Here is a 461,373-nt window from a genome sequence, read left to right as displayed (position 1 = left end):
AAGCATAAAATTCATAAATATCATTACGCATTTCAGGATTGTCAACTTTATTAACAGCTAAGATCACTGGTTTATTACTACGATATAAAATTTTTGCTACTAACTCATCTGCATCAGTAATTCCTTCACGGCCACTAGCAACAAAGATAATCACATCTGCTTCATCAATCGCAATTTCTGCTTGGTGTTTGATTTGGTCCATAAATGGTTCGTCACCTAAATCAATCCCACCTGTATCAATAATACTAAATTCACGCCCTAACCATTCTCCAGTTGTATAAATACGGTCGCGTGTTACGCCAGGAGTATCTTCTACAATCGAGATACGCTCACCGGCAATGCGGTTAAAAATAGTCGATTTACCGACATTCGGTCTACCGACAATCGCAATAGTTGGATTTGCCATTTGATTCCCTCCTTGAGAATTTCAATCCTTACTAGTTTACCTAATCAAACCTTAAAGTGCAAGAAAAGTTTTAGTTTCTGCTGATTTTCTAACCAATTCAAGAAAAAATGAGTTTGACATAGCCGATCTGTTTACGGCTATGTCAAACTCATAAATTTCAAGAAAGTAACGTGTTATTCCTCTTCTTTCGCATCAGATAAAGCGTCACCTAAAATATCGCCCATGGTAAAGCCAGTATTTTCTTCAGGCAATTCATATTCCTGTTCTTCTTTTGGTTCTTCTTGAGACTCAGGTTTTGGTTCTAACGCTTTGATACTTAAAGCAATACGATGTTCCTCTGGATTAACTTCTAAAACTTTCACTTGTACTTGATCCCCTTCATGAAGAACTTCATGAGGCGTTGCAATATGCTTGTGAGAAATTTGAGAAATATGCACTAATCCTTCCACACCAGGGAAAACTTCCACAAACGCACCGAAGCTTGTTAGGCGTTTTACTGTGCCATCTAAAACAGTCCCAGCGGCTGCTTTTGTTTCGATATCTGTCCATGGTCCAGGCAATGTTTCTTTAATGGATAAAGAAATACGTCCTTCTTCTGGATTAATTGAAAGAATTTTTACTTGAACGTCTTCGCCAACAGTTAACGCATCACTTGGTTTGCCCACATGCTGATGAGCAATTTCAGAAACATGAACTAAACCATCCACGCCACCTAAATCAATGAATGCGCCGAAATCTGTCAAACGAGCTACTTTCCCTTCAACAACGTCTCCGTCATGTAAGGAAGAAAGTAATTCTTCTTTTTTCGATTCTTTTTCAGCTTCAACAACTGCTTTATGTGAAAGAATTAAGCGGTTTTCTGAAGGTTCGATTTCAATAATTTTAAATGCTAGTGTTTGACCTTTATATTCAGAAAAATCTGCAACAAAATGATCTTCAACCATTGAGGCAGGAACAAATCCGCGAACACCAACATCAACAACCAAACCACCTTTAACAACATTTGTAACAGGTGCTTCGATTACTTTGCCCGCTTGGAAATCTTGTTCAATTTCTTCCCAAACTTTTTTAGCATCTAAACGGCGTTTTGACAGTAAATAACTGCCGTTTTCTTTATCTTTGCCAATTGATGTGATAACAACTAAATCTAACACATCACCGACTTTCACAAGTTCGTGTACATCTTCAACTGGTAAAGTCGATAATTCCTTTGCAGGAACAACGCCTTCAACGCCCGCTCCTTCAATGCCGACAACAACTTGTTTGTCTTCAATGGCTAAAACTTCGCCTTTAACAATATCGCCAACACTGACTTCTTGAACGCTGTTCATTGCATCTTCCATTGTTTCGTTGTTTGCTACTTGTTTGTCTTCAAAATCTGTCATGCCTCTTATCCTCCTATGCCAACAAAAATTCCAAAACTTAGCTATATATACTTACATAGTACGAGATTTTTGTAAAAAAATAAAGCGATTTCTTCTATTTTTCTTAAAATTCTTTAAAAAAGTTCAAAACCTTTTTGTTTAATCACATTTTGTATGGCGGCGACGACTTCTTCAATCGTCAACCCTGTTGTATCGATTTTCACAGCATCACTTGCTTGGACAAGGGGTGATACTTCTCTGGTTGAATCTAAATAATCCCGACGTTCAATCTCCGCCTTCAAAGTTTCAAAATCCGTCTCAATCCCTTTTTCTTGATTTTCTTTAAAACGACGTTCTGCACGTTCTTCAACGCTAGCCACCAAGAATATCTTTACTTCGGCCTTTGGTAGAACTGCAGTACCAATATCTCGACCATCCATGACAACTCCGCCAGCTTGACCAATTTTCTGTTGTAACGCCACCATTTCTTCTCTAACTTTTGCATGTTTTGAAACAGCTGAAACAGCATTCGTTACATCTGGCTGGCGAATCGCTTCGGTCACTTCATGACCATCGATAAAAACACGTTGGCCATTTTCTGCTTGCTGAAAAGAAATAGTGTGGTTGACACAAAGCGCTACTAATGGCTCTTCCGCTTGAATGTCGATTTGATTTTGCAAGGCCAAATACGTAATCGCTCGGTACATGGCCCCCGTGTCACAATACACATAATTCAATTGTTTTGCTAAAATTTTTGCAACTGTACTTTTGCCTGACGAAGCTGGTCCGTCAATAGCAATACTGATTTTCCCCATGAAAAAACTCCTTAACTGATATGCATCCTTTAAAATGCGCTTCTTCTTTTATATTAAAATCAGAAGAAAAGAACTTGGATTTAAACTGATGACGAGTTTCTAACGAAAAAGCAATAAGCCGAAATCCCTCGAAAGACGCAAAACATCTTTCGGAAATTTCTGCTTATTGGCATTCTCATGTAATCATCCGTCGCGGTTTAACCCTTGAAAGTGCTGTCCAAACCTCTTTTTCTGGATTATTTAATACGTAATGGTTGTCCTGGATAAAACACAGATGTATCAATCCCAGGATTTAACGCTAAAATTTGTTCTAATGTCATTCCGTTACGTTCGGCAACTTGACGTGCCCCTTCGCCACTTTGAACGGTATCATAAACAGGTTGTTGGTTCTGCGCTTGTTGCTGTTGTTGATTTTGAGCTTCTTGTTGTTGTTGCTGCTCTTGTTGTTGCTGTTGTTGTGCTTGTTGGTCCTGTTGTTGCTGTGCAGCAGCATCAGAACTTGAAGGTGTTGTATTTTCAGCTGGTTGGCTGCTTGCTGGTTCTGAGCTTTCCACTGATTTTGACATACTTTCTTTTTTCTTCTCTTTTGATGATGATTGGACTAATGAAGAAGATGGCTGGCTATTTTTGCTAGCACTTTCGTTCGGTTTCTTGTCTTGCATCATCCATAAGAAAGTCCCAATTGGAATGGCAATAATTAATAATAGCAAAATAACTAAAACAGTTAGAAATAATGAATTTCCTCGTTGCTGTTGGCGTTTTGCTAAACGAGAACCACCACCATTTTGATCAGGTTCATAAATTGATTGTTCCCATGGCTCACGAGCTTGGTTTTTCTTTTTGTCCTTTTTACTCACTGCTAATTTCCTCCTAAACTTCTCTCGCTTGTTATTATATCATAGCTTTTGCCAACTGCCGACTAAAAAAATGAATTAATCACGTTCTTTAAATAATTTTAGAAATTTAGAACGCCAACCTTCTTCATTTTGATTGCTGGTCTTGTTCGATTTTACTATTGAATCTTGGTAAATGTCAAAGAATAACGCACAATTATCACAACAAGTTTCCAGTGATTGTTTTACAATCGGTTCTTGAAAATAAGTTTGAATCAACGTTCTTCGACAGGTTGTGGTTTCAATATACATCAGCATCCCTCTTAATTGCGCTTGACGATCTTTTTCTTTCTCCTCTAAACGATGCTCTAGCTCTTCAAAAGAATAATCCTTGGCTAAATAGCCTTGAACCCATTTTTGTTGTAACTCGGTGGCATTTTCTAACAAACCTGCTTGTTCTTCTCCTTCAATCAGCGATTTTAAGGTCGCTCGATTCGCTCTTGTCTCTTCTAAGAAAAACCGATGAATAAATTCATCCCCTTTTTTATACAATAATAGCGCCCAACTTTTTTGACCATCACGTCCAGCTCGCCCGATTTCTTGCAGGTAATTTTCTAAGCTATCAGGCAAATCAAAATGAATCACTCCACGAACATCAGGTTTGTCGATTCCCATCCCAAAAGCATTCGTTGCACAAAGAATATCGATTTGATTATCAATAAATTGTTCTTGCAAGCGACTACGTTCACTAGCCTCCAAGCCCCCATGATAATAGGCCACCTTAAAACTGGTTTTTGCCTGAATAAGTTGACTAATTTGTTCTGTTTTGTTGCGCGTGGCGCAATAGATAATGATTTTACCAGCCGTTTTAGATAAGTAATCTAGTAACACTTCTTCTTTTTCTGACGTTTCCTTCACGAACAAGCCAATATTTTTTCGATTCACTGAAGAAAGAACTTCTTGATAGCTACCATGAGAAAATAATTGTTTTATAATTGCGTGCTGTACAACGGGTGTCGCTGTGGCAGTTAACGCCAAGGTCAAAGGAAAGTCTAGCTGTTTTTGGACCAGATCTAATTTACTATATTCAGGGCGAAAATCGACGCCCCACTGATAAACACAATGGGCTTCATCCACCACAAATAATGCAATTTTTTGGCGTTGTAACACACTAAGTACTTCTTGCTGCAAAAGCATTTCTGGGCTTAAAAACAGATAATCGTATTGGAACATTTTCGCTAAAATATAACGCTTTTCTGAATACTGTAACGTACTGTTTAAGGCAACCGCACCTTTAATTCCTTGTCTTTGTAATTGACGCACCTGATCTTCCATTAACGAAAGTAAGGGAGAAACAATTACCGTTAGTCCCTCTAACTTCTGACCCACAAATTGATAACACAATGATTTGCCAGTGCCTGTTGGCAAAACAGCCAATGTATTCATACCGTCAAGTAAGTTTGTAATCACTTCTTTTTGACCAGGCTTAAACGCTGCGTAACCAAATCGAGTGAATAATTCTTGTTCTAATGTCAACAACACTCACTCCTTTTCTTGCCAAATTTGTTGGATTTGATATAACCGGAAATCTAAATAAGAAAGCGTCTCTTCTTGCGCTCGCCAATCCCGATACACCCACAACCGCGGATCTTGTTCTGTTTGAGCCAAGTTTTGGAGTATTGCCTCCTTTTCAAGATAAACAGACACCTGCAGCTGCCCTTGAATAGCCAACTCTAATAGATGGTCATGAATGGTACTCGGTTTTATTTTTCGCTGCTCAGCAATTTCTTGAAGTGTCTTACCTTCCGTTAACAATCGTTGAGTTTCTTGCATACTTTGGTTTAGATTTTTTTCTAGATACGGCCATACAAGCGTTTGTAAAGCAGGATAGTTTCCTCCGTACATTATCAACTGCAGTAAATGATGAACCGCTTGCGTATGCCATAAACGCTGTTCAAGAACTGTCTTATGGCTTGTTAATTGCTGAGGAACTTTGCCAGTTTGCTGATAACCAGAAAGTTGCGCAACCAAATAGTCGCTTTCTGCTTCAGGTAGTAACTCAAACCCTCGCAACAGTTCTTCTTTGATTGATTGAACGCGCTGCTCTTTCTTGTCTTGTTGTAACCATCGTTTCAAATATAGTTGCGGAATCGGTGTTGATAAAAGTGGAATATACTGTTTTTCCTCAAATGATAAATACGAAGTCACTTGCACGGCAAATTGAATGAGTTGCCAACTTTCTCGATCACTTCTGCCAAAACGATAAAGATCAATTGCAGGATAATCCAGCAACGAAAAATGGTGCTCCTTTAAAAATAGTTGCCCTTCTTTTGTTAGTTGAATCTCATTTGTCTCTTTGTGATACTGAATTTGTTTCGCCTTCGAAAGTTTTTCAAGAAATTGAAAATAGGCTTGTTCGGAAATCGTTGGCCACCAGCCAATGAACCGTAAACAATCATATAAAAAACCATAAATCAAAACAGAGCTAGTCCGTTTGCCTTTTAAAAGATGATACAAAGTTGATGCACGTACCTTGTATCCGTGAGATAATAACGCTAAAATAAAAGTTGCTTCCATAGTAAACCTCTTTTAGATAGGATGTGTCACTGTTTATGCAATCACGTTTAGTTCCTGAAAAATGTATTGCTTGTGGACTTTGTCAAGTTTATGCGCCCAATATATTTGATTATGATGATCATGGGATTGTCCTTTTTAAAGACGAGCCGCATGCTCGACAACAATTTATTCCAGAAAACGAACGCGAGAATGTGTTAAAAGCGTACCGCAAATGTCCCACGCGTGCAATAGAAATAAGCAAAAATGAGTGCTAAATAATTTAGCACTCATTTTTGCTTAGAGTATCTTTTCGAGCCAAGCAAGTGTTTGTTCATCTATCGAAACAAACTGTAATTGTCCTTCTTTTAACGGTTCTTTGACTAAATGAATTTGATCATTTAGGCCATTGATCCATTCATAACGAAGACCATTTTCTTTTGCTTTAGAATTTTTGGCTTCTAAATAATAATTGACATGGTAATTTTCTTTACCATCCAATTGTAGCGTATTAATGGTCACTTCAAAATCTGGTGAAACATCGGTCGATTTCTTTTCACGTAATCGTTCAAGTGCTTCTATAAAAGAAGGAAATTGAGGATTATTTTCCCCACCAACGAGATATTTTTTAGCAAATTCTGTACTATCCGTATGACTTTTCACTTGTTTGGCAAATGCTTGATAAAAGGTTTCTAGCGCTTTGCGGGCATCATAGTCGCTAGCTAACGGAAAATTCAATTGTAGCGTTGGATTATCGGAGAGCGCTTCGACAAAATCATTTTCACCAATCGTTTCTTTTGATGTTTGAATTTCTTCTCCATTAATCGTCTTTTTAAGTTGAATCGTCATCCCTTTGGACCAGAACAAAGGGCCAATCGTTTTGCTTCCATTCGTTAGCGTACCAACTTTCCGATCATTAATATAAATATCTGCGTCTGGCAGATTGCTTTCCACAACAAAATTCATTCGTTTAAAATCTAAAGGAATACTAGAAATATAATTTTCCTCTTCTAATAAACGATACTCTTCTGTGATAACAGGTTCGCCGGTGCTATCTTTCACTGTGGCTGTAAAAGTATATTGTCCTGGCGCTAAGGGTCCCAATTCCTTTTGATAAGTGGTTGAGTCGGAAGTGCCCACTTCCCGCCCGTTCATTGCCAGCGTCACACCGCGCTGATTCGTCGTTAACTGAACAGAAACAGGCGTTAAAATGAATTGATAACGGTGAAAGAAAAATGCTGTTTGACTTGTTTCACGAATAGTTAAACCATGTAGCTTTTTATCCTTTAATAGCGCTTTTTCTAATTTTTTTAGCTCAGTTGGATTTTTTTGATAATAAGTGATTAAAGGCTTAATGCTTTGCGGATTCACTTGAAATTCAGACTCGTTCGTCCTCATTTTTTTACTTAATTCTTGGGCATCACCATTCTCAATCGCTTCAATAAAATGAGAAATTTGTTGTTCCTTAGAAAAATAATGCGTCCCGAGAAAATAGCTACCCGCTCCAAGAACGATGAACACAAAAAGAAACACCCAGATCCAGCTTCTTTTTGATCTGAGAGGAGTAGATTCGTTCCCTTTATTCATTGATGGTTGTGCTTGGTTTTCCTCTTGATGCATTGATTCATTCATTAGCGGAGCGCCGCATTCTTCACAAAAGGACTCCGTATCACGATTCACGTGACGACAATTTTTACACTTTTTCACTCAGGAAAACTCCTCTTTCTTTGATGATTTCTATCATACCAAGGGAAAGTTAAAATTACAATGCAGATGGTTTAGTATTTTTTAACAGAATGATGACAGATTATGACAACCTCTTTTCTTTTAGGCGTAAATTTTAAAAACCCACTGTCAAACATTGTTCAACAGCAGGTTTTTTATCATTTATTTTGTTAACGGTGTTTTTTTCTGAATAGTATGTTGTTTTTTTGATAGCCATGGCAATAACTTCGCATGTAGTACTAGAAAAACACCACTGACTAAGAGGCCTTTAATAAGGTTGAATGGCACAATACCAATCGCCACATAGCTTGCTAAAGATGTTCCTAAAAATTGTTGTGTGGTCACACCATATAATTGTAAGTAAATTGGTGTAATGACAAAATAATTCGCAATACTCATGAAAATCGTCAAGGCTAAGATCCCACTTACTAAGCCCACTATCCGATTTGTACGGATATTTTTCTTTTTACCAAAGAAATAAAAAATTGGCAAGGTGAAGATACTACTTGCTAAAAAGCTAGCGAAATCTCCCACCATATTTTGCGGTGCTAGTCCGGTTAAGAACAGGTGTAGCAACGAACGAACAAAAGCAGTAATTACTCCTGCTAACGGTCCGTACAAGAACATTCCGAGTAGAATCGGAATATCACTAAAATCGATTTTCAAAAAACTAAACGCCGGCATAATCGGAAATGCCACAAATTGTAATACTGTACCGATTGCGGCCAACATTGCAATGCTGACCATTTTTTGTACCTTGTTGTTCATCTGAAATCCTCCAATTAAGGACCCATCTTCAACGAACTTTTTGATTCGCTTCTTTGTCATACAAAAAAACCCTATTTTTCTGCAGGGAAAAATAGAGTAGGATTATCTGATGAAAAAGCGTCTCAAATAAGCCCTATCTTCTTTATCCAGACTATACTGTCGGTATTGGAATTACACCAATTCAATCGTTAAAAACGAGTCGTGGACTATAACCACCGGTCGGGAATTACACCCTGCCCCTGAAGACGAACCTTGTATTATATTTTTTTACTTACTTAGTGTAACCGATTTGAACAATGAATGCAACTAACTAAGCTTTTTTATTAAATTTCATTGATTGTTTCATTTCTCAAAAAAAACAATCCCTTCGCCATAAGCGCGAAGAGATCGAGTCATTTTATCTTATTTAGCTTGATTTAATAATTGACTGATTTCTTTTTTAGTTAAATCACGATATTGTCCTGGTCGCAAACCTTGTAAGGTCAACTCACCATAACGTTCACGTTTTAATTTTTGAACAGGGAAACCAACAGCTTGAAACATTTTCTTCACTTGATGATTACGTCCTTCATGAATCGTTAATTCCACGACACTGCTACCTGTTTTAATATCCGCTGAAAGAATTTGAAAATTGGCTGGTGCTGTGCGTTTGCCATCAATGCGAATGCCTTTGGCTAATGGCAATAGATCTCGTTTAGTTGGTACACCTTTAATTTTTGCTACGTAGACTTTATCTACTTCATGTTTAGGATGGGTTAATTTTTGTGAAAAACTTCCATCATTCGTTAAAAGTAACAACCCAGAAGTATCATAATCCAGACGACCGACTGGATAAATTCGCTCAGTAACATCTGTAAAATAATCCGTTACTACTTTACGGCCTTTATCGTCAGACACCGCAGAAATAACCCCTCTTGGTTTATAGAATAAATAATAACCATATTCTTCTTGATAAATTGGTACACCATCAACTTCAACGGTATCTTGTTTACTTACTTGTGTTCCTAATTCTTTGACCACTTGGCCATTGACTTTTACGCGACCTTTGACAATTAATTCCTCTGCTTTGCGACGCGAAGTCACCCCAGCATGAGCAATTGCTTTTTGTAATCTTTCCATTGTTTAAGCTTCCTCGCCTTCTGTTGTTTCAGACATTGGGTTCGTTTCTTGATAACGATCAAAAAATAGATCCATTGGTAGTTCTTCTTCTAATTCATCTTCCATTTGTTGGATATCTGGTAATTCATCTAAACTTTTCAACCCAAAGTAATCCATAAAATACTTCGTTGTGCCATACAAAATTGCTCTACCAGGACCATCTACGCGGCCTTTTTCTTCTATCAACTGACGGGCAACTAACTTTTGGATAGAGCCAGAAGTCTGTACGCCACGAATTTCATCAATTTCAATACGCGAAATTGGTTGCTTATAAGCAATAATGGATAATGTTTCTAGCGCCGCTTGTGATAAGGCGTTCGACATAGGCGATTGCGCATATTTTTTTAGTAATGAGGCATATTTTTTCTTAGTTGTTAAGACAAAATGATTGCCGACTTCTAAAATATTTAACGCCGATTTATTGTCAGAAGCATAATGTTCTTTCAATTTCGTTAATTCTTCATAGGTTTTTGCTGTTGACTTCTCTAATAAGTACGCAAGCTCTTCCAAGCCAATTCCTTCTTCGCCAACCACAAATAAAATTGCTTCAATTTGACTAACTAATGTCACTGTGTTTCCTCCACCTCTGTTGTATCTTCCTGCTGGGTTTCTGTATTAAATAACAAAATTTCACTATAATTATTTTCTTGTTCAGCATAAATCACGCCTGTTTTCATTAATTCTAAAAGAGCCATGAACGTTGTCACAATTTCTTGTTTGGAATAAGAATCGAAGAAAGAATCAAACGACACTGCCTTCCCTTTCTGTACTTGACGCATACGTTCTGAAATAGCGGTGATTTTTTCTTCGATGGAAACATCGTCACTAGCAACAGTTGTTTCAACAGGCTGGCGATTTTTTTTCTTTTCTAACATGGCATGAAAGGCTAGAAATAAATCAATTGTATTAATTTGATTAGGCGGTAGTGTTGTATCTTCCTCTTTATAATCATCCATATCCATTGGTTCTTTTGTATAATAGAGTTTACGTTCTTCTTCTTTTTCATGTAAAACAGTCGCTGCATATTTAAATTTCCGATACTCCAATAACTGAGCTACTAAAGCTTCCCGTGGGTCTTCCTCTTCAAAAAAATCTTCATCATCAATGATTTCAAGCTCTTGTTTTGGAAGCAACATCTGACTTTTAATAGCCATTAAGGTGGCAGCCATGACTAGATATTCTCCAGCGACTTCTAACTCTAAGGTTTGCATCGCATGAATATAAGACATGTATTGTTCAGTTACTGCTGTAATGGGAATGTCATAGATATCGATTTCTAATTTTTGAATTAAATGTAGTAGAAGATCCAGTGGTCCTTCAAAGACATCTAGTTTTAAATTAATTTCTTGCAAAAACGACACCAACTTTCTTTTCTCGACTTCCTAGTTTACCATAAATTTATTCGTTTGTGGGCATTCTCGCAAATTAAGCCCGAGGAAAATGTTCCTTATAAACATCTGCCATTCGTTGTTTGGTAATATGTGTATAAATTTGTGTCGTGGAGATATCTGCATGTCCTAATAATTCTTGCACGATTCTAAGATCTGCGCCATTTTCCAACAAATGTGTCGCAAAGCTATGCCGTAATGTATGCGGCGTAATATTTTTCTCTATCTGGGCTTCTCGGACAATCTGTTTTAAATTTTTCCAAATGCCCTGTCTAGATAACGGTTCGCCATGATGGTTAACGAATAGGTGTGTTTCATTCGGATGATTTTTAATCAATTGAGGTCTGGCTTCGTTCATATAGCGCTCAATCCATTGAATCGCATAATCGCCTAAAGGAATAATTCGTTCTTTGTCCCCTTTTCCGATTGTTTGCAATAAACCAATGGATAAATGCAGATCCCCTAATTTTATTTCAATTAGCTCACTAACTCGCAGGCCCGTTGCATACATCACTTCTAAAATAGCACGATTCCGCATACCTAGTGGTTTACTTGTATCAGGCGTTTCAATTAATCGAGTCACTTCGTCAACAGATAATGTACTTGGCAATTTTTGAACTTTCTTGGGGGAGTCAATATGTTGCATCGGATTATGTTCGCTTAAGCGTTCTTGACGTAAAAATTGATGAAATCCTCTCAAACTAGAAATCATCCGAATCACACTTGCTGAAGCTTGCTGTTCTTCGTGAAGGGATTGCAAAAATTCTGTAATCATGTAACGGTCAACTTCGTCCCAAGAATGCAGGCCTTGTTCTTGTAAAAAGGCTACGTATTTTTTTAAATCTCGTTCGTAACTCCGTCGTGTGTTATTTGATAAGCCCCGCTCTATTTGTAAATAGTGTAAATAATCGACTAATTGTTCTTCCATTATCCTTCCCTCATTTCTAGTACTATCCTATCAGATTATGCCCTAGATTGCATGGGTAAATTCCAACTTATTAAAAAAAATCAACTGACAACAAAAGACTTGTTCACTAAGTCGTTAACTTAAGAACAAGTCTTTTGTTGTTGCTACTATTAGTAAAGAATAAATTTGTTATTTTATATATTTATCTAGAAAAGCAGCTACTGTTTCCTTATATTTTTCTGGGTTTTTATTATAAGCTTTCGCATGCTCTGCTCCAGGCACGACATATTTTTCTTTAGGTCCTTGGGTTGCATTATAAACTTCGTCTAACATACTAAACGGCACAAACGTATCATTTTCACCATGAATAAAGAGCATTGGTAAATGATTCTTTTGCAATTGTTTAACAGCGCTTGCTTCCCCAAAGAAATAGCCAGCTCTAAGTTTCGTAATCCCGCTAGTAACATTAACTAATGGGAAACTTGGTAAATTGAAAAGCTCTTTCAATTGATATTGCAACTCCTGATTGACTGTAGAATAGCCACAATCTTCCACAATGGCTTTCACGTTATCTGGTAATTTTTCCCCGCTCGTCATCATGACTGTAGCAGCACCCATACTGACACCGTATAAAGTGATTTGTTCTTGCTGACCATTTTCGGTTAAAACTTTCTCAATCCATTGGACATAATCTTTACGATCGGGCCAGCCGAACCCAATATAATCTCCTTGACTTTTCCCGTGACCACGCGCATCTGGCGCTAACACATTGTAGCCCCAATCATGATACATTTTCGCAAAGACAGACATCGTTTCTGCCGAACCCATATAACCATGCGCCATAATAACGGTACGATTACTTTTTTTGTCGGCTGGTAAATAAATGGCCTTTAGACGTAGCCCATCTTCCGAAGTAATTGACCATTCTTGTCGATTTTTGTCATCTTTAAACCACGCGCCTTCAGGTGTCTGGATCACTTTTGACCCTGGGGTATTCTCATTTATAAAGTCTTTCTTTCCTGGAACTACTGCATAATTATAAAAATATAAGCCTGCCGCAATTAAACCAATTGCAATTACTACAATAAGCGCAATCAAAATTTTTAACCATCGATTCATCTACGTACTCCTTTTATTTAAACTGTATGATTCATTATAAGTTGTCGCCCTTTTTTTGACAACTACCATTCAAAGATTCAGCCATCTTTCTTTACCACTACAATGAGACAATTTTGTTGCGACAAAAAAAGCATAGCACAAAAATGTTACCTTTTACGCTATGCTCCACTTATCTATTTATAGGAAACTAAAAATTATTTATTTTCAATAAGTTTAAAACTTGACCATGGTTTCAAAAATTCTAATAAGAAACGTTCGTCATCAGAAATACGACCAACCACATTTACACGGCCATCATTTTTCATTTCTTTTAAAGCAATTTGTGTTTCCCCTTTGTATTGTCCATAGCCAACGTTGTCAATCAAGACATCGCCTCGAACAATATCTCTCGTTGTATGAGCTGGGAAAGGACGATCTTTATAGTAAACACGTGTCATTGTTGAACGCAAAACGTAATCAGAACGATCTCCACGATAACTGTGTAAGTTATCGAACAATGCAATTCTTTCATCTTCTGTGATTTCTGGTTCTGTATCCACTTTGATCGAAGGATACGGTGCATGAAAGGCTTCTGCCATTGCTGCTAATTCTGCTTCTGAGGCATAAGCATTTCCGACAGAAATATCATCGATTAATCCTGTTAAAACTAAATGCTTAACTTGCGTTGCAATTTCTAAATCGCGGTGGTCTTCCAAAGAACATAACCCATCTTGTGTCGGCCATGGCCCAAATGTAGCATCGTGTGAGTTCACAAACGCCATCGTATTTAAATTATATTTTCTAAATTTTTCTGAACAATAAACAAAATGATCATAGCCTAAGCCTGTATAGCGATGTGGATAGAAATTATGTGAACCTAGTAAATTTTCTGTATTTGGTGAGTAGGCCATAATATTATCTACATAACTTGTCCCTGAACTCATATTAATTTCAATTTTAATGCCATAAGGGTTTCTTGTCATATTCGCCTCTTCTTGCCCAGTAAAACCAAGATCTAAACGAATACCGTAAGCGCCCATATCATGGAAAAATGATAAATCATCATAAGAGATGCCTAATTGTTCGAACAATGCAGGATTAATATCGACCATCACTTCCATACCTAATTGGTTGGCGTAATCTACGACTTTTTTAAACTCTGCTAATACCTTTTCCCGATCATCATTGATTTGCAATAAACTAGTAAAGACACGCTTAAAGCCGTATTTATGAGCCAAATCCAAATATGCTTTGTCCTTTTCAAATGTTGAACGTTCTGGATAAATTGAAATACCTAATTTTCCCATGTGATTGCCTCCTAAATTGTAAAACATAATAATGTATCTGCTTACATTGTAACAAAAAAAACAAAAGTGGTCTACACCTTTCCTATAGGAAATCTTATAAAAATTCCACTGGTTTGTTATCTTCTCTTTTGTTATGATAAAAAAGAACCTAATTGTCAGTGTGAAAGGAAGAGGAAAACAGATGAAACATAAGAAAATGCTTGCTGTTGCTTCAGTTGCAGCATTCACCTTGCTTTTAGCAGGCTGTAACACAACCAATAATAAAGGCACGACCGCAACGAGTGATTCTGTCGCTAAATCCAGTGAAAGCAAAACAAAGGATTCGGTCGACTTAAATTCACTAGATTTACCACAACTAGATGACAAAGTTGCCGAAGATCAAGACTTAGTCCAAATGGTTACTTCAATGGGAAATATTGAAATCAAACTATTTCCTAAACAGGCTCCAAAAACTGTCGAGAACTTTATGAAACATGCCAAAGATGGCTATTATGATGGCTTGACTTTCCACCGCGTCATCAATAACTTTATGATCCAAGGTGGCGATCCTAGCGGTGATGGAACTGGCGGAAACAGCATCTGGAATAAACCATTTGAAGATGAATTTTCAAACCAGTTATATAACATTCGTGGCGCGTTATCAATGGCGAATGCAGGACCTAATACTAACGGCAGTCAGTTCTTTATTGTCCAAAATACAGATGATCAATCTGATGGTCTTTTATATGATGATTATCCAAAAGCAATCATTGATGCTTACAAAAAAGGCGGCTATCCTTCTCTTGATAAAAAACATACTGTTTTCGGTCAAGTAACCAAAGGAATGGATATTGTCGATAAAATTGCCAAAGTCGAAGTTGGTGCCAACGATAAACCAAAAACTGATGTTAAAATTGAAAAAATCAATATTCTTCAAGAAGCAAAAAAATAACAAAAAGTCAGAACGTACGCTGAAGATACGTTCTGACTTTTTGTTATTTTTGAATCGCTTGTAATGCCTTTTCTGGTACTTGGTCTTGATTGACCTCTTCATACGTATTGATGTGGGCCCCTTTATTTGAGACTTTTAGATAATGATCTGTTTTTAATTCATGGTCCGCTGTGAAAGTTATTTCTCGCGTTTTGCCTTCCTCATCTGCGGCTACTTGCGTATAACTAGCAATTCCATAGCCATTAACGCTATCGGCTTTCTTTGTTTTAACATACACATTTCCTTCTTTAACCAATGGATTTAATTGATCTAACACACCAGCTAATTCGCCAGAGTTCTTCTCTGCGTAAAACTTGGCCCCAAATAAACCACCACCAATAACAATTGCTGTCACCACTAAAAATTTAATAAATTTCATCACATAAATCCTCCCGAGTAATTATTCTCTGTTACTTCTTCCAAAGTATAGCAAGTTTTAAACAATCCTTCCTCGGGCGCAACGACCAGTTTTTCCTCAGACTTATGTCGTATTTTTGTTATTTTGAATAAATAACAAAACACTACTCTTCTATCAATAATTGACTTAATAATTGAATTTCTTGATTCTTAGTTAAGTCAATTGTTTTCATTGTAACCGCTGTGGCTAAACCTAAATAGATTACCACCATTTTAGGAAATAATTCGACAAATTTTCCTTTGTCCATTTGTACATATTTTTTATCCAATAATAAACGCTCTTCAAAAAAAGTTTGAAGCATTTGCTGCAATTCTTCTTCATAACCATGTGCTTTCATAAATAACGCCGTATAGATTTTTTGATGTTTTTGGGCAAATAATATAAAGTTCAGACCCAATGCAATCACTGGGTCTGAGGTACCGACATCTGCTTTGTAAAATAATTGCATACGATGAAATAGCGATTTAATTAAGGTTCGTTTTAAATCGTCCATGTTGACAAATTCTAAATAAATTGGCTGCGTAGAAATCCCCATAGTATCTGCAATATTTCTAGCAGTTAAATTAGAAAAACCTTTATCTACTAAAATTTTTTCAGCTACGTTTAAGATTTTTTCCTTTGTATATACCTTCGTTCTAACCATTTTCATACCCCTTTTCTCTTTTAGTTAACAATAACTTTATTATGTTCACACAAAAGAAAACCATTTTCATTATATATATAATATTTTACACTTTTTTATGCGTTTCTTTTCTCAAAATTTTCTATACATTTCAAAAAAATTGAGAATTTTCATCACCTATAAACAAATAGGTCCAGAACAAAAGGTCATCACCTTTTGTTCTGGACACTAAACGGCTGCACTCTTTATTCTTCTATTTGTTTGCCTTGTTCTTTGGCAAGCTCATTTTTATCATAAGCTACAAAGAACGGATAGTAAATCAAGATGGCCACTAGAATTAAAACAATATTCAAAACAGCAGCACGCCAATCGCCGCCTGTCGCCATAAAGGCGCCAATTGGCCCTGGTAAGGTCCACGGTGCGGTAAAGACAACTTCACTTACTAAACCTAATTTAGTGGCAAACCAAGCAATCGTTGCTAAAACCATTGGTGCAAAGATAAAAGGAATCATTAAAATCGGATTTAAGACAATCGGTACACCGAAAATAACTGGCTCATTAATATTAAAAATAGACGGTGCTAAAATAGCTTTTCCTAGTTTTGAACCATATTCTGATTTTGCCCGGAAGGCTAATAATATAGCTAAACCAATTGTGGCTCCAGCACCACCAATCCAAATAAACCATTGGTAAAAAGGTTCTGCCGCAATCCGAGGTAATGCTTCGCCAGCTGCTTTAGCAGTCGTGTTTTCCTCTAATAGTTGTAGCCATAGAGGACGCGCCAACGATCCTACGATTGAAGCGCCGTGAATCCCAAAAAACCAGAAAAATGTGGTTAAAAAGACTAACAGCAAGACACTCAATAAAGAGTCCGCTGCTTGAACTAGTGGTCCCACTAAGTTCCCTACAAATGTGTGCCAATCAAAGCCTAAATAATAAGTGATTGAACCAATCAATAACATGACAATTAACGTCGGAGTCAACGATTCAAATGAACGAGCAACAGCAGGTGGAACGTTATCAGGCATTGTAATTTTGAACTTAGACTTATCTGTCACTCGATAGATTTCGACAGCAATAATTGACGTCACAATCCCGACAAACATCCCTGCACCACCCAAATTAGCCATTGGTAAAACAAACCCAGAAACACCAGCTGCTTTACTGGCTTCTTCAGGAATCGCCACAGGTACTAATGTTAATAAAAAAGCAATCGTAGCCAAAATCCCTCCTGAGACTTGATCAAGATTATAAGATTTCGCTAAACTAGCACCAATACCAAAAGTCGCATATAACGCCATAATGTACATTGTCATTCGGTAAGGCAATAAAATTGTAGCAGCATTACTTGTTAAAAATTGAGTAATGCCCCAAGATTCTGGTAACGGCGGAAATGCAATAATTAGAAAAAAAGAACCGACAATAATTAAAGGTAATGTCGCAATAATCCCATCCCGCACCGCACGTAAATGGCGCTGATTGGCAATTTTAGCCATTGGTCCAGCTAGATGATTTTCAATCCAAACAGTCAGTTTATCTAACATAAATAACACTCTCCTCTGTTTTTCTCTTAAAAAATAACTCCTTTAATCAGCCATAAATAAGAGATAAGCTCTAATAAAATAAGAGAAATTAAAAACAACCAAATAAAACGCTTACAAAAACCTGTTTTCGTTTCAATAAAATAATGACTATACGCTAACGCAAAAGCAATCCCAACAGGCAAAAAAATCATGGCACCAATATTAAACGGCAGATTGAAAGTCCATAATAAAACACTCGGCAACAGGACACCACATAAGAGCCCCATACTAAAAAGAAAACCAGCACTTTTAACTGAAAACTTAGGAACAATTGCTTGATTGTTTTCCATTTCAATTTCGCTCCTTTCGTTTGTTATTTTGTTACATTTAAAATTATAAGCTATTAAAAATATTATTTCAATCTATTCGCTGATTTAATACTAATTTTAAAATAAAAAACCAGTTCACTGAGTGAACTGGTTTTATGCTTATTCGACAAATTCAAATTCAAAATTACCAATCCGAACAATGTCGCCATCTTTCGCGCCACGTGCTCGTAATGCCTCATCGACACCCATACCACGTAATTGACGTGCAAAACGCATTACTGTTTCATCATGATCGAAATTCGTCATTTCAAATAATTTTTCTAATTTTTCACCAGATAAAACCCATGAAGCATCTGGTTCACGATCAATCGTAAATTCTGGACCTTCTGGTTGGAAGCCATAACGAACGGTTTCTTCCTCTACCACTTCATCTTCATATAATGGGAATTCAGGCGTTACTTCCAACAAGTCAGCTGTTGCATTTAATAAAGGTTCAATACCTTTACGAGTAACCCCAGAAATTGGGAAAATAGGTAGCTCATCAGCATACTCATCGGTGCGTTCCTTCGCAAGTTGCTCTTTAAATTTCGCTAAATTCTCTTCTGCTTCAGGCATGTCCATTTTATTGGCAACAATAATTTGAGGTCGCTCCATCAAACGTAAATTGTGTGAAGCCAATTCTTTATTGATTGCCAAGTAATCTTCATAAGGATCGCGTCCTTCCATGCCACTCATATCAATGACATGTAAAATAACACGCGTCCGTTCAATGTGGCGTAAGAACTGTGTTCCTAAGCCGACACCTTGAGAAGCTCCTTCAATTAAGCCTGGCAAATCTGCTGCAGCGAAGCTTCGACCGTCACTAGTAGTCACCATCCCTAAGTTTGGAACTAACGTCGTAAAATGATAGGCACCAATTTTCGGACGAGCGGACGAGATAACAGAGAGTAACGTTGATTTCCCTACAGAAGGAAACCCAACTAAGCCAACATCTGCTAAAACTTTTAATTCTAATTCAATTTTACGTTCTTGGCCCGGTTCGCCGTTTTCTGCAATTTCTGGTGCAGGGTTTCTTGGGGAAGCAAAGCGAATATTCCCGCGACCACCGCGTCCGCCTTTTGCTACTACTAAGGTCTGACCATTCTCAATTAAATCCCCAATTAAGGCTCCAGTTTCTGCATCACGAACTGTTGTACCTGGTGGAACTTTGACAAGTAAATCTTCTGAACCACGACCGTGCATTCCTTTACTCATACCATTTTCTCCAGGTGTCGCCTTAAAATGACGATTAAACCGGAAATCCATTAATGTGCGTAATCCTTCTTCAACAACTAAAACAACGTCGCCACCGCGACCGCCATCACCACCAGCGGGACCCCCGTCTGGTACATATTTTTCTCTACGGAAAGCAACCATTCCGTCGCCGCCTTTACCAGCTTTGACATCAATCGTCACTTGATCTAAAAACATGGACATATAATTTGTCCTCCTATTCTACTTCTACTATCTTTAATCACCTCAAAAAGCGTGATTCGAAAGTCTTTATTATTGTATCGGGAAAACAACCGTTTGTCTAGCAATTCTAGTTAGTTATCGTTGGAAAAAGCAAAATTTCTCATGAATCTTTCGCTTTCTTTTTGTCGCTTCGCTATCAGTCTTTTGACAAAAAAATTTTAGAGGTTCATACTATAGATAGTTGAAGAAAATCACTTTTTCAGCAAGGGTCCAAAGAAACACAAACATCTAAAGGAGGAATTTTTGTTATGACAGTCAAAGTAGGAATTAACGGTTTTGGAAGAATTGGTCGTTTAGCCTTTCGCCGAATAAAAGAAGTTTCTGATGATATTGAAGTTGTGGCTATCAATGATTTGACTAGCCCAACAATGTTGGCTCACTTATTACAATTTGACTCTACGCATGGCACCTATCCTGGCACCGTGACAGCCACTGAAAATGGCATTGTGGTTGACGGCGAAGAAACCCGTGTCTACGCAGAACCAGATGCAAGTAAAATCCCTTGGGTTAAAGAAAACGGAGTAGACATTGTGCTTGAATGTACAGGTTTTTATACCTCTGAAGAAAAAGCACAAGCTCATTTAGATGCAGGTGTGAAACGTGTGGTTATCTCTGCTCCTGCAGGCGCAATGAAAACAATCGTTTATAACGTCAATGATGATACACTTGATGCCAACGATAAAATCATTTCTGCCGGCTCATGTACGACAAACTGTCTAGCACCGATGGCTTACTTCTTAAATAATGAATTCGGTATTGAAGTTGGTACCATGACAACTGTCCATGCCTACACATCAACACAAATGCTATTAGATGGCCCTGTTCGTGGCGGAAATCTTCGTGCGGCACGCTCTGCTGCAGACAATACTATTCCCCATTCAACTGGTGCTGCTAAAGCAATTGGCTTAGTTATTCCAGAACTTAATGGAAAATTACAAGGCCATGCCCAACGTGTTCCCGTTGTGGATGGATCCTTAACAGAATTAGTTAGCATTTTAAGAACAAAAGTAACAGCTGATCAAGTAAATGAAGCAATGAAAAAACACACCATTGATAACCCTTCTTTCGGTTATGATGATCGTGAAATTGTTTCTGGAGACATAATCGGCACGACAGAAGGTTCGATTTTTGACCCAACGCAAACAGAAGTAACGACAGCTGGCGATTTCCAATTAGTGAAAACTGTGGCTTGGTATGACAATGAATATGGTTTTACTTGCCAAATGATTCGCTTATTGGAAAAATTCGCTAATTTATAATGCCAATAAATAAAAAACTGCCTTGCATAAATTAATGCAAGGCAGTTTTTTTAATGTTTACTTTGACAACTTTGACAAATACCATGAAAAGTTAAGCGATGATCTTTGACTAAAAAATGATACCGACTTTCAACAATTTGCTCTACTTCACCAAGCAAGTCTTCTTCCACTTCCTCAATTGTGCCACATTCTAAGCATAACAAATGGTGGTGAAAGTGTTTGGCGCCTTCTTTTCTTAAATCATAGCGAGCTAAACCATCGTTAAAGCTCACTTTATCAACGACTTTTAAGTCTGTTAAAATTTCTAGCGTTCGATAGACTGTTGCTAGACCAATTTCCGGACTTTTTTGTTTTACCAAGAAGTAAATTTCTTCTGCTGATAAATGATCTTTTTCATTTTCCAATAATACAAGTACGGTTGCTTCCCGTTGTGGTGTTAATTTAAAGCCTGATTCATGTAATTGTTTTTTTGTCTTTTTTAAAGCAGCAGTCGAATCCATTATTACAGCTCCTTGTTTAGAATGATTACAAATTAAGAAACTTAATTTATCAATCAAATTAAAATAATTATAAAAGAAATAACTGTAATTTGCAAGATATTCTCAATTAGCTACCTTAATTTTTTTCTTTTGATTGTTCCAACGAGCCAATTAGAATTGTTTTACCATCTTCTTGTTTAATTAATTTTTGTTTCATTAAATGGCCTAAGGCGCGTTTAAATTGAGCTTTACTAATGCCAAAGGTTTGTTTAATTTCATCAGGGCTTGATTTATCGGTGAAAGGAATTTGGTGATCGTTTGCTCTTTCTAAGAAAGTTAGAATCATTAATGCATCATCGCTGATTACTTCATGACTTCTTGGTTTTAATGAAAGATTCAATACGCCGTCCGGCCGCACGCCAATCACACGTCCCACTACTTTTTCACCTAAACGTGGTTCCTGGAATCGTTCAGAAGGATGGATAAATCCAATGTATAAATCATCAGTTAAAATATACGTTCCTGCAAGTTTCAGACGATACACATGCCCAGTTAAGTTTTGGTTTTGCATTTCAGCATTCCCGCGTTTTGCCATTGCTTTAAAGACTTTTTCATCTGCTAATTCGCCCCAAATGCGGTCTTTACTGTCCACTTTTAAAGTAACCATTACTCGGTCTTCTTTTTTAGGCCAAAGTTCCCGCATGGTTGGTAATTCATCCAACGAAATAACAACATCTTTATCTGGTAAGCCAACATCCACAAAAACACCTAAATCACGTCTCGTTCCTGTGACAGTACCAAAGCCATAGCTACCAATGCGCACAGTAGGAATTGTAGTTGTCAGTGCTGGCTCTTGTTTTTGATTTAAATAACCAAAGCCTTCTACAGCCTCCCCTATAGCATGCGTACCTTCTTCTTTTTTTAAACGGAATGTGATGCCATTTTTTTGAACAAAATAAAATTGTTCATTTTCATCGACCACAATGCCGGTAAATGTTGTTGCTAGTAATTCTCTCATTTATCATTAACTCCTCAAGGAAAATCAATCGAACAAAAGATTTCTGCTTTTGTTCGATTGTTTCTATTTTCTTTTATTGCCCTGCATTACGAGAAGCGTTCCCTTTGAACCAACCTGTTTTAGCATTGATTGTAACTAAATACATGTGAACATTTTTCTCTGTAGTGCCTTCTAATAATTTTGATTGATTGATTGTTTGTTGCATAAAGATTGTAGTAACCTTCGCCATTCACAATTTTGGCAGGTTCTAAAGAATATCCGCCAGGAACCACATAGCCACGAGCAATCACTGTGTCTAAGACTTTTTCTTTCACACCTGGTGCCCATGTCCACGCTGGATTGCTACTATCAGCGATATCAGCAGCATCTGGCGCATAAAGCGGACTAGTGTAAACCCCGTCACTGTTCGGCGCCGTGTAGCCATTCGCTTCTGTTTTTGCTGTTTCTTCCTTCTTAGCGTTCTCTTTTTTCGCGGCAGCAGCTTGTTTTGCTTGTTCTTCTGCTTGTTTTGCTTGCTCTGCGGCAGCTTGTTCTTCTGCAATTCTTTTCTGTTCTTCTTCAACCTTGGTTAACGCTTGGTCAGCTGTCGTGACTTGTTTGACCAGTTCTTTTTTCAGCTTATCACTTGTTACTTTATCTACTTCTGCCTTAGCAGCTTGATACGTGTCTCGATTCAGCTGATTGGTAGTTTTTCCATCTTTATAAATGACCTCAACCGCTTTTTTAGCTTTTTGTAATTGGTTGTATTGTTGGTTCGCTTGATCGATTGCTTGGTTCATCAATTGGTCAAATGGATCATTTCCTGTTAATTTCTTTACGGAAATTGGTTGATCAGCAGCTAGAATCGCCGGTTTCAACTCATTGCCATTGACAATCGGCGCCTCAAATAATTGGTTGATTTGTTGAATGGTTTGTTGCTTCTCTTTCAATGTTTGAATTTGTTTATTTAATTGAGAATACTCTTCTGAATCTTTAATTTCCGCGACTTGTTTTGAGAGTTTTTCTGGACTAACAGTCACCATATCGGGTTTAATAAAAACTTGCTCCTTCGTGGTATAAAAGGCTGCTAGTTCATCTTTCAGCGTATCTGTTTTCTTGGTTAGTGCCGCCGCCTCTTGTACGGCAGCTTTTTGCGTTTGATCATGATACGCCCAAGCACTACCTCCAGCTAATAAAACAACCGCAAGCGCAACGAAAACTACTTTTTTTGATGGTTTCTTCGGAGCAGGCGCTGGTTGAGCATTCCCAGTTTCATTCATCGGTGGTATCACACCTGAATCTGAAACTTTTTCCTCGGTTGTATCAGCTTCACTCGGTGCTTCTAGCGACGCTGCACTTGTTAACCCTTCTTCAGAATCTGAAATGGATTCAGTTGGTGTTTCGGCTTGGGTTAATACTGCCTCACCGCTGTTTTCTAACTCTTGGGTCTCTGCTGTTTCTTCTGATGGATTTTCAGACATTTCTGTATCTGCTCGATGCGCTTGAATATAAGCTTGCAAAGTTTCGTTTGGTGTTACATCTTGATCTTCTATCGGTGGTTGTGAAAAAATTTCTTCTTCAGAAGTAGTAGAGATAACTTCAGTTCCTGAAATCTCTGTTAAAGCTTCCTCTTCTGACTTCACTGTCTCAGATACCTCAGCTGTTTCTGCTTCAACAGTAGTTGTTTCTTCTGTTGTTTCCTCTAAATTAACTGCTTCGTCCGTTGCTAGTTTTTCTTCTGTTGAATGAGTAGGCGTCTCTTCTGTCGCTGGTGTCGACTCCTCCACCGAATCATGAGTCTCCTCACTAGCCCCTTCTTGAAGCGATGTTTCTAGACCAGAAACATCCTCTGAATCAGAGACTATTAAGTTATCTTCTATCGACTCTTCTTTTTTGTCATCATTACTTTCTTCTTCAGGTGATTCGCCAAACAGTTCCATCACATGGCCTAAGCTCATATCTTTTAACTCAGACCATTCAATATTCTCATTTAATTGATCTTCGTGTTGTTCATTTTCCTGTGTTTCAAAATCTATATTTGTTGAAGTCGTTTCCGCTTCTTCTTTATCAACTGTTGTGTCAGTTAGTGAATAGCCACATGTTGGGCAGGTCGTTAATTCTGCATCGAATTCGTTCCCGCACTTCGGACATTTTTTTGTCATTCTTCCGCCTCACATTCTGCTAATATTCCATTACTTCTAATTTACCACAACTTGCGCCTTCTTCCAATAACTAGCAATGACATTTAGAGACTTTTTAAAAATCAAAAGCGGCTCTTCTCGCATGCACGAAAAGAGCCGCTAAACGGTATGTTTATTCTAAAAAGTCTTTTAATTGTTTTGAACGAGAAGGATGTCTTAGTTTTCTTAACGCTTTTGCTTCAATTTGACGAATACGTTCACGAGTGACACCGAAAACTTTTCCGACTTCTTCTAGCGTACGTGTCCGACCATCATCTAAACCAAAACGTAAACGTAAAACATTTTCTTCACGGTCTGTTAAAGTATCCAGAACATCTTCTAGTTGTTCTTTTAACAATTCGTAAGCTGCATGTTCAGCAGGACTGGTAGCATCTTGGTCTTCAATGAAATCACCTAAATGTGAATCATCTTCTTCACCAATTGGTGTTTCTAAAGAGACTGGCTCTTGTGCGATTTTTAGGATTTCACGAACTTTTTCTGTTGGTAAATCCATTTCCGCACCAATTTCTTCTGGCGTTGGTTCTCTACCTAAATCTTGCAATAGTTGGCGTTGAATCCGAATCAATTTATTGATTGTTTCAACCATATGAACAGGAATTCGAATCGTTCTAGCTTGGTCCGCAATTGCCCGCGTAATCGCTTGACGAATCCACCAAGTAGCATACGTAGAGAATTTGAACCCTTTACGGTAGTCAAATTTTTCAACAGCTTTCATTAAGCCCATATTACCTTCTTGAATTAAATCCAAGAATTGCATACCACGACCTACATATCGTTTGGCAATTGAAACAACCAAACGTAAGTTGGCTTCTGCTAAACGTTGTTTTGCTTCTTGATCGCCTTCTTCAATTTTAAGTGCCAATTCAACTTCTTCTGCGGCAGTTAATAATTGAACGCGCCCAATTTCTTTTAGGTACATACGCACGGGATCATTAATTTTAACACCTGTTGGCGCAGATAAGTCTTCTGCTTGGGCCTTTTCCGCTTCTTTTTCATCTTTTTTCAAGCTATGTTCACTTGGGTCTCCATTTTCATCGACTACGCTGATACCAGCATCTTCAACTTTTTGGATTAATTTTTCCATAGCTTCTGTATCCAAAGTATACGGTGTGGCTAATTGATTCGCTAAATCATCATAAACCACTGTTCCTTTAGGCTTGTTTTCTTTGATAAATGCTGCCACTGCAGCTTCATATTTTTTACTTGTTTCTTTTTCCATGAAAGAAGGCCCCCTTCATTTTTCGGTTCACGCTTGAAATAACTGATAAATCACTGGGACTTATCAAAATAAAATGAACAAAACGCTTAGTTCTATTCATTTATTACTTAAGTAAATGTTCGTTGAGCTTTAAGCTGTCGAGCCAATTGGATAATCTCCATTGTTAATTCGGCTTCAAGCTGTTGATTGCCCACTCGTTTTGCTTCTTGCTGTTGAATCTTTTTCTGCTCAATTGCCTCTGCAATACTTGATAAGGCAATTACATGTAATAAATCGGCAACTTCTCGCTCAGAGCTTTCTTCCGATAAATTCTGATACGCAATTTCAATTGCTAATTGTTTGGTTTGATTATCTTGCAAGAAATTAATAAAATCGGCAATGTCGAAACTTTGATGCAGTGTCGCATAACTTTCTAGCAAGAAATATAATTCTTGGTATTCATCATGAGCGAACGAAAAATCTGGCAATTGTTGAACGGTTTGCCGTACTCCTTGTTCATTCATTAAACGAAATAATAAGGAACGTTCTGCTTTTTGAACTTGGGTTAACGGTAACTTGTTCTGGACGTGATTCTCTTCAAAAACAGGTTCTTCCATTGGTGGTGGCATCATTTCATCTTGATAAAATTGTTGCCTTTCTTGCCGTTGGACTGAACGTTGCTCTTGCTTCAATTGATTGAATTGCTCTTCCAAACTATGAACAGAAAGTTGAAATTCCTGAGCAATTTGGTTTAAATAACGATCACGTTCCAAGGGAGATTGAACATTGGTTAACTCCCGTAACAATTCGTTCACATAATCCAATTGTTCTTTTTCGTTATTCATGTTTCTAGTTAACCGATGATAGTTCATTTTAAAACTAAAAACTGTTTCTCGGCCATGATTGGCTAAATTTTGAAAAGCTTCTGCGCCATATTTCCGCACATATTCATCAGGATCCAGCTTTTCAGGGATGCTGACAATACTCAAGTCAAAATGACTGTTTTCTTGCAATAATTGAATCGCACGGTTTGTGGCTTGAACACCGGCATTATCGCCATCGTAACAAATAACTACTTCCTTAGCGACCCGTTCCAAACGCCGAATTTGTTCATTGGTCAAACTAGTCCCCATTGAAGCCACCCCACTTTTTACGCCTGATTGCCAAGCAGCGATAACATCCATGAATCCTTCAAAAAGCAAGACTGTATTTTCTTTACGAATTTCTTTTCTGGCTTTATCAAAGTTAAACAGCGTTTCTCGCTTATTAAAAAGTGTTGTTTCAGGACTATTCAAGTATTTAGGCATCTCATCCCCTGGAAAATCAGCTGTTTTTAACAAGCGACCAGAAAAGGCGATGACATTGCCTTGGGGATCATTAATTGGAAACATGATTCGTTGATAGAAACGATCCAAAAACGTACCGTTATCTCTTTGGACAAACAGCCCAGAAGGCTCAAAAAGCGTTTCATCCAGTTGTTCGTTTTTAAAAACTTGACTTAAGAAATCACGTTTTTGCGGCGCAAATCCAATTTGAAAGGTCTCAATTAGTTCTTGTGTTAACCCCCGCTCTAATAAATAGTTTAATGCGGGTTCGCCAATTTTAGTATTCACTAAAATATGATGGTAAAGTTCTGCGGCTTTACTATGCAGTTGTAACAAACTCCGTCTTTGTTGGTTTTCTGGGGTATCCGCTACTTCACGCGGCTCTGACCAATCAAAGTCCACAGATAAATGTTCCAAATCTGCAACACGTTTCACGGATTCTGGAAAACTAATGCCTTCAATTTCTTGCAAGAAATTAAAAACAGTTCCACCTTTCCCGCAGCCAAAACAGTGAAAAATTTGTTTGTCTTCTGCTACTGAAAATGAAGGGGAACGTTCTTCGTGAAACGGACATAAACCCATATAATTTTTACCGGATTTTTTTAACTGGACATACTGCCCAATAATATCTACTATATTCGTTCGGTGACGAACTTCCTCAATGACTTCCTGAGGAATGCGTTGTGCCATTGTCCTCACCTCCTAAGAATAGCATTGTGCTAACTCATGTGATTGACCGTTTAAAAAACGCACTGTCATTTCAGTGCGAATTCCAATGGACACATTTACACATGATTTATTGTATCACATAATCTCTGTTTTTCAAGTATCTTGTTTCAACTCAACAAAAAAAGAAAGTATCTAGGACAAAAGTCATCTTGACTCCTGCCCCAGACACTAACTCTTAAAATAATCAGTTAAACATCAAGCTTGCTCCGACTTCCTTCAAGATTTAAAGAAGAACTGCATTTCTGGAGACGAATGCTTTTAGCTCAACCTCTGCTTTTTATAAATCTTTAATTGTTTTTCCAGCACGTTTCATTTGTACGAAACCAATTGTTACACGCACTACAATATTAATGGCCATCATAATAAAGAAGAGACCCATTGTTTGCGAAGTTAAGAAACCAATTTCTAAAATGTTGTGGAATAACATAGCTGCTACATAAATACCAATAATGGTACTGAAAACCAAGAAAATGCGTAATGGATTTAAAGGCAGACATGCTCGAACAACAGCCATACAGCTAATTCCAACTAATAAATAATACATTAACGTCGTGGTGTCTAAAGAAGAAAATCCTTGATTTTGTCCAATCAGATAAACAGCAATGATATTCGCTACAACTAAAAGCGCATTAACAGACGCATTTTTCAAAGCCGTTGTTAAAAACTTCCCGACAACTTTTCGTTTGTCCCCTTCGAAAGATAAGAAGAAAGCAGGATATCCTTCAATTGCTAAATCAATCAAGGTCACTTGAATCGGAATGAACGGGAACGCAATGGCCGTTAAGGCACAAATGATTGAGAGAATAAACGAATAAATCGTTTTAATGAAGAAAACGCTGGAAACTCGGGTTACATTATTTACCACACGTCGTCCTTCAAACAAGACATCTGGTAACGTTGTAAAATCAGAATCTAGTAAAACTAGATTAGAAATTTGCCGAGTAGCGCCATCTCCCTCTGCCATGGCGATACTACAATCCGCTTCTCGTAACGCTAAAACATCGTTGACGCCATCGCCGGTCATCGCCACCACATGCTCTGTGTCTTTCAACTCACGTACAATGGTTCTTTTTTGCTGAGGCGATACACGTCCGAACACTGTGTATTGCTGAACTGCTTCACGCACTTCTGCTTCTGTCGTTTTGGTCGACAAATCAATATAAGACTCATAACCGGGTAGCCCAGCACGACGAGCAATATTTGAAACAGTTACCGGATTATCACCAGAAATTACTTTTAAGTCGATTCCTTCTTCTTTTAGATAAGCCAGTGTTTCTTTGGCATTTTGGCGAATTGGATCATCAATTTCTAGAATTGCTAATGGCTCTAAATAAGGCATTTTGGTTTCGTTTAACGGTTGTTGTTCCGCAATGGCTAACATCAAGACGCGATACCCATTCTCTTGTGCTGTAAAGACAGCTTCTGGCAACCGACTATCGTCTACCAAACGCTCAGGAGCCCCTAAATAAACTGTCCCAATTTCTGGAAATTCAATAGCTCCCCATTTTCGTTCAGAAGAAAAAGCCAAGACTTCTTTTGCGCCAAATCGATTGGATACTTCATAATGATCACGAATTGCTTGCATTGTAATATTATTATCCGTACTTTCAGATAGGTAGCTTCCGATAATCTGCGGGAAAAGTTCTTCATATTTGTCATGCAAGATAATCGCCTTTTGCACTTTCATTTTACCTTCTGTAATTGTTCCAGTTTTATCTAAACACAAAGTGTCCACATGGGCCAATGTTTCAATTGAGTACATATCTTGTACTAGAATACGTTTTTTGGCTAACTTAATGACACCTGTTGTCAGTGCAATACTAATTAATAGTACTAATCCTTTTGGTAACATCCCTAACAAAGCAGCTGCAGAAGCAACAACAGATGTTTTAATGCCAGCATCTCTTAACCAAAAAGCTTCAACAAATAAAATAATCCCTAGAGGAATAATCACCCAACTTGTAAATTTAGAGACTTTACGAATCGAATTGACTAACTCTGATTGAATTGGTTTATGCACTTTGGCTTCTTGGGTGATTTTCACAGCATAGTTTTCGGCTCCAACGTGGATAACACGGGCATAGGCTTGTCCGCTAACAATGAAACTTCCAGAAAGCAAGGTATCGCCGATTTCCTTTTCAATTAAATCTGATTCACCTGTTAACAACGCTTCATTCGCTTCGACTTTACCGTCAATAACTTCCATATCAGAAGGAACTTGTTCCCCTGCAGAGATAATAACAATATCTTCCATAACTAGTTCTTTTGTATCAATTTCTTGTTGTACGCCATTTCGAACAACATGAACATTTTCTTTTGCCACAATAGATAATTTTTGAACTAAATTACGGGCATGAATTTCTTGGAAAATCCCGATTGACATGTTCACAATAATAATCGCTAAGAAAGCCAGATTGGAATACGCTCCGACAAATAGTAAACAAACAGCGATTGCAAAGTTTAAAAAGTTGAATAACGTCATGACGTTATCAAAAATAATATCTTTTGTAGATTTTGCTACATTTTCCTCATAATTATTTTGAAGGCCTAACTCTTTCTGCTTGGCAACTTCTTCTGTACTTAACCCTTTTTTCAGGTCGACTTTATTCAACATCCAGCTCTTTCCCTACCTTTTCAATTAATCAGTTACATCCCTTCTAGTTTACTTGCATTTTCATGAAACTGCAAGAAAAGCCTAAAAAATTCCTGTAAGTTGAAAGAATTCTTTAGACTTTTCTCGTTTTAATTTAACTTTTCAATAAACCAACGATTCATTTTGACAATTTCCGCATAGAACATATTGCCACCATTTTGATAAAGGTAACCACCATTGTAAACTAACGCTTGCCAACGATAATAACGATATTTCGTATTTTGGTCATTTCCTAGCAACGGTGAAAGGACTTCTCTTGAATATTCTTCTGCTAACTCTGTCGTGTGTTTCCCGCCGCGTTCTTTAACAAACTGAATATAATCCAGTCCATAATTATATGCTTGTACGCCTGTCCACTCATCACAGCCAGCTTCTTTTGCTTTCGCTAACGCTTCCGCGAGAAATTTGACGCCATGTGCGATACTTTCCTCTGGTGTTTCAATCACTTCTTGTTGTCCATAAACACTTTCACTGCTCTGCATAATATCGCCAGATTTCCCTTTAGATTCTGTATAGATAATCGCTAAAGCTAATGTTTTGTATTCAGGTATTTTATTTTTTTTGACTTCTGCTTCTACTTGTTTTTCAAAGGTCATTACCGTTTCAACATTTTGATGTATTTTATAGCCAAGATAGCCAAGACCAGCAACTAAACCAACAAACAAAAGTAGCATGATTTTATAAATTATTTTTCTTACTCTACGCATCGAATCATCCAAACTTTTTCTTTTAAGATACGTTCTATGTTACTTGAAATAACTGAAAAAAGCGAAGTTTTTGTTACTTCTTTAGTTTTATTTAATAAAAGTAACTTTTTTGTGAACAAACCGTAACTTCGCAAGATTGAACGTTTTCATCTAGAATAGAATAACAAGTAATTTTGTTCTATTGGCGCTTATTTATTGCATCAAAAAAGCCCAGATAAGAATGAACAAAATTCTTTTCTAGGCTTGACTTTATACAACTTATCTATTCTTTTAACAAACAGTCAATTGTTTTATGGAATTTTTTTCCCTGTCATTTCTTCATAGTCTCTACTCATCATTTTCCAAGCTTTTTCAATATCTTCATCTAATCCAAATAATCCGCTTCTACCAACAATATAAATATCAGGTCCTGCAGCATCAATTCGCTTAAATGAATTTCTATTCGATGAGCCATCCATTTCAATTACATAACGATAACTTTTTTCTTCACGTAAATTACGAAGAGCAACAATTTTATCAAGTGTTCCTTCAATAAATCGTTGGCCAGCAAAGCCTGGATCAACGGTCATGATTGTGATTTTATCCAACAATTCAATATATGGAAAGATTGATTCAATAGGCGTTTCGGGATTAAGGACGATCCCTGCTTTAAGATTAGCATTGTGAATTTGGTCAATTAGGCGAAATGCTAGACCATCTAAAACCTCTGCATGCATACAAATCCATTCACATTTGATATCTACTAGTTGTTGTACCCAAAAGCTTGGATTCGTAACCATTAGATGAGCAGATACTGGGAGCTTCGAAATTTTTCTTAACTCCTCAATAAACCACGGAGATAATGTAATGTTTGGCACATAGTGACCATCCATAATGTCTATGTGATACGAAGCAACATGATCATTCAAAAAGGTGATTTGTTGTTTAAACTTGTCCAAATCCATCGTCATTAGTGACGGAGAAAATTCAACTTTGTTCATTCTAATTTTCAACTCTTTCTATCTGATTATTTGGTTGATGTTTTTGAAAATTTTTCTAACTCGTTATATTCAGACGTTGACACATCTCTGACAGGCAATATAAATTGCATTAATTTTGTTGCGCTTTTTCATTTTGTTTAGAAAATCTGAATATCTTCCAAGTTTATCTCCTCTTCTTCTTTTTCTACTAAAGCTTCCATATCTTTCTCAGTTACATCTTTCTTAATAATAGCTAAAACTAAACCGGTAACCACAGCGTTTACAACAATTGCAATAATGCCAGCCAGCGGTTTACTCATTGTTGGAATCATTAAAACACCGCCAAATGGAACTGTCGCATCTGCCCCTAAGATCATTGTTGTTGCGCCACCCATGAAGCCGCCAATCGCTGTAGCAATGACTCCTCGGACAATATCATTCATAACTAAAGGAATAACACCTTCAACAATGTTAATCACGCCCATTGGTACGGCAGACTTTAACGTTTCAACTTCTAGTTTTGTATAAATATTTTTTCTAAATAATTTAGCAAAGAAGAAAGCTAATCCAAAGCCTATTGGCGTTGCTGTATTTACTAATTGCAATGCTGTAATTGGTCCATTAAGTCCTTCCGCTTGCATTGTCAAAACAAAGGCAAAAACAGTTTTGTTAATGGGTCCGCCATAGTCTATACCACTTAATAAACCAATTACACCACCAAAAATTAATAATGACGAGTTACCTAAGCTATCTAAAAAGTTCGTTAATAATGAAGTAAATGCCGTTATTGGGGTCCCGATAATATATATCATGATTAATCCACCAGTAATTGAGGTTAAAAATGGAATAATTAATGTTGGCATTAACCCTTTCGCCCAGTTTGGTAATTTCACATATTTTAAAATAGCTAATACAAGATATCCTGCCAAGTAACCACCTAAGATACCACCAATAAAGCCAGCGCCAACTGCATTCGCAGTTAAACCAATAATAAAGCCCGGAGCAATTCCAGGTTTACCAGCGATTGAAAAGGAAATGCCAGTAGATATAACAACCGGCAGTAAGCCTAAGCCAGCGCCACCCATAGTAGCTAAAGCATCCCAAAGCGAAAATTCACCTGGCACCAAGGTTCCTTGACTTGAGCCACCAAACCCCATACCAATTGCAATTAAAAAGCCAGCGCCACAGACAATTGGAATTAAATATGAGATTGCTGTTAATAAATGACCTTTAAGATTTAACTCTTTTAGTTTTTTCATTTTTATCCTCCTAAACATTGTTCTTTTCATTTTATTTTCTATTTAAAAAAATTACTGTTGTGGATTCTTCTGTAGAAAATATCCACAATATGCTGTCTCAGTAATTTCATTAAGAGAATGCCTTCACTACATCCTCTGGCGATTTTGATTGAAGGAATTCTCTCACTACTTCATCATTTCCGAGTTTTCTGGCAAACAATGATAATAGTTTAAGATGGCTAGTTGTTTCTTTATGATCATTACCCACAGCAAAAAGAATGATTCCTTTTACGCCATTATCATCTAAAGATTCCCAAGGAATTTCTGTACTATTAATACCAATGGCCACGCCTATTTTTTTTACATACGCACTTTTGCCATGTGGAATGGCTAGATAGTTTCCGATGCCTGTTTGGCCTTCCGCCTCTCTATCATAGATATCTTTTATAAAACCTTTTTCCTCTGAAATATTGCCATTTTCAAGCAAAAGATTGGCTAATTCTTTTAACGCTTCCTCTTTTGTATTTACATTCATATTCGTTTTAACGGTTTTTAAGTCAATGATATCCTTTACTTCCATTACAATTCCTCCTAGAAGATTACTTTTCTTGTGTCATAACTTCTTCTGCTTTTTCAATTAGTTTAGTGGGTGATTTTACAGCAACTTCTGTAGGTACTTGAATGATTCGTTTCCCATCAAAACGCTCTCTTCCAGAAATTTTTACATCAATGGCTAATATAACAATGTCCGCTTCCTTAATTTGTTCATCCGTTAGTTTGTTTTCAATCCCAATGGTCCCTTGTGTTTCTACATGGATCTCAACTCCTGCTTTTTTTGCAGCGTTCTCCAATTTTTCTTGTGCGATATATGTGTGAGCAATTCCTACTGTGCAGGCTGCTACGCCGACTATCTTCATTATTTTTCCTCCTCAAATTTTTCTATAATTTTATAAAAATCTGTTTCTGTTTTTAAACGCAACAACTTTTCTAAGAAGTCTTCATTTGCTAATTTTCTAGTAAATCGAATGATTTCTTTTTTTACTTTTAACTGTTCATTTTCTTTTAGTAAAATGACAATAATTAATTTCACTTGCTTAATGTCTGCCGTCCATTCTTGGATTTCTGTTTTTAAGCCAATCAGATATATTTCACTTTTTTTCAAGAGTGCATTCTCTAAATGTGGCAAGACAATTTGCTCTGCAATCTGATTACTTCCCATCTTCTCACGATTTACCAAAGATTCCTCAATCTGCTTTTTTTCTTCGAGCGTTAACAAAGGTGCTGCTGTTTCTGCAATGAATTGATATACTTGCTGCTTTGAAAGAAGTTCTTGGTTTAGGAAAACTTGGTATAAAGGATTAACGTTCATGATAGATTTCCTCAACTTTTCTTTGTAATCGATACTGATCATCCATTGTAAACATGGCACTTACCAACAATGATTTAATGGGGACCTTTTCCTGTAAATGAATCGTTGTAAGAATCAATTCAATATCAGAATAATCTTTTAATGATTTCTTTATATTTCGTGTGGCAATAATTTCAACAATTTGTAATTCAGGGAATTTCTTTTCAACTTTTACTCTCAATAGTTCTGAAGTTCCAATTCCAGTGGTACACATAATCAAAGTACGAATAGGTAACTGATTGGTTTCAATCATTCGCGCAAAATACAATGTAATAAACCCATTCTCATCTTCGTTTATAGCCGGCAGTTGATAGTTTTTACTTACTTGCTTAGAAACTTGCACAATTTTTCTGAAAATTGTTTCATACGTCATTTTTATTTGATCCAATAAACTATTCTTAACATGTATGCCGTTTTCAAGACGATTTATCATTGGTTTTATATGACTAGCCAATTCAAGAAGTAGCTGATCATTATCAGTTAAAATTTTTAGTTGTGCACTCATTTCCTCTAAATAAAATTGAGTAATTTGCATTACTTTGAAAGAAAAATTAGTTACTTTACTAAACGAACCTTGCATCCTAGAAGAAACCAAATATTGATATAAGTAATAAATTTCAACGTTAGGCAGTCTCTTATTTAAATAAGTTTCAATCTGTTGAATCGTTGTTTGCGCGACCTTTTTGAGTACTAAGTCCTTTGTTAATTCTTGTTCTTCTTCGTTAGATAATTGGTATTTTTCAGAAATAGCTACTTTTCGTGAACGACTAATTAAGATATAAAGATGCGAAAAGATGTTTACGTTATATGGATGTGGAATAGTAATATCCAGTTTTTTTTCAATGTTCCTGACTTGATCTAACGTAAAAAGGACATCATAATTATTAAAATTTAATGCTTTGTTGTTTCGAAGATCCTCAATATCGATAATGTTCAACAGTTGTATTCTATCGGAAATGGCTTTCCTGATAGCTCTTTCCTCACCGATAATTGCCAACGTTCGATTTTTCCGTTTGAGTGTTAAATCATATTTCTTTAAATCTTCGGATAATTGTTGTTCATCGCTAAATATCACAGAATCGCCAACATAATATCTTGCAAATAATTCATAAACATTTTTAGCTTGTGGAGAAGCTAACAACAATTCCTCCAGAATTCGATTGCGTCTTTCCCTTGGCGAAAAATCACTTTCTTTTTCGGCTAAATGTCGATTCTGTTCCATAAATCGTTCATAGTCTAGCTTGTATCCTCGTCCTTTCTCAGATAATATGAGTGAACCTTCTGAAAATTCATCGTTAATTTTTTTTATCAAACGATAAACTGTCTTAGGAGAAGTACTTAGGCAGTTTGCCAATTCTTCTGCAGTCATATAATCTTGTTTTTTTGAGAGAAGTAACAACAATTTTTGTCCACGTTCTTTTTTCGAACTCATAGCAACCCCTCCTTGATATATTTATTATAATCCATATAAAAGAAAACGCTTCCTTGTTTTCTGTCCGTTACATTGGCCATTTTTGTGAGTGGTTAAAGTGTTCAATTATGCGAAACTTTCTAAGGCTATTTATAAATAAAAATCTGTAGAGCAAGCTATTTTGAATTACTGTCTCTACAGACACTAATACTTTCAAAGAATATAAAAAAAGGGCTGCCTTGCGGCTAGCCCTTTTTTACTTTTATTTTACGGTAACATTCCCGATTACATCATTTATTGAAGTCGTTTGACCTGCTTTTTGTAAATCGTATTGAGCAACGATATCTTGATTTGTGAAAACAACAATTAAATCTGATTTTTTGCCAGCTTGTTCTAATGCGGCTAAATCAATGGTTGCAATTTTATCGCCTTGTTTTACAACTTGGCCTTCTTCAACATGTAATGTAAATGGTCCACCTTGTAACTCAACAGTATCTAGACCCATGTGTAATAATACTTCAATGCCTGAATCTGTTTGGATACCTAACGCATGTTTTGTTGGGAAAATGCTAGTAATTTTACCAGCAACGGGTGTTGAAACTTCGCCGTCTGTTGGTACGACAGCATAACCGTCACCCATCATTTTTGCTGAGAAAACATCATCTGGTACTTCAGAAATAGGAATAACTTTCCCATTCGCTACAGAATATAATTCAGTTTCTTTTGTTGAAACTGGTGCTTTTTCTTCAACAACTGGTTGAGAAACAGGTGTTTCTTTGACTGGTGTTGCTGGCGCTTGGTGGTTATATAATCGTTGCATTTCGTCAGCAACAAATTGTACTTCCGTACCAACGATCACTTGGATATTGGTGTCATCAATGACTTTCACACCAGGAACCCCAGTTGCTTTAATTTTTGCTTGATCCACTTTGCCTGTATCTTTCACTGTTAAGCGTAAACGAGTTGTACAGTTATCAATAGAAGTTACATTAGCATCAGCGCCTAAACCATCATAAATACGACGAGCTAGAGAAGCAAATTTGTTGTCGCCTTCTGCAACATCTGGCGTTTCTTCGCCATCGCCTTCTTCACGTCCTGGTGTCATTAAGTTAAACTTAGTGATTGCAAAACGGAAACCGAAGTAGTAAATTGCTGCAAAGACAAGTCCTTGAACCACCAACATCATTGGATGATTCGCGACTGGGTTTTTCAAACTTAAGAAGAAGTCTACAAAACCTGCACTAAAGGCAAAGCCAGCTGTCCAATGCATAAACGCAGCGAATGCTAAAGAAATACCTGTAAAGACTGCATGTAAAACATATAAAGGCCAAGCAACGAACATAAATGAGAATTCTAAAGGTTCAGTTACGCCTGTAAAGAAAGCCGCAAAACCAGCAGCTAACATTAATGAAGCTGTAACTTTTTTCTTCTCAGGACGTGCACATTGATAAATTGCAAACGCGCCTGCTGGTAAACCAAACATCATTACTGGGAAGAAACCAGCTTGATACATCCCTGTTTGTCCTACAATTGCTTTACCAGTATCTAACGCTTGTTGACCAGCTAAAAAGTTCCCAATATCATTGATACCAGCAACATCAAACCAGAAAACAGAATTCAAAGCATGGTGTAAGCCTGTTGGAATTAATAGTCGGTTAAAGAAACCATACAAGCCAGCTCCTACGAAACCTAAGCTAGAGATTCCTTTACCAAAAGCAACTAATCCGTTATAAACAACTGGCCAGAAGAAGAATAAGACAGCTGAGATTGCTAACATCGAAATAGCTGACATAATAGGAACTAAACGTTTTCCACTAAAGAATGATAAAGCCATTGGCAATTTCACACCAGAGAAACGATTATACATTGCCGCGGCAACTAAACCAGCGACAATCCCGACAAAGACATTGTTGTCCATGCTGTTGAAGGCTGGGTTTACTTCAGCAATATCCTTGAAGCCTTTAATGGCTTGGATAGAAGCAGGCGCTAAAACAGTTTTTGGCACTAAATAAGCGACTAAACCAGCTAATGCTGCCGATCCATCTTTATCTTTTGACATTCCTAACGCTAAACCAACCGCAAATAATAATGCTAAGTTGTTTAAGATAGCCAAACCACCATTCATTAGAAAAGTTGTGGCTGGACTAGCGCCGATTGTTCCCACGATCCAGTTGGCAATACCGACTAATAAAGAAGCCGCCGGTAATACAGCAACTGGTAACATTAACGAACGTCCCATTCTTTGCATATACGCTTTCATTATACGTAACTCCTCACATAAACTATTTAATTTTTATTATTTGGTCATTCTTAATCGTTCAATGTGAATCGATAAATAACCAAGTTCTTCATTTGGTACTTGATAATGAAAATTTCTCATTAATAAGACTTGTACTTTTTTTGAGATTTCATAGCTTTCAGCATACTTTTTCTTTACGACTTCCAAAATTTCTTCATCTAAAACAGCATATTGATTTTGTTGGAAGCGATGAATAAACAAACGTAAATGATTCACCAAACGTGAATAACTGAGACTATTTTTATCATCATGAATATCAATAGCCAATTCCTGCTCGATTAAATGAATAATTTCAGAAACGATTGTAACTTCACGGATACTTTTACTATTATCAGTACGCCCGCTGCGAGCACTATGGATATGAATTGCAATATACCCCGCTTCATCATAACTAAATGGAATCTCTAAGGTTTGTGTTAAATATTCTACAGCCCATTGAGCAATAGCAAATTCTTCACTATATAAAATCTCAATTTCACTTAAAAGCTTGTTCCGAACAATAATATTATTTTGAATATTTTCAGCTGCAAAAGCAATGTGATCACTCAACCCAATATTAATATGTTCATTCAACTTTTCACCCAATACCGTTTCAGCATGTTGGATAATTTCTTCACTCGCTAAAAAGTATTTGTCTTCAATTTGTGATAGCAGTACTTGAAGTTTTTTCAGTCCTTCTGGCTCCATCACAAACATCCGCTCCACCAATTGTTGAGATAAGACATCATTTTTAGTCTTATTAAACCCGACGCCTTTACCGACAGCTACTTTCTCCTGTCCTTCGTCAAGAACAAGTACAGCATTTTGATTTAGCACCTTTTTAATTTTCATAAATGACCCTCTTCTGCAGAAGTAATTCTAACATTTTCAGTGAAAACAACAAAAAAAGCATAGAACAATCCCGTTAAACATGTTGCGTAACCATTGTACACCACATTGTATTACGAAATTCTTCCATGCCTAGTATTATCTAGTCACATGAAAACGCTATTCATTTGTTAACAGTGCTTATTCTAACGAGTATCATTATTTTTGTCAACCTTTTTCAATTATTTTTTTATTAATTGTTGACTATTAACAAAAAAGAAACTCTTATCGGGAAAAAAGTACCTTCAGCTAAAGGTACTTTTGTTCACTAATTTATTCTTTATAGGCATACTTATATGTGCTCGTTGCACCGAAGTTATGATACTGAATACCTTTGACACCTGGTCGTACAAGCTGACTACGGGCCTCTTGGTATAAAGGAATTAAAGCGGCATCTTCTTCCACCAATACTTTTTCAGCTTTAATTAATGTTTGCCAACGAGTTTCAGGATCATTTGCGTATTTAGTTGTTGCTTCTTCAATTAGTTGATCAAACGTTGGGCTAGAATAGTTCATACGGTTACCACTAACTGAGCTTTCTAAGAAAGTCATTGGATCCTGATAATCGGGTCCCCACATGCCAACAGACAATTCATAATCCCCTTTTCTCATTAATTCAATCGCATTATTTAAAGGAACTGTTTTGACATTAATAGTGAGACCTGGCAACGTTTCTTGTAACTGGCCTTGGATAAATTCAGCAACTTTTCGGTCACTATCACCATCTCTTGAAAGAAGTTCAATGGCTACATCTCCGTTTAGCTCTGCTTTTGCTTTGTCTAAATACTCTTTGGCTTTTTTGGCATCTGTTTTGACAAGGGCACCTGCTTCTTGACGAAAATCTTCATTCGTTTCTGGATTATATACAAATTTTTCTGGAATGTACCCATAAATTTCTTTTGAACCATCTGCTAAAATGTTGTCGACTAAGCTTTTTTTATCCAAAGCATAAGCTAAAGCTTTGCGGACATTCTCATTTGCAAAAATGGATGGTTTTTCGTTTCTTTTTTGGTTTAAACGTAAGGAATAGACTTTTGACCGTTCGATTGCTTCATAGTCTGGGTTGTCTCGATTTTGTTTAGCAAAATCTCCTGTTAAGACAGCCACATCTAATTCACCTGATTCGTACAAATTATAAACGGTATTGGTTTCTTTAAGAACTTCAAAATGAATCGTTTCTGATTTTACTTTTTCTTTATCGTAATAGTCGGGATTACGCACAAAATCCCACGACATCGCTGACTGATCCCAATTTTTCATTAAAAACGGACCATTAGATACAATCATTTCACTAGAAGTGCCATAGTCTTGTCCTTTTTCTTTCACGAATGCTTCGTTTTGTGGGAAAAATGGAGAAAATGCCAATAAGGACGTAAAATATGGTACAGGCTTTTCCAAAGTAACCTCCAAAGTATAATCATCAAGCGCTTTGACACCCAATTCCTCTGGTGCTTTTTCCTCTTTTGTAATAGCTGTTCCGTTCAGAATCGTTCCTTCTAACAAGAAAAAGTAATTGGCTTGGTTTTTGGGATTCGCTAATTTACGCCAAGCAAAAACAAAATCATTGGCTGTTACAGCATCACCATTGGACCACTTACCATCTTCTCTTAGTTTAATGGTATATCGTTTGCCATCTTCAGAAATTTCAGGCATCTCTTTAGCGGCAGCTGGTATTAGTTGATCTTTTTCATCCAATTGATATAACCCTTCAAAGACATTGGACTGTGCGTTAATACTGGCTTCATCTTGTGTAAAAATAGAATCCATTGAACCGATTTCCGAGTTCTCCATTAAATTTAAAACTTTTTTCGAGACACTGGTTTTCTCAGTTGCTTTCTCGTCTCTTTTTGTTTCTGCTGTTGTGCCACAACCTACCAAGACCGTACTAACAAATAACATAATCCCCATCATTTTTAACTTTTTCATACTATTCCCCCTATGTGTCAATCAAACGGCAACTCTTCCATGGAAAGCCGTTCTTGCGAAACTATCAAGCATGCGTAGGGCAAGCCCTCATTTTCGTACTCAAATTCTCCCCGCTGGTTGTCAATTGGGTCTGCACGCAATTGCATTTTCGCCGGCTGAAAGTCTGCCTGGATCTCACTATTTGCGACCATTCTAAAAACATCTAAATTGCCGAAATAATGATTCCACCGCTGTCTATCCCCGTCTCGGTAAGCACCTCCGCCAAAAGATAAATCCGCAAAGAGCCAGCCGTACGGTTCTATATAAAATTGTGCCCAATCATGACAGCCTGTATAATGTGTAGAAACATATAATCCCGATTGCCATTTGGCTGGTATCCCTGCAATCCGACAAAGCGTGATAAACAAAATCGCTTGCACGCCGCAGTCACCTTTTAAATTAGTTGCAGCATACTCTGAAATATTGGAAATTGTAAAATATTCACGCATGAAAGAATAATGAATCTTTGTCGTCACAAAGTCATAAATCAAGCGTGCCTTTTTTAAGGGATTACTTTCATCGCCTACAATCTCATCTGATAAATTTCTTAAATAAGGCGTGAATCGAATATGCGGTAACTGTTCCTCTAAATCAAAGCTTGGTTGCATTTTGTCTACGTTATTTTCTTCTAACTGTTGGTAAACCATCCGATTAACATAACAATATTCAACTGTAAACGTTTGATTTTCTTTTAAGATTGTTTCAAAACACAGTGTTCGTTGAGGCGCATCTTCTGCCGCTATATAGGTTGCTTCAGGTGACGTAGCTAGGATTTCAATTTCTGATTGTTGTTGACACGCTTTGGGCAGCGGCAAATGGACACGAACACGCTCACCTGGACGCTCAAATTCTTTTTTCACCTGAATGGTGGCTTTAATTGTTGTTCTCACTTTTCTACCACCGTTTTTTTGCATTTGTTCGATGTTCTCTTTTAGTTCTTTTTTGCGGAGAATTTCTAATTGATTGCTTTCTGCTTCTCGCAAACGTGCAACATATGCCGCATTTGTTTTAATTAAATTGGCCAAAAATCGAAGTTGGAAATACGGTTCACCGTCAATATAAACCCAGTCCACTAATCCCGTTTCTTTTAAACGAATTAATTCCTCTGTTTGATAATCCTGAAAAGTGTCTCTCATCATTTGATCAGCTTTTGCAAAGCTATGAGGATACTCATTCATACGCATCATTTTAATGACATCTTTTTCAATTATCAAACGTTCTTTTAATGCCTGCGGAAGTTCTTTTGTCAACCAAAAATCAATGGCAATATCCGCACTTGCAAAATCGCCAAATTCTTTCACCCTTTGAATTTCCTCAGGCAAAGGGACACTAAGATACTTTAAATCATACTTCATTTGCTTTACTCCTTTTTTAATGAGAAATGCCTAATCCAGCTGCTTCTCCTAATTCCAATAATGGTTTTGCTTCTAAGAATACGCCCCCAGTTACGGGCGCAGTTTCTAAACCGAATGTCGCATCTAAATCTGCTCGTGTGATATTCTTTTGAGCAGCAGCTAAATGGGCAGCAGCCGTGATGCCAATGGTTGTTTCTTCCGCCATGCAACCAATCATGCATTCGATGCCTGCTGTTTCACAAATCTGATTAATTTTCAGCGCTTCATGAATGCCGCCACACTTCATTAATTTTATATTGATAACATCGACTGTGCCTTTTTTAACTAATTCCAACGCATCTTGAGCATCAAAACAGCTTTCATCAGCCATAATTGTCGTATTAACTTGTGAAGTAACGTATTTTAGACCTTCTAAATCGCGTCTTTTAACTGGCTGTTCCACTAATTCAATTTGATAATCTGCTAATTCTTGAATCGCTTTAACTGCATCTTTGGGCGTCCAAGCCTGATTCGCATCTAAGCGGAGCTTGATATCAAAGCCAACTGCTTCACGAATCGCTTTTACTCTTGCGATATCAGCTTCAATTCCTGTTCCGACTTTAATTTTTAATGTATCAAAACCTAGTTTGACTTTTTCGACGGCTTTTTGTGCCATCACATTTGGTTCATCAATACCTAGTGTAATATCCGTTATTACTTGGTTATCATAGCCGCCTAACAATTGATAAAGAGGCAGTTGAGCTTTCTGACCCATCAAATCATAACAAGCAATATCGATTGCTGCTTTTGCCGCTGGAGCGAAAGCAGATATTTTATCCATCACTTCATGAATTTTCTCAATATTAAAGGGGTTTAAGCCAATGATTGCTTGGCCAAATAATTCGATCGTTTCAATCGTGCCAGCCAACGTTTCACCGGTAATAAAAATGCCTGGCCCTCCTTCTCCATATCCAACTAATCCCTCTTCTGTTTCAATTTCCACAATTGCACTATCCGCTGATTCTATCGTCCCCAAAGCGATCGTAAATGTTTCTTTCAGTTTAATTTTCGATGCCCTAACATGTACCTGCTTAATTTTCATAAAATCCTCCCTTTGATATTTCCAATTGACTGAAAATTCAGTTTTTTAAAAATATCCAAAAATTAAATTTAGATTGTTATCGATCATTCTAAACTCATTGTTTTCTAATGTCAATAAAATAATGAGATTTCAATTAAAATAAAATGAATTTCGAATTTTATGAGCTTTTTTAATAAATCAGTAAATTCCATGACATGTGAGATACTTCTCATTTACAAACATTCTTAAAAAAGGTATGATAGTAAAGAGGCAACTTGCAAAGGAGTAGAAGACGAATGAGTGAACAACCTCAACAACGTTCAACCGAAGAAGTTGAAGCAATTAAAGAAGATATTTTAACTGCATTAGAAACAGTGATTGACCCTGAATTAGGCATCGATATTGTTAATTTAGGACTAATTTATGAAGTTGAATTTGCAGAAGAAACTGGTGATACTGTCATCAAAATGACCTTAACCACAATGGGTTGTCCGTTAGCAGATGTTTTAACAGAACAAATCCATGGTGTTTTAAAAGATATTCCTGAAGTGAATAATATCGAAGTAAAATTAGTCTGGTACCCTGCTTGGACAACGGATAAAATGAGCCGTTACGCACGAATTGCTTTGGGTATTCGCTAGTTATTTCGAGACTAATGATAAAAAACATATGAAAGAACCGATTGGTCCGTTCTTTCATATGTTTTTTTGTTTGTTTAATTTACTTATTTGAAAAAACTACCTGATACCATCAATACTTGGCCTTTTCCAAATTTTTGCTACTGGATGGAAGTCTAATAAAAACTGTAACTGCGTTCCACCGAAGCTTGACGCTCCAGCAAACATGATATGAAAAGTGAGCCCTCTATCCATAATCAGATACCCTGTATCCAGCACGCCATTTCTTTCATAAAACTGATAACGTTTTTCTCTTTGGGCTTCATTCGCTGCATTTTTGCCAATTTCTTCACTCTCCAAAAGAACCCCCTTAGGATAACGTGTCTTCAATAACGCTAACACGGTTGAACCTAATCGTTGGTTTCGGTGGTGCTGATCAATTGCAAAGAAAAAGACATAGGTTGCTTCAGGTGCAATTTGACTATTTAACAAAATCCCCACGTTCTCATCCGCCTCTTGAATAACAAACAAATGAAATTTTCCTGCTTGAGAAGACGTCAATAATTGACCAAACGGCAGTCTCTCTTCTTCTGGAAAAGCTTCTATGTAGGTTGCTTCCCAATAGGCTTGATTTTCTTGATTTAATAATGTGAATTGCATAAAAGCTCCTTTCTAAAATGATTGCTTCGTACTAATAACTTTTGTTACGTACATAAGACCTAAAAATTATTTAAACATGCGACTGGTTATCCCTATACGCAATTATTTTTTGATACTAATCTAGTAGTTTAATCGTTCTCTGTTCCTGAGTCAATAAAAGAGCACACGATTCGAGACTTTCAACGTTTAGTGAAAAGTCGATTCTTATTTCATTACAACCGATTCACTATTCGCTGCCCTCTTTTTTTTATTCGTTGATTTACTTGAACTAAATATTCATTTATCTCCTCTATATTCTGAGGTAAGATAAACGAGTCTTTTTTCAAATGATTTTTCCATAGTGCTATTGGTTGATACTGTTCATTTAAAAATGGTTGCATCTCATACGTATGAACGTAGCTTTCCCATGAATGAAACGAAGCTAAAAATATCGAAAGTTGTTCTAAAGAATAATCCCAATAATCTTTAAACGATAAACTTCTTCCACTGTTAAATCCTAGTGGAACTACTGTAATGTTTCCAATTGAATGGGTAAGTTCGGCAAAACGCTTTAATTGTGGGTCCTGATGGACTCGATCAAATTTAGTAAAATTGTCGAGAAGGAATTCATTCCATGTATATTTTTTGGGTACAGGATTTGGTAAATAGTCAGGAAAAACTTGGTCAAAATAAGTTAAATATCGGTCCGAAATCACAGCCGATGTCCCGGAATCATGAGGCGGATACTTGCTATTTACTGCAAGCAAATTCTGTTCAGAAGGTTTTTCTAAATAGCTTTCTTGATTTTCCCCAATTACCTCCGCTGGTCTAAAGAAATCGGGATAAACAAGTTGTAACATAATTTTATACGTTGTCCAAAATGAGTTCATAATATCTTTGTGCACGGTCGCCTTCCCAGTTAACTTTAAAAAAACATCCTCCACAACCTCGTACTTTTCAATATGAACATTCGATGTTCTAGCTTTTAAAATATTTTTAACCGGCTGCTGGTGGTCATACTCTTGACCCAAAAGCAACTTCTTTAAATCATCTTTCGCTGAAATTGTCTTAACTGTAATCTCCGCCACTTTGAATAACTCCCATCCTACGATTTTCTCTATATTCTTTTATATTATTATACTAGAAAAACGCTCCCTCCTGCCCTTTTTTAATCAACAAATCAGCAATTAGAAAACACCAACGAAACAGAAGTGCAACACTAGCATGCGAAAAAATGCGATCGGCAACTTATTTTTTAGACACTCTGTGTGTTTCGTATAGTCGAGGCTGGTTGCGTGTATTTTTTTCAAGAAAATTGAGAACAGCTATGGTATAGTCAGAACTACAATTATTTCAAACACGGAGCGACAGTTTATGGAAATGTACCAAGTAATTAGATATTTTTTAAATGAAATGGAGAAAAAGATTTGGCATGCCTTGTTAACATTAGTACTTTTTTGTCTTTATATTTCCATTTTTGATGTTCCTTTTACAATTAAAAATACATTCATCGGCAGACTACTTTTCCCGAAAGCTTTTATGAATGCAGGAAGTGCGAATCTGATTTTTTATTTGATTAGTTTTTTTGGTTTTTTATGGTCAATTTTCATTTTTGCTTATCTATTGAATAAGACACGCCTCAAATTATTAAATAAAACCTTTCCTTATCTTTTGGAAATATTAGAAGTCTGTATTTTGCCTTTAGTGATTCTTTTTGCTTACATTTATATTTATTTGCGGGTCCATGGCGAAGGTTTCAGCTATATACGAGAATCTCTTTTACAGCAAGAGTTAACTTATTCAATGAAATGGTTCCTTTGCCTTGGTAGTTTGGCGCCGTTATTTTTCTTTTTAAGCACTTTAAATTTAGCTAAACGAGTCAGACAAAAAAAAGACATGGGATCATGAAAATCCATGTCTTTTTTAGTCGGATGTTGTTTTTACTGCAGGACAGTTTTCTTCCAAAAATTCAAAAATACTACTGTAATAATTTTCAGGTTCGTAGACACTTGAAGATAAATGTGGTGCTTTAGCAACAATGAGACCTTTTTGTATCCCCTGAGTTGCCGCTAAATTTTCTTCAAACATTGTCATTGGAACAAAGCGATCACCTGTACCGTGAATAAAGAATGTGGGCAACGTATTTTTGTGTAATTGTCTCACGGAAGAAGCGGTTTTCAATTGAAAGCCATAGTTATTTAATGCTAATTGATTAGCAATTGTTAAAATAGGAAAAGCGGGTAAATGAAAAGATTCATGTAGGACGTATTTAAATTCATCATAAACAGAAGTGTAGCCACAATCCACTATTAATCCGCGGACATTCGTTGGTAACTTTTCACCACTTGCCATCATGACAGTAGCCGCTCCCATGGAACCGCCCACTAAAATAATTTCTGCTTCCATATCAATGGCAAGAACTTCACTAATCCAACTTAATAAATCTAACCGATCCAGCCATCCCATCCCAATTTTATTCCCTGAACTTTTCCCGTGCGCACGCAAATCGGGAACTAAAACATTGTAGCCTTCTTCTGCAAAACGTAATGCAGTATATGCCATATCGCGTTTTCCGTTTGAACGATAACCATGCACACAAATCGCCCAACGATGGTTATCTGGATAAGGAATAAAGCACCGTGCATACAATGTTTCATCTTTAATTTTCAACCAACGATCTTCAGCAAAAGACTCTGTCCAAAAAGCTTCGCCTTCTTGTTTTTGTTGTTCTTCTATTTTTGTATATCTTGTTTCCCGTTCTTGAAAATTATCAGGATTTAATAACCGATGCCCTTTTTTATGATACCAAGGGTTGTCTTTAAGCAACGCAATTTTCAAAAAATAATTGGCAATGTAAAAAGAAAAAACAACGCCAATTATTGCAAAAATGATCAGTAACCCGAGGAGCCATTTCATCTGCAAATCACACCCTCTTCTAAAGTATTTCCTTCTTCATTTAATATACTATGGATTTTTCATTTCTGAAAGAAATCACCCTTACATTTTGTTATTTTTTGAAAAAAAACAGCCGTCTCAAAAAGAGGCGGCTACTTTTAATCTATCAACAATCCAACGTTGTCATATCTTCATATGTCTCACGGCGAGCAACTAATTTTGCTTGTCCATCTTCGACAAAAACCACCGCTGGTCGAGGATTTCGGTTGTAATTACTTGCCATTGAATAACCGTAAGCCCCCGTACTGCTAATGGCCAATAAATCCCCTGCTTTAACTTCTGGCAATAAAATATCTCGAAGTAAGACATCTCCTGATTCGCAATATTTACCAACCACTGTGACTTTCTTGACTGAATCATGCCCCTCACGATTCGCTAGAAATCCATCATAAACCGCTTGATACAAAGCAGGCCGTATATTATCACCCATGCCACCATCTACGGAAACAAAATGACGAACACCAGGAACCTCTTTTTGCGCGCCAACTGTATATATCGTTGTGCCCGCTTCGGCAATTAAACTGCGGCCTGGTTCAATCCAAAGCTCAGGCAGTGGATACCCTAATTGTTCACAATGACCTTTCAAGGAATAAACAATTTTTTCAACAAATGTTGCTGGTGCTAATGGCTCATCTTGCTGCGTGTACTGCACACCAAAACCACCACCCATATTTAAAACACGTGCTGTAAATTGATGGACTTGCCGCCAGTCTTCTAAAATAGTGAACATTTTTTCAACAGCAGCTAAAAAGCCTTCCACAGCAAAAATTTGCGAGCCAATATGGCAATGGACCCCTTGTACATCAAAAGAGGGGTTTGATAAAAGACGAACGAGTGCTTCTGTTGCCTGGCCACTTGCAACATCAAAACCAAATTTTGAATCTTCTTGGCCTGTCAAAATGTAATCATGTGTTTCTGCATCCACGCCAGGACTCACCCGAAAAAGAACTTTTTGTGTTTGGTTTCGTGTAGCTAATAATTCTTCCAACAAGTCAATTTCGTAAAAATTATCAATGACAATTGTACCTATTTTGTTATCCAAAGCATAACGTAATTCTTCAGGGGTTTTATTATTTCCATGGAACTCAATTTCCGCTGGCTCCATGCCCCCTTTTAAAGCTGTGAATAGTTCTCCACCAGAGACAACATCACAAGCAATATCTTCTTCCTTTAACACTTGATAAATAGCTAAACAACTAAATGCTTTACTTGCATAAACCACTTTATTTTTGATACCTAATTGATTTAACGTTTGTTTAAAACCACGTGCTTGCGCGCGAATATGAGCGACATCATAGACAAATAACGGCGTCCCGAATTTTTGCGCCAACTTTACGGTGTCATAACCACCGATTTCTAAATGATTTTCCCGATTCATTTTTGCTGTACCAAATAACATGTTTTCCCGCCCCTTCATTTCGTTTTATTAAAAATCATAGCATAAAACCCAGTAGCTTCCTATAATTTTCCACATTTTTCTCTGACTTTCTCCTGTTGCTTTTTTTCGCCAAATAGCCTACAATAATTGGCATACGAATAAAAAACCTTTATTATCAAGACTTTAATCTTTTAAATAAAAATTGGTATATACGAAAAAGAAAGAAGGCAGATGACTTGGCTACACTGAACCGCGATCAACAAATTGAAGAAATTATTAATTTGGAAGCAATTTTGAATTTACCGAAAGGAACAGAACATTTTGTCAGTGATTTACATGGTGAATTTGAAGCTTTTGACCATATTTTAAGAAATGGTTCTGGGCGAATCCGAGAAAAAGTTCAATTTTTATTTAAACAAGAATTAAATGCCCATCAGATGGACGAGCTTTGTTTTATTATCTACTATCCAGAAGAAAAATTAACACTTTTAGAAAATGAAAGCGCCCTCTCTTATGAATGGTGGCTATTAACGATTCGCCGTCTGGTTGAAATCGTCCGTTCTTCTTCGATGAAGTACACACGTTCTAAAGTTCGCAAAGCCCTTCCTGAAACCTATGGGTATATTCTCGAAGAATTGATTTATCAATATGATGAGACAACAACCAAAAACGGTTACTATCAACAAATTATTGAAAAAATTATTTTACTAGGTGAAGCCAAACGTTTCGTGACAGAATTAGCTTATCTAATCCAACGTCTGATTATCGATCACCTACATGTTATTGGGGATATCTATGACCGGGGGCCAGCACCAGATAAAATTATGGACCGATTAATGTCCTATCACTCCTTGGATATTCAACTAGGCAATCATGATATGATTTGGCTGGCTGCTTATAGTGGTTCACTGGCTTGTTTAGCCAATGTAGTACGTATTTGTGCTCGCTATGGAAATTTAGATTTGTTAGAAGAACGTTATGCTATCGATTTAACCGCCTTAAAAAAATTTAGTTTAGAAACGTATAAAGAAAATCCTGCTTTTGCACCCAAGAAAAATCCCTATCGTGCGTTAACTGAAGATGAAAAACAAGTAGCGATGCGTGTGCAACAAGCCATTGCCATTATTCAAGAAAAACTAGAAGGCCAAATTATTGGTCGACGCCCTGATTTTAACTTGGCACATCGGCTACGCCTAGATAAGATTCAAGGGGAAACTATTACTTTTGACGAATGTCGTTATACATTAATTAACAGCTGTTTCCAAACCGTTTCTGAAGAGCAGCCTTACCAATTAACACGTGAGGAAAAACAGATAATTGATGATTTATTAACGCAATTTCAGTCTTCACCGCGGTTAACAAAACACATGCGCTTTCTAATGGAAAAAGCCTCTCTTTACCTTGTGTATAATCAAAATTTATTGATCCACGGCTGTCTGCCTCTGAATGCGGACGGTACTTTTCAAGCTTATACATTTAAAGGCCACTCCTATTCAGGAAAAGCTTTAGTTGACTTCTTTCAGGAAATGTTAGAAGAAGCTTATGCTCAGCCTGCTAGCACAGATGACTATGCAACAGATTGTTTATGGTATCTTTGGTGTGGCGAAGGTTCCTCATTATTTGGTAAACGAGCTATGAAAACCTTCGAGCGTTATTTTCTCGCTGAAAAAGAAACACATTACGAAGAAAAGAATCCTTATTACTCTTTGCGTGATACGGTTGAAGTTTGTGAAAGAATCCTAGATGAATTTGAAGTGACTGGTGAAAATCGACATATCATTAATGGCCATACACCAGTTAAACGAACAAAAGGCGAATCGCCAATCAAAGCAAATGGCACGCTTCTCGTAATTGACGGCGGCTTTTCAAAATCTTATCAGACAATTACTGGGATTGCTGGTTATACATTGTTGTACAACTCGTTTGGTTTACAACTGACCGCGCATAAATCTTTTTCTAGTAAAGAAACAGCCATTTTAAATAATCAAGACATTCATTCCATCAAACAAGTCATCGATCGCCCCTTACAGCGGTTATTGGTGAAAGATACCACTATCGGCAAAGAGCTATTAAAGCAATCGCAAGCACTCCAAAAACAAATGAAACAAAACCAGTAGTGCCGTTAAAAAGACGCTTGCGCTCTTATCCGAAAAATGATTAAATGGAGGAGTTGAGAAAAATATCTATTAGAGAAACGGAAAGGGTTTTACATTGAAGAAACAGCAGCTCTCACTATACGGCATCATTTTCTTTCTTTGCTTTTTCCTAATTGTAGGCTTCTTCTTCTCAAGTCGTGGCGAAGATTATGCCAAAGAATCTGAACAAAAAGTTACAATTGATTCCGCCAAACATGAGAAGCATACGAAAGACAAGGAAGAAAATAATTCAGCAAATACAGTATTTTTTGATAAAATAAATGACCTGCTCGTCGCTTCTGTCAAAGAATTTGAAGGAACGGTCGGGATTAGTTATTTAGATTTGGAAACTGGCGAACAACGTTCTGTGAATGGCCAACATGAATTTTATACAGCTAGTACTATTAAAGTGCCACTGACGATGCTAGTCGCCGACACGGTTGCTTCTGGTCAAAAAAAATGGACAGACCTGATTCCCTATAACGCCGAAGAAGATTATGAAGAAGGAACTGGGATCATTGCCTATAATATCCAACCAGAATATCCATTAAAAACGTTACAAGAATATGCCATCACCTATTCTGATAATATCGCTAAAAATATGCTCTATGACACATTGGGTGGTGATGCAAAAGCAAAACGAGAAATGTATCAGCGTTATTTGCACAAGACACCTTCGATTGAAGAGCCACAATTTTCTTCTGAAGATGCGCTTGTTATTCTACAAAAATTATATACTGAAAAAGCAACAAAACCAGATTACCAAACGATTTATGATTCTATGAAACAAAGTGTTTTCCATGAAAGAATGGAAACTCCCACAACTCAAGGAAAAGTTGCTCATAAAATTGGTTCCTATGATGAATTTATTCATGATATGGGGATTTTAGAAACACCTCATCCCTTTGCTTTAGCAATTTTTACTAAAGGACCTGATAATGCTAAGAGTGCTGCGTTTATTGCTTCAGTGACAGATAAGCTATGGCAATTACAGGTGTCTGAATATCCTAATGATAACCATTGATAATGAAAATAAAAGCATCTTTTTTTAATGACAACGCTCAATAAAAAAGATGCTTTTATTAGTAGTTATATTAATTAAAATATTTGTATTTCCCATAACCTTTTTAGCAATTATTTCTGAGTATTTTTTAACTCCAACGAACCTAATTCTTTTCCTGCTGCATCATCTTCATAAGAATTTCTAACGATTACTTTATATAATGACTTATGATCCAAACTACTTAAGTCAAAAGAAATGTTAATTGTAGCATCTTCCCCTTTATTAAAGCCACTACCAATTTGACGTGCAATAGGTATCTCAAGACCGTTTTTATAAACTGAAATTAGAATCTCACGACTTTTTTTATTTTTTTCTGGATTTGGAATGTCCATAATCAGCGTAGTTTGAAGCGCATCACTTTGGGCCTTAATATTTTTAATTTTTTTCACGTTTTTAATGCTAGGTATCGTTTCTTTCATAATGGGTTGGTAAGGAATTTTAAACGTCCAATCGCCTTGATACTCTAATTCATTCTCAACACTAAAAGATCGGCTACTTGCTTTGATTGCTTCTTTTAATTCATTATCATGCTGTTCTTGATCTTCCCAAGCTAATCGGTAGATATGAAGCGTTAATTGATCTTGACTAACAAGTTTTTGCTTATTGAAAGTTGAAATCACTGAACCATAAAAAACATCCTTCTCGATTCTATATAACGATGTTGAACTTACACCCCCAAATAAATCTTCTTTGCTTCCTTCTCTAAATAACCCTAGTTGAATATCTTGAGAATAATTATTTCTAGCGATTTTTTTCTGTAATAACTCTTTTAATTTCTGATCTTTAATCTTAAATTGATAATCAAACGCCATTTTATTTTTTGTCGATACAAATTTTGTTAATACGATTTCTTGCTCATTTTGTACACTCCGCAATTCTAGTTTTGTTGGAACACCAGAAGATTCTACTGTTTGAACACCGGTATCTTGACTAATCCCCAATACCTCTTCTATGGCACGTCCAATGGGTGTTTTTACTATCAAAGTAAAAGTGGTAGCAATACTAATTAGCCCTATAATTAAATGTTTACGCGATATTTTTTTCTTTGGCTGTCTGTATTGTTTTATTTCTCCCATTAATATCTTAGTTCTTTGTGTGTTTAAACGTTCTATTGTTTCTAAAGGCATCTTTTTTTCATATTTTAATATATCACTTCGTTTTCTATCCATTTACCATGTCTCCTTTAAATATGTCCTTAATTTTTTTCGACCACGAGAAAGGCGAATTTTGATGGTATTTGTTGAAACATCAAGTTGCTGAGCGATTTCTTTTATACTAAGGCCAACATAATAGTACATAACTAGCGGAACGCGATAATTATCAGGTAATTTATGTAATCCTTTATCCAAATCATATAAATCATCAAAAGCAGGAACAAGAGAATAAGTATCCATCCAGTGAGTTGTTTTCTGCTTTTCTCTAAAAATATTTTGAACTTGGTTTAACATTATTTTAAAAATCCATGAATTAAACGCATATTCATTTTTTAATGTTGTTATTTTTTCCCATGCACATAGTTCAGTTTCTTGTAAACAATCAGCAACGTCGACTTCGTTTAATAGCATTTTATATGCAGCATTGTATAAAACTTTTTCATATTTTTGACAAAGGTGAACAAATGCTTGTCCATCTCCTTTTTTTGCTTTCTGAACTAATTTTTTTGTTGAAATTTTATCCATAAAACACCTCTTTTCATTTAACTAACTATTAGACGTTAAGTATCTGTAAAAGGTTTCATATTTTTATAAAAAAAATATCTGGGACAAAAGTCATTTTGACTACTGTCCCAGATACTAAAATTCACAATGAGTAGCTGGCTACTTTACAGACAACAACTTCGTAAAACGTTCTGCCAACATTTGGTGGGCATCAATTTTTTTGGTTCCTTGTGCTTTTGCTGCAAAACTAGCAAAGTTTAAGCCAGCCCCAAATAGTTGTAACGCACCGTTGCCTAAATCTCCCTTTTTAAGAGCTTCAAGCCCATCTTCGATAAATTGGTTACTTTCATCTAAATGACACTCAGGAAGATATTTCACGCCGTGATGATATCGTTTTACATTCAGAATGATTTGCTTCGCGGCTTCTTCTGAAATAGCCGCTCCCAAGTTTAACAGTAGCTCATTGATTGGTTCCACCAAGCGAGCATAGTCACTTTCATACTTTTGACAATTCAGTGCAATCGCTTTGCGGCGTTCTTCATTTTTCATTTTTTCCACTCCCTTTTTTATTAAAAACGAGCCCGAAAGCTACCAACTGGCTTCGCACTCGTTCTTTCTAACCACTAATTTTCTTTGTTCATGCTTTTAATTTTAATTAAACGTGTAATTTCGCCACGTTCATTTTCTTCTAATTTCATTTGAATGTAGTAAATTGTTTCTTCTAATTGTGGAATCGTCATATACTCTAAGGCGTTGACACGACGACGCGTTTTTTCAATTTCTTTTGATAATAATTGGCACGTCTTTTCAACATTTGCAAGTGCTAATAATTTCGGTAAAATGCTTGAAATTTTAGCAAAAGCTTGATCAAGCTCGCTGTTTGAATTCACATAGCCATAATCTAAGGGTGCTTCTTGAACCGATTCATCGTAATCAAAAATCATTTTAGGAACTGGCACACTTAAGATGTTCTGTTCAATAATTTCTAATTCAACTTTTTCGGCTGGAATTGCCACTAACTCTTCAATAAAAGCTTCGTTCAACGTTGCGTTTGCCAATACAAAATTTGATAACGCATCCGTTACTTCTTGTTCAACCTGAATACGTAACTCATTGTTTTCTTTGACTAGCGCAATAAACCGTCGCATCAATTCATCTTGTTTGTCTTTCAGCAACTTATGACCTCTCGTGGCCGTAGTTAACTGTTTTTTTAATCGGGAAAGTTCCATACGGGTTGGATTAACATTTAATCGAGCCATTTTTCTACTTCCCTTCAGTTAAATATTGATCGAGCATATCCTCTTTAATTCGTTTTAGTTCTGTTCTCGGTAGCATACTTAATAGTTCCCATCCAAGATCTAACGTTTCTTCAATCGAACGGTTTGTATCGAATCCTTGATTGACATATTCTTCTTCAAAACGTTGGGCAAAAGCTGCGTAAATTTTATCGACATCGGAAAGAGCTGATTCTCCTAAAATGACAGCTAATTCTTTGGCTTGTTTCCCTTGTGCATAGGCTGAGAACAATTGATTCATCGTTGCTGCGTGATCCCCGCGCGTTTTGCCTTCGCCAGTTCCTTTGTCTTTAAGACGGGAAAGTGATGGCAATACATCAATTGGTGGTTGGATACCGCTCTTATATAGTTCCCGGGACAAGATAATTTGCCCTTCTGTAATATAGCCAGTTAAATCGGGAATTGGATGTGTTTTATCCTCCTCTGGCATTGTTAAAATAGGAATCTGTGTTACGGAACCTTTTGAGCCACGAATTCGGCCTGCTCGTTCATACAACGTTGCTAAGTTCGTGTAAAGATAACCCGGGTAACCACGACGTCCTGGAACTTCACGGCGTGCTGCTGAAATTTCTCGCAACGCTTCGCAATAATTGGTCATATCCGTCATGATAACTAAGACATGCATGCCCTTTTCATAAGCTAAATATTCAGCGGCTGTCAAAGCCATTCTAGGTGTTGCAATCCGTTCAATGGCTGGATCATTCGCTAAGTTCATAAACAAGACTGAACGATCAATTGCGCCTGTTTGACGGAAATCTTCCATAAAATATTCCGCTTCTTCAAAGGTAATCCCAATGGCCGCAAAAACTACGGCAAATTCTTCTTCACTATTTAACACGTTGGCTTGTCTGGCAATTTGTGCCGCTAATTCTTTATGAGGTAAGCCAGATGCTGAAAAAACAGGTAATTTTTGACCACGAACTAAGGTATTTAAATGGTCAATCGCTGAAATCCCTGTTTGGATGAACTCATCGGGATAATCACGAGCAACTGGATTGATAACTTCGCCGTTAATATCTAATTTTTTCTCAGGTAATAATTCTGGTCCATTATCTTTTAAGCGACCTAAGCCGTCAAAAACGCGCCCCATCATATCTGGCGAAACCCCTAATTCTAAAGGATGTCCCAGAAAGCGAACTTTTGAATCACGAATATTGATATTACTCGTTCCTTCAAAAATTTGGACCATCGCTTTATCTCCATTGATTTCTAAAACTTGCCCTTGACGAATTTCGCCATTTTGCATGCGTACTTCAATTAATTCTTCGTACTTTACGCCTGCCACTTTTTCAACAATCATCAGAGGACCAACGACTTCATTGATTGTGCGATATTCTTTAATCATTCGTCATTCCTCCTTCAGCAATGATTTCTTTTATCGTTGTTTTAATTTCTGCTTGTAAACGATCCAATTTTTCTAATTCTTCTTCTGGTAAATACTTGCTACGAGCAATGCGATCACGGATTTCAACTGTTCCCGCCATTAACTCAGAGAAATAAGTGCCTAAACTTAAGGCTTTTTGACCTTCTTCACCAAAAGTTAGAATCAATTGCAACATTTTCGCTTGTTTGGTTCGAGAAGTGAACGTATCCACGTCATCAAAAGCATTTTGTTGCAAATAGTCTTCCCGTAATGATTTGGCTGTTTCCAACGTTAAACGGTCTTTATCCGACAAGGAATCAATCCCAACCAAGCGAACAATTTCTTCCAGTTGAGATTCTTCTTGTAAAATCCGCATCCCTTCAGCTACCATAGCGGCCCAGTTCCCTTGCAATTCCAAGTCTAAATATTGCCCTACTTCTGTGGAGTAAAGAGAATAACTTTGCAACCAGTTAATAGAAGGAAAATGACGTTTTTGTGCTAATTGAGAATCTAAGCCCCAGAATACTTTAACAACGCGTAACGTATTTTGTGTGACAGGTTCTGATATGTCCCCACCAGATGGCGAAACCGCACTAATCGCCGTAATGCTTCCTTCACGATGATCTTTTCCTAACGCGATGACTTGTCCTGCTCGTTCATAATATTCAGCTAAGCGACTACCTAAATAGGCTGGATAGCCTTCATCACCAGGCATTTCTTCTAACCGACCACTCATTTCTCGTAACGCTTCTGCCCAACGAGAAGTAGAATCCGCCATAATTGCGACTGAGTAACCCATATCACGGAAATATTCTGCAATGGTAATCCCTGTATAAATCGAGGCTTCCCGTGCCGCTACCGGCATATTTGACGTATTCGCAATTAAAATCGTCCGATTCATCAAAGACTCACCAGTTGTTGGATCAATTAATTCTGGAAATTCATTTAAAACATCTGTCATTTCATTCCCGCGTTCCCCACAACCAACGTAAACGACTAAGTCGACATCGGCCCACTTGGCAATTTGGTGCTGAACGACTGTTTTTCCAGCGCCAAATGGTCCTGGAACTGCTGCCGCTCCTCCTTTCGTAATTGGGAAAAAGGTATCAATTACGCGTTGTCCGGTCACCATCGGTACTTTGGGACTTAGTTTTTCTAAAATGGGACGTCCCCGCCGAACGGGCCATTTTTGCATCATGCTAAAACTTTCTGTTCCTTTAGCCGTCTCCACTGAGTAAACTGTTTCATCAATGGCAAAGTCACCTGCTTTAATTTCGGCAATCGTTCCTGAAACGCCGAAAGGCACCATAATTTTATGTTGAATAATCGGTGTTTCTTGAACCACACCGACGATGTCACCTGCCGACACTTCTTCACCAACTGCCACAGTCGGTTCAAACGTCCATTTTTTCTCACGATCTAACGCATCAATTTTAACGCCACGGCCTAAAAAGTTACTGTGGGTTACTTCTTGAAATGTATCCAATGGTCGTTGAATACCATCAAACATTTCGGCAATTAAACCTGGGGCTAATTCAACAGATAATGGTTCTCCTGTTGAAATAACTGGTTCTCCTGGTCCAATGCCTGTTGTTTCTTCATATACTTGAATCGAAGCGACGTCGCCTCGCATTTCAATAATCTCTCCGATAACGCCTAAATCTCCTACATGACAAATGTCTTGGATACTAGCATCTGACATGTTTTCAGCTAAAATCAAAGGGCCTGAAACTTTGACAATTTTTCCAATTTGCACGCTCATTCTCCTTTGCATTATAAAATATTTTGTCCAATTGCTTTTTCAACATTTTTTTCAATCTCACTTAAACCGATTCCGATTGTACCATTATGACTTGGGATTAAAATAATCGCTGGTGTCACTTGTTCTTTGTATCGTTCAATCGTTTCTTCTGCTAAAGTAGAGGCTTCTTCCGTTATGAAAATGACCCCAAACTTATTTTTTGCCATAGTTTCAATGGCTTCTCTAACTTGCATTTCTGAAATGGCATGATGGACCTCAAAGCCAAACAGTTTAAATGGTAAGATTGAATTTTTGTCTCCAATGACACCAATTTTATACCCCATTGACTTTTCGCATCCTTTCTCGAATTTTTTCATTTGAAAACCCACTATGTTTTCCGACCAAAATTAAACGTAGATTTTTCCATTCAACCTCTTTCGCATTCAAAAAGGCTAGTAATGGGAGCGGCCCAAAAGCAACCGTTCGCCCGTTTTCATACATTGAGGTCAGGTAATCATCTTTGAGTTTTTCAAAAGCCAATAAATTTAATTCATTGGTTTCTTTATTGATAATCTTTTCTAATAGTTGTCCGTAATTCGTTGTTCTGACAAATGCTGTAAATTCTACAAGTGACTTTTCCGCATAGGTCAACAGCTCTTTCTTTGAGAGACTGCCAGCGCTAGAAAGCACGGTTGATAAAAAGTTACTGTTTTGATGTTGAACAATCCCTCTAGCCATCGTTGATAGATTGGTTAAATCAATAAAAGCGATGACTTCCTTCGTTAACTCTTCATAGCCCAATTCATCCGCTAATTTTCGCTGTTGCTGTAAAAATGCTCGATCATAAAGGATATCAATTGCTTGCGGCAAACCGCCTTCTTCCAGATAGGCAAAAACATCACGAATCACTTCTAACAACGCTGGTTCAAGTTCGGAAGAGTTTTTTGTATGAATGGCACTTTTGACTGTGTTTAGAGAATAACGACCATCTTCTAAATAAAGATAATCAAAATCTTTACCTGTTCGCTCAGCTTTCGTCAAAATTTTCAAGTTATGGAAGGTAAAACGCATCGTATACAACGTTACTACAGCTGGTTCTGGAGCCATTTCATATAACCAGCGATAAAGACTTCCCAGCGCTTCAGAAGAATGGTAGTCAAATTTTTCTTCAAAAGTTTCGGTTAAATAAGGTTGATAAACCGTACTTTTTAACATATTTTTAACGTCTTCAACTGTTTCCGCTTCTAAAAGTTGTTGAAACTGTTGCTCAGAAAGCAGCTCCGTTTCTTTTAAACGAATCAGCGGATTAATTTGATGATACGTTGGTTTTCTCATGCTACGTCCTCCCTTCTTAACTGAAAAGTTTTTCTGCTACTTTAAAGCCTTCTGTTTTTTGAATCTCTTCAACTAATGCTGAAAAGAGAAAATTATAATCCAAACCGTCTTTTGCAACGACAAAGCCACTTTCTTTTGGAACAACTTCCTCTGAAAGCTCCCATTGAACAGTAGCATCAGAAAGGGCGGTCAGCCATTCTTGCGTCACTTTCGTTTGAGAATACTCGCCTAAAAGAATGGTGGCTTTTCCTGTTAATTCAAGTGAACCTAATTGTGCTTTCATAAATTGTTGAAATTCTTCCGCTGACCATTCACTCATCTTTAAGACCACTTCGTCAAATAATTGGTTAAGATATGCTTGTTTTTTATTTAATGCATCCTGACGAATTTCTAGTGTTTGCCGTTGTTGGCGTTGTTTAAATTCTTTTAATAATTGTTGTTGTCGTTTTTCTATTTCATGTTCTTGCTTCAGCAAAATTTCTTGTTGTGCTGCTTGGAATTCTTGATCGATGCGCGTTTGTTCACTGGTGACATAGGCTTCGACTTCTTGCTTTCCTTGCTGCTTAATTTCACTGATGATTTTTTCAATGGCATCCATCCATCTACCTCCTCAATTATTTGACGTTCAATACAAGTAAGAAGGAAATTACGAACCCTAAGATGGCATAAGTTTCAACCATGGCAGCATAGATAATTCCTTTTGTTGCATGTTCTGGTTTCTTCGCTAAAATTTGGATCCCCGCAGCGGCTACACGACCTTGGGCAATCCCAGAGAACAATCCTGCAAAAGCAATTGGTAAAGCTGCTACAAAATAGTTCAATCCTTGAACCATACTCATATCGTTTCCTAAGTTAATATAAATTAAGAAAGCAATAACGAAACCGTACAGTCCTTGTGTACCTGGTAATAACTGTAAAATTAACGCTTGACCAAATTTTTCTGGCTGCTCCGTCGTTAAAGCTGCTGCTGCTTCCCCAGTAAAGCCAACCCCTTTGGCTGATCCAATCCCAGCAAAAATTGTCGCCATCGCCATTCCTAATACTGCAAAAACAATTCCACCATTATTATTAATTAAGTAATCCATCATCTCTATTTTCCTCCAATAAATAATTTTCTATTTTTTCTCAACATTGACATACTTTTCTTTTGTTTTTAGCGGATTAAACGCCCGGCCACCGCCTGTGTAAAATTTTCCAAAGAACTCAACATATTGCAAACGTGCGCCGTGAACATAAGCACCTAATAACGATAAGAATATGTTTAACGCATGTAAAACAATTAACAGCAAGATGCCCACGCTAAAACGGGCAACTGGCGGCATGAACTCTACGAGCATATTAAACGCTGAAGCAATACTTCCCCCAGCAATTCCTAACGCCATCAAACGTGTATAACTAACTAAATCACCGACATAACCTGTCACACCGTATAGTCCATACAGTCCTTTGGCTAAGCCTTTTAATTTGGCCTTCGATTGAATCATTGGAATCACAATAATTGCAATGGCAGAAAGGCTAGCTAAAATCGCACCTGCTGTAAATAAGCCTTCATTTTTAACCACTAATTTACCAACGACTAACAATGCTAAACCAAACAAATTCCCTAACCAAGCGTAACTTTCGTTAATACTATCTAAATAGCGCTTTTGTTTTGATAACTGAATCCCATTAATCATTAAACCGACAACCAATTGGATAAACCCAAAAATAACCGATAAAATAAGAATCGTATTTACATCTTCGGTCGTTGATAAAATCGGAAATGGTGATTTGATTCCAAACATTGTTGGCGGTAATGCTGCACCGAAAAACGAACCGTAAATGAAGCCCCAAATAATTGTTGGAAATGATAAAATCAAGAAAAAGTCGGCAAAACGTTTCATGCCTCTCGGTAAAACAAATGCTTTCAGAGCAATAATAGACAAGAGTAGCATCAGTAAGCCATAGCCAATATCCGCTACCATCATGCCAAAAAAGACTAGATAAAACGGCATCATCGCAGGTGTCGGATCAACTTCTTCATATTTTGGTAAGCTATACATCTCTGTTAACATTTCAAACGGCTGCACCAATTTATTATTCGCTAGTTTAACTGGTATATCCGTCTCAATTTCCGCCTTCGTAGGATTTTCAAAAGTAAGAGCTATTTCGTCCTTAGGAACTTTTTCTTCAATCGCTGTCAAAATCTCGGCTTTTTCTTCGACCGGAATCCACGTTTGCAAGATGAAAAATGATGAAGCATTTAACAAATGTTGACGTGCTTGTTCTCTTTGGATAACCGCCAATAAGACTTCTTCAGCCAAACAAAACGTTTCATAAAAATCATGATAAGAAGCCAGTTGTTGCTTTAAGGCTTTTTCTTCTTTTTGTAAAATTTCATATCGTTCTTTGACTTGTTGATATGCCTCTTTAGGTGGAACATCATAACGGTATTGGAGTGGTTCAAAACTATATTGGTTTAATAACTCGGTTACACTCTGCTGATGTTCCTTCAGGTAAACGAGTGTAAAGTAACTATGATGCATACTTTGATAAATTTCTTCAAAATAAACCGTTGGCCATTGAGACAAAGCGCTCAAGAAACTGGCTTTATTGGCTAGATTTATCGAACCATGAACGACATAACTACTTTTTAACTGTTGTTTATGCGGTAAAATATCCAGATATTGCCAGCGGCCTAATAATTCTTCTTCGGCTTCTAACCCTTGACGATCCGTTTGAATTTGTTTCAAAGATTCTTGAATATTCTTTAATTCCGTCAAATAGCTTTGTAATGTTTTTTCATCAAAGGTTTGTTCCAACTCTTCTAAGGTATAGACTTTTCTTTTTATCTTTAAGCCTTTTCCTGAAGAGCGTGTCAAAAATAAAAGAAGCTCTTGCAATTGTTGTAGCATCGTTTCATATTTACGTAGCTGTTCAGTTGACTGTTCTGCTTGTAAAAAAGAATATTGACTCTTTAAGGCTTGTTCTTCTTCAGGCGAATGAAAAATCCGTTTTACTTCGACAATTTGCAAGCCTTGAATGGCTTGTAGAATTGCTGCTTCTTTTTCGGCAGCGGCAATTATTGTCATTTTTTCCATTTTACTAACTGCCATAAACGTCTTTCACCCTCTCAATAATTGAATCAATGACTTGTTCTTTGTTCGCTTCGTAACGTTCGTGAAGCGCTTGTTCAGTGCGCTTTGTTTCATCTAAAAGTTGTTCTTTTTCAAGTTGTAACATCTTTTCTTGCGTTGCTAGTGAATCCGTCAGCACTTTTTCAACAGCTTCTTCACTCTCTTGACGTAGTTCAGCTAAACGTTCTTGCTTCTGTTCTTCATATAAACGACAATTCATCTTAGCTTGTTGCCGATGCTCTTCCACCGCATCTTCCGCTGCCTTGATTTGCTCTAGTACTTCTTGTACCATTGTCTCCACCTCCTTAGTTTTTACACCTTTAGCATATAAGAAAAAGGACTAGCGAAATAGAGATACGCTCAGCCCTTTTGTTTTAGGTATGCAAAAAGGCGCAAACTCAAAAATTGTTCTTCTCACCCCTTGAAGAACTGAATCCTTGAAGCTTTCGCCCAACCATTCTTTATTCAATACTCTACCATCTTAGCAAAGTTTTTCGCAAAATTCAATACTTACCCAAATGAATTAAAATAACAAATTTTCACTTTTATAATAGGTAATAAAAAGGCATTATTTTTTTCGCTTTATAATTATTGATCTTGAATTTTTTTCACATAGATGTGCTATACTTACGTAAACAATTAAATTTATTTGGAGGGATCTCTGATGAATATACGATATATTTCAATCTCTGGTAATACGCGCTCATTTGTTCAACGTTTAACAACTTATGCTGAAGAGCAACATCAGCAAAACGAAAAAAATCCTACGATTACTTTCAAAGAAATTTCGGAAAATTCTCCGTTAGAAGTAGAAACAGAACCATTTTTTACCTTTGTGCCTACCTATTTAGATGGTGGCGATGGCATCAACAACGGCAATACCGAAATTTTAACAGAAGTCATGCGAGAATATCTTGCTTTTGAAAATAATTATCGTTATTGCTCTGGCGTGGTGGGCAGCGGCAATAAAAACTTTAACCACCAATACTGCCTGACAGCTAAACAGTATGCGGAACAATTTAACTTCCCCTTCTTAGCTGACTATGAATTAAGAGGTACCCAAGCGGATATTGAACGAATTTATGCTATTTTAAAGGAAAACCAATAAGCAAGTTTCATTACTAAAAAGCTCACCTATGATAGACTACATTTTGAGGTGAAGAAAAATGAGAAATACATGGTTAGCAGAACAACTTCAGTCAATCAGCGAAGAAACAAATTCTTTTATTATCGAGGAAACCATCAAATATATTGAGCAATTAGAAGATGATAATGAAAGTCTTCAAGTTGCATTGGAAGGAACCATTTGGAGTCCTAAAAAATGGAACGAACCATTGGAAAAATAATTTAAACAGAAGAAAAGAGCCAGAAACGTAAGTGTTTCTGGCTCTTTTCTTCTGTTATTTACAAATTATAGACGTGCATTTAAATCTTTTGCTAATTCTTCAAAACCTGGTTTACCTAATAAAGCGAACATGTTGCGTTTGTAAGCTTCAACACCTGGTTGATCAAATGGATTAACCCCATTTAAGTAACCTGAGATGCCCACCGCAATTTCAAAGAAGTACATAACATAACCTAATGAATAAGCATCCATTGTTGGCACTTTAACGATCATGTTTGGCACACCACCATCTGTGTGAGCAAGCAACGTACCTTCGAACGCTTTTGTATTGACGAAGTCAATTTCTTTTCCTTGTAAATAGCCTAGGCCATCTAAGTCTTCATTTTGTTCTGGAATTGAAATGCTATGGCGTGGATTTTCAATTTTAACCACTGTTTCAAATAAGTTACGCATACCCTCTTGAACATATTGACCCATAGAATGTAAGTCAGTTGAAAAGTCTGCGGCTGCTGGGAAAATACCTTTGCCATCTTTTCCTTCTGATTCACCGTATAATTGTTTCCACCATTCAGAGAAATAGTGCATGCCAGGCTCATAGTTAATTAACATTTCAGTTGTTTTGCCTTTACGATATAAAATGTTACGTAACGCAGCATATTGATAGGCTTGGTTTTCTTTTAAGTCGCTCGTTGCGCCGTATTCTTTACGTGCATCATTTGCACCTTCCATTAAACGATCAATATCCGCACCGCTAACAGCGATTGGTAAAAGACCTACTGGCGTTAAAACAGTGAAACGGCCGCCCACATCATCAGGAATCACAAATGTTTCCCAACCTTCCGCATCAGCTTCAACTTTTACTGCTCCTTTAGCACGGTCAGTTGTCGCATAAATACGTTTATTGGCTTCTTCTTTGCCATATTTATTAATTAATAACTCTTTAAAGACGCGGAAAGCAATCGCTGGTTCTGTCGTAGTTCCAGATTTTGAAATAACGTTCACAGAAAAATCACGATCACCAATCACATTGATTAAATCAGCTAAATAAGTTGAGCTGATGCTATTTCCAGCAAAGAAGATTTGTGGCGCTTTCCGTTCTTCTTTGGATAATAGATTATTAAATGAATGTGTCAAAAATTCAATTGCTGCACGGGCACCTAAATATGAACCACCGATACCAATGACTACTAATACCTCAGAGTCAGATTGAATTTTTGCTGCTGCTTTTTTAATGCGCGCGAATTCTTCTTTGTCATAGTTTTCTGGTAAATCAATCCAGCCAGTAAAATCATTACCAGCTCCTGTACCTTCACGTAATGCTTTGTCCACTGCAGTGACTTGTGTTTGCATGTATTCCAATTCATGGTCAGCAACAAATGGTGCTAATTTGGAATAATCTAATTGAATGTGTGACATTCCTTTTCCTCCTCGAAAGTAAACTTACTACATGTATACTTTACGTGTTTTTAGACATTTTTTCAAGCAAATTCTTTTGGATAGACCAATTGTTTAATTTTAACTATTTAATTAGAGATATTTATTCTCTTAATCAAACAAACCAAGAAAAAATGCTAGGAAATCCTAGCATTTTTTGTTATTAAACGAGTCCTTGACTTAGCATCGCTGCCGCTACTTTTTCAAAGCCAGCAATATTCGCACCTAAAACAAAGTTATCTCGTGCCTGATATTCGTTAGCCGTATCACGACAAGTCTCATAAATGTTTTGCATAATTTGATCTAGCATACCGTCAACTTTTTCAAAGGACCAAGCTAAACGTTCAGCATTTTGGCTCATCTCTAATGCAGAAACCGCAACACCACCTGCATTAGCGGCTTTGCCTGGACAATAAATTACAGCTGATTTAGCAAAAACGGCGACTGCTTCTAGTGTACAAGGCATATTTGCGCCTTCTGCCACGACTTTCACTCCATTTTTCACTAAAATAGCGGCTTGCTTTTCGTTGATTTCATTTTGTGTTGCACATGGTAACGCAATGTCATACGCTGTTTCGAAATCCCAAACAGATTCTTTATCATAATAAGTTGCGCCTTTACGTGTTTCAACATATTTTGAAATGCGTTCACGATTTTTTTCTTTTAGTTCTTTTACTAACGCCACATCAATTCCTTCTGGATCATAGACAAAACCAGACGAATCGGAACATGTGATTACTGTGGCGCCTAGCTCAGTTGCTTTTTCCATGGCATAAATTGCGACATTCCCGCTACCAGAAACAGCAACTTTTTTGCCTTCAAACGTATCGTTTTTATCTGCTAATAAATGTTTAACAAAATAAACCGTTCCATAACCCGTCGCTTCTGTTCTTGCTTGGCTTCCCCAGTATCCTAAAGGTTTTCCAGTCAACACTCCTGCATCATAGTTGCGCAAGCGTTTATACATGCCAAACAAATAACCAATTTCACGAGCGCCTACGCCAATATCGCCTGCTGGAACATCTGTACTTGGACCAATATGTTTTTGAAGTTCGGTCATGAAACTTTGACAAAAGCGCATCACTTCAGCATCTGACTTACCTTTTGGATCAAAATCACTACCGCCTTTGCCGCCACCGATTGGCAAACCAGTTAAACTATTTTTAAAAATTTGTTCAAAGGCCAAAAACTTCATCACACTTAAATTCACACTTGGATGAAACCGCAAACCACCTTTGTATGGTCCAATCGCTGAATTATATTGGACACGATAGCCTCTGTTCACATGCCAATTGCCCTGGTCATCTTGCCACGGCACACGAAATTGAAAAATACGTTCAGGTTCAATCAAGACACCTAAAACATTTGCTTCAATGTATTGAGGATTTTTTTCTAAAAAACCTTCTACGGTTGGTAAAAACTCATCGACTGCTTGTAAATATTCTGTTTGACCTTGGTCTAATTGGTGAATCTTTTCTTGAATATTTTTAACATATTGTTTTGCGTCCATTTAATCATCCTCTCATTGTTATAGGTTTATTTTAACTGAAAATTCAAAAATTACCATAGTCAAACGTTTATTTTTTCCTTAAATCCAGAAAAAATCCTGTAATTATGGTACACTACCTATTGAATTGGAGGAGAACTATGAAGAAATTTGATGTAATTATTGTCGGTGCTGGGACGAGTGGTATGATGGCCACGATTGCGGCCGCAGAAGCTGGTGCTCAAGTATTATTGATTGAAAAAAATCGCCGTGTTGGGAAAAAATTATTAATGACTGGTGGCGGCCGCTGTAATGTAACCAATAATCGGCCCGCAGAAGAAATCATTTCATTTATTCCTGGGAATGGAAAATTTTTATACAGCGCATTTTCACAATTTGATAACTATGATATCATGAACTTTTTTGAATCCAATGGTATTCACTTAAAAGAAGAAGATCACGGACGCATGTTCCCTGTTACAGATAAATCGAAGTCAATTGTTGATGCGCTATTTAACCGCATTAACGAATTAGGAGTCACTGTTTTTACAAAAACACAGGTCACAAAATTACTACGAAAAGACGATCAAATAATTGGCGTTGAAACCGAACTGGAAAAAATTTATGCACCGTGTGTTGTATTAACAACTGGCGGCCGCACTTATCCTTCCACAGGAGCAACTGGTGATGGCTATAAACTAGCCAAAAAAATGGGGCATACCATCAGCCCGCTCTACCCTACCGAATCGCCTATTATTTCTGAAGAACCTTTTATCCTTGATAAAACGTTGCAAGGTCTCTCTTTACAAGATATTAATTTAACTGTTTTGAACCAAAAAGGAAAACCTTTAGTTAATCATCAAATGGATATGCTGTTTACACATTTTGGCATTTCAGGACCTGCCGCGCTCCGCTGTTCTAGTTTTATTAACCAAGAGTTAACTCGCAACGGCAATCAACCTGTCACGGTAGCCTTGGATGTGTTTCCGACAAAATCTTTTGAAGAAGTGCTGAAAAATGTTGATTACATGATTGAGGAACAGCCAAATAAAGTGGCAAAAAATGCCTTTCATTCTTTAATACCAGAACGTCTGCTTACTTTTTATCTAGAGAAACTAGCAATTGAAGAAGTGCCTGCCAAACAACTAACAGAAAAGCAACGTCTTTCCTTTGTGGAACTACTGAAAGACTTTCAGTTCACTGTTACGAAAACATTGCCTTTGGAAAAATCTTTTGTCACAGGCGGTGGGATTTCCCTCAAAGAAGTGACCCCTAAAACAATGGAGAGCAAATTAGTCAATGGTTTATTTTTTGCTGGTGAACTTTTAGATATTAATGGCTATACTGGAGGCTACAATGTTACAGCTGCATTTGTCACTGGACATGTTGCTGGCTCCCATGCCGCAGAAATTGCAGAATACACCTATTTACCAATTGAAGAAGTCTAAACAAAAAGTCGCTAAAATAGCGACTTTTTGTTTACTTTTTTTATTTATCAATAATTTTCCCGTTTTCTAAATAAATAGTGCGGGTGGCTACTTTTTCCACAAACGTTTCATCATGCGAGGTGAAAATTACTGTTCCTTGATAGGCACTTATACATTCTTCAAGTGCTTGGATTGTCTCTAAATCAAGAAAATTGGTGGGTTCATCCAATAAGATAATATTATTTGGTTCTATAAACAGTTGCGCCAAAGTAATTTTTATGGCTTCGCCACCACTTAGAGAAGATATCTTTGTCTGTAAATTTTCTTGTTGAAAACCTAGCCGATATAAAAGTGAACGCACAACCTTTTCAGAATAATTTGTCCGCTTCAATAAATAAGTCAACAGTGGCTCATCATTTTTTAATCGATAATCTAATTGATGATACGTTCCTAACCGGACTTTGGGAGAAAAGTAAATGGCCGGGTGACGAGCTTCAATTTGTTGAAGGAAGGTACTCTTCCCAGCACCATTTTTTCCACAAAGTGCTATTTTTTCGTTTAAAGGAATTTGAACGTTCACTTGGTTAAGAATTGTTCGATTCTCATAAGCGAAAGTTAAATTTTCAATTCTAATTGGATATGGATTGTATAAAGAGAACTGATTATTAGTAGGAAAAATAATTTTTCGCTCTTGTTTTGCTTGCGCAACATCGGGTAATCTGTCAATTCTGGCATTAATCGCTTTCGCTTGTTTTTGGAGTGCTTTTTGTACGGTATCTTTTTGTTTAGAACCAGCTAAACGACTAGGTTTAATTTGCTTTTGTTTTTGTTTTTTTGAAACATGACTAGATTTTTGCGCTTGTGCTTGTTTCTTTGTGTAAGATTCCTGTAATTTTTTCTTTTCCTTTTGATACTGATGATAGACATTATATCGTGTTTGCTGTTCCAATTCTTTTTGACGACAATAGGCATCGTAGTTTCCTAAATATTCTTTGACATGTCCATCCGAAACTTCCCAAATTTTCTCTGCTAATTGATTCAAGAAAAAGCGATCATGACTAACAAACAAAACGGTCCCATAATAATACGTTAAATCTGCCACTAACAACTGACGATGTTCTTTATCTAAATGTGTAGTTGGTTCATCTAAAATAACCCCGGTTGGATACTCTGAAAATAATGTTGCTAAGCGTTTTTGGACTTTTTCGCCACCACTTAGTTTTTGATTTTTCTGATTTAGCAAACAGTTTTTGTCAGTTTTCTCTGGTTCATTCGTTATTTCTTCAGCTACTTGTGCCAAGTAATGAAAGTCGTTCAATCTTTGAACTTTTCCTTTGTCTGATTGAATCTTACCCATAATTAAATTGAGCAGTGTTGATTTTCCTGCGCCGTTTTTACCAATAATCCCAATTTTTTCATTTTCATATACAAATAATTCATCAATTTCTAGAATTGGTTTTCCCGAAAAGTGAATACTTACTTCTTTCAGATGAATACTTAATTTTTTCATTTTGCCTTCTTCTTTCATTTCTGAAACGAAAGAATCTTGGGTACGCAAAAAAGGACAGCCTAATCGCTATCCTTGTAGTTTCGTATAAAAGTACACACGCCACCCATGAATTTTAATTTCAGACTTTTTGATAAGATTTATTCAATTTATTTTGTCAAAAAGTCAATCCAAATTCTGATAGATGCCAACATACAATTATACCTCCTCGTTTAATTACTCCCACATTAACACCTCTGCTTTCTTTTGTCAATTCTGACCCTAAAATGAGAGAATCGGACTTTAGTAGGATACAATTTTACCGAAACTATGGCAAAATAAAGACGGAGGTGAAAACCATGAAGATTACATTGACACGAAAAACATCAGCTTGGGGCGCGTTACGCTATTTTACATTTTATAAAAATGGCGTGCATCAAGGGAAACTTTTTACTAATGTACCTATTGAAATTGAGGCTGATCCTGGGGATGTTTTAACGTTCTATGAAGGCTGGTTCCAATTTTATCGGCGCATTGAAGTTACTGAAGATACCAAAGAAATCACGATTATCAATTCTAAAAAATTGCAACATGTTTTTTATACCTGTGTCGTCTTATTTTTAATTTTAACGCTATTATTCCTTTCCGCACAGAAACTTTCGACGTTTATTATTGCTGAAATTTTAATTTACTCTGGTATTCAGTGGCTGTTCCGGCAACAAACCTATCATTTTACTGTCAAGAAAAAAACGGAATCCTTTGCTTCCTATTCTAAAAAAAGTATCGCACACTAAACGAATCTTTAGCGTGCGATATTTTTTAATTACTTTTCATTAATTCGGCCACATATGTGACTGTTTCTGGTTGTGTTTCTTCAATTTTATTAATCGCATCTGCAAAATTCGGTAAATGCGCTTTGTGGGCAATTAATAATTCGTCCAACAAGGTCTTCGCCATGACGCCGCCAGGAACTAATGGATTAATAGTGAAAGCATGCAATGCTGCGCCGTAATCACCATTGATGGCTGCTCGAATAACCGTTTCTTCCATAGCTTTCATATTTTGAATAATTCCTCGTGCTGCTGGCGGAAAGGCCCCCCAGTTGTAAGGTTCATGGCCATGAGCTGTCACAGGTCCAGATACTTCTACAACACAATCATACGGTAAATCAGTAATTGTCCCATTATTTTCAGTAGAAACAACCATATCCGTTCGTTTATCATTATAAATTGATGCAATCATTTCACAAGCTGCATCGCTATAGTGTGTGCCGCCCCGTTCTTCTAATTCTTTTGGTTTGTAATCTAGTTTGGGATCTTTATACAATTCAAACAGACGACCTTCCGTTTCTTTAACCACTTGTGCTCTTGTTTCGCCCCGTTCATACTCTTCGATGGAATGCTTCAACATCTCATCTTCAATATAATAATAGCGATGATAACCACATGGTAACATTCCTAAATCTTTTAACTGTTCATAATGGAACGGCGCATCAAAAATATTTTTCAAATGACTTTCTTGCTCTTGCTTAGGTCCGTAAATTAAATCAATGAGTTCTTGTGTTCGCTCTTGTCCTTCTTTGTCCCAAACACGGTGCCAATGGAAATGATTAATTCCAGCAAATTTAAAGAATAAGTCTTCTTCTGGAATTCCCAGCATTTCGGCCGCTTGTTTTCTATGACCAATCGGCACATTACATAAGCCAACTGTTTTTTTCCAACCGCCATGTTTAATTGCAGCTTCCGTAACCATTCCAGCTGGATTAGTAAAATTCACTAACCAAGCATCTGGGCAAAGGCGTTTCATATCGTCAATAATAGCTAAAATGACAGGAATTGTTCGAAATGCTTTAAACATTCCTCCCGCGCCATTTGTTTCTTGGCCTAATACTCCATGGGACAAAGGAATCCGTTCATCTTTAATGCGAGCATCTAATAATCCTACACGAAACTGTGTTGAAACAAAATCCGCCCCTTTTAAGGCTGCTTCACGGTCCAATGTTAAATGAACTTCCCAATCTAAACCAGCAGCTTTAATCATGCGCTTCGCCATTGCACCTACGATTTCCAATTTTTCTTTACCAGCTTCAATATCGACTAACCAAATTTCCTTAATTGGCAGTTCATCTTTTCTTTTAATGTATCCTTCAATTAATTCAGGTGTATAACTAGAACCGCCACCAATTGTTGCAATTTTTAATGCTCCTCTTGTCATCCGTCTTCTTCCTCCTTGATTAAATTGTTATCGTTTACATCTTTAGGATAAATTATGGGAATGTTCCCATGTCAAGCACTATTTTCAAAAAAATGTATGCTATACTTCTTATAAGAATACATTCCACTTTGGAGGTAAAAAATGACGTCTATCATTGATGTAGCAAAAGTTGCCGGTGTCTCGAAATCGACTGTTTCTCGCTTAATTTCTGGAAAAGGATATGTGAGTGCCGATAGTCAAGAAAAAATTCTCAAAGCAATGAAAGAATTAAATTATACCCCGAATTATGTGGCGCGGAATTTACGAGCAGGTGCCACAAAAACCATTGGCTTTTTAGCCCCTAGCTATTTAGGTTCCTTAGGTATTTTCTTGAATCGCTTTATTTCAATTGCCAAAAAATACAATTATTCCGTAACCTTATTTTTTACAGATGGCGATCAGCAGAAAGAAATTGATGCCTTGAACCAATTAAAATATAAACAATTAGATGGCTTGTTTTTATTGACACGAACAAATGAATGGTCGGTGATTGAGCCTTACAGCGCGTATGGCCCTTTAGCAACCTGGCATCGTATCGATTCACCTAATATATACTCTTCCTACATTGATCATTACTCTGGTTACTATCGTTCCTTAGAATATTTACAACAACAAGGATACCAAAAAATCGGTCATGTCCTCGGTAATCCCGAAAATTTAAACACGCACGCACGAAAACGTGCAATGAAAGATTTTTATGAAAACACTCAGGCACCTTGGCAAGCTGAGTGGCTGATTAATGATCAGTATACTAACCATTCTGGTCGCAAAATTGCCCATTACTGGCAACAATTAACCGAAAAGCCAGAAGCTTTGGCCTTTTATAATGATCACGTAGCAGCTGAGTTTATTTCAGAACTTGAAAATCTAAATTATGCCGTTCCTCGCGATGTCGCTGTCATTGGCTTTGATAATAGTTATGTCAGTGAATTGATGCATATTACGACTGTTGATTATGCCATTCAGTATCAAGCCGAAAACTCATTTATTTACCTATACAACCAATTAAATCAGACGAACATTCCTGAAAAAAAATTAACCGTTCGTCTAGTTGAACGACGAACGGTGCCTAAAAAAGACCCGGCAGATCAGTCACTTTGACTGATTTACCGGGTCCTTTTAGAGTTAAACAAAAATTATTTATGCTTTTGTTCATTTTTTAAAATAGAAATTGACTGTTTTAAGGATTGAATCATGCCGCCTTCGCTGTATACAAGAACGTTTGATTTGTATAAACGAGCAGAGAAGATTGTTAAAATAATTCCAAAAACTGCCAAAATCACTAATGAGACAATTGCTTCCATTGTTGATGCCGTTTCGGTCGCCAAGCGTACTGGCATAATGTATGACGAAATCAGCGGAATAAAGGAAGTCACTTTCACCACGATATTTTGCGGATCATTCGTCCCAAACGTAATGCCAATCATATAACCGATTAAACCAATATACATGATGGGCTGAACTGCTTTTGCTGTATCCTCTGGTTTGGAAACAAGAGAACCACAAAGTGCTGCCAAAACAGCAAAAACGAGAATACCAATAATGAAAAAGCCTAATGTAAAAATAAAGGTTGATGAAAAAATACTTTGTGGTGAAATACCACTTAATAGACTTTTCATAAAATCAAGATTTTTCAATTGAGAATAGCCGAGAACAAACGCCACTCCGTAAATGAAAATTTGTGTTAAAGCTACTAGAATAACCCCAGTTAATTTGCCATAAAAATGGGTTTGCGCTTTTGTACTAGAGAGAATAACTTCCATGATTCTAGTGCCTTTTTCAGAAGCAATCTCTTGGGCAATAATTGAAGAATAACTGCTGATGAAGACAAATAACAAAATTGTTATCCCCATTGCTAACGCCATTTGAATCCCTGTGTTATCTTCTCCTGTTTTTATTTTGCCATTTTCATCAAAACTAATTTTGGCTTTTTTAAATGTTGCTTGTTGATTCAACATGGCAACTTGCTCAGCTGTTAGGTTTAAACGATTGGCATTCGCCATTGTTTGTAATTGGTTTAACATTTGAGGAATTAGCATCTCGGTTGCATTTCCTAAAGAGCGTTCAGAGTAAAGCTGACCAGAAATCTGATTATCTGTAGTGTCCAAAAGTAAATAGGCATCAATTTTCTCGTCTTTTAATTGTTCTTGGGCCTTTTTCTCAGAAGAAACAGCTTTGAAAGAAAAGTCCTCTGTTTTATTCTTTGTCAACTCTTTAACCAGCGTTTGGTTTTCCGAAACCAGACCAATGGTAGTATCTCCTGAAAAACCGCTAGCTAGAGAGCCCGCTAAGTAAACAATTCCTACAAGAAGAAATGGCGCTAAAATCATGATTAAGAAAGACAGCGACTTCACATTTTTCTTATAGACATCAGTCGCAATAATCCAAAATTTACTCATCTTGCCCACCTACTTTCATTTTGAAAATTTCTTCCAATGTTGGTGGTTGTTGATTAAACATTGGAATGTAGCCGTTGGCTGTTGCTTTATCAAACAACACTTTGCCCACTTCAGCGTTTTCTAATGTCGCTTCTAAGACGCCATCTTGTCGCAAGTGTGCTTCTTTCACACCTGCTGTAGCAGCAACTTCCTCAACAGATAACGGTGATTCTAAGAATAATTTTGTTCGACCAAATTGTTGTCGAATTTCATGAACCTGACCATCTAAAACCATGCGTCCATTTTTTAACATGACTAAATGGTCACAGATTTTCTCCACATTGTCCATATTATGACTGGAAAAAATGACACAAGAACCTTGATTTTTCAATTCAATAATGCCGTCTTTTAATAATTCTGCATTAACTGGATCCAAGCCACTGAATGGTTCGTCTAAAATAATTAACTTCGGTTCATGAATAAGTGTCGCAATCAATTGAACTTTTTGTTGATTTCCTTTTGATAAAGATTTAACTTTATCTGTTTTTTTGCCTTTAACTTGAAATTTTTCCATCCAAAAGTCAATTTTAGGTTCAATTTCTTTTTTAGTTTTTCCCCGCAACGAAGCGAAATAAATTAGTTGGTCTTCAATCGTAATTTTAGGATATAAACCCCGTTCTTCTGGTAAATAACCAATAATATTGTACTCTTTTTCATTTAATGGTTGACCATTCCATAAAACCGACCCGCTATCTTGTGTTAAAAAATTTAAAATCAAGCGAAATGTAGTTGTTTTCCCGGCACCATTTTGGCCAATTAATCCTAAAATTTTCCCGTCCGGTATCGTAAAGGATACATGATCAACTGCTTTAAAATCCCCAAAGGTTTTGACTAACTCTTTTACCTCTAACACATAAACGCCCCCTTCACTTTTTCTAAACCGCTGTTTAGTTACTCATATCGTATCTTTCCTGTGTTGGCTTGTCAATGACAATTGTTATGGAAAGATGCCTCACTTTAATCAGACGCTTTATTTTCTGCTAAGCGAAAAAGGCCATCCGTCTCGGCAGAAATATGCACTTCATTTGCGGTCAAGCCTGTGCTTTCATAAAATGTATTTTTAAATTCCTTTGCCGATTTTGATGATTGACAGGCCCAAATTCGACCTGTACGATTCAACCACGTACCCAATTCATTCATTAAACGCTCATCAATCAGTAATTGATTTGATACTTTTTTAAATTTTATTTGATAAACGGGCGTTAGTATTTTCATGATCAGACGTCCTCTCTTTTAAGTTAGTATTAGTATATCACGAAAGAAATCGTTATCATATTTTCTTGAGAGTTCAACTTTTCATGAAAAAATTGAATAAAAAAACAGAGCCTGGGACAAAAATCACTTTGGATTTTTGTCCCAGGCTTAAAACCTTATAAACGGCGGGAACAGAACCAACACTACGCGTTGCTCCGATCTCAACAACTTCTAAGGTGTTTTCTCGACATGCGTCTCGTCACAGTACAGCCTTCAAAAGAGCTCCAGCTCTAAGAGTTGCGATGTTTCACTGTGAAGCATGAACAGATGAAATCATCGTACCTACTTGGTGAAGGTCCTTCGGAAATAAGCCGAAATTGTTGAGAATCACGAAGAACGTAGTGATTCGATGATGAACAATACCTACTTAGTCTCCAAAAATTAAAGAGCACCGGGTCCTTCAATTCTAGCATGTTCCATGCTTAGAAATTGATGCGAACGAAACGGAGTGTAGTGTATCATGCAACATCAACTCGTTCCTCGTTGTGTTTTATGACAATTTTCGGAAATTCCTTCTTATTGCTGAGAAACACTATTTGCAAAGCAAATAGATGTTGAACAGTACCTACTTGGTTCTCGGAGCTAAACGTTTCTGTCCCGACCTCTGGCTTGTTTTCATTTATTTTTCTATCTCAGAGGTTGTTTCTTGGTGCAAATGACGATACACATTCTTCGCGACAGTTTCAGGTAACCCAGCTTTTCTTAATTCTTCAACACTGGCTGCCGTAATATTTTTAAGCGATTTAAATTCTTTTAAAAGATTTTTTTTGCGTTTCGGTCCCAAGCCTTCAATGTTATCTAATTTGGAAGCAAAACTATTTTTACTACGTAATTGACGATGGAATGTGATGGCGAAACGATGGACTTCATCTTGGATTCGTTGCAACAAGAAAAATTCTTGTGAGTTTCTTTCCAATGGTACAACTTCTAAGTCTGGACCAAATAAAAGTTCACTCGTTTTGTGCTTGTCGTTCTTGGCTAATCCAGCTACAGGAATATCGACTCCTAGTTGATTGGCTAACACATCTTTGGCAACATCGACTTGACCTTTACCACCATCGATTAAAATTAAATCAGGAAAAGGCAAGCCTTCTTTTAAAACTCGTGAATATCTGCGATAAATGACTTCTCTCATAGAAGCGTAATCATCAGGACCTTGCACAGTTTTTATTTTATATTTTCGATACTCATTTTTAGCTGGCCGTCCGTCAATAAACACAACCATCGCAGAAACAGGGTTTGTTCCCATAATATTTGAATTATCAAATGCTTCAATTCGAATGGGCGCAGGTATGTTCATCGCATTGCCTAATTTTTCAACTGCGCCAATTGTTCGTTCTTGTTTCCGTACAATCAAATCGAATTTTTCATTTAGAGCAACTGCAGCATTTTTACTGGCTAATTTAACCAGTTTTTTCTTTTCTCCCCGTTGCGGCTGCAAGATTTTCGTAGCTAATAAAGCTTCAACGCTTTCTTTATCAATGTCATCAGGAATCAAGACTTCTTTTGGCACAAAATGCTCATTCTCTTGATAAAATTGTCCAATAAAAGTTAAAAATGCTTCACTGGCATCATCATAAAATGGAAAAATCGATACATCACGTTCGATTAATTTTCCTTGTCTGACAAAGAATACTTGGACACACATCCAGCCTTTATCAACAGCATAACCAAACACATCACGATCAATTAAATCCACATTCGTCATTTTTTGGCGGGTCATAACTGTTTCAATCGCTTTAATTTGATCGCGAAATTCTGCAGCTTTTTCAAATTCCATATGTGCAGCTGCATAAGCCATTTTTTCTTGTAAGCGGTCCTGAATTTCTGTATGTCCACCAGAGAGAAACCCTTTAATCTCTTCCACCATATCTTTGTAGACTTGCGGATCCACATCAAAAGCATAGGGACACAGACATTGTCCTAAATGATAATACAAACAAGGTGTTTTTTGCGACGGATTACATTTTCGCAAAGGAAAAAGCCGATCTAACAGTTTCTTTGTTTCATTCGCTGCATTTACATCTGGATATGGGCCAAAATATAACGCTTTGTCTTTTAAAACCTTTCGAGTAATCATTAAACGAGGATATTTTTCGTTTGTGATTTTGATAAAAGGATAGGTTTTATCGTCTTTTAACATGATGTTATATTTGGGATTATTTTTATGGATTAAATTAATTTCTAATAAAAGTGCTTCAATATTCGATTCTGTCACAATATATTCAAAATCATCGATTTCACTGACTAATCGTTCTGTCTTAGTATCATGGCTACCACGAAAATAAGATCGGACACGGTTTTTCAAAATTTTGGCTTTCCCAACATAGATAATCGTGCCGTTTTTATCTTTCATTAAATAACAACCAGGTTGATCAGGAAGCAGTGCTAATTTATTTTTTATTCGTTCGTTCATACGATACTTCCTTTCTAACAAAATGCTTCGTCTATTATACACCTCTTTTTGTAATTAAACAAAAAAAGCCGCTACTTTATGTACGAAAGAAACAGCCTGAAAAGACAATCGCTAATGATTTCTCTTCAGACTGAATCAGACTATTCGTAATGACTAATCAACGTTTATAAGTGTTTGGCAATCATTGCTTGCAATTGGTCTTTTGTATGAACACCGACTGCTTTTTCAACAACTTCGCCATCTTTTTTCAATAGCAATGTTGGGATGCTCATGATTCCAAAACTTGCTGGTGTTGCAGGATTTTCATCCACATCCATTTTGACGATTTTCACTTCGTCTTCATCATATTCTTCAGATAATTGTTCTAAGATGGGTGCTTGCATACGACAAGGGCCACACCAAGTTGCCCAAAAGTCGATTAAGACTAATCCTTCATCTGTTTCTGTTGCAAAATCTTTATCGGTAATTGCTTGTGTCATTTCACAAACCTCCTACTCTTTACTCTTATTACATGCTTAGTATAACACGTCATCTCTAAGATAGCGAGTGTTCTGCTTACTTATTGTAAGTCCTTGTTTATTGGAATTTTACGACAGTCGCACCATTACCACCTTGGTTTTGTGGCGCAAATTCATAGCTTTTCACACTGCGGTGATTTTTTAAAAATTCCGTTATTCCGGTTCTTAATGCACCTGTTCCTTTGCCGTGAACAATGGTTACTTGTGGATAGCCCGCTAGAATCGCAGCATCAATGTATTGGTCAACTTCTGCCAATGCTTCCTCGTAGCGTTTGCCACGTAAGTCTAGTTGTGTGCCAACATGACTGCTTTCTGCAGAACGAACCGTTGTAACTCTTGGTTTTGCTTCTTTTTGTGGAGCGACAGGCGTCATATCCTCTTCAGATACGTTCATTTTTAAAATGCCCAATTGGACTTGCCATTGTCCTTTGCCGTTGTCTTTTAATAAGGTCCCTCGTTGGCCGTAGGTATTGACAATTACTTCATCGCCAGCTTTTAATTTTTTCTGCTCTTTCGCCTTCTTCAGCACTTTGTTTTTAGTAAGCTTGGTTTCTTCATGGTGTAATTGAGAAAGTTGTGTTTTCGCATCAATTAACTGATGTTCTTTGACACCACCTTGTTGGCCACTTTCCAATTGCATTTTGCGAATATCAGAAATAATGGTTTCCGCATTTTCTTCCGCTTCTGCAATAATCTTATTCGCTTCTTTCCGCGCTTTTTGTAATTCTTTTTCTCGTTCTTCAAAAAACACTTGATAGGCTTCTTTCAGTTCCTTATGCAAAGCGGCCGATTCATCGACATAGTGGCGAGCTTCTAAATATTCAGTTTCGGCCATTTTGCGACGGTTTTCCAGGTCTTCAATCATTTCGTTTAAATCTTGACTTTCACCGTCCATTATTTGTTTTGCAGCTTCAATAATACTGTTGTCTAATCCAAGACGTTTCGAAATTTCAAAAGCGTTACTTCGGCCAGGCACGCCAATTAATAAACGATAGGTTGGACTCAAAGTGTCTACATCAAATTCCATACTGGCATTGATTGTTCCAGCTCGATTATAGCCATACACTTTTAATTCAGGATAATGGGTTGTTGCCATCACATAGGCTCCTTTAGCACCCAATGAATCTAAAATGGCAATCGCTAAAGCGGCCCCTTCTTGCGGATCTGTCCCAGCACCTAATTCATCAAATAGTACTAAACTTTGATGATCGACTTTCTTTAAGACAGACACGATATTCGTCATATGTGAAGAGAAAGTACTTAAACTTTGTTCAATCGATTGTTCATCCCCGATATCCGCAAATACTTCTGTAAAAATACCCATTTTACTCTCTTCTTCAACTGGAATAGGTAATCCAGCTTGACCCATTAATTGTAAAAGACCTAACGTTTTCAGAGTAATGGTTTTCCCGCCGGTATTAGGCCCTGTAATCACAATTGCTTGATATTCTTCTCCAATCAAAATGTCATTGGCTACAGCTTTTTCTGGATCCAATAGCGGGTGCCGGGCTTGTTTAAAAACTACATGATTTGCTTGACTAATTTCTGGAACAACTGCTTTTAGTTCTTTTCCTAGTCGCGCCTTAGCATTAATAAAATCAAGTTTACCGATGACATAAGCATTATGCGTAATTTCACGGCGATAAGGGACCAACTCGGCCGACAGTTCTGCCAAGATGCGAGTAATCTCATTTCTTTCGGCAATTTGTTGTTGTCGCAAACGATTATTCATTTCTAAAATTTGTTTAGGTTCAATAAATAAGGTTTGTCCTGAAGCACTTTGGTCGTGAACCACGCCACCAAAAACATTTTTATATTCTTGTTTGACTGGAATCACGTAGCGTTCATTTCGCATAGTAACAAGGGCATCACTAAGGTAACGTGCGTTTTTCCCACGAATAATACTATCTAGTTCTTCTCGAATGGTCTGCTCACTACGTCGAATATTTTGCCGAATTGCCTTTAAGGCTGGCGAAGCTTCATCTGTGACGTAGCCATCATCATCAATGGCTTGTTTGAGTTGGCGATTTAATTCAGGCAAAACTTCTAGTTGCTCTCGCCACATATATAAACGTTCAAAATCCACTTCATTTTCACTTAACTCATCAAAAAAACGAGTCAGTTCTGAAGTAGTCGACAAGACACGGCCTACTTGTGCTAATTCTATGCCATTTAAATCCGCACCAATTTCAATCCGTTTCATGTGTGGTTGGATATTTTCTAATTTAGGAATGGGGATTCCACCACGTAATCGTTGAACTTTTAAACCATCCTGTGTTTCATTTAGCCATGATTGAATTTTATTTTCATCAGCAATCGGTAATAATTCCGAAACTTCGTTTGTCCCCTGAGCTGTCACAATAAATTGCAACAACTGTTGTTTTACTTTATCAAACCCTAATGTTGATAGAATACGCTGATTCATTTTTCCACCTACTTTTCTAACTTTTTCATTTGTTGAAAAGACTGAGACATAACATAAGAAGTTTCGCTTTGCTCACTTACTTCTTATCTCTATCTCAGTCCCATTCAGCTTTATTTCGTAATTGGTTCAACCCATAATTCATATGCTTGTTTTGTTAGAATTGGGGTATTTTTTACAATGCCTCGTGCCAAGCCACTTGACCGAAACTGATTTTGGACAATATCTGACGGAATCATTGACGCCGTAGCTAACACTAGAAAAAGACCCACGTATAACACAAGAACACTTAATACGCCACCTAATAGTCCATTTACCTGTTTCAAAACTGGAATAAATGTTAATCCATGTAAAAAGATCGCTAAAAAACGAACGACCAACCAGCCTGCAAACAGCAATAATAAAAACGCAACCGCTGAATAAAAGGCTTTGTCCAAGTCTAAAGAAATCTCTTGATTAAAAAAGACAAGCTTTGACGTTGGCGTAACCGATGGATATGGAATATACAATTCTAAATGAGAGGCGACCTCTTTGTAATAAGTTCGAGCAACAAAATATGAAATTAAGTAACCTACCGAATAGAGCACTTGTAAAATCAAGCCTCGTTTAGCTCCTGTATAAAATCCAAAGGCTAAAAGTAATAAAATAAGTATTGTTAACATCTTGTCATCCTTTCAGGAACTACTCCGAAACACCTTTATTTTGAATCTGCTGTTTTCGATTTTCATTCAAAATTTGTTGGGCTTCCACATGATTATGAATTTCTACATCTTCTTGTCCATTCTTTTTCAAAACATCCCGTGCTTCTTCTTCGATAATTTCCATTCGGCGCACACGATTCTCTAATTCAGCCAAACGAATGGTTTTCTGTTTTAAATCTGCTACTTGTTTTTCCAATTTTAAAGCATATTCTTGTTTTTTTAGTTGATCTGAAATTGCATTAATTGCTAATAAAACAGAAGCTTGTTCCGTATCAGTTTGCGGAGAAAGATGTTTAATTTCCGCCAGTTGTTCGTTGACAATTTTTGTTACTAAATCCATATGTTGTTTTGACTCTTGGCCAATAATTGTATACGTATGGTCTGCAATGATTGCTTTATATCGTGTTTTTTCATTTGATGCCATGTTGAGGTTCCCTCCTGTAAATCAATCCATTCTTGCTTATTGTACCATGAAAAAAAAGCGAAGCGCAATTTTCGTACAAATTCTCTCTTATTATATGCCACAAAGCGAAAAATTTAAAGATTTCTTTACAAGAACTCTGGCAATTTAAGAACGAATAGAAATTGTGTAGGAGAAAAAGCGTGGAACAAAAAGTCAAAGTGATTTTTGTCCCACGCTCAAACTCTGATAATCAGCTAAAAATGTTTGTTTCAGCTGTACTTTTTAAGGCTTAGTTATTATCTTTCATCTTTTCTACACGTAAACAACGCATAGCATTTAAAACAGCGATAATAGTTACACCAACATCAGCAAAGACTGCTGCTTGCATTGAAGCCAAGCCTAATGCACCTAGTACCAAGACAATGATTTTAACAGCAATCGCAAAGATAATGTTTTGTTTAACAATTCTCAATGTTTTTCTTGATAATTTAATCGCAGAGGCGATACGACTTGGTTCATCATTCATAATCACCACATCAGCAGCTTCAATTGCCGCGTCACTTCCTAAACCACCCATGGCAATCCCAACATCAGCCCGGGCTAAAACAGGTGCATCATTCATGCCGTCACCAACAAAGGCAACTTTGTTTTTAGGTGAGGATGCTTTTAACAACTCTTCTAAACGATCCACTTTGCCATCTGGTAAAAGTTCTGCATAAACTTTGTCAACACCAACTTCTTTTGCAATAGCTTCTGCAACTTGTTGATTGTCTCCAGTCAGCATAACAGTTTGTTTGACCCCTTCAGCTTTTAATTCTTTTATTGCTGAAATAGCGTCTGGTTTCAATTGATCCGCAATCACTAAATAGCCTGCAAATTGATTATCAATAGCGACAAAAATTAAAGTTCCCGCTTCCTTCACTTCTGGTGCTTCGATACCAAATTGTTTCATTAACTTCGCATTACCGACTAAAACTGTTTTGCCTTCAATTGTGGCTTTGATACCGTGTCCGGCAACCTCTTCAATTGCTGTTGCTGGAACTGTTTCTTTGCCATAGCTTTCTTTAATAGAAATAGCAATTGGATGAGTGGATAATTGTTCTGCTGTTGCTGTTAAACGTAACAACTCTTCTTCAGGTAAAACAACACTAGTTATGTTTTGAACCACAAAATTTCCTTTTGTTAGCGTACCAGTTTTATCAAAAACAATCGTTTCCGTATTCGCTAAAATTTCTAAATAGTTACTTCCTTTAATTAAAACACCTAGTTTACTGGCTCCGCCAATTCCACCGAAGAAACTTAAAGGAACAGAAATGACTAAGGCACATGGACAAGAAATAACCAAGAACGTTAATGCCCGATAAACCCATTCATTAATAGAAGTATCAGGGAAAATAAATGGTGGAATCACTGCCAATAAGACAGCTAAAACAACGACAACTGGTGTATAGTAACGAGCAAATTTAGAAATAAAGTTTTCTGCAGGGGCTTTTTTACTGCTAGCATTTTCAACTAAATCTAAAATTTTGCTAACTGTTGAATCCCCAAATTTTTTCGTAACATTAATGGTCAAGGCCCCATTTTTATTGATAAAACCACCTAAGATTTCATCGCCGACTTTGACCGTTCTTGGAACGGATTCACCAGTCAACGCAGAGGTATCTACCATACTTGATCCATCAATAATTTGACCATCTAATGGAACTTTTTCACCTGGTTTCACTAATATTTGTTGCCCAATTTCAATTGTATCTGGAGCGACCGCTTTTATTTGTCCATTTACTAAAAGATTTGCTGAATCTGGACGAATATCCATTAATTTGGCAATTGATTTTCTGGATTGATCAACCGCAGCACTTTGGAACCATTCGCCGACTTGGTAGAACAACATTACTGCCACAGCTTCGGGATATTCCCCAATAAAGAATGCCCCGATCGTTGCCACAGACATTAAGAAATTTTCATCAAACACTTCCCCACGAAAAATATTCGTTACCGCTCGTTTGACAATGTCGCCACCAATTAAGACATAAACGACTAAATAAGATGCCAAAGCAACCCAATTATTACTTGGTTTAATGATAATAAGTGCTAAAAATAAAACAAATGCAATAATGATACGAATTAAGCGATTCTTATTTGGATTACGTCCCTCTTCTTCTTTGACATCTTTTAAAGAAATAACTTTGACATCTGGTTCTAACTTACCAATCACTGCACGCGCTTCATTTTCGACTTCTAAATCATGTCCTGATTCAACTTCCAGTGTCATCTTTTCAGCCATGAAGTCCACACGCGCTTTTTCTACTCCGTGAATTTTTTGGACAGATTTTTCAATTTTATCTGCACAACTTGCACAATCAAGTCCTTCTAGTTTATAACTCTTTTGCATTTAAACACCTTCACTCCCTATATAATAGCGATTATTCCGTTTACATGAATAACCTTTCATGAATCTATTATAAATGAAGATGCAATCATATGTCAACCGCTTCACGTAATCTTTTTCTATTTTATAGACATAATGGCATAATTGCTGTAGGTGGAATGGATAACTGAGTAATAACTTTCGGATTGAGTCTATTGCTGCCTTTCCACCAAATTTTGGTTTGTTGGTGTTGAAACCAAGCACTTTGTTCAAAAGGTGCTGACAATGTTTGTAAGTGATGCACTTCGATTTGATTGGTTGCCTGCGGTTCTGTTGTGAAATCATGGGCCCGAATACCTATAGAATGACAAGAAATAGGAACTTCTTGTGTAACCATTAGTGTTTGTTGCCAACCAATCACTTGGACTCTGTGCGTATCTATGCGTTTAACAGGCCAAATATTTTTACAACCAGTGAGTTTAGCTGCTTCAATCGTTTGAGGTTGGTTAAATAATTGATTTGTTGCACCAAAAAGTGTTTGGTTTTTTGTGATTATCACTAAACTCTGACATAACTTATACAGTTCATCTAAACTATGACTCACAATTAAGGCATGTTGATTTAAATTACTTAATCGCTGTTGAAGTTCAATTTGCAGCTCTTCCTTTAAGGGTGCATCTAATGCGGAAAATGGCTCATCCAATAACAGGTAAGCCGGCTGAGCCGCTAGCATTCGCGCAAAAGCCACTCGTTGTCTTTGTCCTCCAGAAAGTTGACTAGGATATTGTTGTTGGACTTTAGTTAAGTGAAAAGACGCAAGCAATTGAGTGACCAATTGTAAATCTTTTGTCACGCACGTGAGATTTTCTACTACCGACAAATGAGGGAACAACGCATACTGCTGAAACAAAAGACCAATTTTTCGTTGTTGCGGCGACAAATTGATCTTTTGTTCAGCATCGAATAAGACTTGATCATTTAAAACAATCTGACCTTTATCCGCAGTCTCAACACCCGCAATACATTTTAATAACATACTCTTGCCGCAACCAGAAGCACCTAAAATTCCTGTTGTTTGCGTCTTTGTTTCAAACTGAATTTGCAAAGTATGACTTTTCAATTCTTTTTGAATATCAACAATTAATCTCATTCCGATCTTCTCCAAGCGCGCTGACTAAAAAATTCCGTAAAAAATAAAATAATCAGGCAAAGTAATAACATAATCACAACATATTGATTGGCTAAGCGCCAATCCCCACTTGCTACAGCAGAGTAGATAGCTAAAGGAAGCGTTCTTGTTTTGCCAGCAATATTCCCTGCTAACATTGTCGTCGCTCCAAATTCGCCTAGCCCGCGGGCAAAGGCTAACACGCCACCGGCCAAGAGACCGTTCATCGACAAAGGTAACGCAATTTTTCTAAAATATCGACTTTCCGAAAACCCGAGTGTCTGGGCTACCGCCAACAATTCACTATCCATTTGTTCAAACGCCGTTAAGGCTGAACGATACATTAAAGGAAATGAAACAGCAACGGCAGCAATAACCGTAGCTGGCCATGAAAAAACAACTTGAATGGCAAAAAAATCAAGTAAAAACTGGCCCACTGGTTGCTGAACACCAAAAATAGTTAAGAGAAAAAAACCAAAAACAGTCGGCGGTAAAACTAATGGCAACGTAAATAAACTATTCAAAAGAATTTTTAATTTACGATTTTTCAAACGAAAAACAATATACGCAACGCCTGTTCCTAAAACAAAAGTAAATAAAATGGCGATTATTGCTGTCTGAAAAGATAAAAGAATTGGTCGAACATCCATTTTCCCACCTACTTTGTTAACTTAAAGCCAATATTTTCTGCATTGTTGACTCTGTAAAAAATTTAAAAAAGCATCTGCTGATTTTTGTTTCTTAGAGGCGGCAACTTTACCAACTGGATAGATAATTGGCTTTTTCAAAGCAGCTTCAGGCATGGCCGCAACAATCGCTACTTTTGAATTGGTTGCTGCATCTGTCGCATAAACTAAGCCAGCTTCTGCACTTGCATTCGCTACCCATTCAAGGACTTCTGTTACATTCGTGCCAAAGCTTGCGTGTTTTTCTACATAAGACCAAGCGCCTAAAGCTTTTAAGCCTTCTTTGGCATATTGACCAGCTGGAACACTCGCAGGATCACCAATTGCTATCATTTGGGCTTTTTTTAAATCAGAAAAATCATGCCACTTTGCTTGATCTTGGTTAGGCACAATAAGAACAAGCTGGTTTTCCAATAAAGGAACGACACTTTTTTTATTAATTAGTTTTTCTGCAACCAATGCATTCATTTGTTTTGTCGAAGCTGAGAAAAATACATCGGCTTTTAGGCCTTTTTCAATTTGCATCTGTAATTTTCCAGAACTATCATAGGTTCCAGTTACCTGAATATCTGGATGCTCTTTTTCAAAGGCTGGAATAATTTTCTTCTCCATGACTGATTCTAAGCTAGCTGCTGCCGCAAGGGTTATTTCTTCTTTTTTTGTTGAAACTGTTTCTTTTTGCGGCTGATTTGTACATGCAGCAATTAGGGCAACTAAACTGAATAAACTAAGCAAGAACACAGTCTTTTTTTGTTTAGACATTTGAACGCCTCTTTTCTTTTATAAATACCCGCCATAACTCAAGTCAATAATTTCAGATTTTTTAATCACTTCTTTGGCCATTAATCTTGGTAACAACAAATCAAAAACAGTTTTTTCTGAAAATAAAACACCACCTGGTAAGCCAATGATCGTTTGCTCTCCTTTATAAGCTAGCAAAAACATTGAGCCTGGTAAGACTGGTGTCCCATGGGTTACGATTTCAGCACCTGTCTGCTTAATTGCTAACGGTGTCAAATCATCAGGATCTACACTCATACCACCTGTACAAACAATCAGATCAAGCCCTTGTGCTAACATCTTTTTGATCGCAACAGTAATTTTTTGCGGCTGATCATCGACAATTTCTTGCTTGACAATCGTAACTAAAGGATACGCGGAGAACTTGGCTTTTAACACAGGGTAAAAAGCATCCTCAACCAATCCTGTGTAAACTTCACTGCCAGTAGTTACAATCCCGACCCGTATTTTTTTGAAAGGTTTCACAGAGATTAGTGGCTCAGACGTGCTGAACTGGCGTGCCTTTTCTAATTGGCTTTTAGAAATTGTTAGTGGAATCACTCGAAAGGCTGCAACTTTTTCATCTTTCTGAACTTCTATATTGGTAACTTTAGTTGACAAGGCGAGACCTTCAATTTCATTTAAAGCAATTAATTTTTCTCGATTGACTTTTAAAAGACCTCTCGTGCTAGCTTTAGCAACAATTTTTCCTTCATGGACTTCACTCGGCTGACATGAGTCATCTGTTAACAGGTTATACAAAAATGTCGCTGCCTCTTCTTCATGTATTTCTGCTGGATCCAAGGCAACAAACAGATGTTTTTTCCCTAATGATAAAAGAATTGGAATATCTTCTTGAACAACTATATGTCCTTTTTTAAAACACACTTCCTTGGTCTTCCCATAGTCAATTCGCGTAATATCATGACTCAATGGAAGGCCAACTGCCTCTTCTGTTCGAATTGTTTTCATGGTTTATTCCTCATCATGTATGATTTTTTTATTTGTGATTAAATCCAAAGCGTGGGGCAAAACAGGCAACAAAAAATGCAAATGTTCTGTTACACTTTTCGGGCTACCAGGCAAATTAACAATGAGCGTGCGTCCTCTTTGAACAGAAACGCCTCGACTTAACATAGCAAATGGTGTTTTTTCCAAGCTAAGTTGACGCAAGCCCTCACTGATCCCAGGAATGATTCGCTCTGCTACACGTAAGGTAGCTTCTGGGGTCCGATCCCGTTCACTCACCCCTGTGCCGCCTGTCGTTAAAATCAAATCACAGGTCTTAGACCACTCTTGCAATAGCTCTACTAATTGATTTTCTTCATCTGGTAAAATGGTTTGTTTGGTTACCTGGTAGAGCGCAGGTAACTGTTCACGAATCAAGGGACCCGATTGGTCGACAGCAAGCCCTTGAAAGCAACGATCACTTAATGTTACAATGCCCACTTTAAACAACGTCTAACTGGTCTCCTTTTTTAATATGACCTTCTGTCACAACAACTGCAAAGATTCCTTCTCTAGGCATGATGCAATCGCCCACTCGCGCGTATATCTGACAGTGTTTATGGCACTCTTTCCCAATTTGAGTAACCACCAATTCAGAATCGCCTATTTTCATTTTCGTTCCAACGGGTAATTGACGTAAATCAATCCCTGAGACGATAATATTTTCCCCGAAAGCACCATTGCCAACCCGAGCTCCTTTTTCATTGAAAGCCGTTATTTCTTCAAAAGATAACAAACTGACTTGTCGATGCCAATTACCGCCGTGCGCATCATTTTCTAATCCGAAACCTTTAATTAAGTTGACTTCAGGAATTTCCTTTTTCTGTGTGCCTCTTCGCGGGCTAATATTTATTGCAATAATTTCTCCTGTTTTCATACTTACCCTCCTATTTGTGACATAAATCGTTGTTCTCCTTGTTGTTCCAAGAAAAGATGTTTTTCAGGCTTACAGGCAATGCCACTCTTGATAATCCCTAACAATTCTGCTGTTTGTTCCATAGCTAAAGCTTCCTTTAACGAGTAGCCGTCTGCAGAATGCAGGCACGTTTTTAAATGACCGTCTGCAGTAATTCGAATCCGATTGCACGTCTCGCAAAAACAATGCCCTAATGCACTAATAAAACCTATTTTTCCTTTAAAATCTTTTAAGGCGTAATAACTAGCAGGGCCATTGCCCAATGGTTTTTGGTATGGTTGTAACGTTCCATAATGTTGGGTTAAAATGTCTTCTACTTCTTCTTGTTGCTTACCTGGATGCTCCTTCCCTAATCCAATTGGCATCATTTCAATGAAACGAAGATGCACAGTCTCTTTCTTAGCGATTTCAGCCAGTTCTACAATTGTTGCTTCACTTAGCTCTTTCCTAGCTACAGTATTAATTTTGATATTAGGTAATCCCACATCAATCGCTTGTTCTAAGCCCGCCAGAACATCCCTTAACTGACCAACTCTTGTTATTTCTCGAAATTCTTCTGGATCCAAAGTGTCTAAGCTAATATTAATGCCGTCCAAGCCCGCCTCTTTTAACCCTTGAGCCTCACGAGCTAACTTCATGCCATTAGTCGTTAGGGTTACTTTTTCGATGCCTGAGATTTGCTTTATCCTTTTAATTAAAGAGAGTAAATTCGGTCTAACAAGCGGTTCACCACCTGTTAATTTAACTTTTTTGATGCCTTCTTTCGCTAGTATCCTCAATAAAAAAATAATCTCATCATCTGTTAGAAGCTGCTCTTTTTTTAAAAAGCAAAGACCTGTTGCTGGCATGCAATACGTGCAACGTAAGTCACAACGATCTGTTAAAGACAAACGAACATAATCAATTTCACGGTTAAATGCATCTTTCATGCTGTTCACTCATCACTTTCCTTTGATTTAATTGAAGAACGAATGAAATGACCACTACGTCCACCATTTTTCTCTAATAAACCAATGTTTGTCATTGTCATTCCTCGATCAATTGCTTTACACATGTCATAAATTGTTAAGAGTGCTGCCTGTACACCTGTTAGCGCTTCCATTTCAACGCCAGTTGAACCCACTGTTTTTGTAAAGCAACGTACTTCTAAACAAGTTTGATTGCGCCAATCAAACTGAATTTCACACTTTGTCAAAGCAACCAAATGACACAAAGGAATCCATTCAAACGTTCGTTTTGCGGCGGTAATCCCAGCGACTCTTGCTACCTGTAATACTTCACCTTTTTTAATCATTTGGGTCTGAATCGCTTCTGCTGTCGCTTCCAACATGTGAATTTCTCCATAAGCGAGGGCTGTTCTTTGAGTATCATTTTTTTCCGAAATATCAACCATATGCACTTCTCCTTGTGTATTCAAGTGCGTAAATTCCTTACTTTGAACCATTTCTCCACCTCACATTTGACATTTGTTAACGTTTACACAATACTTCTTTTTTAAGTGTATCACTCTTGTATCAAAAAAACAATCTGGCATCCATAATTTTTTTTAGCGAGAAATCGAAGTTAAAAAAGTTAAGCGACAAAAATTACGTGCTTTGCTTAGCCTGACCAGACTTTTGTCTAAGTCTTAAAACTTGATAAGTAATAAGAGGTCGGGACAGAAGTGCTTAACTCCGAGAACCAAGTAGGTACTGTTCAACATCTATTTGCTTTGCAAATAGTGTTTCTCAGCAATAAGAAGAAATTTCCGAAAATTGTCATAAAACACAACGAGGAACGAGTTGATGTTGCATGATACACTACACTCCGTTTCGTTCGCATCAATTTCTAAGCATGGAACATGCTAGAATTGAAGGACCCGGTGTTCTTTAATTTTTGGAGACCAAGTAGGTATTGTTCATCATCGAATCACTACGTTCTTCGTGATTCTCAACAATTTCGGCTTATTTCCGAAGGACCTTCACCAAGTAGGTACGATGATTTCATCTGTTCATGCTTCACAGTGAAACATCGCAACTCTTAGAGCTGTAGCTCTTTTGAAGGCTGTACTGTGACGAGACGCATGTCGAGAAAACACCTTAGAAGTTGTTGAGATCGGAGCAACGCGTAGTGTTGCTTCTGTTCCCGCCGTTTATCAATTTTTAAGCCTGGAACAAAAATCCAAAGTGATTTTTGTTCCAGGCTTTTACTTTCATACTAATCTTAGGTCAGGTTGTCATCAAGTTTGCCAATAATAGACTTTTACAAGCGCGCCTTTTTTGAGTAGTACACCAGCTGGTTGTTCTAGTAGGCAATTTGTTTCTAAAGTATTTGATAAATTGGATGAAAGATGACTTTTTGTCACTAAATTTACTTTGCCATCTATTTCTTTCGCTCGGTAAAATCGACGTAGTCTACTGGGGGCTAATTCATGCGCTAAAATTACTGTTCGTTCCTTGAGATTTAACTCGACACAATTAAAAAAAGTAGCTAATAATGTCCAGTAAAAAAGATGTAAATTAACCATTGCCGCAAACGGATTGCCTGAAACGCTTAAAATGAGTGTTTCTTGAAATTGACTTCCCATAACTGGGGTTCCAGGTTTCATATTTACAAAATGAAACAACTCTGTTCCTCCGATACGTTTAATTGCTAAAGGTAAATTGTCCTTTTCACCTACCGAAACACCACCACAAGTAATTAATACATCAAGTTTTGGTGAAATCTCAATCAGCCTCTTCGCTAATTCTTCAGGGTCATCTGAACAATGGTCTAGGTGGATTACTTCATTACCACTCGCTTTGACAAAAGCTGCTAACATGTAGAGATTACTATTATAAATTTTCCCAACTGACAGTGGTTCTTCCAAAGAAACTAACTCACTACCGGTCGCTAAAATCCCCACCTTCATGCGCTTCAAAACAACAACTTTATCAATCCCTTGCATTGCCAACAAACCAATCATGCGACTATTAATCTGTTGATGTTTTGCTAAAATTTTTTGCTGAAAAGCAATATCTTCTCCAATTTCCGCATAGTTTTGGCCCGCAGTGACAGAGCGAAAAATTTTAACATGGTCTTGCCCAAAATCCGTCCATTCTTGTGGCACTACAGCATCAAAATCGGTTGGAATAAAAGCACCTGTTGTTATTTTAATCGCACAGTTATTCGTCTGATTACAATAAAACATGGAATCCCCTGCCACTAAAGAACCGACGACTTTTAAACAACTTGGGCTTTCAGCAGTCGCACCTCGTGTTTCTACTGCACGAACGGCATACCCATCCATTCCGGCACGAGGAAAATGAGGAATCGCTGTCTCTGCAAAAATGGTTTCTCCGCTAATCCGTCCCAAGGAATCAAGCAGCGCCACTTCTTCTGTTTCACATTGACTCTTCATATGTTGGGTCATTTTCTCTCGTGCTTCTTCCAACTCGATCATGTTTTAACCATCCTTTTTTATTTATTCACTGGTTTAATCGCAACGGCACAAACTTTATATTCAGGAATTGTGGCGATATCATCAAATACAGCATTGGTGATTTCGTTAACATTCCCATCTGGAAAGTGGAATGTCATAAAGACTTCTTGCGGAAATACTCGATTTCCGACAGCCGCATAGGTTTCGATTTTGCCACGTCGAGAATGAACTTCCACTTTGTCACCTTCTTGGATTCCCAGAGCTTGTGCATCGACTGCATTTATCTCAATATAAGAGTGATTCGCTATTTGGTTAATCCCTTCCGTTCGTCCTGTCATTGCTCGGGTATTGTAATGGTAAAGCATTCGGCCTGTCGACATTAAATACGGGTACTCTTCATCTGGTAATTCTTGTGCTTGCTTATACGGAATTGCTTTAAATAAACCTTTCCCACGAGCAAAACTGCCCACATGCATAATCGGCGTACCTGGATCTGTCAAGCTACGACAAGGCCATTGTAAGCTCTCCTTCTCTAATCGTTCATAATTAATTCCACCAAACGAAGGCGTCACAGCTGAAATTTCTTCCATAATTTCTTTTGCAGATTCATACGCACAAGGATAGCCCATTCGTGTCATGACTTCACAAAAAATTTCATAGTCTTCTCGCGCTTGTCCTCTTGGTTCAACAGCTTTACGGACTCTTTGCACGCGCCGTTCTGTATTTGTAAATGTCCCGTCTTTTTCTGCATAACTGATGCCTGGTAAAACGACATCTGCATAAGCAGCCGTTTCGGTCATAAATAATTCTTGAACAACTAAAAAGTCTAAACTTTCTAAAGCTTGACGAACATGTCCTGTGTCTGGATCCGTAACAATTGGATCTTCTCCAAAAATATAAAGGCCTTTGACATTTCCTGCCGTTGCTGCTGGCAAGACTTTAGTAGAAGTTAAACCTGTGTTTCGATTTAACGGCACATGCCAAGCTTTTTCAAATTTGTCGATTACTTCTGGATTATTGACTTTTTGATAGCCTGGGAAATCATAAGGCATACAGCCCATATCGCAAGCACCTTGAACATTATTTTGACCTCGCAAAGGATTGACACCACAGCCTGGTTTTCCAACTTTACCAACCAACATTGCCAAATTAGACATATTCATAACACCCTCAGTTCCTGTCGAATGTTCCGTTACGCCTAAACAATAAATGATTGGTGCTTTCTCTGCTTTTGCATACATGCGTGCTGCTTGAATTAAATCTTCTGGATGAATATGACAAATTTCTGCGACTTTTTCCGGCGTATAATCAGCCACCATTTTTTCTAAATCTAAAAATCCTTCTGTCCGTTCTTCAATAAAGTGGCGATCTGCTAAACCTTCTTTCAAAATCACATGCATCATGCCATTAGCAAATGCGACATTCGTTCCCGCCTGAACTTGTAAATGCAGCGCACTATCCTTCACTAAGTTAATTTTCCGCGGATCAACAACAACAACTTGCGTTCCTCTTTGGATGGCTTGGCGAATTTGCGCACCAATAACTGGATGAGCTTCTTCTGGATTGGAACCTACTAATAAAATCATGTCGACATCTTCAGTGATATCAGCAATAGGATTAGTCATCGCACCAGAGCCTAAGGTTTGGGCTAAACCATGGACCGAAGCCGAATGACAAACACGGGCACAGTTATCAACATTATTGGTACCAAAAGCAGCACGCACCATTTTTTGAAAGACATAATTATCTTCATTTGTCGCTCTAGAGCACGAAAAACCAGCAAGAGCATCCGGACCGTTTTCTGCTTTAATTTCGTTAAATTTTGACGAAACAAGCGTTAAGGCTTCTTCCCAAGAAGCAGGTTCAAAAATGCCATTCCGTTTAATTAATGGCTCCGTTAAGCGATCTCCTGACCCAACAAATTTATATGAAGCAAATTTTCCTTTCACACAAAGTAAATTTTTATTAGCTGGTCCATCTAGGGGTTCAACACCCACCAAACGATTGTTTTTAACGAGTAAATTCATCTGACAGCCTGTCCCACAATGCGGACAAGTTGTAGGAATTTTCTGGGTTTCCCATTTGCGGTACTCTTTCGTATCTTTTGCTGTTAACGCTCCTGTAGGACAGGAAGAGACACAATTGCCACATGATTCACAGATAGATTGATCAAACGCCTGCCCATAACTTGGCATCATTTTTGTTTCAAAGCCACGATTAGCAATACTAAGTACATCTCTTCCCTGCCGCAATTGACAGACACGGGCACAACGACGACACATGATACACTTTTCTGGATCATAAGAGAAAAATGGATTACTGGTATCTTCTTGATGGCAAGGCATTCTTTTTCCCTCGGTAAAGCTAGTGGCATCAATCCGATAATCTAGCGCATACTGTTGTAATTGACAATCCCCGTTTTTTCCACAAGAAAAACATTCTAATTTATGATTACTCAATAATAAATCAAGAATAAAACGTCTGGAATCAGCAACTTTTTCAGAATGTGTTGACACAACCATGTCCTCTTGACAATGTGCCGTACAAGCAGTTGTTAAGCCACCACGTCGGCCGCCTTCCACCTCAACCACGCACATCCGACAAGAACCATCAGGTGCTAATTCCTTTAAATGACAGAGCGTTGGAATTTCAACACCTAGCCCTTTCGCTGCTTCGAGAATAGTAGTCCCTTTAGGCACAGTTACTTCTTGGTTATCAATAGACAACGTAACTGTTTGCGTATGCAACTTAGTTTTCATTTTTACCAACCTCCTTTGCTGGTGGCATAGATTTCTGTTTCAGCAGTCGTTTCAAATTCTTCTGGAAACAAAGCCAATGCACTCTTCATTGGATTTGCGACGGATTGGCCCAAACCACAAGCTGATAATCGCGTGACATGCGTGAGCATCTTTTCCAATCGCGGCAAATCACTAGCTGTTGCCTCGTTCCGATTAAATTTACTCAATAATTCCAAAATCCTAGTTGTTCCCAATCGACAAGGGGTGCATTTACCACAGGACTCATGAGCAAAAAAGGCCGCCACGTGTACTAAATAGTCCACAACATTGACTGAATCATCCATTACTACAATTGCGCCAGAGCCGACAGATAAATCATGCGCCCATAAATCTTCGTAAGAATACAAACAATCCCTTAACGTTGCGACAGCACCAATTGGACCGGATTGTCCACCGAAGTGAATAAATTTTAATGGTCGACCAGTTGCAGAGCCTCCGCCGTATTGCTCGCCATAAATTATTTCTTCTAATGGTGTTCCAAGGTTGACCTCGTATAAGCCCCGATTTTTAATATGTCCAGACAAACAAATTAGCTTTGTGCCGCCACCATCGGCAGTACCCATCTCTAAAAAGGCTTGTCCACCTTCTCGTAAAATTATAGGAACACTTGCAAATGATTCAACATTATTCACTAATGTTGGTTGCAAATATAAACCAACATCTGCTAAGTGTGGTGGTTTGACACGCGGCCGCCCCGTTTTTCCTTCAATTGAATTTAAAAGTGCTGAATTTTCCCCACAAATATAGGCGCCAGCACCAGAAATAATCGTAATATCATAATTGAATCCTTCAATTCCTAAAATGTTTTCCCCTAAAAAGCCAGCTTGTCGTGCATTATCGAGTGCTTCTTGAAATGTTTTTTGAATTCTGCGATATTCTCCTCGCATATAAATATAACCTGCTTTTGCTGAAAATAAATAGCCAGCAATAATCATTCCTTCAATCACACTCAATGGATCTTCAGATAAAAGTACTTTATCCTTAAAGGTCCCTGGTTCGCCTTCATCAGCATTACAAACAATGTACTTTGTGGTTCCTTTTGCATGATAAAGATGGCGCCATTTTTTTCCTAAAGGATAGGCTGCTCCACCGCGACCTCTTAAGTGCGCAATATCCAGTTCGTTTAAAATTTCTTCATCCGATAGTGAAATTGCTCTTTTTAAACCATCAAATCCATCGTATTTACAATATTCAGAAACATCGGTCGCAGATTGCATTTTCCCCATTCTCTCTAATAACATTGGTTGGTTTCTCTTAAGCATTGACTCACCTCCTACAATCCTTCATAGCAATCATTTTGTAAATGTTGAATTAATTGATAAATTTTCTCTTCTGTTAGTTGACTAAAAACGGTGTCCTTAATTTTAATTACTGGACCTAAATCACAAGCCCCGATACAAGGAATACTGTGATACATAAATAAGCCATCTGGTGTCGGCTGATTCTCTGGCACTTCTAAAATGGTTTCTAAAACCTCTGCAACCATCGCTCCACCAGTATAATGACACGGCGTACTGTTACAAATCTTCAAGACATACTTCGCTTGCGGTTCCGTCTTTAAAATGGCATAAAAACTGACGATTTCATAGACTCGCGCTTCCGTTAAATGTAGATGCTCTGCAACTAATTGAGCTGTTTCCTGATCGATATACCCTTCCTCTGAAGCAAATTGTAATTCAATTAAAATATTTAAAATTCGTTGTGGATCAGCATCGTTTTCTAGAATAATCGCTTCTTTTTCAATTAAGCTTAATGCACACATTCCTTTTTATTCCCCCTTTTTAGTGAAACTTGAAGTTGTTCTCCTTGATAATAGATACGCAATTCTTTTGGTATTTCAGCAGATAGTAAACAAAAATCGGCTTTATCTATGACTTTTTTTGCTGATTCTTTTTGACGATTCTGGTTATTCATCATAAGAAATAGTCCTGGCTGCACAACATTACGTAATGAATTTGATTCACAAATGATTAATGCTTGGGCCGGCACAGCTTTCAGAAATTGCTGAATGGCTTCCGCCAAATTTTCTTGAAAAACTTTCAATAGAAAAACTTTTTGACAACCTGCAGCTAATAATTTCATGGTATCTTTATTGCCAATCGTCTCTTGCTCTTCTACTAATTCATAACCAGCTGTAATACTGGTACAAATTCCGCATCCTTTTGTGCCTCGTTGACACACCCCTCGTTGACCACTAATCGTAATAATCTTCAAGCCATAAATTGGATAGACTTCTTGGTACTGTTTAATAAGGGCTTCGGCTAATGTCGTTTTGCCACTATTCCGACCAGTAGAACCAATTTGAATCATGTTTGGTACCTCAATTGCCATAGAGCTCCTCCGTCTGAATCGTTTTCTCAACTCTTGGTTTGACAGTTGCTGGTTTTGTCATAAAGATCAATGGTACGGCCATAAAAAGACTGCCCCCTACTGCATTGCCTAAAAATACCCATAATGTATTCTGCAAATAATCCCACCAACTGATTGTGGTACTTTGTGAAAAAATTGCCGCTGGAATAATAAATGCATTGGCGACCACGTGTTGAAACCCACAAACAACGAAAACCATGACAGGAAACCATAAGCCAAACATTTTACCTAAATATGATTTTGCCAACGCTCCGAGATAAACCGCTAAACAAACAAAAATATTACAGCCAATCCCTGAAACAAAAGCAACTAGCGGTGGATCAGCAATTTTCGCCTGAGCAACTGCGACTGTTTTATCCAGAAACGCACCTTCAGTTAACCCAACAATATGGCCAAATAAATACGCCACAAGAAATCCGCCTAGACAATTGGTCAATAAAACAACTAGCCAGTTATAACAAAGAGCGCCCACTCGAACCTTTTTCTGTAATACGCCTAATGTCATTACCATCATATTGCCTGTTGCTAACTCACCACCAACAAAAGTAAGCGCTGTCAATCCGACTGGAAATAAAGCTCCACCCAGAAAATTGTTAAAACTTCCCCATTCTGTGGGGGCGGTTCCAGTGATACGAATAAACGCCAAGTAACCTAGTGCAATACAAAAACCAGCCATGATACCTAAAATACAGAGTCGAACAAACGATAATTTCCCTTTCATTTTTGCCTTATCACCTAAGCTTGCAACTATTTCTTCACTACTGAAAAAATCCATTACGATTCCTCCTTTTTATCGATACCACTGAGACAATTCTTCTTTTCGATTGACATTTTTAAGTTGATTCTCTTTTGATAGTTGCACCGTTTTTACAGATAGATGCTCAAATTCTTGCCGAATCTGATAGTTATTTTGCGCAAGCTGTTTTTGAAATGTTGGTAAACAAGAACATCGATAAAAGCCAAATAATGGTTCTTGACGACCTTCAAAGTCAAAGATTGTTACTTGATTTTGTCCACGCTTAGAGGCTAACTGATACACAAGTTTAGGAGAAAAAGTTGGTATATCACAGGCAATTACAAACACTTCAGCTTTCTGAGTATAGTTCATTGCTGTCACAATCCCACCTAATGGCCCCTTTCCAAGATACATATCTTGAATGATTGTGCATTTTCTAAACGCCTTAGGAAATTTTTGACTATCATTCGTTACTAAAATAACCTCTTCGAACAGTTCCATTAACTTTTCAGCTGTTTGCAAGATCACGTATTGCCCTTGAATTTTCAATAATGCTTTATCAAATCCCATCCGTGAACTTTTCCCGCCGCATAACAGCACTGCTGTACAATCAGCAATAATTTTCGCCACCCCTTTACCATAATTTTTGTTAGTTCAAAAAAATATTTTTTTAGTCATGTATTAAGTCTATTATAAGACATCCCTCGTACAAGTCAATTCCTTTTAAAAAAAAAGAACGAGAAAAAGAGCGACTCTTTTTCTCGTTCTACCTTATTCATCTGTTTGACGTTTTATTTCTTCAATCTCAATGCGTAATGATTTTCGTTTCTCAATGGCGACATAAACCAAGCCAATCAAAAAGGGTAACACAAAACTACCAAATCGATACAGTAAAACAGATGCTACAGCATCAACATTGCCGACCAATGGTTTAAACAACAATAAGTAAACAAATTCAAATGGACCAATGCCAGCAGGTGTCGGAATAACTCCTGAAAGAATAACAGCAAAACTGGTAAAGGACATCACTAATAATAAATCAATATTCGGGTGATTTTCTACTAAAACAATGTAAGGAATAATGTACCAAAATAATAATTTAAATACATTCCATGAAAAGATTCGAAGCAACGCTGAGCGATCTTGTGTAATTGTTTGGACAGCTGCCCGCAAGGAATAGATTTGTAAATTACAATTATCCACCCAATCTCTTAGTTTTGGTCGTTTAAACCAACGATTGGCAAACTTAACCAATAAAACTTGCAACTTTAAGCTACTAGATAAAATAAGTAATGCTGCAATTATTACTAATGTTAAAATAACACCTGCTAAAATGAATGGAATCATCTTAGGCGCATTTTCATAAAACAGGGAAAATTGAATAATCAAACCAATAATTGCTAAAAAAATCACGGCTGCTTTGTACATAATCATATGTAATGCCGTTATCCCCACACTTTTAGAAACAGGAATTCCCTTTTTCTTATAAAAATAAATTTCTGAAAGCAAGGTTCCCGTGCCAAATGAAATAATTCGATAAAATGCTACATAACAAGAAGTAAAAAAACCATCCACTGTTGTAAAGTCTTTGTTAAAATAACGAGCTATTTCCTTGATTGAGCGCCCTTCTGCAAATTGATAAACTACTCCAAAAAAAATAACAGCAATCAGCACCAGCCAACTCGTTTCCATCAGTTGAGCAAAAATATCACTTAATGAATTATCCATGACATAAAAGATTACGCCTAAAACGATAATCATTAACAACATATTTAAGCCAATTTTTACTTTTCCTTTCATCGCTTCTCCTTTTTTGTTCTTACTTAAACGTTAGATAGATGCAACTAATCATCGCGATTACGCCAATTGAATAACACAATGCAAAAACTGGTTTTTGGGTTTTATGATGAAATTTCTTTTGTCCCATTAGCCCACCTAGACCGCCACCGACAAGTCCTATCGTCAATAAGCGGCGTTCTGGAATACGCCAGTTCCCACGTTTTGCTTGTTTTTTATCATAACCCATCATACTAAACAATACTAAATTAATGACGAGGAAATAAATGATTACTATCCACTGAAGCATTCTTTCTGGCCTCCTAACTAGTTACTGTACTAGGATACCTTGTTCTGATTCTAATTGCAAAAAATTTTTCAATGACTCATGAAACTACAACAGGAAAGTAAGTTCTCGGTTGCCCGTTTTCTTACTTTCCTATTGAGTGTCTCATTTATTTTGCATTTAATTCAGCAATTTTAATAATCACATTGGTCGCTTTTTCCATGGCTTGTAATGAAACAAATTCAAAACGGCCATGCATATTTTCGCCACCAGCAAAGATATTTGGTGTTGGAATCCCTAAATAAGAAATTTTTGAGCCATCCGTTCCACCGCGAACAGGTTCAATAATTGGTTGAATTGACAATTCTTCCATTGCTTGTTTAGCAATTTCGACAATGGACATATCTTTTTCAATCACTTCTCGCATATTATAGTATTGATCAAATAAATCAACTTTGATTCGTTCTTCATCAAATGGTGCATTCAATGTTTGCTGAATTTCTTTAATTTTAGCTTTACGTGCTTCAAAAATCTCGCGATTGTGATCGCGAATAATATACGTCATTGTAGCTTCTTCTGGCGTTCCAGCAAACACTGCTAAATGATAAAAGCCTTCTTCACCTGCTGTTTTTTCTGGAACTTCGTCAGCAGGTAAGGCATTATGGAAATCAATTCCTAATTGTAACGCATTAATCATTGTATTTTTTGCTGTTCCTGGATGAACGTTTTTCCCTTGAATTGTAATTTCTGCTTGCGCCGCATTAAACGTTTCAAATTGTAATTCACCTACTGGTCCGCCATCCATTGTATAAGCAAAATCCACGTTAAATTGAGCGACATCAAATTTGTCGGCACCTACACCAATTTCTTCGTCGGGACCGAAAGCCACACGAATGGTGCCATGTTTAATTTCTGGGTGATTAATTAAATATTCCATGGCTGTCATTATTTCCGCAATACCTGATTTATCATCAGCTCCTAATAAAGTGGTACCATCGGTTGTAATAAGTGTTTCACCACGATAATTTTTTAAGTTAGGAAAGTCTTTCGTGTTTAAAGTGAATTTGCCTTCTTTATCTAAAGGAATCGTTGATTCTCCGTCATAGTTCTCAACAATTTGCGGAGAAACATTCACTGCATTAAAATCAGCGGTATCCATATGGGCAATAAAGCCGATTGAACGAACGTCTTTCTCCACGTTACTAGGTAACGTAGCAATCACAAAACCATTTGTTTCGTTATAAATAACATCGTTCATCCCTAATTCTTCTAATTCTTTTTTTAAGGTTTGTGCAAAGGCTACTTGTGTTTGTGTTGATGGTGTCGTTGTGCTTGTTGCATCTGAGCGTGTTTCTGTTTTCACATAGCGTAAAAAACGAGGTAATAAATTTTCATACATAAAAGAACACTCCTTTAATCTTCATTTTTTTATTTAAAACGAAATGGGTTGGTATTCGCTTCTGATTCAAAAATGGATACAGCCCACTCATTTTCTTGTTTCCATTGATTCATTAATTCCACAAGTTTTGGCTTACAAAGCGCTTCAATGTAATGACCAGGATCGATGACTGGTAAATCTTCAGCAATCATGTCATGTGCCGTATGATAATACACATCACCAGTAATATAGACATCGGCTTGTTTACGTAATGCATCATGATAGAACTTTTCACCACTTCCACCACAAATGGCTACCCGTTGAATCATTTTAGTATCATCTTTTGCAATGACCCGCAAGCCATCCAATTGGAAAGCTTCCTTGACTTGCTGTACAAAATCAGAGAATCTCACAGGCTTGTCTAATACTCCAACCCGACCTAAACCAAATTCTTTTGATTGATTTTCAATGGTATAAACATCATACGCCGGTTCTTCATAAGGATGCGCCTGTAACATAGCTGCAAGAACTTGTTCTTGCTTAGTTTCAGGGAAAATCACTTCGATTTTTGCTTCTTGGACGACACTTTCTTGACCAATTTCGCCAATCGTGGGATTTGCTCCTTGTGTTGGTGTAAAACGTCCTGTTCCAATTAAAGAGTAACTTGTTTTAGAATAATCACCTTGAGACCCGGCGCCAGCTAGACCTAAAGCTTCTCTCATTTGCGGAGCTTCATCAATTGGCACAAAAACGGCTAATTTTTTATAAGGAACAGTATGTGTTTTAGTTAAAAAGGTGGTCTGTTTAATTCCCAATAATTCACAAAACCAATCATTTAGCCCATTGTCAATAATATCCATATTAGTATGCGCTGCGTAAACAGCAATATCGTGTTTTAATAAATCAGCGTACATTTTTTCTTGAAAATTATCTGTGGTTAATCGCTTAACTGGGCGGAAAATAGGTGGGTGTTTCGCAATAATTAAATCAACCTGCTTCTCAATTGCTTCTGCAACGACCTCAGGACGAACATCTAAGGTAACCATCACATTTTCAATTGGTTTATCTAACGTACCAATGTGCAAGCCCACAGGATCTCCCGTTTCAGCTAGCCACTCGGGACAATAGTCATTGAAACGTCGAATCAATGTCTTACCGTTCACAGCCATTGGCCAGCACCTCCTCAATTAATTGTTGGTCTTGCTGTAGTTTCGCTTGTTTTTCAATATGTTCTCCACTTGCTTTTGCTAGTTGTGCAAGAACAGTTTTGCGCTGTTTTAATTCTCGTTGCCATTTTTTAGTAAAAACCGGTCCTTGTTTTTTAATTAAAACTGGCCCAAATAGTAATTCTTGGTCCGTATAAGAAACGGATTGCTCTGTTTTTTCAGCTACGATAATTTCATACAACTTACGGTTTTCTTCCACTATTGTTTCATCAATAATACTGTAGTCATTTGCCATTAACCAGCGGCGTAAAGTTGGTTCACCAATATTCGGTTGTAAAACAAGGCGTTCCTTCCCTGTTAAACGATTTTTTTTGCGTCCAGCTTCTAAAATATCTCGGATTAATGTGCCGCCCATTCCACAAATACTAATGACGTCTATTTGATCTTCAGGTTCAATTGCATCTAGCCCGTTCGCTAAACGTACGATAATTTTATCCGTCAAATTGGATTTACTGACTTGGGTTTTGGCAGATTGATAAGGGCCTTCCACCACTTCCCCAGCCACAGCAAAAGACAGTTTATTTTCTAACATTAAAGCAACTGGTAAATAAGCATGGTCTGAACCAATGTCTGCTAAGCGACTTCCTCTAGGGATTAAATCACCAACCGTTGCGAGACGTTTTGATAATTGATTTTCATTCATATTTTTGATTCCTCCGTTGCTTATTATACCATTGTCAATTGAAGATGAAAACTTACACATTCGTGCAATCTACTGTTTTCTCTCCCTAATCACTTATAAAAAAGAACCCCCTTCAAAATCAATTTCATAACTTTGAAGAGGGCTGTCATTATTGCTATAAAGAGCATTCTCCTTATATTAATAATAGGGAAAACATTTTTAATTAGGCATTTGCCAACCAGTTTTCAACTTCTGCTAAGGCATCCGCAATCCCTGCTGGATTTTTCCCACCAGCTTGAGCCATATCAGGACGACCACCGCCGCCACCGCCAACTTTTGGCGCAATTGCTTTGATTAAGTCACCGGCTTTTAAGCCTTTTCCGTTCATGTCTTTTGTCATAGCCGCTAACAAGCTTACTTTTTCATCTTGTGCAGTTGCTAGAACTAGTACATCAGACAATTCTTTTTGTTTCCATTGGTCAGCCAATTGGCGTAATTGATTCATGTCTTTAACATTGACTTGAGCGGCAATATAACGAACACCGTTGACGTCTTTGACATCTTTAAAAATGTCACCAGCTTGTTGGTTCGCTAATTTGCCAGCCAATTGTTCGTTTTCTTTTTGTAGATCACGTAATTGTTGTTGCAATTGCTCTGTTTTCGTAACCGCTTCTTTTAATTGAGGTGATTTAACTAGTGTAGCAATCTCTTTCAATTGACGTTCTTCTTCTTGTAAAAGTTGATACGCTTCTTTACTCGTCACTGCCTCAATACGGCGTACTCCTGCACCAATCCCAGATTCAGAAACAATTTTGAAAATCCCGATATCTTCTGTATTAGCAACATGTGTTCCACCACATAATTCGATAGAGTAATCCCCAATATTAACTACACGGACTTCTTTGCCATATTTTTCGCCAAATAACGCCATTGCGCCCATGTTTTTCGCTGTATCAATATCTGTTTCAATTGTGACAACAGGAATAGCTTCCCAGATTTTTTCGTTAACGATGGCTTCCATCCGCGCTAGTTCTTCTGATGTAACTTGCCCAAAATGAGTAAAGTCAAAACGTAGATGTCCTGGTGCAACTAATGAGCCTGCTTGGTTGGCATGCTCCCCTAACACATCTTTTAAAGCACGATGCAATAAATGGGTTGCCGTATGGTTTTTCAAAATACGTGTCCGCATCCGTTCGTCCACTTGCAATTGATAAATTTGACCTTCTGCTAATGGCGCCAAAACTTCTACTTTGTGTAAAAATTGACCGTTTGGTGCTTTTTTCACATCCACCACGTTGGCAACGACTTCCCCTGCGGTATTTTTTACATAGCCGCGGTCAGCAATTTGTCCACCCATTTCAGCATAAAATGGTGTTTCAGCAAAAATTAATTCGGCTGTTCCTGCAGATGCTTCATTTACTAGTGCGTCACCTTGAATAATAACAAATAATTCACTATCATGTGTTAATTCTGTATAGCCAACAAATTTACTTTCTACTTTAATATCTGTTAATAAAGCAGATTGAACACCCATTGAAGTTTCTTTACTGCGGGCAGAACGAGCACGTTCACGCTGTGCTTCCATTTCTGTTTCAAACCCAGCATGGTCGACTTTCAAGCCTTCATCTTCTGCAACTTCTTCCGTTAATTCTACGGGGAAGCCAAAAGTATCATAAAGTTTGAAGATAATTTTTCCATCTAATGTATCGCCTTTTGCATCTTTAACTTCTTTAATAACCTCATTTAACATGCTTAAACCTTCATTGATGGTTTCATGGAAACGTTCTTCCTCTGTCCGAACCACTTTTTCGATGAAGTCTTTTTGTTGTAATACTTCTGGATAGTAGCTTACCATGATTTCGCCAACAACAGGCACTAATTTGTATAAAAAGGCTTCATTAATGCCTAATTTTTTCCCGTGCATTACCGCACGACGTAATAAACGACGTAACACATAGCCACGACCTTCATTTGAAGGAAGCGCACCATCACCAATTGCAAAGGATAAAGCACGAATATGGTCAGCAATCACTTTAAAGGAAACATCCGTTTGTGGTGCATCTCCATATTTCACGTTAGTTCCTAAAGCTTCTACCGCATGAATGATTGGCATAAATAAATCAGTTTCAAAATTTGTTGGTGCATCTTGAATGATAGATACAACACGTTCCAAGCCCATGCCCGTATCAATGTTTTTATGTGGTAATGGTTCGTACGTATCTTCTGGTGTATGGTTAAATTCAGAGAACACTAAGTTCCAAATTTCTAAATAGCGTTCATTTTCGCCACCAGGATAATTTTCTGGATCATCTTCTGGAATATCTAAAAATTCTTCGCCGCGATCATAAAAGATTTCCGTATCCGGACCACTAGGACCAGCACCGATATCCCAGAAGTTATCTTCTACATCAATAATATGGTCTTCAGATAAACCAACTTCATCACGCCAAATGCGTTTTGCTTCTGTATCTTTCGGATAAACAGTCACATATAATTTTTCTGGGTCAAAAGCAAGCCATTCAGCACCAGTTAAAAATTCCCAGGCCCAGTGAATCGCTTCATTTTTAAAATAATCTCCAATTGAGAAGTTCCCTAACATTTCAAACATTGTATGATGACGAGCCGTTTTCCCAACATTCTCAATATCATTTGTACGAATAGATTTTTGAGCATTCGTAATTCTTGGATTTTCTGGCACAACAGAGCCATCAAAATATTTTTTCAAGGTTGCAACACCAGAGTTAATCCATAATAATGTCGGATCGTTTACTGGTACTAAAGAAGCACTTGGTTCTACTGAATGTCCTTTAGACTTAAAGAAGTCTAAATACATTTGACGAACTTGACTACTTGTTAATTCTTTCATTGATTTTCCTACTTTCTATTAATAATTAACTATTTATGTTTTGTACCCTCTTAAGCGGCAGACTGTGAACACAAAAAACACCATTGCAGTCAAGGACGATTGCTCGCGGTACCACCTTGATTGCAATGATGTTGGATCATTACCTCTTAAGCTCTATAACGCAGAGTCGCGTTGATATTTCTATCAAGTCCATCTAAAGGGAGCAAGTAAATTTATCTGATGCCCTTCTCTCAGCAATGAACGGCTTTCTGTGATCAAAATAAGATTCCTCATATCCTTTAGCTTATAGTCAAAAGTATAAGAAAGATCTGCTAAAAAGTCAATTGTTTTCGTAGGAATCTTTCCTTACTGAGCTGTTTCAAATAACGTTTGCTCTAAATAAGGCAAAATTTGTTCATTTATTTGATACCCTTTTCCCCAAGAGGTTGTAATAATCTCTTCGTTCATACCTGCATCACTAAATTTTTGTTTCACTCGTTTACATACGAAAGACAGCTGCGATTTTGTAGAAGCATCTGGTTCTTTCTGCCAAAGCAAGCGACAAATTTGATCACGATCCAACCCTTCGTGGGCATGCTGATACAAGATTTTTAAAAAGCGTTGCTCGTTTTTTGTAAAGCGAATCTTTTTTACTTGGTCATCAAGTAGCTCGGCTGTGACTTCGGCAAAACTTTGATCGACAGTGTCAATTTTTTCACGAATATCTTCCAATGAATCTTTGAGGCCTAACCACCGGATAATACCTCTTTCCTGCCAAATCTCCGCTTCACGTTTATTACACATCGATTGTGAACGTCGATAAATCGGCTTCTCTAACGATGAAAGACTTCCTAATAATCTCAAGCAATCGTTCTGAGATAGTGTTTCGCTTAATACAATTGCATCAAAATAATTAAAAAAAGTTAACTCATGTTCTATAGTTTCTTCACAGCAGTTCGTACAAAAGACTTCATAATTTAAATGTTGTGATTGCTGCTGAAATGTTTGCTCAACTAAAATGTTCTTTGTTAATACCAAAATCCTTCTCATTTCTTCTTTCCTCCTAGAACTCTTTCTGCTACCAATAACTAAACGCACCAATCAAAATACGTTACCAAATCGCGTGTTTTCTCCATCGATTGGTTAATAAACACCTTTTTATCTTCATCTCTCTTCGCTCCTTTATTCTTTATTTTGGTGGTTATTTATATTATATTAGAAAATGATTTTTTTTGTGTGTAAAATTTTTTTATCCTCCGTAAAAAAAAATGAATTTCCTTTAATATCAACTAATAAAGCTGATTTTTTAACAAAAAAAGTGCCGAAACTTCCTACTTTTTGCTAAAACACGCCAAAAATTCTGTAATTTTATTATTTTTTTCTCGAGAAAACATCAAAATGTTGATGTTTAACACTAACATTTTGATGTTTTCGACAAAAATCTTTACAATTAATCGGTAATTTTCTCTACTTTTAACGATAACTACTTTTAAAAAAGAGTTATTTTAAAAGTGACTTAAATATTTATCATATAAAAAGTAAGGGACTAAAATCTTTACGATTCTAGTCCCTTACTTTTTATAATCCACAACGTTTTTAGTTAGAAGAATTCTTTTTTGCTTTCCTAGCAGAACGATCTTTTTGACGACGTTCAATTTTACGTTTTTTCTTATTGCTGTCTTCAATTGCCCAATTAATTTTTTTCTTGTATCCTGGTTTAATTTTTTTCTTTTTCTTTTTCACTAAACCAATTAACGTTGGGTCTAATTCTTCTCGAGATTTTTCTCGTTTTGTTCGACGATTACGATCATACGTCTCTACAATCTCACCATTTTTAATTTCTTTTGGTTTGAAAGAAACACCTAACTGCTCAATCTGAGTAATCGCTTCATCATCTGCTGGTGAATATAATGTTATGGCAGTCCCATTCAATCCATTACGTCCTGTGCGGCCAACCCGATGGATAAAGAAGTCCAATTCATGTGGAACTTCTGCATTGATGACATGTGAAACCCCTTCAATATCAATCCCACGTGCGGCTAAATCAGTAGCTACTACATATTGGTAGTCAAGATTTTGAACTTGACGCATCACACGTTTTCTTTCGCGTGGTGTAATGTCTCCATGAATTTTGGCAACTTTTAGGCCCTGATCTTTTAAGTAATCGGTGATTTCATCAACTCTTTGTTTAGTATTTGCAAAAACAATCGCTAAATAAGGATGCCCGATAGTCAATAATTGATAAATTATTTGATTGCTGTTTTTTCCTTTGGTGGAAATCAACCAATTGTCAATTGTTTCTGAAATAACTGCTTTTGGTTTGATATGTTCAATCACTGGATTTTCTAAATATTTTTTTAAAAATGGTCGTAATTTTTCTGGAATGGTTGCAGAAAAAACGAGCATTTGTAATTTTTCTGGCAAACGACCCGCAATTTGATCGACTTCTGCTAAAAAGCCCATATCTAATGTCATGTCTGCTTCATCGACAACAAAGGCAAAAGCCGTATGCACTTTCAAGGCTTGTTCATTCATCATATCTAAAATACGCCCTGGTGTACCAATCACCACATGAGGTTGCTGATGCTTTAATTTATTTAATTGACGTTGTTTATCTGTTCCGCCAACAAAATTTGACACTCGAATTTCTGGTTGACTGAAACGAGCCAGTTGCTGCGCTTCTTGATAAATTTGATTGGCTAATTCACGACTAGGCGCAGTAATCACAATTTGTACTTCGTCGATAGTTGGCTTAACTTTATCCATTAATGGAAGTAAAAAAGTATGCGTCTTTCCACTTCCTGTTTGCGATTGTCCAATGACACTTTTCCCTTTCTTAATGATTGGGATTAATTTTTCTTGGACTTCTGTTGGTTCTTCAAACCCTTTTTCTGCGAGTGCTTCGTTGATAAAAGGTTGAAATTGAAATTGTTTAAATGAAGGCACTTGCCTCACCTCTTCTCGTTAAATTCTTTATGCACTTTGGCATTATAACACAAAAACAACTTTTACTCACCTGCTGATTCCTTTGTTTTCGCAACTTCTAATGTACTGACTGTATAAGTATGGCTGGCTTTTTCATAAAACAAACGCCGTTTTTTACGAATCAAGGTTAACAAAACGTTGATCAAAAACAGTAAATATAAAATTAAACAGAACAAATACAGAAGCAGTGACACCATTTGCAACATCCGATTAGAAGAATTCAATAAATCAGTGGCATTGGCTAGATAAATACTAATTAAACCATACACAAAATACAAATAACCGTAGCGAACAAACAAGGCTTTTAAACGAATTTTTTCATGTCCTGTTTCAACCACCCGAATGCGAACAACTTTTTTCCCTAACGTTTGACCATTTGTCAGTTTCATCATGACGATAAAGACCGCAAACACCATGATAAAGAACCACATCCGATCTGAAAAAATCGGATAATTGGTTGCCCAATTTTTATAAGCTGGAATGAAATTTAGTCCAAAAACGAGCAGGCCTTGCACAAAGCCAATCACCAACCAATCAATCCCCCATGCAAAGAAACGTCTCAACAGGCTAACTGTCTGCCCTTTTTCATAAGAGGTGGCATCAATTTCTTCTCGTGTTGGCAATAAAAAGGTAAAGAGTGGCGTCAACCAATAACCGACCATGCCTCCGACGGTATTATTAATTAAATCATTGACATCCGCCAAGCGATACGAACGTGGATAAATAAAATAAAGGCCAGATAACTGTGTTAATTCAAAAAATAATGACAATAAAAAACTCGCAAGAACTGTTTTTAAAAATGAACATTTGAAATAATACCGTAAATACACACCAAAAGGTAAAACTAATAAAACATTAAACAGTGGTTCTAAAACGGCATGTTGTTTTAATGCTGGCAAATACGTACTAGGATCTTTGATCGAAAAAACAGTTTCGTTTAAAATCCCTGAAATAAAATGAAAAGGCCGCAGTTCCATTGTTGGTCCTGTGTATTGAGCCACTTCTGCTCGAGATGGCAACGGTAAAATTACCAAGAAATAGGCACATAATAAATAAAAAACAAATGAATACAAAATCATTGCTCGTGTCCAAACAAATGAACCATATTTGCGGTATTCATAGATTAATAATGCCCCAGAAATAAAAAATGCTAGAAACGGGAAAATAATGATTGCCCATTTAATTGGTTCGCTATATACTGCCATAAAAATCCCTCCAAGATAAACAATTTCAAGTATGAATGCCTCAATAACACTATACTTGTTTCTAAAAAAATGTACCAACAATAAATTTTATTTTGCAAATCCTCTCCTTTGCAGTATCATTAAGAAAAAGGAGGACGTTCTCATGTTACAGCCATATTTTGCGTTTGGAGTACCGCTATTCTTACTTGTGCTCTACTTACTCTTTGCACTGATTCACCGTCAAACAACGATTCATTATTTACGGTTTATTTTGTTACTTATTTCAACATTTCTCATGGTTTTTAGTTTCCAAGTATTGCAAGAATCATGGACCATCAACCCTGAAACGTTAAAAGATGCCGCTTATTCTCCGCAATGGTTATGGATTCCTTTAGGTATCGGGTTAATCCTCACACTTTACAACGCTTGGCACGGCCTTCGTACAATGATAAAATACAAGACCGATAAACATTAGTAAGAGTCTAGGACGATGGTTGTGTCCTAGACTCTTACTGTCTCATCATTCAAATGAAATTTAATTTTTCTTAACAAACTCTGATTTTAACTTCATTGGACCAAAGCCATCTACCTTACAATCGATGTTATGATCACCTTCCACTAAACGAATGTTTTTCACTTTTGTGCCTTGTTTAATTGCGCCACTGGCACCTTTAACTTTCAAATCTTTGATTACAGTAACACTGTCACCATCCGCTAAAAGATTGCCATTTGAATCCTTAACTACTAAGCCTTCTTCTGCAACTTCTTCTGTTGGTGACCATTCATGACCGCATTCTGGACAAATAAATAATCCGCGATCTTCATAGGCATATGCCGACCCACATTCAGGGCAGTTTGGTAATTGCTCTGTCATTAACGTTCTCCTTTGTAAAAAATAATTCTTTTTCATTTTACCTTATTTTCTAGTGAATGAAAAGTAGTCCTAATGATTTATCAACGTCCGATAACTACTTTCTAATTACTTATTTATTTTTGCGCCCACTCTTGGCAAGCTGCTTGGATTTCTTGGTAAATCACTTCAATTTCAGCCGCATCACGTGCATTAGCGCCACTTGCCAAAGGATGGCCGCCGCCATGATGTTTTTTAGCAATTGTATTAATGATTGGCCCTTTGGAACGTAACCGAACGCGATAATAACCTTCCGGCTGTTCAACAAAGATTGCCCATGAGAGAACATCTTCAATTTTTCCTGGCATTGAAACAATGGCTGCCGTTTCAGAATCGACAATATCATAACTGTTTAAAATACTTTGTGGTAAAACGACACGAGCAGCGCCATTTGCGTCGATTTCTAAATTTTGATAAATATAACCCGCTAATTTAGCAACCTTTAAAGGCATTTGGTCTAACTCACGATTTAAGTCTGCGGCATTAAAGTTAAACGTACGCAATTGCGCAGCGACAGCGAGTGTATGCGCCGAAGTGGAAGGATAAAGAAAACGTCCTGTATCCCCCACAATCCCAGCATACAATAAACGAGCTGCATTATCTGTCATCGTTAATTCTGCTAAATGCTGTTGCCAAAAATCAACAATAATTTCACTACAACTACTTGCATTTGTATTCACCCAAACTAAATCTCCATAAGGTTCATCATTCGGATGATGATCGATTTTAATTAATTGATCGCCTAAAGAAAAACGCGCATCACTAATTCGTGGAGCATTTGCAGTATCTGTTACAATGACTAATGCACCTCGATAGACATCGTCAGTAATAACGTCCATTTCAGCTAAAAACTCTAAGCCTTCCACTGGTCCGCCTACTTGATAAATATTTTTTTCAGGAAAGCTCGCTCTTAAGAGTTCTGCTAACCCAACCTGTGAGCCAATTGCATCTGGATCCGGCCTTTGATGTCTATGAATAATAATTGTTTCATATTGTTTAATTGCTGCCATAATTTCTTTTACTACGTCCATTCTTTGTAGCCTCCTACGTTCTCTCCATCACTTGGCAAACAACAATTGCTTTTGCCACAATGACATTTTCTAAATAAACTTCAATATCTAATTTTGCAGAGCGACGACCAATTTCTAAAATCCGTGGACGAATGTCCAATTCACTTTCCAACTGGATTAGCCGCAAATAATGTAGATTCACTTGTTCAATTAGTACATTTCTTTTTTGATTCATCAACATTGTTCGTTGTGTCACGTTAGAAATAATTTCACTTAGGACACCGAACGAGATAGTACCAACACTGTTAACCATTTGGGGCGCAACCGAAAAACGAAAACGGGTTGTTTCTTTGCCATTTTCTTCAACAGGCATCACTTCCCCGGAAATTTGATCTGAAATTGTATCTGCAATTTGTGGTTGTCGTTGCACCAATTGCATAGCTTTCATCACATCTTGGCGAGAAACAATCCCAACAAGCGCTAAATCATCTTCCACCACCGGCATGACTTCTAGACCATCCCAAATCATTTGATGACTGACACTCGCTACACTCATCATCTTTTTCACAACATTGGGGTCCTTTGTCATGACTTTATCCACGGTTAAATGTTCACTTTTACCAATGACATCTTTGGCTGTGACAATCCCCACTAAACGTAATTTCTTATTTACTACTGGGAAACGAGAATGATGGGTACTTTCAGATAATGCCTGATAATCTGCAATCGTTTGAGTTGTCAACAAATAATTGGTTTTTTCAAGCGCTGTATAAATATCACTGACGAGTAAAATGTCTTTTTTAATCAGCTGATCACTTAAAGCACGGTTAATCATAGTAGCCACAGTAAATGTATCGTATGTGGTTCTCAAGACAGGCATACCCAGACGATCTGCTAACTGCGCAATCTCTTCAGATGTTTCAAATCCACCTGTAATTAAAACGGCTGCCCCATTTTCTAAAGCAAGCTTTTGCACACCTTGGCGGTTACCAACAATCATTAAAGAGCCTGGAGTAATATATCGCGTCATCGCGGTTTCTGTCATCGCACCAATTACAAATTTATTAAGGTCTTTGTCTAGACCAGAGCTACCGCCTAACACATCCCCTTCAATAATCCGGACCACTTCACCAAATGTTAATTTTTCAATATGTTTTTTTAACTTCCGCTCAATTCGTATCGTACCAACACGTTGAATGGTAGAAACAAGCCCAATATTTTCTGCATCTTTGATGGCCCGATACGCTGTTCCTTCACTAACACTTAAACTTTTGGCAATGCTTCGAACAGAGATTCGATCGCCAATTGGTAATTCTTCAATATGTTTTAAAATTTGATCATGTTTCGTCGCCATAATTTCCTCCTAAACTAGGATCGTCTCTCCTGGGTTTAATACTTTCCCGCCAACTACTTGCTCTACGAATATTGCTGGATTTTGTTGGATAACAGGAAAGGTATTGTAATGAATTGGAATTGTTATTTCGGGATTTAAGTAAGAGACTGCTTCTAGCGCATCCTCTGGTCCCATCGTGTAATTATCGCCAATTGGTAAGAACGCTACATCAATGGATTTGTCTTTTGCAAAAAGGCGCATATCTGAAAACAACGCCGTATCACCAGCGTGATAAATTTTTTTATCTTCTGCTTCTAAAATAATCCCACTTGCTTCGCCCATGTAGGTCATTACGCCGTCTATTTCATAACCGGAACTATGCAAAGCTGGCACAAATTTAACCGAACCAAAAGGAAAGACATAACGCCCACCTAGATTCATTCCATGCGCTTTTACCCCTTGCGACTGTGCATACGTAGCCACTTCAGCTATCGCAATAATCGTTGCCTTGTTGGCTTGAGCAATTGCTAGCATATCGCCAATATGATCGCTGTGTCCGTGGGTGATTAAGATGTAATCAGGGTGTAAATCTTCAAGTGAAACGTCCGCTAAAGGATTGCCATTAATAAAAGGATCAAATAAAAGGTTCGTGCCGTCGTTTAGACGAATTTCAATACATGAATGTCCATGTCCTATCAGTTCCATTTGTATTCCTCCTACGGTATTTTCTACACACTCTTATGATAATTAATCGTCAAATTCATTCTTAAAAGTAGTACAGTTTAGTACAGTTTACTTTCTTTATTGTAACAGAGAATTAGAAATATACAATCGCATTTGCTTATTTTCTTAGCTAGTAAAGAAACAGACGAGAAAAATCATGAATCTTTCTCGTCTGTTTCTTTTTACTTATTTGGTTGTTTTCCGAAAACGTAAAATCGTTAATATAAAGGCCGCCACACATAATAGAAAGGCGACAAAAAAGGTTTCACGCATTCCCACAATAAATATATCTGGGCGATTAGCCAGATACGTGGTTACTCGTTCACCATAGGCTTCGCTCATACCACGATATAAAATGGTCGTTGACAACGCAATCCCAATGACCATTCCTAAGTTTCTAGCAAAAGAATTCATACTTCCTGCTACACCTAAATCTTGCTTTTCAACACTGCTCATAACCATTGTATTGTTTGGAGACTGGAAAAGTGCATTTCCCAAGCCCATAATGGCTGTTGCAATCACATAATACCAGATAGGCGAATTCATATCTAAAAACATATACATTAACGACGTACAGCACAAGAGCAACAATCCGCCAAATGTTAAAATACCTGGGCCAATTTTATCCGTCAAATAGCCACTCAGAGGAGCCCCAACCACCATTAATAACGGAAATACCATCATTAATAGACCAGCATAACTAGCACTTAGTTTGCGTGCATCCTGCAAATAAAATGGAATGACAACATTTACAAAAAAGTTTGAGGCAAAAATTAAAACGGCGGACAATAAACTTAAAGTAAAAATTTTGTTTTTAAAAATTGCGAACTTAATAAGTGGGCTTTTTCTTTTTCGTTCAACCATTATAAATAATCCTAATGCGATTACTGCAATAATGAACAATAAATAGGATTGTAACGAGCCAAACCCGCTCTCTTGTCCGAGGAAAATCCCGCCGAAGAACGTCATAATCGCAATGGCAATACAAGCAAATCCTGAAAAATCGATTTTTTCTTTTGTTTTTGTAATATCTTTTGGTAGAAACTTTTCGCCAATTAAAATTGTAACTAGCCCCACAGGAACATTAATCCAAAAAATATACGACCAAGAAAAGTTTGATAAGATCAATCCACCAATCCCAGGACCAGCAATCGCGCCTAAAGAGACAAAGGCACCTACTGCACCGAGCGCCCGCCCTCTTTCATTTAAAGGGAATACTTCCGTAATAATTCCTGAATTGGTCGCCATGGTCATGCTAGCACCAATACTTTGAACGACTCGCGCAAATAATAGAAAGCTCAGCGATTGATTAAAGCCACAAAGTAACGAACCAATCGTAAAAATAACCGTGCCAATTCGATAAACTTTTATTTTTCCAAAACTGTCGCCAATTTTTCCAAATAATAATAAACAAGCACAGACAACCATTAAATAAATAGATACGACCCATTCCGCTTGATTCATGGGTACGGACATTTCTTTTGAAATAGTCGGTAAAGCAATATTTACAATGCTGGAATCTAATGTAGACATGAAGGTAAACATAGCCACAGAAACTAAGATCCACCAACGATTTTTCTGCACTTCAGAATCCTCTTGGTAACTTTTAATTTTCTCCATTGATTCATCCCCTCTCGCTCCAAAACAGTTTACTTACTAATAATAACTCTATTTCTTCTTTTTTTCATCGGAAATTTTCTAAAAAATCACTCATGAGATGTTCACCTTCTTATTACACGCTCGCAATTGACAACCATTCGCTTTTACGCTAATTTAAAATTAGCAAACGGAAAACACAAGGAGGACTTGAAATGACCTTAATTTCTCGCATTAAACAATTAGCTCAGTCAAGGCAACTAACCCTCGCCCAATTAGAAAGAAACGTCGGCATTTCCAATGGACAAATTCGTCGTTGGGATACCTCTTCGCCTAAAGTAGAGAATCTTTTAAAAATAGCAGACTATTTTTCTGTCTCCTTGGACTATTTAATGGGCCGCACCCAACAAACAGAGATTAATCATCAGGCACCTATGACAAGCACACAAAAAGAGTTACATATTCACATTACTACGGAAGAGTTAACAGAAGAAGAAATTACTCAGTTAGAGGAAGAAGCAAATCGTTTCTTGCGGTTCCGTAAATTTGAAATGACAAATTCTTAAAGAACGTTCACTTCTCCTAGTCATTGATAGCAAAAACTAGAACCTAAACAAAAAAACCACCACGACCGTCGTCTGTGGTGGAAATGAAGGTTGTTATTTACTCTTGGTAGGAGTAAGTATGAAAAAACCAATTCGGGATAATTGGCATAACGTAAGTATAGTGGTTTGTGCCTTTTTTATCATGAGTTTCAGCTATATTTTTTATAAAACTTTTATTAGAACACCATTAACAGTCCTTTATTTAGATTATTTAAAGCGTTTTCTTTTATTGAACATATTGTTTTAAACATTCGATTTCCTGTGCTACACTTACTTTTAGAAGGGGGATTTTATTATGGCAAATCAAAAAAAAGATAGCTTATCAACATTATTTTCTGAAGAAGTTCATGGACCGTTTGTTACTTTCTTGTTTAACACCCATGTCGCTCATCAAAACGTAGAAAAAGATTCGCTTGTTTTGAAAAATTTTGCAAAAGCGGCAAAAACACGCTTTGAAAAAAAATTTCCTGAGGAAAAATGGGCTGTTTTCCAAGAAAAAATTGACGCACTTCTAGCTGATGCTTCCTTCTGGCGCAACGGCACAGCAAGTGTTTCAATCATCTTATCTCCAGAAAACACCTTTGTTCAACGATTAGATGTGCCCGTTGACGATCAATATTACGTGGACACGATCCCTTATTTACTTGGACTAGTCAAAGACAAACAATTTAACTACCATTATTACCTACTTGCTCTAAATCGCGATTCAATGAAACTTTACAAAGTCGATCATACGACTGTGACTCCTGTTGAATTGCCTAAAGACGCGCCAACAGACGTGGTCACAGCTTTAGGTGATGAATTAACAGGTGGTAATTTAAACTTTTCAACTCAAGGTAGTTCTAACGGTTCTAAAGAAGGTGTCGCTTATCATAGCATCAATACTAAAGATAAAGAAGTTGAAATTGATTGGGTGAACTACTATCAAGCAGTCGATACTTTCTTAAAAGATCAACTGGATAATCCTGAAAAATTACCGCTTTATCTTTATGCTTTACCAGAAAACCAAACACTCTTTAAAAAGATTGCTAAAAATCCTTATTATGATTGCTCAATTTCAGTTGCTGCTTCACCTGCACAAGCAACCATTCAAGATATCCGCAGCGCTAGTGAAAAAATAGCTGCAGAGTTAACAGAAAAAGAAACAGCTTCTTATAACAAATTACTAGATCGTAAATTCTTAGATCAATTTACAGATATTTCGCCAGCGGCAGCTGACGGCAAAATTTCCCATCTTTTTATTGCAACGTCACTCTTTGTTACTGAAAACAATGAAATGTCATCTGAAGAGTACGATCGCCGCAAACTTTTAAACACCATTGCTTACCAAGTCATTCAAAACGGCGGTCAAGTTTTTGTTTTAGACCAAAAAGCTGCACCAGATGAAAAGTCTTTAGCGGCTATCCTCCGTTATTAAAAACAGGCAAAAAGCCCATTGTAAGAAAGCGCCTTACAATGGGCTTTTTTTCTGAGACTTATTGAAACAGCACTATAACAGCCTTATCTTCACTTTCTAGTTTTTAAAAAACATCCGATAAAAAAGAAAATAAGGTTATCGCTATACAAAAACCAGTTAGTATGCTATAGTAATAGATGTAGTTTTTGTTCGGTAATATGGGTAGCTGTTTCAAATAAACATCTTCCACATTTTTCACCTTTCAAGTAATTGCAAAATATGAATGTGTTATAACACACATCTAGGAGGATATTTATTATGGAAACAGGTACAGTAAAATGGTTTAACTCAGACAAAGGCTTTGGCTTCATCACTGCAGAAAACGGAAACGATGTATTCGTACATTTCTCAGCTATCCAAGGTGACGGCTTCAAAACTTTAGAAGAAGGTCAAGCAGTAACTTTCGAAATCGAAGAAGGTCAACGTGGCCCTCAAGCAACTAACGTTACTAAAGCTTAATTAAACAATACTGACTCAAAAACCTGACGTTAATCGTCAGGTTTTTTTTATAAAAAAAAGAACAAGAAAACTTTCTGAAACTAAGTGCTTCCTCTATTTTTTTTGAAGAGTTTTCGTTATACTGAAGAGGAAAAATGTTTTAAAGGAGTTTATTTATGCAATTTTATGGTGATTTAACCTTTTTAGGTGTTTATTTATTGGGTCTCTTTTTCATTCCCTCGTGGCGGAAAAAGAAAAAAGAACACGATTGGTTGCCGTGGATGTTTGGCTGGACTGTCTTTATGTTCTTCTCATATGTTTTATATTTAGAAATCATTCGTGGCACAGCCTTCTTTTTAATTCCCATTGCTTTTTTTGGCTTGTTTGCGCTCTTCTACTTCAAAGAAAAAAGGCGTTTACTGAATGGAACATTATTTAATATTTTTCTTGTGGTTCTAGCGACTTATTTAGGGATTACTGCGATTCGTACAAACAACTACTTTCTAATCACCTTAGCAATTATTGCCCTGCTGGCAATTTTTATCGCTTTGGCTTTAGGACTCTATGCCTTAATTATTTTCCTCTATTGGAATGCGGTCGTTGTTATGAGAAAAGAAGGTCGGTCTCTAGGGAACTTGTTGACGTTGTTGCTGGCAATTGGCTTAACATTACTATTAATTTATAATTTCTTTTTTCAATCGTTGTTACCAACGTGGCTCTCCTTACCATTAACTATTGCGCCATTTATTTTGACTTATTTCGCGTTTGTTTTTTATAATTTTTTAACTGTTTCTACGTTGTATCAATTTAATCAGCCAAAATATACACAGGATTATATTGTTGTGTTAGGTTCGGGGTTAATCAATGGTGAGATTGTGCCGCCGTTATTGCAAGCCCGCATCAACAAAGCCATTCAATTTTACAAGGCTCAAAATCGCGCAACGTTAAACCCACCAAAAATCGTCATGTCTGGTGGCCAAGGCCCTGATGAATTACTTCCTGAAAGTGTCGCGATGAAAATGTATGCTTTGACACAAGGTATTCCTGATGATGATATTTTAGTAGAAGCTCATTCAAAAAACACACTAGAAAATATGCGTTTTTCCAAAGAAACAATGATTGAGGATTTTGGAAATGCTAATTTCCAAGCCATTTTTACTACAAACAATTATCACCTTTTCCGAGCGGGTCTTTTCGCTCGAATGGCTGGCTTAAAAGCTGATGGCATTGGTGCAAAAACCGCTTTTTATTTTTTACCTAACGCGTTTATTCGAGAGTTCATCGCCATTGTAGTGATGTACAAACGCCGCCATATTATTGTTTGCGGCCTAGCTGCCATCGGTATGGTTATGTTATTCTTAACAGGATTGATTATTCAGTAAAGAAGGAGTTTCCCCTATGAGTTTGTATCAAAAATTTATTCAAAATGAACGTTTGCGACGTTTTTGCGTCCTTGCTTTGATTATTTTTGTGCTTTATTTATCCAGAAGTATGATTACAACAATTCTTTTAACATTTATCTTTACCTATTTAGCTGTTCGTTTGGTCCATTTTGTTCAACGCTATATGAAAATCCCGACGATTGTCATCGTTCTCTTAACCTATGCATTGGTTGTTTTTCTAATCTATTTAGCGATTACTAAATATGTTCCCGTTCTAGTTAACCAAACGACTCAAATGATTAATTCTGTAGTTGATTTTTATCAAAGTCCACATACAGATACAAATCAAGTATTGCAATTTATTGATCAATACTTGGAAAAATCTAACTTACTCTCTCAACTCCAGAATGGTGCTTCAATGATTTTACGCTACATTCAAGATATTGGCGCTGTCGGCTTATCATTTGTCATGTCCTTTATTTTAAGTTTCTTCTTTATGATTGAGAAGAAGCAAATGGCTGATTTTTCTAAGTTATTTTTAAAAAGTGATTTTGATTGGTTTTTTCAGGATATCTATTATTTTGCCAACAAGTTCGTCAACACATTTGGTGTCGTAATGGAAGCTCAGTTTTTCATTGCTGTGGTGAATACAGTCATTACTACCTTGGCCTTGGCGATAATCGGCTTTACTCAGTTACCTAGTTTAGCCATTATGATCTTCATTTTGAGCTTAGTCCCAGTTGCTGGTGTGATTATTTCCTGCATTCCGCTAAGTTTCATCGCTTATTCCCAAGGTGGCTTGAACGATGTGATTTATATCTTAGCTTTAATTACAATCGTTCATTTATTTGAATCTTACGTGCTAAATCCTAAATTCATGTCTAGTAAAACAGAGTTACCAATCTTTTATACGTTTGTCATTTTATTAGTTAGTGAGCGTCTCTTTGGTGTATGGGGACTTATTGTAGGAATCCCTGTGTTCACTTTCTTCTTAGATGTCTTAAAAGTAAAACCAATTCGTGGCCTGAAACGTCTACCTAATGTGAAAAAAAATAGTTCAGCAGAATAATTTCTGCTGAACTATTTTTTTTATTGTTTTCTTAAATCATTTAAAATAGCCATGGCTCGGTCTTGGTTCATCGTTTTTTGACGTTTTAATTGTTGAGCGACTGCCTCAACTTCTTTACCAGTAGCTCCGACCGTCATCGCTAAAGAACGTGCTTGTAGAGCCATGTGTCCTTTTTGAATTCCTTCAGAGACTAAGGCCCGTAACGCCGCTAAATTTTGTGCCAAACCAACAGCCGCTACTACTCGACTTAGTTCTTTTGCATCCGTCACTGCTAACAAATCAGCGGCTGCTTGAGATTTAGGTAAGACTTTTGTGGCACCGCCAACCGTGGCTAAAGCAAGCGGAACTGAAATTTCACCAATTAGTTGTTCGCCATCCAGCGTCCAACTAGTCAAACCTTGGTAGCGACCTTCCTTCACCGCAAAAGCATGACAAGAAGCGCTAACAGCGCGTGTATCATTTCCTGTAGCTAAAACTACAGCTTCAATGCCATTCATGATCCCTTTGTTATGCGTGACTGCCCGATAAGGATCTAATGAAGCATAGCGTGAAGCTAAAACAATTTTTTCAGCAATTTCCCGGCCATTGCTCCCCTTACTTAAACGTGAAACTGGAATAGCCGTTTTCATCGTAACAACCGACTCCGTGGCATAATTACTTAAAATACTGAATAAAATCTTTTGCTCCGCAAACCATTCACGGAACAACTCGGCCACACCTTCCAACATAGCGTTAACGATATTTGCCCCCATTGCATCCTTAACATCTACTAAAAAGTCGACAGATACAAATGATTCATCAAAAGCACGATATTGCAAATCTCTTAAGCCGCCGCCGCGTTTAACGATAGATGGATAACTTAACTCTGCTTGTTGAAAAATTTCCGTTTCTCTTACTTGTAGTTCATCAATCAATGACTCGGCGTCTGCAACATCGTAAAAAACGATTTGTCCACGCATTAAACGTTGTTGATTCACTGTTTTAAATCCTTGTGCTATTTTTGCACCATTACTCAAAGCCGCAATCACTGAGGGCTCTTCTGTCGCCATTGGTACCAAATAATCAGTTTCGTCCACTGTTAAATGTAAGCCAACGCCCATCGGCACTTCTGTTTCACTGATTTGATTTTCAATCATATGATTGGCAATCTGCGAAGATAAAGCCGTATTTTCAAATTCTTTTTTTGTATCAGCAGAAATCTGGCCTTCATTAAGAAGAGAAGCCAGGCGTTCCTCAGGACTCATTTGATAAAATCGGCTGTTTTTTTTTTGCTGAGGTCTCTCTAGTAGCATAGCGAGTCCTAAGCCACCGCCGATACATAAAGAAGCCACTCCATATTTCTTTTCTTTTTGATTTAATTGATAACTTAAACTCGTTAATAAACGAGCACCTGTGGCACCAATCGCATGACCTAATGAAATACCGCCACCATAAATGTTGACCTTTTCCTCTGGTAAAGCCAGTTCTCTTTGGACCACGATTGAAGTTGCTGCAAATGCTTCGTTGATTTCATACAGATCAATTTCTTCCGTAGTAAGTTGATTGCGCGCTAACAGTTTTTGAATGGCTTTAATCGGCGAAATTCCCATATAGGCTGGATCAATACCGACTTCCACACTGTCTCGAATAATAGCTAAATAAGGAAGACCGTGTGCTTCGGCATATTCTTGTGAAGCAATAATCAAAGCAGAAGCCCCATCATTAATGGTTGATGCATTCCCTGCTGTTACAGTACCGTCTTCTTTAAAAACTGTTTTAAGCGTTCCTAGCTTCTCAACGCTCGAATTAGGGCGAATCCCTTCATCTTTCTCCACAAGCGTTCCTGATACTTCTAATGGGGCTATTTCGTCAGCGAATATCCCTTCTGCTTGTGCTTGAGCTGCTTTTAATTGTGAATGTACAGAAAATTGATCTTGCTCTTCTCTAGTTACATGATACTTTTCGGCCACATTTTCAGCAGTTAAGCCCATTGCTTGACCACTAAAGGCATCCGTTAACCCATCGTACATCATACTAGAAAAAGGCGCATCATAGCTTTCTGTTTCGTAATTAAAACGTTGTAATTTAGGTGCTTGGGACATATTCTCAATCCCGCCAGCAATTAAAACTTCCGCTTCTCCTAATTGAATCAATTGTTTCGCCAAAATAACGGCCTTCATTCCTGATCCGCAGACCTCATTAACCGTCATTGCGGGAATTTCATGAGACAAACCGCTGTTTATTGCTATTTGTCGTGCGGGATTTTGGCCATTTCCAGCTTGTAAAACATTTCCAAAGATTACTTGATCAATTTCTTCAGAAATAGTGGAATGTCTTTTTAAAAGTTGTGTTGTAACATGTGTTCCTAAGTCTACGGCACTTACTTGACTTAAGCTGCCTTTATATTTTCCAATTGGTGTTCGTAATGCATCAATAATAACTACTGTTTTCAACTAAATGCACCTCCATCTTGAAATATATCATAAAATCCCAGAATCACAAGTGCCAATTACTGAATGTTAACAGACTTATAAGATATTTTTTAATAATCTATGAAGTTAATACAAAAATTCCCCATTTTGGTTCATTTCGTGCTATTTTATATAATGAATCTATTTATCGTAAAGGAGTTAAAGAAATGACAATTGGGATTGATAAAATTAGTTTTTTTGTGCCCCCTTATTATATTGATATGACGGCACTGGCTGAAGCCAGAAATGTAGACCCTGGAAAATTTCATATTGGTATTGGGCAAGACCAAATGGCGGTGAACCCAATCAGCCAAGATATTGTGACATTTGCAGCCAATGCCGCAGAAGCGATCTTGACCAAAGAAGATAAAGAGGCCATTGATATGGTGATTGTCGGGACTGAGTCCAGTATCGATGAGTCAAAAGCGGCCGCAGTTGTCTTACATCGTTTAATGGGGATTCAACCTTTCGCTCGCTCTTTCGAAATCAAGGAAGCTTGTTACGGAGCAACAGCAGGCTTACAGTTAGCTAAGAATCACGTAGCCTTACATCCAGATAAAAAAGTCTTGGTCGTAGCGGCAGATATTGCAAAATATGGCTTAAATTCTGGCGGTGAGCCTACACAAGGAGCTGGGGCGGTTGCGATGTTAGTTGCTAGTGAACCGCGCATTTTGGCTTTAAAAGAGGATAATGTGATGCTGACGCAAGATATCTATGACTTTTGGCGTCCAACAGGCCATCCATATCCTATGGTCGATGGTCCTTTGTCAAACGAAACCTACATCCAATCTTTTGCCCAAGTCTGGGATGAACATAAAAAACGAACCGGTCTTGATTTTGCAGATTATGATGCTTTAGCGTTCCATATTCCTTACACAAAAATGGGCAAAAAAGCCTTATTAGCAAAAATCTCCGACCAAACTGAGGCAGAACAGGAACGAATTTTAGCCCGTTATGAAGAAAGCATCATCTATAGTCGTCGCGTAGGAAACTTGTATACGGGTTCACTTTATCTGGGACTCATTTCCCTTTTAGAAAATGCAACGACTTTAACCGCAGGCAATCAAATTGGGTTATTCAGTTATGGTTCTGGTGCTGTCGCTGAATTTTTCACTGGTGAATTAGTAGCTGGTTATCAAAATCATTTACAAAAAGAAACTCATTTAGCACTGCTGGATAATCGGACAGAACTTTCTATCGCTGAATATGAAGCCATGTTTGCAGAAACTTTAGACACAGACATTGATCAAACGTTAGAAGATGAATTAAAATATAGTATTTCTGCTATTAATAATACCGTTCGTTCTTATCGAAACTAAGTATTTAAATCCCCCGATTCAATCAACAAAAGAGCTAGACATTCAAGTTTTTGCTTGAATGTCTAGCTCTTTTTATGAAAGCCAAACTTCTTTGACCCCGTCTGTCACGGCGATACCATCTGTCAAAGCTAAACGTTGTGAATAAGAAACGTAGCCATAATAAACATCAACACCGCTGCCATTGTTCCAAGTAACAGTGATTTTAACATTTGGAGTAATCGATTTTGTAGCTGGTTGGGTCGTCGGGCGATAATTAGTCGTATCATAACTTAAAATAGTGCCCGAAGCTCCACTTATTTCGGCTTTTCCTGTGTAAATTTCGCCATTCGTATTCGTCTGCGTGACCGCTCCATTCGCTTCAATGATTAACCCCGCTTGCTTTTGATCTCCTCGTGGATAATAAAAAAGATACGTGGTTGCCCATTTAGCAAACTCATCTGGAATCGGTTTAAGTGATTCTGTTTGTGCCGGACTCGACTTCGTTTGCTTTTCAACCGCAACTTCTTCTTGTCTTTTTAAGCCTTCATTATTTTGATTATTTAGTTTCTCAACCGTTTCTTTAACGATCGAATAGTGAGGTTTCCCTAAATCGCTAACAGGGATCGTAGCTAATTTTTCTTCTGATTCTTTATATTGCCCCTCTGCCGTTAACTTTTTAGCTTCTGTAATAATGGCATCATACTTGGTTTGGTCTACAGAAGAGGATGTGCTTTGTCCCGTAGCTTCGACTTGTTTTGTGACACTGGTTTTTTCCGTGGTCACGTCTGACGAACTTCCACAAGCACTTACAAACATTGAGCTAACGATTAATAAACATCCCACAATCACATGCTTTTTCATCTTTAAATCCCCCATTTGTTTATCTTTGTTATTTTTTGTTACTTAAATTATCCCATAGATGAACAAAAGAAACCATTATTTATAAAAAAGTTTAGCAAGCGCTTCAAGAGAGGCACTTGCTAAACTTTTTTCTCACTGTTATTGATTGATTACTTTGACTAGTTCTTCAAATAATAATGCACTAGATGCTGCTCCTGGATCAATATGACCAATTGCTCGTTCCCCTAAATAAGAGGCACGTCCTTTTTTCGCCACCCAATCTTTTGTTGCTTCAGCAAATTGTTCAATTTTTTCTTCATTAAATTGTTCCGTTCCAATTACTTCAGCAACAGGTGCCCAGACATCAACCATCGTTTTATCTCCTGGTTCAGCTTTGCCGCGCATCTGAATCCCAGCTAGACCTTGCTGAACAATTTCTTTTAATTGCTCTGGCGAACTGATGGTTTCCAAATCTTTTGTCGCTTTAGTCATATTCATAAACGCAGTACCATATAAAGGACCGGAAGCTCCGCCAACTTTTGAAATCAAAGCCATGGATAGGACTTTAAATGTCTCCGTGATTGTTGTTGGTACTTTTTTGTCAAACGCAATTTTGTATTCAGCCATACCACGAGCCATGTTGTTACCGTGATCCCCATCACCAATCGGCGTGTCTAATTCACTTAAATAGTCTTTTTTTTCTTCGATAACTTTTGAATAATTGTCTAACCATGTTTGAATGTCTTTTACTGTTAAGTCCATCTTTTATCACCCTTACCAAGAAATTGTTGTTACATTGCTTTCTAGCGCTGTTTGCCAGTCTTTTGTCGCCAAGTCAATCATCGTTAAAGATAATCCTTGCATGTCAATAGACGTCATATAGTTACCCACTTTATGGAAGGTCACTTGAACACCTTTATCTTCTAATAATGTTAGCACGTCGTTCATAAATACAAATTGTTCCATTAATGGCGTGCCGCCCATGCCATTGACAAGTACCCCCACTGTTTGTGGTTGTTGTTCATAGCTACTTAATATTTTTTCAACTAATTCTTTCGCTAACTCTTTCGATGGTTGGATTTTTTCACGACGATAGCCTGGTTCTCCGTGAATCCCTACGCCAAATTCAATTTCATCTTCTGGTAAAGTAAAACCTGGTTTGCCAACTTCAGGCACAGTGGCTGCTTTTAAAGCCACTCCAATTGTTTTCGTGGCTGCTACAATCTTTTCTCCTAAAGAAACGAGCTCTTCTAAAGAAGCACCTTGGCGGGCATGATGTCCTAAAATTTTATGGACAAGAACAGTCCCGGCAACGCCGCGTTTCCCAGCGGTATAGGTGCTATCTTCGACAGCAATATCGTCATCGACAACGACCATTTCTACATGGATGTCTTCCATATCAGCCATATCTTTGGCCATTTCAAAGTTCAAAATATCGCCTGTATAATTTTTTACGATTAACAGAACACCGGCCCCTTGGTCTGCCGCTTGGATCCCTGTTAAAATTTGATCTGGTGTTGGTGAAGTAAAGACATCACCTAAAACTGCGGCATTTAACATTCCATCACCAACAAACCCAGCATGTGCAGGCTCATGACCACTTCCACCACCAGATACTAACCCAACTTGTTTGTTTGAGTCGTTGCGAGCAATCACGCGAGAATCTTCGACTTGATGAACAAGGTTTCCATAGCTTTTCACAATTCCTTGGAGCATTTCTTCGACAATTTTACCAGGTTCATTAATAATTTTTTTCATTTAGTTCCACCCTTTCTTACCAGCATTTTGAGCTTCTGCTAAAATTTGCGTCAAATCATCTGAGACACCTGCAGTAATTGCTGCCGCAAAGGCACCTTCAACCAATGGTGCATCGACTAAATGATAATGTTTCTGTTGGTCTTCTTCTAGCATATCAAAAGCTAATTCTGAACTTAAAACGGCACTGCCTAAATCGGCAAAAATTAAAAATTCTCGGTCAGAGTCCGCTTCGTTAATCGTGTCAATGATTTTCATTGGATCTGAACCTAATGAACCATCTGATGTGCCACCAAGTGAATGAATCGTAATTTCTTCACTGGCATTCATCTGTTCAATCATCTCTTTAATACCATCTGTAATCATTTTGCTATGTGAAACGAGTAAAATATCTGCTTTCATGTGGACACTTCCTTAATCTAATTTATGTCTTGTTTTATATTCTTGTCCGACTTTATCTGCAACAATGATTGCATTCGCTACTTCTTCAACGACAATTGGGAATGGCATTGAATGAATTGATTCTTCTGGAATGCAAGCAATTTTGGCTACTTCCAACGCTTCTTCATAAGTGATTTCATCGACACCAATGTCTGAAAGCGTTAATGGTAAACCTACAGAAGCGCTAAAGTCTAAAACAGCTTCTAATTCGTCTTTTGCTGCATCTTCTAATACAAGTTGTGCAATCGTTGCAAAGGCTACTTTTTCACCATGTAAATAACTGTGCGCACCAGGTAAGACTGTCATACCGTTATGAATCGCATGCGCTGCAGCTAAACCACCACTTTCAAAACCTAAGCCTGAAAGTAAGATATTTGTTTCGATAATCTTATTCAATGATTCAGTAACCACGTTTGCATCACAAGCTAATTTCGCTTTTAACCCATCTTCCTGTAGGTTTTCCCAGCAAAGTTTTGCCATGGCCAAAGCTGCATATGTGCCGCTAGCAGCAGGCGTTAAGCCTTCTCTTGAACCCATTGGCAAACTAGCATTAACCCGAGAATATGAATTGTGTGTTGCGCGTGCTTCAAAATATGTGGATAAGGCATCCCCCATTCCAGCAACTAAAAATCTAGTTGGCGCTTTGGCAACCACTTTTGTATCAACCATCACGACGCTTGGACTTTGTTTAAAGTAAGCATAATCATCAAATGAGCCATCTTCATGATATAGTACAGCTGAATGCGAAGTTGGTGCATCTTGAGCCGCAATCGTTGGTACAATAATTAAGTTTTCACCTTCTGCTACGACTTTTGAAGCATCGATTGCTTTACCGCCACCTAAACCAATGATACAGTCTGCTTGTTCTTTTTGTCCAACGTTTTGCAATCGCTTTGTTTCTTCACGCGTTACTTCTCCACTAAAGCCACCCTCTACGAAGGTAATGTCAAACTTTTTCGCTGTTTCTTCCAATTGTGGACGTACACGATCAACGTCAGCAGGATTTGCAATTAGTAACGCTTTTTTTCCAAAAGTTGAAACGAAGTAACCTAAGTTTAGTAATTCATCTTCCCCTTGAACATATTTCGTTGGTAAAATCAATGCTTTTCTCATGTTGATAGCCTCCTATATTTTGTTTACATACATAGTATAAAACGCTTTCATCAAAAAAGCATTGAACTTTTGGTATCGTTTTCTTGCAAAAAATGATAGAATTATTTTGTGAAATAATAAAATATTATGATTTTTAAACTTTAGATTGAAGGATTGCCTTATGACTGTAGAATTAAAAAATATTTTAGATTTAGAAAAGTGGGAAAAATTGCAAGAATCATTGGCCTTAAGCACTCGTTTAGCCATTATTTTAGTCGATTATAAAGGTCGTCCTGTGACGAAACATAGTCAAGTTCAACCCTTTTGCCAACTGGTACGTCACTCCCCTGAGCTCTCGAAACTTTGTGAAAAATGTGATGCTCGTGGTGGCTTGGAAGCTGTTCGCACTGGTCAGCCTTTTATCTACCGTTGTCACTTTAACATCGTTGATATGGCCATCCCCATTATTGTTGATGACCAGTATGTAGGAGCCATTATGGCTGGTGAAGTTTTGCTCGAAGATCACCAAGAAGAGTTAGAACAGGTTTTAACCATGAATGATGCCTTCATTCAAGAATTTTTAGTAACACACCAAGAGCTGTATCAACAATACCCTGTTTTAGAACTAGCAGACTTAGAAAAGAGCGCGACATTAATCGCTGATCTAAGCCAATATATTATTTCTGAAGCCATCAAAAAAGATTATTTAATCAATACGTACAAACAATCCTTACAGATTAGTTCGCGAAAAGAAGAGCTGGAGCCATTGAATATGATCCAAAAAGATATTCAACAAACTTTATTAACTGCTCAATTAACTCCTTCAAGTGCCTATCAAACTAAAAATAAGCAATTACAACCGGTTTTAGATGCCCTTTGGGAAAACAAATCGCTGCGTTTAAATTTACAAGAACTGGCAGACCTTGTTCATTTGACGCCGACGTATTTAAGTCGTTTATTAAAAGAGGAGTTTGGTATTCCCTTTAGTCAATTTTATCGACAATTAAAAATCACATGGGCTAAACAGCTTCTTTTGGAGACAGATAAAACGATCGCCCAAATCAGTGAAGATTTAGGGTTTGTTGAAGATAGCTATTTTGTCCGGATCTTTAAACAAGAAACGGGTGAAACACCCCTTAAATACCGTAAAAGAAAGAACAGAGCATAAAAAAACAACGACTCCTAGAAGTCGTTGTTTTTTTACACCTTTTGCTCTTGCTGTGGCTAATGCAACAAGTGCAAAAGGCGCATTATATCTGTCGTGCGACAAAGTGATACTATTAAATATGAATTGGTAAACCTAAAGCCAATTCAGCTGTATCCATAGTAATTTCGCCCAATGATGGGTGTGGGTGGATTGTTAAAGCAATGTCTTCTGCATTCATGCCAGATTCAATAGCTAAAGCTAATTCAGAAATCATGTCACTTGCACCGACACCGGCAATTTGTGCACCGATGATGACATTGTCTTCTACAGTTGTAACTAAACGCATGAATCCTTCAGTTTTATCTAAAGAGATTGCACGGCCGTTACCAGCAAATGGGAATTTGTAGCCTTTTGCTTCGATTCCCGCTTCTTTTGCTTCTGCAACAGTCATACCAACGCTTGCCAATTCTGGATCAGTAAAGGCAACAGCTGGCATTGCTTTGTAATCAACTGCAACTTTCTTACCAGAAATTGCTTCAGCAGCAATTTTTGCTTCGTAGCTTGCTTTATGCGCTAACGCAGCACCTGGTACGATGTCGCCGATTGCGAAGATGTTTTTCACGTTAGTACGTCCTTGGTTGTCAACTGGGATTAAACCACGTTCGCCAATTTCAACGCCCGCTTGTTCTAAGCCTAAGTCGTCTGTGTTTGGACGACGTCCAACAGTGACCATTACGTAATCTGCTTCAACACTTTCTTCTTTTCCGTTAACTTCATATTTAACAGTGACGCTATCGCCATTGTCAACAGCTTCTTTAGCCATTGCAGAAGTCACGATTGTTACGTTTTTCTTCTTGAAGTCGTCTGTGACAACTTTAACCATATCTTTTTCATAAGTTGGTAAAATTGATGGGCTACCTTCTAAAATTGTTACTTCTGAACCTAAGTTAGCATAAGCGCCACCTAATTCAGCACCGATGACACCGCCACCGATAATAACGAATTTTTTAGGAACTTCTTTTAAGTTTAAACCGCCTGTAGAATCTAACACGCGTCCGCCAAATTTGAATCCTGGGATTTCAATTGGACGAGAACCTGTTGCTACAATAGCATTATTGAATGAGTAAGTTTGTGCTGAGTCTGGGTGAATAACACGCAATGTATTTTCGTCAACGAAGAATGCTTCGCCTTCAATAATTTCCACTTTGTGTTTTTTCAATAACATGCCAACGCCGCCTGTTAATGATTTTACAACTGTGTTATCTTTCCAGTCTTGTGTTTTTGCAAAGTCTAATTCGACTCCTTTAGCTGTTACACCAAAAGTTGAAGAATCTTGTGCTTCTTGGTAATGATGTCCAGCAGCAATTAAAGCTTTTGAAGGAATACATCCAACGTTTAAACAAACGCCTCCGATGTATTCACGTTCGATAATCGCAACTTTTTGACCCATTTCTGCGGCACGAATTGCAGCAACGTATCCTCCAGGACCAGCTCCGATTACGACTGTATCTAGTTCAATGGCGAAATCTCCTACTACCATTTGTTAATCATCCTTCCATTAATAGTAATTCTGGATCAGCTAATAAGCGTTTAATGTTGTTCATTGCTTTTTGAGCAGTTGCGCCATCAACGATACGGTGGTCAAAGCTTAATGATAATTTCATCATGCGTCCCACAACGATTTCGCCGTCTGCATTAACAACTGGTTCTTGTGCAATTGTACCAACGCCTAAAATAGCAACTTCAGGGTAGTTGATTACTGGTGTAAACCAGCCGCCACCGACTGAACCAATGTTACTAATTGTGATTGTACCATCACGCATATCTTGTGCAGTTAATTTGCCTTCGATAGCCAATGCTGCTTTTTCGTTGATTTCATCAGCGATAGCAAACATGCTCTTCGTATTAGCATTTTTAACATTTGGTACATATAAGCCATGATCTGTATCAGTAGCGATACCAATGTTAAAGTAATTTTTGTAAACAATTTCTTGTGCTGCGTCATCAATTGATGCATTCAAGATTGGGAATTTTTGAACAGTTGAAGTCAATGCTTTTACAACGTATGGTAAGAATGTTAATTTTGTACCATTTGCAGCAGCAACATCTTTAAATTTCTTACGGTGATCCCATAATTTAGAAACTTCTACTTCATCATGTAATGTTACGTGAGGAGCAGTGTGTTTGCTGTTAACCATTGCTTTAGCAATTGCTTTACGTGTTGGTGTCATTTTTTCACGTGTTTCCATTTCGCCTAAATCAGAAGTAAAGGCTTTTGGCGCTGCTTTAGGTGCAGCTGCTTCCGCTTTAGGTGCTGCTTCTGTTGCGGCAGCTTCAGTAGCTGGTGCTGCTTGAGAGCCACCAGAAACAAAGGCATCAATATCCGCTTTAATGACACGGCCACCTTTACCAGTTGCAGTTACTTGTGTAATATCAACGTCTTTTTCACGCGCATACTGACGAACAGATGGCATTGCTAAAACGCGTTTGTTTGGATCAGCGGCTGCAACTACGCCTGTTGAAGCGGCTGGAGCTGATGCTTCCGCTTTAGGAGCGTCAGTAGCTGGTGCTGCGGCTGCCGGTGCTGCTGAATTATGACCAGGTGCGTCAATTTCAACTAACACGTCACCCACATTGGCAACTGTTCCTTCTGGTACAACGATATTTTTTACAGTACCTGTTACTGGTGACGGAATTTCTTCTACTGATTTGTCATTTTGTACTTCTAATAATGAATCATCTTCATTAATTGTGTCGCCCGCTTTAACGAACCATTTAACGATTTCGCCTTCGGCAATTCCTTCACCGATGTCTGGTAATTTGAATTGGAAAAATCCGCCAGCTGCTTCGGTTGTTGGTACAGCAGCAGGTTGTGCTGGTGTTTGTTCTTGTGCAGGAGCTGCTGGTGCTGCATCGTTATCTTCGTGACCAGGTGCGTCGATTTCGATTAACACGTCACCAACGTTTGCAACTGTTCCTTCTGGTACAACGATATTTTTTACAGTACCTGTTACTGGTGATGGAATTTCTTCCACTGATTTGTCATTTTGTACTTCTAATAACGTATCGTCTTCGTTGATTGTATCGCCAGGTTTCACAAACCATTTAACGATTTCGCCTTCGGCAATCCCTTCACCGATATCCGGTAATTTAAACTGATAAGCCATTTTTTAAGTCTTCCCTTCTTCGTTGGATCTGTCTATTTTCTTAGGAGCAAAACGCGGGGAAACGACTATAGTAGCTGAACATTTCATGCCTATAGCCGTAATCCACCTGTTTAATTCTTCGTTTATCTACTTCGAATAACTATTAAAATTCGACGATTTCTCTAGCTTTTGCTTCGATATCTTTCGCATTTGGTAACCAGATATTTTCTGCTTGTCCGAATGGGAAGATTGTATCTGGAGCAGATACACGTCCGATTGGTGCTTCTAATGATAATACGGCACGTTCAGAAATTTCAGAAACAACCATAGCGCCAACGCCAGCTTGTTTTTGTGCTTCTTGAACGACAACCACACGGCCAGTTTTTTCAACAGAGTTAATAATTGTTTCCACATCTAAAGGAGCCACTGTACGTAAGTCAATGATTTCTGCTGAAATATTGTCTTTCGCTAAGCTATCAGCTGCTTTAATCGCTTCACGAACCATAGCGCCGTAAGTGATGATTGATACGTCTGTTCCTTCACGAGTTACAGCCGCTTTATCTAAAGGCACTTCATAAGCTTCGTCTGGCACTTCCTCACGGAATGAACGGTATAATTTCATGTGCTCTAAGTAGACAACTGGATCGTTGCTACGAATAGATGAAATTAATAGTCCTTTTGCATCGTAAGGGTTTGATGGAATAACAACACGAACACCTGGTGATTGTGCGATTAATCCTTCTAAGTTATCTGAGTGAAGTTCTGGTGTATGAACACCACCACCAAATGGGGCACGAACAGTAATTGGCATATTACGAGTTCCACCCATACGGTAACGCGTACGAGCCATTTGACCAACGATTTCGTCAAATACTTCAAAAACGAAACCAAAGAATTGGATTTCAGGAACTGGACGGTAACCTTGCAAGGCAAGACCGAAAGCCAATCCACCGATACCAGATTCAGCTAAAGGTGTATCGAAGACGCGGTCTTCACCAAATTTTTCTTGTAAACCTTCAGTTGCACGGAAAACCCCACCGTTGTTACCAACGTCTTCACCGAAGATTAAGACATTTTCGTCTTTCTCTAATTCAAGAGCTAAGGCATCTGTAATTGCTTGGATCATAGTTTTTTGTGCCATTTTTATTTCGACTCCTTCGCTTCATAAAATGCAATTTGTTCTTTAATTGTTTGAGGTTGAACTTCAAACATATTTTTCAAGAAATCAGAAACTTTTTGTTTTGGCGCTTTATCCGCTTCTGCAATCGCTACTTTGATTTCTTCTTTTGTTTTTTCAATAATTTCTTCTTCTTTTGCTTCAGACCATAAGCCTTTATCTGTTAGATATTTACGGAAACGAGTCAATGGATCTTTTTGTACCCATTCGTCATCCATTTCTTTTGAACGGTAACGTGTTGGATCGTCTCCAGATAAAGTATGTGGACCATAACGATAAGTTAATGTTTCAATTAAAACTGGACCATTTCCTGCAGCTGACCAATCACGTGCTTCTTTTGCAATTGCGTAAACTGCTAATGGATCCATACCATCAACTTGAATACCAGGAATTCCTGCTGCAACAGCTTTTTGAGCTAAAGTTTTAGCCGCTGTTTGTTTTTCACGAGGTGTAGAAATCGCAAAACCATTGTTTTGGATAATGAAGACACCGTTTGCTTGGTAAGCACCAGCAAAGTTAATTGCTTCATAGAAGTCCCCTTGTGAAGAACCGCCGTCACCAGTATAAGTGAAGACAACATTTTCTTTTCCACGTTTTTTCAATCCTAAAGCAACACCAGCTGCTTGGATGTATTGAGCACCAATGATAATTTGTGGTGGTAATGCATTTAAATCTTCCGCGTAGTAGTTCCCTGCTACGTGACCACGAGACCATAAGAAAGCTTCTCTTAATGGTAAACCATGTTGTACTAATTGAGGTACATCACGGTAACCTGGTAGTAAGTAGTCTTCTTTTTCCATTGCAAATTGACTTGCCAATTGGCTTGCTTCTTGTCCAGCTGTTGGTGCGAAGAATCCTAAGCGTCCTTGACGGTTTAATGCAGTAGAACGTTGGTCTAACACACGAGACCAAACCATGCGTGTCATTAATTCAACTAATTCCTCATCCGATAAATCAGGTACTAAATCTTCATTCACAATTTTTCCATCTTGATCCAAGATTTGGAAAGTTGGGAAATCAGCGTCGACTTTAGCCATTAGCTCTTTAAAGTCAATAGGTTTTTGTTTCTTAGCCTTTGCCATTTTGTCACACAATCCTCTCTATTACGTTTCTTTAATTTCGATAAAAGTAAAACAGAGTGCGAAACTGTATTACTTTTTATCGACTACACTTAACAAATTATCACTAAATTCGAAAAAGCGCAAGAAAAAAACTCTAATTTCTTCATTTTTTCACAAAAGAGCAAAACCGCATGTTTTTGCGGTTTAGTGATAATTTTCACAAACAAGAAAACGGTTTCTGTTCCATGCTTCTTCTGTACTATTTTTCTCCTAACTGTTATATTCTATTTTGAAAATATTATATAACAGTTCTATTAATTCGAGCCCCCTCATCCCCGAGCTGGCTAGTAATCTGATTTCCGAACTTTGCGTTTTCATGAAAATTATCTTGAAAAAACCAAAAAATAAAAACCGTCAGCCGAGTAACCTACTCAGCATGCGGTTTTTTATTTTTTAGAGAACAAAGTTTTTTTCGTTAATTTTTATTTTTTTTGGCTCGTTTTTTTGCCAAATACTTTACCTTAGGTTTTATCACGAACATTCATTGCTTAAAATCACCAAATTTTCGCAAAACGAGTAATACAGCTTAGCAAATTCTCTTCTCTTTCAGTAGATTTTACTAAATCCATTCTTTGGTAATTTTAATATATAAACGTTTAGCTACTTCAACAGTTAACATGTACGCAATGATGATTCCAAAGAACCATGGCCAGTAGTTAGCCGGAAGTTTCACAAAGTCAAAAACCTCTCTTATAGGCGTTGCTACAATCAAGAAACCGAGTAAAATTGCGCCTAAACTACTTAACATCACAGGCATTGACGCACGACTTTGAATGAATGGTATTTTCCGCGTCCGGACCATATGAACAACTAACGTTTGACTAACAAGTCCCACCATAAACCAACCTGTTTGGAATAAATGTTGAGTTGCCAAACTATTGGCGCTAAACACAAACCACATGACAAGATACGTTAGAATATCGAAAATACTACTTACCGGGCCAATACATACCGTAAATTTCGCTAGTCCGTTCGTTTCCCACCGAACAGGGCTTAATAACTCTTCTTCATCGACATTATCCCAAGGAATTGTCAACTGAGCTACATCATAAATCAAATTTTGAATCAAGAGTTGTAAGGAAAGCATTGGTAGAAATGGTAAAAAAGCACTGGCTACTAAAATTGAAAAGACATTCCCAAAATTAGAACTGATGGTAATTTTAATATATTTCATCATATTGCTAAATACTTTTCGTCCTTCAATCACACCAGATTCCAGTACATTTAAACTTTTTTCCAGTAAAATAATCGAACTAGCATCTTTAGTAATATCAGCTGCAGTATCTACTGAAATGCCCACATCAGCTTTTCGTAATGCCGGTGCATCGTTAATGCCATCCCCCATAAAACCAACCGTATGACCTTTTGCTTGTAGCAATTCAATAATTTTAGATTTTTGCATCGGATTTAATTTGGCAAATAAATTAGTTTCTTCCACTTGCGCCCGCAACTCTTCATCTGTCATTGCTTCAATTTGAGAACCTAATAACACATGGGAAACTTCAATACCTACATCTTTACAGACTTTTTTGGCGACAATGTCATTATCGCCCGTTAGCACTTTCACGTTGACACCATGTTCATGCAAGGAGCGGATAGCGCTGACAGCTGACTCTTTTGCTGGATCAAGAAAACCCATAAACCCAATCAATGTCATCTCTTTTTCATCTTCAACTGAATAAACTGCTTCTTTATGGACATCTTTTTTTACAGCTACCGCTAACACACGCATCCCTTGTTTGTTCATTTGAACATTCACTCGGCGTAGTTCTTCTCGTACAGCAGTGCTTAATGGTACAATTTCGCCATTAATTTGCGCATGCGTGCACACTTCTTCCATTTCTTCCACGGCGCCTTTCGTAATCATCAATTGATGATCATCTGCATTCACGACAACCGTTAAGCGGCGTCTGGAAAAATCAAAAGGAATTTCATCAATTTTAGTGACATTTTTAAACGGCGTTTTCCATTGATGCTCTTCATAAAAATTAATAACGGCAATATCCATTAAATTTTTCCAACCTGTTTGATAAGAAGAATTTAAGTAGGCTAAATTTAGAACCTCGTCACTCAAATCACCTAATGGATTCAAATGTTGAACCAAAACTACACGATCTTCGGTAATCGTTCCAGTCTTATCTGTACAGAGCACATCCATACCACCCAAATTTTGGATAGCCGCTAATTCTTTAACAATGACTTTATGTTTCGATAAGGATAATGCACCCTTGGCTAAGTTACTCGTAACAATCATTGGCAACATTTCTGGTGTCAAACCAACTGCAACGGCAATCGCGAAGAAAAACGCTTCGCCCCAAGCACCTTTAGTTAAACCATTAATCAAGAAAACGATTGGAAACAAAATCATTACCATTCGTAATAAAAACTTACTGACTTTTGCTAAGCCTAAGTCAAAACTAGTTTTTCCTCGTTGTGTTGTAGCATTTTTAGCAATATCACCAAAAAATGTATGTTGCCCAGTTTTTAAAATAATCGCTTTTCCTTGTCCACTCAAGACATCTGTGCCCATAAACACTAGGTCTTGCATATCTAATGCAGAAACCTCTGTTTGTTGACGATCCACACCTGCATCCACAAATTTTTCGACAGGCATGGATTCGCCTGTTAGCGACGATTGATTAACGAATAAATCTTTGGTCCAAATCAACACGGCATCTGCAGGAATCATGTCTCCTGTAGCTAAAGTTACAATGTCTCCTGGAACAATTTCGTCCATTGGAATTTCTTTCGTAATTCCTTCCCGTGTCACTGCAGCGGTGTTTTCAATTAATTCTTTTAAATCCAAACTCGCTTTTTGAGAACGATACTCTTGTATAAAAGCAATCAAGACACTGGCTAAAATCATCACGCCCATCACGATAGCGGCTTCGAAATCTTTCGTTAAAGTTGAAACGACCATCAATAAGGCTAAGACATAGACAAATGGATCTTTGAATGCACTTAAAAATAAAATAATTGCTGGGGTTGGCTTTTGTGCAGAAACTTCGTTTGGTCCAAATTCCTCTAATCTTTTTTCGGCATCTTCATTCGAGAGTCCTTTTTCAGATGTCCGTAATTCCATCATTAATTCCCGTTCAGAAAGCAACGCCAATTTACGTAATTCTTGATCTTTGGTTGCTTTTCTCATATCCATTGTTTTTTTGTTCATCATTTTCTTTTCCTCCAAGGTTGTGGTCACCTGCCGAAAAGAGCGCTAAAATCTTCTCCTTTCGTTGGTGACTGTATTTTGTTTCTCTGTTCACTTCCAGGGTCTTCCATGACAGTCATCCTTTCTTTTTCTTATTTATACTTCCAGTGAATAATTGCTTTTTTGCCAAACACACAAAAAAGGACCTACTCAACAATAGAGTACGTCCCAAAATACCATCTTTAAATAAGATTCTCTATCGTTGAGCTTTAGCACTATAGGGCGTAGATAACATGTATCAGCTACATTATGAATAACCTTCACGATTATTCCTGTTCAACCAACTAAGGGTCTCTCGATCCTTTCGCGGCAGCAGCATTTGTCCAAATAGGAGCCTCACCTAACAATTATTCAGTTTTTATCCACTTCTTATAATAGAGGAGTTTGACATTCTTGTCAAAAGATTTATGACTTTTTTGTTATAAATAAAAAATAACTACTTTAAAATTTCCTTTATTTCTGCTTTTCGCTCAGGAATAAACCACATGACTAAAACAATCGTATCAATAATCAGGACAGCGATTGGCGCTACCAGTTTGCCCACAATCAACGCAATAATATTCAACACAATCGAAAGCGTTAATTTTGGATAGTGGCCAAACAAACGTTGTACTTCGGATTTGGGCCCATTTGCCTGAATCAATGCCCGCACCACTAGATAATAAGCAACATCAGCTCCTAATACTACTAAGCCATACAAAGCTTGTGGCGGCCAAGAAAACGGATGTTCACCCACCCAACCAGTAACAAACGGGAAAAACGTCAACGTCAAAATTAATAAATTATTCATCCAAAGGACACGTCCATCAATTTTACGGACACTTTGAAATAAATGATGATGATTGTTCCAATAAATCAATAAAGTAACAAAACTAATTAAATAAATAATGATTTTGTGTCCAGATTGAGTCAGAGCAGACCAATCTGCTTTTTCAGGAATTTTTAATTCTAAAATTAATAACGTTAAAATAATCGCAATGACTGCATCTGTAAATGCTTCTACACGTGTTTTCGGCATCATTTCCCCCTACTTTCATAAAAATTAAATAACTTACCCAAAGTAAGTATAACGCATTTCTGTAAAAATTCAATTATTTATGGAGTCTCTCGGTTGTTGAAGTTCCTAAAAACGAGTGCAAGCGCCCCACTTAAAAGTAAGCCTCTTGCACTCGTTATAGAACAAATCAGTTATTGGAATACGCCTGCCTGATAAGGTGCTAACTGCATCCGTTTCTTCACCGTAAAATCTTGATTCCCTAATAATTGTTGCCACTTTCTGCCTAGTAATTTATTCGGCAAGTCAAATTGGCACTTTTCTCCACTTAAATTGACAATCACTAACGCTGTTGCCTCAGTTGTTTTTCTTAAAAAAGCAAAAACAGACGGATGATTGGGCGCTAATAGTTCAAACTGTCCATCTGTAAAGACCGGATTGTCTTTCCGCAACGCAATTAACTTTTTATAATAATTCAACACGGATTGCGCATCCGTTTCTTGGTCAGCCACATTTATTTCTTTGAAATTGGGATGAATTGCTAACCACGGATGCCCCGAGGTGAATGAACTTGCCTCTTGACTCGTCCACTGCATAGGCGTACGCGAATGGTCCCGCGTCCAATGCGCCACTTCTTTTAATGCTTGTTTCGCATCGTAGCCACTTTCTATAAGCAAACGATAATGGTTATGAGAATCTTTAGCATCTAACTCGTCAATCTGTTGAAACGGATAATTAACCATGCCGATTTCCTGTCCTTGATAAATAAACGGTGTTCCTCGCAAGAGCAAGGCGATTGTTCCAATCGCCTTAGCAGAATGAGAGGTTTCATTGCCTAAAATTGAATTGATTCTGGGATTATCATGATTTTCTACATATAATGCATTCCAGCCTTCTGTCCCTAAATGCTTTTGCCAGCGAGCCATTACTTTTTTATAGCCTAAAATATTTAACCGTTCTTCTCCTGGCTTTCCTTCTCGAACATTGTGCTCTAATTCAAAAATCATATTCAGATAGCCCGCATCATTGGTCCATTCCACCGCTTTTTTACTTGAAACGCCACTAGCTTCCCCCACTGTCATGATGTCATACTCAGCAAAAATAGCTTTCAAATCCAGCATATAGTCTTCAATGCCTTTTACATTCATAAATGGAGCCCACGGATTCGTGGTAATTTTAAAATCCCAAGGTTCTTTTTGGATATGACTAATCGCATCCAATCGGAAACCATCAATTCCCAAATCTAACCACCAGCGAATCATCGCATAAATCTCTTCACGAACTTTAGGATTTTTCCAGTTCAAATCAGGTTGCTCTTTTGCAAACACATGAAAATATGCTTGCTTTGTACCCGCGTCATACGTCCAAGTCGAGCCACCAAAAAAGCTTTGCCATTCATTCGGCATACGATCTGGTGTCGCATCGGCCCATAAATAATACTCACGATACGGATTATCTAAACTTTTTTTCGCTTCAACAAACCACGGATGTTGATCACTTGTATGATTGACCACTAAATCAAGAATAATCTTCAAACCTAATTGATGCGCTTGGTCCAAAAGTTCTTGAAAATCTTCCATCGTACCAAATTCTGGCTGAATCCCTTGATAATCCGCAATATCATAACCATTGTCAACGTTTGGCGAAGTGTAAATGGGATTTAACCATAAAAAATCGACCCCTAGTTCTTTTAAATACGGTAATTTCTCAATAATTCCCTGCAAATCACCAATGCCATCCCCGTTGCTATCTTTAAAACTCCGAGGATAAATTTGATAACCGACAGCATTTTTCCACCATTGTTCCATCTTATTGACTCACTTTCACAACAAATGCTTGCCAAGGCGCTAACGAATAATCTGCTAAAGCAGTGACATCTGTCGGCATATTTTCAATCATTACTTGTTCTACATGAACGTCTGCAGAAAATGGCTGAACTTTGTCAGAAAAGTTCGTTACAACAAGCCAGCGTTCCTCACCATAGGTACGATAAAAACTGATCACTTCGTCCACTGTTTCTAGCAATTCAAAGTTGCCCCAAACAATTAAAGGATGTTCTTTTCTCAAACGAATCATTTCTTGGTACGTATAGAATAGTGAATTTTTATCTGCCAAAGCAGCAGCGACGTTAATCGTTTGATAATTGGGATTAACATCAATCCAAGGTGTACCAGTCGTAAAGCCCGCATTTTTTTCAGCGGTCCACTGCATAGGCCGGCGTGCATTGTCGCGACCTTTAGTATTAATTTTCAGCAAAATTTCTTCTTTAGAATATCCTTTTTCTAGATACTCATGGTACATGTTAATCGTTTCGATGTCCCGCGCTTCACGAATATCTGTAATCGGCGTATTGGTCATACCAATTTCTTCCCCTTGATAAATATAAGGTGTGCCTTTCATCATGTGCAGTAAAATAGCGAATAACTTACTACTTTCCAACCAATATTCCTGATCATTTCCCCAACGTGAAATCATTCTCGGTAAATCATGGTTATTCCAAAACAAAGAATTCCAGCCATCATTTCCTAATTCTGTTTGCCATTTTGCAAAAACCTGTTTCAACTTGGCAACTTCCATTGGCTGAAGGTCCCATTTTTCTTTACCTGGTTGTTGATCCAAGCTCATATGTTCAAACTGAAAAATCATAGATAATTCATGACGCTCTGGACTAGAGTACATTTTTGCAATCTCAGGTGTGGCCCCCCATGTTTCACCTACAGTTAACAGCTCTTTGCCACCAAATGTCGCGGCGTTCATTTCTTGTAAATAACGATGTAAATGAGGCCCATTCGCGGTGATCTCTTCTCCTGGAATTTTACCCACTAAGTCAATTACATCTAAACGGAAACCGCCAATTCCTTTATCAATCCAAAAATTCATCATCTCGTAAACCGACTGACGCATTTGTTGGTTTTCCCAATTTAAATCTGGTTGTTTTTTACTAAACAAATGCAAATAGTATTGCCCACTCGCTTCATCAAACGTCCACGCCGAACCCGAAAAGGCAGATTTCAATCGGTTAGGCACACCGCCATCTGAAGCAGGATCAGCCCATACATAATAGTCTCGGTAGGGGTTCTCCTTGCTTTTTTTCGCTTCAATAAACCAACGATGTTCATCTGACGTATGGTTAACCACTAAATCCATAATAATTTCAATCTTTCGCTTTTTCGCTTCCTCAATTAGACGATCCATATCCGCCATCGTCCCAAACTCTGTCATAATCGCTTCATAATCAGAAATGTCATAACCATTGTCATCATTGGGTGATTGATAAACTGGTGATAACCAAATAGCCCCAATGCCTAACGTTTCCAAATAATCCAATTTTTCAATAATTCCTGGTAAATCTCCAATGCCATCTCCATTGCTATCCTTAAAACTGCGAGGATAAATCTGATAAACCACGACTTCTTGCCACCAATGTTTTTCCATTCTTCTTCACATTCCTTTGCTTAATTATTATGCTTGATATAAAAGAAAACCTTTTGGTAAAACCATTATCTGTTCTGAAGCAGTTTCGATAGAAGAACTTAGCAAAACTTCTCGATCAGTTCTATCAACAAATTGTGTCTCTTGGCCAGTATTAAAAATCCCATAGATCGTTTGTTCATCCAAACGACAAGCGAGTCTAATCAACCCCGTTTCAAAAGAAGTTCCTGTCCAATCGATTGTTCCACCAGAAAAAACAGCCGCATACTTTTTGCGAAGGGCAATCAATGATTTTACAAATTCCTTCAAATCCAAATCTTGCTGATTTTCCTCCCAAACCATACAACGACGACAATCAGGATCCATATCACCTGTCATACCAATTTCATCACCATAGTAAAGACAAGGGACGCCTGGTTGAATATACGTAAACGCTAATACTTGGCGCATCAACTCTTTATCCTCTTTCGTTTCATGCAATAAGCGTGGTGTATCGTGGGAATCTAAAACATTAAACTGCATTTGATTCGTTTGTTGTCGATAGAGCATTAACTGGTTGTTCATTTCAGAAAGCATCTTTTCCAAGGACAGTTCTTGCTTGACAAAGTAGCCCATAATCGCATCTGTGTATGCATAATTCATCACTGCATGAAATTCGTCTCCTTGGAGCCAGCTTTGCGACGAGTGCCAAATTTCTCCTAAAATATAAAAATCTTTTTTTGCGTCATCACATGTTTGCCGGAATTTTTTCCAGAACGCATGATCCACTTCGTTTGCCACATCTAAACGCCAGGCGTCAATATCATATTCCTCAATCCAATAACGAGCAATTTCTAAAAGATAGGCTTGCACCTCTGGATTTGCTGTATTTAATTTAGGCATATGCGGAGTGAATGCAAAAGTATCATAAGTAATGTTGCTTGCTTCTTCAAAATCAGCACTTTCTTCATAGCTAGCTGGAAACTCATTTACGTGGAACCAATCGGCATAAATTGAGTCCTGGCCATTTTTTAACACATCTTGCCATTGAGGCGAAGCGTCCCCCATATGATTAAAAACGGCGTCCAACATAATCTTAATGCCCCGTCGATGACACTCTTCGACTAAACGCTTAAAGGTAGCGCCATCACCAAAAGCTGGGTCAATTTTTAAATAATCAATCGTATCATATTTGTGATTAGAAAACGCTTCAAAAATTGGGCAAAAATATAAGCCGTTAACACCTAAATCTTCAATGTAATCAAGATGATCTAGCACCCCTTGCAAATCCCCACCAAAAAAATCTTGTCGATCTGGTCTTTTAGATCCCCACGGCAACGTCCCTTCAGGATCATTGGCGGGATCACCATTTGCAAAACGCTCTGGAAATATTTGATACCAAACCGTTTCTTTGACCCATTCAGGTGCTTTAAAACGATCGATTTCATGAAAATACGGCATCCGAAAATAATTATTCGCCATCGCTAAATACTTTTCTTCTAAAGGATAAATGCCGTGTTCGCCATAAAACGCCGTCAAGCCATCCGTCCCTACTAAAGTAAAAGCATATGAAAGGCGTTTAAATTTTGCACTTAATGCAATAAACCAGTAATCATATAACTCCGTAGATACTAACTTCTTCATAGTTAACGACTGTTGGTACCACTTTTCTTTCCCTAAAAGATAAGGATCTCCTTGCACTAATTGGACAGAGGCAATGTCGCCTTTTGCCGTACGCAAACGAATATGCATTGTTTCTTCTGTATAAAGATAAGCAAATTCACTTTCTGGACGATGGTAGATTGCAGCAGTGTTCATTTAATTCTCTCCTTTAATTGTCGCTTTTCGTGTATTTTCTAATACTCGAACACATTTTAGCGCAAACGATTGCATTTGTATACCCTTTTTTATTTTTTTATTTAAAATGCTTAATTAGTGGTATACACCACTTTAAACAAACAGTATGTTATTTATAACAAAAAACTTTTTTAACTTTCTTGATGAAAAACACTTGATTATTTCCGCAATCGGTTGCATAATAAGACTTGTAAAAAATAATTTTTGGAGGGTTCAAAAATGAAAGCGAATTGGAAAAAGATTTTAATGGGCGGTATCCTTTTAAGTGCTTCCGCGGTTTTACTTACTGCCTGTGGTGGCGCAGAAAAAACGAAAGCTGAAAATGAAAGCGGTTCAGCAAATAAAGCAGCTGGTGACGTAAAATTATGGGTTGATACTGAATATATGGGCGTCTTTAAAAAAGTTGTCGCCGATTTTGAAAAAGAAAACCCCGATATTAAAGTTAACTTAACTGCTGGAAATTCGGCAGATGCTAAAAAAGACATTGCAAAAGATCCTAAAGCTGCCGCAGATGTTTTCATGATGCCGCATGATCAAATTGGTCAAATGGCAGAAGCTGGTCTGATTTACCCTAACACAAAATATGAAAAAGAAGTCAAAGAAAATAATATTGACTCGGCAGTCGCAGGGGTCACTTGGAAAGACAAAGTCTATGCCTACCCTTATGCCGTAGAGTCACAAGTTCTTTATTATAACAAAGATACGTATTCTCCAGAGGAAATCAAAACTTGGAAGTCTTTAACTGAAAAAGGCAAAATCGGTACCAATTTTGGCGAAGATGGCGCAAATTATATCTTCGGTCCTCTATTTATGAGTAACGGCGATTACTTATATGGTGAAAATGGCGAAGATCCAAAAGGTACCAACTTTAACAACCAACAAGGTATAGAAGTATTACAATGGATTGCCGATCAAAAAAATAATCCTGGTGTGATCCAATCAAATACAGAAGCATTGTCTAATCTAGGTTCTGGCAAAACGGATGCCTTCCTTTCTGGTCCTTGGTCTAAAAACGATGTAGAAAAAGCTCTTGGCGACAAAATGGGGGCTGCTGCCTATCCAACCATTGATTTTGGCAATGGAGAAAAACAAATGAAAGCTTTCTTGGGCGTTCGTAGTTTTGCTGTCAACCAACAAACACAAGCACCATTGGCCGCAATGACATTAGCAAACTATTTAACAAGTGAAAAATCACAAATGACTTACTTCAAAGAAATCGGTTTTGTCCCTTCAAACAAAAAATTACAAACAAACGAAGAAATTACACAAGATACTGTTGCAAAAGCTATCTTAGAAATGGCGCAACCAACCCACTCTGTGGTAATGCCAAAAATCCCAGAAATCGTTTCATTCTGGCCTGCGATGGATGCAGTGATCAATGATACGTACAAAGGCAATATCAAACCTGCGGATTATCAAGCAAAATTAGATAAATTAGTCCAAGACACATCAAAAGAAGCAAAAGAATAAAAAGAGTAAAGAAATGGGACGAGCTTCAATCTGCTGTCCCATTTCCTCTATCTTTTTTATTTAAGTAGAAAGTGAGTGAACGAAGATGTTCAAGAAAAAGAAAGCCCAGACGTCATTTCGAGAGGTCTTTAAAAAAGGCGACTTCGCTACAAAACTATCTTTTTTAGTTATGGGTGCTGCAAACTTCGCCAACAAGCAGTGGTTAAAGGGAATCATCTTTTTAACAGCTGAAATTGGCTTTATCTATTGGTTAATCCGTAATGGTTTCCATGCATTAATGATGCTAGGAACACTAGGGACCCAACAGCAAGGATTAGTATATGATGATTCTTTAGGGATTGAAGTTCTAAAAGAAGGCGATAATTCAATGCTCTTATTATTATTCGGAATTGCAGCAATTTTAGTCTGTTTATCGCTAATCATTTTATATGTAATCAATTTAAAAAGCGCCCGTCACCTATATGAATTAAAGACAGCCGGCAAAAAAATTCCAACAACTATGGATGATTTACGTAGCTTGTTAAACGAACGTTTCCATGCAACTTTAATGACGATCCCCTTACTAGGCGTTCTTTTCTTTACCATCTTGCCGTTGTTATATATGATTTCAATTGCCTTTACCAACTACGACCATAACCATTTGCCACCGAAAAACCTTTTTACTTGGGTTGGATTGGCAAATCTAGGCAATGTAATCACAGGCGATATGGCTTCAACGTTCTTTCCAGTACTTGGCTGGACCTTGATTTGGGCTGTTTTTGCAACCGCAACTTGTTTCTTTTTTGGAATCATTTTAGCCTTGCTTATCAATACAAAAGGCTTAAAATATAAAGCATTTTGGCGGACCATTTTTGTTATCACGATGGCCGTACCTCCGTTTGTTTCACTTTTAATTATGCGAAACCTCTTAAATGGTTCCGGACCTATCAATGCTCTGTTGTTAAACTGGGGCTTAATCGATTCTTCTATCCCCTTCTTAACAGATCCGAATTGGGCAAAATTAACCATTATTGTTGTCAATATGTGGATTGGTATTCCTGCTACGATGTTAATCTCTACAGGGATTATCCAAAATCTCCCTGAAGATCAAATCGAAGCTGCTAGAATTGACGGCGCCAATAAATGGCAAATTTTTAAAAGTATTACGTTTCCACAAATTCTATTTGTGATGACCCCGGCGCTAATTCAACAGTTTATTGGCAACATCAATAACTTCAATGTCATTTATCTATTAACAGGTGGCGGGCCAGCCAATTCTAACTTCTACGGTGCAGGCTCAACTGACCTTTTAGTTACCTGGTTATACAAATTGACTGTCGATACAATGGATTACAATTTAGCCTCTGTGATTGGTATTTTAATCTTCATTCTCTCCGCAGTCTTCAGTTTAATTGCCTATACACGGACGAATTCATTTAAGGAGGCGTAACTTATGGCTAAAGCAAAAAGTTACCAGAAAAAACAACGCACTGCACTTACCAGCGTTTACATCATTCTAACCATTTTAGCAGTTTTTTGGATGTTCCCCATTGTGTGGATTATCTTAACAAGTTTTCGTGGCGAAGGCGGTGCATTTGTTCCCTATATCATTCCCAAAACATTCACTTTAGAAAATTATAAAGTATTATTAACAAATCAGACTGGCAACTTCCCCTTTGTCCGTTGGTTTTTGAACACCTTGTTCGTCTCCATCGCAAGCTGTCTGTTATCAACTTTCATTACAATCGCAATGGCTTATGCGCTGTCACGGTTGCGTTTCCGCTTAAGAAAACCATTTTTAAAAGTGGCGCTCGTTTTAAATATGTTCCCTGGTTTTATGAGCATGATTGCCGTTTACTATATTTTAAAAGCCTTAAATTTAACTGAAAGTTTATTCGCTTTAATTCTGGTTTACTCTGCAGGCTCGGCGCTAGGTTTTTACATCGCCAAAGGGTTCTTCGATACCATTCCGATGGCTTTAGACGAATCGGCTATGATTGACGGTGCCAACAAGTGGCAAATTTTCACAAAAATTACGTTGCCATTGTCGAAACCAATTATTGTCTATACTTCTTTAACCGCCTTCATGGGCCCTTGGATGGATTTTATTTTCGCAAAAGTTATTATGGGTGATAAAGTTGAAAATTACACCGTTGCGATTGGTCTCTTTTCGATGATGACCAAATCAACAGCCAATTCACTATTCATGGCTTTTACAGCAGGATGTGTGCTGATTGCCATTCCAATTACTATTTTATTTATATTAATGCAACGTTTCTATGTAGAAGGCGTGACTTCTGGCTCTGTCAAAGGCTAGAAAAAACATCGTTTGGTTTATAGCCAAACGATGTTTTTTATTTTTTGGCGTTGTTTTCCTTACACGTTTTTCTTCGTAGCGCTTGATAATTGGACAAAATTTTCATGACCGCCAAAAAGTGTTGATTGACCTCTTGATAATCCTCTAAGGAAAGAACACTAAGCGTTTCAGATAGTTGCTGTTTTACTTGATTTTCTTTTTGCTTAAAGAGCTTCTCGCCTTCTTTTGTCGTATAAACATTAACCACGCGGCGATTTTCTTGATTATGGCGACGTTGAACAATCGCTCGTTCTTCTAACCCCGCAATAGAGCGACTCACTTGAACTTTCGACGTTCCTACTTGGTTGGCTAACTCCGTCATACTAATTCCTTCATTTGTTGCCACAATTAATAAAATTAACATGTCTAACTTGGTTAATTTTAGATCCTCCAAGTCTAGGTCTTTAAAAAGCAATTGGCTCATATATGAAAAAATTTCAGTAAAGACACTAATATCTAAATTTGATGAATGCTTCTCTTTATCCATATGTTCTCCCTCGTTTCCCACCTAGTGTATACTAAATTCACTTGATTATCAAATGGTAATGATTGATTTTTGTTAACTATTATGTTACGTTATACACTAACTTAAGGTTGTATTGTTGATAAATTGGAAGAAGGATGCGAAAAATATGCTAGAACTCAAAGAGATAAAAAAATATTATACTGTCGGCGGAACGACCACTAAAGCTTTAGATGGCGTCTCTGTCGCTTTTCGAAAACAAGAATTTGTAGCCATTCTGGGTCCCAGCGGCTCTGGTAAAACGACGATGTTGAATGTGATTAGCGGATTGGACAATTACGATTCTGGTGACTTAATCATTAACGGCAAATCAACAAAAAATTTTAAAGAAGCCGACTGGGATGCTTATCGGAATAACTCAATTGGTTTTATTTTTCAAAGTTACAACTTAATTAGTCATCAAGGGATTTTGGATAATGTCGAGCTTGGTATGACACTGAGTGGTATTTCAAAAGCAGAAAGACGCCAAAAAGCCGAAGATGCACTCATCCGTGTCGGTTTGAAGGACCATATCCATAAAAAACCTTCCCAATTATCTGGCGGTCAAATGCAACGGGTTGCCATTGCTCGCGCTTTAGCTAATGATCCCGATATTTTACTTTGTGATGAACCAACTGGTGCATTGGATTCAGAAACCAGTCTGCAAATTATGGCACTTATCCAAGAACTTTCGAAAGAAAAATTAGTTATTATGGTGACCCACAATCCTGAATTAGCTCACGAATACGCTGATCGAATTATTGAATTTTCAGATGGCCAAATTCGTCATGACTCGCGTCCTCATATTGAACATGAAAAAAAAGAACCTTTCGAATTGAAACGCACCAAAATGAAATTCACGACTGCGCTGCGTTTATCTTTTAATAATATCCGCACTAAAAAAGGGCGAACTTTTTTAACCGCCTTTGCTTCAAGTATCGGAATTATCAGTATTGCGATTGTCCTTTCTCTTTCAACAGGATTCCAGAAACAAATTGATAAAACTCAGTCGGAAACGTTAGCGCAATTTCCGATTACCATTTCTAAAATAGCGACCGATCAAGATCCAGAAAGTTTCAATAATCAGGACAAAAAAGGCACCTTCCCGAAAGAAAAAGAAGTGACTGCTAAAATTAGCGATGCGGACCGTGCGCAACACACGAATTTAATTGATCAAAAGTTTATTGACTATGTCAATCACATTGATCCTGAATTAAGTAATAATATCGGCTATACTCGTCTAGTCAATATGAACTTATTAAGAGAAATCAACGGGAAAGCACAAGCTGTCAAATTTTCAAACGATGCACCCGACGGCCAATCAAACGCGATGGCTTCTATGATGGCTGCCCAAACTGGTGTCGGCGTTTCTGCTTTTCCTAAACAACTAGAAAATGGAAAAAACAATTTCTTAAAAGACAATTACTCGTTGCTTGAAGGAAATTATCCAGAAAAAGAAACCGATGTCGTTTTAATCGTCGATAGTAACAATACCACCAATATTAATGCTTTAAAAAATCTTGGCTTTGACGTGAAAGATAATCAAAAGATTGCCTTTTCAGACATTGTTGGCACAAAAATGAAATTAGCCAATAATAATGCATTTTACACCAAATTACCGACAGGCAACTTCATTCCTAACCAAGATTTGCAAGCTGTTTACGATAACCCAGAAAATACTGAATTAACAATTTCAGGGATTTTGCGAATTAAAGATTCTTCAACAATGAATCTATTAGCACCTGGAATTGCTTATAGCGATGCACTTTCAACTAATATGATTGCCAAAAACAAAACCTCTGACATTGTTAAAGCGCAAGAAGCCAGCAACACTAACGTTATGACTAACGAAACATTAGATGCTTCCGCGAAAGAAAACCTGTTGTCTTATTTAGGAGCGAACGAAATCCCTTCAAGTATTATGATTTATCCAAACGATTTCAAATCAAAAGATAAAATTCTTGATTATTTAGATGCTTATAACAAAGGAAAAGATAAAAAAGACCAAATCATCTATTCTGATTTAGCTGGAACAATGACCCGCTTAACAGGTGGTTTAATGGATGCCATCACCTATGTGCTGATTGCATTTGCTGGGATTTCCCTTGTTACAAGTATGATTATGATTGGGATTATCACCTATACTTCTGTCATTGAGCGGACCAAAGAAATCGGTATCCTGAAAGCGTTAGGAGCTCGTAAAAAAGATATTACCCGGGTGTTCGATGCCGAAACTGCTATTTTAGGCGTTGCCTCTGGTATTCTTGGTGTTGTGATTGCCTTTCTCGCAACATTTCCGATCAATGCAGTGCTCTATAACCTGACTGATTTAGAAAATGTTGCCACCTTAAATCCAATTCACGGGATTATTTTGATTGTAATTAGCACAATCTTAACCATGATTGGTGGCCATATCCCTGCCCGAATGGCAGCGAAAAAAGATGCGGCAGTTGCTTTACGTGCAGAATAAATAACAAAAAATAATCCTTTAATTTCTCTTAAAGGATTATTTTTTGTTTGTAATTTTTATAAAACCACCGTATACTAAATGATTGTGAATGCTTAATAAAAAGAAACGAGGTAATTTCATGTTAAAAAAACCATTTTTACTATTTTTTTCACTTTTAGGAGCTATTTTTATTTTAGCTAGTTGTGGCATAGGAAAAGATGCTGTCACAGATACTAAGTACAAAGTTAGTTTGCAGCAAGCTGCTGAAATCTATGAAAAAGAAGCTGGCAACAGCAAACCATTAGTAAATGTCCAATTTGATACAGAACCAGCAAGTGACTACAGCTATATCTTTACTAACGATACAGAAACACTTTACGTGAATCCTGAAACAGGAAAAGTCACCAAAAATACTGAAGCAAATCAACTTGGCGAAAACGAGACAGCCTTTTCAGCTGCTGAAGTCAAAGAATTAGGCGCTGTTAACGACGTTTTAGCCAAAGCAAAAAAAGAAGTTGGAGGACTTTCTCCACGTATTTTGACTTGGAAGTTAACCAAAAATAACAATAAACTTGTTTATACAGTAGATGTTAAAACAACTACGGCAGATGAAAAAGTTACCTTAGATGCCAATAAATAAGCACGAGCGTATAACTTATCACGAAATAACCAAATCTTAAAATACTCTTTGGGACAGAACCTACGCATTCGGAAACCTTAACATTTTCTGAAGCCGATCGTTCTGTCCCAATTTCATTCTTTTAAGTAATAATAATTGTTCGTTACCCCTGCTACCGTTATACTTAGTTTAAAAGAAAAGATGGGAGTATCAATTCATGGTTTATACAGTTGATTTTAAAGAAGTAGCCACTATTGGTTTAGAAAGTTCACCAGTGGCACCTGCCCTTGCTGGACTAAGAGCGAATGAAGCTCGCTATTTTTGGAATAAATACAAACATCGCTTTACGACCGTCCCTGCCTCTGAAGCTCCAGAAACATTGGCCTGGATTGAAAAAATTTTATTAGAACGAGAATTACATTTCCCTTACAAGCCACTTGAAATTTCTTCTTTCACTTTAGATGGCATAAAAATGGCCTATGTATTTTATGAAAACGGCTTAGCAGTTAACGTGATGTACACATTAGCTGAGGAAGGCAAACGCGCCGTTGGGTTTAAACTTTCAGATGGTATGGCAATCCCTGCAGAATTTGAAGGAAAATTCAAATTTGCTCGTCAAAAATCAAAATTAGCTGGAACCATTCGCGGCTCTTATTTTGTCATTAAAGGAACCTATTAAAAAAATGCTTTTGCCCTTATTATTAAAGGCAAAAGCATTTTTTTATTTTAATTCTTCAATATAGTTAAATACTTGTTGTCCAGCAATACCGCCTTCACCGACCGCTGTCGTGATTTGACGCAATGTTTTTTCACGGACATCACCAATGGCATAAACACCAGGAATTTTTGTTCTCATTTCTTGGTCTGTTTCAATCCAACCAGCCTCATTCGTAATACCAGCTTTTTTAAATGGTTCTGTTAATGGATCTAGCCCCACGTAAATGAACACGCCGTTTGCTTCAATTTCAGAAACTTCATCTGTTTTGACATTCCGTGCTTTCACACCTGTCACGACCATTTCATTGCCAACAATTTCTTCGACAACTGTATCCCAAACAAAGGAAATCTTTTCATTTGCAAAGGCACGATCTTGAATGATTTTTTGCGCACGCAATTCATCACGACGATGAACAATCACTACTTCAGAAGCAAATTGCGTTAAATAGATTGCTTCTTCAACTGCAGAATCGCCGCCGCCAACGACTACTAAGCGTTTATTTTTAAAGAAAGCACCATCACAAACGGCACAATAAGAAACACCACGGCCAGCAAATTCTTCTTCGCCTTTTACACCCAATTTTCGGTGTTCACAGCCTGTTGCAATAATTACCGCTTTAGCTTCATAAGATTTGTCATCACAAATCACTTCTTTATAGGATCCGTGGTCTTCAATGCCCATCACAATACCATACGCATTTTCCGTACCAAATTTTTCTACATTTTCATACATTTTATAGGCCAATTCTGGACCCATAATAGAATCAAAGCCTGGGTAATTCTCTACCTCAGCAGTGTTGTTCATTTGCCCACCAGGCGCACCGCGTTCAATCATCAATACAGAAAGATTGGACCGTGATGCATAAAGTGCTGCCGTCATCCCAGCAGGACCGGCACCAATGATAATTACATCATACATTTTATTTCCCCCAAAATTTTAAGTAAGTTTACTTTACTCCTTAAACAATTTCTTGTCTACTTTTCTGCCCTTTTTTGACATTCGGAGTAGGTGTGTCTATTACGTAAGTTATTGTACCACGGTTTTGTGTTTTCTAGGAGGGGGAATGAAGATTAATTTAGCTATTGTATTTAAACCAGAATTCTTCAATTTTTTCTTTGAATGCTATCGTTGGATAATTCCCTCTTAAATCAAAAGTGTGTCTATCACCATCACTAAATTTCATTTGATAATTATAAATAACCTCACTTTCCATTTGTCTGAAAAGTCCTACATCAATGACCTCCGACCAACCACGCACTATTAGAAATCCCTTTTCATGATATGACAAACCTTGACTGTCCATTCTATATAAAATGCCACCATATTTTCTGATATACTTAGTCTCATTAATCCCAGTTTCGATTATCAAAAAAGCAAACATACATATTAATTTAAGTAAGGATAAAGCACTGATTAGTATAGCCACTACTTTTAAAAAAACAAAAAAAATTATATTACTTGTCACTGGATTTTTATAGAGTGGAAAGTAAAACCATACCAAGCAACTAAGTGTGACAAAAATAACACCTAGTCCTATACCAATTTTTTTGTACCCATCTGCCTTAGTCAGTCTCACTTCAAATATCTCTTCCTCATTTATAAGCAAACTCAAACTTTTCTCTCCTCTTTCCTTACGAGAAAACTCTAATCAGTTCAAAACTATTTAATACCAATCATCAAATCAGTGTATACCTTATTATCTATTACTTGCGGACAATAGAAAATTGGTGAAACAATTGTCAAATCTTCCTGAACAACTATAGTGATTAACTCTTCTAATGCTTTAGAGAATTCAGATAACTTATCGCCTTTTGCTCTAGTTGCTAACATATTGTTCACCTGAAAATAAGATTGGAAACGATATTCAGCTGGAAGATTCTCTTGGCATTCTTCATTGACAGGTAAAAAAACTTGAATCAGCAATTCTTCTTCACGAATGTCAGAATTCATTGAATAGAAAAAGCTGTCTGATAAAGAATAATCTGCTTCAAAAATTGTTTCCAAAGCATCTTCTAAACAACGACCCATCTCCTCTGAAGTCGTTACATAATAACGACTGATGACATTTTGATAATGTAATGATTGTTTATAGCCAATTGTTTTTCTCATTTTTTCACCTACTCTTTTGTTGGGATTAAAACATCTACCCAATATTCATCATAAACTAAGGTCATTACCAACAATAATTTATCATCAAATTCAATCTTTTGTTCCAGCAAGTAATCCGTCATTTCCTCAATATTAGCGCCAAGTTCATCATCAAAAGGAATTCTTTTACGAACTAGATGATCATAATGAATATTTTCTACAGTAAAAATCTCGCCACTTTCAACTGGCTCATTCACAGGAATATAAAATTTATACGTTTGTTCTTCTTCACTTAATTCAGTTGGTTTTAGTTCAATCATTGTTGGTCCATTTTTATAAAAACCTTCTTCATAAGTTAATTCTTCTGATTGTAAAATTAAATCCACTAATTGATCTGTTGTTGCTCGTTTTTCAATATACACTAAATTGTTCATTTCCAATGAAACTTTTTCAATCATCTTTTTCCCTCTTTTCATTAAATTAATTTCCTAAAATCGATCTATTTTTAAATTTTTCAATACCTACCAATTCCTTTGATTGAATCTTTGAAGGCTGGTTTTAAGCCTCCTTGCGTGCTTGGAGTCAAGTAAAGTCTTTGCCTTTTCTCATATCGTTATCAATGCCAGTTAATTTATCAAACTTACTCAACCATTTCCCGGCTTTTTTGATGACTAAAGTGCCGTCTGACATTCGTTTAATTCTGGAAGAAATATAGTTATTTTTTGGTTCTCTTGTTCTTCATCATTTCAATTGAATTCCCATATACAGATGTATTTTCATTTTTTTCTGATTCTTTTTTCCAATATTGTAATATTCTTGGTATTTGAAAAGTTAAAGCAAATTGCAAGGCTGATACCATTACTACCAATGCTAAATAAAAAAGATTAATATTATCCAATGCAGTAGAAGCCATGGCACCTATTATAGCTAAAATGGATAAACAATTGATATAATAGTTTGCATACTTATCTCTGATATCAAAATTATTATTTTTTAGGGAGAGATACACTAATATACTATTGATGATTATCCCTAATATCCAAAGTAATAAAACCATTAATTCACCAACAATAAATTTTTCAACAGGATTACTTAGTAAGATCGAGAAATATGATACTGTGAGAAGTAGCAACATTACCAATGAGATATACGGAATTATTACTATATACTTTTGTTTTTGATTACTTTTAAATACGACTGTACCCGTTACTATTAATACAACAAAAAATATAAGTATCCCTAATTGAACATTAGCAAAAATTATTGTATGACGATTATATATTTTTTCTTTATTTCCTGACCAATAAGTTAACAAAAAAATTGTGATAAACACTATATAACAAACCAACATTGACGAAAAAGACTTTATAGTATATTTCTTTTTGCTATTTTTTTCATAAAATTTTGGTATAAAATTAGATATTATTTGAACCATCCAGATACTCCTTTTATCATAGAGTTAACTCCTGATTTTATATTTTTTGTTATATTCATTTGTTTATCAGCCCAGTTTAAACCTTGGCTAACTATTATCCCTGCCCCCACAACAGCCCAAACTGGTGCAAATGTAGCTACACCCGCCGATACAGCTCCTATCGCCGCCGTTGTCACTGCTACTTTCCCGACATCCACCAATGCACCACCCACTTTACTTGCGGTAATTTCTTGCCCTTTCAATCCGTCTTTTCTGGCCTGTTTTTCACTCTTGCTTATTCCTTGCACAACCTCCACAGCACCTGCCGCTATGTTTAATCCGGGAATAATTTTTCCTGCACCTTTTGCATTAATTAATGCTTTGGCATCTTTCACAACACCGTTAACGCCAAAAGATAATCCTTTCTTTAACGATTTCCCCATTGATTTTAGAGTTCCCTTTGCGACCCCTTTAATACTTGCTTTACTAAAAGCTTCACCAGATTCTCTTAGAATAGACTTCTTATCTACTAAATCTAATTTGCCTAATAATTTATCTCCTAGTTTAGTAAATTCCTTTGCGGTCCCCGATGCAGTGATACTTAATGACCGATGACCTTTTGGCACATAATCATCAATATCTGCTAATTGATCTAATTTTTTTAGCCAGCCTTTTGCTCGTCTCATTACCAATTTTCCATTTGGCAGACGTTTGATACGACTAGAAATGTATAATTTTTTCATATGGTTCATATATTTTTTTCCTGAAACAACGCCTTTTGCTATCGCATGATTAATTAATTTATCTAGTTCGTCTAACTTTTCTTCTGTTAAATTACCATCCATAGCCATTAAAATTGGATGGTCTTTTTCAAAAGCAAGTCTATCTTTTTCTTCTTCCTGGACTTTTTTATGCGCTTCTTTTATTTCATTTTTAAATGTTTTATCCGTAAATATTTCCAATGATTTGGGATTGCTATAGCTTAATCCTCCGACGTTCGTGATTTGGCTGGATTGTTGGGCTAGTTTGTCTTTGACAGCACTGCCTGCTTTGCGTCCGTTAAAAGTGTCCATGCCTTTCAGCGTTTCCGTCAAAATTTTCTTAGCCTCTTCCATTTTTTTATTAAATTGATTGGATGGTGCGGAAATAGGGACGATATGTGCTACAGAACTGTAGATGTTGCTAATTTTCTTATCTAATTTCGCAAAATTTGATAACGGTGTTGAAAATTTTCCTTTTGCTTCATTTAAGGCATCTGTATCAATGATGGCTGATTCACTATTTTCCTTCACACTAGCTTTAAAATCACTAATTGTTTTTTCCATTTCTTGTGCTATTGTATGTAAAAGATCATAATAATTGGTTAGCATCGGTAGTTGGTAATTACCAATTTCACCATTAATAGCTGTTTTGACTTTTCCAGATAAAGCATCACTTCCTTGGACTGTTTTCCAATCGCTTTTGGCACGATTGATTTCTGCTTGTAGTTTATTTCTGGAAGAAGTAATTTTGTTTTTAGCTTCCATTACTTCACGCATATTAATTTTCATTTGCCCACCTCCTCATTAGACATACGTACACGAATATTTTTCATCTTGCACCAATTGTTTTCTCAAAACTTCAAAAGTAAACTTTTCCTCATATGCATTAGTAGGCCCTTCTGAAATAACTCGTTTTACCATGACCGAGTTAAAATAAATTGGCTCCACCTCTGCTTGTAATCCAAATGGCCATAAAGTTCCTACGTAATCAATCATCATTTGCGTTTCTGGAATGGTTAATTTTCTCCCTTGAACAGAAACAAATAAACCTAATTCATCTGTAGTAAAAAGCGCTTTAACATCTTCGGTTAATAATTCTTCATCTAATTCGACAATGGTTCCAATTGGATAGATTTCTGTAAAAATTGTATCAACGAAACCCATAAATCGTTTAAATTGTGGCACGGTCAATACAACTTGTTTTTTTAACCAAGCAAAAGTGACTCTTTCCTCTTCATAATCAAAACTAATATGAATAATCGCGCCAATTCTTGGTTTATGTTCATAACTTGTGGTTTGATTGAGGAAACTTTGATAAATATTTTGAGCTAATTGGGGTTGACCGCCCAAAATTAAACCGAGTTCGTTTATGGTGTCCTTTGTTATTTCTCCAGTCAGGTTACTACTTTCTATAGTAGCCACCCACAACTCCTTTTGTTGTTGATTCATTTTTCTTCACTCCTTATTGACTAATTTTCATAGTAGCAGCTCCCGCTTTATCATCATTGGCTTTATTTTTTCCGGCAGCAATCATTTTATTGGTGCTTCCTTTTGCAAATTCTTTGTAACTTTCTAGAGAAGAATTGATTTGCTCTATCATTGTTTTGAATTCTGTAAAAGGTCGCGCATTTGTTTGAGAAAAAGATACAGTTTTCATTTTGCCAATTCCTGAAATTGTGCTGTTTGCTTTATTGACAGATTGCATCCATTCCGATAAATTTACACCGCTTTTCATTATTTTTTTCACTCCTTTATTAAGAATCCAAACTCATTGCTATTGATAATAGTGCCGAAATTTGTGAATTTAATGAACTGATTGTCATGGCTTCACGTTGCGCTTCTTCTTGTAAGTTAGACAATTTCCGTTGAAATGTTTGTAAATTTTCTTGATTTTTTGTGGCATATTTTGATAAATCACTATCTACTTTTCTAACTTTTTCATTATACTTATTCCGTCGTGTGCCTTTAAAATTACTTCCAGAAATACTCTTTAACTGACTAGAAACGGTTGATTTCAATTGATGAATACTAAGAATCTCTCGACTTAATTCACGAATTGCTTTTTCTAATTCTCGAATTTTCTGATCAATTTGATTTTTGTTGGCTTGTGCCGTGTTGACCTGACTACTTAAATGACTGGCTTCAGCACGCTTTCCGGCTGCCAGTGCTCTTTTTTGCGCTTTTATTGCTTCATCACTCATGAGGTTCCTCCTTTACCGAATCCCTAAAATCGTTGAAATCACTTGAGCCAATACACCACTAGCGGTATTTAAAAATAGATTAGACGTAAAAATTTTCCGATTCATTTTAATGATTGTCTCAAATTGTTTTGCGTCTTTTTCTTCAACAGCTTTTAGCACTTGCCTGTTGACTTGTTTTGTTTCGTCTTCATTTTTCAATGAAGTGATGACTGCTTTAAAATTAGCTTCAAGTACCGGCCAATCATAAACAGATTGTTCATTTTTTTGATGATTCTGGTTGCCAAATGTCGAATGATGAATAGTACTATCTGTGATATCCCCAACAGTAGTTGACGAATGTTCTTCATGATTATTCGAATGCATTGTATTGCCTTGTTGAATCCCTGTGTTTAGGTTGGCCTGGTTGCCATGAATCACATGGTGATTTCCTTGAATAATTTTTTGTTCCGCAATATTGATTTCTGAATACACATTTTTGTGATTGAATGCTGCTTCAACTGCATTACGGACTTTGTTTAAAAATTCAGCATCTTGAAAATAAAGGGAGTAATTATCTCCAGAATTTAGTTGAAAGATTAAATATTCTTTATTACTTTGATGTCTTTGATAAACCATATAGATATACAATCCTGTCAATCCCATAATAATTAAACTAATCCAACGTAATCCTTCAAACCGAATAGTTCCAAAAGCTAAAACAAAAATGCTTATCGCCATCACAGGAATTCTCATCCGCTTAGTTCCAGCATATATTCTGGAAATGTTACTTAATTGTAAAGTTAGATGATCAAACCTTAAAATGTTATCTTTGATAATAAAATGATTTGTTTCAATTTCTTCTTCGCTCTTTTTCATATCAATTAATTTTGACAATTCATTATTCATAATTCCACTCCTTTTTATTCACTTACTAACTTCACCCGCATTGCTGTTCGACCTTCAAAGAAATGAGATTCATCCAATTCCACGGCAGGTTCATTATAATCACTTTTCGTTTTAACAAAGCTTTGGTCTGCGAGTCTGGTACCAACCATACCCGCTGGGATATTAGCACGTAATAATTTATCGGCATCATTAAAACTGTTTTCCAATAATTTTTGATTGGTTTGGAAAATAAAATACATCGCGACTTGGCTACCTTTTTTCAGTAGGATATTTAGGTTTTCAGCACTAATAAAGGATTTTTCGACAAATTGTTGCGCTTCGGGAATATAAATCAACATCGGTTCATACTCACTAATCATTTGTCGTTGTTCAATTTCCTGTAATAATTCATTGACAAAGCTTCCATATTCAGTTCCTGCGATCACTGTATCAAAGCTATCTGCATAACCGCCAAAACGGTCACTATGGTTAAAGATAATCCGTTCGGCACGCCCTCTAAAATGCTTCATGTCTTCGATAATCACTTTTTCAACAGATTCATTTTGTTGTGGTGTATCATCACCAATCACAAAATAACCATGTTCCGTTGGTTTGAAGCCCACTATGTTAGTCGTTTCTTTATCAAAGGCAATAGGGAACTCCATATTTTCCAGCATTTGTTGAGCGTGTGGATGATTGTATAGATTCGCCATAGCGATTGTTTTCGGTAACATTGGAATTGGTAGTGGTCGTTCACCGCCCCATTTTTGGTTCATCTTTTCAATTTCTTGTTCTAAACGGTTTAAACGAGCGATATCATTTTCCCCTTCTGTTGGTAGATAGATTTGAATTTCTTGCGGCTGTTCCAATTTCACTTGTGCACGTCCCATAATTTCTTGTGGAATCAAAGCTTCTCGTCCAACAACATCACGAATCGCATCTTCTTCTACTAAATACAAACCGATATGTGTTGGGATATTACTTGTCATACTCATTTTAAAGCTATTTGTTCTTAAGACCGTAATAATGGTATACAAGCCAACACTTGCTCCTTCTCGTAGCAATTGATTTAAAACAGATTCAATTGGATCTTCTAATGGGCTTTCTTTGACTGCATCAAACCCATCTACAATCGTAACAATCACTGGTAATTTCTGTCCTGATTTTTCTTCGTATTGATTTAAACTAGCAACACCGTATTCAGTAAAGGCATCTTTACGCTCTTGAATTTCTTTACGAATTCGTTTTAAGAATTTAACCAATTTTTCCTCTTCTTCCAAACGGACTAAATCAGCAACGTGTGGTAATTTTTTCAATGGTAACAACCCATTTGTACCAAAATCAAACAAATTAAATTGAACTTGTTCTGGTGTATTTTTACGAGCAAGGTTCATTACTAGGGTTTGCAAAGCTGTTGATTTACCGAACCCCGGTGAACCATATAAGGCAGTATGATTTAATTCGTGCAAATCGAAATTGAAATTGACTTGTTCTTGTTTTGCTGGAATATCCATAAAACCAAAAGGAACAGAAAGTTCTCGTTGTTCTTGCCATTGCGTTTTAAAAAGTGGTGAAACAATTTCTGTTGCTAATGGAGGTAACCAAGGTTTCTCTGGTAAAGTTGCTTGACTTTCTTCCGCATGCTTGGCAATTTCTTCAACAATTGCGTCTAATTGTGTTAACTCTTCCTCCGTTTTAATAGAAACCTCTTCTTCTTCGGAAAGGTCGGCAGTTAATAATTCGTATTGTCCTAATTGATTAATTGACCAAATCCTTTCATCCACTTTTTCTTCCTTGGTAGCGAATGGATCATAGTTAGCACCACTCCAAGCAGATTGGAATAATTCGTAAATTTCATTATTCCCTACTTGCAAATAAGCACGACCCGGTTGAGTAATACTAGCAGCATCTGGGGTTTTAATAATCTCATTGGAATCATTGGCGTCAGCAACTTTTAATGCCAGCTTAAACCGTGAGTTTGACCAGATTTGGTCATCCACTACGCCGCTTGGTTTTTGTGTCGCTAAAATTAAATGTACACCTAACGAACGACCAATCCGTGCAGTAGAGACAAGTTCTGCCATAAAATCTGGTTCATTGGCTTTTAATTCAGCAAATTCATCACTGATTAAAAATAAATGGGGTAAGGGCTCACTTGGATAGTTTTTCTTTTCTTCTGGGTCAGTAATTTCTTTTCCTTGTTTATATAATTTCGTATAACCATTGATGTGGTTAACCCCGTATTCTCCAAATTTTCGTTGTCGTTTTTGTAATTCTGCACGAATACTTTGTAATGCTCTAGCTGAACTAGCTCCATCTAAGTTAGTGATCGAACCCAACAAATGAGGTAATTTTGCAAATAAGTTAGCCATTCCGCCTCCTTTAAAATCAATAGGTAAAAAACCTACATCTTCTGGAGCAAAATTAACAGCTAATGACAACATATAACTTTGAACGATTTCAGACTTACCAGATCCAGTCGTTCCTGCGACAAGTCCATGCGGTCCATGGGCACGTTCATGTAAGTTCAAGTAAACAATGTCATCTTTGCCACGAACGCCAAGAGGAACTGCTAAAGACTTAGAAGTATCGGCTTTTTGCCAACGGTCTGTTACATTTAAATCCTTTATTTCCTTTACATCATATAATTCTAAAAAGTCAATTGCTTCAGGAATAGCATTCTTCTCCACTTCCACATGCTGCAAATTCGCCAAGCGCTGAATCGCATAAGCAAGCGGATAAGCAGTCGGTAAATGATTAGGAACGAAGTTTTGGTTCACATATTTATTATTTTGATTAATTAAAGTCGCCGCTTCACTACTTTGATACTCAATCAGTGTAGTTGTCGTTTCTGGTAACATATTTAAAGCATCTTTTCCCCAAATAACTGTCACACCATATTGACTCATATCTTCAGCTAAAAATTCATTTAAGCCATGCCCTGACAACCAGCTTTCTTCTAAAATCGAAAGAATATACTGTGGTTGAAAGTGAACTTTTTCATTACCGGCTTCGCGCACTTGTTGACGACGTTTCGTAATCATTTGATAGAAAGAATTTAAAACCATATCCCTTGTTTGAGGATCGTGAACAATCCCACGCAAATTCAGACTGCGGATTTTGACGTGTGGCAACCAACGCCAAGAATGCCAATCTTTCTGATAATCTTCCTCTGGTACTAAAGTAACAAACTCTACGTCACGATAGGAATGTAAAACAGACACTTGAAATAACAACGTTTGAATGGCTGTCCTTAAAACAGCAGGTGTTCCCGCCAATCCTAAGGTTTGTCCCATTAGTGGTACAACAATCGGCGCCTTTTCTAATTGTTTATATGGCCATACTAATTGTTCTTCAGCTTCTTGACTTAGTGAATCATCTTCCGTTGACTGATAATTTGTCGTAAAACTTGAAGAAATTTCACCAACCCCTAAGCGAACTGTCAAAAAATCTTCATTAGTCATCATGCGTTCATATATTCGCGCATGATACTCTTTTGTCATTAAGGCTAATTCGTTCATGGCAGGATTCATATATTCCAGGGCCTCTTTTTGTTCTTGTTGCAGTATACTTAAACGAGCTTTCTCTTGTATTAAATATTGTTCGTAGCTATTTGTCCGTTCGATATTCTTTTGCTTTGTTTCTTTTTTATTGGTGAAATAACTAGAGACTGAAAAACCAGCCGTCAATAAACTCGCTCCGCCCATACTAAGCATCATAATTGGATTTCCCCCACTTAAAAAGCTTGTTGCGCCACTCAAAACGACCATTCCTAAAGGTGGGACAATCGTCCGTAACAGTTCATTTTTCCCTTCTGTTTGCTTGGCTTTTGGGGCAGCAATTTCTATTTGTTTTTTTGGCTCCTTCAAGTGAATCCGTGGACTTCGTCGAAATGACGGGAAATCGACAGGATATTCTGGAATAACCTCCTCTTCTACAATTTGCCAAGGATTCAGGGAATATGTAGCTCCTAGACTTGTTAACTTTAATTGTTTTTCCCGAACTTCAATGATTAAGCCATTGACAACTAATTGATCACCGACTGCAAAAGCATAGCTTCCTTTTTCAACTAAATAATGATTGTAGTAAATCGTATCTTCTCCGGGATAAATCGTTGCTGTATATTCCCCAGTTTCTGGTGTTAGTGTAATATTGATGATGGCATCTGTTTCTAATGAAATCGCAGCATTTTTGGTAGAGGCAATTAAAAAATCTTTCTGTGGTTTATTGGTGGTGACAGTAATCAATTCTTCGTGGGGAAAAACAGAAAAATTTTCAGCAGAATCAAAGGTTTCACCATTACAGAATAATTCTTCATTTTCGTAAAAAAATAATTGTTGATTGATTGAAACACTTGGGTTTTTAGCCGTAATTTGACGGTGAAGAAGTTGGGGACCAAAATAAAAAATGTCAAAATAAATCATGCTAGATGTATGAATTTGATCATTCACAGAGACCAATTTTTTACTGATTTTCGTTGTCATCCGTTTTTCCTCCCAAGATTTTCATGTATTTATCAATTGCTTCTTCATATTTTGTTAACAATGCTTGTTTTTTCTCGCCGTTCATTTTGTTATTGGCTTTGGTTGCATCATATAATTTTGTATAGGCATGTAATATATATTGGTTATCGCCTAAATTTTGGGCAATATCTAATGATTTTTCAAAGTCTCCTTTGCCAATATAAATCCAATAAAGTAAGGTATTTTCACTAGATTTTTGAGATAAATTATTTAAAATTGCTGTTTTTTGTTCATTTGATAAATTATCTAGTTGGACAGAACTAACAGCAGCAACATACTTAGCTCCTATCGGCAATTCTTCTGGTGTATCTTCTTTTAATGTTTTCGTAACACTTGCATAGTCATTAGAAATATACTGCGCTTCTGCCAAACTCACTCGCTCTTGGGCTGGTAATTTTTTTTAAGACATAAATCCCTGTTGTAGTTGCAAAAAGTAGCGTTAAAGCCAATAACACTAAGCTGGCCCATTTAAAGGTTAAATAACTTTTTTTACTCACTAATTTGGTTTCTGCTTCGCGCTTGGCTTTTTGACGAATGATTTGTTCACCAATGATTTGCTCAATTTCATTGATTGTTTTCGCCTCTTGTAATTGTTTAGATAGCGTATCTTTCAGGGTGCCATTCCCTTGAATCAATTGTTCATACTCATACTTTGGATGTAAGATTGCTAAAATCAGCGATCGATATTGTTTAAAAAATTCTCTTTCATCTGCTGAATAAGGCACAATGACCTGCATAAAACCACGATGAGCAATTAATAATTCTTCTCCCAAGATATAGATGTTTTCTGGATGAATAAAGGGTTGGACCGGCGTACCTAAGAAATCAACCAAATAATGAACTCTTTGCGCTAACAATAATCGCTCATATTGATCCATTTTTTTTATCGCTTGTAAAATGGATTGCATATATTGATCCTTATGGTATTGAATCACTAACGCTTCTTCCGTTGCTTGTATTATTTTTCCCGATAAAAATCCACGACTTGATTTTAAAAATTGTTGAAACTGTTCTAGTCTTTCTAACTGATATTGATTTGCTTGTAATGTCACTTGAACATATTCTTTTGTTGCTTCTAACGTGATTGTCTCTGAAATATCCTTTAACTCGCTCATCCATGTGTCTCCTTTACAATTTCTTTTACTACTAGTTGGTCGCCATTCCCTAATGGATAATCTGCAATTAATTGATTGTCAGCTAAATGAATTGGTTTATTCAAAACAACCAATTCAAATGATGCTGGCAAACGGTTTGGCAACATCTCAAACGATTCGAGTAACAATTCTTTTAAACGTGCAACTGATACCTGATTAGGGATTTGCAAATCAATAATTTGATTCGACACATGTAAGCCGATACCAATCGATGTTCTTTTGTTCATGTTTCTTTCACTCCTTAATTTCCGCTTTGTGCACGATGATATGAAAAACGGTTTCCTAGAAAAACACCAACGAATAAAATAACTATACTTCCTAAAAAAATACCACTGTACAACCAAAAGTTTATGGATATTTCTCGTTGAACCTCAAGAGATTCAACGCTTTCAGGAGAAGTGACCGTTGCCGTCTCTTTGAACAGAAAAGGCCTTACCTTTTTATCAACTGCTAATGTTTTTGCATTCTGTTCTGTCCTAAATACATCATTTTTTGCTTCGTTGACAACCCTCGCTTTACTTTGATTGACTTCTTTTTCTCTCTGCTTTTATCGGCAAAAACAAATCTGGAATAATGAAATTCACTTCTACGTTTTTTTTTCTGCTGATTATCTTGGTAGATCACTTGATTATTTATTTTTAAAGCGCCTACTTCTTCTGCTTTTGTTTTTGTTGATGACAATGACAAATAGAGCATATTAACACTTAAAACAATCACTATTTTTATTAATTTTCTCATGGCTATTCCTCCGGTCGTACAAATAAATTAAGGACAACACCTAAAACAAGTAAAACGATTAAAATAAGGTAACTAACCCAACTAATTTGTACGCCATTTACTAAAGCAGTAAAGCCATTTTGGATATTTTGAAGCGGCGATAAACGATAGAGCCAATTGCTTAATGAGCCTACCTTTGTTGCAATGCCTAATAAAGGTGTCAACATGAAAAATAACCCCAGCATAGCTCCATAAACATATAAAGTAAGTTTTTTAAATTGGCGTAAACAAGCACAAACCAAAAGTGCACCGCTAGCAAATACTAAGAAACTATAGCTAAACCAAGCGAATCGATTTATTTGAGATACATTGAACACCAGTAGAAGTGAAAAGACACTCCCAAACAAAATAACCGTAATCAAGAGTAATAACAGATTTGGTATATTTTGCCAAACTCTGGTTGGTTCAACCAACGCATCCGCTACAGTAACTGTTCTTTTCTTCATAAAGCCTTGGAAAGTTAGCGCAATAACGAATGTTAAAATACTAACAATCAAGGTAGCGTAATAGGGAATTAAAGAGACTTGTCGGGTTTCGCCAAAGATCCCTTCTCCTTGAATTGGGCTCGCAAGGAAACTAAATACCCGTGGATTATCAGCACCGCCGTCTCTTGTATTAGCCAATACTTTTTCAAATGTTTTGGCATACTCTTCATTTTCTTTGGTTGTTTTCTTTGACTCATCAATTGAATCATTTAAGTTTGCTAAGATATTTTGCGCATGATCTTGAACTTTGGTTGTTGAGGCTTTCAATTCTTTGATAGTCTGGGCAACATCTTTGACTTTGGCTGCTGAATCAGCTGTTGTTAGACTAGTTTCTTTCGTTGTTTGCATTAACGTTTGCATCATTTTAACTAAATTTTCTGTTTCTACATCTAAAGTGCTGGTTTGATTTTCTTCTGGATGCGGATTTCTTTCATCAATTACAGAAGTAGCTCCCACTTTTCCAGCTTCTTGCCAAGTAGCATATGTCGCATTGACTTGTTTTGTTGCTTCATCAAACCATGTATTTAATTTCTCCGCTTCTCGTAATAATTTTTCAGGGACCGTCATTAAATTTAATGTTCCGTAAAGTGTTGTAGGTCGTCCGTCTGTATTTTGATCTGTCTCAGTACCAATTAATTGTTTTAATTGATTAATTTGTTCATCTGTTTCTCGATATAATTGATTTCCTGTTTTTTTATATTCGTCTAATAATTTATCTGTAATCATCATGGTTTGCTCGTTTTCAGTGATATTGTCGTACATCCAGTAAATGGATGTCTCACCTGCTAACTCTTCAATTGTTTTATCCTGATTTTCAGGAGCGGTTAACATTGCTGCATACTCTTGAATAGATAGACTTTGATTAGGCGTACCATATAAAGTCACAATTTGTTGTGATACAGTATCTAAAAGTTGAAATTGCTTCATGATTTCAGGAATATCGGTTACTAATGGTTGGTCCATTGCAATATACACAGCGAACGAACGTGCATTTTGAAGCTCATTATTTACCCACCAAGAATAATCAATCTGATTAAATGCTGTTTTTTGTTGTTCTGGTGTCAGTTGCCAAGACATTGGTAAGTCAATCGTTAAGGAAAGTTTTTCTGGAAGTGGGGGCAAATCATTTGCTGGCTCAGTTACTTTTTCAGATTCTTCTTCGGATTCTTCTGCCAACTCTTCTTGCGTATTTTCTTCGTTCACTTCATCATTCTCAGGAATCTCAGCTTGTATTTTCACTGGTTTGGTAATTGTTAGCTGTGTCGGGGTAATTGCTGAAATATCAATGCTGTAACCTGCACCTGCTAACTGCTGATTCAAAGATGTTTTAATTGTTTGAACTTTTGAATCATCTAAAAGAAATGACAATTCGCCATTTGGTGTATTGGTTTGTCGTAATGAAATAACCGACTCTTGATTTGTCGCTAGTGAAAAAGTTACTTTTTCTTGTGGAATCGCTATAGTATCTTCATGAAGTTGTTTAGGTTCCAAATACATAAAGCGGCTTGAATTGGTGAAATCAAGTTCATGTTGTTCTGCATATCGCTGAATAATTTGTAACTCATCACGGAAAAGATTGCCTTGTTCAACTGAAATCCTATTATTCATTTCTAATTCACTAACGAGTCTTTCTAAACTTACAAAAGAAATTTCACTTAGTGATTCTTCCAATCTTTCCTGATAATTTTTATCTAAGTTAGGTATATTTTCTTTTTCGTTCGTAATTAACTGAATAATCGCTTGCTTAATTTGAGTGTCTGTTGCTATCTCAGGTGTTGCTTCAAGATCATTATAATATGTAGCCGCAATTTGCTTTTTTAACGCAGTTAATTGTTCTACTTGCATATGTAGTTCTGCGATTTCTTTTTGTAGTTCGCCAATGCGATTGCTTTGTGTTTCTTGAAATAATTTAGATTCTGATAAAAAGTCAGCATAAATCCCTGAGCTTCCTTGTTCACTTGGTGTGTAGAAGGAGCTAAACTGATTGATTACCATTCCATTTAGTTGATCGAATTGTTGTTTGTATACTGTCGTGTCACTTTCCCATTGATTAGTCAATTCTTGTTTTTGTCTCTCAAACTGTTCATTAAATTGTGCAATTGATTTTTTTATTTTTTCATTTGCTTCTTTCGAATACTCGCCCACTGATTTTTTCGTATCTTCCGTTGCCTTACTAGTTGATTCTAAGCTCTGATTATTGCTTTCTAATAAGGTTTGTACTGATTTTACAAACGCTTCTTGCTCGGTTGTAAATAATTTATTGTCCTCATCTAAAATACTAGCCGTACTTAATACTGTCGTATAATTCATGGGAATTTCTTTAAATGGTTGCTGAATTGTTTCTTCTAAATGATTTTGATACAGCAACTGCGTATCAGTGATTTGGTTAACGTTTTGTTGTGCGATAACTAAATTTCCAACAATACTGGAAAAATACATCTGAATTACGCGTTGGTTAAAATCTTTCAAAATAGTATTTACTTTGTCTTGAATTGCTTGATTGGTCAATTCATTTTGTCCGTCTCGCACTTGGTATTCAACAGAAGCCTGCTCTGGACTAACAGCTTGTAGTGACAATAATTTCTCCGAAAAATCTTGCGGAATAATAATTTGGGCATCGAATTGTCCATTTTCAACCCCAGATGTTGCGATATTCCGAGTCGTTGTTTCCCATCGATTAGCTGTATCTTTGTTAATTAATGTGACAAAATCAGAACCTAATGCATAACGTTTTCCTTCAAAACTTGCGCCTTTATCTTCATTAACTAATGCGTACTGCATCTTTGTTGTCTGATCTTTGCTACTTCGAGTCACGTTCTCATCTTTAAACCCTAAATGAATGAAAAAAAGTAATAACAAGAAAGTTGCTCCAATTGCTAAGGCAAAAGGGATACCTTTTTTTATTTTCCCTTCCATTATCTTCTCTCCTTTAGAAAAAGCGCTAGTGCAATTCATTGCGCTAGCGCTTCAATCTTTGATCAATTAAAAGCCAAATGATCCTGCATCTTGACGGTCACGTTCTGCGACAGTGTCTGCATATTTGTTTAATTGTTGATTAATACTAATCAATAATTCTTCCATCTGTTTGACATTACCTTCCAATTGATTGTACTGTTCCAGATACGCTTGAAATGCTTGCCCTTTCCATTGTTGTGAAATTTGTTGGTTCATTGAATTCACTTTACGAATTGCATCTTGAATTTGAGACGATGCTTGCGAATATACTTTCGCTTGTGATTTCAGTTGTTCTGGTGTTACAGCAATTGATCCTGCCATAAGTAATCCCTCCACATTTTTTATAGTTTTATTACCTGTTACAAATATTATAACTATATATAAAAAATATAGTCAATAACTATTTAAAAATATACGTATTCGCATAAAAATAATTATAACAATAAAATAAACAAATAAAAACTCTTAAAAACAACATTACAAAACCATCCAAATCAATATTAATCAAAATAAAAACAAAAATAACTGATAAATAAAAATTATTCAAAAAATATTTAAATAAAATTTTAAAAAATAAATAAATTCCATTAAATCGTTATTTTTTAACGTCAGATAAATTAATAAGTAAATATGCATTTTATTAAAAAAACAATTTATTTCTTTAGCAAAAAAAATTAAAAGATAGGAAAACTTATCAATGTGATAAGTTTTCCTATCTTTTATTCATTCTTTTTCTCTACTTCTCTAAATAAAACTCAAATCGACTTCCTGCATACTGCGTACGAACATATTCAAAAGGTAGTCCGTTTTCAAAATAGGATACTTGGCGCACACGCAGAATCGCATCGCCTCGTTTAATCTCTAAATATTCTGCGATCTGTTCCGATGCTTGAACAGCAGAGATTGTTTGGTTAGAATGGCCAATTTTGTGGCCAGATTTGGCTTCAAGTGTTTTATAAAAAGAGTTCGTGATTTCAGATTTGCCATATTGCGAGACCAATGAATAAGGAATACTCGCCACCTCAAAACAAATCGGAATGTCATCCGCAAAACGAATTCTTTCCATTCGTAAAATTGAATCTTCTGGACCTAGTTGTAATTTTTCCATCTCACTAGAACTAGGTTTCGCTACAAAATAAGACACCGTCCGACTAGAAGGAACGCGATTTTGAGACAAGGTAATTTCTGTAAAACTAGTGGTACCTGTCATTGTTTCTTGAACTTTCTTACGTGCTACATATGTTCCTGAACCAATTTTTCGTTCTAAAATCCCTTCGTCTGCTAAAGTCTGAATGGCTTGGCGTAAGGTCATTCGACTAACATCAAATTTCAAGGCTAATTCTCGCTCAGAGGGCAAACGATCCCCGATACTCCAGACACCTTTTTCAATATCTTCTTTGATTTTATCGTGAATTTGAATATAAATTGGTATATTTTGAACCATTTACGCTTCCTCCTCTTCATTCATCTCCTCTTCTATTATAACTGGTATAGACCGTGTAAACAACCAAAAAATGATAAATAAAAGAGGAATTGGAATTTTTATCAAAGTTGGTCTAGTTGTATGCTTTCTTTTTATAACAAAAACATTTGGCTTAGTCAGTAAAAAGTGACCAAGTCAAATGTTTTCAAACGAATTTCTATTAGTTATTATCTTTTTACATTTTCTTCTTTCAACAACTTGTTCGCTGTGGCCATCATCAAACGGATTCGGTTCAACTGATTGACCAAAGATACCCCTGGATCATAATCCACCGCCGCAATGTTTGCTTGCGGATATTGGCGTCGTAGCTCTTTCACGACCCCTTTTCCAACAATATGGTTTGGTAAACATCCAAACGGCTGCATACAAACGATGTTATTCACCTCGTGTTTTAAGAGCTCAATCATTTCTGCTGTTAAAAACCAACCTTCACCCGTATGATTGCCAATTGATAAAATTTTACTTGCTTCTGCTGCCATATCATAAATGGAATGAATACCATCAAAACGGACAGATTTTCTCAATGCCTTATCCATTGGTTTTTCTACCAATTCAATGATTTTTATCGCAAATTCTGCTAAACGTTTGCTTTGTTTTGACATGCCCATATTTTCGTATTTCCAAATTTGATTGTACAAAGAATAGTTCATAAAGCCAACAATATCTGGCACAACTGCTTCAGCACCTTCTTCTTCTAGCAAACGCACAATATCATTATTCGCTGTCGGCGAATATTTCACTAAAATTTCCCCGACCACACCGACTTTTGGTTTTTTTATCTCTTGTAAAGGAATTTCATCAAACGTCCGAATAATTTTTTTCATGAAGTGATTAAATTGTGTCAGCGAACCATTCCGGACATTGGCTTCCACTCTTTTTAGCCAATCTTGGTGTAGTTGATCCACCATTCCTTTTTCTGTTTCATAAGGTCTTGTTCGATAAACTACTCGTTCGAATAAATCACCATATAAAAAGGCAACTACTAAGCGTTTGATCATTGGCAACGTAAATTTAAATCCTGGATTGGATTCGACTCCTTTATTGCCCATCGAAACTGAAACTACAGGAACTTGAGAAAAACCAGCATCATTTAAAGCTTTTCGTAATAAGGGAATGTAATTCGTTGCGCGACAACCGCCCCTGTTTGCGTCATTAAGACACTGACATTATCCAAATCATATTGACCACCTTCCAAAGCTTCAACTAGTTGTCCGATGGAAATAATTGCTGGGTAACACGCATCATTATTGACATATTTTAACCCGACATTCACAGCTTCTTTGTCTTGCGCAGGCAAACAGACGACATGATAGCCAGAAGCTTGTAATGCTACATCGACTAATCCAGATTGATGAATCGGGCTAAGCATTGGTAACAGTAAGGTATGTGTTTTTTTCATTTGTTTTGTAAACACAATTTTCTCCGGCTCTTCCATTTGCATATGCGGAACAAACTGTTGCTTCTCCCGCTCATTGACAGCCGCTTTCAAGGAGCGCAACCGAATACGAATTGCGCCCAAATTCGCACCTTCATCGATTTTGAGGACTGTATAAATTTTGCCAGACCGATCCATGATTTCTTCTACTTGATCGGTTGTCACAGCATCTAAGCCGCAACCAAAGGAATTCAGTTGGACAAGTTCTAAATTTTTCGTCTTAGCCACTACTTTAGCCGCCGCATATAAGCGAGAATGATAGACCCATTGATTCACCACACGTAAATTCTGCACGTCTCCAAGATGCGAGATACTGTCTTCTGTCAAGACATGGAATCCTTCCTGTGTAATGACTTCGGCAATGCCGTGATTAATCTCTGGATCCAAGTGATACGGTCGCCCCGATAAGACAATCCCTCTCTGGCCTTTTTCAGTTAACATGGCTAACGTTTCTTCGCCTTTTTCTTGAATTTCTTTTTTAAAAGCTGCTAATTCTTGATAACCATGATGCAGCGCTGTTTGAATTTCTTCTAAGGAAATCCCTAAATCAGCAAAATTTTCAGCTAAAACTTTGGCAACTGCAGTTTCATTCGCTAAATTAAGATAGGGATTTCGATAATCCACTTGGCCCTCTCTGATGGCATCCACATTATTTCGAATAACATCTGGGTAGCTTTGCACAATTGGACAATTAAAATGATTATCTGCTTCCACTGTTTCTTGCTGTTCAAAAACGACACCAGGATAAAAGATAATTGGCACTTGCGCATCAATTAATGCTTGAATATGTCCATGCGCCATTTTCGCTGGGTAACAAACCGTATCACTGGGAATCGTTTCAAGGCCTTGTTCATAGATTTGTTTATTAGAACGTGGCGATAATTCGACCCGAAAGCCTAAGTCAGTAAAAAATGTATGCCACAAAGGATAATTTTCATACATGTTTAGGACTCTAGGGATACCCACGCGCCCACGAAACGCTTTATTTTCCCGCAAAGGTCGGTACTTAAATAACTTACGGTACTTATAATCAACCAAATTCACTTTGCGTTCTTCTCGTTTAATTTTAATTCGCGCACCACGTTCACAGCGATTTCCCGTAATAAATTGGCGCCCGTCCGAAAACACTGTGACCGTTAATTGACAATTGTTTTCACACAAGCCGCAATGAGTAAATTCCTTTTCAGAGGTAAATGCCGCTAACTCTTCTAAAGAAAGAAGCGTGGTTTCTTCCCCAATTTCATAAGCGTCCAAAGCAATCAGCGCTGCCCCATAGGCCCCCATCAAACCAGCAATAGAAGGACGAACCACTTCACGACCGCTAATTTTTTCAAAAGCTCTCAAGACCGCTTCATTGTAAAATGTTCCTCCCTGGCAGACAATCTTTTCTCCCAACTCTTCAGGTCGGCGAACCTTAATGACTTTATAAATGGCATTTTTGATGACTGAATAAGATAGTCCAGCAGAAATATCGCCGACAGAGGCCCCTTCTTTTTGAACCTGTTTCACTTTTGAGTTCATAAAAACAGTACATCGAGAACCTAAATCAACAGGCGCTTGCGATTCTAAAGCCGCCAAAGCAAAATCCTTCACATTATATTTTAAAGATTGCGCAAAGGTTTCGATAAAAGAACCGCACCCAGAAGAACAAGCTTCATTTAATTGAATGGAGGAAAGCACGCCATTTTTAATGGTCATCGCTTTCATATCTTGTCCTCCGATATCCAAAATAAAATCCACACCTGGCTGAAAATAGTTGGCTGCTTTGTAATGGGCCATCGTTTCAACTTCACCAATATCGACTTTTAACGCATTTTTTATTAGCTGTTCTCCATATCCTGTAACAGCCGCTTTTCCGATAAAAACTTCTTCAGGCAGTTGTTGATAAAGTGATTTCAGTACTGTCATGGTGGTTTCTAAAGGTTGCCCTTGGTTATTACCATAAAAAGAAAACAACAAATGACCATCTTCATCAATCAATGTGACTTTTGTCGTTGTAGAGCCTGCATCAATCCCTAAAAAGGTCACGCCAGTATGTTGAGATAAAGGTTTCTCCGTTGCTTGAGCTTGCGCGTGTCTTTCTCGAAAATCTGCCAAATCTTCTGCGCTGTTAAATAACGGTGGTAACGTGTCGCTCGGCTGTAAATCAGTAGCCTGGCTGTTCACTAAGCGCTGAATTAATTCTTCCAATGTACATTCGGCTGCATCTTCTGAATAAAGTGCTGCACCCATTGCTACAAACAGTTGCGGTTGTTCTGGAAAAATAACATCTTCTGGCTGAATTGCTAAGGTTTCAACAAACCGTTTTCTCAATTCTGACATGAAAAATAAAGGTCCCCCTAAAAATGCTACTTTACCTTTAATTTTGCGACCAGCAGCTAACCCGGCGATTGTTTGATTAACTACCGCTTGAAAAATACTCGCCGCGATATCTTCTTTCGCTGCTCCTTCATTGATTAAAGGTTGAACATCCGTTTTGGCAAAAACCCCACAGCGGGAAGCAATCGGATAAATAGTTTGATAATTCTTCGCCAATTCATTCACTCCATTGGCATCCGTTTTAAGTAAAACAGCCATTTGATCGATGAAGGCGCCTGTCCCACCTGCACAACTACCATTCATTCGTTGCTCTAAAGCACCATCAAAAAAAGTGATTTTTGCATCTTCTCCGCCAAGTTCAATAGCAACATCCGTTTCTGGTATTATTGTTTCAACAGTTCGTGTACACGCGATAACCTCTTGAACAAAGGGAATCCCTAATACCTCAGCCAGCCCCATACCACCAGAGCCAGTTATGCTCATTGTCACAGGTTGGTCTGCACCGATCCTTGCTAGCCCTTCTTTTAAAATGCGTTCCGTTGCTGCTTTGACATCTGAAAAATGGCGTTCATATTTTGTAAAAATAGGCTGATTTTGTTTATTTAAAAATACTAATTTTACTGTCGTTGACCCAACATCAATCCCTGCTCTCATAACCATCAATTAAAATACCCCTTCATTTCCCAACAGTTTGTTGATTATTATACAAACTGTTTGTTATAATAGATATACCTATTTTAGAAAGGTTCTAAATGATTTGCAACAAGCAATTTACCCTATTTTGTGAGATAAACAACAAAGTTTCCGCGAATGTTGACTATCTCGAAAGGAATTTATGATGGCAAAGAAAACAGACCTTAGAGTACAACGAACCAGAAAAATGATTATTGAAGCTTTTTTTAAACTTGTAGAAACGAAAGGCTACGAAGCGGTGACGATTCAGGATATTGCTGATGAAGCTATGATTAATCGTGCGACTTTTTATGCTCACTTTAAAGACAAACAGCATTTATATGATGCAATCTTCACCTTTACGCTTAGTGCTTTTACCGCTATTCTTGATTCGCAACAACTGGTTAATGGCAACCGTGTCCGCGTGAAGCACATTGAAGAACTTCTGACGCAACTCTATATTAATATTCAAGAGAACAAATCTTTCTTCTTAACTATCATGGACAATAATTTCAACGAACACTTTCGAAAACGCTTAGCTGAAATTATCGAAGAAAAATATGCGACGATTTTTTCGCAGTTGCGTATTACCGAAAATGATATTGACGTACCGATAGATTTTGTTATTGAATACATGACCTCTATCTTCATCGGTACCCTTCATTGGTGGATTACTAGCGAGACGGATATGACACCCAACCACTTAGCCCAATTAGTTATCAAATTAGTTGGTAATGGTCATTTAACTGTCTTAGGCATCGAATTAGAAAAATAAAAACACCGGAGTAGACAATAATGTTGTCTGCTCCGGTGTTTCTGTTAAAGACGAGTTAGTTTTTTGAACGCCATTTGATATTGTGGGCTGTATTTCTTGAAGAAGTGACTTTAACACCACTTTTGATGTTACCTTTTTTACGAGGAATTAAGTCAACTTTGACATCATACTTACCATCGCGTGCTAAATCGTAAACATTTTCAACCATTTCTGTAATTTTTTCTTTAAAGTTCATTCTTATCAACTCCAGACTATTCTTTCTTAATACTTTAGCATATTCTTATATAAATGAAAACTTTTCTAGCCTGTACATGAGGAAAATCTTACCTCATTTTTGTTATATAATTATACAAAAAAAGAACATCTCTCTACCAGAAATGTTCTGAAAACTGGGGTAGCTGGATTCGAACCAACGCATGACGGAGTCAAAGTCCGTTGCCTTACCGCTTGGCTATACCCCAAAAAGAAAATGGAGGAAAGTGGATTCGAACCACTGAACCCTAAGGAACGGATTTACAGTCCGTCGCGTTTAGCCACTTCGCTATTCCTCCAAAAAGTCATTGTCGCTGTAACGACCTGACTTAGTTATAATACAATCTTTTCCAGAAAAAAGCAACCCTTTTTTTAAAAAAATTGTTATTTATTTTTTATTCACTTAAATTCCATTGACGAATAATTGTTTCAAAGGCTTCGTCCAGATTTTTTGCTGTACCTTCTTGCTTGCCATCAATTTCAATGATGAATTTTTTATCATTTTGCGGAATGACACGACCGATTTCTTTTTTACCAATAAATAATTTGTTCATTAAAACATTTGCTCCATTGTATTGGGCTTTTTCTTCTTCAACACGCACTTCAATATCTTTATTCTTTTTTGACATCTCTATCCCTCCAAGAACTCTATGTTATCAGAATCTTTGAAACAAAACAAGCACTCGCTATTTCTCTGTCAGATTGTTCGTTTATCGTTTCAATGCAGCATTAAGGAGTAACGAAATGCGATTCGCTACTCCTTAAAGGCTGATTTCTATTCTTTTTCTGAACCTTCTGTTGCATGATAGTTCACGCTATTTGAGGTACCTTTTTTAGAAAAGTTTTCAATTAGCTCTTTCACGTCGAGGCCGGTTGTTTCTTTTAGTGTTTCTTGTGTACCAGCCAACAAGTTTGTTGCATAATTGGTAATACGGTTGGCGCCAGAATTTTCGCCACCTGCGCCTGTATCTACCACTGAAATCTTGTCGATGTTGCCCAATGGTTGTGCTGCTTCTTTCATTAATTGTGGTAACATTTCCATCACCATACTTAACACAGCTGCTTCACCATATTCTTTGAAGGCATCAGCAATCTTTTGTTTGGCTTCGGCTTCCGCTGCACCACGAGCTAAAATAGCTTCGGCTTGCGCTTGACCTGTTAAACGCGTTTTGTTGGCTTCCGCTTCGGCTAATGCTTCAACTTTGAAGCGTTCTGCTTCGGCTTCTGCCACTTCGCGTGCTTTTTGAGCAAGAGCTTCTTGTTCGCGTGCGTAACGATCTGCATCGGCTTTTTTCTTCACTTCTGAGTCGTATTGTTTTTCACGACGCGTAATTTCTTTTTCTTCTAACTCAATTTGTTTTTGACGTTCAACGACTTTGACTTCCATTTCTTGTTCCACCACGTGTTGTTGTGCACGCGCGCTTTCCAAGTTATAGGCTTGGTCTGCTTTGGCTTTGGCAATATCTTGTTCTTGTTTGTATAACGCTAATTTCAATTCTTTTTCTTTTGAAGCTTCTGCAATTTCTGTTTGACGTTGCAATTCCGCTTGTTGTGATTCTTTTTCTGCTTCCGCTTTTTTGATGCGAGTTTCTTTCAAAGCTTCTGCTTCAGCAATATCTGCATCACGTTTAACTTGAGCGATTCTTGGTTTCCCTAATGAATCCAAGTATCCATTTTTATCACGAACTTCTTTAATTGTGAACGACACAATAACTAAGCCCATTTTAGCTAAGTCAACACTGGCAACTTCTTGTACACTTTGGCTAAATTTATCACGGTTTTGGTAAATTTCTTCCACTGTCATTGAACCTAAAATCGAACGTAAATGTCCTTCTAATACTTCACGTGCTTCATTTTCTAATTCTTCCGTTGTTTTTCCTAAAAATTGTTCCGCTGCTGTCGCAATTTCTTCAACTGACGAACCAATTTTAATGATTGAGGTCCCATCACACATCACAGGAACCCCTTGTTCTGTGTACACTTCTGGTGTGGAAACATCTAATTTACTTGAAAGCAAACTAATTCGATTTGAACGTTGGAACACTGGTAAGACAAACGCACCACCGCCACGAACGATTTTAATTTTGTTGCCACCTTCGTCTACATGAACATTTTTAGAGCCTAGATAGCTCCCGCTGATAATTAACGCTTCATCAGGTTTGGCTGTCTGATATTTAGAAACAAACACAATTAATAACATTAATAATACTAAAACTGCAATAATAATCGGTAACAAAATCCCCATTTTCTTCTCTCCTACTCTATATTTTTAGACTGCCTTCGTAAGGAATGACATAACAAACCCGTTCTTTCAATTCAATAATCAATACCTCACTACCTCTTGGCGCAGCCACTTCTTGTGGCACATAAAATGCTGCTGGTCGACTTAACGAACCTGTGACACTCTTCAATTGAATCTCGCCCATTCCCCGGACAGGAATTGGGGTAATCACAGTAGCAACACGACCCTCCATGTCTTTTTCCGAAATAGAAATTGTGGCCTCCGAATTTTTCAAAGGGACCAACACATAAAAATTTAGGAAGAAAACAATAATGGTTGAAAGAATACCACTGACAATTAAAATAAGCCAACTATTCACCGCTGTTAATTCTTCCCCAAGGTACCCAAACAGCGAGGTAAAAGCAATCCATGGAATAATCAGCATTGGGTCCACCGGTCCATCAAAATTAAAAACATCCCCAAAAATAATTAGTAAAAAAGCGAGGACCGCGCTCCCCACTAATGCATAAAAATAAACCGTTTCCAATGGTAGACCTTCTAACACTTTTCCCACACTCCTTTCTGTGCTATAACCTAGTAATAGTGTACCAATTTTTAAATAAAAAGAGTAGTAATTTCCAAATAAATCTCAAAAGATACATCTTAAGACCTATTTTTTCTTAATAAAAGAAGCAACAATAAACGAGCAGCCCTAGAATTATCGAACTTCTACGGACTCCTCGTTTTTTAAAATGTGCTATTCATTTGATTTTAACGCTTCAATCATATTGATTTTCTTCAATTTCCGATGCATAATGACCATCACAAACAACGTGAAACACATGGTGATGACTGCGGAATACAGATAACTTGGCCAATGAATAATTGGCGAAAACATAATTAAATCAACTTCAACGGTTGCTAAAATATACTGATGCAAAATTTTCCCAAAGAAGCAGCCAACAATAATACCAATGAACGTTAAAATAATGTTTTCACGGTAAACATAGGTGGTGACTTCACGATCGTAAAACCCTAAAACCTTAATCGTGGAAAGTTCTCGAATCCGTTCAGAAACATTAATGTTGGTTAAATTATATAACACAATTAACGCTAAAGAACCAGAAACAGCAATTAGTACCCAAATGACAATATCAAGGCTTTTCAGCATATCATCAAACGAACCTTTCATCGCAGTTAAAAACGTAATGTTCAACACTTTCGGCTGTTTTGTCAACGCCTCTCCGATTGAGGTTTCTTGTTTTGAGGATAACTTTTTGTCAAAAAGTAGGAATTCTGTATTATACTCCGGCTTCTGTTTCGTCATCGTCTGGTAGAGTTTCGGCGTCATATAGACAAAATGACCCGTGTAGTTCTCTGCAATCGCGGCAATTTTCACGTGATAGGTTTGATTATCACTATTTTCTAAATTTAATTGATCTCCGACTTTATAGCCAAATAATTTAGCTAATTTTTCATTAATGATTACACCGTCATCGTTGAGGGAATATTTTTCTCCAGTGACTCGATCATTAAATAACTGAAAATCAGCCATTTCCGAAGGATTTTGTGGCACATAAAGAGTAATATTTTGAGTTGGTGCGCCTTTGCCCTTCGTTTTAAAGATTTCTGAATATAACGGAATTGTTTTATTCAAACCATCCAGTTTGCGCAACGTTTCTTGATACTCTTTTGTCTCTTCAGATGTTGTTTGCTCTTTAAAAGTCACGACTGCTTGGTAATGCCAGATTTTATTAAATTGAATTGTAGCGACATCCACAATTGAATCGCGTAAACCAAAACCAACAATTAACAGCCCCATACAACCAGCTATTCCGATAACGGTCATCAGCATCCGTCGTTTATAGCGGAACAGATTTCTAGCGGTCACTTTTTGAATAAAGCTCATGCGTTGCCATAAAGGGCGGATTCGTTCTAATAAAATCCGTTGGCCTGCTTTCGGCGCTTTGGGTCTTAGCAAGGTAGCTGGGGTACTTAATAAATCGATTCTTAATGTCACTAAGGCCGCTCCCACAGTACAAGCTAAGGCTACAATGATGCCCCATAAACTGTAATTTAAGTACCACGGTGTAACTAAATCAGGAATATTGTACATTTGACCGTAGGCATCAAAAATTATTTTAGGGAATAGATAATAGCCAACTGCCAATCCTAATAATGCACCTGTTAGGCTGGCAACAGTTGCATAGGTAATAAAAATCGAAGCAATTTCACGATTACGATAACCTAAAGCTTTCAAACTACCAATTTCCATTCTTTTTTCTTCCACCATACGTGTCATGGTAGTTAAGCTGACTAATGCCGCAATTAGGAAAAAGAACAACGGGAACAGCGTGGCTAAAGAAGAAATCCGATCAGCGTTATCTTGATATTCAGAAAATCCTGGATTGTCTTCCCTAGTAAAATAATAATACGTTGGGGCTTTCAAATTGGCTAGCTCTGTTTCTTTTTCAGCCAACAGTTGTTCTTGTTTAGCCAATTCGTCTTTTTGCTTTTCAAGCATCTCAGCTGAAATTCCTGGTTGTTGCTCCAACTGCGCAAGTGCTTGTTTTCCCGTTTCCAGCGCTTGCCGACCTTGGTTAATGTCCGGCTGAGCCGAATCACGCAGAGCCGCAACCTGTTCTTCTGGCCGATTTTTCAGTGCCTCTTTTACTTGATTTAAGGCCTGCTCTCTTTTCTTTTCATAATCAGAGGAATACGTATTTTGATGTTTTAATGAACGAAATGAGATTAGCAATTCTGGATACCGTTGACTGTCAAAGGCTTTTTCCGAAACCACGCCAAAAAAGTTTAACGTTCCAGACCCGACCGTTGTGGTTCCCCTGGATGTATTATCAATATATTCTGGTGAATTGATAAATCCAACAACAGTAAAATGAGTTTGTTTCAGCCCTTTTTCTTTAATCGCTGCATCGTTTAAAGTGATTTTATCACCCATTTTATAGTCATATCTAGTTTTCGCTAATGTATCTAATGCAATTTCATTTGTTTGTTTAGGTAACCGACCGTCAACTACTTGATAGTTAACCGATCCTGCTTGATTTTTTCGATAGCCAAACAATTTTACTGCATTATTTTGCGGCCCAATCGTGGCATCTATTGTATACCGCGGCACAACTGTTTCGACATCTTTTAAAGACTGTAGTGTTGTTAAATCTTTCTTTTCCAGTCCCATTGTAGAAATTATTCGCGCATCTGGAAGCTGCTCTTTCTGGTAATAATTATTCGCGGTTTTAATCATATCTGGTCCAGTAGCTTTCAAACCAACAAAGACCATTACACCAAGGAAAATAATCCCCATAATCGATAAAAATCGTGTAGTAGATTGTCTAATTTCACGTAAGCTTGTTTTAATTAGCGCTGTTTTCTTCATTTTAGGCACCTACCATTCAATTTCAGCAACCAATTTAGGCTGATCATTCACAGTCATTTCGCGAACTTTCGCATCATTAATTCGAATTACCCGATCGGCCATTTCTGCAATGGCTGAATTGTGGGTAATAATTAAGACGGTCGTTCCAGTTTCACGAGCAGTATTTTGCAAAATGGTTAAAATTTGTTTCCCTGTTTCATAATCCAGCGCTCCTGTCGGTTCATCACATAAAAGTAACTTGGGCTTTTTAGCAATCGCACGGGCGATGGTTACTCGTTGTTGTTCACCACCAGAAAGTTGCGCTGGAAAATTATCTAAACGTTCCCCTAAACCCACCGATTGTAAAACATTGGTCGAATCCAACGCATCCGCAACGATTTGCGAAGCCAATTCGACATTTTCTTTTGCCGTTAAATTTGGGACTAAATTGTAAAATTGGAAAACAAACCCGACATCATTTCGTCGATAAGTGGTTAATTGTTTCTCTGAAAACTGAGCGATATCTGTGCCATCAATAATAATTTCCCCTTCATCACAGCTGTCCATTCCACCAAGAATATTTAAAACAGTTGATTTTCCAGCACCGCTGGGGCCTAAAATAACCGCTACTTCTCCTTTTTCCACTTCAAAAGAAATGCCGTCATTCGCAGTAATAGTTGTCTCTCCCATTTGGTAACGCTTGTATTCATTTTTGACTTCAATATAGGCCATCCACTATCCCTTCCCTTCTACATTAAAATAGTAACATATCTGAGAAAACAAGTCTTTCAAAGAAAAGCCTTTTTTGATTTTTTAGCAAATTTACGTATAATAGAAAAGATGGTCCACTTAAATTTGGACTATTGCAAGTATAAAATTAGAGGAGCACGTTATGGCAAACAGAAAGAAGAAACCACCATTTAATTCAACCATCATGCTGACTGGCGCATTAATCATTTTAATTTTAGGCGCGGTTGGCGTTAAAGTTCCTGATGCTTTACAAGATTTATTTAATGTTCAACCACAAACAACCACCCCCTCAAGCACACCAGCACCAAAAGGAGATAATCCCGGACCCATCGAAAATGGTAAAGCCACATTTTCAGCAGAGGAATTAAAGGATAACTCAAACGGCTGGATTACTTATCATTCTCTAGATCGTCTAAAACGAGCGACAGGCGCTGATGCGCTATTAAAACCCGCAATGGTCAATACAGGAACTTCCGCTAATAAAGATATTCGACCAGCTGGTTTCATTTCAGGAAAAGCTAATCACTCGCGTGGCCACCTAATCGGCCGTCAAATGGGAGGCAGTGGTGATGATCCACGTAACTTAACCACCTTGTATCAGAATCCTGTCAACACTCCTTATATGACGAAATATGAAAATCAGATTCGGGCAGCTCTTGATCGCGGCGAAACCGTTCGCTATCGCGTGACACCTGTATATAACGGAAACGATTTGTTGGCTGAAAAAATCATCTTAGAAGCCAAAAGCCTTAAAACAAATTCACCCATTGATTTTTCAGTAACTATTTTAAACAAACAATAAGGAGGAACTTTCATTGGATTTTGAACAGCTAAAAGAAACATTACCCGATGCAAAACCACAAACATTTTTGCAAGCAATCCTCTCTCAACCTCAAGAAGAGGATGCTGAATTAACTTTCAGTGAAGAAATTGATGAACAGTTTGTCGAAAATTGTAAATTTTTAGCCTCTCCAGAAACCATTTCTGAAACAGATGTGGAACATTGGCGCAAACAAGAATTTTTAGTTGTCGCCCAAAGTTTAGATGGCGATTATCTAGCAGGCACCCTAGAGCAAACCTTTGTGATTCCTAGTTCCCTTTACAAAGAGGATATTGAGCAATTTGACAAGCAATTAATCGATTTTTTTATTGCCTACGAGAACAAAGAAATCACTTCTGCGATTTTACCAAAAGAATTATAAAAAAAGCTTGCGGATAAATTTCCGCAAGCTTTTTCTTGTGTCTTATGCTCGATAACGTTCAACGCCATCTAAATAAGTGGCTGCTAATTCCATGGTTGGTTCTAATACGATAAAGTCAGCATCGCGACCATTTGCAATCATGCCACATTGATCATCAATTTTACAGCTAATCGCAGGAACTAATGAAGCCATCATAATTGCTTGTGCAGGTGTTGCAATACCCCAATCAACTACATTTTTAATTGCTTCTTTTAGTTTTAAAATACTACCTGCTAAGTTCCCAGTATCCAAACGAGCCGTTCCTTCTGCTACCACAACAGGAAATTCACCTAAATTGTAGTTGCCATCTGGCATACCGCCAGCCATCATGCAGTCTGTAATTAACGCAACGTGATCATGGCCCGCTTTTTCCATCAATACTTCAGCCGCTTGCGGATGTACATGGTGTCCATCACAAATTAATTCAGAGAAAACGTGTTGTAACGTTAACAATGCACCAACCATCCCTGGTTCACGGTGATTTAAGCCGCGCATCCCATTATATGCATGAACAAAAACGCTAGCGCCTGCTTCAACTGCCACATCAGCTTCTTCTAAGGTCGCATTACTATGGCCTAAAGCAACAACGACACCTTCATCTGTAACGGTTTCAACAAATTCTTTCACACCATTACGTTCTGGAGCCAACGCAATTTTCTTAATAATTCCGCCTGAAGCTTCTTGCCATTCGTGGAATGTATCAAGGTCTGGATCTCCAAAATAACTTGGATTTTGTGCGCCTTTATGTTCTTCAGTAAAGAAAGGTCCTTCAAAGTAAATCCCTTGAATTTTTGCACCAGGTACTTCTTGGTAGACTTGACCAATCGTACGTGCAACGTCTGTTAAACGTTCTTTACTTGAAGTTAATGTTGTTGGTAAAAATGAAGTTACACCACAAGATAACAAGCCTTCAGACATCACTTTAATGCCTTCTGCATCGTTATCCATTACGTCATGATTCATGTAACCATGAATATGAGTATCGACTAAACCTGGGGCAATCCATTTGCCTTCCTCACGAATAATTTTTACGTCCCCTTGCGGTTCATCTTTTGTATAATTACCAAAGATACCATCCGTGATTTCTAAATAACCAGGTCCTTTAACATCGCTTTTTAAAAAGAACTTGTCTGCAAAGATAAATGTTTTCATCTTCATCCTTCTTTCTTTATTTTACTTACTTCAAAAGTACTCTTAATCAGTACAAAAGTCAAGAAATGGTGTAGACCTTTTAAGCAATTCTGAGGATTTTTTAAAGATTGCCACTTTCCACATTTTTCATTTGTTGTGCTAAGTTTAAATAACGTTCTGCTTCTTCGTGTTTATTCTTTCTCATTAAAACTAAATATTTTAGATTTAATAATTCACTTAAATAATAATAACTATTTTTTTTGCGGGCCCAAGTAATTCCTTGATCCACATAAATTTCGGCATCTTTTTCTGTATAATTTTTAAATAAGAAATCAGCATAATTAAAAAATATTTTCGTTAACTCTGCATTACTGCGTTCATTAGGCAATTGATTAAAATAATGAATACTCAAACTTAAAAATCGCTCTGCTTCTACTCGATTGCCCATGTAACCATAAGTGGCACCTAGACAACTAATTAATTGAATCTCTAAATCAGAAACATTTAATTTATCGGCTTTATAGGTGAAAGATAATCCTTTACGCAAACTAGCAATAGCTTTTTCGTAATCATTTAGAACAAACAATTCACAACTACCTAAATAATAATAATATTTTTGCCAGTCCGTATCTAAATACAATTGTTCTTCAATACGATTTTCCTTTAAATAATTTAATAATAATTGATATTTTTTATGGCGAAAATATTCAGCCATTTTTTCAAATGAATACGTAACAACGTGCACATCACCAGATTTATAACGCATAATCTGGTCAACAGTCACACCTAAACGATCACAAAGTTGTTGCATTACGAGAACGTTTGGCAACTCTTCATTGTTTTCAATGCGACTTAAAACACTTTGCGAACAGATGTCTTCTGATAACATTTTCTGTGTCAATTTTCTATTTTTTCTAATTTCTTTAATAACTGCACCTAAAGAATTCATCACAATAGCTCCTATTTATATCGGCCATTTTCCTTGCAAAATGGGGATTTTGTCAAAATATGCGAATTTGCATTATGCTTTTATTGTACTTTATTGCATAATATACTGCAAGAACATTATCTAAGGTTTTCTTAGAAAATAAATAGGTTCATTTTTATTAAAAAGGAAGTGTTATTGTATGGCCGAAGAGAAAAAGGTTCACTTCATTTGGGAAAAAACAAATTATTCAGGCTTTGTGGAGAAGGAGTATGAAAATTCTTATCTCATCGTAGTAGCAAATCCTAGTCCTGATATGGAAGAAAAATATACCAACCGAATGATTATTAGTAAAAAAGCATGTGAAACCGCAGAATAGTATTGTTGATAAAACAAGAACTACCAAAAAATAGCTTCGTTAGAGGCTATTTTTTGGTAGTTCTTTTATTTTTGTTTGTAGGTACTTAAAAATTCACGCATTTTATCTGCTGTAGTTTTTAAGTCTTCCATCTTCGGTAAATAAACAATACGGAAGTGATCGGGTTGTTGCCAGTTGAACCCACCACCATGGACTAATAAAATATGATGTTTGTGTAAGAAATCTAAAACAAATTTTTCATCATCATAAATGTCAAATTTGGCCGTATCAATTTTCGGGAAAATATAGAAAGCTGCTTTAGGCTTCACGGCTGATAAACCAGGAATATCATTTATCGCATTGTAAATAAATTCTCGTTGTTCGTAAATTCTGCCACCTGGTAAAAGTAAATCATCGACACTTTGATAGCCGCCTAATGCGGTTTGAATGATTTGTTGTGACAACACATTCGAGCATAACCGCATGGAAGCAAGCATATTTAGCCCTTCGATATACCCTTTTACTCGTGATTTATCTCCACTTAACACCATCCAACCGCATCGGAAGCCTGCCACTCGATGTGATTTTGACAAACCATTCAATGTTACGACAAATAAATCAGGTGCTAATGTAGCAATCGGTACATGAACCAAACCGTCCATGACCAAACGATCATAAATTTCATCGGAGTAAATAATTAAATCATTTTGACGTGCCACTTCGACAATTTCTAGTAATAACTCTTTCGGATATAAAGCACCAGTCGGATTATTTGGATTTATAATAACGATTGCTTTTGTATTCGAAGTTATTTTTGATTTTATATCATCAATGTCTGGATACCATTCTGCTTGCTCATCACAAATATAATGAACGGGCGTACCGCCCGCCAAAGAAACAGATGCAGTCCATAAAGGATAGTCTGGCATTGGCACAAGTACTTCATCGCCGTTATTTAACAAGCCTTGCATACACATGGTAATTAGTTCACTCACGCCATTACCAGTGTAAATATCATTAATCGTTACATTAGGAAATTTTTTTAATTGGCAATATTGTTCAATCGCTTTTCTTGCAGAAAAAATACCTTTTGAATCGGAATAACCTTCTGAATCGCGAACATTTACAATCATGTCGCGCACAATTTCATTTGGGGCATCAAAACCAAATGGCGCTGGATTCCCTGTATTTAATTTCAAAATACGTATGCCCTCTTCTTGCATGCGTTCTGCTTCTTCTAAAACAGGACCACGGACATCGTAACTTACGTTATTTAATTTATCAGATTTTTTAAAATTTCTCACACGGACTCCCTCGCTTCACAAATTTATACTCTAAAGTTACGCCAACTATAATGAAAAAGCAATAATAAATATCAGAATTTAATAAAAAATTGATGGTTTTTCCGTAATAAACAAGAGCGTGGGACAAAAATCACTTTGGATTTTTGTCCCACGCTCAAAAACTGATAAACGGCGGGAACAGAAGCAACTCCTTATTATTTCTCGGAGTTAAACACTTCTGTCCCGACCTCTTGTTATACTAGCTGATGCAGATGATGGGACTCGAACCCACACGGACATCTGTCCACATGACCCTCAATCATGCTTGTCTGCCAATTCCAACACATCTGCATTTTAAGAGCACTTATTTATCCTAAAATAATTACTGGTCTTTGTCAAGATAACAAAGACCAGAATCGTTAGATTTGTTCTTTTTTCGCTTGCCAGGACAAACGCCCATGACATTTTCCGCAGACATATCGTGTCGTATCAATTCGTCGTTTTCTGAGGATGACTTCTCCACAAGACTGACATTGGTACTGATGGAAAACTGCTTTTTTCCGTTCTACTAGAGGCGGTGCATAACGGGCACCGCCAGTCTTAGCCAATAACTCTTTAAAGTCCTTATCTTTATGCTGATAGCCTTTGCCAGCTAAATGTAAATGATAGTGACATAACTCATGCTTAATGACTTTTTCCAATTCCTCTTGTCCATACTTTAAAAAGACAGTTGGATTAAAATCCAGGTGATGCGAAGCTAAATGATAGCGACCGCCCGTAGTTTTTAACCGCCGATTAAATGTAGCTTGATGCAGAAAAGGTTTCTGAAAAAATACGATTGAAATTTTTTCCACTAGCGTTTGAAGCGCTTGATCTGTCATCAAGACTGGTTGAGACTCTTTCATTACTACTCTTTTCTATCAGCCCGAGGCAACATAGTTAAACTAATACGCCCCTTTTTCAAGTCAACATCTTCTACCCAAACTGTGACTACATCACCCACCGCAACAACATCCGTTGGGTGCTTAACAAATTTAGTACTTAACTTAGAAATGTGGACTAAGCCATCTTGCTTCACACCAATATCGACAAACGCGCCAAAGTCAATTACGTTTCGAACAGTCCCTTGCATTTCCATTCCTGGTTTCAAATCTTCCATCGTCAACACGTCTTTACGTAAAAGTGGCGCTGACATCTCATCGCGCATATCACGACCTGGTTGGATTAAACTAGCAATAATATCTGTGAGTGTTTCTGAACCTACTTCTAACTCAGTAGCTAATTGATTCACTGGTAACTGTTTCAATTTTTCGATAGCTTCTGCTGTCCCTAATTCTTTAGAAGCAATCTCTGCTTTTTCTAAAATTGCTTGTGCTACTGGATAACTTTCTGGGTGAATGCCAGTGTTATCTAACACATTTTTGCCATTAGGAATTCGTAAAAAGCCAATTGCTTGTTCAAATGCTTTTGGTCCTAAACGAGGTACTTTTTTGACTTGATTTCGTGCTGTAAAGACACCATTTTCATCACGATAAGTGACTAAGTTTTGCGCCGTTGTTTTATTTAAGCCAGAAATATGTTGTAAAAGTTGAGCACTCGCTGTATTCACATCAACACCAACTTGGTTTACCGCAGTTTCTACAACAAAATCCAATTGCTCGGCAAGACGTTTTTGCGATACGTCATGCTGATATTGACCGACCCCGACTGCTTTGGGATCAATTTTTACTAATTCTGCCAACGGATCTTGCAAACGACGTGCAATGCTGACCGCACTTCGTTCTTCGACTTGTAAATCAGGAAACTCTTTACGAGCCACTTCACTCGCAGAGTAAACGGAAGCCCCTGCTTCATTAACAATCACGTAAAAGACGTCACGCTTCACCGCTTTTAATTGCTCTGCCACAAACAATTCAGATTCACGACTTGCCGTTCCGTTTCCAATAGCTACCATGTCCACTTGATAGTCTTCAATGATCTTTTTAAAGGCTGGACCAGCGGCTTCACGTTTCGCAGCAGTCGCTGGTTTATGTGGATAAATCACTTGAATTGCTAAAACTTTACCAGTTTCATCGACAACTGCTAATTTACAGCCTGTCCGATAAGCCGGGTCAAATCCTAGAACAACTTTTCCTTTAAGTGGTGACTGTAATAATAAATTACGTAAATTTTCACCGAAAATTGCAATCGCTTGTTCATCAGCTTTTTCTGTTAATTCATTGCGGATCTCCCGTTCAATCGCTGGCCCAATAAATCGTTTATAGCTATCTAAATAAGCAGCCTCAATGTATGGAGCAGCTAAACTTGTTGCTTGTTTGCCGATTAGTTGACGTTGGAAATAATCATTAATTTTTGTTTCATCAGCGACAAGGGAAACCTTTAAAATGTCTTCTTTTTCACCACGATTCGTTGCTAAGACACGGTGCGGCACCATTTTGCTAACTGGTTCTGCAAAATCGTAATACATTTCATAGGTCCGCTTTTCGTCTTTTTCTTCGTCCTTAACTACGCTAACGTATTGCGCATGTTTAACCATATAATCACGTAACCATGTTCGGTATTTTGGTTCATCGCTAATACGTTCTGCTAAAATTTCATGAGCACCTTGCAAGGCTATCTCGGCGGTTGCAACTTCTTTTTCTTCATTAATAAAAGTAGCCGCTTTAGCTAAGATATCCGCGTTTTCAGGTAAAGAGAGCAACCAATCTGCTAATGGTTCCAACCCTTTTTCTTTCGCGATAGTCGCTTTAGTCCGACGTTTTTGTTTATATGGTCGATATAAATCTTCCACTTGTTGCATTTTTACTGCTTTTTGAATATCTGTTTTGAGTTCTTTTGTTAGTTTTCCTTGCTCTTCAATTAAACGGAGAACTTCTTCTTTCCGCTTTTTCAAGTTTTGTAAATAATGATAACGTTCTTCTATTTCACGGATTTGGACTTCATCTAAACTTCCAGTCATTTCTTTCCGGTAACGGGCAATAAAAGGAACTGTATTTCCTTCATTTAATAAAGTTAAAACCGTTGTTATTTGTTTTGAACGATACGTTGTCAATTCTTTTTGAAGTAGCGCTACTACTTCTTCGTTATAAGCTTCTGCCATTAACTAGATACCTCTTTTCTTATGCATACTTATCTATTTTAGCATATTTTTGCTTCTAAATATAGAAGTGAGGTAACTGATTCGTGCGATTAAGGAATCAAAATTCTGGTTGCCACACAGGGGTGCGTTTTTGATATTCGATATCTTGGACAATGCCTGTTTCATTAAAAATTACACCATGTACAGAGCCGCCAAAAATAGCACCACCATCTATCCCAATTTTTCCATCACTTTGCCAAAGGTCCGTGGTCTGCATATCACCATGTAACATCGGAGTAATGGTATGACCAAAAACAATGGTCTTGCCTGTATTATTTTTCCCTTGATGAAAGGGTTCGCGAATCCACAAAAAATCCTTAGGTGCTGTTTGCCGCCAATCTTCCATCGTTAAATCAACCCCAGCATGCACAAATAAGTAATGCTCCCATTCAAAATAAAGTGGTCGTTTTGTTAAAAAATCAATTAACTCTGGATAGCGACTACGGATCATTAAGGCCATTTCTGTTGGTGAGTATTCTGCAGTAGCTCCTGGATGCAAGAGACTTTCAATTGTTTCCTTGCCACCATTGCGAACATATCCTGCAAACCAGTCCTCTGGATTTTGAAGAAACTGCAAAAAATATTCTTCATGATTGCCTCGTAAATAAACAGCGCCGTGTTGCTCGACAAGTTCTTTTCCTTTGAGAAAACAGGCTTTAGAATCCGGACCACGGTCGTTTAAATCACCAATTAAAACTAGCTGATGCTCGACTGGGTCATAGTCTGTGAGTAAGGCATCAAACAAATCTGCTTGTCCATGAATATCACTGATTACATAAACATATGGTTTCATAAATAAGCCCTCCTAACTTGCTTATATTAAGTATACGCTAAATTTTAAAATATTCTCGTAAAATGTTTGGAAATAAAAAAAGAAAATAGGACATAAGTCAAAACGACTTATGTCCCACTCTCTAAATCTTAAAATAATCAGTTGAACAAAAGCAGCACCTACAATTACTCGTTGCAATTTAGCCTTCGAGAGTGATGAACACTTGGAGCTAACTGCTTTTGTCTCTGACTCGTTTGTTTTATTTTTTCTTCTTACCGCCAAACGCATCTTTCATTTTATCAAAGAAGCCTTCTTCTTGTTGTTCAGTTACATTTTGTCCGCCAGCTTTTGCAAAAGCTCGTAGGGCATCCTTTTGTTCTTCATTAAGATTTTTTGGCGTTATTAATTTCACTTTCACGTGTTGATCACCATTGCCCCCACCACGTAAACGTGGCGCACCTTTGCCTCTTAAGCGGAAGTTTGTGCCAGTTTGTGTTCCAGCCGGAATTTTTAATTTCACGTCACCATGAACAGTTGGTACAGTTACTTCGTCCCCTAGAGCCGCTTGGACAAAACTTACTGGTAAATCGTAGTAGATTTCTGCGCCATCTCGATCGAAAATATCACTATCTTCAACACGAAAGACTACATATAAATCACCATATGGTCCACCATTGGTACCCGCTTCTCCTTGGTTAGCTAAGCGCATTTGTTGACCGTCTTCTACTCCAGCAGGCACATTTACTTTGACAGTATGTGCTTTTTTCTCATGACCTGTGCCATGACAAGTTGGACATGGTTCTTTAATTTCTTTCCCTGTGCCATGACACACATCACAAGTTTGACGACTCATCATACGACCTAATGGCGTTTGACGTTCAACATTGATTGTTCCAGAGCCATGACATTTATGACAAGTTTCTGGGTGTGTGCCTGGTTTGGCGCCATTACCGCCACAGGTTGCACAAGTATCTTCTCGATTGTACTTAATCTCTTTTTCGACACCGAAAATAGCTTCTTCAAATTTCAATTGAATTGTATATTGTAAATCGGCGCCTTGTCTTGGTGCATTTGGATCAACAGAACGGCCACCGCCGCCACCAAAGAATGAATCGAAAATATCTTCGAATCCACCAAAACCACTACTGCTAAATCCGCCGCCACCGAAACCGCCAAAGCCACCAGCGCCGCCACCGTAATTAGGATCAGTTCCTGCATGGCCATATTGGTCATAGGCCGCTTTTTTCTGTGGATCACTTAATACTTCATACGCTTCAGAAACTTCTTTAAATTTTTCTTCCGCATCGGCTTCTTTGTTAATATCTGGATGGTACTTTTTGGAAAGTTTGCGGTATGCTTTTTTAATTTCATCATCTGAAGCACCTTTTGCTAATCCTAGCACTTCATAATAATCTCGTTTCGTCGCCATTGACTTCCCTCCAACTTTCTTCAAACTTTACAATGTGTTTAGAACCAGCCAAATTCATCGATTGCTTTCGGTCTCTCTGGTTGGATTATCTGTCACACCTTGAATCAGTGTTACTAGCTGTGAATAGGTATTTTCAGCTTGTTTAACATCGTTGTAATCATACCACAGTTCTTTCAAAACCTAAATAGTTTCTTGCTAACTTGATTGTGGTTGATTTTCTCACAAAAGACAAGGGACTGGGACATTAGTCATTGTACTAATGATCCAGTCCCTAAAATCAATTGTTATTGATTATTTGTCATCACCATTTACTTCTTCAAAATCAGCATCAACAACATCATCAGCGCCACCTTGGGCAGCTTCAGGATTTTCTTGTGCTTGTTGTTGCGCAGCTTGTTCGTAAAGTTTTACTGTTAAGTTTTGGACGATTTCATTCAATGAATCACGTTTTGCTTTCATTTGTTCGATATCGTTTGCTTCGATCGCTGCTTTTAATTCATCACGCGCATCTTCTGCTTTTTTCACTTCTTCAGCGTCTACTTTGCCTTCTAATTCTTTCAATGTTTTATCAACAGTGAATAATAAAGCATCTGCATCGTTACGTAAGTCAACTTCTTCTTTACGTTGTTTATCTGCTTCAGCGTTTGCTTCAGCATCTTTCACCATACGTTCGATTTCATCATCAGATAAACCTGAAGAAGATTTAATCGTGATTGTTTGTTCTTTTTGAGTGCCTAAGTCTTTCGCACGAACATTTACAATCCCGTTTTTATCAATGTCAAAGCTTACTTCAATTTGTGGCACACCACGAGGAGCCGCAGGAATATCTGTTAATTGGAAACGACCTAATGTTTTATTATCAGCGGCCATTGGACGTTCACCTTGTAAAACGTGAATATCAACAGCTGGTTGATTGTCAGCAGCAGTTGAGAATACTTGTGATTTACTTGTTGGAATCGTAGTGTTACGATCAATTAATTTTGTAAATACGCCACCCATTGTTTCAATCCCTAATGACAACGGTGTTACGTCTAATAAGACAACGTCTTTAACATCACCAGTGATTACGCCACCTTGGATTGCAGCACCCATTGCTACTACTTCGTCAGGGTTAACTGATTTGTTTGGTTCTTTGTTTGTTTCTTTGCGAACAGCTTCAACTACAGCTGGAATACGTGTTGAACCACCAACTAGGATAACTTCGTCGATTTCAGAAGGATTTAATCCAGCATCTTTCAAGGCTTGACGTACTGGTACTTTTGTACGTTCAACTAAATCACTTGTTAATTCATCAAATTTTGCACGAGTTAAGTTCATTTCTAAGTGCAATGGTCCTGCTTCGCCAGCAGTAATAAATGGCAAGCTGATTTGTGTGCTTGTTACACCTGATAAGTCTTTTTTCGCTTTTTCAGCAGCATCTTTCAAACGTTGTAATGCCATTTTATCGTTAGCTAAGTCAATGCCATTTTCTTTTTTAAATTCTGCAACCATGTAGTCAATGATTTTATTATCAAAGTCATCCCCACCTAGGTTGTTATCACCGGCTGTTGATAATACATCGAAAACGCCATCGCCTAATTCAAGGATTGACACGTCGAATGTACCACCACCAAGGTCAAAGACAAGAATTTTTTCATCTTTGTCTGTTTTATCTAAGCCATAAGCTAAAGCTGCTGCTGTTGGTTCGTTAACGATCCGTTCTACTTCTAAACCAGCAATTTTACCAGCATCTTTTGTTGCTTGACGTTGCGCATCGTTGAAATATGCAGGAACTGTAATAACTGCTTTTTCAACTTTTTCACCTAAATAGTCTTCAGCAAAACCTTTTAAATATTGTAAGATCATTGCAGAAACTTCTTGTGGTGTATATGATTTTCCTTCAACATCAACTTTGTAGCCAGCTTCACCCATGTGACGTTTAATAGATGAAATCGTATTAGGATTTGTAACAGCTTGACGTTTTGCTACTTCGCCCACTTGAATTTCACCGTTTTTGAATGAAACGACCGAAGGAGTTGTGCGGTTACCTTCTGGGTTTGCAATAATTTTCGCTTCGCCGCCTTCTAGCACTGCGACAGCTGAGTTTGTTGTTCCTAAGTCAATACCAATAATTTTACTCATAGTGAATATCTCCAATCTGTATTAGTTTTCTATAATAATATATTTTTAATTAACGTTTGTTATTGTGCAACAATGACCATTGATGGTCGTAACACACGATCTTGTAATTTGTACCCTTTTTGTAGAACTTCAACAATGGTATCTGCTGGGGTTTCTTCAGAAGCAGGGACTGTTTGAACGGCTTGATGTAAATTTGGGTCAAAGGTTTCACCCATTGCTGGGATTTCTTCAATTCCTTCTTCTTTTAAAGCCACAGTAATACTTTCTAGCACCATCGAAATACCTTTTTTCAAGCTTTCGCCTTGTTCATCTGATACTTCAATAGCCATTGCTCGTTCTAAATTATCAATGGATGGTAAAATCTTTTTACCTAAATCTTGTGAGCGGTAACGAACTAATAATTCTCGTTCGTTTTTATTTCGATTGCTCATATTAGCAATTTCGGCTCTTGCCCGCAAGAACTTGTCTTCCATTTCGGAAAGCTCTGCTTTAAGATTTTCAATCTCTGTTGCTTCAACTTCTACTTCAGAAACGCCAGCAGCATCAACAGCTTCCATTTCTTCTTGTAATTCTTCTTGCTTCTCTTCTTTTTTACTCACTTCAGCAACTTCCTTTCTCTTTATGCATCTACTTCTTATCCTAACAAGGTTTGCTTAATTACCTAAAAAACGGTAATAGTCACCTAGTTGTGAAGCTAGCTCATGTCGAAACGTGTCTACCAAACCGAATATTTTTGAATACGGCATACTGGTTGGTCCTAGCAGGGCAATTGTTCCTTTGCCATGTCCTGATACTTCATACGTAGCAGTGATCATGCTCATATCTTCTAAGAGATTGTTGCCAATTTCTGAGCCGATACGAAAAACAATTGGATTTTCTGTTGTTGCAGAACCATTTAATAAATGCGTCAGCTCATCAGAATTTTGCATAAAGGAATAGACAGATTTCAATTGTTCAATATCTTGTTTGATGCCAAAATCTAACAAATTCATGCGACCACCGACAAAGACTTTTTCTTCAAAGGCATGTCCTAACATCTCATCGAATAAGTTCATCATTCCTTCTGGCGTTTGGAAATAGCGATGTAAAATCATCGGAATCTCCGTCCGTAAACGATGATAAACGGTCAACAAAGGTTGTCCAACCAACTTATCATTGATGATTTGTGTCATTTTTTCAAGATCTTGGCTAGAAACAGCGGCAGGAATGGCAAATACTTGGTTTTCAACATTGCCTTTATCTGTCACTATAATAGCAAGGACTTGCCGATCATTCAAAGGAACCATTCGAAAGCCGGTTAATTTTCGTTCTTTCACTTCAGGTCCTAATGAAAAAGCAGTATAACTTGTCAATTCTGATAGAATTTCAGCTGATTGTCGAATAATATCATTAATCTCATGAAATTCTTTTCCAAAAGATTGACGAATCCTTCTAAGTTCGTTCTCTTCTACTTGTGTTGGTTGTAAAAGATGATCCACGTAGTAACGATAACCAGCCATTGAGGGGATTCGCCCTGAAGAAGAATGAGTCTTAGCTAATAAGCCGTATTCTTCTAATGCTTTCATATCATTACGAATTGTGGCAGAACTAGAGGCAATGCCATCCTCCATCAATTTCTTAGAACCGACAGGTAAGCCCGTGTTCGTGTAATTTTGGATGATAAGTCTCAAGATATTTTGTTGTCTTTCTGTAATCATCGTTATTACCACCCTTCATTAGCACTCTTAACATCTAAGTGCTAACTACATATACTAATATAACAAGTCCTTACCTTTTTGTCAAGGGAAATACGCAACTTTTTAGCACTCTTAACGCAAGAGTGCTAATCGCTGCAAACCACCTTCAAAAACCATCAATACCAACTTTTGTAATAAAAAAATCATCGAAATGCTTTGTCACACTTCGATGATTTTTTTATTTTTTTACTCTTTTTCACTTAACAAAAATGCTTCAAAAACATTATTCCCCACAAATAGCCCTTTTTTCGTTAAACGTAAGATATCTGCTTCTTCAATTAATAATTCTTCTTTGATTAAGCGTTGAATGACCTCTCCATAAATTGCTTCAATTGGTTCCTGAAATTTTTGTTGGAATTTTTGTTTAGAAATGCCTACTTTTTTACGTAAGCCTAAAAATAGCTCTTCTTCTATTTGATTTAGACGAGTTAATTCTTCAGTCTCCACAATTGGCAATTGATTTTCTCGCAAGGGTTTCAAATAATGTTGGATTGGACCGTGATTTTTGTAACGAGTTTGCCCAAGATAGCCGCTGGCACCTGCGCCAAATCCATAGTAGTGGTCATTATTCCAATAAGCCAGATTATGCTGGCTTTCTTTTCCTGTTAAAGCAAAATTACTGACTTCATATTGGTGACGTCCTTTTTTCTCCATTGCTTCAATCGTTTCGTCAAACATTTGTGCTTCGATTTCTTCTTCAGGCAGCTGTAACCGTCCTTGACGAACCCAGTTCATGAACATTGTTTTATTTTCAAGAATTAATGAATAAAGCGAATAGTGCGGCAAGTCCAATGCTAAGGCTCTTGTCAAAGTATCGCGAAAACTTTCCAATGTTTGTCCAGGTAAAGCATAGATTAAGTCAATACTGACATTGGTAAAATTTTCTTTCTCTAAAAATTTCATTGTTTCATAAACATCTGCGGCGGTGTGCTTGCGACCGATTTTTTTGAGCAAGCGATCATCAAATGTCTGAACGCCCATCGAAAGACGATTGACGCCATAGTTTTTCATGACTTGTAATTTTTCTTGGGTTAAATCACCAGGGTTTGCTTCCACCGTAAATTCATTTCGGTCATCAAACGTTAGCTGTTCGCGAACCCCTTTTAGTAGCACATCTAACTGTTTCGCTGATAATGAAGTTGGCGTGCCTCCGCCAATATAGATGGTTTTCATTTCTTGTTCTGGATACAATGCTTGCGTAAGTTGAATTTCTTTTAATAAACTCTGAATATATTCATCAACTGGTTGTCCTTCTAAAAAGACCTTGTTAAAATCGCAATAATAACAAATATGCTCACAAAATGGAATATGAATATAGGCCGACCGATCGAACATCGGCGTTGAAGTTGAAAGTTGGTTTGTTTTGGTCATTAGCTCGTTTTATCTCCTTATTACCAAAAAGCTCGTTCTTTTTGGAAAGTCTCTACTAGCCATACTAACTGTAAATGACAAATAAATCCATAAAAAAATTCGCACAGTCACTTAAAACAACAACGAGGAGCTGTCATAAAAACCGACACCTCCTCAACCTTGAAAGAAAAGTAAAAAAATTTTTCTATATATAATAGTACAAATCAGTTACAGTAATTGACCGTAACGTTTGACGTATAAAACTTTAATGAACGCAACCAGTGCTAAATAAGCAACAATTGTCGGGATTAAATACAAGAAATAGCTTGGTGATAAACCGACAAATCCTAGTTCTGCACCGAAAGCGGTAAAGGGTAAAACAGTTCCGAGAACAATCCCTGCTGTAGTGACTAACGTCATAATTCCAGAAGCACTACTTTGAAGGAAAGGCATTTTTTCTGTTCGTAGGAAATGCAAGACGAGCATTTGGGACCATAAGGACTCAATGAACCACCCTGCATGGAAAATACCGATAAAGAGCAATTGATCTGCTCCATTTAATTCAAAGAATGAGCCACCTAGGATAGCCGGACACACAATAAAATACATAAATAAATAGGTAACAATATCAAAAATAGAACTCGTTGGGCCAAACCAACGCATAAAATTACCAATTGATTTTGGTTCCCATTTTTTTGGTTTTTCTACGTATTCTTCATCTACTTTGTCCCAAGGAACTGACATACACGAAGTATCGTAAATTAGATTTAATAATAGCGATTGAATCGGAGCAATCGGTAAAAATGGTAAAAAGATACTTGCTGGGATCACGGAAAACACATTGCCAAAATTAGAACTTGCTGTTAATTTGACGTACTTCATCGTGTTCGTAAACACGCGCCGTCCAGATAAAATTCCTTTTTCCAAAACCATTAAATCTTTTCTCAATAAAATTACATCCGCCGATTCTTTCGCCACATCGACAGCTGTATCAACAGAGATTCCCACATCAGCAGCACGCATTGCTCCAGCATCATTTATTCCATCACCTAAAAAGCCAACAGTTTGACCATTTTCAGTTAACGCATTTACAATACGAACTTTTTGGTCAGGCGTAATTTTGGCGAAAATATTATACGCTTGAACGGTTTTTCTTAATTCTTCTTGGTTTAATTGTTGAAGTTCATTTCCTGTAATAATTTTTTCGCCAGCCAGACCAACTTCTTTACAAACAGAATGCGTCACATATTGATTGTCCCCCGTTAATACTTTCACAGCTACATTATGTTGATGCAAGGCGTGAATAGCTGCCGCTGCTGTTTCTTTTGGCGGATCCAAGAAGGCAAGATAACCTTGTAAAATCAACTCTGATTCATCTTTAGTTGTATACTCCCATTCAGCCGCTTCGACTTTTTTATCGGCAATTGCTAGAACGCGCAAACCATCTCGATTTAAAGCTTCAACGTCTTTGGTAATTTTTTGACGTAGCGTCTCTGTTAAGGGCACAATTTCGCCATTTAAAAGTACCTGTGTGCAGACCAAGAGCATTTCTTCAACCGCACCTTTGGTAATTAAGCGTGTTTCTCGCGTTTTAAACTCTTTGATAATCACGCTCATTCGACGTCGATTGAAATCGAAAGGAATTTCATCTACTTTATAAAAATCATCTGATTGTATATCACTTTCTTGCGTCGCCGCTTGAATAACGGCGTTATCCATTAAATTACGCAAACCTGTTTGAAAATAACTGTTTAGAAATGCTAAATCCAAGACTTTTTGATCTTCTTGGCACCCAATATTATAGTGGTATTCTAAAATTACTTTATCTTGTGTTAAGGTACCTGTTTTATCCGTACAAAGTACATCCATCCCGCCAAAATTTTGAATGGCATTGACATTTTTCATAATCGTGCCTTCTTTAGCCATTTCTCGAGAACCTTTGACTAAATTGGTTGTTACAATCATGGGTAACATTTCTGGTGTCAAGCCGACAGCTGTGGCAATCGCGAACATTAATGCTTCCACCCAATCGCCTTTTGTTAACCCATTAATTAGAAAAACAGTTGGCGTAATGACCAACATAAAGCGAATCAGCACCCACGTTGTTTTATTAATTCCTGTTTCAAAACTCGTCTGCTGCTGCTCTTCTCCGTTATCAGAAGCCATCCGTCCGAATAAAGTTTGATTACCAACTTTAATGACAATGCCCAAACCAGTGCCACTAATTACATTTGTTCCTAAAAACAAAAGATTGTCGTATTCTGTATCAATTTGATCACTATCTTTTTGATGAGTCGCGTGTTTTTCAATGGGAAAACTCTCTCCAGTCAAGGATGATTGGGAAACAAATAAGTCCTTAGATTGGATTAAACGTAAATCGGCTGGAATCATATCGCCAGCGGATAGTTGGACTAAGTCGCCACACACAACTTCCTCAATAGGAATTTCCATTTGCTTCTTGTCACGAATGACTGTCGCTGTAACTTTAATCATATTTTGTAATTTTTCAACTGCATTGCTTGATTTGACTGATTGGACAAAACTCATCGTGCCGCTTAAGATGACCATCGCTAACATAATTAACACGCCAGTAACATCTTTTTCCTCTGGCGCAGCATAGACATATTCTGTAAAGAATGAAATCGTGGCTAGTGCTAATAACACCAAAGTAAACGGCGTGATATACGATTTTATAAAAAGTCGCAGCCGTGAAGCTTTTTTTTCATTCATAATTTTGTTGCGGCCATAACGTTCTTGTAATTCCTCAATATCTTGGTGTTTAATGCCATCCCAAGTTGAGCCAAAACGTTGTAAAACTTTTTCTACTTCTGAATGGGCAAACTTTTTGTAACTATAGTCATGGCCCAAGTGACGCATTTTCTTTTCCATTTTCTTTCACCTCATTTATCTGTTGTTGACTTGAATTGACGATCGGTTCATCTTCCATTTTCCTCACCCTTTCCACAAAAAAAGACACGCTGAAAAACTCAACGTGTCAAAGAATAATCGTTCTTATCGTTGAGCTTTAGCACTATACAACGTAAAAAGCGATTGCTTTTAGCTACCTTAAGAAAAGCCTTCATTCGACAGTTCCTGTTCTACCCATTGGCGTCTCTCGACATTTTTGGGCAGTAGCCTATGTTTGTATAGGAGCCTCACCTAACAAATCTTATTTAATTACAACAGCAAGTATAATTCTTCCTTGAAAAAATAACGATATAGAAAAAGTTTTTAGCAGATAACTTTTTGTCCATTCAGTAACAAAAAGAAAAATAATCCGCTTATTTACTATGGTTTTCTGGTATGATTCGTATTTATTCATAGAATCATAACTGGTTAAATTAATCTAAAGACCGTCAGATAGCCTTGTCGAGAAGCTTTTCTTCTGCTATTTTTTGTATAGTTAAAGAAACGGCGGTGAGGAAAATGAAATTACAACAACTAGAATATTTTATGGCAGTTTCAAAGTATGCGAGTTTTACTTTAGCTTCTCAAAAGCTCCATACGAGTCAACCTTATTTAAGTACCCAGCTCAAGGAGTTAGAACGTGAATTAGGTGCTTCATTAATTTTAAGAGACAAGAAACATTGTCGGCTTTCTCCAGCAGGCGAAGTCGTCGCCAAGCGAACAGAGATGATTTTTGCACTCATTAAGGAAGCGCAAGAAGAGATTAATGAATTAGTGACCCAAGGATCGACAACGACCATTCGGATTGGAACAAACTTAATTGATATAGATAAAGCATTTGGAGAAGTCTTGTTGTTATTTAATCAATCCTATCCGTATGTAAGTATTGATTTTAAGTATTATTACGATCTTGAAACAGCCTTGGAAACAGATTTAATTGACATTGGGATTGGGATATTTTTGGATACCTCGATTCCATTAGAGAAAGAATTAATTTATACAGAAAGCTATCTCCTTTGTGTCAATAAAAATCATCTTTTAGCCCATGCCGATAGCGTAACGATTGACGAAATTCGTTCTTTACCTTTTGCTGCATATTCCGATCAAGTATATGAAAAAAAAGTGTTTAAACGTTGGGAACGTAAAATCAATTGGGAAAATCGGCAAATCGTCATCGAACTCCCTTCTCTTCATTTAGTCTTAGACATGGTCCAACGAGAAAAAGCCTGTAGCATTCTTCCCTATTCACTCACTGATGAACTAAACAGACGTAACTTAGTTGGTATTCCTCTGGAAGATAGTCCAGAACGAGCCATCTATTTAGTTCAGAATAATCATCACGGACATTGTGAAGCACACCGTTATTTATTCGAACAATTACGTTATTTATTCTAGGAATAGAAAAAGGAGGAATTCCCATGGAACTATTTCGTTTACATTATTTTTTAGAGTTATGCAAAGTGAAACAATTTACTAAAGCAGCCGAAAATTTAGCAATTTCTCAAGCTGCATTAAGTAAGCAAATAAAAATTCTTGAAGCAACGTTAGGCGCTGAACTTTTTAATCGCCAAGGTCAAACTACCACCTTAACACCGGCTGGATTAATTTTAGAAAAATATTGTTGGCGCATCACCAATGAGTTGGTCTCAATTGAAGAAGAGCTAAAAGAAATTAATCATTCTTCCAACCATATTTATGTAGCCACTTATCTCTGTGATTTAGAATATAAATTGAATGACTTACTAATGACAACATTAACGGATCGTTCATCCAACTTACAAGTCCATACTATTATTACAGAAAATATTCTTCAATCCTTGGAAACAATGGATGCAGATTTTGGTATTTCCTTTGCTGACTTACCATTACCTGAACATATTGGTAAAATTGATTTATTTACAGCAAATTATCAATTCATTTTAAGAAATGATCATCCAGCTTTGGCCAAAGCCACGACGGAAGAAATTTTAAAAGAACTAACAATGTACCCCTTCGTCCGTTTAAATACCGAATTTTCCGAGCAAAACAAATTAACCAATTGGCTAGATACTACGTTTTCTAATTTTTCTCCAGAGAAAGTCATTCAAGTGGATACTCTTTCACTTATTACTCACTTGGTGTCTCATTCCGATAGTTTCGCTATTGTCCCCGAATACACAAATATTCAACTTTTAGACAATTCGATTCATACACTGACTTACCAAGAACTACCTAAACGAAACATGGCAGTTTATTATTTAAAAGAACGTTACATGAGTCGACAACTTCAACAACTTTTGGCTGAATGCCAAAAACAATTTCAATAGTAAAAACCAAGACTAGAGCTTGTCGGCAAGCGAGTTCCAGTCTTGGTTTTTATTTGTGTTTTCAGGTAGCGGCTTCTCTTCCTTTGACAAATCCTAAAGAAGTGATAGCCATCACTAACGAAGTGCCTCCTTGACTTAAAAACGGAAGCGGAATACCTTTTAACGGCAACAGTCCAATCACCGCACCGATATTCTCCACCGTTTGAAAAACCAGCGAAAAAATGAGGGCGACACAGATGTACATACAAAAACGCGAATTGCTCCGCAAGCCAGCTACTAAAACTTGATAAAACAAGTAAAAATAGAGAAAAACAACGGTGGCACTGCCCACAAAGCCCCAGGCTTCCCCAATAAAAGTAAAAACCATATCAGACTCACGAACAGGAACATACACTTCAATCCCATGTACACCCTTGCCGAATAAACCACCCGAACCGATTGCCAATAAGCCTTGTACTTGTTGATAGGAGATTTTATCGACATAATCATAGAGATGAATCCATGCTAAAATTCGATCCAATTGATATTGTTTAAAATGTAAAAAGAAGAGTACTTTGTGCCCCCACTCTGTAAAGACTAACAGAATCAAGACCACGCCTAACGTTGCTAAAGCGCTGAAAATAATGATTAAAATTTTGCGATCAATTCCTGAAATAACTAAAAGAGATAGGATAATCGTTACGAAAACAAGGGATGTCCCAAAATCTTTTTGTACCGCCATCAAGAAAAAAACAGGGACACTAACCGCAACGATTTTTTTTAGAAGTTGCTTGTCTGAACGCCATTTATCGGACCAGTCTTGTTGCTCGTGTTGGACAATAATTTTTGCTAACATTAAAATAAACGCAATTTTCGCAATTTCTGATGGCTGAAATTTAATAAACCCTAAATCTAACCAGCGCTTTGTGCCCGTCAATAAATACATTCCTTTGTCATAGGAAAAATACAAAGCACTCATTAAGATTAATGAAAACCCATAGAAAAAAGGAGCTACTTTCCAAATAAACTTCTGTGACAGCCGACTAGCTAAAAACATGCCTGCATAGCCAACAAAAATAAAGAAAAGTTGTTTTAATGCTGGCACAGTTCCATCTTTTCCTTCATTAACGGCAATCCAATATTGCACACCAGAAGATAAAAGTGTGAGTAAAAAAATGGGCAATAATAAATCATAATTAAGATGTAAGTTGAATTTTTTTGTATTGACCATTTAACTGCCGCCTTTCGTTTGCAATAATTTTAATGACGATTCCTAATGCCACTGAAAAGATTAAATAGCTTGTCCCACCGTAACTAACAAACGGTAAAGGAATTCCTGTCATTGGAATCAAACCCAAAACGCCACCAATGTTAATCGCCGTTTGAGCTAAAATCAAGGTCCCGACCCCTAACAAAAACAAGCCGTAACAATGATTTTTTATTACACAACTACTCCGCAAAATCGAGGCCGCTAAAAATAACAAAAGAAATAGCAATAGTAAGCCGCCAATCAGACCAAGTTCTTCCACAATCACCGCAAAAATAAAATCGGTTTGACCTTCTGGCAAGCCACCTTTTTTTACCATACCATTGGCTAGTCCGGTGCCCCAAAACCCACCGTTATACATTGCTAAATAGGCCATTGAAGGCTGAAATCCGCGATCATGAAAGGATAAAAACGGATTTTTCAAAACAACTAAGCGGTCATACACATGCGCAAAAAAATGTGGTAAGTACTGGTGATCCCCTAGAAAAATAATTATTTTAGAAAGAAGCGCCGCGCTAGCAACGACAATCCCCGCAGCAATTACACTAAATTTTGCATGAATACTTGCTGAGAAAATCAAGACACTGCCAATAACTAAAATAAGAATAGCCCCGCCAACTTTGGGTTGGATCAAAACTAAAAATGCAACGACCAACACAAACAGCCATTGTTTCCTTAACTGCTTCGTTGTCAAGCCATTTTCTTTTTCACCTAAATAACAGCTCAAGTAATAAATAATCGCAAAATTACAAAGTTCTGATGGCTGAAATTGGATTCCAAAGAGAGAAATCCAACGTTGTGCGCCATTCGCTGCTACACCAAAAAAAGGTAGTCGAACCATTAACAGTAATAGTACCGAAACTAAAAGCAGTCCAATCGCAATTTTTTTATTAAATAACACTTCTAGTCGAACTTTGTAAATCACGAACATTAGCACCCAGCTGAGACACATAATAATGCCTTGTTTAATAAACACAGCAGTGGGCTTCACGCCTTGCATCAGCAAGTCATAGCTACTGGCGCTATAAATCATTAACGCGCCAATAATACTTAATATAATAAAGGTCAAAAGAATTTTTGTTAGACCTAAAGTACGTAGATTCATTCTCTCACCTCTATCTTTTTCTAATTAAATCAATCTTACCAGTCTGAATTAGAAAACAAATAGAGAGTTTTTTATAGAACTATTACTAAGCTTACATAACAAAAAGTAGCTAGACTTGGTTCATTTCACCTAGTTTCGCTACTTTTAAAAAAAACATTTATATAATTTTTGTGTGTTGCTCACATTTCTGATAAATTTTTCCAAACTTATCTCTTTCTAAATACTGATAATCTACTAAATACCGTCTCAAAAGTGCATAATCTTCATAGATTTCTCTAAGTCGCTGATTGACTTCTTTTTCCGTATATTCTTTCCCAAATTCAAATTGGTTGGCCACACGTTGAAACACTTGGACTTTTTTCGCATTTTTCTTGGGAATAACCAGCAACTTTCCTTCTTTAAAAAAATTTTCAACCATGTTTATTCTCCTTTTTTGTTTTGACTATTGTTTAGAAAATTGATGATTCAGTTTTTCTTTCTGTTTATCGGTCCATTTGCCAGCGACTTCATTGACAATTGTTTCAGCAAAATCGCCTACTTTTTCTCCCGTAATATTTTTGATAGGTGTTCCGTTAGCAGCTCCTTCTTCAAACAAATCAAGTAAATCAGTCAACGCATTGAACATATTGGCTCCGCTATGATCTGAAAAATGCCATGCATATTTTTCAATTTCTTGAAATACTTGTCGATACTCTGCTGGTAATGCTGCAATCCGTCGTTTATATTCTTTGTACTCTTTTTTATCCCCAATAACTTTTTTGATCAACGCTTTAAAATCTGACATGCTCTATCCCTCCATTTTTTTCATCTTGTTTACTTGTTTTGAAAGCAACGTCCAACGCTGCCAAAAATCAGCGAGTTCTGCTTCTCCTGATGAGGTTAAGCGATAGAACTTCCGCATTGGTCCTTTTTCTGAAGGCTTTTTTTCAGCTATAACCCATTGATTTTTTTCTAAACGCAGTAAAATCGTATAAACGGTTCCTTCAACAATTTCAGTAAAACCTTGGTCATTTAAAATTTTTGTAATTTCATAACCATATGTTTCTTTCCTTTGGATGATGGCTAAAACTAAACCTTCTAAAATGCCTTTTAGCAACTCTGTCTGCTTCACTGCTTTTCCTCCCCAAACTACTATTTAGTACTATGTACCACTACATAATAATACTGAGTACCGGTTCTGTCAACTACTTTGTAATAAAAAGTAGTAAATGAGCGTGGGACAAAAATCACTTTGGATTTTTGCTCCACGCTCAAAAACTAATAAACGGCGGGAACAGAAGCAACACTACGCGTTGCTCCGATCTCAACAACTTCTAAGGTGTTTTCTCGACATGCGTCTCGTCACAGTACAGCCTTCAAAAGAGCTACAGCTCTAAGAGTTGCGATGTTTCACTGTGAAGCATGAACAGATGAAATCATCGTACCTACTTGGTGAAGGTCCTTCGGGAATAAGCCGAAATTGTTGAGAATCACGAAGAACGTAGTGATTCGATGATGAACAATACCTACTTCGCAGAGCTCCGATCTCATCAATCTCTAAGTGATAAATCACTAAGAATTGAAGGACTTGGTCTCCAAAAATTATAGAACAATTTTCGGAAATTCCTTCTTATTTCTCGGAGTTAAACACTTCTGTCCCGACCTCCTTATTATTCTTTATTCATTTATTCCGAGGTCTGCTTCAAAGGCTTCTAATTCTGCAAGGTGTGTTTCTGGATAAGCAAAGCATGTTGAAAAATGCCACTCCCCACCACTTGTACCAAAATAACCTGGCAGTAATTCCAAAGCCAATAATGCTTCTGATGTTTCTTTTTCCGGTAACGTAATCTGAAAAGTAGTCGCTGGAACAAAACCGAACTTCTTATAGTAAGTTGGATGGCCCAGGATAATCAATCCGCCGATGCCTAATTCTTTGGCCTTCTGCACAGAATGCTTAATTAACGCTGAGCCTACGCCCGTGTTCTGTGCTTCTGGATGGACACTTAGCGGCCCAACGGTCAAAACAGCCTTCTCTGTATGATCAGGTAATCGTAGTTTGGCTTTTGAAGACATAATATGACCCGTTAATTTTCCTTGATCAGTTTCTGAAACTAAGGACAACTCCGGAATAAAGTCGGCACTTTCTCTTAATAAATGCACGATAAAATGCTCTGTGGGACGCCAGTTTTCGGTCAAGTTTAATCCCTTAAACGCTTGATACGTTAAACGTTCTACAGCTTGATACTCTGCAGGTTTTTCTTGACGAATCTTCATTATTTGTCCTCAGATTGTTGGAAATAGTCAGCCGTATCTCGTTCATCTTGTTTTAATTGGTCGATCAAGGCTTCAGCCCCATTGAATTTCACTTGGTCACGTAAATAATGATTCCAACGAACCACCACTTGTTCACCATAGATGTCTTGATGGAAGTCCAAAATATAGACTTCCACGGTTAAATCGCGGCCTTCTCCAAAGGTGTCATTATGACCAATTGAGCCCATGCCAACATACCATTTGCCACCGACTTCGATTTGCACAGCATAGACGCCAATTCTTGGTAAGCGCACGGTGCTTTTCACTTTGACATTAGCGGTCGGGAAACCCAATAAACGGCCCCGAGCATCGCCATGGACAACTGTTCCTTCTGTTTCATAAATATATCCTAACAACTCCGTGACCTCCTCCATTTCGCCGGCTTCCATTTTTTCGCGAATTCTTGTTGAGCTAATTTTGGCACCAGTCATTTCTTCTTTTGGTACTGTCACCACTTCAAAACGGCCTTGCGCATAAGTTGGTAACTGTTTGACTCCAGCGATTTCTTTAGGACCATACGTATAATCAAACCCAGAGACTGCCACTGCACTATTTAAATTAACGATATACTGGTCGACAAAATCTTGCGGTTTTAATTGAGCAAACGCTGAAGTAAATTCGACAATATATAAAATATCAACGCCCAAGTTGGCCATTAGGCGTTCTTTTTGTTCCAAGCTAGTTAAATATTTCATATTTTCTGGTAAAACTTTTTGAAAAACGATTGATGGGTGTTGGTTGAAGGTCATCACAGCTAACTTCAAGCCTTTTTCCTCCGCAATCTTTTTGCCTGTTTCAATTACTTTTTGGTGGCCTTTGTGAACACCGTCAAAAAAGCCTAGAACCATCACGACTTCTTCATTAGGAATTTGATTGGGTTCATAGGGATGATGTAGTTGAATAACTTGCATGTGCAAAAACTTCCTTCTTTTTTATTTAATTGTTCCGTAGAACTTTACTTGGTTTCAATAATTTATCATGCGTTGGGTGTGGCATGTATAAACTAACCACTTGATTTTGGTAAAATAAGGCAACTAAGGATTCTGGCATTGCCTTTATTCCTAATTCTTTTTTGTGCAAACGCATGCCATTTTTTACTTTTTGATACAATTCATCTGATAAATCAATTCGTGGGAATTGTTCTACTGCTGTCTCAATGGGCAATAGGCATTGATCGATTGTTTCAGCAGCCATTTGTTTGGATACTTCTTCTAACGTTAAGCATTGCGCAGCTTGCAAACCGCCACTTGCCGTTCTCGTTAAATCCGACATATGGGCAGGATAGCCTAATTTTTTGCCAGTATCCACTGATAGTGTCCGCACATAGGTTCCTTTGCCACAGACCACTTTAAACCGCCAACTTTGTGTATGAGCGGATTCGTTAAAAATTGGTTCACTAGTGCGTTCAAATGAATAAATCATAGCTTTTCGTTGGGGCCGTTCAACTTCTTCCCCGTTCCGCGCATATTCATATAAACGTTTACCATTGACTTTCACCGCAGAAAACATCGGTGGGATTTGTGTGATTTCACCTGTCATTTCGGCCATTGCTTGATCAATTTGTTCAGTTGACAGAGGTGTTGTAACTGGTTTTTTTTCAACAATTTCGCCACTAACATCTTCGGTTGTCGTAGCAAATCCAAGTGTAATTTCACCTTCATAGGTTTTACCAGAATCTACCATGTATTCGATCACTTTCGTTCCTTTGCCAACGCAGATGGGTAAGACCCCTTCGACATCTGGATCTAACGTACCACCATGACCAATTTTTTTGGTATGTAAAATTTTTCTCAATTTAAATACGCAGTCATGACTTGTCATGCCACGTTCCTTCCATAACGGTAAAATGCCGTCCATTATAGTTCCTCCAGTTCCGATAATACTAACTTTGTCATTATAGCATAAAAGTACCTAGCTTCGCAGTCTCCATTGCTTATTCCCTTTGGCAAAATCTCTGCTAAATGCAAAAAAAGCCACAAACTCTGATAAAAGCAGAGTTTGTGGCTTTTTTTAGCTAGTAAATGATCCCCATGTATTCTGTGCGTTGCCATCGTTTGGTCCGATTGGCAAATAAATTCTCGCGCCTGTCGTATCTGTTCCACCAATGAAAACATACCCATCTGCAATATAAAACGCATCGTAATAAAAGCGAGTATTTTTGGGCCAAATACCATAAATGGGTGCTGACAGACTAGGTTGTCCTGCTCTTAAAACAATGCCTTCGTCCACACCAATTAGAAATGATTTCTTCGTTTGCGGGCGCCAAAGTTCAGCAATGTCGCCGTCGTTCACATAACCTAACAAATGTCCGCTATTTTCAATACGGTAAAGGTTTTGTCGGTCCGGTAATTTCGCTGTAATTGTTCCTACCTGTGTCCAAAGTGCCTCTGCTGATAGATGTTCATTGATTAAAGCATCTGGTGTTGGATAGATTGAAGTGAAACGAATTGCTTGTCCTACTTGATATTTTGGTGCATTAGGTTTACCCGGCTGAACAATGACAGTCTCACCTGTTTCAGAAACGCCCGTTTGTAAATCTTGTGCCAACTGCGCTTTACTAATCCCCCAACGCGCTAAATAACCATAAGGATCTGTATGATCTCCCCACCAATTTTTTGTAATCCAATCATGAGTGACTATTCCATAACCTGTTCCATCGTCCAGCGAAAAATCAGCACCAATGTTCTGAGCTAAATCACGGGCCAAATTAACATAGGCAGCATAATCTTTTTTAAACGTCGCCGCATTATTCGTTCGAGCCAATTCGATTTGCGCATATGCTTTTTGGTTAGCTAAAGCACCTGCGCCATATTGAATTTGACCAGCAGGAGCTAATTGTTTCACTAGTCCACCAGATCCGACAAAATATGAGACATAAGCATTTGACCAATTTCGTTTCATATAGGCTACTTCATTGTCTAAACTGTGTGGTCCTAGGTTCCGCTCGTTTCCTGATTCATGTAAAACAATTAATTCATTGGTTGCAGAGCCTGGAAAATAAGTAAAGTTGATTGGATCCGCTTCGATGGTGTAAGCGCAAGCTGTCATCGGAATCGTTAAACTTAAGCCAATCACTAAAGCAAGTTGAATCATTAATTTTTTAAACATAGCATGCTCCTTTCTTAAAAAAGCCATGAAAGGAAAGTCAAAATAACTTCCCTTTCATGGCTTAACCCTGCAGATAAATGGCGAGACAGAAGTAATTTCTTCGGCAATCAGCCGAAAGTTCTACGTTTGTCCCGACCACTTCTACTTAATCATCTTTATTTTTTAACTGAATAAATAACTCTTTTAACTTTTTCGGCATAGGAATAAAGGTCGCAATGTTTTCAAAAAAAGAAAGTCCTTCGTTCGCAATGTAAAAAATCAGAACCATTTCCCGAATTGGCAAATTGTTCCCCACAACTTTTTCAACACGAACCGCTACGGCAACCACAAATAACATCGTCACTTTTTTCGCAATTCCGAGCATACCAATCCGACTGGACAATTCTTTTGTGGCGATTGCCTTAATCCAACCTGTGATGAAATCGACAATAATTAAAAAGAGGAAGACATCCAACAATTGATCTAATCCACCTAATAAACGTACGACAATCCCACCGAAAATGCTTAAAAGCATTGTTATTGTGTTGAGATAACGTTCCATCCAAATCACCCTATTTTGATTAGCGTAGCAGATTTAATTCCTGTACTGTTTACTTCACCCATATAATTTGTCTCAATTAATGCAGAAAGTTGGTCTCCTTTCTTAAAATTACGTATGACCATTCCAAGTCCATCTTGACGATTTTTCCAGCTGGTACCCCCGAGTCCCCAAAAACGATCTGTTGGACCACCAGCTCGTACACCATTAATAGCAAAACTAAAGTACCAATAGCCATTTACCGTTGTTGTAGGCTGTACCCAAAAGTGTACAATTAAAATATACATTCCATCTTCTTCAATAACTAAACGGTTGTTATTTTTATTTAAATTAGCAAGTTTTGCTCGTTCGTCAATGTAAGAAAAATCACTACCAAATCCTACTTCTTTATTGTTCATATTTCCAATGACTTTTGTAAAACTACCTTCTGTTCCGTTTATACCTACGAGGTTAAACTTACCTAGACTAACTAAGGGAAGATTTTTGAATAGAGGAGCTTCGGAAAAATTCTTCACCCCAGCAATCTCTTGATCACCTGTTTGTGTCACAGCTTGACCTTTAATCGCTTCCGCAACGTTTTTCGGATGCATATATTTACTCGTTAAAGTTCCCGCGACTGCTTCGCTGTCTGATGCGAAGCCATAATTTTCTACATTGCCTAGCCCCACTTGTTCAGCGGTTACTTGGTGCGGATTATCCTGATTTTCCACATGGGTATTGAGTTGCTCTGCCTGAACAAAACCACTCTTCGCTAAAACCGCTTGGGCATCAACAGACAGACCAATATGAAGTCCCACGTAATCAACTTCTACGCTGGCTGGCGTCACCCCATTCGATGAATCTGTATAGCTCATTAAATAAATGAACCCTTCATCTGCGATAAAATTCTGATCATTGATTTGAATTGAAAAATCGCCGAACTCTTTTGCTGATTCTTGGATTTGAGTTACCCAATTATCCGTAGTTGGTAAATACGTAGCGATTTTAATCGTTTGATTATTGGGCGCAGCGGCTTTCACACGTTGATTAATCGTAAAAAATTGAACGTTCTGGCGAATAAATGCCACCGCCTCGTCAGTTGTGAATGTTTCAAACATTTGTGGAATTAATTTTTTTGCGGCTTCAACGAGATTGAAGGCCGCTAATTGTTGTGGTATCACACCACTTTGGGTGGAACCTGTTTTCACACCCTCATCATCACGGCTGGCCATTTTATTGTAGTCCGCTTGGGAAACTTCCTCCCAAACGTCTGTTGGCTTCTTAAGAATTTTAGCCGTAAAATCAGTGGAATAACTGTTTGCATTGGTGGCTGTATTGCCGGCCGTTTTACCGTTAAAGTCTAACTTCAATTTGACAGTGGTTGGCTTAGCCAACAAAGAAATGCCATCTGCTTTTGTCATACGGTCATTCAAATCAATTTGAAGACGATTCGCTAAGGTAGCTTGTTTGATGCCTTGTGTATCTGTGCGTGCTTGGACAATTTCTGGATTACTATCACCTGCTTCTGCTACTAATTGATCGAAATCATTTCGCAAAGTATCAAATTCTTGTTTATTATTATTTGCCGTTGAAACTGCATTTCCTGCAATCGTGATTGCTGTTTTGGCATTGTTCATCGCTTGGTTGGCTGTTTCATTTGCTTGATTGCCTGCATCGGTGGCAATTTGTACGGCTTCTTTGCCAGCTTCATCTGCGATGTTTTTCGCTTCAGAAATTCCATTCGTTAACTGGACTTGGTAAGCATCAACTTTCTCAGCTGATGCGTTCGACTGATCCAAGATTGCATTGATTTTAAGGCGACCTTGATTCAGGGTATCTAATTCTTCAATATGTTCTACTGACATTTCGTCACACTCCTCTAGTTTTCATTGTTTTATTAAAACTGGCCACCCAATTGGGATTGAATATACACACGACAGATGACCGAAGCATCCAACCATAGTGGCTGATGAGAGAAAAATTGAAGCGTGTGATTGCCGCGTTCGATTTTTCCATCTGTTGTTTTTCGTAAATAACTCAAAATATTTAGCCGTTGTTGTTGCAATGATAGTTGGGGTAATTTTTTGCCATCCACTACCAAATCAATGTTCGTTACAGAATGCGAAGGTCCTTTAGCAGTTGCCTTGAACGTTAATTCTGCGGTGTTTACATAAAGAATGTCCTCGTCAAAGTATAAATTCAGCTCCACTGGCTGTGTCTTGCTAAGTTCTCCTTGTATTGAACGATTTAAAAGTGTCGTCGCCCCTTGTGCGTAAGTTTCGCTAATCTCTTGTTTCCGACTGAAAGCTGTCATGGTACTATGAATTGTTTCTTGCAGATTTCCCAACTCTAGCTGAATGTCTTGGGGGGCACCAAAGACATCTTTTTTACTTTCTTTTTTGATACGAAGGTTGACACTCCCAAATTCATTCGTATTAATCATGATAACCGTACCCAACCGCAAACGATCGATTGCCAAAGGTTGATCTGTTAATTTAATTAAATCAGCTGCAGTCACTACCCAAGAAACTTGTGGTTTAGTCCATTCTTCTAACATTCGCAAAGCATTTTCCTTTAATGCCTTGGGATCAGAAAAACGCTGTTCTACCCAAATTGACTCCAATAAACCATAGCGGTCAATTGCGGCCTTGTTCTCTAAATACGGAACCCCTTGATTGACCGAGCGAATATTGACTTTGTTAACACCTTCGCCTGAACCTAATGGATAAATCCGATTGATTAGCATCTTGGGATTACGTTCTATTTCAAATCCTTGCATGTTGTAACCTTCTTGAATTCGCGCAACTGCTTCTGTTGGTGGTTTGACTAATGAAAGTTCAAAAGGATAGACCTCTGTATTCCATTGCCAAAGATATTCCTCTTCGAAATCGGCTGGGATGCTAAACAAAGGCTCGACTAGCCCATTTTCATTCTCCCATTTATAGGTTAATCTCCTTGAAAAATCACATTTTTTTAAGACCCAATGTTTTGTTTTTTGTTTATTTAATAGAAATTGAATGGCCTCTTTCGTTGTTTTGTTTTTAATTTCGTGACAACCAAAAAGGACAGTATCACCTAAGGTACATAATGCTTCTGTGGCAGAGTAGTGAATTTGATTATTGTTCGCATCTTTCTTAATTGTGGTTGGCATCACGCGATATAAACCAATATATTCATTCTCATTGTCGGTCAGTTCCACCCATTGCATTTCTGCAATAAATTCATTTTTAGGATCATCTAGCGGCATGGTAAAATCTAAACTGCCAATTTTGTTCTCTATTTTTTCATAACTGACTTGATAGGCATTATCCAAGATTGCCGTATATGTTCTTTTCAAATCCAGTGCCATTAACATTTAATCACCCTCCTACACAAATCGGTTAGGATAGCAAATCGTCAAGCGGAAGTCGCTATCTTTGGCTTGAATATACAGCGGTTCATTAGGATATAGATAAAAATCGTTCATTGGTCGAATCATCGGTGCACCATTTTTTGTCAGATAAAAATTTTCAGTATCAATGATAATTTCCGAACGATCAAAATCTCCTAAGTTAATTGTATCGTTCCGTGTTTTAATCCAAACACCACGTCCGGTTCCTGTTAAAATAATGGTCGGTTTGACTTTTAATCCTTCAACCGTAGGATAAATTTCAATTGGCCGAACTTCTTTGCCTAAATCCCCCATCGTGTAAGCCCGATTTTGAAACGTAATCATGGTTGATCCCCAATAGGCTCCACCTTCAATTAAAATTGGAAAATCAACTGCACCTGAGCCTGTATTCCCCATTAAGTAATTCGCTTGAAATGTAATGGTTGGCGAACCCCACATCACACTAGTCGCATCACTCCGCGTGTATTTATACGGATCAGAAAGCAATAAAGTAAAGGTGCCTGTTACTTGGTTAACACCTTCGGGTACATCACTCACTGAAGATTTACTGCCAAACCACAGCATTTCCGGTTCATCGTTAAACCAAATAGAAACGTCTTTTTCCGTAAACAAAGCAACGTTTAAATGATTAAATGCATCTCGAAACGCTTCATTATTCACAGCTGAAAGGCGATATTTGACTGTTAATTCTCGTTCTGGAATCCGCGCATAAACGTGACGTTTACCATCACGAATCCCTAATTGATAGCTTTCAATTTCGCTTGGAACTAATTCTCGTCCTGAAACTGATAATGTTTGATAACCAGGGATGACTTTTTCTAAAAATTGGCCGTTAAAATTCAACGCTTCTGAAGGAAGAGGCGTTGAATGAGTTGCTTGATTGGTATCAACAAATTTATACATGTTATCCTCTCCTTCCTAAGCGGTTATTTTGTTTCACTTGTTGTCGTTGTAACTCTGTTGCTAAATAAGGCGCCGTAGTTGCTGCAACAACTTTTCCATCTAACGTTGACTCTACTGTCACAAATAATGGTCGATTGTATGCATCATTTTCTAAACGATGGTCAATCGTTGCCGTGAAGTTTCCTCGACCAGCTAAGTCCAAGGCAAAATCATTTAACAGCGGTAAATCTAAAATAGAAGCCATTGCTCTACTAACGGCTGTTTCGCCTGCATAAATCCCCGTGGCAATTGTGCCGCCGAAATTCAATTTATGCAAATCAGATAAGGGACCTTCTTTTGCTGGTGAAAATGGTAAAAAGTTACGAATTTTACTGACGACCCCATCGATTGCTTCTTTGGCTTTTCCAATTGCGCCTGTAATTCCATCAGCAATCATACCGACAATATTCGCACCGGCATCGGTGAATTTTGAAAACCAACCTTGGATTGCTTGCCAAGCACCTTCAATTACAGAACCAATGGCATTTTTTACCTGATCGGCTGCATTGGTAACCCCATTTTTGATATTTTCAACTAACTGTCCGCCCGAAGCTAACAGTTGACCAAAATAAGAACCAATCTTCGTGATCATTTGTGAGATTAATGTTCCTGCTGCGGACAACAAGGCACCCAATAGACTGAGTACACCATTAATTAAGGCTTGAATCAGTTGAATCCTAGCACTTAACAACTGTGGCAACGCATTGATTAACGCACCCATTAAAGCGGTAATTAGCGTAATTGCTGCAGTAACCAATTGCGGTAAAATTGAAATAATCCCTTGGATCAAAGCCATTAGCAATTTGACACCTGCGCTGATGATTTGTGGTAAGGCACCAATTAAGGCATTTACCAATGTCAAAATTAAGGTAATAGCTGCTGCAACTAAGGTTGGTAAAATCGAAATAATCCCTTGAATTAACGCCATTAACAATTTGACACCTGCGCTGATAATCTGTGGTAAGGCACCTATCAACGCAGTCCCTAACGCTAGAATAATCGTCAGTGCTGATTGAATTAACTGAGGTAAAATCGTCATAATCCCAGTGATTAATGCCATCAAAATTTGTAAACCAGCAGTCAAAATCAACGGTAACATAGTAACAAATGCATTAACTAAGGCCGTGATAATTGAAACACCTGCTGTAACTAGCATTGGTAACGCTGTGACAAAAGCTGTCACTAATGTAGTGATGATATTAATCGCTGCAGTTGTAATTGTTGGCAAGGCGGTGACAATCGCATTAACTAAAGTCATTAATAAGCTCAAACCAACTTCTATCAACATTGGTAAGACTGTTGTAATCCCCTGAATCAACGTAGTAATAATTTGTGTTGCCGATTCAATTAAGACGGGCAAATTGGCAACGATCGCACCAACAATTAACGTAATTAAACTAGATAACGCGGTTACGATGCTTGGAATAGCTTCTGTTATTTTCCCGAGAATACTGGTTAAGACGGTTGTAAAAAGTTGTATAACTTTCGGTAGATTAGCCGCAAGCATTGTTGTAACCGATGTAATCGTGTTACCTAAATTATCAAAGACTTGGGTAATACCACCCGCACTCAAATCACCGGTTTTCATCCAGGCCGTCACGAATGAAACAATCAAGGAAATAATTAGACCAAACGGCCCAGAAATTCCTAATGCAGCCAGTGCAACTTTTGTCAGAACTTTTACCAAAAGACCAACCGCTAAACCAGCTTTGTCAAAGGTACCACCAAATTGCCCTAATAAGTTACTACCTAATTGCAAACCGCTGGCAAAAACGCCCGTTAGCACACGACCAATTGTTGAAAAAATAGTCGCCATTTTCTCTAAGCCTACTGCAAAAAATTGTTTAAAAACTGCCATTACTTGCTGAAAGGCCGGCTGGATCTGTTGTAGCAATCCTACCAATTTGCCAAACGCCGCTGAAACAGCTCCTTGAATGGCACTAGCTAAGCGATTGATACTATTTCTAAATGTTTCATTGGTTTTATAGAAATAAACAAACGCTGCTACAGCTGCTAAAACGGCTGCTACAATTAAAATTAATGGTCCTCCACTTAAGGCACTAAAACTAGCACTTAGTTTTGATAAGCCACCACCTAACTTCCCAATGTTTCCTTGTACAAGAGCCAAACCAGCACTAAACTGTTGAAATTTTTGCTGAGCCATCGTTACCATAATCAGCATGGGCCCAATGGCGGCTAAAATGCCCATAATGGCAACAATAAAAACTTGGACGGGTTTTGGTAATTTGATAAATAAATTCACCAAAGCTGTAATGCCTTTGACGACTGTGATAACCACTTGAACCAAAATTTCCATTCCTGGAGCCATCACGCTTTGAATCACTTGTGCCGCCGCTTCAAATGATTGATTCATCTGAGTCAATGCCCCTTGCAACTCGCCTTGCAATGAATCAGAAATCCCTCCTGCACTGGCCATAATCAGTCCTTGCATTCCTTGAAATTCGCCACTGACCCCAGCACCGACGCCCATAGCTGTTTTTAAAACGTTCAGCATAGGTAAGGAAACGGCACTAGTCATGGCCGTCCCAAAGATCAGCATATTATTTTGTGCATTAGTAAAGCCATCAGAGGTTTCTTTCCCCGCTTTTTTAGCTGCTTCACCGGCTTGTTCAGCAGAATCTGTTAACGCTGTGTTCATTTGATCTGCTGCCTTTGCTGTTTCGTCTCCTGTTTTTTTCACTGTTTCTCCAGATTGTTGCATGACGGTTTTAAATGTGTTCATGACCGTGGCTGACTGATTGACACCCGCACTAATTTTCCCTAAATATCCACTTAATAAGGCATACTCACCGCTCATACTTTTTAATGCTTGTTGGACGCCTGCAAGGCTTTTCTTTGCCTCCGATAACGGCGTTTTTTCTTTGTCATTCTCCATCTACTCTCCTCCCTTCTCGATAGCGGCGTAGACGCTCTGCCACAGTGGCAAGTTGCGTTCCGCTCATTTAATTTCGTTCGTTGTGGCTGGTTAGCTGCCAGAACTTCAGCAACTCGTTTTTCATAATCATAAAAACTTTTAAAGCTTTCAAAAACGGGTTTTCCTTTTTTGTTTGTCGCTTGCGCTTTAACATTTAAGTAGGCAAGCTCGTGCCTTTTCCGCTCTTCATCTACTTCTGCTAAATTAAAAGCAATCATTCGTAATTCAAATTCAGACATGGTCATCCGATCCACTTCCTCAAATGAACGACAGCCTAAGTAGCGAAAAGCAGAAAGAGCGATGTCGTGATACACGTCATCGCTCGTTTTAATTAGTTGGTCGCTTGCGCTTCTGCTTTCTTCGCTTCTTTGCTGAACTGATCGATCATTGGTTTTGTAAGAGGTTGCTTTCCCATTTCTTTAAGCAAATCATCTGAAAGTTTTTTGACATCTTGGGTCATTAACCATGCTTCAATTTCCGACTTACCTATTTTTAATTGCCCACTTTGTAAGGCTTCCATGATGTCAACTAAGATTACTGGATTGTATTGGCGTAAATAAATCATTGCTGAACTGATGCCCATGCCGAATTTGGCAGCGCCATTTTCAATTTGGTAACGTTTATCTAATTCGCGAATCGCGCCAATCGTAAATTTCACTTCAATTGTTTTTCCGTTAATCTCTAAATTCATTTTTTATCCTCCTAAAATTCAACACTTTTTTTGATTATGCGCCAGGTTGTGGTGCTTTCTCTGGAACGGTATCTTGGAACGCATATTGTGCTTCCGCAATAATATCTGCTTCTACTGTTGCAAAGCCATCTTGTGGCTTGCCATTAATAGAGGCTTCTGTTTCGATTTCTACTAATTCTTCTACATTGGCTGGTAAACTCCATGAATTTACATAACCTTGGGCATAAATTGCTGGATATTTACCTTCCGCATTTTTTTCACCTTTTAAATCAACATCCCAAAATTCCATTAAGATGCCATCTTCAACTGCGTCTTTCATGTATAAATTTTCATCATCTCGAGAGGCTAAACCGCTTAACGATAACGTAACTTCTAAACCAGAAACAGCATTCGCAACGCCATCTTTTGTTTGCGTACCGCTCGATTCACGTGAGAATTCCCATTCATGTTCAATCTGAAATAAGGGTTTCATTGCTTTCTTTGTCGCTGCTTCATCCAAGCGATGAACTAATAAAATACGGTCTTTTCCTTGCATAACTTCTCCCATTGATAATTCCTCCTAGTAAAATTGCATGTGTAATGGTAGTACAGCATGCCAAATTGTTTTTTTCATTTGTTTGGTATCTTTTACCATTTGTGCTTTGACTTCTTGATGTTTGATACCCCAATTAAAATGAGCCGTTCGTTTTAAGTTACTAGTTGCCTGCCGTAAAATCGTTCCTTTAATTGTAGAAATTTGTTGTCGTTCAGATAACGCACCATAAACATGCATTATTAATTCAATCTCTCCCAAAATAGCTGATTTAGTTGGCTTAGGTAATTCTTTACTATCACCTAAGTAAACAAATGGCTGATCTGGTAAATCTGTCGGCAGTTCCTCTAGCAACAATAATCCTGACGTCTGGCAGATTACAACAAGGGCTTCATATAACTCTTGTTCCGCTTCATTCATTTTTAGCGCCACCTTTCCATTCAAAAAATTCAGGATTGGTTAACAAATTGGCTCTCTTCTAGTCAAAATGAAGGATTTTGAAAGTAGCCGGCATTTTCTGCTCCTTCATAGCTGACACAAGAAAGCAGTCAAAATTATAGAATTCCGTGTCTTCATTTTTTTGGTTGCCTCACGTTTATCTATCTCTTTCGACACTATTAATTTACCATGTTGACACCTGAAAAAATTCCACGCTTTTTCCATGTTTACATCCCTAGTTCATCCGCCACCGCTTCAAAGAAATGATTTCTTAATTTATAGGCTTGGCTTTTACTAATAAATAATTGCTGGGCAAGTCCAATTAATGTTAAAGAGGGCCGTTTTTTCATATATAGTTCTTCAATAATCACGCGCGTTTGTTCATCCGCTTCAGCTAAACAATTTTTGATAATGTCTCGATTTCTCTCTAAATTCCACAGACGACGATCCATAGCTATCGTAATCGCCATTCGTTCGGTCACTACAGAGTGAAGTCCTTGTCCTCTAATACCAGCATTTAAATCTGCTTCTTGATAAGGGTGCCGTAATTCTTCTTCCCGTTGACGGATATACTCATCTGTTTTATAAAAGTCTGCTAAAATATCTTTGATATAATTAAATGTTGACGTACGCATTGGTTAATCTCCTTTACTTTTATTCATTTAAAAGTGTTAATCGATAAATAAAATAACACTCTTTCGACATGTCTAAGCCGTGACGAATCGCTTCATCTGAATAACCGAGCCAAATTAAATAGAGATACTCGCTTTTTGTAAACGATGCGGCCTTGATGGATTGGATGGGTCTTGATTGATCCATCGACCAATTACCGATTGCTTGTCCTAATTCTTGAATTTCCTGCATAATAGGTTTATTTTTCTGATTTGTCCAATCGGGATATTGATTCATTAGTTGTAAGAGTCGTTTTCTTTTTTGTGCTTTTTCGCTTTGTTGCTTTGAAATATCTTTAAATACAACGCTTTTCATTTCAAATAAATCTTTTTTACGTTTTGTTAAATTACTCATGTTTACGGCCTTCTCTTTCACCAATTAGATAACCTAACATCAGTGTCATTGTCCAAAAGATAAACCCAATAATAATTGTTAACATATTTATTTCACACTCCTCATTCGTTTGTCTGTTGTGTCTTTATATTGGAAAACATAGCCACTGGCGTGCTTCATTAGACGAGAAATAATGCGTGTTCCATAGGCCTCCACCAGTTGTTTTCCAGAAAAATTAGTAGTAAAAATAGTTGCTTTATTCTGTCTAGCTTCTAAAATTCGGTTTAAGATGTCATTGTTAAAATCCGTACTAACTTTATTTTTAATTCCTAATTCAGCACCTAAATCATCTAAAACCAAAACGTCTGCTTTTTTCATTCTAGTAATATACGCTTGAGCCTTTGCTTGACTTTTGGCCGACTCATTCATGGACATTTTTAGTTTTTCTAATAACTCAGAGTAGCTGACAAATAAACAATACTTTTGATATGCAGAGCGTTCTAAGACTTCAACTAAAATACTGATAGCCAAATGACTTTTACCAACACCAGGTTTCCCTGAAAAAATAACGTGGATTGGCTTTCCTTCAACAATCGCTGAAACTGCTGCTAAGGCCCGTTCTTTTGCTTGTCTTGTTTCTAATTCAGTGGTTTGGTAATTGGTTAAGCGACATTGCCGTAGCGCATCATCAGCAATTAAGGACCCTTGATGAAAAAATTTTTGTGTACGCGCCATAAAACTCTCTTGAGAACGTTGCTGAGTGGCTTCGTGTTCATGTTTTTTTAGCATTTTATACCCACACGACCAACAAGTTGGGGCACAACGTTCTGTGCCATCTTTATTTTTTTGTTGCCAAACATATTGTTCACTGCCACATTCAGGACAACGGTCTTCAACTTTTTCTAACAATTGACTCAATAGTATTTGAAAAGTTTGATCTGTCGCATGCATACTGATTTCCTCCTTTCTTTAAAAACCTAACTCTTGATATTCTTCTGTCATTTGCGGCGTATGCTCCAACACTTGTTTTTTATCATTTACTAGAACTTCATGTACGGATAAATAATTTTGTTGCTCCCAACTTTTCAAAATAGCATTTACATAGCCATAATTCCGTTTATTTCGATCGATGGCAATTCCTAAAGCATGCAAGATTAATTGGCATGCTTCCTCTTGGCTAGCCCCTTTTTGCATAAAATCTTGCAACCAATACTTAAAATCTTGGCTTGTTTTTGAGGCCAGTGTACCAAAGCCGTTTTCCTCATAAAAATGATAAATCATCTTTAAACAATCGTTTTCTGAACTACTACCTTGACTCTGACCTAACTTAGACTGGACTATGCTTTCCTGTGGTAACCGTTGGTAGTCAGCTGGTTGACCACTGACAGACGATTCTGCTTTAAACGTATAAGCTTTGCTATTTTTTTCAACAATCTGATTTTTCTCTTCTTGATACAAGGTTGGTTTGTAACGATCACTGCGAATATAATTATGAATTTTCCAATGTTTGATAACGATCACACCACTTTCAAATACTAGAATAAATTTTTTAACCATTAGCAATTTTAGATCGTCTTCCCCACAACCGACCATTCGCTGCAATTTTTTGGGATTATTGATAAATCCATCATCATCGGCACGCATCGCTAAATGAAAATACAGAGCCTGACTTGATAAGGGCATATCTAAAAACGCCTCACTATCAATAATCGTTTTTGCAAACATGCGTCGTTCTGCCAATCCGCTTCTCTCCTTTTAACTAAATTATTGTTACTCTGTCAGTAATTCCATGAGGCCAATCATACCAATCACGATGGCCCCAATTTTTATTGAGACACTGCTTATTAATAAAATAATTGCTAAAAGTAACATATCCGACAACGTTTTTTTATAGTTCCGACTCATTTCTTCACCCTTTCTACAAAGATACGGTTTTCCGAACAAATCGCTTAAAAAGTTTGTTCAGTTAACCGAACATTTGAATGGCTCTATCTTAGCACCAAATATTTTCACTGTCAACTCGTAAGTTCGGTTTTATGAACCGGTGATTTTAATTGCGATTGTTACTTGCCTTCTCTAAACAGGTATAGTATACTTTGAGGCAATAGGAGGTTCGGAAATATGAACATTTTTGCTATCCGTTTAAAAGAGGCTTTAACAGCCAAGAACATCAAACCTAGTGATTTAGCGAAAAAAACTGGCATCGGTAAATCTTCAATCAGCGATTGGCTAGCTGGTCGTTACGAAGCAAAACAAGACAAAGTTTATCGCATTGCAGATGCATTAGACATTAATGAGGCCTGGTTGATGGGGCAAGAAGTTCCCATGGAAAAAAATGCCTCAACTATCGACCGCATTTATAAAAAATTAGAGCCCCAACGACAAGCCATCGTTTATCAATTTGCCGAACAACAATTACACGAACAACAAACGCAAGCAGAAATTCTCTCATTCCCTCGCCGTGACGAAATGACACTGGCTGCCCACGTTGGGGATCCAGAAAAGATATTTTCAAAAGAAGAAATCGAGAAAATTCACGATTACTTGGATGAAATTGATGCCAAATATCAACAATCGATTTCTTCTGACAAAAAAGAGGATTAACTTCCCATCTACTCTTTTTATTAAGTAATGGCAGGTGAATGGTAAAGTGAATGATTATGAAAAACTCGTCAGTTCCATTCAAAAGGATGTGACGGTTTTAGAAATTGATTTATACAATCAAACAGGTTGTTATGGGTTGTATCGAAATGGCAAAATTTATATTGAAAAAACATTGAGTACCCGTCAAAAGAAGAACATTTTAGCCGAGGAATACGGGCATTATCAAACATCCGTTGGCACTATTTTAAATCAAAATTGTACAGAAAATCGGAAGCAAGAGTTGAAAGCTCGCAATGTGGCCTTAGAGCAATTAGTTACATTAGACGATTTAATTCGTTGCTCTGAAGCTGGCTTAAGTAACCATTATTCTTGTGCTGAATTTTTGGAAATCGATGTTGAAACATTAAAAAATGTGATTACGTACCATCGACAAAAGTATGGCGCCACTTATCTTTATAAAGGACGGATTTTTGAATTTAGGGATTATTCTGTGATGGTATTAAATACTGGGTTAACTTAAAAAGCATGGAACAAAATCAATAAGGATTTTGTTCCATGCTTAAAAGTATTCTGGAAAATTCAAGAGCAGTTTTTGTACCAATGGTTAATATGTCCGACGCCAAGCATAAGATTTGGGACAAGTATGAGGACGAATATAAATGACGGCCAAAATCCGATGAACTGAATAATATGTTCCCGCATACTATGTAGTACAAAGAAGAAAAGAAAAAAGTACAGGGAACTCTTGCCTGAACCCATTTCTTTTAAATAACGATCTCCATTTTTATAGAAAACAACAATTCTTTTCATCTTTGCACCTCCATGACTATTTTATCAAGAAATCATGAAAAGAAAAAGCACACCATTCGTCTGGTGTGCTTTTTCTTTTTAATTATTCACCTTGATTCAACTTACGAATCAACTCATCAATGTGATTTCCGTATTGGACAGATTCGTCTCTTTCAAAAATCAACTCTGGTGTTTTATACAAGGTTAACCGTTGTCCTAATTCTTTACGAATCAGTCCTTTGGCTTTGTCTAAGCCTTGTTGAGCTTTTTGTTGTTCGGAAGCTAAATCAGATAACAAGCTGTAATAAATCGTTGCTTGTTGTAAATCACCGGTCACACGAACATCTGTAATAGTGATGCCTTGGACGCGTGGATCTCTGATGCGTTTGTTCAAGATATCATTCACTTCACGCATGATTTCTTGACCTACACGACGGTCACGATAATTTGCCATAGTGTCTTCCTCCAATTACTAAAATTATTGTTTGATTTCTTCCATAATGAAGCCTTCAATCGCATCATCTACACGTAAATCATTGAAGTTTTCAATCATAGCACCACATTCAAAACCAAGTTTGACTTCTTTCACGTCATCTTTAAAGCGTTTCAAGCTTGCTAATTTACCTTCATAAATAACAATACCATCACGAATGACACGCACGCCACTATCGCGGCGAATAAAGCCTTCTGTAACATAACAGCCAGCGATTGTGCCAACTTTAGATACTTTGTACAATTCACGAACCGTCATTTGACCCGTAATTTTTTCTTCAAATTCTGGATCTAATAACCCTTTCATCGCTGTTTCGATTTCTTCTAGGGCTTTATAGATAATACGGTGTAAACGAATATCAACTTCTTCTTGTTCTGCTTGTTGTTTCGCTTGTGGTGTTGGGCGAACGTTAAAGCCGATAATAATCGCATTACTTGCTGCGGCTAAAGTTACGTCGCTTTCATTGATGGCCCCAACTGCCGCGTGAACAATTTTCACACGAACGCCTTCTACATCAATTTTTTGTAAACTTGCTGAAACGGCTTCGGCAGATCCTTGTACGTCTGCTTTGACAATGATATTAACTTCTTTTAATTCGCCTTCTTTTAGGCTTTCAAATAAGTTATCCAATGTCACACGGCTACTTGCTGAACGTTGTTCAAGCAACGCACGTTTAGCCCGTTCTTCCCCTGCTTGACGTGCTGTTTTTTCATCTTCAAAGACCACAAAACGATCACCCGCTTGAGGAACATCATTTAATCCGGTAATTTCCACAGGAGTTGCTGGTCCTGCTTCTTTATCACGGCGGCCCATGTCATTGGTCATCACACGAACACGTCCATAAGTATTACCAACAACGATTGGATCACCAACATGTAAAGTTCCTTGTTGAACGAGTAATGTCGCAACCGGGCCTTTACCTTTATCTAAGCGCGCTTCAATCACTGTTCCAATTGCTTTTTGCGTTGGATCAGCTTTTAAGTCTTCTACTTCAGCAATCAGTAAAATATTTTCCAATAGTTCATCAATGTTTTGATTGAATTTCGCTGAAATATTGACGAAAATCGTATCTCCGCCCCACTCTTCAGGAATTAATTCATGTTCACTTAATTCTTGTTTCACATGATCAGGGTTCGCACCAGGCTTATCAATTTTGTTAACTGCTACAATAATTGGCACTTTTGCCGCTTTGGCATGGTTAATCGCCTCGATTGTTTGTGGCATTACTCCATCGTCCGCTGCAACAACTAAGATGGTAATATCAGTGATGCTGGCACCACGCGCGCGCATACTAGTAAAGGCCGCATGTCCTGGTGTATCTAAGAACGTAATTGGTTTGCCATCAATATCTAACTGATAGGCACCAATATGCTGCGTGATTCCGCCCGCTTCACCTGAAGTCACACGAGAATGACGCAATGTATCTAATAATGTTGTTTTCCCGTGGTCTACGTGTCCCATGATTGTGACAACAGGGGGACGTGTGGTTAAGTTTTCTTCAACAACTGCTTCCGGTTCGAAGAATTTATCAATGTCCGCAATATCAACTTGGACTTTTTCTTGCGGTTCCATGCCATAGTCCACAGCTAATAATTCAATTGTATCTTTATCTAAGGCTTGGTTTTGGTTAACCATGACACCCATCATAAATAATTTTTTGATGATTTCCGCTGGTTCGCGGTGGATTTTTTTCGCAATATCCGCCACGTTCATACCTTCTGTATATTCTAAAACATCTGGTAATTCACGGAATTTACGTGCTGGTACTGCTGGCTTCGCTGATTCTTGTTGATGTTTGCCTTTTTTCCCTTTTTTGTTGAAACGATTGCGGTTTTGGTTATTAAAGTTATTCCGGTTATTACGATTTTGACCGCCACCAAAATTGTTGTTACGGTTTTGGCCGCCACGATTTTGGTTGTTCCCGCCATTGTTATTTTGGCTTGTCCGATTTTGATTCGTTGTAGAACCGTTATTGTTTTGGGTATTGCGGTTTTGATTGTTTGTATTTGTTTGATTGCTACGGTTTTGTGTGTTGCTTTGGCCGTGACGATTTTGGTTGTTGTTGTTTCTTTGTTGTCCATTCGTTGATTGATTGTTTGGACGATTTTGGTTATTTCTTTGTTCACCAGGTTTATTGTTCATTGGTTTCTTATTGGCTGGTTTATTTTGTGTTGTTTGTTGCTTTTGGTTGTTTGTTGCTTTTGATTGAGTATTTACGGTACTTCCTCCTCCGAATGCTTGACGAAGCTTTGTTTCTTGCTCGGAACTAATTGCGCCCATATGGTTTTTAACATCCATACCTAATTGATGCGCTTTATCGACAACGTCTTTGCTTGCTTTATTCATTTCTTTTGCTAGTTCATAAATTCTTTTTTTTCCCATGCAATCACCTTCCTAACCTTTTAGTAATTCCTTGATTTTGGTGGCAAATCCTGCATCAGTTACTCCGATAACCATTCGTGGTCGCCCAATCGCTTGGCTGAGCTCGAATTGACTGAACAGTTCGCTAACAGGAACATTATAATAAGAACTTTTGTCCTTGATTTTCTTTCTAGTATTCTCACTGGCATCTTGTGCAACAAACACAAATTTCGCTTTGTTTGCACGAATATCTTTAAGGGTTAATTCCTCACCTGTGACTAATTTACCGGCGCGCATTGCTAAACCTAAAAGGTTCAAAATTTTGGTTTTATTTTCCATCGCCAAACAACTCTTTGCGGGCTTTTTGATGTGTTACATAATCCAATAGTTCTTGATAAAATTCATCACTTAATTTTGTTTCTAAGACACGATCAAGAATTTTTTTATCCCAAGCTTTTTGGACTTCCGCAGGATCCAAATCAACGTAAGCGCCACGTCCAGGTAATTTACCAGTTGGATCTAAGGCCACTTCACCTTCTTTGGAGCGAGTAATTCTGACTAATTCTTTTTTCGGTTTCATTTCGCCTGAAACAACCGATTTACGCATTGGAATTTTTCTCTTTTTCATTTTTTCACCCTCCAAAAACGTTATTCTTGTTCAGGTAATTCTTCTGTAATTTCTGCTTCAACAACTGCTTCTTCAGTAGCCAAGTTTTCGTAATCATCTGCCGTCATATCTGAATGGATAATTGCTTCATCCATTTCTTCTGCCACTTCGGCAACTTCTTGATTGGCTTGTTGTTCATAAAATTCAGCCATATCAGATTCTGATTTGATATCAATTTTATGGCCCGTTAATTTAGCAGCTAAGCGCGCATTTTGACCACGTTTACCAATTGCTAATGACAATTGATAATCAGGTACAACGACTGTACATGCTTTGCTATTTTCTGGATCAAAAATAACATCTAATACTTGAGCTGGATTCAAGGCATTACTAATATAAATAGCTGGATCTTCGTTCCATTCCACAATATCCATATTTTCGCCTTTTAATTCATTCACAATCGCTTGGACACGTTGGCCTTTTGGACCGACACAGGTACCCACTGGATCAATATTAGGATCTGTTGAACGAACAGCTACTTTTGAACGATCGCCAGCTTCACGAGCGACACTTACGATTTCAACAATTCCATCATAAACTTCTGGAATTTCTTGTTCAAAAAGACGTTTTAATAAATCTGGGTGACTACGGCTTACAAAAACTTGTGGGCCTTTTGATGTGTTTTCAACACGTGATACGTAAACTTTAATCCGATCATGCGGTTGGTAAAATTCATTTGGCATTTGATCTTGTTTTGATAAGACTGCTTCGATTTTACCCAAGTTTACATAAATATAACGACGATCTTGACGTTCAACAATTCCTTGCATGATGTCATTTTCGTATTCGCTAAATTCATTATAAATAATTGTTCTTTCTGCTTCACGGACACGTTGTAAAATTACTTGCTTTGCTGTTTGGGCAGCAATGCGGCCAAAGTCTTTTGGCGTAACTTCAAAACGAATTTTGTCGCCGATTTCATATGCACCATTTAATGCAACGGCATCTTTTAATGAAACTTCCAATTGTGAATCAAATACTTCTTCTGTTACTTCTTTGACAGCATACACGTGAATATTGCCTTTTTTTGGTTCAAATTCAACTTCGACGTTGCTTGCTTGTCCATAATGTCTTTTATATGCAGAAACTAAAGCTGCTTGTAACGCTTCAATCACCGTATCTTTAGGAATCCCTTTTTCAGCTTCTAATACGTCTAATGCATTTAACATTTCTTTGCTCATTGTTTTTCTTTTCCTCCTATGGATTCGTTAAAGCTGAACGAGTGGTTCTTCTTCCAAGGGAAAAACTTCTCGTTAAAACTTGTCACAGGCCCGGCTAAAAGTAAAACTTTTAGTGGACCCTTTTTTACATTCGAGTCTGTTGATTAAAATTGAATGGCTAAACGAGCTTTTGCGATATTTTTACGTTCAAAAGTCATTTCCTTCACTCTGGTTTTAATTTTTACACTTAATGTTAATTGTTCTGAATCAAGATGGACTAAGGTACCCTCAATCTGTTTTTCTCCATCAACTGCTTGATAAAGAGAAATATGAATGTACTTGCCTATCGCTTGTTCATAATCGCTTTCTTTCTTTAACGGACGTTCTGCTCCCGGAGAAGAAACTTCCAGAAAGTACGCTTGCGGAATTGGATCTGGATCCATTGCATCTAGTTTTTCACTTAATTTTTCGCTGACAAAGGCACATTCCTCAATATCAATGCCACCTTCTTTATCGATAAATACTCGTAAAAACCAATTTTTTCCTTCCTTAACAAACTCTACTTCCACAAGTTCAAAATTTTGTTCTTCTAAGATTGGTGTGACTAACTTTGTTACAGTTTCCACAGCACTACTCAAAATTTTCGCCTCCTTCGAGATTGATGTAACGAACCGTGTCCTGATGACTTTTCCATCAAAAAGAGTGAGCAGAAATCCGCTCACTCCCAACTAGTATCATTACGCTAAAGATAGTATAGCACAGAACCATTCCAAACTCAAATGAACAAGCTAAATCTCTCGAAATTTGCACATTTTGTCTCGATTACTGAAACTATCTAAGCGATTATTTTTTCGTTTTAAAATAGATAAATACTCCTTGAATCAAAAGAAGGCTACCTAAGAAAAGAAACGCGTTTTCTTTTGTTTCTCCTGTTTTTGGCAATTCTTTATTACGAATCGCCTGTTTTTCAATGGTTATTGAAGTAGTTTCTGTGGTTGAATTCGTGGTAGTATCTGTTGTCCCACTCGTTGGTGGTATGGTACTTTCTATAGGTTTCTCTGGCGTATAGTGATTAGTAAATACTTGACCTCCATCATACTGAATAGTCGCCACGAGATTTCCTAAAAGTACCTCGACGGTTACTTGAACTTGAAGATTATGCGTATCGTAGGAAACACCTGTCTGTTGCGTGTTTACTTCCCGAATGGTGTATTGATAGTTTCCGGGAGTTTCAAAGGTTAATGGTGAAAATTGAATTTTCCCTAAAGTATCGTTACTAACCGTTTCTAGTACTGTGCCTTTCTCATCTAACAATTCAAATTGAAATTCAGCATCCTTCAGTGGTTTTCCTAAAAGAACTTTTCCAGCTAAAAATGAAGCAGCGACTGGTTGATATGAAATCTTATGATTCACAACAGTTTTCAGTGCAACTAAGTTTTTACCAAAGTCTTCAGGTGTTATTGTAATCTTGTTTTGCGAAAGTTGGTAACCGGTAGGTGCTTTGGTTTCTACTAAAGTATAGTTATCTTTTAACAAGCCTTTAACCATCGCTGTTCCGTTTTGATCTGTTGTGATTTTGGCCACTGTTTGATTGGTTGAGTCACGAATGAGTTCAAATTCTGCACCTGCTAAACGTTGGCCCGCTTCATCTTCTTTATGAATTTCAACAACATATTGTTCACCATTAGCTTCTCCACTACCCGTTTGTGAGACACGGCTCACTTCGACTTCTTCCACCACCGTTTGATTTTCTGTTAATTTTGCATAATTTGTGAAGGTTTCACCTTTTTCGGGAAGATGATCGATTTTGGTTTTATAGGTGATACGATATTCGTTGGTTCCAATATTGCCAAAATGCACCGAAAAATCACGGTCATCTGGACCATACTGGACAGCCAACTGACCAGTTATATCTTCCTCTGGCGTGAACTGCCAAATAGCATTTCCATCCAGTGTCCATTGTCCTCGTTCAATTTTCATAGTGTCTTTCATATAACTTAAACTTTCTGTTTTTAGCACATCTTCTACTTCTAAATCAGTATACGTTTGCCCTGTTGGATTAATCCGTAGCACATTGTAAATTTCGGTTGGATCGTCTTCGATAAACCATGAATACTTGCTAAATTTTTCGTTAACATCATCGCCTTCACCTTGGTAATCAAGATCGCCAGCAAATATTTTTTCCCCTTCAACCGTGACGTAAATAGGAATCTTGGATTCATTTTCGACATTTTCGAAATCAATCAAACTTGTAAAATATAAAGACCCACTAATATTGGCATGGTTTTCTACGTAATCTGTATACGTTAACGTGACCGTTTTATTTGCTACATCGGTCTGTGCAATTGCAACCACAGCACCTGTATCATCTACTACATTAAAGGTCATATTTTTCTCGAGACGTAGCTCTTCGGGTAAAGTAATCACACTCGTATCCCCACTATTAACGGTATTATCCGGTAAGTTGAACTCAATTCGGAGGTAGATGTCTGTATATTGATTAATGGTCCCAAGTGGGTTTCCCTCTTTATCCGTTAGCTGAATCGCTGTCACAATGTTGCCCACTTGCTTACGCGGCACTACGTTTGGCGTAGCAGAAATTTGATTGGTTTCACTGGTACTAGTTGGTTCCGTTTGCGCATATCCTGTTTCAAGTTTCAGAAAAGGCGTTATCAGCGTCGACAAAAGAATGAAAAACATTCCCCAATAGACAAAACTTCTTTTTTTCATTTTTATTCAATCCTTCCTATCTAAAATAATTGGTTAGGTTTATACTATCAAGGATTAACTAGGTACAAGTGTTTTTATTTTTCCCAACAATAAAAAACAAAAAACACCGAACCAAAATAATTTTGGTTCGGTGTTTTGCTCCTAATGTCTTTTCTTATAAAACCATAATTGAACTTTTTCAGAAATGGTTGATAAATGTTGGAAAGTTGAGTCTGCTGCAAAGAAAAGAATGGCTAAAAGTAACAAGGCTGTTGGCGATACCGAAGTTAACGAGAACAAGTTTTTCATGGAAATACTTGTAAGAACCATTCCGATTAAACAGCCAATCATTACACGCTTGCGGTAACGATTCATTGGTGAACTAATTTTATAAAGAACCATAAAGCCGACTGAAACTAGCAACAATGTTGCAGTCGTTGAAATGTCCGTTTTTTGAAGTGCAAGAATATCACCACAAATTAGTAAGGCACCGACTACCAACATATCCGTTAACCCACCAGGAATTGCTTTTGATAACACATTGAAAAGAAATTTCCCTTCAATGCGACGATGATTTGGTTCCAAAGCTAGAAATGTCGAAGGAATACCAATTGTAAATAAACTAATCAATGTGACTTGTGTCGGTTGTAAAGGATATGTCACGGCAAAAATCATAGCAAAGACAGACATTAGCAAGGAGAAAATATTTTTTACAAAGAATAAACTTGAAGAGCGTTCAATGTTATTAACTACTTGGCGGCCTTCAAAGACAACCTCCGGCATCGTTGAAAAATCAGAATCCAACAACACAACTTGCGAGGCTTGTGCTGTAGCTTGATTTCCTGAAGCCATGGCAATACTACAATCTGCTTCTTTCATGGCTAAAATATCATTGACTCCATCCCCTGTCATCGCCACTGTATGATCTAATTTTTTCAACAATAGCACAAATTGTTTCTTTTGTTCTGGCGTGACACGACCAAAAACGGTGTATTTTTCTAAAGCTTCTGTCTGGGCTTCCATTGTAGTTAATGTTCGCGCGTCCACATAATTTTCAGCACCAATAATGCCTGCCGCTTGTGCTACATTGGATACTGTTAAAGGATTATCACCAGAAATGACCTTAATAGCCACATTTTGTTCAGCGAAATATTCAAAAGTTGCTTTGGCTTCTTTACGAATCGGATTCCAAAGAAGAATGTAGCCTAGAGGTTGAACCTCTGCTGCCAACGTTTCCTGAAATTCTCCTAAATACTTTCCGAACACCAATAAGCGATAGCCTTGACTTGTATAATGTTCCACTTCAGATTGATACATTTCATAATTGTCTCTCAAAATCATCTCTGGCGCCCCAAGAATATACGTCGCTTCCGGGAAAGTCACGCTACTAAATTTTTCGACAGACGAAAACGAGGTATAGCTAACGGCTTCCCTCTGATTATTAGTAACAAAAAACTCTTTCATCGCTTTCATCGTATCGTTGTCAGCTGACATTGTTCGACAAAAATCGCCAATTAATTTTTCGACATTGGTTAAGTCTGTACCATCATTTTCGATACTCACCACAGGAACCAACTCTTGGACTTCCATCGTGTTTTCAGTAATTGTTCCTGTTTTATCTACACATAACACATCGACACGTGCTAAGGATTCGATACTTTTCATGTTGTGCAATAAAACGCCGCGCTTCGCTAAGCGCATTGTGCTGGCAGCTAATGCAACGGTTGTTAAAAGGTACAACCCTTCTGGAATCATCCCAATCAAGGCAGCTTCCATGGAGACAATGCTGTCATGAAGCCCTTGATGGTTGATGAAATAACTTTGGAAAAATAGAACACAGCCGATTGGAATAATAATAATCCCTACCCATTTCACCAAACGGTTAATGGAACCGACCATCTCTGATTGTTCCCCTTTTTTAATTGATTTCGCTTCAAGCGTCAATTGATGAACATAGGCCTCAGCGCCAATTTTATCAATTCTTGCATAACAAGAACCTGACACAATAAAGCTACCTGACAAAAGTTGGCTATCTGCTACTTTGGTAATCTCATCAGATTCCCCAGTTAACAAGGATTCATTCACACGGACTTCACCAGATAAGACAATTGCATCCCCAGAAATCTGTTCACCCGATTTAAAGAGCACCACATCATCCAAAACCAGCTCATCTGGCGAAATTTCTTGTTCTTGGCCATCCCTCACAACGGTTACTTTTGTAGCGTTTAGAATATTTAAGCTATCTAATACTTTCTTCGACTTAATTTCTTGGTAAATTCCAATGACCGTATTAATGATTACTACTGGCAAAAAGGTCATATTTTTATAAGATTGTACCAGCATTAATAACACGCCTAGTACCACAAAAATTAAGTTGAAATACGTAAATACGTTATTAATAACAATCTGTTTCGTTGTGATAAACTCTGTATCGACGGCGGCATTGACTAAGCCTTTTCGCTTTCTTTCTTCAACTTGTGCGGCCGTCAAGCCTTGTTTATCTTCTGGATAATAGCGTTCCGCGTTAGCAGTCACTGCTATTGGTTCATTTTCTTGCATTTCTTTTTTTCTTCTCAAACACATCACCCCTTGTTCTAGTCGACTCTTTCATCGTCTCCTTCTCTCCCACAGTATAGCACTGAATAAAAATTTAGATAACAACTAGCGCCCAACTATAGAAAAAAATTATACATTTCCTAAACATTGTCATTTTCAGGAACAAGCTAACGCAAAACCTTTTCATTTACTTGTTTTTCCTTTACTATAGTAAAGAAGAAATATCAAGAAATGAGGAACAATTGATGGCACAGAATCACGTAATTAAAGTTAGTAAAAAAACATTAGCAGAGATGACCACTGTTTATCAACCCAATCGTTTAAATAAAACGGTCCCTTATACTGTCTTTGTGGCCAAGGTTGGCACCACTACTATCACCGCTTATCAATCAGGTAAAGTCATGTTTCAGGGACCTCAAGCTGAAAAAGAGGCCGCTCGTTGGGAAGGAACGAGTACCACACCAAAGAAAAAAGTGTCCCCCCAGACTACAACGCTGCCTGCTGATTTTGGCAACTGGTCTGTGATAGGTTCCGATGAAGTCGGTAATGGTAGCTATTTTGGTCCAGTAACTGTCTGTGCTGCCTATGTTGACAAAAGCATGATTAGCAAACTAAAAGCATTGGGTGTTCGTGATTCCAAAGAATTAACCGACCCACAAATTATTCAATTGTCACATGTCATTAAAGAACTGATTCCTTACAAGTTATTAATCGTTGAACCAAAAAAATACAATGAGATCCAACCAAACTACAATGCTGTACACATGAAAGTCGCTTTGCATAACCAAGCGATTTATCTGTTGCTACAAGAATTGGCTCCCACAAAGCCAGAAGGGATTTTAATTGACCAATTCACCCCTGAAAATAACTATCGGAAATATGTTCGTAATGAAAAAAATCAAGTCACTGAAAAATTGTTCTTCGTCACTAAAGGAGAGCAGTATCATGTTGCCGTTGCTGCCGCCTCTATTATTAGCCGCGCTGCTTTTTTAGAAGAGTTAGACAAAGAATCTGCAGAATTGGGTTTCTCTGTGCCCTCTGGTGCTGGCAGCAAATCAGACCAAGTAGCCGCCCGTATTTTGAAAAAAGGCGGCCTAGACTTATTAGCGAATTACGCGAAGCTGCATTTTGCAAACACCCAAAAAGCCCAAAAGTTACTATAAAATAAACACCAAGCAAAAGTCCCAATGCCGATTAGCGGCGCTGGGACTTTTGCTTGGTGTAAAAAATTATTTTTCAATTTCGATAAATAGGACTTTTAAGTAATTACCTTCTGGAAAATTAGGATTCACTTGAAAGTCTGCCGGTAATTGATACGTGTCCGTAATCTTGTAACGGACATTTTTCTCTTGCAAGGCAGTAATCACCATTTTTTGATATTTGGCTAAGGATAAATTTGCCGCATTGGTCGAGGCAATAAGCGTTCCCTTATCCGTTAAAATATCAATAGAATCTTTCACTAGCTCCCCATAATTTTTAGCAACGGAAAAAACTTTCTTTTTGTTGCGAGCAAAACTTGGCGGATCCAAAATGATCATGTCATAACTCAAACCTTTACGTGAAGCATATTTAAAGTAGTCAAAAACATCCATGACAATAATCTTTTGCGCGGCAAGATTTAAATGATTGACTTCAAATTGCTCAGTCGTTTTCGGTAAGCTTCGTTTAGCTAAATCCACACTAGTGGTGGCTACGGCACCTCCCATAGCGGCAGCTACTGAAAAAGCACCTGTATAACTAAACATATTTAAGACTGTTTTACCTACTGCAAAACCATCTACTAATCGACCACGAACTTCTTTTTGATCTAAAAAGATGCCTGTCATTAATCCTTCGTTTAAATAGGTAGCAAATTGAACGCCATTTTCAGTGACAAGTAATGGCTCGGGTGCTTGTTCGCCATACAAAAACTGTGATTCGGGTAAATTTTTTGTGGAAAAACGAATCTTTTCGTAGGCACCAATAATGTCAGGGTAAACTGTGCGAAACGCCGTCAAAAGTTCGGCTTTTTTCTGATAAAGGGTTTCATTATACCATGAAAAAACGGCGTAATCTGCATAGCGATCGATGATTAGACCCCCAATGCCATCTCCTTCTCCATTAAATAATCTATAAGCGGTTGTCAGCGAATCCTTTTTAAAAGATGTCCGCTTCTCACGACTTATTTCAAAGAGTTGTTGAAAAAAAGATTGATTAATTGGTCCATGCCATGACAGCAACCAACCAATTCCTTTATTTTGTTCGCCTAAATATCCTTCGGCTAAACGCTGGCCTTTACTATCAATCAAAGTAAGCCAATCTGTTGGTAACGGCGCTGGCACTTGTTGCAAATCTTCTTTCTGAATTAAAGGATATCCTTTTTTAAATTTATGTTCTGCTTTTTTAGTTACTTGAAGTTTCATTCTGTGCACCTACTTTTCAAAGTCCTATCTAGTATAGCAAAAAAAGGCCCATCTGTCTTTAAAGGATTCAAGCTTCACGTCATTTAACGAACTAAAAAGTTTAAGGAAATAGTAAGTTTTCTTTAACATCACCATTCCTCACTTCGGTAAGAATTGACATAAAATTTGTGAAAGAGTAAAATTAAAGCGATATTGTAAAATACGAAATTTACCTAATTTTACTTTTATAGAATCATCGTTTAGAAAGGACGTTTATTTTGAAAAAATTATTTAAAACAAATATTTTGAACACGCGACTGGGGTTATTCTCGCTAATCGCCATCTTATTGTGGCTAAAAAACCTCTTTGCGTACGCCGTTGATTTCCATTTACGTTTGGAAAATATTAACGAGTACTTCATACTCTTAATTAATCCAATTGCCACAACGGTCTTTTTATTAGCCATCGCTTTGTATGTTCGCCGTAAAAAAGCTTCTTATATTACAATGATGATTATTTACTTTTTGATGAGTTTACTGCTCTTCTCAAATGTCGTGTATTATCGAGAATTTACTGACTTCATCACAGTTAATACGATGCTTGGTGCTGGCAAAGTAGCTAGCGGTCTTGGCGAAAGTGCCTTACGTCTCTTTAGACCTTATGACGTCATTTATTTCTTAGACTTCATTATTATTGGCGTATTATTGTTAACGAAAAAAATTAAAACAGATGCGCGTCCAGTCCGCGCACGTGTAGCAGTCTCTGTCACACTCCTTTCTGTTGTCTTTTTCTTATTCAATCTATTTATGGCTGAAACAGAACGTCCCCAATTATTAGGACGTCAATTCTCTCGTGACTATATCGTGAAATTCTTAGGCTTAAATGCCTTTACCGTATACGATGGCATTACAACTTACCAAACAAACCAAGTCCGTGCCGAAGCTAGTGCTAACGATATGAAACAAGTTGAAGATTACGTGAAACAACAATATGCGGCACCCGATGATAGTAAGTTTGGTATTGCAAAAGGCAAAAATGTAATTTATATCCATTTAGAAAGTTTCCAACAATTTTTAGTTAATTACAAATTAAAAGATGAAAATGGCGTAGAACACGAAGTCACACCATTTATCAATAGTCTTTACAATAGTAAAAGTACCTTTAGCTTTGATAACTTCTTCCACCAAGTTGGTCAAGGAAAAACAAGTGATGCCGAAACGTTACTTGAAAATTCACTATTTGGTTTAGACCAAGGTTCACTCTTTACACAAGTTGGTGGGAAAAATACGTTTGAAGCAGCACCCGATATTTTAAAACAAACCCAAGGTTACACTAGCGCTGCTTTCCACGGAAATGCCGGTAACTTCTGGAATCGAAATGAAACCTATAAACGTTTAGGCTATGACTATTTCTTTGATGCTAGTTATTATGATGTTAATTCAGATAACTCATTCCAATATGGGTTACACGATAAACCATTCTTTAATCAATCCGTTCAATATTTAGAGCATTTACAACAACCGTTCTATTCTAAATTTATTGCTGTATCCAATCATTATCCTTATTCTCAATTTACAAACGATGAAGCAGGATTCCCAATTGCAAAAACCTCTGACGAAACAATTAATGGTTACTTTGCAACAGCGAATTATTTAGATAAAGCAGTCGAAGAATTCTTTAACTACTTGAAATCTTCAGGTCTCTATGAAAACTCAGTCATTGTTCTTTATGGCGATCACTATGGGGTTTCTAATTCAAGAACCCAAAACTTAGCAGAGTTAGTAGGTAAAACCAAAGCAGATTGGAACGATTTTGACAACGCCAATATGCAACGTGTTCCTTATATGATTCACGTTCCTGGTCAAGAAAATGGCGGTGTGAACCATACGTATGGCGGCCAAGTTGATGCCTTACCAACCCTTCTACACTTGCTTGGTGTCGATACGAAAAACTACATTCAGTTAGGCCAAGATTTATTCTCTAAACAACACAATCAAATCGTTGCTTTCCGCAACGGCAATGTTGTAACACCTAAATATACTATTTTAGGTTCTAGCATTTACGATACTAAAACAGGCACTTTAATTACAGAGCCAACCGAAGAAGTTAAGAAAGAAGTCGCTGATTTAAAAGCCAAAGCGACGAAACAATTAGAAACGTCTGACCAAATTACTAACGGTGACTTGCTTCGTTTCTATACCAATAGCGGCTTAAAACCAGTTAACCCAGAAGACTATGATTACAAGAACCAATTGCAACAACTGGAAGCAATTGAAAAAGAAAAAGGTGAAAAATCAACGAGTGTTTACAGTAAAAACAATAATAAATCAACCGTTGATGAATATCACACTGACAGTTATCAAGGCTATCAAAAAACTGGTAAATAAATCTTCAAAAAGCTTGAGCAATTTGCTCAAGCTTTTTTGCTACTTTTTCATAATTAATTCATATTATTTCACTATACTAAAGGTAGTTTAGAGAGGTGAAAGTTGATGAGAAGTGTCCGTTACGCTACAGCTAGTAGTTTTTATCATAAAAAAATCACATTAACCACTGCACTCTTCTTCTTCCTGTTCTCTTTCTTATTGACTGGGCTGTTTAACTTAATTGATTTTGAAAAAGAGTTTTTACGAACGATGCCAGAATTTGTCGATATTGAAAAACAAACTAGTTACCATTACCAACTGATTCAATACTATTGGCACCTCTATCTAGGTAGTGTCATTTTCTTTGGTGTTACTTTTCTTCTGTTGATGTATGTGACATTACGCATAAAAAAGGAAGAAATACATACATGGTATCACATGCACTTTTCAAATATGTATGTCACCAAACAGCTCTTACTAGAGTTGTGTTTACCGGCTCTATTAGGAATTTTCAGTTTTTTACTTTTCACTTTAATGTTTCAAGAAACGTATAATACTGTTCTTTGGGCTGCCCGTGATGCTATTTTACAGTGGTCTCATTTGGAAACTCCAGCATTTTTAGCTAAAAGTACCGACCAGGATGTCACGATTACAAATATCCAGCATTTAGGGATTCAAACGATCCAAGCGTTTTCTTTTGATTTTAAAAGTATGCAGTCGCTCTATACAATCCGTAATTGCTTTGTTAACTGCTTAATCTTGCTTGGCATTCCTCTTGTTTGCGGGACTCCTTTCACGTTGATTTATTTACGTACACATCAGAAATAAGGGAGGGATTTTCTATGAATGTCACACCATCATTCAAAAAAACAACCGAAAAAAAATCCTCATTCGACGCGTTAGCTTTGCGAGAAGTTTATGGAATCATTTATTCTGCTCCAGAACAAGAACTCGCATTGGCCGATTTTTTCCAAACAAACCAATTAACCATTACTAGGCTTTCTTCTAGTGAAACCTTTCTGCCCTACTTGCCATTAGAAGAAAATTTATTTATCGCTAGTACGATCAAAGAACGGGATCGAAAAGTAGTTCTAGCCGAAGCTTTCCAGGTGTTCCAATTAGAACCTGCCTTACTTGGTCGTTCCTTTACTTCTTTTACGACTTTTGAAAAAATTAAAATGCGCATAATACAACTTTTGATTTCAAAAACAAGTACGTTAGTGATTGATGACATCTTTTCTTTATTAACGATTGGACAACGTCAAGAAATTTTACCTCAATTAAAAATAGCAGTTCAAAAAAGAAACAAGCGCTTGCTATTTCTGACAAAGGATCCACAAATTATTGATAGTCCCTATGTGCACCCCCTGTCTCTACATGCGTTATTAAACTAAAAAAACGTCTGGCACTGATTGTGACCAGACGTTTTCTTTAGTTTTCAGTGATTTCAACATCAGGAAATGAAATAATAAACGTGGTGCCTTTACCAAGTTCACTCTCAACATTGATTTTTCCTTTATGCAAGCGGACCAATTGTTGAACGATTGGTAAGCCTAATCCTGATTCTCCATATTTCGTATTTTTACGGGATGGATCTACTTTGTAATAACGATCCCAGATATTCAGAATTTGTTCTTCCGTCATGCCAATTCCTGTATCAGAAATACGGACAATGGTTTCTAAATAGCCTTTTTCTAAAGCAATATGAATTTCGCCATTTTCAGTAAATTGGATGGCATTTTGAACAATATTGACAACAACTTGCACGAAACGATCATAATCGGCATACACATCAATTGGTTCGGTGGTGTCTAAATACAATTGATTACCGGCGGCTTCAGCTTTGGCCGTTAGTTGAGTCACAATATTTTCTAAAGCTTCTGTTCCGTTGAACTTCTTCACAACAATTTGAATCTGGTTGGTCCGAATTTTTTCATAATCAAGATTTTCATTGACTAAGCGAATCAAGCGAGCGGTCTCATTTTGCATCAGTTTAATCGCATTCTCTTTTTGATTTTCAGGAATAGCATTATACTGCAATCCCTCTAACAAGCCATTAATAGTTGTTAAAGGCGTCCGCATTTCATGAGAAGCATCCGCCATAAATTGACGACGGCGCTCTTCTTGCCGATTGATTTCTTCTTGTGATTCTTTTAAAGACGCGGCCATTTTATTAAAATCTTCTGCTAGGTCATCAAATTCATCTTTGTCATGAACCGGTAATTGAATATCAAAATTTCCACTAGTAATTTCTTTGGTGGCTTTACGCATCCGATTAATTCGTTTCACTTGGAAAGTCGCAAATAGATAGCTTAGTAACAAGGCAATCACACCAGAAAAAATAAAGCCTTTAATCAAGTTTTGTGTCACGGACTGAACACTTCGGTCAACGTTTTTGGCAGGTTGTGTAATAACGAGTGAACCAATAATCACTTTTTTATCAGAAGACTGATTTGATGCATACACCGGTAACATTACATAGGACGAAGTATTTCGGGCCCCATAAATATCAATGTTTTCTGTTGCATAAACACGATTGCCTTTCATGATTTGATCCCAATTTTTATCGATTAAGGAAAAGTCTAATTTTTTTGTGCTATCAACTGGTGGGTACTGCACTTCGCGGTCCTTGTTAATAAACACAAATTGCACATCTTGCTTCTGGAGTACGCGCTCAGCCAACTGAAATGAATAGGATAAAACATCTCGATCCGAAACGCCTGCGACATTAATAAAAAAGTCACGTGTTTCTAAAGCCGATTCTGCATAACCATATAGCTGTTCATAGTTATTTTCTTGCATTGTGCGCTTGGTCAATTGTGTGAAAGACGTTCCGACAATGAGAATAATCAGAGCAATCACACCTATAAAAGCAAGTAATTGTTGATACAAATACTTCATTAAGCAACACCTGAATCGTCGAATTTATACCCTACGCCCCAAACCGTTTGGATGACTTGAGGACCCACTTTTTCAATTTTTTGTCGTAATTTTTTGATATGGGCATCAACTGTCCGTTCATCGCCAAAGTATTGATAGTCCCAAACCAATTCTAGTAGTTGTTCGCGTGAAAAGACTTGGCGTGGTTTTTTTGCTAAAGTGTATAGCAAATCAAATTCTTTAGGTGTTAAGCCTTCAATTAATTGATTATCTAAATATGTTTCTCGTGTTTTCGTATTCATTTTAAAATGATCCGTAATCACATCAAACGTTTCATCTGTATTCTCAGACGTATCATGCGCAGCCTCTGCCACCTCGGCACGACGATGTAGAGCTTTCATCCGTGCAATCAAAGTTAATGGACTAAATGGTTTTGTCACATAATCATCCGCACCCATTTCAAGGCCAATTACTTGGTCACTTTCAGAATCACGAGCAGTCAACATAATAATGGGAACATTGGCTGAAACTTTGCGAATTTCACGACAAACAGCCATCCCATCCATACTAGGTAAGTTTAAGTCTAACGTAATCATGTCCCATTTTTCTGGCGAAGCAAGAAAAGTCGCCAATCCTTCTTTGCCATCATCTTTAAAGGTAGCTTCCCACCCTTCATTTAAGAAAAACATTTGCATCATTTCTGAGACGGATTCATTGTCTTCAATCATTAATATATTCATTTCATTCACTCCTTATTCACTTTTCATAAAACTGCTCTATTGTAGTATACTCTAAAATTGAATTTGTACCAACCGATTCTATATTTCTTCAAAAATCCTTTACAGAACCATCAAAAATCACTTTTTTTCCTGCTCTTTTAAAGAAAACGAAAGGAACCCATTGTCTTTTCAGAAAAGTTTGTTAAAATAACAAGCGTAGAGAGGATGTTAGGGTATGGATAAAATGAAAGCTATTACTTTTTTTGATTTAGATGGAACTTTGTTAGATGGAACCTCGCAAATAACTCCTGAGATTACCACAGCAGTGGCGGCCTTGAAAGACAATCAAATTTTACCTTTAATTGCGACAGGACGGACCTTGTGTGAGATTCAGCCAATTATGAAAGCCAGTGGCATTGATTCTGCGATTGTAATGAACGGGCAATTTATTCATTATGAAGGAAAAACGATTTATTCAGATGAATTTACAACAGAGGAATGTGTTTCACTGCATGAACATGTCAAACAGCGTGGTCATGAATTGGCTTTTTACAATGAGCGCCGTATTTTTTGTACAGGGCATACTGGCACAGTGAAACAAGCCTATGACTATATTCATTCAGCTGTTCCAGAAATTGATCCCACAGGTTATGAGAATGATGCCGTCAACATGATGTTGGTCTTAAGTCAACATGGCGATGATGATGAATATTACTATGAGCGGTTTCCTGAATTGACCTTTTATCGCAATGGTCCTTTTTCAATAGATATTGTTCGTAAAGGGGTCTCTAAAGGCTCTGGTGTCAAAAATCTTTTTAACTCCTTGGGATTAAACGGCATTCCTACTTATGCCTTTGGTGATGGCATCAATGATTTGGCGCTGTTTGAGGCCTGTGATTATGGAATTGCCATGGGTAATGCGCGTGAAGAATTAAAAGAAAAAGCCACCTTTATTTCAACTAAAAATACTGAAAATGGCATTGTTAATGGCTTGAAAAAATTTGATTTACTATAAGAGAAAACTACCTTCTTCTATTGATGTACTTTAGAAGAAGGTAGTTCTTTTGTATGTTCATTTTTCTTTTTCTGCTGTGCACAGAGAGCTACTCCCACTACTTGAATCAGCAAAATCGCTCCCAACAAACAACTTAATACGATGTTTCCTGATAGGATTGTTCTTCTGATTAAAATAATTAATACGACACTGCTAATTCCGTAGAGTAACCATTGGTTGTCCATTTTTATTGACCCCTTTGTTTTTCTATGTTTAGGATAGGATGTTTCCTACTAAAATGCAAGGAAAGATCCTAGATTCTTACAACTAACCCATAATTTTTACTAATTCCTTATTTGTTTTCATTTATTCTTAAGATTCGTTTCATTTTTGTAAAAAATCACACTTTTTTTCTATCTCTGTTTTAAATTGCGTACAGTTCTTAAAAAAATGATACACTAAAAGTAAACTCGAAATGAAAGGAGCCATTCCTTTGGTTAATAGCGAAAAAAGAAAACAATTAATTATTGATACATGCATTTTAGCTGGAAAAATTATGCTGGAAAGCGGATCTGAAGTATATAGAACCGAAGATACAATTACTCGGATTGCAGCAAATGCTGGCGAGCCAGAGAGCGTTTGTTACACGACGGCTACAGGGATTTTCGTGGGCTTTCGTTCCAGTAATTATACGCAATTAGAAAACATCCCCCAGCGCTCGATTAATTTGGAAAAAGTTAGCCTTGTCAATCAATTATCAAGAGAATTTGCACAAAAAGAGATTACTCTACCAGAGCTTTATCAGCGCTTAACTCTATTAGAAACAGATACCCCCACTTTTTCAATTTCGTTACGCTTGTTAGCAGCTGGGATTGTTAGTTGTACGTTAATGTACATTTTTGGTGGCACTTGGCAAGATTTTATTGCAACTTTTTTTGTTGGCGTGATTGGGTATGCCAGTTATCTTTTTACCCAAAAGTTATTCCAAGTTCCTTACCTTGATTCATTCGCAGCCGCTTTTGTCATTGGTTTGTTGGCCTATTTGGCTGTGCATTTTCACTTAGCGGTCAACATCGATAATATTATTATTGGTGCGGTGATGCCATTAGTTCCAGGTGTGGCGATTACGAACTCTTTTCGCGACATTTTAGCCGGCCACCTCATCAGCGGGACGGCGCGAGGGACAGAAGCTATTTTTATTGCTGGGTCTGTTGGCCTGGGAATTGCCTTGATTTTTAAATTATTTATGTAAGGAGTGTTCAAATGGAACTAATTTTTCATCTTCTCTTTAGTTTTTTAGCGACTGTGACGTTTGGTATTATTACGAACATTCCTCGTAAAGCACTGGTGGCTTGTGGTATTACTGGCATGACAGGCTGGATGATTTATTATGTCTTAACGCAAACTTTTGATGCTAGTCAAACCTTTGCAAACTTTTTAGGAACGGTCGGGTTAGGAATCGCTAGTATCTTTTTTTCCCGTTACAAAAAAATGCCGATGATTATTTTTTATATTCCGAGTTTGGTTCCTTTAGTGCCAGGAGGCCCTGCCTATCAAGCAGTTCGGAGCATTTTGTTAGGAAATATTGATGACGGGTTGCAGTTGATTTTAAAAGTTGTCTTTACTGCTGCAGCTATCGCAGCGGGCTTTATGGTGACATCGTTACTGGAACGAATTGTCAAACGTTTTTTCCCCAAGCGACTCTTCCGATTGGTCAAAAAATAAAAAAACAAGCTCATTTTTGAGCCGACCCCCAAAAGTTAGACCTAGAAATCTAACTTTTGGGGGTTTTTTTGTATGGCAAAATACAGTTTTGAATTTAAACTTAAACTTGTTCATGACTACTTATCTGGTCAAGGAGGTCTAAGGTTTCTCGCAAAGAAGTATGGGTTTAAAGATAGTTCTCAAATAAGCAAATGGATAAATGCCTATAAAGAACTTGGTGAAGAAGGCCTACTTCGCAGTCAAAAAAATAAGAATTACTCTGTTCAATTTAAGCTAGATGCGATAGAGTTATATTTAACAACAGAGTTGTCCTATCAAGAAGTAGCTAATCTTCTAAAAATGAACAATCCATCATTGATTGCGAATTGGCTTAGAACGTATCAGAAGCTTGGTATAGAGGGACTCTCTAAACAGAAAGGACGTCCACCTACCATGCCTAAGAAGAAACAAAAGGAAAGCCAACCATTACCAAGTGAACGATCTCAAGTAGAGAAACTAGAAAAAGAAAATAGAATGTTAAAAATTGAGAATGCCTATTTAAAAGAATTGAGGAGACTGCGTTTAGAGGACGAACAAAAAATGAACGAATCGCACGAATCATTCACAGTCTCCGAAGACACTTTCGATTAAAAGATATTTTGGAAACCCTAAGGTTTCCAAAATCTACTTACATGTACTGGCAAAAACGCCTCGACAGAACAGCTTCAACACAAATCATTGAAGAAGAAATTCAAGCGATTCGTAAAAAACATCAACATTATGGCTATAGAAGGATGACCCAAGAATTGAAACGACGTGGATTTCAAGTGAATAAAAAGAAAGTCCAGCGATTAATACAAAAGTTAAAGTTACAAGTCAAAGCTTTTACTAAGAAATCCAGAAAATATAATTCCTATAAAGGAACCGTTGGTAAAATCGCTAAAAATTTGATTCGTCGCCGATTTAAAACCTCTGTTCCTCATCAAAAAATTACAACTGATACAACTGAATTTAAGTACTTTGAAGCAGATAACGCAGGCATCTTTCGTCAGAAAAAACTATACTTAGATCCATTTATGGATATGTATAATAGTGAAATTCTAAGCTATAGCCTTTCTACTCAACCAAATGGTAAAACAGTTATGGAAGGTCTGAAAGAAGCAATTTCTCAAACAAATGATTGTCCCTATCGGCGCACCTTTCACTCTGATCAAGGCTGAGCTTATCAAATGAATGTCTATATACAAACATTAAAGGACAATAATATCTTTCAAAGTATGTCTCGAAAAGGAACCTGTTTAGATAATTCTCCTATGGAGAATTTCTTCAGTATCCTAAAACAAGAAGTGTACTATGGAAAAATCTATCAAAGTCAAAATGAATTGAGAGAAGCAATTGAGAACTACATTTATTATTACAATCATCACCGAATCAAAGAAAAACTTAACTGGAAAAGCCCAGTAGAATTTCGACAATTCAATCAAAAAACTGCATAAAAAATAGAGTGGAAAAATCCACTCTATAAAAAAGTCTAACTTTTTGGGGTCGCTACATTTTCTGAGCTTGTTTTTTTATTCTACTTCTTCAAAGAACAGCAACAAATCTTGTAGCGTTAATTGTGCTTTTTCAGCAGCGTTTAAATCTTGAACAATTTTACCTTTTTGTAAAACAATTAAACGATTGCCATATCGTAAAGCATCTTCCATTCGATGGGTAATCATCAAACAAGTTAAGTTCCCTTCTTCAATCCGTTGTTCCGTTAAGTGCATCAACTGCTTGGATGTTTTGGGATCTAAGGCAGCAGTATGCTCATCTAAAAGTAATAATTCTGGTTTTGTGATAGTGGCCATTAATAAACTTAAGGCTTGGCGCTGACCGCCAGAAAGGTTACCTGTCGGTGTATCCAGATGATTTTCCAAGCCATTGCCAACTTCTTGACAGATTTTTGTAACCAAGGCGCGTTGCTCATTTATCTTCCGTAATGTTAAGGGACGTTTTTGTCCGCGTTTCATGGCAAGCAATAAATTTTCTGCCACAGTCATTCTTGGTGCTGTCCCCATTTTAGGATCTTGAAAAACACGCGCTAGAGATTTGGCCCGTTTGACTTCAGAAAGATTGGTGCGATTGACTCCTTCAATTAAAAATTGTCCTTCTGTTAGTGTCAAAGTTCCTGCTAAACTATTGAATAGCGTACTCTTGCCTGCGCCATTTCCACCTAAAACAGTAATGAAGTCCCCAGGATAAATGGCTAAGTTCACATGATCCAAAATCACTTTTTTTTCATTCATCCCATTATCAATGATTTTTGTCGCATTTTTTAATTCAACAACTGGTTTCATTTCGTTTCCCCCTTATCAGAAAAGCCGTGTAGTCGTAATGCTTTTTTCAATTGTGGGATCATTAAACAGATTGCTAAAATCACTGCTGAGAAGATTTTCAAATACGTCGTATCAAAGCCTAATTTAATCACTAATAAAATCAATAGTTGATAAATAATACTCCCTACAACAATCGCCATCAACCGTTCACCAAACGTTAATTCTCCAAACAGTACTTCACCAATAATGAGTGAAGCCAAGCCAATCACAATGACGCCGGTTCCTTTACTTACATCCGCATATCCATCATTTTGGGCAATCAAAGCGCCAGATAAGCCAATCAAGCCATTCGATAAAACCAATCCTAAAATTTTCATGCGATCCGTTTGAATGCCAATCGAGCGAGCCATTTCTTCATTGTCACCTGTCGCAATATAGGCTTGTCCTAAACTAGTATTAAAGAAAAATAACAGTAAAATCATTACCACAGCCAAAACACTAATCCCTAAAAAAATAGTATCATAATAATCTGGTAAGGCCATTTTTTGAAAAACATCTTGAATCTTCGGTTGGTTTAATAAAGACTTATTTGGCGATTTCATCACAAATAAAATCACGGAATTTAAACCAGACATCACTAAAATTCCTGCTAAAATAATTGGAATTTTTCCTTTTGTAAATAGTAAACCAGTCACTAAACCGGCAAGCATTCCTGCTCCGACCCCTAAAAGAGTCGCTACAAATGGTGAAACCCCTGTTGTAATGGCAGTTACACAAACCGCCCCTCCTAACGGAAATGAACCTTCTGTGGTCATATCTGGAAAATTTAAAATACGATAAGTCATAAAAATACCTAGTCCTAACAAGGCCCATAACATTCCTTGTCCAATTGCTGAAACAATCATCGCTTCTCCTACTTTCTTTGATAATTAGTTAATCAATTTCGATTTTTTTGCTAGCTCTGCGGGAATCGTAATTCCTAACTTTTGCGCTTGTTTTTCATTGATAATTGCGTCGCCTGTATTAAAGGTATAAATGGGTGTAGTTGCTGGTTGACTTTTTCCAGACAGAACCTCTGCTGCCATTTTGCCGGCTTGTACCCCCAACGCATGTTGATTAATCCCAACAGTTGCTAAACCGCCTTGTTCTACCATTGTATCCACCGAAGGAATAATCGGCGTCTTGGTTCGATTTGCTTCTCCGACTACCGTTTGCATGGCGTTAGCAATCGTATTATCAGTTGGTATATAAATCACATCTGTTTCCTTAGTCATTACTTGAACCGTTTGTGCAATTTCATTACTTGATGGCACAGCATATGTTTTCACTGTCAATCCTTTGGCTTCAGCTGCTTTCTGCGCTTCAGCTACTTGGTATCGAGAGTTTTCTTCTGAGGAAGCATAGAGAATACCTATTTTTTTGGCAGCTGGTACCAATTCTTTTAGTAAATCCATCTGGGCTGACAAAGGTGATTGATCACTAACACCCGTGATGTTACCGCCTGGCTTTTGATTGTCTTTCACCAATCCAGCACTAACAGGGTCCGTAATGGCGCCTAAAATGATTGGGATTTCTTGGGTAGTGTTGGCTAACGCTTGCGCAGCTGGCGTGGCAATACCAATTAAAACGTCTGCCTTTTTTTGTACTAATTGTTGACTCATGATTGCTAACTTACTCTGGTCGGCTTGACCATTTTGAAAAATAATTTCTAAGTTTTTGCCTTTGTCATAGCCATTTTCCTTTAACCCTTCTTCGACACCTTTATAAATTTCGTCCAATGCGGGGTGACTGACAAACTGCAAAACCCCTACAGTAACGGTTTCTTTCTTTGAATTCGTCACTTTTTGATTCACAAAAAAAGCACCAATTAAATAAATAGCTAATAAAGACACGACAAACGTTAAACGTTTATTTTTCATTTTGCATTCTCCTAACTGCCCTTTTGTTTGGCAACTTTTTCTTTTTAATAATAAAACCATTATCTATAGGGCGTTTCTTCCGTTGAAAGTGAAACTGAGATTCGTAATCCTCTACTTAGTCAAAATCCTAGGAACACTTTTTTACAAATGTCAGGATTTAGCTGCGACGAGGATTGCAACTTTAGTGAGAATCGCAGGAGCACTTTTTTTACGATTGTGACAACGTTCTCTTCGTTCACCTTGTGCTACTCATCATCTACTCTGTCACTTCGTGCCAATCGTAGTGATTCGTAGCAAAAAAACAACGACTTATCCTAAGTGTTTAGGAGTGGTCGTTGTTTTTATGCAAAACAAAAACCACATAGATGGGTCCTCTATGTGGTCGTTTTTTCTTCTTGAATATAACCAGCATAGATACACTTTTTAGAATAAGTCTTCTAAAGTTGTATCTATGAAAGAATCATACATACAACTATCTACGCCAGTTTTGCCATGATTGGTGCATTTCTTTTACGTTAGATAATTGTGTCATGTATTTTCCCTCCTAGTTATGTTGTTAAAGGTAGTCTACACTATATTGATTTTGTTCGTCAAGAAAAAGTTTTTATTGTATGTGTCTGAAATTTACCCTAAAACAAATTTCCCTTCGAAAAATTAAAATATAATTAGAGAAACTCTGGTGTAATAGATTCAAACTTTTGTTATTTAATTTTTTTACGTCTTTTTATCGATTCATTTTTCCCTTTTAATTTAACATATTTTTGTTTTTTTGCAAGTCTAACTAGATATTTTTTGTTATAGAAAAAAATACGCACGAAAGAAACTTACGCCTCTATTTTAAAAATTTAGTTGCGCAACTCACTAAAATATGCTATATTTCAGACACGAAAAATTAAAATAGATTATTGAAACAAGTGCATTTTGCCTCCCTATAGAATTAACTATAGGGACTTTTTTTATATTCCATTAAAATATTTGAAAATTTCGTGTATACGATTGGTCTGATTTTTAAAATTGATTCTTCCTGTCGGAATTTTACCAACTTCTGCTTTCTCGTCTTCAAAGAAGTGATTATATTGATTGCCAATTTCTGAAACGATTCGATCATCTAATTCAAAATTTGACTTCCATTTTTCTAAGAAAATCTCTTTCAAAGTACCATTGCGTTTCGTTGTTAACAGCCACGCCATCGGTTCCAATCCTACTCCCCAATACTTACTATTTTTCTTCATGCGGAAAGTAAGGATTCGATGTAAACTTTCCATGATTCCAATTCCTTCTTTTTCTCCACTCAACTCTCGTATGTGTGCATGTATCCTAATAAAGTGGACACATTTTTTGGTATACTATTAAATAAATAGACAGAAATTTTGAAAGGAATTTTTAATATGGTAAATAACAGAAAATCACCACGTAAATTTGACGAAGAGTTTAAAAAATCCATTGTAAAACTTCACGAAAGTGGTAAAACTCAAAATGCTTTAGCTAAGGAGTACGGCATTGCTCTTTCTTCAATTGCTCGTTGGGTCAAACAATATTCCGAAGTAAAAATTGACGATGACACGATCCTTACGGCCCGTCAAATCAAACAGCTACAAAAACGAAATGCGCAACTCGAGGAGGAAAATTTAATCCTAAAAAAAGCGATTGCCATATTCACGCCTCGCTTGACGAACGATTAAAAGCCATACACATTCTTCGATATGAACACAGTATTGTTACACTCTGTCGTGTACTCAAAGTCAATCGTTCCACTTATTACAAACGCTTTTCTGGAAAAGTAGCCCCAAGAACAAAAGAAAATCAACACCTAAGAAAAGTGATTTTAGAAATTTATACTTCTTCTCAAAAACGTCTTGGCGCTGCAAAAATCCGCCAGATTCTTTTGCGTGATTATGGCATTTCGATTAGTATTGGTCGTGTTTATCGCTTGATGAAAACAATGGACCTCCCAAAAATGTCTACAGTAAAGCCTGTTTTCAAAAAAAGGAAAAACAAGGTTTCTTTGACACGGCCAAATCATCTAAACCAAGCGTTCAATCCACCTGCACCAAATCAAGTTTGGACAAGTGATTTTTCTTATATCCCCATCGGTAAGAAAACATTTGCGTATTTGTGTGTCGTTTTAGATTTGTTTTCTAGAAAAGTAATTGCTTGGACCGTAGGATCAACGATTGATACAAAACTAGCCATTCAAACATTAGAAAAAGCACTTCATTCTCGAAAATTAATGAATCCTGTTCTTTTTCATACAGATCAAGGGTCTCAATATACCTCTTTTGAATTTAGAAAGTTTATAGAGCATCATCCGATTGTCCATTCTCTTTCAAAACCAGGTTATCCGTGGGATAACGCCGTTACCGAAGCTTTTTTTAAATATATGAAAAAAGAAGAATTAAATCGCCGTTCATTCCATTCAATCGAAGAAGTACGTTTGGCTTGTTTCGCTTACATTGAAGGATTCTATAACACCAAACGTCCTCACGGAACATTAGATATGCTTACACCAAATGAAAAGGAGGCTCTTTACTTTGAATGTCTTTAAGTATCTTCTCTTTTTGTGTCTACTTTATTGACATCTATCCAGCACGATATTTTTCGCTAGTAATAAATACTTTTGGAAATTGATAGTATAACTCATTATATTTACGTGTTGCGGTAAATTTCTTTGTTGCCATCGATTACACCTCATCTTGTATTATTAATAAAGAATTTTGGTGTTGATATCTACGAACATCTTCCATTGTAGCCATCAATTCATTGAGATAGATTCTTCCCATTTCAATCGTTAACAATCCATACGCTTCTAGCTCATTTTTGATCTCTTCAATTTCATTTTCTGATAAATCAAGCAATGAGGCTAATTCTTGATTCGTATAAGAAATATACACATGTTTCTTCTCATCAATTCGTTTTTCAATTAAGGATTCTTCTAAATACTCATTCAGTAAACTATACGCATATTTTGCTTGTGCAGACATCGTATAATATTTCGATGATTGAATAAAAAATAATTTCGGCATTTGAAAATGTAATTGTGTGACTACATCAGTTGCTTTAATTTTTATCATTAGATTTCCTCCTAAAAGTACGCAAAAAAACTCTGTATAAAATCGATTACACAGAGTTTTTAAAGTGTTGTTATTTAATTTTTCAGAAGGAATTTATTCATTAAAAATATCTAATCAAAAAAATGACTGTTGGGTAAAAACTAGACACTTACTTTTTATTTTCTTGCATTTCTTTTACTTCTAAAAAACGAGCCACTCTTATGAGAGGCTCGTTTTTCTTTATTTCAGCATATTTACCACTTAATTGTTTCGGTTTCTTTCAATTTTCACGGGAACTTTTACTGCTTGTTTTTGCGATTGAATCAGCCATAAACTTACTAAAATCGTCATTGAAATTACTAATGCCATCGAAAATCCCCTCTTTCTAATTCCTTAAAACTTTCTACAATCTAAGTTTAACATAGCTAGCTATTATTCACCAGTTTCTGGTACTGTATCAGTGCTTTCTGTCGTCGTTTCAGTAGATTGAGCAACGCCAGTCGTGCTGGTCGTCGTCTGTGTTTCAGCGTTCTTTGCTGCTTCTTTTTCAGCTTCTTGGGCTGCCTTTTGTTGGTCTTTCAAAACGCCAGCCATCGGTAATCGATTTAATTCTGGTATTAATTGTGTTTTTAAATCCATAGATTTTTCGACAACCGTCCGTGTCTTTTCTTTGCCATTTTCAAAGAAAACAAGCGTGATCTCATCGCCGCTAACATTGTATTGCTCTTGTGCTTTGCCAGCATTATAAATTAACGGATAGATATACAGCGATCGATGAAATTCATTCATTTTATCTGAATTAAACAGCTTCACCATTTGATCGTATTGCTTGCCAGACGGTTTAGCAAACATGACTGACATGGCTCCTGTTTCTTGGATTTTCTTGTCTGCTGTTTTGTAATCTAAGACACTGACTTTCTCTGATTTGATGGGTCCTGCGACTAACGATTCAACTTGAGCAGCTCGAATATTTTTCTGCATCGTTGGAATAAAAATGATTGAGCCAATTATTAATACTAATGCTACAATAGCGGTAATCATTAACAGTTTTCTTTGTCTTAATTCATAAAATACCTCTTTTAGTTCTTCCATAAAATTATTCAACTTCTAATCGCTCCTCGCTTTTAGTTCTTATCTATTATACTAATCATTTTCTTTCTTGCCTACCCTTGCGCTTTAATTACTAAAAAAACCAGCAAACTTCCCCAGCTTTCTAAGGAAAACCCAACTCCTTTTTAACAAGCTTCTTTCTTAAATTCAAAAACTCCGCTATAATAAAGCTATTAGTCGGAAAGAAACGAGGGATTTATTATGTCATTTGATGGCGTATTTACTCATAGCATGGTTCATGAGTTGACAGAAACACTCGTAAGTGGCCGGATTTCAAAAATCCATCAACCTTATGAAAACGAAGTCGTTTTAGTCATTCGTGCGAAAGGTAAAAACCATAAATTATTATTATCAGCACATCCTAGTTATGCGCGCATACAACTATCTACAATTACCTATAGCAATCCAGAAACACCTCCTAATTTTGTGATGATGTTACGAAAATTTCTGGACGGTGCCATTTTAGAAACGATTCAACAAATAGAAAATGATCGCGTGATTCACTTCACCTTTTCAAAAAGAGATGAACTAGGTGACTTACAAAATATTGTTTTGATTGTTGAATTAATGGGACGTCACAGTACAATCGTTTTAGTTAACCAATCTTCTGGAAAAATCTTAGATGCGATAAAACACATTGGAATGAGCCAAAATAGTTATCGTTCGTTGCTTCCTGGAGCAACTTATATTGAACCGCCAAAACCAATGGGACTTAATCCGCTCACGGCTTCAAAAGAAGAAGTCTTTGCGCTTCTTTCTACAGCTCCTGAATTAAACGGACGCTATTTACAACAGCATTTCCAAGGTCTAGGCAAAGATACAGCAGACGAATTAAGTGCCCGTTTACTTGCACAACCAAATGAAAAAATGGCCATCTGGACGGAATTTTGGTCCTCAGTCACTGAAGCTGTTGTACCGACATTAACCGTCACTGAAAAAAAGGAATATTTTACGCCCATTCCTTATCAATCATTAGCTGGTGAACAAACAACGTATCCGACACTCAGTGAATTACTAGATGCCTTTTATTCTGGTAAAGCAGAGAAAGACCGTGTCAAACAACAAGGCGGCGAACTAATTCGCAAAATTGAAAATGAACTAAAAAGAAATCAAAAGAAACTTAAAAAATTACAGCAAACCTTAGCCGATACAGAAAACGCTGAAAATTACCGTCGCGACGGAGAACTATTAACAACTTTCATGGCACAAGTCCCAAAAGGAGCCACCGAGGTGGAATTACCAAATTATTATGAAGAAAATGCACCGTTGCGTATCTCGCTAAATCCTGCACTTTCACCTAATCAAAATGCACAAAAATATTTTCAAAAATATCAAAAATTGAAAAATGCTGTCCGAGTTGTTAAGACACAAATTCAGCAAACACAACAAGAAATTTCTTATTTAGAGTCAGTTGTGGCACAACTTGAAATTGCGACACCAATGGACATTGAAGTGATTCGTGAAGAACTGATTGAACAAGGCTATTTAAAAAGTAAAAAAAATAAAAAACAAAAACAGCCGAAAAAAAGCCAACCCGATCTTTTTTATGCCACAGATGGCACACCTATTCTCGTTGGAAAAAACAATTTGCAAAATGATCAATTAACTTTACGAACCGCTAAAAAAACTGATTATTGGCTCCATGCCAAAGATATTCCTGGATCTCATGTAATTATTCGTGACGCACATCCTAGCGAAGAAACCCTTACTGAAGCCGCACTTCTAGCAGCTTATTTTTCAAAATATCGACTTTCTTCACAAGTGCCTGTTGACTATGTCCAAGTAAAACATGTGCATAAACCCAATGGAGCAAAACCAGGTTATGTGATTTATGAAAACCAACGAACGTTATATGTGACGCCAACAGAAGAATCGATCAAAAAAATCCAGCAAAATAAGGATTCTACTTCCTAATTATATTAAACTAAAAAACAACGTACTGCCGATTGATCGTACGTTGTTTTTTTGCATTGGCAAAAACATTTATCAAGTGATAAATAACACAAGTAAGCTCAATTAGTTTACAAACTAGCTATTTCTCTCTATACTGACTGTTGGAGGTGAAATTCATGGTCTTTTTACACATTATTTTTGGGATGTTTGCCTTTATTGGCGCTTTAGGTTTAGGTGTCGCCTTCCGCGATAGCTTTACAGAACTTTCAACACCAAAGAAAGCAGCGATTATTTTATCTTACGTAGGTGCGATTGGTTCAACAGTCCTAGGGTTCACATCAGCAACAAAAAATCCATTTGTTTTAGCTGCAACAGTTGTCTTAGTTGTCGCCTTTTCTGTTGCTCTTTTCAAAAAAAGCAGTAAAGAAACAAGCAAATAACAAAACCTTTGAAGAGCGGCATAGCGACAAGCTACCCTCTTCCTTTTACATACTATTTAAAGGAGTGAGGCAAATGTCTCTGACTATTTCTGAAGAAGTAAAACAACGTTTAGCCCCTTTCTTAACTGAAACGAACACCTTCTTGTTGGTAGCAAATGACGGCTCTAATCCTTATTCTTCCGCAGAAGGTTGTTGTATGATTGGCGATCGTTTCATTATCGTTCCTGTTGATCAAGCAGAAGCGCCTTATACCGAAACAATTGCTAATGATTCTTTTCACGTCTATACTTCGACGTATGACCAAATGTTTTTAACAGGGCATTTACAGCTAGTGATTCATCCGAATGCGGGAACCATTACTTTAAAAAATGAAAGTGGCATATTAGATAGTAATGTGGACATTTATCAACACTAAAAAAGCAAACAAAACGCGTAAACGTTTTGTTTGCTTTTTTAGTGTTGAAAGGCTTGAAAGGTAGTAATGATTACGTACATCATGCCCGATGCAATAATCGGACCAGCTGCAATTCCTTTTAAAAAAACGACGCCAAGAATCGTTCCAAAAACTAAGGCCACCGTAATCTCTGGCGATTGATTAATTAAACCTACTCCTTTTGAGGATAAAACAGCCACCAGAATTCCACAAAGTATCCCCAGCCATCCCATCGGTGTTTTGAATGATTGGATTAAATCCTTTAAGCCAATTTGTCCTGTAGCAATCGGGACTAAAATGGTAATTGAAATAATTGTGACGCCTAAATTAATGCCTTTATCTGACAACCACGACATGATTTTCGCACTATTTGGTAAAGCCTTTAAAGCAAGCACAACAACTGACGCAATTAATAAACTTTGATTTTTTGCAACAAACGCAATCAAGGCAATCAGTAGTAAAAAAAGCCAACTTTCCACTGGTTGTCCTCCTTTCTGATTTGGTTCTTTCGTTAACCAAACTTTCTTGTCTTTCCTATTTTAGCAAAGAACCTCTTTAATTACCATTCAGCTTCAGTAATTATTGTCTTTTTCACACGAATCTTGCTTAGAAAAAACGAGTTAAAAATTAATTTTTTCTCATAACAAGCCTTTTTCTCTTTGAAAAATTATTTTATGAAGTATACTAATATTAACTATAAAGTAGTTTACTTGCATTTATACTGGATATTCGATATCCTATTTAAGGCTCTTCAATTGAGCGAGCATCACAAAAGACATTTTAGTAGCAATTCTTGGGGAAGTAGTGCTACTAAGATGTCTTTCCTTTTTTTATTTTCACTAACAATATACGTTTCTTATATTAAAATTCACAACTCTTTATAAATAAAAGCGCCTGCCCCACAGTTGTCTGGACTGTGGGGCAGGCGCTTTTCAAGTCATTTAAACACGCTTTAGTTTTCTTTCAAACGATAAACACTTGGACTTGGGTTAAGAAAACCTGCTTCTAAAATTTCGATGTTAGTTAATGCTTGCTCTTCAGTTACTAGTTGCGGTGCACCATTTTTCAACGTTTCATAGACGGCATCATAATAACGACCGTAATCACCTACAGGCGTTTTAATTTGTTTTTTAATCCAGTCGCCATTGCCATTACGGTAGGTCACTTCTCCATAATACATTGGTGAATCTTCTCCAAAGCCTGGTGCATCCGGCATGATTCCGGCTTTTAAATCATTTTCTTGTTGATCTTCGCCATATTTGATGAACGAGCCATTGCTACCATGAACAATAAAACGTGGATACGGACTAGCGACAGAATGATTCGTTTTAACTTTTACTTTTAATTTTGAACCATAATGTAAATCAACGTCAAAATAATTATCGACTGCCTCACTCACTTCATTATTACGAATATCATAAGTGACTTGATCTGGACGCCCGAAAAGAGCAATCATGCGATCCATTAAATGAATACCTAGTCCGTAAAACGAACCATTTTCTTTAGGTCCTTGTTCCGTGATACTTCCTGGTCGATAATAATCAATATGTGTTTCCACTTCATTGATTTCTCCTAAAAAGCCTTGCTCTACTACTTGCTTTATCGCTAGGTAATCGCCGTCGAAACGTCGATTTTGATAAGGCATCACTACTACCCCTTTTTCTTGACCTAAAGCAAATAATTCCTCTGCATGTTCTAACGTATCACAAAATGGTTTTTCCACAATCACTGATTTACCAGCTAAAATGGCTTGTTTGGCTAAATCATAATGTGTATGCGCAGGCGTACAGATTGTGATCAATTCAATTTCTGGATCCGTCAATAATTCATTAAGGTCAGTGGTAAAATTTACGCCTTTTTCTTTAAAGGGCGCTGCTGCTTTTTCATTAACATGTAAATCGAAAATCGTTTTCACTTCTAGTGTTTCTCGAATCATTACGTAAGGTAAATGGTAACGGTTGGCACTTTTACCAAATCCAATAAACCCCATTTTTACTGTCATATTTTCCACACTCTTTTCTTATAATTAGATAAGTCCATTTGTTTCAATGACTTTTTGATACCAATAATAACTGTCCTTCGGGATTCTTTCTAAGGAACCTTTTTGTGTTTCATCTTGATCCACATAGACAAAACCATAACGCTTTTGATAGCCGTTAAGCCACGACAGTAAATCGGTGTAACTCCATGTACAATAACCAATAACTGAAACGCCATCCGTAATCGCCTCTTGAATCGCTTGGATATGGCTTCGCAAATAATCAATGCGATACGTATCGTGAATTTGTTTATCTTCTGTTAAGGTATCATATTCGCCTAACCCATTTTCAGTAATTAAAATAGGCACTTGATAGCGACTAGCTAATCGTCGTAAGGCAATTCTCAAACCTTGCGGGTCAATGGCCCAATCCCAATTCGTTCGTTCAACATATGGATTATTTACTTTTTTAAATAAACCCGGTACCCCAGATTCCGTTTCAGAACCCTTTTCACCCGTTGTATTCATCTTCCCTATTCCGACGCCATCTAATGGATTAGCAGCAACCGTATCCGTCCGATAATAATTTATACCTAGAAAATCAGGTTTGGCTGAACGTAGTAACGCTAAATCGCCCTCTTTTATTGTTGGGGCCACACCTTGCTCCTGTAAGTAATTTAATGCGGCAATCGGGTATTCTCCCCAAAGATAGACATCTAACCAAAAATGCGACAACAAATCTTCTGCATTTTCTGCCGCTAAAACATTGGCAGGATGCGCATCAACGGCATAAACAGGCGTATAAGCAAAGCTAGGGCCAATTTTGCCAGGCATTTCTAATTCATGAAACGCATTAATCACTGCTGCATTGGCTAAATTAGCAATATGATTGGCCTCATACATCCGTTTATTGTCTGTTACGCCGGGAGGATGCACGGCTAATTGATAACCTAACGAAGTAAACACATTTTGTTCGTTTAAACTAATCCAATAGCGAACTTTGCCACGGAAAGCGTCAAATAAAATTTTCGCATAGGCCACAAAATCAGCAATAATTTTTCTTGATTCCCAGCCACCATATTCTTTTTGCAAAACAGCTGGCAAATCCCAATGATATAAAGTTACCATTGGTTCAATTCCTGCCGCTAATAACTCATCAATTAAATCTGAATAAAATTTCAGTCCCGCTTGATTTACTTGACCACGTCCTTCAGGTAAAATTCGTGTCCATGCTATCGAGAAACGATATGCTTTTAAACCTTGTTGTTTCATTAAAGCCACATCTTCTTTGAAACGATGATAATGATCGACGGCTAAATCACCAGTTGTCTCTTTGAACGTTTTTCCTGGTAGCCGAACAAATTCATCCCAAACAGATGCGCCTTTGCCGTCTTCATTCCAAGCACCTTCTACTTGATAAGCGGCCGAAGCAGAGCCCCATAAAAAATCTTGCGGAAATGCTTTTAGTTGATGATGTTCCATTGTCATTCCTCCCTCTTTTCTGTGCTGCCCTTTTATTGTAAAAGGTTTTCACAAAAAGTACCAATCAGATCAATAAGTTCTTCTGTTTACTTTTAAAACTATATAGTTTTAAAAAGAATAAGTCAACTACTTTTATTTAAGTACTTGATTATTAAATGGTTACGTTAAAAATAAATATATAGTTTTAACATGTTAAATTCATGGTATAATGAAAGAAATACTGGTGATAAAGGAGGACTCTGATGCGGACAAATACACGTTATAAAGAAATTTATGCAGCTATAAAACAGGATATTGAAGCAGGTGTTTATCCCATTAATCAAAAGTTACCCCAAGGTCGTCTTCTTGCAGAAAAATATCAGGTCAGCGAACTAACCATTACAAAAGCCTTACATTTGCTTGTGCAAGAAGGTTATGTTGTCAGACGACGTGGCTCGGGCAGCTTTGTTCAAGACTTTCAAAATCGAACCATTACTAAATTTTCTCCGTTAACCGGCACTTACTCAACCTATGATGGAAAAGTTGAATCCGTGGTTTTAGGCTTTGCAACAGAAGTACCTGAGCCTTGGGTGACTGAAAAATTAAGTATTACAGAAGAAGAGTTAGTCTACAAAATTATTCGTTTACGGATTATCGAAGATGTGCCCTCAATTATTGAATATACTTGGATGCCCGTTGCCCTAATTCCGAACTTGACAATGAAAGAATTGAAAGTCTCCATTTATCAATATATTTCGGAACAATTGCATCAAAAAATTCAAAGTGCGCGGGTCAGCATTTCTGGGATTCGTCCTTCTGCGTTGGAAAAAAAATATTTAAACTTAACCGATAATGATTTCCTTATGCGTGCAGAACAAATTGCTTACCTAGGCAACGGGCATATTTTTGAATACTCAATTGCGAATCATATTCCTAGTGAATTCACTTTTGAAACTGTCTTAATTGCAGAAAAATAGGAAACTTTTATGTTGCCATTTCTCATTTCTAACAAAACGATCTCTTTACTTTGAGCCAATACTTTTTGTTAGAAATGTTTTTCTGCTAGTTAAAAATATTTTTCAAATTATATTTCCAAACATGAATTTTGATAAAAGTATTGCTATTTACTAGAAGTACGATTAAAATATTGCTTGTAGCACTCTTTTTAATACAGATACAAGCAATTTATTTTTTACATAGTCAATCAACCAAAGCGAGGACTTTATATGAGGAAACCCTACATTTTAATGAGCTTACTCGTTCTAAGTACCTTATTAAGTGCTTGTTCAACTGTAAGTGGCAGCCCAGCAAGTCAAAGTGCGCCCGCACCTGATGAAGTGTTGGCGACAAGTATTGGGACGTATGAAAATCGAACATTGTTGGTTCCAGATGGGCGTTTAGCCTTAACTGCCTTGCATAAAGGAAAAGATTATCAAGGCAAACCAATGTTTTATGTCCTGTTTGAATTAACCAATACAACCGAAAAAACACAAAATATTCAGCTAATGATTCAAAGTTTTATGGAAGTTAGTCAAACTGTCCACGGAAAAGCCCAAAATTTACAATATGCAGTCTTAACAGATTCACCTTTCCAAGACAAATTAGATCGTTTAGCAGATGAAATCAATCCTGGTGAAACAATCCAAGGCGCTTACCCGTATGAATTTATTAATGAGAACAAGCCGGTCCATTTTAAATTTAGAGATCGCCTTCTCAGTCTGGATGAACCCATTGCATCAGAAGAAATTACCATTACAGAAAAAAGTTTGGTCCGCTAGCTTAGCTAGCATTGGACCAAACTTTTTATTTATTATTCAGATGGAAAAGATTCTCCTTCTATAAAACGTGTGTAAATGTGTTCGCTCTCAGCAGCTTCTCCCCGCATTAAATGAATAATTTTCTCTGCAGCCACCATGCCCCATCGATGTTTAGAATAGGCAATTGTTGCTAATCGCGGTTGCACAAACGCACCTAGTTCAGAATTATCAAAACCAATCATCCGAATATCTTTCCCCATTTGGTAATTTGTTTCTGCAACATATTTATAGACACCGATCGCCATTTCATCATTAAAAGCAAAAACATCGACTGGTTCTGTCTGTGGTTGACTCAAAATTTTTTTAGCAGCCGCATAGCCAGAAGGTTCGGTAAAATCGCCTTGGATAATTTCATAAGGTATCCCAAAACGAGTTAATTCTCGTGTACTAACAGCCAATCTTTCTTGGCTATCATAACCTTTTTCTGGTCCAGAAAGCAGAAGAACCTTTTTTGAACCCGCATTGACAAATTGCTCAATTGCCTGCGTGGCACCGCCACGATTATCCAAGAGAACTTGCCGAATATTCCTATGCTCAGTGGTTCGATCAAGGACAACGATCGAATGGCCACGTTCAGCAAACTTTTCAATTTCTTTTGTTGGAAATGTCCAATCTAAAATAATTGCCCCATCCACCATTTTTTCAGGAATGAAAAGATGTGACTTTTTACCGCTGCAGACAATCATCTCATAATCAAACAGTGCTAAGCCTTTCTTAATTCCCTCCAACAATTCACCATAAAAACTACCGCCATAATCGGCCAAATAGACACCAATAATATTAGTTTGACGACGTTTTAATGTGCGAGCGGCCATGTTAGGAACATAGTTTAGCTCTTCAGCAATTGCTTGGATGCGCGTTCGTGTTTCTTCAGTTACCTTTGAACTACCATTCAATGCGTAAGAAACGGTCGAGATTGATACGCCTGCTTTTTTTGCAATATCTTTAATTCCTACCATGGACTACTCTCCTTTCTAATGGTAAATTTCAATAACACTTGCTTCATTTAATAATGAAAGCACCTCGTCTTTTTGAACTTCCATTCCCCCTTCTCGATAAGGGTTTTCTTCAAACTTAAACGGAACTTCTTGACCATCGATAACTATTTTCGCTGACTGATTTGGATAAAATTTATATGTGACAGGTTTATCAAACAATTGGTAAGTTAGTGTTAAACCAGACAATTTTTCTGGTAACATGGGATCAAAAACCACGCTTTGTGCCTTTTGCCGAATCCCTAAAACAGCTGTAATTAATTGATTTAAATAAATTCCCGGCCCGCTTGAATAAATTCGCCAGCCACCTTTTACCCCAATACTTCCATCTTTTAGTTTACCAAAATTTTCTTGTGATTCATACCTTGTTTTAAAATCGCCATCGGAACTACTAAAATAGGCATTGGCTTGACGTAACTCTGCATTGTGAACCACTTCTTTTAATTGAACTGGATTGATTTGCATTAATGCTTGCCAGGTTTTGTCTCGCTGACCAATTTTCGCCATCGCTTCTGTATAGCGAATGTGCGCATGAACATACTGTAAACCAATTTCGCGACCAAAATTAGCCGCCTGTTCTGCTCGTTTAAAATTAGTGCTCACACCGCCTCGATAGTTCGCTGGTTTGTTCATTAAGCGCACGCCATCAGGAAACGTTAATTCTTTTTCAATAATTTCTAAATGATGACTTACTTGTTCCGGTGTTAATAATTCAGCTAACATACTACGAGTCATTGGCAATAATCGATATTGAATCCCTGTTTTTTGGTCATTTGGGTGAATCATTTGTTCAAAAGTTTCTGGCGTTTCCATATAAATAAACCCTGCAATCGTTTCATCCGCCAACATATATTTTTGAAAATCGTTCTTTATTCCTGCGACTAAAATTGTTAAGTGCTGACTATAAGTAGCATCAATTTCCGTAATTAAAGCCGAAAATTTTTTCAATACTTGATACGTTAAGGCAACGGTCCAACTACTAGCCATTTGCTCTTTAAGACGATTATCGTAAGGTTGTAACGTGTCATCCCAATCGCCGTCACCATAACAGGATAGAAAAGTTTCTGGTAAAAAATGTTGTTCAATATAATTTATTTCTTTTTTCAAATGTTCAAATAAAGATGCTGTTTCTTTTGTTTTGTGATTATCTTTGCGACTTGTATAAGGGATTTCCGTAGCTAAGATTGAATAATCTGCGGTTTGTTCCAAATAATCAGTCACTACTTTCAATGGCCAGACGATAATATCACCATGGCTTTCACTGGCTTTTTGTTCTTCGTATCGGTCAAACATAAACCATTGCGGCCAGTTGCCATCGTCCTCAAATTGATTTTCAAATAGATGCTGAATAATGGAGGCCACGATCTTAGGCTGTTGCGTCGCAAAGAAAAATTCTGTCGGTCCTTGCGACACATCTCGTGTGCCCCAAGCTGCTCCACCATACTGTTCTAAGCCATGTGGCGACAAATAATGAACGAGCATATTATGAGTATACCAACGAGTTAATTGATTCATTTGCTGCACACTTGAGTCTGTGTGTGTTAACTCAAAATGATGTAACAAGCCATTAATGAATGCCAAATATTGACTTTCTGCTTTTTCAAAATCTAATGGTGTATTGACTAATGCTTGGTCCTCTATACTGCCCGTAATAAGTAGTGAAAATTTTTGGGTCTTTTCGATTGCCAAGACTAATAAGTCTGCTTCAGCTCCACCAAATAATGTGCTATCGGTTACTTGAAATGATTTATCAACTGTCAATGCATAGGTTAGTTCTGGGTAATAATTTTCTGTAGCAGAATGATTTCCCGTCACTCGAAGTGTTTTGCCAGTTTGTTCTAATTGATAGGTTGGGACTTCTTCAGGTCCTAATAACAAATGGTTAGAAACAGCCCACATATATGCATCCTTTTGACTGGTCACTTCCAATTGAATCACTCTTGAATCAGGCGAAGTGAAGGTGCGTACACAAATTGTATCCTTTGGCAACTTATAATACCACGTAGCAGAGTTCAACCCCATTTCAAAAGCAGAAGGCATTGTTAGTAAGCGCCATAAGCCATTCTCTAAAATGTAGATTCGTTGACCAGAGCGTTTCATAACGTTTAAAGCGTTTCGGCTATTACTCATTAATTTGTTCATGGTCGTATTTCCTAAAACTACTTGTGAATTGAAAATGCCATACATATACACTGTCGTACTAAGCAAAGGTTCGTCAACCGTTAAGCCTTTACCACTTAATAAAATGTGGCCATGCGCTCTTTCCATGGCAATTTCTTTTTCTTGAAGTACAACGTGATGGTAATTTTCCGTGAAAAAGGAATACGTCTGACCTGCTACTTTTTCAATTTGTGTCTGAATGGGATAAAGTGCAGCCAACTCTTCTTCTGTTAATGGATTTCCTGTGATAGGTTCTCCTAAAAGTTTCGGAGGAAAGTCCTGTGTTTCTTCTAATGAATCGAATGTCACGGTTTCATAAATAGCTTGTAAGTCTTCTTTCGATAAAAAAGGTTCAGCTAATGCTTGCGGATGTGTTTCTGTTACCGCACCATAAAAAACAAATTCCTTACTTTCATTCGTTAATTGGACGGCTTCCGTTTGTAAAGCGGTGTAAGCAAATTCATATTGATAGACTTCATTTGCTAAATATCTTTTCCCCAATGCTTCTGGTGTGTTTGTTTGTTTAAATGAACGTCCGAAAAATTGATAGCCGTCCGTTGAGTAGCCTACTAATTTTTGAAAACTCCCTTGAATAAGGGCTGGAAACTTCTCATTTTGCGGTTGATTTTGTCTTGATAAAACAACAAGCTCTTCGCCCTCTTGCCAAATGTGATGATCAAGATACTGCGACACATACGCTTCATTTGACTGAACGGCTCCTTTTGTCGCTAAGCCAATATCTTGACCATAAACAATATCTACTAAGCCAGTTCCAGTGACATTAACCCGCCAGAACCATTGATTGCTTGGCCCCAAACGAAAGTCAACTTGGTAACGAACCGCTTCAAATTCACCCCGCCATGTCAATTGGTTATCTGAAAGATAAAAATCACTTTGACTGTTGGAACCAATCATTGGTCGATAATTAATTGTGTCCCCTGTAATTATCCGCAAATAGAGTTGGTTCATACTGCCGTCTAAAGGATTGCCTTCTAATTGATTAATCATCATGCCACAGCTATTCAATTCTTTTAAATCACCTGTCTCTAGAAATGTAGCGACTGTGTCTGCTTGCTTAAGCTTCTTTATCTGCATAACTTATCCTTCCCATCTTATTCATTTAACGTGACTGTTGCGGTTTGTACATCGCGACTATTTCCACCAATCATTACGATAAATTCACCTGCATCACTGGTTACCTGATTATCTGAATGAACATAGCGCACCATATCCTCTGAAAGAAGAAACTGAACTTCTTTTTCTTCCTTTGGTTCCAGCCAAACTTTTTGGAAATCTTTTAACTCTTTAATTGGGCGAACCACTTGTCCCACCAAATCACGTACATAAAATTGCACGGTTTCCTCTCCAGCGATTGGACTGTCATTTCTTACTAAAACAGAGACCGTGATTGGTTGTTCTTTGGTAAACGTTAATGCACTTAGTTGAATTGGTTGATAAGAGAAATGACTATAACTTAAGCCAAATCCAAAGGGATATTTAGCGTAATTAGAGACATCTAAATATTTAGAAACATATTTTTCTTCTGGTGCTGACTCATAAGGACGCCCCGTATTGTCGACATTGTAAAAAATTGGCACTTGACCAACCGTTTCTGGAAACGACATACTTAAACGACCACTTGGATTGTACTGTCCCCACAAAATTTCTGCTAGCGCATTGCCCCCTTCTGTTCCAGGTTGCCAAGCTTGCACAATTCCTTTTGCAACATCTATCCCTTGTAAATCTAAGGGCCGGCCACTGTAGACCGTGACAACAACATTGGGATTTTTCTCAATAATTTGTGCCACTACTGCTAATTGTTTTTCGGGTAGACGAATATCACTGCGACTGGCAGCTTCCCCACTCATCCAATCTGTTTCGCCTAGTGCCACTACTACTTTATCTGCTTGACTAGCTAACGTTAAAGCCTCTTCAATGGCCGCCGCGGTCGGTTCAAAGTAATCAAAGGGTTCTTGGGCAACTAGAAGATTTGTGGTTAATTTTTGGGCACCAGCCACGAGGGAAACGGCTTCTTCTTTCTTTCCTTGCCATGACCAAGCCCCTAAAATATCTTGTGATTGGGCCCCTGGGCCGACAAGCGCGATTTTTTCTTGCGGTGTAAAAGGCAAAATATTTTCATTTTTTAAAAGAACCATTGATTTTTGAGCAATCTTTTTAGCTATTTCTCGATGTTCTTTGCTTAAAATCACTTCTGCTTCCGCTTGTTCATCCGCACCACGATAGGGATTTTCAAATAAGCCTAGCTCATTTTTTAGTTTTAAAATTCGCATAACTGCTTCATCAATAAGTGTTTCAGCAATCCGGCCTTCTTCAAGTAATTCTTTTAAATAATCTGGATAACACGTGGTCATCATTTCAATATCTACACCAGCTTTGATAGCCAATTCTGCTGCCTGTTTTTCATCTTTGGCAACGCCATGAGGAATTAATTCTTTAATCGCTCCCCAGTCTGAAATCACAACCCCTTCAAAGCCAAATTCATTTCGTAATACGTCTCTAAACAGCCATTGGTTGCCTGTAGCAGGAATCCCATCCACTGTATTGAAGGACGTCATGACAAGTTTTGCACCCGCATCTAATCCAGCTTTATAGCCAGGTAAATACATTTCTCTTAGCTGCCGTTCAGACATATCTACCGTATTATAATCCCGACCAGCTAAGGCACCACCATATGCCGCAAAGTGCTTCACGCACGCGGCTACTCGCCAATTGTCCTCTTTTAAATTTTCTCCTTGGTAACCTCTAACCATTGCAGCAGCTAAGCGACTGTTGAGTAATGGATCTTCACCTGTTGACTCCATGACACGTCCCCAACGTGGATCGCGCACTAAATCAACCATTGGTGAAAAGGTTACATGTAATCCTGAAACAGCAGCTTCTTTTGCTGAAATCTCCGCCATTTTTTCAACCGCTGCTTCATCCCAAGTGCTTCCTAAAGCCAAAGGAATCGGAAAGATGGTTCTGAAACCATGAATAATATCCGCCATTAAAAGTGTTGGAATATTTAATCGATGATTTTGCATATATTCTTTTTGAACACGTTTTGCTTCATTTGCACCAGAAACACCCAATGTTGTCCCCGCCGTATCAATCGTTTCTTGACTTAGTCCTAGCTCTGACATAGGGCCGGTCTTTTCTTCTGCTTTATCTGAATAAAACGCTGCTGCTAATTGTAATAATTGATTAATTTTCTCATCAATTGTCATTTCTTCGACTAATTGAATCAGTTGATTTTCTTTCATACTCTCACCTTTCTTCAATACATACTTCTGCTTCTAAAGGAAAATGGTCGGAGGGAAAACGTCCATCGATACTATCTGTTAAACTTGCGGTTTGCTGTACTTGCCAACCTTTTACATAAATATAATCAATTTCTTCTAATTCCGCCCAAGGTTTTGTATAAGTAAAATTTTGAAATGTTCCTCTTGGTCCATAATGAGTAGCTAAATTTTTGCTATCTTGAAATTTTTTTTGAACAAGTTGATGAACCTCTTCCCCCGACTCTGCATTAAAATCGCCCATTAATAAAGTTGGATACTGTGCAATTTTGTCATGTAACTCCTCTAAGATAACGGTCATTCCTGCTAAACGAGCATGAGCTGAAATATGATCCAAATGAACATTGATGACTAAAAAAGGCGTATTTTGAGTCGTTTCCTTAAATAGTCCCCACAAAGCAATTCTTGGACAGCCAGCTTCAGGATGGATACTTGGCTGCTGAGGTGTTTCAGATAACCAAAAATACCCTGTATCAATAGCCTGAACTTTTTGTTCGTTATAGAGAATCGCTAGTCCTTCTCCTTGACCATCCCCTTCTCTTTCCGCAGAAAGACAGGTGAATGTTGTATACGCCTTTAAATCCCTGACTTGATTCGGTCGTACTTCTTGAATACAACAAAGGCTCCAATCATGAAAATTGATTAACTGACAAACAGCCTCTTTACGAAAAGACCATTGCCAATCTTGGTCATACTCTGTATCTACCCGGACATTATACGTAGCTATTTTCATTTTTAACCTCCTGCAATAGTTGTTGAATTTGACGCATCTCACGACGGATCTGGGTTGTTTCACCGCCACCATGGCCTTTTTTCCAATACACTCTGACTGCTTTTCTTGCCTTTATCTGATGATAAGAAGGGAAAAAATCTTTCATTGGACATATCGGATCGTGACTCCCAACAGAAGCAAAGACTGGATTTTTAATTTGCGAAACAAAGTGACGACTATCAAAATAAGGAAGAACCGCGGCAATTTTTTCATGCGCTTGAGGATGCTCTTGTAAGTACTGATGAATAATTTGATACGACCCCGTTCCTTCTGCTACTCGATTTTCTAAACAAGAATGACTTGGAACATCTGCAAAAGTAGCTAAAATCGGGAAGTCGACTAAACTGTTCACCATTAACACTACGCCACCCCCTTGGGAACCACCACGAAGAATGATTTGGTCCTGATTAATTTCAGTAAAGGTCCGCACCACTTCTACGCTACGTAAATGGTCGGCAAACAAGCGGCGTTGGTACCAATCTTCTTTGTCTAGAAATCCTCGTCCCATTGGTGCTTCATGCCAAATTGTTTGATATGGCACACGATCTTTGGTTAATCCCCCTTGACCTCGATTATCAATGACAAAACAAGCACAACCAATTTGTGTCCAATGAGCAAATTGCCAAGGTTCTTGAATATGATTCATATAGCCTAAACAATCAATCACTATTGGCTGTTTCCTCGCCGTTTTAGGAAGTAACAAATAGCCAAAGATGCGCTCACCTAGGAAACTTAAAAAGTCGACCTGTTCCACTTGAACATTTTCCAATGGATAGTCAATGACCCGCCGATGGATATTTAGCGGTATTTTTTGAAGTTCTTCCTTGGTCTTTTGCCAAAACTCAAAATACTCATTCATGTTCCACACCTAACACTTTCTGAAAAAACGCAACTTGAAGAAAAGCCGTTGTCCCGAATCCTAACGCAATATATAAAAACAAATTAAGCTTATAGAAAAAAACAAACGTTAAAAGAGGTAAAATAAACAAAATAATCGCATTGGCACTATTACTTAAGACCACATAAACCGTCTCACCTAGTGTCTTTTTAACGGACCAATTAAAAACGGAAAAGAGAAAAAGAAAACTCGTCAAAAATAATGCAACAAAACTTAATAGAAAAATAGCTAAGAAACCTAAACTGGTGGCTATTTTAAATAAACTTGTTACGGCAATACCGCCTAGTAAAAAAGCAACGAACAAGACACCTGTTAAAATAAAACCTCGCATGATATTATTTTTTAACGCTGTCCAAAACGTTCGTAAAACAGGAATATCTTTTTCACGATACAAACGATAAATCGTTCGATACAACGCAATTAAGCCGACACCGCTAAAGATGCCTGTTATACAGGTAATTAAAAAGAGAAAATTAATAATGATCAAGTTGGCAATAAAAGAAAAAATCCGATAATACCAACCTTCATATGCAAATAGCTTATTCATATTAAAAGAGAAAAGCGGATTTCTCGTTGCTTTATCCGCTTTTCTCTCCTCCTCTCTTACTTAAGTTTGTCTCTGTTTTCTGCCATTTTCTCAGATTTTATTTTTTCAATTGCATCCCATTTATTTGATTTTAAGAATGCTTTGTAGTCTTCTAAAGATTTGTCAAAGGCTTTATCATCTTTCGCACGAATCATTGAAATAACGGTTGTATTTAGTTTGGTTTCAATCGCTTCATTCGCCCGAGCTTCCGGCGTTCCTGCATCTGGATTAATATTTTCAATTACGAAATGTGGGACTAATTTTCCTTTGCCCCATTCTTGCATTTGCGTTAAAGCACTTTCCATTGGCACTTTTAGTTTATTGACACGGTCGTTGTTAAAGTATAGGAAACGACTAATGCCATATTTTTTGTTATAGGCATCATTGTCTGTTTGTTCTATTTTTTTCACTTCTGGTAAATAATCAATTTTCCCTTGATCATTGTACGCATAAGTAACTCCTTCAACGCCATATTTTGTTAAAATTTGTCCTGGTTCATCAATTAAATATGTGAATAGTTGAGTGACTTTCGCTGGATCTTTCGCATCTTTCGTAATGTAATTACTTAACCCACCTGAAATGCCGGTTTGATTTAATGTTGGTTTTCGGCCAGAAGTACTACTTGGTCCATCAATGGCTATATAACGTGTGCCAGATTTTTTCATAAATTCTGTAAAGTTCCCACCTTGACCACTGGTTCCAGCAACGAGCATGGTTGCATAATTTCCTTGTTTCACTTTTTCATCAAACGTCGCCCCATCATCTGTGAAGCTATCATCACTAATATTGCCTGCTCGGTAAACATCATTAAATGTTTTTAACCATTCTAAGTATTCTTTATCTAAATTTCGATCATAGTATTTACCATTTTTATCCTCTAAAGGAACACCTAAGAAGTCTTGTAATTTGTCTAAAAATGGTCCTGCACCATCGCCCACTGTGGTGAAGCCCATTGGGGTCATCTCAGGATATTTTTCTTTAATCTGTTGCATGACTTTTTCAAAATTTTCTGGTGTTGAAACGTCTGGCTTGCCTAATGCATTATAGACATCTTCACGAATAACAAAATTATCATTTACTGGGATATTTCCACTTTCATAATCCGCTTTTGTATTAGAGTAATTAGGGTAACCATATGTTTTTCCATCCTCTAAGGCATACCATTTAAACGTATCTTGGTTAACAACTTTCATTAAATAGGGGTCATATTTTTTAGCTAAATCGTTTAAAGAATAGGCCCAAGAATCTGCTTTCAATGCTGCTTGTCCAGTTTTTTCAGTTAATGTCACGATATCAGGCATATCTCCACTTGAAATCATGGCATTTAATTTTGAATCATCGCCGGAAATAAATTCAATATCCACATTTAAATCTTTTTTAATCTGCGCAGTGGTCACATCTTTTCCAAAAGGCAATGCCGTCCAATCTGAGTTAATATACCATTTAATCTTGGTCGGTTCTTTCTTCTTATCTAACTTCCAAGCAGGCGTCTTTTCATCTAATTCATACCGATCCTTAATTGAGACATCTGAGCTAGCTTTCTTTTCCCCACCGCTACATGCCGCTAAACTAACGACCGCCGTTGCCACCAATAAACCGCCTAAAACTTTTTTCATATTGTTCCCTACTTTCTTTATTCTTTTACTGCACCGGCCATTATACCGCCGATAAAGTGTTTTTGTAGTAATGGATAAATGATTAAAATTGGTATCGTTGTAATGACAATTGTTGCCAGCTGAACACCACGTGTCGTTGCCTGCACCACCATATCTGTACTGCCGCTCTCTGTCATGGTACTCAAGTTTGATTGAACAATAATTTCATAAATTTTCATCTGCAATGGATACAGATATTCTTTGGTAATATATAATTTCGTGGTCATAAAGTCATTCCATTGACCAACCCCATTAAATAAAATAATGGTGGCTAATGCCGGTTTTGTTAAAGGTAAAAAGATTTTATAAAAAATTTGAAACTCACTGGCGCCGTCTATTTTGGCGGATTCTTCTAAAGATGGTGGAATTTCTCGGAAAAAGTTCATTAAGATAACTACATCATAATAGCTAAATAAAGCTGGAATGATATATACCCAGAAGGTATCTAAGAGTCCTAATGACTTAATCAAAAGATACGTGGGAATCATGCCCCCACCAAAGTACATTGTAATGACACCCATCGTTGTATAAATATTACGCCCGACTAGTCTAGATTTACTAAGTCCATAGGCGACAATCGCACAGAACAGTGTATGCGTCGACGCACCAATAACTGTTTTTAAAACAGAAATCAAAAACGCTCGCGGAATGCTACTATCCGAAAAAACTTTCCGATAATTTTCTAGCGTAAATCCTTTCGGCCATAAAACCAAGCCTTTACCAGCTAAACCCGAACTTGACGAAACTGAGGAAACTAAAATATTCCAAATTGGCACGATAATTAATAAAGAAAACAACACAAGAATTAACGTATTGAAAAAGTAAAACCATTTGTTTTCTTTTGATTTTCTTTTAATCACAGCTGTTGCCTCCTTTATAAAATAACCGACCGACCATTGTTCATTTTTCTAGTAATGCGATCTGTAATGACTAATAAAACAATTGAAATAACAGAAATCCCTAAACCAACTGCCGTCGCATAAGAAAAGTCCCCTTGCGTTAGCCCCATACGATAAACAAATGAATTAATTACTTCTGATTTGTTTTGGTTTTGAGCATTCATTAAAACCAACGTTTGATCTAAGTTCGATCCCAATAAACCGCTAACATTTAGAATTAAGTTCAACGAAATAATCGGCGCTAATAAGGGCAAAGTAATCGTTCGGATTTGTGTTAATTTTGAAGCACCATCAATTCTCGCCGCTTCATAAAACGTTGGATCAATGCGAGACATGCCAGCAAGATAGAGAATCGTGCCCCAACCTACTTCTTTCCACAAATCAGAAAGAACAGCAATCCACCAATACTTATCAGGATCTAACAGATGATTGACGCCCTGATTCATTAAGCCTAACGACATCATGACTTGGTTGATAAAGCCATTTGTTGAAAGCCACGAAATCAACATCCCGCCTAAAACGATCCAAGAAAAAAAGTGCGGAATATAAGAAATCGTCTGAATCACTTTTTTTAAATGTCCATCTCTCATTTCAAAAATCATTACTGCTAAGATAATCGGAATAGCGAATCCTAAAAAAAGTTTCATTAAACTAATCGCTAAGGTATTACGAACTGCTTCCCAAAAAAAACTATCTTCCATAATGATTCGAAAATTTTCAAGTCCAACCCATGGTGCAGAAGAAACCGTGTCAACAATCGTATAATTTTTAAAAGCAATGATAATTCCATAAATTGGAATGTAGTTAAAGACAATCATGAATGCTACACCCGGAAGTACCATCCAATGCAATTGCCGCTGATCATAAAACTTTTTTAGTTTTTTCATAAGCAGGTTCCTCTCTTTTTAGTGAAACGTTTCTACAAACAGATTATACATTCACTTCAAACAGTTGTAAACCCTTACATTATGGTTTTATTTAAAAATAACAGCATTAAAAAGCGCTATAGACCATTTATAAAGAAATTATTTTCCCTGCTTCTTTTTCCATAAAAATACTCTTTTCTAGATATTTTAAAGCATTTTATAGAAACGTTTCACCAAAATATGAACATCTTTTTCTTAAAAATAATTCTGTTAAATAACAGAAAAAAGTCTGGTCAATCCGACCAGACTTTTTAAATATAGATAGTAAAATGTGTAATTTCAGGGATCACTCCAAAACGGGCATGAATGGCGGTCGTTCCTAAGCCTGTATTAACATATAGTTGCGTTTCTTGGTCCAACTGATACAATCCTCTGGTATACTTTTCTGCTAAAACATTTGTGATTGGATAAAAAGGAATCCAAATTTGTCCGCCATGGCTATGTCCTGCTAAAACTAACTGTGTACCCGTGCCAACAAATGCATCCGCGACATCTGGTTCATGGGTCATTAATAACGCATAGTCATACGTTTCTCGATAGGATAATGTTTCTGAAACGGAAGGATTTCCTAATAACGAGTCATCTAAACCACCAATAAAAAGACGGCGTCCATCTGCTAGGGTTACTGTTTCTCCTTGGTTTTTCATAACGGTAAAGCCACTGGCCTCCATGACTTCATCATACACCGCAGAAGCACCGCCACCATAATCATGATTTCCCCAAACTGCATATTTTCCAATTGTCGCTTGCAACTGTTTTAATTTTTCAATCATCGGTTCCTTTTGTTGCGGATTTTTGGCATAATTGTCAAATAAATCACCTGTAAAAACGATAATATCTGGTTTTTCACGATTGACTTTTTTTATGACTTTATCTAACCGCTTCGTCTCATAAAATTCTGAAACTTGTATATCCGAAAGTTGCACAACATTCAATGGTTCTCGTTGATTTTTCTTTCCCAAAGTCACCTGATTAACGTGAACTAAATTCGGCTCAATCTTCCACGCATAGATTGGGAGTGCGATAATTAAGAAAAAAAATAAGAGCATTATACTTAAACCAATTTTTTTAACCACATCACTCGCTCCTTTCTTTTCTTTGATTTCCGAAGACTTAGTATAGAGAAAAATCTTCTTAACCACAATCTAAAACAAAGGAAATTAAGGCTTTGTTAAACAACCTAAAGAATTTCCACAATCTCTTATCCTTTTCTTAGCTTTTTTATAAAAAAAGCTAGATAATTTCATCTGTCGATGAAATTATCTAGCTAGAACATTCTTCTCTTAATGATGATGTTTTCGAAACGTTTGATAACCAATTAAGCAAATGCATGTATCCTAATAAAGTGGACACATTTTTTGGTATACTATTAAATAAATAGACAGAAATTTTGAAAGGAATTTTTAATATGGTAAATAACAGAAAATCACCACGTAAATTTGACGAAGAGTTTAAAAAATCCATTGTAAAACTTCACGAAAGTGGTAAAACTCAAAATGCTTTAGCTAAGGAGTACGGCATTGCTCTTTCTTCAATTGCTCGTTGGGTCAAACAATATTCCAAAGTAAAAATTGACGATGACACGATCCTTACGGCCCGTCAAATCAAACAGCTACAAAAACGAAATGCGCAACTCGAGGAGGAAAATTTAATCCTAAAAAAAGCGATTGCCATATTCACGCCTCGCTTGACGAACGATTAAAAGCCATACACATTCTTCGATATGAACACAGTATTGTTACACTCTGTCGTGTACTCAAAGTCAATCGTTCCACTTATTACAAACGCTTTTCTGGAAAAGTAGCCCCAAGAACAAAAGAAAATCAACACCTAAGAAAAGTGATTTTAGAAATTTATACTTCTTCTCAAAAACGTCTTGGCGCTGCAAAAATCCGCCAGATTCTTTTGCGTGATTATGGCATTTCGATTAGTATTGGTCGTGTTTATCGCTTGATGAAAGCAATGGACCTCCCAAAAATGTCTACAGTAAAGCCTGTTTTCAAAAAAAGGAAAAACAAGGTTTCTTTGACACGGCCAAATCATCTAAACCAAGCGTTCAATCCACCTGCACCAAATCAAGTTTGGACAAGTGATTTTTCTTATATCCCCATCGGTAAGAAAACATTTGCGTATTTGTGTGTCGTTTTAGATTTGTTTTCTAGAAAAGTAATTGCTTGGACCGTAGGATCAACGATTGATACAAAACTAGCCATTCAAACATTAGAAAAAGCACTTCATTCTCGAAAATTAATGAATCCTGTTCTTTTTCATACAGATCAAGGGTCTCAATATACCTCTTTTGAATTTAGAAAGTTTATAGAGCATCATCCGATTGTCCATTCTCTTTCAAAACCAGGTTATCCGTGGGATAACGCCGTTACCGAAGCTTTTTTTAAATATATGAAAAAAGAAGAATTAAATCGCCGTTCATTCCATTCAATCGAAGAAGTACGTTTGGCTTGTTTCGCTTACATTGAAGGATTCTATAACACCAAACGTCCTCACGGAACATTAGATATGCTTACACCAAATGAAAAGGAGGCTCTTTACTTTGAATGTCTTTAAGTATCTTCTCTTTTTGTGTCTACTTTATTGACATCTATCCACAGATTGAGAAATACTTCTCAATCTGCTTACTTCTCTAAAAGCTATTAAATGTAACATACAATTAATTTAGTGTATTGCTCAAATTCCAAACAATCTTTCCATCATACTTTCCTGCTGCGACATCTTTAGGTTGGTTAATTCTTAAAGAAACTCCTCCTAAACTGTAATCGTAAATTGCATCATGGGTAACCGAACCATTTGCACTCATTATTGGTTTCGGAATACTACCAATCACCACATTTGAATAGCCAGTTACCTCACTAGTTGGACAATCTGTTAAATTACTTTCTTGGTTCATTTGACCGTTAGTACTATTCTTTTTAACCGCTCCCCCTGTTGTCTGTATTTCTGCTGTTAACGGGGTCCCTGTCCATTGCAACTGTGCTGATAATGTCCATCCTCCTAATTGATTTCTTCTATCTCTCACTGCTACATGAAAGTTCCCTGGAATCGCAATACTTTGAACATCTGTTTCATTAGACAATTTCCCTTGTACACTGAATGCTTTTGGTACATAACTAATTCCATATTCGCTTGAGGGTAATACAGTTTGATCCCCATCTCCTGGGGCAGTTATATCAAAGAGGTATTTGGCTTGATAAACACGCTCTTTTACTAACTCTTCACTAGTAGAGATCTTATCCCCATCCCATCTTAAAAATTTAGTAGTAGGATCTACTACTGTAGGTTTTAAATCTTTTTTAAAAGCTTCAAATGAGGTAAGCTCTAGCTTTGTTGGGTCCTTTTCTAACATGTTAAAATAATACTTTTCTTTGGTTTCAACCGTGCCAAAATACCCATTATTTCCCGCAACAAATTTGGGGCCTCCAGGATAACGATTTTTTGTAGTTCCTTGTATCAGTCGGTCATCATTTCCTAAAATTACTAAGGGCGTTTTCTCATTATCATTATCCATCTGAAACATTGCAGAGATATTAGCTGTAGAAGGAATGTTCCAATTCCTCGCATCGAAAAACTGTAAATTAATACTATTACCAAACATCCCTACTGTATCTGTTACTGAACTCATATCTAGTTTACTTACATCTAAATTTGTTAAAGATCTACACCCCCAAAACATAGCCTGCATATTTGTTACTTTTCCTGTATTAAAAAATTGAGGGCCTAACTTTAAATTAGCTAAAGCATAGTTTGCATTAAACGTTCGATTCATAGTTATTACATTTTCTGTATTAAAACCACTTAGATCCAAATTTGTTAAACTGGTACAATAATGAAACACAAAGTCCATATTTGTAACATTTTCTGTATTAAAACTGCTTAAATCTAGACTTGTTAAACTGGTACAATAAGCAAACATTTGCCTCATGTCTCCCACCTTGTTTGAATTGCGCCAAGCTAATTGATTATTATCTATATTTACTAAGCTCTTACAATTTTTAAACATAGAAGCACAACTAGTATTAGAACACATATCTACATCAGTAAATCCCTCAATGCTTTTCAGAGAAGTACAACCCTCAAATAAAGAGGCCATGCTCGTAACGTTTTGAGTAGATTGCGGTACTGTACCACCTATATTTTCCGAATTTATACCTAGCTTCACTGTTTCTAACTTGGTACAATTTTTAAACATTCCTTCCATATTTGAAGCACTCGTCCATGAAAATAGAGATAAATCTACAGTTTTTAGAGAGGAATATTTAGTGAATAAATGACTAAAATCAATCCTCTTACCTATGCCTCCGTACATAAAAAAGATATCAGAGCCATCTAAAATAAAATCAGTAATTGACGAAGCATTTGAATAATTTTTTATTGAGGACCAAAAATTTGGATCTAATTCTACAGTTACGATTTTTGAACCATATTTAGCCTTGCGAGGAACTCTAATCACTCCATTATCATCTTTTTTTATTCCTGTTAAAACATATATGTTATAATAGGAATTATAAGTATAAGTATAATGCTCTGTTAAATAACTTTCTTCAACAGTTCGCTGATCTGTCATAGAATTTTCTTTTGAAACACGTTCAGTATTTGTGTCTGTCGTATCAGGTTCCTGGTTAGATCCCTCATTTTTTTCTACACTTGATTCTTCAGTAATTCCCGTCTCTTCTTGCGCGGCTTCTGTCTCTGGTGTGGAAGTGTTTGTCTCTTCTGACATCGTTTCTTGTTGGGAGTCTTCTAATTTTTCAATCGTTGACTGCCCAGTTGCTTCATCTATAATTTGATTTACTTCTTCTGTTGGAACCGTTTTATCCGCCGGTTCTTCTACTGCTAATACTGCCGGCGCTATAAACAGGTTTCCTAAAAGAACTGTAGATAAAATACCACTTAATACTTTCAACTTTCTCTTCCTTTCTAATTTTTTCCTTTAGCTTACAGCTGATTATTAATCATAAATAAGTAGACTACGCCTAATACAATGACACCCATTGTTTCTAAAAGAACTACCCCATTTAAATATAAATTTTTCTTTTTTTGCGGAGGATATGAAAGTTGTTCTTTATAGTCTCTAAAAAAGAGATAACTATTCAAAATAAGTAATATCATACCCGTTACCAATAAACAAATTGCAGGAGTATACATTATTCCTCCTCCTTTCTGTTTTTAAAGTAATAAAGCAGATAACTACAGCCAACCAGTAAAAAACCTAAAAAAGAGAAGAACATCGTTCTTTGTTCATTTGTCTTTGGCAAACGTTGTGACGTAGTAGGTTTCACAATGGGACTATAAACCGGCGTTTCTGATGCTTCCCCTTCATGTCCTGGCAATGCGCCAGAAGAAATGGGGCGTACCAGTGTAATAGATATTGGGGTATTGCCTGTTGAGAGCTTGGTTTCTTCCGCAAAAACAGGACACGCACTATTTAGAAACATAAAGCTCCCTAACAGACTTCCAATCACTAATTTCTTCATCATTTTCTATTTACACATCCTTTTTATTTTTTTCTTCGTAAAAATAAATATATGGTACCTAAAATACTTACCACACTTAACCCATAAGAACTATACGTTAGCCAGCTAGGAATATAAATTTTAACGACGGCGTCGTGATTAATTGTTTTTGCCTTTTCCGCTGAAATATCAAATTCTTGGTCAAAATTCCAAGTTTTTCCATTCGCTTCCACCGTTCCTTTAAAAACATAGGTGCCTGCTTTTAACTCTTCTTTTTCCCAATCAAACTGAAACGGATACACTGAGTAAGGAGCAATACTTACATTGGATTTCTCTTGTTCTTTCAACGCTTTGGTTGCGCCTTTTTCATAAATTTTGCCTTTCACTGTCGCATCCGTAAACATATACGGATTGGGATTCAAAATATCTGCCTGAACCATCTTACGTCCATCAAATAAAACAGCCCCTACGTGATCTAAGGCCACCGATACATTCTTTTTAGGTTCTACTACCGATTCATTCGTTACGACCAACCCTATCGTATAGGTATATACATTTCCTATAGATAATTCGTTTTGTTTCTTCTTCTCTGATTGCTTTTCAGAAACAGTAATCCCTCCTATCGTTACCCCAGGTAACGTTTGTTTAGGCATCTGAATATCAATCGCTGTTTCTACACTACTTTTGGCCGGAACTTTTACTTCTTTTTGAGTAGCTTTTGCCATTGATGTCAACGGATATTTTAAAGACCGATGGTCTTTTAACTGACCGGTATAATCAATTAACCCGTTTGCGTTTGTATTTGCATTTGTTACTTTTACTTCTAACGTTTTTTCTTCAGAAGAATCATTGGTTAGTTTTACTTTAACCTGATCTTTATCCCACGGATTTTCTTTTAAATAAAAGTAACTTACATTTTTATCTAATTGATGCTCATTAGGAACCCCTTCAATGGTATAGCCTCCTGCTAATTGACTAGAAGAAGAGGACGTTTCTTCTGCCAAGGCATTTTTATTCCCAACAAATAGACTAATCAAACACATGCCACATAAAACCCATTTTTTCATAAACTAAAATCCTTTCTAATATTTATTTAGTGCCCTTTTTATTAATATATGTAAAACAGCCAACAAAGCATCCTTCTGTTGGCTGTTGCAAGAAATAGAAAATGCTTCTACATTCCCCTTTAGGTTTAGATTAAACTTACATTGCGTTAGACAAGTTCCAGACAATATTTCCTGTGTACGTCCCTGCTGCAACAACAGTAGGATCTGCAATTTTTAATTGAGGCATTTTAAATTGATAGTTATATGTTCCGGACATAACTTTATCATTTTTCGCCGTCATAATGTCTGTTGGAGCGTCTGTTCCAATGGATAGACTACCTGTTACATCGTTATTAATTTTATCTGTACTGTTTAACCTTCCAGAAATATTCTCAGTTACGTTCCCTGTACCTTGAGCTTCAATAGATGATCCTGCTAAAGGAGAACCTGTCCATTGTAATTGAGCGCTTAACGTCCAGTGTCTTCCTGTTTTAGCAGTTTCGTCTCGAACCCCGACGTTTAGGTTAGTTACAGTATCTCCTTTACTAGATTTTAAGTTAACCATTTGATTAGCAGATTTTCCTAATTCAACGGTTTGTTCTTTCTGCACTAATTTAGCAGGAGCGTATGCAATACCAAATGGTCCTGTAATGGTGGTATTATTATCGCCTCCGCCAGGGTTGTTTGGATTGTCTGGCTCAGGAATCGGTGGTTTTGGCACCTCATCGGTGACATCACGCGGACTAAGAGTCACTTCTACTGGAGTAGACGCCGAATTTGGATCAGGTGTAGAATCATTCGCAAACACATTTCCTGCCCCTAGAAGCGCCGTAGAAGCTAATAGAGTAGCGCCTAATAAGTTGATAGATTTCATTACACATGTTCCTTTCCTAGGTTATTTTGTAAATTAAATTTACAGACGTAATTTATCATAACTATCCAGTTTGTGATTCTAAAAAATTTTTGAAAACACACAAAAAAATAAATATTTTTGATAGAGCATTAAAAACAACTAAGTAAATTCAAAACGAAAACAGATCTCTATTTGTTAAATCATTGAAGATACATGTTATTATCACAACTTTATCATATTTACATGATACAAAATTTTCTTTATCTAGAACTTTGCAAACAAATTACATATAAATTCAGTCACTCAATTAACCAAAACACATAGACAGTATCTATAAATGAAAAACTATTTGAATCCTATGTAGTAACATGTTATAAAGGACTTATAGGAAGCACAAATTACTTCTTTACAAATCTATCTAAATGGTTAGCTGGCGGAAAACGGTTAACCATTTTATTTATCTAGGTAAAAAAAGCACACATCTATAATAGATTGTTGTTCCTTAATTGTTTAGTAGTTTTTTTAGAATATGCTATATTATAAATGATAAGAGAACTGTGTACTAACACAACTCTCCAATGTAGAACTGTTTAAGACGGTAGCAAACTTAGAGTATTTTAAGAAATAATTGTTCTCTCGCTAAAATAGACGGTTATTTCTTTTTATTATTTTTAAGCAAGTCCACAATCAACTTAATCAATGTAATGATAAACATACCAAAGCTTAATATTGTAAATGACCAAGTTAAAATGTAGGTTTATGCGTCATCTGGTACGCTTTCTTTGTATTATTTTATTCAAGGAGGAAAGTGTATTGAGATAAGTACTTAGAGCTAACTTTTGATCGTTCTCAAACTACTCTATTTCGTTGCTTAACTAATGCCTTTCAATACACCGGAGGTGTTCCTACCTTATAGTTATAGTTAAAAAATGTATTCAATGATTTGATCTATTTTAGCCATATCCTTTAATGGTAAATGTTCTATTTGGTTTAATTTTCTTTCTGTAAAATCTAAAGATTTTAATTGGGAAATAACGACTTGGCCATAAGTTTCCATTTTATCAGGTAATGTATAACGAGTTGGCATATTTTTAATTGTAGAAGTTATGGGACAAATTACTGCAAACATTGTCTTTCTATTAAACTCATATCTAAAAACTACTAGACCTGGACGTCTTTTCTGTATTTCTTTTCCAGCTGAAGGATCGAAATCTATCCATACAATATCGCCCTTTTTAGGAATATTTCGTCACTCATTAGAATAATTCTCTCCCTCCAGGTTCAATATCATACCATTCGTCTTTTTCATAATACTCCCCTTCTGTCCCGTCACTAAATGGATCTTGTAATTTAGGAATTAACGTAATTGTTCCGTCATCAGAATACATAACGATATATTCTTAATCTGCTTTTGGCTTCTCTCCATTATTAGATGGCAATGTCAACACCACAGAACTTCCTTGTCTTCTTGATTTTGTAGTTAACATACAATCACCCCTTGTTATCTATTATACTTTATAACTAAAATAACTTAAAGAATTCTATATTATAATTACGTGCTATAGTATTCTTGAGAGTGTAAAATATTTTGTGTAAATGAAAAAATCCATACAAAAAAGGAAGTCGCTTCTGTAGAATAAAGTTAACGACAACCAATTCACAGAAAAGAGGACTTCCCTATGAATGATTTTACTACAGAAATTGTGCAAACTCTAGTCACTAAAGGCGATTTAAATGAATTATTCCGTTCGCACTTAGAAAAAGCGATAAACACACTCCTACGGACTGAATTAACGGCTTTTTTAGATTACGAAAAATATGATCGCACTGGTTTTAATTCAGGTAATTCGAGAAACGGTTCTTACTTTCGATCAATCAAAACCGAATATGGTGAATTAACATTGGAAATACCTAGAGATCGTAATGGTGAGTTTAAACAACAAACTTTACCAGCCTACAAAAGAACAAACGATACATTGGAAACCACTATTATCCATTTATTCGAAAAAGGTGTTACGATGTCTGAAATTGCTGATTTGATCGAAAAAATGTACGGTCATCACTATACTCCACAAACCATGTCCAACATGACTAAAGTTCTGACTGAAGAAGTAAATGCCTTTAAATCCAGAGCCTTAAATGATAAGTATGTCGCTATTTTTATGGACGCTACTTACATTCCACTAAAACGTCAAACCGTATCCAAAGAAGCGATTTATATTGCCATTGGTATACGAGAAGACGGCACTAAAGAAGTACTGAGTTATGCGATTGCTCCAACTGAATCAACATACGTTTGGAATGAGCTGCTACAGGATATTAACTCCAGAGGAGTTCAAGAAGTCTTGCTTTTTATTACGGACGGCTTAAAAGGCATGAAAGATACTATCCATCAAATTTATCCTAAAGCAAAATATCAGCATTGTTGTATCCATGTATCTCGTAATATCGCTCATAAAGTACGTGTCAAAGACCGAAAAGAAATCTGTGATGACTTTAAGGCTGTTTATCAAGCTAACTCAAAAGAAGAAGCGAATACCTTCTTATCCGGCATGATTGAGAAATGGAAGAAAAACTATCCTAAAGTGACGCAGTCACTCATAGAAAACCAAGACTTATTAACTTTTTATGATTTTCCACCTAGCATTCGTAGAACCATTTACTCAACCAATCTAATCGAGTCTTTCAATAAGCAAATTAAAAGATACAGCCGTAGAAAAGAGCAGTTTCAAAATGAAGAATCACTAGAACGCTTTCTAGTCAGCATTTTTGATACATACAATCAAAAATTTCTAAACAGAAGCCATAAAGGTTTTCAACAGGTAACCGATACATTAGTTTCAATGTTTACTGAGTAACTAATTATTTTGCAGGAGGACAATTTATTTACACAAAATTATTGACGCTCCCGTATTCTTAATTTAAGTAAATATCATTTAATATTTTAGAATTTATTTATATATCTAAAAAACTTTAATTATACGTAATCATCCTTTTTGTCTAATTAGAGTGTACCCTATTTATACAAATATGGATATTTGATTTTATTGTTTGTCACTTTTCTATTTAAATGGCAAAAATTTCCAGCAATAAATGACAAAAGCTATCAACTTTTGATAGCTTTTTATATGCCTATCACTAAACTATCTCTTGCTGCTTCGACAACTTCTACAGTAATTTTATCCATTTGATTGATTCTTAAAATACGATCAATCTGTGCAAATAAACGATGAATAAGCCTAAAATTTCCTTTTGTGATTTTAATGATAGTTGTGATAGCCTCATAATCAGAAAAATCTTCTAGCTTGATATCAATTCCTAAATCTGCCCATTTGTATTCCAAGATATGATGCGTTTCGTCCTTACTAAGGTTATCAAATTCATGTGCGAAACCTATACGTGAGTACAGTTGAGGATAACGAGATAATCTTTTTTCAATTCCAGGCATACCGATAAGAACCATTGCCAAATTATTTCTATCATAAATATCTCTTAGCCGTTCTAAATGCTGAAGCTTTAAACGATCAATTTCATCTACAATAATTAAATCAATTGCTTCATAGTTTCTAGGAACAGGAGGATCTTCTTGATTGTATTTTAGTATCATATGCATTGTTTTAGTCAGACCTATTCTATTAGTTATTGTATCAATATCAGAACTGACACGAGACATCTTTTCAGCTGGTGCAGTATAAAAAACTTTATTTGCACTTAATATTTCATCTGTTGCATTTTTCCCAATATCATCAGCTCGACGATAGGCAATTTGTTTTTCTATATTATCCCAATTACAGTAATACCTTGAAGATAATGTTTTACCTACGCCAGGAGCACCGTAACAAATTCCAATATACTTATATTTAATACATGCGTCACAAAATTCAGCAAATCGTTTATATTCTTTTGTTTCAATAAAGGTTTTATTCATTATAGTACCTCTTTAAAGTTGTTTTCTTAGGCGGGGTAGTTATTTCTTCATATTTTTTCTCTTCAATTAGTAATTCTACAGAACTTGGTACTGGTATTTTTTGTTTTAGTAATTTTTTTCGTTTATTTCTAGCAAAAATTAGATCATCCATATTGATTTCATAATTTGAAATATCTGGAGAAATGGCATTACAAAGAAACTTATTTTTATAAAATACCCTAATTTCTGCTAAATCATTTGGGGTATAACGAATTAAAACAGGTTCCCCAACAAACGCAGATAAATTAGGATTGGTATATCGTAAACCTTGGAAATGAATCCCATCAGAGTGAACTTTTCGAGTTTTTGGTATTTCTAACAACAATAAATCTAACTTTTCTAAACTATTAGGCATATTCGGTAAAAATGATTGCTCACTCCATTTTTTTATCGGATTTACTTTAATAGAAGAATGATTGGTTTGATTATATTCATTGATAAGAAAAGAATGTAGTTTCTCTTTAAATTCTTGAATCGTTAATAATCTTTCGTTGCAGTTATTTTCAATATATCCTGGTAATCCTTCTAAAAATACTTGATTAATCGTCTGGAAAAAACGCTCAATTTTTCCACGACCTCTTGGAATTCCTATAGAAGAAAAAATGAGATTTATTCTCAAATCAACAGCTACTTGTTCAATAAAATTTGAAGTAAAATCACTTCCGTGATCAGTATAAAAATTTTCAGGAATGCCACATATTGGCCATGAAAAATCCTTTTTTGTCCAAATAGCTTGATGTAAGGTTAAAGCAGTATTGATTGCTGAAGGGGCAGAAAAACTCAAATAATAACCAGCTACTGCTCGACTGTAATCATCTAATATGATAGTTAACCAGGGGCGATTGATATTTCCTTTTTCATCAAGTAAATTTATATCTAATAAGGTATGATCTGCTTGCCAAATTTCATTTGGTCGTGTTGTTTCCCTTATAGCAATTAAATCATATTTCTCTTTATATGTTTTCTCTCCCTCATGCGCTAACTGAATGAGACTTTTGGGAATCCGTTTCCTTAATTTATAAATTTGAGAATAACTCGGTATATCCAGTTTGTTCTCTTTACAATAGGAAGTAATTTTTCGAGACAATGTCTTTGTACTTATTTTTTTGTATCTTAATACAAATTCTTCTATTTTTTTGCAAACTTCCTCTGAAACTTTAATTTGCTCAAAATCAGTTCGTGTCTTTCTAATTAAACCCACTAAACCATTATGTTCATATTTTTGTACCCAACGATAGAGTGTACGAATAGGTATTTTATTTTTAATAGATATTTCTTTTATCGTTTCTTGTTTATTAAGATAAGGCTCAATAATTTTATATTTTTCCATCGCATCTGTTCTTTGATGGTCTGAAAAACTAGTGAGCATTTGTTTTTCCATTTTTTCCCTCCATTTTATCTAAATAGCGATAAATCGTTGTTCGAGAAACATTCCAACGTTCGGCAATAGTTTTAATTGGTGTTCCACTATCAACTAAAGTCTTTAGTAATTTTAAGTCTTGTGCTTTTAATTTTTCAGGGCGACCTCCAAATCGCCCTCTTGCTCGAGCAGCTGCTCGTCCTGCCGTAGATCTTTCTAAAATTAGATTTCGTTCAAATTCCGCAAATGCTGCAAACAAATGGAACATAAGCTGTCCCGTAGAACTTGATTTATCCATTGTTATATTTTCTTGAAGACTATGAAAACTAACACCTCGTTCATTCAAACGGTTGACAATTGAAATCAAGTCTTCCATATTTCTACCTAGACGATCTAAACGCCAAACAACAAGTGTATCTCCAGATCGAACAAAATCAATGGCTATTTCTAATCCTGGTCGATTACTTTTTGCACCACTCATATGATCTGTGAAAATTTTTTCGCAGCCAAATTGTTTTAAGCTATCTTCTTGTAAATCCAAATTTTGTAAACCAGTAGACACCCGGGCGTATCCTATTTTCAAAAAAATCACTCCTTTACAAAATCTATTGTAACATAACTTTAATTCGACAGTATAATTGAACATAGATTTTGATATGAGTTTATGAACACGAAAAAGAGTTAAAAATAAAAAAACTAGATAAAAAAACACTGTGTACAGAAACGGGTGATTTTATGAACACTTCATTTTAAAATTAAGAACTAAAAAAATCACTCAATTATTTTGAATGATTTTTAGCGATTAAATATTTATAGTGTGTACTAAAAAATTTATATCATTTAAACAGAAAATAACAAATAAACAAAAAGAAGAGTGTACAAAAAAGGGGCTGCACACTCTTCTTTTTAATATTTTCTTTTACATATATTGTTCTACATGTTCAATTTCTTTTTGTAGTTCTTTTTCATCGTACTTTTCATACTTACCAGCTTCGTGTGCAATCTTTTTAATTTCATGCATGGCTTTTTTCTCAACAAGCCATTTTCTCATACTATGTTTTTTTGCATCTTCATTTAGAGAATCTAATTCTTCTAAATTTGAATCCAGTTTGTTCAAAACATCTGCAATTTTTACTAATACTTTTGCTTCTTTTTCTTCATAGTTTGACATAATAGATACACTCCTTAAGTATTTGATACCTTAAGTCTACTCCTCTATTATTTTATTTGCAAATAAAATAATAGAGGAGACGGGCCTCATAATGTAATCGCGTCATTATGTTTCATTTGTTTTCATCCACTAAGCTGGTAGGACTAGGAAATAAATCATTCACAAGTTGAACTGTTAAACATAGTAGAATTGTATGCTCATTTTAATACCTATTCAACTAACAAATTAATTTACATAATTAATCTGTTGATTCTCTATTATTGGATAACTAATTAACCGATTATTTTCTAGATCCTCATTATTCATATTTACTGCATTAATTTGACTATCTTCATATGTGCGATAATAATAAATTCCTTTATCTATATTGCAACATGAAGAGTAAATGGTATATTCATATTTTCCATCACCAACATCACATAAGCCTTTTTGTTGTTCCACTGAACCTAATATATGGAAAAATTGACTAATACTTTCAGATTCTAAATTCCCAGTTTTTGAATTCATTTTGGTAAACGTTGCTTTTACAAATCGTGAGGCAGAAGATAAATCCCCAGGTAAGCCTATTCCACCCATTCCTCGACTGTATACATTCAAATCAATTTTATTTGAAAAATTATTTTGTGGTGTTTGACTTGATAAACTACGATAATTGTTTAAATTAAATAATTGATAATTAAATGGAGGATTATTCGTCAACACACCTACAGGATTATCATAAATATGAATCCCTTCTTTCACACTCTCAATAACAATTGATTTTTCTTTATCTGCTAATAACCAATGTAGTGGGGCCAAAGGAAGAGTTTCACTAAAATTGATAGAAACTAAATTCATCGTTTCTAATAATTTTTTCGCTTCGTCTACAGTTGCGCATTGGCCCAAAATCCATGGAATAAATTCAAAAGGAGACACATTTGCTTTTCCTTCTTTGAATGTTTTATAATCCGCATAACCAGAAAAATTTAATCCTGCCATACTTAGCCCTTTTTCGTTTGTTGCATCATAATAAAGTGGATAATCTGCAATTCCAGCAGCTATTCCAATCATCGCATAATGCGTATCTAATTTAGGAACTTTTCGAAACTCTAAACAATAATTCCTTGGAACAATTGTAACTACTTCCTCATAAGATTTTTCATAGTCAAAGTTTCGACCAAAATAATGATCCTTCGTAGCATAAGTAATTGCGGTACACATAAAAAAACCTCCTAAAATAATTTATATTAGTTACCTTACTTCTATATAATATGACGATAGAATTAAATTAGCAAAATTTCCTTTTTCATTTTTTTAGTAGTTATGATAGTTATCTAGTTAATCCAAACACCAAAATAGTTTTATATAATTACTTAATCTATGGTTTCTTTAATAAGATCATATAAAGTTACTGGATTTTCACTTGTTTGATTATTTAACTGAGTTTGCCAAGTAGTGCATGTATCCTAATAAAGTGGACACATTTTTTGGTATACTATTAAATAAATAGACAGAAATTTTGAAAGGAATTTTTAATATGGTAAATAACAGAAAATCACCACGTAAATTTGACGAAGAGTTTAAAAAATCCATTGTAAAACTTCACGAAAGTGGTAAAACTCAAAATGCTTTAGCTAAGGAGTACGGCATTGCTCTTTCTTCAATTGCTCGTTGGGTCAAACAATATTCCGAAGTAAAAATTGACGATGACACGATCCTTACGGCCCGTCAAATCAAACAGCTACAAAAACGAAATGCGCAACTCGAGGAGGAAAATTTAATCCTAAAAAAAGCGATTGCCATATTCACGCCTCGCTTGACGAACGATTAAAAGCCATACACATTCTTCGATATGAACACAGTATTGTTACACTCTGTCGTGTACTCAAAGTCAATCGTTCCACTTATTACAAACGCTTTTCTGGAAAAGTAGCCCCAAGAACAAAAGAAAATCAACACCTAAGAAAAGTGATTTTAGAAATTTATACTTCTTCTCAAAAACGTCTTGGCGCTGCAAAAATCCGCCAGATTCTTTTGCGTGATTATGGCATTTCGATTAGTATTGGTCGTGTTTATCGCTTGATGAAAGCAATGGACCTCCCAAAAATGTCTACAGTAAAGCCTGTTTTCAAAAAAAGGAAAAACAAGGTTTCTTTGACACGGCCAAATCATCTAAACCAAGCGTTCAATCCACCTGCACCAAATCAAGTTTGGACAAGTGATTTTTCTTATATCCCCATCGGTAAGAAAACATTTGCGTATTTGTGTGTCGTTTTAGATTTGTTTTCTAGAAAAGTAATTGCTTGGACCGTAGGATCAACGATTGATACAAAACTAGCCATTCAAACATTAGAAAAAGCACTTCATTCTCGAAAATTAATGAATCCTGTTCTTTTTCATACAGATCAAGGGTCTCAATATACCTCTTTTGAATTTAGAAAGTTTATAGAGCATCATCCGATTGTCCATTCTCTTTCAAAACCAGGTTATCCGTGGGATAACGCCGTTACCGAAGCTTTTTTTAAATATATGAAAAAGAAGAATTAAATCGCCGTTCATTCCATTCAATCGAAGAAGTACGTTTGGCTTGTTTCGCTTACATTGAAGGATTCTATAACACCAAACGTCCTCACGGAACATTAGATATGCTTACACCAAATGAAAAGGAAGCTCTTTACTTTGAATGTCTTTAAGTATCTTCTCTTTTTGTGTCTACTTTATTGACATCTATCCACTGAAGGTAATACTCATACAATGAGACACTTCGGGATGGGGGATGTTCGCGGAGCCTTAACTGGTTGGCATGTCACTGCTGAAATCCCACACATGCGAAACGAAGCTCATTCTTTACGAGGCATCATTACGTTTCAATTAACAGGCGGCTATGCCCGCTATGACAAAACGTTAAGGCGTTTCTTTATGACAAATACAATGTATGGACTGGATTTTTCAGAAGATCCTGCTGCACCCGACTTCCCGACCAACCCAATTATTATCGGTAACGGTGCGACTTTAATGAGTAACGCTGGTGACAGAAAAGGACAAGGCATGTGGAGTGGCCGCATGACCGATATTTCTCTTGCAATTCAAACCCCTGTTTCGCAATTATTTCCTGGCGCATATACAGGTTCGATTATCTGGAATTTAATCTCTGGACCTGCATAAAATAAAGAAACGCTTAGAAAACTAGCGAAATCACTACTCTTCTAAGCGTTTCTTTATATCATAAGGACTATTTGCTCCTTCTATTCGTCTAAACATACTTTACCGCTTTTCGTTTAACGAATCACTTGGCCCCAGCGGTAATCAAACTGATACTCTTGGTTGCCATTATTCAAATTAATTTTGTATAAATAACGCGGGACTTTAATGAACAACGCATCCTCTACTTGAAAAGCTTCAATAGGTACATTTTCTTTAGTTAAAAGCAACGGTGTTTGCCACTCGTATATTTTTTTCTGCCAATTGTATAAGCCAACTATCGCTTGAATACTTTGTCTTTTCTTGTATGACAGAACATAATAATTTGCTTCATCTTTCTTGCCTAGTAAAACTGGTGCTATTAGTTGCTCTTCAAGTTTTCCTTGCACTGTTGTTCGCTCTTCCGATGACAGCTCTTGACCAATTTGACTCTCATTTGAATCTACCGTCCATTTAGGCGCTTCTTGTGTTTGAAAGACTTCTTTGAAAGTTAGGTCTTGTTTTAACTGCCAATTTTTCAAATCTAATTGATAATATCGATTGTTTAATCCATAAATATAGAGATAGCGATTATCCATAAAACGATAATCAACGAAATCAGAGCTTAAATAGTCTTTTAATTCAGGGAATTTCTTCACTAAATCCGCTTCGGAAAACTGTTTTTTCCCTGTTTTTGTATCGAGTAAGTAAATGGCCTCGTTATCAGCATTATTCAAAACCACATATTGATCCGTTTGACCAATTAAATAATCACGCCAGCCTAAACGTTTACTCCACATTCGTTCGCCCGTCTGACTATTAACAGAAATCACTTGGAACAATGAGTTACTGGTGCTAATGCCATTCGTTCGTCCATTTGGGATAATCATTCGCTCAATTGAAGTTAAGCCTTTCGTTTTTTCAGAATAAAACGTCGCACTTTTCTCTTCAATCGTTACTGAACGAAACATTCCGAAAAAGATTAAACCAGCAAAATGTACCACTGCAAAATAAACCAACAAAATTAACGCATAGGGAACCAGTCTCCTTGTACTCCGCCTTCTTATTAAGGAAATAACCAAAATACCACTAATTACTATAAAAATAATTGCTACAATGATGACAAAAATATCATGATAGAGCCAACCAGATAATTGCCAACTTCTATAAAGTGTGTCCATTACGCCATCCTTTCCAATTGTTATTTGCTTATTATAAAAAGGATACTATTTTTTTTTGAAAAATAACAACAAAAAGCGACGAACAGCAATAAGCCCATTCAAGTTGACTAACTAGGTCAACTTGAATGGGCGTGGAGAAATGTGCCTTGTTATTCAGTTATTCCGCTTCTTCAATTGCAGACAAAGCTTTTGCAATATCAATTTCTTTATTCCGATAATCAGCATCATGAACTGGAAAATGCTGCCGCAATTCTGCTGCTTCCATCCAAGAAACAGTCCCTTGTTTAATGCCAAAATCAAGAATGTGCCCACCAAATTGGTGATCCTCACTGATAAAGTGCAAATGAAATCCTGCAGCAGAAGCACCATGAAATAATTTAGGTGTAAAGAACCCTACAACTGTTCCCTGAATATTCTCCGCTGTAAATTCAGGTTGATTGCGTGCTGCTTCTACAAATGGTGGATATGGTTTTTCTTGTTTAGGTGCCACACGGACATGCATCTTCGCAAAAAGACCGCTAATTTTAATTGCCGCAAAAAAATTAGGACTAATTTTTTCTAAAATTTGTGCTTTAATATTTTCATCGGTTTCCGTTGATACAGGGAATGCGCCATCTTCTTGAAAACGAGTAACTGCGGCATATGGCGTTAATTCTTCGCCTTCTAAAATAGTAATTTCGCCAGTTTGATTCGCATGATACAATATACCGTCCAATAAAATAATTTCGCCATTTGAGCCTTCTAATGTCCCAATTCCAAAATCACCTTGCGTGAGTAACGTACCAATTTCTGCCGTTCCTGCCATCAAACTTTCCATTAAACCGCCTAGCGTACCATGTTGATAAACATATTGTTCGCTCATTTTTCCATCTCCTAATAAAGTTGATCTGGTAACAATGTTTTACCTAATTCTTGATTATCTGAATAATCCACAGGAACATCAATAATCACTGGGCCTTCTGTTTGCATTCCTTCTTCTAAAGCTGCGGCAAATTCTGCTTGTGAATGAACTCGAACCCCTTTGGCTCCAAAAGCTTCAGCATACTTCACAAAATCAACTGGACCAAAATCTACGCCAGAGGATCGATTATATTTCATTTCTTCTTGGAATTTAACCATATCATAACTACCATCATTCCAAATAATATGCACGATATTTTGCTTTAAACGAACCGCTGTTTCTAATTCTTGCGCCGAAAATAGGAAACCGCCGTCCCCAGAAACAGAGATAATTTGTGTATTCGGACGAACCAGCGCAGCCGAGATTGCCCAAGGCAAAGCGACACCTAATGTTTGCATACCGTTACTAAATAATAAATGACGCGGTTCATAACTTCTAAAGTGGCGAGCCATCCAAATGTAGTGACTCCCTACGTCAACAGTAACTGTCATTTCATTCGTGGTTTTTTCTTGAAGCGTTTGAACAATTTCTAATGGATGTAATCGATTTTCAATTGTACTTGTTTTTACTTCTTTAATCGTTAATTTTTCTTGAAGCGTTTCTAAATAATCTTGCGCATCTTCTGTTAATATTGGTTCACTAAATGCTTCTGATAATTTCAAAATATTTTTAGACATATCACCAATTAGCTCTTCTTCCGGTTGCATATATTGATCAATTTCCATTTGAACTTCATCAATAACAATAACGCGCGCATCTTTTTCTGCGTTCCAATTACGTGCTTCATATTCAATGGGGTCATAACCAATCGCAATCACTAAATCACTTCTTTTTAACAAACGGTCCCCAGGTTGGTTTCGAAATAAACCAACACGCCCAAAGAAATGTTCTTCTAATTCTTTTGAAATAATTCCTGCTCCTTGGAACGTTTCCACGACTGGCAAACCAGTTATAGCAACCAATTCACGAATGGCTGCGGTAACTTTTCGTGCAGAGGCCCGCATTCCTAAAAGTAAAACAGGTAATTTCGCTTGCTTGATTCGTTCAGCTAAAGCTGCGATTGTTTCTGCTGATGCATGGCCTAGTTTCGGCGCCGACAAAGGCTTAATTGCTTCGCCTGTCACCGGACTATCTGTGACATCTTGTGGGATCGATAAGAATGTTGCGCCTTTTTTCGCTGTTTTGGCGATACGGTAAGCATTGGCAATATTTTCAGATAATGTTTCTGGATCTTGAATTTCTGTACTGAATTTTGTTATTGGACTAAATAATGCAGCATTATTCATGCTTTGGTGAGTTAATTTTGACAAATCGGACCGTTTCACCTGTCCAGCCAATGCTAAAACAGGGTCCCCTTCTGCAGTCGCAGTTACTAACCCAGTTGCTAAATTGCTGGCACCAGGTCCACTAGTTGCAATAACTAAGCCAGGCTCTCCCGTCAAACGACCAATCCCTTGTGCCATAAAGGCAGCGTTTTGTTCATGTCGAGCTAAAATTAATTCTGGGCCTTTGTCAACTAATGCATCAAAAACCCCATCAATTTTTGCACCGGGAATCCCAAAAATATAGGGCACTTCGTGATTGATTAAACTTTCTACTATGATATCTGATCCTTTTTTACTCACTGTTATACCTCCAATTAAAATCTGTACTAATTACAAATACAAAAATACCACTAAAATTCTAATTAATCAACAATGAAACACCTTGAAAACGTGTAATATACTAATTAGCATATTTTAATAGAATTGAGATATTTCAAAAGATTAAGCAAAAATAATGCAAAACACCTTAAAGTTTTATAGTCTTTCAACAATTATTATATACTTCTTCACTAAAAATTAGTAAGATTAACCTATAAGAAAAAAATCACAACCTGTGATAAATTATTGGAGGAAAAATATGTCAAAAGGGAAGAAAATTTTTGCCATTATCTTTGGAATTATCTTGGTTCTATTTCTTGCAGTTGTTGGAATGGGAGCAAAACTTTATTGGGATGTTTCTAAATCAATGGATAAAACCTATGAAACAGTAGAACGATCTAAAAAAAGTCAGGTCAATTTAAACAATAAGGAGCCTTTTTCTGTTTTATTATTAGGGATTGATACAGGCGATGATGGGCGTGTCGAGCAAGGTAGTTCGGATACAACAATTGTTGCAACAGTTAATCCTCGTGACAAGCAAACGACCTTAGTCAGTCTTGCTCGCGATACCTATGTTGATATTCCAGGTCAAGGAAAACAAGATAAATTGAATCACGCCTATGCTTTTGGTGGGGCATCTTTAGCAATGGATACAGTTGAAAACTATTTAAATATACCTATTAATCATTATGTTTCAATTAATATGGCTGGTTTAAAAGAATTAGTCAACGCGGTTGGCGGAATCGAAGTGAACAATAATTTGACTTTTTCTCAAGACGGATATGATTTTACGATTGGTAAAATTTCATTGGATGGTGAACAAGCGCTCTCCTATTCAAGAATGCGTTACGAAGATCCTAATGGTGACTACGGCCGCCAAGAACGTCAAAGAAAAGTGATTGAAGGCATCGTCCAAAAAGTCTTAAGTCTTAATAGCGTGAGCAACTATCAAGAAATTTTAACAGCTGTTTCTGATAATATGAAGACAGATTTAAGTTTTGATGACATGAAAAAAATTGCCTTAGATTATCGCAGTGCCTTTGGTAAAGTGAAACAAGACCAACTTCAAGGTACTGGTTTTATGCAAGATGGTGTTTCCTATCAACGTGTGGATGAACAAGAATTAACTCGTGTCCAACAAGAGTTGAAAAATCAATTGAATACAAAATAAAAATAAAACCCACGAGTACTATAAATACTCATGGGTTTTATTTTCTCTTCTATTAACGTTCTTGTTTCACCGCTTCTAAAGCCGCTGTATTAATAATATTCCAAGGTTTGTCAAACGCTGGTTGGAAGAAGAAATCCGCATAGGCTAAGTCTTCAATTGTCATTTTGGCTTGAATCGCTAATGAAATAGCATTAATGTTTGCAGTTAAATCTGCTTTCGACATTAATTGAGCGCCTAAAATTTGTGTTGTTTCAGGATCATACACTAATTTAAACCAAGCTTTTTGTTTGTCTGGATTGAAGTCCATCAAGTAGTCTTCTACTACTGTCACCGCTTTTGTTTCTTTTCCTAATTTTTGAGCCATGACTTCGTTAATCCCTGTTGAAGCAAATTTATAATCAAAGACGGCCAAGCCAGAAGATCCTTGAACACCAGGGAAAGGTTTAACTGGTTCCTCTAGGTTTTTCACAGCAAAGCGACCTTGTTTACGAGCATTCGTTGCTAAGGCAATATTTACTTCTGTGTCTGCAGGATTGTATTTAATTAACGTAGCATCCCCTACTGCAAATACATCTGGCTCACTTGTCCGCATGTATTCATCCGTCTTGATTAGGCCATTCGGATGTAATTCTAAGGTACCTTTTAACCAAGCAGTGTTTGGACGGACACCAACCGCTACAACGACCAAATCAGCATCGTACGCATTTTTATCTGTAACGACTTTTTGCACACGACCGTCGCCTTCGTAACGTTCAACTGTTTCACCAGTTGCAATAGTAATATTATTAGCTTCCATCTCTTCTGTTAAAACATCTGTAAATTCTTTATCTAGATACACCCCTAATGGACGATCTAAAATGTCAATAACAGTAACCTTTTTGCCGGCTTTTGCAAATGCTTCGGCAGCTTCAATCCCAATATAACCACTACCAATCACAACCACATTATTGACTTCTGGATCTACTGTTTTTTGTTTTAATTTAATGGCCCATTGACGACCACGCATCAAGTAAATATTATCCAAATCTTTACCTGGAATATCTAATTCAAATGGGACAGCTCCGGGACTGATGATTAATTTATCATAATTTTCAACACGTTCTTCACCTGACACTAAATCTTTCACTGTCACTTGATGTTCTTTTGGTTGAATCGCTGTAATTTCAGTATTAGAAAAAACATTTACACCACGACTCTCCATTTTTTCGCCAGTCATATAGCGAACAGAATTAACATCTTTCACTTTTCCTTCTAGGTACAACTGCATGCCACAAGACAAGAATGAGATAAAATCACCTTTCTCATACCATTGAATTTCTGCATCAGGATGAAGATTTAGTAATTCCTCTACCGCTTCATAACCTCCATGTGATGATCCTAAAACAATAACTTTCATCGCTCGTTCCTCCCATATAATATTATTTCTTACATAATAAAGAATATCATATATTCTCAAAAAATAACAAATAATATCCTCTTTTTCATTCTCAATTAAGTTCTTTAAATGAGAATGAAAAGGAGTATCCTCTGTATTTCGCCACTTTTCAATTACTTTTTTATTTACTAAAAAATAAAAAATACTAAATTCTCCGATACGATTGATAGGGACGCCCCACTTTTAAATAGCTATTTTTACTTTCTAAAAGGTTATTTTTTTCTAGAAACAACACATATTTGCGAACAGAAACATGTGAAAGCTGACTCGCTTCCGATAATTCTTGAATCGTAAAATAGTCGGTAAATTCGTCTATTTTTTTTAACAATAATTGTAATGTTGCTTGTGTTAGTCCTTTTTCTAAGGACAGGTTTTGAAGAGCTTGTTCATTTTTACGTGCGTTTGTCTGTGAATAATGAAATAATTGGTCCACTTTTGTTTGCGAAAGCTCCTTCGTTTCCAGCGTGAATTGAGCAGTTTTTTTCTGATAGTTTTCGATACTTTGTTGAAATCGCTCAAAAGAAAAGGGTTTAACTAAATAGTCTAAAACGCCTAAATGTAAGCTTCGTTTAACATTTTCTAACTCGTTGGCAGCCGTAATCAGGATAACTTCTGTGTCAATTTTTTCATCTCTAATTGTTGCCAGATAGGTCAAGCCATTGCCATCTTTTAAATGAACGTCTAATAAAACAAGTACTGGTTGTTTTTCTTTCGTTAGTTGTAGACCTTCAGCAATTGTTGCCGCCGTAAAAATAGTCGGTTGGTGAATTAATTTTTCAAGATATTTTTGATGTATATACGCAACCATAGGATCGTCTTCAATAATCAATAGGTTCATTTTCCTCTGCTCCTTCGTAATGAACATTTATGCGAATGACAAGCCAATTGTTTTGTTGGTTTTCCCAAGTCAATGTCGCTTCCCCATTCTCTAATAATCTTGCCAAATAAGAAGTGAAAAACTCTTGTTCAAAGCGTTCCAGTTGTTCTTTTGGATAAGCAAACGAATAAGTCGTCGTCAAACTTCCTGGCTGATAATCAATGGTTTCAATGATCTCTTCTGGTAACGGTTGTTCCATCAGGAAACGATGAATATAACGGTAGATAGCAATCAAATTTTGCGTATCTTCATCTCGTTTATTTGGTGGAATTTCTGGATAAATTTCAATAGCTAATTGTGTTTTAATTTCTGCAAACTTGATTCTTTCCCCACTTAAAAAACCTGCTAAAATAGGATTCCTAACCAAAATAGCTAAGCGCTGTGCAAATTCCTTTTCTGGTTTCAATAAATCGGCTAGATAATGTTTTAGCGCCTCATAATCTTCTAAATCGACTAAGCCATAAATAACATGCATCTTATTCATAAATTCATGTGATTGACTTTGTAATGCCGAAGCATATGTCGTTGTGCTGACAAGCTGTTCTGCGACAATAAACGTTTCCGTCGCATTTTTCAGAAAGATAACATGCCCAATTGTTTTTTTACGGACATTAATCGGGGCGATTGAGACGAAATAATCCTGACCATTTTGGCGATAGAATTGCTCTGTTTTTGAATGTACGATTAATTTTTCAGGAGATAAAACCAATGCTGAAAGTTTCTTTCCTAGTAAATTTTCTTCACTATTTGTTATATTATGATACATTTTAGTTGCTTCAATATTTGCTAATAAAATATTTTGATCGGTATCAATCACAAGGATTGCGTCTTTCGTTTCCTCAAGCATGGCGTTTCGCTCTTCTAATAGACGAGCAATTTCTCTTGGCTCTAAATCGTGAAGTTGTTTTTTTAAATAATAAGAAACCACGATGGCTAATATAAAGCCAAAACCAACACTTAAAAGGACACTCACTGTGTAATCATTTTTTGTTCGTTCAATCAATTGTGAAAGCGAGGTCATTTTAATGCCCATTGCCACAACCCCAATTTGTTTTCCTTGATCATAGACTGGAACAAAACCTCGTAATGATTCTCCTAAACTCCCTTGACTAACAGACAAATGTTCCTCCCCTTTTAATGCTCGCACTTCATCGCCACCTTCAAAATGCTTACCTATTTTTTGGCGATCAGGATGTGTTAAACGAATCCCCTGCATATTCATAATCACGATAAAATCCAACTGATGGATTTCACCTAAACGAACCGTATACGCTTCCAATTCATCTGAATAGTGATCATTCTTTAAGGCTTCAATAACATTCGGTTCAATAGCCAACTGTTCCCCGACGGCTAAAAGTGCTTGCTCTTGGTTTTTACGAACTTCTTTAATTGTTTGGACCGTCGTTACTCCGTAAAAGAAAGTAATCATAATAATTAATGTTGCAATAAAAATCACTGATAAGAAGCACCATAATTTCCCGCCACGCTTCATGCCATCCCTCTTTTCTCTTCAAATAAAGTATAGCATAGGAAGATTTAGTTAAAAAACTTTTCTTTAGTTAAATTAATTAAATAATCTACCCTCAAGAAAACGTTTACATTATGATGAATATAGATTAAAGTTATAGGAGGAAATAGCATGGAAAAGAAATTGCACGCAACAGCTGCTAATGAAACAGATTGGCGCAACAAATTAACCAAAACGAGGATTGGTTCGGTTACGTTACCTGTTTATCTTGTAACAGCTAGCATTATTCTTGTTACGGCTCTATTAGAACAACTACCAGTCAATATGTTAGGTGGTTTTGCCGTAATTTTAACAATGGGTTGGTTACTTGGAACAATTGGTGGAAATATTCCTATTTTGAAACATTTTGGCGGTCCCGCAATTTTATCTTTATTAGTACCATCAATTATGGTCTTTTTCAATTTACTCAACCAAAATGTCTTAGACTCAACAGATATTTTAATGAAACAAGCAAACTTTCTCTATTTCTATATTGCTTGTTTAGTTTGTGGAAGTATCCTTGGAATGAACCGCAAAATTTTAGTCCAAGGTTTAATGCGCATGATTGTCCCGATGGCATTAGGAATGATTTTAGCAATGGGCGTTGGGACCCTTGTTGGAACGCTGTTAGGTCTCGGTTGGAAACATAGCCTTTTCTATATCGTCACTCCTGTTTTAGCTGGTGGAATCGGTGAAGGTATTCTTCCTTTATCCCTTGGTTATAGTGCCATTACTGGATTGCCAAGTGAACAATTAGTGGGGCAATTAATTCCCGCAACCATTATTGGTAATTTTTTTGCTATTATGTGTTCAGGTTTACTTAGTCGTTTAGGAGAAAAACGCCCTGAACTTTCTGGACAAGGTCAGTTGATTAAAATTACCAATTCAGATGATTTAAGTGATGCTTTAGAAGAAGACAAAGCACCAATTGATGTAAAATTAATGGGCGCTGGTGTTTTAATTGCGTGTACCTTATTTATTACAGGCGGTTTATTGCAACACTTAACAGGCTTTCCTGGTCCTGTTTTGATGATTGTTGTCGCAGCCTTTTTAAAATACTTAAATGTAGTACCGAAAGAAACACAACGCGGATCAAAACAGCTTTATAAATTTATCTCTGGCAATTTTACGTTCCCGTTAATGGTTGGCTTAGGTATGTTATATATTCCTTTAAAAGATGTCGTAGGAATGCTTAGCTGGCAATATTTTGTTGTGGTAATTAGTGTCGTTTTCACTGTTATTGCTACAGGATTTTTCGTTTCACGCTTCATGAATATGAATCCCGTTGAGGCTGCCATTGTCTCCGCTTGCCAGAGTGGTATGGGTGGGACTGGCGATGTGGCTATTTTAAGTACAGCCAATCGAATGAACTTAATGCCGTTTGCACAAGTTGCGACACGATTAGGCGGTGCCATTACAGTAATAACAATGACTGCTATTTTTAGAATGCTTTTTTAACTATAAGTGAATTATTTAGGAGGAAAATGATATGTCAACAAAAGATGTAAAAGAATTAGCGATTGAGCAAGCAAAAAAATTTGGGGGGAAATTAGAAGTCTGCCCTAAAGTTCCGATTGAAACAAAAGCAGATTTAGGAATTGCCTACACACCAGGTGTTGCGGCTGTTTCTTCTGCCATACATGAAAAAAAAGAACGCGCTTACGAATTAACGACAAAGAAAAACACCGTCGCCGTTATCAGTGATGGTTCAGCAGTTTTAGGTTTAGGTAACATTGGTCCTGAAGCAGCGATGCCTGTCATGGAAGGAAAAGCTGCATTGTTTAAACGCTTTGCTGGTGTGGATTCGATTCCCCTTGTTTTAGATACACAAGATACCGAAGAAATTATTCAAACAGTGAAGTTTTTGGCTCCAACCTTTGGGGGAATTAACTTGGAAGATATCAGCGCTCCTCGTTGTTTTGAAATTGAACAGCGTTTAATCGATGAACTAGATATTCCCGTTTTCCATGATGATCAACACGGGACAGCGATTGTTGTTCTAGCGGCTTTGTACAACAGCTTAAAATTAATCAACAAGAAAATAGAGGACATTCATGTGGTAATCAACGGCGGTGGCTCCGCTGGTCTTTCGATCACAAGAAAATTTTTAGCTGCTGGTGTAAAACATATTATCATTGTTGACCGTGCAGGGATTCTGAGCGAAACAGATACAGCTCTGCCACCACACCACGCAGAAATTGCGAAGCTAACCAATCGGGAACACCGTACCGGTGATTTAGCTACTGCTCTTGAAGGCGCTGATGTCTTTGTTGGTGTTTCGGCACCAGGTGTTTTAAAACCTGAGTGGATTCAACAGATGAATGAGCAGCCAGTTATTTTTGCAATGGCTAACCCAGTTCCTGAAATTTTTCCTGATGAAGCTTTAGCGGCAGGCGCTTATATTGTCGGAACTGGTCGTAGTGACTTTCCGAATCAAATTAATAATGTGTTAGCCTTCCCTGGTATCTTCCGTGGTGCCTTAGATGCTCGGGCGAAAAAGATTACGATTGAAATGCAAATTGCCGCTGCCAAAGGTATTGCAAAATTGATTCCCGATAATGAACTCACGCCGACTAATATTATTCCCGATCCATTCCAAGAAGGAGTCGCAAAAGTCGTCGCCGAAAGCGTCCGTAACGCTGTCAAAGAAACAAATTAAAAAGAGAAAAAAGGAACAACCTAACTCCTCTTGAGTTAGGTTGTTCTTTTTAAAATCTGAAACAATAATTTATTATTTAAAACTGATATTAAACTCTTGCATATCTTTTTCAATATAAGTAAGTAATTTTTTATTTTCAAAGAAACGTGTAAAGTAGTACGCAATACGATAATCTTCAACAGCATCTAGTCCTAGCATTTGTTTATTAAACGCTTTTTCGTATAATAAGCAATCTAAAGAGTAAATAGAACTGTGCGTCCGATTAATTTCGATTCCTTTATCACTTAATTCAATACTCTTTGCATAGTCTTTAATTAATGAATAGAATTTTGCGGTATTATAATAAATACGGCATTGCTCTAATGGATAATCTAATTTGAATTCGCTTAGCAATTGTAAAGATTTATCGTAATAAACTTTTGCTTTTTCAATATCATCTTCTAATTCATATAAAATACCGATCGCATTCATACTCAAAATATTATAAATATTAATATCACGACTAATTTCAGAACCACGATGTAAATAGAACAATGCTTCGCTATTATTTTTCTTACCTAATAAACTCGTAATTCCTTTATAATAGAAAAATTTTGTTTCTAAAATTCTGTTTGAACTTTCGATATCATCTGGATAGTCTTTCAACAAATCATAGGCTTCATCGTGCTTAAAGTAAAAGCATAATTCTTCTACTTTATTTAATAAGCTTTCGAGTTTTTTCTCACTAGAACCTTCGATACATTCTTCTACTTGTAAGTCTAAACGTAGACATACAGATGAGAAAATGTCTAAACTGTCACACACATTTTTGTTTTCAATGTTACTAATTGTTGCTTGTGTACAAATTCCTTTTGCCAATTCAGCTTGCGATAATTTTTTCTTTTTACGCGCTGTTTTGATTTTTTCTCCCGCTACTCTCACAGTCAAAACTCCAATCTTTCTATTTTTTTGTATTAAACATACCATCATTTTACAGATAATGTTATAATGAAGCTATCATAATAAAGGAGGTGAAATATATGTTTGATTTACTTGCTTTATTAACTGGAATTTCAGTTCGTGGCAATGCACCACACCAATAATTACGTGTTTGTTTAACTGAATTTCTGACGGCTCTACCTATGCCAGTAGGTGGAGCCATTTTTTTATTTAATATTATAAAATTAACAGTATTTCTGAAACCTCACACTTAGTATAACACAAATTATAAATTATGCTAGATAGTTACCAAATTAACGTCATTACAAGGATGTTACGTTTTTACAACATCTTGTAAAACTAGACAATGCTGTCCTTCTTTATCCACCACACTCAATGATAGTGATAGTATCTTATGATAGAAACAACATGTACATTATAACAATTATTATTAAGAAAGCTACTTCTCAATAGGAGAAGTAGAGCTTCTCTCGTTACAGTTTTACTCTTCTTCTTCAGCCATGAATGTATTGAAAACTTCTTCAATCATATCCCATTCAGCGTCTGTTTCGATTTGCTGTAAATCGCCTTCTGTACCTTCTGCGTTTTCCACATATGAGTAAGCTTGCAATTCAACATCTTCATCCTCAGGAATTCCTGCTGGATATAATAAAACATAATTTTTACCGAATTCTTCTTGACCGTCAACAGTTAGTAAGATCTCGTATAATGTTTCATTTCCTTGTTCGTCTACTAAAGTAATGTGTTCATGTCCTTCGTGATCATGATCGTGGTTGTGTTCTGTCATTCTTCTTCTCTCCCTTGATGTATTCAAAGCTCGATAATTATCGGCTATGTGCATCTAAATAATTTTGTAGAATCATTACTGCCGCTAGTTTATCAATCACTTTTTTTCTTTTGGCTCTTGAAGCATCTGCTTGCTCCACCAAGAAACGCTCTGCTTGGACAGTTGTTAATCGTTCATCTTGATAGTCAACAGGTAATTGAAATAATTCTTGAATCTTATCACCATATGCCATGGATGCTTCAGCTCTAGGACCGATGGAATTATTCATGTTTTTCGGTAAACCTACGACAAATTTCGTGACTTCGTATTCTTTCACCAATTCACCTAATCGCTCAAAACCGAAGTTCTCTTCCTCTTCATTGATGCGAATAATTTCGATGCCTTGTGCTGTCCAACCTAATAAATCACTAACAGCCACACCGACTGTCCGTGAACCTACATCTAGCCCCATGATCCTCATTTGATATCGATTCCGTGGTTCGCTAAGTAATATTTGGTTAATTCTTCCATGATTTCATCACGTTCATGACGACGAATTAAGTTTCGAGCATCTTGATAACGAGGAATGTAAGCCGGGTCCCCAGAAAGTAAATACCCTACTATTTGGTTAATAGGATTGTATCCCTTTTCTTCTAATGCCCGATATACGGTTTCTAACGTTTCACTGATTGCTTTTTTTCGATTATCATCAAAATCAAAGCGTACTGTTTCGTCTGTAAAACCCATTTTACTACACCTCACTTCTACTTTTATACAATTTCATTTTACTAGAAAAGAACCGAAACTACAAACAAAATTTCTTCTCCTTCTCTCTTTTTTGTTATTTCTTAGTCTTTTATTAATAAAGGCTTCGTAAAAAAATGACAGCCATCGATAATTTTAAAATTATAAAAACAAATACACAACTTTATAAAACAAGAATAAAACTCTGCTAAATCGCCAGAATATCACCTTTCCCTCCAATTCATTTTGCGAAAAAATCGACGTTTTTCTTTTGAAAACTTTTAAATATCTAGGATTAAATAATATCAGCCTTTTAATGTTACAATTCGCTAACAATCTGTTTACGATGTAAATTTTCGATTGCAGCTGTTATTTATTTCCTCTTTTTGGTTCGTTTGTAGTACACTAGAAGAAAATACATAAAGTGAGGCTTGCTCAATGACTCCTGCTCATTTGGATTTACTTTTAGAAACCTGTTTGTTAGCTGGTAAAATTATGATAGAAAGCGATGCAGAAATGTACCGTGTTGAAGATACAATGAGCCGAATTGCGCTTGCTTCTGGCAACTATCGAATGGTTAGCTATGTGACACAAACCGGGTTATTTGTTGGCATAGATGGAACCTCCACGATTCGTATGGTTCAAGTAATGAAACGTGGCATTGATTTAGAAAAAATCTCTCGTGTGAATCAGCTGTCTCGTGCTTATGTGGCTGGTGATTTTTCTTTAGAGGAGTTACTGAATAAACTAAAAGTGATAGATAGTGAACACCGACATTTTCCAATTAGCGCACGCATTGTTAGTGCGGCCGTTGTCAGCGCTACAATTATGATTCTTTTTGGTGGTGTCTGGTCCGATTTATTCTTGACTTTTCTGATTGGTGGTTGCGGCTATAGTCTTTATTATTTTAGTTTAAAGTTTCTCAAGATTAAATTTTTATCTGAATTTTTAGCTTCGCTGTTCATTGGTGCAGCCGCTATTCTTTCAGTCAAATTGGGACTCGGACAATCACAAGATTTAATCATCATTGGTTGTGTCATGCCTTTAGTGCCTGGTGTGCAAATTACCAATGCTCTTCGCGATTTGCTAGCTGGACACTACTTATCGGGTGTTTCTCGTGGGACTGAAGCATTAATGACTTCAGGAATGATTGGTTTTGGCATTGCTTTTGTCTTTCAACTTTTCTATTAAAAGGAGTGACTTACTTGCTAGGAATCGTTTTGGTACAATTTATCTTTAGTTTTTTAGCTTCTGCGGCGTTTGCGATTATTATTAATGTTCCTCGACGATCACTGGTGGCTTGTGGTCTAACTGGTAGTGTAAGCTGGATGCTTTATTGGGTAATCGTTGAAGTTTTTAGTGGAAATGCGGCATTAGGTTCCCTCATCGGTGCTGTCGGTGTTGCGGCAGTAAGCTACCTATTCTCAAAAATATTGAAAATGCCTGTCACGATTTTTAATATTCCTGGTATTGTTCCATTGGTACCTGGCGGCTTAGCTTATCAAGCTGTTCGGAATATCGTAATTGGCAATTATGAAAAAGGTGCCTATTTTACCGTGCAAGCTGTAATGATTGCTGGGGCAATTGCGTTAGGCTTAGTCGCTTCTGAGGTTTTCAATCAGAATATCCGCAGCTTTCGGGAAAAAAGAGAATCTTTGGGTTTTATTCGTCGTAAACGCAACAAAATTAAAAAATAGACAGCAAAAAAGTTGGTTGCTTCCATTTGATAAGGAAGCAACCAACTTTTTTTAAAAGGAACGATAGACATATTGATTTTTTGGTGCTTGATCTGCTTTGACTTTCTCCACTTGCACAGTTGGTATTTGTCGTTTAAACGGTGGATAATAGGACAACTCAACCGTGCCGGTAATCGTTACCCAATCATTGTTTTGAAATTGAGTATGTTCAGGAAAATGAACCAACAAGCCAAAAACACCAGAATCAGCGACACAATGAATAATCCCAAAACGGAAAACAAATTGGTCAACACTTTCTTCTCGTTTTGAATTATAGACAAAGCCTTTATAAGAAATCCTTTTTCCTGCAAATTGACTTGGATAATTATAGATTAGTTCCATAATTTCCAAATAGTTTTCATCCGTAATTGAAATCACAGATTGGCCATCATATTGTTTCATGGCTTTTGCCATCTGCTTGTCATAATCCGTCTTATTGAAATACATACTTGTATCAGGTTTCAAATATTGCGTTTGCATATCAGGATCCCCTACTGATTCTTTACTTACTGGAAAGTTAAATCCTTTTGCTTCAACAATTGTTGTATCTAAACTAACTGTCGGAAATAATAAGCCAACAATCAATGGTAAAGAAAGTAGTAAATAGGCAAGCCCTCTTTGGCTGGGTTTTTCCAAATTATGCTGATGGCCATGATGTTCATGTCCCCCATGTTGGTGCATGTCTTCATGTTTTTTTTGCATTGATGGATCTGCTTGGTTCCACAAAATCAATTGGACAATCGCCATAATAAAAGCTAAAACCATTGATAAAACAGCTAAGTAATTATAATGAATATTGATATATTGGTTCAGTTCACCTGAAATTTGAAGATACATCATCAACCCCATATATCCAATTAAAATAATAAATCGTATCATCGATTGTAGGCCTCCTTTCTAAACTACTGCCGCATAAATAGTTACGACAAGCGCCACTATCAAAACAAATTGTACAATGAATGACATTTTAAAATAACGTTTCATCATCAATAAATTTTTAATATCTACCATTGGACCAAAAACCAAGAAGGCGACAATTGGTCCTGTTCCAAACAAACTCAAAAGAGAAGAACCAATAAATGCATCTGCTTCTGAACAAAGTGATAGAGTGGCAGCGATGACTAGCATGACTAGAATCGCTAAAATCTTTGAATGGCCCAATTGCATAAGCGCACCAGTTGGAATATAGGTTTGCATGATTGCTGCTAACAAAGAACCAAAAATTAAATAACGACCCGTATCAAAAAATTCATCAATACTATGGGTTAACGCTGACCAGCCGTTTTTCCAAAATGAACGAACTTCATCAACGTGTTCATGCGTATGAGCAACCTGCTCTTCTTTAATCTGCGCCAACTCTTTTTCTGTTAAAATTGATTCTTTTCGAAAATAAGCTAACCAAATGCCGATAACCCACGCGACAATCATACTGCCTAAAACTCGCCAAATCACAAATTTTGTTGCGCCACTAAAAGCTACGTATGTTGAGAATAGCACAATTGGATTAATGATTGGTGCCGTTAACATAAAAGCAAAAGCGGTATGTGTTGGTACATCTTTTTTAACAAATTGATGCACAATTGGGACGATCCCGCATTCACAAGAAGGGAAGAAAAACCCTAGGAAACTCCCTACACAAATTGATAAAAATTTATTTTTAGGTAACACTTTTTTTACTCGTTCTGGTGTTAAAAAAACATGTAAAGCACCTGAAATCAAGCAACCTAACATGACAAAAGGCAATGCTTCGATAATAATCGAAAGAAAAATAGTGCTCATCTGTAAAACAGAGTTTGGTAAAAATTGAAACATCATAGACCTCCCACTAGTAAAAATCTAGTTAACTATACTCCTAACACCAGACAAACACAAGTATTTGTCAAAAAATTAACTAAGAGTTTAAAAGTATTATCACCGATGTCTCTGTCAAACCAACTGGATAAAAGAACAAAAAATGAGCATGGGACAAAAATCACTTTGGATTTTTGCTCCACGCTCAAAAACTGATAAACCACCATTATTCTAAATTTGAAATAACTCTGAGGCTGAATCGGGGTCTGTATCATATACCTTAAATGCTTCCCCGACGCCTAAATCCTTTTGCTTCAAAGTAGACTCCATTGCCATTCGCGCATGAAGTTTCGTATTATTTTCTTTGCTAAGATGACCTAAATAAATGCGTTTTGTTTTATCACCTAATACATCCGCCATCACAAGAGCACCATCATCATTGGATAAATGGCCTTTATCTCCTAAAATCCGTTGTTTAAGACTCCATGGATAAGGTCCTGCTCGCAAAATTTCAATTTCATGATTGCTTTCGACTAAATAAGCATCTGCATTTTCAATCGTACCACGAATATGATCGCTACAATAACCTGTATCCGTTAGAACAACAAAGGAACGATTATTGCGATGAAAACGATAAAATTGAGGCGCAATCGCATCATGTGAGACACCAAAACTTTCAATGTCCATATCTCCCAAGGTCAAAACTTTGCCCATTTCAAAAATATGTTTTTGAGCGACATCGACTTTGCCAATCATGGGATCCATCGCTTGCCACGTTTTTTCATTGGCATAGACATCTAACTTATATTTTCGCGCTAACACGCCAACGCCATGAATGTGATCCCGATGTTCATGTGTAACTAAAATCGCATCTAAATCTTCTGGTTTACGATTGACTTCTGCTAACAGTGAAGTGATTTTTTTGCCACTTAAACCCGCATCTACTAATACTTTCTTTTGGTTGGTTTCAATAAAAAGGGAATTGCCTGTACTGCCACTGGCAAGAACACTGATATTAAAAGCAAACTCTGAATCCATTTAAAACTCTTCCCTTCTACATTACAACATTAACGTGTTTCATTATACAACGGACCTTAATGTTTTTCCACCTTTGGCACAGTATTATTTGTGATGATGGTATTACTTACGGCATTCACCTGTTCAATTTCAACTGAATCTTCACCAGTAGAAATTCCTACAAACCAGACTGGAACGTATACATTTTTCTCACGAATTTTATAAATTCTTGAATAGGCCAATTTAATGAATGTTATTTTGGAATTACTAGGAATCCGGTTATTCATATAGAGCGTGTCTATCGCATCACGATTGGAATATAAATCCGTTTTGTCCCGTAACTCTTCAATATTTTCAATGTGCGTTTGCGAATATTTACTAATTTTCCATAATTCACCTGACGTATCTGCTAAAATACTTAATTTTGCCGTGTCGTCTCTAAAGGGAATTCCTTTATACGATTGTGCAGCCACAATTTCTGCCGTCGGCTCTTTTAAATGAGAAAATTCTGGTAAGTATTGATATTCGTCTCCGAATAATAAAGCATTTTTTTCATTTAAAAAGGTACTTAAATCTTTATCAATTTTCTTAGGATCAATAAAATAGTTTTTACTAGGCACACTCGTTAAAGTATTATCCGCAATTTGCAGCCCATTTCTCAAAAAGTTTTTATTCTTTTCACGTTGGATTTTTAAAGCAGCCGAAAAATTGGTTTGTTCGCCACTTAAATAATAACCTTCCAATCGTTCTGAAGAAAGTGTCCCTTTATACGAGATGTTATCTTTTTCCAACCGACTTTCAATCGATTCTGTTTGGCTGGAAGAAGAGACGTTGCTCTCCTCTTGTTGACCTTCCCGATAAATTCCAAATAAAAAAATATTTAATCCTAAAAACGCTAGGAAGAAAATCCACTCAATTCGTTTAAAATCCATTAGCCCACCTCCAAGCTTGGTAATTGTTTTACCAAGTCCGTTGCAGTGTACCAATTGTTGTTATAAAGGACATACCATTCCGGACTTAAATCAACGACTTGTTTGACTTCTTCAATTGTCTGCCACGTATAACCAATAACAGCCGATTGGATTTTTTCCTTTTTAGCACCAGCCGTTTCTAAACGCTTAATCAATTTTTCCGTGCTTTCCAGCGTCACTTCTTCTTCTGAAGGAATCGGCACTTGGATCGTATTCACACTTGTGTTAATGGTTACGCTTGGCGCAGCACCATCGTTGTTCGTGATGCGAATATCCACTTGGCCTTTTAAATCATTACTGAACACTGGGAAGCCTTCCACAAAAGTCCGATAATTGACACTATCTTTCGTTCGATCAAAGTAACGTAAATTCCCCATATTGGTTCCTAAACGTTTTACATAAGAAAAGCTTTGATTATAGATTGAATCCCGTTTATTCTCTTCTGGCAAGGTCCCTTTAAAATCGATTTTTCCCAGTTTTTCTTCTGCAAACAATCGTTCTTCTTTACTCGTGTAGGTTAAGTCTTGACTGTCTTCATTGGTTTGGATATCTTCCGTTTCATTGAAAAAAGCATTCCTAAAACGAGTAACTGGTTGCGAAGCTAAAATATAACTGTACTTTTTCAACTTCATATCATTGGTTAAATAACATTGTCCTTGTTTGGTTAGCGTATTTTCGGAAACGTCTTGATATTGCAATCCCTCTTTATTGATAATTCCCATTAAGCGCGCCTTATTGACAGTCATGGGCGCTTCATAGACGTTGGCTTGGTCATAATCTAAAAAACGTATCTTATTTTCGTTAAAATCCAATTGAATTTTCGTAAAATACTGGTCCGTCAACTCATTAAAGTTAGTAAAATTAATGGATAGATTATAAATCGAAGCATAGTCCGAGATTAAAAAGGGACCTTGATAAAGAAGTTCAATGCCTTGTTCCATTTGGTTGTAGCGCTTAAGTTGCTCTGCATTTTTTGTCACAACTTGTGTCAATTTACCAAACGTAGCCATTTTAATATCATTTTGAACATTACTAATTAATGTTTCACGATTACTTTGCATCGCTTTTCCATCAGTTATTCGAATCAATTGCAAAGGTAAATAGACATCGCCAATGGCTTTTTCATTGACAGCTGTTGTGACTTGGCTTCCCGACTTCATTTCTGGTATTTTTTTGGCAGAATTCAGCCAGATATTGACTGAAAAATATATACTTAAAATGACCATCAAAATCAAGCCAATTCTTGTAATCCATTCTGATAATTTCATCATTCCCACCAATCCTCTTCATAAGGTTCATATGGTAGTGAAATATAGAAAGTCGATCCTTCACCTTCTGTACTTTCCACCCAAATACTCCCGTTATGGGCCCGAATTACTTCTTTAGAAATTGCTAAACCTAAACCAGTCCCACCTTGTGCTCGCGCACGGGCTTTATCCACACGATAAAAACGCTCGAAGACTTTCCCGAGATCTTTTTTAGGGATGCCCAAACCTTGGTCCGAGATACTAAAGACGACATTATTATGTGTTTCAACTAGTCGGCAGGTAATGACGCCGCCATCTGGCGAATACTTAATCGCATTGTTCAAAATGTTGTCTAAAACCTGAATTACTTTGTCTGTATCTAACTCTACCCATAAATCGCGTTTAGTAAATTCACGGCGAATTTTGTAATTTTTTTGCTCATTTTCAATCATCATATCAAAGCGATCCAAGACAAAATTAATCAATTCGTTAAAATTCACATACTCTAATTGAAGATGTGTATTCCCAGAGTCCATCCGAGATAAATTCAACAAATCATTAATCATACGAATCATCCGGTCGGTTTCTTCTAACGTAACTTTTAAGAAATTCGGCGCAATCTCAGGGTTTTCCCAAGCTCCTTCACTCAAAGCCTCTATATAACTACGCATACTTGTCAAAGGCGTTCGCAACTCATGAGAAACATTGGAAACAAATTCCCGTCTTTCCCGTTCGTTTTTTTCCTGTTCTGTAACGTCATGAAGTACGCAAACTAAGCCAGTAATAAATCCTGATTCCCGACGAATCATCGTAAAGTCTACCCGGATAATCATTTGGTCTTCTTCACGATCAGACGTTGAGCGATCAATCAGCAGTTCATCTGGCTCTTCTAACAGCTTCCGCAATGTGTAATCTTCTTCAATATCTAACAACTCTAATAACGAGGTCCCAATCACATTTTCATTTTTTACATTTAATAATGAAAGGGCCATTTCATTAATCGTAATCACCTTTCCGCGGCGATCCGTCGCAATGACACCATCTGTCATATGCGTTAAGACACTATCTAAACGATTTCTTTCTGCTTCCATTGTTTCTTGTGCTTCTTCAATCCGTTCTGATAATTGATTAAATGTTTCTGCTAATTGGCCTAATTCATCTTTTCCATGGACTTCTACTTTTCCAGCGTAATCACCACGAGCGATTCGAATGGCTTGCTCGCGCATTTCACCAATCGGCTTCGTGATTGATCGTGCAATCAGTAAGGTCACAATAATCGAGATTGCTGCGGCAATAATAGAAGCAGTGAAAAAGATACTTGCTGTGTTGGTAATTTCTTGGTATTTATTTTCTAAATTACTTTTCACATAAAGGACACCAATCACTGTTTCTCCAGTAGGCGATTGAATCGGCTGGACATTCACATACACGCGTTTATCATTATCTAAAGCTTGATATTTTTTACTCGTAAAGTCATTTAAATCACGATAATCATTCTTTTTCCCAATAATATTTTGTTGATTTAAATCATTGGTTGCCCGAATAATCCCTTTATCATCGACAATTCTCGCTTCAGAAATGTCTGCATTTGAAAAATCAGATAACGCTTTTTTTAAATTTGCATCAACGTCACTACGTTCGAGATCTTTGTTGCTCATCTGCGTACTTAACGTATTTGACAATTGGACAACCTGAGAATCCATATTTTTCTTAAAATCGGAAATTGTAGTGGCTTCCAATTCACGAATGAAATAGCCACCAATGATTTGAATCGCAATCAGTAACAGCAGAATAAATGATAAAGCAATCTTAAAATTAACAGATTGAAAAAAGTGAACTTTTTTCTTCATACCTGATTACTCCTGTTCAGGATTTCTTAGATAATAACCAACCCCACGACGAGTAACTAAATACGTTGGATGACTTGGACTATCTTCAATTTTTTCTCTTAAACGACGTACGGTTACGTCCACTGTCCGCACATCACCAAAATAATCATAACCCCAAACGGTTTGTAATAAATGTTCACGAGTCATGACTTGTCCGATATGTTTTGCTAAGTAATAAAGTAACTCAAATTCACGGTGGGTTAATTCAATTTTTTCACCCCGTTTTGAGACCATGTATGCATCAGGATGAATGGTTAAATCACCAATCGTTAATTCAGATTGCGTTGTCACCTCGGCTTCTTTCGCATTGGTTGCACCTCGCCGTAAATTGGCTTTTACACGAGCAACTAATTCACGATTTGAAAATGGTTTCGTTACATAGTCATCGGCTCCTAATTCTAATCCTAAAACCTTATCGATTTCAGAATCTTTGGCAGTCACCATAATGATTGGCATATCATGTGTTTTGCGCACTTCTCGCGCGACTTCTAAGCCATCCATTTTAGGGAGCATTAAGTCTAAAATAATTAAGTCTGGTTCCACTTCTTCCACTTTTTCAAGTGCTTCTTCTCCATCGTAAGCAGTAAATACTTCATATCCTTCTTTAACCAAATTATATTTAACGATCTCTGAAATTGGCTTCTCGTCATCAACTACTAAAATTTTCTTCACAAAGAGACACCTCTTTTTCCTTCTAATCTTATTTGATACTTTCCTATTATACCTTATTTTGATGATGTTTTCATCTTTGGTTAAAAATGCGCCTTTAGGTTCTCCTAGTATAACAAAAAAAGAATCTCTGACAACAATTGACGCTTGTTATCAAAGATTCTTCTTTCGCTAATCTATTCTTCCGTATCTAAGACGAATTTTGCTACAAGAGCGGCTAATAATCCACCAATTAATGGCGCAACGATAAAAATCCACAACTCAGATAACGCTGAACCACCCGCAAAAACGGCTGGCGCGATGCTACGAGCTGGGTTGACAGAAGTTCCTGTCAAAGGAATGCCGACTAAGTGAATCATTGTTAGTGTTAACCCAATTACGATTCCTGCTAATGAAGCATTGCCTTTCTTAGCACTTGTAACTGTCATGACAACTAAAACAAAAATAAATGTTAAAATAATTTCGACTATCAATGCACCAGCAACACTTAATTCCCCTACGCCATTTTGACCTAAGTTCTCAATACTTTTACCAGCACCTTTTAGAATGCTTAATAATGCAAATGAGGCAATCAAGCCACCAACAATTTGTCCCACTACATAGTAGATTAGTTCCATTGTTGTCATTCGTTTATTAAGCCACATTCCTATAGAAACAGCTGGGTTTAGATGTGCACCTGAAATTGTGCCAATACTATAGGCAGCAGCAACGATTGTTAACCCAAATGCTAAGGCAATCCCCGTTGTTCCAATCCCTTCCATACCATTTCCTAGAACGGCTGTTCCTGTCCCAAAAAAGACAAGAATAAATGTTCCTAAACATTCTGCTATTGCTTTTTTCACAAAAAATTCCCCCTTTGTAGACAAATTGTAACACATTCGTGAAATTTTCAATATAATTTTCGTTGTTTTTTCAGCAAAATGATATTTCTATGAAAAAGAGAAATCTTAAATGAAAAATCCCCTCAAAAAAATTTGAGGAGATTTTTCATTTAATTAATCATTTAATAACTGTATACCAACACCTAAAAGTCCTGGTCCTGTATGAACAACTAATGCCGGACTAATCGTTCCAAAGTAAATTTCTTCTGCTTGTGGAAAAGCCGCTTTCAAGCGTTCCATCATTGCTTTTGCTTCTTCCTCTGCCGCACCGTGAGCGACTGCCAAACGAAAACGGGGTGCCTCACCTATAAAGTTCGTCACCAACTCAAACGTTTTATCAAGACTTTTTTTACGGCCGCGAGACTTAGCCACCGTATAGTAAATACCTTCTTCATTACAAGAAATAATGGGGTTTAATTTTAGCGCATTCCCTAAAATAGAAGTGACTAAACCAATTCGTCCACCTTTTTGTAAATATTCTAAAGTGGCTACATTAAAAAATACTTTTGCGTTGGCTACTTCTTCTGTTAATTTTTGTTGTAATTCTTGCCAGCCTAATCCTGTTTCAATTAATTCTGCTGCTCGTATCGCCTGAATGCCAGCCCCGATACCAATGTTCTTTGTATCTAAAACAAATACATCTAGTCCTTCGGTTTGTTCTCCAAGCAAGCGAACCACATTATAGGTTCCACTTAAACCACTAGAAATAGTCACCGCTAAGACTTTTTCGTAACCCGCTTCTTTAATTTTGTCAAAAATAGCTTGGATTGTTGCGCCATCTGGTAATGAAGTACTAGGGATTTCTTTCTCTAAACGTTGATACACTTCTTCTGGTGTAATATCTACCTTATCTGTATAGGTTTTTTCAGGATAAATAATCTGTAAAGGCAAGACATACATGCCGTATTGTTTGACTAATGCCTCTGGAACATCTGTCCCAGAATCAACCAGTAGTGCGATCTTTTCTTTATTCATGTGTCATCTCATCCATTTCTTTTAAGTATTCTTGTTCCAATTCAATCACTTTTTCACTAAACATTTTAGTAGCAAAAGACATTGTCGCTGCTTTTACAGCCAAATATTCAATCCCCATAGGTTCTTGTGATTTGGCCTGAACTTCTTTTTCTTGCGCTTGAGCAGCAATCACATAAATCGCTCGTTCCTGTTCTTGACAAAATAAATTGTACGCTTCACGAATACCAACCGTGGCTCCTTGGAATAAAATGCCTTGCTTAATTTCTGGCAATGTTAACACTTGTTTCAACAACGTAATCGCAATTAAAAACGCTAAATGCTTTTGATTGTAGCGCTTTTTCACTGGGGCCGGGATTAACCCGTGTTTGACATAATTATTAACCATCGAGGACGTTAACAAAGTATGTTTTTCCAGTGTAATCAATGGGGATAAGTATTTTTCTATCAGAGTAATCACTTGATCCATATATAATTCAATATCTGGTAACTCATGCCATCTTGGCAAATGAACGTTTTCCAATTGTTGGCCCCAATTTTGTAGTGATTTTTCTATCTCGTCCATAAAAACCCTCCTAACCATTTCTAAAAAAGAATATCATACTTTTGACAATTATTCAATCTAGTTTTTAAAACTAGATTGAATAAAAAAGAAAAGCGAGCAATTTTGGAATTGTTCACTTTTCTCTCTTTATTTTTTTAAAGAACGTTTTCCGATTAAAATACCTATCAAAAACAGGCCTTCTAATAAAACAAAAAACAAGATAAAACAATGCATAAAGTAGGCTTCAGGTAAGGCATTGATAATCGGATCAGTCAGCGGATTAAATAACCAAGCATCGTTGTTAAAAAATAATCCATGAAACGCAATAAAAAATTGATCAAAGCCAATTAGCATGAAAAAGCCAAAAAGCACAGGCAAAAACATTCCCCACTGAAATGGCCGTATCAATGTCCATAAACGCTGATTTTTCACCAAATATTTTAAATAAAGGACACTAGGCAACAACGTAACTAGTAATACGCCATAGCACAATAAAAACAATTTTTTCACTTCATAAAAATGAAAAGCCGCGCTATCAGACATTGGAAAATCAGGAAATACTAATGTTTTTTCAAAAGGATTGTTTAAGTACATCATTAAATGATCGTAATTTTTAATCAAGGTCACACGATCAACCTCTACGTCTTTTAAAATATTTAAGTGTTGGATATCAAAAAGATACAATGGACGAAAATTAATCGTGATCGTGATACTTAAAGCCACAATCGTTAAAAACAAACAAATGAGTCCAAGTGTTTCCCTTAAACGCAATTTCGACCTCATCATACTCAAAAAGTCCATTCATCTAAGGAATCAACAACATAGGTTGGCGGCGTTGGCAAAGTTGGAACAGCTGACTTAGGGGTAAAACCTGATGTAACTAACAAGCTATCAATACCATTTTGAATCCCTGATTGAATATCGGTTTCATAATTATCTCCAACCATAATTACTTGCTCTTTTTCCACGCCTAAATGCGCAATCGCTCGTTCCATGATAATCGCTTTTGGTTTGCCAATATAAACTGGTTTTGTTTGAGTAGCTGTCTCCACAAACGTCACAACTGAACCTGCACCAGGTAATAAGCCTCTTTCTGTCGGAATGTTCTTATCTGGATTGGTCCCAATAAACAACGCCCCTTTTTGAATGGCTAAGGTAGCTAAAACCACTTTTTCGTAAGATAATTCTGTATCAAGTCCCACGACAACATAATCAGGATTTGTTTCATCCCATTCAAAACCTGCTTCTAAAATTAAGTCAATTAAACCAGCCTCGCCGATGACAAAGACTTTCTTGCCTCGATTGGTTTCTTTCATGTAATCAATCGTCGCTAAAGTCGCTGTATAAACAAGGGATGCTGGGACATGAATATCAAATTCATTTGCTAAACGTTGTGCCACTGTTTCAGGAGATTTAGTGGTATTATTCGTTACAAATAAAAAAGGCAAATCTTTTTCCTGTAACTGCTCGACAAAACGTTTTCCGGCTGGAATTGGTTCTTTTCCTAAATAAATCGTTCCATCTAAATCAATTAAATATCCTTGATAGTCTTTTTTCACTCTGTTTACTCCTCACGTTGACGAATCGTAAAGCCTTTGCCAGATTTTTTGGAACTAGGCTGTTTGGGTGTAGTCGTTTTTTTATTTTCTTCTTTTCGCGTACGAATCACTGGCTTGCTATTTTTATTAGCGGGCGCACTCTTTTCCTCGACAAACGCGTTAGAACGATTATTCTTTTTATGGCGACGACGACGATGCGTTGTTTTTTCTTTACGTTCCCCTGTTCGTTCAATTACAAAATAGGCACAGCCAAAATTACAATATTCATACAAATAGTCTTCTAGTGTATCAATGCGTTGATCCGGCGCTGCCCGACGATTAGAAGTATCAAAAAAGCCACGCAAGCGTAACTGTTCATAGCCCCAGTCTCCTACGATATAATCATAACGCGCTAATACTTCACTAAACCGTTCACCTAAGCGTTCAGGATCAAAGGCATCACGATGATTTTTAACAATTCGGTACTCTCTTTCACCAATTTGAATATCTGTTTCATTCACAATGGTGACAATTTCCCCTTTTTTCTTTTCTTTTACAGGTTCTTCTTTTATTTCTTCAAGAACTGCTGTTAGTTCTTCTGTAAAGGTTGCAGCAGTTTCTGTTTCTGTTTCTTTTTCTTTTTTTTCGGTTGTCTTTTTGTCTGTCATTTTTTCACCACCTAGTTTTTATTATACCTTGTTTTTATTTGATTGGATAGTGGGCATGCAGATAGTTCGCCACGACAGTTCTTAAAACGTCTGGAAATAAAAATTCGACTTCTCCAACTAACTCAATCGTTGGGAAAAACGGAACAAATTGAAAGTGATCCACTGTTGTCAACGTATACTTCTGCTCTGGCTGAATAGGTTTCCCTTGCCAAAAAACGGTCTGGCTATTTCGCTCAAAACGAATCCCATCATAACATAATTCGCCAAAAATTTTCCCGCGGAAGCCCATCCCGCGAATCGGAAATTTCCGCAGAAATTGACGACTTTTTTCCATTTCACGAATCAAACGGCTCATGTCTGACCCTTTCAAGGTAACCTTGATTAAATGCATTGGATGAGGCAAAGCCTCATGTAATTGGTCTGCATTGATTATTCCTTCTGGTAAATCTGCTAAAAATAACCCGTTGTTTAACACAGCCACTTCGGTCTGCCCAGCTTCTTTTAACGCCTTCAAGGCAACAGTTATAAAGGCATGCGGTTGCCGTAAGTCCGTTGACAAGGTTTCAGGGATTTGTGCAATTTGCTGCGCTTGCAATAGTCGATGACCTTCCGTTAAGTAACCCGCAATTTCCTTGGCATCAGTTGCTTGCTCTTCTAAACTTGCTGTTTCAATCGTTTTTGCATAACTTGTGACTTGCTTCGTGTCGGCATCCACAAACAGATGCACTTCACCAATATACTGTCCATATTTGCCAGCAGCTGCTAGTTGCACATGATTAATTTTTTCACCATCTTTAAATAAATGATGTGTATGGGAACCTAAAATCACTTGAATTTCAGGATAATTCGCCGCAATCATAAAATCAGTATCTATCCCCAAGTGACTAAGCAAAATGAGAACATCACATTGAGGCGCAACTTCTGTAATCAGTTGAGGAAGGACTGCTTCCACTTGTTTGATTGTCCAGCCATTGGGATTATACGTTAAAGGAAATGGTGCGGTTAAGCCAATAAACCCTAACTTCGTGCCTTCTTTAGTTGTCACAATTTTATATGCTTGACAAAAATCTGGTAACGTTTGGGTTTTTGGATCTTCTAAATTAGCTAAGACCACTTCAAATGTTGCCTGATCATATAAATGCTCTAATTGTTTCTTTGAATTGCCGATTCCTTCATTATTTCCAATTGTAACCAGATCATACGCTAATGTATTCATTATAGCTACATTTGCTCGACCATCTGTTGCTTCGGTCAAAGGATGACACCGATCTGAAAAGTCACCTAAATCAATGGTTACGACTGTTTTGCCCTCTTTTTGGTACAGCGAACGTTTGGCTTTAACCAGACGCCGTATTTTGGGCCAATTTTCAAAGTGAGAATGAAGATCATTGGTATGGAACAACACAATCTCTTCCACTAAAATCGCCTCCTTTATTCAGCGCTCTGATTAATAGTACCATATTTATAGAAGAAAGTTACAAAAAAGAACAGATGACTTTAGAAGAATTTCTCCTAAAATCACCTGCTTTTATCAGGACGAACTATGCGTTATTTTTGGGACGCTTGCGTTGCGTCGCTTCCATGATAACTGGTAAGATCACTGGACGACGTTTGGTTTGTTCAAATAAATAACGGCTTAAGTTTTCGCGGATTTCTTGTTTCAGTTTGCTCCATTCGAAATCGTCACTTTCTAAATGCTTTTCAACAATTTCTGTAACAATATTGCTACTTTCTTTCATTAGGTCTTTACTTGTTTTAACGTAAACAAAACCTCTAGAAGTAATTTTAGCTGGGGAAACAATTCGTTTTTCTCGGCGATTAATTGTCACAACAGCCACAAAAATACCATCTTCGGAAAGAATACGACGATCCCGTAAAACGATATTACCAATATCGCCGACACCAATCCCGTCAATCATAATATTTTCGGCCGTTGTGCTGCCAGCTACCGACATTCTACCTTTTGTATACTCTAGAATGTCCCCACGACCTGTAATAAAGATATCTTTATAAGGCATGCCAATTTCATGTGCTAAGTCCGCATGCGCAGCTAACTGGCGGTATTCACCTTGGACAGGAATGAAATATTTTGGTTTCATTAAGTTCAGCATCAATTGCAAGTCATTTGGATTAGCGTGACCAGACACACGTAAATTGTCGGAAATTTGCTTCACCGTAGCACCGGCCCGATAGACAATATCCTCTGTTTTGGCAACCGTTGTTTCCATGGCCGTTGTCGGCGTTGTCGTAATATAAACTAAATCGCCTTCTTCAATTCGAACGACACCATGTGTATTATTAGCCATTTTTTGAAGTGACTTAATAGGTTCTCCCATCCGGCCTGTTTCTAAAATTAATAACTGTTCGGGTGCATATTTTTTCATTTCTTTTGGTTTCACTAATAGATCTTCGCTTGGCAATTGTAATTTTTCCAATTTCATCGCCGTCCGAATAATCCGTTCAAAATCTTGGCCTGTCAAAACGACTTTACGACCAGAACGATCCGCTGCATTCAATACTTGTTGGACCCGTTGCAAATTACTTGCCACACATGCCACGATGATTCGTCCTTCCCAATAGCGAATCGTGTCGAACACTTCATCAGCGATTTGGGCTTCGGAAGCAACTTGGACTGGGTTTTCAGCATTTGATGAATCACTAAGTAGCGCCAAGACGCCTTCTTTCCCAATTTCAGCCAAGCGGCCATAATCGGTTTGATACATCTCAATCGCACTTTGATCAAATTTAAAATCACCAGTATAAACAATGTTGCCTTCTTTTGTTTTGATACTAACACCAATCGAATCTGGAATGGTGTGCGTTGTTTTAAAGAAGCTCACCGTTGCTTGACCAAAATCAATTTCTGTATGCGGGTCAATCACATGGAAATCTTTAAATTTCTTCGTTTCCGCATGACTGTTGACACTTAGTTTTGCTAGTTCAATCGTTAATTCTGTCCCAAAAACAGGCACTTGAATTTTTGAAAGCAAATACGGTAAGGCCCCAATTGCATCTGCATGGCCATGTGTTAAAAAGACCCCTGCAATTCGTTCACTATTTTCTTCTAAATACGTAAAATCCGGAATGACGACGTCAATTCCTAAAAGTTCGTTCTCTGGATATTGTAATCCACAATCCAGTACAAAAATTTCATCTTCCACTTCAGCAACGTACATATTTTTTCCATTTTCACGAACGCCGCCTAATGGAACGATTTTTATTGTACTCACTCTTTTCACCTCTCTATGATTACACGTTCTTTAAATCTCTAACGTGCGAATAATTCTTTGCTCTTCTTCTGGTGTACAAGCAACTAGAGGTAAACGTAAATTTCCAACAGGAATACCTAAATGATTTAAGGCCGCTTTCACGGGTGCCGGCGAAGGCACTGAAAACAAGGCGTTCATTTTTGGTAATAACTGTCGTTGAATTTTAGCCGCTTCCGGCAAGTTCCCCTGCTCCAGCGCTTGATACATCTCATACATTGACGAACCGAAGACATGACTGGCTACCGAAATAACCCCTTGTCCGCCAAGTGCCTTGGTGGCAAAAGCCAACCCGTCTTCTCCAGTATACACTAGAAAGTCTTTTGGCGCTCTTTCAATCAACTCAGTAGTTGCATCTAACCCTGCACATTCTTTAATCGCCACAATTTTTTCCAATTGTGCTAAGCGCAAAGTAGTTTCCACTTCTAGACATGCAGCCGTTCTACCAGGAACATTGTACAAAATAATTGGTAGTTCACTTGCTTCTGCGATGGTTTTAAAATGTTGATACATACCTTCTTGATTTGGTTTATTATAATAAGGAACAACCGCCAAAACAGCATCGATACCAGCGATTGTCGCTAACTCTTTCACAAAAGCGACTGAGTCACGTGTATCATTCGTACCTACACCACAAATAATCGGAATACGTCCATCGATCAGTTCAATCATTCGCTGGAATAATTGTAATTCTTCTTCATGAGTTAACGTGGGTGATTCACCAGTTGTTCCTGCTAAAATAACGCCTTCTGTATGATTGGCCAATAAATAGTCTACCAATTGCGGTAGTTTATCAAAATCTATTTCTCCCGATTCTTGAAACGGCGTAACCATTGCCGTAATAATTGTTGCATTCGTTAAATCCATCCTATTCCCTCCCGAGTATACAATACAAACCTTCTAGTCGTTTTCAGGTACACGAAGCAAATTCATTTCGTGTAGCGTTTCAGCAATTTGGACCGAGTTCCAAGCAGCTCCTTTTAATAGGTTGTCTGACACAATCCATAAATGGAAACCGTTCTTCACGTCAACGTCTTGACGAATACGGCCGACAAATGTTTCTTTCTGGTTGACGCTATTTAGCGCTTGTGGATATAGTTGTTCACTTGGCTCATCTTGCAAAATTACACCTGGAGCTTGCGCCATTAATTCTTGGATGGCTGAGACCGATGCATCTGCTTGTTTCACTTCTATATAAACAGATTCAGAATGTCCTGAAATTACCGGAATACGGACACAGGTGGCAACGACTTTTAGCTTGTTGTCTCCCATGATTTTTTTTGTTTCATTCATCATTTTCCATTCTTCGTAGGTATACCCTGCTTCTGAAAAAACATCAATTTGAGGCAACGCATTAAAAGCAATTGGATAATGTTTTTCGTCACTGCCAGCTGGTAAAATTTCAGCTGACCATTCACTGACAGGTTTTCCCTCTAAAAAATCTTCAGCTTGTTCTTTTAGCTCATTAATTGCACGGATACCTGCGCCACTCACAGCTTGATACGTTGAAACGATGATTCGTTCTAAGCCAAACGCTTGCCGAATTGGTTCTAAGGCCACCATCATTTGAATCGTAGAACAATTGGGATTTGCGATGATTCCCTGATGATTTTTCAAGGCTTCTGGGTTCACTTCTGGAACAACTAAAGGAACATCTTTTGCCATTCTAAAATGGCTAGTGTTGTCAACAACAACAGCTCCGCGCTTAACTGCTTCTGGTGCAAACTTTTCGGAAATACTCCCACCAGCACTAAATAATGCTAAATCGATTCCTTCAAATGATTCCGGGACTAATTCTTCCACGATAAGAGGTTGCCCTTTAAACTGAATCTCTTGTCCGGCAGAACGCTTAGACGCCAATAACCTCACACTGGCAATTGGCAAACTTGTTTCTGCTAACAATTCAATCATTCTTGTCCCGACAGCACCTGTTGCTCCTACCACGGCAACATGATATTCTTTTCCCATATTTTCATACTCCCCTCTTACCTTCTTGTAAAAGCTACTTGTCCTATTTTACCATAGTATTGAAAAAACCTACATAGTCAAAAAAATGATTTTTTTATTTTCCCATGATATTTTAAAACTATTACCCATCAAAGGACTATCCATTGACTTTTGACTTAAATTTGTTATAGTTAAAACGAATTTAATTATAAAGGGAGCGAAATTTCATGGCACGCGTAGAAAGTTTTGAATTAGATCACAACACAGTAAAAGCACCATATGTTCGCCTTGCTGGCACAGAACAAAATGGTGATGCGTTAGTCGAAAAATATGACTTACGTTTCTTACAACCAAACAAAGATGCCCTACCAACAGGCGCATTACACACGTTGGAACATTTATTAGCAGTTAACATGCGTGATGAATTAAAAGGAATCATTGACATTTCGCCAATGGGTTGCCGCACTGGTTTTTATATGATTATGTGGGATCAACATTCACCACAAGAAATCCGTGATGCATTAGTCAACGTTTTAAACAAAGTAATCAATACAGAAGTTGTTCCAGCAGTCTCTGCAAAAGAGTGTGGAAACTACAAAGATCATTCTTTATTTGCAGCGAAAGAATACGCAAAAATCGTTTTAGACCAAGGAATTAGTTTAGATCCATTTGAACGTATTCTGTAATCTTTAGCAATTAACGACAGAGAAACCCACTATTAAGCTGTGGGTTTTTCTGTTCTCTTTCTTAATTTAAACGGAGGTTTTTTATGAATCAAACAATTGAACAATTACTAAGTCACCGTTCCGTTCGTCATTTTAAAAAGCAAGCGTTAACGGACAAGCAGAAACAACAGTTAATTACTGCAGCTCAAGCAGGATCAAGCTCCAATTTTTTACAAGCTTATACAATTATAGAAATCAAAGATCCTGAGCTACGCAGAGAATTGGGACGTTTAGCGAATTGTGAAGACTATGTCGTTAACACTGGTGTGTTCTATGTTTTTGTTGCTGATTTGTATCGTCATGCAACGATTTTGTCAAAAGAGGGGCAATCATTGGAACCCTTAAAGACACCAGAATCATTATTAGTAGCTGCCGTTGATACAACGATTGCTGCGCAAAACATGGCCATTGCGGCTGAATCTATGGATTTAGGGATTTGTTATATTGGCGGCATTCGAAATGACTTAGACACAGTAGCCAAACGCTTATCTTTGCCTGAATTAACTGTACCACTTTTCGGATTAACAATCGGTGTACCAGAAACGTTAAATGGTGTAAAACCACGGATGCCTTTTGAAAATATTTTAAGCGAAAATCACTACCAATCAGACAAATTGACAGATATGCACACATATGATGAATTATTAAAAGATTATTATGCCAGCCGCTCAAGTAACGCCCAAACAGCGGATTGGTCACAGAAGTCTTTGTCCTATTTTTCTTATAATCGTCGCCCAGAAGTAAAAATTTTCTTGCAAAAACAAGGATTTGATGTCTAAACAAAAGAGCGTGGGCTTACGTTATTTCAACGTAAGCCCACGCTCTTTTGTTAATTTTTATTTATCTTTACTAAATTTGTCTTTTAAGTCTTCAAAGCCTTCTTTAACTTTATCAGTTAATTTTTCAGCGCCTTCTTTAAGGTCGTCGCCGGCATCACGTGCTTTGTCTTTTACGTCAGCAAAGGTTGATTGAGCTTTTCCTTCAAGTTCTTTGCCTTTATCATCCGTAACTTTGCCTTGCGCTTCTTTTGCAGTACCTTCTACTTTATCTTTTGCATCGTCAAAACGTCCTTTTAAATCTGCCATGCTAATCCCTCCTAAATAATTAATTACATAATAAGAGTATCATTCTTAGCCATTTCCTTCAAATATAATGCATGAACTGCGAATAAATGGTTATTTTTGAGTCATTAAAGCTTTTTTTGCCAAGGCAAAGCAACCAATTGTTCCTGGATTATCTTCTAAAAGAGGCGTCACCAAGTATTTTTCTAAAGGCGGTGTTTCCACATATCCATTGACTAATTCAGCAAATTTTTCACGAACTTTCGGCATCAAATGGCGTTGTTTCATGACGCCGCCACCTAAAATGATCACTTCTGGCGCTAATAATAAAGTAGTATTGTACGCTGCTTGTGCTAAATAATAAGCTTCTAGTTCCCAAGTTTTATGATCCTCTTCCAATAAATGACCTTTTTTACCAGAACGACCTTCAACTGCTGGTCCTGCTGCAATCCCTTCTAAACAATCTCCATGATAAGGACAATTTCCTGCATACGTATCTTCAGGATGACGACGGACTAACGCATGCCCCATTTCTGGGTGGCTAAAGCCTTCAATAAACTCACCGTTTTGAATCGCTCCAGCGCCAACACCAGTTCCAATTGTATAATATACACAACTAGATGTATGTTGCCCATTTCCAGCAACATACTCACCATATGCCGCAGCATTCACATCCGTTGTCCAAGCCATTGGCACATCAAAATGTTGTTTCATAGTCCCTAACAAGTCAAAGTTACGCCAAGCTAATTTTGGTGTAGAAGTGATATAACCATACGTAGGAGAATCAACGTGAATATCAATCGGACCAAACGAACCAATCCCAATCGCTTTTAAAGGATATTGTTGGAAAAATTCTATTACTTTTTTCATTGTTTCTTCTGGGGTTGTTGTGGGAAAACTGACACGTTCTACGATGGTCAAATCATCTGTCCCAACGCCACATACAAATTTTGTGCCACCGGCTTCGATACTTCCTAAAAGTTTTTCTGTCATTGCAATATGCTCCTTCGTTTCCATTTTATAAGTAAGCGGATACATTACTTTTGATTAAATAACTAACATACACGTTTAGTTTACCACTTTTTTGTCGTTTCGACAGAACAATTTAACAATTTCAGTCAGGTTGCCCAATGAAATCTGGCAAGTTGCTAAAGAGCATTTTCCTAAAACAAAAAAACGAGCATTCACGGTTATCTAACAATGAATGCTCGTTTTTTGTTTATTGATTCTTTAGCGAAAAATATAACAATAGTCCGATTGTAATCCACCCACCACTAAGTAAAAGCATTAACCAACTTAAAAGCGTTTCTTTTAGAATACTTCTGGGTTCTTTTGCATGCTGAATAAAACTCATACTAGTCAGCAAAGAAAAGAGGAAAAACATAAAACAAATGACCGCTAAACCGCCAGACAACCAAAACCAACTAGCCATTATTCTCACTCTCCTTTTCGCTTGTTTTTTGATAATTATTGCGCCAAATGACACTATAAATTGCCCCAATTGTGATTACTAACAACGTGTAGAAAGTCGGTAACCACCATGTAGGTAGGACCCATTTGACCGTAGCCTCTTGATTCAATTTTTTTGCTTCACGAGTGTTAATCGTAAATTCTTGTTGAAAAGGCCAAGACTGTTGTTCATCTTGTTGTAAAATAGCACGTCCTGTAAATATATAAGTCCCAGCATCTAGCGGTTGTTTACCCAAATCAAGATGAAAATTCATGGAACTATTTGGGGCAAAGCGAACATTTTTTAGTGTCCGTTGTGCAATTTTTTTAGAGGATTCTTTTTTTATCACTTGACCTTCTAAACGAACTTCTGGAAAAATAGCAGCATATGGATTTTGAATGACCGCCTTTAGTGATTTGGCCCCTAAAGCAATTGTAGGTGTTACTTTCGCTAATTTCAGTTGGTTCACCTCTGTTAAAGGAGCATTCTCAGCACTCCTCATGGCAATCGCAACATTAAACCCGTAGCGACTGGTTAATCCCGTTGTTTGGTTCTCTTCCTCTGTTTTTTCATCTTTGAGATGCGCATAAACCCCGCCTAAAACAACTCCTTTGATAGGCTGATCAAGTCCCTTCACCTTCATCTTTGCTGATACTGTTTGATGAGGCGGCACACTCACTTCCTCATTTTCTAAAGTAACCAAGTCTGTCAGCGGAACCTTTAACGATGAATCAAGTGGTTTATCAAAATCATTGTACACAATCAACCCGTTATCATTTGTTGATGCATTTGCTAGAGTCAATACGATGGACAATTTTTCGTCTGTCTTATTTTTTATATCTAAGACAATAGTGGAAGATTGCTTTGGTGCCAGAATTAAATCATAATAACTTGATGTTCCTGACACTTGATTTTCTGGTAAAACAGGCGTTACTGTAAATTTAGTCTTCATTTCTTCTGTAGCTTCTACTTTTGGAACAATAATAAAAAATGTGAAAAACAGAAATAGACAGAAAACACCGACTTTTTTTCTACTCATTTCTTCAAGATCTCCTTTATAAAGCTGAATGTACCTACCAGTCTAACAAATCAGCGAAACAATGCTGATCAATCTTTGACTTTTGGGAAGGATAATCTTGAAAAAAGTCTCCTTGAAAAATACCAAGGAGACTTTTTATTATTCACTATAATATAATTCTTTTTTTATCTGTGTGGTTGATACTTCTGGCGTTCGTGGCAAATAAAGAACCTTTGCGGTTGTTTCAACTTCTAGAAAATCAAAAGCCCCTTGCCAATCATCGCCCATGACTAACGTATCAATTTTAAATTCAGCAATATCGGAAACTTTTTGTTTCCAACTAGTTTCAGGAATAACTAAATCAACATAACGAATTGCCTCTAATAATTGTTTACGTTTTTCATATGAAAAATAACTTTGTTTCTTTTTTTCTAAATTAAAAGCATCTGTTGAAAGTCCAACAATCAGGTAGTCCCCTTGTTGTTTCGCTTTTTTCAACAAATTAATATGACCATAGTGCAGGAGGTCAAATGTGCCGTAAGTAAGTATTTTTTTCATAAAAACCTCCATTGTACTTTGATATTTCTTCGTTAATTATCAATTTTTGTGAATAGAAAAAAGGCTACTCTTGATTGACTTTGATGGTTTTTCGATCAAATTTTTTATTTTCTGTAGCAGTATAAATTAGTAATAACTTACTCAGAGATTTTATAGAGAAAGACGTTGTTGTAGCTTTTTTTAATTGCTTTAACTGCTTTTGCAATTTTAACGGATTTTTATCTTTTAATAATTTAATTTTCGTTAAACGAAAAATGTGTTCCTGATGCTCAAATGAACGTTCAGCATCTGAATGACTAAAACGAAGATATTCTGAAAGCACCTCTTGATTTACAGCAACTTTTCCTTTTGGTAAAAACCATTCTTTGCCATTTTGATCTATTAGATGCCGCTCACTTTGATTTGAAATAACAATTTCTTTATCGTCTTCAAAAAGATACGAAAAAAGCATTGCTTTTTTTATAATTATGTACTCAGCTACTTCATATGAAGACAATTTTCTTAATTCTTCTATCAAACTATTCCATTGATTATTTTGAACAAATTTACTTAGTTTGTGAATAGGTGGTACTCGTAAAATGAACTTCTCATCTTTCTCTATTTTCACGATATAAAAAGTTGTGTCTAAGTCATTTTCCCAAATAAACAAAATAATCATTTACTGCCCCCTAGACTTGTTGTTCCGATACTTAATAGTCAAATAAATATATTTAGGAATTTGCATTAACCGATCGTATCTCTTCATTGTCAAACAACGATATAACCATTCCAAATTGTGATTTATATAAAATTCTGGCGCTCTTTTTACTGATCCAGCTAATACGTCAAAAGTACCGCCTACGTCTAAAAATACATTAGCTGTCAGGTGATCAATTGTTTGTTCCAAAAAAATCTCTTGTTTCGGTGAACCTAATGCTACAAAGACAAACCTTGGTTCAGCTTTGTTAATTTGTTCCACAATTTCTTGCTGTTTTTTCTTTGTATAGCCATGTAAAATACCGCTAATAACAATCCCTGGATATTGTCGTTGAATATTTTTAGCTGCTGCTTCAACTACTTCTTGCTTTGCACCATACAAGAAGATTCGTTCCTTATGTTGATTTGCATACTCTAAAAAATTATCCATGACATCAATTCCTGTAACTCTTTCACGAATAGACCCACCCATTAGCTTCGATGCCTTGACCACACCTATCCCATCTGCAATCCGATGAGTTGCTCTTTTCAAATATAACTTAACTTCTGGATGTTCAAATGCTAACAATGAAATCTGCGGATTAACGCTAGTTACAATCATTTTCTCTTTAGCTTTGAGATAACTTTCTAAGTCATCCATAATTTCTTGATGTGTTAATACGTCAACTGGTAATCCCCCAATATATTCAGTGCGTACCTTACTTTTCACAAAATCCCCCCAAGATTCTCTCTACCAACTCTACTATTTTATTAATGGTCTCTTTTGACTGATATTGATTCCATTCTTCGTTAATTCTAGTAATATTATCTTTATAACTATTTATTGAAAAATTTGACAATGCCACAATCAACTGTTTTTCATTTTCAACTAACGGTCCTGGTAAATATTCAAAAAAATCAGGCTCAATTCCAGGATTTAATGCGTATTTTTCTAAATCTGGACAAAAAAATAAAATGTTCGGTTGCTCTTTAACATGCATGTATTCAAAGACCACACTCGAATAATCAGTAATCAAGTAGCCTATTTCACTAAAGCTTTCAAAAATATGCTTTTCCCAAATAGAAACATTTCTCGGTAGTTCAATGGCATCTAACTGGATTGATGGATGTAATTTCATATAAAAATGAAAATTTGGCATAGCAGAAAAAGCCTTCATTGCTTGATTTATCACAAGCATCATTTCATTCATTCCCTCTCGGTAAGTTGGTGCATATAAAACTTTATTATTCTGATTTGTTTCTCCTACCTCTAATTTTTCAAGATAAGCAAGACGCGGCGAACCAAAATGACAAAATTGAGCATTCTCGAGACGATAACTGTTTCTAAAAATTGCTTCCATTTTTAGTGAATTAACGATAAAATAATTCATTTTATCGTAAACTTTTTGAAACCTGATTTGATCCTTGCTACTTCTATGTTTCGTGTGATAAGCACCCCAGCCAAACTGTTTTAAAGCCCCATTAGCATGCCATAATTGGATAACTACTTGCTTTTTTTTTAAAATTGCCAATTCTGGAAAATAATTATCTACAAAAATTAACGGCGCTGACTTCAAGTATGAAATCGCCGTTGTAATCAACAAAGTTTTCTTATCAAAAAGTATCGTCTTTATGCCTTTTTGATTTAAGGATGCTGCGTATGATTGACAATTTTTTGTATAAAGTACTATTATCATTCCGTGATATTGTTGTTCTAATTGTTCAATTAAATGTCCATCATTTCTTGGGAAACTCATTATGTACACAATTTTTACTTTTTTATGCTTGTACGGTCTCCATCTTAATACTGTTAAGTACAATTGTTTTAGCACTTTTATATCCTTTCACAAACAATAGTTTTCTTATAAAAAAGATATGATCAAAGTCTTTAAAAAGAAAAAGCTTACATATAAACTCATTAAAACAAATTATACCTTAAAGATTCTAAAAAGACAATTGCACTTTACAATATGTATACTATCCAAATAATTTAAATTATACGGTATACGGACTAGCTATACTTTCAGTTAAATAAAATAATATTTAAATAATTTCTCTGAATTTAAAACTGCCTATCCAACAAAAATAGAGGTTTCCCACCACAGTGGAAAACCTCTATAAACCTTGTCATAACAATGTTTTGAAAGACTATGCGTCTGGATTTGCGTTTTCGTCTTTGAGACCGTATTTTTTGTTGAAACGGTCCACACGTCCGTCGGCTTGTGTGAATTTTTGACGACCAGTGTAGAATGGGTGTGAGTCTGAAGTAACCTCAACACGTAATAATGGATAAGTGTTGCCATCTTCCCATTCAACAGTTTCTGAAGATCCTTTAGTTGAACCTGAAAGGAATTTGAAACCTGTTGTTGAATCCATGAATACTACTGGTTGGTAATTTGGATGGATATCTTGTTTCATACGTTTTTTCGCTCCTTTGCCCTGATCCATTTGCTGTATCAGAGTTATTTTGTCGGTATACAACAATGCTATCTTACCATGTTTTCAGTTGGTATGCAATTATCTTTTTGGATTTCTTTTAATTTGTTTGCCAAACGAAACATCATGGAAAACTTCAAATAATTGTTGATTATTTTGGGTCCGTTTCAACATTTTTATGAATTGATCCGTATATTCCAGCGAGTCTCCTGACATATTATTTCTCAATTTCCACGTTTCTTCTAGTTGTTCTGGTGTCATTAACAACTCTTCTTTTCGCGTACTTGATTTTTTAATATCAATTGCTGGGAAAATACGGCGCTCTGCTAATTCACGAGATAAATGGAGCTCCATGTTGCCTGTGCCTTTGAATTCTTCATAGATGACATCATCCATTCGGCTACCTGTATCCACCAATGCCGTGGCTAAAATAGTCAGACTGCCCCCTTCTTCGATATTTCTGGCAGCACCAAAAAATCGTTTAGGTTTGAAAAACGCAGCTGGATCTATTCCGCCACTTAAGGTTCGACCACTAGGCGGGACCACTAAATTATAGGCCCTTGCTAAACGAGTGATGCTGTCCATTAAAATAACTACGTCCCGTTTGTCTTCAACTAAGCGCATTGCTCGATCCAGAACCAATTCAGCAACTCGCGTATGATTTTGTGGTTGTTGATCAAAAGTTGAAGAAACCACATCGCCTTTAACACTTCGCTCTAAATCAGTCACTTCTTCAGGACGCTCGTCAATTAACAACAGAATCAATTCCACATCAGGATGATTTTCTGTAATCCCATTAGCAATTTCCTTTAAAACACTTGTTTTCCCCGCTTTTGGCGGCGCTACAATTAAACCACGTTGCCCAAAACCAATTGGGGCAAATACATCAATCATTCGTGTTGATAATCTGCCAGCCGTTGTTTCTAACGTTAATTGTTTTTCAGGATACAACGGTGTTAGCGCTGGAAAATGTGGCCGCTCTTTCGCTTCTTCAGGATCTTTCCCATTGACACTTTCAACATGCATGAGTCCATAGTAACGTTCTGATTCCTTTGGCGGACGCGCCTTGCCAGCTACTTTGTCCCCATTTCTCAATCCGAAACGACGAATTTGAGAAGAAGAAATATAAATGTCTTCTGCACTTGGTCCATAATTAATTGGCCGCAAAAAGCCATAACCATCCTGAGAAACAATATCTAAAATTCCTTCCATGAAGAAAAACCCTTGCTTCTCAGCTTGTGCACGAATCACAGCTAAAGACAATTCTTTTTTGTTCATTTGGCTATAATAAGGAATTTTAAACTCTTTCGCGTACGCATAAATATCTTTTAACGTACTGTTTTCCAATTCAGCCATTGTTAAATAGTCGCTCATTGATCCACCTCAAACGGACCTTCTTGTTCTTCGGTTTCTAGCATTTGAATATCAGCGCCTAAAGCAGTTAACTTTTCGATAATGTGGTCGTACCCACGTAAAATATATTCTACATTATAAATAGTGGTCGTACCTTCAGCCATCAAGCCGGCAGTGACTAGGCAAGCGCCTGCCCGTAAATCAGAGGCGACTACTTCTGCACCGTGCAATTGATTTGGACCATTTAAAATAATCATATTGCCTTCAACCGAAGCATCAGCCCCCATCCGCACTAACTCAGGGATATGCTTATTTCGTTGAGCATAAATCGTATCAATAATTTCACCAGTTCCTTGCGCTTTTAAAAGTAATGGCGTTAACGGTTGTTGCAAGTCTGTGGCAAAACCAGGATACGGATAGGTTTTCACCGTCGTCATTTTCAGATCATGTGACGGATGAACTTCAATCATGTCTTCTTCAATTGTCATCTTAACGCCCATTTCTTGCAATTTCGCAATGAAGCTTTCTAAATGCTCATAAATAACATTTCGAACCTTGATTCCTTCACCCATAGCTGCTGCCATAGCTAAATAAGTCCCAGCTTCAATTCGATCTGGAATAATCGAGTGACGACAGCCATGTAATTCTTCGACACCTTCAATCCGAATAACGTCCGTTCCAGCTCCTCGAACTTTTGCACCCATGTTATTTAATAATGTAGCAATATCAATAATTTCTGGCTCACGCGCAGCATTTTCAATAATCGTTTTGCCTTTGGCTTTAACTGCGGCTAACATGACATTGATTGTAGCGCCAATAGATACCATATCCATAAAAATTCGGGTTCCTTGTAAGCCAGCTTCGTCTGTTCTCAAGTACATCGCCCCATGTTCGTTGGTTACATGAGCGCCTAATGCTTCAAATCCTTTGATATGTAAATCAATTGGACGAGGTCCTAAGTAACAACCGCCAGGTAAGCCGACAACGCCTTCCCCAAATCGACCAAGAAGTGAGCCCATAAAATAATAGGATGCACGTAAGCTATTGATTTTTCCTTTTGGCATAGGCACAGAAACAACTTCTGTTGGGTCAATAATTAATGTATTATTTTCAAAAGTAATTTTAGCACCCATAATTTCTAAAATTTCAATTAATGAGTGAACATCCTGAATGTCAGGAACGCCATCTAAAGTCACGGGCGAATCTGCTAAAATAGCAGCTGGAATTAAAGCGACCACACTATTTTTGGCGCCGCTAATGGTTACTTCGCCCTTTAATGGACGATTCCCATTGATTACGATTTTTTTCATTTATATTCTCACCTATCTATAATATACGTTTTCTAAATAAACTACCCAATCATTCTATCATAATCAAGCTTAAGAAAAAAGAAAACTTCTCAGGTATTTTAATAGAATGAAAAAATAACAAAAAATAAAAAAGACAGCCACGTGCTGTGGCTGTCTTTAACGTAACTAGTTGATTAAGCTTTGTTAGCTGAACCGAACCAATCAATGTGTTCTTCTGCATCTTTGATGATTGCAGCTTTACCTGGTGCTAATAATTTACGAGGGTCAAATCCTTTACCTTCTAAATCTTTACCAGCTTCAATATATTCGCGCGTTGCTTTAGCGAATGATAATTGGAATTCTGTATTTACGTTAACTTTTGAGATACCCATTGAAATTGCTTTTTCAATTTGTTCTTGAGGAATACCAGAACCTCCGTGTAATACTAGAGGTACATCAGAACCGACAGCTTCAGCAATTGCTTGTAAGTGATCAAATGCTAAACCTTTCCAGTTTTCTGGATATTGACCATGGATGTTACCGATACCACATGCTAAGTAGTCAATACCTGTAGCAACCATTTGTTTACATTCTTCGATATCAGCTAATTCGCCAGTACCGATGATTCCGTCTTCTTCACCACCGATTGAACCAACTTCACATTCAACAGAAATACCTTTAGCGTGAGCTTTTTCAACTACATCTTTCGCTAATTTTAAGTTTTCTTCGAATGGTAAGTGAGAACCATCAAACATGATTGAAGTATAGCCAACTTCGATACATTCTAAAGCAGCTTCGTAGTCACCGTGGTCTAAGTGAATTGCTACTGGAACTGTGATATTCATTGAGTCTACTAAATTAGTAATCATGTCTTTAGCTACTTTGTAGCCGCCCATGTATTTAGCAGCGCCCATTGATGTTTGGATTAGAACTGGTGCTTTTTTAGCTTCTGCTGCTTCTAAAATCGCTTGTGTCCATTCTAAGTTATTTGTGTTATAGCCACCTACTGCATAGCCGCCTTTACGTGCTGCTTTTAAGAATTCTGCTCCTGATACTACTGGCATAAAAAATTCCTCCTAAGTTTTTAAAAACTTTATTTGTTAGGTGTTCCCTAACCAACGGTTCTATTTTAGCAGAATTCCTGACACTTTTCTAGTAAAATTCCCTTTTTCAGAAAATTTTTGTCTATTCTTTCACATAACCTTCATTTTTATAAAAAAACCTCCAGTTTTCCCGTTATCACTTTGGGATCTGAAGGCCGACTTGCTATTTTAATTTTTTCTTTGGTGGATAACGTTTCACCTTGTAAGATTGAAGCTCAGGAAATGTTCCTGTACTATGAAAAATCCGTTGTTCATCTTCATTGGCAAAACGCCCTAAAACCGATTGTGTTGGTAAAATATTTACAAAGGCATTCTCATCGATACTGTAAACTGCTTGTTCTAAATCATAGAGTTCGTAGCGAGTAATGACCATCATAATCATCCGACCTTCTGCACCTGAATAGCCGCCGATTGAAGGCAACAAGGTCATGCCACGAGCGATTTGTTGAGAAACTTCTAAGGCAACGGCTTCTGGTCTCGTGGTAACAATCATTGCTGTGACTTTTTGGTGACTGGTATGAATCATGTCGACCACCTGACTCAAACAATAAATAGAAATAATAGTATACAACGCACTTTCCCAGTTAAATACAAAACCAGCCAACAGCACAATAATACCATTTAATAAGAACATAAAATTACCAACTGTTTTCCCTGTTGTTTTTGAAAGAATCAGTGAAATAATGTCCATGCCGCCAGTGTTAAAGCCCATTTTCAATGAAAGCCCTGCACCAACGCCGACTAAGACACCACCCATAATTGCGTTCATCAAAGGATTCGTAGTGACTGTTACGATTGGCACAAACATAGTCACAACGGAAATGCCAATAACATTGATGAAACTAAGAATCGTTGATTGTTTCCCTAATTTTACAAACCCTAGAATGAAGACGGGAATGTTTAAAAATAAAATGAAGATCCCTGTATTAATATGGATTCCTAAATTTGTATATAATAATGTAGCAATGATTTGCGCAATTCCGTTCATCCCTGCCGAAAAAACTTTTGCCGGAATCAAAAAGAAATTCAAACCGACCGCAGAAGTCAAAGCGGTTATCGCCATCACTGCTATTTTTTTTATCGATTCATTTCTTTGGTAAGTACTAACCAATCGACTCATTTTTCTTCGCTCCTTCGCTATTCTTCTGACTTAGAATAACAGGTTCTATCCTAAAAGAAAAGGGGCTAAAAGCGAACATTGAAAAAAATTTTTTTGCAACGTTTCCATGAAAGAATGCGGGAAGATATCCCTAAAAACTGATCTTCTTATTTCTCTATTCAAAATGATTCTAGCCTAACCTTTTTTACTATTTCATGATATGATGAAGCAAAGAATATTTTAGGAGGTTTTTACATGGCTGCAAAAGAAGCAAGTTTTGATGTAGTTTCAGAGGTCAATATGGAGGAAGTCAAAAACGCGATTCAAATTGCCTTGAAAGAATTGAAAAATCGTTTTGACTTTAAAGGGTCAATTGCTGATATTAAATTGGAAAACGATAAATTAGTAGTCGTAGCTGAAGATGATTATAAAGTCGAGCAAGTGAAGGATATTTTATTTGGAAAATTAGTCAAACGCAATGTTCCGATTAAGAATATTCATTTCTCAGAAAGTGAAAAAGCCTTAGGCGGTACCGCTCGCCAATATGGTGATTTAATCAGTGGTATTGATAAAGAAAATGCAAAAAAAATCAACACAGCTATCAAAAACTCTGGGATTAAAGTTAAGTCACAAATCCAAGAAGACAAAATTCGGGTAACTGGAAAAAGTCGGGATGATTTACAAAAAGTCATGGCTCTTTTACGAGAATTAGATTTACCAATGGCTCTTGAGTTTAATAATTATCGCTAAAAAAATCCTTCAACTGTTAATGAACAGTTGAAGGATTTTTTTGTTTTGGTACCGGCCATTCTTGATTATTCAATAAAACGATTGGTCGGCGTTGGATTTTTCCTGAAAAAGCGGCAATTGCTTTAAAAACCTTTGGCATAAAATAAAACGCATTTAATTCTTCTAAATCCAGTTCTTCTTCTGCCGTAAATGAGACACAAACCTCTTGTTCTGAAAGCATAATTTCAATTTTCTTTAAAAATTGAAGTTGCCGCATTCCCGGCACGAAATAACCAGCCTTGGCAACACGAGAGGTTGTAATATCTAATTTATCACTAATGATTAGTGCTAGCGTCATTAACTCTTCCGAATCAAAGCCGTTACTATGATTTTCTATAGAAGATAAAATTTCTTCTTGATAAGACAAACAAATCTTTTGCTTACGAAAATATGCTTCTGCAAATTGTTTCCCACGAAGTGCATGTCCTGCTTTTCCTTGTAGCGCACCCACATCATGGAGCAGTGCCGCAATTTTTGCCGCCTCTAAATACTCCTCTGAAACAGCAAGTTGTTTCAAAATCATTTCCGTCATGGCTACGACATTGGTTACATGAAACCAATTATGGTATGCCCACCCAGCTTCTTCATCTTCTATTTGACCAATTGCATCATAAATTTGTCGAATTTCAGTATCTTGATGAATGCGTTCAAACAGCTTCATTTATTTTCTCCTTAAAATTAGTTACTGTTCCAAAAATTCTTTTAACTCTGTAGGATTTTTTTCGCTGTTTAAACCAACAATTAAACGAATCCGCGCTTTCGGTCCGTTTAAACCACGGGCAAAAACGACCCCCATTTTTTTCAAGCCAACGCCACCACCAGCATAATCATAGATATCTTCAGCAATGCCATTGGAACAACGAGAAACTAAAACGACTGGAATCCCGTTGTCTAGCATTTTTTGTAATGCTGGGAGCGTTTCTGGCGGTAAATTACCCGCACCTAACGCTTCAATTACTAACCCATCCGTTTCTGGGGTGTTTAATAATTCAAACATTCGTTCACCCATCCCCGCATAGGCCTTCACTACGTGAACATTTCCTTTCACAGAAGAAACATCGCAGACTTCTTGCGGTAAGACCTCTTTCGCAAAAAAAGCACGTTCTTTCGCAATGGTTCCAATTGGTCCAAAAGTTGGCGTCCGAAACGTTGCTACGTTCGTTGTATGTGTTTTTGTCACATAACGCGCCGTATGAATTTCATCATTCATCACGACTAAAACACCTTTATCGTACGATTCATCTGAACAAGCAGTCCAAATAGCACTGATGAAATTATACAAGCCATCACTACCGATTTCGTTACTTGACCGCATTGCTCCTGTTAAAACAATGGGGATTTTTTTCTCTAAGGTTATATCTAAAAAATAAGCTGTTTCTTCTAATGTATCTGTTCCATGCGTAATAACCACGCCATCAATTGGTTCAGAATAAGCTTTTTGAATCCGTTCTTTTAATTGAAACATCCGTTCTAAGGTCATGTGTGGTGAGGGAATATTAAAAATATCTTCGACAACTAAATGAACCTTGCCAGAAAATAATGCTTCTTGTTCCATCAACGGATTTTTTTCATTCGGGGCAACACTTCCTCCTGCTACTTTTGACATGGAAATGGTCCCACCTGTATGAAGGACTAAAATGGTCTTCATTTGTTTCCTCCTTTGTTTTCTTTATTTTTTAACCAAAATTGTTTCACTTGTTGAATGAGTTGTTCATTGGTGTTTGCCTTTCGATGCGCCAACCAATGCGGCGGAAAGAAACGCTGGACACTTGGTAATTCAAATCGTTCGTCTAATAACAACACAAAGCCTTTATCTCGCGCATCTCGAATGACACGTCCAGCCGCTTGCAAGACTTTATTCATACCAGGAATTTGATACGCAAATTGAAACCCTTGCCCTCGCTCTTCTTGATAAAAAGTGCGAATCAGTTCTTGCTCCGGGTTCATTTGTGGTAGCCCGACACTAACAATTATCGTACCAATCAATCGGGTACCTTTCAAGTCAATTCCTTCTGAAAATATACCACCTAAAACACAAAAACCGATGAAAGTTTCTTGAGGATTCTCTTTAAATTCAGCTAAAAATGCTTCTCGCTCTTTTTCGTTTAAGTCCGTTCCCTGAATTTGAGTTTTTACTTGCGGGTAACGTTGGCTAAATACTTGATAGACATCATCCATATAGACATAAGAAGGGAAGAAAATTAAATAATTACCTGTTTTTGTTTCACTTAACTTCCCTAAAAGTTCACTAATCTGTGGATAACTTTTTTCACGGTTTTTATAGGTTGTTTGGAGATGACTACCAATCATCAACAATTGATTTTCTTCTGGAAAAGGATACGGAATCCGATAACGTAGGCTTTCTTCACCTCCACCAAGCACTTCTTGATAATAATTCAGAGGTGTTAAACTTGCCGAAAATAAGATACTCGCTTTCCCTTTATCTAATCGTTGTGTCAATAAATAAGCCGGATCGACACAAAATTGTTTCACAACGCAGTCATAGTTTCGCAAAGAAATAGACGTATAAAAGCCGTTGTCGTAATACTCGCTGATTCGAAGATAACTTAAACAATCAAAATAAAAACTGAGAATCGACGCCAATTCCTCAATGTGTTGATTTTCTGGCAACCATTCTGCAATTACTTCTGTTAATCGATGTATCTGTTTAACTAATGAATCAATTGGCGCGCGTTGGGCAAAAAAATCCGTGTCTTTTTCTTCACAGATTGCTTCAATATCATCAAACGTAGTTAAGACTTTTTGACAAGCTCTTTTTAATTGAACAGATTCTTTTTGCAATCTTTTTTGAATTTGCAAAACCGCATTCCTAGAAATAGCGGCCGAATACATCTCCCGTGAACGATTAACCAAATTATGGGTTTCATCCACTAAAAAAATATTCTCTTCTGCACTTTGGGGTTCTTCAAAGAAGCGCCGTAAATAAACCGTTGGATCAAATAGATAATTGTAATCGCCAATAATTAAATCACACCAAAGACTTGCATCTAGCGACAACTCGAATGGACACAATTGGTGCTTTTGTGCATACCGTTCAATAACCTCTCTCGTTAAATGATTTTCATGTTGCAATAAATCCCACAGTCCCTCATTTAAACGATCATAATAGCCGTCAGCAAACGGGCAATATTCTGGTGTACAATTTCGTTCAGTTAAAAAACAAATTTTATCTTTTGCTGTTAACGTAATACTCTTAGTTTGCGCTTGTTTTTCGGACAGCGCTTTGACGGCATCTTCAGCCACTTGCCGCGTAATGGTCTTAGCTGTTAAATAAAAAATCCGTTCACCTTCTTCTTCACCAATTGCTTTCATCGCTGGAAAAAGAGTGGACATTGTCTTGCCTGTTCCAGTTGGTGCTTCCACGAAGAGCCGCTGTTTACTAAGAATTGTTTTATAGACGGCTACCGCCAATTCTCGTTGCCCTTTGCGATACTCCCCGTAAGGAAAACTAAGATTTTTTAATGATTTATTTCTCAAAATACGCCACTCTTCTTTAAAAATTACCCACTGTTCATAGCGCTTCATCAAATCAGTAAAAAACTCCGCTAATGCAGCTTCTGTAAAATGGCGTTCTTGTCGTGTGATTTGTTTTGTGGTGGTCTGATAATAAGTGAGTTGAAGCGTTATTTCAGAAAGTTGTTCTTGTTGGCAATACATGTGACCATAACACATCGCTTGATACCAAAACAATTCGACCTTTTCTGGCGGCAATTCTTCAAACGCTGGTTCGGATGTTTTAATTTCATCAATGACCACTTGCCCAGTTTCTTTCACAAAAATGCCGTCTGCACGACCTTCTACACAATAATTATGGCCATTTAAAGGCACCTCAATTTTTAAAGATACTTCCTTTTGATAAAGGCTCCCCGCTTCCTTTTGCAACATTCGATGAAGGCGACTACCTTCTTGTGGTGTATGTTCACTCACATGGCGAGAATCGATACTTCCCCGCCTTAAAATAAATTCGACCACTTGACGCACCGCAATTTTTCTCGTTGATTTCACGTAATCCCACCTATCTGCCTCCCTATTATAGAACATACATTCGCTAAACAAAAGTAAAAAATCCAAAACGAACACAATCATGCGTTCATTCTGGATTTCTCTTTAGATTATCAACAATTAAAAACAACTTGTTTCTTCTAACTGTTTGGCTTCTTTTCCATTTGCTTTTGCCACGACCAATTGCGCCATTTGTTTAAACGAATTATTTAAACCAATGCCGCCCTTTTTGGGCATCTTCACAATCGGTACTTGCTGATAATAGTGACTAACTGCTGGATTTTCTTCTGCCATCGCTGCAATTGCAGGAATGCCCGCAGCATTAAACTTACAAGCTAGATGAGCGGCCATTTCTCCAAAATTAGGATAATGCATGGCAGGTCCGCAAAGAACCGCATTGGCATGAAACTTTTTTGCAAAGCCAATAAATTTCTTTGCTACCTCTTCCTCGTTTTCCAAATAATATTGGTCACCACAATAAAGTGTCGCAACAATTTCCGCTCCTTGCTTCTGTAAAAATGGTAGCAATGTTACCCCTGGACCTAAGGGAGCTTTTTTACCACTTGGTTTCAGCTGAGCTTGTTCATCACTGCCAAATCCTGCTAAACTGTGGTTTAAGACTAAAAGGATTTTTTTCATGCCTATTTCCTCCTTATTTATAAATCATCGAAGTCAAAGGAATCAAAATCAATTTCTTCACTCTCTTCTTCTTGTGCTTTCCATTCTTCACGTAAATATTGGTCATCCATAACTCGAATAAAAGGATAATAAATGAACATTCCTAGTACCAATAAGAGAGCTTGCAGAATTGATCCTTGCCAACCGCTGACTAAAAATCCTGAGATAATTGGTGGGGTCGTCCACGGCAATTGAATACCGTTCGTCAATGGAACTAAGCCCCAATCCATAGCAAAATAGGCAATAATAATATTAATTGCGGGTACTAATACAAATGGAATTAAAAGGATTGGATTTAAAACAATTGGCAACCCAAAAATGATTGGTTCGTTAATCCCAAAAACACCAGGAATTAGTGAAAGTTGCGAAAGCTTTTTAATTCGTTGACTTTTACAGAATAAGACCATCACAATGATTAATGAGAGTGTGGAACCGGCGCCACCAAATGTTGCAAACATATCTTGAAATTGTCCAGTGATGATGTTGGGAATTTCATGACCGTCTTTAAATGCTTGTAAATTTTCAACAGACAATGCCCGCAAAACAGGATTAAAGACTGCGCCAACCACGCTACCTCCGTTAATGCCAAAGAACCAAAAGAAGTGTAAAAATAAATAAGCAATGCTCATCGCACCTAAGGTATTACCAAGACTCAATAAGGGCGTTTGTAGAAATTCAAAAATAACATCTTGTAAATTACCATAAGGAGTTAAAGCAGCCAGCCAATTGACTAAAAACATGAGAGTAACAACTAAAAAACTCGGAATCAGGGCCTCAAAAGACTTAACCACTGTTGGTGGCACTCCTTCTGGCATTTTTATTGTCCACCCTTTACGAACAATGGCCACAAATAAACGAGTCGCAATTAATGCGACAATCATTCCTAAAAACAAGCCACTGGAACCCATCCATTTTAAAGGTAAACTAGTAACTTCATAACCCTTTGAACTATTTTCCGGTGTAAATAATGTTTGATAAGGCGTTACAATAAAAAATGAAACCAATGCGATAATTCCTGCTTGCATTGCATCCACATTGAATTGTTTTCCTAAACTATAGGCAATACCGACAACGGCCAGAATAGTCATTACATCAAAACTAGCACTAGCTGGAACAGACATCATTGTCGCCCAGTCTTTACCAAGCAAATGAGACATCCAAGTATCCCATTGTGGCAAAGGAAAATTAGCAATTAATAAGAAGACCGAACCAACAATCAACAAGGGCGTTGATAAAAGGAAGCCATCACGAATCGCTACTAAATACTTATTTTCTCCTATCACTTTTGCCAAAGGGGTCAATACGCGCTCTAACCAATCCAAAAATTTTTGCACGGTCGTCACTCCTATCTATTATTTTTTATTTTGCTTAATTAACCGCAGCGCTTCTTTCAATGCTTTTTCGCCATCCATCATGCCATAAATTTCTGGCGCAATTGCAGCGACAGGAATCCCTTGAGGAGCAAATTGTTCTTTTGTTTTTTCTAATAAAAAACGGACTTGTGGTCCTAATAAAATAGCAACAGGCTTCTCTGCTTCAACCACTTCCTGTGCTCTTGCAATAGGAAAAGCAGTAATCATTAAAGGCATTTGATGTTTTTCCACTACTTCCATCATTTTATTCACCATAATACTTGTAGACATTCCTGCATCACAAAAAAGATAAATTTGTTTTTTACTCATGTTCCTTCACTCTCCTCATTTATTCAATTGGTGCTTTGATTCTTTTTTCATAGGCCGCTAACCATTCTTGTGAAATCGGCTGAATCTCTGTGGTATGATTCTTGCCTGGATTTGCAATATAGATTTCTGGTTGCTGCATATCAGTACCAACCGTAAAAGTAAATTCCACATTCGTAGCTACGCCCCAGTCTCCCTGTTTGTTCATGGCCACCAGTGAAAAAGCTCCTGCTTTCCCATAACGTTGGGTCAATTTTTCGTGAAAAGCATAGACCGCTTGATCACATGCTTGTTGTGGCGAGCGCCCTTCCCCCATTAAACGAACGATTTCATAAGAAAGACAGCCTTTCATTAAATCTTCACCTAATCCTGTAGCCGCAGCACCACCAATTTCGCTATCAACATAAAAACCAGAACCTGACAGTGGTGAATCACCAACACGTCCTGCTTTTTTCATAAAGAGTCCCGAACTGGAAGTGCCAGCTGCCATTGATCCTGTTTGGTCTAACGTAATAGCGCCGACAGTATCATGCCCATCATAGGGGTTCAACTGATTTTCCTGAATTTCTTTTAAACGCTTTTGCCACCATTGATTAGCGCGTTCTGTCAACATATTCTTTCTTTCAAAACCGTGCAACATTGAATATTTCGTTGCACCTGCGCCAACACGAAAACTATTAAACTTCTCTTTACTTAATGCTTTAGCCACTGAAATCGGATTTTTAACATCTGTAATTCCTGCCACAGCACCAATTGCAAATGTGTCTCCATCCATATAGGCAGCATCCATTTCTAAAATCCCTTCCTCATTAGGTAAACCGCCGTAGCCCACTGACTTATAAAAAGGATAGTCTTCTACTTCTTTAATTAATTGTTCCACGGCCGTGCCTGCAGCACCTCCTTGTTGTAATTCTTCTGTAGCTTTTAGTAACCCATCATGTGCCATCCGCCATGTCGCAATTGCACCCCAAGTCATTTTCCATCCGCCCTTTCGTTAACGCTTACATTTCTTCACCATTATAAACTAGTATATACTGTTTTGTATATACTGAAAATGAAATTTTATACAGAAAAATAGAAGATACACGTATGCGACCTCTACGAAACACATTGGCTTCTTCTCATACGTGTATCTTCTATTGGTTTTATGCTTCTGTTAATGCAATCATCGCTTGCATATAGATTTCCAGATTAAGCAGTAAATCTTTTTCATCCATATATTCATCTTGGTTATGCGCAATGCCTTTTTGACCAGGAAATGATGGACCAAAAGCAACGATATTCGGCATAAAACGAGCATACGTAGCACCTGTAGTTGTGACTGGCGTCCCATCTAAGCCAGTAATTTGTTCATAAACCTTGGTTAATTTTTGAACATTGCGCTCATCTTTTGGAAACAGCGTACTAGGGAGGCGGCGGATGACGGTCACTTCACTTTCTGGAAATAGTGCCTTCGTTAGCTGCGTGGTTACTTCGTTTTCTGTAATAGAAACAGGATAACGCACGGCCAATGATAACACCAATTGCTGTCCTCGTTTTTCCAACGCATAGGGCGTTAAAATCAATTGCCCACTATCCTGATCCTTAAAGTCCAGAGCTACTCCTTCGCCATAGTGCTTTTCGTGAAAACTAGCGGTTAACCAGTCGAAATACTGTAATAAATTTCCTTTGACTAACTGTTCCTCGCTAATTTTCTGTGCCAATAAAGTAATCGCGTTCTTGCCTAGTTCTGGCGCATTGGAAGGAGCACGTTTTCCCGTGATTGCTGTTGTTTTTCCTGCAATCACCACACTTAATTGATCAGGTACGTGGTCTTTTGCTTGATCACCCATAATCTGACCAATTTGTTCACTTGAATCATCTGGGATGGTCGTTGTGATTTCATAATTAACAATCCCTCGCTCCCCATAAACTACTGGATATTTACAATCTGGAGTAAATCCAAAAACGGGTGCGTTTTCCTTCTCTAAATATAAGGGGATATCTCCACTCCCACTTTCTTCATCCGTGCCAAACATTAAGCGAATGGTTTTCTTTGGTTGGTAACCAAGTTCTTTCAGTAATTTCATTCCATACAGGCAAGCCAAGATAGGACCTTTATTATCTAGAATTCCTCTACCATACAAACGTTGATTTTTTTTCGTTAATTGAAAGGGCGGCACTGACCAACCAGAACCTTCTGGTACTACATCTAAATGACCAATAATTCCCAGATATTCTTCCGCTGTTCCCCATTGCGCATAGCCAACTGCGTCATTGACAATCCCAGTTTGAAAGCCATAACGCTCTGCCAGTTTCAGCGTTTCTTCCAAGGCTCTTTTCGGTCCTTCACCAAAAGGTGCCTCTTTTTTAGGCGACCCTTTCACACTTCGAATCGCCATAATTTTGTTTAAGTCTTCATAAAATAAATCTTTTTGAGCGGCTATTTCTTCTTTTATCTTCATTCGTTCCAAGAACCTCCTAGCTCCACTTGGTTGTTTTCAGACGGGCTATAGCGGGTCAGTGTGTTTTTAAACGTGTACCGATCTGCTCGATATAAAGAGACATCATATAAAATAGGAGTTGCATCAAGCGCATAGGTGATAGAGTGGACTTGTAAAAGTGGTTGGCCCACAGGAACATTCAATAATTCTGAAATTTCCGCTTCAACTAAGATTGCTTCAATTTCTTGATGCGAATAAGCAATCTCGACGTTCTTCTCGATTAAGCAGAAAAGAGAGCCCTCGAAGTCTTGCTTCGTATGGCCTTGTACGTATGCCTGTGGCAAATAAATTTTTTCAACTGTCATTGGTTCGCCGTCTAACATTCGGCGGCGAATCAGTTCATAAATTGCCTCATTTTTGCCTACTTGGAGCGCCTCCCGAATTTTCTCAGCGGGATGTACTACTTCTTCAAAGGAAATGACTTCTGTCTGGCTTTTTTTCCCGTAAGCTTTGGCTGCCTCAGTAAAACCTTGTAAGCCAGCGCGGCCACTTTGAATTTTCGCTTGCGACATCACATAACTACCTTTACCATGTCGTTTTACCAAAATATTTTTGCGGATCAAATCATCAATCGCTTTACGGATGGTCAAGCGACTGCAGTTATATTCTTTAGCTAAATCATATTCTGAAGGTAATTTTTGTGCACTTACATACAGACCGTCTCGAATCTTCTTTTCAATTTCTGCAGAAATTTGCTTAAATTTGGGTGCATTTTCTGTCATTTCATCGCCTATCTTTCTTCAAAAAAATAAATTTTCTAGTATATACCACACTGTCTATACTAAATCAATTTTTAAGAAACCGCAATCATTTGTTGCGTTTCTTAAAAATCAAAAAAGAAAGCGAGCCACAAGTCGGTTGGACTTGTGGCTCGCTTTTTTAGGAAAAAATGTGTTATTTCCCTTTCATCCGTTCTTTGCCTTCTTGACACATATAGAGTAGCGGACAGGCTTCACATTTAGGCGCTCTTGCTAGGCAGTGATAACGCCCAAAGAAAATCATGGTATGGTGCGTTTTCACCCAGAGTTCTTTCGGAACTTTACGCATTAATGTCTGCTCAACTTCAGTAACATTCGCATTTAGCTTACAAATTCTAAGGCGCTTGGACACTCGTTCCACGTGTGTATCTACTGCAAAAGCCGATTCGCCGAAAGCATCTCCCATTACTACATTGGCTGTTTTTCTCCCCACGCCAGGTAAACTGACCAGTTCATCTCTGGTTTGCGGAACTTCTCCATTGAAACGTTCTAAAAGTTGTTGTGCGCACGCTTTAATATTTTTTGCTTTATTGCGATATAAGCCAATGGTTTTTATTTTATCAATAATCTCCTCCACCGGCGCAGCTGCTAAAGCTTCTGGTGTTGGAAAAGCTGCGAATAAACCAGGAGTCGCTTTATTTACCGATACATCGGTTGCTTGCGCACTTAAAATCACAGCAATTAATAATTCAAAAGGATTCTTATGTTTTAATTCACATTCTGCATTTGGAAACATCTCATACATAATTTCAATAGCTTCCATTGTTTTCTCTTTTGATAGCATGGCCCACCTCCTTTTTATTCACTGTCTTCTGGATTTAACCAATTGTGTAATGTAACCTTTGGCAACGATTCTTGTGTCTGACCTTGTTGTTCAATCTCATTTTGAATCATAGAATCTTTTCGTTTTTTCTGATCAGCAGCAACTTGTTCTTTGGTGGTAATATTTTTACGCTCCCACGCAAGTAAAATACGATCAATATATTTCAAACTATACGCCTGATTTAAAACAGCTTCTCGCAACGCTAACCGGATTAATTCAGGGGAATAATGGTCCGTGTTCAACCACTGACCAATCATTTCTAATTCAATTGGTGAAAGTGGACGTCCGAATTCTTTTTCAAAGCCTTGGTAAAGCTGTTTAATTTCATCTTCGTGGTTTGCGACAACTTGTTTTTCTTTGCTCGTTTGTAAAAATAATTGAATCTTTTGAAAAACAGGCAGTAAATCATACGTATCCATCATTTGACCTTTTTGGTTTTGTTGTGTTTCAATTCGAATAAATCCGCGAGAAACCAATTGATTTAACAACTTATAAATCGTATCTGGCGTTTTACCCATCGTCTCTGCAATCGCCATTAAGTCTGGAAATAAATCGCCTGCATTTTGCGAACGAAAAAGTTGCAGTAAAAAGAGAAATTCATCATCTTTCAAACCAATTTTTTGGTAATGATCAAATAGTAAGTTTGAGATTGTTGTTTCACCAGCTTCTAAATATTCACGAATTGATAACATTGTTGTTGTCCACTTCCCCTTGCTTGTTTCACTTATTGCACTTGATAAACATCAAAATAAATAGCTTTCATATAATCAATTAAATAACTAGGATTCAATTCTTCTCCCGTTGCATCATAAATTAATTGATTTGGTTTACGTGAAGCGCCGTACTGATGAATATGTTGTGTTAACCATTTACGGATATCAGAATAATCCTCCGAAGCTAAAATTTCATCAACAGATAATTCTTGTTTCATTGCGTGAAATAGTTGCGCGGCGTACATATAACCCAAGGCATAAGATGGGAAATAACCAAAGCTACCTCCAGACCAATGAACATCTTGAAGGACACCTTCTAAATCATTTTCAGGTGATACGCCTAAGTACTCTTGGTATTTTTCGTTCCACACTTTTGGCAAATCAGCGACTTCCAAAGAACCATTAAATAACATTTTTTCAATTTCATAACGAATAATGATATGCAAAGGATAGGTGAGACTATCGGAATCAATCCGTATCAAACTTGCTTTCGTTTCTTTTAAAGAAGCATAGAAATCTTCAAAAGCAATATCATCAAAAGTGCCTTCTGCGCATTTTTGGAAAAACGGGTATTGTTTTTGCCAAAAAGCTCGGTTGCTACCAATGATAATTTCATTAAAGAGCGATTGTGATTCGTGAATCCCCATAGAGGCGCCTTCGCTTAGTGGTGTAAAGTCAAATTTAGGATCAAAATTTTGTTCATACATCCCATGACCCGCTTCATGAATCACACCAAATGTTGCCATTGAGAAATTATTTTCTTCCCAGCGCGTAGTAATCCGCGCATCATTTCGATTTAGAGCTGTCATAAATGGATGAACTGTATCATCTAATCGGCCTTTTGAAAAATCATAGCCTAATTGTTCAACCACACCAATCACAAAACGGCGTTGTTGTTCTTTGGTCATTTTTCTAGATAAAAAGTCAGTTCTAGGCGGCGTACCTTTTTCTGCTAAAACGGTCCGAATCTCTTGAATCCCTTGTTTTACTTGGTCGAATACTTGGTCTAGTTTCTCAACCGTCATCCCTGGTTCAAATTGATTTAATAACACATCATACGGAGTTTTTTCTTCTTTTTGCCAATAAGGAATGAACTCTTTTTGGAACGCAACGACCTTCGTTAAGGTTTCTTCTAACAAGCCGAAATCTTGTGCAGCGCGTGCTTTTAGCCAATCTGTATGTGCTTGGTTTAATACTTTAACATATTCTTGCATACGTTCAGCTGGAACATTTTTATTCAAAGCATATTCTTCTTTTACTTTTTCAAAAACCAGTTTCCCTAATTCAGATAATTCTTCAGGGCGTGTCTCAAAATAGGCCAATGCTTCTTGAATAACTGGGCCAATACTTCGTTCAAAATATAATCCGGTTAAATACCCTTCTACTTCTCCTCGAAAAGGACTACTTTTTTCTGGCATCCCAGTTGATGAATCCCAGTCTAATAATGTCAAGGCATTTTTTAGTAATTGAATTTCTTTCACTTCTTGTAAAAATACAGCTTCCTTCATTTTTTTACACCAGCTTTCTTAGTCTTCCCGTGGTTTTCTTGGTGGACGTGTTCCCCAGTATTGGAATAAATCTGTTCGTAAGGCTCCGTTGTAAAGCTTCCGTTTTTTAGTAGCTTTGGCACCATAATATTCTTCAAAAGCAAGATCACTCGTCAGTATATACTTGCTCCAAGTAGTTAACGGACGGAAAACATGGCCCATTTCTTTATACAAACGGCGAACACTTTCCTCTTCTCCTAAACGCTCACCATAAGGCGGGTTAGCTACCATTACACCATATTCCTTCTCGGTTGTAAAATCTTTTAATGCCAATTGTTTAAAAGTAATTGAATCACCTAAACCAACTTCCTCAGCATTCGCTCGTGCGACTTCAATCATTCGCCCATCAACATCTGAACCACAGATATCTAATTCAACATCGTAGTCTGCCTTTGCCTCGGCTTCGTTACGTACTTTTTCAAAAATTGCTGGATCAACCCAATCCCATGTTTCACAAGTGAAACTACGATTAAAGCCAGGGGCAATGTTATGGCCAATTAATGCTGCTTCAATACAAATTGTTCCAGAACCACAAACTGGATCATAAAAAGGACGATCTTTGCGCCAATTGGTCAACATCACTAAAGCAGCTGCCATGTTTTCCTTAAGAGGTGCGCCCCCCTTTTCAATGCGATAGCCTCGTTTAAATAAACTTGGTCCAGTCGTGTCCAACGTCAACGTCACTTTATCTTTTAGAAGAGCCACTTCTAATTTAAACAAAGCTCCTGTTTCGGTTAAAGGCACCGTCGCTGGACGATGGTAAACTTCTCTTAAACGGTTAACAATGGCTTTTTTGGTGATGGCTTGGCAATCAGGAACACTATACAATTTTGACTTAATTGATTTACCTGCAACTGGAAATTCTGCATCTAAAGGCAAATAATCTTCCCAAGGAAGTGCTTTAACTTTTTCAAATAATTCATCAAAACTATAGGCGTTAAATTCGCCAACGACGATTTTAATCCGATCTGCTGTTCGTAGCCATAAATTGGCAGTAGCAATTGTTTCAACTGTTCCTTCAAAGACGGCCCGGCCATTTTCTACTTCACAGGGAATCCCTAAATCACGCAATTCTTTTCCAACTAATGCTTCTAAGCCACTAGCAGCCGTTGCAACAAGTTTGAATGTTTTTTCTTTCGTCATAAAAACTCCTTCTTGACTCTTTTTTATTGTCTGGAGCTAACAGTCCTGCCGACTACTGCTCCGCTTGTTTTTTATAATTGTCCGCTTTCTCTGAACTAAACGGTCCTGTTCCGGCCTCTTTAGAACAGACAGCTTACTACTTTTATCTCAGTTTCTTTATTTTAACATTTTTTTATTCTTTTCGTAAAAAAAGCCTTCACAACTACGTTGGAAGGTCTTCCTGAATTACTTGTAATTTTCTATAAGCCATGTTCTGTATCACCAATTCTTCAGGAAAAATTGGTGACGGTCATCATCTATCTGCAGAGTAAACTCTGCCTCTTCTACTCGTTCATTTCCTTTAGAAGAGCGCCCCTACCATTGTTTGGGTTGCTCGCTCGAGGGGTTTACCGCGTTCCACCGATGGAGTTTCCCACATCGCTTCGTCACTGTGGCACTTTCAAGGATACTTTGACATAGTCGAAACCTTAGTCATTTTTCCTGCCGTTACTCTAAAAGAGTACCTTAGCTTATGATTTCGCTAAGCACGAACACTACAAGCATCTCAGCTTGTGCGAGCATGGACTTTCCTCAGCTTGCAAAAGCAAACCGCGATCACCCGAAAATTACAAATCTGTTTAGACGAACAGCAAAAATTTACACACTACAACAAGTGTCCGCTATTCTAATAAATGCTTTTTGTTCCTCGTGAAAACTTGACTTAAATTGTCTTGTTAAAATTGACGTGTTTGTGCATTATCAACATCATGATTCGCTGGTTCTGCAGGCATTGACGGTGCAGAAGGCGTTACAGGTGTTGAAGGTGTTTCATCTAACTTTTTACCAAAAACTTCACGCTCTAAGTTTGATAAACGTTTTAAAATATCAAAGTTGGTCACTGCTGCACTTTTTGGTACTTCTTGAGCAACACGAGGCGTTGGTTGGGCTTTTGATAATTGGTCTAATTTTGCCATTAAGCGGCTGTTTTCTTCTTGCAAGCTTAATAATTCTTTATTATAAGCTTCGTAGTCTTTAATAACATTGTCTAAAAATTCGTCTACTTCAATTGGGTCATACCCGTTCATCATTTTCGTTTTAAATTCTTTTTGTAAAATGTCTTTAGGACTATATACTAAATTTGCCATGTTTACACCTCATTTGTTTATTTACGATAGAAAATTTCATAGTTCCACAAATACTATTGTAACGAAAAATAGCTAGAAAATCAAACAGATTCTCTAATCAATCACCGAGTTTTGTAAATCATCCATTGTAATTAAGCGAATATCATAGGGTTCTCGTTCCGAAAAATGTTGTGCATCCTTTAAAAAATACTCCGTTTTGCCAGGGTACTCTTTGTCATAAATAAGTAAGCTGCCCCCAGAATGTTCCAAAAGAAATTTTGTATGCATTTTTAATTGTGCTGGCGATTGATAGGGCTGGTGACTTACTGAGTTGATATAATCAGCCAAACTTTCCGCTTTCGTTAACAGTTCTCGATTTTGTTCATTCCAATTATTGCCAAAGTCTTTAAACGGATAAAGTAAACCTAGCTGAACTTCTGGATATTCCGTTTTTAATTCCCCAACTACTTCAGCTGTCCAAAGTTCAACACCTAAATTGCCAGAAATCAAAATCCATTCTACTCCCGTTTCAATATAACTGGCTAACTCTTTTTTTAAGACATTTTTAATAACTGTGATTTTCGGGTCTTTTCCTTGAAATATCCCCAATTCAAAGCTGCGATAACCGGTGACATAGAGGGTTTTTATCATTTCCATAAGTCATCCCTTTTCTTTCAGGTCTTTTTTTTGGTATAATACAGGCTAGGAGTGTGATAAACGTGACGTTCCATTATCCTAACGGAATACCTTATAATCATCATGAAGCACAATCACCAAAAAAACAAGTAAAAAAGAAACGCCCCGTTGAATTTGGTAATCGTGGGATGGATTTCGAAGAAGCGATCAATCAAAGCAATCAATATTATCTATTGAATAAGCAAGCAGTCGTTCATAAGAAACCAACTCCTGTTCAAATTGTTAAAGTAGATTATCCCAAACGAAGTGCGGCTGTTATTAAGGAGGCCTACTTTAGACAAGCTTCAACGACTGATTATAACGGTGTATATCAAGGCCGTTACATAGATTTTGAAGCGAAAGAAACGAAAAATACCACGTCCTTTCCCTTTAAAAATTTTCATCAACATCAAATTGATCATATGGAACAATGTATAGCACAACAAGGGATTTGTTTTGTGCTATTATGGTTTTCAAGCTTAAAACGCTGCTTCTTTTTTAGTGGTGAAAATCTAATAACGCATTGGAAAAACCAAGCAGTTACTGGAAAAAAATCTATGCCGCTTGCACTCATCGAGAAAGAAGGAATTGAATTATCTTTTGGAATCGCACCGCGAATCCCTTATCTCGACGCAGTGGAACAATATATTCAGACACACTAGATTCATAAAGTTTTGAAAGTATAACAAAGGAGTTGCTATTTATGCCAACCGCAAATTCAGGCTCGCGAGCTGCTAGACATGCATCCAACACCTCATCGAAGTCGAGTTACAAGAAAAAGACACAACCGCCGAAAAAGAAAAAACGGCTTGTTTTAAAAATCTTTCTTGGCTTACTTATCGCTGGGATGGTCGCTTTTTTAGCAGGCGTTGGTCTTTTTTGGTTCTATGCACGACAAGCCCCAAAATTAGAAGATGACAAACTGAATGCGACAGTTTCATCGAAGCTTTACGATATTAATAATGAAATTTTTGAGGATTTAGGCGCAGAAAAGCGTGAATTAATTCAACCAAATGATGTGCCTCAATTATTAAAAGATGCCATTGTTTCTGTCGAAGACCGTCGTTTCTATAAACACATTGGTGTGGATCCGATTCGGATTATCGGTTCTGCCCTTTCAAATGTCAAAAATGGTGGATTACAAGGCGGAAGTACCTTAACCCAACAATTAATTAAATTGTCCTACTTCTCTACAAAAGAATCTGACCAAACCTTGAAACGGAAAGCACAAGAAGCATGGATGGCTGTTCGTTTAGAACGTGAAAAATCAAAAGAAGAAATTTTAACTTACTACATTAACAAAGTCTACATGGCGAATGGTTTTTATGGAATGGAAACAGCGGCTGAAAATTATTATGGTAAACATTTATCTGAACTTGATTTACCACAAACGGCCCTACTGGCAGGAATGCCACAAGCGCCAAACTCATACGATCCCTATACAAAACCAGATACTGCTAAAGAACGTCGGGATGTCGTACTCTACACAATGTACGACAATAAAAAAATCTCGAAAGCAGAGTACGAAAAAGCCAAAGCTACCCCAATCGATGAAGGCTTAGTGCCATTAAAAGCCAGTGATGACAATCGAAAAGTCGTAGATAATTACGTCAAAGAAGTAATCAATGAAGTGAAAGCAAAAACTGGCAAAAATGTTTACACAGACGGACTAGATATCTACACAAACTTAGATATGAATGCCCAAAAACAACTTTACGATATTGTCAACAGTGATCAATACGTTGCGTTTCCAGATGATAAAATGCAAGTAGCTTCAACCGTTATTGATGTTGCCTCTGGACAGGTCCGAGCACAAATTGGTGGTCGTCACATTCCTGATGATGTGCAATTAGGAAACAATTTAGCTGTTAACACCCAACGTGATGTTGGTTCAACCGTGAAACCAATCATGGATTATGGTCCCGCAATTGAGAATTTAAATTATTCGACAGGTCGCCTCATGGTGGATAAACCAACGAAATATCCTGGTACCGACATTGATGTCTTCAACTCTGATTTAACATATCAAGGCGTCATTACTATGCGCCGTGCGATTATGGGTTCTCGTAACACCACCGCGGTCCAGACGTTTGATGAAGTTGGTAAAGAAAACATCATGCCTTTCATTAAAGGGCTAGGAATTGACTATAAAAACTTAGAAGCCTCGAATGCCATTTCAAGTAACACAAGCGATGTAGATGGCGATAAATACGGGATTTCCTCATTGAAATTAGCAGCAGCTTATGCGGCTTTCGCCAATAACGGGATTTACAACAAACCGTATTACGTAAACAAAGTCGTTTTCAATGATGGAACTAGCGTTGATTATCAACCTGATGGTAAACGTGCGATGAAAGACTCTACCGCCTATATGATGACGGATATGTTAAAAGATGTTTTAAACGGCGGAACAGGATTTAACGGCGCCATTCCAGGCTTAATCCAAGCGGCCAAAACAGGGACTTCTAACTATACTGATGAAGATTTAGCGCGAATGGGCACAACAGAAAAAGGAATTGCCCCGGATAGTACCTTTGTTGGTTATACAACACACTATGCCGTTTCCGTTTGGATTGGATACAATGATCGAAATACACCAATCTATCAAGAATACTATGGGATTGCCTCGGATGTTTACCGTGAAATAATGAGTTACTTGTCTCAAAATGTTTCAAACGATGACTGGGTGCAGCCAGACAGTGTTGTGCGGGTAGGTAATGAATTATACGTGAAAGATGCCTATGAGGTACCAAATGTACAAGTTTTACCAAGTACTACCTCTTCAGCACCACAGCCAGAATCTAGCAGTACGATGGAATCCTCTTCCACAAAAGAAGCGGAAAGTTCATCAAGTTCTAGTTCAGAAAGTGCGCCTTCTTCCTCTGAAGCGCCACCATCAACCGAACAACCGGCAAGCTCTTCCTCAGCAGAGCAACCGGCAACATCGGAACAACCACCTGAACCATCAAGTTCTAGTTCACAAGAACCGCCGCAACCACCTGAAAGTAGTTCTAAACCAGATGAAAATAAAGCAGCATAAAAAGTACGGGGCTCATGATGAGCCCCGTACTTTTTTAGATTAAAAATGGACGAAGTGAACTGAATCACTTCGTCCATTTTTGCTTATTTACTTTCTTTATTTGCCAAAGCTGCACCAACAAATCCTTTGATTAAGCGTTGTGGGCGATTTGGACGAGAAATTAATTCTGGGTGGAATTGACAAGCCACAAAGAATTGTTTTTCAGGAATTTCAACAATCTCAACTAAACGATTATCTGGTGAAACTCCAGAGAAAACTAAGCCATTTTCTTCAAATAATTGACGGTATTTGTTGTTAAATTCATAACGATGACGGTGACGTTCTTGGACAACATCTTCATTTCCGTATGCTGCCGCAGTTTTCGTTCCTTTTTTCAATTTACATGGATATAAACCTAAACGTAGTGTGCCACCCAAATTCTCGATGTTTTCTTGATCTGCCATTAAATCAATAATGTTATTTGTCACGTCAGGATTAGTTTCTGCAGAACCAGCATCTTCTAAGCCCACAACGTTACGACCAAATTCTACACAGGCCATTTGCATACCTAAGCAAATGCCAAGGAATGGTACGTCATTTTCGCGAGCAAAACGAATCGCTTCAATTTTCCCTTCAATTCCACGATCACCAAAACCACCAGGAACCAAAATACCATCTGCTGAACCAATTCTTTCAGCGACATTTTCAGCAGTTAATTCTTGTGAATCAACCCAATCAATTTCGATATCTGAATCAAAATCAAATCCAGCATGTTTTAATGCTTCTACAACAGAAATATAAGCATCTGGTAATTCAACATATTTACCAACCAGCGCAATTTTTGTTTTCTTTTTCAAGTTAAGAACTTTTTCTTCTAATGCACGCCACTCAGTCATATCTGCAGCCGGTGCGTCCAATTTTAAATGATCACAAACAATTTGATCCATGTTTTGTGCTTGAAGTGCTAATGGAATGGAGTATAATGTTTCAACATCCCGAGATTCAATTACCGCTTCTGGATTAACATCACAGAATTGTGCTAATTTGTTTTTAGTGTTTTGAGAAACAGGTAATTCTGTACGAACCACTAAAATATTTGGTTGAATCCCTAAACTTCTTAATTCTTTGACACTATGTTGTGTTGGTTTAGTTTTCATTTCGCCAGCCGCTTTTAAGTAAGGAATCAAGGTTGTATGGATGTACATTACGTTGTCACTACCCATATCAGCTTTCATTTGACGCAATGCTTCTAGGAAAGGTAATGATTCGATGTCGCCGACAGTACCACCTACTTCTGTGATAATCACATCGGCATCCGTCATTTTCGCTGCACGCATGATTTTTTCTTTGATTTCATTGGTAATGTGTGGAATAACTTGCACTGTTGCACCTAAGTATTCCCCTTTACGTTCTTTACGTAAGACTTCTGAATAAATTTTCCCAGTGGTTACGTTTGAGTATTTATTTAAGTTAATATCAATAAAACGTTCATAGTGACCTAAGTCCAAATCTGTTTCGGCACCATCATCTGTGACAAAAACCTCTCCATGTTGGTAAGGACTCATTGTCCCCGGATCCACATTAATATATGGATCGAATTTTTGAATCGTTACTTTTAATCCACGATTTTTTAATAATCGTCCTAAAGATGCTGCGACAATCCCTTTTCCGATAGAAGAAACCACGCCACCTGTAACAAAGATGTATTTTGTCATAATAGTTAAAAACCCTTTCTTTGATAATATTTTATAGAGAGAAGTAAAACAACTTTGAGACTCTTACGTTTCTCCAAATAAAAAAGAAACAAAAATAGAAAAGCTCCCTATCCATTACGAATAGGGAGCTTGTAAGTTCGTTCAAACTTCTGACCTTCTTAAAGGTGCCCAAGTAGTATAATACAAGCAAACGGACATCAGGTCAAGTACTTCTATTCAAGAAAATAATTTTTTCTATTTTCTCATTTTTCTTAAGCATTCAACTAAAAAGCTTGACTCCTTCTTAGGAATCAAGCTTTTTGGTTTCTTACTCTTCAGAATATTCGTCATCAAAATCGTCTTCATCTTCAACATCATCGTCATCAATGATTGTTAAATCTTCTTCGATTTGCGGAATGTCTTCTTCATCATCGTCTGAATCTGCACCAATCTCTTGTAAGTCAGAGTTGTATGCTTTGATTTCTTCATCTTCATCTTCTTCATCATCGTACAAGATGTCTTCTTCATCATCATTTGTTAATTCAGCATCTTCTGGATCGTCATCGTTATAGTCAATTACATCTTCATCGTTTGGATTAGTGATGAAGGCATTTACTTTTTTACGTTTTCTACGACGTGGTGCATCTTCTTCGTCTTCTTCCAAGCCATGTGTAACTTCTTCATCGATTGAATCGATTGGATACCATGAACGTAAGCCCCAACGATTGTCTCCCAATGAGATAAAGCTACCGTCGATGTTTAAATCTGTATAAAATTGTGCTAATTGGTCACGAATTTCACTATCAGACTTGCCAAGATAATTTTGGATTTGGTTAACTAAATCAGAAAAATCCATTACATCTGCATGTTGTTCTAAAATAGCGTGTGCTACTTCAATCATGGATAATTCTTTTTTGTTTAACCCTTCAAATACATTAATTTCCAAGAGGTACACGTCCTTTCACAGTCTACTCCTTATCATACAAAAACATTGAAAAAAAATCAATTCTATTCTGCAATATTTATGCAGTAAATTCTAATTCTAAATGATATTCTCCGATTCGCTCTGTTTGAGAGTATAAATCATAATCAACTAAAATCTTACCAGACATTGGTTGGTCTTTTAAACTAACACGCAAATTATGTGTAAACGTACTAATCTGTAGCAAGCCATAAGGGGTTCGATAACTTGTATCTAATTTTTCCTGATAGCCAAATCTTAAACGCATCCGTAATTCACCGGCACGAATCAACTGAACATGCCCGTCTGGTTCAATTTTAATGGTTACGGGGGTTGGCTCTGTATCCTCTAATAATTCTTCTTTGTAACGAATGTATAATGTATCACCCATTTTTACTAATTGACCTTCTAAGTCAAAGAAAAAATCTTTTTGTTCGTTGCCTTGTTGGACAATCGTTTTTAGTTGAATCGATACAGGAACGCCTGTTGATAAATCCATAATGGTCACTCCTTTTCCAAAATATAACTTTCTTATTGTTGACTTTTTCAATGTATTTGTCAACTAAAGTCAATTTTTCCTTGTTTATGTACCTTTTCTTATTGTATAAGCTCTTTTCACGGGTTGCAAGCATTTGTTTCATCTATTTAATAAGAAAACCGTTTACTATTTTAGAGAATTCCTTCAGAATTCGTTTATATAACATGCTTTTTTGCGTTTTTTGTATATAATATAAGAGAGAGTAAGAAAATAAACGTATTAAATGACGTAATTATAAATAGACAGGACGTTTTTTATGAGCACAACTTTTCCCCTTCACACCGAATCATTTATGCTCCTTGATTCAGGTTGTTTAACAAACAGTGACTATTTTTTACCTTTTGCTTTGACCGATGTTTTAACTACTTTTTCAGGAATGCAGCACCAACCAATCATTCATTTCTGGCAATTGGATCAAGCAATGATTCTTGGCATGAAAGATACCCGTGTACCACATCTAAAAGAAGGCATCGCTTCTCTGCAAGAAAACGATTATTCTGTAGTCGTTCGCAATGCCGGCGGTTTAGGGGTGATTGCCGATTCGGGTATTTTAAATGTTTCACTTATTTTACCAAATAATTCTGAACACAAATTAAGTATCGATGCGGCTTATGAATTAATGTGGGCTTGGCTCCGTCAGAGTTTTCCGGAGAAAGAGATTGACGCCTTTGAAATTACTACATCCTATTGTCCCGGTACTTATGATTTAAGTATTGGCGGTCAAAAGTTTGCAGGGATTGCCCAACGACGCGTCAAAGACGGTATTTCTGTCATGATTTACATCAGCGTTAACGGCAATCAACTTGCTCGTGGAGAAGTGGTTCGAGACTTTTACCTTGCTGGGTTACAAGAACAATTTGGTGAAAATGGCTATCCACCCGTTGATCCAGCAGTGATGGCAAATTTAGAAACCCTGATTGAGACTCCATTAACAATAGACGCCGTAAAAACCCGTTTAATCGAAGCATTACCTCAACAATTTGAAAAATCTATTGATCCAAACTTAACCGAACCAATTATAACCTCAGAATGGTTCCAAACAAATTTAACTGTCCAGCTGGAAAAAATGGCGCAACGAAACGCCTTAATTAAAGGAGAGATCTTATGACGATTCCGTATAAAGAGCAACGATTACCAATCGAAAAAGTTTTTCGTGATCCCGTCCATAATTATATTCATGTCCAACATCAAGTGATTTTAGACCTTATTAATTCTGCTGAAGTGCAACGATTACGTCGCATTAAGCAACTAGGTACTTCTTCTTTTACGTTTCACGGTGCCGAACATAGTCGTTTTTCCCATTCTTTGGGTGTTTACGAAATTACACGTCGGATTTGTGAGATTTTCCAACGTAACTACTCTGTGGAACGATTAGGTGAAAACGGCTGGAATGATGACGAGCGCCTGATTACACTTTGCGCAGCTTTATTACATGATGTCGGTCATGGTCCTTATTCACATACATTCGAGCATATTTTTGATACAAACCATGAAGCAATCACGGTCCAAATCATCACCTCACCAGAAACGGAAGTCTATCAAATTTTAAATCGTGTTTCGGCAGATTTTCCTGAAAAAGTCGCCAGCGTTATTACTAAACAATACCCAAATCCTCAAGTGGTGCAAATGATTTCTAGTCAAATTGATGCCGATCGCATGGACTATCTGTTACGTGATGCTTACTTTACAGGGACGGAATACGGAACCTTCGATTTAACTAGAATCTTACGTGTGATTCGACCATACAAAGGAGGCATTGCCTTTGCTATGAATGGGATGCATGCGGTGGAAGACTATATCGTTAGTCGTTACCAAATGTATGTCCAAGTCTATTTTCACCCTGTTTCTCGTGGGATGGAAGTGATTCTTGATCATTTATTGCATCGGGCGAAAGAATTATTTGAAAACCCTGAATTTGACTATGATTTACAAGCCTCTCTGCTTGTACCATTCTTTAAAGGGGACTTCACCTTACAAGAATATTTAAAATTGGATGATGGCGTCCTCTCTACGTACTTTACACAATGGATGGACGTGCCTGATTCAATTCTAGGTGATTTAGCCAAACGTTTCCTTATGCGTAAGCCTCTGAAGTCAGCCACCTTTACGAACGAAAAAGAGAGCGCAGCAACGATTGCTTATTTAAGGGAATTGATTGAAAAAGTTGGTTTCAACCCTAAATATTATACTGCCATTAATTCAAGCTATGATTTACCTTACGATTTTTATCGTCCAAATAAAGACCGTCATCGTACACAAATTGAATTGATGCAAAAAGATGGCTCATTAGTGGAATTGGCAACGGTCAGTCCCCTAGTTGCAGCACTTGCTGGTCAGAGTCAAGGAGATGAACGTTTCTATTTCCCTAAAGAAATGCTTGACCAAGGAAATAAAAAACATTACGATTTATTTGATGAGACGTATCGTGAGTTTTCAAGTTACATTCATAATGGTGCGTTAGTTTTAAAAAAATAGGTTTTCTAGGAGGATTCTATGTCAATTAAGTTAGTTGCTATTGATATCGACGGAACATTGCTAAATTCACAACACAAGATTACCCCACGGGTCAAAGAAGCGCTCCAAAAAGCAAATGAGCAAGGTGTTCGTATTGTTTTATGTACAGGCCGTCCTTTGCCAGGCGTGAAAGAACAATTGGATGAATTAGCCTTATATGGTGAAAATGATTTCGTGATTACCTACAACGGTTCGCTTGTCCAAGCAACCAAAGATAATACGATTATTTCACGCTATACCTTGAGTTATGAGGATTTTTTAGAAATTGAAATGTATTCTCGTAAAGTCGGCGCTCACTTGCATACAATTGATGATTCCGCTATTTACACTGCCAATCGCAATATTGGTAAATATACGATTCACGAAGCATCTTTAGTGAACATGCCTTTAAAATATCGTACGGTGGATGAAATGACACCAGAGATGAACATTATTAAAATGATGATGATTGATGAGCCGGAAGTTTTAGATCCTGCCATTGCAAAATTACCATTACATTTTACCGAAAAATATACGACTGTTAAAAGTACGCCTTTTTACTATGAAATCATGAATAAAAATGCTAGCAAAGGCAATGCTCTAGCAAAATTGGCAGACCATTTAGGCTTAAATAAAGACGAAGTGATGGCCATTGGTGACAATGAAAATGACTTATCCATGATTGATTACGCTGGGATTGGTGTTGCGATGGGCAATGCGACAGAAAATGTTAAAACAATTGCCGATGTGCATACCACTAGTAATGACGAAGATGGTGTCGCTCAAATTATTGAAAAAATGGTTTTAATTTAAACATTCTTTTCAATAACAATAACCCTCAATCTAATCAACATAGATTGAGGGTTATTCGTTATTTTATGATGCTGCCGCTAGCCATTTTTCAACGGCCCAACGGTGGCTTCCTCTTTTTAATAAACGGACTGCTTCTTCTGGTGCAACCCAGTGTAAAGTATTGGTCCTTTCTAAGGGTTCGCTAAGTTGCCGCCAAGTATTCGCTACATAAAAATATCCAGGATTATAATAGGCAGTTTGGCGATGGTTCGAATAAAAATATTCATCAGCTTCCCCTAAATAACAGCCAATTTCTACACTAATTCCTAATTCTTCTAGCACTTCTCGGTGGATCGCTTCTTCTTTCGTTTCGGTGCCTTCAATTTCGCCTCCTGGTAAAAAATAAGCTCCATTTGGCGCTTGTACCAGAACCATTGTGTTATTTTCTGGCTTTGAAACAATAATGTATGCAGCATATCTTGTTTGATAGGTCAATGTCTCTTCTCTTTTTCCAAACGTTGGCGTTTTCATTGGCGCACCTCTTCTCTTTTCATCTATTTTACCTGAGAAATTCCTTTAGAACAAGTCAGAAACCAAGCGTTTTTCTCTACATTTCACGTTTATCTATGCTACTATTAACGTTGGAAATATAATTAAGTTTGAAAGGGAGTTTTTAACTATGAAAATGGCTCATACATGTGTGCGTGTAAAAGATTTAGAGGCATCATTAGATTTCTATCAAAAAGCCTTCAATTTTGAAGAAAGTCGCCGTCGTGATTTTCCAGAAAATAAATTTACTTTGGTTTATTTAACTTTACCAGGAGACGACTACGAACTAGAACTAACTTATAATTATGATCATGAAGCATACGATTTAGGAAACGGTTATGGTCATATCGCCATCAGTACAGATGATTTAGAAGGATTACACGAAAAACATCAAGCGGCTGGCTTTACTGTCACTGACTTAAAAGGCTTACCTGGAACTGCACCATCTTATTACTTTGTTGTCGACCCAGATGGTTATAAAATCGAAGTCATTCGTGAACGTTAAAAAGTTTCACTTGTTCACTTACTGAGCTTTTTGTGTTTGAGAGCTGTCCGAGACAAAACTTGTCTCGACTTCTTCTCAAACACTTTTTTCAAAAAAAGTGCTACAATAGAACGTATGAATTTATTGAGGATGTGATGTTATTATGACAAAAAAAATTATTGGAATCGCTGGCAATCAACTTTTGCAGGCAGCTGAAGTGTTTCACGGTAACCAAGTGACGTACACCCCACAAGGTTTTGTCAGCGCTGTTCAAGCCGCAGGTGGCGTTCCTCTCGTTTTGCCAATTGGCCCCAAAGAATTAGCCGCTACGTATATACAACAAATTGATAAACTACTTTTAGCAGGCGGTCAAGATGTTGCCCCTGAATTTTACGGACAAGAACCCCATATAAAATTAGAAGAAACGAATCGTGATCGTGACGAGTTTGAGTTAGCCCTAATTGAAGAAGCCTTAAAACAAAACAAACCTATTTTTGCGGTTTGCCGTGGAATGCAATTAGTCAATGTTGCTTTAGGTGGCACATTATATCAAGATTTATCGATGTATCCTCAATGGTCAGTTAAGCACGGACAACAACCCACTCAACCAATCTTTGCGACGCATCGTATTGATGTTGAACCAGACAGTCAATTATCAAACATATATGGTACAACTGGTCAAGTCAACTCGTACCATCACCAAGCACTACATACTTTAGGAAAAGATTTACGCGTTACTGCTTGGTCCTCTGATGGCCTTGCAGAAGCAGTGGAATCAACAAATGAACAGCAGCCTTTATTAGCTGTTCAATGGCATCCTGAACTAATGTACGCACGTGATGCCAAATCCCAAGCACTCTTTAACTACTTTGTTCAAAAATTATAGTAAAAACGGAGGGACGTCTTTCGCCCCTCCGTTTTTACTTGCTATCATACTTAAAAATCAAAATTATCTGGATCTGCACCAAAACGATGATCCTTATTTAACTGATTAATTGCGGTTATTTCTTCTGGTGTTAATTCAAAATCAAAGACAGCAAAATTTTCCTGAATTCTTTTTTCGTGAACAGATTTGGGAATCACGATAATATCATTTTGTAAGTGCCAACGAATAATCACTTGGGCCGCTGATTTACCATATTTTTCACCAATTTTCACTAGTACTGGTTCAGATAATAAATTACCTTGTCCTAGAGGAGACCAAGCCTCCACGGCAATCTTATTTTCGGCTAAATATTTTCGTAGCGGTTCTTGTGTTAACGTAGGATGTAATTCAATTTGATCCACCATTGGCACAACATTTGCTTCTGTTAATAAATCTTCCAAATGATGTTGATGAAAATTGGAAACGCCAATTGCTTTGGCACGACCACTTGCGTAAATTTCTTCTAATGCTTTCCATGATTCTTTATATTTACCAGCAACAGGCCAGTGAATTAAATATAAATCAACATAGTCTAACCCTAATTTTTCTAAGCTTTTATCAAACGCTTTAATCGCATTTTCATAGCCTTGATCTTCATTCCATAATTTCGTCGTCACGAAAATTTCTTCGCGGGGAATACCCGATTGACGAATGCCTTCGCCCACCCCTACTTCGTTTTTATAAACGGCTGCTGTATCAATCAAGCGATAACCCGCTTCTAAAGCCCATTTTACTGAATTTGTTGCTTCTGAGCCATCTTCTACACGCCAAACACCTAAACCTAGGCGTGGCATTTCATTGCCGTTTGCTAATTTTTTTGTTTTATCCAAAGTCATGTGTTTCTTCAGTCCCTTCATTTTCATTACTTTTAGTATACTACGCATTCTTCTTTCACGAAACAATCACGACTTGTCAGGTCATTTTCTTTATTTTTAATAAATAACGACGCCAATAAGTCAGCACTCCGATTAGTGCCACAACTACAATTGTTCGACCGCTAACGCTTCCAATCCACAGTTTAACTGCAAGTAACCAGATACAAAAGAGATAAACACAGGACCAATTAAAGGAAACTTTCAATGTACATGATTCCGCAATTTCGATTATCTGACTACTAAAAAAACGACTCCCTAATCGTAAAGCGACTGGATTATGGAAGATGAATGTTCGTCGCTTGTCAGCCGTCAAGCGAGTAGCACATCGCTCATCAATAAAAATTGTTACAGGTAATTTAGAAAGTAAATCATTTTTTGCCCATTCAATTGAAACTTTCACGCAGCACTCACAACCTTTAACAAAATTATAAAATATATTATTTATTTACAAAATTATAACATTCCTAAAAAAACATGTTAAGTCTTAAAAAAAACTTTCTATTTTCTTCCCCTTTCGCCGAGAGATTTAGTATACTAAAAGAAGAAATTTTAGAGAAAGTTGGATTTTTATGTTGATACTTGGTTTAGCCAGTACTGAAACAGTCGATTCTTCTGCTCCTGATTTAGCAGAAGCGACCGTAAAAAAAGTGAGCGCGCTACAACGCTTTTGGAACAATATTAATTGGGATGCCATTGTCGCTACCTTAATTGAAAAAAGTTTATCAATTTTATTTTTAATTTTTCTATTTTTTATCATTCAGCGAATCGGGAAATATTTAATTGATCGCACCTATGCAAATTATAGTAAAAAGCAACATTTTAGTGAAAGCCGTTTAAAAACGTTACACACTTTAATTATTAATGCATTTCAATATACGCTGTTCTTTTTCTTCATCTATTCTCTTTTGACCATTGTCGGTGTGCCTGTTGGCTCATTATTAGCCGGAGCGGGAATTGCCGGTGTTGCCATTGGTTTAGGGGCTCAAGGATTCATGAATGACTTAATTACCGGATTTTTCATTATTTTAGAACAACAAATGGATGTAGGCGATTATATTCGCTTATTGGCGTTAAATATTGAAGGAACTGTTACTTCTGTCGGATTACGAACCACTCAAATTAAAGCGGTTGATGGAACTGTTCATTTTATTCCAAACCGAAACATCACCACAATCAGTAACCTGTCTCGTGCCAATATGCAAGTGTTAATTGATGTCCGCATCAATCCTGAAGAAGGTTATGAAAAAATTTGTGAAGTGATTACAGAAGTCAATGAAACGTTAAAAGAAAAGTATATCGAAAGTATTCAAACTGGGCCAGATATTTTTGGTATGGTCGATTTAGGCAATGGCAACTTTGCGGTACGAACGACCATGTATGTACTAAACGGCAAACAATTTGCGGTCAAAGAAGAATTTCTAGCTCAATATATCAAAGCATTAACAGAGGCCGGCTTTACGATTCCCAATACGCCCATTATTGCAAAATAAAAAACAGCCACCAGATACTTATTAGTTATCTGGTGGCTGTTTTTCTAATTGTCCAATGATTTTAAAAACCCACTAACTGCCTCCACTCCAAACAATAACGCCTCTTCGTTCGGTTCAAACTTGGCAGAATGAAGGCTATAAGGACTTGCCACGCCTAACCAAAACATCGTGCCTGGGACTTTAGACAATAGATAGCCAAAATCTTCACCTGTCATTGCAACCGGTGCTTGTTGAAATTGAACTGTTGCTTGTTTGCTCATGTATTCAATAAAATTCGTGGTACATGCTGGCTCATTCACTACAGGTAAATACCCTTTCTGATCAAGATGAACAGTTACTTCACATTGAAAAGATTGCGCAATACCTTCACTAATTTCGCGAATTCTTCGCTGCGTTTGTTCATTCGTTTCTGCTGTCAATGTGCGAATTGTACCAGATAAAGTTGCTTCTTCGGCAATCACATTGCAGGCAGTCCCTGCATGAAAAGTCCCAAAGGTAACGACTGCTCCGACCACAGGATCAACATTTCGACTAACAATCGTTTGCGCTTGCTGAATTAAATTTGTGGCCGCCAAGACCATATCATTTGCTTGATGTGGAAAAGCCGCATGTCCACCTTTCCCTTTTAAGGTAATGTTCACTTCACAGGTAGCAGCAAACAACGGCCCTACTCTGGTACTAATAGTTCCGACTGGCAAATCAGGATTAACATGAAGCGCATAAAATTCATCAGGTAACCACTCACCAAACGCGTGGTCTTCATACATCATCATTCCCCCTGCTTCATTTTCTTCAGCAGGTTGAAATAAAAATAAAAAGTTATTGTCTGGTTGCTGTTGACTTAATTCTTTCAAAACCCCTAAACCGATTGTCATGTGAAAATCGTGCCCGCAGGCATGCATAAACCCTGGTCGTTTTGATTGAAAAGCAGAAACCACTTCCTCTTGAATAGGTAAACCATCAATATCAGCACGCCAGCCGATGGTTTTCTGAGGATTTTTGCCTTCTATGAATACTAAAATCCCAGTTTGCCATGTTCGAACTTGCAGATAAGGTTGCTTCATTTTATCAATTTCATTAAGTAAAAAGGCTTGTGTTTCCTTTTCTTCTAAACCGATTTCAGGTATTTGATGTAGTTGCCGTCTAATCGCAATTAATTCTTCTTGCTCCACAAAAGCCACTCCTTCATTTTTGGGGTAATCGAAAGCCGCCATGAAGAAGTTTCTTCATCGCGACTGACTAATTTATTTTTAGAGTTTACGTAATTCTTCTAAAATCTCTGTTTTACTCTTGGTTTTATCATCAATCTGTTTAATTACTTTTGCTGGCACGCCTGCGACAACGGTATGCGCTGGAACGTCTTCCACAACTACTGCCCCAGCAGCCACAACGGCACCTTCACCAACACGAACCCCTTCTAGTACGACCGCATTCGCTCCAATGACAACCTCGTTTTCAATAACTACAGGTGCGGCACTTGGTGGTTCAATGACACCAGCTAAAACCGTTCCCGCGCCAATATGACAATGTTTTCCTACAGTTGCACGACCGCCTAAAACAGCGCCCATATCAATCATAGTCCCTGCACCAACGACGGCGCCAATATTTAGAATAGCCCCCATCATAATCACCGCTTGATCGCCAATTTCAACTTTTTCGCGAATCAAAGCACCTGGTTCAATCCGAGCATTAATGTCTTTCAGATCAAGAAAAGGAATTGCTGAGTTACGTGCATCGTTTTCTACAACATAATCCTCAATTTTTTCTTTGTTTGCTTCTAAAAAAGGTTTTACGTCAGCCCAATCACCAAACAATGTCCCAGTTTTACAATTATTAAAGACCTTAATTGTTTCTGGAAACGTGACTTCTTTTAATTGCCCTTTCAGTGTTACTTTAACAGGCGTTTGCTTTTTGGCATCGCCAATATACTGAATAATCTCATATGCGTCCAATCACAGCACTCCTTTACTTCGTGTTATCATACAGAATAACGCATTTATGAGAAAAAAGTAAAGAGTTTCTTGCGTTTTATTTAAATTACTTTCATTTCTTCTTCTGATTTAGGCAGAACAAGATGATGTTTTTCTAACTCATGCGCCATATGATTGACCGCTTTTAAAATTTCTTTGCGTGTAATGATACCTTTAAAGCGTTGATTATCATCAACCACTGGTAAAAAAGAAGCATCTACTAATAAATGTAACACTTCTTCTAAATCCCACGATTCACCAATTACAGGAACATTGACTTCCATTACATCGGCCACAGTAAATTCATTCAATTTTTCAAAATCCACTGAAGTCAAATCAAACATTTTATCTACAACGTCTGTCAAGCCGATTAAGCCAACAAAGCGATCTCCCTTATCTAACACAGGAATCTTGGAATAGCGAACTTGCGATAAGACTAATGCCGCATGACTTAATGGATTTAAACACATTACGTTGGCGACATTTTCGGCGGGTACTAAAAACGTTTCTTGTTTTTCTAATAATAATTCTTTTACAGCAGTCCCTATCATGATTGGGTTGCCTCCATTTCTAATTCTTTAACACGTAACTTATTGTACCTAATTCTGCGGAAAAAGTCTTGGAATTCGCAAATTCTTCATAACTTAACAAACGAAAATTAACGTTTTGTTCTATTCTCCCCCAAAAAAGAGAACGCTTTCTTAAAAAAATAAAAACTTAGTTGTCCCATAACAGACAACTAAGTTTTTATAAAAAACCAATTAATCAGTCAATTATCCTTCTTTTTCACACGTTTCATCACAGCCATCACTGACCATAATAAGCGGAAATCCCATGTTTTCTATGATAGTGTTTATCCAATAAAAAATGATCAATTGGTTCAACAGCTGGGTTAATTGTTTCCGTCAAACGGGCCATTGAACAGATTTCATCTAAAATCAAGCTGTTTTCAACTGCTTTTTCCGGAGTCATTCCCCAAGTAAATGGGCCATGTCCATAAACTAGCACTCCTGGAACTGCTAAAGGATCTAGTTCTTGTTCATGAAATGTTTCAACAATGACTTTGCCAGTCTCTTCTTCATAGTTTTCTTTAATTTCACTTTCAGAGAGCGCTCTTGTGCAAGGTACAGCGCCATAAAAAGCATCCGCATGGGTGGTACCGTAAGGAGGTAAGGCTCGCCCTGCTTGAGCCCACGTAACACTATTCAGGGAGTGCGTGTGCGCAATCGCTCCAATTTCTGGCATTTTTTGATAGAGATAAAGATGCGTGGGTAAATCAGAAGACGGCTTTAATGCATTGGTTTCCAATAGTTGTCCCTTTAAATCAGTCACTACCATCTGTTCCTTGGTCATTTCTTGATATTTGACGCCGCTTGGTTTAATTACGATAATTCCTAATGACCGATTGATTTCACTAACATTGCCCCACGTTAATTTGACTAAGCCCAGTTTTGGCAAAGCCAGATTCGCTTCATAAACACGTTGTTTCATTGCTTGGATGATCGCTTTATTGTTCATAATAACCCACCTCTGCTAATTTGGGATAGAGATACTGCTGCGCGGCTTGAATTTTTTCTTGAAAATTCAAATCCGTTTCATTCCACATTTCAATTAAAAAAGGACCACTATAGTTTAACCGCTTGAGTGTTTTCAATAAGCCTGTAAAATCAACACAGCCTTCTCCAAAAGTAACTTCCCGAAACTTCCCTTCAAATGTGTCTGTTACAGCGAAGGTATCTTTTAAGTGAATAGCAGCGATTTCAGCAATTCCCTTTTCAAGCTCAACCGCCGGATTATTTTCCGGCCAAGCAGACAAATTACCTAAATCAGGATAAACATGCAAAAAAGGAGACGGAATTTGTTCCTTAATTTCTAGAAATTTTTGTATGCTATTCATAAAAGGGTCATCCATAATCTCAACAGCCAGAATGACACCGTATTGTGCAGCTTCCTCAACGCCCTTTTTCAGACCTTGAAGAAAAAATTCCCTTGTTTCGGCAGTTTTTTCTTCGTAAAAGACGTCATAGCCAGCTATTTGAATTACCCGTATGTTTAATTGATGAGCCAAACGAATCGCTTGAGATAAAATTTTCCGTCCTTTTTCACGTGTTTCTTTATTTAAAGAGCCTAAAGGGAACCGCCGATGACCACTTAAACACAAAGAATGGATAAAAAAATCTTCTTTCACCATTAATTGAGAAAGTTCTTGTAACTGGCTTGGTGTCCAAGCCAATCGTGCTAAACGTTCATCGGATTCATCAATTGACATTTCTAAAAAATCAAACCCTAACTTTTTGGCCCATGTTAATCGTTCTGCCCAAGTTAAATTTTGCGGGAGTGCTTTTTCATACAGTCCAATTCGTGCCATTTTATCACTTCCAAATCTGATCGATTTTTTTTTGAAAATCTTTGGCTGCTTGTTCAGGATTTTTTGATTCAGTAATCCCACGGCCCGCAATAAATGTTGCAACTGCCATTGTTCGAAACAATTCAAGCGTTTCGACAGTTAAACCACCTGTGACGGACACTTCAAAGCCTAAGTCAATTAGTTCTTGAACTTTATTCAAATCTTTCTCTCCCCAACTGCCGCCAGCTAAAAGAGCATCTCTACTTTGATGATAAATCACCTGATTAATCCCTAATTCTCGCCATTGTCGAGCTTGTTGCATTGTCCAATCTCCATATAGTTCTACTTGTAATTCTCGGACTTCTTTTTGAGCTGCAGCCATCGTTGGCAAGGTGGCGCAACAAATAACCGTCATGAAATCAGCGCCTGCTTGTGCGACATTACGAGCAACTGTACCGCCCGCATCAGCACATTTTGTATCAGCAACAATTGTTTTATTAGGAAACATGCGTCTTAAACAACGAATTGCTTTTTGGCCTTCTTGTAAACACAAAATAGTGCCAACTTCGATAATATCGACAATTTCTCCGACTTTCATACAATCTGCTAAAGCGTCTTCTAAGCTATTATGATCTAAAGCGATTTGTAAGTTTGGTCTTTTCATCTTTCCCATCCTTTTATTCAGATTTTTGATAACGATCTGAAGCCATATATTTTTCTTGAATTTCTTTTGCAGACATTACATTTTTAATGCCAATCACTGTGACTCCGCGTTTTTCTGCTTGCTGAAACATTTGTAAAAAATTGACTGGAGTAAAAACAACGTCGTATTGGCTAGCAGAGCTTTTTCCTTCTGAAATGGCGCAATGATGAATTTTTGTAATCGGTACACCTAGTTCTTTCATTGCTTTTTCAACACTACGCATCATCATTAGACTCGTGCCAGAACCATTGGCACAGGAAACAAGTATTCTCATTTTAAATTCCTCCTTTAATTCTCTTGAAATTTTTTAGCATATTGTTCATAATCATTGACAATCATAAAGTAACCTTCTGGATTTTTCCGATACTGAAGTTGCGGAATTATTAGTAACCCAATCACCACCACTGCTACGCCAACATAGCCTAGAACTTTCATAATGATTGTAAATAACGGCCAAGCTGTTGCCCAATCGAACATGCCCAAATAACCGCCATATTGAGATAATCCAATCCATGTAGCAAATAAAGCTGAGCCACCTACTTGGATTAAACCTGAAAGGAATGGGAATAAACAAGCAGCTTTTACTCCGCCACGATTATTTGCATAAACAGCTATGACAGCGTTATCAAAAAACAATGGGATAAAACCCGCAATAACGATTGTCGGAGACTTTAATAGAATCAGTAAGCCAATCATTAAAAACTGGCCTAATGCGCCAAAGAGAAACCCAATTGTTACTGCGTTGGGCGAGCCAAATCCGAAAGTCGCTGCTACGTCAATCCCAGGAACAGCGCCTGGTAAAATGGTATTTGAAATCCCTTGGAATGACTGCGTCAACTCGTCGACAAAGGTTCTAACGCCTAATTGTAAGATAGCTAAATAGACAGCAAAATTTAATGAAGTGGTCATGATATAAAAGAAGAAACTCTGCCCTTCTTGCATAAATTTAGCTTGAATTAAATAATCTTGTCCCAAAACAAGCAAGATAATGCCAAAGAAAAAGAGCATCAAAATGGACGTAGCAACCATATTTTCATTAAAAATGGATAGAAATCCTGGTAATTCAATATCTTCCAATTTTTTATCGACCTTCTCTGAACGATGTTTCTTTTGATCACGTTTTTTCAACCATTCTGCTAATTTTGCAAAAATAAATATGCCAAACATTTGTTGATGGGCTACCGCAAAACCAGCACCTTCTGTTAATTCCTGCGTAATCCCTACCGTTAAATTTGAAGCAACTGCCCAATAACACCCAAGAATTAAGCCCATAAAAATTAGTACTTCGATTCTACCTAAGTTAGGAAAACAAAAGAGTAAAATCCAGAAAGCGGTAGCTGCTTGTTGAATCTGAACATTCCCTGTTGTAAAAACGGCTCTCAATTTTGTATATTTTTGAAAACGAACCAACAAAATATTCATAATAAATGCGATCAATAACAAAATCATCACATCACCAAAGGTTCGTCCAAAGGTTTTCATCAATCCGGCATCGACTGCATTTTGCCCAAAATATGGATCGGTAACCATTGCCTGTAAATTAAATCGCTCTTTCAAGCCTACTAGAATAGGGCGAAAATTATTAACCAAACCACCAGAACCAACACTCAAAATAAAATAACCAACTGTCGCTTTCAGAAAACCTGCTAAACATTCATAAAAGGGCCTCCGTAACAAGAGATAACCTAATAACACGATGAAACCAATCAAATATGCTGGCTGTGTTAAAACGTTCGTAGCAAAATAAGTCCAACTATTTAACAAGAACTCCCCCATTGATTTTTCCCCCTATAATTGATATTTCTCCATAACTTCTTTAAAATCCATTGGCGTATTTGTTTCTAACAAGTCAGCAATCACGCCATCCGTCATCAATAAATCCATCAATTGCTGAATATTTTCAAGATGTTCGGCGGGATTTTGGGCTGCCAATGTAAAAAATAAGGTTGCTGTTTTTGCTTCTTGATCGCCAGCAAAAGTGACTGCTTGCTTAAATTTTGTAAAAGAAATGGCCGTTCCAAAAACACCTGCGCTTTCCTCTGATGAATGTGGCATGGCTACTTCAGGAGCAATGATGATATAAGGTCCAAACGTTTCGACACACTGGATAATCTCATCGACGTAACTCTGATCGATGATGTGTTTTTGGAGTAAAATCAAACAACTTTCCTGAATCGCCTCTTGCCAACTAACCGGTTCTTTATCAGGGTAATGAATAAGCTCTTGCTCCCAAAAATAAGTTAACATTGTACATCCAGCCTTTCTTACAAGAATGAAGGAAATGGTGTATCATTTTCTTTAACAAAAACATCATCAAAGCCACGATCAAAGTTAAATTCTAAGTTGTCTTTGTCATCTGGATAAACAAATTTGCCACCCACTTGCCAAATATATGGTTTAAATTGATAATGTAAACGATCTTTTTTAAATTTCCAAATTTCCATGATTTCTTTTGGATCCGCCATAAAATTAGACCAAATATCATAATGAACGGGAATGACTACTTTCGCATTTAAAGATTCGGCCATTCTCAACATATCAACAGAAGTTATTTTATCTGTGATACCGCGAGGATTTTCGCCATATGCTCCTAAGCAAACATCAATTGCATATTGATTACCATGTTTCGCAAACAAGTTAGAATAATGAGAGTCTCCGGCGTGATATACCGTACCACCTGAGGTTTCAAATAGATAATTGACAGCTAGTTCATTCATGTCCTGAGGCATTTTACCTTTAAATGTATTTTCAGGATCATCAGAAGTAATTAGCGCGGTTCGATCAAAAGCTTCCAAGGCCACTACATTCACATCATTCACTTTTATTTCTTGACCAGGCTCTATAACCCGTGTTTTTTCTGCCGGAACACCCCAACGCTGCCATGTTTTCACTACTTCTTTTGGACCAATAAATAGAGCCTTAGGACAATTTTGATGAACAGCAGCAGCTGTGTGAATATCCAAATGGTCTGAATGAATATGTGTGACAACTAAAGCATCTACCTCTTTTATTTCAAAAGGATCAATCACAAAAGGTTGTGTTCTTAAATTAGGTTGCATTTTTTTGCAACCACTCATGCGCATCATTTGATGGCCATTTTTCATTAAGCCGTTCCCGTGCGTTTGTTTTCCTGTTCCACACCATAAATCACATAAAATATTCGTGTTCTCATGCGTTTTCAGCCAAATGCCTGTACAACCAAGCCACCAAAGTGCAACCGTTCCTTGAAGCACATTTGTCTGATTAATTTCTTCGTTTAAATAAGTGCCCCATTCTGGAAATGTCGCCTTCAACCAACTTTCTTTTGTAATTTCATGAATCGATTTGCTCATGCTACCACTCCTCTTCTCAAATGATTGTGTTATGCTTTATAAGAAAATCATAGCCGCAAAAAATCACAATGAAAACCCTTTTATATGATTGTTTGCACTTTTAATGATTCTTTTACGTGTTTTGTTTTCCTATGAGTTATACTATTTCATGGGGGACCGTGTCCAAAGAAATAACTAAAGGAGGTTGTATTACTTGAAAAGTTCATTAGAAACCATTGAAAAAAGGCAACAAAATATTCTCGCGCTGCTGCAAAAAAACAAACAAATGACTACCTATAAATTAGCAGATGCTTTAAATGTTTCCTTAAGCACAATTCGTCGTGATTTAAATGTCTTAGAAACTAAGAATGACATCATTCGAAAATATGGGTATTGTATTTACAACGACCAAAATCAGAAAGACTTTGATCAATCAGGACCGGAGTTATTAAAACAAGCCATTGCTCGTGTTGCTTGTAGCTATCTAAGTGATTATGATACCGTTTTCATTAATTCAAGTTCCACTGCTTTGAATATTCTCCATTATTTAAAGGCCGACCATCTGACCATCGTAACGAATAATTTAAAAATTGCCACCAAGCCTCATGTTTCTCAATACAATTATATTTTGACCGGAGGCGAATTACGTTTTCCCAAAGAAGTTCTGGTAGGAGATATTGCCATTAACACAATCACCGCAACGCATGCCGATGTTTGCGTAATTGGCTGTAGCGGGGTCAGTTTAGAACATGGCGTCACTACAAAAATTTTCAATGAAGCAAAAATTAATGAGCTTATGATAAAACAAACAACAAAAGTAAAAATTCTGGTCGCGGACCATCGAAAAATCGGCTTGACGTCTAAATTTAAAATTGCTGATATTACCGCTTTTGATTGTTTGATTACAGACAAACATTGCTCATCAACTTTAATTACAGAACTTCGTAAGACCGGCTTAAAGGTTATCCAAGTCGACTAAAAAAAGAGCGTAGTACAAAAATCTCTTTTGGATTTTTGTCCTACGCTCAAAATCTGATAAATAAAAAAGTAGCACTTATTTCTTAACATTCACTTACTTCGTAAACGTTGCCTTTAATCGTTCCAACGGTTGGTGCTCTTTGTTATAATACTGAACGAGATATTGTTCAGGTGTACTTTCAATTATGGCATATGTTTTCTCTTGAACTGGTCCACGAGGTAAACGAATACTTCCCGGATTAACAAAGAGAATGTTATTGTGTCGCTCTGCGCCGAGTACATGAGTGTGACCAAATAAGGCAATTGTCGCTCCTGCTTCTTCCGCTTGTAAAGCAAGTGTCGTGAGCCCCATTCTAACATTGGCCAAATGACCATGTGTCATATAAATAACTTGATCCCCCACTTTTTTAGTCACAGTTTTGGGAAATTCATCATAAAAATCACAATTTCCTTGGACTACAATGAATTTTTGCCAAAGTTCATCTGTCGGTTCTAATTCAGAATCACCACAGTGAAAGAGTGCATCGACTTGTCCTTCATAATGATTCACTAAATCAACTAAACAGTCACGGTCGCCATGATTATCGCTTACTACCAAGATTTTCATACGTTTCAACTCCTATTTTTTTAGCCATTCTTCCCATTGTTCTTTTAATTTTGCCACTGCTTGTCCACGATGACTAACTTTATTTTTCTCTTCTCCAGACAATTCAGCTGCCGTCTTACCAAGCTCTGGAACATAGAAAAGTGAATCGTACCCAAAGCCTCCTTCACCACGAGGAATCGTACCGACTTCTCCTGGCCATTCAGCTTCGACCACCAGACTTTCTTTCTTTGGTTCAGCAAAAACCAATGTACAATGGAAACGCGCTTGTCTTTTTTCTTTTGGCACGCCCGTTAACTCATGTAGTAGTTTCGCATTATTTGAAGCATCGTTAGTTGGCTCACCAGCAAAACGAGCAGAATAAATCCCTGGCATTCCTCCTAAGGCATCAACAATTAATCCTGAATCATCTGCTAGTACTGGTTTCTGTAAAATTTCTGCAATTGTTTCAGCTTTTAGACGAGCATTTTCTTCAAATGTTCGACCAGTTTCTTCTACATCTGGCAAATTCGGATAATCTAATAACGTCTTAACTGTATATCCTTTTTCACCAAAAATTGAACTAAACTCTTTCGCTTTACCAGGATTTCTAGTCGCAATGACAATCACTTTCTCTTCTGAATCTTGCGAAGGGACTTCTTCAGAGGCTAAAGCATAAAGCGCTTCTTTCTGATACGCAATTAATTCCTCAATCCCTGTTTTTCCATAAAAGAGCATGGCATTTAACTCATCTCCTGAGAAGGTAGCTTCTTCACCCGTTCCTTGAATTTCCACAAATTCACCAGACTCGGTCATCACGATGTTCATATCCACTGCAGCATTCGAGTCCTCTGCGTAATCTAAGTCCAGCACACAATAACCATCGGGTAAAATACCCACGCTGACAGCAGCTAAATGCTCTTTAATTGGGTCTTCCGCTAGTGCACCAGTCATCAATAAATGATTGACTGCTAAGCGTAGAGCAACAAAAGCGCCTGTAATACTAGCTGTACGGGTTCCCCCATCTGCTTGAATCACATCACAATCGACAACAATGCTCCGTTCCCCTAACTTTTCTAAGTCAACAACAGCTCGCAATGACCGCCCAATCAAACGTTGAATCTCCATTGTTCGCCCTGTTAATTTTCCTTTCGCACTTTCCCGAATATTTCTTGTGTTCGTCGCGCGAGGGAGCATGCTATATTCAGCTGCTACCCAACCTGTTCCCCCGCCTCGTAAAAATGGGGGAACCTTTTCTTCGACAGTGGCTGAGCAAATTACTTTTGTATCGCCAAACGAAATAACCACCGAACCTTCTGGATGTTTAAAAACATTGGTTTCAATAGTGATCTTTCGCAATTCTTTTGGTGCACGACTATCATGTCTAATCATTTTCGTTTCCTCCTAAGTGAATCTGTTGTGCTTTTAAGTTCTCTATACCAAGCCAACTGCTTGCAATCTCTTCAAACATTTTTGCAGAACCAGTTGTATAAAATTCATGGGGCTGTGTAGGCGCTTCAGGCGTGTGGGCAATGTCAAAATAATCGAGAAGCATGCTGACTTCGCCAACTGTTTCGGCTCCTGAGTCAATTAATGTCACATGACTCCCCATCACATTTTGAATCACCGGACGTAACAACGGGTAATGGGTACAACCTAAAATCAACGTATCAAGTCCTTTTAATTGTAGTGCTTGAAGTGTTTCTGCCACAATTTTTTTTGCTACGGAAGAACGATATTGATTACTTTCAACAATGGGGACAAATTTAGGGCAAGCTAAACTAGTCACCTCAATTGTTGGTGCCTTACTTTTAATGGCGATTTCATAGGAAGCACTTTTGATTGTCCCTAACGTACCTATGACACCAATCTTGTTATTTTTTGTGACTTTAACGGCTGCTCGTGCGCCAGGTAAAATAACACCGACAACTGGAATTGGCAAGGCAGCTTTAATTTCTTCTAATGCGACAGCCGTCGCGGTATTACATGCGATTACTAGCATTTTTATTCGTTTTTTCAATAAAAAATCGGCCATTTCCCAAGTAAACTGAACGACTTGTTCGGCTGGTCGTGGACCATATGGGCAACGGGCTGTATCTCCTAAATAAATTAATCGTTCATTTGGTAATTGTTTTAGCGCTTCCTTTAAAACAGTTAATCCACCAACGCCAGAATCAATTAATCCAATGGCTTCTTGATTGCTCATTCTCATCCTACCTTTGCCTTTTATTCACTGCCTTTATTTTCTACTTTTTAAGGACTATTGTCAATTTTTCCTGTTTTGCTCTCATTTATTTCTTTTTTTGAAGGAAATCTTTTTCGATTAAAAAACTAGTAATTCATTTTTTTGTATGTTATAATTCCTAACATTGAGAATACAATTAGAAATACATTTGGTTAATTTAATTTAAATAACACGTTTCTCACCGAATCCTCTGTTATCTTTTCTACCAAATGATTGCAAAGGAGACTGCCTATGATTTCTTTAGAACATGTAAATAAGTATTTTGGGGAGCATCACGTTTTAAAAGATATTACTTTGAATGTAGAGCAAGGAGAAAAAATTGTCATTATCGGACCCTCTGGCTCTGGCAAAAGTACATTAATTCGGTGTATGAACCAATTGGAAAAAGTCAATGATGGTTCCGTCGTAATTGATAACATTGACATCACCAAACCGAAAGCACCGATTCAAAAGGTTCGCCAGAAAGTTGCCATGGTCTTTCAAAATTTTAACTTATATGCTCACAAAACGATTATTGATAATTTAACGTTAGCACCGATTAAAGTGATGGGCGTTTCCAAAGACGAAGCGGTTCGTACTGGCATGGAGTATTTAGAACGAGTCGGTTTGGCTGATAAAGCTTCTGCTTATCCTTCGCAGCTTTCTGGCGGGCAGCAACAACGGGTCGCTATTGCTCGTGCCTTAAATATGCATCCTGAGATTATCCTTTTTGATGAACCGACTTCGGCACTTGATCCAGAAATGATTCAAGAAGTTTTAGATGTAATGGTCGATCTTTCCAAACAAAATATTACCATGGTTTGTGTCACACATGAGATGGGCTTTGCTCGCCAAGTGGCTGACCGTGTAATCTTCATGGACCAAGGACAGATTATTGAACAAGGAACGCCTGAACATTTCTTTACAAGCACTGAAAACCCTCGTGCAAAAGAATTTCTAAGTAAAATTATTCATAACGGGTAATGAATAAAAAACAAAAAATTGGAGGAATGAAGGAATGAAAAAACAAAATAAATGGCTGGCTGGACTCTCCTTACTTGTATTAGCAGGCATCATTGTGGGCTGTGGTAGCGGCAACAATGACTCAACTTCCAAAAGTGCTTCATCAAACAAAACGGTCACAGTAGAACAATTAAAAAAAGCGGGGAAAATTAAAGTAGGTGTCAAAGAAGACATTCCTAATTTTGGCTATATGAATCCTGATACAAACAAAAATGAAGGAATGGAACCAGATATTGCACGCTTGATTGCGAAAGAAATTACCGGCAGCGAAGAGAATGTGGAATTTGTGGGCGTGACAGCGAAAACGCGCGGTCCCCTTTTAGACAATGGTGAACTAGATATGGTAATTGCTACATTTACAATTACTGATGAACGTAAAAAGACTTATAATTTTACAACTCCTTATTATACAGATGAGATTGGTTTCCTTGTGCGCAAAGAGGATAACTTCTCAAGTATGAAAGATTTAGACGGAAAAACAATCGGCGTTGCACAATCTGCTACGACAAAAGAAAACTTAGAGAAAAAAGCGCAAGAGGAAGGAATCAAATTTACTTATCAAGAATTAGGTTCCTATCCAGAATTAAAAACAGCGTTAACTTCTAAACGAATTGATGCATTTTCAGTGGATAAATCAATCCTATCTGGCTATGTGGATGGCAAGACAGAAATTTTAAAAGATGGTTTTTCGCCACAAGAATATGGAATTACCACAAAGAAAGCAAATACTGAATTAAATGATTATCTAAATGGTTTAATTGAAAAATGGGAAAAAGACGGCACACTAGAAAAAATTTATCAAGACTGGGGCTTAAAAAATTAATCATTCCTAAGACTTGAAGAATCAAAAATTTTAGGAGGGATTTTTATGTTTTTGTTAGCCAATATTTCCTGGCTTGAAGAAGGGCCATTTGCCTTATATCGTTGGGAGGCTTTATTTCAAGATTGGCGAATTTTTGGTCAGGCATTTCTCTATACTATTCTGCTTTCTTTAGGAGCGATCTTAGTTGCCTTTGCTTTAGGCATTTTCTTTGGCAGTTTATCAGCGACCAAAAGTAAACTTTTACACGCAATTAGTCGTGTCTATGTAGAATTTTTTCAAAACACACCTTTGTTGATTCAATTTATCGTAGTCTATTATGGCTTTCCTCTGCTAAGCCCGCTGCTTTCATTTTCTATTACTACGATTGCCATTCTGTGTGTAGGCCTCTATCATGGCGCCTACATTTCTGAAGTGGTTCGCTCAGGAATCGGAGCTGTCCCAAGAGGGCAATTTGAAGCGGCTTACTCCCAAGGATTAACGTACGGTCAAACGATGCGGTATGTGATTTTACCACAAGCATGGCGGATTATGTTACCGCCTTTAACCAATCAAGTAGTGAACCTAATTAAAAATACGTCAACAGTTGCCATTATTTCTGGCGCTGACGTAATGTTTGCTGCCAATAGTTGGTCGTCTGTCAACTTGAACTATATTCCCGCCTTTGCGCTTGCTGGTTTCTTATATTTCATTCTTTGCTTCCCATTAGCGAATTTGGCTAGAAAAATGGAAGAAAAAAATAAGAAAGCATATAGTAGATAGGAGGAAAACAGATGCCTTTTTCAGAAGAAATGCGTCAATTACTGACAGCAAATAATTTTCAATTTCTATTTAACGGCTTAAAATTGACGCTCTATATTTCCTTCGTCTCAATTATTTTGAGTACGATTTTTGGCACCATTCTAGCCGTTTTGCGAAATCAAACCAATGGACCACTGAAGTTACTTGCCAGTATTTATGTAGAAGTAGTGCGTAATATTCCAAACTTATTGTGGATTTATGTTATTTTTTTGATTTTCAAAATCAAATCCACACCTGCTGGAATTGTGAGTTTTACTGTGTTTACTACCGCTGCTTTAGCGGAAATTATTCGTGGTGGTTTAAATGGGGTCGATAAAGGCCAAATTGAAGCGGCGCGTTCTCAAGGTTTTTCAAATTGGCAAATTCTTTATCATATTGTTTTGCCTCAAGCCATTCGCAATGTTTTACCAGCGATCGTTTCTCAGTTTGTTACTGTCATCAAGGATACAAGTTTCTTGTATTCCGTAATTGCTTTACAAGAACTCTTTGGCAAATCTTATATCTTAATGGGGCGCTACGCACAAACAGGACAAGTATTCACTATTTACGGAATCGTCGCCCTAATTTATTTCATTATTAACTTTAGTATCTCGCAATTTTCACGTTGGCTATCACGAAATTGGGCGAAAAGTTATTAATGTAGTTAAAAACAGGAGGCTGAGACAAAAGTGTTTAGCTCCAAGAAATAAGAAGGAATTTCCGAAAATTGTTCTTTAATTTTTGGAGAATTTCGGCTTATTTCCGAAGGAGCTGCTTTTGTTCAGCTGATTATCTTAAGATTTAGAAAGTGGGGCATAAGTCATTTCGACTTATGCCCCACTTTCCTGTTTTTATTTTATCTTACTTCTACTTGATGTTTTTCAATTAGCGCTTTTTCAACCTTTTCCATTGAACGGTTAATTTCTTCATCCACTAATGTCGCTTCTGCATTAACGAAAGTTAAACTATACGCCATTGATTTTTTGCCAGCACCTAGTTTTTCACCTTGATATACATCAAATAAATGAATCTCTTTCAAATATTTACCTGCGTTATCTGAAATAGTTTTAACTAGTTCTTGATTGGTAACTGTTTCATCGACTAATAAAGCAATATCTCGAGAAACTGCTGGGAATTTAGAAACTGCTTCATAAGTAACCCCGCCTGCTTCTGTGGCTACTAATTGTTGCAAGTTTAATTCAGCAACATATGTTTCAGGAATATCGTACGCTTTCGCTGTCGTTGGATGAACTTGTCCGACAAAACCAACCACTTCATCTTCTAAATAAATCCATGCTGTCTGGCCTGGATGCATTTCTGGAATCGCCGTTGTCGCTTGATAACTGATTTTTTCTGTTAATCCTAAAACAGCTACAATACTTTCCACTAAGCCTTTTACTGTATAAAAATCAACGGCTGTTGCTTTTGTTTGCCAATCTTTAACCATTGTATTACCAGTTAAAGCAAGTGCTAAGTGATTTTCTTCTGTAGGTAAATTTTTTGTTGGATCTTCTGTTTGGTAGAAAACGCGTCCTACTTCGTAGAAGGCGATATTATTATTTTTACGTGCCACATTGTATGCGACATCATCTAATAAACCAGAAATTAAGTTCATACGTAACACAGAACGCTCTTCACTCATTGGCCATTGCAAACGTGTTGTTTGACTTTCTTTCATCATAAATTGACGGGATTTTTCTTCTGTTGTCAATGCATAGCTGATGGCTTCACTCGTACCATGACCTTCCAGTAAGCTCTTTAATTGGCGCGTAACATGTTGTGCTTTGGTTAGACTTCCAGCAACTGTTTCTCCACTTGGCAATGTTGAAGGTAAATGATCATATCCATAAATGCGGGCCACTTCTTCAATAATATCTGCTTCAATCGCAATATCCCAACGTCTTGGTGGAATCGTAATTTCATATGCGCCTTGATTTACTTCATAAGCAAAACCGAGTGCTTCAAAAATTTCATTCACCGTTGCTTCATCTAATGCAGTGCCTAAATATTGGTTGATTCGTTCTAAAGTCACAGCTACTTGCGCTTCTTTAACGGCCACTTCAGAACCAACTGCAGTGCCTGAGACCACTGTTCCGTTGGCTAACTCTGCAATCATCGCGGCTGCCACATCACAAGCTAGCCCAACTGTCGCTTGGTTGATGCCTTTTTCAAATCTACTTGAAGATTCACTCCGTAAATTGAATTGTTTAGACGTTTTGCGAATAGACAATGGATTGAACAATGCCGCTTCTAAAGCCACAGTTGTTGTTTCTTGACTGATTTCAGAATTAGCCCCACCCATTACACCGGCTAAGCCGACAGGCGTTTTTCCATTCGTAATGACGATATTTTCTTCTGTTAATTGACGTGTTTCACCATCTAATGTAATTAGTTCTTCTGCTGCTGTTGCTCGACGAACCAAGATTTCTTTGCTATCTAATTTTTGATAATCAAATGCATGCAATGGTTGACCAAATAATAATAAAATATAATTTGTCACGTCCACCACATTGTTAATCGGACGGATTCCTTCATTCATCAATCGATTTTGCAACCACTGAGGACTTTCTGCAATCGTCACATCTTTAATGACACGAATTTGATACGCTGGCGCATCTTGTGAATTTTCAACAGTCACTGTTACGTAATTTTCCACGTTATCTGAAGCATCTTCTTTGAGTTCGGGATCATTAAACTGAGGTGTTTGACGATAAATTGCGCCAACTTCATAGGCTACCCCTCTCATACTTAGTGCATCTGCACGGTTTGGTGTAATTGATAATTCAATAATCGCATCATCCATGTCTAAATAAGGGAAAACAGGTGTCCCATTCACTGCTTCTTGAGGTAAATAATAAATCCCTTCAGCATAGGCTTTTGGTACGACATTGTCTGAATATCCTAGCTCTTCTAACGAACAAATCATTCCGTTAGAGACTTCGCCACGCATTTTACCTTTTTTAATTTTTTGATTTCCTGCAATTCTTGAACCAGGTAATGCTACGATGACTTTAATTCCTGCTTTTACATTTGGTGCTCCACAAACAATTTGTGACAATTCTTCTTCACCGATGTCTACTTGGCAAATTGATAAGTGGTCAGAGTTTGGGTGAGGAACACATTCTTTTACTTCACCGACAACAATTTTCTTTAAGCCTTCTTCAGGTACAGCAACGCCCTCAACTTCGATACCTGTCACAGACATTTTGTCCGCTAATTCTTGCGGAGTAACGTTTGAAAGATTAACATATTCATTTAACCATTTATAAGAAACTAACATTTTTCAACTACTCCTTTACCTTGAATTGATTTAAGAAACGTAAATCATTTTGATAAAAATTACGGATATCATTTACACCATAACGTAACATAGCAACGCGATCTGGTCCTAAGCCAAAGGCAAATCCTGAGTACTCTGTTGGATCAATCCCTGACATTTGTAATACATCTGGATGAACCATCCCCGCACCTAAAATTTCAATCCAACCTGTATGTTTGCAGACGTTACAACCTGCGCCGCCACATTTAAAACAGCTAACATCTACTTCGACTGAAGGTTCTGTAAAAGGGAAATAGCTAGGACGTAAACGAATTTTACGATCTTCACCAAACATTTTTTTCATCATGACTTCTAACGTCCCTTTTAAATCACCCATTGTGACATTTTTATCGACAACAAGGCCTTCAATTTGATGGAATTGGTGACTATGTGTCGCATCATCTGTATCACGACGGAATACTTTCCCAGGAGAAATCATTCGTAATGCACCTTTTGAAAAATCGTGTTTTTCCATTGTTCGAGCTTGAACTGGTGAAGTATGCGTACGAATTAACATCTCATCTGAAATATAAAACGTATCTTGCATGTCGCGTGCCGGATGATCTTTTGGTAGATTCATGCGTTCGAAATTATAGTGATCCGATTCTACTTCGTATCCTTCCACTACTTGATAACCCATGCCTAAGAAAATATCTTCAATCTCTTCCATAACTTGTGTCAAAATATGACGTGTGCCTTGAGGCATTTGTTTTCCAGGTAAAGTTACATCTAAACTTTCTTCTTTTAGTGCCGCATTTAACGCTTCGTTTTCTAAAACAACTTTGCGCGCTTCAATTGCTTCTGTTAATAAATCACGAATTTCATTTGCAAAGCCCCCCACCACTGGTCGTTCTTCTGGTGAAAGGTTTTTCATGCCTCTTAATACTTCGGTGATTGGCCCTTTTTTCCCTAATGTTTCTACGCGAATTTGGTTTAATTCTTTTAAAGTAGCAACTTGTGCGATTTCTTTGAGCGTATTGTCTCTAAGAGCTTCTAATTGCGCTTGTAATGTCATTATGCGTTCCCCTCTATCTTTTATTTAAACTAAAAAAAACGATAACCCATTCCTTTCAAAGGAACGAGCTATCGTGTTACCATCCTAATTCATAACAAATTGTTGTCATGCACTCATTTCATTTAACGGCAATTACCGGTTTGCTTTCTTCTTGAAAACAAACAAACTCAGGAAGTGAATTTCGCTTGGTGACTGTGTAAATCAGCTTCCAGTCTCTGGCTGACTCTCCCTAAAACACGTCAATTCAAACTACTTGTTTCCATCACTGTTTTTTTAGTTATTTAATTACGTTTAGTTTACAAGAAGTTTTGCTTGCGGTCAACTGCATTCTTCGTCTTTTACCCATTTTTCTGCCCAATGTTGAATTTGTTCCATTGCTAATTGCAAGTCTTCGCCTTTTTCGGTTAGGAAATATTCTAAGCGATTTCCTTCACCGCAACGAACAGCTTTGGTGATAATTCCTTCAGCTTCTAGTTCCTTCAATCGCTCTACTAAGACACGATCACTTAACATTGGAATTTTTTCTTTTAATTCGCCAAAACGTTGAGGACCTCGTTCTAATAAAACATCAATAATTAAACCATTCCATTTTTTACCAAGTATTGAAAATGATTTTTCAAATTTGGGACAAAGTACAAACGATTCTGTTTTTACTTTTTCCATCTTCCTCACCTCTTCAATGAGTATAGCACATTCCTTACAAAATGTAAGTGTTTCTGCTTCTAATTTTTTCTACTTTATAAAATCTACAACATTTCCTGTCTGCATGTCAATAATTACTCCTCCATTTAATAAAATTAAATAGACGTGCGACACCTCTTTATGCGTTGCCTCTTGTAGCGCTCTACGATAAAGATTCATCTGTCCGCGATACCGTTCGACAATTTCAGAAATCGCTTGGGGAGAGGTGCCTTTTACATGATCGGTTTTATAGTCATACAAAATGCATTGATTGTCTAATTCGATATAGCCATCAATAATCCCATGAATTAATAAATCATCTTGTGTCGTTTCTGGATAATTTTGAATAAGCTCTTCTGCTTCAATCAGCATAGAAAAAGGTTGTTCCCTTCTAACGGTTTGATGGTGTTGAATCAATTGTTTTCCTAAGGCGGTATCAAAGAAGGCCACGATTTGTTCCAGATTCATTTTTTCAGCAATTGCTGGTAAAATCAATTTATTTTCCACTAAGCGTTCTTGAACAGCTCGCACTTCCTCGTAAGAAGGTTGCTTACTTAAATCAATTAGTTGTAATAAATAATGGGTTGCTGTCCCAATTTCAGCTGCTGAGGGCGCTTGAACCGTATCTAAAAATTTAGGCTTACTTAAATCTCCTTCAATCATTCGATTGACAATCAACGGTTGCGCTTGAATAGTATTGTCTTCCCGAACCTCAATTTTACCAATTTCTTTGTTATCGGGGTCATCAAATACTCGCTTGATTTCAGAAACAGACTGATAACTGGTGGTCCGAGTAGCCACTTCAAACGGATAATTGAAACTTAACCGTGCAAGACCACGATTGATTTTGTCAGCAGATAATTGCGCTTTTTCGGCTAAATCCTCTGCTTGTCTTTCTGGCAATTGTAATTGCTGAATGGCTGCTCGTAGTTGTTCTTCGTTGAACCACTGAATATGAAAGTTAGCTGGGTGCTTTTTGACTTGCGGAACGTTACTTACTACTACTTCTTGCTGATATTCATCGGCTTTTTGATGGCGTACCAATGTCATCCCAACCCAATTCATTAAACTACTTTTACTTTGCAAGCGATTTTCAGCTGGTAGCACCAGTGTTTCTACATCGCCAACTTTCAGCCACTCTTTCCACATCGCCGCTTGGTCTTTATAGGAGCCCACCAGAAAAAGTTTCTGTTCTGCACGTGTCAACGCCACATATAGCTTCCGCATTTCTTCAGATAGTAATTTTCTCAATCGTACTTGTTTAATCGCCAAAAATGGTAAAGTATCGTACATAACTCGTTCTTCAGGTTGTAAATAACGAATGCCTACCCCTAAATTTTCTTCAAAGATATAGCGTTCATTCAAATCACTGACATTAAATTCTTTGGTCATATCTAAAACGAATACCACCGGAAATTCTAACCCTTTACTAGCGTGAATCGTCATGACGCGTACGGCATTCTCTTCACTTAAAACGACTGGTTCCGCTAAATCTTTGTCTTTTTCTTGCATTTTTTCGATGAAGCGAACAAATTGAAATAATCCGCGGAAGGTTGTTTTTTCATACGCCGCGGCCCGATCGACCAACGCATATAAATTGGCTTGGCGTTGTTTACCAACAGGCAACCCGCCAACATAATCAAGGTAGGCCGTTTCCCGATAAATCGTCCACAGCAAGTTGCTAAGCTGGTTGCGTCGAGCCTGTTCCCGCCATTTTTCTAATGATTCAGCAAAACGTATAGTTTTTTCCTGAACAACTGCTTCCTCCATGGTTGGTTCCATCTTTTGATTAAACGTTAAAAATGCTTCGTAGTAACTGGTTTCCTTATTAGCCAAACGAATAAGCACTAATTCGTTTTCTTTTAATCCAACAATTGGTGAACGTAACACAGCTGCCAAAGGAATGTCTTGATAGGGATTATCAATCAATTGAAGCAAGGCAATCATTGTACGAATTTCCGTTGCTTGGAAATAATTTTGAGCATCATTGACTTGAACTGGAATTTCTAATGATTTAAAAACATCTAAAATAGTTAAATTATTTTTCTTTGTAGGCGTTAATAAGACAATATCTTGATAAGTAATCGGTCGATCCGTTTTCAGCTTTTTATCATAAATTAAGAAATTTTGGTCAATTAATTCACGAATTTTCAAAGCAGTAACGTAAAGTTCCCCTTCTGTCTTATCTTCAATCAACAACTCAGGAGATTGTAATTCTGGAAATTCAACTGATTCTGTTGCTTTTTTTTCATAAATTAGCAATTCAGTTGAATAATCAGCCGCCTCCGAAAATTGATCAAAACCATGAACCAAAGCAGCTGACTCATCGTAAGCAATTTGGCCCACTCGCTCATCCATTAATTGACTAAATACTAAATTCGTAAAGTCTAAAACGTCTTTGCGGGAACGAAAATTTTCAGCTAGAATAATTCGTTTGCCCTCTTTGCCTTGCCCATACTGATTGTATTTTTCAATAAACAATGTAGGATCTGCCAAGCGGAAAGAATAAATAGACTGTTTCACATCTCCTACCATAAAAAGGTTTCCTTCTGCGCTAAGCGGGCGGCGCAACCAATACAAAATAGATTCTTGTAATTGATTGATATCTTGGTATTCATCGACTAACACTTCATCAAATTTTTCTCGATAGTAAACCGAGGCTTCTGATGCATGCCAGCCATCTGCCTGATTTTTCGCTAAAATAGCTAACGTATAATGTTCTAAATCGTTAAAATCCACTAAATTTTTAAGCCGTTTTTCTGCGCCATAGGCCTCCATAAATTTTTTCCCCACGTGAGCCATTTCTTGAACAATGGGCGTGGCCTCTTTCAAGACTTGTTTCATGGCATCTGGAGAAAGTGTAAACAGTTGCTTTTTCAAATCATTTAACGCTTTTTTATTTTGTTCTCGCAACTGTTTGGCTTGTTCCGCGGTCGGTTTCAACTCTTCGGCACGAACTGTTGGGTAGCGGTCAAAGCTTAACAATTCAGTCAAATTATAGGCGCTTTCTAAATCATTTCTCTCTAAAAATTGTAAAAATTGTTTTGTTTGTTCCTTTTCATTTTGAGCTAAGTACCAAATCTTTTGAAGTTTCTCTTCGCCCTCTGTTAAGGTCACCATTTCTTCGTAACGCTGAAGAGTTCGTTGTAACGTCTCAACGGCTAGCGGTTTTAAATACGTCTGAAATAACGTTGATTCGCCTAGCTGATCCCCTACTTCGTAGGCTTGTGTTAAGCCATTAATCCACGCCTCTGGATCAGGATTGGCTTTGGCAAATTCATAAAAAGAAAAAATTAAGTTAGTGAGTCCGTCATCACTACGATCATTGGAAAAATTCGCTGTTAATTGGTAAAATTCTTCTTGATTTTCCGCATAAAATTGTTCACGTAATGCATCCCAAACATCTTCTTTTAATAACAATGTTTCTGTTTCATCTGTTAACATCCGAAAAACTGGATCTATGTCAATTAAATAATAAAAACGACGAATAACAGTTAAACAAAAGGCATGTAACGTGCTGATATTGGCTGTTGGCAAAAGAGCAATTTGACGAGAAAAATGCCGTCTTCTTTCTGGATCTTGTTCTTCATTCATTGCCTTTTGTAAAGCCACTTGGATACGTTCTTTCATCTCACGGGCGGCGGCTTCAGTGTACGTCACAATCAAGAGACGATCGATATCGACGCCGCTTTTGACTTTTTCAATGACACGGCGGACTAAAACGGTGGTTTTTCCTGAGCCAGCCGAAGCAGAAACTAAGATATTTTCATCGCCATCAAACACCGCTTGCCATTGACTGTCGGTGAATTGCTCATTGGCTGGACGTAGTGGAATTGTTTTACTCATCTTCGGTTGCTCCTTCCTCATCTTTGTTTAACAAGCGCGCCATAATTTCCTCTTTGGATAAATTCTCAATACGATGATAATTATTTTCTTTTAACATCACATCAAAATCACAGACACTTCGAAACGGACAATAGCGACAAGCAATCCGTTCCTTGCCTTGATAAGCGGGATTAAGTTGAACTTCGCCGCCAATAATTTGATTCCCCGCTTCAATAAATTTATTTCGGTTATGGGAAAGCAACGCGCCTAATTCTGGTTCTGTCACAAATTTATCTTCTTGGCGACGACCAGGTTTAATTTGTTCTTTGGCGGATTCTTCAATCGGAAACAGCAACGAACTTTGTTTAGCTTGCAGACTCGTATCTAAATGATCCAATAAATCTGGGTCTTTCATCAAAAGACCATCAAACTGATATTTTTTAAGCATTTGTTGTTCAATGTCGTCTTTGCCTTCATAAGATAACGTAGGATTGTGTACATGCAGATAAAGTGAGCCAGCAGGTTTAGCTTCTTGACCAACTAATTGCACAGCATCCATTAAAGCCACATCCAAGTACGTCAGCATTTGCATGGCTAAGCCGTAATACGCTTCTGTCATATTAAATTTACGGTGACTCGATTTATAATCAATCACACCTAAATAGGTTGATTCGGGTGTAACCAATTGATCAATCCGGTCGATTTTTCCCCGAACATGAATTTTCCCTTGATTTTTTAATGGTAATTCCAAACCAGAAATTCCTTTTTTAGCGGCAATTTGGCCAAATAACACTTCCGTTTGAACAGTCGTCATGCCACTTCGTTGGCTTTGGCGTTTCAGCGCCCAACTGACTTTTTTAATTGTTTGACTCAATTGATAGCGAATATAGTTCATGCGACTAGAGGTCGTTAATACAGAAAAACGTGCATCCCCTAAAATACTATTTAGTACTTCCTCCGCCAATAAATTGACTTCCTGATCGGTTAATTCAGATAAGTTCCGTTGATTCATAATCAATAATTTAAAGAACTGATCCAATGCTTCATGGAAAAATTCCCCTGTAGCTGCTGGCGAAAGCCCAAAGACATCTCTTTCTTTCAAACGTAAGCCATAGCGAGAAAAGTATTGATATTGACAGCGATAAAAACTCTCCATCCGAGAAACGGATGTATAAATATCTTTACCATATAAAGGTTCTGCTAACACCTCATCAATCTTTTCAGGAATATTTTGATGCGTTAAACTTTCGAAAACTTGCTTGGCTAGCGGCGCAATTGATTGGTTCATTAGCGCTTTTTCCATATTTAACCAGAAAGGCAACAATCCTTCTTGTGTTTCTTTCCGTTGTCTTTTCAAACGCGTTAATTCACCGATTAACGTCCGATACGTACTAATATGGGCTAAACTGGTCGTTTCATCATCGAAAATGGTTGTTTCATTTTTTTCAAAAACGGGCAAGTTTAAATCTTTTTGGATATTTTTAAAATAAGGAGACGGTTTGACTTCTTGAGCGGTGTCTTTAACACTTGGATAGGTTAAATATAACCGTTCTCGCGCTGAAGAAAAGACGAGATACGCAACAAACGGTTCTTGCGCAATTTTGCGCCCAGTTGTCCCACGTAAATATTGGTTTTCCGTTAAAGTATCATTGATTGTCTGACGTTCTTCATCAGACAATAGTGTTTTATTTTCAATCTTTTGTGGAAAAATTTCTTCCGTCATCCCAATAGCAAAAGTAACCTTGGCAGCGCCAGGTCGAGTTAAATCCATTGCGCGAACTTGTACTTGGTCAATCGCTGTCGGCACTTTACTATAGTGCAAACCTTCCAAGCCACTAACAAATATTTCTTGAAACGTTGTAAAATCAAACGAACTTTCTCCGTAAACAGTGACGTATTCATCTAGTAATGACATCAATGCATCCCAAGTCTGTTCATGGTTACGAGCTGTTTCTAGTTGACCTGCTTCGATAGCTTGTAAGCGCCACATTTTTAATTGTGTTGCCACACCACTTTGCAGTAAAAAGTGATAGAAGACGGTCGCTGCTTCCAAACCAGTTTTGGCACTTATCATTGCTTGAAAGTAACTAGGTAGCAGCCGTTGAAGCGATTGACGAATCGCATTTGACTCTTCTTCCATCGTAGCGACATCTTCTTGCTCTTCCGCTTCAAAATCATACCGAATAAATTCCCAATCTTTTTCTTGTGACCAATAATAACCTTCATAGCCGTATGCCAGGACTACATTTTCGGTAATATCAACTTTTCTGCGCCAAGCGTTCCGTTGGTTTAACCAATCAGTCAAGCTTTCTTCAGAAGTAGCGTGTTGATTCATTGGCATAAATAATTCCGTTCTCAAAAAACGGAGCACATCACGATAACGATAATTGTACGAATGAATAGCAAATAAAGATTCAATCCATTCGACTAAAGGATGCCGATCCATAGCCATATCTCGGTCGACATAAACAGGAATCTCGTGTTCCGCAAAAATCGGTTCTAATAAATTTTCATAACAATCTAAATCACGAGTCAACACCTGAATTTCTTTGTACCGATACCCTTCTTCCACCACTAAACGGCGAATTTCGGTTGCAACATGTGTTAATTCTTCTTTAACGTTTTCAGCACGCCACAGAAATAAGCCATCGCCCCTCCAGTCAGTTGTGCTTAATGGAGGCAGGTGTTCTTGCGATTGAATCCAATAATCGTTTAATCCTTGCAAGTCTGGATTTGTAATTAATACCTCTTTCTTTTCCACATAATCTGAAAGAATCGGGATTTGCTTCTGTCTTGCTAGTTGATAAAGCTGATGATAGGTTTGTCCCGCTTCATAAAATAACGACCGCGGATCAGGTAAGTCATGCGGATATTGTTTGTCCAATACGAGGGCTACTTTCACAGAACCTGCTTGCGCCATTAGCACTTCAATCAACTTTAATTCTCTGGCAGTAAACTGCTGATAGCCTGAAATAACGAATTGAACATTCGACAAATCAACCGTTTGTAAATACTCGCTTAAATGTTGAATAATCTCCGCTGATTCATAGCCATACTGACTCATTTGCAATTGGAATCGCGTAAAAATTAACGTTAAATCTTGAAACTTAAGTTGTAAATCTTGCCCTTTAGGGTTCTCCGTTTGTTTTTCTAAAAATGGATAAAGCTCCGCAATCTCAATATTGCCTTCGCGCATTTCTTGATAAAGCTGAAATAGTTGTTGAATAAAGCCAGGCTTGTTAATTTCACCTCTAAAAATTTTTAACTCTTCTTCTACTTCTACTAAAATTTTGCGGAAAATCATCGCAGCGCCTGCATCAGATAAAACATCTGCCGAGTAAAAAGGTGTATGTTGTAAATAGTACCAAGCCAAACGATAAAAACTAAAAACCTGCAGACGGGTACTGGTTATTGAATCAGACGTAGTTGTCTGTAATTGACGTAACTTTTGCAAGACTTGAATTTCTTGCTCAAACTTAATATGGTTCGGGACTAAATAGAATACTTCATGCTGTGCGTCTTCCTCTAGCCATTGTTTTGTCGCCTGTATAAGTGGCGCTTCTAAGTCTGCCACGGCGGTTCCTCTAATAAACTGCACACTCATGGTTTCACATCCTTTTCCTTTGCACTGCCTTTATTTTACCACAAAAGAAGGACGGAAACATGTGTTTGTTTTTACACATTTCCGTCCTTCTCTTTTACTCATTGTCTCTTTTATTGTTTTGATACTTCTGGTATTGGACCAAACCGTGAGAATGGCCACATCACAAATTTCACTTCACCCAAAATATCTTTTTTATGAATAAAACCAATGACACGACCGTCTTTTGAATTCCGTCGATTATCACCTAAAACAAAGTAGCTATCTGCTGGTACTTTTTCTTTTAATGAAAAATCGCCTGTCAAAGGTTGACCATCTGTTAAGGCTTTTTTAAATTCATCTAAATAGGGTTCGTCAACTTCTTTTCCATTGATGTACAACGTATCATCCTTGTACGCAATTGTATCTCCAGGTAAACCAATCACACGTTTAATATAATTTTTATCTGGTTCATCTGGCGCTGGGAAAGTAATAATATCGAAACGATTAATTTCTGTGTTTTTTAACGTAATTACCCGTTCACCATCTGCTAACGTTGGATCCATTGAATGACCTCTCACTACGACAGGCGTAAATACAAATTGTCTCAGTAAAAACAGACCCAAAGCTAAACAGGCAAAAAAGACGACTGTTTTAATTAATTCTTTTGATTTCAAACTCATTCCTCCAAAAACCTTATTATCTTATGTCTCATATTCTACCACAAAGTAAATCAATCCTATAGTGCTTAACACCCAATTAATTTTTATGTACGCTTTTTTTACAAAATGGTCAGAAAAAAAACGTATTTCTTTCAAATTTGATTCTTACTTTTTTGATCCTGCTCATAAAAAAAGCATAATCAATTCTAAAAAGGGCTGAATTGATTATGCTTCTAGCGTTTTAGCGATCCATCACAACCACGTAACAAACTTCTAAAGGACCATGCAACCCGACAACCAGTTGCATTTCAATATCTCCTGAATTAGAAGGCCCTGAAATAAAGTGAATCGCTGAGCCAATTTTTTCGCCTTTTTCTATTTTTTCTGTATAAAAAGCTGCTGGCTGAGTCGAACGTGGAACGAGTTTGCTAAACGGTATAATTGAAATGTAATGCTTCGGTAAAAAATGTAAGGCTCTGCCTTGTCCCGCATTGGACTCCACCACAATCGTTCCTGATTCAGCTAGTAAAAACTCAGCAAAGGCAATCGCGATATTTGCCTGAGCAGCTGTTTGAATATTCGCTTCTCGTTGCTCACTTCCAGGTTGCCATTGCTTAACAGAAACAGCCTCTAATGACTTAGCTAAATCAGCTAATCCATAGGCTTCAAAACGTGCATCTGTTGGCAATAAAAGATTGCCCCCACCAAACTCAGCAACAATTTGCTGAATCGTCGTCAGTAAATTTTCTTGTGTGGTTTCCACTAAGTTCGTGTGAATCGTTTCCACACGCTCCTTCACAATCGTTAATAGCTCTGCTGGTGTTTTATCTGCCAACTGTTCTTCTGGTAAATGATTAACTGGCTCAAATGGATGGGCCGAAACAGGCTGTTTTTCTACGCCTAATTTTTCTCGTAGATTTTGTAAAAAAGGTTCTCGATTTTGAATCGCTTCGTTAGTCATTTTTTTCACCTTCTTGATGTTTTTTGAACCAACTTCTGAAGTTTTCTGAAGATTTTGGTGGTCTTGGCAAATCACGAACATCGGTCCAGCCTTTTACTAACCCTGGTCCTTTATCAAGGTAGCCCCCATGATTGTACATGTTTTCAACAGTAATGTCTTTTTGTTTACTTAAAATGCCCACTGCAGCATGATCGACTTTCATGGCTGCTTTAAACATTGCTGGTGAACCAGTGGCTTTGCCTACCATACGCATTTGGAAATCTTCGAATCCATGTTTCATTTTCAGATCATCGGTCATCACTTTACGATGTTCAATTAATAATTCGTGCAATGGAATTTTCACAGGACACGTTTCCGTACATGCCCCACAAAGACTAGATGCATAAGGCAATTCCCCAAACTGTTTATATCCACCTAAAATTGGAGAAAGCACAGCACCAATTGGTCCTGGATAAATAGAGCCATAACCGTGCCCTCCAATATGGCGATAGACCGGACAAACATTCAGACAAGACCCACAACGAATACACTGTAAGACTGGCTGAAAGGCTGTTCCTAACGCTTTTGAACGTCCGTTATCCAAAATGACCACGTGAAATTCTTCTGGACCATCGGATTCATCCGCATTTTTTTGCCCGGCAAACGTCACATACGTTGTTAAATTTTGACCAACGGCACTTCTGGCTAAAAGGTTATCTAAAACCTCTGCTTCACGCATTGTTGGTACGATTCTTTCCATCCCCATTAACACGATTTGTGTCTTAGGAATACTGATGGTCAAATCAGCATTTCCTTCATTTGTATTTAAGTTAATTAAGCCGCTATCCGCAATAGCGAAATTACAACCTGTAATGCCAATCTCCGCTTCCAAAAAGAATTTGCGCATCACTTCTCGTGCACAGCGTGCCAAATTTACCGGGTCATTATCTCCTTGATACCCCTAATTTTTTCGCAAAAACCTGACGAATCTGTTCGCGATTTTTATGAATACTTGGGAAAACAATATGTGACGGCTCATCCCAGTCATCCATTTGTAAAATGAATTCCGCCAAATCTGTTTCCATCACACTAACATCGTCTAATCCCAATAACATTGGATCTATATCGACTTCGGTCGTCACCATTGATTTAGATTTCACAATTTTTTTCGCCTTTTTTTCTAGAACCACTTGCTTCACATATTCATTGGCCTCTTCGGCGGTTTGAGCAAAAAAGACTTTGCCACCTCGTTTGGCAACGTTATCACTGAACTCTTCTAAATAGTCAGGCAGATACTGAATTGTATGTTGGCGAATTTGTTCTCCCAGTTCACGCCATTGTGGCCAATTGCCTAAAGCTTCCCGCGCACCTTCTCGTTTCTCCCATTGGGCATCTTGTGCTTTGGCGACAGCCTTTTGCATAAACACATCTTTTTTACTTTCTTCAATTCGTTCACTTAACGGCTTATTGCTCGTTGATAATCCCACAGTTCTTCCCCCTTACCCTACCGATATGATTTGCGGTTGATCCATGCGTGCTTCATCCACTTCGTGATTAAGGACTTCTGCAATATGCATAATCTTAATCTTTTTCCCATCACGATTGAATTTACCCCCGATATTCATCAGGCAACCCATATCCGCACTAATTAAAATTTCTGCGCCTGTATCAATCACATCGTTCATTTTTTCCGTCACCATTTGTTCAGAAATAGCTGGCATTTTCACTGAAAACGTTCCGCCAAATCCGCAACAATTTTCAAGATGTCCTAAAGGAATCATTTCTAATCCTTTCACATGATCCAACAAAACAAAGGGTGATTCTCGTTCATTTAAAATTCGCGTCATATGACAAGAACGATGATAAGTGGCTTTCCCATGTAACGTTGCGCCAACATCTTTGACCCCTAAGACACGATAAAGAAACTGACTAAACTCATAAGTTCGCTCAGCTAAACGTTGTGCTTTTGGTCCATAAATAGGATCATCTGCTAAAAATTTGTGGTATTCTTTCATCATGCCGACACAAGACCCCGCAGGTCCCACCACATAATCGGCACCGTCAAAACTATCAATTTGATTCTTAAGCGTTGTCGTGCTCTCTGTCACATAGCCACTATTGTACGTTGGCTGACCACAACACGTTTGGCTTGTTGGTAAAACCGTTTCACAGCCATAACGTTCCAAAACCTCTACCATTGCTTGCCCTACATTTGGAAAAAGTAAATCCACCACGCATGTCGAAAATATACTCACTTTCACGCAAAATAACCTCCTCGTTTTCTACGAAAAGGCTCCATGAAATTAATTGGGCGGCTGTCATTAAAAGTCACTTGGCTGTCGTCTCTAACTACTTCACAGTGCCTTTTCAACAAATACGTTATTTGTAACAAAAATCGTTTTTTAAAATGATTCTTATACAATAATTATTTTACCAGTATCTGGTTTTAACAGCAAACGATTCCAGAAATTTTGTGCATTTTCACACAAAAAAGGAGGCTTTTTTATAAAAGTTTCTTTTAACCCCTTTGAAATTCGTTTTTTCTGAAGAAAAGAGTGACGAAATTTTGAAATTTTGGTAAACTAAGAAAAAACGAGAAACGAGGGCCATGCATGTTCATTTCATTTAACATGTTTATTCTATTAATTGTTGCAACGATCCTAATGATTTTTCTGATTATCTATTTGACAGTCACTGGAAATGATAAAAATAATAAAAAGAAACAAAAAGAACTACGCCAACTTTAAACAAAAAAACAACTGTTCCCCCTTCTCAGAAGCCAAACGTTGTGACTGATGTTGCAAAAAAGAGCGAGCCAGAAAAGCAAGCCGTACAACGAACACAGCAATCAACCACTAGAGAGGACGAGACTTCTCAATTTACACGAAGCCAACGTCATAAATGAAAATGGGACATAAGTCGAGATGACTTATGTCCCATTTTCTAATTCTTAAGATAATCAGCTGAACAAAAAATCCGCTAGTGGTTTCACTTTTTCTTTTAATTAATGATAGTTTATTCTTCTTTTCAGGTGTATACTAAATGATTGAAAAGAGACTTTAACTAATTAGGAAGAGGTGATTTTTTGTCTGCAAAGCGGTTTATTCAATTATTCATTTGTTATGCTATTTCAATGATTGTCGCAATACTTTTAACGGACTTATTTAATTTCTCGAGTCCTATAGCTTATTTAGTAGTGGCTAGTATCATCGGCTATGTAGTCATTACTGTTCCATTAACAATTATGACTCTATTAAAAAATAAAAATTAATAAAAAAATTGAGCGATTTTAATCACTTAAATTGCTCGATTTTTTTATTTTCATAATATTTTTCACTTATTTTTTCATTTTCATTGACAGAATAGTTGTAATTGTCAGAAAATTGTATATAATAAAGAAAGTTATTTTCATATTATTTTTTTCAATTAAAGGAGAATCCTATGAGTGAAACACAACAAACAACCTTAAAAAAACAATTAAGCTCGCGCCACATTACGATGTTAGCCTTAGGGGGAGCGATTGGCGCAGGTCTTTTTAAAGGAAGTGGCGAAGCAATTGGTATTGCTGGTCCTTCTGTTTTAATCGCCTTTCTAATTGGCGGTGCTGTTCTCTTCATCGTCATGAGTGGTTTAGGAAAACTCGTTTTAGATGGCGGAGACACACATCATGGTTTGTCTGGCTTAGTTCGACCATTTTTAGGTGCACATTCTGCTGACTTTATTGATTGGGTTTATTATTCCATGTGGACAATTAATATTATCGCAGAAGCGGTTGCCGCAGCTTCCTTTTTACAACTTTGGTTTCCTAATATTCCTGCTTGGTTTTTTGTTTTTATTTTAGCTATTTTAACGACGCTCATTAATCTTTACTCGGTTCGTTTATTTGCAGAAACAGAATATTGGTTGGCGTTTGCTAAAATTAGTGTCATCATTTTGTTAATTATTTTTGGTGTTTATCTAGTGGGACAACAAATGCTAGGCAGTGGTGTCTTCCCTACTTTACAAAGCATCACTAAGCATGGTGGCTTCGCCCCACATGGCATGAAAGGTATTGTTAATTCTTTATTAGTAGTTATTTATTCTTATGGCGGTTCAGAATTAATCGCGATCACTGTCAGTGAAGCAGATGATCCTAAAAAAGCCATTCCTAAAGCGATTCGTGGTGTGATGGGACGGATTATTTCCTTCTATATCATTCCATTATTCTTACTTTTGATTATTTTCCCTTGGAATACATTAGCAAGCACAACGGTGAGTCCATTTGTTATGGTTTTTGAAAAAATGAATATTCCTTTTGCTGCTGACATCGTAAATTTTGTGATTATTTTAGCCTTGTTTTCTTCTATTAATTCTGGGGTATACGCCTCTTCTCGCCTTTTATATTTTCGCTTAAAAAATAAAAAAGGACCCATGAGTAAACTAGCGGTTTTAAACAAGCACCAAGTACCTCAACGTTCAGTTTTCTTCTGCGCAAGTGTTTTATATCTGGGCGTTATTCTTTCTTATTTTGTTGGCGATGAATTATTTGGTTACTTAGCCGGTTCTCTCTCTTACACTGTCTTGCTAATTTGGATTTTAATTAGCGCTGCGGCGTTTGTTCTGTCTTTAAAACGAGGGTCTCTCTTTGAAAAAAGTATTAATCTCCTTGCTTTAATCATTTTAGGACTCATCTTTATTGGCATCTTATTTACAAATTCGTTAGGCGTCACTCTTTTAACAGGTCTACTGTACTTTGTTATTTTCTTTAGTTATCGTAAGAAAAATGATTCCTTTCTACTCTCTGATGAAAGCTAAATAGACCAAAAAAAACGAACAGTTTTGTAAGATAACTGTTCGTTTTTTCGATGTTCCATCTCCTTCTTCTTTTGCTATGCTATTTTTGTAAATTGTTAGGAGGAGAAAAAATGAAAAAAATCGGCGCTATTTTATTTATTGGCTTATTCATTGTTGGTGGTTATACAGGCTATCGTTATTATGCAGATACATATAAGAGTGAAAAAGCCTATGCACAAGTTCCTCTAGAAATTCCTGAACGAAAACAAACAGTAGATGACAATCAAAAAAGCATAGATGGCCAATATTCTTTACACTATCGACTAACTTTTGTTAAAAGTAATGGAAAAACGCAAGTTATGGACTACGAACGGACAGACAAAAATCCTCAACCTTTGGAACCAAATGCTTACATAGAAGCAACCATTAGTAAAAAAAGAATCATCAAATCTCCTGTCAAAATTGATAAAAAAGAGATTCCAGAAAAAGCTTTCGCACAATTAAATAACCGAAAAACGACCAGCGATAATTAGTCATCGCTGGTTGTTTTTTTTACATGGAATAACAATTAATTCATAAATAATGGTACGCTGATTTTGCTTAATTTCATGAGAACCAAAAATTTCTTGTATGCGTTGTTCTAAAATTGGAACTGACCATTGTTCTTCAAAATAGTTGCGGAAAAAGTCTTTTGAAATAGCTTCTGATGCTTCAAAGAAAAATTTTTTTGTGAAAAAAGGTCGCTGTTCTTTTTTTAGAAATGCTTTGTATTTTGCCATCCAATTTAACTGCGGGTTGCTCTCTTGCTCAAAAGGAGAAAATAACGAATCTTGCTCTTCCACTAGCCGAAATATAAGACACCATTCCTCACTTAATTGGCACAATGCATTAATTTTTTCCGGCGTATCCAAAGCAGGATTCATGGCTGAAAAAACGACTTGAAATTTTTTCCCAGTCTCAATCAGTCTTTCTTGGCTTTGGTGAAGAAAAACAACGTTGCTTTGTGCTTTTGCTTCCGCAATTTTCAACATTCTCTGAGAAATATCGGCTAGCGTATACTCCGTGACTTGCTCTTGAAAAAAAGGTAAATATCGTCCCGTCCCACCTGCGATATCCAGAAATGTCTGACACGGAAAAAGACCTTCTTGGACCAAGAAATCACGTAATTCTCGAGCAATTGGAAATGGCGATTCTTGTTGAATTTCTTCATATTCTTCTGCAAATTCATCCCAAAATTCCGCTAATTCTTGCTCATTATTATTCATCAACAGTTGCCCCTTTCTCTCAATTCTTATAAAAAGTGTAGCAAAAGAAGCGCCAAAGAGCTAACAGTTCACTCATTTAAATCAATAATTTCATCTACAAATCGCAGGGTTTTAGGTCGATGAGTAACCAAAATAGTCAACTTATTGTGGGTAAATTTTTGTACTTCTTGTAACACTTTTTCTTCGGTCTTTTCGTCCAATGCAGAAGTCGCCTCATCTAAAATAAGGATCTCTGCTTGTGTAAATGCTAAGCGCGTGAAAGCAATCCGTTGTTTCTCGCCACCAGAAAAATTCATTCCTTTTTCACTCACAATAGTGTTTAAACCTTCCGGCAACCGTTCATAAAGTTCCCCCAACTGAAAACGATACATAGCTTCAATTACTTGTTCATCAGAAATTTCTTGATTCAATACAATATTTTCTTTTAACGTTCCTTGAAATATTGGCACATCTTGCGATAAATAAAAAACTTTTTCATAATAATCTTCCAAATTGAATTGTGTTAGAGGAAATTGATTCACATAAACTGTCCCCTCTGTCGGTTTCAATAATCCTAAAATCAATTTAATCAGGGTAGATTTGCCTGTCCCACTTTTTCCAATCAAGCCATAGGTTTTGTTCATTGAAAATTGTCGATTTTGTTGGGACATAATCGTTTGACTATCTACGCTAAAACACACATCTTTTAATGAAATTGTTTGAATTTCAGGTAACGCTTTGCCTGGAACCGCTAAATCAGGATCATCTTCTTTTTTATAAAAATCTTCCAAGCGCTGATAGGCTACTTTATCCAAATTATATTGAACAAATAAAACATTAAATATGGCTATCGACGTATAAATTCGATCGATATACATCACTATCGCTACAAGTCCACCTAAACTTAGCGTCACGACGTTAGTAAAACTAAGTACGACAATACTTACTTTGATTAGTGCTACTAAAAAGGCAAAAAAGCCAAAGAAAAATTCATGGATCATAGTCATTTTTGTTATATTTTGACTATTTTCCTCTGCCATTAACGCGTAATTTTCAATCTCTTTTTTATATTTTCGATTAATTCTAAAAGTTACTAGTTCGGTCATCCCTCGTATCAAAGTAGCATTCATTGCTTCTTCAGAAATAAGTGTTTTTTCTTTCATTTTTTGTAGCGTTTTCAAAAGCGTTTTGGTTAAAATAAATACAATCACATAACCAATTAGAATTGCTGGCAGTAATTTTTTATCAATCAATGCTATGAAAAACAAATTAAATAACGTCTCTGGAATTAGCTCTCGAAATAAGCGCCCATAAAAATTCAAGTGGATATTTCTCCCAGCTGCTGCACCAACTTCTACTTTTTGTAGTAAAGCTCCCGCTCCCAGTTTTAGATATTCTTCATAGGAAATCTTGCTCATTTTTATTAAACTTAATTTCTTCAAATAGAAATAGATGCCATTAGTTAAGTAAGCTTTCGGTTTCTGTTCACAGTAAGACAATAGCGGAATTAAAATAATTGTCGTTCCATACGCTACTAACAACCCTAGTTGGAAACTTTTTTGATAATGATCTAACAACTGTTGAAAAAAATAAATTGCTAAAGCACTACATAATGAAACAATCACACCAATCAAAATGTACCAAGTGAAGCGTTTCCGAAAGTGCGACCATATTTTTTTAGTCATTTACTCCCTCCTTTTCGAGCATTATATACCTTACTGTAGCATAGTTTTTGATTGGCGCCTATCAGCAATTTATCTCCAGATAATAGAAAAGCCCCCCAGCGAAAGCTGGATGGCTTTTCTATTGTTAATTCTTTCTGATTTGTAGATAACTTACACCTAAAACGGCAAATGTACTTGCCAGTATTCCTGCTATTAGCATAAACGGTGTTTTTGTTGTGCCTGTTTTGGGAAGTTCTCGTTGCCCGTTTGCTTCATTTAATTTTTGAATTGGTTCACTAAGCAGTTGGGGAGCCAACTGTGGGCTTCCTTCATTTTTCAATGTATTTAATGGAGCGTTTAGTATTTGTGGTTGATTTTTTGATGCAATAGTTTTATTTTTCTCCACAGTTGTTTCTGTGGATGGCTGTTTTTTCTCAGTTGTAGTAATTTCTTTTGTTGGTGAGACATGAACTTCTGGTTGACTGCTTTCTGCCGTTTCTGTTGTGCCATTCTCTTCAGTTGTCACACTTGGTTTTTCAGGTATGATTGGTTCAATTGTACCTAACGTTTCACTTTCATCTGGATTTTCTTCTTCTGTTGGCGAGACATGAACTTCTGGTTGACTGCTTTCTGCGGTTTCTGTTGTGCCGTTCTCTTCAGTTGTCACACTTGGTTTTTCAGGTATGATTGGCTCAATCGTGCCTAGTGTTTCACTTTCATCTGGATTTTCTTCTTCTGTTGGTGAGACATGAACTTCTGGTTGGCTGCTTTCTGCAGTTTCTGTCGTGCCATTCTCTTCAGTTGTCACACTTGGTTTTTCAGGTATGATTGGCTCAATCGTGCCTAGTGTTTCACCTTCATCTGGATTTTCTTCTTCTGTTGGTGAGACATGAACTTCTGGTTGGCTGCTTTCTGCGGTTTCTGTTGTGTCTGTCTTTTCACTTGTTTCTGTTGCCTGTTCCGAAGTAGGTGTCTTTGGTTCCCATTCATCTATTGTCTCTAAAGGAATGTCTAGACTTTCTTCTGTTGGCATTTCCACATTTTGATTGCCGCTTGCCTCGCCTTCTACAAAAACATTTTTAACCTGTGATGTATTTTTTTCATTCGTTGCGTCTTGATTGTTTAGTTGATAATTGATGTCATAACTATTTTCAAATGTTGCTTGATGTTGGCCTGCTTCTGTGATTGTCGAAGTGTAACGGACGATAAAGGAAGTAAAGCGTGCTTTATCCCGATAAAAACGTAAATTAAAGTCATTATCTGTTACGAAGTCAATTTTGCCATAACCTTGTTGCTCAAACTCGGCAAGTGAAATATATTTAGTTTCTTTGTCATTCACAATATCAAATGTAAAACTCTCTTTATTTAATTGTTGACCACTTCCTTGTCGATCCGCAATTGAAATATCTTCTGTGACATCGGATTTATTGAGGTTCACATTTAAAAACCAACGTACTTGATTTGACTCTCCAGCCAAATCGCCTACTTTATAAAAAAACGGATAGTCTCGCTCAATTTGGCCAGTCTCTGTGTTAGTCACTCCTTCAATCGTCAAACGTTGAGTCGCCGTTGCTGTTCCGAAATCCGTTTCTATTACATTCGGTTGCGAACTATTGGTGATAAGCGTTTTAATCCCGAAAGAAAAATGCCCATCCACATTATGTAAAGATTCAACTTTTTCGTTAAATGTTGCTACAACATGATCTTTATAGATAAAAACTTCCCCTAAACCATTTAAATTGATTTTTCGTGGTGAGCCATCGTTCTCGGTCATTCCAACTAATGCATTTGGTAAAGTTAAAGTAATAGTATCTCCAGGTTTTATTTTCTGATTCTCTTTGTCACTAAAAGATACTTTAATTGAGGTCATCTCCCCTTGATATAAAGTAGTGTGATCTAATTCTACTTTGTCAACGATTGGACTTTTGCTCAATTCGGCGCCAAACGAAATTGGACCAATCAATAACGCCCCCGCAATTGGTAGAATCATTACCAACAGTAACACTAAAAATTTTACACTTTTTGTCATAAAAAATTATTCACCCTTCTTTTCTCTTATTTTTTCCACTTAGTGGTCTTTTTCAGAAGTTGACAATAGCAAAAAGATATGTCTCGTACAATATTAATGCTCATTTAAGTAGCCTTTTTTTTAAATTTCTAATTCACTTCCTAAGGAAAACGTTTTATTATGGTAGTTACATTAGATAACATTTGTTACAAAATATCTCATGCTGCCAAGTTTGAGTTGCATAAATAACATATTTCACATCAATAATGAATAAAAATACTTATTTCATCCTCATTTTGTTTCCCAGGCCATTTATTCTTGTTATAATAAAGTTTATGAGATAAGGAGGAAAAGAATGAAAAATTCATATTTTGACGGTGGTTTAGCAACGTATATCGGGACTTCAATTTTAGCAACCTTGATTACTGTCTTTACATTAGGCATTTGCGCACCTTGGGGAATTTGTATGATGTACAACTGGAAAATCAAGCATACCGTTATTGATGGTAAACGCCTTTATTTTGACGGTACAGCTATGCAATTATTCGGTCATTGGATTAAATGGCTTTTATTAACTATAATTACTTTAGGAATTTATGGTTTTTGGTTGAATATCCGTTTGCAACAATGGATTACAAAACATACCCACACACTTTCATAAAAAGAGGAAGGATGAACTGAGTTATGGTCCATCCTTCCTCTTTTTATGAATATCTAACAGAGTGTTATCCTACTCTTTGAAAAAACAAGGAATTTATGCTATACTTTGATAAGTATCAAGGGATACTCATGTTATTTCGGGGGCGTTACGGATTCGACAGGCATAGTTGAGCTTGAATTGCGTTTCGTAGGTTACGGCTACGTTAAAACGTTACAGTTAAATATAACTGCTAAAAACGAAAACAATTCTTTCGCTTTAGCTGCCTAAAAACCAGCTAGCGAAGATCCTCCCGGCATCGCCCATGTGCTCGGGTCAGGGTCCTAATCGAAGTGGGATACGCTAAATTTTTCCGTCTGTAAAATTTAGAGGAGCTTACCAGACTAGCAATACAGAATGCCTGTCACTCGGCACGCTGTAAAGCGAACCTTTAAATGAGTGTCTATGAACGTAGAGATTTAAGTGGCAACATGTTTGGACGCGGGTTCGACTCCCGCCGTCTCCATTTTTAGAAAAGTAGAGAAAAACAAAAAAGAGCTAAAACCTTATAAAATAAAGGTTTTAGCTCTTTTTTCTATAAGCAAGAGAAGGCTCGTTACCTCCTCTTACACTTCCTATCACATTATCTTTCTAAAACAACTTCATTTTCTTTTTCTATTGGTGATTTTGGGTATTGCATAGAACATGGCTAAAAATATTATTGTTATCAAAAGAGTTTTTAAGATTTCAATTTTTCCTGAATCTATCCAAGTATACACAAAAGCGATGATAAAAGTAATTACTATTTCCGTAACATGATCTTTTAAATTCATTAGCTTAGCCCACATTGAACTGCCCATAAAGCTAGTTGTCCAGCTACAATAATAGCATTCGTCTTTAAACCATTGGCTTTAGCGAAGCGTAATACAGTCACTGCTAATTCTTTCCAGGCTTTCTTTTGTGCAGCTTTTACAATTGCGCTGATACTAATCATTGCAAAAAACTCATCTTTGATTTTGTTAGCAACGCAACTTCCTAATGCATTCCAATTAAAACGCGCTTGAACTACTGTTGAAGCATCAGAAATATTTACATTTAACTCCTTCTCAACTGAAGAAATCTCTTGCTGAGCAAAATTATTTTTGACATAGTTTTTAAAGTTATCTTCCGTCACTCCATTCGCATACATTTCTTCCAGTCCTTTTGCTACAGCCTCAACTTCTGAATCCTCTAGCTGGTCAGATGCATAAACACTTGTACCAGCGCTGATAAAAATACCTAATGTCATTAGTAATGCCATCGCCAAACAAAAAAATTTAGCCTTTTTTGTCACCTGTAATTCCATAAATAAATCCCTACTTTCTTTTCCTTGTTATAATCATAACAAGGAAAAAGATAATTTATCATCAAAATCCCTATTTGATGCTTATATTTTCCTATATATCCTAGAGCTGATTTTTCTCACTAGTGATCACATCAATTTGAACTAATGATTCAAAAAAAGACACAGGTTATTTGAGGTACGTTCGAGGTAATGCTAGGTTCTATTTTGAAAACAACGCTGCTCTCTTGAAATATTTTTTGAGCTTGCCTAAACCTTCTGAAACGAATATAGAAAATAAAAAAAGAGTCCCCTTTCTCAAGGAAACTCTCAATTACTAAGTCAAAATAACTTCACGTTATCTAAATCTTTTAAATCAATCCTATGGTTCGCGGAACAAAGGAGCTAAAAACTTAATAGAATAAATCGCACAAATTCCGACAATAATATAGATAATTTTTGCTAATGGTGTGGTTGCACCGCCACTAATTGTTGCAACTAAATCAAAATTAAATGCACCAACTAATAACCAGTTTAAACCTCCGACAATCAATAAAATTAAAGCAATAATATCCAGATATTTCATTTTTAACACTCCTTCCAAATTTGATAAGCCAAGAGTAACACGTTTATTCTTTATTTACGAAAATAATGATTCAGGAAAAAAATTTTTTCAATTATTTTCTCGAATCATTTTTTCATTATTAAGAATTTTATGATATAACTAAAGAGTAGACAAAAACAGAGTCATTATCTCTGATAAGAAATGGTGGTTTATTATGCGTGCTAAGTTATTTTTAATTTTGCGGAATCGAGTGTTATCCCGTGTTGTCTTTGTCATTCTATTTTTACATGTGCTTTTTACCACAAATGATTTCACGGTGTTGCTGCTCCTCTTACTATTGAATTATTTACTCACGCTTGAGGATAGCGCGAAAAAAAACAGAAAAATCCAAACTTGGCAGGAATTTAAACAATCGATTGATTGGCCTTTTGTCGCTTTTTATTCAGGGCTTGCTCTTTTAGTTATTTCGTTAATACTTCTGTTTCTCTGGTTCAATTATGCACGATAAGGAGGATTAAAAATTGAAAAGCTATTTTTTTACTCTTTTTTTTAGTATGTTTAGCCTTTTCGTCATACTACTTTGGCTTTCTGGTCGTCTTTTTCCGCCGCTTGTACCAGATAATGAAGCCGCTAATAATTAACGCACAGGCAATTAAAAGTAATGTCCATAATAGTAAATTTTGTTGTTGTGCCACTTTTTTCATCCCCGCTGCTGCTTTTTCTGGTTGATATGGGATACGATGTCCTCGAACTAATAACCGATGACTGTTTATCATATACGGTGTGCAAGTTAATAAAGTGACGAGATCTTGGCCAGACTCAATGTGTAAATCTTTTGTATCAGTTGGTTCAACGGTTTTTATTTGATCCACTTGATAAGCGAGCGTCTTCCCATTGACTTCGATATAAAATTCATCGCCTTTTTTTAATTCTGGCAAATCTGTAAATAATTTGGCTTGAGGGAGACCACGATGGCCTGAAATGACCGCATGTGTATTCGCACCACCTGTAGGATAGGAGGTTCCTTCTAACAAGGAGCTTCCTTTTTCCAATAGCAATGCATTCGTTTTATCAAAAATTGGTAAACGGACATTTATTTTTGGAATGGTTAAAACACCAATCGTATGACTTTCAAAATAGGATTTGTCTGGTTTTTTCGTTGTTTTTTGCGTTTCAGAAAAAGGATCTAATCCAGGATTGCTGCCTTTTTTCGCTAATTCTTGGTTTTTCTTTTCCATTTTTTCTTGAAGTTCAGCCATTTCTTTGGTGTTTTCTTGGCTTGCTTTTGCTTGATAATGAGCGATAATTTGTTGATCCAGATAGTTATTTAATGCATCGCTAACAAAAGGATACGCAAATGCACCTATTCCAATAATCAGTAAAAGAATCATAAAACCATCAATGATACGACGTTTCTTTTTTGACTTCATTGCTTCCTCCTTAAAAATAAAGCATGAGAGCCTGGGACAGTGATTGGCCCAGGCTCTTTGTTTTTCTAAAAATTTCTTCGGTGATGCTAGAAATTAAGCATTTTCTTTTCTACGTCTAGCAAAGTAGACTCCTGCAATAAGTAGCAAGACTGCGCCACTTCCTAAGTAAACGTAGATTCCTTTGCCACCTGTTGAAGGTAAGGTACCTTTGTGTTTGTTTGGTACTTTTTCTGGTGAAACTAGGTTTTCTGTTGTGCCATATGATTGTTCATTGACCACAAATTCAATCCGATTTGTTAACAAGACATAATCATCAGGAGCTACAGTTTCTTCTAAATAATAGGTACCGTATTTAAGCCCTGTGATATCAACTAATCCATCAGCCGTTGTTGTAAAAGTAGTTGCTTCGGCTTTTGTTTTCACCCAAGTTGCTGCTTTCGTTGTTTCATCGATTTTCAAATAATTTGCTGTGTCGCTGTTTTGATCACGAACGACAAAGGAAGCTCCCGCCAAGGCTTGTGTCGCTGTCACATCGCCATCGACTTTAATGAAACGTTTCCCACCTGTCACAACTTCAACAGTTGGTGGTGTTTGGTCGTCGGTATGACCGTTATCAACATTCGCCTCATTTTTAAAGCCTTTCGTAGGATCTGCTTTTTCATTTAAATGCATAAAGTAAACGAATTTTAGTGTGCCGCCTGGCGTTAACGTAGGAATATATGCTGGATTAACGGCGACAGTGAAGCCATTTGCTTGTTCAGTCACTTGATAATTTTCAGGAGCAATCACTGTATCCCCATCATATAACGCATAGGCATACTCTCCAGAAGTCACGTTATCAAAAGTTAAGGCTGCATCATGTTTATCAACTAAATTGAATTTGACGTATTTATTAGCGTCGCCTTCTTTGTCTGCAATCCCCAATGGAATATTTACAGAAATTTGATATTTAATTTTTTCGCCAATTGCCACATCTTTACCATCTAAGTTTGGTGTTGTTTTATCAACTTTAGAGGTATCATTTTTGACTGTTTTTTCAACAGGTGTTTGATTGTTTGCTTCAATTGTAAATGGTGTTTTTGTTTGATTTTCAATTAATTCTGCATTATTTGGAGCTTTTACTTCTTCTAAAATATACGAACCAACCTCAAGATTTTTAACTGTTAATTCTCCCGTTCCATTCTCTGCTTCTGTGAAATCATTTTCGCCAATTTCATAACTTTTCCCAGTAATAAAGCGTTTTGCTTGTTCTTTATCCGTTGTCCATGTATATAATCCATCTTTGACTCCTTGGATATATTTTACTGTGCCTGGTGAGCCTTCGCTTTTGGAAATAACAAATTCTGCGCCATTTAATCCTTCATTTTCAGCAGTTCCTACTTTTTTCACATGTAAACTACCATCATTGGCTACCACATTTTTAGGATAAATATGAACAACCGCTAATTCTTCTGTTCCATATTTATAGGAACCATCTGCTTGCTTGATCATTTCGTAAACTGGGAACGCCACCACCATATTCGTAGCAGCAACTACACCCTCTTTTGGTTCTTCTTTAATGGTATACACTGCATCTTTACCATTTTGTTTTTTAGGTAACTGAACAGTGACATTCCCATTTGCATCGGTGGTTCCTTGAGCAACAGGTTTCCCAGGAGTTAAACTTTGGACAGCTTGTTTAGCTGCATCGACGCTTGCGCCTGCCGCTCGTTGCTCGTAAAATTCGCTCGTCACGTTATAAATACTAAACGTCACATCTGCCAGTCCTTGATATTTATCAAACTCGCTCATTTCTTTCCCGCTATTTTGAATAAGCGGATCTGGTAAATCCGTCATTTTCTTTTTGTGAATCACGAGCTGTGCGCTCTCCCCATTTTCTTCTGCAAATGCAGTTGTTGTCCCTAATACACTCGTGAAAAGTGGCAAAATTAGTAACAAGGTACTAACGGTGTACCAAACTTTTTTTAATTGCTTCATTTTCTCTCTCCTCTTTTTTGTTTTTGATAAAATAGCCAAATGACTACCATCCCAATGATTAGCAGGCCTGCAATCGTCAACCAAATAGAACGTTCTTCATTTGTTTTTGGTAAGAAGCCTGACTCTTTTACTTTTTTATTGATTACATGTAACGGTGCTGTTCGTTGTCCGTTCGTTGCATAAGAATTTTTTTCCACCGTAAAAGGAATTTCTGTTTGATTCAGAAGATAACCTTTTGGTGCAGAGATTTCTTCCAAGAAGTACTGGCCATCTTTTAAACCTTTAACTGAAAATTCACCGGCTTGATTAGACGTGATTTTTTTAGCTAATGCTTTTTCTTTTTGCCAACGATATCCGTTTGCTGTTTCATTGAGGTATTCCCCCGCTTGATTTTTGATGATAAAAACAGCCTCTGGCAAGGTGATTTTCGCATTTTCACTATCAACTTTGACAAAAGACTTGCCGCCTGTACGAACTGTGGCTCTTTTAGTCAAGGTATGCTTGTCCGTGACTAATTGTCCTTCGTTGTTAATCGCAGTGTCAGGCTCAGCGGTCTTTTCTAAACGCATTTGATACGACACAGTCATTGTTTGATTTGCAAAGTTTTGTAAGTCTTTAATTGAAAAATCAAGCGTAAATCCATGCTTTTGCGTCGTCAATGTGTAACCTGTAGTAACTGTTTTTCCAGCCACTTTTACCTCAATTGATTCTGGTAAAAGTGTCAACGTTGTATCCGCCTTATCTGACAAACGGAATTCCTGATATCCTAAAATATTCGCTGGAATCTGAGTCGTTAACTGATAGTTAATGTGCTCTCCTTGATTAAAGCCTTGTTGCTTATCGAGTACCGTTTTTTCAAGTGGTGGTAAGTCATAGGCATTTTCTTCATTTTTTGGATATAAATGAATATGCGTTAACGATTGCCCTTGTGGATCTTGAACAGGCAAAATCACTACTAGGTTGCTAGCTTTTTCCTTTACCACTTCTGGTGCTTCCGCTTCAACAAATAAATAGGCTTTATCTCGTTGCTGCGAATCTTTGCTAGCTAATGAAAAAGAAACCACTCCATCTTCTCCATTTATTGTCTGTGTTTTATCTTCTGCGATCGGTTTTCTATTTGTTGCACCGATTTCTGCTAATTGACGCTGTGCCTCTTGGACCGTTTTTCCTTCAGAACGAAGCTGATAAAACGGATCCGTCACATCATAGACTTGATAAGTGACGTCATTTAAGCCCCGATAATTTTGAAGCAGCGTTCCCTCTTCCCCTGTGTTTTGCTGCTGTTCTGGTAATTGACCATCAGGGAACAATAATTTGTGCAACGTAACTTGAACGCTTGCTTGCGATGCTTCTGCTAATGCTTGCTGTGAAAACCCGAAAAGAGCGAGTAGCATGACGCAAATACTTAACCAACGTGCGTTTTTCATCGATTACACACTCCCTTCTGGTCGTCTAATAAAGAGATAAACACCCGCTATCACGAATGTACTAATCGCTATCAAGTAAAACCACAAGCGTCCTATGCCACCAGTTTCAGGTAAAGGAACCTTTGCTTGGTTAGTAACATCTAAAGTAATTTGATTATTCTTCTCTCCAGAAATTAAAACATCTGCTACTTTTTCCCCATCTATCGTGACTGAACCATCTTCGCGAATTATTAATTCGATTGGTTCTTTTAACCCCTGATATCCTTCTGGCGTAAAGGTTTCTGTTAGGACATATTTCCCTGGTTTTAAGTTTTCAAAAACAAAAGTATCCGTTTCTTTGCCATCTTTTGGTAATTCAATATCCGTATCTGGTCCTGTTAAACGGAATTTCGCTCCTTTAAGTGGCGTCTGATTATCGGCTTTTTTATGAACCGTTAAGTCAAAAGGTTTCAAATGATTTTGATGTGTCAGTGTCCATTCTGGCGCATTTTCTTCAATATTTTTGCCTGCATAGTGAATTTTCCCATATTTATCAACAGTAAATTCATAATTTCCAGCAAGAGTGTCGTAGCCTAATGGTCCTGATTGTTCCACCATTCGATACTCACCAGGTTCACTAATTTTAAAATAGCTCAATCCTGCAGTATCTGTTTTTTGAGTTGCCACAGTTTGGTAACTTCCTTGAGCATTTTTTCTTTGCAACGCAAAAGTCGCCTCTGCTAAGTTCACTTGTTTGCCATTTTGCATGGTGTATTTTCTAATTCTGATTGGCAAAGAAGAAAATTTATTTTCAATTTCCAATGGAATAACTTGATTTGTGGAGGTCACTTCTTGTCCATCGATGCTTACTTTGCCTTGCTCACTCACCTCAATTTGCCAAGTCGTTTTCTTACCTAACTCATGTCCTGCAGGTGCTTTTACTTCAGTTAATATATAGCGTTCCCCTTTTTGTAGGCGCACATCTTTTGGCAAGGAATAGCTACCATCTTTATTGTCCACTAATGTTGTCTGAACATTTTTACCACTCAATTCAAAAACGGCTCCCACTAAGTTTTTCTCACCTGAGGAAGAATTTTTGATTACTTTTAAATCTAATGGCTTGAATTGCTTCGTGTTTTTCCAAGTAGTATCGTCGATTTTTTCTTGACTGTAACCAGGAACTGCTAATTCACGGGTTGTTTGATAATTGAAAGCTTGTCCTTGATTGTTGTATTGGGGAAGCCCAAGAACTTCTTGATAGCTTTCATCCGCGGTTTTGGAAAGTTGGGTTACATTTTTGCGCTCCCAACTATTGCTGGTATCATTTTCTGGTTTTGATAATTTAATATACCCAGTTTGCCAGTTGGCTGTGTCAGTTACTTGCTTTCTACTAATTTCATAAATCACATTATCTGGCCGACTTGTTGGGTCTTGATCATACTCTTCCCAGATTTTTTTCACGTTTAACTTCACGCCAGGTGCTTTTCCCGAAGGAACCCCAAAATCAACTTTTTCAGGGGCCGTGGCTAATGGCTGAAACGTTGTCCGACCATTCATTTGATACCAAAAATCAGGTTTGAAGTTTTCTGACTCTGTTTGAATACGTACTTGATAATGAATTTGAATTTCTTGCCCTTTACCCAAATAAATCTCATTACTATTAATTGTAGCGCCTGTTAGCGACACTTCTGGTAATGTTTGAACCTGAACAGGACCCACACTTTTCATTGATAATGTATTTGGCTCGTATTTAAAAGGTTCAGCAATTGGATCAACTACTTTTCCGTTTACCACCGTTCCTGAAATCTGAACGGCTTTTTTCGCTAAATAATCAGAAATGTCTGGTGCATAATCCGCGGATTCATAATAAAGGTCTCCATTTTCATCGGCTGACACCATCTCACGCATTTTATCTTCAACTTGTTGTTTAGATAAATTAGCTCGTGGATCGCTTTGCAATTGAATGCCCAATCCATGTATTTCAATCCCACGTTGTTTTAAGGCCATTGCCTCACCTATCGTGGCGATAAACGTACTGTTAATTCGTTTATTGATATTGTTTTGATCTGGCGCATTATAGCTACCAGAGATATAAGAAGTGCTACCTGGTTGATCTTGTCGATTCGTAAATTGTGTCCCGTAAAAGCGACCATCCGCCTCTGTTTGAACTCGACTCACTTTATAAGAGAAGGTTGGGACGCCATCCGTTAAAAGTACAATGACTTTCTTATGTCCATTTGGCGTTGCTAACATATCACCAGCATCTCTTAATGCTTTTTGAGTGAAAGTTCCTCCTCTAGTGCTGCTTGGCGTAATATTTTTAATTGGATTTTTGACTGTATCAAACGGCCCCATTTGAATAGCGTTGTTATTATAACCGTCACTTGAGTAGCCAACATAGCCCATATTGATGTTATTGGTAATACCGCTATCTGCCAATGTATCAACAAAACGGTTCACTCCTTTTTGAACTTCACCAATCCGATTGTTTTCATTCATACTACCGGACCAGTCAACGACTAAGACCAAATCCAATGGCGTGATTTCTTTCTGAACATTCCCACGCACATTAAGATATACATCAAAAAGCCCTGGTGTTGTTGTTTCTCTAGCATATTTTCGGATGGCATAATCAGCTTGGTCTCCTGTACCGCCATACTCAATATAAGAATTTGTGCGATTAGTAGGGTCCCCATTCCAACTCGTTTGGCCGTCCCATTGTGCACTACCGTCTTTATTCCCTTGATGGTTTAGCACATTTTGATTGCCTGTGGGCTGCCAATTAGCTGTCGGATAAGTCCCAGAATTATCCGTCGTGTATTGTGGTGCAATTAAAGGCAGTGCCAGATTCGCTCTCAAAGTAGCTGGCGCCATTCTTGCTTCTGCAAATGGATTGGTTACCTCTTCTGTTGCGGTCGGCTGTTCTGTTTTTTCTGGAGCCGAATCATTTTTGTTAGTTTCTTTCGTATTTTCTGGTACAGTTATTTTTTCTGGTTCAGTTGATTCTTTAGCAGAATCCTCTACTGTTATTTTTTCAGAAGTAACTGAAACATCATATTCGTTGTTTTCATACAATAACTTAGGTGGCTGAGCTGTTTGAAGCGAACTTTGCTCAACAGCTAACGAAAGCTGTACCGGCTTTTTTACTTGTGCGTCCAGAGTCAGATAAAGCGTACCATTAGTCACTTGGTAAGAATATCCGTCTTTTTCAATTACAGCAGTATCCATGAACTGTGCATTTTTCAATTGAATTTCTCGTTGTAATGGCTGCTCTGTTTGGTTGAGAAGATTTAACTCGATATTAATATTCGTTTTATCATTCTCATCTGTTATCATTTGAGCGGATGTAATTTCAACTTCTTTGGCTGTTTCTGCATAGCCAATGAGCGGTATGAAATAGGATGAGACAAGTAAAAAGACTACGCCGAAAACCCCAAATTTCTTTAGTAATTTAATGTCTGTTCTCTCCTTTCTTTTATGAATTAACAGTTAAATTAGAATTGCCTAGCACGTAAAATTTCATTATTCTAATCTGATAATTATTATACAGAGAAGGAGCTCATTAAATCACACCAGCTTTCATACCAAGCGGTTTCATTTCTGAAATTGCGTTATTGTTTCGATGATTGTTTCATTAAAGTAAAGGACTTGGGAGGAAACAATATGATTAGGTTTTTAGAAAAAAATTATCGGAAAATGGAAGAAATCATTCGTGTCTTATCCATTTCTGATAAATGGATGACTAAAAAAGAACTTGCAAAATATATTGGTAGTTCTGAGTCTACTTTTATTCGTTATATTGAGGAGATTAAACAGCGTTGGGGCGAAAGTTTAACCATTAAAACATCGCATAAATTAGGCTATCGTTTAGAAAACTTTAATGTGTCCTTATATTTAAACGTGCTGACGGATATGGCAAAAACGTCAACGACCACCCAATTGCTCCATGAGTTTATCCAAAATCCTGGCAAAACCATCGAATATTATTGCGATACCATCAATATTAGTCGCTCTTCTTTTGCTCGAAAATTGAAGCAGTGTAATCAGTTCTTGGAAACTTACTCTCTTCGCGTTATCGTTGATCAAGGCTATCAATTAACTAGCCAAACAGAAGAATTGCCTTTACGTATTTTTACAACCTTTTTCTTTTTAATGTATTATGGTCATTATGAATTGCCTTATCAATTAGATAAGCAGGAAATCAAACAATTAATGCGTCGTAATCAATGCCAATTAAATATTATTAGTATGGATAACAGTTATGAACACGATTTCTTTATTATGTATTTTATTGTTGATTTATTAAGAGAGCATCAAGGCTTTCAACAACGTTTCCAGAAAAAAACAGATAAAAAGAGTCCAATCAAAATGGAAGATTATCTTTTACTCAGTCGTCATTTTACTGGGCTCAGCCGTGAAACCTATCGGGAAGTTCTCCGATATTTTCAAAGAGGCGCTTTTCAGCAATACTACTCCGAAGACCAAGAAGTCATCAGTCAAAGAATACGTGAAAATTTAAAATTTAATGCTTTTTCACAGATTGAACAATTAACAGAAGAAGTCGTCGACTTCGCTGTTCACTTGTTAACCTGTCTTTATTTGTTTTCTCAATTAGTGCCTTTTGACACCTCCGAATTGACACAAAGGGCCACCTTTTTCACTCGACAAATTCATTTTACCCAGCTTCACTTATATGCACGATTAAAAGCAGAATTGCATTTCTTTTCCGCTCTTTTAGAAACAAATCTATTAAACTATTCATCTTCTTATATTTTTTGGTTACTTAATACTTTTCCAGAAATTAACCAGAGTTTCGACTCAAAAAAGATTTTGATTATTAGCGACATGGGCCTGAATCATAGTCAATATATTGGAAACTATGTCCACGATATTTTAGCTTTGCATCGGATTCGTTCAAATACGTTAGCAATTACGGAAGAACAATTAGGTGACCATCGACTCGAAGAATTTGACTTGATTATTACCAATCAACCAATTATTGAAACCAGCGTTCCAAGTATTTTAATTAATGATGCTATCTTATTTTCTAACAAAAGAGAATTGCTCGATTTATTAAACTTTTAACGTCTTAATGGTTTTCCCTATCTACCAAAAAGATAGCCCTTTTATCAAGAACCGCGTAATGTGAGGTGCCATCATACAGAAGATATTTTTATTTTTCTGAAATAAAAAAGAAAATAGGACATAAGTCGAAATGACTTATGTCCTATTTTCACTCTTAAGATAATCAGCTAAACCAGCAAATTAAATTTCTGATTGATTCACTGGCCATCTTGTGTGACTTTTACTTGGCAAAATTAATGTAATGAAGATCACTAAAGTACCGATAAAAGGAAGTAAATAGAATAAAATCCACCAGTTACTGTGGTCGCGATCATGCAATCTTCTTGCTCGAACAGTAAAGTTTGCCAACCAAATTAAAGCAGTCAGCAAGAAAAAGATAATGGTCACCGTATTCCATTCTTTAATGATTGTTCCATCATTGGGTGTTACTTCAATATATCTGTAAACGCCCGTAATTGCTGAATAAATCCCTAACACCAAATAATTAATTAATTGTGGCCACCAATATTGTGCTCGTGTTGCTGACGCATTCATTGTTGTAATATTATTCCAGTATTCTCTATACGCGTTAAACATATTATCACCCCCGCATTAACTATTACAGAAGTCTTTCGTTTTGTCAAAGAATAACGTTATTTTAAGCTGCTTAATGACACGTCCATGTGCCTTCCTTAAACTCACACGAAGCGGACTCTTCAGAAGAAGGAGTTAATGAAACTAACGGTTGCTGTTGTTTTTCTTCTGCGAGAATTTTTTGAATCGTTTGGCTGATTTGCTGTTTCGGTACTGCACCATTAATTAGATATTTTTGATTAATGATTAGTGCGGGAACTCCTTGTAAACCATAAGCAGAAGCTAGCGCGAAATCTTCTTGAACCGCCGTCCAAACAGCCTCGGAAGCAACAGCTTCTTTCCATAAAGCAAAATCAATCGTTGTCTCTTTTACTAGCTCCTCAATTACTTCTGGCTCTTCAATATTTAAACTTCTCATAAATAAACCTTCTTGTAACTTATCAAACAGTAACCAATAAGTGTCTTGGTTGCCAATGTATCCAGCTGCTTTTGCTGCTAATAATGCATTCTTTGATGTTGGAAAATCAAATCGTTGCTTCCTCATCCCTTCAATATTAAAACGATGCTTTGAATCGTTTTGATTGGCATGCACCCAATGCGTCAAAACTTCTTCTTTTACTACTGCTCGTGAGCCAAACATTGTTTCAAAATCGTTTGCTGACCATCCCAAAGCAAACGACCGATGAATCAATTCAATTTCAGGAAATTCTTGTTGAATCTCATGCATGCGGTCAGACATTGGAAAACAAAAACTACAAATAACATCATGGAAAAATTCTATTTTCATCCTTACCCTCCAGTAACTCTTTTTTCAAAACAGATTGAACTAAATTTACCATTTTACTTACTAAAAGTAAACAAATGAAGCCAATTAAAAGAAAAAGATGAAACAAAATGCGCTATGGCTTTTGTCTCACCTGTTCTATCTACTTATTCTGATGTGTCCATTCCATTACCCGCTCACCATTCGTATCTAATTCACCATTAAATACAAAACCAAGTTGTTGATACAACCGAATTGCTGAGCTGTTCGTATCATAAACACTCAAGTATAGCTTGTTTGTTTGGTATTTTTCTATTAGCATTAACATTAAAAGTCGACAGGCTGCTTTCCCATAACCTTGTCCTTGGAACCGTTGATCAATTAAAAAGCGGTCTAGCCAAACGCGCCCATCTTGCCAACGTCCATACATGGCATAGCCGATTAATTGATTGCTGTCATAAATACCTGCCGATTCCCATTCTGGAAATTGGTCTGATTCTTTTAGATTTTCTGCCATTGATTCAATGAAGGTTTGTTGTTCAGCAAAAACTTGTAGGTTTTCCACTGCTTTACGATTATCGCTTGTTACTTTTTCAAAATGTATTTCCATTGTTTTCACCTAATTAGTTGTTATTTTCTGCATACTTGTATTCTTTCTTGCTTCTTATTTTAACATACTTATTTCCCTTTGCTTTCTCTAACTCTCTGTGATTATACTTTTCTCTTTTTTATGGGAAATCTTCCCTATAAATGGAGACTCTTTTCAAGAGATTTCTTTTTACACCACCCGTTTCAAATGATATAAATGATATATAGAGTGTTTTAACTATGTGCAACATGATTAAAAGTTAACTGTTGGGGAGCAGTTAACTTTTTCTTTTTAACCACAAAAGAGAGGATCCGCTGTGAGAAATAACTGCAGTGGATGCTCCCTTTTGTATATTATTTATTTACTAGCCGATAGTTGAAAACTTTCCCGTTACTCAGTAGTATCGATTTTGTCTTCTTGACTATCTAAAGAACGGTCAACTTTTTCGTCGTAACTTTCCATGGAATTTTCATTTTTATGTTTCTGCTTATCGACCGTTTTATCGACTTTTTCTTTCTGTCAATCAATTGTTTTTTCCATCTCTTCGCCAGCCGAGGTACAACCACTCAGTAAAAGGAAACTTGTGAATAAAAACGCTGACAAGATAACTGTTTTTCCGATTTTTGTTTTCATAAACTCACCTCTCGTTTAATTTAAAAAAACGTCCCGATAAAACATTGTTCCCTTGATTATTTACTCACAATTAGCGAACGACTAAGACATTGCACAAAGCATGGTTAACCACATAATCTGTAGTAGAACCAATCAAGGTTCGTTGAATAGCACCTCTTCCCGTGGCACCTAGCACAATTAAATCTATGGCATAATTTTCAGAAATCGTGTTGGCAAGATAACGTTTTGGGCTCCCAAGCTCAACAATTTTTTTGACTGTTTTTACACCAATTTCACTCGCTTGTTTTGCCTTTTCAGTGAGCATCTCTTCTGACTTGTGTTTTTCTAAATCATACAATTCTTCAAAAGAAAATGGACTCGTCGTAAATTCAGCATCATTAATAATTGTAGCTAAATAAAGAGTGGCTTGTTCCTCTTTGGCAATCCTGACAGCTTCATGAAAAGCTTTTTCAGATTGATCTGAGCCATCAAGAGCAACCAAAATATGTTGATATACTGACATTTTATCCGCCTCCTTAACCAAATTAAGAATCAAAACTAACACAACAGCTGTGTTACATTTTAGTGGCTATCTGTTGTAATTTTTCCACGGTTAATGCTTGATAATTTGTTTCTTCAAGTAGTCCCGTTTGAATTTCAACAGAAACATCTTCCGTACATGTTTCTAAAAACATTGTGGCATAATCAAACTGTTGCTCTAAGAATGTTTCATACTCCAGTCGACAACGTAAAAATTCTTTCGCGGTATCCGAAACATGTAAACACATGCGGCGCTTATTCGCTTTCTTGGTTATCACAAAATAGGTTCCCTCTAAAATCGTGGTAATCTCTTCAATAATATACGCTGCATCTTTTACCATTCCGTCAATCCAGTCCTTTATTTGTTTTCAGTGTCGTTGCTTTTTTCTTTGTCGTCACTTAACAGCTCTTTAATTTTTTCACGATTGTCGTATAACTTTTTTCCTACGCCCACTAAGGCGCCGCCTGCCAATAACTTTGTTAAAAAGCCGCCATTTGCGTTTTTTTTTTTGCCATGGTGTCCTTTTAAATGATGTCCCATCCTAGCCACCTCCATAATTTTTATTTCTATTACCTATGAACATTATCTTATATGTTTTCACAAAACGCACGTATAACAATAGTTTTTTAATCAAGGCTCGACCACTTTGTAAACTCATGACTTTTAATATGACGAATCTCTTCAAATAAAATATGTGTACGTCCAACTTTTGCATACTCCATTGAACTCATCCCTTCAAAAACACCAACAATTGGCGGTTGAACACGGCCAAAATCATCCAAAGTATTCAATTGGATTTCTAAAACTTGGTTATTTTTTAAAGACTGCTCTAAGTATTCTTCAATTTCTTCTGTTGTCTGTTGCGGTAAGCGTTCAAATGCTCTCTTAGAATATTCGTCAGAAGCTTCGATTCCTTCTTGTAACTCCCCCAATGCAAAAGCGGTCGCCCATTTCAGTTCAAAGGGACGATCATGGTACTCATTATAAGGTGTAAATTCTTTTTTTGTTCGTTTCATGATGTTATCCTCCTAAACCGACATTTCCTCCAGCATGTCCACCGACTAATCCTGAACGATGAATTGCCGTCGCGCCTTCCAACAAAGAAGAGGCGTGAATTAAAGCTTGAAAGCCAAATTTTTGTCGGATTTTATCAATCAGATAGTTTAACTCCATTTCACTAATTTGCTCTTCTGGTTCCGAAAATAAATCTAATTGTAAAGATTCATTCCAAACTAATTTTCCATATGAAAGCCCTAATTGCCGGACATCGGTTCCCGCTAGATAATGTTCTCTAAAAAGGGCTAATACATAGGTAATCAAAACTTTTGTATTGTTTGTTGCAGGAATCGTTTGTTGTTTTCGCCAACCAGTTCGTCCTTCACGGTCAATTTGACCTTTGGAATAACCAACGTAGACTGTGATACATTCCGTTTGACAATGCGCTTTTCTTAAACGAGCAGCCACTTGTTCTGTCAGTTCCTTTAAGACTAGTTCAATCTGATCTCTTCGCGCATAATCTCTCGGTAAAATCTGACTATTCCCAAATGATTTTTCAGCTTTATGTTGCGCTTTTTTCCCTAAAAAGGTACGATCAATCCCCCATGAATGAGCATACAATTGAAGCCCCATCACGCCAAATGTTTCTTGTAAAAGATGCGGATTCGCTTGCGCTAACTCATATACAGAATCAATTCCTAAACGATTCAGTCGTTTAGCCATTCTGCGACCAATCCCACAAAAATCTGTCAAAGAAGGCAACTGCCAGACAGTATCTGGTACACGATCATACCGCCATTCTGCAATAAAATCTGGCGAATGTTTGGCGCCATTGTCCAACGCCAATTTAGCCAGTAACGGATTGTCCCCTATCCCAACGGTCACATAAATACCCACATGATTATAAACGACTCTTTGGATAATCCGAGCCATTTTATAGGCAGTTTCACAATGAAAATAACTTAAAGAAGCCGTTACATCAAGAAATGATTCATCTACACTAAACACAGAGTGATCTTCATCTGCGACAAACTTTTTATATAAATTATTAATTTCTTGATTTTTTTTCATGTACAAATTCATTCGTGGCGGAACCACATATAAATCAGGATGAGCGGGCACTTGATTTTTACGCGTAACATTTGAAACACCTAAAACTTTTTTTGCCATTGGCGATGCTGATAAAACTAATCCCCCCGCATTTTCGGCATTACTCATCACTACCAACATCGTTTTCAACGGATCTAACCCACGTTCTGCGCATTCTACACTAGCGTAAAAACTTTTGCAATCAATACAAAGAATATCGCGACTAGGTTCTTTTTCATAATCAAATTTCATAAACATCACCTCACTTGCAAAACCATTATACGAACAAATGTTTGGTTAATCAAGCGAACACTGTTTATTTTTTTGTTTTTTTCAAGAACGGTCGGTGATCAAAAAAAAATAGTCCAACAATAAACAGAACCCTATTGTTAGACTATTTACATATATTTGAAAAAGAACTCTCCAATAAAATAACAGTGTATTCAGATTAATACATAGAGGATAAACTTGAATAAATACTATCTAAAACATGATTATTTTAATAGATTGGTGTAGTTTAATATCAAAATCAATATTATAGGTGATAATACACATAGAGAAATAAAAATAATCAAAAAATAGAACCATTTTTTAGAAACTAGCATACCTAATCCTATCGTTCCTAGTGTGTACAGTACTATCAAAATAAGATAGATTTTTGTTCCATTTCCTGAAAAATCCGTCTTGCTCACACTAGTTATCATTCGAAGAATAGCATATATAATCCCCAAAGAGCACAGCATCCAAATAAAGCTACTAATATATTTAAGGAGATTCATAACCAGACCTACTTTCTATTAAATTACTAAGATTAGCCTTTCCAAGTTTGTGTGTGCGTCGCTCTAACATCAAAGTAATCAGGAAAAGCATAACACACAATTCCAGAAACCGCTATCAAAACTACTAATAACATATCTATATCATACTTTTTTTATAGCATATTCTGCCTATAAAAAAATAAATAACGGCATCAAAAGTTAGAATATTCATCTAACTTTTTGACGCCGTAACACCCTATTATCACTTTTTACGTCTTATTTCGATTTAAAAATAACGATAAAAAGCCCGTTCCTAACAGAATTACTGCTGAAACATAATAAGGGAAAAAGTGATTGATATCAAATAAAGCTCCTGCTGCCATTGGTCCTAAAATATTACCAAAACTTGTAAATGTCGAATTTAGACCGTTGATGGTTCCTTGTTGATCTCCAGCATGTTTGGATAAATAAGTAGTTACTGCTGGTCTAAACAAGTCAAACGCTAAAAAGACAATAAACGTTGAAAATACAACAACTAAATTATTTTTTGTAAAGGCAATCACGGCAATAAAAATGGCACTTGCAAAAAAGGTTAATTGGATTAAACCCATTTCACCTATTTTTTGGACGATTGCATCAAAGAAAAACAACTGACAAATCAACGCTAAAATACCACTAACCGTAATCACGATTGCTATTTCACTTGTGGTAAAGCCAAAATTAATAGTCGCCATAATACTATAAATAGATTCGAACGCTTGCAGGCCAAAAGAGGAAATTAAGATAATCACAAATAATGAGGTAAACATTGGATTTCTTAAAATATCCATAAATGAACCTTTTTTCGCTTCAACAGCGGCTAAAATTCGTTTCTCTGGCTCCTTCAAAACAGTTAATGTCAAAATAAAACCAATAAACGCTAAAAATGCGGCCGCAAAAAATGGAGCGCGAATACCTAAATAAGCAATAAAACCACCAACTCCTGGTCCGATAATAAAACCACCACTAATTGCGGCTGACACAAGTCCCATCGCTTTCGGACGTTCAGAAATCGTGGTCATATCTGCCACAAAGGCTGTCACTGACGGCATTAATAAAGCGGCGGCAATCCCACCTAAACCACGAGAAATATAAAAACCGCTTTTCGCTTGGGCTAAACCAAATAATAACTCAGAAATTGAAAAAACCAACATGCCCGTCGCAATCATTTTTTTCCGACCAATTTTATCCGAAAGGACACCTGCGATTGGCGATGTGATTAATTGGGCAATCGCAAAAATAGAAATCATCATTCCCATTGTGGTACCAGAAAAATGCATTTCTTCTTTTAATTGGGGAATTACGGGAATGACTAGGCCTACGCCTAGAAAAACAAGAAATAAGTTAGAAATTGCTAAGTACATCATACTATTTTTTTTCGTCATAATTTGCCTCCTCCATAAAAAAACAGCCATCAAAAATGGCTATTTCTGTTTCTTTGTATGTACTTTCTTTGACAGTGTTTCGGCTGAAACACTCGTTGAGTCATTGAGATACATTTTACACTAATTCACTGAAAATTTCACTAGTTTTTACTTATTTTTTTAAAGGAAATTGTTATTTTTTAAAGACATAACTTAAGTATCCAAGTATTTAATGAATCGCTTTTGTTTTTTATCAGAAACATAGCCAATGTGTTCATAAAATTGATGTGCTGCTGTACGCTGTTCCCCTGAATTTAAGCGAATCGCAGACAAGTTATACTTTTTAGCTTCCGTTTCTAGGTTCATCATTAATTGTTTGCCAATTCCACGGCCTTCTGCTTCTTTTGCCACTGCTAATCCCAGAACGTTCAATAACGTTTGGGAATAAATTGTTTCATACAGTTGCGCATGCACATAGCCTAAAATCTTGCCTGTCTTCGTTTCTTCATAAACATATAAAAACTCTCTGTCACTGGCTAGTAGTAATTTCTCAATCTGTTTACAGGTCACGTCAACGGGAACTTCATAGCCCAATTGTTCTTTATTAATGATAGTTAACGCCGCTGCATCTGTTGGCTTCATTTTTCTAATCAAGGGTAACAACCTCCTAAATGATATTTATAGAGTATTACTTTAGCTACTCTATAGTTTTTTCGATAAATAAAGAACTAACTCATCATCATTAACACACCGTTCGTTTGGTTTCAGCTGCTTATTTTGAAACCAGACTCCTGAACCATCTGGCACATATCCTTGTTTGATATATAATCTTTGCGCTGCACCATAACCAGGATGCAGGCCTACTCCCAAAGAAACAGTATCTGCATAACTTTTGGCAACATTTTCTGCACGATTTAATAATAACCGCCCCACTCCTTGTTTTTGAAATGGCAAGAATACATTGAAATCAGCTATTTCAGGATATAAATTTTTAAAAGGTCCTTCCTTAGCTAATGGCAGTAACGTCACATAACCTAACAGCGTTGCCTTTTTCTCCGCTACAAAAACCGTTCGTTGCTTGACTAATTGTTCTTCTAAATAGTTCATTAAAATCTCTTGGCGACTTGGCCAACCTTGTTGGACAAATTGAGTATCTAGCGCTAAGATATCTTTCTCTTGCATTTCTCTAATAACCACTAGCTCAGACATTAGCATTTCCTCCCGAAAAGCGTTTTCATTTTATAAAACGAAGCGAATAATTCTTCGCTCCCTTATTCATTTTCAAAAACCATCGAGTTGATGATATTTGGGCAAAACAGCAACACATGTTTTTTCTGAATTAACAGCAATAACGAACCCTTGCCATAAGGACCACGTCACCGTTTCACCTAATTTCTCTTTCACTCGTTGAATCATTTCAGCTTGCGTTAAGTCTCGTGCAGGAAAATGTTGAACTTTATCGTTACTGATTAAAAAAATAAATGATTCTGAAAAAGCTGTCATGACTTCAGGTGGTAAATTTTTTAATCGTTCTTGGTAATCCATTGAAACCACTCCTTCTTTTTTATCATACCACAACATCCATTTCTCTAAAAAGCGCAGCACTCACTACTGAATATCTGCTAAAATTTGCCTGATAATCTGCTTTTCAGACAGTTGTTCAGATAACCGCTGTTCTCCCGGAAGCCCTAAATAATCTTCTGGTAGCCACCAACGTTTCATTTCCACGACACCAAATTCTTGTTTCTCTGGCTATGTCTTTTCAGTGTTTCTTCAAAAGAAATATCAAAATAATAAACCTGAACGTTTCCTTCAAAGAGATGAATTATTTCCTGAAAAAAGGAATGATAAATGGCTTTTTGAAAAATCCCTTCAACAATCACATACTGGCATTCTTGATAACCAAAAGCTACCAACTGTTTTAACAAAGCAATACTTAGATTACCTGTTTCATCTTTAACACGAAGCATTTCTCTGCGCACCACATCTTGAGAAATCAATAACGATTGTTCTTTAAGACACTGATGAAGCGCTTTATCTATCGTTGTTTTACCACTACCAGAATTACCACGTAAAATAATTAATTTCGGTTGCATCTGTTTCCCTCCATTTTCTTGATTGTTGAAAACAAGCAGAAAAGAGCAAAAAACTTGGAAAAAACTCTCCAAGTTTTGCTGTTATTTTGATGAATGTTTCGTTGAATCTCGCTGAATGAATTCCGTTCCGACAATAATTTTTCTAGGAACTGGTGGGGTATTCAAGCATAACTCTTTCATTGTCTCAACGGCTAGCTCACCCATCCATTCAGTATGAACTTTGACTGTTGTTAATGTGGGTGAAACATATTTTGCGACACTAATATCATTAAAACCAATGATAGAAATATCTTCTGGCACACGAATGGCTGCTTCTTGTAACGCCCGCATTGCACCAATCGCCAATGTATCACTTGCAGCGAAAAAAGCGGTTGGACGAGTGTCCGCTTTTTCAATAAAGTCTTTCATCGCTTGATAGCCTTCTTCAACAGAAAAAGCTGCTTCGACAACCCATTCTTGATGATAAAGGTCCAGATCTTTTAAGGTTTCTTTAAAAGCGACAAAACGTGGATCAACCAATGCCACGCGGGACTCTTTCGTATATTCTTGTCCAGAAAGCATACCGATTTTCTGATGCCCTTGCGCCAAAAATTCTTGCACAATTGTTTTAACACTTCCAGCAAAATCAACAACAATGGAGTTTTGGCCAAAAGCCATTGCATCAAAGTCTACAAATAGAAGAGGTGCGCCTAAGGCGGCTAAGGCCGCCACTTGCTTTTCATCAAATTTTCCTAGGGCAATTGTCCCATCAAATCTTTTTTGAGACAGGTTTGTCAGAGATTCTTTGACTAAAAGAAAACCCAATTCCTCTGCCCGCTTTTCAACACCTAAACGAATCGATAAATAGTAAATATCATCCAGTTCTTCTGGATCGCTGAACCATTGGACAAACCGAATTTTCTTTTTGCCTGCTTGTTTTTTTTTGGCTCGCTTTTTATAATTTAACGTTTCTGCTGTTTCAAATATTTTCTTCTTCGTTTCATCACTAACTGATAATGTTTCATCATAGTTCAAAACTCTCGAAACTGTCGCTGAAGAAACACCGACTTGCTCTGCTATATCTTTAATGGTTACGATGTTCCTCACCTCAAATTAATCATTTTCAATACATTGAATAAATCGTTCAAAAGCACGACGGCCTTCTTCATCACGTTTAAAGACGCCGGCATCTGTTAAAATTTGAACAAAAATTGTCCCAATTCCTTGTTGGATCACTTCTTTGACATTGGCTTCAGTGATGGTTTGCTGACTGAGTTCATCCGCCCAAGCTCGATGACTTTCAGCAATTTGATTGGGTTGCTTTAATAAATACTTTTCGACTTCTCTTAATTCTTGTGCCAGCCTTGGTGGCAAAATAGCTAGTCCCATTACTTCAATTAAGCCAATATTTTCTTGCTTAATATGTTGTACTTCTGGATGTGGATGAAAAATGCCATCTGGAAATTCCTCCGAAACATTATTATCTCGTAAAACTAAATCCAATTCAAATAATGACCCTTTGCGTCGAGCAATTGGCGTAATCGTATGATGCGGTGTGCCATCTTCTGAATAGGCCCGAACTGAGACTCGTTCATCAGAATAATTGCGCCATTTGGTCAAAATTAATTCGGCCGCCTCAACGAGTTCCTCTTGATGATTACTTTGAAGACGAATCACAGACATCGGCCATTTTAAAATACCCGCAGTTATCGCAGGATATTTTTTCAAAGAAAATCTTGTTTCCATTGGTGCTAAATCCATTGGAAATGTATGACGTCCTGCTTGGTAATGATCATGAGATAAAATAGAACCACCAACAATTGGTAAATCTGCATTAGAGCCCACAAAATATTCAGGGAATAACTCCGTAATTTTAAGGAGCCGCTGGAACGTTTTTTTCTCGATTTTCATTTCTCGATGTTGTTGGTCCAAGAAAATCGCATGCTCATTATAGTAAGCATATGGCGAATATTGAAAGCCCCAAGCTTCGTCCTCTAAATTTAGTCGGATAATCCGATGGTTTGTCCGTGCTGGATAATTCACACGACCATAATAACCTTCATTCTCCATACATAACATACACGCTGGATATTTTTTTTGACTCATTTTCTTTTCAGCCAAAATTTTTCGAGCATCCTTTTCTGGCTTCGATAAGTTAATGGTAATTTCTAGTTTACCATAGGGTGAGTCCATTGGGAAAATAATATTTTTGGCGATTGCTTTCGTTTTAATGTAGTTATTCGTTTTACATAACTGATAAAAATAATCCGTTGCTTTTCGTGGAGACTCTTGATAATAGTCCATAAACTTCTGATTAATAGTGGTTGGGGTCGGCGTAATAAAATCCATTAACTCCGCTTCTAGTTGTTCTGCTTCCGTAATTGAGTCATCGATTTGGTGATTGGCTTGTGCAATATTTAAAAGATGTTCCACCACACGCAACGGTTCTTGCTCACAAGCAACCGCTTCTGGTTGTTCAAAAAAATCACAGCCAACTAGTTTGGCAATCCGATTCGTCAAATAATAGCGGTCTGTTTCCGTCCAATCGCCATTTTCTATGATTATCTCTACAAATGCAGCAATCCATTTACTACTTTCTTTCATCATCTGATGTTCTCCTATTCATTATAGCCTTGAGGATGTTTCACATGCCATTGCCAAGCGGTGGCGATAATGTCCTTGACCTCAGTTACTTCTGGTTGCCAGCCTAAAACTCGTTTGGCTTTTTCACTAGAAGCAATTAATGTACTAGGATCCCCTGCTCGGCGTGGCGCGATTGTCGCAGGAATTTCTTGGCCTGTCACTTCGCGAGCAGCATCTAACATTTCTTTAACAGAATAGCCGTTGTTGCTTCCCAGGTTAAAGACGTCACTTTCGCCGCCATTTTTCAAATATTCTAAAGCCAAAATATGTGCTGCAATCAAGTCTTCAATATAAACATAATCTCGAATGCACGTGCCATCTGGTGTATCATAATCATCCCCAAAAATACTTAGCTCTGCTCGTTGGCCTAATGCCACTTGTAAAATAATTGGCACAATATGCGTTTCTGGCGTGTGATCCTCACCAATTGAGGCATCTTTTTTTGCTCCCGCAACATTAAAATAACGCAAAGCAACATATTTCATTCCATAAGCGTTGTCGCACCATTTCATGATTTTTTCCATCATTAATTTACTTTCCCCATACGGGTTTTTAGGATTCGTTGGGGTTTCTTCTGTAATAGGCATTGCTTTTGGTTCGCCATAAGTGGCCGCTGTGGAAGAAAAAACAATATGTTTCACTCCGAATTCTTGCATGACTTCCAAGGCAATTTGAGTGCCGTGAACATTGTTATTGAAATACATTAACGGTTTCTCCACGGATTCTCCTACTAAAGAATTGGCCGCAAAGTGCAACACCCCTTCAATTGATTCTTTTTCAAAGACACTACGTAAAAAAGCTTTATCACGAATATCGCCTTCATAGAAAGCCGCTTGTTCATGAACTGCTGAACGATGCCCCGTTAATAAATTATCAACAACAACAACGGCATATCCTTTTGAAATTAATTGATCGACGGCATGTGAGCCAATGTAGCCTGCGCCACCTAATACTAAAATAGACATTTAAAGCCTTCCTTTCTAAAATAACTTTCTGGCACCATCATCAATTGATGCAGGATAAAAATCAGCAGCATAGCCAATTTTATCTTGATAACTCTGGCCAACAGCTTCAATAAATGCATCTATATTTTGCTTTGGTACCAAAGCAATACTACAACCGCCAAACCCTGCACCAGTCATCCGTGCGCCCAAAACGCCTGGTTGTTCTTGCGCACAAGCCACTAAGGTATCTAACTCAATGCCAGTTACTTCGTAATCTTCTTTTAGCGAACGATGTGAGGCATTTAATAATAAGCCAAATTCTTCCAAATCCCCTTCAGTTAGCGCTTGTTTTGCCAATAAAGTTCGTTCATTTTCTGTGACGGCATGACGCGCTCGTTTAATCAACGCTGGATCTCCAATCAATGCTTGATATTGTTCAAATGTCTCGCTGTCTAATTCACCTAAAAATTCAATAGATAACTCTTTTTGAAGCAAACGAACGGCTTCTTCGCATTCTGCACGACGTTCATTATATTTTGAATCTGCTAATTCACGGCGTTTGTTAGTATTCATAATGACAATCGTATACTCACCTAATTTGGCGGGAACCATTTCATAGTGCATATTATTGGTATCTAGTAGAATAGCTTGATCTTTTTCTCCCATCCCTACGGCAAATTGGTCCATAATTCCTGAATTAACGCCAATAAATTCATTCTCCACTTTTTTACCGATTTGCACCAATTCAAGCATTGGACAGTGTAAGGCATATAAATCATTACAGATCGTTCCCATTAAAAGTTCAATAGAAGCAGAAGAAGACAAGCCAGCACCATTAGGAATCGTACCGTAGAAGAGCACATCTAAGCCAGAATCAATATTGTGTCCGCTTTCAATCAAGTAATTTAAAACGCCTTTAGGATAATTTGCCCAATCATCTGAATCTGAATAGGTTAAATCTTCTAATGAAAATTCGATGAGACCAACCTCTTTAAAATTATCAGAAAACATTCGAATTTTTTGGTCGTCTCTTTTTCTTGCCACGCCAAATGTCCCTAACGTAATAGCCGCCGGGAAAACATGACCGCCATTGTAATCTGTATGTTCACCAATCAAATTAATTCTTCCAGGGGCAAAATAACAGGCTGTCCCTTTCTCACCAAATATTTCTACAAATCGATTCATTAACAGTTCTTCCATCACTAATCGCTCCTTTCACTAGTAAACAAATTGTATAATATTTACTAAACTTTTGCAAATGTTTACTTAATATTTTCTTAATTGTCATTTCAATTGAAAACGTGTACAATACAATTAAATAAAGATCTATTTTCTTAGCGTTTCTTTTCGACTATTTAAATAATCTAAAAAACAAAATTAAATTTACTAAATATTTACTTGAAGGAAGGATTGATTATTTTGACTATTTCAACTGAATCATTTGGACAAGGAATGCTTCTTTACACACTGACGAATAAAAATGGTGTGACTTTAAAAGCAACAGATTTTGGTGCGCGAATTGTTGCGCTCGACGTTCCTCTTACAAAAAATGAATCCCGATCACTCGTGCTAGGCTTTCCCTCAGCAGATGAATATTTGTCTAAAGACTTATATTTTGGTGCAACAATTGGTCGAACAGCTGGCCGAATTGCCGATGGCTCCTTTGAACTAGCGGGTAAAAAGTATCAAACGATGATTAATACTCCTACTCAAACAACACTTCACGGTGGCACACCTGGGTTTGAAAGTAAAAAATGGCACAGCGAAATCCAAGAGGCACAAGCGAATCCTTCTGTGAAATTTTGGCTAGAGAGTCCTGCTGGTGAAAATGGTTTTCCTGGAAATCTCACTGTTTCAGTCACGTATACATTGACTGAAGAAAATGAATGGCAAATTGAGTATCAGGCAACTACAGATGAACAAACACTTTTTAATCCAACCAATCATGTCTACTTTAATTTAACTGGAAATCCTACAATCCCCATTGATGCGCATGAGTTACAAATAAATGCCCAAAAGTTTGTCCCGCTTGATGAAAGAGTTTTACCGCTTGGAGAATTAGCTTCCGTCGACCAGACAGCTTTTGATTTACAAAAACCTAAAAAATTAGCTGAGGTTTTTTCAAGTACCGATGAACAAATTCAAAAGATGAACGGCTTCGATCACCCTTTCATCTTAACCAATCATGATTTAATTAACCCGGATGTTATCTTAAAAAGTCCTACTAAAGATATCACCTTAGAGATGTTCACTGATCAACCTTCAGTTGTTATTTTTTCAGCAAATTTTGCTGATAACGGTCCTGATATTCAAGGGCAAAAATTAGTCAATCACGGAGCGCTCACATTTGAAACCCAAGTCTGTCCTGGTGCTGAAAGATTTCCGTTGTTCGGTTCTATCACCCTCTCACCTGAACAGGAATTTCACTCAACGACCCGTTTCAAACTAATTTATTAAGTGAAATGGTGCTCTTAACCAAGCTTATCTTCGAACTAAAAAAGATAAGAATGGTTAAGAGCACTTCTATTATTTGACATTTTTAATCGCTCCATTTACACTATTTTCAATTAGAAAGGTGGTGATGTCTATGTATGCAATCAAATTTTTTCATGGCTATTTAACTGCAGATGGTAAACGTACGCGAGATAAATCAGGTTGTTTAGTTTACCACTCTGAAAAAGAAGCACAAAAATTAGCAGATAAAATTGGCGGGAGAGTTAAAAAAATTGGATAACCTTAGGTAAAGGATAGATAAGCAAGGCTATTTTGCTATCTATCCTTTTTTATTTTACATATTCCTCGACTTATTGTATTGATTTGATACAATAGAGAAAAAGCCTAAAGGAGCGCTTACATGAAACAAAATGACTTTGATTATATGCAAATGTTAAAAGGTGAATTATATTACGCCCCCACCATTTTACCCGAAAACAAATCAACAAAAGGCAAGGTGTTAGCTCAAAAAATCAATCAACTTCCTATCGATAATGTGAAAGAAATTGTGGCCCTAGAAAAAGAATTATTAGGAAAAACTGGCAATGAGTTATATATCACCCCACCCCTCTATGTAGATTACGGTCGCCATATTGAGGTAGGAGAAAATTTTTATGCAAATATGGATTGCATTTTTTTAGATGTAAACAAAATCATCTTCGGTGATAATGTCATGGTTGGCCCTCGTGCTAGTTTTTATACTGCCGGCCATCCAATTGATCCAACGATTCGAACTGCAGAATTAGAATTCGGGACGCCAATTATTGTTGAAGATAACGTGTGGATTGGCGGAAGTGCCACCATTTTACCTGGCGTTACAATTGGAAAAAATGCTATTGTCGCTGCTGGTGCTGTGGTTACAAAAGACGTTCCTGCCAACACGATTGTTGGAGGTAATCCAGCAAAAGTCATTCGCAAAATTGATGAAAACGATCAGCAATTTTGGACAGAAAAGCAACGGCAGTATCAAATCGCTAAGAAGCAATTCTTTCATGAATAAAAAATCCCCAATCCAATGAAAATAACGGATTGGGGATTTTTTATTTTAATTTTCTTCATAATAATTAAACATCCAATGGATGCCAAACTGATCTTTTAGGGAACCATATTTTTTGGACCAAAAAGTTTCAGATAATGGCATTGTAACAGTGCCACCTTCAGATAATCGTTTAAATAAGCGATCAATTTTTTCATCATCATCTGTGCTAACCACGAGCGAAAGGTTATTTCCTTCCGTAACTTCAAAACCAAACATATCAGGAACATCTGAAATCATTACATAGGTTCCTTCAATAATGATACTTGCGTTCATCACTAAATCCTTTATCTCGTCGTTTATAGGATGCTCAGGATCCTCAGGTGCTTCGCCAAAAGTCATTAAATTTTGACATTTTGTATCAAAAACATCTTCATAGAACGCAATTGCTTCTTTTGCTTCACCTTTAAAATTTATATACAGCTCTAACAAATGACTCACCTTCTTTCATGATCAAATTTTATACTTTATTTTCTCATGATTTGTCAGAAAGCAAAAATAGTCTGCTTAAAAATCTGATTTTTCTAGTAACAAGGTAACAAATTTTTCCAAATACAGTTGGTCAACCGCATCATAGCTATTTGTTACACCACTATCAATATCTAAAACACCGACCAATTGATGATTTTTTACCATTGGTACAACGATTTCAGACATCGCAGCTGAGTCACAAGAAATATAATTGGCGTGTGTCTTCACGTTATCAACAATCAATGTAGCTTGTTTTTCCGCGGACTCACCACAAACACCTTTGCCCATTTTAATTCTGGTACAAGAGACTTTCCCTTGAAAAGGCCCCAAAACTAATTCTTCATCTTTATATAAATAATACCCAGCAAAAACGGTATCTGGTAATGTTTGTGCAAGTAACGCGGACGAGTTTGCTAAATTTGCAATAGCATCCGTTTCTATTTCTAACAAACCGCTCAATTGTTGTAAGCACAATTCGTAGGCTGCTTTTTTGTTTTCTCTCGTTTGTTCAGTCATGCTTGGTTCATCTCCTTCATTTTGTCTTATTATAAAGGAAGATACGCAAAAGTGCTATGTTAAAGTGAGTCAAACAAACTTGAAACGCTGATCCACGTTGTGAGCAGAAGCACTTTATAAGGATTAAACTGTGACGAGTAACCGCTGGACTGACACTATGCGTTGCTCAGAGCTGAACCCTGTTTCCTCTGTTTGGCTTTTTAGCATTCTATTTCTACCTAATTTTAAAGCAAGTTAAACCCATTGTCCTTTCAACATAATCTTGCGTTTCTGCGGTTTTCTAGCAATCACTTCTGCTGTAGAAGCTGCTTCTGTAAAGATAAAGTTTGCTTCGTCGCCTTCTGTAAACCAAAGGCGTTCTTCTTCAAATGAAAAAGGTGCTACTTTGCCACAGCCATGGACGTAAGCTTGAGTAAGTTGCTCTTCTGTAATCTTTCCTGTCATTTCACAAAAATTACGTAATTTTTCAAATAAATCACCTGAAACATTAGAACTCCAAGAGTCAAAAAAGCCATCACTACCTAAATGAACCGATACACCAGCTTGGCGTAACACATCAATTGGTGGCAATAAATAACGAGGATCATAGGGAATTGTAGACATAATCGCCGTTTGATGCGTTGCCAAGCGTTGGTATAGTTTTTCTTTTTCTGCTGGTCGTACATCTAGCAGCGCAAAGGCGTGACTGATAGCGGTAAATTTTCGTTCTTCCAAAATGTCTAAAAATTTATCAATTGTATAAACGCCAACTTCCCCCGTATCATGCAAGTGGATATCGATTCCTACTTGAAATTCTTCTGCCAGATCGAAAATAGTTTCTAAAGATTCTTCAATTGCATAATCAATGCCTGCAGGATCTAAACCGCCAACCATTGTTCCACCATTTTTTAGGGCTTCTCTCATGAGTAAAACCGTTTGGGGATTTTTTAATAATCCATGCTGTGGAAAGACAACAATATCATAATCAATCACATGCGCATATTTTTCTAAGGCTCTTTTGACGCCCCAGAAGTTTTCTAGTTCTACATAAGGATCAATGTTGACATGTGTCCGAATATAAGAGGCTCCATAACCAATCAATTTTTCAATCATGGCCGTCGCTCGTTGTTCTGTTGACGGAGCTAACAATTTAAGTTCACTGGCTTCGTCTGCTAAACGCTCTTTTAAATTTTTAACAGGTTGGCTAGCACGCCAGCCTAATGAAAGGTAGGTTTTATCTAAGTGATTATGGCTCTCTTGAAAAGCGGGAATAGCCAGTTGTCCGTTTAAATCAGTGCCTTGTTGCTTTTCAGTGACTTGATTTTGCGGAATAATCGCTTGGATTTTGCCTTCTTGAATCGCTAAAGTATAGCGTGCGGTTTTAGTATACGTTAATTCGTGGTGGTCTTTAGCAAAACCAGTTTCTAAACGAACATTATTCAAATAAACAATGGATGCTGTCATTCTTTTTCCCCCTTTTGAACGGCTTCAACCAGTTGTCCTTTTAGTATCAGTTGTTGGATTGGCTGTTGGCGTGCAATCACGTGAGCAGTGCTCTCAGCATTAAATAGTAGGAAATCTGCAGAATCGCCGACGTTAGGCCAAACTTGCTGCCCGTTAGGATCAAGAGGGGTTACAAAATTACTCGCTAAGCCCCATAAACGATTCAAGCGATACTCATCGCTAATTTTAAATCTTTGAGCGGCTGTATTTAATTTTTCTATTGTATTGCCACTGCCAAAAGGCGACCAATGATCCGTCAAACTGTCATGAGCAACGGAAATCTTAACACCTTGTTCAACCAAGGTTGGAATCGGCATGGTGGGCATTCCAATTGGTACAGTCGAAGTCAAATCAATACCTGTTTCGATGAATTTTTGCGCAATGTCTCTAATTGCTGCTTCTTCTAAGCTCCCTAAGGCTAAAGCATGACTTAAAGTGACTTCGCCAAACATCTTTGCTTGTTCTGTATAATCAACAAATTTATTAAATTCATAAAGTCCCAAAGTATCACGGGCGTGTAAATGAACATCAATTTTTTTATTAAATGTGGTAGCTAATTCAAATATTTTTGCGATTGAATGATCCACATGACGATCCACAAGGGCTGGATCAACGCCACCGACATGAGTTGCCCCCATGCGTAAGGCTTCGCGCATCAAAGGTTCGACTTGTGAGCGGAGTAATCCGTGTTGAGGAAAAGCCACAATTTCATGAGTAATGTATTGTTCATATCGACTAAATGCTTCTTTAGTGATTTCAATATGTTTCGTTCCAATAGATGGATCTACATTACAATGACTGCGAATATGATAATGGCCTTGTTGAATATACTGCTCAATAACTTGGCAAGCACGTTCTAAACTAGTTGGTAATTGTTCAGGTAACAGCCAAGTTTCTTCTTCAATACGTGTTAAAATTCCTTCCGTTAGTGGACGACAGGCCTTCCAAGGTCCCCCAAAATACGTTTTATCAATATGAATATGCATTTCTCTTAGAGCAGGTAAAACGAGTTGCTGATTCACATCGATAACTGTTTCGTTCTCTAAAGGCCTTAACTGCGGTGCGACCGCAGTACAGACCTCGTTTTCAATTCGAATATCATAGCTAGCTGTTTCTGTCGCAACAATTCGCTGATTCACAGTAGAAAATCCTGTTTCTAATTTACAGTTTTTTAAAAGCATGACAAACCCCTTCCTACCTTCATTCAATTAGTTAACATAAGCCCATTTTAAACTGTACGTAGGTCCAAATGAATGCCAATACAGATCCTTGATTTTTTGATTAGCTAATACAGAAATGCTTCGATTGTAGATTGGTGCTAAAACCGTTTCCTGATTCACCAAAATATCTTGTGCTTGAGCAAAGTCATTTAAACGAGCCTCTTGATCAGCCGCATGTGTTGTTCTAGTTTCTTGAATTAATTGATCATACGTATCACTCTTGAACGTTACGCCGCCCAAGGTACTATCCGAAGTAAAGATGCGCATAACTGTTAATGGATCACGATAATCTTTTTACTCCGTGAAACTGAATAATTTTGTATGTAAAAACCTTATTAAATAGGCTTTTTCATTATTTTATTACTATCTTCAAAACCTCTGAATACCACTAATTTGGTAGTCAAATGGTAGTCAATTTCATACCTAGACGAATAAAAACAATCTTACTATAATATAGTTAACTACTATCAAGGAGTTGATTTCTATGAAACCAAATTATGTAGGAACAATTCATAAAGTTAAGGTATTAACTACTTATCCAGAAATGTTAGTCCGCTTTTCTTTGCAGACTCAAAAAGAGACTATCAACTGCATTATTTCTAAAAAAGAATTGGCGGATGAATTACTCATGTTACCTGATGGCACAGAACTTGCTGTTTATGGTAGGTATAATCAAAAAAGGCAACTAGTTGTGGTGAAAATGTGTGTGCGGAAAATACACCACAAAAATTTAATTAGCTAAATTTTTGTAAAATGGCTAAGCGGAGGATAAAAAAATGGCAATGAATGATTTAGCAAACCACATAATTGCTCGTGCACAAAATACAAAATTAGGAATTACTAATTTACAACTTCAAAAAGTACTTTACTTCACGTTGATTGAAGGCTTGAAACAAAAAATAATAGATGCGGAATGGTTAAGTGAACAATATGATGCTAATTTTTTCGTTTGGAGATATGGGCCTGTAGTTAATACTATTTACGAAAAATACAGCGTTTATGGTGCAGCAAAAATTTTTGAACCTAAAAAAGAAATGCCTGAGTTTTCCAAACTAAACACTGTTATTGATTTTCAATTAAAACAAAAATTATCTGAACTAACAAACAAAAGTCTGCAACATGATTTTTGGAAAGAAAATATGTTTTATATAGTTCATGGTCGTAGTAATATTCCCTATCAATTAGAAAATTTAATTAACGAAACAAAAAAGGCTTACCTCTCAAACGAGAAGTAAGCCTTTAATTATGGACCATGATGGATTCGAACCATCGACCGAACGGTTATGAGCCGTTTGCTCTAACCAGCTGAGCTAATGGTCCAAGTAAGAACCACCTTATTGGGGATAAAATAGTTCTTACTGGTTATAGCTTGATATATAATAATTTTACTTTACTGATTTTCAATTTTCAACAAAAAAACGACCGTCTTATTGAGAAAAGGCGGTCTGCGTGAAAAAATAAGAGTTTAAATATGTACAAATATTTTACAATATCTGTTTTTTGAGTTCAATATTTTTTATGTAAAAAGTTGCCGCCTCGTTTGGGAAAGGCGGCAAGAGGTAGTAATAAAATGAAAAATAAAATTGTTTGGTGAATACATTTTACCGCTTTCTTTTTTGAATTTCAACAAAAAAAGAGAGCTCTCTATAAAACATAGAGAGCTCCGTTACAATTGAGAAAACCATGCAACCTTTACCAAAAAGGCCTATTACTATTTTATACAAGCTTTAGAAATATTTCAATAAAAAAATGCACCTATCTTAGGACTTGGAAAAAGATAGGTGCACCCTTCTTTTACTCTCATAAAAGAAGGTCAAATATGGAAATATCAAAAGGTAACTATATTTTAAACCTATTTATTCTAAATTTCAACAATAAAAAGCACCCTATCAATCATCGATAGAGTGTGAACGAGAAATTTAATAATGTACCAAATGTAAGGATATTATAAAAAATTTTGAGAGATTTTTCAATACTTTTTTTGCTTAATATCCTGTTCCCCATGTATTGCTTGGGTCACCATCATTTGGACCAACAGGAATATAAATTCTTGTTCCGTTTGAATCTGTTCCACCTAGCCAAACATAGCCGTCTGCCACGTGAACAGAATCATATCGGAATTGTGCGCCTTTTGGCCAGATACCATATACTGGCGCATACAGACTAGGTGAGCCAGTACGTAACACAATCCCTTCATTTACACCGATAGTAAAAACTTTAGCTGGTTGAGGTTTGCTATTTTCCCAAAGCTCCGCAATATCTCCATCGTTTGCATAACCTAATAATTTACCGCTATTTTCAATCCGATATAGGTTTTTACGACCATCTAATTTCTGTGTGATTGTACCAACTTGTGTCCATAAAGTATTTGCATTGATATGTTGCTCGATTGGCGCATCTGGAGTTTTGTAGATTGTTGTAAAACGAACATTCTGCCCTACTTTATATTTAGGCTTGTTTGGTTTGCCAGGGTTTACAATAACATCGTGACCATCTTCTGGAAGTCCAGTTTGTAAATCTTGTGCTAATTGTGCTTTGCTAATTCCCCAACTTGCTAAATAACCATATGGGTCGGTATGATCGCCCCACCAAGTTTTGGTAACCCAATCATGCGTTACGATTCCATAACCTGTTCCATCGTCTAAATCAAATGTTGCCCCAATTTGAGTTGCTAAATCACGAATCAAATTAACATAGGCTGCATAGTCTTTCTTGAACGTTTCTTTGTTATTCGTCCGAGCTAATTCAATTTGTGCATAGGCTTTTGCATTCGCTGTTGGTCCTGCGCCCCATTGAATTTGTCCTGCTGGGGCTAATTGTTTCACGCGTCCACCAGAACCAACAAAATAGGAAACATACGCATTTTGCCAATTTCGTTTCATATATGCCACTTCATTGTCTAAACTATTTGGACCGACATTATTTCCATTTCCTGACTCATGTAACACAATTAATTCATTGGTTGCATAGCCAGGAAAATAACCGCTAAAATTGATTGGGTCTTGTTCAATTTGATAAGCATCTACGCCAACTGGTAACATCAAACCTAAGGTCATTGCGCCAGCTACTAATAATTTAACAGTTTTTTTCATAAAAACACCTTCCTAAAATTAATAATAAAAAGGCATGGCTTAGAGCCATACCTCAATTTAATTTTTCATGAATTTTTTCTACTGTCGTCTTGATGTCCTCAACATCTTTTAACGAGTCCGCAAGCTTTCCAATTGTTTCTTGATAATTACGTTCGCGATCACTATTTTGTTTCATCACCCAAATAAATAAACCAACAAATAGAGTAGTAAACGTTACTTGCTCTGGATTCGTTAATAAACCTCTCACAAACTCTTCAATCATTGCTACTTACCTACTTTCCGACAATTTCTTTCGCTTCTTTTTCGGTTAAACAACCTTGTTGGACAAAACTTTCAATATCGGACTTGGTGTAAATGCCCATTTCGTAGAAAAATTGAATATCTTCCTTAGTTGGATACATCTGGCACGCCTCCCTCTGTAATTACGACATCTTCTTTTGGAAAAACAACGTCTTGAATACGTTCAACTAAACTTCTTAATTTAGTCACTTCTTTCATTGTATTCGCTGCAATTTGATTCGAGCGTACATATAAGTCATAAGGCACACCACGCACCCAAATCCATTGATTTGTTTCCCAGTCAAAACCTGCAATCATCACGTCTGGCCCTTTTGGTGGCTCAACCTCTGTAAATGGTCGTGAAGTGATTGAATCTTTTGGTGCTAGCCAGATTTCATAGGTTTGGCCAATGACTTTGTACACCACTTTCATATTTTCGTTCATAAAAATTCCTCCTAATTATTAAATACTTTATCCCACAACTGCTGAATTTGCGTTTGCATCTGGCTAATTGTAGGGTCTCGTTTGTAATAAAGAATGTCTGTGCATGTATCCTAATAAAGTAGACACATTTTTTGGTATACTATTAAATAAATAGACAGAAATTTTGAAAGGAATTTTTAATATGGTAAATAACAGAAAATCACCACGTAAATTTGACGAAGAGTTTAAAAAATCCATTGTAAAACTTCACGAAAGTGGTAAAACTCAAAATGCTTTAGCTAAGGAGTACGGCATTGCTCTTTCTTCAATTGCTCGTTGGGTCAAACAATATTCCGAAGTAAAAATTGACGATGACACGATCCTTACGGCCCGTCAAATCAAACAGCTACAAAAACGAAATGCGCAACTCGAGGAGGAAAATTTAATCCTAAAAAAAGCGATTGCCATATTCACGCCTCGCTTGACGAACGATTAAAAGCCATACACATTCTTCGATATGAACACAGTATTGTTACACTCTGTCGTGTACTCAAAGTCAATCGTTCCACTTATTACAAACGCTTTTCTGGAAAAGTAGCCCCAAGAACAAAAGAAAATCAACACCTAAGAAAAGTGATTTTAGAAATTTATACTTCTTCTCAAAAACGTCTTGGCGCTGCAAAAATCCGCCAGATTCTTTTGCGTGATTATGGCATTTCGATTAGTATTGGTCGTGTTTATCGCTTGATGAAAGCAATGGACCTCCCAAAAATGTCTACAGTAAAGCCTGTTTTCAAAAAAAGGAAAAACAAGGTTTCTTTAACACGGCCAAATCATCTAAACCAAGCGTTCAATCCACCTGCACCAAATCAAGTTTGGACAAGTGATTTTTCTTATATCCCCATCGGGAAGAAAACATTTGCGTATTTGTGTGTCGTTTTAGATTTGTTTTCTAGAAAAGTAATTGCTTGGACCGTAGGATCAACGATTGATACAAAACTAGCCATTCAAACATTAGAAAAAGCACTTCATTCTCGAAAATTAATGAATCCTGTTCTTTTTCATACAGATCAAGGGTCTCAATATACCTCTTTTGAATTTAGAAAGTTTATAGAGCATCATCCGATTGTCCATTCTCTTTCAAAACCAGGTTATCCGTGGGATAACGCCGTTACCGAAGCTTTTTTTAAATATATGAAAAAAGAAGAATTAAATCGCCGTTCATTCCATTCAATCGAAGAAGTACGTTTGGCTTGTTTCGCTTACATTGAAGGATTCTATAACACCAAACGTCCTCACGGAACATTAGATATGCTTACACCAAATGAAAAGGAGGCTCTTTACTTTGAATGTCTTTAAGTATCTTCTCTTTTTGTGTCTACTTTATTGACATCTATCCAAACATAGCCTTTGGAACAACCCCATTTTTCAGCAAGTTCTGCTTGAGTAAATCGTGTTTGTTTTGACTTAGCAAAGTATTTTTCTTCAATGATTCTCATTTGCTCTGACACTTGTTCTTCTACCATTTTTTCTATGACATTTGCTAATTCCTCTTTAACACTCATGCCTACACCTCCTACGTTGGTTGATTTTTATTCATTCCTTTTGATAAAATTTCCTTATCAGTGAGTAGTCCACTGAAATAACTGATAAGGTGGTGATTTTAATGGAAAATATTACTGAAATTAAAGAATTAAAAGATGTAGATAAAGTTAATAAACTTCTAAAAGAAGGTTGGAAATTATTGTCAGTTAATACTTACTATCCAAACCATATGATTAGAACGACTAATATGGAAGCTGCTCCACTTATCTACGTACTTGGTAAATAATTCTTTAATCCATTCCTATATTTTATAGGGATGGTTTTTCCTTATAATCACTTTGTTACTTTTCTATTTCTAAATTAATACCCAAAATCTCTTCAATTTGTTTTAGTCTCTCAATCGGTTTACGATGTTCATTTAAAATATCTTGTAGATAAGCCATTGAAATTTTCATTCGACGTGCCAATTCTCGTTGGCTCCATTTCTTTTCAATAAGGGCAATTTGTACTTGTTGTTTTAAAGTCATTAGTAGCCACCTCCTCCTACTACTCAATTGATAATATTCAATTATTTTTGTCAAATCTATTGACAGTCAATTGACAATAGTACATAATGTAAGCATAAGAAATACAGCACACAAAAAGTGAGCTTTACTTATGTCTGGGGAGACAATTCAGTTTTTGTTTCGCTTTTTGTATGCCATAAATTACTTGCTTACAAAACATAGTATAATTGACTATTATCAATTTGTCAACGAATTATTTGTACAATTGTCAATTTCTTTGTTTTAAAGCCGAAAGGTCTGATATCATGCTATTAGATAGAGTTAAGTTATTGGCAAACGAGAAAAAAATGACCGTTGCCGAGTTAGAAAGAAAATTAAATTTTGCACAGGGAAGTATAAGTAAGTGGTCAAAACAATCTCCTTCTAGCGAAAGATTGCAAAAAGTAGCTGATTTTTTTGATGTCAGCGCAGATTATCTCCTAGGTCGTACAGATAAACGCCGATATTATGATTTAACAGAAAAAGATGAAAAAGATATCCAAAGAGAATTAGAATTGATTATTGAAGATATGAAAAATTCTGAAGCAATTGCTTTCTCTAAAGATACAGAAGAACTTTCTCCCGAAGCACGTGCTGCAATTCTTTCTTCAATTGAAGAATCTTTACGTATTGGAAAAGCTCTTGCCAAGAAGAAGTTCACTCCTAAAAAATATCGTGGTAATCAACAGTAACAAACAGGAGGATTTTCATATGCTTTTATCAGAAGTGCCGTATAAAATTGAGAAACTAAAAAAACAATATGGGACCAATGATCCATTCAAAATAGCTGAAAAGAGAGGCATTACTATTCTATATGGCTATTTTGGTGATGAAGTATATGGTTTTTACACCAAAAATCATCGATGTAAATTTATCCATTTAAATGCAGAATTACCTTATCAAAAAATGCTTTTTGTTTGTGGCCATGAACTGTCTCATGCTATTTTTCATCCAAATGACAATACAGCACAAATGACTGCAGACAGTTTTTCTTCTACTTCTAAAATAGAAGCTCAAGCAAATTGCGGTGCTACACACCTTTTAATAGATGGTTCACATTTAAACGAACTATACTATCCTACTAAATTAGATATTTTAAATTACTATGGATTACCATTAGAAATGGGAATATATTTGTAAAAATAAAAATCAGTTTTGTAGATGATTTTTATATAAATATTTTTAAGAAACGAGGAATTATTGGTATGAAAAAAATAGTTATTGGATTAATTTTCAGTAGTTTGTTATTAGGTGCTTGCGGAAATACAACAAGTTCTACTAATTCAGATGCACAAAAAACAATTGATAGTTTAAAAACAGAAAATTCAAATATGAATAAAAAAATCAAGTTTTATGAAAGCTTACTAAAAACAGACGAATCTTCTTCATCTACTGAAACGTCAAAAACAGAAAATCAATCAGCAACAAAATTATCTTTAAATCAAACTTTGGAACTAGGAGATGAAAAAAAACAAGCTGAAATTAAAGTGATTGAAGCTACTACCAATCAATCAGCTTTTCCAGAACATATGATTAGTTTGGATAACTATGATACTACAAAAATGGTGGCTGTCACAATCGAATACACCAATGTAGCAATGGATGATAATTTCCTACCATACTCAAGCTATTTCCAAGCGTTCTCAGATGATGGACAAAAACTAGAACAAGTTAATCAACAAAATGGACAAGATGCTGTTTCCATGGGTAGAACTGGAAAAACTCAACTTTTCTGGGAACTTCCTGTCGAAGGCTCACAGTTCAATCATATGGAAATTGATTTTGTACCTAGTGATAAAAAAGTAGCTACATTCGATATCAATGTTAACCATTAATAAAAGCATATCTTATAAAATATAAAAATAAATACACATTCAGCTATTTAAGCAGTAATTATAAAAAGCCTTCGGGCTTTTCTTTTGCAGAAATAAGAACATACATTCGAGAAAGGAAGAAAACTATTATGCTATATTACGAATTTAGAGAGTATTTAGAAACTCACGCTAAACAATCACTTGATTTATTTATTGAAAAAGCCACAGAATACCAAGAAGAGAAAAATAAAAATAGAAAAAAAGACAAACGATGGAATGAAGTCCAAATTCAGCGTGCTGTTAATCAAATGTTAGATAAACTTATAGATAATGCTTACGAACAAATCAAAGCTAAAAAAGGCGTTCCCAAATATAACGGTACACAAATTTGGATAGATTTCATGAATGAATATGAGTTTTTAGAAATGTTTTCTGATGGAATAAACGAAATGGAGTTTTTTGAATGAAAAAATGGTCTGGAAAAGAACTAGCTGAACACATAATAAGTTATCATAAAACAAACAATCCTTTACTTCTAGCAAAAATTTATGGATTCGAAATTAATCATATAGTTCCTTTAGGATCTCCAGCAATGTATATCATCCATGATGATGGAAAAAAAGAAATTCTTGTAGATTTATCTATGCCCCCTAATCTTTCTATGTTTCATATTGGGAAACAGCTTGCATTATATCTGCTAGAACATCCAGAAGAAATTATGGGAGTTGATTAATATGGCTACAATAAAAAAATATACAAAAAAAGATGGTTCAACTGCCTATATGTTCAATGCATATTTAGGCATTGATCCATTAACGGGAAAATCCAAACGCACAACTAGGCGTGGCTTTAAAACTCAAAAAGAAGCAAAACTTGCTCTTGCTCAGTTACAGATAGAAATTGACCGTGGAAAATTTGTAAAACAAGATTATAGCTTATTTAAGGATGTTTACGAACTCTGGTATGCTCAATATGTAAACACTGTCAAACCATCTTCTGCTGAAAGAGTAAAAATATATTTTGAAAAACAAATTTTACCTGCTTTCGGTGAACTAAAATTAGCTAAAATTACTTCTTCTTATTGTCAAAAAGTAGTCAATGAATGGAGCAAAAAATATAAACGTTTTGATTCTATGAAAATGTACGCATCAAAAATATTTGAATTCGCAATTGCACAAAATTTACTGTCAATAAACCCAATGAAACGAATTATTATGCCTAAACGACAACGAGAAATTAAAACAAAAGAGAACCAAAACTTTTTAGATAGACATGAGCTCCAAACATTTTTAAATCTTATCAAACAAAAAGAACCTATACAATACTACACTATTTTTCATTTGCTAGCCTTTACTGGTATGAGAAAAAGTGAATTAGCTGCTTTAAATTGGTCAGATATTGATTGGAACAACGAAACAATTAATATCAGTAAAAATGTCTCATACACGGCTAATAACAGAACAATATCAACTACTAAAACAAGTTCTTCTGATCGTACTATTTCAATTGATTCTACAACTTTAAATATTTTAAAAAAATGGAAATTAGAACAAAAAAAAGAACTCTTGGCTAGAGGCATAAGAGTTGAAGAAGATAAAAAGCAATTAGTTTTTAGTAATATAAGCAATCAAATTATGCCAGCCAACATTTTATGGAAAAAATTGAAAAAATATCCTCAATTTAATATATCTCCACATGGTTTCAGACATACACATGCCTCTCTATTGTTTGAATCAGGAGCTTCAATTAAGCAGGTACAAGAAAGATTAGGACACAGTAACGTAAGTACTACATTAGATATCTATACACATGTAACTAAAAACGCTGAAAAAGATGTGGCAAACAAATTTTTAAATTTTATGAATTCATAAATATGGTATTCAAGATGGTATTCAAACTCCAATTTATTAATATCAAACGCTGATATAAGTGCATTTAAAACTCATAATAATAGATCACGATAATCGGTTCCCCAACCAGATAATTCTAAATCATAGTCTCTCGTTTGATCACGATCAACACGAATAGTAAAAGGAACTTGAGTAACATTCACTTCTAATCCGTCTAGATTTTCTTCCAATTGAAATTGGAAAAACTCAGCAGCTTTTTTGGCGCTGTCTGTATCATCTGTTAAAAATTCTAATTTGATTTTATCCAGCCCAATTTCTTTTTTCCCTTTTTCCCAGAATTCTTTTGCTTTCGCTGTATCGTAGGTTAAGTAGTTATTTTTCTTAGCAGCTAGTTTTGTGAAATCTGTTCTATCTGGCGCAATCGTTTGTCCTGGCGGAATTACTTGATCTGTAGCCGTTGATTGATCTTGCAAGACTTCTTTTACAAAACTTTCTTTATCAAAAGCTTGTGCCAACGCTTTACGAATATTGTTGTTCGCTAAAGCCGGATTTTCTTTTCCATCACGAACGCTGTTCATTTTTAAAAAGTATGTGACGAATTGAGGAATTGAAAGAAAGGCTGGATTATCAACATAACCAGGAATAAATTCACCACTTAGCTTATTCACTACATCCAATTCATTCGAGTCAAACAAATTCACCGCTGTCGTTGGGCTCTTAATTACTGAAACTTTCGCTTCTGTTAATTTAACTTTTTCAGCATCCCAATACGTATCATTTTTTTCGTAGGTCCAGTCATCGGAAGAGGCATTATCCCATTCTTTCAATTTAAAAGGACCATTATAAATCAAATGTTCTGCATCAGTGGCATATTTATCCCCTTGTTCTTTGATATATTTTTCATTTTGTGGAAACAAAACAGGAAACGAAAGTAATGATTTCAAATAAGGGGTAGGCCGCTCTAAAGTTATTTCTAACGTTTTATCATCTAGCGCCTTAACCCCAAGAGTATTCACATCTGCGCCTTCTAAAGCAATTTCCTTAGCATTTTTAATGACATCAAAAAATAAAGCTTGATGAATCGACCCTGATTTAGGGGAAGCAACTTGTTGCCATGCATAAACAAAGTCATTTGCTGTTACTGGATCATCATTCGACCATTTGGCATCTTCTCTAATCTTAAATGTATAAACGGTTTCATCTTCAGAAATCGCTGGTTCTTCGGCAGCGACCCCCAACTCTAATTCATCTTCTTTACCTAAAACATAGAGTCCTTCATAAACTTGATTCATGACTAAAGTCGAGGTCGTATCCCCCGCTGTGTGTGGTTCCATTGTCGAAATAGCCGCTTCAGAACTAATTGCAATTTTTTGTTCCGCTGCTTTGTTACTATCAGCCGAGTTTCCCGTTCCCGCCTGACAAGCCGTTAAAGCTAAAAGCAAACCGACGCATCCTAACATTTTTAATTTCTTCATACCGATCCCTCCATTTTACAAACTATAACCTTCAAATTTACCAGAATTTTCTGATAAAATATAGAAAAAGAAGCATATCTGATAAGAGTCTCAAAAAACTTACAGATTATAGAAATACTTGAGAAATTTAAAGTAGCTGAAACAATAGTAAAAGCATTAAAAATTAAGTATACTATTGCTATATCTTTAAACGATGCGTTTCTATAGGTTGTAAGCGCTGATTGTTCTTATTTGGTCACTTGTGACTACCAATCACGTGATGACTTGGAACTTTTTTCTATTAGTATAAGGATACCTTATTTTCCCTAAAATAGTTTTGTAACATCTTACAATAAATACACTTAATTTTTAGATAATTCATACAAAAGGAGGCCTTGCTAATGATGACGGTCAATGATCTACTCCATGCAGAAGAACTACCTGGTTTAACCTTATTGACGCACGAGACCAATTTAGATGCGCCAATTCTACAAGCAAATATTTTAGAAAATCCTGATGCTTTTGACTGGTTAACGCCAGGAGAAATTTTATTAACTACCGGCTATATTTTCAAAGATCAGCCTTGCTTGCAAAAACGTCTTATTCAAGAACTAGCAAATATGAACTGCGCTGCTCTAGGCTTTAAAGTCCAACGTTATTTCAATGAAGTTCCACAAGAGATGATCCAATTAGCGAATGACGTCGGATTACCAATTCTCTCAATCCCTTATAATTACAACTTTTCTCAAATTATTTCATTGGTCAATCGCCGAGTCAATCAACCTGACGAAACGATTAGCCAACATTCTGTTCATATGCATAATAAATTTTATACAATTATCAAAGCTGGCGGAAAAAGTACCCAATTACTGGAAGTATTAAGTGCCGCGATTCAAGCGCCTGTAATGCTTTTAGACGAGCGTTTTCAGATTATGAATCATTTTGATTTACCTGATGCACCAACAAGAATCACCAGTATTTTAAACAACGCGACTCTCAAAAAACAGTTTGAGACAGCTTTAAAAGCCCAGAACAATGAGCTACTATTATTTTATAAAGAACCATTGACTGTTGAATTTTCCTTAGCGAACCATCAGTTATCTTTGCGAATTTTACCCATCAAAAAGAAAAATCTCAGCTTATCTTACTTAGTGATTTGGCAAACTACCAAAAAATTACAGACGATTGATTTATTATCTGTGGAGGTCTGTGCTCACTACCTTTTACCACAACTTCAATTAGAATCTTCGGAAAATTTAACAACGAGGCAAAAGATTGGGGCGCTGTTTCAAGACCTTATCCAAGAAAAAAATACCAATCCTCAAGCTTGGCAAGAATTTAGTAATTATCTGCAATTAAATGAAAAAGATACATTTAGTCTCTTGCTTGTAGCCATTGAACAATTGGAACAACTGTTTAATCCGACTATTCAAATGAATAGCATTGGCCATCAATTGAATCATATTTTAGAAGGATATCGACAAAAAATTACTGCCTTTCCTACACAAACTGGCTTTATTTTATTACTAGAAAATCCAGCACAAGAGGAAGCCACCTACCTTGCACAAACCACTCATCTTGCCAAGAATTTACTAGAGCAACTAATGAAACTGAATCCAAAATTATCATTTAAATTAGCGATTGGTCCAACTGTCAAGAAAATCACCAATCTGTGTGATTCTTATAAATTAGCACAAGAAACATTCCACTTAGCACAAGCAAGTCAAGAATTACAACAACGAACTATTTTGAATTATGACGACCTCTTTTTTTATCGTTTAATGATCGAAACCCTGACCAAACAAGCCAAACAAAAAATATATCAACGATTGATTGAACCATTAGAAAAAGAAGATCAAAAACATGAAAGTTCCCTACTAGAAACCATCAATACCTACTTTCAATCGAATAAAAATATTTCGTTGACTGCCACAAATATGTATGTACATCGTAATACAATTATTTACCGCTTAAAAAAAATAGAAGAGATTCTTCACTTAACTTTAGAATTTCCTGATAGTTCGCTACAACTAAGTTTGGCTGTTTATTTATATAAACAAAAATTACTATAAAAAAGCCACCACGAATAGTAAATCGTGGCGGCTTTTTTAACTGTTTCAATTTTGCTAGCGAATAATCATTACAGAAATTGGGGCATATCGAGCCATATAAGCTGCTTGGCTACCAAAAAAGCTTTTTAATTTGCTAGTTGACTTGGAGCCAATAATTAACAAATCTGGTTTATTCAAAGGAATAAGCTTATTAATAATTAATTCCCCTGGGTTCCCTTCATTGACAATTACACTTACTTTATCGATGCCATTCGCTAACGCTTCTTGTTGATATTTTTCCGTTTGTTTCTCTAATTTCGCCAACTGTTCTTGCCAATAATTTTTATCTAACGATTGGTAAACATTAATCTCTTTCTCTTCTAAAATCGAAACAATAACCAATTCAGCTTGTTCTTCTTTTGATTTTTGGATAGCATAATGAAATGCTTTTAACGCATCTGGCGACTCTTCAACACCAACCATAATTTTTGAAAATTTCATTATTTAACCTCCTCTACTTGTCGCTCCATAGCTGCAAGCTGCTGTGCGTATCGTTTATCACCTTTATATAATTCTACAACCGTCCAAACTAACAAGAGGATGACGAGTGCTATGATGACATAAGCAATATTATCGGCTAACGTAATTTGACTCGCTGTCGGATTATCACCGAAGAATCCTTCAATTTGATCAGGTAAGCCTTTCATATTGAGGTAAATTAAGCCAATGACAGAAACCCAGCCTAATAATTTAATTAACCACGAGTTTTTAAAATGTTCACCCATTTCAACACGGCTATCTGTAAACATCAGTAAAGGCAACATCGAAAATGGCAAAGCAAATGCTAGAAAAACTTGTGAATTGTTCATTAAATTATTAATCGCGATATGCTCTTCCACTGTACTTTTCCCGCTGGTCATTAAAACACAGATTAAGACAGGAATAACAGATAACAAACGTGTGACCATCCGACGTAACCAAATTGGCACGCGCATATGAATAAAGCCTTCCATAATGATTTGACCAGTTAACGTTCCTGTAATTGTTGAATTTTGTCCTGATGCCAATAAGGCTACCGCAAATAAAATCGATAAAATCCCAGAACCTGCAATATGCGCTAAAATAGAATTACTCATAACCGCTGGATTTGATAAAGCATCAAACAAACCAAAGAATGAAGGATCTTTGACACTGCCGGATTTAAAAACGGCCACACCCATAATCAATAACAAAGAGTTAACAAAAAATGCCATCGTTAATTGAATATTAGAATCCCAAGTTGAAAAGCGTAAAGCGCGTTGAATATCGGTTTTATCTTTACGATCAATTTTACGACTTTGTACAACAGAAGAATGTAAATACAAATTATGAGGCATCACTGTTGCACCAATAATCCCCAATGCACCTGTCAGTGGCGTTTGCCCATTCACCGCATGTGATGTAGAAAAAGCTTCTGCGCTAGGAACCAGCCCTTTAATTACATCTCCCCATACTGGATTTGACAATGCCACTTGATAAGCAAAAATTACAAAAATTACAACAATTAAAGCAACAACAATAGCTTCAATTTTTCTAAAACCAATTTTTGTCAATAACAACAAAAGTAAAACATCAAATACCGTAATGAAGACAGCCAGACCTAAAGGAATATGAAATAATAAATATAAGGCAATTGCGCCCCCGATAACTTCAGCGATATCTGTAGCCATAATTGCTAACTCTGTTAAAATCCATAATACAATACCTAACGTCTTACTAGTTCTAGCACGGATTGCTTGTGCTAAATCCATCTGTGAAACAATGCCTAATTTAGCAGCCATATATTGGAGCAACATTGCAATCAAACTGGAAATTAAAATAATCGACATCAATAAATATTGAAAATTTTGTCCCCCAGTAATTGAAGTAGACCAGTTTCCTGGATCCATATACCCCACTGCTACCAATGCTCCTGGACCTGAGTAAGCAAATAACGTTTTCCAAAAACTCATATTTTTAGGCACGTAGATGGTGCCATTAATTTCTTCAAGCGAAGGACCATTTGCATATTCAATCAAATGATGTCTTTGCTTTGGTTCATGTTCTTCTGAATTTTTCAATTCAATTCCTTCTTTCGTTTTGCAATAATTTTAAAAGGCCCTTCCCGTTAGAAGGTTAACCTCTAATATATTTTAGGTACACCTAAAATATACTGCTAAAAATAACAAAATGCAAGACTTGAAAGAAAATTTTGTCAGTGTAAAAATAGGTTGTCGTAAATGTGCGATCTTAAAGTTTGAAGAAATTAGGATAGCTAGTAGTTGATTATCTTAAGAAGTAGAAAATAAGGGACCTAAGTCATTTCAGCTTAGGTCCCTTATTTTGTTTTTATTCGGTTACTCTATTAAGAATGGTTGCTACAATTTCTGTCGTGTCAGCTGAATGATTTCTAAAAATCTCGGTAAACTGAATCTGACGAAAACCTTCAAGTACTTCGGGCAACTTATTTTTCCCCCATTCAAAAGTTCCATCATTTCTTTTCAATAATCTTTGTAAAATTTCTTCTTTCTCGACCGCTAACAAAAAATGGTAAACGTCAATGCCTGCTCGTCTCAGATATCCAATCAGCTCTTCTTCATATTCCTTTTTATAAAGGGTCATTGGAACAATAATCGGCCGTCCAGACTCTTTGGACATTCGTTTTAATAAATGAGCATTCCAGCAACGCCATTCCTGATACTCTTGAAAATCATTTTCTTTCATTTCTTCGGGAACTAACTCCATCAATGCACTACCAATAATTTCTGGATCATAAATGATTGCATTGGGAAGTTTTTGTTGTAACTCATGTGCAATGGTCGTTTTTCCGGCTCCAAACGCACCGTTTAACCAAATAATCATCATAATTTCCTTTCTTCTGAACAAATTTCTTTGTTGCTTAATTTAGGTGCTAGATTACTTTTAATTTTTTTATCTTTTTTATTTGTTCATCTACGCTATATGTGCCATCTAAAAGATAGTCTGAACTTGCTGATACTTTTTTTTCATGTTCTATAAATAGTGGTCTAACATTATTTAAATAGTTATGGGCCCACTTAATAATACTTTCTCCTTGAGAATAAGAATAATCTCTAATCACTTGGCGAGCAAAACAAACATCTAATGGCGTTTTCAGGTAGATCACAATATCAATAAAAGGCTTCAAATCATCGTGTAAATAGCCAAATGGAAAGTCTATAAAAATATAGTTAAATTTGCCTTGAGCATTCACAGAAAAAAAGTCTTTCATTAACTGGGTAATATCGAATAAATTGACTGCAACGTTGAAATTTTTTAATAAAAAAGCATGGGATGGTGCCGATGGCAAAGCATCAATACTATAATCATCGAATGAAAGTACATAAGCATTTTCAACAGTATCAGATAAAACATTAATGAGTGTCGTTTTTCCACTTGCTGTCACACCGCTAATTACTATCACTTTTGTTTTCAATACACTACCTCCCAAAATTTTATCCATTCACGTATAGTTACTACTTACATCTTTAACAGTAAACGAGACAAACTAAAAATACAACACCCTATACTATTCACCTTGCATTACATAACATACTCATCTGATAATTTCCCCCTAAAAAAACAGAATATGGGCAATCTTTTTAAGAATCATTGAATAGAATAACAACAAACAGTAATTCAGGTATAACTAGCTAGAAATTGTTTTATTTTTAGTCACGAGTATGATAAGCATGTAAATCAAATAGAATCATATTAGGTGAGGTTACTCTGAAGAACACAGGTTATCGCTCGGAAATGTCGAGAGACAGTAACGAGTAAAGCAGGGATTGTCGAATTAAGGCTTTCCTAAGATAACTAGAATTTTTTTCTTACGTCTCAGAAAGCCAAAGCTCAATTATTGTGATTACCCTATAATCTTCTTCTTTTATTCGGCGACCTCTTTAATATGATTAATTGGAGGTTTTTAAATTGAAAGCTGTCACTGCATCATCTAAGAAAAATACCCTACTTGCTAAAAGTATCGGGAATCTTACCTTGCTCATCATTTTAGGCATTTTCATTTTTATCATCGTCTTCTCTTGGCTAAAAATGAATCGCCCTCTTCACACCCTTCCCTCAGAAGAATTCCTCGCAACACCAAGTAAAACAGATGATTTCTTATCTCCATCAAATCTTTTTTACTTTTCAATTCGAACCATGTTTCGAATGATTGTGGGTATGGCTTGGTCCTTCCTGTTTTCCTTTGTTTTTGGTATTTTAGCCGTAAAATATAAAACGGCACGAAGAGTCATTTTACCATTAGTTAATTTCCTTGAATCCGTTCCATTACTAGGCTTTTTGACCTTTACAACTGCTTGGTTACTTGGTTTATTTCCAGGAAATGTGATGGGCGCAGAAGCGGTTGCTATTTTTGCCATCTTCACAGGTCAAGCTTGGAACATCATGTTGACTCTTTATCAAATAATGGAAGTTATTCCTTCAGATCTAGTCAATGTGACCGATCAGTTCAAGTACAATGCTTGGGAAAAATTTTGGCGTCTTGAATTTGTTTACTCAATTCCTGGCTTACTTTGGAACGTTATTATTTCTCAAACTGCGGCTTGGTTTGCCTTGGTGGCCAGCGAGCAAGCTTCTGTTGCCTTTCCTAAAGAAACCAACCTTTATTTACCAGGAATTGGTTCTTATATCCAAGTAGCATTAAATCGAGCCGACTTTAAATCCTGTTTATGGGCTGTTTTTGCCTTATTAATCAATGTGGTGATTTTAAACTTTTTAGTTTTTCAACCTTTAGTTCGAGCCACTTATTATTTTAAATATGAAACAGATGTCGAAAGTACGACGCCACCTAAATCCATCATTTATCATTTATTAAAAAAAGCAACTTTAACGAAATACTTTTCAAAAGCTTTTGTGAAATTCAGTCATTTTTGGATTTACGATTTACCAAAAGTTTGGTACTTTTTCAAGCTAGACTATCTCTATCGATTACTAGCAAAATTACGCCATTTCTTCAAAACATTATGGTATGTCAGCTTAACCATTATTGGGGTTTATTGTTCTATTAAGCTCTATCATTTCTTGCCCCATCAAGATTTCAGCATGATTCCTAGATTAACACTTTATACTACGCTACGGGTTACCTTGGCCATGGTCGTTGCTGGCATTATCTTTACTCCCTTAGCAATTTGGGTTGCGAATGATAATCGGCGCTTAAGTATCGTTCAGCCGATTGGACAAATTTTAGGCTCCATTCCGTCAAATGTTTATACTCCATTCATTGTGTTGATTATTAGTATGGGCTTCAACAAATTAGAATGGTGGATTCTACCACTCATCATGGTTGGTTGCCAATGGTATTTTTTCTTTAATGTAATTGCTGGCTACTTAGCCATCCCTGATGATATTCGTGACGTGACCAAACTTTTTAAATTATCTAAATGGCAATGGTGGACAAAATTTTTGATCCCTTCTATTTTACCTTACCTCATTACAGCAATTATTAACGCTGCTGGTGCTGCTTGGAACGCTGATATCGCAGCAGAAAGCATTCAATGGGGCAAAAAATCAATAGATGTTACTGGCCTAGGACAATATATTGCGGCAAACGATGGCGTAAAAGATAAATCTGCCTTAGGAACCTTAGCGATGTGTTTCGTTGTTGGTTTATGTATCGCCTTTGTTTGGCAACCTTTATATCGAGCAGCAAAACAAAAATTTCACTATTAATAGCTGGACGACTCAACTCGACTAAATTTTTAAGATAAACTAGAGAGGAGAACGATAGGTGATTTACCTTGACCTATCTAATAAGACGATGGAAAATAAAGAATTATTAAGCATAAAATCAGTATATAAAGAATTTGAAATTGAAGGACATTCAGAACATTTAAAAGTCCTTGAAAATATTGATTTAACAGTTAAAACGAATGAATTTTTAAGTATTATCGGACAATCAGGAACAGGAAAATCAACGTTGCTCAGAAGTATCGCTGGACTTCTTCGTACAACTAGAGGTGAAATTACTTTTGAAGATAAAATCATTAATGAGCCTGATGCCAATATCGGCATGGTTTTTCAACATTTTGCCCTTTTTCCTTGGTTGACAGTTGAAAAAAATATCAGCTTTGGCTTAGAAAACCGTAAAGAAATTTCCCGTGAACAAATAAATAAAAGAGTCAGTAATCTCATTGAAATGATTGGTTTAACTGGTTTTGAAAAAGCTTATCCCAGAGAGTTATCTGGTGGAATGAAACAGCGTGTAGGCTTTGCTCGTGCTTTAGCCATCGAACCTAGCTTATTGCTCTTAGACGAACCTTTTTCAGCTTTAGATATCATTACAGCCAGCCAATTATCTAACGATTTATTAGAAATTTGGCTAAACAATCAAATTGCGACTAAATCAATTGTGATGATCACGCATGATGTTCAACAAGCAGTTCAACTTTCTGATCGGGTTGTATTAATGGATGCAAATCCTGGTCGTATTGCCAAAATTTACTCAATCGATATCCCCAGAAATCAACGTTCGCCAAAAACAACCATTGATATTGTAGAACAAATAACAGAAGAAATGGTTCGTCGCATTCATTTGTAAATAGAACTGTTTTGACTTCTGCTTATGTCTTGACAAAGAGTTACTTAAAAGACTATTATTTCTTTGTAATAAGTTAGGTGAGGCTCCTATACAAACATAGGCTATTGCTCAGAAATGTCGAGAGACACCAATGAGTAGAACAAGACTGGTCGAGAAGAAGGCTTTTCTCAAAATAGCTAAGAGTGATCTTTACGTTGTATAGTGCTAAAGCTCAACGTTCATGTTGATATATATTTTTAGTCTCTAGTCAATCAGTTAAGTAAGTACTTTTATTTAAAATTAAGAGAGGAGTGAAAGTATGACTACTATGTTAGCAATCATTGGAACTGTTGCAATCATCACAGTTCAAGTTATTGAATATAATATGACAGAAATTCATATTCCCACTGCAGGAACATTTAATGACGATGATGCAGAACCCCCACATTCTTCTGTAACCCTTGTATTTATTCGCACTATACTTATCACTCACTCACTTAACTTTCCATCTCATTTTTTTGAGATGGTTTTTTTATGTATTCTAGAAAATAATAAACAAAAAAGACTGTTAAATCAATGATTTAACAGTCTTTAGTATACCGGCGGCCGGGGTCGAACCGGCACTCCCGTGAAGGAACTGGATTTTGAGTCCAGCGCGTCTGCCAATTCCGCCACGCCGGCAAGATATTTTGGAAGGCGGTAACCGGATTTGAACCGGTGATGAAGGTTTTGCAGACCTCTGCCTTACCACTTGGCTATACCGCCATATTCCATTTTTGTTACAAAAAAACTGGGGTAGCTGGATTCGAACCAACGCATGACGGAGTCAAAGTCCGTTGCCTTACCGCTTGGCTATACCCCAATAAAATTACAAAGGGCGACCGATGGGAATCGAACCCACGAATGCCAGAGCCACAATCTGGTGTGTTAACCACTTCACCACGATCGCCGTAATCTTAAAAAGTGTATCTATTAAATAATTAAATGGCAGGGGCAGCAGGAATTGAACCCACACCAACGGTTTTGGAGACCGTTGTTCTACCTTTAAACTATGCCCCTAAAATGGAGGAAAGTGGATTCGAACCACTGAACCCTAAGGAACGGATTTACAGTCCGTCGCGTTTAGCCACTTCGCTATTCCTCCATAAATGGCGTGAGACAGAGTCGAACTGCCGACACACGGAGCTTCAATCCGTTGCTCTACCAACTGAGCTACCACGCCTAAAACAAAAGCTTGTTCAAATAATTTTCAAGTAACAACATTAAATGGCGGTTCCGACGGGATTTGAACCCGCGATCTCCTGCGTGACAGGCAGGCATGTTAACCCCTACACCACGGAACCAACCGAGTAATGGAGGTTAACGGGATCGAACCGCTGACCCCCTGCTTGTAAGGCAGGTGCTCTCCCAGCTGAGCTAAACCTCCAAAAAGGAATGTTACTATTAAAATAAATGACCCGTACGGGACTCGAACCCGTGTTACCGCCGTGAAAGGGCGGTGTCTTAACCGCTTGACCAACGGGCC

General features: G+C 37.0%; 426 protein-coding genes, 14 tRNA genes, 2 other RNA genes, 13 pseudogenes, 5 riboswitches and 2 other annotated features (1 of these 462 running past the window's edge). Of the genes and pseudogenes, 98 read left to right on the top strand and 357 right to left on the bottom strand.

The annotated features are described in order from the left end of the window. The 6 genes from der to IGJ63_RS06120 form a co-directional block, all read right to left on the bottom strand. Nucleotides 1-406: the beginning of a ribosome biogenesis GTPase Der gene (gene der / locus IGJ63_RS06145; protein WP_002357608.1), read on the bottom strand. It extends 905 nt beyond the left edge of the window; only the first 406 of its 1,311 coding nucleotides appear in the window; its start codon is at nucleotides 404-406; its stop codon lies beyond the left edge, outside the window. Nucleotides 407-579: 173 nt separating this feature from the next. Continuing rightward, the gene (gene rpsA / locus IGJ63_RS06140) at nucleotides 580-1,791 is read right to left on the bottom strand and encodes a 30S ribosomal protein S1 (protein ID WP_002360341.1); all 1,212 of its coding nucleotides are present in this window, start codon (nucleotides 1,789-1,791) and stop codon (nucleotides 580-582) included. A 113-nt stretch (nucleotides 1,792-1,904) separates the two neighbouring features. Beyond that, nucleotides 1,905-2,585 (bottom strand): (d)CMP kinase, encoded by a 681-nt coding sequence (gene cmk / locus IGJ63_RS06135; protein ID WP_002357612.1) that lies wholly within the window; start codon nucleotides 2,583-2,585, stop codon nucleotides 1,905-1,907. Nucleotides 2,586-2,821: 236 nt separating this feature from the next. Further along, nucleotides 2,822-3,442, bottom strand: coding sequence for a LysM peptidoglycan-binding domain-containing protein (locus tag IGJ63_RS06130; protein WP_101732315.1), 621 nt, complete (start codon nucleotides 3,440-3,442; stop codon nucleotides 2,822-2,824). A gap of 75 nt (nucleotides 3,443-3,517) precedes the next feature. Beyond that, nucleotides 3,518-4,960 carry a RecQ family ATP-dependent DNA helicase gene (locus IGJ63_RS06125; RefSeq protein ID WP_101732314.1) on the bottom strand — a complete coding sequence of 481 codons (1,443 nt, stop codon included), beginning with the start codon at nucleotides 4,958-4,960 and terminating at the stop codon, nucleotides 3,518-3,520. Continuing rightward, nucleotides 4,961-5,995, bottom strand: a complete 1,035-nt coding sequence (locus IGJ63_RS06120; protein ID WP_284955000.1) for a helix-turn-helix domain-containing protein — start codon at nucleotides 5,993-5,995, stop codon at nucleotides 4,961-4,963. 35 nt (nucleotides 5,996-6,030) lie between these two features. Between IGJ63_RS06120 and IGJ63_RS06115 the strand changes: the two genes are divergently transcribed. After that, nucleotides 6,031-6,249, top strand: a complete 219-nt coding sequence (locus tag IGJ63_RS06115; RefSeq protein WP_002357617.1) for a ferredoxin — start codon at nucleotides 6,031-6,033, stop codon at nucleotides 6,247-6,249. Between the two features lie 22 nt (nucleotides 6,250-6,271). Here the strand turns inward: IGJ63_RS06115 and IGJ63_RS06110 are convergent, their stop codons facing one another. The 8 genes from IGJ63_RS06110 to IGJ63_RS06075 form a co-directional block, all read right to left on the bottom strand. Then, complete coding sequence (locus tag IGJ63_RS06110) at nucleotides 6,272-7,603, bottom strand: zinc ribbon domain-containing protein (RefSeq protein ID WP_002398998.1); 1,332 nt, start codon at nucleotides 7,601-7,603, stop codon at nucleotides 6,272-6,274. A 255-nt stretch (nucleotides 7,604-7,858) separates the two neighbouring features. Further along, on the bottom strand, nucleotides 7,859-8,524 hold the full coding sequence (locus IGJ63_RS06105) for an ECF transporter S component (RefSeq protein ID WP_002382314.1): 666 nt from the start codon (nucleotides 8,522-8,524) through the stop codon (nucleotides 7,859-7,861). 71 nt (nucleotides 8,525-8,595) lie between these two features. Beyond that, a riboswitch (FMN riboswitch) is annotated at nucleotides 8,596-8,715 on the bottom strand. A gap of 151 nt (nucleotides 8,716-8,866) precedes the next feature. Beyond that, nucleotides 8,867-9,583, bottom strand: coding sequence for a pseudouridine synthase (locus IGJ63_RS06100; protein ID WP_002357624.1), 717 nt, complete (start codon nucleotides 9,581-9,583; stop codon nucleotides 8,867-8,869). Between the two features lie 3 nt (nucleotides 9,584-9,586). Then, nucleotides 9,587-10,192 carry an SMC-Scp complex subunit ScpB gene (scpB, locus tag IGJ63_RS06095; protein ID WP_002357625.1) on the bottom strand — a complete coding sequence of 202 codons (606 nt, stop codon included), beginning with the start codon at nucleotides 10,190-10,192 and terminating at the stop codon, nucleotides 9,587-9,589. After that, complete coding sequence (locus tag IGJ63_RS06090; protein WP_002390627.1) at nucleotides 10,189-10,983, bottom strand: segregation/condensation protein A; 795 nt, start codon at nucleotides 10,981-10,983, stop codon at nucleotides 10,189-10,191. Before IGJ63_RS06090 ends, scpB begins: the two co-directional genes overlap by 4 nt. 64 nt (nucleotides 10,984-11,047) lie before the next feature. After that, on the bottom strand, nucleotides 11,048-11,938 hold the full coding sequence (xerD, locus tag IGJ63_RS06085) for a site-specific tyrosine recombinase XerD (RefSeq protein ID WP_002360354.1): 891 nt from the start codon (nucleotides 11,936-11,938) through the stop codon (nucleotides 11,048-11,050). A 168-nt stretch (nucleotides 11,939-12,106) separates the two neighbouring features. Then, on the bottom strand, nucleotides 12,107-13,036 hold the full coding sequence (locus IGJ63_RS06080) for an alpha/beta hydrolase (RefSeq protein ID WP_101732309.1): 930 nt from the start codon (nucleotides 13,034-13,036) through the stop codon (nucleotides 12,107-12,109). Between the two features lie 194 nt (nucleotides 13,037-13,230). Beyond that, nucleotides 13,231-14,322, bottom strand: a complete 1,092-nt coding sequence (locus tag IGJ63_RS06075) for a DUF871 domain-containing protein (RefSeq protein ID WP_002357630.1) — start codon at nucleotides 14,320-14,322, stop codon at nucleotides 13,231-13,233. A 181-nt stretch (nucleotides 14,323-14,503) separates the two neighbouring features. On the opposite strand from IGJ63_RS06075, the gene IGJ63_RS06070 reads away from it, so the two are divergent. Next, nucleotides 14,504-15,253, top strand: a complete 750-nt coding sequence (locus tag IGJ63_RS06070; protein ID WP_002374887.1) for a peptidylprolyl isomerase — start codon at nucleotides 14,504-14,506, stop codon at nucleotides 15,251-15,253. 43 nt (nucleotides 15,254-15,296) lie between these two features. Here IGJ63_RS06070 and IGJ63_RS06065 read toward each other — a convergent pair whose 3' ends face one another. From IGJ63_RS06065 to obgE, 5 genes are all read right to left on the bottom strand, one after another. Continuing rightward, complete coding sequence (locus IGJ63_RS06065) at nucleotides 15,297-15,671, bottom strand: YxeA family protein (protein ID WP_002357632.1); 375 nt, start codon at nucleotides 15,669-15,671, stop codon at nucleotides 15,297-15,299. Between the two features lie 142 nt (nucleotides 15,672-15,813). Continuing rightward, nucleotides 15,814-16,359 carry a TetR/AcrR family transcriptional regulator gene (locus tag IGJ63_RS06060; protein ID WP_016615011.1) on the bottom strand — a complete coding sequence of 182 codons (546 nt, stop codon included), beginning with the start codon at nucleotides 16,357-16,359 and terminating at the stop codon, nucleotides 15,814-15,816. 218 nt (nucleotides 16,360-16,577) lie between these two features. Then, nucleotides 16,578-17,876 (bottom strand): PTS sugar transporter subunit IIC, encoded by a 1,299-nt coding sequence (locus tag IGJ63_RS06055; RefSeq protein ID WP_002363934.1) that lies wholly within the window; start codon nucleotides 17,874-17,876, stop codon nucleotides 16,578-16,580. A gap of 26 nt (nucleotides 17,877-17,902) precedes the next feature. Next, nucleotides 17,903-18,205 (bottom strand): hypothetical protein, encoded by a 303-nt coding sequence (locus IGJ63_RS06050; protein WP_010817272.1) that lies wholly within the window; start codon nucleotides 18,203-18,205, stop codon nucleotides 17,903-17,905. Between the two features lie 138 nt (nucleotides 18,206-18,343). After that, a complete protein-coding gene (gene obgE / locus IGJ63_RS06045) occupies nucleotides 18,344-19,660 on the bottom strand; it encodes a GTPase ObgE (RefSeq protein WP_002384537.1) in 1,317 nt (438 codons plus the stop codon). 287 nt (nucleotides 19,661-19,947) lie between these two features. Between obgE and gap the strand changes: the two genes are divergently transcribed. Next, nucleotides 19,948-20,958 (top strand): type I glyceraldehyde-3-phosphate dehydrogenase, encoded by a 1,011-nt coding sequence (gene gap, locus IGJ63_RS06040; RefSeq protein ID WP_033595214.1) that lies wholly within the window; start codon nucleotides 19,948-19,950, stop codon nucleotides 20,956-20,958. Between the two features lie 50 nt (nucleotides 20,959-21,008). Here gap and fur read toward each other — a convergent pair whose 3' ends face one another. The 18 genes and pseudogenes from fur to IGJ63_RS05950 all read right to left on the bottom strand — a co-directional run bounded on the left by fur (nucleotide 21,009) and on the right by IGJ63_RS05950 (nucleotide 43,830). Further along, nucleotides 21,009-21,458: a ferric iron uptake transcriptional regulator gene (gene fur / locus IGJ63_RS06035; protein ID WP_002357640.1), complete on the bottom strand. Its 450-nt coding sequence runs from the start codon at nucleotides 21,456-21,458 to the stop codon at nucleotides 21,009-21,011. Between the two features lie 115 nt (nucleotides 21,459-21,573). Next, nucleotides 21,574-22,455, bottom strand: a complete 882-nt coding sequence (locus IGJ63_RS06030; protein WP_002361792.1) for a CvfB family protein — start codon at nucleotides 22,453-22,455, stop codon at nucleotides 21,574-21,576. 73 nt (nucleotides 22,456-22,528) lie between these two features. Further along, a pseudogene (locus IGJ63_RS06025) lies at nucleotides 22,529-24,596 on the bottom strand (cell division site-positioning protein MapZ family protein). 151 nt (nucleotides 24,597-24,747) lie between these two features. Further along, nucleotides 24,748-25,854 carry an RNA polymerase sigma factor RpoD gene (gene rpoD / locus IGJ63_RS06020; protein WP_438746094.1) on the bottom strand — a complete coding sequence of 369 codons (1,107 nt, stop codon included), beginning with the start codon at nucleotides 25,852-25,854 and terminating at the stop codon, nucleotides 24,748-24,750. A 107-nt stretch (nucleotides 25,855-25,961) separates the two neighbouring features. Next, nucleotides 25,962-27,848 carry a DNA primase gene (gene dnaG, locus IGJ63_RS06015; RefSeq protein ID WP_002380276.1) on the bottom strand — a complete coding sequence of 629 codons (1,887 nt, stop codon included), beginning with the start codon at nucleotides 27,846-27,848 and terminating at the stop codon, nucleotides 25,962-25,964. A 316-nt stretch (nucleotides 27,849-28,164) separates the two neighbouring features. Continuing rightward, entirely contained in the window at nucleotides 28,165-30,501 is a 2,337-nt protein-coding gene (locus IGJ63_RS06010) for a cation-translocating P-type ATPase (protein WP_438746092.1), read from the bottom strand. A gap of 128 nt (nucleotides 30,502-30,629) precedes the next feature. Then, nucleotides 30,630-31,247, bottom strand: coding sequence for a lysozyme family protein (locus tag IGJ63_RS06005; RefSeq protein ID WP_002357646.1), 618 nt, complete (start codon nucleotides 31,245-31,247; stop codon nucleotides 30,630-30,632). Nucleotides 31,248-31,537: 290 nt separating this feature from the next. Next, nucleotides 31,538-32,227 (bottom strand): D-allulose 6-phosphate 3-epimerase, encoded by a 690-nt coding sequence (alsE, locus tag IGJ63_RS06000; protein WP_002379434.1) that lies wholly within the window; start codon nucleotides 32,225-32,227, stop codon nucleotides 31,538-31,540. A gap of 137 nt (nucleotides 32,228-32,364) precedes the next feature. After that, complete coding sequence (locus IGJ63_RS05995; RefSeq protein ID WP_101731772.1) at nucleotides 32,365-33,465, bottom strand: PTS fructose transporter subunit IIC; 1,101 nt, start codon at nucleotides 33,463-33,465, stop codon at nucleotides 32,365-32,367. A 109-nt stretch (nucleotides 33,466-33,574) separates the two neighbouring features. Beyond that, nucleotides 33,575-34,024 carry a PTS sugar transporter subunit IIA gene (locus IGJ63_RS05990; RefSeq protein WP_002365638.1) on the bottom strand — a complete coding sequence of 150 codons (450 nt, stop codon included), beginning with the start codon at nucleotides 34,022-34,024 and terminating at the stop codon, nucleotides 33,575-33,577. 19 nt (nucleotides 34,025-34,043) lie between these two features. Beyond that, nucleotides 34,044-34,361 (bottom strand): PTS fructose transporter subunit IIB, encoded by a 318-nt coding sequence (locus tag IGJ63_RS05985; RefSeq protein ID WP_002357651.1) that lies wholly within the window; start codon nucleotides 34,359-34,361, stop codon nucleotides 34,044-34,046. After that, the gene (locus IGJ63_RS05980; protein WP_438746090.1) at nucleotides 34,361-34,813 is read right to left on the bottom strand and encodes a PTS sugar transporter subunit IIA; all 453 of its coding nucleotides are present in this window, start codon (nucleotides 34,811-34,813) and stop codon (nucleotides 34,361-34,363) included. Before IGJ63_RS05980 ends, IGJ63_RS05985 begins: the two co-directional genes overlap by 1 nt. Beyond that, entirely contained in the window at nucleotides 34,803-36,284 is a 1,482-nt protein-coding gene (locus IGJ63_RS05975; RefSeq protein ID WP_002379430.1) for a BglG family transcription antiterminator, read from the bottom strand. The genes IGJ63_RS05980 and IGJ63_RS05975 overlap by 11 nt, the downstream gene beginning before the upstream one ends. Nucleotides 36,285-36,525: 241 nt before the next feature. Further along, nucleotides 36,526-38,523 (bottom strand): N-acetylglucosamine-specific PTS transporter subunit IIBC, encoded by a 1,998-nt coding sequence (gene nagE / locus IGJ63_RS05970; protein WP_002379429.1) that lies wholly within the window; start codon nucleotides 38,521-38,523, stop codon nucleotides 36,526-36,528. A gap of 36 nt (nucleotides 38,524-38,559) precedes the next feature. Next, complete coding sequence (locus tag IGJ63_RS05965; RefSeq protein ID WP_002365633.1) at nucleotides 38,560-39,393, bottom strand: PRD domain-containing protein; 834 nt, start codon at nucleotides 39,391-39,393, stop codon at nucleotides 38,560-38,562. 309 nt (nucleotides 39,394-39,702) lie between these two features. Further along, complete coding sequence (locus tag IGJ63_RS05960; RefSeq protein WP_174090732.1) at nucleotides 39,703-41,355, bottom strand: ABC transporter substrate-binding protein; 1,653 nt, start codon at nucleotides 41,353-41,355, stop codon at nucleotides 39,703-39,705. A 17-nt stretch (nucleotides 41,356-41,372) separates the two neighbouring features. Continuing rightward, nucleotides 41,373-42,749 (bottom strand): transglutaminase-like domain-containing protein, encoded by a 1,377-nt coding sequence (locus tag IGJ63_RS05955; RefSeq protein ID WP_173961844.1) that lies wholly within the window; start codon nucleotides 42,747-42,749, stop codon nucleotides 41,373-41,375. Nucleotides 42,750-42,765: 16 nt separating this feature from the next. Then, complete coding sequence (locus IGJ63_RS05950; RefSeq protein ID WP_284955010.1) at nucleotides 42,766-43,830, bottom strand: dipeptide epimerase; 1,065 nt, start codon at nucleotides 43,828-43,830, stop codon at nucleotides 42,766-42,768. A 275-nt stretch (nucleotides 43,831-44,105) separates the two neighbouring features. Between IGJ63_RS05950 and IGJ63_RS05945 the strand changes: the two genes are divergently transcribed. Continuing rightward, nucleotides 44,106-44,450 carry a metal-sulfur cluster assembly factor gene (locus tag IGJ63_RS05945; RefSeq protein WP_002357660.1) on the top strand — a complete coding sequence of 115 codons (345 nt, stop codon included), beginning with the start codon at nucleotides 44,106-44,108 and terminating at the stop codon, nucleotides 44,448-44,450. A 96-nt stretch (nucleotides 44,451-44,546) separates the two neighbouring features. Here the strand turns inward: IGJ63_RS05945 and IGJ63_RS05940 are convergent, their stop codons facing one another. Both IGJ63_RS05940 and IGJ63_RS05935 read right to left on the bottom strand, forming a co-directional pair. Further along, a complete protein-coding gene (locus IGJ63_RS05940) occupies nucleotides 44,547-45,086 on the bottom strand; it encodes a GNAT family N-acetyltransferase (protein WP_284955011.1) in 540 nt (179 codons plus the stop codon). A 212-nt stretch (nucleotides 45,087-45,298) separates the two neighbouring features. Beyond that, nucleotides 45,299-46,153, bottom strand: a complete 855-nt coding sequence (locus tag IGJ63_RS05935; RefSeq protein WP_438746086.1) for a hypothetical protein — start codon at nucleotides 46,151-46,153, stop codon at nucleotides 45,299-45,301. Between the two features lie 286 nt (nucleotides 46,154-46,439). Here IGJ63_RS05935 and IGJ63_RS05930 point away from each other — a divergent pair, with 286 nt between their 5' ends. After that, nucleotides 46,440-46,973, top strand: a complete 534-nt coding sequence (locus IGJ63_RS05930; RefSeq protein ID WP_002379424.1) for a hypothetical protein — start codon at nucleotides 46,440-46,442, stop codon at nucleotides 46,971-46,973. A gap of 15 nt (nucleotides 46,974-46,988) precedes the next feature. On the opposite strand, the gene IGJ63_RS05925 is transcribed toward IGJ63_RS05930, so the two are convergent. Both IGJ63_RS05925 and lysA read right to left on the bottom strand, forming a co-directional pair. Then, nucleotides 46,989-47,981 (bottom strand): alpha/beta hydrolase, encoded by a 993-nt coding sequence (locus IGJ63_RS05925; protein ID WP_438746624.1) that lies wholly within the window; start codon nucleotides 47,979-47,981, stop codon nucleotides 46,989-46,991. A gap of 145 nt (nucleotides 47,982-48,126) precedes the next feature. Beyond that, nucleotides 48,127-49,437, bottom strand: coding sequence for a diaminopimelate decarboxylase (lysA, locus tag IGJ63_RS05920; RefSeq protein WP_033917967.1), 1,311 nt, complete (start codon nucleotides 49,435-49,437; stop codon nucleotides 48,127-48,129). Between the two features lie 197 nt (nucleotides 49,438-49,634). Here lysA and IGJ63_RS05915 point away from each other — a divergent pair, with 197 nt between their 5' ends. Together IGJ63_RS05915 and IGJ63_RS05910 are read left to right on the top strand one after the other, a co-directional pair. Then, nucleotides 49,635-51,515: a fructose-bisphosphatase class III gene (locus tag IGJ63_RS05915; protein WP_002365630.1), complete on the top strand. Its 1,881-nt coding sequence runs from the start codon at nucleotides 49,635-49,637 to the stop codon at nucleotides 51,513-51,515. A gap of 94 nt (nucleotides 51,516-51,609) precedes the next feature. After that, on the top strand, nucleotides 51,610-52,557 hold the full coding sequence (locus IGJ63_RS05910) for a serine hydrolase (protein WP_016615874.1): 948 nt from the start codon (nucleotides 51,610-51,612) through the stop codon (nucleotides 52,555-52,557). 110 nt (nucleotides 52,558-52,667) lie between these two features. Here the strand turns inward: IGJ63_RS05910 and IGJ63_RS05905 are convergent, their stop codons facing one another. The 12 genes from IGJ63_RS05905 to IGJ63_RS05850 form a co-directional block, all read right to left on the bottom strand. Then, nucleotides 52,668-53,765, bottom strand: a complete 1,098-nt coding sequence (locus tag IGJ63_RS05905; protein ID WP_023895097.1) for a hypothetical protein — start codon at nucleotides 53,763-53,765, stop codon at nucleotides 52,668-52,670. Then, nucleotides 53,766-54,275: an RNA polymerase sigma factor gene (locus tag IGJ63_RS05900; protein ID WP_023895098.1), complete on the bottom strand. Its 510-nt coding sequence runs from the start codon at nucleotides 54,273-54,275 to the stop codon at nucleotides 53,766-53,768. 138 nt (nucleotides 54,276-54,413) lie between these two features. Continuing rightward, nucleotides 54,414-54,803: a hypothetical protein gene (locus IGJ63_RS05895; RefSeq protein WP_002357671.1), complete on the bottom strand. Its 390-nt coding sequence runs from the start codon at nucleotides 54,801-54,803 to the stop codon at nucleotides 54,414-54,416. A 74-nt stretch (nucleotides 54,804-54,877) separates the two neighbouring features. Next, nucleotides 54,878-55,513: a V-type ATP synthase subunit D gene (locus IGJ63_RS05890; RefSeq protein WP_002357673.1), complete on the bottom strand. Its 636-nt coding sequence runs from the start codon at nucleotides 55,511-55,513 to the stop codon at nucleotides 54,878-54,880. 4 nt (nucleotides 55,514-55,517) lie between these two features. Beyond that, nucleotides 55,518-56,894 carry a V-type ATP synthase subunit B gene (locus IGJ63_RS05885; protein ID WP_002357674.1) on the bottom strand — a complete coding sequence of 459 codons (1,377 nt, stop codon included), beginning with the start codon at nucleotides 56,892-56,894 and terminating at the stop codon, nucleotides 55,518-55,520. After that, the gene (locus IGJ63_RS05880) at nucleotides 56,887-58,668 is read right to left on the bottom strand and encodes a V-type ATP synthase subunit A (RefSeq protein WP_002371187.1); all 1,782 of its coding nucleotides are present in this window, start codon (nucleotides 58,666-58,668) and stop codon (nucleotides 56,887-56,889) included. Before IGJ63_RS05880 ends, IGJ63_RS05885 begins: the two co-directional genes overlap by 8 nt. A gap of 17 nt (nucleotides 58,669-58,685) precedes the next feature. Then, on the bottom strand, nucleotides 58,686-58,997 hold the full coding sequence (locus IGJ63_RS05875) for a V-type ATP synthase subunit F (RefSeq protein WP_002357676.1): 312 nt from the start codon (nucleotides 58,995-58,997) through the stop codon (nucleotides 58,686-58,688). After that, nucleotides 58,987-59,988, bottom strand: coding sequence for a V-type ATPase subunit (locus tag IGJ63_RS05870; protein ID WP_002363908.1), 1,002 nt, complete (start codon nucleotides 59,986-59,988; stop codon nucleotides 58,987-58,989). Before IGJ63_RS05870 ends, IGJ63_RS05875 begins: the two co-directional genes overlap by 11 nt. 16 nt (nucleotides 59,989-60,004) lie before the next feature. Then, complete coding sequence (locus tag IGJ63_RS05865; RefSeq protein ID WP_438746083.1) at nucleotides 60,005-60,586, bottom strand: V-type ATP synthase subunit E; 582 nt, start codon at nucleotides 60,584-60,586, stop codon at nucleotides 60,005-60,007. Nucleotides 60,587-60,602: 16 nt separating this feature from the next. Beyond that, nucleotides 60,603-61,076 carry a V-type ATP synthase subunit K gene (locus IGJ63_RS05860; RefSeq protein WP_002363905.1) on the bottom strand — a complete coding sequence of 158 codons (474 nt, stop codon included), beginning with the start codon at nucleotides 61,074-61,076 and terminating at the stop codon, nucleotides 60,603-60,605. A gap of 27 nt (nucleotides 61,077-61,103) precedes the next feature. Continuing rightward, nucleotides 61,104-63,083 (bottom strand): V-type ATP synthase subunit I, encoded by a 1,980-nt coding sequence (locus IGJ63_RS05855; protein WP_438746081.1) that lies wholly within the window; start codon nucleotides 63,081-63,083, stop codon nucleotides 61,104-61,106. Continuing rightward, on the bottom strand, nucleotides 63,073-63,396 hold the full coding sequence (locus IGJ63_RS05850) for a V-type ATPase subunit F (RefSeq protein ID WP_002381927.1): 324 nt from the start codon (nucleotides 63,394-63,396) through the stop codon (nucleotides 63,073-63,075). Before IGJ63_RS05850 ends, IGJ63_RS05855 begins: the two co-directional genes overlap by 11 nt. Before the next feature lie 116 nt (nucleotides 63,397-63,512). Next, nucleotides 63,513-63,560: a sequence feature (sodium ion sensor (DUF1646 type); this cis-regulatory element may regulate processes involved in with the transportation of sodium ions), on the bottom strand. 208 nt (nucleotides 63,561-63,768) lie between these two features. Here IGJ63_RS05850 and nrdI point away from each other — a divergent pair. Together nrdI and IGJ63_RS05840 are read left to right on the top strand one after the other, a co-directional pair. Then, the gene (nrdI, locus tag IGJ63_RS05845) at nucleotides 63,769-64,212 is read left to right on the top strand and encodes a class Ib ribonucleoside-diphosphate reductase assembly flavoprotein NrdI (protein ID WP_002389303.1); all 444 of its coding nucleotides are present in this window, start codon (nucleotides 63,769-63,771) and stop codon (nucleotides 64,210-64,212) included. Between the two features lie 58 nt (nucleotides 64,213-64,270). Then, the gene (locus IGJ63_RS05840) at nucleotides 64,271-64,450 is read left to right on the top strand and encodes a hypothetical protein (RefSeq protein WP_002410696.1); all 180 of its coding nucleotides are present in this window, start codon (nucleotides 64,271-64,273) and stop codon (nucleotides 64,448-64,450) included. Between the two features lie 65 nt (nucleotides 64,451-64,515). Here the strand turns inward: IGJ63_RS05840 and IGJ63_RS05835 are convergent, their stop codons facing one another. Together IGJ63_RS05835 and gdhA are read right to left on the bottom strand one after the other, a co-directional pair. After that, complete coding sequence (locus IGJ63_RS05835) at nucleotides 64,516-65,865, bottom strand: glucose-6-phosphate isomerase (RefSeq protein ID WP_002357685.1); 1,350 nt, start codon at nucleotides 65,863-65,865, stop codon at nucleotides 64,516-64,518. Between the two features lie 181 nt (nucleotides 65,866-66,046). Beyond that, nucleotides 66,047-67,393 (bottom strand): NADP-specific glutamate dehydrogenase, encoded by a 1,347-nt coding sequence (gene gdhA, locus IGJ63_RS05830; RefSeq protein ID WP_002360402.1) that lies wholly within the window; start codon nucleotides 67,391-67,393, stop codon nucleotides 66,047-66,049. Between the two features lie 137 nt (nucleotides 67,394-67,530). Here gdhA and IGJ63_RS05825 point away from each other — a divergent pair, with 137 nt between their 5' ends. After that, nucleotides 67,531-68,817, top strand: coding sequence for an NAD(P)/FAD-dependent oxidoreductase (locus tag IGJ63_RS05825; protein WP_002361770.1), 1,287 nt, complete (start codon nucleotides 67,531-67,533; stop codon nucleotides 68,815-68,817). Nucleotides 68,818-68,857: 40 nt separating this feature from the next. Here the strand turns inward: IGJ63_RS05825 and abc-f are convergent, their stop codons facing one another. Beyond that, nucleotides 68,858-70,324 (bottom strand): ribosomal protection-like ABC-F family protein, encoded by a 1,467-nt coding sequence (gene abc-f, locus IGJ63_RS05820; RefSeq protein ID WP_173950943.1) that lies wholly within the window; start codon nucleotides 70,322-70,324, stop codon nucleotides 68,858-68,860. Nucleotides 70,325-70,569: 245 nt separating this feature from the next. On the opposite strand from abc-f, the gene IGJ63_RS05815 reads away from it, so the two are divergent. Beyond that, entirely contained in the window at nucleotides 70,570-71,076 is a 507-nt protein-coding gene (locus IGJ63_RS05815; protein ID WP_002357693.1) for a hypothetical protein, read from the top strand. Between the two features lie 25 nt (nucleotides 71,077-71,101). Here IGJ63_RS05815 and IGJ63_RS05810 read toward each other — a convergent pair whose 3' ends face one another. Beyond that, nucleotides 71,102-72,496 carry a 6-phospho-beta-glucosidase gene (locus IGJ63_RS05810; RefSeq protein ID WP_002357694.1) on the bottom strand — a complete coding sequence of 465 codons (1,395 nt, stop codon included), beginning with the start codon at nucleotides 72,494-72,496 and terminating at the stop codon, nucleotides 71,102-71,104. A 141-nt stretch (nucleotides 72,497-72,637) separates the two neighbouring features. Between IGJ63_RS05810 and IGJ63_RS05805 the strand changes: the two genes are divergently transcribed. Continuing rightward, nucleotides 72,638-73,636, top strand: a complete 999-nt coding sequence (locus IGJ63_RS05805; RefSeq protein ID WP_002360405.1) for a LacI family DNA-binding transcriptional regulator — start codon at nucleotides 72,638-72,640, stop codon at nucleotides 73,634-73,636. A gap of 35 nt (nucleotides 73,637-73,671) precedes the next feature. On the opposite strand, the gene IGJ63_RS05800 is transcribed toward IGJ63_RS05805, so the two are convergent. The 33 genes from IGJ63_RS05800 to IGJ63_RS05640 form a co-directional block, all read right to left on the bottom strand. Continuing rightward, nucleotides 73,672-74,934, bottom strand: a complete 1,263-nt coding sequence (locus IGJ63_RS05800; RefSeq protein WP_002404204.1) for an ABC transporter permease — start codon at nucleotides 74,932-74,934, stop codon at nucleotides 73,672-73,674. Then, nucleotides 74,927-75,826, bottom strand: coding sequence for an ABC transporter ATP-binding protein (locus IGJ63_RS05795; RefSeq protein ID WP_002357699.1), 900 nt, complete (start codon nucleotides 75,824-75,826; stop codon nucleotides 74,927-74,929). Before IGJ63_RS05795 ends, IGJ63_RS05800 begins: the two co-directional genes overlap by 8 nt. A gap of 104 nt (nucleotides 75,827-75,930) precedes the next feature. Beyond that, a complete protein-coding gene (locus tag IGJ63_RS05790) occupies nucleotides 75,931-76,188 on the bottom strand; it encodes a DUF3884 family protein (protein WP_002384565.1) in 258 nt (85 codons plus the stop codon). A 658-nt stretch (nucleotides 76,189-76,846) separates the two neighbouring features. Continuing rightward, a complete protein-coding gene (gene uvrC, locus IGJ63_RS05785) occupies nucleotides 76,847-78,643 on the bottom strand; it encodes an excinuclease ABC subunit UvrC (RefSeq protein WP_002398263.1) in 1,797 nt (598 codons plus the stop codon). Between the two features lie 164 nt (nucleotides 78,644-78,807). Continuing rightward, on the bottom strand, nucleotides 78,808-79,122 hold the full coding sequence (gene trxA, locus IGJ63_RS05780) for a thioredoxin (protein ID WP_002357703.1): 315 nt from the start codon (nucleotides 79,120-79,122) through the stop codon (nucleotides 78,808-78,810). Nucleotides 79,123-79,219: 97 nt separating this feature from the next. Further along, entirely contained in the window at nucleotides 79,220-81,586 is a 2,367-nt protein-coding gene (locus IGJ63_RS05775; protein ID WP_438746078.1) for an endonuclease MutS2, read from the bottom strand. A 110-nt stretch (nucleotides 81,587-81,696) separates the two neighbouring features. Next, on the bottom strand, nucleotides 81,697-82,245 hold the full coding sequence (locus IGJ63_RS05770; RefSeq protein WP_002357705.1) for a CvpA family protein: 549 nt from the start codon (nucleotides 82,243-82,245) through the stop codon (nucleotides 81,697-81,699). Nucleotides 82,246-82,264: 19 nt separating this feature from the next. After that, nucleotides 82,265-82,708: a cell division protein ZapA gene (gene zapA / locus IGJ63_RS05765; protein WP_002357706.1), complete on the bottom strand. Its 444-nt coding sequence runs from the start codon at nucleotides 82,706-82,708 to the stop codon at nucleotides 82,265-82,267. 268 nt (nucleotides 82,709-82,976) lie between these two features. After that, nucleotides 82,977-85,079: a heavy metal translocating P-type ATPase gene (locus IGJ63_RS05760; protein WP_002357707.1), complete on the bottom strand. Its 2,103-nt coding sequence runs from the start codon at nucleotides 85,077-85,079 to the stop codon at nucleotides 82,977-82,979. 121 nt (nucleotides 85,080-85,200) lie between these two features. Further along, nucleotides 85,201-86,205 (bottom strand): ATP-binding cassette domain-containing protein, encoded by a 1,005-nt coding sequence (locus tag IGJ63_RS05755; protein ID WP_010825216.1) that lies wholly within the window; start codon nucleotides 86,203-86,205, stop codon nucleotides 85,201-85,203. Then, nucleotides 86,202-86,873, bottom strand: coding sequence for a molybdate ABC transporter permease subunit (gene modB, locus IGJ63_RS05750; protein ID WP_002357709.1), 672 nt, complete (start codon nucleotides 86,871-86,873; stop codon nucleotides 86,202-86,204). Before modB ends, IGJ63_RS05755 begins: the two co-directional genes overlap by 4 nt. Before the next feature lie 21 nt (nucleotides 86,874-86,894). Next, nucleotides 86,895-87,671, bottom strand: coding sequence for a molybdate ABC transporter substrate-binding protein (gene modA, locus IGJ63_RS05745; RefSeq protein WP_438746076.1), 777 nt, complete (start codon nucleotides 87,669-87,671; stop codon nucleotides 86,895-86,897). Nucleotides 87,672-87,689: 18 nt separating this feature from the next. Then, on the bottom strand, nucleotides 87,690-88,661 hold the full coding sequence (locus IGJ63_RS05740; protein WP_142956372.1) for a molybdopterin-binding protein: 972 nt from the start codon (nucleotides 88,659-88,661) through the stop codon (nucleotides 87,690-87,692). Nucleotides 88,662-88,664: 3 nt separating this feature from the next. After that, complete coding sequence (locus tag IGJ63_RS05735) at nucleotides 88,665-89,147, bottom strand: MogA/MoaB family molybdenum cofactor biosynthesis protein (protein WP_101731736.1); 483 nt, start codon at nucleotides 89,145-89,147, stop codon at nucleotides 88,665-88,667. Next, nucleotides 89,140-89,574: an MOSC domain-containing protein gene (locus tag IGJ63_RS05730; RefSeq protein ID WP_002357714.1), complete on the bottom strand. Its 435-nt coding sequence runs from the start codon at nucleotides 89,572-89,574 to the stop codon at nucleotides 89,140-89,142. Before IGJ63_RS05730 ends, IGJ63_RS05735 begins: the two co-directional genes overlap by 8 nt. Nucleotides 89,575-89,576: 2 nt before the next feature. Then, the gene (gene moaA, locus IGJ63_RS05725; protein WP_284955389.1) at nucleotides 89,577-90,551 is read right to left on the bottom strand and encodes a GTP 3',8-cyclase MoaA; all 975 of its coding nucleotides are present in this window, start codon (nucleotides 90,549-90,551) and stop codon (nucleotides 89,577-89,579) included. Continuing rightward, complete coding sequence (gene moaC / locus IGJ63_RS05720; RefSeq protein WP_002369470.1) at nucleotides 90,548-91,057, bottom strand: cyclic pyranopterin monophosphate synthase MoaC; 510 nt, start codon at nucleotides 91,055-91,057, stop codon at nucleotides 90,548-90,550. The genes moaA and moaC overlap by 4 nt, the downstream gene beginning before the upstream one ends. A 774-nt stretch (nucleotides 91,058-91,831) precedes the next feature. Beyond that, on the bottom strand, nucleotides 91,832-93,034 hold the full coding sequence (locus IGJ63_RS05715) for a molybdopterin molybdotransferase MoeA (RefSeq protein WP_002360421.1): 1,203 nt from the start codon (nucleotides 93,032-93,034) through the stop codon (nucleotides 91,832-91,834). Nucleotides 93,035-93,051: 17 nt separating this feature from the next. Then, complete coding sequence (gene fdhF, locus IGJ63_RS05710; RefSeq protein ID WP_285706227.1) at nucleotides 93,052-95,772, bottom strand: formate dehydrogenase subunit alpha; 2,721 nt, start codon at nucleotides 95,770-95,772, stop codon at nucleotides 93,052-93,054. Between the two features lie 2 nt (nucleotides 95,773-95,774). Next, on the bottom strand, nucleotides 95,775-97,073 hold the full coding sequence (locus IGJ63_RS05705) for a complex I 51 kDa subunit family protein (RefSeq protein ID WP_016615780.1): 1,299 nt from the start codon (nucleotides 97,071-97,073) through the stop codon (nucleotides 95,775-95,777). A gap of 11 nt (nucleotides 97,074-97,084) precedes the next feature. Continuing rightward, entirely contained in the window at nucleotides 97,085-97,573 is a 489-nt protein-coding gene (locus IGJ63_RS05700; protein ID WP_002357722.1) for an NADH-quinone oxidoreductase subunit NuoE family protein, read from the bottom strand. After that, nucleotides 97,561-98,142 carry a hypothetical protein gene (locus tag IGJ63_RS05695; RefSeq protein ID WP_002363879.1) on the bottom strand — a complete coding sequence of 194 codons (582 nt, stop codon included), beginning with the start codon at nucleotides 98,140-98,142 and terminating at the stop codon, nucleotides 97,561-97,563. The genes IGJ63_RS05700 and IGJ63_RS05695 overlap by 13 nt, the downstream gene beginning before the upstream one ends. Further along, nucleotides 98,132-98,956 (bottom strand): formate/nitrite transporter family protein, encoded by an 825-nt coding sequence (locus IGJ63_RS05690; RefSeq protein WP_438746073.1) that lies wholly within the window; start codon nucleotides 98,954-98,956, stop codon nucleotides 98,132-98,134. The genes IGJ63_RS05695 and IGJ63_RS05690 overlap by 11 nt, the downstream gene beginning before the upstream one ends. 15 nt (nucleotides 98,957-98,971) lie before the next feature. Next, nucleotides 98,972-99,547: a molybdenum cofactor guanylyltransferase gene (gene mobA, locus IGJ63_RS05685; RefSeq protein WP_002361748.1), complete on the bottom strand. Its 576-nt coding sequence runs from the start codon at nucleotides 99,545-99,547 to the stop codon at nucleotides 98,972-98,974. Nucleotides 99,548-99,688: 141 nt separating this feature from the next. After that, nucleotides 99,689-100,717: a lysylphosphatidylglycerol synthase transmembrane domain-containing protein gene (locus IGJ63_RS05680; RefSeq protein ID WP_002360426.1), complete on the bottom strand. Its 1,029-nt coding sequence runs from the start codon at nucleotides 100,715-100,717 to the stop codon at nucleotides 99,689-99,691. A 19-nt stretch (nucleotides 100,718-100,736) separates the two neighbouring features. Then, nucleotides 100,737-101,003: a DUF1294 domain-containing protein gene (locus tag IGJ63_RS05675; RefSeq protein WP_002360427.1), complete on the bottom strand. Its 267-nt coding sequence runs from the start codon at nucleotides 101,001-101,003 to the stop codon at nucleotides 100,737-100,739. 145 nt (nucleotides 101,004-101,148) lie between these two features. Beyond that, a complete protein-coding gene (gene pepT, locus IGJ63_RS05670) occupies nucleotides 101,149-102,378 on the bottom strand; it encodes a peptidase T (protein WP_438746071.1) in 1,230 nt (409 codons plus the stop codon). Between the two features lie 29 nt (nucleotides 102,379-102,407). Beyond that, entirely contained in the window at nucleotides 102,408-103,526 is a 1,119-nt protein-coding gene (locus tag IGJ63_RS05665) for a Nif3-like dinuclear metal center hexameric protein (protein WP_002369477.1), read from the bottom strand. Next, nucleotides 103,510-104,226, bottom strand: a complete 717-nt coding sequence (locus tag IGJ63_RS05660) for a tRNA (adenine(22)-N(1))-methyltransferase (protein WP_002357733.1) — start codon at nucleotides 104,224-104,226, stop codon at nucleotides 103,510-103,512. The genes IGJ63_RS05665 and IGJ63_RS05660 overlap by 17 nt, the downstream gene beginning before the upstream one ends. A 202-nt stretch (nucleotides 104,227-104,428) precedes the next feature. After that, complete coding sequence (gene alaS, locus IGJ63_RS05655; RefSeq protein ID WP_438746069.1) at nucleotides 104,429-107,071, bottom strand: alanine--tRNA ligase; 2,643 nt, start codon at nucleotides 107,069-107,071, stop codon at nucleotides 104,429-104,431. 345 nt (nucleotides 107,072-107,416) lie between these two features. Continuing rightward, the gene (locus IGJ63_RS05650) at nucleotides 107,417-108,100 is read right to left on the bottom strand and encodes a helix-turn-helix domain-containing protein (RefSeq protein WP_438746067.1); all 684 of its coding nucleotides are present in this window, start codon (nucleotides 108,098-108,100) and stop codon (nucleotides 107,417-107,419) included. A 546-nt stretch (nucleotides 108,101-108,646) separates the two neighbouring features. Further along, nucleotides 108,647-110,005 (bottom strand): DEAD/DEAH box helicase, encoded by a 1,359-nt coding sequence (locus tag IGJ63_RS05645; RefSeq protein WP_002385937.1) that lies wholly within the window; start codon nucleotides 110,003-110,005, stop codon nucleotides 108,647-108,649. Between the two features lie 53 nt (nucleotides 110,006-110,058). Beyond that, a complete protein-coding gene (locus IGJ63_RS05640) occupies nucleotides 110,059-111,240 on the bottom strand; it encodes a VanZ family protein (protein ID WP_010707619.1) in 1,182 nt (393 codons plus the stop codon). A 55-nt stretch (nucleotides 111,241-111,295) separates the two neighbouring features. Here IGJ63_RS05640 and IGJ63_RS05635 point away from each other — a divergent pair, with 55 nt between their 5' ends. Then, nucleotides 111,296-111,694: a hypothetical protein gene (locus tag IGJ63_RS05635; RefSeq protein ID WP_002382283.1), complete on the top strand. Its 399-nt coding sequence runs from the start codon at nucleotides 111,296-111,298 to the stop codon at nucleotides 111,692-111,694. 60 nt (nucleotides 111,695-111,754) lie between these two features. Here the strand turns inward: IGJ63_RS05635 and IGJ63_RS05630 are convergent, their stop codons facing one another. The 5 genes from IGJ63_RS05630 to IGJ63_RS05610 all read right to left on the bottom strand — a co-directional run bounded on the left by IGJ63_RS05630 (nucleotide 111,755) and on the right by IGJ63_RS05610 (nucleotide 116,815). After that, nucleotides 111,755-112,093: a zinc ribbon domain-containing protein YjdM gene (locus IGJ63_RS05630; RefSeq protein WP_002357741.1), complete on the bottom strand. Its 339-nt coding sequence runs from the start codon at nucleotides 112,091-112,093 to the stop codon at nucleotides 111,755-111,757. A gap of 113 nt (nucleotides 112,094-112,206) precedes the next feature. Then, nucleotides 112,207-113,160 (bottom strand): DHH family phosphoesterase, encoded by a 954-nt coding sequence (locus IGJ63_RS05625; protein WP_002357742.1) that lies wholly within the window; start codon nucleotides 113,158-113,160, stop codon nucleotides 112,207-112,209. Nucleotides 113,161-113,173: 13 nt separating this feature from the next. Beyond that, nucleotides 113,174-114,493 carry a DRTGG domain-containing protein gene (locus IGJ63_RS05620; RefSeq protein WP_284955109.1) on the bottom strand — a complete coding sequence of 440 codons (1,320 nt, stop codon included), beginning with the start codon at nucleotides 114,491-114,493 and terminating at the stop codon, nucleotides 113,174-113,176. A 9-nt stretch (nucleotides 114,494-114,502) separates the two neighbouring features. Further along, nucleotides 114,503-115,177 (bottom strand): metal-dependent hydrolase, encoded by a 675-nt coding sequence (locus IGJ63_RS05615; RefSeq protein WP_002361745.1) that lies wholly within the window; start codon nucleotides 115,175-115,177, stop codon nucleotides 114,503-114,505. A 204-nt stretch (nucleotides 115,178-115,381) separates the two neighbouring features. Further along, a complete protein-coding gene (locus IGJ63_RS05610; RefSeq protein WP_002357746.1) occupies nucleotides 115,382-116,815 on the bottom strand; it encodes an MFS transporter in 1,434 nt (477 codons plus the stop codon). A gap of 191 nt (nucleotides 116,816-117,006) precedes the next feature. Here IGJ63_RS05610 and IGJ63_RS05605 point away from each other — a divergent pair, with 191 nt between their 5' ends. The 5 genes from IGJ63_RS05605 to IGJ63_RS05585 all read left to right on the top strand — a co-directional run bounded on the left by IGJ63_RS05605 (nucleotide 117,007) and on the right by IGJ63_RS05585 (nucleotide 121,741). Further along, nucleotides 117,007-117,357, top strand: a complete 351-nt coding sequence (locus tag IGJ63_RS05605) for a helix-turn-helix domain-containing protein (RefSeq protein ID WP_002365589.1) — start codon at nucleotides 117,007-117,009, stop codon at nucleotides 117,355-117,357. Nucleotides 117,358-117,691: 334 nt separating this feature from the next. Continuing rightward, nucleotides 117,692-118,813 (top strand): baeRF6 domain-containing protein, encoded by a 1,122-nt coding sequence (locus tag IGJ63_RS05600; RefSeq protein WP_002357749.1) that lies wholly within the window; start codon nucleotides 117,692-117,694, stop codon nucleotides 118,811-118,813. Between the two features lie 297 nt (nucleotides 118,814-119,110). Further along, nucleotides 119,111-119,311: a cold-shock protein gene (locus IGJ63_RS05595; RefSeq protein ID WP_002357750.1), complete on the top strand. Its 201-nt coding sequence runs from the start codon at nucleotides 119,111-119,113 to the stop codon at nucleotides 119,309-119,311. 155 nt (nucleotides 119,312-119,466) lie between these two features. Beyond that, nucleotides 119,467-120,672 carry a YdcF family protein gene (locus IGJ63_RS05590; protein WP_002382277.1) on the top strand — a complete coding sequence of 402 codons (1,206 nt, stop codon included), beginning with the start codon at nucleotides 119,467-119,469 and terminating at the stop codon, nucleotides 120,670-120,672. 16 nt (nucleotides 120,673-120,688) lie between these two features. Further along, nucleotides 120,689-121,741: an AI-2E family transporter gene (locus tag IGJ63_RS05585; protein WP_002357754.1), complete on the top strand. Its 1,053-nt coding sequence runs from the start codon at nucleotides 120,689-120,691 to the stop codon at nucleotides 121,739-121,741. Between the two features lie 20 nt (nucleotides 121,742-121,761). Here the strand turns inward: IGJ63_RS05585 and IGJ63_RS05580 are convergent, their stop codons facing one another. After that, a complete protein-coding gene (locus IGJ63_RS05580; RefSeq protein WP_002397247.1) occupies nucleotides 121,762-124,173 on the bottom strand; it encodes a hydroxymethylglutaryl-CoA reductase, degradative in 2,412 nt (803 codons plus the stop codon). 185 nt (nucleotides 124,174-124,358) lie between these two features. Between IGJ63_RS05580 and IGJ63_RS05575 the strand changes: the two genes are divergently transcribed. Next, nucleotides 124,359-125,510 (top strand): hydroxymethylglutaryl-CoA synthase, encoded by a 1,152-nt coding sequence (locus IGJ63_RS05575; RefSeq protein WP_002357756.1) that lies wholly within the window; start codon nucleotides 124,359-124,361, stop codon nucleotides 125,508-125,510. A 72-nt stretch (nucleotides 125,511-125,582) separates the two neighbouring features. Here the strand turns inward: IGJ63_RS05575 and IGJ63_RS05570 are convergent, their stop codons facing one another. The 5 genes from IGJ63_RS05570 to IGJ63_RS05550 all read right to left on the bottom strand — a co-directional run bounded on the left by IGJ63_RS05570 (nucleotide 125,583) and on the right by IGJ63_RS05550 (nucleotide 129,638). After that, complete coding sequence (locus IGJ63_RS05570) at nucleotides 125,583-126,365, bottom strand: hypothetical protein (protein ID WP_284955107.1); 783 nt, start codon at nucleotides 126,363-126,365, stop codon at nucleotides 125,583-125,585. Nucleotides 126,366-126,488: 123 nt separating this feature from the next. Next, a complete protein-coding gene (gene dhaL, locus IGJ63_RS05565; RefSeq protein WP_010707623.1) occupies nucleotides 126,489-127,091 on the bottom strand; it encodes a dihydroxyacetone kinase subunit DhaL in 603 nt (200 codons plus the stop codon). A gap of 12 nt (nucleotides 127,092-127,103) precedes the next feature. After that, the gene (gene dhaK, locus IGJ63_RS05560) at nucleotides 127,104-128,087 is read right to left on the bottom strand and encodes a dihydroxyacetone kinase subunit DhaK (protein ID WP_016627135.1); all 984 of its coding nucleotides are present in this window, start codon (nucleotides 128,085-128,087) and stop codon (nucleotides 127,104-127,106) included. Beyond that, nucleotides 128,088-128,486: a dihydroxyacetone kinase phosphoryl donor subunit DhaM gene (gene dhaM, locus IGJ63_RS05555; protein WP_002357762.1), complete on the bottom strand. Its 399-nt coding sequence runs from the start codon at nucleotides 128,484-128,486 to the stop codon at nucleotides 128,088-128,090. A 12-nt stretch (nucleotides 128,487-128,498) separates the two neighbouring features. Continuing rightward, the gene (locus IGJ63_RS05550) at nucleotides 128,499-129,638 is read right to left on the bottom strand and encodes a glycerol dehydrogenase (protein ID WP_002363858.1); all 1,140 of its coding nucleotides are present in this window, start codon (nucleotides 129,636-129,638) and stop codon (nucleotides 128,499-128,501) included. A gap of 160 nt (nucleotides 129,639-129,798) precedes the next feature. On the opposite strand from IGJ63_RS05550, the gene IGJ63_RS05545 reads away from it, so the two are divergent. Then, nucleotides 129,799-130,785 (top strand): PocR ligand-binding domain-containing protein, encoded by a 987-nt coding sequence (locus IGJ63_RS05545; protein ID WP_002382271.1) that lies wholly within the window; start codon nucleotides 129,799-129,801, stop codon nucleotides 130,783-130,785. A 112-nt stretch (nucleotides 130,786-130,897) separates the two neighbouring features. Here IGJ63_RS05545 and lpdA read toward each other — a convergent pair whose 3' ends face one another. From lpdA to IGJ63_RS05500, 9 genes are all read right to left on the bottom strand, one after another. Beyond that, nucleotides 130,898-132,304 carry a dihydrolipoyl dehydrogenase gene (lpdA, locus tag IGJ63_RS05540; protein WP_002357765.1) on the bottom strand — a complete coding sequence of 469 codons (1,407 nt, stop codon included), beginning with the start codon at nucleotides 132,302-132,304 and terminating at the stop codon, nucleotides 130,898-130,900. 7 nt (nucleotides 132,305-132,311) lie between these two features. Continuing rightward, on the bottom strand, nucleotides 132,312-133,931 hold the full coding sequence (locus tag IGJ63_RS05535) for a dihydrolipoyllysine-residue acetyltransferase (protein WP_002357766.1): 1,620 nt from the start codon (nucleotides 133,929-133,931) through the stop codon (nucleotides 132,312-132,314). 142 nt (nucleotides 133,932-134,073) lie between these two features. Further along, a complete protein-coding gene (locus tag IGJ63_RS05530; RefSeq protein WP_002357767.1) occupies nucleotides 134,074-135,051 on the bottom strand; it encodes an alpha-ketoacid dehydrogenase subunit beta in 978 nt (325 codons plus the stop codon). Between the two features lie 2 nt (nucleotides 135,052-135,053). Further along, the gene (pdhA, locus tag IGJ63_RS05525; RefSeq protein ID WP_002357768.1) at nucleotides 135,054-136,169 is read right to left on the bottom strand and encodes a pyruvate dehydrogenase (acetyl-transferring) E1 component subunit alpha; all 1,116 of its coding nucleotides are present in this window, start codon (nucleotides 136,167-136,169) and stop codon (nucleotides 135,054-135,056) included. Nucleotides 136,170-136,767: 598 nt separating this feature from the next. After that, nucleotides 136,768-139,380, bottom strand: coding sequence for a magnesium-translocating P-type ATPase (gene mgtA, locus IGJ63_RS05520; RefSeq protein WP_002388982.1), 2,613 nt, complete (start codon nucleotides 139,378-139,380; stop codon nucleotides 136,768-136,770). Between the two features lie 223 nt (nucleotides 139,381-139,603). Then, a riboswitch (M-box (ykoK) riboswitch) is annotated at nucleotides 139,604-139,771 on the bottom strand. Between the two features lie 81 nt (nucleotides 139,772-139,852). Next, complete coding sequence (locus IGJ63_RS05515; RefSeq protein WP_002392546.1) at nucleotides 139,853-140,434, bottom strand: TMEM175 family protein; 582 nt, start codon at nucleotides 140,432-140,434, stop codon at nucleotides 139,853-139,855. Between the two features lie 170 nt (nucleotides 140,435-140,604). Next, on the bottom strand, nucleotides 140,605-142,218 hold the full coding sequence (locus tag IGJ63_RS05510; RefSeq protein WP_002361733.1) for a glycoside hydrolase family 13 protein: 1,614 nt from the start codon (nucleotides 142,216-142,218) through the stop codon (nucleotides 140,605-140,607). A gap of 1 nt (nucleotide 142,219) precedes the next feature. Then, the gene (locus IGJ63_RS05505; RefSeq protein ID WP_016617272.1) at nucleotides 142,220-143,845 is read right to left on the bottom strand and encodes a glycoside hydrolase family 13 protein; all 1,626 of its coding nucleotides are present in this window, start codon (nucleotides 143,843-143,845) and stop codon (nucleotides 142,220-142,222) included. Between the two features lie 27 nt (nucleotides 143,846-143,872). After that, the gene (locus tag IGJ63_RS05500) at nucleotides 143,873-145,639 is read right to left on the bottom strand and encodes a glycoside hydrolase family 13 protein (protein ID WP_284955104.1); all 1,767 of its coding nucleotides are present in this window, start codon (nucleotides 145,637-145,639) and stop codon (nucleotides 143,873-143,875) included. Nucleotides 145,640-145,897: 258 nt separating this feature from the next. On the opposite strand from IGJ63_RS05500, the gene IGJ63_RS05495 reads away from it, so the two are divergent. The 3 genes from IGJ63_RS05495 (at nucleotide 145,898) to IGJ63_RS05485 (ending at nucleotide 149,444) form a co-directional block, all read left to right on the top strand. Beyond that, nucleotides 145,898-147,148 carry an extracellular solute-binding protein gene (locus tag IGJ63_RS05495; protein ID WP_002395113.1) on the top strand — a complete coding sequence of 417 codons (1,251 nt, stop codon included), beginning with the start codon at nucleotides 145,898-145,900 and terminating at the stop codon, nucleotides 147,146-147,148. 85 nt (nucleotides 147,149-147,233) lie between these two features. Then, complete coding sequence (locus IGJ63_RS05490) at nucleotides 147,234-148,577, top strand: carbohydrate ABC transporter permease (RefSeq protein WP_002357775.1); 1,344 nt, start codon at nucleotides 147,234-147,236, stop codon at nucleotides 148,575-148,577. A 3-nt stretch (nucleotides 148,578-148,580) separates the two neighbouring features. Continuing rightward, nucleotides 148,581-149,444: a sugar ABC transporter permease gene (locus IGJ63_RS05485; RefSeq protein ID WP_002360454.1), complete on the top strand. Its 864-nt coding sequence runs from the start codon at nucleotides 148,581-148,583 to the stop codon at nucleotides 149,442-149,444. Between the two features lie 37 nt (nucleotides 149,445-149,481). Here IGJ63_RS05485 and IGJ63_RS05480 read toward each other — a convergent pair whose 3' ends face one another. Further along, nucleotides 149,482-149,991 (bottom strand): MarR family winged helix-turn-helix transcriptional regulator, encoded by a 510-nt coding sequence (locus tag IGJ63_RS05480; RefSeq protein ID WP_002365578.1) that lies wholly within the window; start codon nucleotides 149,989-149,991, stop codon nucleotides 149,482-149,484. Nucleotides 149,992-150,115: 124 nt separating this feature from the next. Here IGJ63_RS05480 and IGJ63_RS05475 point away from each other — a divergent pair, with 124 nt between their 5' ends. The 3 genes from IGJ63_RS05475 to IGJ63_RS05465 all read left to right on the top strand — a co-directional run bounded on the left by IGJ63_RS05475 (nucleotide 150,116) and on the right by IGJ63_RS05465 (nucleotide 153,732). Beyond that, complete coding sequence (locus tag IGJ63_RS05475; protein ID WP_438746063.1) at nucleotides 150,116-152,455, top strand: ABC transporter ATP-binding protein/permease; 2,340 nt, start codon at nucleotides 150,116-150,118, stop codon at nucleotides 152,453-152,455. Nucleotides 152,456-152,573: 118 nt separating this feature from the next. After that, entirely contained in the window at nucleotides 152,574-153,074 is a 501-nt protein-coding gene (gene camE / locus IGJ63_RS05470) for a plasmid sex pheromone cAM373 precursor (protein ID WP_002358931.1), read from the top strand. Between the two features lie 196 nt (nucleotides 153,075-153,270). After that, on the top strand, nucleotides 153,271-153,732 hold the full coding sequence (locus IGJ63_RS05465) for a hypothetical protein (protein ID WP_002355960.1): 462 nt from the start codon (nucleotides 153,271-153,273) through the stop codon (nucleotides 153,730-153,732). A 42-nt stretch (nucleotides 153,733-153,774) separates the two neighbouring features. On the opposite strand, the gene trxB is transcribed toward IGJ63_RS05465, so the two are convergent. From trxB to IGJ63_RS05375, 18 genes and pseudogenes are all read right to left on the bottom strand, one after another. Continuing rightward, the gene (gene trxB / locus IGJ63_RS05460) at nucleotides 153,775-154,689 is read right to left on the bottom strand and encodes a thioredoxin-disulfide reductase (RefSeq protein WP_002357780.1); all 915 of its coding nucleotides are present in this window, start codon (nucleotides 154,687-154,689) and stop codon (nucleotides 153,775-153,777) included. A gap of 157 nt (nucleotides 154,690-154,846) precedes the next feature. Next, nucleotides 154,847-155,383, bottom strand: a complete 537-nt coding sequence (locus tag IGJ63_RS05455) for a hypothetical protein (RefSeq protein WP_010826928.1) — start codon at nucleotides 155,381-155,383, stop codon at nucleotides 154,847-154,849. 47 nt (nucleotides 155,384-155,430) lie between these two features. Next, complete coding sequence (locus IGJ63_RS05450) at nucleotides 155,431-155,880, bottom strand: DUF5085 family protein (RefSeq protein WP_002357782.1); 450 nt, start codon at nucleotides 155,878-155,880, stop codon at nucleotides 155,431-155,433. Between the two features lie 8 nt (nucleotides 155,881-155,888). Then, a complete protein-coding gene (locus IGJ63_RS05445) occupies nucleotides 155,889-156,335 on the bottom strand; it encodes a hypothetical protein (protein ID WP_002357783.1) in 447 nt (148 codons plus the stop codon). A 239-nt stretch (nucleotides 156,336-156,574) separates the two neighbouring features. Then, a complete protein-coding gene (locus IGJ63_RS05440; protein ID WP_002361726.1) occupies nucleotides 156,575-157,294 on the bottom strand; it encodes a hypothetical protein in 720 nt (239 codons plus the stop codon). Then, complete coding sequence (locus IGJ63_RS05435) at nucleotides 157,282-158,823, bottom strand: T7SS effector LXG polymorphic toxin (protein WP_101731721.1); 1,542 nt, start codon at nucleotides 158,821-158,823, stop codon at nucleotides 157,282-157,284. Before IGJ63_RS05435 ends, IGJ63_RS05440 begins: the two co-directional genes overlap by 13 nt. 15 nt (nucleotides 158,824-158,838) lie before the next feature. Beyond that, the gene (locus IGJ63_RS05430) at nucleotides 158,839-159,483 is read right to left on the bottom strand and encodes a DUF4176 domain-containing protein (RefSeq protein WP_002407018.1); all 645 of its coding nucleotides are present in this window, start codon (nucleotides 159,481-159,483) and stop codon (nucleotides 158,839-158,841) included. Nucleotides 159,484-159,496: 13 nt separating this feature from the next. Beyond that, nucleotides 159,497-159,769, bottom strand: coding sequence for a hypothetical protein (locus IGJ63_RS05425; protein WP_002407019.1), 273 nt, complete (start codon nucleotides 159,767-159,769; stop codon nucleotides 159,497-159,499). Nucleotides 159,770-159,788: 19 nt separating this feature from the next. Continuing rightward, nucleotides 159,789-160,235 (bottom strand): YwqH-like family protein, encoded by a 447-nt coding sequence (locus IGJ63_RS05420; RefSeq protein WP_002361714.1) that lies wholly within the window; start codon nucleotides 160,233-160,235, stop codon nucleotides 159,789-159,791. A 12-nt stretch (nucleotides 160,236-160,247) separates the two neighbouring features. Next, the gene (locus IGJ63_RS05415; RefSeq protein WP_002407020.1) at nucleotides 160,248-161,120 is read right to left on the bottom strand and encodes a DUF6232 family protein; all 873 of its coding nucleotides are present in this window, start codon (nucleotides 161,118-161,120) and stop codon (nucleotides 160,248-160,250) included. A 14-nt stretch (nucleotides 161,121-161,134) separates the two neighbouring features. Next, nucleotides 161,135-165,583 carry a type VII secretion protein EssC gene (gene essC, locus IGJ63_RS05410; RefSeq protein WP_002407021.1) on the bottom strand — a complete coding sequence of 1,483 codons (4,449 nt, stop codon included), beginning with the start codon at nucleotides 165,581-165,583 and terminating at the stop codon, nucleotides 161,135-161,137. Then, nucleotides 165,564-166,737: pseudogene (essB, locus tag IGJ63_RS05405) on the bottom strand (type VII secretion protein EssB). The gene essC and the pseudogene essB overlap by 20 nt, the downstream one beginning before the upstream one ends. Continuing rightward, nucleotides 166,734-167,003 carry an EsaB/YukD family protein gene (locus tag IGJ63_RS05400; RefSeq protein ID WP_002357795.1) on the bottom strand — a complete coding sequence of 90 codons (270 nt, stop codon included), beginning with the start codon at nucleotides 167,001-167,003 and terminating at the stop codon, nucleotides 166,734-166,736. The pseudogene essB and the gene IGJ63_RS05400 overlap by 4 nt, the downstream one beginning before the upstream one ends. Before the next feature lie 223 nt (nucleotides 167,004-167,226). Then, nucleotides 167,227-167,514 (bottom strand): hypothetical protein, encoded by a 288-nt coding sequence (locus IGJ63_RS05395; RefSeq protein ID WP_438746059.1) that lies wholly within the window; start codon nucleotides 167,512-167,514, stop codon nucleotides 167,227-167,229. A 2-nt stretch (nucleotides 167,515-167,516) separates the two neighbouring features. Then, a complete protein-coding gene (gene esaA, locus IGJ63_RS05390; protein WP_438746057.1) occupies nucleotides 167,517-170,993 on the bottom strand; it encodes a type VII secretion protein EsaA in 3,477 nt (1,158 codons plus the stop codon). Between the two features lie 27 nt (nucleotides 170,994-171,020). Then, nucleotides 171,021-171,314: a WXG100 family type VII secretion target gene (locus IGJ63_RS05385; protein WP_002357798.1), complete on the bottom strand. Its 294-nt coding sequence runs from the start codon at nucleotides 171,312-171,314 to the stop codon at nucleotides 171,021-171,023. Between the two features lie 415 nt (nucleotides 171,315-171,729). Next, nucleotides 171,730-172,437 (bottom strand): GntR family transcriptional regulator, encoded by a 708-nt coding sequence (locus IGJ63_RS05380; RefSeq protein WP_002357800.1) that lies wholly within the window; start codon nucleotides 172,435-172,437, stop codon nucleotides 171,730-171,732. A 206-nt stretch (nucleotides 172,438-172,643) separates the two neighbouring features. After that, nucleotides 172,644-176,890, bottom strand: a pseudogene (locus tag IGJ63_RS05375) (acyl-CoA dehydratase activase-related protein). Between the two features lie 175 nt (nucleotides 176,891-177,065). Between IGJ63_RS05375 and IGJ63_RS05370 the strand changes: the two are divergent. Next, nucleotides 177,066-177,677, top strand: coding sequence for a TetR/AcrR family transcriptional regulator (locus tag IGJ63_RS05370; protein WP_002357803.1), 612 nt, complete (start codon nucleotides 177,066-177,068; stop codon nucleotides 177,675-177,677). A gap of 55 nt (nucleotides 177,678-177,732) precedes the next feature. On the opposite strand, the gene IGJ63_RS05365 is transcribed toward IGJ63_RS05370, so the two are convergent. The 8 genes from IGJ63_RS05365 to IGJ63_RS05330 all read right to left on the bottom strand — a co-directional run bounded on the left by IGJ63_RS05365 (nucleotide 177,733) and on the right by IGJ63_RS05330 (nucleotide 184,255). Then, complete coding sequence (locus IGJ63_RS05365; protein WP_002357804.1) at nucleotides 177,733-177,912, bottom strand: hypothetical protein; 180 nt, start codon at nucleotides 177,910-177,912, stop codon at nucleotides 177,733-177,735. A 154-nt stretch (nucleotides 177,913-178,066) separates the two neighbouring features. Next, nucleotides 178,067-178,138: transfer RNA gene (locus IGJ63_RS05360), tRNA-Gln, on the bottom strand. A gap of 9 nt (nucleotides 178,139-178,147) precedes the next feature. Beyond that, a tRNA-Tyr gene (locus IGJ63_RS05355) sits at nucleotides 178,148-178,228 on the bottom strand. A 96-nt stretch (nucleotides 178,229-178,324) separates the two neighbouring features. Then, a complete protein-coding gene (locus IGJ63_RS05350; RefSeq protein WP_002357806.1) occupies nucleotides 178,325-178,558 on the bottom strand; it encodes a DUF2969 domain-containing protein in 234 nt (77 codons plus the stop codon). Nucleotides 178,559-178,704: 146 nt separating this feature from the next. Continuing rightward, nucleotides 178,705-180,174, bottom strand: coding sequence for a flotillin family protein (locus IGJ63_RS05345; RefSeq protein ID WP_002357808.1), 1,470 nt, complete (start codon nucleotides 180,172-180,174; stop codon nucleotides 178,705-178,707). Nucleotides 180,175-180,190: 16 nt separating this feature from the next. Then, nucleotides 180,191-180,724, bottom strand: a complete 534-nt coding sequence (locus IGJ63_RS05340; protein ID WP_002357809.1) for a hypothetical protein — start codon at nucleotides 180,722-180,724, stop codon at nucleotides 180,191-180,193. A gap of 183 nt (nucleotides 180,725-180,907) precedes the next feature. Continuing rightward, nucleotides 180,908-183,544, bottom strand: coding sequence for an FtsX-like permease family protein (locus IGJ63_RS05335; protein ID WP_438746055.1), 2,637 nt, complete (start codon nucleotides 183,542-183,544; stop codon nucleotides 180,908-180,910). Between the two features lie 9 nt (nucleotides 183,545-183,553). Further along, nucleotides 183,554-184,255, bottom strand: a complete 702-nt coding sequence (locus IGJ63_RS05330) for an ABC transporter ATP-binding protein (RefSeq protein WP_002363831.1) — start codon at nucleotides 184,253-184,255, stop codon at nucleotides 183,554-183,556. Between the two features lie 160 nt (nucleotides 184,256-184,415). Here IGJ63_RS05330 and IGJ63_RS05325 point away from each other — a divergent pair, with 160 nt between their 5' ends. Both IGJ63_RS05325 and IGJ63_RS05320 read left to right on the top strand, forming a co-directional pair. Next, nucleotides 184,416-185,075, top strand: a complete 660-nt coding sequence (locus IGJ63_RS05325; RefSeq protein WP_438746053.1) for a DNA/RNA non-specific endonuclease — start codon at nucleotides 184,416-184,418, stop codon at nucleotides 185,073-185,075. Nucleotides 185,076-185,088: 13 nt separating this feature from the next. Then, entirely contained in the window at nucleotides 185,089-185,475 is a 387-nt protein-coding gene (locus IGJ63_RS05320; protein ID WP_002360464.1) for a hypothetical protein, read from the top strand. A 42-nt stretch (nucleotides 185,476-185,517) separates the two neighbouring features. Here the strand turns inward: IGJ63_RS05320 and nagA are convergent, their stop codons facing one another. After that, on the bottom strand, nucleotides 185,518-186,666 hold the full coding sequence (gene nagA, locus IGJ63_RS05315) for an N-acetylglucosamine-6-phosphate deacetylase (protein WP_002357814.1): 1,149 nt from the start codon (nucleotides 186,664-186,666) through the stop codon (nucleotides 185,518-185,520). Between the two features lie 100 nt (nucleotides 186,667-186,766). Further along, nucleotides 186,767-187,594 (bottom strand): helix-turn-helix domain-containing protein, encoded by an 828-nt coding sequence (locus tag IGJ63_RS05310; protein ID WP_002381942.1) that lies wholly within the window; start codon nucleotides 187,592-187,594, stop codon nucleotides 186,767-186,769. A 178-nt stretch (nucleotides 187,595-187,772) separates the two neighbouring features. Between IGJ63_RS05310 and IGJ63_RS05305 the strand changes: the two genes are divergently transcribed. Beyond that, nucleotides 187,773-187,949: a hypothetical protein gene (locus tag IGJ63_RS05305; protein ID WP_002357816.1), complete on the top strand. Its 177-nt coding sequence runs from the start codon at nucleotides 187,773-187,775 to the stop codon at nucleotides 187,947-187,949. A gap of 65 nt (nucleotides 187,950-188,014) precedes the next feature. Here IGJ63_RS05305 and IGJ63_RS05300 read toward each other — a convergent pair whose 3' ends face one another. The 12 genes from IGJ63_RS05300 to mgtA (IGJ63_RS05245) all read right to left on the bottom strand — a co-directional run bounded on the left by IGJ63_RS05300 (nucleotide 188,015) and on the right by mgtA (IGJ63_RS05245) (nucleotide 202,647). Then, entirely contained in the window at nucleotides 188,015-189,232 is a 1,218-nt protein-coding gene (locus IGJ63_RS05300) for a pyridoxal phosphate-dependent aminotransferase (RefSeq protein WP_002357817.1), read from the bottom strand. Nucleotides 189,233-189,478: 246 nt separating this feature from the next. Then, a tRNA-Leu gene (locus IGJ63_RS05295) sits at nucleotides 189,479-189,562 on the bottom strand. Between the two features lie 68 nt (nucleotides 189,563-189,630). Next, nucleotides 189,631-190,092 carry a SprT family protein gene (locus IGJ63_RS05290; protein ID WP_002365561.1) on the bottom strand — a complete coding sequence of 154 codons (462 nt, stop codon included), beginning with the start codon at nucleotides 190,090-190,092 and terminating at the stop codon, nucleotides 189,631-189,633. A 26-nt stretch (nucleotides 190,093-190,118) separates the two neighbouring features. Continuing rightward, complete coding sequence (locus IGJ63_RS05285) at nucleotides 190,119-192,311, bottom strand: Tex family protein (RefSeq protein ID WP_002366578.1); 2,193 nt, start codon at nucleotides 192,309-192,311, stop codon at nucleotides 190,119-190,121. A gap of 97 nt (nucleotides 192,312-192,408) precedes the next feature. Continuing rightward, complete coding sequence (locus tag IGJ63_RS05280) at nucleotides 192,409-193,143, bottom strand: metallophosphoesterase family protein (protein ID WP_101732041.1); 735 nt, start codon at nucleotides 193,141-193,143, stop codon at nucleotides 192,409-192,411. A 238-nt stretch (nucleotides 193,144-193,381) separates the two neighbouring features. Then, nucleotides 193,382-194,551: a molecular chaperone DnaJ gene (dnaJ, locus tag IGJ63_RS05275; protein ID WP_002357822.1), complete on the bottom strand. Its 1,170-nt coding sequence runs from the start codon at nucleotides 194,549-194,551 to the stop codon at nucleotides 193,382-193,384. A gap of 54 nt (nucleotides 194,552-194,605) precedes the next feature. Further along, nucleotides 194,606-194,728: a hypothetical protein gene (locus tag IGJ63_RS05270; protein ID WP_002357824.1), complete on the bottom strand. Its 123-nt coding sequence runs from the start codon at nucleotides 194,726-194,728 to the stop codon at nucleotides 194,606-194,608. A 114-nt stretch (nucleotides 194,729-194,842) separates the two neighbouring features. Next, a complete protein-coding gene (gene dnaK / locus IGJ63_RS05265; protein ID WP_002357825.1) occupies nucleotides 194,843-196,672 on the bottom strand; it encodes a molecular chaperone DnaK in 1,830 nt (609 codons plus the stop codon). A gap of 59 nt (nucleotides 196,673-196,731) precedes the next feature. After that, the gene (gene grpE / locus IGJ63_RS05260; RefSeq protein WP_002357827.1) at nucleotides 196,732-197,271 is read right to left on the bottom strand and encodes a nucleotide exchange factor GrpE; all 540 of its coding nucleotides are present in this window, start codon (nucleotides 197,269-197,271) and stop codon (nucleotides 196,732-196,734) included. Nucleotides 197,272-197,325: 54 nt separating this feature from the next. After that, complete coding sequence (gene hrcA, locus IGJ63_RS05255; RefSeq protein WP_002357828.1) at nucleotides 197,326-198,369, bottom strand: heat-inducible transcriptional repressor HrcA; 1,044 nt, start codon at nucleotides 198,367-198,369, stop codon at nucleotides 197,326-197,328. 225 nt (nucleotides 198,370-198,594) lie between these two features. Further along, nucleotides 198,595-199,743, bottom strand: a complete 1,149-nt coding sequence (gene hemW, locus IGJ63_RS05250; protein WP_002360468.1) for a radical SAM family heme chaperone HemW — start codon at nucleotides 199,741-199,743, stop codon at nucleotides 198,595-198,597. A gap of 243 nt (nucleotides 199,744-199,986) precedes the next feature. Beyond that, entirely contained in the window at nucleotides 199,987-202,647 is a 2,661-nt protein-coding gene (mgtA, locus tag IGJ63_RS05245; protein ID WP_002363817.1) for a magnesium-translocating P-type ATPase, read from the bottom strand. A 114-nt stretch (nucleotides 202,648-202,761) separates the two neighbouring features. Continuing rightward, a riboswitch (M-box (ykoK) riboswitch) is annotated at nucleotides 202,762-202,932 on the bottom strand. A 252-nt stretch (nucleotides 202,933-203,184) separates the two neighbouring features. Here mgtA (IGJ63_RS05245) and IGJ63_RS05240 point away from each other — a divergent pair. Next, a complete protein-coding gene (locus tag IGJ63_RS05240) occupies nucleotides 203,185-204,060 on the top strand; it encodes a LysR family transcriptional regulator (protein ID WP_438746050.1) in 876 nt (291 codons plus the stop codon). 23 nt (nucleotides 204,061-204,083) lie between these two features. Continuing rightward, complete coding sequence (locus IGJ63_RS05235) at nucleotides 204,084-204,971, top strand: LysR family transcriptional regulator (RefSeq protein ID WP_002357832.1); 888 nt, start codon at nucleotides 204,084-204,086, stop codon at nucleotides 204,969-204,971. Nucleotides 204,972-205,032: 61 nt separating this feature from the next. Here IGJ63_RS05235 and IGJ63_RS05230 read toward each other — a convergent pair whose 3' ends face one another. The 23 genes and pseudogenes from IGJ63_RS05230 to IGJ63_RS05120 all read right to left on the bottom strand — a co-directional run bounded on the left by IGJ63_RS05230 (nucleotide 205,033) and on the right by IGJ63_RS05120 (nucleotide 225,078). Then, nucleotides 205,033-206,181 carry an FtsW/RodA/SpoVE family cell cycle protein gene (locus IGJ63_RS05230; protein WP_438746048.1) on the bottom strand — a complete coding sequence of 383 codons (1,149 nt, stop codon included), beginning with the start codon at nucleotides 206,179-206,181 and terminating at the stop codon, nucleotides 205,033-205,035. Beyond that, nucleotides 206,147-207,322: an FtsW/RodA/SpoVE family cell cycle protein gene (locus IGJ63_RS05225; RefSeq protein WP_002377695.1), complete on the bottom strand. Its 1,176-nt coding sequence runs from the start codon at nucleotides 207,320-207,322 to the stop codon at nucleotides 206,147-206,149. The genes IGJ63_RS05230 and IGJ63_RS05225 overlap by 35 nt, the downstream gene beginning before the upstream one ends. A gap of 157 nt (nucleotides 207,323-207,479) precedes the next feature. Further along, the gene (locus tag IGJ63_RS05220) at nucleotides 207,480-207,740 is read right to left on the bottom strand and encodes a DUF2087 domain-containing protein (RefSeq protein WP_002360471.1); all 261 of its coding nucleotides are present in this window, start codon (nucleotides 207,738-207,740) and stop codon (nucleotides 207,480-207,482) included. 24 nt (nucleotides 207,741-207,764) lie between these two features. Next, on the bottom strand, nucleotides 207,765-208,106 hold the full coding sequence (locus IGJ63_RS05215; protein WP_002395093.1) for a DUF1048 domain-containing protein: 342 nt from the start codon (nucleotides 208,104-208,106) through the stop codon (nucleotides 207,765-207,767). A 3-nt stretch (nucleotides 208,107-208,109) separates the two neighbouring features. Next, complete coding sequence (locus IGJ63_RS05210) at nucleotides 208,110-208,433, bottom strand: PadR family transcriptional regulator (RefSeq protein WP_002357837.1); 324 nt, start codon at nucleotides 208,431-208,433, stop codon at nucleotides 208,110-208,112. 545 nt (nucleotides 208,434-208,978) lie between these two features. Then, nucleotides 208,979-209,575 (bottom strand): GNAT family N-acetyltransferase, encoded by a 597-nt coding sequence (locus IGJ63_RS05205; protein WP_101732043.1) that lies wholly within the window; start codon nucleotides 209,573-209,575, stop codon nucleotides 208,979-208,981. Beyond that, a complete protein-coding gene (gene ribF / locus IGJ63_RS05200) occupies nucleotides 209,575-210,525 on the bottom strand; it encodes a riboflavin biosynthesis protein RibF (RefSeq protein WP_002363808.1) in 951 nt (316 codons plus the stop codon). The genes IGJ63_RS05205 and ribF overlap by 1 nt, the downstream gene beginning before the upstream one ends. 25 nt (nucleotides 210,526-210,550) lie before the next feature. Beyond that, entirely contained in the window at nucleotides 210,551-211,471 is a 921-nt protein-coding gene (truB, locus tag IGJ63_RS05195; RefSeq protein WP_101732044.1) for a tRNA pseudouridine(55) synthase TruB, read from the bottom strand. A gap of 153 nt (nucleotides 211,472-211,624) precedes the next feature. After that, complete coding sequence (locus IGJ63_RS05190) at nucleotides 211,625-212,749, bottom strand: SH3 domain-containing protein (protein WP_438746045.1); 1,125 nt, start codon at nucleotides 212,747-212,749, stop codon at nucleotides 211,625-211,627. 118 nt (nucleotides 212,750-212,867) lie between these two features. Further along, on the bottom strand, nucleotides 212,868-213,263 hold the full coding sequence (locus IGJ63_RS05185; RefSeq protein WP_002357842.1) for a phage holin family protein: 396 nt from the start codon (nucleotides 213,261-213,263) through the stop codon (nucleotides 212,868-212,870). 5 nt (nucleotides 213,264-213,268) lie between these two features. Then, nucleotides 213,269-215,104 (bottom strand): hypothetical protein, encoded by a 1,836-nt coding sequence (locus tag IGJ63_RS05180; RefSeq protein ID WP_101732046.1) that lies wholly within the window; start codon nucleotides 215,102-215,104, stop codon nucleotides 213,269-213,271. A 32-nt stretch (nucleotides 215,105-215,136) separates the two neighbouring features. After that, nucleotides 215,137-216,594: a phage tail protein gene (locus IGJ63_RS05175; protein ID WP_101732047.1), complete on the bottom strand. Its 1,458-nt coding sequence runs from the start codon at nucleotides 216,592-216,594 to the stop codon at nucleotides 215,137-215,139. Nucleotides 216,595-216,606: 12 nt separating this feature from the next. Next, nucleotides 216,607-217,533 (bottom strand): distal tail protein Dit, encoded by a 927-nt coding sequence (locus IGJ63_RS05170; RefSeq protein ID WP_101732048.1) that lies wholly within the window; start codon nucleotides 217,531-217,533, stop codon nucleotides 216,607-216,609. A 1-nt stretch (nucleotide 217,534) separates the two neighbouring features. Then, nucleotides 217,535-220,468 carry a phage tail protein gene (locus tag IGJ63_RS05165; protein WP_101732049.1) on the bottom strand — a complete coding sequence of 978 codons (2,934 nt, stop codon included), beginning with the start codon at nucleotides 220,466-220,468 and terminating at the stop codon, nucleotides 217,535-217,537. Further along, nucleotides 220,458-220,821, bottom strand: a pseudogene (locus IGJ63_RS05160) (hypothetical protein). The gene IGJ63_RS05165 and the pseudogene IGJ63_RS05160 overlap by 11 nt, the downstream one beginning before the upstream one ends. Before the next feature lie 17 nt (nucleotides 220,822-220,838). After that, entirely contained in the window at nucleotides 220,839-221,198 is a 360-nt protein-coding gene (locus tag IGJ63_RS05155; protein WP_002357848.1) for a tail assembly chaperone, read from the bottom strand. A 34-nt stretch (nucleotides 221,199-221,232) separates the two neighbouring features. Continuing rightward, the gene (locus IGJ63_RS05150) at nucleotides 221,233-221,745 is read right to left on the bottom strand and encodes a phage major tail protein, TP901-1 family (protein ID WP_101732050.1); all 513 of its coding nucleotides are present in this window, start codon (nucleotides 221,743-221,745) and stop codon (nucleotides 221,233-221,235) included. A 12-nt stretch (nucleotides 221,746-221,757) separates the two neighbouring features. Beyond that, on the bottom strand, nucleotides 221,758-222,174 hold the full coding sequence (locus IGJ63_RS05145; RefSeq protein ID WP_180758902.1) for a hypothetical protein: 417 nt from the start codon (nucleotides 222,172-222,174) through the stop codon (nucleotides 221,758-221,760). A 221-nt stretch (nucleotides 222,175-222,395) separates the two neighbouring features. Then, complete coding sequence (locus IGJ63_RS05140) at nucleotides 222,396-222,803, bottom strand: RinA family phage transcriptional activator (RefSeq protein WP_002360491.1); 408 nt, start codon at nucleotides 222,801-222,803, stop codon at nucleotides 222,396-222,398. 19 nt (nucleotides 222,804-222,822) lie between these two features. Then, the gene (locus IGJ63_RS05135; RefSeq protein WP_162783308.1) at nucleotides 222,823-223,215 is read right to left on the bottom strand and encodes a hypothetical protein; all 393 of its coding nucleotides are present in this window, start codon (nucleotides 223,213-223,215) and stop codon (nucleotides 222,823-222,825) included. Between the two features lie 66 nt (nucleotides 223,216-223,281). Further along, nucleotides 223,282-224,124 carry an ATP-binding protein gene (locus IGJ63_RS05130; protein WP_010715123.1) on the bottom strand — a complete coding sequence of 281 codons (843 nt, stop codon included), beginning with the start codon at nucleotides 224,122-224,124 and terminating at the stop codon, nucleotides 223,282-223,284. 18 nt (nucleotides 224,125-224,142) lie between these two features. Continuing rightward, nucleotides 224,143-224,898: a DnaD domain protein gene (locus IGJ63_RS05125; RefSeq protein ID WP_180758904.1), complete on the bottom strand. Its 756-nt coding sequence runs from the start codon at nucleotides 224,896-224,898 to the stop codon at nucleotides 224,143-224,145. A gap of 45 nt (nucleotides 224,899-224,943) precedes the next feature. Next, entirely contained in the window at nucleotides 224,944-225,078 is a 135-nt protein-coding gene (locus tag IGJ63_RS05120; protein ID WP_002360495.1) for a hypothetical protein, read from the bottom strand. Between the two features lie 216 nt (nucleotides 225,079-225,294). Here IGJ63_RS05120 and IGJ63_RS05115 point away from each other — a divergent pair, with 216 nt between their 5' ends. Both IGJ63_RS05115 and IGJ63_RS05110 read left to right on the top strand, forming a co-directional pair. Next, the gene (locus tag IGJ63_RS05115; protein ID WP_438746041.1) at nucleotides 225,295-225,777 is read left to right on the top strand and encodes a helix-turn-helix domain-containing protein; all 483 of its coding nucleotides are present in this window, start codon (nucleotides 225,295-225,297) and stop codon (nucleotides 225,775-225,777) included. A 34-nt stretch (nucleotides 225,778-225,811) separates the two neighbouring features. Next, entirely contained in the window at nucleotides 225,812-226,297 is a 486-nt protein-coding gene (locus IGJ63_RS05110; protein ID WP_180758903.1) for a toxin, read from the top strand. Nucleotides 226,298-226,669: 372 nt separating this feature from the next. Here IGJ63_RS05110 and rbfA read toward each other — a convergent pair whose 3' ends face one another. The 8 genes from rbfA to IGJ63_RS05070 all read right to left on the bottom strand — a co-directional run bounded on the left by rbfA (nucleotide 226,670) and on the right by IGJ63_RS05070 (nucleotide 236,539). Next, nucleotides 226,670-227,020, bottom strand: coding sequence for a 30S ribosome-binding factor RbfA (gene rbfA, locus IGJ63_RS05105; RefSeq protein WP_002360497.1), 351 nt, complete (start codon nucleotides 227,018-227,020; stop codon nucleotides 226,670-226,672). Between the two features lie 24 nt (nucleotides 227,021-227,044). Continuing rightward, nucleotides 227,045-229,441 carry a translation initiation factor IF-2 gene (gene infB, locus IGJ63_RS05100; RefSeq protein WP_002357859.1) on the bottom strand — a complete coding sequence of 799 codons (2,397 nt, stop codon included), beginning with the start codon at nucleotides 229,439-229,441 and terminating at the stop codon, nucleotides 227,045-227,047. Between the two features lie 12 nt (nucleotides 229,442-229,453). Beyond that, on the bottom strand, nucleotides 229,454-229,759 hold the full coding sequence (locus IGJ63_RS05095; protein WP_002357860.1) for a YlxQ-related RNA-binding protein: 306 nt from the start codon (nucleotides 229,757-229,759) through the stop codon (nucleotides 229,454-229,456). Beyond that, complete coding sequence (gene rnpM, locus IGJ63_RS05090) at nucleotides 229,749-230,048, bottom strand: RNase P modulator RnpM (protein WP_002363794.1); 300 nt, start codon at nucleotides 230,046-230,048, stop codon at nucleotides 229,749-229,751. The genes IGJ63_RS05095 and rnpM overlap by 11 nt, the downstream gene beginning before the upstream one ends. Nucleotides 230,049-230,068: 20 nt before the next feature. Then, entirely contained in the window at nucleotides 230,069-231,268 is a 1,200-nt protein-coding gene (nusA, locus tag IGJ63_RS05085) for a transcription termination factor NusA (protein ID WP_002360499.1), read from the bottom strand. A 143-nt stretch (nucleotides 231,269-231,411) separates the two neighbouring features. Further along, nucleotides 231,412-231,885 carry a ribosome maturation factor RimP gene (gene rimP, locus IGJ63_RS05080; RefSeq protein WP_101732056.1) on the bottom strand — a complete coding sequence of 158 codons (474 nt, stop codon included), beginning with the start codon at nucleotides 231,883-231,885 and terminating at the stop codon, nucleotides 231,412-231,414. 205 nt (nucleotides 231,886-232,090) lie between these two features. Beyond that, a complete protein-coding gene (locus IGJ63_RS05075; protein ID WP_438746038.1) occupies nucleotides 232,091-233,977 on the bottom strand; it encodes an Ig-like domain-containing protein in 1,887 nt (628 codons plus the stop codon). A gap of 141 nt (nucleotides 233,978-234,118) precedes the next feature. Continuing rightward, nucleotides 234,119-236,539 carry a cation-translocating P-type ATPase gene (locus IGJ63_RS05070; protein WP_101732058.1) on the bottom strand — a complete coding sequence of 807 codons (2,421 nt, stop codon included), beginning with the start codon at nucleotides 236,537-236,539 and terminating at the stop codon, nucleotides 234,119-234,121. Between the two features lie 218 nt (nucleotides 236,540-236,757). Here IGJ63_RS05070 and rnhC point away from each other — a divergent pair, with 218 nt between their 5' ends. Continuing rightward, nucleotides 236,758-237,675 carry a ribonuclease HIII gene (gene rnhC, locus IGJ63_RS05065; protein WP_010816463.1) on the top strand — a complete coding sequence of 306 codons (918 nt, stop codon included), beginning with the start codon at nucleotides 236,758-236,760 and terminating at the stop codon, nucleotides 237,673-237,675. Between the two features lie 66 nt (nucleotides 237,676-237,741). Here the strand turns inward: rnhC and IGJ63_RS05060 are convergent, their stop codons facing one another. After that, nucleotides 237,742-238,914, bottom strand: a complete 1,173-nt coding sequence (locus IGJ63_RS05060) for a class I SAM-dependent rRNA methyltransferase (RefSeq protein ID WP_002419828.1) — start codon at nucleotides 238,912-238,914, stop codon at nucleotides 237,742-237,744. A gap of 257 nt (nucleotides 238,915-239,171) precedes the next feature. On the opposite strand from IGJ63_RS05060, the gene IGJ63_RS05055 reads away from it, so the two are divergent. From IGJ63_RS05055 to IGJ63_RS05045, 3 genes are all read left to right on the top strand, one after another. Next, on the top strand, nucleotides 239,172-241,280 hold the full coding sequence (locus IGJ63_RS05055) for an LTA synthase family protein (RefSeq protein ID WP_101732059.1): 2,109 nt from the start codon (nucleotides 239,172-239,174) through the stop codon (nucleotides 241,278-241,280). A 105-nt stretch (nucleotides 241,281-241,385) separates the two neighbouring features. Next, the gene (locus IGJ63_RS05050; RefSeq protein WP_101732060.1) at nucleotides 241,386-242,087 is read left to right on the top strand and encodes a hypothetical protein; all 702 of its coding nucleotides are present in this window, start codon (nucleotides 241,386-241,388) and stop codon (nucleotides 242,085-242,087) included. 14 nt (nucleotides 242,088-242,101) lie between these two features. Continuing rightward, nucleotides 242,102-242,653 (top strand): hypothetical protein, encoded by a 552-nt coding sequence (locus tag IGJ63_RS05045; RefSeq protein WP_101732061.1) that lies wholly within the window; start codon nucleotides 242,102-242,104, stop codon nucleotides 242,651-242,653. Between the two features lie 37 nt (nucleotides 242,654-242,690). On the opposite strand, the gene IGJ63_RS05040 is transcribed toward IGJ63_RS05045, so the two are convergent. Then, on the bottom strand, nucleotides 242,691-244,160 hold the full coding sequence (locus IGJ63_RS05040) for a sensor histidine kinase (RefSeq protein ID WP_101732062.1): 1,470 nt from the start codon (nucleotides 244,158-244,160) through the stop codon (nucleotides 242,691-242,693). After that, nucleotides 244,160-244,879, bottom strand: a complete 720-nt coding sequence (locus IGJ63_RS05035; protein WP_002381953.1) for a response regulator transcription factor — start codon at nucleotides 244,877-244,879, stop codon at nucleotides 244,160-244,162. Before IGJ63_RS05035 ends, IGJ63_RS05040 begins: the two co-directional genes overlap by 1 nt. Nucleotides 244,880-245,093: 214 nt before the next feature. On the opposite strand from IGJ63_RS05035, the gene IGJ63_RS05030 reads away from it, so the two are divergent. Beyond that, nucleotides 245,094-245,873, top strand: a complete 780-nt coding sequence (locus IGJ63_RS05030; protein ID WP_010816462.1) for a Cof-type HAD-IIB family hydrolase — start codon at nucleotides 245,094-245,096, stop codon at nucleotides 245,871-245,873. A gap of 17 nt (nucleotides 245,874-245,890) precedes the next feature. Here IGJ63_RS05030 and IGJ63_RS05025 read toward each other — a convergent pair whose 3' ends face one another. Beyond that, the gene (locus IGJ63_RS05025; RefSeq protein WP_002357875.1) at nucleotides 245,891-246,097 is read right to left on the bottom strand and encodes a hypothetical protein; all 207 of its coding nucleotides are present in this window, start codon (nucleotides 246,095-246,097) and stop codon (nucleotides 245,891-245,893) included. A gap of 230 nt (nucleotides 246,098-246,327) precedes the next feature. On the opposite strand from IGJ63_RS05025, the gene IGJ63_RS05020 reads away from it, so the two are divergent. The 3 genes and pseudogenes from IGJ63_RS05020 to IGJ63_RS05010 all read left to right on the top strand — a co-directional run bounded on the left by IGJ63_RS05020 (nucleotide 246,328) and on the right by IGJ63_RS05010 (nucleotide 249,052). Next, nucleotides 246,328-247,104 (top strand): threonine/serine exporter family protein, encoded by a 777-nt coding sequence (locus tag IGJ63_RS05020; protein WP_002378231.1) that lies wholly within the window; start codon nucleotides 246,328-246,330, stop codon nucleotides 247,102-247,104. 11 nt (nucleotides 247,105-247,115) lie between these two features. Next, nucleotides 247,116-247,577, top strand: coding sequence for a threonine/serine exporter family protein (locus tag IGJ63_RS05015; protein WP_002357877.1), 462 nt, complete (start codon nucleotides 247,116-247,118; stop codon nucleotides 247,575-247,577). Between the two features lie 72 nt (nucleotides 247,578-247,649). Further along, nucleotides 247,650-249,052, top strand: a pseudogene (locus IGJ63_RS05010) (IS3 family transposase). Nucleotides 249,053-249,127: 75 nt separating this feature from the next. Here IGJ63_RS05010 and IGJ63_RS05005 read toward each other — a convergent pair. The 4 genes from IGJ63_RS05005 to IGJ63_RS04990 form a co-directional block, all read right to left on the bottom strand. Beyond that, nucleotides 249,128-249,895 carry an ABC transporter ATP-binding protein gene (locus tag IGJ63_RS05005; protein WP_101732246.1) on the bottom strand — a complete coding sequence of 256 codons (768 nt, stop codon included), beginning with the start codon at nucleotides 249,893-249,895 and terminating at the stop codon, nucleotides 249,128-249,130. Then, on the bottom strand, nucleotides 249,892-250,779 hold the full coding sequence (locus IGJ63_RS05000) for an ABC transporter permease (RefSeq protein WP_002357879.1): 888 nt from the start codon (nucleotides 250,777-250,779) through the stop codon (nucleotides 249,892-249,894). Before IGJ63_RS05000 ends, IGJ63_RS05005 begins: the two co-directional genes overlap by 4 nt. Nucleotides 250,780-250,803: 24 nt before the next feature. Beyond that, nucleotides 250,804-251,793 (bottom strand): tryptophan ABC transporter substrate-binding protein, encoded by a 990-nt coding sequence (gene trpX / locus IGJ63_RS04995; protein WP_101732247.1) that lies wholly within the window; start codon nucleotides 251,791-251,793, stop codon nucleotides 250,804-250,806. A gap of 956 nt (nucleotides 251,794-252,749) precedes the next feature. Beyond that, the gene (locus tag IGJ63_RS04990; RefSeq protein ID WP_438746034.1) at nucleotides 252,750-253,058 is read right to left on the bottom strand and encodes a hypothetical protein; all 309 of its coding nucleotides are present in this window, start codon (nucleotides 253,056-253,058) and stop codon (nucleotides 252,750-252,752) included. A gap of 123 nt (nucleotides 253,059-253,181) precedes the next feature. Between IGJ63_RS04990 and IGJ63_RS04985 the strand changes: the two genes are divergently transcribed. Then, nucleotides 253,182-254,338 (top strand): IS3 family transposase gene (locus tag IGJ63_RS04985; protein ID WP_438745912.1). Its coding sequence is split into 2 segments (ribosomal slippage): nucleotides 253,182-253,440 and nucleotides 253,440-254,338, totalling 1,158 coding nucleotides; the frame shifts between segments, so codons are not numbered across the junction. Between the two features lie 136 nt (nucleotides 254,339-254,474). Here the strand turns inward: IGJ63_RS04985 and IGJ63_RS04980 are convergent. Beyond that, entirely contained in the window at nucleotides 254,475-254,864 is a 390-nt protein-coding gene (locus IGJ63_RS04980) for a replication initiator protein A (RefSeq protein ID WP_438746032.1), read from the bottom strand. Between the two features lie 411 nt (nucleotides 254,865-255,275). Next, nucleotides 255,276-255,935 carry a hypothetical protein gene (locus IGJ63_RS04975; protein ID WP_180758939.1) on the bottom strand — a complete coding sequence of 220 codons (660 nt, stop codon included), beginning with the start codon at nucleotides 255,933-255,935 and terminating at the stop codon, nucleotides 255,276-255,278. Between the two features lie 219 nt (nucleotides 255,936-256,154). Between IGJ63_RS04975 and efbA the strand changes: the two genes are divergently transcribed. The 3 genes from efbA to IGJ63_RS04960 all read left to right on the top strand — a co-directional run bounded on the left by efbA (nucleotide 256,155) and on the right by IGJ63_RS04960 (nucleotide 258,701). Further along, entirely contained in the window at nucleotides 256,155-257,867 is a 1,713-nt protein-coding gene (gene efbA / locus IGJ63_RS04970; RefSeq protein WP_438746030.1) for a fibronectin-binding protein EfbA, read from the top strand. 155 nt (nucleotides 257,868-258,022) lie between these two features. After that, nucleotides 258,023-258,286 (top strand): hypothetical protein, encoded by a 264-nt coding sequence (locus IGJ63_RS04965; protein WP_002382208.1) that lies wholly within the window; start codon nucleotides 258,023-258,025, stop codon nucleotides 258,284-258,286. Between the two features lie 73 nt (nucleotides 258,287-258,359). Further along, entirely contained in the window at nucleotides 258,360-258,701 is a 342-nt protein-coding gene (locus tag IGJ63_RS04960; protein WP_002391631.1) for an iron-sulfur cluster biosynthesis family protein, read from the top strand. 38 nt (nucleotides 258,702-258,739) lie between these two features. Here IGJ63_RS04960 and IGJ63_RS04955 read toward each other — a convergent pair whose 3' ends face one another. The 3 genes from IGJ63_RS04955 to IGJ63_RS04945 form a co-directional block, all read right to left on the bottom strand. Continuing rightward, complete coding sequence (locus IGJ63_RS04955; protein ID WP_002357887.1) at nucleotides 258,740-259,198, bottom strand: DUF441 domain-containing protein; 459 nt, start codon at nucleotides 259,196-259,198, stop codon at nucleotides 258,740-258,742. A 473-nt stretch (nucleotides 259,199-259,671) separates the two neighbouring features. Further along, entirely contained in the window at nucleotides 259,672-260,721 is a 1,050-nt protein-coding gene (locus tag IGJ63_RS04950) for an oxidoreductase (RefSeq protein WP_101731866.1), read from the bottom strand. A gap of 24 nt (nucleotides 260,722-260,745) precedes the next feature. Next, nucleotides 260,746-262,179, bottom strand: coding sequence for a glycoside hydrolase family 1 protein (locus IGJ63_RS04945; protein WP_002375063.1), 1,434 nt, complete (start codon nucleotides 262,177-262,179; stop codon nucleotides 260,746-260,748). Nucleotides 262,180-262,421: 242 nt separating this feature from the next. On the opposite strand from IGJ63_RS04945, the gene IGJ63_RS04940 reads away from it, so the two are divergent. Together IGJ63_RS04940 and IGJ63_RS04935 are read left to right on the top strand one after the other, a co-directional pair. Further along, a complete protein-coding gene (locus IGJ63_RS04940; RefSeq protein ID WP_002366529.1) occupies nucleotides 262,422-263,135 on the top strand; it encodes a GntR family transcriptional regulator in 714 nt (237 codons plus the stop codon). Between the two features lie 270 nt (nucleotides 263,136-263,405). Beyond that, nucleotides 263,406-263,936 (top strand): DUF5067 domain-containing protein, encoded by a 531-nt coding sequence (locus tag IGJ63_RS04935; RefSeq protein WP_002384665.1) that lies wholly within the window; start codon nucleotides 263,406-263,408, stop codon nucleotides 263,934-263,936. A 32-nt stretch (nucleotides 263,937-263,968) separates the two neighbouring features. Here IGJ63_RS04935 and IGJ63_RS04930 read toward each other — a convergent pair whose 3' ends face one another. The 10 genes from IGJ63_RS04930 to IGJ63_RS04885 all read right to left on the bottom strand — a co-directional run bounded on the left by IGJ63_RS04930 (nucleotide 263,969) and on the right by IGJ63_RS04885 (nucleotide 277,307). Next, a complete protein-coding gene (locus tag IGJ63_RS04930) occupies nucleotides 263,969-264,934 on the bottom strand; it encodes a LacI family DNA-binding transcriptional regulator (protein WP_010827330.1) in 966 nt (321 codons plus the stop codon). 15 nt (nucleotides 264,935-264,949) lie between these two features. After that, the gene (locus tag IGJ63_RS04925; protein WP_438746027.1) at nucleotides 264,950-268,225 is read right to left on the bottom strand and encodes a GH36-type glycosyl hydrolase domain-containing protein; all 3,276 of its coding nucleotides are present in this window, start codon (nucleotides 268,223-268,225) and stop codon (nucleotides 264,950-264,952) included. Nucleotides 268,226-268,242: 17 nt separating this feature from the next. Beyond that, the gene (locus IGJ63_RS04920; protein WP_101731864.1) at nucleotides 268,243-270,393 is read right to left on the bottom strand and encodes a glycoside hydrolase family 3 N-terminal domain-containing protein; all 2,151 of its coding nucleotides are present in this window, start codon (nucleotides 270,391-270,393) and stop codon (nucleotides 268,243-268,245) included. 4 nt (nucleotides 270,394-270,397) lie between these two features. Next, nucleotides 270,398-271,162: an endonuclease/exonuclease/phosphatase family protein gene (locus tag IGJ63_RS04915; protein WP_002365532.1), complete on the bottom strand. Its 765-nt coding sequence runs from the start codon at nucleotides 271,160-271,162 to the stop codon at nucleotides 270,398-270,400. After that, nucleotides 271,143-272,060: an acetylxylan esterase gene (locus tag IGJ63_RS04910; RefSeq protein WP_101731863.1), complete on the bottom strand. Its 918-nt coding sequence runs from the start codon at nucleotides 272,058-272,060 to the stop codon at nucleotides 271,143-271,145. The genes IGJ63_RS04915 and IGJ63_RS04910 overlap by 20 nt, the downstream gene beginning before the upstream one ends. Further along, nucleotides 272,053-272,646: a DUF624 domain-containing protein gene (locus tag IGJ63_RS04905; RefSeq protein WP_002371283.1), complete on the bottom strand. Its 594-nt coding sequence runs from the start codon at nucleotides 272,644-272,646 to the stop codon at nucleotides 272,053-272,055. Before IGJ63_RS04905 ends, IGJ63_RS04910 begins: the two co-directional genes overlap by 8 nt. A gap of 56 nt (nucleotides 272,647-272,702) precedes the next feature. After that, nucleotides 272,703-274,301, bottom strand: a complete 1,599-nt coding sequence (locus tag IGJ63_RS04900) for a sugar ABC transporter substrate-binding protein (RefSeq protein WP_101731862.1) — start codon at nucleotides 274,299-274,301, stop codon at nucleotides 272,703-272,705. Between the two features lie 17 nt (nucleotides 274,302-274,318). Continuing rightward, entirely contained in the window at nucleotides 274,319-275,200 is an 882-nt protein-coding gene (locus IGJ63_RS04895) for a carbohydrate ABC transporter permease (RefSeq protein WP_438746023.1), read from the bottom strand. A gap of 14 nt (nucleotides 275,201-275,214) precedes the next feature. Beyond that, a complete protein-coding gene (locus tag IGJ63_RS04890) occupies nucleotides 275,215-276,126 on the bottom strand; it encodes an ABC transporter permease (protein ID WP_002382199.1) in 912 nt (303 codons plus the stop codon). A gap of 290 nt (nucleotides 276,127-276,416) precedes the next feature. Next, the gene (locus IGJ63_RS04885; RefSeq protein WP_002384670.1) at nucleotides 276,417-277,307 is read right to left on the bottom strand and encodes a metallophosphoesterase; all 891 of its coding nucleotides are present in this window, start codon (nucleotides 277,305-277,307) and stop codon (nucleotides 276,417-276,419) included. A gap of 266 nt (nucleotides 277,308-277,573) precedes the next feature. Here IGJ63_RS04885 and IGJ63_RS04880 point away from each other — a divergent pair. Beyond that, a protein-coding gene (locus IGJ63_RS04880; RefSeq protein WP_438746022.1) for an IS3 family transposase occupies nucleotides 277,574-278,730 on the top strand; the annotation gives its coding sequence in 2 pieces (ribosomal slippage) (nucleotides 277,574-277,832 and nucleotides 277,832-278,730; 1,158 coding nt in all). A gap of 103 nt (nucleotides 278,731-278,833) precedes the next feature. Here the strand turns inward: IGJ63_RS04880 and IGJ63_RS04875 are convergent. The 8 genes and pseudogenes from IGJ63_RS04875 to mazE form a co-directional block, all read right to left on the bottom strand. Further along, nucleotides 278,834-281,083, bottom strand: a complete 2,250-nt coding sequence (locus IGJ63_RS04875) for a BspA family leucine-rich repeat surface protein (RefSeq protein ID WP_438746021.1) — start codon at nucleotides 281,081-281,083, stop codon at nucleotides 278,834-278,836. 32 nt (nucleotides 281,084-281,115) lie between these two features. After that, nucleotides 281,116-281,325: a hypothetical protein gene (locus IGJ63_RS04870; RefSeq protein ID WP_070363810.1), complete on the bottom strand. Its 210-nt coding sequence runs from the start codon at nucleotides 281,323-281,325 to the stop codon at nucleotides 281,116-281,118. Continuing rightward, complete coding sequence (locus tag IGJ63_RS04865) at nucleotides 281,325-281,657, bottom strand: LPXTG cell wall anchor domain-containing protein (RefSeq protein ID WP_227301284.1); 333 nt, start codon at nucleotides 281,655-281,657, stop codon at nucleotides 281,325-281,327. Before IGJ63_RS04865 ends, IGJ63_RS04870 begins: the two co-directional genes overlap by 1 nt. Before the next feature lie 20 nt (nucleotides 281,658-281,677). Further along, nucleotides 281,678-282,700, bottom strand: a complete 1,023-nt coding sequence (locus tag IGJ63_RS04860) for a DUF916 and DUF3324 domain-containing protein (protein ID WP_438746018.1) — start codon at nucleotides 282,698-282,700, stop codon at nucleotides 281,678-281,680. Nucleotides 282,701-282,836: 136 nt separating this feature from the next. Continuing rightward, on the bottom strand, nucleotides 282,837-283,553 hold the full coding sequence (locus IGJ63_RS04855) for a WxL domain-containing protein (protein WP_438746016.1): 717 nt from the start codon (nucleotides 283,551-283,553) through the stop codon (nucleotides 282,837-282,839). A gap of 631 nt (nucleotides 283,554-284,184) precedes the next feature. Further along, the gene (locus tag IGJ63_RS04850; protein ID WP_407027211.1) at nucleotides 284,185-284,262 is read right to left on the bottom strand and encodes a putative holin-like toxin; all 78 of its coding nucleotides are present in this window, start codon (nucleotides 284,260-284,262) and stop codon (nucleotides 284,185-284,187) included. Between the two features lie 192 nt (nucleotides 284,263-284,454). Continuing rightward, nucleotides 284,455-284,775 carry a type II toxin-antitoxin system PemK/MazF family toxin gene (locus tag IGJ63_RS04845; RefSeq protein WP_070363814.1) on the bottom strand — a complete coding sequence of 107 codons (321 nt, stop codon included), beginning with the start codon at nucleotides 284,773-284,775 and terminating at the stop codon, nucleotides 284,455-284,457. Between the two features lie 13 nt (nucleotides 284,776-284,788). Next, nucleotides 284,789-285,019, bottom strand: a pseudogene (mazE, locus tag IGJ63_RS04840) (type II toxin-antitoxin system PemI/MazE family antitoxin). Nucleotides 285,020-285,211: 192 nt separating this feature from the next. On the opposite strand from mazE, the gene IGJ63_RS04835 reads away from it, so the two are divergent. Continuing rightward, nucleotides 285,212-286,390: an IS256-like element ISEf1 family transposase gene (locus IGJ63_RS04835; protein WP_000997695.1), complete on the top strand. Its 1,179-nt coding sequence runs from the start codon at nucleotides 285,212-285,214 to the stop codon at nucleotides 286,388-286,390. Nucleotides 286,391-286,656: 266 nt separating this feature from the next. Here IGJ63_RS04835 and IGJ63_RS04830 read toward each other — a convergent pair whose 3' ends face one another. The 5 genes from IGJ63_RS04830 to bsh form a co-directional block, all read right to left on the bottom strand. Further along, nucleotides 286,657-287,460, bottom strand: coding sequence for an AAA family ATPase (locus IGJ63_RS04830; protein WP_070363815.1), 804 nt, complete (start codon nucleotides 287,458-287,460; stop codon nucleotides 286,657-286,659). Beyond that, complete coding sequence (locus IGJ63_RS04825; RefSeq protein WP_438746014.1) at nucleotides 287,453-288,880, bottom strand: Mu transposase C-terminal domain-containing protein; 1,428 nt, start codon at nucleotides 288,878-288,880, stop codon at nucleotides 287,453-287,455. Before IGJ63_RS04825 ends, IGJ63_RS04830 begins: the two co-directional genes overlap by 8 nt. After that, entirely contained in the window at nucleotides 288,858-289,442 is a 585-nt protein-coding gene (locus IGJ63_RS04820; protein ID WP_438746012.1) for a recombinase family protein, read from the bottom strand. The genes IGJ63_RS04825 and IGJ63_RS04820 overlap by 23 nt, the downstream gene beginning before the upstream one ends. A 336-nt stretch (nucleotides 289,443-289,778) precedes the next feature. Continuing rightward, on the bottom strand, nucleotides 289,779-290,030 hold the full coding sequence (locus IGJ63_RS04815) for a hypothetical protein (protein WP_010709159.1): 252 nt from the start codon (nucleotides 290,028-290,030) through the stop codon (nucleotides 289,779-289,781). Between the two features lie 225 nt (nucleotides 290,031-290,255). After that, complete coding sequence (gene bsh / locus IGJ63_RS04810; protein WP_070363819.1) at nucleotides 290,256-291,230, bottom strand: choloylglycine hydrolase; 975 nt, start codon at nucleotides 291,228-291,230, stop codon at nucleotides 290,256-290,258. A 316-nt stretch (nucleotides 291,231-291,546) separates the two neighbouring features. Here bsh and IGJ63_RS04805 point away from each other — a divergent pair. Next, nucleotides 291,547-292,702: pseudogene (locus IGJ63_RS04805) on the top strand (IS3 family transposase). A 40-nt stretch (nucleotides 292,703-292,742) separates the two neighbouring features. Then, nucleotides 292,743-293,174 (top strand): annotated as a pseudogene (locus IGJ63_RS04800) (WxL domain-containing protein); the annotation flags it as partial. 113 nt (nucleotides 293,175-293,287) lie between these two features. On the opposite strand, the gene IGJ63_RS04795 reads toward IGJ63_RS04800, so the two are convergent. From IGJ63_RS04795 to alsS, 3 genes are all read right to left on the bottom strand, one after another. Continuing rightward, complete coding sequence (locus IGJ63_RS04795; protein ID WP_101732249.1) at nucleotides 293,288-294,370, bottom strand: PA2928 family protein; 1,083 nt, start codon at nucleotides 294,368-294,370, stop codon at nucleotides 293,288-293,290. A gap of 157 nt (nucleotides 294,371-294,527) precedes the next feature. Then, a complete protein-coding gene (gene budA, locus IGJ63_RS04790; protein ID WP_002366507.1) occupies nucleotides 294,528-295,232 on the bottom strand; it encodes an acetolactate decarboxylase in 705 nt (234 codons plus the stop codon). Between the two features lie 11 nt (nucleotides 295,233-295,243). Continuing rightward, nucleotides 295,244-296,896 carry an acetolactate synthase AlsS gene (alsS, locus tag IGJ63_RS04785; RefSeq protein WP_002357923.1) on the bottom strand — a complete coding sequence of 551 codons (1,653 nt, stop codon included), beginning with the start codon at nucleotides 296,894-296,896 and terminating at the stop codon, nucleotides 295,244-295,246. 277 nt (nucleotides 296,897-297,173) lie between these two features. On the opposite strand from alsS, the gene IGJ63_RS04780 reads away from it, so the two are divergent. Next, on the top strand, nucleotides 297,174-298,085 hold the full coding sequence (locus IGJ63_RS04780) for an LCP family glycopolymer transferase (protein WP_438746009.1): 912 nt from the start codon (nucleotides 297,174-297,176) through the stop codon (nucleotides 298,083-298,085). 52 nt (nucleotides 298,086-298,137) lie between these two features. Here the strand turns inward: IGJ63_RS04780 and IGJ63_RS04775 are convergent, their stop codons facing one another. From IGJ63_RS04775 to IGJ63_RS04765, 3 genes are all read right to left on the bottom strand, one after another. Beyond that, complete coding sequence (locus IGJ63_RS04775; RefSeq protein WP_002357926.1) at nucleotides 298,138-299,481, bottom strand: NADH peroxidase; 1,344 nt, start codon at nucleotides 299,479-299,481, stop codon at nucleotides 298,138-298,140. 184 nt (nucleotides 299,482-299,665) lie between these two features. Next, nucleotides 299,666-300,358 (bottom strand): response regulator, encoded by a 693-nt coding sequence (locus IGJ63_RS04770; protein ID WP_010827313.1) that lies wholly within the window; start codon nucleotides 300,356-300,358, stop codon nucleotides 299,666-299,668. Beyond that, nucleotides 300,339-301,889 (bottom strand): Spo0B domain-containing protein, encoded by a 1,551-nt coding sequence (locus IGJ63_RS04765; RefSeq protein WP_016630253.1) that lies wholly within the window; start codon nucleotides 301,887-301,889, stop codon nucleotides 300,339-300,341. The genes IGJ63_RS04770 and IGJ63_RS04765 overlap by 20 nt, the downstream gene beginning before the upstream one ends. A gap of 147 nt (nucleotides 301,890-302,036) precedes the next feature. Here IGJ63_RS04765 and IGJ63_RS04760 point away from each other — a divergent pair, with 147 nt between their 5' ends. Both IGJ63_RS04760 and IGJ63_RS04755 read left to right on the top strand, forming a co-directional pair. Beyond that, the gene (locus IGJ63_RS04760) at nucleotides 302,037-303,362 is read left to right on the top strand and encodes a 2-hydroxycarboxylate transporter family protein (RefSeq protein WP_002357930.1); all 1,326 of its coding nucleotides are present in this window, start codon (nucleotides 302,037-302,039) and stop codon (nucleotides 303,360-303,362) included. A gap of 31 nt (nucleotides 303,363-303,393) precedes the next feature. Then, complete coding sequence (locus IGJ63_RS04755; RefSeq protein ID WP_002360544.1) at nucleotides 303,394-304,563, top strand: NAD(P)-dependent malic enzyme; 1,170 nt, start codon at nucleotides 303,394-303,396, stop codon at nucleotides 304,561-304,563. Between the two features lie 72 nt (nucleotides 304,564-304,635). On the opposite strand, the gene IGJ63_RS04750 is transcribed toward IGJ63_RS04755, so the two are convergent. The 4 genes from IGJ63_RS04750 to ireB all read right to left on the bottom strand — a co-directional run bounded on the left by IGJ63_RS04750 (nucleotide 304,636) and on the right by ireB (nucleotide 307,015). Continuing rightward, the gene (locus IGJ63_RS04750; RefSeq protein WP_002385984.1) at nucleotides 304,636-305,484 is read right to left on the bottom strand and encodes a helix-turn-helix domain-containing protein; all 849 of its coding nucleotides are present in this window, start codon (nucleotides 305,482-305,484) and stop codon (nucleotides 304,636-304,638) included. Between the two features lie 499 nt (nucleotides 305,485-305,983). After that, nucleotides 305,984-306,289 carry a DUF1292 domain-containing protein gene (locus IGJ63_RS04745; RefSeq protein ID WP_002357933.1) on the bottom strand — a complete coding sequence of 102 codons (306 nt, stop codon included), beginning with the start codon at nucleotides 306,287-306,289 and terminating at the stop codon, nucleotides 305,984-305,986. 37 nt (nucleotides 306,290-306,326) lie between these two features. Next, on the bottom strand, nucleotides 306,327-306,749 hold the full coding sequence (ruvX, locus tag IGJ63_RS04740) for a Holliday junction resolvase RuvX (protein WP_002357936.1): 423 nt from the start codon (nucleotides 306,747-306,749) through the stop codon (nucleotides 306,327-306,329). Further along, nucleotides 306,746-307,015 carry a regulatory phosphoprotein IreB gene (gene ireB / locus IGJ63_RS04735; RefSeq protein ID WP_002357937.1) on the bottom strand — a complete coding sequence of 90 codons (270 nt, stop codon included), beginning with the start codon at nucleotides 307,013-307,015 and terminating at the stop codon, nucleotides 306,746-306,748. The genes ruvX and ireB overlap by 4 nt, the downstream gene beginning before the upstream one ends. Before the next feature lie 435 nt (nucleotides 307,016-307,450). Between ireB and IGJ63_RS04730 the strand changes: the two genes are divergently transcribed. Together IGJ63_RS04730 and IGJ63_RS04725 are read left to right on the top strand one after the other, a co-directional pair. Further along, the gene (locus IGJ63_RS04730) at nucleotides 307,451-308,203 is read left to right on the top strand and encodes a threonine/serine exporter family protein (RefSeq protein WP_002357938.1); all 753 of its coding nucleotides are present in this window, start codon (nucleotides 307,451-307,453) and stop codon (nucleotides 308,201-308,203) included. 5 nt (nucleotides 308,204-308,208) lie between these two features. Continuing rightward, nucleotides 308,209-308,709, top strand: a complete 501-nt coding sequence (locus tag IGJ63_RS04725; protein WP_002382172.1) for a threonine/serine exporter family protein — start codon at nucleotides 308,209-308,211, stop codon at nucleotides 308,707-308,709. A gap of 51 nt (nucleotides 308,710-308,760) precedes the next feature. On the opposite strand, the gene IGJ63_RS04720 is transcribed toward IGJ63_RS04725, so the two are convergent. The 17 genes from IGJ63_RS04720 to IGJ63_RS04640 form a co-directional block, all read right to left on the bottom strand. Further along, a complete protein-coding gene (locus tag IGJ63_RS04720; protein WP_002357940.1) occupies nucleotides 308,761-309,627 on the bottom strand; it encodes a TIGR03943 family putative permease subunit in 867 nt (288 codons plus the stop codon). Nucleotides 309,628-309,645: 18 nt separating this feature from the next. Further along, entirely contained in the window at nucleotides 309,646-310,560 is a 915-nt protein-coding gene (locus IGJ63_RS04715) for a permease (RefSeq protein WP_002379342.1), read from the bottom strand. Between the two features lie 210 nt (nucleotides 310,561-310,770). Further along, nucleotides 310,771-311,577 carry an MBL fold metallo-hydrolase gene (locus IGJ63_RS04710; RefSeq protein WP_002357943.1) on the bottom strand — a complete coding sequence of 269 codons (807 nt, stop codon included), beginning with the start codon at nucleotides 311,575-311,577 and terminating at the stop codon, nucleotides 310,771-310,773. A gap of 56 nt (nucleotides 311,578-311,633) precedes the next feature. Further along, nucleotides 311,634-312,488, bottom strand: a complete 855-nt coding sequence (locus IGJ63_RS04705; RefSeq protein WP_002365516.1) for a two-component system regulatory protein YycI — start codon at nucleotides 312,486-312,488, stop codon at nucleotides 311,634-311,636. Continuing rightward, nucleotides 312,488-313,798: a YycH family regulatory protein gene (locus IGJ63_RS04700; RefSeq protein ID WP_002385989.1), complete on the bottom strand. Its 1,311-nt coding sequence runs from the start codon at nucleotides 313,796-313,798 to the stop codon at nucleotides 312,488-312,490. The genes IGJ63_RS04705 and IGJ63_RS04700 overlap by 1 nt, the downstream gene beginning before the upstream one ends. After that, nucleotides 313,795-315,624, bottom strand: a complete 1,830-nt coding sequence (walK, locus tag IGJ63_RS04695) for a cell wall metabolism sensor histidine kinase WalK (RefSeq protein ID WP_002357946.1) — start codon at nucleotides 315,622-315,624, stop codon at nucleotides 313,795-313,797. Before walK ends, IGJ63_RS04700 begins: the two co-directional genes overlap by 4 nt. Before the next feature lie 6 nt (nucleotides 315,625-315,630). Continuing rightward, nucleotides 315,631-316,335, bottom strand: a complete 705-nt coding sequence (yycF, locus tag IGJ63_RS04690) for a response regulator YycF (protein ID WP_002357947.1) — start codon at nucleotides 316,333-316,335, stop codon at nucleotides 315,631-315,633. A 173-nt stretch (nucleotides 316,336-316,508) separates the two neighbouring features. Beyond that, a complete protein-coding gene (locus tag IGJ63_RS04685; RefSeq protein WP_180758922.1) occupies nucleotides 316,509-317,210 on the bottom strand; it encodes an MIP/aquaporin family protein in 702 nt (233 codons plus the stop codon). Nucleotides 317,211-317,327: 117 nt separating this feature from the next. Next, nucleotides 317,328-318,188 (bottom strand): DegV family protein, encoded by an 861-nt coding sequence (locus tag IGJ63_RS04680; RefSeq protein WP_002357950.1) that lies wholly within the window; start codon nucleotides 318,186-318,188, stop codon nucleotides 317,328-317,330. Beyond that, nucleotides 318,181-318,750: a DUF1836 domain-containing protein gene (locus IGJ63_RS04675; protein ID WP_002357951.1), complete on the bottom strand. Its 570-nt coding sequence runs from the start codon at nucleotides 318,748-318,750 to the stop codon at nucleotides 318,181-318,183. The genes IGJ63_RS04680 and IGJ63_RS04675 overlap by 8 nt, the downstream gene beginning before the upstream one ends. A gap of 126 nt (nucleotides 318,751-318,876) precedes the next feature. Continuing rightward, nucleotides 318,877-319,530, bottom strand: coding sequence for a TIGR01906 family membrane protein (locus IGJ63_RS04670; RefSeq protein ID WP_002382167.1), 654 nt, complete (start codon nucleotides 319,528-319,530; stop codon nucleotides 318,877-318,879). Then, complete coding sequence (locus IGJ63_RS04665; protein ID WP_002357953.1) at nucleotides 319,518-320,288, bottom strand: TIGR01457 family HAD-type hydrolase; 771 nt, start codon at nucleotides 320,286-320,288, stop codon at nucleotides 319,518-319,520. The genes IGJ63_RS04670 and IGJ63_RS04665 overlap by 13 nt, the downstream gene beginning before the upstream one ends. A 5-nt stretch (nucleotides 320,289-320,293) precedes the next feature. Next, nucleotides 320,294-320,935, bottom strand: coding sequence for a YutD family protein (locus tag IGJ63_RS04660; RefSeq protein WP_438746006.1), 642 nt, complete (start codon nucleotides 320,933-320,935; stop codon nucleotides 320,294-320,296). A gap of 34 nt (nucleotides 320,936-320,969) precedes the next feature. After that, nucleotides 320,970-322,352, bottom strand: coding sequence for a bifunctional metallophosphatase/5'-nucleotidase (locus IGJ63_RS04655; RefSeq protein WP_002369594.1), 1,383 nt, complete (start codon nucleotides 322,350-322,352; stop codon nucleotides 320,970-320,972). A 124-nt stretch (nucleotides 322,353-322,476) separates the two neighbouring features. Then, nucleotides 322,477-324,165 (bottom strand): ribonuclease J, encoded by a 1,689-nt coding sequence (locus tag IGJ63_RS04650; protein ID WP_002375145.1) that lies wholly within the window; start codon nucleotides 324,163-324,165, stop codon nucleotides 322,477-322,479. A gap of 30 nt (nucleotides 324,166-324,195) precedes the next feature. Continuing rightward, nucleotides 324,196-325,068 carry a 4-hydroxy-tetrahydrodipicolinate synthase gene (dapA, locus tag IGJ63_RS04645; RefSeq protein WP_438746004.1) on the bottom strand — a complete coding sequence of 291 codons (873 nt, stop codon included), beginning with the start codon at nucleotides 325,066-325,068 and terminating at the stop codon, nucleotides 324,196-324,198. Nucleotides 325,069-325,101: 33 nt separating this feature from the next. Beyond that, a complete protein-coding gene (locus IGJ63_RS04640; protein ID WP_002381968.1) occupies nucleotides 325,102-326,169 on the bottom strand; it encodes an aspartate-semialdehyde dehydrogenase in 1,068 nt (355 codons plus the stop codon). Between the two features lie 206 nt (nucleotides 326,170-326,375). Between IGJ63_RS04640 and IGJ63_RS04635 the strand changes: the two genes are divergently transcribed. Further along, nucleotides 326,376-326,834 carry an S-ribosylhomocysteine lyase gene (locus IGJ63_RS04635; protein ID WP_002357960.1) on the top strand — a complete coding sequence of 153 codons (459 nt, stop codon included), beginning with the start codon at nucleotides 326,376-326,378 and terminating at the stop codon, nucleotides 326,832-326,834. 83 nt (nucleotides 326,835-326,917) lie between these two features. Further along, a complete protein-coding gene (gene nfsA, locus IGJ63_RS04630) occupies nucleotides 326,918-327,652 on the top strand; it encodes an oxygen-insensitive NADPH nitroreductase (protein WP_002360554.1) in 735 nt (244 codons plus the stop codon). A gap of 57 nt (nucleotides 327,653-327,709) precedes the next feature. On the opposite strand, the gene IGJ63_RS04625 is transcribed toward nfsA, so the two are convergent. The 13 genes from IGJ63_RS04625 to IGJ63_RS04565 all read right to left on the bottom strand — a co-directional run bounded on the left by IGJ63_RS04625 (nucleotide 327,710) and on the right by IGJ63_RS04565 (nucleotide 338,936). Beyond that, nucleotides 327,710-327,958 carry a YtxH domain-containing protein gene (locus IGJ63_RS04625; RefSeq protein ID WP_002357962.1) on the bottom strand — a complete coding sequence of 83 codons (249 nt, stop codon included), beginning with the start codon at nucleotides 327,956-327,958 and terminating at the stop codon, nucleotides 327,710-327,712. A 90-nt stretch (nucleotides 327,959-328,048) separates the two neighbouring features. Further along, complete coding sequence (gene scrK / locus IGJ63_RS04620) at nucleotides 328,049-328,927, bottom strand: fructokinase ScrK (protein WP_002363736.1); 879 nt, start codon at nucleotides 328,925-328,927, stop codon at nucleotides 328,049-328,051. A gap of 226 nt (nucleotides 328,928-329,153) precedes the next feature. Next, nucleotides 329,154-329,366 carry a hypothetical protein gene (locus IGJ63_RS04615; protein WP_002357965.1) on the bottom strand — a complete coding sequence of 71 codons (213 nt, stop codon included), beginning with the start codon at nucleotides 329,364-329,366 and terminating at the stop codon, nucleotides 329,154-329,156. After that, complete coding sequence (locus tag IGJ63_RS04610) at nucleotides 329,359-330,423, bottom strand: DUF916 and DUF3324 domain-containing protein (RefSeq protein WP_002407104.1); 1,065 nt, start codon at nucleotides 330,421-330,423, stop codon at nucleotides 329,359-329,361. The genes IGJ63_RS04615 and IGJ63_RS04610 overlap by 8 nt, the downstream gene beginning before the upstream one ends. 138 nt (nucleotides 330,424-330,561) lie before the next feature. After that, nucleotides 330,562-330,972, bottom strand: coding sequence for a glycerol-3-phosphate cytidylyltransferase (gene tagD / locus IGJ63_RS04605; RefSeq protein ID WP_002384695.1), 411 nt, complete (start codon nucleotides 330,970-330,972; stop codon nucleotides 330,562-330,564). 52 nt (nucleotides 330,973-331,024) lie between these two features. After that, nucleotides 331,025-331,618 (bottom strand): hypothetical protein, encoded by a 594-nt coding sequence (locus tag IGJ63_RS04600; protein ID WP_438746002.1) that lies wholly within the window; start codon nucleotides 331,616-331,618, stop codon nucleotides 331,025-331,027. Then, a complete protein-coding gene (locus IGJ63_RS04595) occupies nucleotides 331,619-332,365 on the bottom strand; it encodes a WecB/TagA/CpsF family glycosyltransferase (RefSeq protein ID WP_002360559.1) in 747 nt (248 codons plus the stop codon). Next, nucleotides 332,355-333,467, bottom strand: a complete 1,113-nt coding sequence (gene tagB / locus IGJ63_RS04590) for a teichoic acid biosynthesis protein TagB (RefSeq protein WP_023894544.1) — start codon at nucleotides 333,465-333,467, stop codon at nucleotides 332,355-332,357. The genes IGJ63_RS04595 and tagB overlap by 11 nt, the downstream gene beginning before the upstream one ends. A gap of 316 nt (nucleotides 333,468-333,783) precedes the next feature. Further along, nucleotides 333,784-334,053, bottom strand: a complete 270-nt coding sequence (locus IGJ63_RS04585; protein WP_002357967.1) for a type B 50S ribosomal protein L31 — start codon at nucleotides 334,051-334,053, stop codon at nucleotides 333,784-333,786. Nucleotides 334,054-334,152: 99 nt separating this feature from the next. After that, the gene (gene rho, locus IGJ63_RS04580; RefSeq protein ID WP_002357968.1) at nucleotides 334,153-335,445 is read right to left on the bottom strand and encodes a transcription termination factor Rho; all 1,293 of its coding nucleotides are present in this window, start codon (nucleotides 335,443-335,445) and stop codon (nucleotides 334,153-334,155) included. Continuing rightward, nucleotides 335,442-336,734: a UDP-N-acetylglucosamine 1-carboxyvinyltransferase gene (locus IGJ63_RS04575; RefSeq protein ID WP_002357969.1), complete on the bottom strand. Its 1,293-nt coding sequence runs from the start codon at nucleotides 336,732-336,734 to the stop codon at nucleotides 335,442-335,444. The genes rho and IGJ63_RS04575 overlap by 4 nt, the downstream gene beginning before the upstream one ends. Before the next feature lie 173 nt (nucleotides 336,735-336,907). Further along, nucleotides 336,908-337,777: a class II fructose-bisphosphate aldolase gene (locus IGJ63_RS04570; RefSeq protein WP_002357972.1), complete on the bottom strand. Its 870-nt coding sequence runs from the start codon at nucleotides 337,775-337,777 to the stop codon at nucleotides 336,908-336,910. A 202-nt stretch (nucleotides 337,778-337,979) separates the two neighbouring features. Beyond that, entirely contained in the window at nucleotides 337,980-338,936 is a 957-nt protein-coding gene (locus IGJ63_RS04565; protein ID WP_002381974.1) for a YitT family protein, read from the bottom strand. A 234-nt stretch (nucleotides 338,937-339,170) separates the two neighbouring features. Between IGJ63_RS04565 and IGJ63_RS04560 the strand changes: the two genes are divergently transcribed. Next, complete coding sequence (locus IGJ63_RS04560; protein ID WP_002357974.1) at nucleotides 339,171-339,665, top strand: YajQ family cyclic di-GMP-binding protein; 495 nt, start codon at nucleotides 339,171-339,173, stop codon at nucleotides 339,663-339,665. 16 nt (nucleotides 339,666-339,681) lie between these two features. On the opposite strand, the gene IGJ63_RS04555 is transcribed toward IGJ63_RS04560, so the two are convergent. The 16 genes from IGJ63_RS04555 to IGJ63_RS04480 form a co-directional block, all read right to left on the bottom strand. Next, nucleotides 339,682-340,365 carry an HD domain-containing protein gene (locus tag IGJ63_RS04555; protein ID WP_101731945.1) on the bottom strand — a complete coding sequence of 228 codons (684 nt, stop codon included), beginning with the start codon at nucleotides 340,363-340,365 and terminating at the stop codon, nucleotides 339,682-339,684. Between the two features lie 21 nt (nucleotides 340,366-340,386). Then, a complete protein-coding gene (locus tag IGJ63_RS04550) occupies nucleotides 340,387-341,352 on the bottom strand; it encodes an asparaginase (RefSeq protein WP_002382144.1) in 966 nt (321 codons plus the stop codon). Then, the gene (locus tag IGJ63_RS04545) at nucleotides 341,349-343,811 is read right to left on the bottom strand and encodes an ATP-dependent DNA helicase (RefSeq protein ID WP_180758887.1); all 2,463 of its coding nucleotides are present in this window, start codon (nucleotides 343,809-343,811) and stop codon (nucleotides 341,349-341,351) included. Before IGJ63_RS04545 ends, IGJ63_RS04550 begins: the two co-directional genes overlap by 4 nt. Nucleotides 343,812-343,847: 36 nt before the next feature. Beyond that, on the bottom strand, nucleotides 343,848-344,366 hold the full coding sequence (locus IGJ63_RS04540) for a GrdB-related putative oxidoreductase (RefSeq protein ID WP_173951191.1): 519 nt from the start codon (nucleotides 344,364-344,366) through the stop codon (nucleotides 343,848-343,850). A gap of 17 nt (nucleotides 344,367-344,383) precedes the next feature. Continuing rightward, complete coding sequence (gene celB / locus IGJ63_RS04535; RefSeq protein ID WP_101731948.1) at nucleotides 344,384-345,739, bottom strand: PTS cellobiose transporter subunit IIC; 1,356 nt, start codon at nucleotides 345,737-345,739, stop codon at nucleotides 344,384-344,386. A gap of 18 nt (nucleotides 345,740-345,757) precedes the next feature. Further along, nucleotides 345,758-346,087: a PTS sugar transporter subunit IIB gene (locus tag IGJ63_RS04530; RefSeq protein ID WP_002357981.1), complete on the bottom strand. Its 330-nt coding sequence runs from the start codon at nucleotides 346,085-346,087 to the stop codon at nucleotides 345,758-345,760. A gap of 19 nt (nucleotides 346,088-346,106) precedes the next feature. Then, nucleotides 346,107-347,060, bottom strand: coding sequence for a N(4)-(beta-N-acetylglucosaminyl)-L-asparaginase (locus IGJ63_RS04525; protein WP_002361636.1), 954 nt, complete (start codon nucleotides 347,058-347,060; stop codon nucleotides 346,107-346,109). Between the two features lie 169 nt (nucleotides 347,061-347,229). Then, entirely contained in the window at nucleotides 347,230-348,528 is a 1,299-nt protein-coding gene (locus IGJ63_RS04520; RefSeq protein ID WP_002396912.1) for a Sapep family Mn(2+)-dependent dipeptidase, read from the bottom strand. Then, nucleotides 348,525-349,289 (bottom strand): GntR family transcriptional regulator, LSA1692 subfamily, encoded by a 765-nt coding sequence (locus IGJ63_RS04515; protein ID WP_002357984.1) that lies wholly within the window; start codon nucleotides 349,287-349,289, stop codon nucleotides 348,525-348,527. The genes IGJ63_RS04520 and IGJ63_RS04515 overlap by 4 nt, the downstream gene beginning before the upstream one ends. A gap of 172 nt (nucleotides 349,290-349,461) precedes the next feature. Continuing rightward, nucleotides 349,462-350,109: an endonuclease III gene (gene nth, locus IGJ63_RS04510; RefSeq protein WP_101731949.1), complete on the bottom strand. Its 648-nt coding sequence runs from the start codon at nucleotides 350,107-350,109 to the stop codon at nucleotides 349,462-349,464. Between the two features lie 14 nt (nucleotides 350,110-350,123). Beyond that, entirely contained in the window at nucleotides 350,124-350,840 is a 717-nt protein-coding gene (locus IGJ63_RS04505) for a DnaD domain protein (protein ID WP_002357986.1), read from the bottom strand. Between the two features lie 32 nt (nucleotides 350,841-350,872). Next, nucleotides 350,873-352,369, bottom strand: a complete 1,497-nt coding sequence (locus IGJ63_RS04500; RefSeq protein ID WP_173951161.1) for a carboxypeptidase M32 — start codon at nucleotides 352,367-352,369, stop codon at nucleotides 350,873-350,875. An 18-nt stretch (nucleotides 352,370-352,387) separates the two neighbouring features. Further along, nucleotides 352,388-353,551 (bottom strand): THUMP domain-containing class I SAM-dependent RNA methyltransferase, encoded by a 1,164-nt coding sequence (locus IGJ63_RS04495; protein WP_002357989.1) that lies wholly within the window; start codon nucleotides 353,549-353,551, stop codon nucleotides 352,388-352,390. Nucleotides 353,552-353,788: 237 nt separating this feature from the next. Next, nucleotides 353,789-354,157, bottom strand: an RNA gene (gene rnpB, locus IGJ63_RS04490) — RNase P RNA component class B. Nucleotides 354,158-354,264: 107 nt separating this feature from the next. Then, nucleotides 354,265-354,675, bottom strand: coding sequence for a cell division regulator GpsB (gene gpsB, locus IGJ63_RS04485; protein WP_002363721.1), 411 nt, complete (start codon nucleotides 354,673-354,675; stop codon nucleotides 354,265-354,267). Between the two features lie 93 nt (nucleotides 354,676-354,768). Beyond that, a complete protein-coding gene (locus IGJ63_RS04480; protein WP_002369608.1) occupies nucleotides 354,769-355,311 on the bottom strand; it encodes a DUF1273 domain-containing protein in 543 nt (180 codons plus the stop codon). A gap of 62 nt (nucleotides 355,312-355,373) precedes the next feature. Here IGJ63_RS04480 and recU point away from each other — a divergent pair, with 62 nt between their 5' ends. Further along, nucleotides 355,374-355,991 carry a Holliday junction resolvase RecU gene (gene recU, locus IGJ63_RS04475; RefSeq protein ID WP_002388848.1) on the top strand — a complete coding sequence of 206 codons (618 nt, stop codon included), beginning with the start codon at nucleotides 355,374-355,376 and terminating at the stop codon, nucleotides 355,989-355,991. A 41-nt stretch (nucleotides 355,992-356,032) separates the two neighbouring features. Further along, the gene (locus IGJ63_RS04470; protein ID WP_438745997.1) at nucleotides 356,033-358,369 is read left to right on the top strand and encodes a PBP1A family penicillin-binding protein; all 2,337 of its coding nucleotides are present in this window, start codon (nucleotides 356,033-356,035) and stop codon (nucleotides 358,367-358,369) included. 83 nt (nucleotides 358,370-358,452) lie between these two features. Here IGJ63_RS04470 and IGJ63_RS04465 read toward each other — a convergent pair whose 3' ends face one another. The 3 genes from IGJ63_RS04465 to IGJ63_RS04455 all read right to left on the bottom strand — a co-directional run bounded on the left by IGJ63_RS04465 (nucleotide 358,453) and on the right by IGJ63_RS04455 (nucleotide 361,502). Next, nucleotides 358,453-360,063: a CTP synthase gene (locus IGJ63_RS04465; protein ID WP_002357995.1), complete on the bottom strand. Its 1,611-nt coding sequence runs from the start codon at nucleotides 360,061-360,063 to the stop codon at nucleotides 358,453-358,455. Nucleotides 360,064-360,370: 307 nt separating this feature from the next. Further along, nucleotides 360,371-360,988: a DNA-directed RNA polymerase subunit delta gene (rpoE, locus tag IGJ63_RS04460; protein WP_002357996.1), complete on the bottom strand. Its 618-nt coding sequence runs from the start codon at nucleotides 360,986-360,988 to the stop codon at nucleotides 360,371-360,373. A 76-nt stretch (nucleotides 360,989-361,064) separates the two neighbouring features. After that, nucleotides 361,065-361,502 (bottom strand): DUF1934 domain-containing protein, encoded by a 438-nt coding sequence (locus tag IGJ63_RS04455; protein ID WP_002382132.1) that lies wholly within the window; start codon nucleotides 361,500-361,502, stop codon nucleotides 361,065-361,067. A 331-nt stretch (nucleotides 361,503-361,833) separates the two neighbouring features. On the opposite strand from IGJ63_RS04455, the gene IGJ63_RS04450 reads away from it, so the two are divergent. The 3 genes from IGJ63_RS04450 to yidA are packed head-to-tail and all read left to right on the top strand — an operon-like array spanning nucleotide 361,834 to nucleotide 364,847. Then, on the top strand, nucleotides 361,834-362,649 hold the full coding sequence (locus tag IGJ63_RS04450) for a lipoate--protein ligase family protein (protein ID WP_002386628.1): 816 nt from the start codon (nucleotides 361,834-361,836) through the stop codon (nucleotides 362,647-362,649). Beyond that, nucleotides 362,646-364,016, top strand: coding sequence for a dNTPase (locus IGJ63_RS04445; protein WP_002357999.1), 1,371 nt, complete (start codon nucleotides 362,646-362,648; stop codon nucleotides 364,014-364,016). The genes IGJ63_RS04450 and IGJ63_RS04445 overlap by 4 nt, the downstream gene beginning before the upstream one ends. Before the next feature lie 18 nt (nucleotides 364,017-364,034). Then, nucleotides 364,035-364,847: a sugar-phosphatase gene (gene yidA, locus IGJ63_RS04440; protein WP_002377829.1), complete on the top strand. Its 813-nt coding sequence runs from the start codon at nucleotides 364,035-364,037 to the stop codon at nucleotides 364,845-364,847. Nucleotides 364,848-364,910: 63 nt separating this feature from the next. Here yidA and IGJ63_RS04435 read toward each other — a convergent pair whose 3' ends face one another. Beyond that, complete coding sequence (locus IGJ63_RS04435; RefSeq protein WP_002358001.1) at nucleotides 364,911-365,357, bottom strand: NUDIX hydrolase; 447 nt, start codon at nucleotides 365,355-365,357, stop codon at nucleotides 364,911-364,913. Nucleotides 365,358-365,505: 148 nt separating this feature from the next. Here IGJ63_RS04435 and gloA point away from each other — a divergent pair, with 148 nt between their 5' ends. Then, nucleotides 365,506-365,880, top strand: a complete 375-nt coding sequence (gloA, locus tag IGJ63_RS04430) for a lactoylglutathione lyase (protein WP_002369612.1) — start codon at nucleotides 365,506-365,508, stop codon at nucleotides 365,878-365,880. Nucleotides 365,881-366,022: 142 nt separating this feature from the next. Further along, the gene (locus IGJ63_RS04425) at nucleotides 366,023-366,745 is read left to right on the top strand and encodes a gamma-glutamyl-gamma-aminobutyrate hydrolase family protein (protein ID WP_002358005.1); all 723 of its coding nucleotides are present in this window, start codon (nucleotides 366,023-366,025) and stop codon (nucleotides 366,743-366,745) included. A gap of 50 nt (nucleotides 366,746-366,795) precedes the next feature. Here the strand turns inward: IGJ63_RS04425 and IGJ63_RS04420 are convergent, their stop codons facing one another. Together IGJ63_RS04420 and IGJ63_RS04415 are read right to left on the bottom strand one after the other, a co-directional pair. Then, on the bottom strand, nucleotides 366,796-367,668 hold the full coding sequence (locus tag IGJ63_RS04420; protein WP_002393437.1) for an aldo/keto reductase: 873 nt from the start codon (nucleotides 367,666-367,668) through the stop codon (nucleotides 366,796-366,798). A gap of 28 nt (nucleotides 367,669-367,696) precedes the next feature. Then, nucleotides 367,697-368,059 (bottom strand): hypothetical protein, encoded by a 363-nt coding sequence (locus IGJ63_RS04415; RefSeq protein WP_002358008.1) that lies wholly within the window; start codon nucleotides 368,057-368,059, stop codon nucleotides 367,697-367,699. Nucleotides 368,060-368,228: 169 nt separating this feature from the next. Here IGJ63_RS04415 and IGJ63_RS04410 point away from each other — a divergent pair, with 169 nt between their 5' ends. Next, nucleotides 368,229-369,149, top strand: a complete 921-nt coding sequence (locus IGJ63_RS04410) for a mechanosensitive ion channel family protein (protein ID WP_002382128.1) — start codon at nucleotides 368,229-368,231, stop codon at nucleotides 369,147-369,149. A 44-nt stretch (nucleotides 369,150-369,193) separates the two neighbouring features. Here IGJ63_RS04410 and IGJ63_RS04405 read toward each other — a convergent pair whose 3' ends face one another. The 10 genes from IGJ63_RS04405 to ulaG form a co-directional block, all read right to left on the bottom strand. Continuing rightward, nucleotides 369,194-370,363 carry an N-acetyldiaminopimelate deacetylase gene (locus IGJ63_RS04405; protein WP_016633860.1) on the bottom strand — a complete coding sequence of 390 codons (1,170 nt, stop codon included), beginning with the start codon at nucleotides 370,361-370,363 and terminating at the stop codon, nucleotides 369,194-369,196. A 36-nt stretch (nucleotides 370,364-370,399) separates the two neighbouring features. Next, on the bottom strand, nucleotides 370,400-371,101 hold the full coding sequence (dapD, locus tag IGJ63_RS04400; RefSeq protein WP_002358012.1) for a 2,3,4,5-tetrahydropyridine-2,6-dicarboxylate N-acetyltransferase: 702 nt from the start codon (nucleotides 371,099-371,101) through the stop codon (nucleotides 370,400-370,402). Nucleotides 371,102-371,181: 80 nt separating this feature from the next. Beyond that, complete coding sequence (gene cbpB, locus IGJ63_RS04395) at nucleotides 371,182-371,670, bottom strand: cyclic-di-AMP-binding protein CbpB (RefSeq protein ID WP_002358013.1); 489 nt, start codon at nucleotides 371,668-371,670, stop codon at nucleotides 371,182-371,184. A gap of 256 nt (nucleotides 371,671-371,926) precedes the next feature. Continuing rightward, nucleotides 371,927-372,637: an L-ribulose-5-phosphate 4-epimerase gene (locus tag IGJ63_RS04390; RefSeq protein ID WP_002379325.1), complete on the bottom strand. Its 711-nt coding sequence runs from the start codon at nucleotides 372,635-372,637 to the stop codon at nucleotides 371,927-371,929. Continuing rightward, nucleotides 372,627-373,487, bottom strand: coding sequence for an L-ribulose-5-phosphate 3-epimerase (locus tag IGJ63_RS04385; RefSeq protein ID WP_002358016.1), 861 nt, complete (start codon nucleotides 373,485-373,487; stop codon nucleotides 372,627-372,629). The genes IGJ63_RS04390 and IGJ63_RS04385 overlap by 11 nt, the downstream gene beginning before the upstream one ends. Nucleotides 373,488-373,491: 4 nt before the next feature. Further along, nucleotides 373,492-374,130, bottom strand: coding sequence for a 3-keto-L-gulonate-6-phosphate decarboxylase UlaD (locus tag IGJ63_RS04380; RefSeq protein ID WP_025187408.1), 639 nt, complete (start codon nucleotides 374,128-374,130; stop codon nucleotides 373,492-373,494). 13 nt (nucleotides 374,131-374,143) lie between these two features. Continuing rightward, nucleotides 374,144-374,443, bottom strand: a complete 300-nt coding sequence (locus IGJ63_RS04375) for a PTS sugar transporter subunit IIB (RefSeq protein ID WP_002358018.1) — start codon at nucleotides 374,441-374,443, stop codon at nucleotides 374,144-374,146. Nucleotides 374,444-374,457: 14 nt separating this feature from the next. After that, nucleotides 374,458-375,945, bottom strand: coding sequence for a PTS ascorbate transporter subunit IIC (locus IGJ63_RS04370; protein ID WP_002366460.1), 1,488 nt, complete (start codon nucleotides 375,943-375,945; stop codon nucleotides 374,458-374,460). 12 nt (nucleotides 375,946-375,957) lie between these two features. After that, a complete protein-coding gene (locus IGJ63_RS04365) occupies nucleotides 375,958-376,416 on the bottom strand; it encodes a PTS sugar transporter subunit IIA (protein ID WP_002358021.1) in 459 nt (152 codons plus the stop codon). 17 nt (nucleotides 376,417-376,433) lie between these two features. Then, the gene (ulaG, locus tag IGJ63_RS04360; RefSeq protein ID WP_438745994.1) at nucleotides 376,434-377,501 is read right to left on the bottom strand and encodes an L-ascorbate 6-phosphate lactonase; all 1,068 of its coding nucleotides are present in this window, start codon (nucleotides 377,499-377,501) and stop codon (nucleotides 376,434-376,436) included. Nucleotides 377,502-377,694: 193 nt separating this feature from the next. Here ulaG and IGJ63_RS04355 point away from each other — a divergent pair, with 193 nt between their 5' ends. After that, nucleotides 377,695-378,459 (top strand): DeoR/GlpR family DNA-binding transcription regulator, encoded by a 765-nt coding sequence (locus IGJ63_RS04355; RefSeq protein ID WP_002382117.1) that lies wholly within the window; start codon nucleotides 377,695-377,697, stop codon nucleotides 378,457-378,459. 93 nt (nucleotides 378,460-378,552) lie between these two features. Here IGJ63_RS04355 and IGJ63_RS04350 read toward each other — a convergent pair whose 3' ends face one another. Genes IGJ63_RS04350 through racE form a run of 3 tightly spaced genes read right to left on the bottom strand, consistent with a single transcriptional unit; the run spans nucleotide 378,553 to nucleotide 381,253 of the window. Further along, nucleotides 378,553-379,065 (bottom strand): metallophosphoesterase, encoded by a 513-nt coding sequence (locus tag IGJ63_RS04350; RefSeq protein WP_002386618.1) that lies wholly within the window; start codon nucleotides 379,063-379,065, stop codon nucleotides 378,553-378,555. Between the two features lie 12 nt (nucleotides 379,066-379,077). Further along, nucleotides 379,078-380,433: a ribonuclease PH gene (rph, locus tag IGJ63_RS04345; protein ID WP_002369622.1), complete on the bottom strand. Its 1,356-nt coding sequence runs from the start codon at nucleotides 380,431-380,433 to the stop codon at nucleotides 379,078-379,080. Further along, nucleotides 380,426-381,253 (bottom strand): glutamate racemase, encoded by an 828-nt coding sequence (gene racE / locus IGJ63_RS04340; protein ID WP_002369623.1) that lies wholly within the window; start codon nucleotides 381,251-381,253, stop codon nucleotides 380,426-380,428. Before racE ends, rph begins: the two co-directional genes overlap by 8 nt. A 264-nt stretch (nucleotides 381,254-381,517) precedes the next feature. Between racE and IGJ63_RS04335 the strand changes: the two genes are divergently transcribed. From IGJ63_RS04335 to IGJ63_RS04320, 4 genes are read left to right on the top strand one after another with little or no spacing between them, the layout of a single operon-like run. Beyond that, the gene (locus IGJ63_RS04335; protein ID WP_002360585.1) at nucleotides 381,518-382,249 is read left to right on the top strand and encodes an amino acid ABC transporter ATP-binding protein; all 732 of its coding nucleotides are present in this window, start codon (nucleotides 381,518-381,520) and stop codon (nucleotides 382,247-382,249) included. A gap of 34 nt (nucleotides 382,250-382,283) precedes the next feature. Then, a complete protein-coding gene (locus tag IGJ63_RS04330) occupies nucleotides 382,284-383,111 on the top strand; it encodes a transporter substrate-binding domain-containing protein (protein ID WP_002360586.1) in 828 nt (275 codons plus the stop codon). Between the two features lie 45 nt (nucleotides 383,112-383,156). After that, a complete protein-coding gene (locus IGJ63_RS04325) occupies nucleotides 383,157-383,870 on the top strand; it encodes an amino acid ABC transporter permease (protein ID WP_002363695.1) in 714 nt (237 codons plus the stop codon). 11 nt (nucleotides 383,871-383,881) lie between these two features. Beyond that, complete coding sequence (locus IGJ63_RS04320) at nucleotides 383,882-384,547, top strand: amino acid ABC transporter permease (RefSeq protein ID WP_002384721.1); 666 nt, start codon at nucleotides 383,882-383,884, stop codon at nucleotides 384,545-384,547. A 197-nt stretch (nucleotides 384,548-384,744) separates the two neighbouring features. Here the strand turns inward: IGJ63_RS04320 and pheT are convergent, their stop codons facing one another. From pheT to IGJ63_RS04275, 9 genes and pseudogenes are all read right to left on the bottom strand, one after another. Next, nucleotides 384,745-387,168 (bottom strand): phenylalanine--tRNA ligase subunit beta, encoded by a 2,424-nt coding sequence (gene pheT / locus IGJ63_RS04315; RefSeq protein ID WP_002379321.1) that lies wholly within the window; start codon nucleotides 387,166-387,168, stop codon nucleotides 384,745-384,747. 7 nt (nucleotides 387,169-387,175) lie between these two features. After that, nucleotides 387,176-388,222, bottom strand: coding sequence for a phenylalanine--tRNA ligase subunit alpha (pheS, locus tag IGJ63_RS04310; protein WP_002358034.1), 1,047 nt, complete (start codon nucleotides 388,220-388,222; stop codon nucleotides 387,176-387,178). A gap of 56 nt (nucleotides 388,223-388,278) precedes the next feature. Beyond that, nucleotides 388,279-388,497: a binding site (T-box leader), on the bottom strand. 43 nt (nucleotides 388,498-388,540) lie between these two features. Beyond that, nucleotides 388,541-388,885, bottom strand: coding sequence for a winged helix-turn-helix transcriptional regulator (locus IGJ63_RS04305; protein WP_002358035.1), 345 nt, complete (start codon nucleotides 388,883-388,885; stop codon nucleotides 388,541-388,543). Nucleotides 388,886-388,954: 69 nt separating this feature from the next. Continuing rightward, nucleotides 388,955-392,749 carry a helicase-exonuclease AddAB subunit AddA gene (addA, locus tag IGJ63_RS04300; protein ID WP_002379319.1) on the bottom strand — a complete coding sequence of 1,265 codons (3,795 nt, stop codon included), beginning with the start codon at nucleotides 392,747-392,749 and terminating at the stop codon, nucleotides 388,955-388,957. Continuing rightward, the gene (locus tag IGJ63_RS04295) at nucleotides 392,742-396,332 is read right to left on the bottom strand and encodes a PD-(D/E)XK nuclease family protein (RefSeq protein WP_438745991.1); all 3,591 of its coding nucleotides are present in this window, start codon (nucleotides 396,330-396,332) and stop codon (nucleotides 392,742-392,744) included. The genes addA and IGJ63_RS04295 overlap by 8 nt, the downstream gene beginning before the upstream one ends. 110 nt (nucleotides 396,333-396,442) lie before the next feature. Beyond that, complete coding sequence (gene lepB / locus IGJ63_RS04290; protein ID WP_002358039.1) at nucleotides 396,443-396,991, bottom strand: signal peptidase I; 549 nt, start codon at nucleotides 396,989-396,991, stop codon at nucleotides 396,443-396,445. A 220-nt stretch (nucleotides 396,992-397,211) separates the two neighbouring features. After that, nucleotides 397,212-397,931, bottom strand: a complete 720-nt coding sequence (locus IGJ63_RS04285) for a LutC/YkgG family protein (protein ID WP_002361597.1) — start codon at nucleotides 397,929-397,931, stop codon at nucleotides 397,212-397,214. Then, nucleotides 397,924-399,397, bottom strand: a pseudogene (locus tag IGJ63_RS04280) (LutB/LldF family L-lactate oxidation iron-sulfur protein). Before IGJ63_RS04280 ends, IGJ63_RS04285 begins: the two are co-directional and overlap by 8 nt. A gap of 12 nt (nucleotides 399,398-399,409) precedes the next feature. Beyond that, nucleotides 399,410-400,171, bottom strand: coding sequence for a (Fe-S)-binding protein (locus IGJ63_RS04275; RefSeq protein ID WP_002365495.1), 762 nt, complete (start codon nucleotides 400,169-400,171; stop codon nucleotides 399,410-399,412). Nucleotides 400,172-400,540: 369 nt separating this feature from the next. Here IGJ63_RS04275 and IGJ63_RS04270 point away from each other — a divergent pair. From IGJ63_RS04270 to IGJ63_RS04255, 4 genes and pseudogenes are all read left to right on the top strand, one after another. Continuing rightward, a pseudogene (locus IGJ63_RS04270) lies at nucleotides 400,541-400,815 on the top strand (hypothetical protein). Nucleotides 400,816-400,995: 180 nt separating this feature from the next. Next, nucleotides 400,996-401,181 carry a hypothetical protein gene (locus IGJ63_RS04265; RefSeq protein ID WP_002358046.1) on the top strand — a complete coding sequence of 62 codons (186 nt, stop codon included), beginning with the start codon at nucleotides 400,996-400,998 and terminating at the stop codon, nucleotides 401,179-401,181. Between the two features lie 170 nt (nucleotides 401,182-401,351). After that, entirely contained in the window at nucleotides 401,352-402,704 is a 1,353-nt protein-coding gene (locus IGJ63_RS04260) for an amino acid permease (protein WP_101731956.1), read from the top strand. Between the two features lie 110 nt (nucleotides 402,705-402,814). Then, nucleotides 402,815-403,216 carry a YxeA family protein gene (locus IGJ63_RS04255; RefSeq protein WP_101731957.1) on the top strand — a complete coding sequence of 134 codons (402 nt, stop codon included), beginning with the start codon at nucleotides 402,815-402,817 and terminating at the stop codon, nucleotides 403,214-403,216. On the opposite strand, the gene IGJ63_RS04250 is transcribed toward IGJ63_RS04255, so the two are convergent. The 3 genes from IGJ63_RS04250 to IGJ63_RS04240 form a co-directional block, all read right to left on the bottom strand. Next, a complete protein-coding gene (locus tag IGJ63_RS04250; protein WP_101731958.1) occupies nucleotides 403,217-403,948 on the bottom strand; it encodes a class I SAM-dependent methyltransferase in 732 nt (243 codons plus the stop codon). 68 nt (nucleotides 403,949-404,016) lie between these two features. Beyond that, a complete protein-coding gene (locus IGJ63_RS04245) occupies nucleotides 404,017-405,612 on the bottom strand; it encodes an ATP-binding cassette domain-containing protein (protein ID WP_438745988.1) in 1,596 nt (531 codons plus the stop codon). Between the two features lie 124 nt (nucleotides 405,613-405,736). Further along, nucleotides 405,737-407,620 (bottom strand): collagen binding domain-containing protein, encoded by a 1,884-nt coding sequence (locus IGJ63_RS04240; protein WP_438745986.1) that lies wholly within the window; start codon nucleotides 407,618-407,620, stop codon nucleotides 405,737-405,739. A gap of 334 nt (nucleotides 407,621-407,954) precedes the next feature. Here IGJ63_RS04240 and IGJ63_RS04235 point away from each other — a divergent pair, with 334 nt between their 5' ends. Then, nucleotides 407,955-408,260 carry a DUF898 family protein gene (locus tag IGJ63_RS04235; protein WP_002360604.1) on the top strand — a complete coding sequence of 102 codons (306 nt, stop codon included), beginning with the start codon at nucleotides 407,955-407,957 and terminating at the stop codon, nucleotides 408,258-408,260. 138 nt (nucleotides 408,261-408,398) lie between these two features. Then, nucleotides 408,399-408,765, top strand: a transfer-messenger RNA (tmRNA) gene (ssrA, locus tag IGJ63_RS04230). A gap of 133 nt (nucleotides 408,766-408,898) precedes the next feature. Here ssrA and IGJ63_RS04225 read toward each other — a convergent pair. The 3 genes from IGJ63_RS04225 to IGJ63_RS04215 all read right to left on the bottom strand — a co-directional run bounded on the left by IGJ63_RS04225 (nucleotide 408,899) and on the right by IGJ63_RS04215 (nucleotide 410,143). Continuing rightward, on the bottom strand, nucleotides 408,899-409,084 hold the full coding sequence (locus IGJ63_RS04225; protein WP_002382094.1) for a hypothetical protein: 186 nt from the start codon (nucleotides 409,082-409,084) through the stop codon (nucleotides 408,899-408,901). Next, nucleotides 409,069-409,581 (bottom strand): enterococcin EntV, encoded by a 513-nt coding sequence (entV, locus tag IGJ63_RS04220; protein WP_002408606.1) that lies wholly within the window; start codon nucleotides 409,579-409,581, stop codon nucleotides 409,069-409,071. Before entV ends, IGJ63_RS04225 begins: the two co-directional genes overlap by 16 nt. Nucleotides 409,582-409,939: 358 nt before the next feature. Then, nucleotides 409,940-410,143 (bottom strand): DUF378 domain-containing protein, encoded by a 204-nt coding sequence (locus tag IGJ63_RS04215; RefSeq protein ID WP_002381996.1) that lies wholly within the window; start codon nucleotides 410,141-410,143, stop codon nucleotides 409,940-409,942. 193 nt (nucleotides 410,144-410,336) lie between these two features. Between IGJ63_RS04215 and IGJ63_RS04210 the strand changes: the two genes are divergently transcribed. Further along, entirely contained in the window at nucleotides 410,337-410,630 is a 294-nt protein-coding gene (locus IGJ63_RS04210) for a hypothetical protein (protein WP_002358125.1), read from the top strand. 67 nt (nucleotides 410,631-410,697) lie between these two features. Here IGJ63_RS04210 and srtC read toward each other — a convergent pair whose 3' ends face one another. From srtC to ebpA, 4 genes are all read right to left on the bottom strand, one after another. Continuing rightward, a complete protein-coding gene (gene srtC, locus IGJ63_RS04205; protein ID WP_002371340.1) occupies nucleotides 410,698-411,552 on the bottom strand; it encodes an Ebp pilus assembly class C sortase in 855 nt (284 codons plus the stop codon). Between the two features lie 93 nt (nucleotides 411,553-411,645). Beyond that, nucleotides 411,646-413,529, bottom strand: coding sequence for an endocarditis and biofilm-associated pilus major subunit EbpC (gene ebpC / locus IGJ63_RS04200; protein WP_002360608.1), 1,884 nt, complete (start codon nucleotides 413,527-413,529; stop codon nucleotides 411,646-411,648). Beyond that, complete coding sequence (gene ebpB / locus IGJ63_RS04195) at nucleotides 413,526-414,956, bottom strand: endocarditis and biofilm-associated pilus minor subunit EbpB (protein ID WP_101731961.1); 1,431 nt, start codon at nucleotides 414,954-414,956, stop codon at nucleotides 413,526-413,528. The genes ebpC and ebpB overlap by 4 nt, the downstream gene beginning before the upstream one ends. 3 nt (nucleotides 414,957-414,959) lie before the next feature. Further along, entirely contained in the window at nucleotides 414,960-418,424 is a 3,465-nt protein-coding gene (gene ebpA / locus IGJ63_RS04190; protein WP_192190491.1) for an endocarditis and biofilm-associated pilus tip protein EbpA, read from the bottom strand. Between the two features lie 174 nt (nucleotides 418,425-418,598). Here ebpA and IGJ63_RS04185 point away from each other — a divergent pair, with 174 nt between their 5' ends. After that, the gene (locus IGJ63_RS04185; RefSeq protein WP_101731963.1) at nucleotides 418,599-420,020 is read left to right on the top strand and encodes a helix-turn-helix domain-containing protein; all 1,422 of its coding nucleotides are present in this window, start codon (nucleotides 418,599-418,601) and stop codon (nucleotides 420,018-420,020) included. A gap of 180 nt (nucleotides 420,021-420,200) precedes the next feature. Here IGJ63_RS04185 and IGJ63_RS04180 read toward each other — a convergent pair whose 3' ends face one another. The 18 genes and pseudogenes from IGJ63_RS04180 to IGJ63_RS04095 form a co-directional block, all read right to left on the bottom strand. Further along, the gene (locus IGJ63_RS04180; protein WP_002358131.1) at nucleotides 420,201-420,596 is read right to left on the bottom strand and encodes a DUF805 domain-containing protein; all 396 of its coding nucleotides are present in this window, start codon (nucleotides 420,594-420,596) and stop codon (nucleotides 420,201-420,203) included. A gap of 70 nt (nucleotides 420,597-420,666) precedes the next feature. Then, a complete protein-coding gene (locus IGJ63_RS04175) occupies nucleotides 420,667-421,380 on the bottom strand; it encodes a DsbA family oxidoreductase (protein WP_033595404.1) in 714 nt (237 codons plus the stop codon). A gap of 139 nt (nucleotides 421,381-421,519) precedes the next feature. Beyond that, entirely contained in the window at nucleotides 421,520-421,966 is a 447-nt protein-coding gene (locus tag IGJ63_RS04170; RefSeq protein ID WP_033595402.1) for a GNAT family N-acetyltransferase, read from the bottom strand. Nucleotides 421,967-422,335: 369 nt separating this feature from the next. After that, a pseudogene (locus tag IGJ63_RS04165) lies at nucleotides 422,336-422,578 on the bottom strand (hypothetical protein). 70 nt (nucleotides 422,579-422,648) lie between these two features. After that, nucleotides 422,649-423,080, bottom strand: a complete 432-nt coding sequence (locus tag IGJ63_RS04160; RefSeq protein ID WP_002391595.1) for a universal stress protein — start codon at nucleotides 423,078-423,080, stop codon at nucleotides 422,649-422,651. Between the two features lie 52 nt (nucleotides 423,081-423,132). Further along, nucleotides 423,133-423,438, bottom strand: a complete 306-nt coding sequence (locus tag IGJ63_RS04155; RefSeq protein ID WP_002358136.1) for a hypothetical protein — start codon at nucleotides 423,436-423,438, stop codon at nucleotides 423,133-423,135. A gap of 17 nt (nucleotides 423,439-423,455) precedes the next feature. Further along, a complete protein-coding gene (locus IGJ63_RS04150; protein ID WP_438745983.1) occupies nucleotides 423,456-423,653 on the bottom strand; it encodes a hypothetical protein in 198 nt (65 codons plus the stop codon). A gap of 71 nt (nucleotides 423,654-423,724) precedes the next feature. Continuing rightward, entirely contained in the window at nucleotides 423,725-424,114 is a 390-nt protein-coding gene (locus IGJ63_RS04145; RefSeq protein WP_002366430.1) for a hypothetical protein, read from the bottom strand. A gap of 4 nt (nucleotides 424,115-424,118) precedes the next feature. Continuing rightward, entirely contained in the window at nucleotides 424,119-425,435 is a 1,317-nt protein-coding gene (locus IGJ63_RS04140; RefSeq protein ID WP_002361586.1) for a Y-family DNA polymerase, read from the bottom strand. Nucleotides 425,436-426,210: 775 nt separating this feature from the next. Beyond that, nucleotides 426,211-427,365, bottom strand: coding sequence for a multidrug efflux MFS transporter EmeA (gene emeA / locus IGJ63_RS04135; protein ID WP_033657608.1), 1,155 nt, complete (start codon nucleotides 427,363-427,365; stop codon nucleotides 426,211-426,213). A 192-nt stretch (nucleotides 427,366-427,557) separates the two neighbouring features. Next, on the bottom strand, nucleotides 427,558-427,998 hold the full coding sequence (locus IGJ63_RS04130) for a GNAT family N-acetyltransferase (protein ID WP_002413534.1): 441 nt from the start codon (nucleotides 427,996-427,998) through the stop codon (nucleotides 427,558-427,560). A 48-nt stretch (nucleotides 427,999-428,046) separates the two neighbouring features. Then, complete coding sequence (locus IGJ63_RS04125; RefSeq protein WP_002384748.1) at nucleotides 428,047-428,559, bottom strand: GNAT family N-acetyltransferase; 513 nt, start codon at nucleotides 428,557-428,559, stop codon at nucleotides 428,047-428,049. 66 nt (nucleotides 428,560-428,625) lie between these two features. Then, nucleotides 428,626-428,925, bottom strand: a complete 300-nt coding sequence (locus IGJ63_RS04120) for a hypothetical protein (RefSeq protein ID WP_002393495.1) — start codon at nucleotides 428,923-428,925, stop codon at nucleotides 428,626-428,628. Nucleotides 428,926-428,952: 27 nt separating this feature from the next. Continuing rightward, nucleotides 428,953-429,512: pseudogene (locus tag IGJ63_RS04115) on the bottom strand (kinase). 9 nt (nucleotides 429,513-429,521) lie between these two features. After that, the gene (locus tag IGJ63_RS04110) at nucleotides 429,522-430,526 is read right to left on the bottom strand and encodes a LacI family DNA-binding transcriptional regulator (protein ID WP_284955382.1); all 1,005 of its coding nucleotides are present in this window, start codon (nucleotides 430,524-430,526) and stop codon (nucleotides 429,522-429,524) included. A gap of 6 nt (nucleotides 430,527-430,532) precedes the next feature. Beyond that, nucleotides 430,533-432,023 (bottom strand): UDP-glucose--hexose-1-phosphate uridylyltransferase, encoded by a 1,491-nt coding sequence (galT, locus tag IGJ63_RS04105; protein WP_174091059.1) that lies wholly within the window; start codon nucleotides 432,021-432,023, stop codon nucleotides 430,533-430,535. 14 nt (nucleotides 432,024-432,037) lie between these two features. Further along, on the bottom strand, nucleotides 432,038-433,027 hold the full coding sequence (galE, locus tag IGJ63_RS04100) for a UDP-glucose 4-epimerase GalE (protein WP_010830500.1): 990 nt from the start codon (nucleotides 433,025-433,027) through the stop codon (nucleotides 432,038-432,040). Between the two features lie 15 nt (nucleotides 433,028-433,042). Continuing rightward, nucleotides 433,043-434,206: a galactokinase gene (locus IGJ63_RS04095; protein ID WP_002386588.1), complete on the bottom strand. Its 1,164-nt coding sequence runs from the start codon at nucleotides 434,204-434,206 to the stop codon at nucleotides 433,043-433,045. Nucleotides 434,207-434,404: 198 nt separating this feature from the next. On the opposite strand from IGJ63_RS04095, the gene galM reads away from it, so the two are divergent. The 3 genes from galM (at nucleotide 434,405) to IGJ63_RS04080 (ending at nucleotide 436,499) form a co-directional block, all read left to right on the top strand. Further along, nucleotides 434,405-435,463 (top strand): galactose-1-epimerase, encoded by a 1,059-nt coding sequence (galM, locus tag IGJ63_RS04090; protein ID WP_002399474.1) that lies wholly within the window; start codon nucleotides 434,405-434,407, stop codon nucleotides 435,461-435,463. Between the two features lie 130 nt (nucleotides 435,464-435,593). Continuing rightward, complete coding sequence (locus IGJ63_RS04085; RefSeq protein ID WP_002384758.1) at nucleotides 435,594-435,740, top strand: hypothetical protein; 147 nt, start codon at nucleotides 435,594-435,596, stop codon at nucleotides 435,738-435,740. Nucleotides 435,741-435,860: 120 nt separating this feature from the next. Continuing rightward, entirely contained in the window at nucleotides 435,861-436,499 is a 639-nt protein-coding gene (locus IGJ63_RS04080) for a sugar O-acetyltransferase (protein WP_002365472.1), read from the top strand. Between the two features lie 45 nt (nucleotides 436,500-436,544). On the opposite strand, the gene IGJ63_RS04075 is transcribed toward IGJ63_RS04080, so the two are convergent. From IGJ63_RS04075 to IGJ63_RS04055, 5 genes and pseudogenes are all read right to left on the bottom strand, one after another. Continuing rightward, a complete protein-coding gene (locus IGJ63_RS04075) occupies nucleotides 436,545-436,976 on the bottom strand; it encodes a VOC family protein (RefSeq protein ID WP_002399473.1) in 432 nt (143 codons plus the stop codon). Between the two features lie 66 nt (nucleotides 436,977-437,042). After that, the gene (locus IGJ63_RS04070) at nucleotides 437,043-437,522 is read right to left on the bottom strand and encodes a GAF domain-containing protein (protein WP_002360627.1); all 480 of its coding nucleotides are present in this window, start codon (nucleotides 437,520-437,522) and stop codon (nucleotides 437,043-437,045) included. A 234-nt stretch (nucleotides 437,523-437,756) separates the two neighbouring features. Beyond that, nucleotides 437,757-438,965 carry an amidohydrolase gene (locus IGJ63_RS04065; protein ID WP_438745981.1) on the bottom strand — a complete coding sequence of 403 codons (1,209 nt, stop codon included), beginning with the start codon at nucleotides 438,963-438,965 and terminating at the stop codon, nucleotides 437,757-437,759. Next, a complete protein-coding gene (locus IGJ63_RS04060; RefSeq protein WP_438745979.1) occupies nucleotides 438,962-440,212 on the bottom strand; it encodes an amidohydrolase family protein in 1,251 nt (416 codons plus the stop codon). Before IGJ63_RS04060 ends, IGJ63_RS04065 begins: the two co-directional genes overlap by 4 nt. Then, a pseudogene (locus IGJ63_RS04055) lies at nucleotides 440,213-440,515 on the bottom strand (peptide ABC transporter substrate-binding protein); the annotation flags it as partial. A 193-nt stretch (nucleotides 440,516-440,708) separates the two neighbouring features. Between IGJ63_RS04055 and IGJ63_RS04050 the strand changes: the two are divergent. Together IGJ63_RS04050 and IGJ63_RS04045 are read left to right on the top strand one after the other, a co-directional pair. Beyond that, nucleotides 440,709-440,966: a hypothetical protein gene (locus IGJ63_RS04050; protein ID WP_172759931.1), complete on the top strand. Its 258-nt coding sequence runs from the start codon at nucleotides 440,709-440,711 to the stop codon at nucleotides 440,964-440,966. A gap of 34 nt (nucleotides 440,967-441,000) precedes the next feature. After that, complete coding sequence (locus IGJ63_RS04045) at nucleotides 441,001-441,459, top strand: hypothetical protein (RefSeq protein ID WP_438745976.1); 459 nt, start codon at nucleotides 441,001-441,003, stop codon at nucleotides 441,457-441,459. Nucleotides 441,460-441,470: 11 nt separating this feature from the next. Here the strand turns inward: IGJ63_RS04045 and IGJ63_RS04040 are convergent. The 5 genes from IGJ63_RS04040 to IGJ63_RS04020 form a co-directional block, all read right to left on the bottom strand. After that, nucleotides 441,471-441,544 (bottom strand) — tRNA-Ile (locus IGJ63_RS04040). Nucleotides 441,545-442,209: 665 nt separating this feature from the next. Then, the gene (locus IGJ63_RS04035) at nucleotides 442,210-443,316 is read right to left on the bottom strand and encodes an SH3 domain-containing protein (protein WP_438745974.1); all 1,107 of its coding nucleotides are present in this window, start codon (nucleotides 443,314-443,316) and stop codon (nucleotides 442,210-442,212) included. Nucleotides 443,317-443,368: 52 nt separating this feature from the next. Continuing rightward, the gene (locus IGJ63_RS04030; protein ID WP_002364623.1) at nucleotides 443,369-443,578 is read right to left on the bottom strand and encodes a BhlA/UviB family holin-like peptide; all 210 of its coding nucleotides are present in this window, start codon (nucleotides 443,576-443,578) and stop codon (nucleotides 443,369-443,371) included. Nucleotides 443,579-443,588: 10 nt separating this feature from the next. After that, nucleotides 443,589-443,717 (bottom strand): XkdX family protein, encoded by a 129-nt coding sequence (locus IGJ63_RS04025; protein ID WP_438745972.1) that lies wholly within the window; start codon nucleotides 443,715-443,717, stop codon nucleotides 443,589-443,591. Further along, nucleotides 443,704-444,039: a hypothetical protein gene (locus IGJ63_RS04020; protein WP_438745970.1), complete on the bottom strand. Its 336-nt coding sequence runs from the start codon at nucleotides 444,037-444,039 to the stop codon at nucleotides 443,704-443,706. The genes IGJ63_RS04025 and IGJ63_RS04020 overlap by 14 nt, the downstream gene beginning before the upstream one ends. Nucleotides 444,040-444,220: 181 nt before the next feature. Between IGJ63_RS04020 and IGJ63_RS04015 the strand changes: the two genes are divergently transcribed. Then, nucleotides 444,221-445,377, top strand: a protein-coding gene (locus IGJ63_RS04015; protein ID WP_438745968.1) for an IS3 family transposase whose coding sequence is annotated in 2 segments (ribosomal slippage) — nucleotides 444,221-444,479 and nucleotides 444,479-445,377 — 1,158 coding nt in all. Because the reading frame shifts where the segments join, the coding sequence is not laid out codon by codon here. On the opposite strand, the gene IGJ63_RS04010 is transcribed toward IGJ63_RS04015, so the two are convergent. Beyond that, nucleotides 445,374-445,583, bottom strand: coding sequence for a hypothetical protein (locus IGJ63_RS04010; protein ID WP_438745966.1), 210 nt, complete (start codon nucleotides 445,581-445,583; stop codon nucleotides 445,374-445,376). The genes IGJ63_RS04015 and IGJ63_RS04010 overlap by 4 nt on opposite strands. Before the next feature lie 101 nt (nucleotides 445,584-445,684). Here IGJ63_RS04010 and IGJ63_RS04005 point away from each other — a divergent pair, with 101 nt between their 5' ends. Further along, nucleotides 445,685-445,849: a hypothetical protein gene (locus tag IGJ63_RS04005; protein WP_438745964.1), complete on the top strand. Its 165-nt coding sequence runs from the start codon at nucleotides 445,685-445,687 to the stop codon at nucleotides 445,847-445,849. A gap of 55 nt (nucleotides 445,850-445,904) precedes the next feature. On the opposite strand, the gene IGJ63_RS04000 is transcribed toward IGJ63_RS04005, so the two are convergent. Continuing rightward, the gene (locus tag IGJ63_RS04000) at nucleotides 445,905-446,090 is read right to left on the bottom strand and encodes a helix-turn-helix domain-containing protein (RefSeq protein WP_016619056.1); all 186 of its coding nucleotides are present in this window, start codon (nucleotides 446,088-446,090) and stop codon (nucleotides 445,905-445,907) included. Between the two features lie 284 nt (nucleotides 446,091-446,374). On the opposite strand from IGJ63_RS04000, the gene IGJ63_RS03995 reads away from it, so the two are divergent. The 6 genes from IGJ63_RS03995 to IGJ63_RS03970 all read left to right on the top strand — a co-directional run bounded on the left by IGJ63_RS03995 (nucleotide 446,375) and on the right by IGJ63_RS03970 (nucleotide 449,793). Next, nucleotides 446,375-446,800 carry a helix-turn-helix domain-containing protein gene (locus IGJ63_RS03995; protein WP_174114354.1) on the top strand — a complete coding sequence of 142 codons (426 nt, stop codon included), beginning with the start codon at nucleotides 446,375-446,377 and terminating at the stop codon, nucleotides 446,798-446,800. A gap of 19 nt (nucleotides 446,801-446,819) precedes the next feature. Continuing rightward, nucleotides 446,820-447,248, top strand: a complete 429-nt coding sequence (locus IGJ63_RS03990; protein WP_438742449.1) for an ImmA/IrrE family metallo-endopeptidase — start codon at nucleotides 446,820-446,822, stop codon at nucleotides 447,246-447,248. 65 nt (nucleotides 447,249-447,313) lie between these two features. Further along, nucleotides 447,314-447,943 carry a hypothetical protein gene (locus IGJ63_RS03985; RefSeq protein ID WP_438745961.1) on the top strand — a complete coding sequence of 210 codons (630 nt, stop codon included), beginning with the start codon at nucleotides 447,314-447,316 and terminating at the stop codon, nucleotides 447,941-447,943. Nucleotides 447,944-448,071: 128 nt separating this feature from the next. Then, nucleotides 448,072-448,389 carry a hypothetical protein gene (locus tag IGJ63_RS03980; protein WP_010717855.1) on the top strand — a complete coding sequence of 106 codons (318 nt, stop codon included), beginning with the start codon at nucleotides 448,072-448,074 and terminating at the stop codon, nucleotides 448,387-448,389. Beyond that, on the top strand, nucleotides 448,386-448,655 hold the full coding sequence (locus tag IGJ63_RS03975) for a hypothetical protein (protein ID WP_010717854.1): 270 nt from the start codon (nucleotides 448,386-448,388) through the stop codon (nucleotides 448,653-448,655). The genes IGJ63_RS03980 and IGJ63_RS03975 overlap by 4 nt, the downstream gene beginning before the upstream one ends. A 1-nt stretch (nucleotide 448,656) precedes the next feature. Then, the gene (locus IGJ63_RS03970) at nucleotides 448,657-449,793 is read left to right on the top strand and encodes a tyrosine-type recombinase/integrase (protein WP_438745959.1); all 1,137 of its coding nucleotides are present in this window, start codon (nucleotides 448,657-448,659) and stop codon (nucleotides 449,791-449,793) included. A 71-nt stretch (nucleotides 449,794-449,864) separates the two neighbouring features. On the opposite strand, the gene IGJ63_RS03965 is transcribed toward IGJ63_RS03970, so the two are convergent. Further along, nucleotides 449,865-451,247, bottom strand: a complete 1,383-nt coding sequence (locus tag IGJ63_RS03965; RefSeq protein WP_438745957.1) for a peptide ABC transporter substrate-binding protein — start codon at nucleotides 451,245-451,247, stop codon at nucleotides 449,865-449,867. A 380-nt stretch (nucleotides 451,248-451,627) separates the two neighbouring features. Here IGJ63_RS03965 and IGJ63_RS03960 point away from each other — a divergent pair, with 380 nt between their 5' ends. Continuing rightward, on the top strand, nucleotides 451,628-453,298 hold the full coding sequence (locus IGJ63_RS03960; RefSeq protein WP_002358159.1) for a PucR family transcriptional regulator: 1,671 nt from the start codon (nucleotides 451,628-451,630) through the stop codon (nucleotides 453,296-453,298). Between the two features lie 54 nt (nucleotides 453,299-453,352). On the opposite strand, the gene IGJ63_RS03955 is transcribed toward IGJ63_RS03960, so the two are convergent. From IGJ63_RS03955 to IGJ63_RS03940, 4 genes are all read right to left on the bottom strand, one after another. Then, nucleotides 453,353-453,778, bottom strand: coding sequence for a universal stress protein (locus IGJ63_RS03955; RefSeq protein ID WP_002395014.1), 426 nt, complete (start codon nucleotides 453,776-453,778; stop codon nucleotides 453,353-453,355). After that, nucleotides 453,778-455,376 carry an Nramp family divalent metal transporter gene (locus IGJ63_RS03950; RefSeq protein ID WP_438745954.1) on the bottom strand — a complete coding sequence of 533 codons (1,599 nt, stop codon included), beginning with the start codon at nucleotides 455,374-455,376 and terminating at the stop codon, nucleotides 453,778-453,780. The genes IGJ63_RS03955 and IGJ63_RS03950 overlap by 1 nt, the downstream gene beginning before the upstream one ends. A 268-nt stretch (nucleotides 455,377-455,644) precedes the next feature. Further along, nucleotides 455,645-456,160, bottom strand: a complete 516-nt coding sequence (locus IGJ63_RS03945; protein WP_002377872.1) for an AAA family ATPase — start codon at nucleotides 456,158-456,160, stop codon at nucleotides 455,645-455,647. Nucleotides 456,161-456,206: 46 nt separating this feature from the next. Continuing rightward, complete coding sequence (locus tag IGJ63_RS03940; protein ID WP_284955369.1) at nucleotides 456,207-456,776, bottom strand: adenylyl-sulfate kinase; 570 nt, start codon at nucleotides 456,774-456,776, stop codon at nucleotides 456,207-456,209. A gap of 240 nt (nucleotides 456,777-457,016) precedes the next feature. Next, a riboswitch (M-box (ykoK) riboswitch) is annotated at nucleotides 457,017-457,184 on the top strand. Nucleotides 457,185-457,228: 44 nt separating this feature from the next. Between IGJ63_RS03940 and IGJ63_RS03935 the strand changes: the two genes are divergently transcribed. From IGJ63_RS03935 to IGJ63_RS03925, 3 genes are all read left to right on the top strand, one after another. Continuing rightward, on the top strand, nucleotides 457,229-459,001 hold the full coding sequence (locus tag IGJ63_RS03935; protein WP_002384764.1) for an ABC transporter permease subunit: 1,773 nt from the start codon (nucleotides 457,229-457,231) through the stop codon (nucleotides 458,999-459,001). 88 nt (nucleotides 459,002-459,089) lie between these two features. Beyond that, on the top strand, nucleotides 459,090-459,869 hold the full coding sequence (locus IGJ63_RS03930; protein WP_002360638.1) for an ABC transporter ATP-binding protein: 780 nt from the start codon (nucleotides 459,090-459,092) through the stop codon (nucleotides 459,867-459,869). A 62-nt stretch (nucleotides 459,870-459,931) separates the two neighbouring features. Beyond that, nucleotides 459,932-460,099: riboswitch (M-box (ykoK) riboswitch) on the top strand. Nucleotides 460,100-460,167: 68 nt separating this feature from the next. After that, nucleotides 460,168-460,428: a hypothetical protein gene (locus IGJ63_RS03925; protein ID WP_284955370.1), complete on the top strand. Its 261-nt coding sequence runs from the start codon at nucleotides 460,168-460,170 to the stop codon at nucleotides 460,426-460,428. A 17-nt stretch (nucleotides 460,429-460,445) separates the two neighbouring features. Here the strand turns inward: IGJ63_RS03925 and IGJ63_RS03920 are convergent. The 10 genes from IGJ63_RS03920 to IGJ63_RS03875 form a co-directional block, all read right to left on the bottom strand. Then, nucleotides 460,446-460,529: transfer RNA gene (locus IGJ63_RS03920), tRNA-Leu, on the bottom strand. Between the two features lie 13 nt (nucleotides 460,530-460,542). Next, nucleotides 460,543-460,613: transfer RNA gene (locus IGJ63_RS03915), tRNA-Cys, on the bottom strand. Between the two features lie 25 nt (nucleotides 460,614-460,638). Continuing rightward, a tRNA-Gln gene (locus IGJ63_RS03910) sits at nucleotides 460,639-460,710 on the bottom strand. Nucleotides 460,711-460,724: 14 nt separating this feature from the next. Beyond that, nucleotides 460,725-460,797: transfer RNA gene (locus IGJ63_RS03905), tRNA-His, on the bottom strand. A 36-nt stretch (nucleotides 460,798-460,833) separates the two neighbouring features. Further along, nucleotides 460,834-460,907 (bottom strand) — tRNA-Trp (locus tag IGJ63_RS03900). Nucleotides 460,908-460,911: 4 nt separating this feature from the next. Further along, nucleotides 460,912-460,992: transfer RNA gene (locus IGJ63_RS03895), tRNA-Tyr, on the bottom strand. A gap of 5 nt (nucleotides 460,993-460,997) precedes the next feature. Continuing rightward, nucleotides 460,998-461,070, bottom strand: a tRNA-Phe gene (locus IGJ63_RS03890). Between the two features lie 45 nt (nucleotides 461,071-461,115). Continuing rightward, nucleotides 461,116-461,191 (bottom strand) — tRNA-Asp (locus tag IGJ63_RS03885). Nucleotides 461,192-461,201: 10 nt separating this feature from the next. After that, a tRNA-Val gene (locus tag IGJ63_RS03880) sits at nucleotides 461,202-461,274 on the bottom strand. A 27-nt stretch (nucleotides 461,275-461,301) separates the two neighbouring features. Then, nucleotides 461,302-461,373: transfer RNA gene (locus IGJ63_RS03875), tRNA-Glu, on the bottom strand.

Origin of the sequence: Enterococcus sp. DIV1375a, from assembly GCF_051712205.1 — a bacterium.
Taxonomy (GTDB): domain Bacteria; phylum Bacillota; class Bacilli; order Lactobacillales; family Enterococcaceae; genus Enterococcus; species Enterococcus faecalis.
This window is presented reverse-complemented; position numbering and strand designations above follow the sequence as displayed.

What these genes read in the sequence shown, in the direction of transcription:
- IGJ63_RS04900 (WP_101731862.1), bottom strand. Translation starts at nt 274,301, where the DNA reads ATGAAAAAAGTTTTAGGCGGTTTATTGGTGGCAACGGCGGTCGTTAGT.
- IGJ63_RS05950 (WP_284955010.1), bottom strand. Translation starts at nt 43,830, where the DNA reads ATGAAAATTAAGCAGGTACATGTTAGGGCATCGAAAATTAAACTGAAA.
- rnhC (WP_010816463.1), top strand. Translation starts at nt 236,758, where the DNA reads ATGGCACAGAATCACGTAATTAAAGTTAGTAAAAAAACATTAGCAGAG.
- IGJ63_RS04455 (WP_002382132.1), bottom strand. Translation starts at nt 361,502, where the DNA reads ATGGATTTATCAACAGGCGTTCCTGTATCGATTCAACTAAAAACGATT.
- IGJ63_RS04350 (WP_002386618.1), bottom strand. Translation starts at nt 379,065, where the DNA reads ATGAAAATCTTGGTAGTAAGCGATAATCATGGCGACCGTGACTGTTTA.
- IGJ63_RS04255 (WP_101731957.1), top strand. Translation starts at nt 402,815, where the DNA reads ATGAAAAAAATCGGCGCTATTTTATTTATTGGCTTATTCATTGTTGGT.
- IGJ63_RS05495 (WP_002395113.1), top strand. Translation starts at nt 145,898, where the DNA reads ATGAAAGCGAATTGGAAAAAGATTTTAATGGGCGGTATCCTTTTAAGT.
- IGJ63_RS05590 (WP_002382277.1), top strand. Translation starts at nt 119,467, where the DNA reads ATGCAATTTTATGGTGATTTAACCTTTTTAGGTGTTTATTTATTGGGT.
- IGJ63_RS05130 (WP_010715123.1), bottom strand. Translation starts at nt 224,124, where the DNA reads ATGCATGCGACAGATCAAACTTTTCAAATACTATTGAGTCAATTGTTA.
- IGJ63_RS04715 (WP_002379342.1), bottom strand. Translation starts at nt 310,560, where the DNA reads ATGTTTCAATTTTTACCAAACTCTGTTTTACAGATGAGCACTATTTTT.
- IGJ63_RS05885 (WP_002357674.1), bottom strand. Translation starts at nt 56,894, where the DNA reads ATGATTAAAGAATATCGCACAATCAATGAAGTCGTTGGTCCTCTGATG.
- IGJ63_RS05485 (WP_002360454.1), top strand. Translation starts at nt 148,581, where the DNA reads ATGGCTAAAGCAAAAAGTTACCAGAAAAAACAACGCACTGCACTTACC.
- IGJ63_RS04245 (WP_438745988.1), bottom strand. Translation starts at nt 405,612, where the DNA reads ATGACTAAAAAAATATGGTCGCACTTTCGGAAACGCTTCACTTGGTAC.
- efbA (WP_438746030.1), top strand. Translation starts at nt 256,155, where the DNA reads ATGTCATTTGATGGCGTATTTACTCATAGCATGGTTCATGAGTTGACA.
- IGJ63_RS05675 (WP_002360427.1), bottom strand. Translation starts at nt 101,003, where the DNA reads ATGCTTCAGTGGATAGTAATCATTTATTTCCTCGTCATTAATTTAGTA.
- IGJ63_RS05895 (WP_002357671.1), bottom strand. Translation starts at nt 54,803, where the DNA reads ATGAAAAATGAAGAACGCCGCAAAGCGATTGCACTGAATTGTCAAAAG.
- lysA (WP_033917967.1), bottom strand. Translation starts at nt 49,437, where the DNA reads ATGAAGGGGCGGGAAAACATGTTATTTGGTACAGCAAAAATGAATCGG.
- IGJ63_RS05955 (WP_173961844.1), bottom strand. Translation starts at nt 42,749, where the DNA reads ATGAAGTATGATTTAAAGTATCTTAGTGTCCCTTTGCCTGAGGAAATT.
- IGJ63_RS05205 (WP_101732043.1), bottom strand. Translation starts at nt 209,575, where the DNA reads ATGAAGATTCGTCAAGAAAAACCTGCAGAGTATCAAGCTGTAGAACGT.
- IGJ63_RS03985 (WP_438745961.1), top strand. Translation starts at nt 447,314, where the DNA reads ATGAAAAAAATAGTTATTGGATTAATTTTCAGTAGTTTGTTATTAGGT.
- IGJ63_RS04855 (WP_438746016.1), bottom strand. Translation starts at nt 283,553, where the DNA reads ATGAAATCTATCAACTTATTAGGCGCTACTCTATTAGCTTCTACGGCG.
- gap (WP_033595214.1), top strand. Translation starts at nt 19,948, where the DNA reads ATGACAGTCAAAGTAGGAATTAACGGTTTTGGAAGAATTGGTCGTTTA.
- IGJ63_RS05980 (WP_438746090.1), bottom strand. Translation starts at nt 34,813, where the DNA reads ATGAACGTTAATCCTTTATACCAAGTTTTCCTAAACCAAGAACTTCTT.
- IGJ63_RS04000 (WP_016619056.1), bottom strand. Translation starts at nt 446,090, where the DNA reads ATGACTTTAAAACAACAAGTACAAATTGCCCTTATTGAAAAGAAATGG.
- IGJ63_RS04935 (WP_002384665.1), top strand. Translation starts at nt 263,406, where the DNA reads ATGAGCTTACTCGTTCTAAGTACCTTATTAAGTGCTTGTTCAACTGTA.
- IGJ63_RS05715 (WP_002360421.1), bottom strand. Translation starts at nt 93,034, where the DNA reads ATGATCGAGTTGGAAGAAGCACGAGAGAAAATGACCCAACATATGAAG.
- fdhF (WP_285706227.1), bottom strand. Translation starts at nt 95,772, where the DNA reads ATGAAAACTAAGTTGCATACGCAAACAGTTACGTTGTCTATTGATAAC.
- fur (WP_002357640.1), bottom strand. Translation starts at nt 21,458, where the DNA reads ATGGATTCGACTGCTGCTTTAAAAAAGACAAAAAAACAATTACATGAA.
- IGJ63_RS04385 (WP_002358016.1), bottom strand. Translation starts at nt 373,487, where the DNA reads ATGGCACGAATTGGACTGTATGAAAAAGCACTCCCGCAAAATTTAACT.
- IGJ63_RS05900 (WP_023895098.1), bottom strand. Translation starts at nt 54,275, where the DNA reads ATGGATAAAATTTCAACAAAAAAATTAGTTCAGAAAGCAAAAAAAGGA.
- IGJ63_RS04450 (WP_002386628.1), top strand. Translation starts at nt 361,834, where the DNA reads ATGCTCCTTGATTCAGGTTGTTTAACAAACAGTGACTATTTTTTACCT.
- IGJ63_RS04835 (WP_000997695.1), top strand. Translation starts at nt 285,212, where the DNA reads ATGAATGATTTTACTACAGAAATTGTGCAAACTCTAGTCACTAAAGGC.
- IGJ63_RS04050 (WP_172759931.1), top strand. Translation starts at nt 440,709, where the DNA reads ATGAAACCAAATTATGTAGGAACAATTCATAAAGTTAAGGTATTAACT.
- IGJ63_RS05810 (WP_002357694.1), bottom strand. Translation starts at nt 72,496, where the DNA reads ATGACAAGAGGAGCATTAAAAATTGCAACAATTGGTGGCGGTTCTAGT.
- IGJ63_RS04160 (WP_002391595.1), bottom strand. Translation starts at nt 423,080, where the DNA reads ATGTCAGTATATCAACATATTTTGGTTGCTCTTGATGGCTCAGATCAA.
- IGJ63_RS05695 (WP_002363879.1), bottom strand. Translation starts at nt 98,142, where the DNA reads ATGGCAATTGAGGTACCAAACATGATTCAAATTGGTTCTACTGGTCGG.
- IGJ63_RS04915 (WP_002365532.1), bottom strand. Translation starts at nt 271,162, where the DNA reads ATGAAAATAGCTACGTATAATGTCCGGGTAGATACAGAGTATGACCAA.
- IGJ63_RS05960 (WP_174090732.1), bottom strand. Translation starts at nt 41,355, where the DNA reads ATGAAAAAGTTAAAAATGATGGGGATTATGTTATTTGTTAGTACGGTC.
- moaC (WP_002369470.1), bottom strand. Translation starts at nt 91,057, where the DNA reads ATGGTTCAAAGTAAGGAATTTACGCACTTGAATACACAAGGAGAAGTG.
- IGJ63_RS05220 (WP_002360471.1), bottom strand. Translation starts at nt 207,740, where the DNA reads ATGGTTGAAAATTTTTTTAAAGAAGGAAAGTTGCTGGTTATTCCCAAG.
- IGJ63_RS05345 (WP_002357808.1), bottom strand. Translation starts at nt 180,174, where the DNA reads ATGGGGATTTTGTTACCGATTATTATTGCAGTTTTAGTATTATTAATG.
- IGJ63_RS05705 (WP_016615780.1), bottom strand. Translation starts at nt 97,073, where the DNA reads ATGCTTAAGAGAAACCAACCAATGTTATTAGAGAGAATGGGGAAAATG.
- IGJ63_RS05420 (WP_002361714.1), bottom strand. Translation starts at nt 160,235, where the DNA reads ATGAGTGATGAAGCAATAAAAGCGCAAAAAAGAGCACTGGCAGCCGGA.
- IGJ63_RS04545 (WP_180758887.1), bottom strand. Translation starts at nt 343,811, where the DNA reads ATGATTGTGTTCGTTTTGGATTTTTTACTTTTGTTTAGCGAATGTATG.
- IGJ63_RS05125 (WP_180758904.1), bottom strand. Translation starts at nt 224,898, where the DNA reads ATGTTTGCAAAAACGATTATTGATAGTGAGGCGTTTTTAGATATGCCC.
- IGJ63_RS05165 (WP_101732049.1), bottom strand. Translation starts at nt 220,468, where the DNA reads ATGGAGAATGACAAAGAAAAAACGCCGTTATCGGAGGCAAAGAAAAGC.
- IGJ63_RS04010 (WP_438745966.1), bottom strand. Translation starts at nt 445,583, where the DNA reads ATGAGTGTTAAAGAGGAATTAGCAAATGTCATAGAAAAAATGGTAGAA.
- IGJ63_RS04470 (WP_438745997.1), top strand. Translation starts at nt 356,033, where the DNA reads ATGCCAACCGCAAATTCAGGCTCGCGAGCTGCTAGACATGCATCCAAC.
- ulaG (WP_438745994.1), bottom strand. Translation starts at nt 377,501, where the DNA reads ATGAGCAAATCGATTCATGAAATTACAAAAGAAAGTTGGTTGAAGGCG.
- IGJ63_RS05240 (WP_438746050.1), top strand. Translation starts at nt 203,185, where the DNA reads ATGAAATTACAACAACTAGAATATTTTATGGCAGTTTCAAAGTATGCG.
- IGJ63_RS05365 (WP_002357804.1), bottom strand. Translation starts at nt 177,912, where the DNA reads ATGAACTTTAAAGAAAAAATTACAGAAATGGTTGAAAATGTTTACGAT.
- IGJ63_RS05690 (WP_438746073.1), bottom strand. Translation starts at nt 98,956, where the DNA reads ATGGATTTTTTCAGTAGTGAAGAAATAGTTGCAAGCTTAGGTGATAAG.
- IGJ63_RS04550 (WP_002382144.1), bottom strand. Translation starts at nt 341,352, where the DNA reads ATGAAGACCATTTTAGTCCTTCATACAGGTGGGACCATTTCCATGTCA.
- IGJ63_RS06105 (WP_002382314.1), bottom strand. Translation starts at nt 8,524, where the DNA reads ATGACAAAGAAGCGAATCAAAAAGTTCGTTGAAGATGGGTCCTTAATT.
- IGJ63_RS06005 (WP_002357646.1), bottom strand. Translation starts at nt 31,247, where the DNA reads ATGCGTAGAGTAAGAAAAATAATTTATAAAATCATGCTACTTTTGTTT.
- IGJ63_RS04500 (WP_173951161.1), bottom strand. Translation starts at nt 352,369, where the DNA reads ATGAAGGAAGCTGTATTTTTACAAGAAGTGAAAGAAATTCAATTACTA.
- IGJ63_RS04585 (WP_002357967.1), bottom strand. Translation starts at nt 334,053, where the DNA reads ATGAAACAAGATATCCATCCAAATTACCAACCAGTAGTATTCATGGAT.
- IGJ63_RS05510 (WP_002361733.1), bottom strand. Translation starts at nt 142,218, where the DNA reads ATGGAACAATGGTGGAAAAATGCTGTCGGTTATCAAATTTATCCTCGG.
- modB (WP_002357709.1), bottom strand. Translation starts at nt 86,873, where the DNA reads ATGGATGTTCGACCAATTCTTTTATCTTTTCAGACAGCAATAATCGCC.
- IGJ63_RS05440 (WP_002361726.1), bottom strand. Translation starts at nt 157,294, where the DNA reads ATGGTTCAAATAATATCTAATTTTATACCAAAATTTTATGAAAAAAAT.
- IGJ63_RS04480 (WP_002369608.1), bottom strand. Translation starts at nt 355,311, where the DNA reads ATGGAAATGATAAAAACCCTCTATGTCACCGGTTATCGCAGCTTTGAA.
- IGJ63_RS04325 (WP_002363695.1), top strand. Translation starts at nt 383,157, where the DNA reads ATGTTTTTGTTAGCCAATATTTCCTGGCTTGAAGAAGGGCCATTTGCC.
- IGJ63_RS05000 (WP_002357879.1), bottom strand. Translation starts at nt 250,779, where the DNA reads ATGATTGTTTCAGCAATTGGACAAGGAATGTTATGGGCCTTGTTAGGA.
- pdhA (WP_002357768.1), bottom strand. Translation starts at nt 136,169, where the DNA reads ATGGCAAAGGCTAAGAAACAAAAACCTATTGACTTTAAAGAGCTAATG.
- IGJ63_RS04860 (WP_438746018.1), bottom strand. Translation starts at nt 282,700, where the DNA reads ATGAAAAAATGGGTTTTATGTGGCATGTGTTTGATTAGTCTATTTGTT.
- IGJ63_RS05070 (WP_101732058.1), bottom strand. Translation starts at nt 236,539, where the DNA reads ATGTGTTTGAGAAGAAAAAAAGAAATGCAAGAAAATGAACCAATAGCA.
- IGJ63_RS04830 (WP_070363815.1), bottom strand. Translation starts at nt 287,460, where the DNA reads ATGAATAAAACCTTTATTGAAACAAAAGAATATAAACGATTTGCTGAA.
- IGJ63_RS06075 (WP_002357630.1), bottom strand. Translation starts at nt 14,322, where the DNA reads ATGGGAAAATTAGGTATTTCAATTTATCCAGAACGTTCAACATTTGAA.
- IGJ63_RS05430 (WP_002407018.1), bottom strand. Translation starts at nt 159,483, where the DNA reads ATGAATCAACAACAAAAGGAGTTGTGGGTGGCTACTATAGAAAGTAGT.
- IGJ63_RS05115 (WP_438746041.1), top strand. Translation starts at nt 225,295, where the DNA reads ATGAACATTTTTGCTATCCGTTTAAAAGAGGCTTTAACAGCCAAGAAC.
- IGJ63_RS04720 (WP_002357940.1), bottom strand. Translation starts at nt 309,627, where the DNA reads ATGATACGATTTATTATTTTAATTGGATATATGGGGTTGATGATGTAT.
- IGJ63_RS05730 (WP_002357714.1), bottom strand. Translation starts at nt 89,574, where the DNA reads ATGAAAACAGGAGAAATTATTGCAATAAATATTAGCCCGCGAAGAGGC.
- IGJ63_RS05775 (WP_438746078.1), bottom strand. Translation starts at nt 81,586, where the DNA reads ATGAATCAGCGTATTCTATCAACATTAGGGTTTGATAAAGTAAAACAA.
- IGJ63_RS04525 (WP_002361636.1), bottom strand. Translation starts at nt 347,060, where the DNA reads ATGACTTGGGGTGCAATTGCGACATGGCGGATGGCACATGATGGGTTA.
- IGJ63_RS04710 (WP_002357943.1), bottom strand. Translation starts at nt 311,577, where the DNA reads ATGGATTCAGAGTTTGCTTTTAATATCAGTGTTCTTGCCAGTGGCAGT.
- IGJ63_RS04925 (WP_438746027.1), bottom strand. Translation starts at nt 268,225, where the DNA reads ATGCAGATAAAGAAGCTTAAGCAAGCAGACACAGTCGCTACATTTCTA.
- IGJ63_RS06010 (WP_438746092.1), bottom strand. Translation starts at nt 30,501, where the DNA reads ATGTTGAATAAAGTCGACCTGAAAAAAGGGTTAAGTACAGAAGAAGTT.
- nth (WP_101731949.1), bottom strand. Translation starts at nt 350,109, where the DNA reads ATGCTATCAAAAGAGAAAACAATGGAAGCTATTGAAATTATGTATGAG.
- IGJ63_RS04380 (WP_025187408.1), bottom strand. Translation starts at nt 374,130, where the DNA reads ATGAAAAGACCAAACTTACAAATCGCTTTAGATCATAATAGCTTAGAA.
- IGJ63_RS04910 (WP_101731863.1), bottom strand. Translation starts at nt 272,060, where the DNA reads ATGAATGAGTATTTTGAGTTTTGGCAAAAGACCAAGGAAGAACTTCAA.
- IGJ63_RS03995 (WP_174114354.1), top strand. Translation starts at nt 446,375, where the DNA reads ATGCTATTAGATAGAGTTAAGTTATTGGCAAACGAGAAAAAAATGACC.
- IGJ63_RS04920 (WP_101731864.1), bottom strand. Translation starts at nt 270,393, where the DNA reads ATGAAAGAAAATCAACTGATTCAATTAGTCGAAGAAATGACAATTGAT.
- IGJ63_RS05330 (WP_002363831.1), bottom strand. Translation starts at nt 184,255, where the DNA reads ATGGCCTATATTGAAGTCAAAAATGAATACAAGCGTTACCAAATGGGA.
- IGJ63_RS04405 (WP_016633860.1), bottom strand. Translation starts at nt 370,363, where the DNA reads ATGGCGGCTTTCGATTACCCCAAAAATGAAGGAGTGGCTTTTGTGGAG.
- dhaL (WP_010707623.1), bottom strand. Translation starts at nt 127,091, where the DNA reads ATGGACTTAACAGTAAAAGACATTCAAACATGGTTAGACAATTATTCA.
- gloA (WP_002369612.1), top strand. Translation starts at nt 365,506, where the DNA reads ATGAAAATGGCTCATACATGTGTGCGTGTAAAAGATTTAGAGGCATCA.
- IGJ63_RS05150 (WP_101732050.1), bottom strand. Translation starts at nt 221,745, where the DNA reads ATGGGAGAAGTTATGCAAGGAAAAGACCGTATTTTATTAGTTCATCGC.
- IGJ63_RS04975 (WP_180758939.1), bottom strand. Translation starts at nt 255,935, where the DNA reads ATGGAAGAACTAAAAGAGGTATTTTATGAATTAAGACAAAGAAAACTG.
- IGJ63_RS04435 (WP_002358001.1), bottom strand. Translation starts at nt 365,357, where the DNA reads ATGAAAACGCCAACGTTTGGAAAAAGAGAAGAGACATTGACCTATCAA.
- yidA (WP_002377829.1), top strand. Translation starts at nt 364,035, where the DNA reads ATGTCAATTAAGTTAGTTGCTATTGATATCGACGGAACATTGCTAAAT.
- IGJ63_RS04250 (WP_101731958.1), bottom strand. Translation starts at nt 403,948, where the DNA reads ATGAATAATAATGAGCAAGAATTAGCGGAATTTTGGGATGAATTTGCA.
- IGJ63_RS05660 (WP_002357733.1), bottom strand. Translation starts at nt 104,226, where the DNA reads ATGAATGAAAATCAATTATCAAAACGTCTCGCAACGGTTGGTGATTTA.
- IGJ63_RS04365 (WP_002358021.1), bottom strand. Translation starts at nt 376,416, where the DNA reads ATGTTAACTTATTTTTGGGAGCAAGAGCTTATTCATTACCCTGATAAA.
- lpdA (WP_002357765.1), bottom strand. Translation starts at nt 132,304, where the DNA reads ATGGTAGTAGGAGATTTCGCCATTGAACTAGATACAGTCGTAATCGGA.
- IGJ63_RS04795 (WP_101732249.1), bottom strand. Translation starts at nt 294,370, where the DNA reads ATGGACACACTTTATAGAAGTTGGCAATTATCTGGTTGGCTCTATCAT.
- IGJ63_RS04305 (WP_002358035.1), bottom strand. Translation starts at nt 388,885, where the DNA reads ATGGAAAAAGTAAAAACAGAATCGTTTGTACTTTGTCCCAAATTTGAA.
- IGJ63_RS05060 (WP_002419828.1), bottom strand. Translation starts at nt 238,914, where the DNA reads ATGAAACTTCAAGTAACTAAAAAAGCAGAACATAAATTTAAAAAAGGA.
- tagD (WP_002384695.1), bottom strand. Translation starts at nt 330,972, where the DNA reads ATGGAGGTTTTTATGAAAAAAATACTTACTTACGGCACATTTGACCTC.
- rph (WP_002369622.1), bottom strand. Translation starts at nt 380,433, where the DNA reads ATGATTAGACATGATAGTCGTGCACCAAAAGAATTGCGAAAGATCACT.
- IGJ63_RS04175 (WP_033595404.1), bottom strand. Translation starts at nt 421,380, where the DNA reads ATGAAAATAGAATTTTTCCATGATGTTATTTGTAGTTTTTGTTTTCCA.
- IGJ63_RS04095 (WP_002386588.1), bottom strand. Translation starts at nt 434,206, where the DNA reads ATGGAAGAACTGTTAATGAATCGATTTGTAGAAATATTTGGTGAGAAA.
- uvrC (WP_002398263.1), bottom strand. Translation starts at nt 78,643, where the DNA reads ATGAACGAACGAATAAAAAATAAATTAGCACTGCTTCCTGATCAACCT.
- IGJ63_RS04760 (WP_002357930.1), top strand. Translation starts at nt 302,037, where the DNA reads ATGGAAAAGAAATTGCACGCAACAGCTGCTAATGAAACAGATTGGCGC.
- IGJ63_RS05700 (WP_002357722.1), bottom strand. Translation starts at nt 97,573, where the DNA reads ATGTGTGCATTAAGCTTAATTGAAAAAGAAGCGATTATTCTAGAAAAC.
- nfsA (WP_002360554.1), top strand. Translation starts at nt 326,918, where the DNA reads ATGAATCAAACAATTGAACAATTACTAAGTCACCGTTCCGTTCGTCAT.
- IGJ63_RS04505 (WP_002357986.1), bottom strand. Translation starts at nt 350,840, where the DNA reads ATGTTATCAATTCGTGAATATTTAGAAGCTGGTGAAACAACAATCTCA.
- IGJ63_RS04730 (WP_002357938.1), top strand. Translation starts at nt 307,451, where the DNA reads ATGACTCCTGCTCATTTGGATTTACTTTTAGAAACCTGTTTGTTAGCT.
- pepT (WP_438746071.1), bottom strand. Translation starts at nt 102,378, where the DNA reads ATGTATGAAAATTTATTACCTCGTTTTTTACGCTATGTGAAAACAGAA.
- IGJ63_RS05570 (WP_284955107.1), bottom strand. Translation starts at nt 126,365, where the DNA reads ATGGGGGATTTAAAGATGAAAAAGCATGTGATTGTGGGATGTTTATTA.
- IGJ63_RS05095 (WP_002357860.1), bottom strand. Translation starts at nt 229,759, where the DNA reads ATGGAAAATAAAACCAAAATTTTGAACCTTTTAGGTTTAGCAATGCGC.
- IGJ63_RS04890 (WP_002382199.1), bottom strand. Translation starts at nt 276,126, where the DNA reads ATGAAAAAACTAAAAAAGTTTTATGATCAGCGGCAATTGCATTGGATG.
- IGJ63_RS03955 (WP_002395014.1), bottom strand. Translation starts at nt 453,778, where the DNA reads ATGAAATTTTCAAAAATTATGGTTGGTGTTGAAGAGTCGCCAGATGCG.
- xerD (WP_002360354.1), bottom strand. Translation starts at nt 11,938, where the DNA reads ATGGAAGAACAATTAGTCGATTATTTACACTATTTACAAATAGAGCGG.
- IGJ63_RS04770 (WP_010827313.1), bottom strand. Translation starts at nt 300,358, where the DNA reads ATGAACCTATTGATTATTGAAGACGATCCTATGGTTGCGTATATACAT.
- IGJ63_RS05280 (WP_101732041.1), bottom strand. Translation starts at nt 193,143, where the DNA reads ATGAAACCATATGTTTATGTAATCAGTGATATTCATGGACAAGCAGAT.
- alsE (WP_002379434.1), bottom strand. Translation starts at nt 32,227, where the DNA reads ATGAACAAAGTTGAATTTTCTCCGTCACTAATGACGATGGATTTGGAC.
- IGJ63_RS05770 (WP_002357705.1), bottom strand. Translation starts at nt 82,245, where the DNA reads ATGTTAACAATACTTATTTTATTACTTTTAGCCTTTGGATTTTATACA.
- IGJ63_RS05890 (WP_002357673.1), bottom strand. Translation starts at nt 55,513, where the DNA reads ATGGCTCGATTAAATGTTAATCCAACCCGTATGGAACTTTCCCGATTA.
- trpX (WP_101732247.1), bottom strand. Translation starts at nt 251,793, where the DNA reads ATGAAAAATAAACGTTTAACGTTTGTCGTGTCTTTATTAGCTATTTAT.
- IGJ63_RS04705 (WP_002365516.1), bottom strand. Translation starts at nt 312,488, where the DNA reads ATGGATTTTAAACGAATTGAGTGGATTTTCTTCCTAGCGTTTTTAGGA.
- IGJ63_RS05075 (WP_438746038.1), bottom strand. Translation starts at nt 233,977, where the DNA reads ATGAAAAAAAGAAGTTTTGTCTATTGGGGAATGTTTTTCATTCTTTTG.
- IGJ63_RS05445 (WP_002357783.1), bottom strand. Translation starts at nt 156,335, where the DNA reads ATGAAAAGAGGGAAAAAGATGATTGAAAAAGTTTCATTGGAAATGAAC.
- nagA (WP_002357814.1), bottom strand. Translation starts at nt 186,666, where the DNA reads ATGAAAACATTTATCTTTGCAGACAAGTTCTTTTTAAAAAGCGATGTT.
- IGJ63_RS05140 (WP_002360491.1), bottom strand. Translation starts at nt 222,803, where the DNA reads ATGCGTACGTCAACATTTAATTATATCAAAGATATTTTAGCAGACTTT.
- mgtA (WP_002388982.1), bottom strand. Translation starts at nt 139,380, where the DNA reads ATGATGAACAAAAAAACAATGGATATGAGAAAAGCAACCAAAGATCAA.
- IGJ63_RS04020 (WP_438745970.1), bottom strand. Translation starts at nt 444,039, where the DNA reads ATGAACGAAAATATGAAAGTGGTGTACAAAGTCATTGGCCAAACCTAT.
- IGJ63_RS04990 (WP_438746034.1), bottom strand. Translation starts at nt 253,058, where the DNA reads ATGGAAAGTTTACATCGAATCCTTACTTTCCGCATGAAGAAAAATAGT.
- IGJ63_RS04210 (WP_002358125.1), top strand. Translation starts at nt 410,337, where the DNA reads ATGCGTGCTAAGTTATTTTTAATTTTGCGGAATCGAGTGTTATCCCGT.
- dnaK (WP_002357825.1), bottom strand. Translation starts at nt 196,672, where the DNA reads ATGAGTAAAATTATTGGTATTGACTTAGGAACAACAAACTCAGCTGTC.
- IGJ63_RS05335 (WP_438746055.1), bottom strand. Translation starts at nt 183,544, where the DNA reads ATGAAGAAAACAGCGCTAATTAAAACAAGCTTACGTGAAATTAGACAA.
- IGJ63_RS05035 (WP_002381953.1), bottom strand. Translation starts at nt 244,879, where the DNA reads ATGAATATATTAATGATTGAAGACAATGAATCCGTCTCAGAAATGATG.
- IGJ63_RS04445 (WP_002357999.1), top strand. Translation starts at nt 362,646, where the DNA reads ATGACGATTCCGTATAAAGAGCAACGATTACCAATCGAAAAAGTTTTT.
- IGJ63_RS03970 (WP_438745959.1), top strand. Translation starts at nt 448,657, where the DNA reads ATGGCTACAATAAAAAAATATACAAAAAAAGATGGTTCAACTGCCTAT.
- dnaG (WP_002380276.1), bottom strand. Translation starts at nt 27,848, where the DNA reads ATGGCACAACGCATTCCTCAGGAAGTCATTGAGGAAGTTCGTCACCGA.
- IGJ63_RS05940 (WP_284955011.1), bottom strand. Translation starts at nt 45,086, where the DNA reads ATGCAATTCACATTATTAAATCAAGAAAATCAAGCCTATTGGGAAGCA.
- cbpB (WP_002358013.1), bottom strand. Translation starts at nt 371,670, where the DNA reads ATGATAGGGACTGCTGTAAAAGAATTATTATTAGAAAAACAAGAAACG.
- IGJ63_RS04530 (WP_002357981.1), bottom strand. Translation starts at nt 346,087, where the DNA reads ATGAGTAAAAAACAAATTTATCTTTTTTGTGATGCAGGAATGTCTACA.
- IGJ63_RS05815 (WP_002357693.1), top strand. Translation starts at nt 70,570, where the DNA reads ATGAGAGAATCGGACTTTAGTAGGATACAATTTTACCGAAACTATGGC.
- rpoD (WP_438746094.1), bottom strand. Translation starts at nt 25,854, where the DNA reads ATGGAAAAAGAAACAAGTAAAAAATATGAAGCTGCAGTGGCAGCATTT.
- IGJ63_RS04515 (WP_002357984.1), bottom strand. Translation starts at nt 349,289, where the DNA reads ATGACAGAAAATGCACCCAAATTTAAGCAAATTTCTGCAGAAATTGAA.
- IGJ63_RS05215 (WP_002395093.1), bottom strand. Translation starts at nt 208,106, where the DNA reads ATGTCAGATTTTAAAGCGTTGATCAAAAAAGTTATTGGGGATAAAAAA.
- infB (WP_002357859.1), bottom strand. Translation starts at nt 229,441, where the DNA reads ATGGGAAAAAAAAGAATTTATGAACTAGCAAAAGAAATGAATAAAGCA.
- trxA (WP_002357703.1), bottom strand. Translation starts at nt 79,122, where the DNA reads ATGACACAAGCAATTACCGATAAAGATTTTGCAACAGAAACAGATGAA.
- IGJ63_RS05310 (WP_002381942.1), bottom strand. Translation starts at nt 187,594, where the DNA reads ATGAATTCTTTAGGTGCAGTTATTAAAGAAATTAGAAAAAATAGAAAA.
- IGJ63_RS04120 (WP_002393495.1), bottom strand. Translation starts at nt 428,925, where the DNA reads ATGTTGTGGTATGATAAAAAAGAAGGAGTGGTTTCAATGGATTACCAA.
- IGJ63_RS04745 (WP_002357933.1), bottom strand. Translation starts at nt 306,289, where the DNA reads ATGACAGAACACAACCACGATCATGATCACGAAGGACATGAACACATT.
- IGJ63_RS03965 (WP_438745957.1), bottom strand. Translation starts at nt 451,247, where the DNA reads ATGAAGAAATTAAAAATGTTAGGATGCGTCGGTTTGCTTTTAGCTTTA.
- IGJ63_RS04775 (WP_002357926.1), bottom strand. Translation starts at nt 299,481, where the DNA reads ATGAAAGTTATTGTTTTAGGATCATCACATGGAGGTTATGAAGCGGTA.
- galE (WP_010830500.1), bottom strand. Translation starts at nt 433,027, where the DNA reads ATGTCTATTTTAGTATTAGGTGGCGCAGGCTACATTGGCTCACATGCC.
- IGJ63_RS04370 (WP_002366460.1), bottom strand. Translation starts at nt 375,945, where the DNA reads ATGGGGGAGTTCTTGTTAAATAGTTGGACTTATTTTGCTACGAACGTT.
- IGJ63_RS04170 (WP_033595402.1), bottom strand. Translation starts at nt 421,966, where the DNA reads ATGGAAATACATTTTGAAAAAGTAACAAGCGATAATCGTAAAGCAGTG.
- walK (WP_002357946.1), bottom strand. Translation starts at nt 315,624, where the DNA reads ATGAAGAAAAAAGTTCACTTTTTTCAATCTGTTAATTTTAAGATTGCT.
- ebpB (WP_101731961.1), bottom strand. Translation starts at nt 414,956, where the DNA reads ATGAAAAACGCACGTTGGTTAAGTATTTGCGTCATGCTACTCGCTCTT.
- entV (WP_002408606.1), bottom strand. Translation starts at nt 409,581, where the DNA reads ATGGAATTACAGGTGACAAAAAAGGCTAAATTTTTTTGTTTGGCGATG.
- IGJ63_RS04570 (WP_002357972.1), bottom strand. Translation starts at nt 337,777, where the DNA reads ATGCCAGTAGTATCAGGAGCAGAATTCTTAAAAGCAGCACGTAAAGGC.
- IGJ63_RS04420 (WP_002393437.1), bottom strand. Translation starts at nt 367,668, where the DNA reads ATGCGTAGTATACTAAAAGTAATGAAAATGAAGGGACTGAAGAAACAC.
- IGJ63_RS04635 (WP_002357960.1), top strand. Translation starts at nt 326,376, where the DNA reads ATGGCACGCGTAGAAAGTTTTGAATTAGATCACAACACAGTAAAAGCA.
- IGJ63_RS04700 (WP_002385989.1), bottom strand. Translation starts at nt 313,798, where the DNA reads ATGATGAAATTATCAGAATGGATTACAAGAATTGGCTTGATTTTGATG.
- IGJ63_RS05425 (WP_002407019.1), bottom strand. Translation starts at nt 159,769, where the DNA reads ATGAAAAGCGGTGTAAATTTATCGGAATGGATGCAATCTGTCAATAAA.
- IGJ63_RS04615 (WP_002357965.1), bottom strand. Translation starts at nt 329,366, where the DNA reads ATGGCTAGTTGGTTTTGGTTGTCTGGCGGTTTAGCGGTCATTTGTTTT.
- gpsB (WP_002363721.1), bottom strand. Translation starts at nt 354,675, where the DNA reads ATGGCAAATTTAGTATATAGTCCTAAAGACATTTTACAAAAAGAATTT.
- IGJ63_RS05640 (WP_010707619.1), bottom strand. Translation starts at nt 111,240, where the DNA reads ATGGCAGTATATAGCGAACCAATTAAATGGGCAATCATTATTTTCCCG.
- IGJ63_RS05625 (WP_002357742.1), bottom strand. Translation starts at nt 113,160, where the DNA reads ATGGACGTAGTAAAAGAAATTATGGCAGCAATTAAACAATATGAAACA.
- IGJ63_RS05930 (WP_002379424.1), top strand. Translation starts at nt 46,440, where the DNA reads ATGGAAATGTACCAAGTAATTAGATATTTTTTAAATGAAATGGAGAAA.
- IGJ63_RS05870 (WP_002363908.1), bottom strand. Translation starts at nt 59,988, where the DNA reads ATGAGAAAACCAACGTATCATCAAATTAATCCGCTGATTCGTTTAAAA.
- abc-f (WP_173950943.1), bottom strand. Translation starts at nt 70,324, where the DNA reads ATGAAAGAAGAAGGCAAAATGAAAAAATTAAGTATTCATCTGAAAGAA.
- IGJ63_RS04575 (WP_002357969.1), bottom strand. Translation starts at nt 336,734, where the DNA reads ATGAAAAAAATCGTAATCAATGGGAATCGTCCATTAAAGGGCGAAGTA.
- IGJ63_RS05030 (WP_010816462.1), top strand. Translation starts at nt 245,094, where the DNA reads ATGGATAAAATGAAAGCTATTACTTTTTTTGATTTAGATGGAACTTTG.
- IGJ63_RS04540 (WP_173951191.1), bottom strand. Translation starts at nt 344,366, where the DNA reads ATGAAAAAAATCCTTTTAGTCTTAAACCACAGTTTAGCAGGATTTGGC.
- IGJ63_RS05475 (WP_438746063.1), top strand. Translation starts at nt 150,116, where the DNA reads ATGCTAGAACTCAAAGAGATAAAAAAATATTATACTGTCGGCGGAACG.
- IGJ63_RS05650 (WP_438746067.1), bottom strand. Translation starts at nt 108,100, where the DNA reads ATGAGAAGGATTTTGGTATTAACAAAGAACATTTTAGTTGAGCAAACA.
- IGJ63_RS05370 (WP_002357803.1), top strand. Translation starts at nt 177,066, where the DNA reads ATGATGGCAAAGAAAACAGACCTTAGAGTACAACGAACCAGAAAAATG.
- IGJ63_RS04085 (WP_002384758.1), top strand. Translation starts at nt 435,594, where the DNA reads ATGTATGCAATCAAATTTTTTCATGGCTATTTAACTGCAGATGGTAAA.
- ruvX (WP_002357936.1), bottom strand. Translation starts at nt 306,749, where the DNA reads ATGAGGATCATGGGGCTAGATGTAGGTTCACGGACAGTCGGTGTGGCT.
- IGJ63_RS04180 (WP_002358131.1), bottom strand. Translation starts at nt 420,596, where the DNA reads ATGTTTAACGCGTATAGAGAATACTGGAATAATATTACAACAATGAAT.
- IGJ63_RS04870 (WP_070363810.1), bottom strand. Translation starts at nt 281,325, where the DNA reads ATGTATACTCCTGCAATTTGTTTATTGGTAACGGGTATGATATTACTT.
- IGJ63_RS03990 (WP_438742449.1), top strand. Translation starts at nt 446,820, where the DNA reads ATGCTTTTATCAGAAGTGCCGTATAAAATTGAGAAACTAAAAAAACAA.
- IGJ63_RS06115 (WP_002357617.1), top strand. Translation starts at nt 6,031, where the DNA reads ATGCAATCACGTTTAGTTCCTGAAAAATGTATTGCTTGTGGACTTTGT.
- IGJ63_RS05985 (WP_002357651.1), bottom strand. Translation starts at nt 34,361, where the DNA reads ATGAAGATAGTCGGCGTAGCAGCCTGCACAGTAGGAATTGCTCACACA.
- IGJ63_RS03940 (WP_284955369.1), bottom strand. Translation starts at nt 456,776, where the DNA reads ATGGATAAAATTTTGGGAGGTAGTGTATTGAAAACAAAAGTGATAGTA.
- IGJ63_RS05665 (WP_002369477.1), bottom strand. Translation starts at nt 103,526, where the DNA reads ATGGCTGTGAACGGTAAGACATTGATTCGACGTTTCAATGACTATTGT.
- IGJ63_RS05860 (WP_002363905.1), bottom strand. Translation starts at nt 61,076, where the DNA reads ATGATGGATTACTTAATTAATAATAATGGTGGAATTGTTTTTGCAGTA.
- IGJ63_RS04565 (WP_002381974.1), bottom strand. Translation starts at nt 338,936, where the DNA reads ATGAGTCGATTGGTTAGTACTTACCAAAGAAATGAATCGATAAAAAAA.
- IGJ63_RS06050 (WP_010817272.1), bottom strand. Translation starts at nt 18,205, where the DNA reads ATGGAAAACAATCAAGCAATTGTTCCTAAGTTTTCAGTTAAAAGTGCT.
- zapA (WP_002357706.1), bottom strand. Translation starts at nt 82,708, where the DNA reads ATGGCATCAAATGAAAAAACACGATATAAAGCAATCATTGCAGACCAT.
- IGJ63_RS06110 (WP_002398998.1), bottom strand. Translation starts at nt 7,603, where the DNA reads ATGAATGAATCAATGCATCAAGAGGAAAACCAAGCACAACCATCAATG.
- nusA (WP_002360499.1), bottom strand. Translation starts at nt 231,268, where the DNA reads ATGAGCAAAGAAATGTTAAATGCATTAGACGTATTAGAAGCTGAAAAA.
- IGJ63_RS04260 (WP_101731956.1), top strand. Translation starts at nt 401,352, where the DNA reads ATGAGTGAAACACAACAAACAACCTTAAAAAAACAATTAAGCTCGCGC.
- IGJ63_RS04865 (WP_227301284.1), bottom strand. Translation starts at nt 281,657, where the DNA reads ATGATGAAGAAATTAGTGATTGGAAGTCTGTTAGGGAGCTTTATGTTT.
- IGJ63_RS05225 (WP_002377695.1), bottom strand. Translation starts at nt 207,322, where the DNA reads ATGAATCTACGTACTTTAGGTCTAACAAAAATTCTTTTGACCTTTATT.
- IGJ63_RS05800 (WP_002404204.1), bottom strand. Translation starts at nt 74,934, where the DNA reads ATGAGTAAATTTTGGATTATTGCGACTGATGTCTATAAGAAAAATGTG.
- IGJ63_RS04335 (WP_002360585.1), top strand. Translation starts at nt 381,518, where the DNA reads ATGATTTCTTTAGAACATGTAAATAAGTATTTTGGGGAGCATCACGTT.
- IGJ63_RS05005 (WP_101732246.1), bottom strand. Translation starts at nt 249,895, where the DNA reads ATGAAACCAGTTGTTGAATTAAAAAATGCGACAAAAATCATTGATAAT.
- IGJ63_RS05415 (WP_002407020.1), bottom strand. Translation starts at nt 161,120, where the DNA reads ATGAATAATGAATTGTCAAAATTAATTGATATGAAAAAGAGCGAAGAA.
- IGJ63_RS04140 (WP_002361586.1), bottom strand. Translation starts at nt 425,435, where the DNA reads ATGAAATTTGATTATGAAAAAGAACCTAGTCGCGATATTCTTTGTATT.
- IGJ63_RS05975 (WP_002379430.1), bottom strand. Translation starts at nt 36,284, where the DNA reads ATGAGTTCGAAAAAAGAACGTGGACAAAAATTGTTGTTACTTCTCTCA.
- IGJ63_RS05190 (WP_438746045.1), bottom strand. Translation starts at nt 212,749, where the DNA reads ATGGCTTTTTTAAGAAAGGAGCATGCTATGTTTAAAAAATTAATGATT.
- ebpC (WP_002360608.1), bottom strand. Translation starts at nt 413,529, where the DNA reads ATGAAGCAATTAAAAAAAGTTTGGTACACCGTTAGTACCTTGTTACTA.
- IGJ63_RS05285 (WP_002366578.1), bottom strand. Translation starts at nt 192,311, where the DNA reads ATGGCAGAAGCTTATAACGAAGAAGTAGTAGCGCTACTTCAAAAAGAA.
- IGJ63_RS05605 (WP_002365589.1), top strand. Translation starts at nt 117,007, where the DNA reads ATGACCTTAATTTCTCGCATTAAACAATTAGCTCAGTCAAGGCAACTA.
- IGJ63_RS05595 (WP_002357750.1), top strand. Translation starts at nt 119,111, where the DNA reads ATGGAAACAGGTACAGTAAAATGGTTTAACTCAGACAAAGGCTTTGGC.
- IGJ63_RS05840 (WP_002410696.1), top strand. Translation starts at nt 64,271, where the DNA reads ATGAGAAATACATGGTTAGCAGAACAACTTCAGTCAATCAGCGAAGAA.
- IGJ63_RS04235 (WP_002360604.1), top strand. Translation starts at nt 407,955, where the DNA reads ATGAAAAATTCATATTTTGACGGTGGTTTAGCAACGTATATCGGGACT.
- IGJ63_RS05155 (WP_002357848.1), bottom strand. Translation starts at nt 221,198, where the DNA reads ATGAATTTAGAGATTAACGGAAAAACAATTGAAGTGAAATTTACGATT.
- IGJ63_RS05025 (WP_002357875.1), bottom strand. Translation starts at nt 246,097, where the DNA reads ATGGACAACCAATGGTTACTCTACGGAATTAGCAGTGTCGTATTAATT.
- IGJ63_RS05535 (WP_002357766.1), bottom strand. Translation starts at nt 133,931, where the DNA reads ATGGCTTATCAGTTTAAATTACCGGATATCGGTGAAGGGATTGCCGAA.
- IGJ63_RS03925 (WP_284955370.1), top strand. Translation starts at nt 460,168, where the DNA reads ATGACTACTATGTTAGCAATCATTGGAACTGTTGCAATCATCACAGTT.
- IGJ63_RS05050 (WP_101732060.1), top strand. Translation starts at nt 241,386, where the DNA reads ATGAGAAGTGTCCGTTACGCTACAGCTAGTAGTTTTTATCATAAAAAA.
- IGJ63_RS05740 (WP_142956372.1), bottom strand. Translation starts at nt 88,661, where the DNA reads ATGAAAACAATTCGAACAGAAGAGGCAGTTGGCCTTCCATTGAGTCAT.
- IGJ63_RS04600 (WP_438746002.1), bottom strand. Translation starts at nt 331,618, where the DNA reads ATGATTATTTTGTTTATTTGGGAAAATGACTTAGACACAACTTTTTAT.
- IGJ63_RS05805 (WP_002360405.1), top strand. Translation starts at nt 72,638, where the DNA reads ATGACGTCTATCATTGATGTAGCAAAAGTTGCCGGTGTCTCGAAATCG.
- IGJ63_RS05575 (WP_002357756.1), top strand. Translation starts at nt 124,359, where the DNA reads ATGACAATTGGGATTGATAAAATTAGTTTTTTTGTGCCCCCTTATTAT.
- IGJ63_RS04045 (WP_438745976.1), top strand. Translation starts at nt 441,001, where the DNA reads ATGGCAATGAATGATTTAGCAAACCACATAATTGCTCGTGCACAAAAT.
- dnaJ (WP_002357822.1), bottom strand. Translation starts at nt 194,551, where the DNA reads ATGGCGACGAAACGAGATTATTATGAAGTGCTAGGATTAGCAAAAGGT.
- IGJ63_RS05040 (WP_101732062.1), bottom strand. Translation starts at nt 244,160, where the DNA reads ATGAAGTATTTGTATCAACAATTACTTGCTTTTATAGGTGTGATTGCT.
- IGJ63_RS04065 (WP_438745981.1), bottom strand. Translation starts at nt 438,965, where the DNA reads ATGACAGCATCCATTGTTTATTTGAATAATGTTCGTTTAGAAACTGGT.
- ireB (WP_002357937.1), bottom strand. Translation starts at nt 307,015, where the DNA reads ATGGGTTTTACAGACGAAACAGTACGCTTTGATTTTGATGATAATCGA.
- IGJ63_RS05185 (WP_002357842.1), bottom strand. Translation starts at nt 213,263, where the DNA reads ATGGAACGTTATCTCAACACAATAACAATGCTTTTAAGCATTTTCGGT.
- IGJ63_RS04155 (WP_002358136.1), bottom strand. Translation starts at nt 423,438, where the DNA reads ATGGTAAAAGATGCAGCGTATATTATTGAAGAGATTACCACGATTTTA.
- IGJ63_RS05505 (WP_016617272.1), bottom strand. Translation starts at nt 143,845, where the DNA reads ATGGAAAAACATTGGTGGCAAGAAGTCGTGGTTTATCAGATTTATCCT.
- IGJ63_RS04980 (WP_438746032.1), bottom strand. Translation starts at nt 254,864, where the DNA reads ATGATAAAAATTAAAGCAACTGATGTAGTCACACAATTACATTTTCAA.
- IGJ63_RS05865 (WP_438746083.1), bottom strand. Translation starts at nt 60,586, where the DNA reads ATGGATGCCATTGAAAAAATCATCAGTGAAATTAAGCAGCAAGGAAAG.
- IGJ63_RS05305 (WP_002357816.1), top strand. Translation starts at nt 187,773, where the DNA reads ATGGCCGAAGAGAAAAAGGTTCACTTCATTTGGGAAAAAACAAATTAT.
- budA (WP_002366507.1), bottom strand. Translation starts at nt 295,232, where the DNA reads ATGAGCGAACAATATGTTTATCAACATGGTACGCTAGGCGGTTTAATG.
- IGJ63_RS04555 (WP_101731945.1), bottom strand. Translation starts at nt 340,365, where the DNA reads ATGAAGCTGTTTGAACGCATTCATCAAGATACTGAAATTCGACAAATT.
- IGJ63_RS04375 (WP_002358018.1), bottom strand. Translation starts at nt 374,443, where the DNA reads ATGAGAATACTTGTTTCCTGTGCCAATGGTTCTGGCACGAGTCTAATG.
- nagE (WP_002379429.1), bottom strand. Translation starts at nt 38,523, where the DNA reads ATGAAAGCGTATATGCAAAGAATGGGACGTTCGTTAATGTTACCAGTT.
- IGJ63_RS04215 (WP_002381996.1), bottom strand. Translation starts at nt 410,143, where the DNA reads ATGAAATATCTGGATATTATTGCTTTAATTTTATTGATTGTCGGAGGT.
- IGJ63_RS06120 (WP_284955000.1), bottom strand. Translation starts at nt 5,995, where the DNA reads ATGGAAGCAACTTTTATTTTAGCGTTATTATCTCACGGATACAAGGTA.
- IGJ63_RS05120 (WP_002360495.1), bottom strand. Translation starts at nt 225,078, where the DNA reads ATGAGTCGGAACTATAAAAAAACGTTGTCGGATATGTTACTTTTAGCA.
- IGJ63_RS06065 (WP_002357632.1), bottom strand. Translation starts at nt 15,671, where the DNA reads ATGAAATTTATTAAATTTTTAGTGGTGACAGCAATTGTTATTGGTGGT.
- IGJ63_RS06070 (WP_002374887.1), top strand. Translation starts at nt 14,504, where the DNA reads ATGAAACATAAGAAAATGCTTGCTGTTGCTTCAGTTGCAGCATTCACC.
- IGJ63_RS03960 (WP_002358159.1), top strand. Translation starts at nt 451,628, where the DNA reads ATGATGACGGTCAATGATCTACTCCATGCAGAAGAACTACCTGGTTTA.
- racE (WP_002369623.1), bottom strand. Translation starts at nt 381,253, where the DNA reads ATGAGAATGAGCAATCAAGAAGCCATTGGATTAATTGATTCTGGCGTT.
- IGJ63_RS05855 (WP_438746081.1), bottom strand. Translation starts at nt 63,083, where the DNA reads ATGGCAGTTAGTAAAATGGAAAAAATGACAATAATTGCCGCTGCCGAA.
- pheT (WP_002379321.1), bottom strand. Translation starts at nt 387,168, where the DNA reads ATGTTAGTTTCTTATAAATGGTTAAATGAATATGTTAATCTTTCAAAC.
- obgE (WP_002384537.1), bottom strand. Translation starts at nt 19,660, where the DNA reads ATGTCCATGTTTTTAGATCAAGTGACGATTGATGTCAAAGCTGGTAAA.
- dhaK (WP_016627135.1), bottom strand. Translation starts at nt 128,087, where the DNA reads ATGAAAAAAATTATTAATGAACCTGGTAAAATTGTCGAAGAAATGCTC.
- rpsA (WP_002360341.1), bottom strand. Translation starts at nt 1,791, where the DNA reads ATGACAGATTTTGAAGACAAACAAGTAGCAAACAACGAAACAATGGAA.
- IGJ63_RS05995 (WP_101731772.1), bottom strand. Translation starts at nt 33,465, where the DNA reads ATGAAAAAACTAAAAGAGTTAAATCTTAAAGGTCATTTATTAACAGCA.
- dapA (WP_438746004.1), bottom strand. Translation starts at nt 325,068, where the DNA reads ATGGATTTAACGAATGCAACAATTATTACGGCAATGGTTACGCCGTTT.
- IGJ63_RS05790 (WP_002384565.1), bottom strand. Translation starts at nt 76,188, where the DNA reads ATGAAAATACTAACGCCCGTTTATCAAATAAAATTTAAAAAAGTATCA.
- IGJ63_RS05585 (WP_002357754.1), top strand. Translation starts at nt 120,689, where the DNA reads ATGAGTTTGTATCAAAAATTTATTCAAAATGAACGTTTGCGACGTTTT.
- IGJ63_RS05515 (WP_002392546.1), bottom strand. Translation starts at nt 140,434, where the DNA reads ATGCCGAAAACACGTGTAGAAGCATTTACAGATGCAGTCATTGCGATT.
- IGJ63_RS05325 (WP_438746053.1), top strand. Translation starts at nt 184,416, where the DNA reads ATGGCAAACAGAAAGAAGAAACCACCATTTAATTCAACCATCATGCTG.
- IGJ63_RS05490 (WP_002357775.1), top strand. Translation starts at nt 147,234, where the DNA reads ATGTTCAAGAAAAAGAAAGCCCAGACGTCATTTCGAGAGGTCTTTAAA.
- IGJ63_RS04965 (WP_002382208.1), top strand. Translation starts at nt 258,023, where the DNA reads ATGGTCTTTTTACACATTATTTTTGGGATGTTTGCCTTTATTGGCGCT.
- IGJ63_RS05180 (WP_101732046.1), bottom strand. Translation starts at nt 215,104, where the DNA reads ATGTCAGTAGAACATATTGAAGAATTAGATACCCTGAATCAAGGTCGC.
- pheS (WP_002358034.1), bottom strand. Translation starts at nt 388,222, where the DNA reads ATGACATTACAAGCGCAATTAGAAGCTCTTAGAGACAATACGCTCAAA.
- IGJ63_RS04945 (WP_002375063.1), bottom strand. Translation starts at nt 262,179, where the DNA reads ATGGAACATCATCAACTAAAAGCATTTCCGCAAGATTTTTTATGGGGC.
- IGJ63_RS05760 (WP_002357707.1), bottom strand. Translation starts at nt 85,079, where the DNA reads ATGCAAAAGAGTTATAAACTAGAAGGACTTGATTGTGCAAGTTGTGCA.
- IGJ63_RS05905 (WP_023895097.1), bottom strand. Translation starts at nt 53,765, where the DNA reads ATGGATAGAAAACGAAGTGATATATTAAAATATGAAAAAAAGATGCCT.
- IGJ63_RS04940 (WP_002366529.1), top strand. Translation starts at nt 262,422, where the DNA reads ATGCGGACAAATACACGTTATAAAGAAATTTATGCAGCTATAAAACAG.
- hemW (WP_002360468.1), bottom strand. Translation starts at nt 199,743, where the DNA reads ATGTTCGATCGGTCGGCCTATATTCATATTCCATTTTGTGAGCATATT.
- IGJ63_RS05530 (WP_002357767.1), bottom strand. Translation starts at nt 135,051, where the DNA reads ATGGCACAAAAAACTATGATCCAAGCAATTACAGATGCCTTAGCTCTT.
- IGJ63_RS05020 (WP_002378231.1), top strand. Translation starts at nt 246,328, where the DNA reads ATGAAAGGAGCCATTCCTTTGGTTAATAGCGAAAAAAGAAAACAATTA.
- alaS (WP_438746069.1), bottom strand. Translation starts at nt 107,071, where the DNA reads ATGAAAGAATTAACAAGTAGTCAAGTTCGTCAAATGTATTTAGACTTC.
- IGJ63_RS05435 (WP_101731721.1), bottom strand. Translation starts at nt 158,823, where the DNA reads ATGAAAATTAATATGCGTGAAGTAATGGAAGCTAAAAACAAAATTACT.
- srtC (WP_002371340.1), bottom strand. Translation starts at nt 411,552, where the DNA reads ATGAAGTCAAAAAAGAAACGTCGTATCATTGATGGTTTTATGATTCTT.
- essC (WP_002407021.1), bottom strand. Translation starts at nt 165,583, where the DNA reads ATGACAACGAAAATCAGTAAAAAATTGGTCTCTGTGAATGATCAAATT.
- IGJ63_RS05350 (WP_002357806.1), bottom strand. Translation starts at nt 178,558, where the DNA reads ATGTCAAAAAAGAATAAAGATATTGAAGTGCGTGTTGAAGAAGAAAAA.
- IGJ63_RS04070 (WP_002360627.1), bottom strand. Translation starts at nt 437,522, where the DNA reads ATGACTGAACAAACGAGAGAAAACAAAAAAGCAGCCTACGAATTGTGC.
- IGJ63_RS05875 (WP_002357676.1), bottom strand. Translation starts at nt 58,997, where the DNA reads ATGGGGTATAAAATTGGTGTCATTGGAGACAAAAATTCAATCTTACCA.
- IGJ63_RS05450 (WP_002357782.1), bottom strand. Translation starts at nt 155,880, where the DNA reads ATGAGAAAAACAATTGGCTATAAACAATCATTACATTATCAAAATGTC.
- IGJ63_RS05945 (WP_002357660.1), top strand. Translation starts at nt 44,106, where the DNA reads ATGAGTGAACAACCTCAACAACGTTCAACCGAAGAAGTTGAAGCAATT.
- IGJ63_RS05290 (WP_002365561.1), bottom strand. Translation starts at nt 190,092, where the DNA reads ATGACAGATCAAGCGCTTCAAACGCTAGTGGAAAAAATTTCAATCGTA.
- IGJ63_RS04185 (WP_101731963.1), top strand. Translation starts at nt 418,599, where the DNA reads ATGATTAGGTTTTTAGAAAAAAATTATCGGAAAATGGAAGAAATCATT.
- addA (WP_002379319.1), bottom strand. Translation starts at nt 392,749, where the DNA reads ATGAGTAAAACAATTCCACTACGTCCAGCCAATGAGCAATTCACCGAC.
- esaA (WP_438746057.1), bottom strand. Translation starts at nt 170,993, where the DNA reads ATGAATTGCACTAGCGCTTTTTCTAAAGGAGAGAAGATAATGGAAGGG.
- IGJ63_RS05395 (WP_438746059.1), bottom strand. Translation starts at nt 167,514, where the DNA reads ATGAGAAAATTAATAAAAATAGTGATTGTTTTAAGTGTTAATATGCTC.
- IGJ63_RS04425 (WP_002358005.1), top strand. Translation starts at nt 366,023, where the DNA reads ATGACAAAAAAAATTATTGGAATCGCTGGCAATCAACTTTTGCAGGCA.
- IGJ63_RS04905 (WP_002371283.1), bottom strand. Translation starts at nt 272,646, where the DNA reads ATGAATAAGCTATTTGCATATGAAGGTTGGTATTATCGGATTTTTTCT.
- IGJ63_RS05015 (WP_002357877.1), top strand. Translation starts at nt 247,116, where the DNA reads ATGGAACTAATTTTTCATCTTCTCTTTAGTTTTTTAGCGACTGTGACG.
- IGJ63_RS05170 (WP_101732048.1), bottom strand. Translation starts at nt 217,533, where the DNA reads ATGTATAAATTTGTTGATACCAATCAAGCAACTCATTCAACGCCTCTT.
- dhaM (WP_002357762.1), bottom strand. Translation starts at nt 128,486, where the DNA reads ATGAAAGCAGATATTTTACTCGTTTCACATAGCAAAATGATTACAGAT.
- IGJ63_RS05680 (WP_002360426.1), bottom strand. Translation starts at nt 100,717, where the DNA reads ATGAAAGGAAAAGTAAAAATTGGCTTAAATATGTTGTTAATGATTATC.
- IGJ63_RS04755 (WP_002360544.1), top strand. Translation starts at nt 303,394, where the DNA reads ATGTCAACAAAAGATGTAAAAGAATTAGCGATTGAGCAAGCAAAAAAA.
- IGJ63_RS04825 (WP_438746014.1), bottom strand. Translation starts at nt 288,880, where the DNA reads ATGGAAAAACAAATGCTCACTAGTTTTTCAGACCATCAAAGAACAGAT.
- IGJ63_RS04005 (WP_438745964.1), top strand. Translation starts at nt 445,685, where the DNA reads ATGGAAAATATTACTGAAATTAAAGAATTAAAAGATGTAGATAAAGTT.
- IGJ63_RS04035 (WP_438745974.1), bottom strand. Translation starts at nt 443,316, where the DNA reads ATGAAAAAAACTGTTAAATTATTAGTAGCTGGCGCAATGACCTTAGGT.
- IGJ63_RS03980 (WP_010717855.1), top strand. Translation starts at nt 448,072, where the DNA reads ATGCTATATTACGAATTTAGAGAGTATTTAGAAACTCACGCTAAACAA.
- IGJ63_RS05045 (WP_101732061.1), top strand. Translation starts at nt 242,102, where the DNA reads ATGAATGTCACACCATCATTCAAAAAAACAACCGAAAAAAAATCCTCA.
- IGJ63_RS04410 (WP_002382128.1), top strand. Translation starts at nt 368,229, where the DNA reads ATGTTGATACTTGGTTTAGCCAGTACTGAAACAGTCGATTCTTCTGCT.
- IGJ63_RS04670 (WP_002382167.1), bottom strand. Translation starts at nt 319,530, where the DNA reads ATGGACTTTTTGAGTATGATGAGGTCGAAATTGCGTTTAAGGGAAACA.
- IGJ63_RS04625 (WP_002357962.1), bottom strand. Translation starts at nt 327,958, where the DNA reads ATGGCAGATTTAAAAGGACGTTTTGACGATGCAAAAGATAAAGTAGAA.
- IGJ63_RS06100 (WP_002357624.1), bottom strand. Translation starts at nt 9,583, where the DNA reads ATGGAAAGATTACAAAAAGCAATTGCTCATGCTGGGGTGACTTCGCGT.
- IGJ63_RS03945 (WP_002377872.1), bottom strand. Translation starts at nt 456,160, where the DNA reads ATGATGATTATTTGGTTAAACGGTGCGTTTGGAGCCGGAAAAACGACC.
- IGJ63_RS04030 (WP_002364623.1), bottom strand. Translation starts at nt 443,578, where the DNA reads ATGATTGAAGAGTTTGTGAGAGGTTTATTAACGAATCCAGAGCAAGTA.
- IGJ63_RS05925 (WP_438746624.1), bottom strand. Translation starts at nt 47,981, where the DNA reads ATGAAATGGCTCCTCGGGTTACTGATCATTTTTGCAATAATTGGCGTT.
- IGJ63_RS05620 (WP_284955109.1), bottom strand. Translation starts at nt 114,493, where the DNA reads ATGGCGACGAAACATGATCAAATTTTAAAACATATTGAAGAATTACCA.
- IGJ63_RS04815 (WP_010709159.1), bottom strand. Translation starts at nt 290,030, where the DNA reads ATGTCAAACTATGAAGAAAAAGAAGCAAAAGTATTAGTAAAAATTGCA.
- IGJ63_RS06080 (WP_101732309.1), bottom strand. Translation starts at nt 13,036, where the DNA reads ATGAATCGATGGTTAAAAATTTTGATTGCGCTTATTGTAGTAATTGCA.
- IGJ63_RS05380 (WP_002357800.1), bottom strand. Translation starts at nt 172,437, where the DNA reads ATGGTTCAAAATATACCAATTTATATTCAAATTCACGATAAAATCAAA.
- IGJ63_RS05610 (WP_002357746.1), bottom strand. Translation starts at nt 116,815, where the DNA reads ATGGAGAAAATTAAAAGTTACCAAGAGGATTCTGAAGTGCAGAAAAAT.
- trxB (WP_002357780.1), bottom strand. Translation starts at nt 154,689, where the DNA reads ATGTATGATGTAATTATCATTGGTGCCGGTCCTGCTGGGATGACGGCA.
- IGJ63_RS04675 (WP_002357951.1), bottom strand. Translation starts at nt 318,750, where the DNA reads ATGGACGAGATAGAAAAATCACTACAAAATTGGGGCCAACAATTGGAA.
- IGJ63_RS05550 (WP_002363858.1), bottom strand. Translation starts at nt 129,638, where the DNA reads ATGAGAAAAGCATTGATTTTACCAACGAAATATGTTCAAGGGGAAGAT.
- rnpM (WP_002363794.1), bottom strand. Translation starts at nt 230,048, where the DNA reads ATGAAAAAGAGAAAAATTCCAATGCGTAAATCGGTTGTTTCAGGCGAA.
- hrcA (WP_002357828.1), bottom strand. Translation starts at nt 198,369, where the DNA reads ATGATTACAGAAAGACAACAAAATATCTTGAGACTTATCATCCAAAAT.
- IGJ63_RS04680 (WP_002357950.1), bottom strand. Translation starts at nt 318,188, where the DNA reads ATGAATAAAGAAAAGATCGCACTACTGGTTGATTCTGGGACAGATGTT.
- IGJ63_RS05500 (WP_284955104.1), bottom strand. Translation starts at nt 145,639, where the DNA reads ATGAACACTGCTGCAATCTACCATCGTCCAGAAAGTGAATTTGCTTAT.
- lepB (WP_002358039.1), bottom strand. Translation starts at nt 396,991, where the DNA reads ATGAGTTTGAAATCAAAAGAATTAATTAAAACAGTCGTCTTTTTTGCC.
- IGJ63_RS04950 (WP_101731866.1), bottom strand. Translation starts at nt 260,721, where the DNA reads ATGACAGTAAAAATGGGGTTTATTGGATTTGGTAAAAGTGCCAACCGT.
- IGJ63_RS05600 (WP_002357749.1), top strand. Translation starts at nt 117,692, where the DNA reads ATGGCAAATCAAAAAAAAGATAGCTTATCAACATTATTTTCTGAAGAA.
- IGJ63_RS04610 (WP_002407104.1), bottom strand. Translation starts at nt 330,423, where the DNA reads ATGAGTAGAAAAAAAGTCGGTGTTTTCTGTCTATTTCTGTTTTTCACA.
- IGJ63_RS04080 (WP_002365472.1), top strand. Translation starts at nt 435,861, where the DNA reads ATGAAACAAAATGACTTTGATTATATGCAAATGTTAAAAGGTGAATTA.
- IGJ63_RS04320 (WP_002384721.1), top strand. Translation starts at nt 383,882, where the DNA reads ATGCCTTTTTCAGAAGAAATGCGTCAATTACTGACAGCAAATAATTTT.
- truB (WP_101732044.1), bottom strand. Translation starts at nt 211,471, where the DNA reads ATGGACGGCATTTTACCGTTATGGAAGGAACGTGGCATGACAAGTCAT.
- IGJ63_RS04495 (WP_002357989.1), bottom strand. Translation starts at nt 353,551, where the DNA reads ATGACGAAAGAAAAAACATTCAAACTTGTTGCAACGGCTGCTAGTGGC.
- emeA (WP_033657608.1), bottom strand. Translation starts at nt 427,365, where the DNA reads ATGACGAAAAAAAATAGTATGATGTACTTAGCAATTTCTAACTTATTT.
- camE (WP_002358931.1), top strand. Translation starts at nt 152,574, where the DNA reads ATGTTAAAAAAACCATTTTTACTATTTTTTTCACTTTTAGGAGCTATT.
- IGJ63_RS05850 (WP_002381927.1), bottom strand. Translation starts at nt 63,396, where the DNA reads ATGGTACAAGAAGTACTAGAGCAAATCAAGGCAGCGGAAGATGCGGTG.
- IGJ63_RS04330 (WP_002360586.1), top strand. Translation starts at nt 382,284, where the DNA reads ATGAAAAAACAAAATAAATGGCTGGCTGGACTCTCCTTACTTGTATTA.
- IGJ63_RS04465 (WP_002357995.1), bottom strand. Translation starts at nt 360,063, where the DNA reads ATGACAAAATACATCTTTGTTACAGGTGGCGTGGTTTCTTCTATCGGA.
- IGJ63_RS05545 (WP_002382271.1), top strand. Translation starts at nt 129,799, where the DNA reads ATGACTGTAGAATTAAAAAATATTTTAGATTTAGAAAAGTGGGAAAAA.
- IGJ63_RS04930 (WP_010827330.1), bottom strand. Translation starts at nt 264,934, where the DNA reads ATGGTAGGAATTAAAGATATTGCAAAAAAAGCAGGCGTATCAATCTCG.
- IGJ63_RS05990 (WP_002365638.1), bottom strand. Translation starts at nt 34,024, where the DNA reads ATGGAAGTAAAGGATATCATTGACTTAAAAACCGTTAAAACGAATATG.
- gdhA (WP_002360402.1), bottom strand. Translation starts at nt 67,393, where the DNA reads ATGGACGCAAAACAATATGTTAAAAATATTCAAGAAAAGATTCACCAA.
- cmk (WP_002357612.1), bottom strand. Translation starts at nt 2,585, where the DNA reads ATGGGGAAAATCAGTATTGCTATTGACGGACCAGCTTCGTCAGGCAAA.
- IGJ63_RS04960 (WP_002391631.1), top strand. Translation starts at nt 258,360, where the DNA reads ATGTCTCTGACTATTTCTGAAGAAGTAAAACAACGTTTAGCCCCTTTC.
- mgtA (WP_002363817.1), bottom strand. Translation starts at nt 202,647, where the DNA reads ATGGAAAAGAAAATGCGTCACTTGGGCCATGACTATAGTTACAAAAAG.
- IGJ63_RS05235 (WP_002357832.1), top strand. Translation starts at nt 204,084, where the DNA reads ATGGAACTATTTCGTTTACATTATTTTTTAGAGTTATGCAAAGTGAAA.
- IGJ63_RS04520 (WP_002396912.1), bottom strand. Translation starts at nt 348,528, where the DNA reads ATGAAGATAAAAGAAGAAATAGCCGCTCAAAAAGATTTATTTTATGAA.
- IGJ63_RS04285 (WP_002361597.1), bottom strand. Translation starts at nt 397,931, where the DNA reads ATGACTAACGAAGCGATTCAAAATCGAGAACCTTTTTTACAAAATCTA.
- IGJ63_RS06060 (WP_016615011.1), bottom strand. Translation starts at nt 16,359, where the DNA reads ATGAAAATGGTTAGAACGAAGGTATATACAAAGGAAAAAATCTTAAAC.
- IGJ63_RS04150 (WP_438745983.1), bottom strand. Translation starts at nt 423,653, where the DNA reads ATGGAGGTGGCTAGGATGGGACATCATTTAAAAGGACACCATGGCAAA.
- IGJ63_RS05400 (WP_002357795.1), bottom strand. Translation starts at nt 167,003, where the DNA reads ATGAACAAAAGAACATCGATTGGTATCGGCTTACATGTGTCGAATCAA.
- IGJ63_RS04780 (WP_438746009.1), top strand. Translation starts at nt 297,174, where the DNA reads ATGTCAAAAGGGAAGAAAATTTTTGCCATTATCTTTGGAATTATCTTG.
- scrK (WP_002363736.1), bottom strand. Translation starts at nt 328,927, where the DNA reads ATGACAGAAAAACTTTTAGGAAGTATCGAAGCCGGTGGCACAAAATTT.
- IGJ63_RS04145 (WP_002366430.1), bottom strand. Translation starts at nt 424,114, where the DNA reads ATGAAACGAACAAAAAAAGAATTTACACCTTATAATGAGTACCATGAT.
- IGJ63_RS05825 (WP_002361770.1), top strand. Translation starts at nt 67,531, where the DNA reads ATGAAGAAATTTGATGTAATTATTGTCGGTGCTGGGACGAGTGGTATG.
- IGJ63_RS04125 (WP_002384748.1), bottom strand. Translation starts at nt 428,559, where the DNA reads ATGCTAATGTCTGAGCTAGTGGTTATTAGAGAAATGCAAGAGAAAGAT.
- IGJ63_RS03975 (WP_010717854.1), top strand. Translation starts at nt 448,386, where the DNA reads ATGAAAAAATGGTCTGGAAAAGAACTAGCTGAACACATAATAAGTTAT.
- IGJ63_RS04560 (WP_002357974.1), top strand. Translation starts at nt 339,171, where the DNA reads ATGGCTGCAAAAGAAGCAAGTTTTGATGTAGTTTCAGAGGTCAATATG.
- nrdI (WP_002389303.1), top strand. Translation starts at nt 63,769, where the DNA reads ATGAATATACGATATATTTCAATCTCTGGTAATACGCGCTCATTTGTT.
- galT (WP_174091059.1), bottom strand. Translation starts at nt 432,023, where the DNA reads ATGAAAGAAAGTAGTAAATGGATTGCTGCATTTGTAGAGATAATCATA.
- IGJ63_RS04640 (WP_002381968.1), bottom strand. Translation starts at nt 326,169, where the DNA reads ATGGGAAAAGAATATCATGTTGCCGTGGTAGGAGCAACAGGTGCTGTC.
- IGJ63_RS04660 (WP_438746006.1), bottom strand. Translation starts at nt 320,935, where the DNA reads ATGACAGACAAAAAGACAACCGAAAAAAAAGAAAAAGAAACAGAAACA.
- IGJ63_RS05630 (WP_002357741.1), bottom strand. Translation starts at nt 112,093, where the DNA reads ATGACAGAGCAATTACCAAACTGCCCTGAATGTGGGTCGGCATATGCC.
- IGJ63_RS06030 (WP_002361792.1), bottom strand. Translation starts at nt 22,455, where the DNA reads ATGAGAGAATTACTAGCAACAACATTTACCGGCATTGTGGTCGATGAA.
- IGJ63_RS05755 (WP_010825216.1), bottom strand. Translation starts at nt 86,205, where the DNA reads ATGAGATTAATTGTTGATATTCAAAAAGAATTGAAAAGTCATACTTTG.
- IGJ63_RS04295 (WP_438745991.1), bottom strand. Translation starts at nt 396,332, where the DNA reads ATGAGTGTGCAGTTTATTAGAGGAACCGCCGTGGCAGACTTAGAAGCG.
- rbfA (WP_002360497.1), bottom strand. Translation starts at nt 227,020, where the DNA reads ATGGCAAATTATCGTGACCGTCGTGTAGGTCAAGAAATCATGCGTGAA.
- IGJ63_RS04225 (WP_002382094.1), bottom strand. Translation starts at nt 409,084, where the DNA reads ATGTGGGCTAAGCTAATGAATTTAAAAGATCATGTTACGGAAATAGTA.
- IGJ63_RS05615 (WP_002361745.1), bottom strand. Translation starts at nt 115,177, where the DNA reads ATGGAACTGATAGGACATGGACATTCATGTATTGAAATTCGTCTAAAC.
- IGJ63_RS05835 (WP_002357685.1), bottom strand. Translation starts at nt 65,865, where the DNA reads ATGTCACACATTCAATTAGATTATTCCAAATTAGCACCATTTGTTGCT.
- IGJ63_RS05175 (WP_101732047.1), bottom strand. Translation starts at nt 216,594, where the DNA reads ATGTTAATGGCACTGGATTTGAAAAGAACATATACGGCAATCTTGGAT.
- IGJ63_RS04685 (WP_180758922.1), bottom strand. Translation starts at nt 317,210, where the DNA reads ATGTGTTACAATTTGTCTACAAAGGGGGAATTTTTTGTGAAAAAAGCA.
- bsh (WP_070363819.1), bottom strand. Translation starts at nt 291,230, where the DNA reads ATGTGTACCGCAATTACTTATGCTACGAAGGATCATTATTTTGGTCGA.
- IGJ63_RS05465 (WP_002355960.1), top strand. Translation starts at nt 153,271, where the DNA reads ATGGTTTATACAGTTGATTTTAAAGAAGTAGCCACTATTGGTTTAGAA.
- IGJ63_RS05965 (WP_002365633.1), bottom strand. Translation starts at nt 39,393, where the DNA reads ATGAAAATTAAAAAGGTGCTAAATCAAAATGCTGTACTTGTTCTTGAC.
- rho (WP_002357968.1), bottom strand. Translation starts at nt 335,445, where the DNA reads ATGAGCGACTATTTAACAATGGCTGAATTGGAAAACAGTACGTTAAAA.
- modA (WP_438746076.1), bottom strand. Translation starts at nt 87,671, where the DNA reads ATGTCTAAACAAAAAAAGACTGTGTTCTTGCTTAGTTTATTCAGTTTA.
- IGJ63_RS04025 (WP_438745972.1), bottom strand. Translation starts at nt 443,717, where the DNA reads ATGTATCCAACTAAGGAAGATATTCAATTTTTCTACGAAATGGGCATT.
- ribF (WP_002363808.1), bottom strand. Translation starts at nt 210,525, where the DNA reads ATGCAAGTTATTCAACTACATCATCCCTATGAACCCAATCAAATTCCT.
- IGJ63_RS04240 (WP_438745986.1), bottom strand. Translation starts at nt 407,620, where the DNA reads ATGACAAAAAGTGTAAAATTTTTAGTGTTACTGTTGGTAATGATTCTA.
- IGJ63_RS05230 (WP_438746048.1), bottom strand. Translation starts at nt 206,181, where the DNA reads ATGGTCAATACAAAAAAATTCAACTTACATCTTAATTATGATTTATTA.
- IGJ63_RS04765 (WP_016630253.1), bottom strand. Translation starts at nt 301,889, where the DNA reads ATGAAGCGTGGCGGGAAATTATGGTGCTTCTTATCAGTGATTTTTATT.
- IGJ63_RS05385 (WP_002357798.1), bottom strand. Translation starts at nt 171,314, where the DNA reads ATGGCAGGATCAATTGCTGTAACACCAGAACAACTGAAATCACAAGCG.
- IGJ63_RS03930 (WP_002360638.1), top strand. Translation starts at nt 459,090, where the DNA reads ATGGAAAATAAAGAATTATTAAGCATAAAATCAGTATATAAAGAATTT.
- IGJ63_RS06055 (WP_002363934.1), bottom strand. Translation starts at nt 17,876, where the DNA reads ATGTTAGATAAACTGACTGTTTGGATTGAAAATCATCTAGCTGGACCA.
- IGJ63_RS04390 (WP_002379325.1), bottom strand. Translation starts at nt 372,637, where the DNA reads ATGAACAATAAAGCGATCATCCAAGCAATGAAACAACGTGTTTATGAA.